Source organism: Streptomyces sp. MI02-7b, from assembly GCF_033793585.1.
Lineage (GTDB): Bacteria > Actinomycetota > Actinomycetes > Streptomycetales > Streptomycetaceae > Actinacidiphila.
This window is the reverse complement of record NZ_JARAWX010000003.1, coordinates 110,256-512,406: the sequence shown is the minus strand read 5'-3', so window position 1 is coordinate 512,406 and position 402,151 is coordinate 110,256. Positions and strand designations below refer to the sequence as shown.

Below are 402,151 nucleotides of genomic sequence, written 5' to 3'. Positions count from 1 at the left end.
GAAGTCCGCGGACTGGTCAAGCACTTCCCGCTGATGCACGGCGCCGTCATCAAACGCCGCGTCGGCGAGGTCCGCGCCGTCGACGGCATCACCTTCGACATCCGCGAAGGCGAAACCCTCGGCCTGGTCGGCGAGTCCGGCTGCGGCAAGACCACCACCCTGCTGGAAATCCTCGACCTGCCCTCCGGCCAGTCCGGCGCCGTCACCGTCTTCGGCAAGGACATCCGCGGCCTCAAAGGCGCCGACCGCAAAGCCCTGCGCCGCGACCTGCAAGTCGTCTTCCAGGACCCCATGGCCGCCCTCGACCCCCGCATGCCCGTGGGCGACATCCTCGCCGAACCACTCAAAACCCACGGCTGGTCCCGCGACCGCATCGCCGCCCGCGTACCCGAACTGCTCTCCCAGGTCGGCCTCGACCCCGACCACGTCGACCGCTTCCCCGCCGAATTCTCCGGCGGCCAACGCCAACGCATCAGCATCGCCCGCGCCCTGGCCCTGGAACCCAAACTCGTCGTCCTGGACGAACCCGTCTCCGCCCTGGACGTCTCCATCCAGGCCGGCGTCCTCAACCTCCTCGACGAACTCAAATCCCGCCTCGGCCTCAGCTACCTCTTCGTCGCACACGACCTGTCCGTCGTACGCCACATCGCCGACCGGATCGCCGTGATGTACCTCGGCCGCATCGTCGAGATCGGCTCCGCCGAAGCCGTCTTCGGCGCCCCCTCACACCCCTACACCCAAGCCCTGCTCTCCGCCGTACCGCTGCCCGACCCCCGCAGGGAACGGATGCGCAAGCGCGTTCTGCTCACCGGCGACCTGCCCAGCCCCACCGACGTTCCCACCGGCTGCCGCTTCCGCAACCGCTGCCCGAAGTTCGCCGCCCTCGACGAGGCCCAACGCGGCCGCTGCCGCGACGAGGACCCGTCACCCTCCGCACTGGCGGGCGACCACAACGCGGCATGCCACTACGCCGCCGCGGTCACTGTCGTCTGACCCCTTCGTTGTCCCACCCCGTTAGAGGAGAGAGTTCGTTGAACAGAACACGTACGTCCGCAGTCATGGTCGCGCTGGCCACCGCCGGCGCGCTGGTCCTCACCGCGTGCGGCGGCGACGACGGCGGAAAGAAGGACGCCGGCTCCAAGACCAACTCGGTGCCCAAGTCCAGCGCCAACAACATCAAGGCCACCGACCGCGACCAGCTCAAGCAGGGCGGCACCCTCAACTGGCCGGTCGCGGAGATCGCCGAGAACTTCAACTACAACGAGATCGACGGCACGCTCGCGGACGGCTTCGACGTCGAGCGCTCCCTGATCCCGATCACCATGCTGTCGGACGCGGCGGGCACGGTGTCCCCCAACCCCGACTACCTGACCTCGGCGAAGGTGGACGACAGCTCGGGCAAGCAGGTCGTCACCTACGAGATCAACCCCAAGGCCAAGTGGTCCGACGGCACGGCCATGTCCTGGAAGGACTTCGAGGCCAGCTGGAAGGCGCTGAACGGCAAGGATCCCAAGTACAAGATCTCCTCCAGCACCGGCTACGAGCTGATCTCCAGCGTCGCGAAGGGCAAGACCGACCAGGAGGTCGTGGTCACCTTCGACAGCCCCTTCGGTGACTGGAAGAGCCTGTTCAGCCCGCTCTACCCGGCCTCGGTCATCGGCACCCCGGACGGCTTCAACACCGGTTACCTCGGCAAGATCCCGGTCACCGCGGGCCCGTTCAAGTTCCAGGGCATCGACAAGACCACCAAGACCCTCACCGTCGTCCGCGACGACAAGTGGTGGGGCAACAAGGCCATACTCGACAAGATCATCTTCCGGGCACTGGACGCCGACGCCCAGGCCGGCGCCTTCGCCAACGGCGAGATCGGCTTCTTCAACGTGGGCCCCGACTCGGCCGCCTACAAGCAGGCCAAGGAGGTCAAGGGCGCCGAGATCCGCAAGGCGGCCGGCCCCAACTACCGCCACATCACGTTCAACGGCGCGCACGCGAACCTCAAGGACGTCAAGGTCCGGCAGGCCATCATGTCGGCCCTGAACCGCGACGCCATCGCGCAGTCCGACCTGCAGGGACTGGACTGGGACCCCAAGCCGCTGAACAACCACTTCTTCGTCACCAACCAGAAGGGCTACAAGGACAACGCCGCCGGCGTCGGCGTCTTCGACCAGGCCAAGGCCAAGAGCCTGCTGGACGAGGCCGGCTGGAAGCAGGACGGCGAGTTCCGCAAGAAGGGCGGCAAGACCCTCGAGCTGGACTTCGTCATCCCGGCAGCCGTCGCCACCTCCGCCAACGAGGGCAAGCTGATGCAGCCCATGCTCAAGGCGGTCGGCATCAAGCTCAACATCAAGACCGTCCCGGTGCAGGAGTTCTTCGACAAGTACGTCAACACCGGCAACTTCGACCTGACGGCCTTCTCCTGGCTCGGCACCGCCTTCCCGGTGTCGTCGACCAAGTCGATCTACGCCAAGCCCGTCGGTGACAACATCCAGCAGAACTACACCGGCATCGGCAGCGACGAGCTCGACGCGGCGATGAACAAGGCCGCCGCCGACACCGACACGACCCAGGCCATCACGGACGCCAACGCGGCCGACGTGCTGATCTGGCAGCAGGCCAACCTGCTGCCGCTGTACCAGCGCCCCGACATCTACGCGGTCCAGAAGAACCTGGTCAACATCGGCGCCTTCGGCTTCCAGGACCTGCGCTACGAGAACATCGGCTACACCAAGTAAGCCCCGCCGGCTCCCGGCACCCCTCCCGCCCCGTCACCGCTCCCGCGGTGACGGGGCGGGGTCGTTCCCCACCCGCCTCAGGACCGCGCGGCGAACTGGATCTCGACGGCCGAGACCCACGCGCCCGCCCGCTCCACACTGACCCGCAGCTGCGTGCCCTCCTTCGTGGTCCCCACGTACTGGACCCAGGTCCGCTCCGTACCGTCCTTCCCGGTCTGCCGCACTCCGCACTGCGCGAGCCGGTCACTCATCCCCCGGATCGCCTCCCGGGCCAGGCGGGAGTCCGCGTACTCGGCGACACGGTGCCGGGCCCTGGCCCCCCCTTGCCGGTGTACGTCCGGGCGAACTGCTGCTCGGCGGCGGGCTCCGCGTCGACCGTGCCGCCGCACACCCCGTCGAGCCCGACGGACGGCAGCCCGTGCGCGTCCGACGTGACCGCGTCGGCGGTCCAGGCGCGGGTCTTGAAGTAGGCCACACTGTTCCCCGGCAGCAGCCGCACCACACCGCCGACCATGAACGGGTTCCCCGTCCGCACGGCCGCCGGCGGAGTGTCCCGCGGCGTGCCCTGCGCCGCCCACGAGCCGATGCCCGCCGCCAGGGCGGCGACCACCGCGACCGCCGCTCCTCCCAGCCGCTGCCGCGCCCGGCGTCGCTCGCCCCGGGCCCGTACCGCCTGGGCCGGTGCGAGGCGTACCGGGACGCCCTCCAGCAGCTCCTCGACCTCAGCCATGCGTGGCCACCCCCTCGTCGTTCGTGTCGATGTCCGTCAGGAGCGTGCCGAGTGCCTTGCGGGCCCGGCTCAGACGGGTGCGCACCGCACCGTTGGACGCCCCCGTCTCGCGCGCCACCTCCTCCACCGGCAGGTCCAGCAGATGGTGCAGCACCACCACCCGTCGTTGGTCCGGGCTGAGTTCACGCAGGGCCGCCACCAGGGCCACCCGGTCCGCCGAGAGCGCGGGCGCGTCGGGCACCGGACCGTGCCGCCGTTGGGCCCGCAGACGGTTGCGGGTACGCCGCCAGCTGGAGACGGCCAGGCGCAGGGCCACCGTGCGGACCCAGGGCAGCGGGTCGCCCTCCCGGGTCAGCCGGTCCCATCGCTGCCAGGCCCTCGCGTACGCCTCTTCGTCCGGCCTCTTGCGCATCGGCCCCCGTTCCCTGTCCGTGGTCCCTGGCTTCTCACTGAGGAACACGCCTGGGAGCCCGGTGACGTTACACGCGGAAGGGCGCCCACGCGATGATCGCGTGGGCGCCCTTCCGGCGCTACGGGCCGTACTCAGACCGTGGCGTGGACGACGTCCTTCTCCTCGGCGAAGTGGCACGCCGAGTTGTGCGCGGCCGGGGTCTCGGAGCTCTTGAAACGCTCCGGGATCGCCAGCAGCGGCTCCTCGGTGGCGCACTTGTCCTGCGCCTTCCAGCAGCGGGTGCGGAAGCGGCAGCCGGACGGCGGGTTGGCCGGGGAGGGCACGTCACCAGTGAGGATGATGCGCTCGCGGTGCTCGCGCGCCTCCGGGTCCGGCACCGGCACCGCCGACAGCAGGGCCTGGGTGTACGGGTGGGTCGGGTGGTCGTAGATCTCGGTGTCGGTACCGATCTCGGCCATCCGGCCCAGGTACATCACGCCGACACGGTCGGAGATGTGCCGGACGATGGACAGGTCGTGCGCGATGAAGATGTAGGACAGGTTGAACTCGTCCTGCAGCTTCTCCATCAGGTTGATGACCTGCGCCTGCACGGAGACGTCCAGCGCCGAGACGGGCTCGTCGCAGATGATGATCTCCGGGTTGAGCGCCAGACCGCGGGCGATGCCGATGCGCTGCCGCTGGCCGCCGGAGAACTGGTGCGGGTACCGGTTGATGTACTCCGGGTTGAGACCGACGACGTCCAGCAGCTCCTGCACCTTGCGGCGCCGGTCGCCCTTGGGGGCCACCTCCGGGTGGATGTCGAAGGGCTCGCCGATGATGTCGCCGACCGTCATGCGGGGGTTCAGCGAGGTGTACGGGTCCTGGAAGACCATCTGGATGTTCCGGCGGACGGCCTTGAGCGCCCGCCCGGACAGCCGGGTGATGTCCTGGCCCTTGTAGAAGACCTCGCCCGCGGTGGCGCGCTCCAGGTTCATCAGCAGCTTGGCGACCGTGGACTTGCCACAGCCGGACTCGCCCACGATGCCCAGGGTCTCGCCCTGGTACAGGTCGAAGGAGACGCCGTCGACGGCCTTGACGGCGCCGACCTGCTTCTTGAACAGGATGCCCTGGGTCAGCGGGAAGTGCTTGACCAGGTTGCGCACCTGCAGGATCGGCTCGCCGCGCTCGACCGGCTTGGCGATCGCGGCCTCGACGACCTCGGCTGCCGCCTCATCGGTCTTGGGGAGCTCAGCCATGGATCGTCTCCTTCCAGAAGTGGCACGCGCTGCCGCGGCCCGGCAGCTCGGCGCCGTCCCGCTCGGTGACCGGGACCAGCCTGGGCACGTCGGTGCGGCAGATGTCCTGCGCCATCTCGCAGCGCGGGTTGAACGCGCAGCCGCTGGGAGTGTGCAGCAGGTTCGGCGGCAGACCCTTGATCGCGTAGAGCTCCTGGCCCTTCTGGTCCAGGCGCGGGATCGACGCCAGCAGGCCCTTGGTGTACGGGTGGGCCGGACGCTTGTAGATCTCGTGCACGGGGGCGGTCTCCACGATGCGCCCCGCGTACATCACGGCGATCTTGTCCGCGACGTCGGCGACCACGCCGAGGTCGTGGGTGATCAGGATCAGGCCCATGTTGAACTCGCGCTGGAGCTCCGCCAGGAGCTCCATGACCTGGGCCTGGACGGTGACGTCCAGGGCGGTGGTCGGCTCGTCCGCGATGATCAGGTCGGGCTCCAGGGCCAGCGCCATGGCGATCATGATGCGCTGGCGCATGCCGCCGGAGAACTGGTGCGGATAGTCGCCCACGCGCTCCTTCGCGGCCGGGATGCGGACCCGCTCCATCAGCTCGATGGCCTTGGTCTTGGCGTCCTTGCGGGACATGCCCTGGTGCACCCGGAACATCTCGCCCAGCTGGTAGCCGACGCTCAGCACCGGGTTCAGCGAGGACAGGGCGTCCTGGAAGATCATGGCGATCTTCCGGCCGCGGATCTTGCGGCGCTCCTCCGAGGACATCTTGAGCATGTCCTTGCCCTGGAAGAGGATCTCACCCTGCGGGATCTTGCCAGGGGGCATGTCGAGGATGCCCATGATGGCCTGCGCGGTCACGGACTTGCCCGAACCGGACTCGCCCAGCACCGCCAGCGTCTCGCCGGGCTCGACGGTGTAGTTCACACCGTTGACGGCCTTGGCGACGCCGTCCCGGGTGTGGAACTCCACGTGCAGGTCTCGGACCTCCAGCAGGGGAGCACCCGTGCCGTCGGCGCGCCGGGGGGCCGGCACGCCCTCCGTCATATCCATGGTGGTCATGTACGCCCTCCTCAGCGCAGTTTGGGGTCGAAGGCGTCGCGGACCGCGTCGCCGAGCATGATGAACGCCAGCACCGTGAGGCTGAGCGCGCCGGCCGGGAAGAGCAGGGCGTGCGGGGCGGTCAGGAACCGGTCCTGCACGTCGCTGATCATCAGACCCCAGGAGATGTTCGGCGACTGGATGCCGATACCGAGGTAGGACAGCGCGGCCTCGGCGGCGATGTACACGCCCAGGTTCATCGTCGTGATGACGATCACCGGTGCCAGCGCGTTCGGCAGGATGTGCCGGAACGCGATGCGCTTGCTGTCCGCGCCCAGCGCCTTGGCCGCCATGACGTAGTCGTTGTGCTTGTTGGCGATCACCTCGCCGCGCATGATGCGGAACACCTGGGGCCAGCCCAGGATCGCCAGCACCAGCGAGACCGTCCACACGTTGCCGGTGTTGAACATCGACATGATCAGCAGCGCGCCGACGATCAGCGGCAGGGCGAAGAAGACCTCGGTGACCCGGGACAGCACGTTGTCGAGCCAGCCGCCGCGCAGACCGGCGATCATGCCGAGCACGCAGCCGACCAGCGAGGTCAGCAGGGTGGTCACCACACCGACGATGATCGAGTTCCGGGTGCCCCAGACCGTGCGGGTGTAGATATCACAGCCCTGGAGGTCGTAGCCGAACAGGTGGCCCGAGGAGGGCCGGTCGAGCGAGTGCTCCAGCTGGCAGAAGCCGTCGACGAACGGGCTGCGCGCGGTGAAGACGCCGGGCGCGACCGCGAGCGCCAGCAGGAGCAGGATGATCACGCCCGAGACGATGAACATCGGGTTGCGGCGCAGGTCGGTCCAGCCGTCCTTGAGCAGGCTGGCCGCGCGGGCCGGCTTCTCCTCGGCCGCCGGCACAGGCTCGCCGGGCATCCCGTCCTTGGCCGGGATGGACTTCTCGATGGTGTTCTCACTCATAGCGGATCCTCGGGTCGAGCACGGCGTAGAGAACGTCTACGACGAGGTTGGCCACCAGGTAGATCAGGACGAGCAGGGTGACGATCCCGACCACCACCGGGCGCTCGCGCAGGTACACCGACTGCGCCAGCTGCTGGCCGATGCCCGGCAGGTTGAAGATTCTCTCCGTGATGATCGCGCCACCCATCAGCGCGCCCAGGTCCATGCCCAGGAACGTGACGACGGGGATCAGGGAGTTGCGCAGAGCGTGGAGCCCGATCACCCGACGGTACGGCAGGCCCTTGGCGACCGCGGTACGCACGTAGTCGGCACGGATGGACTCCATCATGCTGGCCCGGGTCAGACGGGTGATGTACGCCATCGACGTGGACGCGAGCACGAGGCCCGGCAGGATGAAGCTGGTCGGCCAGCCGTCGTCGGTACCGGCCACCGGGACGATGCCCAGGTTGACGCCGAGCTCCAGCTGGAGCACGTTGCCGAGCACGAAGACCGGGATCGAGATCAGCAGCAGGGTGCTGACCAGGACCAGCTGGTCCAGGAACTTGCCCTTGCGCAGCGCCGAGAGCACACCCGCCAGGATGCCGATGACGGCCTCGATGACGAAGGCGGTGATCGCCAGCTGCGCCGTCACCGGGAAGCGCTGGGAGACGATCTCGGAGATCGGGCGCCCGGTGTACGTGGTGCCCAGATCCCCGGTGAACACCCCCTTGATGTAGTACCAGTACTGCACGTACCAGGGGTCGTTGAGGTGGTACTGCTCTCTCAGGATCGCGGCGATGTTGGGGTCGGCTCGCTTCTCGCCGGCAAGTGCCTGGATCGGGTCGCCGTGCAGGGCGAAGACCAGGACATAGATGATCAACGTGACGCCTATCAGTACAGGTATCGCCTGCAAGATACGGCGCGCGACGTATCGGCCCATTGGTTCTCCAGAAGGGGGTGCTGACCCGCCTGCCGCCGGAGGGCTGGGAGGGGGCGGCGGGGCGGACGCGGACGGCAGACAGGGTGGGCAGGGGAAACCATCAGGCCTCCCCTAACCCACCCCATGTCAGCCCGTTACATCAAGGGCGTACTCGCCTCAGGCGAGCTTGACGCTGTCCCACAGGACGTTGCCACCGGCGATCTTCACGGCCGAGAGCTTGTCGCTGTAGCCCGCGTTCAGCTTGTAGAAGTAGACCGGGATGTACGGCATCTCCTTGAGGAGGATGTCGTCGGCAGCCTGGTACTTCTTCTGCGCGTCCGTGTCGCTCGCCGCCTGGTCACCCTCGGCGAGCAGCTTCTCGAACTGCGGGTTGGTGTAGCCAGCGTAGTTGGAGCCGTTCGCGATGGCGTCCTTCGAGAAGATCGGCCGGAGGTAGTTCTCCATGTTCGGGTAGTCCATGTTCCAGCCCATACGGAAGGCGCCCTGGTACTTCTTGGCGTCCAGGTCGTTCAGGATGGTCTGGAACTGCTCGAACGGCTTGGCCGTGACCTTGATGCCCAGGTTGGTCTGGATCTGGTTGGCAACAGCCTCGATCCACGCCTTGTGGTCACCGTCGGCGTTGTAGCCGAGCTCCAGCGTGTTGCCCGGGAGGCCGCCGCTCTGCTGGTAGAGCTTCTTGGCCTCGGTCGGGTTCAGGGTGCAAGCGTCGCCGCAGGCGCCCTGACGGTAACCCGGGATGATCGGGCTGATGAAGTCGTCAGCCGGCATACGGGCGCCGAGGAAGATCTTGTCGGCGATCGTCTTGCGGTCGATCGACATCGAGATGGCCTTGCGGAGGTCCGCGTTCTGGAAGGCCTTGTTGTACTTCAGCGGGAAGCCGATGTAGCCCACGCCGGAGTCGGACTCGTCGATCGCGCGGTCGCCGAGGTCCTTCTTGTAGGTGGCCAGACCGGAGGTCGGGATCGAGTCGTCGATGTCGAGGTTGCCCGCGACCAGGTCCTTGTACGCCGTGTCGGCGTCCGAGTAGACCTTGAAGTTGATGCCCTTGACCGCGTACTGCGAGGCCTCGGGGAACTTGTCGTACTTGACGACGCTGATCGACTCGTTGTGCTTGACCTTGCCCTTCATCATGTAAGGGCCGTTGCCGATCGGGGCCTCGCCGAAGCCCTTGGGGTCCTTGAAGAAGGCCTTGGGCAGCGGGTCGAAGCCGTTGAAGGACAGCTGCGCCTTGAACGCCGAGAAGGGCGCGGTCAGGGTGACCTTCAGGGTCGAGTCGTCGACCGCCTGGAGACCGGACAGCTTGTCGGTCGCCGGCTTCTTGCCCTCGCCCGGGTTCAGGTCCGCGTAGCCCTGGATGTGCGAGAACAGCGCGTTGGTCTGCTGGGCGTTGTCCTGGTTGGCGCCGTAGTTCCAGGCGTCGACGTAGGACTGGGCGGTCACCTTCTCACCGTTGTGGAAGGTGTAGCCGGGCTTGAGCTTGATCGTCCAGACCTTGGAGTCCGTCGTCTCTATGGACTGGGCCATGTCGTCGACGACCTTGTTGTCGGCGTCAAGCTTGGTGAGACCGACGAAGAGGGCGTGGACGACCTCGCCACCCTCGGTCTCGTAGGTGTTCGAGGGGACGAGACCGTTCTGCGGCTCGCCAATCTCCATCGACACAATGCCGTCAGACTTGCTGCCACCACCGGCATTGTCCTTGCCACCACCGCAAGCAGTTGCGGCCATGGCGACGATGATCGCGCCTGCGACCCAAGTGGCGCTCTTGGCACCGCGCATGGGTTTGCCTCCTCAGGAGTCACTGTCCGTACGTGAAAGGCGCCGGACCCCACTGACACCCCTGACAGTGGACTACCGGCTGCCTGTGCTCGTGAGTCGGCGCTCCCCATAAGCGCTTGGACCCATTGACCCGAGCTCAACGGCTCCAACTATCGGTCACGTTGGGCCTACGAACCACACACTTACGATCTCGTTTTGGTCACAACCGGTCCAAAACAGTTTCGCAATTCGGACATTTGGATTGTAGACAGACACCGACGAAACGGACTTGTAACACAAGTATCGGTGAACGCTGTCCGGTATTCGGACGTCGGCAGTTGAAAACACTTGCCCTGAAAGCGCGTGGATCCACGCGAATGTACGTGCCTGACGGACCGCCAGGGAACGCACTGTCGCGGCCGCGCCACTGGCGTAACCGCGACACCCCGCTCCGGCTCACCTGGCCCGCTGCGCACGGCCGTTACGGCGGTGACATCAGTCACAAGGAGTGCCCGCGAGGGTCTGGCGGGGGTGGTTCTCGTCACGTTTCCCCCGTCCGGCGCCGCGGACGGGGGTCCACGGCGCCGGTCGCACAAAGGCACCGGCCCCGGCTGCCCGCGGGAACGGGAGCAGGGCCGGTGCCCGGGGTTCGCGTCAGCGCTTGGCGCGGGAGGCGGTGCGACCGCGCTCCTTCTGGTCCAGGACGACCTTGCGGATGCGGACCGTCTCCGGGGTCACCTCGACGCACTCGTCGTCGCGGCAGAACTCCAGGGACTGCTCCAGGGAGAGCTTGCGCGGCGGGACGATCGCCTCGAAGGAGTCGGCGGAGGAGGAGCGCATGTTGGTGAGCTTCTTCTCCTTGGTGATGTTGACGTCCATGTCGTCGGCGCGGGAGTTCTCGCCGACGATCATGCCCTCGTACACCTCGGTGCCCGGGTCGGTGAAGAGCACACCGCGCTCCTGGAGGTTCGTCATCGCGAACGCGGTGACGACACCGGCGCGGTCGGCGACCAGGGAGCCGTTGTTGCGGGTGACCAGCGGGCCGAACCACGGCTCGTGGCCCTCGTGGATCGAGTGGGCGATACCGGTGCCGCGCGTGCCGGTCAGGAACTCGGTACGGAAGCCGATCAGACCACGTGAGGGCACGATGAACTCCATGCGGACCCAGCCCGAGCCGTGGTTGGACATGTTGTCCATGCGGCCCTTGCGGGTGCCCATGAGCTGCGTCACGGCGCCCATGTGCTCCTCGGGCACGTCGATGGTGATGCGCTCGACCGGCTCGTGGACCTTGCCCTCGACCTCGCGGGTGACCACCTGCGGCTTGCCGACGGTCAGCTCGAAGCCCTCCCGGCGCATGGTCTCGACGAGGATGGCCAGCGCCAGCTCACCGCGGCCCTGCACCTCCCAGGTGTCGGGACGCTCGGTCGGCAGGACGCGGAGGCTGACGTTACCGATCAGCTCGCGCTCCAGGCGGTCCTTGACCAGACGGGCGGTGACCTTGCGGTCCTTGACCGCCGACTTGTCGGCGCCCTTGCCGCCGGGGCCGCGGCCGACCAGCGGCGAGGTGTTGGCGCCGATGGTCATGGAGATCGCCGGCTCGTCCACCGTGATCAGCGGCAGCGCGATCGGGTTCTCCGGGTCGGCCAGCGTCTCGCCGATGGTGATGTCGGCGATGCCGGCGACGGCGCAGATGTCGCCCGGGCCGGCCTTCTCGGCGGGCTTGCGGGTGAGCGCCTCGGTCATCAGCAGCTCGGTGATGCGGACGTTCTGGATCGAGCCGTCGCGCTTGATCCACGCGACGGTCTGGCCCTTCTTGAGCTCGCCCTGCTCGACGCGGAGCAGCGCGATACGGCCCAGGAAGTTGTCGGCGTCGAGGTTGGTGACGTGCGCCTGCAGCGGCGCGGCCTCGTCGTACGCCGGGGCCGGCACGTGCGCGAGCAGCGTGGAGAAGAACGGCTCCAGGCTGTCGCTGTCGGCCGGGACGGTGCCGTTCTCCGGCTTGGTCAGCGAGGCCACGCCGTCCCGCGCGCAGGCGTAGACGATCGGGAACTCGATCTGGTCCTCGTCCGCGTCCAGGTCCAGGAACAGGTCGTACGTCTCGTTGACGACCTCGTCGATCCGTGAGTCCGGGCGGTCGGTCTTGTTGATGCAGAGGATGACCGGCAGCTTCGCGGACAGCGCCTTGCGCAGCACGAAGCGGGTCTGCGGCAGCGGGCCCTCGGAGGCGTCCACCAGCAGCACGACCGCGTCGACCATCGACAGACCGCGCTCGACCTCGCCGCCGAAGTCGGCGTGGCCGGGGGTGTCGATGATGTTGATCGTGATGGGGTCGCCGCCACCCTTGGGGTGGTACTTGACGGCCGTGTTCTTCGCGAGAATGGTGATGCCCTTCTCGCGCTCCAGGTCGTTGGAGTCCATCATCCGGTCGTCCAGATGCTGGTGCGCGGCGAAGGCTCCGGCCTGCTTGAGCATGGCGTCCACCAGCGTCGTCTTGCCGTGGTCGACGTGGGCGACGATGGCGACATTACGAATGTCGTTGCGCGTGGGCATACTGGGGCGCTTCTCCCGGGTAGGTAGGTGGGGCGGCGTGCCCTCGTCGGCACACCAGCCCGCCGGGCGAGTCAAGCCACGGCCTCACCCCATGGTACGGGGCCCGGAGGGTAACGACGGCCCGGGCATGATCGCCCCGGCCGCGGCCCGGGCCGCGCCGGTGCCCGCTGCCCGCTCCCCGGCCGCGTACCGGCAGGTGTGTGATCTTCGTCCCGGTGACGCGGCGGTGCCCCGCGCCGCAGCACGGACGCTGCGGCGCGGGGCACCGTCGCACGGGCGGACCGACGGCGGTCACCCGGGCGGGAGGATCACTTCCTGAAGCCGATGTCCTGGAAGCGCGGGGTCGCGAAGCCGAAGGCGCCCGCGTTGCGGACGGAGGAGCGCAGGGCGACCAGCTCGGGGCGCTGGAAGAGGGGCAGGGAGCCGGCCACGGCCCAGATGCGGGCGTCGGCGCGGGCCGCCAGGTCGCGTGCGGTGCCCGGGTCGAGCTCGCCGGAGGCCTGGTCGAGGAGCTGGTCGATCTGGTCGGTGCCGACCCGGGGGAAGTTCTGCGCGACGACCAGGCTCCCGTCGGGGCCGGCCTCGGGCTTGGCGTAGATGGGCCGGGTGTCGGTGGCCGGGAAGGCCGTGCCGGGCCACGAGTACAGCGCCAGGTCGAAGTCGCCTGCGGCGAGGTGGTCGCGCAGGAAGCTCTCGTCGGAGACCTTCTGGATCTCGGTGCGCACGCCGATCCCGGAGAGCATGGCGGCGATGCGGTCGCCGACCGCGTCCAGGGCCTTGTTGGACTCCGGCAGCACGAAGCGCAGCGTGAGCGCCTTGCCGTTCTTGCGCAGCACGGTGGTGGAGGGCTCGACGACCGTGACCCGGACCTTGCGCGCGGACGCCGCCTGGTTGCGCTCCGCCGGACCGGCGGGGGCCAGGGCGGTGCGGCGCCAGCCCGCGTCGGCGAGCTGTGCCTGCGCGGCCTTGGGGTCGGACTCGCCGAGGGCGGAGCTGTGGTCCGCGTACCCGGCCTGGGAGGCGAGCAGCAGGTGGTTGCCGAGCGGTTCGTCGGGCAGGCCGACCGGCTTGAGCACCGAGCGCGCGATCTCCTGCCGGTCGACCGCGCGGGCCACGGCGCGCCGGACCCGCTCGTCGGCCAGCGGGCCGTCGGCGCCGTTGAGGGCGAGCTGCGTGTAGGAGGCCGAGCGCGTCCGGTACACCGACACACCCTTGATCTTCGGGGTGCGGTCCACCTTCGCCATGTCCAGCGAGCCGTCGGCCAGGCCGGCGGCCCGCAGGTGCGCCGGCACGGCGGCCAGCACCAGCCGGTCCAGTCTGGCCCGGTCGCCCCACCAGCGCGGGTTGCGGACCAGGGTGACGTCCTTGGCGGTGACCTTCTGCACCTTGAACGGACCGCCGGCCACCGGCAGGGCGCGGCGGGCGGAGTCGTTGAAGGCCGCGGCGGTGCCGGTCACGGACTTGGGGTAGAGCGGGGTGAAGAGCGACTGCCAGTCGGCGAAGCGACGGGCGAAGGTCACCCGGACCTCGCCCGGCTCCTTGCCCTGCGCGACCGAGGCGATCCGGTCGTAGCCGGCGTTGCGGGCGGCCCAGTAGGCCTCGTCCTTGCCGCGCAGCGCCTTCCACTGGGCGGCGAAGTCGGCGGTGGACACGGCCCGGCCGTCGCTCCAGACCGCCTTCGGGTTGAGCTTGTACGACACGACCTGCCGCGGCTCGCGCTCCACGACCTGCGCGGACTCCAGCAGGTCGGCGTCCCGCTGCGGCCGTCCGCTGCCGTCCAGCCGGAACGTCGCGGGGAGCACCGCCGCGGCCACCAGGTCCGTGGTGTCGTCGGCCGGGCTCTGGAAGGCGTTGAGCGTGGCGGGCGCGGTGTCGACGGCCCAGCGCAGCGTGCCTCCGTCGCGCACCGCGTCGCGCGGCGCCGAGGCGAGGTCGGTCCCGGCGAGCGGGTCCTCACGGCCCGCGGAGCACCCGGCGAGCGTCGCCAGTGCGAGGGCCAGCGCGGTGGCGAGCGCGGGAGGGGAGAGGGGGGCGCTGCGGGCCATCGTTGCGTACCTCCGCGAACCGGGGCCATGACCATGTGGCGTATTTGCCGCTTATCGCACCTCACTGAAAGCGATCATCACGCCGCCTCGCGCCCGACACGGCGCACGCCTCCCGGCTCCCACCCGACCGGCCCAACGGGGCGCGCGGCGCCGGGCGTACGCCCCCCACGAGTGTGAGAATCACGGCAGATCTCTTCCCAAGCGCGACTGTGACGCGCAACACTCGGCAGGCGCTAGCGCCGTGCACCGCACCGTGGCGGAGGTGAGGACAGCCATGTCCCTGCAGGACGATCTGACATCGGTACAGCGCCGGCTGGACGAGCTCGGCAGAGCCGTGTCCCGGCTCGAACAGCAGGTCGGCGACAGCCTTGACATGCGGCGCGTGCGCGCCGACACCAAGCACCTGAGCGACGACCTCGCGCTGCTGCGTGACAGCGTCAGCACCACCCACACGGGGCAGAAACCGCGCCCGGAGATGGTGACCATCCCCGACACGCCGTACGACCCCTCATTCTGGTCCGGCGCGGAGGACGAAGGGCTGGGGGCGCCGGACCGCCGAGCGCCCTAGGGAGCCACCTTTGGCCACAGATACCGGAACCGAACCCGGAACCGAACCGCCTCCACCCGCTCCACCCGCGCGCCACGGCGTCCTGTCCGCCGGGCGCGCCGCCATTCCCGCCCGCCACCTGCGCACCGACCGGTGGTGGCTGCAACCCCTGCTGACCGCGCTGGGCCTGACCGCCTTCGTCGTCTACTCGACGTGGCGCGCCTTCGCGGGCGCGCACTACTACGCGGAGCCGTACGTCTCGCCGTTCTACTCCCCCTGCCTGGCGTCGAACTGCGTGGACATGCCGCTGGGCGCCCGCTGGCCGATCTTCGGCGGCTGGTGGGGCCTGTCCCCGGCGCTGCTCGTCCTGATCTTCCCGCTGGGCTTCCGGCTGACCTGCTACTACTACCGCAAGGCGTACTACCGGGGCTTCTGGGCCTCGCCGCCCGCCTGCGCGGTGGCCGAGCCGCACGCCGGGTACACCGGCGAGACCCGCTTCCCGCTGATCCTGCAGAACATCCACCGGTACTTCTTCTACTTCGCGATCCCGGTGGCCGCGATCCTCAGCTACGACGTCGTCCTGGCCTTCCGGGACGGGCGGGGCGCGTGGGGGCACATGGGCCTGGGCACCCTGGTGCTGCTGGTGAACATCGCCCTGATCTGGGCGTACACCTTCTCCTGCCACTCCTGCCGGCACATCGTCGGCGGACGGCTGAAGCACTTCTCGCGGCATCCGGTGCGGTACCGCGCCTGGACCTGGGTGGGGCGGCTCAACCGCCACCACATGGGGCTGGCCTGGGCCTCACTGATCAGCGTGGCCGTGTCCGACTTCTACGTCTATCTGGTCGCCAGTGGGGCGTTCGACGATCCGAGGTTCTTCTGATGACGCAAGTCGAACGGCACGCCTACGACGTCGTCGTGGTCGGCGCGGGCGGGGCCGGGCTGCGGGCCGCCATCGAGGCGCGCGAGCAGGGCATGCGCACCGCGGTGATCTGCAAGTCGCTCTTCGGCAAGGCGCACACCGTCATGGCCGAGGGCGGCATCGCCGCGAGCATGGCCAACGTCAATCCGCACGACAACTGGCAGGTGCACTTCCGCGACACCATGCGCGGGGGCAAGTTCCTCAACCAGTGGCGGATGGCGGAGCTGCACGCCCGCGAGGCGCCGGACCGGGTGTGGGAGCTGGAGACCTGGGGCGCGCTCTTCGACCGCACGAAGGACGGGAAGATCTCCCAGCGCAACTTCGGCGGCCACGAGTACCCGCGGCTGGCGCACGTCGGCGACCGGACCGGCCTGGAGCTGATCCGCACCCTCCAGCAGAAGATCGTCTCGCTGCAGCAGGAGGACCAGGCCGAGTACGGCGACCACGAGGCCCGGCTGAAGGTCTTCCAGGAGTGCACGGTCACCCGGGTGCTCAAGGACGGCGACCGTGTGTCGGGGATCTTCGGCTACGTGCGGGAGTCCGGGCGCTTCTTCGTGGTCGAGTCGCCGGCCGTGGTGCTGGCCACCGGCGGCATCGGCAAGTCCTTCAAGGTGACGTCGAACTCCTGGGAGTACACCGGCGACGGGCACGCGCTGGCGCTGCTGGCCGGGGCACCGCTGATCAACATGGAGTTCGTGCAGTTCCACCCCACCGGCATGGTCTGGCCGCCGTCCGTGAAGGGCATCCTGGTCACCGAGTCGGTGCGCGGCGACGGCGGGGTGCTGCGCAACTCCGACGGCAAGCGGTTCATGTTCGACTACATCCCGGACGTCTTCAAGGAGAAGTACGCGCAGAGCGAGGAGGAGGGCGACCGCTGGTACGAGGACCCGGACCACAACCGCCGCCCACCCGAGCTGCTGCCCCGCGACGAGGTGGCGCGCGCGATCAACTCCGAGGTCAAGGCGGGTCGCGGCACCCCGCACGGCGGTGTGTTCCTGGACGTCTCCACCCGGCTGCCCGCCGAGGTCATCCGGCGCAAACTCCCCTCCATGCACCACCAGTTCAAGGAGCTGGCGGACGTCGACATCACCGCCGAGGCGATGGAGGTCGGCCCGACCTGCCACTACGTGATGGGCGGCGTGGACGTGGAGCCGGACACGGCGGCGGCCACCGGGGTGCCGGGGCTGTTCGCGGCCGGTGAGGTCGCGGGCGGCATGCACGGCTCCAACCGGCTCGGCGGCAATTCCCTGTCGGACCTGCTGGTCTTCGGCCGGCGGGCGGGTCTGCACGCGAGCGAGTACGCGGCCGGGCTCGGCACGGCCCGTCCGGCGGTGGCGGAGTGGCAGGTCGACGCCGCCGCGGCGGAGGCGCTGCGCCCGTTCAGCGCGGAGGCCGAGAAGGTCGCGGACGAGGTCGCGGAGAACCCGTACTCCCTCCACCAGGAACTGCAGCAGACGATGAACGACCTGGTCGGCATCATCCGCAAGCAGAACGAGATGGAGGAGGCGCTGACCCGGCTGTCGGCCCTGCGGGTGCGGGCGCGGCGGGCCGGTGTCGAGGGGCACCGGCAGTTCAACCCCGGCTGGCACCTGGCGATCGACCTGCGCAACATGCTGCTGGTCAGCGAGTGCGTGGCGCGGGCGGCACTGCAGCGCACGGAGTCGCGCGGCGGGCACACCCGGGACGACTACCCGGAGATGGACCGGCGCTGGCGCAAGGTCAATCTGGTGTGCCGGCTGACCGATCCGGCCAACGCCTTCGGCGAGGTCTCGGTCGACCGGCGGGAGTCGGTGCCGATCCGCGACGACCTGCTCGCGCTGTTCGAGAAGGACGAGCTGCTGAAGTACCTGACGGACGAGGAGCTGGACCGGTGAGCACGTACTCGGGGCACTTCAGGGTGTGGCGCGGTGACGCCGACGGCGGTGAGCTCAAGGACTACCAGGTCGAGGTGCACGACGGCGAGGTCGTCCTCGACATCATCCACCGCCTGCAGGCCACCCAGGCGGGCGATCTGGCGGTGCGGTGGAACTGCAAGGCGGGCAAGTGCGGTTCGTGCAGCGCGGAGGTCAACGGGCGTCCGAGGCTGATGTGCATGACCCGCATGTCGGTCTTCAGTCGCGAGGAGACCGTCACGGTCACCCCGATGCGCACCTTCCCGGTCGTACGGGACCTGGTGACGGACGTGTCCTTCAACTACGAGAAGGCGCGGGAGATCCCCTCGTTCGTGCCGCCCAAGGGGGTCGCGCCGGGCGAGTACCGGATGTTCCAGGAGGACGTGGAGCGCTCGCAGGAGTTCCGCAAGTGCATCGAGTGCTTCCTGTGCCAGAACACCTGCCACGTCGTCCGTGACCACGAGGAGAACAAGAAGGCCTTCGCGGGCCCGCGCTTCCTGATGCGGGTGGCGGAGCTGGACATGCATCCGCTGGACGCGGCCGAGGAGTCGGGGCTGGACCGCAAGCGGTCGGCCCAGGAGGAGCACGGCCTCGGCTACTGCAACATCACCAAGTGCTGCACCGAGGTGTGCCCCGAGCACATCAAGATCACCGACAACGCGCTGATCCCGCTCAAGGAGCGCGCGGTGGACCGCAAGTACGATCCGCTGGTCTGGCTGGGCGACAAGATCCGCCGCCGCAGCAGCTGACCACCGGTCCGGTCCGGCCACGGGGCCGACCGGGCTCGTTCGGGGCGCTGCTCAGAACAGGCTGAGCAGCGCCTCGATCGTGTCCTCCCCCGAGGTGCCGCCGCCGTCGGCGGGCAGCGCGAGTTCGAACCAGACCGTCTTGCCGCGGTGCGTGCGGCGGGACCCCCAGCGCGTACTGAGCAGCGAGACCAGCTGCAGGCCCCGGCCGCCCTCGTCGGTGGCGCGGGCGCGCCGGCGGCGGGGCTGCACGAGGGCGTCGTCCCAGACCTCGCAGACCAGGGTGCGGTCGCGCAGCAGGCGCAGCCGGATGTCGCCGTGGCCGTGCCGCAGGGCATTGGTGACCAGTTCGCTGACGAGCAGCTCGGTGGTGTCCACCAGGGCCGCCAGATCCCAGGACAGCAGGCACTCGCGGGCCAGTTCGCGGGCCCGGGCCACCGAGCGGGGGGTCGGCTCCAGCGTCCAGTCGCCGACGGAGTCGGCGGGCAGTCCGTGCACGCGGGCCATCAGCAGGGCGATGTCGTCCTCGCCGTGGGCGGTGTCGAGCCGGGCCAGTATGTGGTCGCAGACGTCCTCCAGCGGGCGCTGGGGGTCGTCCAGCGCCATGCGGAACGCGCGCAGGCCCTCGTCCAGGGGGTGGCTGCGGGACTCGACGAGGCCGTCGGTGTAGAGGGCCAGCAGGGCGCCGTCCGGGAGGTCCACCTCGACCTCCTCGAAGGGCTCGCCGCCGACGCCGAGCGGCATGCCGGTCGGGACCTCCAGCATCATGGCGGGTTCGCCCGGCTCGACCAGGACCGGCGGCAGGTGGCCGGCGTTGGCGATGGTGACACGTCGGGTGATGGCGTCGTAGACGGCGTAGACGCAGGTGGCGAGGTAGACCTCGGACAGGTCGGAGGAGTCGGCCTCCTTGCCGTGCCGGCTGGTGCGGCCCTCGCCGCTGCCGCCGAGGCCGCGGGCGACCTCGTCCAGGGCGGTCAGGACGTCGGCGGGCTCGATGTCGAGCAGCGCCAGGGTGCGCACCGCGGTGCGCAGTTCGCCCATGGCGACGGCGGCGCGCAGACCGCGGCCCATGACGTCGCCGACGACGAGTGCGGTGCGGTGGCCGGGCAGTTCGATCACGTCGAACCAGTCGCCGCCGACCTCGGTCTCCATGTTGCCCGGCAGGTAGCGGCAGGCGATGTCGAGGCCCGCGGCCTCGGGGTTGCCGGGGGGCAGCAGGCTGCGCTGGAGGATGAGGGCGCGCTCGTGCTCGCGGCGGTACAGCCGCGCGTTGTCGATGAAGATCGCGGCGCGGGCGGCCAGTTCCTCGGCGATCATGCGGTCCCGCTCGGAGAACGGCTCGCTGCCCTTGGCGCGGGCGAACTGCACCAGGCCGAGCACGGTGTCGCGGGCGACGACCGGCACCGCCAGGGTGGACTGGACGAGCCCGCCGCCCAGTTCACCGAGCTCCACCTCGGTGTCGCCGCCGTCGCCGGCTATCACCTGCGTCTGCGCGGTGCGCAGGGCGCCCGCCCAGGGCGAGTTGAACGGATAGCGGTGCACGGCGCCGACGGAGACCGGGCTGCCGCCGTGGGCGCCGCCCAGCCGGGTCACCGGGGCGTCGGAGACGGCGCTGGCGAAGGCGACCCTGCGGACCTCGCCGCTGCCGTCGGCGGTGCCGACGGGGCCCTCCTCGCCCACCAGGAGCGCCTGGTAGAGGTCGACCGAGGCCAGGTCGCAGAAGTGCGGCACGGCGACGTCGAGCAGTTCGCGGGCGGTGGTCTCCAGGTCCAGGGAGCTGCCGATGCGCCGGCCGGCCTCGTTGAGCAGGGCGAGGTTGCGGCGGGTGTGCGCGGCCTCCCGCTCGGCGCGCTGGCGTCCGGTCACGTCCTGGGCGAGGCCGGCGACGCCGATGGGCCGTCCGCTGCCGCTGTGCAGCCGGTACAGCGAGATCGCCCAGCGGCGCCGGCTGGTCGCCCCGCCGGCCGCCGGGACGGTGCCGACGATCGTCATGTCCAGCACGGGCTCGCCGCTGTCCAGCACCTGCTTGAGCGCGGCCGTCAGCCGGTCGGCCTCGACGCGGGAGAGGAAGTCGTGCGGGCTGCGTCCGTGGTGCCCGCCGGGGGTGCGGCCGAACACGGTGGCGAAGCGCTCGTTGACCCGCAGCAGCCGCAGGTTCGTGTCGAAGAGGATGAAGCCCATCGGCGACTGGCCGAACACCGCCTGGGAGGAGGCGAGATCGGTCTCGATCTGGCGCAGCACCCGCATGTCGACGGCGATGCACAGCGCCCCGCGGCCGTTCGTCTCGCCGCGCGAGGGCATGACGTAGACCTCGGCGAGGCCTTCCTGGCCGGCCTTGTCGCGGTAGGGGACGACGCCGGTCCACTCGCGGCCGTCGAGGATCTCCGCGACACGCTCGTGCGCGCGTTCACGGCGGTCCTCGGGCACGAAGGCGCGGATGGGGTCCTTGCCGAGGGCCTCGGACGCGGGCACCCCGAAGAACTCCTCGGCGCGCTCGCTCCACTGCTCGATCCGCCCGTCGGGACCGAGGGAGAACGACGCGACCCGGATGTAGTCGTAGATCGACCCGGGCGGGCTCGACTGCCAGGCGCTCTGCGGCAGGGCCTCAGGGTTCCGGGGCCCAACGGCCCCCGATGGCTCATCGCTCACGCCCGACCCCTCCAGCTCACACATACGGACCGGCTGGTGCCGAGTATTCAGCATTACCCCCGTTCCGCACATGGTCTTGTCGATCACAGCATCATCTCAAGGCGTACGGATCCCTCCTACGCCCCACTTCAACTACCCTGCTCCCGCGCGCCGAACCGTGTGCGAGGCGGTCATGCCGGTGCGGGCAGGGCGAGTTCGAACCAGACGGTCTTCCCCAGCGGTCCGTGACGGGTCCCCCAGCGCCGGGAGGCGCGGGCCACCAGTTGCAGTCCCCGGCCGCCCTCGTCCTCGGCGCCGGCGGAGCGTTCGCGCGGCGGATCGGGCAGCGGGTCGGAGACCTCGACCAGCAACGAGGTACCGCGCACGACGCGCACGCCGATCGGCCCGTGGGCGTAGCGCAGGGAGTTGGTGACCAGTTCGCTGACGAGCAGCACGGTCACGTCGGTCAGCTCCCTCAGCTCCCAGCGCGTCAGGGTGTCCCGCACGAGCCGCCGGGCCTGACGCACCGCGCTCGGCTCGGCGGCGAAGGTCCAGGCGGCCGTGCTGCCCTCGGGCAGGCCGCCGAGGCGGGCCACCAGCAGGGCCACGTCGTCGGGTTCGCGGCCGTGCGCGAGGGTGGCCAGCAGGTCGTCGCAGGTGGTCTCCAGGGAGCGCGGGGGGCGGCGGGCGAGCACCGCGCGGAGCCGGTCCAGGCCGACGTCGATGTCCTCGTCGCGGGCCTCGATCAGGCCGTCGGTGTAGAGCACCAGCACGGCCCGGTCGGGGACGTCGACCTCCACCGACTCGAACTCCACGCCGCCGACGCCGAGCGGCACCCCGGCCGGGATGTCCATCAGCCGCACGCCGTGCGCCCCCTCCGCCCGGTCCGTTCCCGGCACGACCAGCACGGGCGGCGGATGGCCGGCACGCGCGACGGTCAGCCGCCGGGTGGAGGGGTCGTAGACGGCGTAGACGCACGTCGCCGTCCAGCCCTCGGCGGTGTCCCCGGCCAGGTCGTCCCCGAGGTCGTCGACCCGCCGCAGCAGTTCCTCCGGCGCCATCTCCATCGCCGCCAGGGTGCGCACCGCGGTGCGCAGCCGCCCCATGGTCGCCGCGGCCCGCAGGCCGTGCCCGATGACGTCCCCGACGACCAGCGCCACCCGGCCGCCGGCGAGCGGGATGACGTCGAACCAGTCGCCGCCCGCTGCGGCGCCCGAACTGCCGGGGACGTAGCGGAAGGCGAGCTCCACCCCGGGCGGTTCGGGGACGCTCTGCGGCAGCAGGCTGCGCTGGAGCATCAGCGCGCCCTCGCGCTCGCGGATGTAGAGGCGGGCGTTGTCCAGGGCGGCGGCCGAGCGGTCGGCCAGCTCCCTCGCCAGCGCGAGGTCCTCGGCGTCGAACGGCTCGCGCCCGCCGGCCCGGCTGACCACCAGCAGGCCCAGCACGATGCCGCGGGCCAGCAGCGGTGCCACGATCAGCGAGTGGATGCCGAGGTCGACCGCGGCCTGCACCTTGGGGTCGCCGGGGTAGGTGGTGATCGTCTCCCGCAGTTCCCGCGGGCTCTGCACCAGCGCGGGCCTGCCGGTGTGCAGCACCGCGCCGAAGATCGACGCGCGGTCGACCTGGATGACCTTGCCCAGGCCGAGCATCCGCTCGACGAGCGGCCCCTCCTTGATCGCCCCGATGCCCAGCTGGCGCATTTGCGTGGCGTCCCCGTACGGGGCGCCGGGCAGCTCGCCGCCGTCCGGCACATTGGCGTGCAGGATGACCCCGCTGTAGTCGCTGAACCGGGGCACGACGGCCTGCGCCAGCTGCTCGGCGATCCGCCGCACGTCCAGCAGGTCCGCCAGTCGCGAGCCGACGTCGTTGAGCAGGGCCAGCCGGCGGCGGGCGCGCTCGATCTTCGCGGCGGAGTGCTGGCGCTCGGTGACGTCCATGACAGTGCAGCTGATGCCGAGCACCCGGCCCGCCCCGTCCTCCAGGCGGTGGTAGGAGACCGACCGCCATCCCGAGGCGGGGCCGGGGACGACGACGTCGATGACCGCCCGCCCGGTGGCCAGCACGTGCCGCTGCAGCGTCGCCAGTTCCTCGGCGGCGTCCTTGTGCACCACCTCCTCGACCCGGCGGCCCAGCGTCTGCTCGCGGGGGACGCCGTTCATCCGGGTCAGGGCGTCGTTGACGCGGATGTAGCGCAGGTCGGTGTCGAAGATGGCGACGCCGAGCGGGGAGGAGTCGAAGAGCGGGTCCAGGGCCGCGAGGTCGTGCTCCAGGGTGCGGATGCGGCTGGTCTCGGCGACCGAGGCCAGGACGAACTGGCGGCCGTCCCCGTCGACCAGCATCGAGGCCCTGGCCTCCACCTGCACGAGGTGGCCGTCGCGGTGGCGCAGCCACAGCACGCCGTCCCAGCTGCCGGAGCGCAGCAGCTCCTCCAGGATGCGTTCCGCCGAGCCGGGGGAGGGCACGGCGGCGAGCCGGCGGCTGCCGCGGGCGGCCGGCCGGGCGCCGGTCGCCAGCAGGGTGCCGACCCGGCGGCCCACGATGTGCTCGCCCGCCCAGCCGAGCATCTCCTCCGCGAGCGGGCTCCACAGCAGGACCCGCCCGGAGGTGTCGAGCATGACCACGGCCAGCCGCAGCGTGTCCAGGAGGCTGCCCGCCGTGGTGGGCGCGGACGGCGGCGACCCCACGGTGCCGCGCGCACGGGGAGCCCCGGTCCCGGGCTGCGCAGGGTGCTGCGTACCCTCCGGGTCCTCCGTGGAGTCGTCGCTCCGGGTCATGGGTGGGGACCCCAGACGATTGCGGGGTGTCCGGCGGGTGGCCGCCGGAGCGTCATGGGCGGATCAATCAGCCCATACCCGGTATTCCGGTCCGCGTATCGCGGGGCGGCGGCGGGTAGGGGTGCGTCGGCGGCCACGGGTCCGGCGGCGGGAGAGCGGCGCATCAGCGCCCGGACGCCCGCGCCGCCGCCCAGGCCACGGCAGGCCGGTCCTGGTCCAGCCAGTCCACCTCGTGGACGCTGCCGGGGGCGAGCCAGCGCAGCTCGTCGTGGTCCTGCAGCGGCCGGGGCTCGCCCGAGAGGATGCGCGCGGTCCAGACGTGCAGCACGTACCCCGGTTTCAGCGGCCACTCGCCGGGGACGCGTTCCAGGGGTTCCGCCTCGATGCCGAGCTCCTCGCGCAGCTCCCGCACCAGCGCGTCCCGCGTGGTCTCGCCGGGTTCGGTCTTGCCGCCGGGCAGCTCCCAGCGGCCGGCCAGCTCCGGCGGGGCGGTGCGCCGGGCGGCGAGCAGCCTGCCGTCGTCGAGCAGGGCGGCACCGACCACCACCGTCACGTCGCGCGTCGTCATGCGCGGAACCTTACGACGCGCGGCGGTCGATGCGCTCGATCACATAGAGCTGCTTGTGCCCGCGGGCGTCGAGGGTGTCCGCGACGTGCTCGGCCTCCTGACGGGTGGCGTAGCGGCCGACACGGTAGCGGTTGCCGTTGTCGTCCTGACGTATGACGACCCACACCAGCTCGCCGCTCATCGGATCTCCTCCAGGTGCGCGACGTTGGCGCGGTCGTCTGCCTCGGTGCTGGGGCCGCCCGCGAGCCAGGCGTCGAGGATCTCCCGGAGCAGAGGTGCGCTGGTGAGCCGCAGGCTGAGCGCGAGGGTGTTGGCGTCGTTCCAGGTGCGGGCGCCGTCGGCGGAGTACGCGTCGACGCACAGGGCGGCGCGGACGCCCGGCACCTTGTTGGCGGCGATGGAGGCTCCCGTCCCGGTCCAGCAGCAGACCACGGCCTGGTCGGCGCGGCCCTCCCCGACGTCCCGGGCGGCGCTCTCGGCGCTCCAGGCCCAGTCCGGGCGGTCGCCGGCGCGCAGTGCGCCGTGCGGAAGGACGGTGTGGCCGCGGCCGCGCAGTTCGTCGACGAGCAGCCGCGCCACTGGCTCGTCCATGTCCGAGGAAACGGCGATGCGCATATGCCGGAGCCTACGCCTCAACGTGACGCGCCGGACACGTTCGGACGGTATTCGACTCGATCGGGCCATGTTCGATGGGGAGTTGACTCAGAAGGGCCTCTCGTTCGCGCCCTCCGGACTCCCCCGCACGCCCCGGCGGCGCCTGAGTCGGCCAGGGCGCCGCCGGAGCAAGGGAACTGACGGGACGTCACCAGGGCAGGGCGCCGTTGCGGTCGAAGTAGCCGCCGGTCGGGCCGTCGGGGGCGACCGTCGCCATGCGGACGATGACCTCCGCGCCCTCCTCGACCGTCTGGAAGCCGGTGTTGCCGTTCAGGTCGGTCTTGGTGAAGCCGGGTTCCACGGCGTTGACCCGGAAGTCCGGGAGCGCCTTCGCGTACTGCACGGTGATCATGTTGACCGCCAGCTTGGACGCCGGGTAGTCCAGCCCCGGGAACAGGTACGCCGGCTGGTCGGGGTCGGACACGTGGTGCAGCGAGGCCAGACCGCTGCTGACGTTCACGACGACCGGGGCGGCGGACCGGCGCAGCAGCGGCAGGAAGGCGTGGGTGACGCGCACGACGCCGAAGACGTTGGTCTCGAAGGTCTGCCGCATCCGGTCGGCGGTGGTCTCGGCGGTGGGCACCACGCTGTTGTCCGCCCGGCGCACCTCGATGCCGGCGTTGTTGATCAGCACGTCCAGCCCGCCGGCGGCCTCGATCGTCCGCGCGGCGGCCGCCACCGAGGCGTCGTCGGTGACGTCGACGACGACGGAGCGCGCGCCCAGTCGCTCGGCGGCCTCCCGGCCGCGCTCGGCGTCCCGCGCGCCGATCCAGACGGTGTGGCCCTCGGCGATCAGGCGGCGGGCGGTCTCGTACCCCAGGCCCTTGTTGGCTCCGGTGATGAAAGTGGTCGGCATGGTCTCGCTCCTCGGCTGGGACGGTCGATGGGCCGGTGACGGATGCCTCCAGCGTGCGGCGGGGACCGCCGCACAGACAGTCGTCCGGTGTTCCTGGGACTCGCGGTACCAGGGCGATCCCGCGTCCGCGGAGCACACTGGGGACATGGCGACAGCGGAATTCGGCAGTGCGGTGCGCCGGTGGCGCGACAAGGTGTCCCCGGAGGCGGCAGGTCTGCCCACGGGCGGCCACCGGCGCGCGGCGGGCCTGCGCCGTGAGGAGCTGGCCCAGCTCGCCGGGATCTCCGTCGACTACGTCACCCGGCTGGAACAGGGCCGCGCCTCCCACCCCTCGGCGCAGGTCGTGGAGGCCATGGCCCGTGCCCTGCGGCTGTCCCCGGCCGAGCGGGCCCACCTGTTCGAGCTGGCCGGGCTGGCGCCGCCGGGGCCCGAGTCGGTGCCCGCGTACATCACCCCGAGCGTCCACCGGCTGCTGGACCGCATGGCGGGCACGCCCGTCGCGGTCTACGACGCGTCCTGGACGCTGCTCCAGTACAACCCGCCCTACGCGGCCCTGATGGGCGACCCCTCCGGCTGGCGCGGCAACGAGCGCAACGGCGTCTGGCGGCACTTCCTCGGCCTGAGCAGCCGCGCCCGGCACCACCCGGAGGACCTGGAGGCGTTCGAGACGGCGATCGTCTCCGACCTGCGCGCCGCCGCCGCACGCTACCCGTCCGACCAGCGGCTGCGGCGGCTCGTCACGGAGCTGCGGGCGCACAGCCACCGCTTCGCCGCCCAGTGGGACTCCGGGGCGATCGGCCGCCACGAAGCCGCGCACAAGACCATCGACCACCCGCAGGTGGGCCCGGTGCGGCTGGACTGCGACGTGCTCACGGTGGCCGGCAGCGACCTGCGGATCATGATCTACACCGCCGAGCCCGGCACGGAGGACGCGGAACGCCTCGCCCTGCTCACCGTGCTCGGCACGCAGGCCCTGGTGGACTGACCCGGTCCGCGGCAGCCGAAGGGCCCCCGCGCACCCCCGTGGCCGCGGTGGCGGCCGCCACCGCCCGCGGGTTCGAGCCCGCCGCGCGGACGGTTCACCCCGGGTCGCCGCGTCGATCGTCGCGGACGCGCCCGGCGCCGCCTACGGTCCGGTCGGCCGTCTCCACGGTGACCAGGTCCGCCGAACAGGATGCCGGCCCGGCGATCGCCCCGCCCCCGGATGAATGCGCGGCTCCCGGGACGGCGCCACGGAAGCGGGGCGGCCCGGAGACGATCGCGACGCCCCAACGCCGCGAGGACGGGTACCCCCTCGGCCCGGGCGCCGGGCGGCCCTTCGCACCGGCCGAGGAGCGGCCGTGACCACGCCCACCGGGCACCGGCACCCGGGCCGGAGGTGCCGTAGCCGTGACGGGCCGTCACCGCACGGCGGCCGCGCGGCGTGCGCTCCATGCGCCTCACTTGACCGGCATGCGATAGGACGCCCGGTAGCGCTCGGCCGGGACGATGATGTCGGCCGTCTCGACGGGGAGGCCGGAGGCGTAGAACGTGCGGCGGATCTCGATGACGACGTGGCCCGGCACGCCGCCCAGCACCGCGGTCTCCTCCGCGAGACCGGGGCGGGCGCCGACCTCCTCGGCGACGTTGTCGACGACGATGTCGAGCGCGGCCATGCGCTCGACCACGCCCTGCCCGGCCAGCGGGCCCTCCTCCGGCAGGAGCACGGGCGTGCGTCCGGTGACGGACAGCGGTTCCCACGAGGTCGCGAGCATCATCGGCTCACCCTCGGCCCGGTAGAGGTAGCGGGTGCGCATCACCCGGTCGCCGGGCTGGATGCCCAGCCGCTCGGCGACCCGCGGGCCTGCGGCGTCCTGGAAGCTGTTCGCCTCCCAGCTGCCCTTGAAGCTCTCGTCCGCCTGCTCCTGCCGGAACGGAGAGGCCTGGCCGCCGGCCTGCCGGTAGCCGGTGCGGACGATCAGCCGCGGGTCGGGGCGCTCGCGGACGTACGTGCCGGAGCCGGAGCGGCCCTCCACGAAGCCCTCGGCCATCAGGACCTTGCGGGCCTCCAGCGCGACGGTGTCCGACACCCCGTACTCGGCGCGGATGCGGGCCTGCGAGGGCAGGCGGGTGTGCGGAGGGAGCGTGCCGTCGAGGATCTTCTGGCGGAGATCCTCGGCGACGCGAAGGTACGCGGGCTGCTCACCGAAAGGCACGTGCCCCTCCCTCGGGTTGACTGTGTGCAACAGCTTGGCAACACACCGTTGCCAGTCGCAAGTCTTGCCCATCGGATTACTTCTGTCGCGTCATCCCGGCAACAGCTCGAACGCCGCGACAACCACCCTGGCGTGCTGCTCCGTCTGGTGCCTGACGGGGACCCAGCGGGCCCGGTGCGCGGTCTCGTACGCCCGGCACCACTCGGCGACCAGCCGCTCCAGGCACTCGCGAACCGCGGCGGCGGGCGCCTGGGACGGCTCGACGCCCCGGGCGAGTCGCAGCAGCATGGCCGCGGCGCGCAGCGGCAGGCGCTGGGCGTAGATCTCGACGCTGCTGACCCGGGCCCGGGTCATCGCCGGCAGCGGCGGGGCGGAGGCCGTGCGCAGCGCCGGGTCCCAGTCGGCGGCGAGCCGCGGGCCGACGGCGACGATCTCGCGCGCGGCCCGCAGCAGCGGGCCGCCGTCCCCGGGCAGGTAGGGCCGCAGTTCCCCGATCAGTCCTCCGACGTGGTCGCTCGTCCGGCGCAGGGCGACGCCGGCGGCCCGCAGCGCCTCGTCGGCGGCGGGGTGCGGGGAGGTGTCGCCCGCACGGTCGCAGGCCCACATCGGCACCTCGGCGATCGCGGTGACGCCGCCATAGCGGTGGGCGTAGGTCCACGTGGAGTTGCTGGCGTCCTCGCGCGGGCCGCCCGGGGGCGGCATCACGTAGACACCGGGGCCGGGGCTCGGCCAGTGGAAGGCGTCGGAGGAGCCGGCCTCCAGCGGGATGTCGAACTCGGCGGCGGACTTGGCGATCCGTTCCGCCAGCCGGGGGATGGCCCGGGTCACCTGGATGAAGCTGCCGCCGACGTCGATGCCGTGCAGCGAGCACTGCAGCACCGGACGCAGCTCGTCGATGACCGCGATCAGCGCCCGGGTCTCGGGCAGCGCGCCGGCCAGCGATCCGTCGTCGGGCAGCCACTCCGGCTGCTCGGCGGCGCGCGGGCGGAAGAAGTGCCGGTAGTGGCCGAGCATCGTGAACCGGCCGTCGGGGACGGCCTCGTTGAGCCGCGCGCCGTCCGGGTCGGCGCACAGCAGGAAGTGCCAGGACGCGTCGGCGCCCTCGCGCAGCGCGGGATCGGCCGCCACCCACCGGGCCAGCCGGAGCGCGGTGGCGCCGCCGACCATCTCGTTGGCGTGCGGCCCGGCCACGACCAGGACGTTGCGCCGTCCGTGGCCCACCGACAGCAGGAGCAGCGGTTCCCCCGCCCGGGAGGTCCCCACCGTCCGCACCCGGCACAGATCGGGCCTGCGAAGGGTCAGGGCCCTGGCCGCCGCGGCGACCTCGTCCACGGTCGGGTACCGGTCACCGGCGGTGGTCTCCCCCGGATGTCTCATACAGCCCCCCGCTGTGGTCCTGCCGTCGCATCGGATTGTCCCAATGCCCGCGAACCCGGGGCTAGTACGCGTAGGCGTGGTCGCCGCGCACGGACGAAGGGGGTACGGCGCCTGGCGGAGCCGTACCCCCTTCGCTGCCGGAGCGTCAGTGGCGACGGGCGGCCTGGCGGCGGCGCGAGGCGAAGACGACCGCACCGCCGGCGAGCAGCAGCAGCGCGGCGGCCGCGGAGACCATGCCGACGTTGCCGGAACCGGTCTCGGCGAGGTCGCCGGACTCACCGTTCGGGGACTGGGCGGCGTCGACCGCGGCCGGGCTGGAGGCCGGCGCGGAGGCGGACGCGGACCCGGACGCCGACGGCGTCGCGGAGTCGGAGGCCGGGACCGAGGCGGTCGGCGTCGGGGTGTCCGTGGCGGGCGGCGTGGTGGTCTCGTCGCCGCCGGCCGGGGTGGTCGGGGGCGCCGTGGTCGGCGGCGCGCTGCTCGGCGGCGTGGACGGGACGGTCTGCTCGGAGCAGTCCTTGGTGCCGCCGTTCCACCAGGCGATCTTCTTGTCGCCGATGACCGCGTGGTCCGGGCCCTCGGGCAGCGGGCCGTGCTCGTAGCCGTCGTTGGCGTTCATGACGCCGTCGTACTTCTTGTTGCCGTAGTACAAGTCGACCTGGGCGAAGCAGGTCACGTCTGGGACGGCGACGTCGAGCGTGTCGGTGCCGTTGGTGATCGAGACGGTGTCCCAGTCGTGGAACACCTGCTTGCCCGAGGTCTCGAAGGTGGCGCCGTGCGTGCGGTACGAGGCCAGGGACACGGTGCAGGACGAGGAACCGTCCGCCACGCGCACCTTGACGTGCACCTTTCCGTCGTCGGCGGGCTTGAGGGTGACGTCGTCGACCTTCACCGACGCGTACCAGTTGGTGCCGTCGAGCGAGAACTCGCAGCGGTCGGTGCTGGTCTTGGTGCCACCACCGTGGCCGGGCTTGTAGGTGTGGTGGCCGCCGTTGTTCCAGCCCTTGCCGCCGGGGCAGTCGCTCGCCCAGGCGGAGGTGGCGCCCGCCGCGGACAGGGCGACGGCGGCGGCACTCACACCGAGCAGCCGTCCGATGGTGACGCGTCGCGATATGGACATGCGGAACCCAATCTTGCGTTGCGTGGCCCGGCGGGAGCGCGAATGACGGCAGCAGTCCCCGTGTGCGAGCAGGCCGAGGCGTCGCCGGGCGGAGGTCGAGGTGCACACGGGGCTCTACGGCCCCAGTGGCACCACGCATCGTCGTGTCTGCGTCAATGGCCTGTCAACCTGGCCCGCTGAAAAGGTCGTTGGATCGAGGTTTCGATCCGGGAAACGGCGAGATGGGCGCCGAACGCCAGCAGCCGCACCAGATCCGCGTCGTACGGGTCCGGGTCGGCGGCGCGCCAGGCCTCGGCGTCCGCCTCGGTGATCCGGTACGGGGCCAGCGCCGCGAGCAGCACCAGTCGCGCCGCGGGGCGCCGGCCCGCCGGGAGCGCGGCCGTCCAGCGCGTGATCCAGCCGTCGCCCAGCGGCGGGTGCGAGCCGTCCCACGCGTCCACGGCGGCGGCCACGGCCTCCCGGGCCTGCTCGCCGAGCCGTTCCCCGCCGCGCCCGGCCGCCGTCCGCAGGGCCGCGAACGCGGTTCCCACGGGTGCGTCCCCGGCCCAGTACGGGGGCCGTCCGGCCGGCACCCCGCGCAGCAGCGGCAGACTCTCGCCGGGCCGGAGCTCCCTGCGCACGGTGCGGGCCAGGGCCCGGCCGCCGGCGCTGCGCACCACCCGCAGCCGCTGCAGACCGGCGGGCATCATGTCGTCGCCGAGCAGCGCGGAGACCATCCGGTTGATGAAGTGGAAGGCCAGCGCGGTGCCGACGAACTCCGGTGCCGCGGCGTCGTCGAAGGGCCGGTCGGCCGCGGCCCCGGACGCGTCCGGTCCGAGGCCGGTCCGGGTCGCCCTCCCCCACGCGAGCAGCGCGGCGTGCTCCGGGTCGGCGGGTGTGCCGCCGCGGGCGGCGGTCTCGGCGAGCCGGTGGTCGCCGGTGGCGTGCAGCAGGACGGTGTGCGCGTCCACGCAGAAGGGGCAGCGGTTGGCCTGCGACACCCCCAGCGCGACGAGTTCCTTGGCGGTGCGGGAAGCGCGGCCCGCGAGCAGCGACTCGCGCAGTACCGCCCAGGTGGCGGCCAGCAGGTCGGGGGCGGGCGACAGCACCGCGAAGGTGGGCGCCCGCCGGACGCCGAAGTCCGTGGCCAGCTGTGCGTACACCGCGGCGGACCGGCCGGTGAGCGAGTCCGGCGGCGCGGGGGTGGTGAGGCGGAAGGGTGCGGGCACGGGGTGCCTCCTGCTGGGTCGTCGGGCCCGTTCGCGGGTCTCGATCGTGGCCCCGGACCGGTCCCCGGGTCGTCGTCCCCGGGAAGGGACATGGCACTGCTGCGCGGGCTGCGCCGCGGGGCGGCGCTACTCCCCGGGGAGTAGCGCGGGAGCCGTCTTCCAGGAGGACGTGCGGGGTGCGGGAGCCCGGTTAGGGTGCCGCCATGGGAGGCGCCAGGCTGATCGCACGTCAGGTCCGTGAATCACCCCTGGAACTGCGGGGGTGGCAGGGCGGGATCTTCGACGCGGTGCTGGGCCTCGTGCTCGTCGCCGACGTCCTGCTGCTGCCCGGTGTGCCGGCCCCGGCGGACGCCCTCGACCTCGTGCTGGCCCTCGTGGGCGCGCTGGCCGTCACCGGCAGCCGCCGCGCCCCGCTGTCCGCGCTGCTGCTGTGCACGGGCTGCATGCTGGCGTACGCGCTGCGGGTGCACCCGGGGCCGACGGCGGCCTTCCCGGTGCTGGTCGCCGTCCACATCGCGGTCAGGACCGGCGGGCGGCGGCTGCCGGTGAAGGTGGCGGTGCTGGCCTTCCTGGGCGGCTACCTGGCCTCCGGGCAGCCCGCGCCGACCGCGGCGCAGTCGACCGCGCTGCTGCTCGGCTGGTTCCTGGCCTCGGTCGCCATGGCCGTGGTGGGCCGGCACCGCCGCGCGTACCTGGAGCAGCTGGAACGGCGGGCGCTGGAGGCCGAACGCACCCGCGAGGAGGCGGCGCTGCGCCGCGCCGGCGAGGAACGGCTGCGCATCGCCCGCGAACTGCACGACTCGCTCACCCACAGCATCTCGATCATCAAGCTGCAGGCGGGCGTCGCCGTCCATCTGGCGCGCAAGCGCGGCGAGGAGGCCCCCGAGGCCCTGCTGGCCATCCAGGAGGCCAGCGGCGAGGCCATGCGGGAGCTGCGGGCGACGCTGGAGGTGCTGCGCGGCAGCGGCGGCGGCCACGGCGTGGACCGCATCGGGGACCTGGCCGAGCGCTCCCGTACCGCCGGGCTGCCCACCAGCGTCACCGTCAGCGGACGCGAGCGGCCGCTCGCCGACGGCGTCGACCGGGCCGCGTACCGCATCGTGCAGGAGGCGCTGACCAACGTCACCCGGCACGCCGGTCCGCGGCCGCGGGCCACGGTCCGCATCGAGTACGCGGACCGGCAGCTCGTCGTCCAGGTCGACGACGACGGCACCGCGGCGCCGGACGCGGAACCCGTCCCCGGCGTCGGCCTCACCGGCATGCGGGAGCGGGTCACCGCGCTCGGCGGGCGGCTGCGGGCCGGCCCGCGTCCGGAGGGCGGGTTCACCGTACGGGCCGAACTGCCACTGGAGGCGGCGACATGATCCGGGTGCTGATCGTCGACGACCAGGCGCTGATGCGGGCCGGGTTCCGGGCGCTGCTGGACGCGGAGGAGGGGATCGAGGTCGTCGCCGAGGCGGCCGACGGGCGGGAGGCCGTCGCGCTCGCCGAGCGGCACGTGCCCGACGTGGTCCTCCTGGACATCCAGATGCCGGTGCTCGACGGCATCGGGGCGACCCGGCGCATCGCCGCCGACCCGCGCCTGGCGGGGGTGCACGTCGTCATCCTGACCAACTACGGCCTGGACGAGTACGTCTTCGACGCGCTGCGCGCCGGCGCCAGCGGCTTCCTGCTGAAGGACACCGAGCCCGCCGACCTCGTCCAGGCCATCCACGTCGCCCAGCGCGGCGACGCGCTGCTCTCCCCGGCCATCACGCGCCGTCTGATCGCCGAGTTCGTCTCCCGGCCGCCGGACGCGGCGCACGCGGCGGGCCTGGAGGCGCTGACCAACCGCGAGCGCGAGGTGGTGGCGCTCGCCGCGCGCGGGCTGGCCAACGACGAGATCGCCGCGCGCATGGTCATCAGCCCGCTGACCGCCAAGACGCACGTCAGCCGGGCCATGACCAAGCTCGGTGCCCGTGACCGGGCCCAACTGGTCGTGTTCGCGTACGAGTCGGGGCTGATCACGCCCAAGTCCCCGGTCCCCGGGCCGCCACCGCCCTATGCGCCGGCCGGCTCCCCGGCTTCCTCGGCGGCCACGGCCCCGGAGGCTTCCCCGGGCTTCTCGAAGTAGACGTCGAGCACCGCGTCGAGCTCCTCGGACCAGGTCTTCATCCGGCCCCTGGCGGGCGTCTCGACCCAGGTCTCGTACCAGCGTCGCGGCGACAGGTAGACCGTCACGCCGAAACGGCGCCCGAACCGCGGGGCGTCGACCTCGACCGCGCCGATCTCGTCCCAGCCGAACTCGGCCTCGGTGTCGTCGAGCCGGAACGTGATGCCGTCCCGGTCCGCCCGGATCGAGCCGCGGCGGTCGGCGACCTCGAACACCGGCCCGTCGTCGTCCGGCTCCGCCTCCGGGTCGCGCCGCGCGGGCTCCTCCGCGGCGGTCTCCTCCGCGGGGGCGTCCTCGGCGGGGGACGGCGCGTCATCGGTGGCGGGCGCCGCCTTCACCAGGTCCGCGGACTCCGCCGCGGACGTGACCTGCGGCTCGTCCGGCTCCGGCACGGCGATGCCGGGGACGTACGCCGGATCGATGCCGGCCGCCTGTACGAGCGGGATGTTCGAACCTCTGCTCTGCTCCACGGCGGGCAGTATGGCCCATCGGGCTGTGCCCGCGACACTCGCCCCGCCCGGCGGCGGCGCCGCGCCGCGCTTCCGGCGCCACCTCCCCGCCCGGTGGCCTCCCGTGCCCTGCGCATTCATGATCACGCAACCGGGCCGGCACCTGTCCGGACAACCCTGTGGACATGACCACCACACCTTCGATCGTCCCCTTCGACCGCCGGAAGTTCCTGGCGGCCGCGGGTGGCACCACCCTCGGTGCCCTCGCCGCGGGCCAGTTGGCCATGGGCGCCGCCTCGGCCGCCGAGGCCGGAACCGCGGCCGGGACCGCCGGGGCCGTCCCGGCGGCCGTCGTCGACCCGGCCCCCTTCCTGCTCGGTGTCGCCTCGGGCGACCCCGACGAGGACAGCGTCGTGCTGTGGACGCGACTCGTCACCGACCCGCTCGACGCGGAGACCGGCGGCATGGACCCGGTCCCGGTCAAGGTGAGTTGGGAGCTGGCGCGGGACGAGGAGTTCCGGCACGTCGTCGACGACGGGCACACCAACGCGGTCCCCGAGTCCGCGCACAGCGTGCACGTCGAGGCCAGGGGCCTGCAGCAGGACACCTGGTACTGGTACCGCTTCCAGGTGAACGGGGTCTTCAGCCGCGTCGGCCGCACCCGCACCCTGCCGAAGTCCGGTTCCCGGGTCGACCAGTTGCGCTTCGCCTTCGTGTCCTGCCAGAGCTGGGCCGGCGGCCACTACGCGGCCTACCGCGACCTGGCGGGCCAGGAGCTCGACTTCGTCATGCACCTGGGCGACTACATCTACGAGACCGAGGACGGCAGCCTGACCGAGTTCCGCAGGCTGCACGCCCTGTACAAGAGCGCCCCCGAACTCCGGGACGCGCACGCGCGCTTCCCGTTCTTCATGACCTGGGACGACCACGAGGTCCAGAACAACTACGCGGGTGACGTCCCCGGCGGCGCCGGCGACGGCCGGCCGTTCCTGGAGCGCCGGGCCAACGGCTACCAGGCGTACTACGAGCACCTGCCGCTGCGCCGGGCGCAGCGGCCGGAGGGCCCCGACGCGCTGATGTACCGCAGGTTCGGCTTCGGGCGGCTCGCCGAGTTCAGCATCCTCGACACCCGCCAGTACCGCACCGACCAGCCGTGCGGCGACGGCCGCAAGACGCCCTGCGAGGCGGTCGGCGACCCGGCGAGCACCCTGACCGGTCCTGAGCAGGAGAAGTGGCTGCTCCGGGGCCTGCACAAGTCCGGCGCGCAGTGGAACGTCATCGCCCAGCAGACCATCATGGCCGCGTTCGACTACGACCTGGGCCCGTCGAAGGTCGTCAACCTCGACCAGTGGGACGGCTACCCCGCCGCCCGCTCCCGGATCCTGGACTTCCTGGACACCGAGCGTCCCGAGAACCCGGTGGTGCTCAGCGGCGACTGGCACACGCACTGGGTCAACGACCTGAAGAAGGACTTCGACGACCCGGCGTCCCGCACGGTGGCGACCGAGTTCGTCGGCACCTCCATCTCCTCGGGCGCCGGCTGGGACGCGGACGTCCGGGCGGGCCTCGCGGCCAATCCGCACGTCAAGTTCTACAACGGCACCTACCGCGGCTACGTGATCTGCGACATCACGCCGGAGCGCTGGCGCGCCGACCTGCGGATCGTGCTGAACGCCGGCGACGCGGCCTCCCCCGCGTACACGATCGCCGCGTTCGAGGTGCTCGACGGCGTCCCCGGGGCCCGTCGCCTCGACGGCGTCGGCGACGGCCTGTCCGGCCGGCTGACCGACAGCGCCACCGGTGGCCCGCTCACCAACATGCGGGTCAAGGTGCTGGACTCGGCGGGCAAGGCGGTCGTGTCCAGCACGACCGGCGCGGACGGCGAGTTCCTCGCCTTCGCCGTCCCCGGTGTCTACACCGTGGTCGCCGACGGCGTCGGCTACGACCCCGTCCAGGTGACCGCCACCGTGCGGGACGGTGCGCAGACCCGGGTCGCCCTGCGCGCGGACCGGGCGCGGGCGCGCGCCGGCACCGGGACCACCATTCCCGGTCCCGTGGCCGAGGGCCTCCCCTCCGACCTGGTGATCTCCAACGACCAGCTGGCGCTGGCGGTCTCGGCCGGTTCCGAGGACTCGCAGCTGACCCCCGTGACCCTCGGCAAGCCGCGGGACATGGCGGCGGTCGGCCACCTGGACCAGATCGACTGGTTCAACCTGCCGTACGCGTCGGCGGCCCAGCCGCGCGGCACGAACGCCTGGCAGCAGCGCACGGTGAAGTCCACCTCGGTCGAGGTGGTCTCCTCGACCGGCGCCGAGGCCCGGATCAGGGCCACCGGCGCGAGCACCGCCTTCACCGACGTCGCGGTCGTCACCGAGTACTCCGTCCGCGAGGGCGAGCGCTGGATCACCGCGGAGAGCGTCTTCACCAACCGCGGCACGGTGGCCCGCACCCTGTGGATCGGCGACGTGATCGACCACGACGGCACCGGGCAGCGCAGCGGTGTCCCGGGCCACGGCACCATCACCACCGGCACGCCCGCCGACTACGTGCCGACCGCGCCGTGGATCGGCATGACCGGGGCCGACAGCCAGACCTACGGTCTGCTCTACGAGGACCAGGCGTTCACCGCGTACGCCTGCGACATCTGGGCGATGACCCAGCGCCAGGTCACGATCGCGCCGGGGGCGAGCCACACCCTGCGCCGCCGCATCACCGCGGTCGACAACCGGGCCGCGCTCGACCCGTTCGCCGTGCTGAACACGCTCTGACCGCCCCGGGCCGGCGAGGCGGCACCCCCGCCCCGCCGGCCCGGCGGTGTCCTACGGCGTCCGCGGACAGGGAATGGACTTGCCGGTCCAATCCTGGGCGGCCATGGTGGAACCGCGGAGTCCGGCCTCACCTCGTCGCCGCTCCGCCACCACGGTCCGCACCGACGCCCCCAGGAGACCTGTCATGGCCGACGACAACGCCGGGATCATCGCCGACTTCCTCGCCCTCTTCGCCGACAAGGACGCGGCGAAGCTCGCCCCCTACCTCCACCCGGAGGTCGTGTTCCAGAACTACGGCGATCCGGAGATCAGGGGCAGGGAGAACCTCCTGGCCATGTGGGCGGGCGTCTTCGGCTCCTTCGAGCGGGTCGAGTTCACGACGCTGCACAGCGCGGTCAACGGCGACCTCGTCATCGAGGAGCAGATCCACGGCCTCGCCCTCCCCGGAAGGCAGCTCGCCCCGATCAGGAACATGGCCGTCTACCGGCTGGAGGACGGCCGGATCGTGGAATGGCGTGACTGCACCAACCCGGAGCACGCGCGCAGCCTGCTCTGAGCCCGCGCCGCGGGTCCCGCGCCGCGCGCTGCCCCGTGCATCGGCGTGGACCCGGGCAAGCGGGCCGGCTCACGCCGCCCGCGGCGACTGACGGGTGCGGGCTACCGGGGCTGCCACGCCCGTACCAGGTCCTCGGGCCCCCAGTGCGCGGCCAGCGGCAGGCCGTCGGCGACCCCGCATCGGGAGACCGCGACCAGCGCAGTGTCCGGGGCGGTACCCGGGACCGCGAGCATGTCGCGCACCAGGGCGTCGTACTCGTGACGGCCGAAGGGCTGGGTCTCCAGCCACTTGACCGACCCGACGAAGGACACCTGCCGGGCCACCGGCCCGCGGTCCGCGCCGACGAGGTCGATCTCGGGATTGTTCTGACGGTTCCACCAACCGCCCACGGCCTCGGTCCCGGGCCACGGGCCGTCGGGCATCAGACGCAGCAAGGACTCGCGGACCAGCGGCTCGACCGCTCGACCGCGCCATGTGGGCCATGACCGCTCGATGCGTTCCAGTGCCAGGTCACCGCGGCCACGCTCGATGAGAGGGATCGCGCGCGCCAGGAAGGCCAGCCAGAACCGCAGATACGGATCGGCGATCCGGTAGCGCTTGTTCTTGCCGTCCGGTGTGACGGACAACGGGAGATCCGCGGCCAGGACCCGCTTGGCCTGCAGCGTGGCCAGCAGCGGGGAGAGCGTGCCGGACGGCAGCGCGCCGGCGCCGCCGGCCCGGGTCGCGATCGCGCTGAACGTGCGCTCACCGCTGCCGACCGCTTCCAGTACGGCCCGGGAGTGCGAAGCCTCGGGGAATTCACCGAGCAGGGACAGCTCGCCGGCCACCATCAGGGGCGAGAGGGGACTGGCGACCGACGCCTCGAGGAAGGCGGTGCGCCCCATTCCCGGCCGCCATGACTGCACGATCTCGGGGAATCCCCCGGTGATCAACTGGGCGTCGACGGCCCCCGCGGCGTCCAGCCCGGTCATGGCCTGCACATCGGCCAGGTTCAGGGGGCGGACGGTCATCTTCGCCGCCCGGCCGAAGAACGGGCGCCCGTACGACTGCAGTGCCTCCATCACGGACGCGTCGCTGCCGACCAGCAGCAGGAGCACGGGCTTGGCGGACAGATGACGGTCCCAGACGGTCTGGAGCGCGCCCTCGAATTCCTGGTCCTGCTCGACCAGCCAGGGCACCTCGTCGATCACCGCGATGCTGGGCGAGCCGTCGGGCACCGCGAGCGCCAGCGAGCGCAGGGCCTGGTTCCAGTCCTGCGCCTGGAGGCCGGCGACCAGCTCCGCCCCCGGCAGCGGCGACTGCGCGAGGGCCGCGGCGAAGTCGGCGCGCTCCGTCACGGGGTTGCGCCCCCGGGTGGCCTGGAACACCACGTACGGCGCTCCGGAGCGGTCGCAGAACTCCTGGACCAGCCGCGACTTCCCCACCCGGCGCCGACCCGTCATGATCACGGCCCGCCCCCGCGTGGCTCCGGCCCCCTCCGCCACAGCCCGGTACTGCTCGGCCAGCTGCTCGAGATCCCCGGCCCGGCCTTGGAACTCCACGACACACCCCCGGAGCAATCCACAGTAGACGACTTCTTACGTAGATTGAATCTTACTTAACACCGAGCGACTACCGGCTCCAGCGCCTGGCGGCCCGCTCACTCGGTCGCCGCCGGCTTCCCGTCCGTCATGCCCAGACGAGCCTGCTCCTCCTCGACGATCCGGCGCGCCAGCTCCGTGTCCGACACATCGATCGCGTCCGGGGTGGCCTCGGCCACGGCGCTGCGGCGGGCGTAGGCATCGAACAGGCGCGTCTTGGCCTCCAGAATCCTCACCATGCGCTCGTCCACTCCCCCGGTGGCGAGGAGACGGTGCACGCGCACCGGCCTGACCTGGCCCATACGATGAGCCCGGGCCACCGCCTGGTGTTCGATGGTGGGCTTGACCTGGGGTTCGCAGATGACGACAACGGAGGCGGCCTGCATGTTGAGCCCGACTCCCGCGGCCTGAATCTGCGCCAGGAGCACCGCGGGGCCGGGGACACCGGCGAAGTCGTCGACGATCCGCTGCCGCCTTCCGGCCGGGACGCTTCCGGTCAGCGGACCGAATACCGCAGTGCCGTCGGTGGTTCCGGCCACGAGGGCCTCCTCCACCACGCCCAGTACATCCTTGAAGTAGGAGAAGACCACCGTCTTCTGCCCGTTCTCGCCGGCTTCCTGAACGATCTCCCGAAGCCGTTCCAGCTTCGCCGACTTCTCGGGGCGCATGTACGCGGCCCTGCGCATCGCCATGAAGTTGCCGGCGCGCACGGCTTCACGGTAGGCCTCCTCGTCCGACGCGCTCAGTTCCTCCCACTCGTCGGTCTGCTGGAGACTCGGCAGTTCCGTCAGCACGTCCTCCTGGTTGCGCCGCAGGTAGACCGGGGCCACGGACTTGCGGAAGGCGACCGACCCGGCCAATGCGTCCCCTTCGCCAAGTGACTCCGCGACGCCGTCGTCGAGCATCCGGACCAACTCGCGGAACTCCATGACCCTGTTCTCCATCGGGGTTCCGGTCATGAACAGGGTTCGCCCGCAGCGCTCCGCCCACACGGCAACCGCTTGGGACCGCTTGGCCTGCGGGTTCTTCACAAAGTGCGCTTCGTCGACCACGAGCAGGCCGACATCCCCGCCGCCCGGCGCGGGAAAACCGCGCAGCGCATCGAACGTGGTCACCCCGACCCCGCCCCGCCCCTTCCAGTCGGCGAACGCGTCCTGCCGGTCGGGGCCGTGGAGCACCATGACGCGCAGGGCGCTGCGGGCCTCGATCTCCCGTGTCCAGTTCACGAGGACGCTCGCCGGGCAGACGACCATGAAGTGACTCTGTCCCTCGGCCGCCAGGTGCGCCAGCACGGCGATCGCCTGGATGGTCTTCCCGAGGCCCATCTCGTCGCCGAGTATCACCTTGCGCTGCGCGAGCGCGAAACGCGCGCCGAACGCCTGGTAACCGCGCAGGGAGACCCGCCGGTGCGCGTCGTCGAGGTGCTGGGCCCGCACTCTCTCGGCGATCTCGTCCGGCAGGAAGCCCTCGGCGGCGGCCGTGTCCGGCAGCCGCCCGGAGATTTCGGCGAGCAGGCTGTAGTACTCGGCGGAGCGGAGTTCGAAGTCCACCCAGGCCGCGATGTCGGACGAAGGCTCCCGGAGCAGGTCCACCGAGGCCTGAGCGATCAGCTCGGGCAGCCCCGCCTGCTCCGCCTCGTCGACCAGCGAGCGGATCTCCGTGACCGCCGCCAGCGCCCGGGCCTTCTTGCCCTGGCCCACCAGAAGCATCCGGAAGCGCCGGGCGGCGGGCCTGGCGTCGGCAAGCAACGGACCGAGCCGTTCCGACAGGCCGACGGCCCTGTCGACCGCCCGCCGGGCGTCCGGGCCGGCCTCCACCAGTACGTGCAGGGCCATGACGAGCGCGGTGGTGCCCGGTTCCGGCCGGTCCACGTCGATGTGGACGGCCACGGTCTCGTGCACCGCCTCGGAGAGCCTGCGGGCGGCGGCGAGCATCTGATCGACGGTGCGCTGCCCGACACCGGGAATCTGCCGCAACCGGTAGGGGCCCGCCGCGAGCACCCCGCCGACCGTACGCAGTCCGCTCTTCTCCACACTCCCCAGCCGCAGTCGCCCCTCGGTGACGTCCTGCAGCCGGGCGACGGGGATGGCGTCGAGCTCCCGCTGCACCGCCGCGTCGTGGATCGGCCTCAGCGCCGCCCGGACCGCCTCCACCGCCCGGCCGTGGTCCCCCATCGCCGCCTGCGCCGCCTCGCACAGTCGCGCTCCCCTCGCGACCGCGTCCCGCTCGCCACGCCCCACGCTTCCCACCCCTCGATCGCCCTCCGCGCATCCTCCCACCGCGCGCACCGGCCCCGAAGGACGTTCGCGGCGCCCTGCGGACCGAGGGGGCGCCACGGGGAGCGCGCCGCCCACCGGTGGTCCGGGTCGTTCACGTAGGACGTCGGTCCACGTCCCGCACCCAACCGGCTCGGTGACGACGAAGGGGCCGGCCTCCCAAGGAGCCGGCCCCTTCCGATCAGCACACTCGACGGATTTTTGGCGTGCAGCGACGAACGGTCACACGTTGAAGCGGAACTCCACCACGTCGCCGTCCTGCATGACGTAGTCCTTGCCCTCCATGCGGGCCTTGCCCTTGGCGCGGGCCTCGGGGATGGAGCCGCACTCGACCAGGTCGCCGAAGGAGACGATCTCCGCCTTGATGAAGCCCTTCTGGAAGTCGGTGTGGATCACGCCGGCCGCCTCCGGAGCGGTGGCACCCTTCTTGATCGTCCAGGCGCGCGCTTCCTTCGGGCCGGCCGTGAGGTACGTCTGCAGGCCGAGGGTGTCGAAGCCGACCCGGGCGAGGGTGGCGAGGCCGGGCTCGTCCTGGCCCATGGACTGCAGGAGCTCCAGGGCCTCCTCGTCGTCGAGCTCGATGAGCTCCGACTCGATCTTGGCGTTGAGGAAGATCGCCTCGGCGGGGGCGACCAGGGCGCGCTGCTCGGCCTTGAAGGCGTCGTCGGTCAGCTCGTCCTCGTCCACGTTGAAGACGTAGAGGAAGGGCTTGGTGGTCAGCAGGTGCAGCTCGTGCAGGAGGCCGCCCTTCTCGGTCCCGGCGGTGATGCCGGCGGAGAAGAGGGTGCGGCCGTCCTCGAGGATCTGCTGGGCCTCCTGGACGGCGGCGAGCACGGCCGCCTTCTCCTTCTGGAGGCGGGCGTCCTTGGTCAGCCGCGGCAGGACCTTCTCGATCGTCTGCAGGTCGGCGAGGATCAGCTCGGTGTTGATCGTCTCGATGTCGTCCTTCGGGGACACCTTGCCGTCGACGTGGACCACATCCGGGTCGACGAAGGCCCGGATGACCTGGCAGATCGCGTCGGACTCGCGAATGTTGGCGAGGAACTTGTTGCCCAGGCCCGCACCCTCGCTGGCGCCGCGGACGATGCCCGCGATGTCGACGAAGTCGACCGTGGCCGGGAGCTTGCGCTGCGACTCGAAGATCGTCGCGAGCGTGTCCAGGCGGGGGTCGGGGACACCGACGACGCCGACGTTGGGCTCGATCGTGGCGAACGGGTAGTTGGCCGCCAGCACGTCGTTCTTGGTCAGGGCGTTGAACAGGGTCGACTTGCCGACGTTCGGCAGGCCGACGATTCCGATCGTGAGCGACACGTGACGACTTCCCGTAGCGAGGTGGGTGGAGGGCCCGCGCGCCCGGTCGGGCGGGGACGGACCGATCCACCAGTCTACGGAAGCGGGGGACCCCGAAGGCGCCCGCGGCCCGCCTCGCCCCCTGTGGGGCTGAAAAGTCGTGTCCTGCCCCCGTTTCCCCCCTGCCGGGCGCCTACGTTGGGTGCGTGGAGCAACACAGTGCGCGCACGCCGCACAACAACGGTGCCGCCACGCGGCCGGTCAGGCCGGCCGCGCGTCCGGCGCGCAGGCCCGCGGGCGCGACGGCCGTGGGCGGAGGTCCGCGCCGCGGCCCGCTGTGGGGCGTACGGCGGGGACAGAGCGAGTCCCGTCTGACGGGGCTCGGCACCGGGGTCTTCATCACGCTGACCGCCCTGTGCGGCGGCGCCGTGGACTCCCTCATGAACGGCGAGCCCGGCACGCTGTTCGGCGTGGTCTTCCTGCTGGCCTGCATCGCCGGCGGCGTGTGGGTCCGGCCGTACGACCTGTCGGCGGCGCCGGTGAGCGCGCCCATCGCCTTCACCATCGCGCTGGCCGTGACCGCCGACGGCGGCGGAGGGCTGACCGGGCATGTGATGGCACTGCTGACCGGGCTCGCCACGCTGACCGGGTGGCTGTACGGCGGCACGGTGTGCGCCGCCGTGATCACGGCCGTGCGGAAGGTGGCGTACGTGACGCGGGCGCGGCGCGCCGAACGCCGCTGACCCCGCGTCCCGCGTCCCGGGCCGCTATCCGGCGGCGGCGGCCGTGGTGGTGACCGCCGCGGCCGCCGCCATGCCCGCGCCCACGATGCCCGCGTTGTTCTGCAGCGCGGCCGGCACGATCTCCGCCTCGATGCCCTCGATCAGCGGGAGGAACTTCTCCGCCTTGCGGCTCACGCCGCCGCCGATGACGAAGAGTTCCGGCGAGAAGAGCATCTCCACGTGCGCCAGGTACTTGGTGACCCGGCGCGCCCAGTGCTCCCAGCTGAGGTCCTCGTCCTCCTTGACCTTGGTGGAGGCGCGCTTCTCCGCCTCGTGCCCGTGCAGTTCCAGGTGGCCGAGCTCGGTGTTGGGCAGCAGCTTGCCGTCCACGAAGACGGCGCTGCCGATGCCCGTGCCGAGGGTCAGCATGATCACCGTGCCCGAGCGCCCTTGGCCCGCGCCGTAGGCCATCTCGGCCATGCCCGCCGCGTCGGCGTCGTTGAGCAGCGTCACGGGCAGACCGACCCGCTCCGAGAGCAGGCCGGCCGCGTCCATGCCTATCCATCCCTTGTCGACGTTGGCCGCCGTGCGTGTGACGCCGTGCGTCACCACACCGGGGAACGTCGCGCCGATCGGGCCCTGCCAGCCGAAATGGGTGACGACCTCCTTGACGCAGTCCGCCACCGCGTCGGGCGTCGCGGGATGCGGAGTGAGCACTTTGCAGCGCTCCTCCGTCAGATCGCCGCGATCCAGGTCGACCGGGGCGCCCTTGATCCCCGAGCCGCCGATGTCCACACCGAAAACGCTCATGGCCCAACGCTACGACGTGGGACGGACGGTCACCCCTCGGACTGCCGACCTGCCTGCTCGGGGGCGCTCGCCGCGGCCGTTCCCGCCAGCTTGGCGGCGGCCTCCGCGCGCAGGTCGCGGCGGAGCTCCTTGGGCAGCGAGAAGACGATCGACTCCTCCGCGGCCTTGACGATCTCGACGTCCTCGAAGCCGCGCTGCGACAGCCACTCCAGCACCTGCTCGACCAGCACGTCGGGAACGGAGGCACCGGAGGTGACACCGACCGTGGACACGCCCTCCAGCCAGGCCTCGTCGATCTCCGCGGCGAAGTCCACGAGGTGGGCCTCGCGGGCACCGGCCAGCTTGGCGACCTCGACCAGGCGCACCGAGTTGGAGGAGTTGCGCGAGCCGACGACGATCACCAGGTCCGCCTCGGCGCCCATCTGCTTCACGGCGAGCTGGCGGTTCTGCGTGGCGTAGCAGATGTCGTCGCTGGGCGGGGAGATGAGCTGCGGGAACTTCTCCTTGAGCGCGTCGACCGTCTCCATGGTCTCGTCCACGGACAGGGTGGTCTGGGAGAGCCAGACCACCTTGGACGGGTCCCGGACCTCGACCTTGGCGACATCGGCCGGGCCGTCGACCAGCGTGATGTGGTCCGGGGCCTCGCCGGAGGTGCCGATGACCTCCTCGTGGCCCTCGTGGCCGATCAGCAGGATGTCGAAGTCCTCGCCTGCGAAGCGGACCGCTTCCTTGTGGACCTTGGTCACCAGCGGGCAGGTCGCGTCGATGGTGGCGAGCTTCCCGCGCTCGGCCTCGTCGTGCACGGCCGGCGCCACACCGTGCGCCGAGAACATGACGATCGACCCCTCGGGGACCTCCGCCGTCTGCTCGACGAAGATCGCGCCCTTCTTCTCCAGGGTCTGCACGACGTACTTGTTGTGGACGATCTCGTGGCGGACGTAGATCGGGGCCCCGTACTGTTCCAGGGCCTTCTCGACGGCGATCACGGCACGGTCCACGCCCGCGCAGTAGCCACGGGGGGCGGCGAGCAGGACACGGCGGGCAGCAGCAGTCATGCGCCCATCGTACGGGGCGTGACGGAGGTCATCCGCCCCGCCAGGGGCGTCCGCGGCGGGCGGCGCGCAGCAGGCCCGGCAGCCGTCCCGCGGCCACCGCGGCGACCACCGCCGTCAGGCAGCTGAAGCAGCCGCAGCCGGGGCCGCGGCGCCCGATGCGGAAGCCGCCGCCGATGCGTGGCGGCCGCGGGGGCGGCGGGCCGTGTGGGCGCATGGGGACCTCCCGGGCACATGGGTCTGCCCCCAGGGTGCGGGGTGCCAGGGGTGACGGACAGCGGTGGGCGCCATTCGGGTCGGGCAGCCGGGCGGAGGCGGACCGGCCCCGGGACGGGGTCACTGTCCGTGGCGGGGACTAGTCTCGGCGTATGGCTCTGAACACGTCCGCGGAGGCGCCGATCCCGGTCGGCGAGGTGTCGCGGCTGATCGGCGGCTGGATCGACCGGCTGGGCGCGGTGTGGGTGGAGGGGCAGATCACCCAGCTGTCCCGGCGCCCCGGCGCGGGCGTGGTCTTCCTGACGCTGCGCGATCCGTCGCACGACATCTCGCTGAGCGTGACCTGCCGCCGCGCCGTCTTCGACGCCTTCGACGGCGCGGTCGGCGAGGGTGCGCGGGTCGTCGTGCACGCCCGCCCGGAGTGGTACGCGCCGCGTGGGCAGCTCTCGCTGCGGGCGGCGGAGATCCGCCCGATAGGCGTCGGCGACCTGCTGCTGCGGCTGGAGCAGCTGAAGAAGCGGCTGGCCGGAGAGGGCCTTTTCGCCCTGGAGCGCAAACGGCCGCTGCCCTTCCTGCCGCAGCTGATCGGCCTGGTGTGCGGCCGCGCCTCGGCCGCCGAGCGCGATGTGCTGGAGAACGCCCGGCTGCGCTGGCCGGCCGTGCGCTTCGAGGTGCGCAATGTGCCGGTGCAGGGGGCGTACGCAGTCCCGCAGGTGATCGAGGCGGTGCAGGGGCTCGACGCGCATCCCGGGGTCGACGTGATCATCGTGGCCCGCGGCGGCGGCAGCGTGGAGGACCTGCTGCCGTTCTCCGACGAGCGGCTGGTGCGGGCGGTCGCCGAGTGCCGTACGCCGGTGGTGTCCGCGATCGGGCACGAGCCGGACACCCCGCTGCTGGACCTGGTGGCCGATCTGCGCGCCTCGACGCCGACCGACGCCGCCAAGCGCGTCGTGCCGGACGTCGGCGAGGAGCTGACCCGGGTCGAGCAGTTGCGGCACCGCTCGCTGCGGGTGATGCGCGGGCTGCTGGACCGGGAGGAGCGCGGACTCGTGGCGGCGATGAGCCGTCCCTCGATGGCGCGGCCGCGGCTGATGGTCGAGGAGCGCGAGGAGCAGGTGGCCGCGTTGCTGGAGCGTTCGCGGCGGCATCTGCGGCACCGCCTTGACCGGGCGGACGACGAGCTGGAGCACACCCGGGCCCGGGTCGTCGCGCTCTCCCCCGCGGCGACGCTGCAGCGCGGGTACGCCGTCCTGCAGCGCGAGGACGGCGGGGTGGTGCGGGCCGCCGGCGAGGTGGCCGACGAGGAGAAGCTGCGGGCCCGGGTCGCCGACGGCGAGTTCACGGTCCGCGTCACGCGCTGACCCGCGCGGGACCGCAGTGCCCGGGGGCCCCGCCGTGTCCGAGGGCGGCCCTAGTCTGGTGCCATGGCTGATCAGGACACGCTGGGGTACGAGCAGGCCCGCGACGAGCTCGTCGACGTCGTCCGCCGTCTGGAGGCGGGCGGCTCGACGCTGGAGGAGTCCCTCGCCCTGTGGGAACGCGGCGAGCAACTCGCCAAGGTGTGCCGCAACTGGCTGGAGGGCGCCCGCGCGCGCCTGGACGCGGCCCTCGCGGAGGAGTCGGGCGCGGCGGCCGGGGACGGGCCCGGTGCGCCGGGAGGGGACGGGCGGAGTGGCGACCCGGAATAGTTGAATCTTCACCTATGTTGGGTGGGGTGTTCGACGCCGCCCCGCCGGGGCGGTCCCCACATCCCCTGAGGTACCGATGACACTCCAGCTCGACACCGCCGCCCAGAACCTTCTCTTCCGCGACGCGCGCACCGCCAACTCCTTCACCTCCGAGCCGGTGACCGACGAGCAGGTCCAAGCCGTGTACGACCTGGTGAAGTACGCGCCCACCGCCTACAACCAGCAGCCGCTGCGCATCGTGCTGGTCCGCTCCCCGGAGAGCCGGGAGCGCCTGGTCGCGCTCATGAACGAGGGCAACCGCGCCAAGACCTCCACGGCCCCGCTGGTGGCCGTCCTGGCCGCGGACAACGAGTTCCACGAGGAGCTGCCGGTCCAGTTCCCCGCCTTCCCGCAGGCCAAGGAGGTGCTGTTCGGCGAGCGGCCGGTCCGCGAGCGGTCGGCCGCCTTCAACGCCGCGCTCCAGGTCGGCTACTTCATCCTCGGCGTGCGCGCCGCGGGTCTGGCCGCCGGCCCGATGACCGGTTTCGACGCCGAGGGCATCGACAAGGAGTTCTTCCCCGAGGGCGACCACTCGGTCCTGGCCGTGGTGAACATCGGCAAGCCGGGCGAGAACGCCTGGCGCGCGCGCTCGCCGCGTCTGCCCTACGACGAGGTGGTCACCACCGTCTGAGCCACCGGCCCCGGCCGGGCCCGGTCCTACTGGCCGCTGCGCTCCTGGAGCGCGGCGGCCAGTTCCGCGAGCCGGTCGGCCGGAGCGGTGCCGGTGACCATCGTGGTCACCCCGCCCTTCTCCCGCACCAGCGCGTCGTACTTGGGACCCTCGTAGCGGTCCCACGTCTCGCCGCCGACGGTGCGCGTGCCGCTCTTGCGCGCGTCGTGGCTCGTGGCCGCGACGAACGCCGCCGCGTCCGCGTTGCTCTGCTCGACGGCCGCGTACTCGTTCTGCGGGTCGACGAAGCCCAGGTGCCAGTGCACCGCCTTCGGGTTCGTGTCCTCGTACGTCACCGAGGTCGCCCGCCAGCCCTTGCCGAGGCCCTCGGGGGCCGCGACCGGGTACGGGGCGCTGCGGCGCGCCTGGTCGAGCTCGACCCGGTAGCCGACCACCTGGACGGGGTCGTGGTTCTCGTCGTGCGGGATGAAGAACCAGATGATGCCGACCACGACGCCGATCGCCGCCATCGAGATCACCATGTCACGCACTGTTTCCGTGCCGCGCTTCTTTGCCACGCCCCCTATGGTCCCTCATGCCCCGGAGCGTCCCGCCGCCCGGGTCCCGCGCGTGCCGGATGCGCTCATGTGACGGGGGGCCTGCTCATCCTGGCACCTGGCGGCTAAGGTCGTAGCACCCTCTTTTCCGGCCGTCCTCGTACAGAAAGGTGCGCTGTGATGACCGAGCAGCACGAAAACCACAACATGCCGCCGCAGCTCGAAGTGAGTCCCGAGGCCCCCGACCGCAACCTCGCCCTCGAACTGGTCCGGGTCACCGAGGCCGCCGCGATGGCCGCCGGCCGCTGGGTGGGCCGGGGCGACAAGAACGGCGCGGACGGCGCGGCCGTCAAGGCCATGCGCACCCTGGTCTCGACCGTGTCGATGAACGGCGTCGTCGTCATCGGCGAGGGCGAGAAGGACGAGGCGCCGATGCTCTTCAACGGCGAGCGGATCGGCGACGGGACCGGCGCGGAGTGCGACATCGCCGTGGACCCGATCGACGGGACGACGCTCACCGCCAAGGGCATGCCCAACGCCGTCGCCGTGCTCGCCGCCGCCGACCGCGGCGCGATGTACGACCCGTCGGCCGTCTTCTACATGGACAAGCTGGTCACCGGCCCCGAGGCCGCCGACTTCGTGGACATCACCGCCCCGCCGTCGGTGAACATCCGGCGGGTCGCCAAGGCCAAGGGCGGCGCCCCCGAGGACGTGACCGTCGTGGTGCTCGACCGGCCCCGGCACGACGGGCTGGCCAAGGAGATCCGCGAGACCGGCGCGCGCATCACGTTCATCTCGGACGGCGACGTGGCGGGCGCCATCATGGCCGTCCGCGAGGGCACCGGCGTCGACATGCTGATGGGCATCGGCGGCACCCCGGAGGGCATCATCGCGGCGTGCGCGATCAAGTGCCTCGGCGGAACCATCCAGGGCAAGCTCTGGCCCAAGGACGACGCCGAACGGCAGCGCGCCCTCGACGCGGGCCACGACCTCGACCGGGTCCTGCACACGGACGACCTGGTCAAGGGCGACAACGTGTTCTTCGTCGCCACCGGCATCACCGACGGCGAACTGCTGCGGGGCGTGCGCTACCGCGCCGAGACCGCGACCACCCAGTCGCTGGTCATGCGCTCCAAGTCCGGCACGATCCGCCAGATCGACTCCACGCACCGGCTGTCGAAGCTCCGCGCCTACAGCACGATCGACTTCGACCGCGCGCGCTGACCGCCGCCCGGCCGGAGGGGCTGGGCCGCAGGCGAGCACAGCCGGAAGCCGGCAGGCCCGGCCACCGTGCACACAGGGGCCGGGAGCCCGCCCAGCGGCGGACTCCCGGCCCCGGAGCGGGTCAGCCCGCGGCAGCGATCCGCGGCTCCGGCCGCTGCAGTTCCGCCTCGCGGCGACGCCGGCGCGCGAGCACGACCCGGCGCTCGGCCGCGGTCATGCCGCCCCACACCCCGTAGGGCTCCGGCTGCAGCAAGGCGTGCTCGCGGCACTCCAGCATGACCGGGCAGCGGGCGCAGACCCGCTTCGCGGCCTCCTCGCGCGACAGCCGTGCCGCGGTCGGCTCCTTGGAGGGGGCGAAGAACAGACCTGCCTCATCGCTGTGGCACGCCGCGTCCGAATGCCATGGGCCGCCCAGGTCCCGGGGGTGACTCAGGGAGGAACTGGATGCTGCCGCGGGCTCGATCGGTTGAAGCACGGGATACTCCTGACGACGGCTCGGCTTGGTGTCACCCTTGCCCGTCGCTGCCCTTCCCGCTGCGTCGGCACGGGGTTGTCGACGTGGGGGTCCGGCGGCGAGCGACGTGTCCCCATGCCCTACCCGCTGTGCGCGCGTTCATGCGCACGGTGGCCGCGGGCTCGCGCGCCCGCGCGTGCGCTGCCCGTGCCGGAGGGTGCGCCGCCCGAGCCGCCTGAGCCGCCCAGTGGCCGACGGCCCCGGCAACCGCCTTCTTTCCGGGACGCCTTGGGGCCCGATCACACGCCGGCGGTGCGCGGTGCGGACCGCACCGCGCACCGCCGGAGGAGGAGCCGCGGACTGATGAACCGTCAGTGGTCGAGCTCGGGACGGCTGTCCTTCTTCTTGACCCGCTTGCCGCGTCGCGGCTTGGCCTCCACGCCGCCCCAGAAGGCCAGGCCCTGCACCTTGATGACCGGGGCTCCCGGGTCGGGGGCCTCGTACGCCTCGACGTCGGAGCCGCCCATGATGCCGACGACGCCACCGCCGCGCAGGGTCACGTTCTCCGGCACCTTGATCTCGACGCCGCCCATGATGGCGGTGCAGTTGATGACGACCTCCGGCGCGGTGAACGTCGCCTCCGTCAGGTCGATCACCACCCCGCCCAGGATCGCGACCGCGTTGATCTTCGAACCCACGCGCCAGCGGCCCTTGCGCTCGGCGCCGCCGAGGATGCCGACGAGGTTGGGGTTCTCCCCGGAGTGGTCCGGGACCCAGTGCCGGGCCCGGTCGGGGGCGGCCGCCGGGGCGGGGACCGGAAGGTCGCGCACGAAGGGCTCCAGCTCGCCGACGGTCTTCGCCGCGTACACGCCGTCCAGCCGCTCCGAGTGCTCCTCGGTGGTCAGACGTCCCTCGGCCAGGGCATCGCGGAGAATGTCGGCCACCCGGTCGCGGTCCGCGTCGGACGCGCGGATGTCGACTTCGGCGACAGGGGGACTCAGGGGCTGCTGCTCACGCTTCTGGAGCGAGGACTCATCCACGGGCCTACGGTACACAAACGCGATAGATCGCGACTAGGCCCCTACCTCCGGCAGTGAGGGTCACCTCACACGCCCGGTGACCCGCGCTCGTTCTACGCTTGTTGGGCTTCTACGACGCAGCGCAGTGAGGATGTCCATAAATGCCCGAGTTCGCCTATACCGACTTGCTCCCCCTCGGTGAGGACACCACTCCGTACCGCCTGGTCACCTCCGAGGGCGTCAGCACCTTCGAGGCCGACGGCCGGACCTTCCTCAAGGTGGAGCCGGAGGCGCTGCGCACGCTCGCCGCCGAGGCCATGCACGACATCTCGCACTACCTGCGCCCCGCGCACCTCGCGCAGCTGCGCCGCATCCTGGACGACCCCGAGGCGTCCTCCAACGACCGCTTCGTCGCCCTGGACCTGCTGAAGAACGCCAACATCGCCGCGGCCGGCGTGCTGCCGATGTGCCAGGACACCGGCACCGCGATCGTCATGGGCAAGCGCGGCCAGAACGTGCTGACCTCCGGCGGTGACGAGGCGGCCCTGTCGCACGGCATCTTCGACGCGTACACCAAGCTCAACCTGCGCTACTCCCAGATGGCCCCGGTGACCATGTGGGAGGAGAAGAACACCGGCTCCAACCTGCCGGCCCAGATCGAGCTGTACGCGACCGACGGCGGCGCGTACAAGTTCCTCTTCATGGCCAAGGGCGGCGGCTCGGCCAACAAGTCCTTCCTCTACCAGGAGACCAAGGCGGTCCTGAACGAGGCCTCCATGATGAAGTTCCTGGAGGAGAAGATCCGTTCGCTCGGCACGGCCGCCTGCCCGCCGTACCACCTGGCGATCGTCGTCGGCGGCACCTCCGCCGAGTTCGCGCTGAAGACCGCCAAGTACGCCTCCGCGCACTACCTGGACGAGCTGCCGGCCGAGGGCTCGCCGGCCGGCCACGGCTTCCGGGACAAGGAGCTGGAGGAGAAGGTCTTCGAGCTCACCCAGAAGATCGGCATCGGAGCGCAGTTCGGCGGCAAGTACTTCTGCCACGACGTCCGCGTGGTGCGGCTGCCCCGGCACGGCGCCTCCCTGCCGGTCGCCATCGCCGTCTCCTGCTCCGCCGACCGCCAGGCGGTCGCGAAGATCACCGCCGAGGGCGTCTTCCTGGAGCAGCTGGAGACCGACCCGGCGAAGTACCTGCCGGAGACCACCGACGACCACCTGTCGGACGAGGACGTCGTGCGCGTCGACCTCAACCGCCCGATGGACGAGGTCCTCGCGGAGCTGTCGAAGTACCCGGTCAAGACCCGGCTGTCGCTGACCGGCCCGCTGGTCGTCGCCCGCGACATCGCGCACGCGAAGATCAAGGAGCGACTGGACGCGGGCGAGGAGATGCCGCAGTACCTGCGCGACCACCCGGTCTACTACGCGGGCCCGGCCAAGACCCCCGAGGGCTACGCCTCCGGCTCCTTCGGCCCGACCACGGCCGGCCGCATGGACTCCTACGTCGAGCAGTTCCAGGCCGCGGGCGGCTCCAAGGTCATGCTCGCCAAGGGCAACCGCTCCCAGCAGGTGACCGACGCGTGCGCCGCGCACGGCGGCTTCTACCTCGGCTCCATCGGTGGCCCGGCGGCGCGCCTGGCCCAGGACTGCATCAAGAAGGTCGACGTCCTGGAGTACGCCGAGCTCGGTATGGAAGCGGTCTGGAAGATCGAGGTCGAGGACTTCCCGGCCTTCATCGTCGTCGACGACAAGGGCAACGACTTCTTCACCGATCCCGCGCCGCAGCCGACCTTCACGACGATCCCGGTGCGCGGCCCCGGGCTCGCGTAGTGCCGTTCGGGGCGGACCGGCGACACAGTCCGCCCCCTCGGCCCCTCTCCGCCCCCGGTGCCCGCGCGCCGGGGGCGGAGGTGTTCCCGCGCCGGTGCGGGTAGGCCTCCCAGGGGGCGGCGCGTGGAATGAAAACCGCCGCGCCGCTGTCCTACTGACCAGTACTTTCCCGGCACCGGTGGGACGCTGGGAACCGTCCCGAGGGAAGGAACCCCAGCGATGTCCGAGCAGGGCGCGGCCGACTACCGGATCGAGCACGACTCCATGGGCGAGGTGCGCGTTCCCGCGCACGCCAAGTGGCGGGCCCAGACCCAGCGGGCCGTGGAGAACTTCCCGATCAGCGGGCAGCGGCTGGAGCGCGCCCACATCGCGGCGCTCGCCCGGATCAAGGCGGCCGCGGCGAAGGTCAACGCGGAGCTCGGCGTGCTGGACAAGGACGTCGCCGAGGCGGTCCAGGAGGCGGCCGCGGAGGTCGCCGGGGGGCGCTGGGACGACCACTTCCCGATCGACGTGTTCCAGACCGGCTCGGGCACCTCGTCCAACATGAACGCCAACGAGGTGATCGCGACCCTGGCGAGCGAGCGCCTCGGCCGCGACGTGCACCCCAACGACCACGTCAACGCCAGCCAGTCCTCCAACGACGTCTTCCCCTCCTCCATCCACATCGCCGCGACCGCCGCCGTCACCGGCGACCTGATCCCGGCACTGCAGCACCTGGCGGCGGCGCTGGAGCGCAAGTCCGCCGAGTTCGCGGACGTGGTCAAGTCCGGCCGTACGCACCTGATGGACGCGACGCCGGTCACCCTCGGCCAGGAGTTCGGCGGCTACGCCGCCCAGGTGCGCTACGGCGTCGAGCGGCTGCGCGCCTCGCTGCCGCGGCTGGCGGAGCTGCCGCTCGGCGGGACGGCCGTCGGCACCGGGATCAACACCCCGGCGGGCTTCTCGGCGGCGGTGATCGCCGAGGTGGCGCGGGCCACCGGCCTGCCGCTCACCGAGGCCCGCGACCACTTCGAGGCGCAGGGCGCGCGCGACGGCATCGTGGAGACCTCAGGCCAGCTGCGCACGATCGCGGTCGGGCTGACCAAGATCTCCAACGACCTGCGCTGGATGGCGTCCGGGCCGCGCACCGGCCTCGCCGAGATCGCCCTGCCCGACCTCCAGCCCGGCTCGTCGATCATGCCGGGCAAGGTCAACCCGGTCGTCCCGGAGGCGGTGCTGATGGTGGCCGCCCAGGTCACCGGCAACGACGCGACCATCGCGACGGCCGGCGCGGCGGGGAACTTCGAGCTCAACGTGATGCTCCCGGTGATCGCCAAGAACGTCCTGGAGTCGGTGCGGCTGCTCGCCAACGTCTCCCGGCTGCTGGCCGACCGGACCGTGGACGGCATCACCGCCGACGTCGAGCGCGCCCGCGAGTACGCCGAGTCCTCGCCCTCCGTCGTCACGCCGCTCAACCGGTACATCGGCTACGAGGAGGCCGCCAAGGTCGCCAAGCGCGCGCTGGCCGAGCGCCGCACGATCCGTCAGGTGGTCCTGGACTCCGGGTACGTCGAGCGGGGCCTGCTCACCCTGGAGCAGCTGGACGAGGCACTGGACGTGCTGCGCATGACCCGTCCGTGACGGCGGCCGCCCCGCGGTGGCATGGTGCGAGGGCCCGTGACGAAGGCTCGGCGCAAGGGTGACGCCGCCGTGACCCGTCGTCCGTAAGATCTCTTCATGACGGCGGACATCCTTCTTCATCCGGGTACCGGGCGGAACGGCGGCGAAGACCACTGGTCGCCCGGCGACCAGGTGCTGTGGCGCTACCGCGGCAACGCGACGGACCGGGTGCACATCTGCCGTCCGGTGACGGTGGTGCGCGACGACGCGGAGCTGCTGGCCGTCTGGATGGCGCCGGGCACCGAGTGCGTCCGCCCGGTGCTCGCCGACGGCACGCCGATCCACGAGGAGCCGCTGGAGACGCGCTACCTCAAGCCGCGCACGACGAGTGTCGACCGCTGGTGGGGCACCGGTGTGCTGAAGCTGGCCCGCCCCGGGGAGCCGTGGTCGGTGTGGCTGTTCTGGGAGCGGGGCTGGCTCTTCAAGAACTGGTACGTGAACCTGGAGGAGCCGCGCCGCCGCTGGTCGGGCGGCGTGGACTCCGAGGACCACTTCCTGGACATCCATGTCGGCCCGGACCGCAGCTGGCACTGGCGGGACGAGGACGAGTTCGAGCAGGCGCAGGCCGCGGGGCTGATGTCCGCCGCGACGGCGGAGCGGGTACGCGAGGCCGGACGGCGCGCGGTGGGTGTCATCGGGGAGTGGGGCCACCCCTTCGACGAGGGCTGGCAGCACTGGCGTCCGAATCCGGCGTGGCCGGTACCGGCTCTTCCGGTTGACTGGGACCGTCCGGCAAGGTGACCGCGTGAGTCTTGCCGGGCCCCCCAGCCCCAACCGTAAGATCGTGCCTCATAGTGCTGCACAAATCACAGGCTCACACTAGAGTTTGACGCTACGTCACGCAGGTCATCACGGGAGGCCCAGGCTGTGGGAGTCGGCGGCTACGAGGACATACAGCTGGACCGCACCGGCCAGGCGGAGGCCTTCGACGCCATAGGCGACCGTTACGACGAGGCGTTCCCGCACAAGGAGGGGCAGCTCGCGGCCGGCGAGTGGATCCTGACGCAGCTGCCGGACGCCTCCCGCGTGCTGGATCTGGGATGCGGCACCGGACTGCCGACCTGCCGTCAGCTCTCCGACGCCGGGCACCAGGTGACCGGAATCGACCTCTCCCCGGTCATGCTGTCGCTGGCCCGCCAGTACGTGCCCCAGGCCACCTTCCACCGGGCCGACATCGCCGATCTGCGACCGGGCGGCCCCTACGCCCGGCACGGCAGGCACGACCTCGGGCAGTTCGAGGCCGTCACCGCCTTCTTCTCGCTGCTGATGCTCTCCCGCGCCGAGATTCCGCTGGCCCTGCGGGCCGTGCGCGATCTACTCGTCCCCGGCGGGCTGTTCACTCTTTCGATGGTAGAAGCCGATGTGGATGACTTTCCGATTCCGTTCCTTGGTAACACCATCCGGGTATCGGGTTATCTACGGGACGATTTGCGCCAGGTGGTGGCCGACGCAGGATTCGAGGTCCTGAGGGAGGAGTCGTACGCCTACGCGCCGCACAGCACAGAAGTGCCGCCGGAGGAGCAACTCTTCCTGCACTGCCGCCGACCCGCCTGACGCGGCCGCCCCGCCACGTGCCCCGCACGTGACGCACCCGACCGGATGGAACGACCAGCGTGAGCACGGAGCGCATTTCTGAGCAGGCCGCCGTCCAGGCGACAGCGGCCGGCCCGGCACGTCCGGGCGACCCCGAGCCGGTCCCCGATCCGCGGACCGGATTCCGGCTGACCCCGGAGGCCGCGACGGCGGCCGGCGAGGCCGGCGCGGCGCAGCCCGTACAGAACCAGGCCCCCGCCCCTTCCTCCGCCCCGGCCGGGTCGTCCTCCGGCCGCCCCCGGCGGCCCCGGCGCGGCGGTGGCGCAGGCGCGGCCAAGCGCGCCGCCGGCGCGGCCGGGAGCGATCCCGGCACACCGTCCCTGCAGCCCGTTCCGCCCACCCAGCGGCAGTCGGGCGGCGAGACCGGCGCTCCCGCCAAGGCCGGCCGGGCCGGCCGCCGCGGCACCCGCGGCACCCGGCCCGACCGCAGATCCGCCGAGGTGAGAGACCGTCAGGCCGCCGGCGTGGTGGCCGCCGAGAGCGCCACCGGGGTCCAGCACGCGATCGCGGGCACCACCGCCGACGCCGCCCGGGGCCGGCAGTCCGCACATCTGCGCTCCCCCGGTTCGCCCGGCGCCCCCGGCGACGAGTCCACCAGCCGGCCGTGGGACCACCCCTCCCCGCACGACCTGCGGGCGGCCACGGCCATGGCCGCCCCGGTCGAGCCCGGTCGCCGCGCCTCCGCCACCGGCGGCACCCCGGGCACGCCCGGCGCCCCCGGCCCTGCTCAGCCGGAGGGCGGCGAACCGCGCACCCGTGCCCGGATGCCGGACACCGGGGTTCCCGCCGCGCGCTCGGGCGGCCGGCACGGCGGCCCCGGCGGCCACCCGGTCGACGACGACTCCACCGCGGGCCGCCCGCTGAAGAAGATCGGCTCGCAGAACCGCGGCCGGGCCGGGCAGGCCGAGGCCGAGCGGCTGCGCTACGTCGGCGCGGCCACCCGCCGCATCGCCCGCGGCCTGGACCTGGACGAGATCGTGCTGGGCCTGTGCCGCTCGACGGTGCCGGCCTTCGCCGACGCGATCCTGGTCTATCTGCGCGACCCGCTGCCGGTCGGCGACGAGCGTCCCTCGGGCCCGCTCGTCCTGCGGCTGCGCCGTACCGACCGCGTGCCGGACGACACCGAGCAGCCCGTCGAGGGCCTGCTGATGCCGGTGGTGCCGTCCACCGAGGGCCAGTACGGCGCGGCCGCGGAGGCCGTGGACGTGACGCTGGACGGGGCGCTGGCGGAGGTGCTGCGCGGTGTGCGCCCGGTCTTCTCCGACAACCCGCAGGCCACGGCCGCGCTCCACGAGCTGGTGGGCGGCTGCCCGGAGGCGGAGTCCGGCGACACGTTAGAGCTTCCGACGGGGCGCCGCGCCATCCTGGCCCCGCTGCGCGGCCGCCGCCGGGTGATCGGCGCGACCGTGCTGCTGCGTCGTCCCGACCGGCCCGCCTTCGACCCCGACGACCTGCTGGTGGCCGCGCAGCTGGCCACCCACACCGCGCTGGGCGTCGACAAGGCGGTGCTCTACGACCGCGAGGCGTCGATCGCCGACTCCCTGCAGCGCGAGATGCTGCCGGACTCCCTGCCCGAGCCCACGGGCGTCCGGCTCGCCAGCCGCTACCTGCCGGCCGCCGAGTCCGCCCGGGTGGGCGGTGACTGGTACGACGCGATCCCGCTGCCCGGCAGCCGGGTGGCGCTGGTCGTCGGCGACGTCATGGGCCACTCCATGACCTCGGCAGCGATCATGGGCCAGCTGAGGACCACCGTGCAGACCCTGGCGGGCCTGGACCTGTCGCCGCAGGAGGTCCTCTACCACCTGGACGAGCAGGCCCAGCGGCTCGGCCAGGACCGCATGGCCACCTGTATCTACGCCGTCTACGACCCGATCGCGCACCGGGTGACCATCGCCAACGCCGGTCATCCGCCGCCGGTACTGCTGCACGCCGACGGGCTGGCCGAGGTGCTGCGTGTGCCGCCGGGCGCGCCGATCGGCGTGGGCGGCGTGCCGTTCGAGGCGGTCGAGCTGCCGGCTCCGGCCGGGGCGACGCTGCTGCTGTACACCGACGGCCTGGTGGAGTCCCGCGCACGGGACGTGTGGGGCGGCATCGAGATGCTGCGCGAGCGGCTGCACACGGCCTCGGCGGTGATGTGCCCGCCGCCGCTTGAGCCGCTGTGCGACGAGGTGCTGGAGATCGTCGGCCCCGGCGACCGGGACGACGACATCGCGCTGCTCGCCGCCCGCTTCGACGGCATCGCGCCGCGCGACGTGGCGTACTGGTTCCTCGAGCCGCGCGCCCAGACCGCGGGCCGGGCCCGGCGCCTGGTGCGCCAGGCGCTCAGCCGCTGGGACCTGGACTCGCTGGCGGAGGCGACCGAGCTGCTGGTCAGCGAGGTGGTCACCAATGCGGTGCGGTACGCCGAACGGCCCATCACGCTGCGGCTGCTCCGCACCGACGTGCTGCGCTGCGAAGTGGGCGACGACGCCCCGACGCTGCCACGGATGCGCCATGCCCAGCCGCAGGACGAGGGCGGCCGCGGGCTGTACCTGGTCAACCGGATGGCCCAGCGGTGGGGAGCGACCCGGCTGAGCGCCGGAAAGGTGGTCTGGTTCGAAATGGGCATTCCGGGCGGTGTGCAGCGCTAGACGCTGCGTGTCCGTATCGGATTTATTTTTGGACTTTGTCCAGAACGGTGGCCGGAAGGCATTGCCCGGCGTGCCGAGCCGGTGATTCAGTGTTTGTGTGGTCGTTAGCGACCAGGAGCCCCCGACGGACTCTTCCGAAGATCGACGGGAGGACACATTCACATGAGCACCCCCTACACCACCAACAACGCCGGGATTCCGGTGGAGAGCGATGCGCATTCGCTCACGGTGGGCTCGGACGGCCCCATCCTCCTCCAGGACCACTACCTGATCGAGAAGATGGCGCAGTTCAACCGCGAACGGGTTCCCGAGCGCGTGGTGCATGCCAAGGGTTCGGGCGCGTACGGCGTCTTCGAGGTGACGAACGACGTCAGCCAGTTCACCAAGGCCGACCTGTTCCAGCCGGGACGGCGGACGGAGATGCTGGCCCGCTTCTCGACGGTGGCCGGTGAGATGGGCAGCCCCGACACCTGGCGCGACCCGCGCGGCTTCGCGCTGAAGTTCTACACCGAGTACGGCAACTACGACATGGTCGGCAACAACACGCCGGTCTTCTTCGTGCGCGACTCGATGAAGTTCCAGGACTTCATCCGCAGCCAGAAGCGCCGTCGTGACAGCTCACTGCGCGACAACAACATGCAATGGGACTTCTGGACGCTGTCCCCCGAGTCGGCGCACCAGGTCACGTGGCTGATGGGCGACCGCGGCGTGCCCAAGTCGTACCGCCACATGAACGGCTACAGCTCCCACACCTACATGTGGGTCAACGCCGGCGGAGAGCGGTTCTGGGTCAAGTACCACTTCAAGACCGACCAGGGGATCGACTTCCTCACCCAGGAGGAGGCCGACCACTACGCGGGCGCCGACGGCGATCTGCACCGCCGTGACCTGTACCAGGCCATCGAGCGCGGCGACCACCCCTCGTGGACGCTGTACATGCAGATCATGCCGTTCGACGACGCGGCGGACTACCGGTTCAACCCCTTCGACCTCACCAAGGTGTGGCCGCACGGCGACTACCCGCTGATCGAGGTCGGCCGGATGACCCTCAACAAGAACCCCGAGGACTACTTCATCCACATCGAGCAGGCCGCCTTCGAGCCCAGCAACATGGTGCCCGGCATCGGCCCCTCGCCGGACAAGATGCTCCTCGGCCGGCTGTTCTCGTACGCGGACACCCACCGCTACCGGATCGGCCCGAACTACGCGCAGCTGCCGCCGAACCGCCCGCACACCGAGGTGCGCTCGTACGCCAAGGACGGGCCGATGCGCTACGAGCCGTCGCGCACCGCCGCGCCGTACGCACCGAACTCCTTCGGCGGGCCCGAGGCCGACATCCAGCGGTTCGGCGAGCCGGCCGGCTGGGAGGTGGCGGGCAACATGGTGCACGAGCCCTACAAGCTGCACCGCGAGGACGACGACTTCGGGCAGGCCGGGACGATGGTCCGGCAGGTCCTGGACGACGCCGCCCGCGACCGGCTGGTCTCCAATGTGTCCGGGCACCTGAAGAACGGGGTCAGCGCCCCGGTCCTGGAGCGCGCCATGCAGTACTGGCGCAACATCGACAAGGAGGTCGGCGACCGCATCGCCGCCAACGTCAACGGCTTGTGACCTCCTCCTGATCGCAGCCCCGGCGCACGTGATGTCCGTCCGTGCCCCGGGGCTGCATCGTGTCCGCAGCCGCCCCGGGACGAGAAAAACCCAGGTCGGAAGGGGTTCTGTCACACCCTCGTCACTGTACTCGCGCTCTATACACTGCGGGTATACGCCTCATGTAGAGTCCTCCGCATGAGCATCGGCCACACCCTGCTCGGGCTCCTGGAGTCCGGCCCCCGCCACGGCTACGACCTGAAACGGGAATTCGACCACAAGTTCGGCCACGACCGCCCGCTGCACTACGGTCAGGTCTACTCGACCATGGCGCGGCTGCTGAAGAACGGGCTCGTCGAGGTCGACGGCATCGAGGCCGGCGGCGGCCCGGAGCGCAAGCGGTACGCGATCACGGACGCCGGGATCACCGACGTCGGCAAGTGGCTCGCGGAACCGGAGAAGCCCGAGCCCTACCTGCAGAGCACCCTCTACACCAAGGTCGTCCTCGCACTGCTGACCGGTCGCAGCGCCGCCGACCTGCTCGACACCCAGCGCTCGGAGCACCTGCGCCTGATGCGGGAACTGACCGCGCGCAAGCGCGACGGCGACCTCGCGGACCAGTTGGTCTGCGACCACGCCCTGTTCCACCTCGAGGCGGACCTGCGGTGGCTGGAACTCACCACTTCACGACTGGACCGACTCGCGGCGGAGGTAACCGCATGACCACCACGGACCGTTTGCTGGAAGCCGTCGGCCTGCACAAGGCCTACGGACCCACCCCGGCCCTGGACGGCGCCGACTTCGCGATACGCGCCGGTGAGGTCGTCGCCGTGATGGGGCCCTCCGGCTCCGGCAAGTCGACGCTGCTGCACTGCCTGGCCGGCATCGTGCGGCCGGACTCCGGCCAGGTGCTGTACCAGGGACGGGAGCTGACCGCGATGAGCGACGCCGAGCGCAGCGCCCTGCGCCGCGGCGAGTTCGGCTTCGTCTTCCAGTTCGGCCAGCTCGTGCCCGAGCTGACCTGCGTGGAGAACGTGGCGCTGCCGCTGCGGCTCAACGGCGTCAAGCGCAAGGAGGCGGAGACCCGCGCCACGGAGTGGATGGCCCGGCTGGAGGTCGACGACCTCACCGGCAAGCGGCCCGGCGAGGTCTCCGGCGGCCAGGGCCAGCGCGTCGCGGTGGCCCGCGCACTGGTCACCGGCCCGCGGGTGGTCTTCGCCGACGAGCCGACCGGCGCCCTGGACTCGCTCAACGGCGAGCGTGTGATGCGCCTGCTCACCGACGCCGCCCGCGACACCAACGCAGCCGTCGTCCTGGTCACCCACGAGGCGCGCGTCGCCGCCTACTCCGACCGCGAGGTCGTGGTGCGGGACGGCAAGTCGCGGGACATGGAGCGGGTGGCATGAGCTCCCAGTCGACCGCGCGGGGCGGCACCCTGTCCGGCTGGGTCCGCGACGTGGGCCTGGGATTCCGCTTCGCCACCACCGGCGGCCGCGAGGGCTGGACCCGTACCGTGCTGACCGCGGTCGGCGTCGGCCTCGGCGTGGCGCTGCTGCTGGTGGCCGCATCGGTCCCGGCCATGCTGGGAGCCCGCAACGACCGCGGCTACGAACGGGACTACTCCTGGTTCAAGGCGTCGCCCAAGGCCAGCGCGAGCACGGTGCTGTTCGCCGTGGCGAACACCACCTTCCGCAACGACGACGTCCGAGGCGTGCTCCTGAAGGCCGACGGTGACCGCCCCGTCCTGCCGCCCGGCGTCAAGGCGATGCCCGCCCCCGGCGAGATGGTGGTCTCCCCCGCCCTGAAGCGGCTGCTCGACAAGCCCGGCAGCAAGCTGCTGCGTGACCGCCTGGACTACCGGATCACCGGTGTCATCGGCGACAACGGCCTGGTGGGGCCGGCCGAACTGACCTATTACGCGGGCAGCGACAAACTCGTCGCCTGGGACGACGGCGAGAACGCCGGCACCGGGAACGCCACCCGCATCCCGTACTTCGGACGCGGCGCGGTCCACTCCGACCCGCTGGGCGGGGTCCTCTCGCTGCTGGTGATCATCATCTTCGTGGTACTGCTGCTGCCGGTGGCGGTCTTCATCGGCAGCGCCGTCCGCTTCGGCGGCGAGCGCCGCGACCGCAGACTGGCCGCACTGCGCCTGGTCGGCGCGGACAGCCGGATGACCCGGCGGATCGCGGCCGGCGAGGCACTGTTCGGCTCACTGCTCGGACTGGCCGTCGGCGCAGCGCTGTTCCTGGTCACCCGGCAGTTCGCGTCCGACGTGACGCTGTACGACATCAGCGTCTTCCCCTCCGACGTCACACCCGGCGCCGGGCTCGCCCTGCTCGTGGCCCTGGCGGTGCCGGCCGCCGCGGTGGCGGTGACCCTGCTGGCCATGCGCGGCATCGCGATCGAGCCGCTCGGCGTGGTGCGCAACGCCACCGCGCGCCGCCGCCGGTTGTGGTGGCGGCTGCTGATCCCGCTGGCCGGCGTCGGGCTGCTGGCTCCGCTCTTCGGTTCGATCAGCCAGGAGAGCGAGGTCAACTCCTATCAGGTGGCCGCCGGCACGGTCCTGCTCCTCGTGGGGCTCACCGCCCTGCTGCCCTGGGTCGTCGAGGCGGTCGTCGGCCGCTTCCGCGGCGGCCCCGTGCCCTGGCAGCTGGCCACCCGCCGGATCCAGCTCAACAGCAGTGCCTCGGCGCGCATGGTCAGCGGCGTGACGGCGGCGGTGGCCGGGGCGATCGCCCTGCAGACCCTCTTCACCGGGGTGCAGAGCGACTTCGTCAGCGACAGCGGCAAGGACCCGGACCGGGCCCAGATGGTCGCCACCACCCAGGTCAGCACCGGCGCCGAGGCCCACCGGGCCGAGCAGGCCTTCGCCAGGACCCCGGGGGTGCGCGAGGCGCTCGGCGTGGTCTCCTCGTTCGCCGTTCCTGCGGACACCTCCACCAAGAAGCCCATGACCGACGTGCAGTCCGCGCTGGTCATGGTGGCCGACTGCGCCACGCTGGGCGAACTGGTGAACGTCGGCCGCGACTGCAAGGACGGCGACGTGTTCCTCGCCGACGACCCGAACGGCTACGGCGACATCGACGCCGTCGTGCGGCCGGGCCGCGCGATCGACCTCAACATGCCGCTTGAGGACCACTACACCGGCACGCCGCGGCTGTGGACGGTGCCGGCCGGCGCCCACCGGGTGACCTCGCGCACCTCCCCGGACGGCAACCAGGAGTGGGGCGTTTTCGCCACCCCCCGGGCGCTGGACGTCGCACTGCTGCACCGCCCGGACGTCAAGGTCCTGCTGCGGCTCGACCGGCACGTGCCGGACGCGTTCGACCAGGCCCGCAACACCGCGGTGCGTCTCGATCCGCTCGGCGGCAACATCTACACGCTCGAGAGCACGACCGAGGACGGCAAGTTCGTCACCATCCGGCGCGGCCTGCTCGTCGGCGCCGCCGCCACTCTGGCCCTGATCGGCGCGAGCCTGCTGGTCTCGATGCTGGAGCAGCTGCGCGAGCGCAGGAAGCTGCTGGCGGTCCTGGTCGCCTTCGGCACCCGGCGCTCGGTGCTCGGGCTGTCCGTGCTGTGGCAGACCGCGCTCCCGGTCGCGCTCGGGCTCGTCCTGGCCGTGATCGGCGGTGCCGGGCTCGGCGCGGCCCTGCTGAAGATGGTCAACGCGCCGCTGCACTTCGCCTGGGGCAGCGTCGCCACCATGAGCGGCATCGCCGCGGGCGTCGTCCTGCTGGTCACCCTGCTCAGCCTGCCGCCGCTGTGGCGCATGATGCGCCCGGACGGACTGCGCACGGAGTGACCGCCCGGCCGGTGCGGTTCAGCAGGCGAACCGCACCGGCAACGGTGCCAGGGCACCGCGCAGCGCGGAGGCGAACGCCTCGAACTCCTCCGCGCGCGCGGTGCCCGCGCGCATCGCCAGGGCGATCCGCCGCGACGGCGCCGGGTGCGCGAAGTAGCCCGTCGCGAGGGCCGCGCTGCGTCCCGTCTCCACCGTGACCGCCGTGCGCGGCAGCAGCGTCACTCCGAGCCCGCCGGCCACCAGCTGGACCAGCGTGGACAGTCCGGCCGCGCTGGTCGTCGCGACCGCGCCCCGTGTGCGGCCGGCCTCGCGGCACACGTCGAGCGCCTGGTCGCGCAGGCAGTGGCCCTCGCCCAGAAGCAGCAGATCCAGCTCGCGCAGCGTCTCGCGAGGCAGGTCCACGCGTCCGGCCAGCCAGTGGTCGCCGGGCGTCACCAGGACGAAGTCCTCGTCGAAGAGCGGCAGTTCGACCACGCCCGGCGCGGCCAGCGGCACCGCGAGCAGCAGCAGGTCCAGCCGTCCGGCCGACAGGCCCTCCAGCAGGGACGCGGTCTGCTCCTCGTGCACCTGCAGCTCCAGGTCCGGGTACGTGCCGTGCACCAGCCGCAGCACGCTCGGCAGGAGATAGGGGGCGACCGTCGGGATCACCCCGAGCCGCAGTACGCCCGTGAACGGCGCCCGCGCCGCCTCCGCCTCGTCCTGCAGTTCGCCCACCGCCTCCAGCACCGCCCGCGCCCGCACCGCGACCCGCTCCCCCGCCGGCGTCAGCAGCACCTTGCGGGTGGTGCGCTCGACCAGCACCACGCCGAGCACGTCCTCCAGGGCCGCCAGCGCGCCCGACAGGGCCGGCTGGCTGGTGCCGATCGCGGCGGCCGCGTCCCGGAAGTGCAGGTGCTCGGCGACGGCCGCGAAGGCCCGCAGCTGGGACAGACTGGGCTGGCGCCGGGTCGCGCGCTGACTACTGATAACCGCCTCCGATCAACGGCCGCACAGTTTAGCCGCGCAACCGGAGGCGGACCGTCCGCCCTGTCCCACCGCCTCGGTCGATCGGGCAGGGAGTGACCGGTACGGGCGTCGGCGCAGCGGTGGCGGCGGGCGCAGCCGAGGACGACCGGACGCGGGCCGCGTCCAGGCCGGCCCCGGCCGCCCGCAGCGTCAGCACCGGGTCGGTCCCGTCGGCGCCCGGACACCGGGTCGCGTGCAAGGAGATCGCCTCGATCCCTGCCACCGCCGGTACGGCAGGCCGCCGCGCGCGGCCCTGTCACCACCGCCGGCGAAGCCGTCAGCGGCGGCTCGTCCCGTCCCGTCACCCGCGCCGCTCCCGAACACCGGCCACTCCCGGGGCCACGGGAGGACGAACTCCGGGCGTCGGGCGCCCCTCGCTCGGCGGTCACTCTGCGCAGCCACGCCCTTGGCCCATCTGTCGATAAGCAGGGCCGATCAATGCGGCCCGCGGGGACGATTTCACTGATCAGTGGGCTCATGACAGGCTGACGGCGACCCACCCATGGGACCGGTTCGGCCACCCCGCCGCCGGTCTCAACCCTCACAAGGAGTGCGCGTGCTCACCGTCGGTGACAAGTTTCCCGCGTTCGAACTGACCGCCTGTGTCGACCTCGACCCCGAGAAGGCCTTCGCCCAGATCGACCACAAGTCGTACGAGGGCAAGTGGAAGGTCTACTTCGCGTGGCCGAAGGACTTCACCTTCGTCTGCCCGACGGAGATCGCGGCGTTCGGCAAGCTGAACGACGAGTTCGCCGACCGCGACGCGCAGATCCTCGGCTTCTCCGTGGACTCCGAGTTCGTGCACCACGCCTGGCGCAAGGACCACGACGACCTGCGCGACCTGCCGTTCCCGATGATGTCGGACATCAAGCGCGAGCTCTGCGCCGACCTCGGCATCCTGGGCGAGGACGGTGTCGCCCAGCGCGCGACCTTCGTCGTCGACCCGGACAACGAGATCCAGTTCGTCATGGTGACCGCCGGCTCCGTCGGCCGGAACCCCAAGGAGGTCCTGCGGGTCCTCGACGCGCTGCAGACGGACGAGCTGTGCCCCTGCAACTGGAAGAAGGGCGACGAGACCCTCGACGTCGTCAAGCTCCTGGCCGGTGAGTGAGCATGGCGCTCGCTGAGCTGAAGTCCGCGCTGCCGGACTACGCCAAGGACCTCAAGCTCAACCTCGGCTCCGTGATCGGCAACGCCGAGGACACGGGGCTGCTGACGCGGCAGCAGGTGTGGGGCACGGTGCTGGCCACCGCCATCGCCTCCCGCTCGGCGATCGTGCTGCGCGCGCTGGAGCCCGAGGCCCGCGAGAACCTCGCGCCCGAGGCGTACCAGGCCGCGAAGGCCGCCGCCGCCGTCATGGCGATGAACAACGTCTACTACCGGACCCGGCACCTGCTGTCGGACCCGGAGTACGGCAACCTGCGGGCCGGTCTGCGGATGAACGTCATCGGCAACCCCGGCGTCGAGAAGACCGACTTCGAGCTGTGGTCGCTGGCGGTCTCGGCGATCAACGGCTGCGGGATGTGCCTGGACTCCCACGAGCAGGTCCTCCGCTCGGCGGGCGTCGAGCGCGAGACGGTCCAGGAGGCGTTCAAGATCGCCGCCGTCGTGCAGGCGGTCGCCACGACGCTGGACGCGGAAGCGGTTCTCGCCGACGCGTGATCCGTGCCGCGCACCGCGACGGGCCCGGTCTCCCCGTGGGGGAGGCCGGGCCCGTCCGCTGTCCGCCGCGGCGGCTCAGGCGCTCTGTTCCGGGGCGGGTTCGGGGAGTCCGGATGCGGCCACCGGGGCGGTCCCGGCGGCGCCCTGCGGGTCGGCCTCGGTCTCGGCGGACCGCAGCGCCGCCTCCCGGGAGTTGGCCCGCAGATAGACCACGACGGTATTGGTGACCGCGACCAGGGGCACGGCCACGACCGCGCCGCCGATCCCCGCGATGAGCGATCCGGCGGCGACGGAGAGGATCACGCCCAGCGGGTGCACCCGCACGGCCCGGCCGAGGATGAACGGCTGCAGGATGTGGCCCTCGATCTGCTGCACCGCCAGGACGACGACCAGCACCATCAGCGCGGTGAACGGCCCCTGCGTCACCAGCGCGACGACCATCGCGATGGCGCCCGAGGCCACCGCGCCCACCAGCGGCACGAACGCGGCCAGGAAGATGATGACGGCGAGCGGCACCGCCATCGGCACCCCGAGGAAGAAGATGCCGATGCCGATGAATATGGCGTCGATCAGCGCCACGATCACCGTGCCGCGCACGTAGAGGGTGAGGGTGCGCCAGGCGCGCGGGCCGGCCCCGCCCAGTCCGTCGCGGGCGGCGACGGGGAAGAGCTTGAGGCACCAGTTCCAGATGTTGCGGCCGTCGTAGAGCAGGAAGAGCGTGCTGAACATCGCCAGCAGGATGCCGGTGAGCAGTTCCACGACGACGGTGACGCCCTGCAGTCCGGCGTCGGTGAGCGCCTTGGAGTTGGTGCCGATCGCGTCCTGGAGGTTCGCGGCGATCTGGTTGATCTGGTCCTCGGTCACATGGAACGGGCTGTTGAGCAGCCAGCGCTTCAGCTCGTTGATGCCGTCCTGCAGGCTGCTGGAGAGGTTGTCGACGTTCTCCATGACCTGCCAGACCACGAACCAGCCGACCAGGCCCATCACCACGAAGCCGCCGATGAAGACGATCGCGGTGGCCACTCCGCGCGGCACCCCCAGCCGCTTCAGCCGGCCCACGAAGGGCTGCAGCAGCGCGGTGATCAGCAGTGCGGCCACAAAGGCCAGCACCACCAGCTGGATGGTGCCGATCACCCGCATCAGCACCCACACGGTGCCGGCCAGCACCAGCAGCCGCCAGCCGACCTCGGCCGCGACCCGCATGCTCCACGGCACTTGGGACACCGGGTCCCCGGGACCCGCGCCGCGGGGCGCGTACCGGCGCGCGGCGGCGGCCTGTTCCTCCTGAAGGCGGGTCTCGGCGCGCGCCTCCGCGCGCGCCTTCTCGGCCGCGGCCCGGCGCTGTTCCTCAAGGCGACCGGCCAGCCTGGCCAGTTCGGCGGCCAGACCGGCGCCCCACTGGCGCTTCTCCGACATCGATGTACCCCTGTCCCCCGCCCCCGCGGCCTATCCGACCCGCACTACCGTACGCGCAGAAAGCCCCTGACCCCGCACAGGGGTCAGGGGCTCGGTGTCGCTTTGCGACGGTACGAAGTGGTACCAGGCGGATTGTCTAGTACCAGTGGTTCGTCTGCCAGAAGGACCATGCGCCGCACGGGCTGCCGTAGCGGCTGTTCATGTAGTTGAGGCCCCACTTGATCTGGGTGCCCGGGTTGGTCTGCCAGTCGGCGCCCGCGGAGGCCATCTTGGAGCCGGGCAGGGCCTGGACGAGCCCGTACGCACCGGAAGAGGAGTTCGTCGCGGTGTAGTTCCAGCCGCTCTCGCGCGTGACGATGTTGGAGAAGCACTGGTACTGGGTGGAGTCGCCTATGATCCCCTGCGCCATCGCCTGGACCTCGGCGGTGGTGTACGAGGCCTTCACCACGAGGGCGGCGCGCTCCGCGGCACGGGACGCGGCTTCCTGCTTCTTCCGCTCCTCGGCCTTCTTCTCGGCCTCCTTGCGGGCGGCGGCGTCCTTGGCCGCCTGCTTGCGGGCGGTCTCCTCGGCGGCCTTCCTCGCGCTCGCGTCGGCGGCGTCCGTCTGCGCCTGCACCTGCTCCGTCAGCGAGGCCTGCTGAACCTGCTGTCCCGCGGGTATGTCCGCGAGAACGGTGGTCGCGTCGGTGGCGGCGACGGGCTGCAGGCCCGGCTGCTCGCTACCAGAGGCGACACCGACGACAGCGCCCACGGTGGTGACCGCAGTGGCCGAAGCCACCGCGAATCCCCGGACCGAGATCCGGCTCACACGGTTTCCTTCCAGCGTCGCCCGCTTGGTGACCTCACGGACGCGATCGTGCCCTTCGCACTGGCTTCTTCATGCACCGGTCACAGAAGCTACTGGCCCGGTGGGTCTCCCACATGGAGGCGGGAGTCCGCTGATTCAGCTCGGGCGGCCCACGGCGAACGCTGTTCAATTCTGGGGTTCCGCACGCTAGTAGGTACGGGTGTGCCATGGGCAGGGCCTGACAGAACCGACAGCCTGCCCTAGCCGCACCGTCAACGCAATTCCCTGTCGGGTGTCAAACCTCACACGGCACGTGGGCCACGGAATTTTCTCGTACCACCCGGTAGCGGCCACAGACGCCGCTAGGCTGCTGCGCCCTTGCGGCGCAGCAGCCTAGCGGCGGTGCTCAACTGCCCTGACGGCAGGGTCGGGTCAGGTGCGTCCGTCCTCCAGCATCTCCGTGACGAGCGCGGCGATGGGCGAGCGCTCGGAACGGGTCAGGGTGATGTGCGCGAAGAGCGGATGCCCCTTGAGCTTCTCCACGACGGCCACCACGCCGTCGTACCGACCCACCCTCAAGTTGTCGCGCTGGGCGACGTCATGGGTGAGGACAACCCGGGAATTCTGCCCGATACGCGACAGAACGGTCAGAAGGACGTTGCGTTCGAGGGACTGCGCCTCGTCCACGATCACGAAGGCGTCGTGCAGCGACCGTCCGCGGATGTGGGTGAGGGGCAGGACCTCCAGCATGCCGCGGGCCACGACCTCCTCGATGACGTCCTTGGACGTCACCGCGCCCAGGGTGTCGAAGACCGCCTGGGCCCAGGGGCTCATCTTCTCGGCCTCGCTGCCCGGCAGGTAGCCGAGCTCCTGCCCGCCCACGGCGTACAGCGGCCGGAAGACCATGACCTTCTGGTGCTGCTGACGCTCCAGAACCGCCTCGAGCCCCGCGCACAGCGCGAGCGCCGACTTGCCGGTGCCGGCCCGGCCGCCCATCGACACGATGCCGACGTCCGGGTCGAGCAGCAGGTCGAGCGCGATCCGCTGCTCGGCGCTGCGGCCGTGGATGCCGAACGCCTCCCGGTCGCCGCGCACCAGCCGTACGCGTCCGTCCGCCGTGACCCGCCCGAGCGCCTTGCCGCGCTCGGACTGCAGGACCAGGCCCGTGTGCACCGGCAGCCCGTCCGCCTCGGGCAGGTCGACGACCTCGCTCTGGAAGAGCTCGTCCACCTGCTCGGCAGGGACCACCACCTCCTCCATACCGGTCCAGCCCGAGGTGATCGCCAGCTCGGCCCGGTACTCCTCGGCCAGCAGGCCGACGGAGGACGCCTTGACCCGCAGCGGCAGGTCCTTGGACACGACGGTCACGTCGTAGCCCTCGGCCTGCAGGTTGCGGGCCACCGCCAGGATGCGCGAGTCGTTGTCGCCGAGCCGGAATCCGGCCGGCAGCACCCCCGGGTCCGAATGGTTCAGCTCGACGCGCAGGGTGCCGCCCAGCTCGCCGATCGGGATGGGCGCGTCCAGCCGCCCGTACCGGACCCGGTACTCGTCGAGCAGCCGCAACGCCTGGCGGGCGAAGTAGCCGAGCTCCGGGTGGTGGCGCTTGGCCTCCAGCTCGGTCACCACCACGACCGGGAGTACCACCTCGTGCTCGTCGAAGCGGAGGAGGGCATGCGGGTCGGCAAGCAGCACGCTGGTGTCGAGTACATATGTGCGCCGGTCGTGCTCACGGCGATTCTTGCTGGTCACCACGTGTGGACGAACCCCCTCGGAAGAGGTCGGGGTGCGACGGCGTCGCGCGGGACAGGGCCGGGAGCGACCACCAGGGCCGAACCACGGCCCTTCGAGTCGACGCGGTCAGTGCCGTCTGAGTCAAGTGTTGACAGCGGCACGTCCGTGAGCAAAGGGCCTCCCGGGCGGACAGCCAGGTGCCGTCCGCTGCTGTCCGACATCCATGGGCCGGATGTCGGTCTGACGGATCTATTCCCTCGAAAGTGGAGGCCTATGCGACTGCATATGACAGCCGTTGGCCCAAGCCCGCACGTCTCCGCTGCTTCTCCGGCCGTTCTCCCACCCGCCCCCGCAGCGCGATCCGGCCACGTCCGTCACGGCGTGCGGCCGTGCCGGGGTGTGGCGCATCTCTCACCCCGGGCGCCTCTCCGGGCCTCCGACCTGCGGTCCCGGCGCCGCGGGGAGGCTTCCGGCGGTCGCGCGAGGGGCACCACGCAGCGGTGACGGGCCCTCCCGCCGGGCGGCGCGGGTGGGACGGTCCGGCCTGCGGAACACGGACCGGCGGCACCCGCGGAGGCCCTGCGGGGCGGATACGGCAATACTCCGAACGGGTGCTCCACCGCGGCGTGTCGTTTCACCGCTGGGAACCGGCCCCGCGGGGCCAGCCGCCGTCACGTGCCGTAGCGGCGGTGACGTGCCGTGTAGTCGCGCAGCGCCCGCAGGAAGTCGACCTTGCGGAACGCGGGCCAGAAGACCTCGCAGAAGTAGTACTCCGAGTGGGCGCTCTGCCACAGCATGAAGCCCGACAGCCGCTGCTCGCCGGAGGTCCGGATGACGAGGTCGGGGTCGGGCTGGCCGCGGGTGTACAGGTGCTCCGCGATGTGGTCGATGTCGAGGATCTCCGCGAGGTCCTCGATGGAGGTGCCGCGTCCGGCGTGCTCGTGGAGCAGGGAGCGGACGGCGTCGGCGATCTCCTGGCGGCCGCCGTAGCCCACGGCGACGTTCACGAGTATGCCCTCGACACCCTCGGTGGCCTCTTCGGCCTCCTTGAGGACGGACTGGGTGCGCGCGGGCAGGAGGTCCTTCGCCCCGACGTGGTGGACGCGCCAGCGGCCGGTCGCCGCGAGCCCGCGGACCGCGTCCTCGATGATGCCGAGCAGCGGGACGAGTTCCTCCGCCGGGCGGTCGAGGTTGTCGGTGGACAGCATCCAGAGCGTCACAACCTGGACGCCGGTCTCCTCGGACCAGCCGAGCACCTCGGTGATCTTGTCCGCGCCGGCCCGGTGGCCCTGCTCGGTCGTGCGCGCGGCCGCCTTGGCCCAGCGCCGGTTGCCGTCCAGGATGACGCCGATGTGCTTGGGGCTCTGAGCCGGGTCCAGACGCCGCTCCACCCGGTGGGCGTACAGGTCGGTCAACCTGAGGCGTACCAGGTCGCGCAGATTCATTGCCGGGCCCCTCCTGCGGTCGTCCCCCCGCGGCCACCCTAACGCCCCGTCCCGCGGGGCGCCGAACCGGGTGCGGGGGCTGCAGGGGGCCCTCGTGATAGGACGACTCCCGTGGACATTCGCACTCTCTACCGCGCCGCCGACGAGCGCTACGACGCCATGGAGTACCGCCGGTCCGGCCGCAGCGGCCTGAAGCTCCCGGCGATCTCGCTCGGCCTCTGGCACAACTTCGGCGACGACCGCACCCTCGACTCGCAGCGCGCCATCCTGCGCCGCGCGTTCGACCTCGGCGTCACGCACTTCGACCTGGCCAACAACTACGGCCCGCCCTACGGCTCCGCCGAGTCCAACTTCGGCACGGTCTTCGCCCAGGACTTCCGTCCCTACCGCGACGAGCTGGTGATCTCGACCAAGGCCGGGTACGACATGTGGCCCGGCCCGTACGGCGAGTGGGGCAGCCGCAAGTACCTGCTGGCCTCCCTCGACCAGTCGCTCGGCCGCATGGGCCTGGACTACGTCGACATCTTCTACTCGCACCGCTACGACCCCGAGACCCCGCTGGAGGAGACGATGGGCGCCCTCGCGTCCGCCGTCCGGCAGGGCAAGGCGCTGTACGTGGGCATCTCCTCGTACGGCCCGCAGCGCACCCGCGAGGCGGCCCGGCTGCTGCGCGAGATGGGCGTGCCGGCACTGATCCACCAGCCCTCCTACTCCATGATCAACCGCTGGGTCGAGGACGAGGGCCTGCTGGACGTCCTGGACGACGAGGGCATGGGCTGCATCCCCTTCGTCCCGCTGGCCCAGGGCCTGCTGACGGACAAGTACCTGAACGGCATCCCGGAGGGCTCGCGCGCCGCCCAGGGCAAGTCGCTGGACCCGACGCTGATCACCGACGAGGTCGTGCGCCGGCTGCGCGGTCTGAACGAGATCGCCGCCGGCCGCGGCCAGTCGCTGGCGCAGCTGGCGCTCAGCTGGGTGCTGCGCGACCCGCGGATCACCTCGGCGCTGATCGGCGCGAGCAGCGTCGCCCAGCTGGAGGCCAACGTGGGTGCGGTGGGCGCCCCGGCCCTCACCGACCAGGAGCTCGCGCAGATCGACACCTTCGCCCTGGAGTCGGGCGTCAACCTCTGGTCGCGCAGCAGCGAGGCGTAACCCGCGACCGTCACCGCCCGGCGTCCTGGTCAGGGGAGCAGCAGCACCCCGGCCAGGGCGCCGGCCAGCATGAACGGCCCGAAGGGCAGCGGCGTCCCGCGGTCCGCGCGACGGGCCGCCAGCAGCGCCAGCCCGGTCACGGCGCCCAGCAGGAAGGCCGTGAAGGTCCCGGCCAGCAGCGTGTCCCAGCCGTACCAGCCCAGCACCAGCCCCGCGGTGGGGGCGAGTTTGACGTCCCCGAAGCCCATGCCGCCCGGATTGACCAGGTGCAGGACGAGATGGAACAGCCCCAGCGCCAGCCCTCCGAGCAGGGCGCGCGGCCACGACCCGGCGTGGCCGGGAGCCGTCGCGGCGACCCCGAGCAGCGCCGCCGTCCCCGCCGCGGCGGGCAGTGTCAGCACGTCCGGCAGCCGCAGCACCGCCAGGTCGATCCGGGCGAGCAATACCGCGAGCGGTACCAGCAGCAGCCAGACGGCGAGCTCGGGCCGCGCCCCCAGCCGGCCCGCCAGCGCCGCGCACAACACCGCCGTGAGCAGGGCGTACCAGCGCCCGGCCGACCACTGCGTCCCGCGCACCGGCCCCAGCCAGCCCGGCACTCCCGCCGGGTACACCTGCCCCTCGGGGCCCTCGATCCGCCAGGGCTGCTCGGCGCCGACCGCCAGGCGGTGGGCCGCACGCGGCAGGACGAGGCCCGCGCCCGTTCCCCAGACGGCCGCCACGGCGATCGGATAGACATGCACCGGGCGACCGTACACGGGCCCGTGTCCCGGAGGGAGATGACCGCATTGCGCATCCGGCTGCGCGACGGCGCCGCGCAACTGAGCCTGCCCGGTGGCGCGGTGCCGCTGGAGGTCGCCGCGTCCTACCGGGCCCGCACCCGCGGTCTGCTGGGACGCGACGGCGTCGCCGGCGCCCTGCTGCTGACGCCCGCCGCGAGCGTCCACACCCTCGGCATGCGGTTCGCCATCGACGTCGCCTACCTCGACCGGCGGCTGCGCGTGCTGGCCGTGCGCACCATGGCCCCGGGCCGGATCGGCCGGCCGCGGCTGCGGGCCCGGCACGTGCTGGAGGCGGAGGCGGGCGCCATGGCCGGCTGGGGACTGGTGCGCGGGATGACGGTGTCCGTGGAACCCGGAGAGGCCGTGGAACCCGGGGAGCGCTGAGCGTGAAACGGGGCACCCGGGGCGGCGAGCCCGCCCGTTCCGCTGAGGCACCTGGTGATCACGGTGCGTGTTCGGGATCCCCTGCCCGATCGGGAAAAGGAGACGGGCCGGTCCGCAGGGGGGGAGAGCGGACCGGCCCGAGGGGGGGGTTTCCAAGGTACCGCGTATCCGCCGCTGTGCAGGACCAAGGTCATGAGGGAGATGTGAAGGTTCCCTTCAGAAAGGACCGCAGCCGGAATCCGATTCACCCCTTTGGCCCTATAAGCGGTGTCCTTCTCCCCAAAACATACCGATGGCGTGCCCATTTCGTCACTCCGCGTCACAGGGCGGGCGGCCGAGGAATTTAACAGCTCATGGGTCCCGGGTACCCCACGCGGGTGAGTCGCGCCGTTGACCGGGCGCCGCGCCCACGCCTCATGTCCTGGCTAGGAGGGGCGGAACGTGATCTCCACACGGCGGTTCTGCTTGCGGCCCGCCTCGGTGGAGTTGTCGGCGATCGGGTAGTCCTCGCTGTAGCCGCGGACCTGAAAGGCATGGCTGTCGTTGCCGAGCGAGGCCAACTGACCGGAGAGGATCTTGTAGACCGCGTCGGCGCGCTTCTTGGAGAGCACCTGACCGTGTGCGTAGGAGCCGAGGTTGTCCGTGAAGCCGAAGACGCGGATCGGCTGCGTCACGTTCTTGGCGTCGATGTCGGATGCGATCGCCCTGATCCGCGCCGCCGCGGCCGGGTTGAGTTTCGCGCTGTCCCTCGGGAACAGCACATCGGCCTGGAGGGCGTACGTCACCGAGGAGTTGGACTCCTCGTGCCGTTCCTCCCCGTCGTCGGCGGAGGCGTCCTCGGACGAGGACCCGTCCGTCACCGACACGATGTCCAGCACCTTCGGCGGCGCCAGCTTCGCGCCCTCCGGGAGTTCCAGGTCGGGGTCGTTCGCGTCGATCGCGGTCGGCGCGGACGGGGTCGGCTGCGCCGTCGGGGCGTCGTCCGCGTGCGCCGCCGGCGTCACGAGCGTCAGCGCGAGACCCAACGCGGCCGCGGCCACGGATCGGGGACGGGGCATGGCTCACCCCTCCGAGAGCGTGATCTTGGCCGGGGGCATCGTCGGCAACTGGAACTCCACCTCGGTGGTGGCGGCCGGCGGGGCCGGGAACTGGGCGAAGATCGGCCGGGTCTCGCCCGGCTTGATCAGGGTCAGGCCCATGGTGCAGAGGCACTTGCCCTCGGTGTCACGCAGCACGTAGTAGCGCTTCTTGCCCGCCTCGTCGACCAGCACTGCTCCCGCGACGGACGGCCCGGACCGCTGGACTGCGGTCTCCTGCCCCATCCAGTACGTCGCACTGAAGGCCGAGGTGCCGTTGTTGGTGAGCGACCCCTTGACAGTGACGAATCCCCCGGAATCCCGTACGGCCTCGTTCAAGGTGACGGTGACGTCCTTCTCACCCTTCATCTGGGCCAGGACCTGAGTGGGCTCCACGGACGGGGACGCACCGTTCATGCCCGGACTGCTGGGTGCGGCACCTGGCTTCGAGGACGCCTTGCCGTCGGGCTTCTCGTCGCCGCCACCGCCTCCGCAACTCGTCAGGGCAAGTGCCAGGCCCATGACCGCCAGTACAGTCAGGCCCCTGCGGCCCGTAACCCGCTGCCGGAATCGCATCGGTCCCCCGTTCCTCACTCGCTGAGATGGACGGAGTAGAACTCCGCCAGGTTCAGATCGAAGTCGTCGGCTGAGGGGTCCACGCTCAAGGTCCCCTCGTCGCAGGTGAACTTCACCGTGTCGCCGTCTTTTTCGTCCACCGCGCACCGGGCCTCGACCACGCCGGTGGCGGTGGCACGCGCGTGCATGTTCTCGGTGCCATGCACGACCGACTTGCCCACAGTGCCCTCGGTATGGAGGGAGACCTTCGCGCCGCTGGGGCTGCTGACGAGGTCGCAGGTGTCGATGACCGCGCGGTTCTCGGCAGCGAAGGTGCCCGCCGCGCCGCACGCTCCTGCGCCGTCCATGCCGTTTCCGGCGAGGAGGTCCGCCAGTTTGTCGAGGTCGCCTGCGTTGAGTGCGTCCAGGAAGTCGTCGCGAATGCCGTCGCGTGTCTCGCGCGCGGCAGCCAGCGCCGCCGCATCAGCCGCCGTCTGCGCGCTGTTGCGCACGGACGAGGCCTGCCCGACGGCGAAGAAGGCGAAAGCGAGGAAGAAGAGGGCCGCGACCGCCACGATGTAGAGCCCGACTGTCTGCCCCTGGTCGCCGCCGGCTCGTCCGCTCAGCCCGCGCCGACGATGTCCCCGATCTTCGCGAGAATGCCATCGAGCACGGCTTGGCCGATGCTCGTCGTTCCCGCGAGCACCCCGATGATCACCGCGATCACGACCGCGATCCCCAGGTACTCGAAGGACGTCTGCCCCGCGTCGCCACCAGCGCGCATGCGCATACGCACGCGCAGCGCCGTCAGTCGTGTCACAACCCACCTGCTCATGTTCCGTGCCCCAAACCGTAGTCACGTGACGTACGCCGGCCGCGCCCCTTGCGTCGGCCGGGCTCTGGCTGTCGCGGCGGGACAGGACGGCGGCGAGGTTCACGGTGCGCCGCCTCCCCTCGGGCCAACCCGCTGCGATCCGTGCTCGATTGCAGGTGCAAATGTGGTTGCGACTGCAAAGGTACACCGCAACCGTGGACTTCCGCACCCGACAAGGCGGGCTTCGGTCCATACCCACCACGGCCCCCGGCCATTCGCCCATGTCCCCCTCACCCCAGCAGATCGCCGAAGTTGATCCGGGAGCCGAGGATCGTCCCGGTCATGAGGAGGATCATCGTCGCGGGGACGAGCAGCGTCGTGATGACGCCCGTCGCGCGCGGCACTGTGCGGGCCGCTCGGCGGCGGGCGTTCTGGGCCTCGGTGCGCCGCATGTCCGTGGCGATCTGGAGCAGCGTGCGGGCGATGGGCGCGCCCAGTTCCTCGCCCTGCTGCAGGGCGGAGACGAACTGCCCGACCTGCTCGCTGCTGTTGCGCCTGCGCAACTGGTCGAAGGCGTCGCGGCGGCTGACGCCGACGTCCATCTGGCGCAGGGCGATGCGGATCTCGTCGCTCCAGGGCCCCTTGTAGACGGAGGCGACGCGTTCGAGCGCCTGGCGGAAGCCGAGTCCGGCGCTGACCACGACCGCGAGGACGTCGAGGAAGTCCGGGAGGGTGCGCTCGATCTCGTCGCGGCGTCTGCGCACGGCGAGCCAGATGCCGAGGTCGGTCCAGCCGAGGCCGTACGCGACCATCAGCAGTGCGGCGAACCAGTGGCCCGCCCGCAGGAGGACGAGAGCGGCCAGCGCCCCCAGAGCGCCGTAGACCGCACGGCGGGCGGCGTAGCGGTCGACGGTCAGGCCGTAGGGGTGGCCCGCGTGGTCGATGCGGGCGCGGACGCGGCTGACGCGGGCGGGCCCCATCAGGCGCAGCACGAGCGGTGCCCAGCGGATGCCGAGGCGGTCGACGGCGTTGCCGACCCGGGTGGTGCGGGTCCGACCGACCTCCAGGGCGAGTTGGAGGTCGCTGGGCAGCTTGACCTCGGAGCGGTAGAGGCCGATGCCGTAGCACAGGCCGAGGACGGCCAGCGCGGCAACCGCGGCCAGGGCGAGGGAGATCACCGGTGTCCCACCCTCCTCAGACGTCGATCCGCGACATGCGGCGGATGAGGGCGAATCCGACGACGTACAGGCCGAGGGCGACGACGACGGCGATCCGCCCGGCCCCCGAGCCGGTCATCGCGCCGAGCGAGCCCGGCATGATCCGGTCCAGGAGCAGCAGGGACCCGATGCCGATGAACGGCACCGCGTACGCGGTGACCGTGACCTGCGACATCTGGGTGCGGATCTCGCGCCGGGTCTCCTTGCGCTCCTCCAGGGTCACCGTGAGGTTCCGCAGCGACTCCACGACCGAGCCGCCGGCCCGCGAGGACAGGACGAGGGTCGACACCAAAACCACCAGTTCCCGGCTCGGCAGGCGTTCGCGCAGTTCCTCCAGGGCGTCCTCGATGGAGTGGCCGAGCGCCATGGCGTCGGCGACCTTGCGCAGTTCCTCGCCGGCCGGCGCGTCCAGTTCGTCGGCGGCCATGGAGACGGCCGTGCGCAGGGCCAGCCCGGCCTGGGTGGCGTTGGCCAGTACGCGGGCCAGGTCGGGCAGCTGGGCGATGAAGCGCTCGGTGCGCACCCGCCGCCGCCAGCCGAGGAAGGAGCTGACCGCCCAGGCCGCGAGCAGCGCGGCGATCGGGCCGAAGAAGGGGGCCAGCACCACGTCGGCCACCAGCCACGCCCCGCCGACCACGCCGACCGCGGCGGCGGTGAACTGGCCGGGGGTCAGGTTGGTGCCCGTCGCGGCGAGCCGGGCCGCGAGCCGCCGGCCCCACCCGGTGGTGCGCACCCGGCGGTCCAGTCCGGAGAAGGCGACCGCGCTGCGCCGGCCGGCCGGGACCTCGGCCAGCCGGTCGACCAGGGCGGCCCGGTCGGCGCGGCCGCCGGCCCAGGCGTGCAGTCCCCACACGCCGATCACGAGGGCGAGCCCGGTCACCCCCAGCACCGACAGTGCCAACGTCGCGGAACTCACTTGGCCTCCCTGGTCGACAGCTCCAGCTCGCTCTCCCCGACCCCGAACGCCGCGGGGACCGACTCCCCCGCCAGGTAGAGGCGTTCCGCCATCTCCCGGGGCACCGGCTGGTGCTGGAACCAGCCCCGTACGATCCGGTCGGCGCCCATCGGCTCGGCGCGGAAGCGGGTGGCGCTGGTGAGCCGGAAGACGTCCCGGCCGCGGGAGGAGAGCATCGCGATCTCGGCGATCCGGCGGGTGCCGTCGACGTCGCGGCGGAGCTGGACGATCACGTCCACCGCGCTGTTGATCTGGTCCCGCAGGGCCTCGAAGGGGATCTTCACCTCGGACATCGACGCCAGCGTCTGCAGCCGCAGCACCGCGTCCTCGGCCGAGTTGGCGTGCACGGTGGCCAGCGAGCCGTCGTGGCCGGTCGACATCGCCTGGAGCATGTCCAGGGTCTCGCCGCCGCGCACCTCACCGACGATGACCCGGTCGGGCCGCATGCGCAGCGAGTTGCGGACCAGGTCGCGGATGGTGATCCGGCCGTGGCCCTCGACGTTGGGCGGCCGGCTCTCCAGGCGGACGACGTGCTCCTGCTGGAGCTGGAGTTCCGCCGCGTCCTCGACGGTGATGATGCGCTCGCCGTCGGGGATCAGCCCCGACAGGGAGTTGAGCAGGGTGGTCTTGCCGGAGCCGGTGCCGCCGCTGACGATGATGTTGAACTTCGCCCGGACCAGCGCGGACAGCAGCATCAGCATGTGCTCGTCGAGCGTGCCGAGGCCGATCAGCTCGTGCAGGGTGTAGGCGCGCGGGAAGCGGCGGATGGTCAGGATCGGGCCGGTCAGGGACAGCGGCGGGATGATGACGTTGACGCGCTCGCCGGACGGCAGGCGCGCATCGACCATCGGGTTCGACTCGTCCACACGGCGGTTGACGGTGGAGACGATCCGCTCGATGGTCTGCAGCAGCTGCTCGGCGCTGCTGAACCGGGCGGCGACGGGCTCGACCCGGCCGCCGCGCTCGATGTAGATCCGGTCCGGGCCGTTGACCATGATCTCGGTGATCGACGCGTCCTCCAGCAGCGGTTCGAGGATGCCGAGGCCGAGGGCCTCGTCGACGACCCGGCGGATGATGCCCGTGCGCTCCTTCGTGGACAGCACGGGGCCCTCGCGGCTGATGATGTGGCCCAGTACGCGCTCCAGGCGTACGCGGCGCTCGGCGGCGGCGAGCGCCGACATCTCTGCGAGGTCGATCTCCTGGAGCAGCTTGGCGCGGTAGACGGCCACGAGGTGGCCCTCCTGCGTCTGCGGGGCGGTGTCGTCGTTGGCCGCGATGCGGTCGCGCAGGCTCATCCGTCCGCTCCTTCCCCGAGTTCCCCGTCGTCGTCCTCCCTGGGCATGGTGGCGCTGCGGGTGACGGAGCCGGGGCTCAGGCCCGGGATCACCGAGGGGATCTCGATCGTGGCCGTGGCGTGCGTGGCGTCGCCGCCGTCGTCGGTGGTCACGTCCGTGCCGTCCCGCAGCCAGGAGCTGACGGCCTGGGTGCCGGCCGCCGAGCCGCTCAGGGGGTGGTCGTGGCGGGCCTCCATGCGGGCGGCGGCGCGGGCGGCGGTGCCGGCCTGGGCGGCGGTGTAGGCCGCCAGGCCCAACTGGACGCCGGCCAGGGCGATGAGCAGCAGGATCGGCAGCATCCCCAGGAACTCCAGCGAGGCGCTGCCCCGGTCCCGCCGCCGGGTGCGGCCGGTCACGGGGCGTCCACCTCCTCGTCGACCGCCGAGGCGTGGCCGTGCACCCACAGCGGGAAGTCGACGGCGCCGGGGAAGAGCACGGGCACCTTCAGCCCGACGGTCACGTCCACCATGCCGTCGGTCCTGCCGGAGTCCACCGTGACCTGGTCCCAGGCGCCCGGCAGGTCGTCGACCGCCGCCGCGCGCGCGTCCTCGCCGACCGCGGCGGCGCGGGCGGCCTGGTCGGCGGCGTGCCCGGCGAGCGTGAAGGTGTAGCCGGCGAGCACGGCCTGCCAGACCAGGATCAGCACCAGCAGGATCAGCGGTGTCATGCCGAGCGTCTCCAGCACGACCTGGCCCTGGTCGCCGCGCGTGCGCCGGCCCCGCCGGGGGACGAGGGCGGTCCCGGCGCCGGACAGGCCCACCTCGGCGGCGAGGGCCCACACGCCCTGCTTGACGGTGGAGCGGTTGTCGAGGTCCTGCAGCCGTCCGGCGTCGACGACGGCCTGCAGCTCCCTGAACGCCGCGGGGACGACGGCGGTGGAGACCCTGGTCCCGGTGATGCGGGCGACCAGCGAGGGCTGGATCTCGCTGCCGCGGGTGTGCCGGTTGACGGTGACGAGGACGTCCTGCGGTTTGCGGATCTGCAGCCGGTCCCACATGCGCACCATCCGCTTGGCGGCGCGCACGGCGACGACGTCCGGGGTGGTGACGAGCAGAGCGGTGTCGGCCGTCTCGACGGCGACCGCGTTGGCACCGGTCATCTGGGTGCCGCAGTCCACGACGACGACCTCGTAGCGCTGCCGCAGGGCGTGCAGGACGTGCCGCGCCGAGCGGTCGGTGACCTCCTCGCCGCGCTCTCCGTCGCCGGGGGCGAGCAGCAGCGCGGGCCCGGACTCGTGGACGTACATGGCGTCCTGGAGCACCCGGCTGGTCACGTCGGGGATGTCCGCCAGGTCGGCGACCGAGCGGCGGAACTGGACGTCGAGGTACGAGGCGATGTCGCCGCCCTGGAGGTCGAGGTCGACCAGCGCGGTGGACTTTCCGGCGGCCTGCGCGGCCAGGGCGAGTTGCACGGCGATCACGGTGGTGCCGACCCCGCCCTTCGCCCCGGCGACCGCGACCATGGTGCCGCCGGGTACGGCGGGCAGCGCGGCCTGCTGCGGGCTGAGATGGCGCCGGACGCCGGCGGCCCAGCCGGCGGCCGCCTCGATGCGGGCACCCAGCTCGTCGTACGACAGGGGCAGGGCGACGACGCCGCGCGCGCCGGCGTCCATGGCGCCGGACAGGACGGCGGGGCTGGGGTCGGCGGTGAGCAGGACGACACCGACGGCCGGAAAGCGCAGCGCGATCTCCCGGATGACCTCCAGGGCGGGCATCGGGCTGATCCGGTCGTGGACGACGACGGCCTCGGGCAGTTCGTCGATCCCGGTGTCGGCGGCCCGCGCGAGGACGTCGAGGAGGGTGGTCGAGTCGGGCAGCGCGGGCCCGGGGTCGGCGCCGGGCAGCTGGTGGAGCAGCCCGGTGAGGGCGCGGGCGGTGTCGGGGTCCGGGGTGCCGGACAGGATGCGGACGCCGTTCACGAGGCGGCCCCGTCGCGGGCGAGGGTGTAGGTCCGGTCCCGCGCCGAGGGCGCGGTGTCGTCACCGGGGGCGACCAGGGCGAGGCGGACGTGCCGGGCGAAGGACTCCGCGAAGGCGACCCGCTGGGCGTCCTCGGCGCCGAGGGCGAAGGTGATGGGGACGCCCTTGCCGCCGGCCCGCTGGCTGTCGGCGCCGGTGTCGAACGCCCTGATCTCGCCGACGTCGATGACCCGGGCGTTCGCCACGATGATCTTCGAGACCTCGGGGTCGGTGTCCTTGCGGGGGGCGAAGGTCGCGAAGATGTTGACCCTGGCCCCCGGTGTGATCTTGCCGGCGACGCCGGTCTCCGCGTCGATCATGATCGCGATCTCCATCTGCCCGGCCTGCAGGGCGGGCCGTTCGGCGACCATGTCGGTCTGCAGCAGCGATCCGCGCTCCAGCGGCACGGCGGCGATCTTGCCGCTGAGCTGCCCGACGTCGCGGACGGCCGTGGCCGGCAGCCAGCGCTTGGGTATGCGGACCGCCTCCAACTGGCCGCGGCCGATGGACTCGTACGCGGGGACGTCCTTGGCCAGCCGGTACGCGGTCACCTTGGGTCCGACCTGGGAGCGCGCGTCGCCGATGACGGTGACGACTCCCGCGAACGCGGCGAGCGCGCAGAGCGCGGAGACCACGAGAAGGACGACGCCGCGACGCTGACGTGAGTTCATAGAGGTGGGGCCCTATCGCTCAAGTGCCGAGTGCTGGTGGGGAGAGCCTTCGGGAGGAGGGGACGGGAGGGAGGGGGCGGTGCGGGACGCCAGGCTGTGCGGGCGCCGCTGCGCGTGCACGACCTGACGCGGCCGCTCGGGCGGCCGGATGCGCTGGAGTCCGTCCACCGCGGCCGAGCAGAACAGGCAGCGGTCGCCGATGACCGCGAGGCCGCACCAGCCGCAGCTGTCCCGGCGCACGGAGGTGACCAGTTGGTAGAGCACGCCGACGTCGGCGATGTAGGCGGTGAACTCGACCAGCTTGCCGGTTCCCCACCAGCGCGCGGAGTCCGCGGGCAGCGGCACCTCGCGCACGGGCTGGGCGCGCCAGGCGCGGGCCAGCGGGCCGGTGACCCAGCCGGGGTCGACGCCGTGGCCCTGGGCGAGCGCGAGCTGGGTGAGGAACGCGGGGCCGGCGGGCACCGCCGCGGGGTCGGCCTCGACGAGGTGCGGCTCGGGGTGGGCGAGGACGGCGAAGTGGCGGCCCGGCACCAGTGATTTCAGGTGCGCGCCGACCGGGACCTCGACCCGGTCGAGCTTGGCGACGGAGCCCAGCAGCGCGCCGGAGTAGAGGTAGTGCGACAGCAGGCGGGCTGCGCCCGCGAGCACGCCGGGGCCGAGGTCGGTGGCGGCCAGCTGCCGCAACTGCTCGGCGAGCAGGACGGCGGCCAGCGGCGGCAGGTCGACGGGCACGATCGCCACCCGGTCCGCCTCCAGGGCGGCCCGCACGGTGTGCACCCGGCGGCGCACCGGATCGGCGGGGTCGGGCGGCACGAGGAGGACGAGGTGGCCGTGGACCTCCAGAGCGGCGACGGTGCGGCTCACGTGCTCCTCCAGGGGGAGCGCGAGGTCGTCCGTCGTGACCGCTATGACACTCGACACCCGTTGCCTCCCGGAACTCCCGCCCAGTCCCATCGCGGTGAGCCTATCGGTGCGTAGTGGGAGCAGCGCGCTAAGTCGCCGAACACTTGGTGAAGTCGGTACCCAAGTGACGGGGCGAATACGCGTACGGGCGCAGATGCTCGGCGCATATGCGCGGCCGCGGGAGCGGGACGGCCAGGGGGCCAGGGGTATTGACCGGGGGATTGGTCTGGACCAAACTTCGACCTCACAAGAGTGGCCACTCGCGTACCCGTTGCCCAACTCCTCGCCCCCAGGAGGCAGTAGTGGAACTCGCACGCCCGCGGAGCACCGCCCTCAGAGCCGCGGCGGCCGTCGGCGCCGCCGCTCTCGCGGTGGCGGGACTCGTCGCCAACTCCGGCAGCGCGAACGCCGCCGACACCAACCTCGTGGCCAACGGCGGATTCGAGAGCGGCCTGTCCGGCTGGTCGTGCACCGCCTCCAGCGGCGCGGTCGTCGGCTCCCCCGTGCACGGCGGCACCAAGGCCCTCCAGGGCACGCCGTCGTCCTCCGACAACTCCCGCTGCTCGCAGACCATCAGCGTCCGGCCCAACTCCACGTACACGCTGAGCGCCTATGTCCAGGGCAGTTACGTCTACCTCGGCGCCACCGGCACCGGCATGGCGGAGGCCTCGGTCTGGACCCCGTCCGCGACCTCGTACCAGCCGCTGTCCACGAGCTTCACCACGGGCGCGAGCACCACCTCGGTCACCGTCTACCTGCACGGCTGGTACGCGCAGCCCGCCTACCTGGCCGACGACGTGAGCCTGCTGGGGGCACCCGGTTCGGGCACGCCCACCCCGACACCCACCCCCACGGACCCGACGCCGACCCCCACCCCGACGGACCCGACGCCGACCCCGACGCCCACCGGTGGCGGCTCGCTGCCCAAGCACGTGCTCACCGGCTACTGGCAGAACTTCAACAACGGCGCCACCGTGCAGACCATTGCGCAGGTCCCGAGCCAGTACGACATCATCGCGGTGTCGTTCGCCGACGCCACCACCACGCCCGGCGCGGTCTCCTTCACCCTCGACCCGGCGCTGAACTACTCGGTCGGCCAGTTCAAGGCCGACATCGCGGCGAAGAAGGCGGCCGGCAAGAAGGTCGTCGTCTCCGTCGGCGGCCAGAACGGCACGATCAGCGTCACCGACTCCGCCTCGGCGAACAACTTCGCGAACAGCGTCTTCTCGCTGATGCAGACGTACGGGTTCGACGGCGTCGACATCGACCTGGAGAACGGGATCAACGCGACCTGGATGACGCAGGCGCTGCGTTCCCTGTCGGCCAAGGCGGGCACCGGGCTGATCATCACGATGGCCCCGCAGACCATCGACATGCAGTCGACGTCCTTCGGCTACTTCCAGACCGCGCTCAACATCAGGGACATCCTGACCGTCGTCAACACCCAGTACTACAACAGCGGTTCCATGAACGGCTGCGACGGCAAGGTGTACTCCCAGGGCACGGTCGACTTCATCACCGCCCTGGCCTGCATCCAGCTGCAGAGCGGTCTGGCACCCTCACAGGTGGGTCTCGGCCTGCCGGCGTCATCCCGGGCGGCGGGCAGCGGCTACGTCTCGCCGACCGTCGTGAACAACGCCCTGGACTGCCTGACCAAGGGCACCAACTGCGGCTCGTTCAAGCCCTCCACCACCTGGCCGGGGCTGCGCGGCGCGATGACCTGGTCCACCAACTGGGACGCGGCGAACGGCAACGGCTTCTCGGGCACGGTCGGCCCGCACGTGCACGGGCTGCCGTAACCGGCGGGACCGTCACCCAGACCCACCGCGCCCCCGGGAGAGGTCCCGCGCCCCGGGGGCGCGGTGTCACGTTCACACCGCCGGCCCCACCGCGGTGGGGGCGGGCGTCAGTCCAGGACGGCCAGGGCGTCGATCTCGACGAGCAGCCCGGCGGGCAGGCCGACGTAGACCGTCGTACGGGCGGCGGGGGCGCCCTCCAGGCCGGCGAAGTACTCGTCGAAGAGGGCGTTGAACTCGGCGAAGTGGGCGGTGTCGGTGAGGTAGACGCGGATCATGACGGCGTCCTCCCAGGAGGCGCCGCCCGCCTCCAGTACCGCCTGGACGTTGGCGAGGGTCTGCAGGGTCTGCTCCCGCAGCCCCGGCCCGACCGGGGCGGGGGCCCGGCCCGGCACCGCGGGGCCGAAGCCGACCTGGCCGGCGACCTGGAGGATGTTGCCCTTGCGGACCCCGTGGGAGAACGTGGCCGGCGGGGTGGTGTGGGTCGCCGGGGTGATCGCGGTCTTGTCGCTCATCGGGCTCCTTGGCTGGGTTGTCCGGAGTACTCGCGGCTGATCGCCTCCGCGGTGCGCTGGACCTGCGGGCGGAGCCGGAGCAGGTCCTCCGCGCTGACGACCACATTGGGGGCGGACAGGGAACAGGCGGCCGCGACGCGCCCGTCCGCGCCGCGGATCGGCGCGGCGACGCAGTTGATCGACTCCTCGTGGCCGCCGAGGTCGCTCGCCCAGCCCTGCTCGCGCACGCGGGCGAGTTCGGCCAGGTGGGCGGCGGCGTCCGGGGTCGAACGGGAGGTGTAGCGCGGGTACTCAAGCCCCCGGGCGACCGCGCGCCGCTCGGCCTCGGGCAGGTCGGCCAGCAGCAGCTTGGCGACGGCCGCCACGGTGATGGCGACAGGCTTGCCGATCCGCGAGTACATGCGGACCGGGTAGCGGCTGTCCACCTTGTCGATGTAGACGACCTCGCCCTCCTCGTACACGGCGAGGTGCACGGTGTGGCCGGTCAGCTCGCCCAGGGCGACGAGGTGGGGGTGCGCGATGCCGCGGACGTCCAGGTTCTCCATCGCCACCTGGGCGAGGGCGAACAGCCTGGTGCCCAGCCGGTAGCGCTGGTCGTCCTGGCGGTAGACCATGCCGTGCTCGTGCAGCGTGCGCAGCAGCCGCAGCGCGGTGGACTTGTGCACGTCCAGGCGGGTGGCGACCTGTTCGAGGTTGGCGGGCCCCTCCGCGAGCAGGGGCAGGATGCGCAGGGCGCGGTCCACGGTCTGGCTCATGCGCGCAGTCTCCCCCATGCCTCGTCCCCGAGTACGGCAAGGGAATCGCCGCGTACCCCGATCGCCGCGGCGGCCAGCGCGTGCCCGCGGGCGAGCCGGTCGGGCAGCGGCAGCGCGCGCAGTGTCGCGGACAGGAATCCGGCGGCGAAGGCGTCGCCCGCGCCGACCAGGTCGACCACCGGCGCGCCGGCCGCGGGGACGAAGACGCCCGCACCGGTGCCCTCGTAGGCGGTGGCCCCCAGCGCGCCCTGCTTGACGACGAGCACGGCGGGCCCGGGCAGCGCCTCGCGCACGGCGTCGGCGTCCGGCAGGCCCCAGGCGGCCTCCGCCTCGTCCTCGCCGACCAGGACCAGGTCGCAGCGGCGCGCAAGCGCGGCGAGTTGCGCCGGGTCACCGGAACGCCACAGGGCGGGGCGGTAGTTGACGTCGAAGGAGACCAGCGGGCGCCCGGGCCCCGGCGCCGTCAGCTCGCGCACGAGGTCGGCGCAGCCCGCCGAGAGCGCGGCCGTGATGCCGGACAGGTGCAGGACCCTGCCCGCCCATGCCTCCTCGCGCCCGACGGCCGCCGGGGACAGGGCGGTCGCCGCGGAGCCCGCCCGGTAGTACGCGACCTCGCCGTCCCCGGTGCGGAAGTAGACGCCGGTGGGACGGTCGGGGTCGCGGCGCACGGCGGAGACGTCGACTCCGGCCGCGGCGATCTGCGCAAGCAGAAGGTCCCCGAACGGGTCCGCGCCCACCCGGCTGATCCAGCGGGCGGTGTGGCCGAGCTGCACCAGCGCGCAGGCGACGTTGGACTCGGCGCCGCCGGTGCCGCGCGCGAACGAGGCGGCCTCGGCGAGGCGCTGCCCTGGCGCGGAGGGCACGAAGGTCACCATGGATTCGCCCACGCACACGACGTCCACGCTCACTTCGGCTCCCTCCTGGGCACCGTTGACCCGGCGCCGGCAGGGATGTTAGACACGTCGGAACACCATACGCAATGACCATTGCACATATTGCAACGCTCCTGGGAGGCCCCATGCGGATCGACGAGCTGCGCGAGGAACGCGTGGACCACCGCTTCAAGGGGCTTCCCCCCGACGCGGACGGACGCACCGTCGGCGAACTCGCCGCCGAGCGCCGCTCCCTGTTCGACGGCGGCTTCACCACCCCGCTGCTCACGCTCTCCGGGCCCGCCCTGGAGCACAACCTCGCCCAGCTCGCCGCCTACACGGACAAGCACGGGCTCGCCTTCGCACCGCACGGCAAGACCTCGATGGCCCCGCAACTGTTCGCCCGCCAGATCGCGTACGGCGCCTGGGGCATCACCGCCGCCACCCCGCACCAGGTGCGGGTCTACCGGGCGTTCGGCGTGCCGCGGGTCTTCCTCGCCAACGAACTCGTCGACGCGGCGGCACTGCGCTGGCTCGCCCGCGAGCTCGCGGAGGACCCCGGCTTCCGCTTCGTCTGCTACGTCGACTCCGTCCAGGGCGTCGAGCTCATGGACGCGGCCCTCACCGGCGTCGTCGACGTCGTGGTGGAACTCGGCGCGGCGGGCGGCCGCACGGGGGTGCGCGGTCCCGTCGAGGCGGCACGCGTCGCGGACGCGGTGACCGCGGCGCGGCACCTGCGGCTGGTCGGCGTCGCGGGCTACGAGGCGCCCACGCCGGACCCGCGCGCCTGGCTGGACGAACTCGTCGCACTGGCGGGGGACTTCGACGCGGCGGGGCGTTTCGCCGCGGCCGAGGAGATCGTGGTCAGCGCGGGCGGCAGCGAATGGTTCGACGGGGTGGCCGAGGCCTTCGGCTCCCTGGGGCCGTTGTCCCGTCCCGTACGCAAACTCCTGCGGTCCGGGGCCTACGTCACCCACGACGACGTCCACTACCGGGACGTCACGCCCTTCCGCGGCCGGATCGCCGCGGAGGGCTCACTGGAGCCTGCGTTCCGGCTGTGGGCCCAGGTGCTCTCCCGGCCCGAACCGGGGCTCGCCCTCCTCAACGCGGGCAAGCGCGACGCGCCCTACGACCTCGATCTCCCGGTGCCGCAGGTCGTGCGCCCCGCCGCCGGCGGCTCCACCGTCCCGGCGGCGGGACTGACCGTCACCAGGCTCGCCGACCAGCACGCGTTCGTGTCCGTGGCCCCGGGCGGAGTCGACCTGGCGGTCGGGGACTGGGTGGGGCTGGGGGTGTCGCATCCGTGCACGGCGTTCGACAAATGGCAGCTCATTCCTGTCGTGGGCGAGACCGGGGTCGTCACGGACTTCGTCCGTACCTTCTTCTGACCGCCCGGGTAGGTTTTTTCCCCGCCCGCCCTCCCCCAGCTGCCGCTGGGGGAGGACCCCGCCACGCCCCCACCCGGGCCGGTGGGGGTGCTGTAGGCGGTGACGGCTGCGCCCTTGGACTGCGCTGCGCCAACGGTGGCCCGAGCACGGTGCCGCCACTACCCCCCACCGGGGATCAGGCGCATGACGAAACGGAGGGGGCGGGGTCGTAGGGGTGGGCGTTCTGGACTGTGGAGCATATTTGGGTGCATGACCCGGGGTGATCAACAGATCGTGCCCGAGGCACCGAAATGTGCTGTCCAGAATGCCCAGCCCCGGAGGCCCCGCACCCGGCGCACCCCGCACGCGCGCCGGGATCACTGACTTCACAGGGCACACGGGCGGGAGGGCGGGGAAAAACCTGCGGAAAAGGAGGAGCGCCGCGCATGGATCTGGGCATCCGCAACGCGACCATCGTGGACGGCACCGGAAAACCCCCGTACGTCGCGGACGTCGGCCTGCGCAACGGCCGCGTCGCGGAGATCGGAACCGTGCGCGGCGCACGCCGGACCCTGGACGCCACCGGGCTCGCACTCGCCCCCGGGTTCATCGACATGCACGCGCACAGCGACCTCGCCCTGCTGACCGACCCCGCGCACGAGGCCAAGACGGCACAGGGGGTCACCCTGGAGGTGCTGGGGCAGGACGGGCTGTCGTACGCGCCCGTGGACGACGCCACCCTCGCCGGGCTGCGCAGCCAACTCGCGGGATGGAACGGCGATCCGGACGGGCTGGACTACGACTGGCGCAGCGTCGGCGAGTACCTGGACCGCCTGGACCGGGGCATCGCCGTGAACGCCGCGTACCTCGTCCCGCAGGGCACCGTGCGGATCCTCGCCGTGGGGTGGGAGGACCGCCCGGCGACGCATGCCGAGCTGGACCGGATGAAGGAGCTGGTCGCGGAGGGCATGGCGCAGGGGGCGGTGGGGATGTCGTCGGGGCTGACGTACACCCCGGGGATGTACGCCTCGGACGCGGAACTGACCGAGCTGTGCCGGGTCGTGGCCGCCCACGGGGGCTACTACTGCCCGCACCACCGCAGTTACGGCGCGGGCGCGCTGGAGGCCTACGCGGAGATGATCGCGCTGACCCGCGAGGCCGGCTGCGCCCTGCACCTGGCCCACGCGACGATGAACTTCGGCGTGAACGCCGGCCGTGCGCCGGATCTGCTGGCGCTGCTGGACGCGGCGTTGGCGACGGGCGCGGACATCAGCCTGGACACCTATCCGTATCTGCCGGGTTCCACCACGCTCGCCGCGACGCTGCCGAGCTGGGCGACGGAGGGCGGCCCGGAGGCGACCCTCGCCCGGCTCCGGGACGACGCGCAGGCGGAGCGCATCCGGCGGGCCATGGAGGTGGACGGTTCGGACGGCTGCCACGGGGTGCCCGTGGACTGGTCGACGATCGAGGTGTCCGGGGTGCGCGAGCCGGCGCTCAGGGCCCACGTGGGCCACCGGGTACCGGACTTCGCCACGGCGCGCCGGCTGCTGCTGGAGGACCGGCTGGGCACAACGATCCTGCAGCACGTGGGCCACGAGGAGAACGTCCGGGCGATCATGCGGCACCGGGCGCACACCGGCGGCAGCGACGGGCTGCTCGTCGGGGACAAGCCGCATCCGCGCGCGTACGGCACCTTCCCGCACTATCTGGGCCGCTACGTACGGGAGCTGGGGGTGCTCTCGCTGGAGGGCTGCGTCGCGCGTCTGACCGGCCGCCCGGCCGCCCGGCTGGGGCTGACCGACCGCGGGCTGGTCCGCGAGGGCCACCGCGCCGACCTGGTGCTGTTCGACCCCGCGACGGTGGCGGCGGGCGCGACGTTCGAGCGGCCGCGAGGGCTGCCCACCGGCATTCCCCACGTGCTGATCGACGGACGGTTCGTCATCGAGGACGGCCGGCGGACGGACGTGCTGGCGGGACGCTCGGTACGGCGCCGGGCTGCCGGAGCATCCGGTCGATGAGCCCGTACAGCGCGGCGGGTTCGGCGGCGACGCCGAGCGCGCCGGCCTGCCGGGCGCGTTCCTCGCGTTCCGGGGCGACCCAGCCGGTGTAGAAGAGCGCGGGACCGGTGTAGCGGCCCGTGCCGCGCAGGTGCTCGAGGTCGGTGAAGCCCGCCTGGGGGTCGCCGTGCCGTCCGATGTCGGAGAGCAGCAGGTCGGGGGCGGCGGCCCGCAGCCACTCCTCGGCACCGGCGCGGTCCTCGACCACCTCGACCCGGGCGCCCCTGCTCCGCAGCGCGTGGACCTCGGAGGAGACGGTGTGCGGGTTGTCGTCGATCCACAGCACGCTCAGACCGGTGTACGGGCCGGGCTCCGGGGGTTCGGGGGCTGCCTGCGGGGCCCGCTCCTCGTCCAGTTCGACCGTGGTCACCGCCGCGGCCCGCGGCGACCGCCGCAGGCGGCGGATCAGACCGGCGGCCTCGGGCATCCGGACGAGGTCGTCCACGAGCGAGGTGAACCCCCGGTCCCCGACCAGCGCCACGAAGGCGGGGGGCAGCCGGCGTTCCAGTTCGGCCAGTGCCCGCGTGCGATCCTGCGGCGCCGGGTCGGCGGCGAGCGGCACCTCGTGCTCGGTGAGCAGGCGGCGCACCAGTTCACTGCCCTGACCGGTCAGGGGCGCGGGCGCGCGCAGCAACCGGCGCACCGCACGGTAGTCCAGGAACTCCTGGATCGCGTCGCCGCCGCGGCCGCTCACCAGCACGCGGTGGAAGTCCCCGTACAGGTGCTGCAGCAGGAGCGTGCGGAGCATGACCTCGGGCCCGAAGTCCCGCCAGAGGGGATTGAGTCCGGCTTCCAGGACGAAGCCGTTGAGCAGCCGTTTGACGCGGCGCGGGTTGCGCCCGGTGCGCTCGGCCAGCAGCGCGATGTGCGGGCCGTCGAGGAGGTCGCCGATGCCGGCCCGGGCGGCGCAGCCGCGCACGTACGCCTCGATGTCGTCCGGCGGCGGGACGCGGTAGTTGGTCTGGAAGATCTTCTCCATGAAGGCGGAGCCCGCCGGGGACAGGTCGCCCAGCAGGCCGCCGGGGGACAGCGCGGAGCGGTCGCAGCCGATGACGAAGGCCAGACCGGGGACGTCGAGGTAGACCTTGACGGCCTCGCAGACGGCCAGCACGGTCTCCTCGGAGCAGCGGTCGAGGTCGTCGATGAAGACGACGAGCAGCCGGCGCGGCGCGTGCTCGGCGGTCTGCGCCCATTGCGCGGCCAGGTCCCGCAGGGCGTCCCGCATGTCGTTGCGGGCCTGGGCGTCGGCGGACAGGCTGCGCCAGAGCTCGTCCACCAGTCCCGCCGCGCCGAGCGGCCCGGCGAGCAGCGCCGTTCCGGCGCGGAGGGTCCGCAGCAGCACGCGGTGCTCGGTCGCACGGTGCAGCGCGCGCCGCAGCAGGCGACGGTCGAACTGCGCCAGGACGGATTTGATGAGGCCTTCGAGGGCGTCGGCGCCGCGCGAGGTCCAGGCGTTGTACCAGACGGTGTGCACGTCGGCGGTGCCCGAGAGTTCGGCGTCGACCAGGCGCATGAGGCTGCTCTTGCCCATCCCCCAGCCCGCGTCGACGGCGAGGGTGAGGGGGGTGGAGCCGCGGGAGTCGATCAGCAGCCGGGCCAGTTGCCGTGCGGCACCGCCCGTGCCGAGGAGGTCGTCGCCGGCGGTGGCGACGGGTTCGTCGTTGAGCAACGAGAACATGCCGCGAGGGTAGCGGTCCGTCACCGTTCGGCGCACACGTGGTCAAGAACACGGGGCGATCGGCGTTACGTGGCCGTAAGCTCACGGACATGCAGGTGATCCAGTCCACGAAGCTCTCCAACGTCTGCTACGACATCCGCGGCCCGGTGCTGGAGGAGGCCATGCGGCTGGAAGCGGCAGGTCACCGCATCCTGAAGCTGAACACCGGCAATCCGGCGGCCTTCGGTTTCGAGTGCCCCCCGGAGATCCTCGAGGACATGCTGCGCAGCCTCGGCGGCGCGCACGGCTACGGCGACTCCAAGGGCATCCTCCCGGCCCGCCGCGCGGTGATGCAGCACTACCAGACCAAGGGCATCGACCTGGACGTCGAGGACATCTACCTCGGCAACGGGGTGTCCGAGCTGATCCAGATGGCGATGCAGGCGCTGCTGGACGACGGCGACGAGGTGCTGATCCCGGCACCGGACTACCCGCTGTGGACGGCGGCGGTCTCGCTGTCCGGCGGTACGCCGGTGCACTACCGCTGCGACGAGCAGGCGGACTGGTTCCCGGACCTCGCCGACATCGAGCGGAAGATCACCGACCGCACCAAGGCACTGGTGATCATCAACCCGAACAACCCGACGGGCGCGGTGTACGACGACGAGTTGCTGCGGCAGCTGACCGACCTCGCCCGCCGGCACAACCTGATCGTCTGCTCGGACGAGATCTACGACAAGATCCTCTACGACGGCGTCACGCACACCCCCACCGCGGCCATCGCCCCCGACCTGCTGACGCTCACCTTCAACGGGCTGTCGAAGGCCTACCGGGTGGCGGGCTACCGCAGCGGCTGGCTCGCGGTCTGCGGCCCCAAGGAGCACGCGACCAGCTACCTGGAGGGCCTGACGATCCTGGCCAACATGCGGCTGTGCGCCAATGTGCCGGCGCAGCACGCGGTGGCCACCGCGCTGGGCGGCCGCCAGTCGATCAAGGACCTGGTGCTGCCGGGCGGCCGGCTGGCGGAGCAGCGGGACGCGGCGTACGAGCTGCTGACGCAGATCCCCGGGGTCAGCTGCGTGCGGCCGAAGGGCGCGCTGTACGCGTTCCCGCGGCTGGATCCCAAGGTCTACAAGGTCAAGGACGACCAGCAGATGGTGCTGGACCTGCTGCGCGCGGAACGCATCCTGGTGGTCCAGGGCACCGGCTTCAACTGGCCCGAGCCGGACCACTTCCGGCTGGTCACCCTGCCCTCGAAGGAGGACCTGACGGACGCGGTCGGCCGTATCGGGCGGTTCCTGGACGGCTACGGCCAGCCGTAGTCCGGACCAATGTCTTGAATCACTCGCATCTTGGACTGAGTCCAAGCTAGGATGTACTCCTGAACGCAGGAGGAGTGCACCCATGTACGAGCCGATCCGCACCAAATCGGTCCATACGGCGACGGCGCCCCGCCTTCCGCGACGCAGCCGTGACGAGGAGCTGGACCTCCAGCTCGCCGGCCACCTCGCCGCCCTGCTGACCGTCACCGACGAGCTGCGGGGGTCGGCACCGTGCCCCGAGCTCGACCGCGCGGCGGAGCAGCTCGCGGAGGTGGTGGCACGACTGCACCAGGGCCGGCCGCCGCTCCGGCTCCCCGCCGGCCGCGGGGCCGGGGATCCCGCCCGCACGGCCGCCCTCCACCGGCGGGCGCACGCGCTCGCCGGCCGGGCACTGGTCGTCGCCGAGTCACGGCAGGACACGGAGGCGGTGGCGCTCGCCGAGCGCCGTCTCGCGGCCCACGCCGCGACCGTCTGAGGCACCACCGCCCGGGGCCCGGACACGACGTCGCACGCGTCATGTCCGGGCCCCGGGCTCTGTGAGGGTCGGCCGGACCCGTCCGGCGGGGGTTGGTCAGGGTCAGGGACCCCCCGCCACCGGGGCCGCGCCTACCGCCGGGACCGCCCGCCCGCGCCGCACACGCGAGGAGGGCCGGGGGACCCGGATTCCGGCGGGCGGTCAGCCCAGGCGCTTCACCAGGGCGCGGTACTCGTCCCACAGCTCCGTGGGCGTGTGGTCGCCGAAGGTCTCCAGGTGGGACGGGATGAGCGAGGCCTCCTCGCGCCAGGTCTCGATGTCCACCGAGAGCAGCAGATCGAGGTCCTTCTGCTCGATGTCCAGCCCGGCGACGTCCAGGGAGCCCTCGGCCGGGAGGATGCCGATCGGGGTCTCGACGCCCTCGGCCCGGCCGTTGAGGCGCTCGACGATCCACTTCAGCACGCGGCTGTTCTCACCGAAGCCGGGCCACACGAACCGGCCGTCCGCGTCCTTGCGGAACCAGTTCACGTAGTAGATCTTCGGCAGCTTGTCGGCGTCGTGCGTCTTGCCCAGCCCGACCCAGTGGCCGAAGTAGTCGCCCATGTTGTAGCCGCAGAACGGCAGCATCGCGAACGGGTCGCGGCGCAGCTCACCGACCTTGCCCTCGGCGGCGGCGGTCTTCTCGGAGGCGACGTTGGCGCCGAGGAAGACACCGTGCTGCCAGTCGAAGGACTCGGTGACCAGCGGGACCGCCGAGGCGCGGCGGCCGCCGAAGAGGATGGCCGAGATCGGCACGCCCTTGGGGTCCTCCCACTCGGGCGCGATCGTCGGGCACTGGGCGGCGGGCACGGTGAAGCGGGCGTTGGGGTGGGCGGCGGGGGTCCCCGACTCCGGCGTCCAGGAGTTGCCCTTCCAGTCCGTGAGGTGCGCCGGGAGCTCCTCCGTCATGCCCTCCCACCAGACGTCGTTGTCGTCGGTGAGGGCGACGTTGGTGAAGACCGAGTTGCCCCACAGGGTCTTCATCGCGTTGGCGTTGGTGTGCTCGCCGGTGCCCGGCGCGACCCCGAAGAAGCCGGCCTCGGGGTTGATCGCGTAGAGACGGCCGTCCTCGCCGAAGCGCATCCAGGCGATGTCGTCGCCGATCGTCTCCACGGTCCAGCCGGGGATCGTCGGCTCCAGCATCGCGAGGTTGGTCTTGCCGCAGGCGCTCGGGAAGGCGGCGGCCACGTATTTGACGGCCTCGGCCCCGCCGCGCGGCGGGGTGAGCTTCAGGACGAGCATGTGCTCGGCCAGCCAGCCCTCGTCCCGCGCCATGACCGAGGCTATGCGCAGCGCGTAGCACTTCTTGCCGAGCAGCGCGTTGCCGCCGTAGCCGGAGCCGAAGGACCAGATCTCGCGCGTCTCGGGGAAGTGCGAGATGTACTTGGTGGAGTTGCACGGCCACGGAACGTCGTCCTGGCCGGGCTCCAGCGGGGCGCCCACGGTGTGCACGGCCCGCACGAAGAAGCCGTCCTCGCCGAGCGCGTCCAGCACGTCCTGGCCCATGCGCGTCATGGTGCGCATGGCGGTGGCGACGTACGCGGAGTCGGTGATCTCCACGCCGATCGCGGACAGCTCGGAGCCGAGCGGGCCCATGCAGAACGGGACGACGTACATGGTCCGGCCGCGCATGGCGCCGCGGAAGAGTCCCTGCGGTCCGGTGAAGATCTCCCGCATCTCGGCGGGGGCCTTCCAGTGGTTGGTCGGGCCGGCGTCCTGCTCCTTCTCCGAGCAGATGAAGGTGCGGTCCTCGACACGAGCGACGTCGGTCGGGTCGGAGGCGGCGTAGTACGAGTTGGGGCGCTTGATCGGGTCGAGCTTCGTGAAGGTGCCCTGCTTCACGAGCCCGTCGGCCAGGCGCTGGTACTCCTCCTCCGAGCCGTCGCACCACACGATCTCGTCGGGCTGGGTCAGTTCGGCGATCTCGCCGACCCAGGCGATCAGGTCCTGATGATGGGTGGGAGCCGCATTGACGCGCGCCACGATCGCTCCGTTCCGCCCGGTGTGCACTCACCTGGCGTCAGTTTTCGAGGGTGTTTTGTTGGGACCCCTTGGGGGCTGCGACCCGGATGCTGCTTCGTGGGTTGCTCATCCGGTGCCGACCGCACTCATATGAGTATCAGGACAGGAAACGGGATCTGTCCAGGGCGCGTGAGGTGAGCAGCGCCACTCCCCCCGTCCGGCGACATCGCAAGTTACCTACAGGTAACTTACGCGAGCGTAGGTAGCATTGACCTCATGAGCTCCGTGGACGAGACTCCCGTTGTGCCTCCCGCCCTTGATGAACTCGCCGCCGTCGCCGCCCCACTGAAGCCCAAACTCCGGGGGTGGTTGCACGCGGGGATGTTCCCCGCCGTCCTGGTCGCGGGCGTCACCTTGACCGCCTTCGCGGAGAGCACCCGCGGGCGGATCGCCTGCGCCGTCTTCACCGTGACCGCCTGCGCGCTGTTCGGAGTGAGCGCGCTCTACCACCGCGGGAACTGGGGTCCGCGCGGCGAGGCCGTGCTGCGCCGCCTCGACCACGCGAACATCTTCCTGATCATCGCGGGCACCTACACGCCGCTCACCCTGCTCCTGCTGCCCACCGGCAAGCAGGAGATACTGCTCTGGCTGGTGTGGGCGGGAGCCCTGGCCGGCATCGCCTTCCGGGTCTTCTGGGTCGGCGCCCCGCGCTGGCTCTACACGCCCTGCTACATCGCGCTCGGCTGGGCGGCGGTCTTCTTCCTGCCCGACTTCATGCGGCGCGGCGGTGTCGCCGTGCTGGTACTGATCGTCGTCGGCGGCCTGCTCTACAGCGTCGGCGCGATCGTCTACGGCACCAAGCGCCCCAACCCCTCGCCGCGCTTCTTCGGCTTCCACGAGGTCTTCCACTCGTTCACCCTCGCCGCCTTCATCGCCCACTACGTCGGCATCTCGCTGGTGGCCTACAACCACGCGTAGCCCACCGCAGCGGCCCCGAGAGCCCCGCGCACCGCTCCGGCGGTCCGCGGGGCTTTCGCATACCCGCATTGACAGCTACTCTTTTTTGAGAGTCACTATCATTTGATACCGGCTATCGGAAAGAGTCGCGCCATGACGACGAACGACCCCCGCCGCTGGTGGGCCCTCGGCGCGCTGGTGGCGAGCATGCTCGTCCTTGGTTTCGACATGACGATCCTGAACGTGGCGCTGCCGACCATGGCCGCCGAACTCGGCGCCGACACCGGCGACCAGCAGTGGATCGTGGACGCCTACACCGTGGTGTTCGCCGCCGCGATGCTCCCGGCGGGCCTGCTGGGCGACCGCTGGGGGCGGCGCCGGATGCTCGTCGCGGGCCTGGCGGTCTTCCTCGCCGGCTCGGTGCTCGGCGTCCTCGCCGGCAGCCCCGGGCCGGTGGTCGCCGCCCGCACGGTGATGGGCCTGGGGGCCGCGCTGGTCATGCCGCTCGCGCTGTCGGTCCTGCCCTCGCTGTTCGGGCCCGAGGAGCGCTCCAAGGCGGTCGGCGCCGTCACCGCCGCCATGGCGCTGGGCCTGCCGCTCGGGCCGATCATCGGCGGCGTCCTGCTCGACCACTTCTGGTGGGGCTCGATCTTCTGGGTCAACGTCCCGCTGGTCGCCGTCGGCATCACCGCCTGCCTCCTCCTGCTGCCCGAGACCCGCGACCCCGCCACACCCCGGATCGACCTGCCCGGCACCGCGCTGGTGATGACCGGGCTCGGCGCGCTGGTCCTCGGCATCATCGAGGCCCCGCGGCGGGGCTGGGCCGATCCGCTGGTGCTCCTCGCGCTCTTCGGCGCCGTCGCCCTGCTCGCCGGGCTGGTGCTGCGCGAACGCCGCCAGGAACGGCCGATGCTCGACGTCGGCCTGCTGCGGCAGCGCGGCTTCCTGTGGAACGCGGTCGCCGCGACGCTGGTGACCTTCATCCTCACCGGGCTGCTCTTCGTGCTGCCGCAGTACCTGCAGGCCGTGCTCGGCAACGACGCCCTGGGCACCGGCCTGCGGCTGCTGCCCATGATGGGCGGTCTGATGGTGGCGGCCCGGGGCAGCGCGCCGCTGGTCGCGCGGTTCGGGGCGCGGCCGGTGGTGACCGCCGGGCTGGTGGCGCTCGCCGGGGCCGCCGTGCTCGGCAGCCGTACCCAGGTGCACGACGGCTACGGGTTCACCGCTTTGTGGCTGTCGGTCACCGGGTTCGCCTTCGGCTTCGCGATGATCCCGGCCATGGACGCCGCGCTCGGCGCCCTGCCGAAGGAGCGCGCCGGCGCCGGTTCCGGGCTGCTGATGACCCTGCGGCAGACCGGCGGCGCGATCGGCGTGGCCATCCTGGGCAGCCTGCTCGCGGGCGCGTACACCGGCCGGCTCGACACCACCGGCCTGCCCGCCGCGGCCGCCGGCACCGCCGCGGGCTCCGTCGGCGCGGCGCACGCGGTGGCCGCCGCCCTGGGCGACCGGGCGCTGGCCGCCTCCGCGGACGCGGCCTATGTGCACGGCATGGACCTCGCCCTGCTCGTCTGCGGCGGCGCCTCGGTGGCGGCCGCCGTCCTGACCGCCCTCTTCCTGCCGGGCACGGGCGGGAAGACGCGGGCTGCGGTGTCCGCCGCCGTGGCCGCGCCGGCGACCGATGCCCGACAATGACCACGTGACCGCACCGACGAGACCGACGAGCTCGACCAGACCCGGCCTCCGCGAGCGCAAGAAGATCCAGACCCGCCGGGCCATCCGCCGCGCGGCCTACCGGCTCTTCGAGGCGCAGGGGTACGACGGCACCACCGTCGAGCAGATCGCAGACGCGGCCGAGGTCTCCGCCAGCACGGTCTTCCGGTACTTCCCGACCAAGGAGGACATCGTCCTCACCGACGAGTACGACCCCGTCATGGTGGCCGCCCTGCGCGACCGCCCGGTGACGGAGCCCATCGTCGAGTCGGTGCGGCACGCCCTGCTGGGACCGCTGCGGGAGATGTTCACCGACCCGGCCGAACTGGACGAGATGCGGCAGCGGCTGCGGCTGGTGCGCACCGTCCCGGCCATCCGCGCCCGCATGGGCGAGAACATCCAGGAGTCCAGCCGGCTGCTGGCCTCCGTCACCGCCGAGCGCCTGGGGCGCCCCGAGGACGACTTCGAGATCCGGATCGTCGTCGGGGCGCTGATCGGCGCCTGGAGCGAGGCCGTCTTCCACTGGATCGACACGGGCGGCGGCGACGACCTCGCCGCGATCCTCGACCGCGCGCTGACCCTGCTCGCGGCGAACCTGCACGGCCGCTGACGACCGCTGACGACCGCCGAGAGCGGCGCGGGTCCGGTTCGCCGGGCCCTGTCGTCCCATCGGCTCCGCCGGCCACCGCTGGAAGAGCCCCCTGCGCGGTGCGTCGCAAGGCGGCGGGTCGTCAGGAATCGCCGGAGCGGGGCCACTCGGACGCCTCGACCGCTTCCCCGGGCCGAAGGCCGGGGAAGCTCCGCGCCTGGGGGCACCTCCGAGCGGGGCGGGCGGGGATGCGGCAACCGGGCCCGGACCCCGTAACGGTGGTGGTCGGCTCGGTGATCGTGACGTGTCGACGGGGGCCCGGCCCTGCCGTGTGCCGGGGTCAGCGCGCGCCGAGCTGCTCCCCCAGTGCTTCGGGGTCGGCCGTCGGGGCCGCGCACACGAAGTGGCGGCAGACGTAAGCGGCCGGACGATCGCCGATCAGCGGGCGGTCGGCCAGCAGGGCGTACTCGCCGGTGCCCGGCGCGCCGACGGCGACCACCGCGCCCGGGGCGGTGCCCAGCAGCGCGACGCGGTGCAGCGCCGCCGTCCCGGCGTCGTCCACCGGGCCGACCACCGCGACCTCGCGGGGACCGTCGAGCGCGGCCTCGGCGACGGCCAGCCCCCAGCCGATGAACCGCGGCACCCGGCCGGCGAGCGCGCCCACGACCCCGAGCGCCTGCTCGGCGGCCTCGCGGTGCCGGTCCGAGCCGGTGTACGCGGCGTACGACAGCAAGGCCCCGGCAGCGGCCGTCCAGCCCGAGGGCGCGGCGTTGTCGGTCGGGTCCTGGGGCCTGCGGATCAGCGCCTCCGCATCGTCCGCGGTGTCGTAGAGCGCCCCCGCCTCCCCGGTGAAGTGCCGCAGCACGGAGTCGAGCAGCAGCCCCGCGAAGTCCAGCCACACACCCTCGCCGGTCACCGCGGTGAGCGCGAGGAAGCCCTCCGCGACGTCCGCGTAGTCCTCCAGCACACCGGCGTTGACGCCCACGACGCCGTCCCGCGAGGTCCGGGCCAGCCGGCCGTGCTCGTCCATGTGGACCCGCACCAGCAGGTCCGCGGCCTCCACGGCCGCCGCGACGAGGTCCGGCCGCTGGAAGTACGCGCCGGTCTCGGCCAGGGCGGCGATCGCCAGCCCGTTCCACGCGGCGACCACCTTGTCGTCCCGGCCGGGGCGCGGGCGGGTCTCGCGCGCGGCGAAGAGCCGTTCCCGCACGGAGGCGATGCGCTCCGCGTCGGCCGGGCCCGCGTCGGCCGGGAGTTGGAGCACCGAGGCGCCCTCCTCGAAGGTGCCCTCCTCCGTCACGCCGAAGTGCGCCGCTGCCAGGGCCGCGTCCGCCGGACCCAGGACGTCCTCCAGTTCCGCCGGCGTCCAGACGTAGAACGCCCCCTCACCGTGACCGCCGCCAGGTTTGTCGCTGTCGGCGTCGAGCGCGGAGGCGAAGCCGCCCTCCTGGGTGCGCAGTTCGCGGACGAGGAAGTCGGCGGTCTCCAGGGCGACCCTGCGGGCCGGGTCGGAGCCGGTGGCGCGCCACAGGTGGGCGTAGACCCGGCACAGCAGGGCGTTGTCGTACAGCATCTTCTCGAAGTGCGGCACCACCCACTCCCGGTCCACGGAGTAGCGCGCGAAGCCGCCCCCGAGCTGGTCGTAGATGCCGCCGCGGGCCATCGCCTCGCAGGTGTCCGCGGCCATCTGCAGCGCGCCCTCGGAACCGGTGCGCGCGTGGTGCCGCAGCAGGAACTCCAGGGCCATCGACGGCGGGAACTTCGGCGCGCCGCCGAAGCCGCCGTGCGCGGCGTCGTAGTCCCGGGTCAGCCCGAGCAGCGCCGCCGCGAGTTCCTCCTGTCCCGGCGGGGTCGTCCCGCCGAGGGCCATGGAGCGCGCGCCCAGGTCCTTCACGATGCTCGCCGCGACCTCCCCGACCTCGTCGCGGCGCTCGCGCCAGGCGGCCTCGACGCCCTGCAGCACCTGGCGGAACGAGGGCATGCCGTGCCGCGGGGCCGGCGGGAAGTAGGTGCCGAAGTAGAACGGTGCGCGCTGCGGGGTCAGGAACACCGTCATCGGCCAGCCACCCTGGCCGGTGGCCGCCTGCACGGCCTCCATGTAGACGGCGTCGACGTCGGGCCGCTCCTCGCGGTCGACCTTCACCGACACGAAGTGCTCGTTGAGGTACGCGGCGGTCTCCCCGTCCTCGAAGGACTCCCCCGCCATGACATGGCACCAGTGGCAGGCCGCGTACCCGACGCTCAGCAGGACGGGCACCTGCCGGCGCTCGGCCTCGGCGAAGGCCTCCTCCCCCCAGGGCCACCAGTCGACCGGGTTGTCGGCGTGCTGGAGGAGATACGGCGACGTCGCGTCGGCGAGGCGGTTCGGCATGACCCCATCCTTGCCCATCGCGGCGGCGCTGACCCACTGCATCCTCGCCGCGCCCCGCTCTTTCCGGCAGCAGGGCGATCGGGACGCCCGTCGCCCCGGGGGCCGCACCGCTGGGCCCGCCGCGAGCGCGAACACCCGTCCCCCGCGGTTCCCCTCCTGGTACAGCGGACGGGCTCCGGCAGGAATCCGGCGCCTGGAAAGTGGAGCGGCGCGGGACGCGGGGCCCGGCGGCGGACGACCGGTACCCGGTGCGCTGTGTGGTCCTCTGGGCGAGCGGCGGCGGGCAAGCGGCGCGGATCGCCCTGCGCCGGGTGCGGCGGACACGGCGCCAGGGGTCGCGTCGCGCCGCAGGTGAGGCACGCCGGCGGCTCCGGACGATCCGCCGTCCGCTGCGCCGGCTCCTACAACCCTTCGACGACGGCGGAAGTCTCCTGTGGAGCACGTGTTCACCCTTGGTTCAGCCGTCGGCAGCCGCCACTTCACCCAGAGGATTCCATGACTCCCACTTCTCACGGCCACCGTGCCCTCCGCTGGACCGCCGGTACCGTCGGCGCCCTGGCGCTGATGGCGCTGGGTGCCGCCCCCGCCGGTGCCGCGGACCCGGCACCCGGGGTGGTGCTGGGCAAGATCGCCCCGATCGACGGGGTGAAGCCCGGCAGTGCGCTCAGCGTGCCGATCTCCTTCACGAACACCGGCCCCGCGGCGCTCGACAAGGTCTGGATGGAGTTCGACGTCACCCGCGGCCTCAGCCACACCGAGGTGCCCTCCAACTGCGGACGCTGGGATGGCCAGGCTCACGATGATCTGCCGGCCTTTTCGAACCTGCTCTGCGAGTTCGACCAGCCGGTGAGACCCGGCGTCGTCTACGCGCTGGAAAAGCCAGTGGCCCTGAAGGTCCTCGACCACTCCTTGTACGACCTGTTGAGGGTGGCGATCTGGGGCACCGAACCCGTTTCGGAAGGCGGGTTCGAGCCGATACCCGGCACCGCGCCCGCGGTGAAGCTGGTCGAGCGGCCCGACGACACCCCGGCCGCCCCGGGCTCCGCCCGGCCGGACGGCGGGGACTTCGCAACCGTCGACGTGACCGCCGAGAACACGGCCGACTTCCAGGTGACGGGTGCCCGGCTGGAGGGCGGGGTCGGCGACACGGTCCCGCTGGAGGTGAAGTTCACCAACGCCGGGCCGGGCTGGGTGCTCCGGGACGGCGTCTCCCCGGCCGTCGTCCGCATCAAGATGCCGGCCGGTACGTCGGTCGCCAAGTCCGCCGGATTCTGCAGGAACCTGGGGTCGGCGACGTACGAATGCGGCATGGGCGACTCCTGGGTCGACGAGCACGGCGGGCAGACCTATGACTTCAAGCTGAGGATCGACAAGGCGGTGCCGGGGGCCAAGGGCTCGGTGGCGCTCGCGGGGAAGCTCCCCCGCCCCTTCGACACCGTCAGGTCGAACGACACCGCGGACATCCTGCTCGACGTCGCCGGTGCCGGGGCCACGGGCGGCAGCGGCTCGACAGGCACGACCGGAGGCTCCGGGACGGCCTCCGGCGGTTCCGGAACGGCCTCCACCGGAGGCTCCGGCTCGACGTCCGGCTCGACGTCCGGCTCCGGGACCGGCGCCACGGGCGGCAGCTCCACCACGGGCAGCACGGGCACCACCGGCCTCTCCTCCACCGGCGGTGCCCTGGCGTCCACCGGCTCCGGTTCGGTCCTGCCCCTCACCGCCGCCGCTGCCGGGACCCTGGCCCTCGGCGCGGGCGCCCTCCTGGTGGCACGCCGTCGCGCCGACCGGCAGCGGTAACCGCGCCGGGTCGGACGGGGCGGGCATGAGCCCGCCCCGTCGCGGCGCAGGTCAGGACTCCTGTGTCACACCGGCGGCAGTTGCGGTACCCCGCCGAGCAGCACCGGCACCCCGCGCTCCCGGGCCGCGCGAACGCCACCCCGCCCCACGGCCACCGGTGCACGGTGCACGGGTCTCGTGCCGCCACGCGGTTGCCCTCGGCAACCGACGTTGTCCCCGGGCGGATGTGCTGATGGAATCCAACGCCGGACGAAACACGTTCTCCGACGCGGACCCCGGATCGCGCCGGGCGGTGACGGGAGGGACGACATGCTGGAGACGGTGGGCCTCACGGCCGCCGAGGGCGATGTGTACCGCCTGCTGCTCGGCCACGAGTCGGCGTCCGCCGAGGAGGTCTCCGGCCGCTGCGGCCTCGACACCGCGGCGGTCCGGCGGCTGCTGCTCGCGCTGGAGGCCAAGGGGCTGGCGTACCCGGTGGAGGACAGCCCCGGCTGGTTCGCCGCCATCCCGCCGGAAGTCGCCCTCGTACCGCGGCTCCAGCGCCACTCCGAGGACCTGGACCGGACCCGCGTGGCGGTGTTCGAGATGGTGCAGGCGTACCAGCGCGGCGCGCGGGCCCGGGTCGGGGGCGAGGCGATCGAGATCATCAGCGGCGCGGCCGCCCTGCGGCAGCGGCTGCGGCAGCTCCAGGACAACAGCCGTCACGAGATGACGTGGTTCTGCAAGGCCAGTTACGTGGCCATGTCCCCGGAGAGCAACCAGGAGCAGTTCGCCGCGCACGCCCGGGGCGTGCTCTACCGGGTCCTGTACGAGCAGGCGTACTTCGACGACCCCGGCGCGGTCGACAACGTCGTCAGAGGGGTGCACGCCGGCGAGGTCGCCCGCGCCGTGCCGCGGCTGCCGCTGCGGATGGCGGTCTCCGACCGGTCGGTGGCCGTCCTGCCACTGGCCTCCTCGGGCGCCCCCGGCAACCCCAAGGAGCTCAAGGCGGCGCTGGTGCGGGAGAGCAGTCTGCTGGAGGCGCTGATCGACCTGTTCGAGCGCTACTGGGAGGTCGGCGCCCCGCTCCGGGTGACCGAGGAGGGCCGGATCGGCGGCGCGGGCCCCGAGGACGCCGCGTCGCTGGCCCCGGAGGACCGGCACCTGCTGTCCCTGATGGTGGCCGGCCTGACCGACGAGGCGATCGCCGGGCAGCTCCGCGTGAGCAAGCGCACCGTCCAGCGTCGCATCCAGGGACTGATGGGCCTCGCGGGCGTCGCCACCCGCATGCAACTGGGATGGCACGCGGCGCGCCGCAACTGGCTCTGAGCGCCGCGCAGCCGCAAGCGCGGTCCCGCGCTTGCGGCTGTGCTCGCGGTCGCGGCTACTTGAGCAGGTAGGCCCTGATCACGGTCTCCTTGAAGGAGTTGCCCGCCGCGTCCTTGACGTAGGTGCGCAGACTGACCGATCCGCCCGAGGAACGGTGCGGGCTGTCGACGGTCACGGTGCGCTGCGTGCCGGTTCCCTTGACCGCGGCCGACTGCCACGTCCGGCCCTCGTCGTAGGAGACCTCGACGGTGAGGGTGCGGATCGGCGACTCGGCGGCGCCGGGCGTCCGCTGGACCAGGACCGGGATGCGGAGCTCACGACCGGCCCTGGCACGGTTCCACTCGTCCAGTTCGGGCGACATGCGCACCGCGTACAGCGGCAGCGCCTGACGGGTCGCGGTGGTCTGCGACCGGAAGCGCCATTCGGCCGACACATGGGTGGAGACCGAGCTGGGGGCGAGGTCGCGGTCCTGCTCGACCGTCAGGCGGTAGTCGGCGGGGGTCGGGTCGGCGGGGACGTCGCTCATGCTCCAGTCCTCGGAGACGAGTTCGCCGTTGCGCCGCAGCTCCACCGCGGGCAGGCCCGCCGTCGTGTCGGCCACCAGATCGAGGTTGCCGTTCGCGGCCGACTGGAAGGGGCGGTAGACGGTGTCGCCCTCGCGGAAGGCGGCCATCTGCGACGAGAGGCCCAGGGCCTGGACGCCGCCGTTCCAGCGCTCCTCGACCCTGGCGCCGGCCTTGTAGCCGTGCAGATCGCCGAGGTAGCTCTGTCCGCGGGTGTCCGGGTCGAAGATGTTGTTCTGGTCGAAGGCCGCCTGCCAGCGCAGGCCCTCGGCCGCGGAGAACCAGTCGACCCGCCGGGTCGGGACCGGCAGCCCCGTCATCGAGGGTGCGCTGAAGCGGACGTTGTCGACGTACATCCAGACGAGGCGGGCCGCGGTGGTTCCCGGGGTGGTGGCGGCGAAGGTGGTGTCCACCCTGGCCAGTTCCGACGCGCGGGGACGGTACCCCGGGTCGGCCGGGATGGCGCCGTGCACCGGCCGGGAGAGGTAGTAGACCGACGAGGGATTGCCGTCCGGGCCGGTGGGGTCACCCCAGACGGTGCTGACGAGGTAGGTGAACTTCCCGTCCTTGTCCCGGGCCGTCGGGGTCGCGTACACGCCCTCGATGTGGTCCTCGCCGACCGCGTTGTTCATGGTGACGGAGAGCAGCTCGTCGCCCAGGCTGATGGTGCCGATCTCCGCCGAGAGGATGCGCGCCGCGCGGCTCGGCGCCGAGACGGTCACGGGCTTCGCCTTCCGTGCGTCGACGGCGACCTGCCGGTCGGCGGTCATCACGACCTTCGGCACGCCCACGATGACGCCCTCGGTGAACGACGCGTCGAAGAAGAAGCCGCTCACCGAGTAGGTGTCCTTCGGCAGCCGCACCACGGTGCTGTTCTTGCCGAGCGCCTCCACCTCGAAGGACTTGCGGTCGGCCGACTGGACGAGCAGGTACGCGGTGTCGGGGGCCGCGCCCGTGCGGCTCTTCATGTCGATGCGCAGGTCGTAGGACGGCTGCTCGAGGTCCAGGCCGAACGGGACGCGCACCGACACCTGGCGGTCCGCGGTGCTCGCGGTCACCACGCCGCTGTAGGCGGCGTAGGCCGTGGTGGCCTCCGGGGTCCCGGTGAGGGTGACGTCCGCCGTTCCGTGCGCGGGGACGGTGACGGTGTCGGCGCTCAGCCGGAACAAACCTGCGGGGGCGGGCTTGTCCAGCAGGCCGCTGCTCGCGTTCTGGGCCAGCCGGAGGGTGACGGGGGCTGCGCCCGGGTTCCGGTAGGTGATCTTCCGGCTCACCGGCGGCCGCTGGGCGTCGGTCCAGCGGACCAGCCCGAAGTCCACTGCGGCGACGTCGGCGGTGACCTCCTGGTCGACCGCCCGGGCGACGTCGACGCGCCCGGCGCCCTGGTAGTAGGCGCCGTGCTCCAGGGCACCGGTCGCCGACTGCATCAGCTGACGCTTGACCTGCTCGGCGGTCCAGTCCGGGTGCTGCTGGAACAGGATGGCGGCGGCGCCGACCACGTGCGGCGTGGCCATGGACGTGCCGTCCATCGCGATGTAGCCGTCGTCGGCGGTGGTGCCGCCCGCCCTGGCGGCGACGACACCGACGCCGGGGGCGATGATGTCCGGCTTGAGGCCGGAGTCGCCGGTCCGCGGGCCGACCGAACTGAAGACGGCGCGGTCGTCGTCGGCCTCGGCGGCGCCGACGGCCAGCGCGCGGTCCGCGGAGGCGGGCGAGGAGACCCTGCTGCCGGAGCCGTTGTTGCCGGCCGCGGCCACCACCAGGACGCCGTAGTCACGGCTGACGGTGTCGACCATGGCCTCGACGGCGTCGGTCTCCGGCGTGTCCGTGTCGCCCAGGCTGAGGTTGATCACCTTGGCGCCGTGCTGGGCGGCCCAGGCCAGACCCTCGATGATGGCGGAGTTGTCGCAGTTGCCGTCCCCGGTGCACACCTTGCCGGACAGGATCTGCACACCGGGTGCCACGCCCTTGTACCGGCCGTCGGAGAGCGTGCCGGATCCGGCGATGGTCGAGGTGACGTGGGTGCCGTGCCCCATCAGGTCGTCGGTGTTCGGCTCGCCGGTGAAGTTCGCCGACTCGGTGACGAGGCCCTTGAGGTCCGGGTGGTCGGGGTCGTAACCGGTGTCCAGCACCGCGACCTTGACGCCGGTGCCGGTCCAGCCCTTCTCCCAGGCGTGCGGGGCGCCGATGCGGGTCGCCGTGCTCTCGGCCTGGACCGTGGAACGCCCGTCGAGCCAGACCCGGCGCACCCCCGCGCCGAAGGACGTGGCGCCCGCCTGGCCGGGGGCGATGCCCTTCCAGAACGCCGCGGCGTCCTCGCGGTGTTCGGCCAGGGTCGCGAAGGGGGTTCCGGCGACGGTCCGGGCACCGTCGGCCCCGGCCGCGGTGAGCCGGCGCTCGGCGGTGCCCGCGTCACCCGCGTACTGGACGATCAGCGGCAGGCTCGACCGCTCGGCGTACTTGCCCGCGACCAGGGCCGAGACATTGAACAGCGCCGCGTCGAGGCGGTCGGTGGCCAGCAGGGGGAGGGCGTCGGCGGGTATGACGATCCAGTCCCGGCCGTCCTGACGCTTGACGAACGTGATGTGCTCGCGCCCCTTGGCGGGCTCGACCGTGACGCTCTGCCTGCCCGAGGGGTCCGTGTCCAGCGTGACCCGGTCACCGGTGATCAACGTGACCTGCTGCCGGGTGATCCCGGCCGCGCTGCCCTGCGCGCCGGAGCCGGACTGCCCGCCGCTCCGCCCGGTGTCCCGGCCGGTGTCCTGGGCCGCGCCAGGAGTCGCGGTCAGACCTGCCAGCAGCGCCGCGAGAGCGGCGGCCGCCACGTACTGCGGCCGCGGGCTCCGCACCCTCGGCCGCCACCTGCTGTTCATGTGTCTCATGGCGGGAAAGCATGTCCCCGCTGATGGCGGGGGTCAGTACCCCTTGGCTGTCCAGCAGGTGCCAAGTCACCTTTGCGCCACGGCGCGGGGGGTACGAAGCGGCCCAGACAGGGACGAAGTCACGGGCACGGCCCGGTGGCCGCCACGTGCCCCGGACGCCTTCCGGCGCCGCGCCGGTGCGCCGTGAACCCCCCACCGCCGGATTCGGGCCGCGGGCTCGGCCTGCGCGAGCCGCCACAGCCCGCGGCTCCGCGGGCACGACCAGCAGGCCCACGTCCGTCTGCGCCAGCGCCTCGGTCACGGCCTCGTCCATGCGCCGCGGCAGATCCACCACGACCACTCCGCCACGCCGCCGGGCGGCGCCCATGACCGACCGCATCGCCCGCGGCGGAACGACCACCGTGTCCCCGCGGTCCCAGCTCAGCACGCTCAGGGCGTGCGCCCGCGGCAGTGCCTCCTCCAGAGCGCCGCTGTTGACCCGGCCCCGGGACTCGGCGAGGTCCGGCCAGCGCAGACCGGCCACCCTCTCCGCACCGAGCAGCACGTCCAGACCGCCGCCGAGCGGGTCGGCGTCGACGAGCACCGCGCGCCGCCCGGGCCGGTTCGGGGCGCTCGACGCCGGTCCCCGGACCGGGCGTCGCACTGCGTGCGCGCGAACCGCACAAGCCCCGCCACACACGGCGCGCGACGGCTGCGCCTCGGTGCACGCCCGCGTCGCGGGGGCCGTGCCGGGCGCCGCGCTTCCACAGCCCCGGCCGTACCGATGGTGTCGCATGTGGCCGGTTCGGCAGGACACTTGGGTCCTGGCTCGGCGACCGAGGGGGATCGTGTTGACGAAGCGGACTGCGGAACTGCACCCGTCCGACCGGACCGAGGTGTCACGGCTGCTGGAGCGCGCCGTGGCCGGAGAGCGACGGCGCAGACGCCCCGAGGACGCCGAGGAACTGCTGCGCAGGGGACGCGCGGCACTCGACGGGATCGCCGGGGAGGCCGCGGACGAGTACGCCGCCTACGCGGCCGCACGGCACGCCGAACGCGCCGGGCGGCGCACCGCGATCGGCACCCCCGCCCTGGTGACCGCCGTGGCGGCGGTCGCGGCGTGCGTGGCCGACCTCGGCTGGGGCACCGGCGCCGGTACGGCACTGGGCACCGCCGCCGTCGTCGCCGTGGCGGGGGCGGCCACGACGGCGGCCCGTTCCGCGCGCGGGTCCCGCGCGGGCGGCGGGCGCACCGGTGAACTGCGCCGCGCCTGGCTGGAGGCGGTCGACCGGCGCGGCGTCCGCCCGTTCCTGGAACGGCAGCTCACCGCGCCCGCCCCGGCGCCCGCGCCGGGTCCGGCCCTGCCGCCGCAGCGGCGCACCGACCGCAGCGCCGCAGCGCGCGGCCGCGGCGCGCTGGAGCAGTCCTTCGCGCAACTGCCCGTCGCCGACGGGCCGTTCACCGGCCGCCGGGACCATCTGCGGCAGATCGCGCAGTGGGTCCACCAGGCCCGGGTCTCCCCCGCCAGCGGGCCCGTGGTGGTCGTGCTGCACGGCCCGGCCGGCTCCGGGCGCACCACGCTGGCCGTCCGCGCCGCCCAGCAGCTCAAGGACCAGTTCCGCGGTGCCTGCGTGGTCGACCTGCGGGGAGCGGCCCCCGGCGAGCGGCCGCTGCCCACCCGGGACGCGCTGCTGCACCTGCTCAACCGGCTGGGAGCGCCCCGCGAGCAGTTGCTCTTCCGCGAGCGCACCTCCCAGGAGCAGCATCTGCGGCGCCTGGCCGACGAGTACCAGAAGCGGCTGACGGGTGTGCCGGTCGTCGTCGTCCTGGACGACGCGGCCGACGCCGGACAGGTCCGGGACCTGGTCCCCGAGCGGTCCGACAGCCTCGTGCTGGTCACCGCGGCCGGCCCGCTGGCGCTGGACGTCCCGGCGGCGCGCGTGCACGACCTTCCCCTGGAGCCCCTGACGGCGGGCGCCTCGCGGAAGTTGCTGGCCGCGCTCGGCGGGGACGGCGGGAGCGGCGGGGACGGCGCCGGTGACGGCGCGCCGGACGGGACCGCCGCCGGCGCCGAGGAGATCCGGCGGCTGTGCGGCGGCCTCCCGCTGGCGCTGCGCATCGCCGGCAGTTCGCTGCCCGAGCGCGGGGTCGCGGTCCTCGCCGCGGAGCTCGCCGCCTACGGCCCGCTCGACCCGGTCGAGCGGGCGCTGGCGCTGCGCTACCACGACCAGCCCGAGCCGGCCCGCAGGCTGCTGCGGCGGCTGGCGCTGGCCGGGCGCACCAGTCTCGGCGCGGCGGCGGCCGCGGCACTGCTGGCGGCCGACGAGCAGGAGGCGGGACGGCGGCTGGGCGAACTGGCCGCGGCCGGGCTCATCGAGCACGTGCGCGGCAGCCGCTACCGGCTGCACGACCTCGTACGCCGCTTCGCGCACGCGCGCCTGCTCGACGAGGAGGACCCGGACGAGCGCGCCGCCGCCCAGGAGCGGCTGATCCGCAGCTACGCCGAACTCGCGGACTCCGTGATCCGCCTGGTGGACGGCCGCACCTCCACCCGCGCCGACCGCTTCGGGCCGCAGGGCTTCGCCTCGCTGGACCTCGCGCTGCGCTGGCTGGACGAGGAGTCCAGCTTCATCACCGCCGCCCTGCGGCATGCCGAAGGCGTCGACCAGCGGGTCGTGCAGCACCTGCTCGGCGCGCTGTGCGACTACTGCCTGCTGCGCGGCGACCTGTACCGGCTGGGCGAGATCAGCGAGCTGGCGCAGCGGCACCAGCGGGAGGCCGACCAGAACGTGCTGGTGCGCTCCGTGCAGTGGCGCACCGGCATCGCCGCCCGGCAGCTCGGCGAGCTCGACAAGGCCCGTTCCACGCTCTCGTCCGTGGTCGACCTGTACTTCGAGGCGCAGCACCCGGCGGGCGCCGCCCGCGCGCTGTGCAGTCTCGGTATCACGCTCCAGCAGCAGGGCAGCCTGCACGAGGCGGAGGAGAAGCTCCGTGAGGCCCTGCAGCTGCAGGCGGCCGAGGAGCTGCGCGCCGACCGGGCGTGGACGCAGCACGCGCTCGCGGCGGTGCTGCGCGACGCGGGCCGGCTGGCGGAGGCCCACGACCTGCTGACCGAGTCGCTGGCCCTGCACCGCGAGAGCGAGAGCGTGCACGGCCAGGCCTGGGCCCATCTCCAGCTGGGGCAGTGGCAGTTGGCGGTCGGTGACGCGGACCGCGGCGAGGCCGAACTACGGGCCGCGGGCGAGTGCTACGCCGCCACCCGCGATCCGCGCGGCACCGCCTGGACGGCCACCCAGCTCGCCCGTGCCCGGCTGCTGCGCGGCGACGCCCCGGCCGCCCAGCGGGTCCTGGGCGACGCCCTGACCCGGCACCGGGCCAACGAGGACGCCCGCGGCGAGGCCTGGTCGCTGTACTACCTCGGCCAGGCGCTGGAGGAGGCCGGCGAACTCGACCCCGCGCTGCGGGCCCTGGAGCGTTCCCGGACGATGTTCAGCCGCATGCGGGACGTCTACGGACTGGCCTGCGCCCGGCACCACTCGGCGCGGGTCACCCGCGACCAGCGCGCCGCCCTCACCGGCAATCTGCGCAACAGCGGTTTCGCCCGCCAGTTGCTCCAGGACGCCCGCGCCGACTTCCGCCGCATCGGCGTACCGCACGGCGAGGCCTGGTCCTGCGTCGAACTGGCCGTGATCGACGCGGGCAACGGCCGCGTGCCGGAGGCGCTGGAGCTGCTGCGGGACGCCGAACGGCTCTTCGCCGCCCTGCCCGACCGCCGCGGCGCGGACTGGTCGCGCTTCCTGCGGTGCACGCTGCTGCCGCTGCTGACCGAGGACGGCGCCGCCGAGGCGCGCGAGGGGCTGTCCGCGCTGCTGCGGGACACCTACCAGGGGCGCGACCTGGACCTGGAGGAGTACGCCGAGGCGTACGCCCTGCTGCTGGAGCGCGGCGTCGAGCCGGGCACGCCGTGGGAGGCCTGGCGGTTGGGCATGGTGCCGTCACGCGGAGCGCGGATGGCGATGACTCCGCCGCCGGCGGACCGCGCCTCCGACCGGCGCCCGGGCTGAGTACGGGGCTGCCGGGGCGCCGCGTCAGGGCATGCCACGGCCCCGGGCGGTCGTCGCCCGGGGTCCCGCGGCGTGCTGCGGCTGCCGGATCAGCCGGCGCGGCCGGCGCTCTTGCCGGGAACCGGCGCCGCGTCGGCGGCGGAGTCCGGCTCCTCGACGAAGTCGATCTTGTGCATCTGCTTGTTCATGTTCTTCATCAGCCACCACAGGGAGAGGCCGATGAGGGCGAAGATGACGAAGCCCAGGAGTCCGGGCGTCACCTTGTTCTCGTCGAGGTCCTTGACGGCGAGAGGAACGAGCTGGGCTGCGGCCGTGCCGAATGTCGCGTTCACGCGCTCAATTCTCCCGGATGCCCGCGAAGAGGTCGTCCTCGGGGAGGGTGGTGTCCACGCGGGACTGCGCGAGCTCGTAGTCCTCGTTCGGCCAGACCTCCTTCTGGATGTCCATCGGCACGTGGAACCAGGCGCCGTCGGGGTCGATCTGGGTGGCGTGCGCGAGCAGCGCCTTGTCCCGGATCTCGAAGAAGTCGGCGCACGGCACATGGGTGGTCAGGGAGCGCTCGGGCCGGTCGAAGGTCTTCCACCGCTCCAGCCACTCCCCGTACGGGGACTCCAGGCCGCGGGCGAGCAGCGCCTCGTGCAGGGCGACGGTGCGCTGCCGGTTGAAGCCCTGGTTGTAGTAGAGCTTCAGCGGCGTCCAGGGCTCGCCGGCCTCGGGGTAGCGCTCCGGGTCGCCGGCGGCGTCGAAGGCGATCGCCGAGATCTTGTGGGTCATGATGTGGTCGGGGTGCGGGTACCCGCCGTTCTCGTCGTACGTGGTGATCACGTGCGGGCGGAACTCGCGGATGAGCCGCACCAGCGTCCCGGCGGCCTCGTCCACGTCCTGCAGGGCGAAGCAGCCCTCGGGCAGCGGCGGCAGCGGGTCGCCCTCGGGAAGGCCGGAGTCGACGTATCCGAGCCAGGACTGTTTGACGCCCAGGATCTCGCGGGCCTCGTCCATCTCCTTGGCGCGGACCTCGTGGATGTGCTCCTCGATGTACGCGTCGCCCTGGAGCTTGGGATTGAGTACGGAACCGCGCTCGCCTCCCGTGCAGGTGGCGACCAGGACGTCGACGCCTTCGGAGACGTACTTGGCCATGGTGGCCGCGCCCTTGCTCGACTCGTCGTCGGGGTGGGCGTGCACGGCCATCAGTCGCAGCTGATCGGTCAAGGTTGGATCCTCAGTCGGGGGTACGAGTAGCGACTTCTATAGTGACCGAAGCAAGGGGCTGATTAATTCCAGGGCGGGATTCCCCGCCCCCGGGAGGACTGATCGATGAGCGCGGTGACCCGGCAGGTACCCGAGGGCCGGTACGGCCGGAGCGCGGACGCGGACGCCCGCGCCGACCGCAAGCTCAAGGTCATCGGTGCCGTACTGGGCGCGTTGACGCTGGTCCTGCTGGTGTGGATCGGCTGGGACAAGATCGCCGGCACGGAGGTCAGCGGCCAGGTCATCGCCTTCCAGGTGGTCTCCGACCACGAGGTCCAGGTCCATCTGGAAGTGCGCAAGAACACGGACGTCACCGCGGTGTGCACCCTGCGCTCGGTGGCCGAGGACCACTCCGAGGTGGGCCGCCGGGATGTCCGCCTCAATCAGCACAGCGGTCGCGTCGACACCGTGGCCACCATTCGCACCACCAGTCGCGGGACTTCCGCGGAGCTGATCGGCTGCCAGCCGACACACTGATCACGCCGACCCGGCAGGTACCCCCCTGACCTGCACTGATGCTCTCTTGATGTTTTTCCTCTCGCCGATTGTCGGGGGAAATTGTTAGGCTCGTGGTTTCGCCCTCCCGCGAAGACGCATCTTTCTGGGTAGGGCGTTCATTTGTAAGCAAGCGAGTACCGACGAGGAGCACCTGTGACCCAGACCAGTGAGAACGTCACCTGGCTGACCCAGGAGGCGTACGACCAGCTCAAGGCCGAGCTGGAGCATCTGTCTGGTCCGGCGCGCGCCGAGATCGTCGCCAAGATCGAGGAAGCCCGCCAGGAAGGCGATCTCAAGGAGAACGCCGGCTATCACGCGGCGCGTGAGGACCAGGGCAAGCTCGAGCTCCGGATCCGCCAGCTGACGCAGCTGCTGCAGCACGCCAAGGTGGGCGAGGCCCCCGCGGACAACGGCGTTGTCGCGCCCGGCATGGTCGTCACCATCGCCTTCGACGGCGACCCGGACGACACGCTGACCTTCCTCCTCGGCTCGCGCGAGTACGTGTCGTCGGACCTGGAGACCTACTCGCCGCAGTCCCCGCTCGGCTCGGGCGTGAACGGCAAGAAGGTCGGCGAGAACGCGAGCTACGAGCTCCCCAACGGCAAGAAGGCCTCGGTGAAGATCATCGAGGCGAAGCCGTACAGCGGCTGACCACGGCGGGCGCCGTCACACCGGCCCCCCTGCCCACGGACACAACGGAGCCCCCGGCCACGACGGCCGGGGGCTCCTCGTGCGTCCGCGTCCTTACGCGGTCGCGGAGCGGTACTTGCGCACGGCCAGGGTCCGGAAGACCACGATGATCACGACCGACCAGATCACCGAGGCCAGCGCGGGGTGCTGCATCGGCCAGACGTCCGCCGCCTGGTAGCCCTCCGGGAGGTTGCCGAACAGCTCACGGCAGGCCAGCACGGTGGAGCTGAAGGGGTTCCACTCGGCGATGTGCCGCAGCCACGGCGTCATCTGGTTGGAGTCCACGAAGGCGTTGGAGATGAACGTCAGCGGGAACAGCCAGATCAGGCCGCCGGAGGTGGCCGCCTCGGGGGTGCGGACCGACAGGCCGATCAGGGCACCGATCCAGGAGAACGCGTAGCCGAGCAGGAGCAGCAGCGCGAAGGCGCCGATCGCCTTGGGCAGGCCCTCGTGGATGCGCCAGCCGACGAGCAGCGCGACGATCGCGAGCACGACGACGGTCAGCGCCGTCTGCACCAGGTCGGCCAGGGTGCGGCCGGTGAGCACCGCGCCGCGGGCCATGGGCAGCGACCGGAAGCGGTCGATGAGGCCCTTGTGCATGTCGTCGGCGATGCCCGCGCCCGCACCGGCGGTCGCGAAGGTGACGGTCTGGGCGAAGATGCCCGCCATCAGGAACTCGCGGTAGACGGACGGGCTCGTGGAGCCGCCGACGTTCATCGAGCCGCCGAAGACGTAGCTGAACAGCACCACAAACATGATCGGCTGGACGAGGCCGAAGATGACGACCTCGGGGATCCGCATCATGCGGATCAGGTTGCGCTGGGCGACCACCAGCGAGTCGCGCACGGACTGCACGAACGGGTTGGTGGGGCGCGGCTTGGCGGTGGGCACCGCGTCGGTCGCCGTGGTCACTGGGACTCCTCTTCCTTCTCCTCGGCGGCGTGGCCGGTGAGCGACATGAAGACATCGTCGAGCGTGGGGCGGCGCAGACCGATGTCGTCGATCTCGATGCCGCGGGTGTCCAGTTCGCGGATGACCTCCGCGAGCAGCTTCGCGCCGCCGGTGACCGGCACGGTGATCCGGCGGGTGTGGTTGTCGAGGGTCGTGTCGCCCTTGCCGAACCCCCGGAGCACCTCGGTGGCCGTGGCCAGGTGCTCGCGGTCGTGCACGACGACCTCGACGCGCTCGCCGCCGGTGCGCGCCTTGAGTTCGTCGGAGGTGCCGCGCGCGATGACCTTGCCGTGGTCGATCACGCAGATGTCGTGCGCGAGGTGGTCGGCCTCCTCCAGGTACTGCGTGGTGAGCAGCAGGGTGGTGCCGCCGGCCACGAGGTCCTGGATGACCTCCCACAGGGCCAGGCGGTTGCGCGGGTCGAGTCCGGTGGTCGGCTCGTCCATGAACATCACCGGCGGCCGGACGACCAGCGCGGCCGCCAGGTCGAGGCGGCGGCGCATGCCGCCGGAGTAGGTCTTGGCCGTACGGTCGGCGGCCTCGGCGAGGTTGAAGCGCTCCAGCAGCTCGGTGGCCCGCGCCTTCGCGTCGCGCGCGGACATCTGGTAGAGCCGCCCCACCATCTGCAGGTTCTCGCGGCCGGTCAGGTACTCGTCGACGGCGGCGAACTGCCCGGACAGGCCGATCTGCCGGCGCACCTCGTTGGGGTGCTTGAGCACGTCGATCCCGGCGACGACGGCCTTGCCGCTGTCCGGCTGCAGCAGGGTGGTCAGGACGCGGACGGCGGTGGTCTTCCCGGCTCCGTTCGGGCCCAGCAGACCCAGGACGGTGCCTTCGGGGACGTCGAGGTCCACTCCGTCCAGTGCCCGTACGTCGCCGAAGGTCTTCACCAGACCTTCGGCGTGGATGGCGCCTGGCATGCGTTGTCTCCCCTTCAGGGCGTGAGTGAGATGTGGGGGATGAACGGGCGTGCGGCCGGAGCGGCGGCACACGTCGATACATCGCGAGCATCCCAGACGCGATATATCGCGTCAACCGGTTTTTTGCGCGGCTCCCTCTCCCGCGTTCCACCGCGTCCGCAACACCTGCGTCCAGCCTGCCGCACGCCACTGACAATCGGGCCCGGCTTTTCCGGCCCCGCGCAGGCGAGGGCGCGGACGCGCAGGTCAGAGCAGCACGTACCCCGCGGACCGCAGCGCCGAGCCCACCGCCTCGCGGTGTTCGGGCCCGCGCGTCTCCAGCCGCAGCTCGACCTCGGCCTCGGTCAGCCCGAGCCGGGGGTCGGTACGGACGTGCGCGATGTCCAGCACATTGGCGTCGTTGGCCGACAGGATCCCCAGCAGTGCCGCCAGGGCGCCCGGCCGGTCCGTGAGCCGCAACCGGAACGACAGGTACCGGCCGGCCGCGGACATACCGTGCCGAAGGATGCGCTCCATGAGCAGCGGGTCGACGTTGCCGCCCGACAGCACGGCCACCACCGGCCCCTCGAACGCCTCCGGCCGGGCCAGCAGTGCCGCCACCGGGCTCGCCCCCGCCGGCTCGACGACCTGCTTGGCCCGCTCCAGGCAGAGCAGCAGCGCCCTGGACAGCTCGTCCTCGCTGACCGTGTGCACGTCGTCCAGCAGGTCCCGGATGATGCCGAACGGCACGTCCCCGGGACTGCCCACCTTGATGCCGTCCGCCATGGTCGCCACCGAGTCCAGCACCACCGGCCGCCCGGCCCGCAGCGACGGCGGGTACGCGGCCGCCCCCTCCGCCTGCACGCCGATGACGCGGACGTCGGGGCGCACCGACTTCACCGCCAGGGCCACGCCCGCGGCGAGACCGCCGCCGCCGACACCGACCACGATCGTGCGGACCTCGGGGCACTGGTCCAGGATCTCCAGCCCCACCGTGCCCTGGCCCGCGATGATGTCGGGGTGGTCGAAGGGATGGATGAAGACGGCACCGGTCGCCTCCGCGTACCGGCGGGCGGCGTGCAGCGTCTCGTCCACCACCTGCCCCTCCATCCGCACCTGGGCCCCGTACTCGCGGGTCGCCGCGATCTTCGGCAGCGGGGCACCGACCGGCATGAAGACGGTGGAGCGCACCCCCAGCAGCGACGCCGCCAGCGCCACGCCCTGCGCGTGGTTGCCGGCGCTCGCGGCGACGACCCCGGCCGCCCGCTCCTCCGGCCGCAGCCCGGCGATCCGCACATAGGCGCCGCGCACCTTGAAGGAACCGGTGCGCTGCAGGTTCTCGCACTTGAGGTGGACGGGCGCGGACACCAGGCCGGAGAGGTAGCGGCTGCCTTCCATGGGTGTCGTCCGGGCGACCCCGGAGAGCATCTTGTGCGCACCGCGGACGTCGTCGATCGTGACCGGGTGCGAGGGGGGCGGGCCCGCCGGACGGCGCACGGGACGTACAGGACTTGCCGGGCTTTCCATGGTCCCCAGTCTTGCAGCCGGGCGTCCGGGGAGCCGGGACGGAGCAGTTTTCGCCGGTGGGGTCCCGGGGTGACGCTCTCCGCGTACTCTTCTCCCAACCTTCGCAGGACCGACAGAACGCGAGCTTCCGGCCATGCCCATTCCCTCGGAGACAACGACCGACCTCCTGGAGCGCCTGCAGCACCAGGTGGCACTCTTCGCCCGGCGCGCGGAGCAGACCCGTCTGGGTGGCGTCGGCAAGGCCCGCAACTCCATGGACCGGGCCGCATATCTGCTGCTCAACCGCCTGGACAACGAGGGGCCGATGGGCGTCAAGGCGCTCGCCGAGGGCATGGGCATCGACTCCTCGACCGTCACCCGGCAGGTCGCGCCGCTCGTCGACAGCGGTCTGGTCAAGCGCACCTCGCACCCCGAGGACGGGCGCGCGGTGGTCCTCGCGCTCTCCCCCCGGGGGCGCACGCGCCTCGAAGAGGTGCGCATCTCGCGCCGCGAGCTCATGTCGGTCGTGACGGAGGACTGGACCGGGCAGGAACGGGAGATCTTCACCGATCTCCTCGGCCGCTTCAACGCTGCGTTGGCGGATTATCACGCGGCGATGACCTCCGGGGACGAGCAGAGCTCTTGACCTGAGGTCACCGTCTGCCGTCCCATGGCGCTGTGGGAGAGCGCCGGGCGGCAGCGGAACGCCTGCGCGACGCCGAGTTCGCGGCGTTCGCGGCGGGTGCGGCAGGGCGTCTTCTGCACGCCGCCACGCTGCTCACCGGCGACGGCGACGAGGGCGCCGAGCTGCTGTTCGCCGCGCTGTCCCGGACGTACGCGGACTGGTTCCGGCTGCGCGGCGAGGACCCGTACGTCCACACCCGCGGTGAGATCGTCCGCCGCTTCACGCTCCGGCCCCGGTGGCGACGCCCGCGCGGCGGACCGCTCGGGACGCTGACCGTCCAGGAGCGGCTGGTGGTCGTCCTGCGGCTCTACGAGGGCATCGCGGAGGAGCAGACGGCCGCGCAGCTCGGGATGCCGGTCGACCGGGTGCGGGCGGTGTGCCTGCGGGCCGTGACCGTCCTGCGCGACGCGCGGCCCGCGGCCGAGCCCGCGCCCAGGGTGCCGGAGGCGGCCTCATGACCCCGTGGGACCGCAAGGAGGACGAGGTCCGCCGCATGCTGGACGGGCCGCACCCCGTCGTCCCGCTGGGCCTGGCCCCCCGGGCCGCCGAACAGGGCAGGCGCCTCCTGGCACGCCGCCGGGTCCTGCACGTGGTCCTGTGGGTGCTGCTGCTGGCGGGCCTGGCCGCCGCCCTGGTGGCGGCCGCGCTGTGGTGGCCGGACCCGCAGCCTTTGCAGCAGACGCCGCTGGTGTACTGGTAGCGGACGCCGCGGGAAACGCGGCGCCCGCGCCGCGTCACGCGAGGGCGTGCCGCAGGTCCTCCAGCAGGTCGTCGACGGACTCGATGCCCACCGACAGGCGCACCAGATCGGCCGGCACCTCCAGCGCCGAACCGGCGGCCGAGGCGTGCGTCATCCGGCCGGGGTGCTCGATCAGCGACTCCACGCCGCCGAGCGACTCCCCGAGGGTGAACAGCCGGGCCCGGTTGCAGACCTCGACCGCCGCCTCCTCGCCGCCCGCGACCCGGAACGAGACCATGCCGCCGAAGCGCTTCATCTGCTTGGCGGCGACGTCGTGCCCCGCGTGCTCGGCCAGGCCCGGGTAGAAGACCTGGGTGACCTTCGGGTGGGTGGACAGCAGGTCCGCGACCTTCTCCGCGTTGTCGCTGTGCCGGTCCATGCGCACCGCGAGGGTCTTGATGCCGCGCATGACCAGCCAGGCGTCGAAGGGGCCGGCCACCGCGCCCATCGCGTTCTGGTGGTACGCCAGTTCCTCGCCGAGACCCGCCTCGGCCGCGATCAGCGCGCCGCCGACCACGTCGGAGTGGCCGCCCATGTACTTGGTGGTGGAGTGCACGACCACGTCCGCGCCCAGCGCCAGCGGCTGCTGGAGGTAGGGGCTGGCGAAGGTGTTGTCGACCACGAGCCGGGCGTCCGCGCCGCGCGCGATGTCCGCCAGCACGGCGATGTCGGTGATGCCGAGCAGCGGGTTGCTGGGCGTCTCGACCCAGATGAGCCGGGTGTTGGGGCGGATCTCGGCCCGCACCGCCGCCGGGTCCGAGGTGTCGGAGACCGACCACTGCACGCCCCAGCGCTCCACGACCTTGGCGAAGAGCCGGAAGGTGCCGCCGTAGGCGTCGTTCGGGATGACGACGTGGTCGCCGGGCTTCAGGACCGTGCGCAGCAGGCAGTCCTCGGCCGCCAGCCCCGACGCGAAGGCCAGGCCCCGCCGGCCGCCCTCCAGCGCCGCGAGGTTCTCCTCCAGCGCGGTGCGGGTGGGATTGGCGCTGCGGCTGTACTCGTAGCCGCCGCGCAGCCCGCCGACGCCGTCCTGCTTGTACGTGGAGACCTGGTAGATCGGCGTCACGACGGCCCCGGTCTGGGCGTCGGCCGCCTGACCCGCGTGGATCGCGAGGGTCTCGAAGTTCTGGTGCTGCTGGTCGCTCATAGCGCCGAGCGTAGTGCGACCGACGGCTCGGGGGCGTGCCGGCCGGGCGCGCGTACGCTTGCTCATCATGGAATTCCTCTGGGTGCTGTACGGAGTGCTCCTGATCGCCGCCGTCGTGATGTGGCCCCGCCTGCGTCGCGGCCGCGCCGAGTGGGCCAGGGCGGCGGCGGACCCCGCCCTGTACGGGTTCGTGTCCCAGGACATGATCGACATCCGGCTGCCGGGGCCCGACCCCGAACTGACCCAGGCCCTCACCGCGACCCAGCGGACGCAGGACTGGCACGCGGTGTCCGCCCTGCTCAAGGGCACCCCGGTGGAGGGCGAGGCCCGCTGGCAGCGGGTCCAGACGCTGGCCGGGGCCGCCGCCGTGGAGCTGACGCGGGCGCCCGGCAAGGGCGGGGCGTGGCTGCGCACCTGGCGGGTGGAGGAACCCGAGGACCCGGGCGGCGCGGCCGTCCAGGCCGCTTTCCTGGTGCAGCAGGCGAGGCGCGCCCCGGCGAGCTCGCCCGACGTGCCGATGATCCTGGAGGAGGCCCGCACGGTCGCCGCGGAGGCCGTGCTGCTGGCCCCGGGCGACCCGGTCCCGTACATCGTGGACCTCGCCGCGGACGGCGACTTCACGGCCTCGTGGGAGAAGATCACCGCCCGCGCCCCGCACCACATGGGCGCGCACCTCGTCGCCCTGTCCCGGCTGCCCGAGGACGCCGCGCGCGACTTCGCCGAGCGCGCCGCCGCTTCCGGACCCGAGGGCAGCCTGCTGCCGGCGCTGCCGCTCTTCCAGGTCTTCGCGCACCTGCCCGAGCTCATCCTGACCAGCAGCTTCTACCAGAGCGAGGTCATCTCCCGGGCCGTCGGCGGCGCCCTCTACGCCACCGAGCACGCCTCCTCCAACGACCCGGTACTGCCCCTCGTGCGGCACCTGCTGATCTCGTTCCTGGTCCGGGCCGAGCGCTACCCCGAGGCGGTGGAACAGCTCCGCCACGTCGACGGCTTCGCGGGCGCGGCCCCCTGGTCGTACGCCGACGACCCGGCGGCCGCGTACGCCCTCTACCGCGCCCAGGCCATCGCCGGGCTTCAGCGCAACTCCGCCCCGGGCCCGGCCCGTTGACGGCGACGCCGTTCCCCCACCACGGGCTGCGCCTGCCCTCCGCCGGGGAGGCGCTGCCCGGCCGCGCCGCCCCGCTGCACACCGTGCCCGCGCGGCACCTCCTGCTGGGCACCCCGCTCGCCGGCCCCTACCCGGCGGGACTGGAGGTCGCCGACCTCGCCCTGGGCTGCTTCTGGGGCGCCGAGCGCACCTTCTGGCGCCTGCCCGGAGTGTGGACCACCCTCGTCGGCTACCAGGGCGGCCACACCGAGCACCCCGCCTACGAGGAGGTCTGCAGCGGTCTCACCGGGCACGCGGAGACCGTGCGCGTGGTCTTCGACCCCGCCCTCCTCCCCTACGACGGGATCCTGCGCGCCTTCTGGGAGGCCCACGACCCCACCCAGGGCTACCGCCAGGGCCACGACCACGGCACCCAGTACCGCTCCGCCCTGCGCACCCACTCCCCGCGCCAGCACGCCACCGCCCTCGCCTCCCGCGAGCGCTACGCCGCCGCCCTCCACGCCGCCGGCCACGGCCCCGTCACCACCGAGATCGCCCCCGCCGGCCCCTTCTACCCCGCCGAGGCCCGCCACCAGCAGTACCTCGCCCAGAACCCCGCGGGCTACTGCGGCATCGGCGGCACGGGCGTGGCCTGCCCGGCGGACCCGGCCGGGGCGGCACGGTGACCCCACGTCCTCTCGGGTGTCCGGGCTCCTCGGCGACGCCGCCGACTCCCGCACTGCTCCGTGTGCGACGAGCCGACCTGACCGGCGCGCCGTCGGTGTGCCCGGCCGGTCCGGCGCCGCCGACGACCCAGGCACCGGTCTCGGCCAGTTCCTCATCCGTGAAGGCGCCGCTCTCCTCCTGGTGCCGTCGTCACCGACAAGCCGGTGCCCGATCTGGCGGGGCACCGCCTCGCCCACGTAGCCGGAGACGCTGTCGGTGAACTTCCTCAGCTCGGCGACCCGCTCGGCGGGGCAGGGTGACGGTGATGCGTGTCGTGGCGGACGTCTGTCGGACGTACCGCGGTGTGCGTCACGGCGATTTTCTTCGGTGGGTGCCAGGAGGCCGAGGCTCACCCGATCGGGGGCCGGAGTCGGGCTTCCGCTGAGTAGGCTGGCGCGAGGGATCAGAATCAGCCCATGGGAGAACCGATGACCGCCTCCACCGCCGGGCAGCCCCTCATCCCTCGGCCCCCTGCCACCGTGACGGCGTTGCGTCAGGCGCTCGCGCAGATCGCGCCGGCGGCTCTGCCCGCCTTCACACGCGAACTCGACCAGGCGGCGGACCAGTCCCGCCAGGGATCGGACCTCGCTCCGCTGCGGCGGTTCATCGTCCAGTGGTCGGTGTACGTGCACATTCAGCGACACCCCCAGCTCGCGGCGGACCTGCGGCACTGGGAGGAGGTGGCGGAATCGGGTGACGCCGTCCAGGCCGGCAAGGCGGCGTCGGAGATCGGCCGTATCCTCGACACCGCCCATGCCGCCGTCGCGGTCCACCAGCGGTGAGCGAATGGCGTCGGGAGTACGACCCGGACCGCGCGCACGTCACCGGCGGCGTTCCCGGCTTCGTCGTCGCCGAAGTGGAGCGGTTGGCCGGGTAGTTGATCGAACTGGCCGATACGGGCGTCGATGTCCGCGACTTCGGCAGCGGTCCGCGGCCCGGCGGTCTGCGCCACATGGACGCCGCAGGCGGCTGGTTCTACTTCCTGGTGGCCCCGCGGGCCCGGCTCCTGGTCGTGGTGAGGATCATGCCGCCGTTCGACGCCGCCTGAGGACGCACCCGGGACGATGACCCGGAACTACACCGCCACGGGCCCGCTGCTGTCGCGGACCGTCAGGCGGGGCTCGATGAGGTGGACACCCGGAGAGGGCGCGGCGGGGCCGCCGCCGAGTTTGGTCATGACGAGGTCGACGGCGCGGCGGCCCATCTCCTGCGCCGGAATGGCGACGGAGGTCAGGCGGGGTGCCGACTGGGTGGCGACCTGGTCGGGGCAGACGGCGACGACGGAGACGTCCTCGGGGACGGCGCGGCCCCGTTGGCGCAGGAAGGACAGGAGGGGGCCGATGGCGGCCTCGTTCTGGACGACGAGCGCCGTGGTGCCGGGCCGTTCGTCGAAGATGCGGGAGACCGTGCCGGCGGTGGACTCCCAACTGCCTTCGCAAGGGCGGTGTATGAGCCGTACGCCGCGTTCGGCGGCGCGGGTGCGCAGGCCCTGGAGGGTGCGTTCGGCGAAGCCGGTGTGCCGCTGGTAGACCGCGGCGGCCTCGCCGACGACGGCGACGTCGCGGTGGCCGAGATCGGCGAGGTGGTCGACGCAGAGCGCACCGGTGGCCTCGAAGTCGAGGTCGACGCAGGTCAGTCCGGCGGGGTCGGCGGGCAGGCCGACAAGGACGGCGGGCCGGTCGCCGTCGCGGAGCAACGGGATGCGCTCGTCGTGCAGCTCGACGTCCATGAGGATCATCGCGTCGGCCAGCCCGCTCGCGGCGACCCGGCGCACCGCGGTCGGCCCCTCCTCGCCGGTGAGCAGCAGCACGTCGTGGCCGTGCTGCCGCGCGGTGGTGGCGACGGCGATGGCGATCTCCATCATGACGGGGACGTACATGTCTGTACGCAACGGCACCATCAGGGCGATGATGTTGGACCGGCTGCTGGCCAGCGCGCGGGCACCGGCGTGGGGGTGGTAGCCGAGTTGCTGGATGCTGCGCTCGACCCTGCGCCGTGTGGCCTCGGAGATGGACCGCTTGCCGCTCAGGACGTACGACACGGTGCTGGCGGAGACCCCGGCGTGCCGGGCGACCTCGGCGAGCGTGACCATCCGGCGACTCCCTCGGGTGTGCGGGCGGCGAGCACAGTGAAGCACGGGCGGTGAAGCGCTTCGACAGAAGACCGTACCCAGCGCCAGGATCCCTGTCCAGAAAAACGTCGAAGCGCTTCAACGAACCCCCGCCGCGCATCGCACGAACGTATGGAGGACACTAGGCCGAATCTGACACGGTGTTTACCTGTGGGGCTCTGGAGACTCGGAGGACACCGGCGGATACTGAGCAGTAAGTAGGCGGAGGGGGCTTCGCCGGGGGGATCGCCGCGGGGGGAACATCGCGTGCGCGCGCCGGGGAAGCGGCTCCCGCGTGTCATGACACAGACACCAGGGGAGAAGTTGCACGCACAGTGGAGCAAGGCGCGCGCGTCAGCGCTCGCAGCGGGGGTCGCCGCGGTACTGACCGCGAGCGTCGTCCTGCCGGCCACCGCGGCGGGAACGCCGGGAGCACAGCCGTCGGCCGGCGCCGCCGGCGCCCGCACGGCCGGCGGGCAGACGTGGATCACCCTGATCACCGGTGACCAGGTCGCCGTGAACGCCAAGGGCACGCCCGTCGCCGTGAAGCGCGCGAAGGGCCGCGAGGGCATACCGGTCCAGACCCGCCGGCAGAACGGCCACGTCTACGTCGTCCCGCAGGACGCGACGCAGCTCATCGCGCAGGGCCGGGTGGACCGCCGGCTCTTCGACGTGACCACCCTCAGCCGCGCGGAGTACCGCAAGGCGGCCGAGCGGCACGGCCTCGGGCTGATCGTCACGTACCGGGGCGGGGCGCCGGACGCCAGGTCCGAGCTGCACGCCGCCGAGGGCACGAAGGTGACGCACACCTTCTCGCGGCTGAACGGTGAGTCCGTCACCGCCCCGGAGAAGGACGCGGCCGACGTCTGGTCGGCGCTGACCAACGACAGAAACGGTTCGCCGTACGCCTCGGCCGAGTCCGGCCTGGGCACGGTCTGGCTGAACGCGATCCAGAAGGCCGCGCTCGACAAGAGCGTGCCGCAGATCGGCGCGCCGACTGCGTGGGCCGCCGGCTACGACGGCACGGGCATCAAGATCGCTGTCCTGGACACCGGAGTCGACACCCGCCACCCGGACCTGCCCGCGGGCACCAAGGTGGTGCAGGCCGTGAACTTCTCGGACTCCGACAACGCCACCGACCACTTCGGCCACGGCACCCACGTCGCCTCCATCGCGGCCGGTACCGGCGTGAAGTCGGGCGGCACGTACAAGGGCGTCGCCCCCGGCGCGCAGATCATCAGCGGCAAGGTGCTGGACGACGACGGCCTCGGTGACGACGCCGGCATCATCAAGGGCCTGGAGTGGGCCGCCGCGCAGGGCGCCAGGATCGTCAACCTGAGCCTCGGCGGCAGCGACACCCCGGGGGTCGACCCGATCGAGGCGACCGTCGACCGGCTGTCCGCCGGCCCCGGCGCCCCCCTGTTCGTCATCGCGGCGGGCAACGAGGGCGACGCGCCCTCCACCGTCGGTTCGCCCGGCAGCGCCGACGCCGCGCTGACCGTCGGAGCCGTCGACAAGAGCGACGCGCTCGCCGACTTCTCCTCGCGCGGTCCGCGCGTGGGCGACGGCGCGATCAAGCCCGATGTCACCGCCCCCGGCGTGGACATCACCGCGGCCGCGGCCAAGGGCAGTGTCATCGACACCGACCCGGAGGTCCCGCACCCCGCGGACGGCTACCTGACCATCTCCGGCACGTCCATGGCGACCCCGCACGTCACCGGCGCCGCGGCGATCCTCGCGCAGGAGCACCCGGACTGGACGGGCCAGCAGATCAAGGCGGTGTTGATCGGGTCCGCCGAGGACGGCGGCTACACCCCCTTCCAGCAGGGTTCCGGCCGGATCGACGTGGCCCGCGCGATCGGGCAGAACGTCGTCGCCGAGCCGGCGTCGCTGAACTTCGGCACGGCGCTGTGGCCGCACAACGACGACCCCCAGCTGACCAGGACCGTCACCTACCGGAACTCCGGTCAGCAGGACATCACCCTCGACCTGTCGCTCACCGGCCAGGGGCCGCGCGGCGGCGCCGCACCCGCGGGCTTCTTCACCCTGGACAAGCAGCAGGTGACCGTCCCCGCGGGCGGCACCGCCGAGGCGACCGTGACCGTCGACTCCACCCTCGGCGGCACCGTCGACGGCGCCTACAGCGCCTATGTGGTGGCCACTGGAGGCGGCCAGAGCGTGCGCACCGCGGCGGCCGTGGTCCGTGAGGCCGAGTCGTACAACCTCACGATCAAGAACCTGGACCGCACCGGACACCCGGCCGCGACCTTCGACACGATGGTCACGAGCCTGGACGACTTCGACGTGGCCCCGGAACTCACCGCCGGCACCACCACGGTGCGGGTGCCCAAGGGCACCTACAGCGTGGACAGCATGATCATGAAGCTGAAGTCCGACGGCAAGACGCCGCAGAGCGCGGACTGGCTGACCCGCCCGGTAGTGAAGATCACCGGCGACACCACGCTGACCTTCGACGCCCGCGTCGCGAAGCCCTTCGTCTTCAAGCTGCCCGACTCGGCCGCCAAGCAGACCGACCTCTCCGTCGGCTACAGCCTGGACTACGGCGACAGCGGCAGCGGGCTGACCTTCAGCGCCGGCACGATGACCGACTTCCGCACCGCGCACCTCGGTCCCTCCTTCACCTCGTCCCAGTTCCAGGCCGCGGTGACGGGCGTTTTCGAGCACGGCTCGAAGGTCTTCGACGTGGCCTACGGGCGGACCGCGTCCTTCTACACGGGCTTCACCAAGACGGTCGCGAGCGGCGACCTGGCCAGGATCAACACCACGGCCGGTGCCCCGGCACCGAAGAAGCTCGGCCTGCTGATCTCCGAACCGACGGTCAACGAGGCCTTCCTCGTGGTGGGCGGCCACGCCGTCAAGCTGCCGTACACCAGGACCGTGTACGTCAACGGCTCCGGTGTCACCTGGTCGCAGAGCTTCCTGCAGATCGACGCCACCGGGACTCCCGAGGCGGCCTGGTTCGTCGACGATCACCCCTACGCCAAGGGCAAGAGCTACAACCTCACCTGGAACGTCGGCGTCTTCGGCCCGAAGCTGGACTCCCTGTCGGGGCTGTTCCGCTCGGGGGACAGGATCTTCGGCTACGTGGGCACCTTCGACGACGGATCCGGCCACGACGGCGGCTCCCTCTACGACAAGGCCAGCACGACCCTCTACCGGAACGGCGCGAAGATCGGGACCGTGAGCGGCATTCTCGACGAGGGCGTCTCGTTCACCGTCCCGGGCGGCAAGGCGGCCTACCGGCTCAGCAGCACGGTGATCCGCAGCAAGCCCGCCACCGTCAGTACCAGGATCACCACGACCTGGACGTTCACCTCCCAGCGCGCCGAGGCGAGGCTACCCGCCTCCGTGGTCCGCTTCACCCCGGCGCTGAGCACGTCGAGCACCTCCGGGGCGGGCCTCACCAGGACCATCCCGGTCACCGTCCAGGGCTCGGCCGCAGGCTCCAACCTCAAGTCGCTGAAGGTGTACTGGTCCACCGACGGCGGCGCGCACTGGAAGGCGCTCACCGTCAAGAGCGGCAAGGTGACGCTGAAGAACCCCAAGGCCGGTACGGGCGTCTCGCTCAGGGCCCTGGTGACCGACAAGAAGGGCAACACGCTCGACGAGGCGATCTTCAACGCCTACCGCACGAAGTAGTCCGCGCGGGCCGACCGCCCGGGCAGGCGCGCCTTCGGGGTGGCCCGCCGGGAACGGATGTCTCCGTTCCCGGCGGGCCACCCGCGTTGTGTCCGCGTCGGGTCACAACTCCGGCCCTCCGTACGGGTGTTCGCCGGTCGGATGTCAGGATGTGCTGCCCGATCCCATCCATCGACCCATGGAGTTTCTTTGAGACTCGGCATCACGAGGACGCACCGGCTCGGCGCCGCACTCCTGGCCTCCAGTGCCCTCGTCGTGGCCGCCCCGGCGGTGGCCCCGGCCCAGGCGGCCACGGTCAAGGCCCCCTCGGTGACCGCCACCGGCGCCTTCCTGCTCGACAGCACGGCCAACAAGGCGCTGTGGAGCAAGGCCGCCGACACCAAGCGGCAGATGGCCAGCACCACCAAGGTGATGACCGCCGCCGTCGTCCTCGGCACCCCGCACCTGGACCTGAACAAGAAGATCACCATCAAGCAGGCCTACCGGGACTACGTCGTCCGCAACGGCGCCAGCACCGCCGACCTGAAGACGGGCGACACGGTCACCGTCAAGCAGCTGCTCTACGCACTCATGCTGCCCTCGGGCTGCGACGCCGCCATGGCGCTCGCCGACACGTACGGCACCGGCAGCACCGTCTCGGCCCGCACCAGCTCGTTCATCAAGAAGATGAACAGCACGGCCGCGGCGCTGAAGATGAAGAACACCAAGTACGACTCGTTCGACGGCATATCCTCGGCCGGCAGCAACTACACCACCCCGCGCGACGCGGCCGTCCTGGCCCGCAAGGCCATGTCGTACGCCAACTTCCGCGATGTCGTGAAGACCGCCAAGTCGGTGCAGAAGGCCACCAACGGCCGTACGTACACCTGGTACAACACCAACAAGCTGCTCGGTGCCTACAGCGGCGCGGTCGGCGTCAAGACCGGCACGGGCACCTCGGCCGGCCCCTGCCTGATCTTCGCCGCCACCCGCAACGGCCGCACCATCGTCGGCGTGCTGCTCCACAGCTCCACCGGCGACAACCGCTTCGCCGACGCCACCAAGATGCTCAACTACGCCTTCGGCACGAGCAGCAGGTCCGCTGCCGGCACGCTGAGGCTGCGTTCGCTCCCGGCCGGCGCTCAGCGCGACTGACCCGGAAGCATCCCCCGAAACCGAGGAATCCCCGGGGCCCGCCGATGCGGGCCCCGGGGATTCCTCATTGCCCCGCGGGACGGACGGGACGGGTGGGGCGGGTTGTCAGGCCGCGGGCGTGCGGTCGGAGACGGTGACCTGGCCCCGCTTGATGGTGGCGACTCGGGTCGCCCGGCGGGCGATGGCGGAGTCGTGGGTGACCATGACGAAGGTCAGTCCGTACTCCTTCCACAGGCCCTCCAGGAGGGCGAGGATCTCGTCGCGGGTGCCCTCGTCCAGAGCGCCGGTCGGCTCGTCGGCGAGCAGCACCTTGGGCTTCTTCACCAGCGCGCGGGCGATGGCCACGCGCTGCTGCTGGCCGCCGGACAGCTCGCCCGGCAGGTGGTGCAGGCGGTCGCCGAGGCCCACGGAGTCCAGCGCCTCGGCGGCGCGGGCACGGCGCGCGGCGGCCTTGACGCCGAGCGGGACGAGCGCGGTCTCGACGTTCTCCTGCGCGGTGAGCGTGGGGATCAGGTTGAAGCTCTGGAAGATGATGCCGATGCTCTCGGAGCGGACCTTGGTCAGCCGGCTCTCGCTGAGCCGGGCGAGGTCGACGCCGTCGAGCTCCACCGAGCCCGAGGTCGGTTTGTCGAGGCCGCCGAGCATCTGCAGCAGGGTGGACTTGCCGCCGCCGGTGGGGCCCTTGATGACCAGTTGGTCGCCGTCCTCGATGACGAGGTCCACGCCGCGCAGCGCGTCCACGACGTCCTTGCCGCGCGAGTAGCGCTTGGTCACGCCGCTCAGCTTGTACATGAGATGACTCCTGAAGCCTGGGAGGAGAAGGGGTGGGAGCCGCGCCCCGCCAGGGGGAAGGTCCGGGGCGCGGCACCCGTCTCGGGGAGGGAGGCGCGGTTACTCGACGCGGCGCAGGGCGTCGGCGGGACGCAGCCGGGAGGCGCGCCAGCCGCCGAAGGTGCCCGCGATCAGACCGCCGGCGACCGCCAGCACCACCGCGACGACGATGGTGTTGACGCTGACCGGGGCCTCGAGTGCGATCTTGAGAACGTTGGACGCGGCCTGCCGGGCCGGACCGCCCTGCCCGCCGCCGAAACCGCCACCGCCGAAGCCGCCACCACCGGAACCGCCACCGCCGGTGCGGCCGACGGACGCCTCCAGGGTCGGGCTGATCTCGGTGATGAGGTAGGCGCAGCCGAGGCCGAGCGCGATGCCGAGGACACCGCCGATGAGGCCGTTGACCAGGGCCTCGCCCATCACCTGACGGGTCACCCGGCCGCTCTTCCAGCCCAGCGCCTTGAGGGTGCCGAACTCCCGCACCCTGCGGTTGACCGCGGAGGACGTCAGCAGCCCGGCCACCAGGAACGCGGCGATCAGGACAGCGATCGACAGCCACCTGCCCACGTTCGTCGCCAGGTCGGAGGCCGTGGACAGCGAACCCGACACCGTGGACGCCAGGTCCGAGGAGGTCGTCACCGTCGTGCCGGAGATGTTCTTCTGGATGGCCGACTTGACCGAGTCGATCTTCTGCGAGTCGGTGGCCGACACGTAGACCGTGGTGACCTTGTCCTTGGAGTCCGACAGCGTCTGGGCCTGCTGGAGCGGGATGTAGACGTTCGCGCCGGAGGATCCGCTGTCCGCGGTCGCGATGCCGATCACCGAGAACGTGGTGCCCGAGATGGTGAGCGTCTTGCCCACCGACAGCTTCTTCTGCTTCGCGTACGCGCTGTCCAGGACGGCGACCTTGGCGTCGGTCTGCGAGCTGGTGAAGGTCTTCCCGGAGGTGATCTTCGAGGAGGTCAGCGGGCCGAGGTCCATGTGCGCCACGTCGGTGCCGAAGAGCGTGAAGTTGTCGATGCCGAAGTTGGCGCCGCCGCCGCGCACGGTGCCGCGCGGCTGCTGGCTGCCGCCCCCGCGGCCGAAGCCGCCCCCGCCGCTGTTCGGGTCCTGCTGGAAGGTGCCGCGCTGGAACTGGCCGTTGATCTTGATGACCACCAGGCTGAGGCCGCCGACGGCCTGCTTGACGCCGCTCTGCCCCGCGACGTCGCTCACCACCGAGGACTTCAGCGTGGTGAAGCCCTGGACCACGACGCGGTCGCTGCTCTGTTCCTTGTCGTCGCCGCGCGCGTTGAACTGGAAGCGCGGACGCTCCGCGCCCGCCGAGGACGGATCGGCGGCCTTGGTGACGGTCATGTCCGTGCCGAGGCCGTAGAGCGACTGGAGCACCTTGCCCTGGGCCTGGGTCATGCCCGCGGACACCGAGTTGACGGTGATGACCAGCGCGATACCGAGTGCGAGGCCCATCGCGATGACAAGCGCCGCTTTTCTGCGGCGACGGAGTTCGCGCCGGAGATACGTGAAGAACATGCGATTCCTCGCCGAGTTCGGAAGCCGGGGAGCGGGAGGGAGGACCGGCCTCCCTTCCGCTGACGCGACGGTAGGAATCAGCTGTGATGACAGCGTGAGGTGGGGATGAGAGGGCGATGAGAAACCCGGTCGCCCCCCCCCGCCACGCTCTCCGCACCCCGCCGGCCGTTCCGTTCCGGGCCCGCGCGGCCGCCTCGCGCCGGGCACGGCCGCCCCACGACGGGCGAACGACGGCCGGACGCGGCGGGGTTGCCGGTGGCGGTCGTCCGGCCCGCCTCGACCGTCGCCTGCCGCGGGGCCCACCGGCAGATGTGGGTGTGGTGGGTGCGCAGGAGACGAAGGTCGGCCCGTGCTCCTTCCACACCCCGAGCAGGGCGCGGATCTCGTCGCGCGCCCTCGTCCAGGGCGCCGGTCGGCTCGTCGGCGAGCGGCACCTGCGGTCTCTCCCCAGCGCGCGGGTGATGGCCACCCGCTGCCGCCGGCCGCCGGAACCCGTGCAGGACTGCGCCGTTGCCCGGGTGGACCACTGAGGACGCCGACGGCACCGGCCGTGCCCGGTTGCGAGGCGACCCGCGCGGCTCCCGGAGGAGGGCGCGCTCCGCGCCTCGGTGACGGTCACGTCGGTGCCCGGGCCGTGGAGCGGCTGGAGTACCTTGCCGTGTGCCCGCGTCATGCCCGCCGACACCGAGTCGACGGTGGTGACCGGCGCGACAGCGAGGGCCGGTCCCAGGGCGGCTTTCCGCCGGCGGAGGAGTTCGCGCCGGAGTCGGATGAGAACTCCGAGCGCCCTGGCGGGAAGCCGCGGCCGGGGATTTACCGAAGCCCGAGGCAGGCGTGGGGGCCGGATGAGAAGGTCGGCGCCTGGATGAGAAGCGTTCTGACGGTGGCGCGCATCAGGGAACGCGCGGCCATGCACGATGGGGAGACTCGCAGATGACGGACGGAACGCCGTGGGGCGGGGACGGACACGGCACCCGCCAGGGGGCCGGCGACGGTTCCGGGCCGGAACACGGCGGCGGCTTCGGGCCGCCCGCCCCGCCGGTGTACGGCTCCGCCCGGCCCCCGTACCCGGCGACGCCCGCCTGCGCACCGCCGCCGGCGTCCCGGCCCCGGCGCGCCACGCTGCTGCTCGCCCTCGCCGGTGTCGCCACCGCCGTCCTGGTGGCCGGGCTGCTCATAGCGAGCCCCTGGAGCGACGGTTCCGCGGGGACGGCCCCCGGCGGCTCGCCGGTGGCGGCCGCCGACGCCGCGCGGATGCTGCGCGAGGCCGCGGACAACCTGGAGAAGGCCCAGGTGCTGTCGTACCGGGGTGAGTTCGCCCGCGACGCGGGCTCGACCACGCCCTTCGACCTGCAGACCACACCGGGCGGATGGGGCCGCGGCTCCCTCGGCGACGAAGGCCTGACCGTACGGATGCTCACCGCCGGCGACAACCGGCTGGCCAAGGCGGACCAGGCGTACTGGAAGAGCCGCGGCTACTCCGGCGACCTGCTGGACCGCATCTCCGGCCACTGGCTCGACGCGGCCTCCGACCTCCCCGAGATCGACGACCTGACGGCCCCGCTGGCCCCCGCCAACGTCGCCGCCCTGCTCCGGGACGCGGCCGGCAGCGCGTCCTCCGCCACCGCCTCCCCGGCCCGGGAGGCCGGACGGGCCGCCACGCTGCTGTCCACGCCGGGCGGCCGCTTCTCCATCAGCGACTCCGCGCCCCACACCCTGCTCCGCTTGGCCTCCGGCTCCTCCCCCGCCGCGACCGGACCGCTCCCACTGGCCGCCGGCACCGACACCTCCGTCTCCGTGCTCACCGGCACCGACCGCGACGCGTTCACCACCGGCTTCGAGCAGGACCTGACGGCGCTGCGGACCGCCGTCGACCCCACGGTCACCTTCACCACGGTCGGCAAGGCGCGCTTCTCCCCCTGCGGCAGCACCAGTTGCACGGCCCGCTTCACACTCCAGAACTCCGCGTACGGATCGGCGGGCGCCGAAGCGAGCGCCGACGCCCCGGTCCACGCGGAGATCACCATCGACATGACGCTCGACGGCAGGAAGATCAAGCGCTGCGCCTACCAGCGGACGATGCAACCCTCCGGTTCGGTCGCACTGACCTGCACGGCCACCTACACCGCCGCCACCAGCAGCGACCACACCGTCCGGGGCGTGCCCGACGCCTGGGCGCGGGCCGTCCCGGACGACGAACTCACCCGGCTGCGCGAGGGCTTCGCCAAAGGCACGGCCGGCGGCCAGGCGGCCTGACCCGTCCGGACAGCCGATTCCTGCCGCCCCGGCGGGCAGGCGCCCCGCGGCGCCCCGCCCGGCGCGCGTCCCGGCCGCCGGTCTCCCGTGAGATCCGTACGCGGCTGACCCTGTACACGGCTGCGCCGAGGTGCCGACCGACGGCGCCGTCGTCGGCGCGGACGAACTCCCCGTCCGGGACGCGGTCGCCGTCCGGGCCGGCCGGTGCGCCCCGCCACGACGTCGAGTTCCGCCGCGAACGCCCCCCTCGTCCCGGCCTGCGCGCCGGCAGCGGCACCGGCGCCGACAGCACCCGTGCTCCAGGTGCGCGACGGCGGTCCCACGCTGCCCCCCGCCGCCCCCGCCGGACCTGCCGCCCGGCGGAGGCGCCGTACCCGGTGATCCCCAACTCCCCTTGCCGTGAGTCCACTCGAAGGCGTTGGCTGGTCTTCCATGGAGTACACGCAGCTGGGCCGCACGGGTCTGAAGGTCAGCCGGATCGTGCTGGGCACGATGAACTTCGGCGGGCAGACGGACGAGCCGGACAGTCACCGGATCATGGACGCCGCACTGGACGCGGGCGTCAACTTCTTCGACACGGCGGACATCTACGGCACGGCCGAGGAAAAGGGACTGACGGAGAAGGTCATCGGCGCGTGGTTCGCACGCGGCGGTGGCCGGCGCGACAAGGTCGTGCTGGCCACGAAGGTCTACGGGAACATGTCGGCCGACGGAAAGGCGTGGCACGAGCAGTCCTGGCCCAACCACGACCGGCTCACCGCGCTGCACATCCGGCGGGCGGCGGAGGCGAGCCTGCGGCGGCTCGGCACGGACCGCATCGACGTCTACCAGTTCCATCACATCGACCGCGCCACGCCCTTCGAGGAGATCTGGCAGGCGGTCGACGTGCTGATCCGCCAGGGGAAGATCCTCTACGCCGCGTCGTCGAACTTCCCCGGTTACAAGATCGCGCAGGCCAACGAGCTCGCCGCGAACCGCGGCATGGTGGGCCTGGTCAGCGAGCAGTGCCTGTACAACCTGGCGGAGCGGCGGGCGGAGGCCGACGTGATCCCCGCGGCGCGGGAGTACGGCCTCGGGGTGATCCCGTGGTCGCCGCTGCACCAGGGACTGCTGGGCGGCGCGCTGCGCAAGGAGCGCGAGAACACCGGGTCCCGCACCAAGGTCGGCCGGTCGGCCGCGGGCCTGGCCGATCCGGCGGTCCGGGCCAAGGTGCAGGCGTACGAGGACCTGCTGGACAAGCACGGTCTGGAGCCGGGCGAGGTGGCCCTGGCGTGGCTGCTGACCCGGCCCGGGGTCACGGGGCCGATCGTGGGGCCGCGCACGACGGAGCAGTTCACGTCGGCACTGCGCGCGGTGGAACTGAAGCTGGACCCGGAGGTGCTGGCCGGGCTGGACGAGATCTTCCCGGGGCCGGGGCCGGCCCCCGAGGCGTTCGCCTGGTGAGTCGCCTCACACCGGGGCCGCCGGGAGCCGCTTCGCCATGAATCGCTCCGGGCGGCCGTCGGGCATGAGCCCGCGTTCGCCGGAGTCCTCGAAGCCGTTGCGGCGGTAGAGCGCGGCGGCCGGCTCGTTGCCGTCCGCGACGGCGAGGGTGAGCACCGCGGCTCCGGTCCCCGCGGCCCAGGTCTCGACGGCCCGGATCAGCAGGTCGCCCACGCCGTGGCCGCGCGCGTCACGGGCCACCCACATCGAGATCAGTTCTGTGGTGCCGGGCTGCTCGCCCCGGACACCGCTCGCCATGCCGCAGGGCACTCCGTCGCGCACGGCCGCCAGGTGGGTGCCGGGCAGGGCGAGCCGGTCGCGCCAGCGCTCCTCGCGGTCCCCGGTGCCCTGCCAGTCGGCGAGTCGGGAACCGAAGGCGTGGGGGGCGTCGGCGAGGGCGGCCAGGCGCAGGCCGCGCCACAGCCGCCAGTCGTGCGGGGTGAGCGTACGCAGTTCCGTCATGCGGGCAGGTTGCCGCCGGGCGGGACCCGGCGGCAACCCGTTTACGGCCCGGGGGCCGCGCTTGGACCGGCTCAGCGGGTGCCGAGCAGGTGGTCCATGGCGAGCTGGTCCAGCTGCTCGAAGGCGGACCCGCGGGTGGCGACGGCGTCGGCGTCGAACTCCTCGTAGGCGCCGCGGTCGGCGAGCAGGTCGGCCAGGCTCTCGCCCTCGCCGAGGGTCGGCTGCGCCAGCTGGTCCAGGCGGGAGGCCTTCAGCGCCTCCTGCACGGCCGGGTCGGCGCGGAACGCGGCGGCGCGCTCCTTGAGGATGAGGTAGTTGCGCATGCCGCCGGCGGCGGAGGCCCACACGCCGTCCATGTCCTCGGTCCGCGGGGGCTTGAAGTCGAAGTGGCGCGGGCCCTCGTAACCGGCCGTCTCCAGCAGGTCGACCAGCCAGAACGCGGAGCGCAGGTCGCCGGCGCCGAAGCGCAGGTCCTGGTCGTACTTGATGCCGGTCTGGCCGTTGAGGTCGATGTGGAAGAGCTTGCCGTGCCACAGCGCCTGCGCGATGCCGTGCGGGAAGTTCAGCCCGGCCATCTGCTCGTGGCCGACCTCGGGGTTGAGGCCGACGAGCTCGGGGTGGGCCAGCTCGTTGATGAACGCCAGCGCGTGGCCGATGGTCGGCAGCAGGATGTCGCCGCGCGGCTCGTTCGGCTTGGGCTCGATGGCGAAGCGGATGTCGTAGCCCTGCTCGATGACGTACTCGCCGAGGAGGTCGAACGCCTCCTTGAAGCGGTCGAGGGCGACCCGTACGTCCTTGGCGGCACCGGACTCGGCGCCCTCGCGGCCGCCCCAGGCGACATAGACCTTGGCGCCGAGCTCGGCGGCGAGGTCGATGTTGCGGATGGTCTTGCGGAGTGCGAAGCGCCGCACCTCGCGGTCGTTCGCGGTGAAGCCGCCGTCCTTGAAGACCGGGTGCGTGAAGAGGTTGGTGGTGGCCATCGGCACCTTCAGACCGGTGGCGTCCAGGGCCTGGCGGAAGCGCTTGATGTGGCCCTCACGCGCGCTGTCGTCCGAGCCGAAGGGGATCAGGTCGTCGTCGTGGAAGGTGACGCCGTAGGCACCGAGCTCGGCGAGCCGGTTGACGCTCTCGACGGGGTCGAGGGCGGGGCGGGTCGCGTCGCCGAAGGGGTCGCGACCCTGCCAGCCGACGGTCCAGAGACCGAAGGTGAACTTGTCGTCGGGGGTGGGGGTGAAACTCATCGCGGCGGCTCCTATTCGTAAGACCGCTGAACAAATTAATATGCGAACGCCGCTTTGTGAAGGGAGCCGCAGCATGAGCCGCGACATGGGGCACGGAACGATCGCACTGGGTGTGGACAGCTCCACGCAGTCCACCAAGGTGCTGGCAGTCGAGGTGGAGACCGGAAAGGTGCTGGCCAGGGGCCAGGCACGGCATGTGGTGAGCGAGGGGGAGGGCCGCGAGACCGACCCCGAGGTGTGGTGGAGAGCACTCGGCGAGGCCCTCGCCCAGCTCGGCCCGTACGCCGCGGAGGCGGGCGCGATCTCCGTCGGCGGGCAGCAGCACGGCCTGGTCGTACTGGACGCGGACGGCAAGCCGCTGCGCCCCGCGCTGCTCTGGAACGACGTGCGCTCCGCGCCGCAGGCCGCCGCCCTGGTCGAGAAGCACGGCGCCGCCTGGTGGGCGGAGCGCTTCGGCAGCGTGCCCGGCACGAGCTTCACCGTCACCAAGTGGGCCTGGCTGGCCGAGCACGAGCCGGAGGCCGCCAAGGCCGCCGCGGCCGTGCGGCTGCCCCACGACTTCCTCACCGAGCGGCTCAGCGGGGCCGCCGTCACCGACCGCGGCGACGCCTCCGGCACCGGCTGGTGGGCCACCGACACCGAGGCCTACGACGAGGCGATGCTGGCCTCGATCGGCCTGGACCCGGCCCTGCTGCCCCGCGTCCTCGGCCCCGGCGAGCAGGCCGGCGCCGTGCTGCCGGGCCTGCCGCTGCGCGAGGGCGCCCTGGTCGCCGCGGGCACCGGCGACAACGCCGCCGCCGCCCTCGGCCTCGGCCTCGCCCCGGGCCAGCCGGCGCTCAGCCTCGGCACCTCCGGCACCGTCTACACCCCCTCGGCGGCCCGTCCCGCCGACCCGACGGGCATCGTGGCCGGCTTCGCCGGCGGCCACGGCGGCTGGCTCCCGCTGGCCTGCACGCTCAACTGCACGCTCGCCGTCGACAAGGTCGCGGCCCTGCTCTCGCTCGACCGGGAAGCGGTGGCCCCGGGCGGCTCCACCGTGCTGCTGCCGTTCCTCGACGGCGAGCGCACGCCCAACCTCCCGTACGCCTCCGGCCTGCTGACCGGGCTGCGGCACGACACCACGCCGGGGCAGATCCTCCAGGCCGCCTACGACGGCGCCGCGTACGCCCTGCTCAGCGCGCTCGACCAGGTCCTCGCGGTCGACGGCGCCCCCTTCGACGCGCCGCTGCTGCTGATCGGCGGCGGCGCCCGGGGCACCGCCTGGCGGGAGACCGTCCGGCGGCTCTCTGGCCGCGCGGTGCGCGTCCCGGTGGCCGACGAGCTCGTCGCCCTCGGCGCTGCAGCCCAGGCGGCGGCCCTGCTGACGGGCGAGACCCCGCAGGAGATCGCCCGCCGCTGGAACACCGCGGAGGGCCCGTCCTACGACCCGGTCCCGCGTGACGAGGAGTCCCTCGGCCGCATCGGGGCGGAGCTGTCGCGGGCCTTCGGGGTGGAGTGAGCGGTCCCCGGCGGCGACGCGGCCTTCCGGTGGGGCCCGCGCGGAGCGTCCTCCGCGCGGGCCGCACCGGCGCGGGAGACGTTCGCCACCCGGTACGGCCTTGACAAGATCGCTTGCCGGAACGGCAAATGGAGGCATGGCAGACGACGACATCCCCGGCGTGCTGTCCGCCGTCGGACCCCGGCTGCGGGCCCTGCGGCGGGAGCGCGGTGCCACGCTCGCGCAGGTCGGCGAGTCCACCGGGATCTCGTCGAGCACCCTGTCCCGGCTGGAGTCCGGGCAGCGCAAACCCACGCTGGAACTGCTGCTGCCGCTGGCGAAGGCGTACGGCGTGCCGCTGGACGAACTGGTGGGGGCGCCACCGACCGGGGACCCGCGCGTCCATCCGCGCCCGGTCACCCGGCACGGGCAGACCTTCGTGCCGCTCACCCGCTACCTGGGCGGGCTGCACGCGTACAAGATGATCATCCAGGCGCCGCAGGACCCGGCCGCACGGCCCGAGCAGGGGCGCCACGAGGGGTACGAGTGGGTCTACGTGCTCTCCGGCCGCCTGCGGCTGGTCCTCGGCGACCACGATCTGGTGCTGACCGCGGGTGAGGCCGCCGAGTTCGACACCCGCACCCCGCACGGCTTCGCCAACGCTGGACCGCAGCCCGTGGAGTTCCTGAGTCTCTTCGGGGCCCAGGGCGAGCGGATGCACGTACGGGCCCGTCCGGCGGGCGGTTGACCGGGCCGCTGGGCGTGCGAGGGTGGGGACATGAACGCATGAAAGGTACATCGGACATCGAACACCGGACGAGAGGGGATCTGCGCGTGGCGGACGGCCCGGGATCGCAGGCGGGCGTGCGGAGGCGGAATCTGGCCCTGGTAGCCCATGCCGTGGCCGCGTACGGCGAGATGTCACGCGCCGCGGTGGCCGCCGAGGTCGGGCTGACCCGCGCGACGGTCTCGACGCTGGTGGACGAGTTGCTGGCGGCCGGGCTGCTGGTGGAGCTCGGCACGCAGCGCCCCGGCACGGTCGGCCGGCCCGGCACCGCGCTCGCCCTCAGCGACACCGGCCCGGTCGGCCTGGGCGCCGAGGTCGGGGTCGACCACCTGGCGGTCTGCGCGATCGACCTGCGCGGCACGGTCCGCGTCCGGGCCCGCGTCGAGACCGCCAACCGCGGCCGGCCCGCACCCGAGGTACTGCGCGAACTCGCCGCGCTCGTACGGCAGGTGACGGAGGAGGCCCGGGAGGACGGGCTCTTCCCCGCCGGGCTGACGGTCGCCGTACCTGGCCTGGTCGGGCGCGACCGGCGGCAGGTGACGCGGGCCCCCAACCTCGACTGGGAGGACGTGCCGGCCGCGGAGTTCTTCGACGGCCTCACCCCCGCCGCGACGCTGGTCGACAACGAGGCCAACCTCGGCGCGCTGGCGGAGCTGTGGCTCGGCGGCCACGAGGGCGTCACGGACTTCGTGCACGTATCGGCGGAGATCGGCATCGGCGCCGCGCTCGTCGTCGACGGCCGGCTGTTCCGCGGCGCCCGCGGCTTCGCCGGGGAGCTCGGCCACGTACCGGTGTTCCCCAACGGACCCCGCTGCTCGTGCGGCTCCCGCGGCTGCCTGGAGCAGTACGCGGGCGAGGAGGCGGTGCTGCGGTCCGCCGGGATCCGCCTCGACCGGTCGGACGCCCTCAAGGCCCTGCACACCGCGGCCGCCGGGGACGACCCCGCGGCGCTGAAGTCGCTGGCCGCGGCCGGGCAGGCGTTCGGCATCGCGCTCAGCGGCGCGGTGAACCTGCTGGACCCGCAGGCCGTCGTGCTGGGCGGCACCCTCGCCGCGCTCGCCCCCTGGCTGCGCGGGGCGCTGGTGCGGGAGCTGGACCGCCGGGTGACCGACCGCCAATGGCCCGCGGACGCCGTCCTGGTGTCCCGGCTGGGCCGGGAGGGCGTCCTGCTGGGCGCGGCCTACAGCGTCGTGCGCGACGTCCTCGACGACCCCCAGCAACTGCGAACCTCCTAGACTCCGGGGGCCGTTACGATGCGCTGCGCGCCGCACGGGGAGGCGGCGCGGACCGCTTCGCCCCAGGGGGATTCCCGTGTTCGTGCTGTGCATACTGCTGCTGATCGCGGCCGTCGTGCTGTTCCTGGTCGGCCGCGGCCGCACCGGGGGCTGGAAGCTCGGCGCGGCGCTCGGCGCCCTCGCCGGCGTGCTGGCCGGAGTCTTCGCCTGCGTCCACGTCGTGAACGCCTACGAGGTCGGCGTACCCGTGACCTTCGGCAGAGTCGGCTCGCCGATGACCTCCGGCGTCCACCTCACGTCGCCGTTCACCGACATCACGTCCTTCTCCACCCGCCCGGCGGACCTCGACCTCTACGACAAGGACGTCGTCGAGGTCCGCTCCTCGCAGGGCGGAGTGCTGTACGCGGACGTCACCGTGAAGTGGGCCGTGGTGCCCGCCAAGGCCGTCGCCCTCTACCGGCTGGCCGGCAACGAGGAGGCCATCCAGGAGCGCCTGGTGGTGCCGGACAGCCGCGAGATCATCCGCAACGTCTTCGCCAGGCACACCAGCGAGGAGGGCTACGCCTCCGCCCGCGAGGAGATCGGCCGGGAGATCGACGCCCTGATCAAGGAGCGCCTCGCGCCGCGCGGCATCGACATCACGGCCGTCAACCTGCGCAATGTGCGGCCCTCGGACCAGCTGCAGACGCAGATCGACAAGAAGATCCAGCAGGAGCAGGACACCGAGCGTGCGGTCGAGGCGGCACGCACGGCCAAGGCCGAGGCCGAGCGCAAGCGCATCGAGGCGGAGGGCATCGCCCGCGCCAACCAGATCATCGCCCGATCGCTGAACGACAAGGTGCTCTACAACCAGTGCCTGGAGGCCTTCAAGGACGCCGCCAAGGCCCACCCGGTGTACGCGGTCCCCTGCGGCACGAACGGCAGCGGCGCCCCGGTCATCGTCGACGGCTCCAAGGACTAGCCCGCACACGCGCGAGGGGCCCGGAACCGTGCGGTTCCGGGCCCCTCGCGCGTCGGGAGGAAGCCGAGAGGGATCAGACGGCGCTGCCGGCCTTCCAGTCGGCCCAGCTCATGTTCCAGCCGTTGAGCCCGTTCGCGGGGTCGACCGTCTTGTCCTTGGAGTTCTTCACGATCACCACGTCGCCGATGATCGAGTTCTGGTAGAACCAGTACGCGTCGGTGCTGGTGTCCTTGGCGCCCTTGGTGTCGTTCAGGCCCACGCAGCCGTGGCTGGTGTTGACGTGGCCGAAGACGTAGTCCGAGCCCCAGTAGTTGCCGTGGATGAAGGTGCCGGACGTGGTCAGGCGGATGGCGTGCGGCACGTCCTTGATGTCGTACTCGCCCTTGCCGTCGTCGTCGGTGAAGCCCACGGTGGCACCGTTCATCCGGGTCTCGGTGAACTTCTCCGACATCACCATCTGACCGTTGTAGGTGGTGTGCTCGTCGGAGCCGGCCGAGATCGGGATGTTCTTGATGACCTTGCCGTCACGGACGACCTTCATCTGGTGGGTCGAGGCGTCGACCGTGGAGACCTGGCTGCGCCCGATCTTGAAGGAGACGGTCTTCTCCTGGACGCCGTAGACGCCGTCGGCGCCCTCGACACCGTCCAGGTTCAGCTTGACCGTGACGGTGGAACCGGCGGTCCAGTAGTTCTGGGGGCGGAAGTCCAGGCGGGTGCCGTTGAACCAGTGGCCGACGACCGGCTGGCCGCTGCTGGAGCTGACCGTGATGCCGGACTGGACGGCCTTCTTGTCCGTGATGGCCTTGTTGAAGTTGATCGACACCGGCATGCCCACGCCGACGGTCTGGCCGGCCTCGGGCGTGTAGTAACCGATGAAGCTGTGCGCGGCCGAGACGGTGGTGAACGTCGAGTTCTCCGTCGCCTTGCGGCCCTTCGCGTCCTCCGCCTTGGCGACGATCGTGTACTGGGTGGCGCGCTCCAGCGGCGCGTTCGGCGCCCAGCTCGTGCCGTCGGCGGAGATCGTTCCCTCGATCTCCTTGCCGCCCGAGACCGCGGTCATCGTCACGGCGCTCAGCTTGCCGTCGGTGACGGCGACCTTGGAACCGGAGTTGATGCTGACGTTGTCGGCGCCGGTCTTGGGGGTGATGGCTATTCGGGCGTCGGAGGCGTCCTGGGCCGCGGCCTCGTCCACCGACGCCTGGGACTTGACGGTGTTGTCGGTGCCGGCGTCCGCCTTGTCCCCACCGCAGGCGGTCAGCGTGATCGCGCCGACGGCCAGCAGTGCTATCGCTGCCAGCCCGGTTCCGCGCTTGCGGGTGGGGCGCGGGTCGTTGGCTGTGCCGGTCTCGGCGCGCTTCACACGAATCTCCAATGTCTTCGGTACGCGATCCCCCAGCCCGCGGCTACGCGGGCCGCGGACCTCAATTCGAGCCTCGGTCGTACTCTCGGGAACTGCCAGGGTCTTAGGTCCGTTCCTCCACGCCGCAGAGTGTGGGAAACAACACCATCGCGTTGCCCACAGCAGCTCATGCGGAACCCCGGGCCCAATGATGGGCCCGGGGCCTGTGAGGCACGCACCTATCAAGACGCGTTCAGCGGCGGCCCGGTTCCTTCCCTTCCGCATCGGCGTCGTCGGATGCGTCGTCGTCGGCGTCGTCGGCGGCCTCGTCGTCGTAGAGGTCCCACTCGTCGGAGTCGGGGTCGTACTCGGTGTGAGCGCAGGACCATGACGCCTGGACCATCTCGATCCCCGGCACGCCTGTGACCAGGTCGAACGGATCGACCAGGTACGCCAGGGCCTCCGACTCGTCCTGGCGGACCGAGGACTCCGCGTGCTGCCGCTCGTCGTCGGGCATGTACTCGTCGCCGCCGAGCTGGTCGAGCGCGGCATCCGTCAGCTCGTCGGACCCCGTGATCTCCAGGACCAGCTCGACCTGGAGCCGCACGTATCGCGGCCCGCTCTCCCCGATGGGGATGTCAGTAGTGCTCATGTGACGGAGCGTATGCTCGCGCGGCCCGCCGCGGGGGGAGGCACCCGGATCCGGGCGGGAGGATACCCGCGGGGGCGGCGCGGAGGTTGCGGAAGGGGGCGTTCCGGGTTCGAACTTTCCTCCGCCCCCTTGTCTCACTACCATCGGGCTCCACGGTCAAGTCACCGCATCCGCTGGGGGATCCATTGACCTCGTACCGCCCTCCCGCCTACGTCGCCGTCACCGCCGCGGCCGTCCTGGGCGCGCTCTACTTCGTGCCGAACGCGTCCGCCAGCCCGGAGCACACGACGACGACGGCTGCCGAGGTGTCCACGACCACCTCCACCACCGCGTCCGGCGGTGCCGGGGAACAGCGGCTCGCGGACACCGGCAGCGTCGACACCACGCCGTACCTGATCGGCGGCACCGCGTTCCTCGGCATGGGTGCGGCGCTCGTCCTCAATGCGAGCCGCCGCGCCCGCGCCTACTGACCCACCGGACTCAGGCGAGCGGCCCGGTCGCCGACTCGGCCGCCGCCACCAGCGCGCCGCTGCGCACGAACTCGTACGCGGCCGCCAGGTCCGGCGACAGGAAGCGGTCCGGGCCCGGCCCGGTCACATCCGCCTCACGCGCCGCCTTCAGCACCGCCTGCGACGCCGGCGCGGGCACCAGCACCTCGCTGCCCTGCACCCGCAGCTCGATCGCCCGGGACGCGGCGACCAGTTCGATCGCCACGATGCGGGCCAGGTTGTCCACGGCCTGCCGCAGTTTGCGCGCGGCCGACCAGCCCATCGAGACGTGGTCCTCCTGCATCGCCGAGGAGGGGATGGAGTCCACCGAGGCCGGGACCGCGAGCCGCTTGTTCTCGCTGACGAGCGCGGCCTGCGTGTACTGAGCGATCATCAGGCCCGAGTCCACGCCCGGGTCGTCGGCCAGGAACGCGGGCAGGCCGTGCGAACGGCTCTTGTCCAGGAGCCGGTCGGTGCGCCGTTCCGCTATCGAGCCGAGGTCGGCGGCCGCGATGGCCAGGAAGTCCAGCACGTACGCCACCGGGGCGCCGTGGAAGTTGCCGTTGGACTCCAGCCGCCCCTCGGAGCCGTCCTCCCCGAACACCACCACGGGGTTGTCGACGGCCGCGGCCAGTTCGCGTTCCGCGACGGTCAGCGCGTGCGCCACGGTGTCCCGGCCCGCGCCGGCCACCTGCGGAGCGCAGCGGATCGAGTACGCGTCCTGCACACGGGGCGCGTCGTCCTGGTGGTGCCCGGTGAGTCCGGACCCGGCGAGCACCCGGCGCATGTTGCCGGCACTGGCGGCCTGGCCCGGGTGCGGGCGGATGGCGTGCAGTTCGGGGGCGAGCACCTTGTCGGTGCCGAGCAGCGCCTCCAGGGACAGCGCGGCCGTGACGTCCGCGGAGGTGAACAGCAGGCGCAGGTCGTCGAGGGCCATGACGAGCATGCCGAGCATGCCGTCGGTGCCGTTGATGAGGGCCAGGCCCTCCTTCTCGCGCAGCTCGACGGGCGTGATGCCGTGCTCGGCCAGCAGCTCCGGCACGGGCCGCACGACGCCGTCGGGGCCTTCCGCCTCGCCCTCGCCCATCAGCACCAGCGCGCAGTGCGCGAGCGGGGCCAGGTCGCCGGAGCAGCCCAGCGAGCCGTACTCGTGGACCACGGGGGTGATGCCGGCGTTGAGCAGGGCGGCCATCGTCTCCGCGACGACGGGGCGCACACCGGTCCGGCCGGAGGCGAGCGTCTTGAGCCGCAGGAACATCAGCGCGCGGACGACCTCGCGCTCCACCCGCGGGCCCATGCCGGCCGCGTGCGAGCGCACGAGGCTGCGCTGCAGCTGGGCGCGCAGCTCGGGGCTGATGTGCCGCACCGCCAGCGCGCCGAAGCCGGTGGAGACGCCGTAGACGGGCTCCGGCTTGGCCGCCAGCGCGTCCACGACGTCGCGCGCCGCGGCGATCCCGGCCAGCGCCTCCGCCGACAGCTCCACGTGCGCGCCACCCCGGGCGACCGCCAGCACATCCTCCACCGTGGCCCCGTGGGCCCCGATCACCACGTTATGCATACCCATATTCACGCACCCTACGGACTGAATCGCTAGCTGTCACGTGTCCGGTTTCTCACCTCCGCGCACGACGCCGCGGGCGGCGCGAGCGCCCTTGACGGCGGGCGCCCGCACGAGCGGAGGCCGCGACTCCCGCCCCGCGAGGGGGACGGCAGGGCGTCGACCCCGCAGCGCGGAATCACGACACACGCCGCACGCCCCGGCACCCCGGCGACTCCCGCCACGGCCGGGGGCCCGACACAGCGGCCCGCCCACGCCCGGGAACCACCTCCGGCGCACGACGGGCGACCGGAACACGACCCCGCGGCGCGAAGCCACCGCCGTCGGCGCCGCCGAGCCGGCCATCGGACGCCGGACGCCCCGGCCCCCCGGCACCACACACCGGCACCACCCGCACCCCGGCCACGACTCCCACGCCCCCGGAACCACCTCCGGCGCACGACGGCCGACCGGAACACGCCCCGCGCCGCCGCAGGGAGGACACCTCGCGCCGGCCCGGACGGCACGGGCGTCGCCCGCCTAGTCCCGGCCGCGGAAGCGGCGGCGTTCGACGTCGTGGCCGGCGGGCTGGTCGGCGAGGCGGACGACCGGGTCCTCCGGCGCGCCGCGGCCCGCCACGACCGGCTCGATGGAGTGCAGCGCCTTCGCCCGGTACTGAGCGGCGTCCGCCAGCCGGAACAGTCGTCGCGCCGAGGTGACCGGCCCGATCTCCGCGTCCGTCGAGGCCACCCCGACCGCCACCCCGTCGCCGAGTCCCAGCCACTTGGTCCGAACGCACAGTTCCTCGGCGACCCGGACCACGTCCTCGGCGCCGTGCCCCACCGACAGCAGGCAGAACTCGTCGCCGCCCAGCCGGGCCACCAGGCTGTCCGCCAGTGCCGCGCCGCACAGCGAGAGCACCGAGCCGAAGCCGACCAGCAGGCGGTCGCCGACCGCGTGCCCGAGCTGGTCGTTGACCCGTTTGAGGCCGTTGAGGTCGCAGACCACCAGGCTGACCGGGGTGCCGTCGCCGCGGTGCCGTTCCAGGGCCTCCTCCAGGCGCTGGTCGACCGCCCGCCGGTTGGCCAACCCCGTCAGGGGGTCGGTGAAGGCCAGCCGCCGGACCTCCGCCAGCCGCTCGGTCTGCGCGATACCGGCGGCCGTGAGCGCCGCCAGGACGGTGGCGAACTCCGTGTCGTCCCGGTCGAAGACCGGCCGTCCGGCCGCCCGGGCGACGTACAGCTCGCCCCAGGCCAGCCCGTGCAGCAGGATCGGCGCGATCACGCAGGAGGAGCGGCCGCGCCGGCGGAGCATGGCGACCCGCTGGTGGCAGTAGGCGCCGGCGCGGTCGCCCGCCGGGCCGTCCGCCGTCTCGACCCAGGCGTGCGGTTCGCCGCCCTCGGTCCACCGGCCGTGCAGGAACTCCACGATCTCGGGGAAGTCGGCGACCGAGTAGACCTCCTCGGCCGGCTGCGCCTCCTCGTCGGGCGCGAGATCGCCGTCGTTGACCAGGACCCGCAGCCGCCCGCGGTCGCGCTCCCAGCGGGAGACCGCCGCCATGGTGCCGCCGAGGGCGACCCGCGCGGCGGTCGCGGCGGCGACGACCGCCTCCATCGGCGACTTCGCCGCCGCGACCGCCCGCGCCAGCTCGGCGACGGCGCGCAGTCGGGCGTCCCCGCCGCCGGTGCCGTTCATGCGCCCGTCTCCTGTCGCCGCCGCTTTTTACCAGTTTGCGACGTTTACCGGATCGTGCGCGCTCCGAGCCCGCCCGGCACGGCCGTTTCCCGCGCCAATCACTCCCCCGGCCACACCGGGTCGCGCTTCTCGTTGAACGCCGCGACGCCCTCGGCCCGGTCCCCGGAGAAGGCGACCGAGCGCCAGGCCGCGTCCTCCACGTCCAGGCCGGTGCGCAGGTCCGTGCCCTGTCCGAGGCGCAGCGCCCGCTTGGCGGCCCACAGCCCGACCGGGGAGTTCCGGGCCATCCGGCCGGCCAGCGCCAGCGCCTCCGCGCCGTCCTGGCCCTCCTCGGCGAGGACGTCCACCAGGCCCAGCGCGAGCGCCTCGGCGGCCGGCACCCGCCGTCCCGTGAAGATCAGCTGCGCCGCCCGGGCGGCGCCCACCCGGCGCGGGAGCAGCTGCGTGCCGCCGCCGCCGGGGATCACCCCGACGCTGACCTCCGGCAGGCCGACGACGGCCGTCGGGTCCGCCACGATCACGTCGCAGGCCAGCGCCAGTTCGTAGCCGCCGCCCAGCGCGTAGCCGTGCACGGCGGCCACCGCGGGCATCGGCAGCTCCAGCACGGCGGTGTAGGCGGCGCGGGTGTGCGGGCGCTGCTTCATCAGGTCGGCGTCGGAGAAGGAGTTCCGCTCCTTGAGGTCCGCGCCCACGCAGAAGGCCCGTTCGTGGGTCGAGCTCACCACGGCCACGCTCACCGAGCGGTCGGCCGCCAGCGCCTCGCACGCCTCGGTGATCGCGCGCGCCATCCCGGTGGAGACGGCGTTCATCGCCTTCGGCCGGTCGAGCACCAGCTCGGCGACCCGCCCCGCGTCACCGTGCCGGCGGACCGCCACCCACTCACCAAACCGCAGCTCGGACATTGCCCACGCACCCTTCGGGTCGGCCGTTAACGATCGTGAACCAACCCGAGCAGGGTAGGGCGCGGCCCCCGCCGGCGAAAGCGGCACCGCGGACCCGTACGGCCCGTGCGCGCCCCGCGCCGGCGATCAGCCCCCGCGGCGGCTCAGCAGCCAGGGCTCCACGACGCCGAGACCGCGCACCGGCCGCCGCCACATCGGCTGCAGCGCGAACCGGTACTTCTCGTCCGACCCGGGCTCGACCTCCGCCTCGGACTCGGGCGCCTCGCCGCCGGCGACCAGCGCCTGCGCGAGTTCCCCGTCCACGAGCACCGCGTCCCGCGGCGCTATCGAGGTCAGCCGGCTCGCCAGGTTCACCGTCGTGCCGAAGACGTCGCCCATGCGCGTGGTGACCGTGCCGAAGGCGATGCCGACCCGCAGCGCCGGCATCGTCTCGTCGCCGTTCATCGTCTCGATCAGCCGCATGCCGATCTCCGCGGCGGTGCCCGGGTCGTCGGCGATGAACAGCACTTCGTCACCGAGGGTCTTGACCAGCCGGCCGCCGTGGGCGGCGACCTGGTCGGCGGCCGTGGTCTCGAAGGCCTCGACCAGTTCGCCGAGTTCCTCCTCCTCCAGCCGCCGGGTCAGCCGGGTGAAGCCGACGAGGTCGGCGAAGCCGACCGCGAGCCGCCGGTCGACGGCCTCCTCGTCGTCGGAGCGCACGACCCGGCTGGTGGCGGCGGCCAACTGCCGCCGCCAGACGTAGGTCAGGAACTCCTCCAGCTCCGGCAGCAGCAGCTCGACCAGCGGGTAGGCCACCTCGGCCCGGGTCAGGCCGGGCTCGGGCGGCTCGGTCAGCTCCTCCAGGAAGGAGTCGGTCTGCCACTCGGCGAGCCGCGCGGTGGTCTGCCCCGTGGAACGGGCCACTTGGATGGCCGTGTTCTCGCTGATCAGACCGGCTTCCACCAGACCCGCCAGGCGCCGCAGCGCGAGCACGTCGGCCTCGGTCAGGGCCCGTGCCTGGCCGATGTCGGCGAAGCCCATGGCCCGCCAGAAGCGGGCCGCGAGGTCCATGGAGACGCCGGCGCTGCGGGCCGCCTGGAACGGCGTGTAGAGCCGCTCGGCGCCCATGATCAACTGCTCCAGGCGGAGCGCGATGGGGTCCTCTTCCGGCCCGGACGGCCCGGCCTCCGGTTCGTCCCCCGGCCCGTCCGGCTCGTCGTCGGGCGCGGTGCCCTCCGGCCCGCTCTCCGGCTCCCGGTCCGGTCCGTCGTGCGACGGGAGGTCGCTCGCGTCGTCCACGGTCACCGCCCGCCCCCTCCAGGGTCCCTGCGTACTGGCCCTTCCGCACACCTGTTGTATGGCGGTTGCCGCACCCACCATACGACAGGTGTGGCCTGGCTCACTCTCCCGCCGGCCGCACATGGACGACGTCGCCCGCGGCGACCGCCCGCTCGCCCGCGGCGGTGGCCACGACCAGGCGCCCGTCGTCGTCCACGGCGACCGCCCGGCCGGTCGCCTCGGTGCCGCCAGGGAGCACCGCGCGCACCGTGCGGCCCAGGGTCGTGCAGCCGGCGGCGTACGCCTGCTGCAGCCGCGAGGCCGCCGGATCGCCCTCCGCGCCCAGCCACTCGCCGTACCAGTCGGCCAGCGAGCGCAGCACGGCGCGCAGCAGCGGATCGCGGTCGGTGACCTTCGCCCCGGCGAGCGCCAGCGACCCGGCAGCTGGCACCGGCAGCTCGTCCTCGCGCAGCGTGACATTGAGCCCGATGCCCAGGACGACGGCGTCGTCGCCCACCCGCTCGGCGAGGATGCCGCCGGTCTTGCGCTCCTCGCCGCCGACGGTCACCAGCACGTCGTTGGGCCACTTCAGGCCGGTGTCCACGCCCGCCGTGCGCGCGACGGCGGTGGCCGTGGCGACCCCGGCGAGCAGCGGCAGCCAGCCCCAGCGGTGGGCGGGAGCGGCGGACGGCCGCAGCAGCACGGAGAAGAACAGCCCGGAGCGGGCCGGCGCCTGCCACTGGCGGTCCAGCCGGCCGCGCCCGGCGGTCTGCTCCTCGGCGACCAGCACCGCGCCCTCGGGCGCGCCCTCGCGGGCGCGGGCGCCCAGGTCGCTGTTGGTGGAGCCGGTGGCCTCGACGAGGTCGAAGGAGGTCCACCGGCTGTCCGGCGTGACGATCGCCTTGCGCAGGGCCGTCACGTTCAGCGGCGGGCGGTCGAGGTCGGACCAGCGGTTCGATGTCATGTGTCCCAGCCTAGGAGCAGGGGTGTGGTCAACGCCGCACTGACCGGGCAGCATCCGCGCGGTTACGCTACGGAAACAGAATTACTCGCCAGTCACGTCACACCCTCAGATCCACCCGACGGGAACAGGAGAGCCGCTTCCCATGGCTGAGCCGGAGTACGACATCCACACGACCGCGGGGAAACTCGCGGACCTGCGCCGCCGCACCGAGGAGGCGACCCACGCAGGCTCGGCGCGCGCGGTGGAGAAGCAGCACGCGAAGGGCAAGCTGACGGCCCGTGAGCGCATCGAACTGCTGCTGGACGAGAACTCGTTCGTGGAGCTCGACGAGCTCGCGCGGCACCGCTCGACCAACTTCGGCCTGGAGAAGAACCGCCCCTACGGCGACGGCGTCGTCACCGGCTACGGCACCGTCGACGGACGTCCGGTCGCGGTGTTCTCGCAGGACTTCACGGTGTTCGGCGGGGCGCTCGGCGAGGTCTTCGGCGAGAAGATCGTGAAGGTCATGGACTGGGCGCTGAAGACAGGCTGCCCGGTCATCGGCATCAACGACTCGGGTGGCGCCCGCATCCAGGAGGGCGTGACCTCGCTCGGCCTGTACGGCGAGATCTTCCGCCGCAACACCCACGCCTCCGGCGTGATCCCGCAGATCTCCCTCATCATGGGCCCCTGCGCGGGCGGCGCGGTGTACTCCCCCGCCATCACCGACTTCGTGGTGATGGTCGACCAGACCTCGCACATGTTCATCACGGGACCGGACGTCATCAAGACCGTCACCGGCGAGGACGTCGGCTTCGAGGAGCTCGGCGGCGCCCGCTCGCACAACTCCGTCTCCGGCAACGCGCACCACATGGCGGGCGACGAGAAGGACGCCATCGAGTACGTCAAGGCACTGCTGTCGTACCTGCCGTCCAACAACCTCCAGGAGGCGCCGGCCTACCTCCAGGAGGCGGACCTGGAGGTGGGCGCCGAGGACCTGGAACTCGACGCGCTGATCCCGGACTCGGCGAACCAGCCGTACGACATGCACAAGATCATCGAGCATGTGCTGGACGACGGCGAGTTCCTGGAGACGCAGGCGCTGTTCGCCCCGAACATCGTCACCGGCTTCGGCCGGATCGAGGGCAGCCCGGTCGGCATCGTCGCCAACCAGCCGATGCAGTTCGCCGGCTGCCTGGACATCAACGCCGGCGAGAAGGCCGCGCGCTTCGTCCGCACCTGCGACAGCTTCAACGTCCCGGTCATCACCTTCGTGGACGTCCCCGGCTTCCTGCCGGGCACCGACCAGGAGTGGAACGGCATCATCCGGCGCGGTGCCAAGCTGATCTACGCGTACGCCGAGGCCACCGTGCCGCTGATCACCGTCATCACCCGCAAGGCGTTCGGCGGCGCCTACGACGTCATGGGCTCCAAGCACCTGGGCGCCGACCTCAACCTGGCCTGGCCGACCGCGCAGATCGCCGTCATGGGCGCCCAGGGCGCGGTCAACATCCTGCACCGCCGCACGCTCGCCGAGGCCGCTTCGCCGGAGGAGGCCGAGTCGCTGCGCACGGAGCTGATGCGGGAGTACGAGGACACGCTGCTGAACCCGTACGTCGCCGCCGAACGCGGCTATGTCGACGCCGTGATCATGCCCTCGGAGACCCGTGTGCACCTGGTGAAGGGGCTGCGGACGCTGCGCAACAAGCGCGAGAGCCTGCCGCCGAAGAAGCACGGCAACATCCCGCTGTAAGGAGTGTGCCCACGATGATGATCAAGGTTGAACGGGGCAACCCGACCCCGGAGGAACTGGCGGCCGTCGTCGCCCTCGTCCAGGCGCGGGCCGCGGCCGCACCCGGCCCCGCCGACGGCCCGCGGCAGGCCGACGAGTGGGCCGCCCCCGCGCGCAACGTGCCGTCCCGGCCGCTCCGCCCGTCGCCGGCGGCCTGGCGCGCCACGTACTGGCCGCACTGACCCGGGCCCGCACCCGCGGCGTGCCGCCCGCGCCTGAGTATCCGTACTCAGGCGCGGGCACCGCACACGGCGCACCCTGGACGGATGCTGTGGTCCGACCCGTCCGACGAACCCCCCGAGGAGATGCGGCAGGCCCAGGCGATGCTGCGCCGGGCGATGCTCGTGATCGCCGTCGCCGTCCCCGTCATCACCGCGCTGGTGGCCTGGCGCTGCTGACTACGATGACGGCATGACCGACAGCCGCAGCGCCCGCACCCGCCCGCTCGTCCTCGCGTCCGCCTCCCCCGCGCGGCTCGGGCTGCTCAAGAACGCCGGACTCGACCCGCGGGTCGTCGTCAGCGGCGTCGACGAGGAGGCGGTCAGCGCCGGCAGCCCCGCCGAACTCGCTCTGGTCCTGGCCGAGGCCAAGGCCGCCGCGGTCGCCGCCGGGCTCTCCGGCGACGAGGTGGTCATCGGCTGCGACTCCGTGCTCGACCTGGACGGCCAGGCCCTCGGCAAGCCGTCGGACGCGGAGGACGCCACGGCCCGCTGGAAGTCCATGCGCGGCCGGTCCGGCGTGCTCCGCACCGGACACTGCGTCATCGACCTGGGCGCGGGCGGCCGCAGGGTGTCGGCCACCGCCTCGACCACGGTCCGCTTCGGCACCCCGGACGACGACGAGATCGCCGCCTACGTCGCCTCCGGCGAGCCGCTGGCGGTGGCCGGCGCGTTCACGCTCGACGGACGCTCGGCCCCGTTCGTCGACGGCATCGAGGGCGACTCCGGCAATGTCATCGGGCTGTCGCTGCCGCTGCTGCGCCGGCTGTTCGCGGACCTCGGCCTGCGCATCACGGACTTCTGGGTCTGAGGCGTCCGGGTCGGTCCGGGACTTCCCGGTCAGACCGCGGCGGGCGCCACGGGAGGCGGCGGGGGCGTGCTCCCGCCCGGCTGGTCGGCGGCAGGGGCCGCCGGGGCCTCACCTCCGGCGTACAGGAGCAGGCTGAGCACCACCAGGCCCATGATCACCACCATCCCGACGAACGCCGCCCAGCCCACCGGCGCGGCCAGGCCGGCGGCGAGCACGCCGTGGGTCACGGCGCAGACGATCAGCAGGATGCGGCCGAGGCGCCCGGGGGCGCGGTCCCGGACCGCGGCGCGGGCGAGCACGATCGCGCACCCGATGAGGAAGAGCGCCATCACCACGCCGGCCGCCCACGCACCCGCCGCCATCGCGCTGGGCTTCAGCCCGCCCAGGGACATCTGCTGGTGCTCGACGGCGATGCCCATCACCCAGTTGACGACGGCGAAGCCGAACGCCTCCAGGACGAGCACCACGGCCGCTGTCGCGGCGACACTCCTGCGCACTGCGCGCCCCCTGTCCCCGACCGGCTTACCGCCGGTATCACGTAAGGCGCACGCTACTAACGGGTAGGAGTTGCGGCAAGGGTTTCGCCGCCGCCACCCGTATGGGGCGCTGGTCCGGCAAAGATTTCCCCGGGCCTTCGTGGAGTTCCCACAAAACCAACGCCCCGTCGGCCACGGTGGAGGCTGGTGACCCGGCCCACACCCCAGGGCCCCAAGCACCGGGATGAATAGGGATTTACCGTGGGAAGCCACGGCATCCGAGCCCCCGGCGGGGACTCGTGTCACCCTCCGTGTGGGCAAGCTCACCCCCAGGGGTGCCTCGGCACGAAGTGTCGCCAGTACCTAAACTCTGCTTGTTTCAAGGAGGGAGCCATCGTGCGCAAGGTCCTCATCGCCAACCGCGGTGAAATCGCAGTCCGCGTCGCCCGTGCCTGCCGGGATGCCGGGATCGCCAGTGTGGCCGTCTACGCGGAGCCGGACCGGGACGCGCTGCATGTGCGCGTGGCCGATGAGGCGTACGCGCTGGGCGGTGACACTCCGGCCACCAGTTACCTGGACATCTCCAAGGTGCTGGCGGCCGCTGCCGAAGCCGGGGCGGACGCCGTCCACCCGGGGTACGGCTTCCTGTCGGAGAACGCCGACTTCGCCCAGGCGGTCCTCGACGCGGGCCTGACCTGGATCGGCCCGCCGCCGCAGGCCATCCGGGACCTGGGTGACAAGGTCGCCGCCCGGCACATCGCGCAGCGCGCCGGCGCGCCGCTGGTGGCCGGCACCCCCGACCCGGTCTCCGGGTCCGAGGAGGTCGTCGCCTTCGCGCGTGAGAACGGCCTGCCGATCGCCATCAAGGCCGCCTTCGGCGGCGGCGGACGCGGCCTGAAGGTCGCCCGCACGCTGGAGGAGGTCCCGGAGCTCTACGACTCCGCGGTGCGCGAGGCGGTCGCCGCCTTCGGCCGCGGCGAGTGCTTCGTCGAGCGCTACCTGGACAAGCCCCGGCACGTGGAGACCCAGTGCCTGGCCGACCAGCACGGCAACGTGGTCGTCGTCTCCACCCGTGACTGCTCGCTGCAGCGGCGCCACCAGAAGCTCGTGGAGGAGGCGCCCGCGCCCTTCCTGACCCCCGAGCAGAACGCGCAGCTCTACCGCGCCTCCAAGGCCATCCTCAAGGAGGCCGGCTACGTCGGCGCGGGCACCTGCGAGTTCCTGGTCGGTACCGACGGCACGATCTCCTTCCTGGAGGTCAACACCCGTCTCCAGGTCGAGCACCCGGTCACCGAGGAGGTCACCGGCATCGACCTGGTCCGCGAGATGTTCCGGATCGCCGACGGCGAGGAGCTCGGTTACGACGACCCGCCGATGCGCGGTCACTCCTTCGAGTTCCGCATCAACGGCGAGGACCCCGGCCGCAACTTCCTGCCGGCCCCCGGCACCGTCACCCGGTTCGACGCGCCGTCCGGTCCGGGCGTGCGCCTGGACGCGGGCGTGGAGGCCGGCAGTGTCATCGGCCCCGCCTGGGACTCGCTGCTGGCCAAGCTGATCGTCACCGGCGCCACCCGGCAGCAGGCGCTGCAGCGCGCCGCCCGCGCCCTGGCCGAGTTCCAGGTCGAGGGCATGGCCACCGCCATCCCGTTCCACCGCGCGGTGGTCGCCGACCCGGCGTTCGCGCCCGAGGTGCACGGCGGCGAGGGCCCGTTCACGGTCCACACCCGGTGGATCGAGACGGAGTTCGTCAATGAGATCCCGCCCTTCACCGCCGCGGTCGACGGCGAGGAGTCCGAGGAGCCGGGCCGCGAGACCGTCGTGGTCGAGGTCGGCGGCAAGCGCCTGGAGGTCTCCCTCCCGGCCTCGCTGGGCATGACCCTGGCCCGTACGGCGGCCGCCGGCGGCGCCCGTCCCAAGCGGCGCACGGCGAAGAAGGCCGGCTCCGCCGCCTCCGGCGACAGCCTGGCCTCGCCGATGCAGGGCACCATCGTGAAGGTGGCCGTCGAGGAGGGCCAGGAGGTCAAGGAGGGCGACCTGGTCGTCGTCCTGGAGGCGATGAAGATGGAGCAGCCGCTCAACGCGCACCGCTCCGGCACCATCAAGGGCCTGGCCGCAGAGGTCGGCTCCTCCGTCTCCTCCGGCGCGCTGATCTGCGAGATCAAGGACTGATCCGCGCTCGGGACGACGCAGTACCGCACGCACGGCACCGCACGCGGGCCCCGGCCGACGATCGGCCGGGGCCCGCGGTGGTCAGCGGCGGCGGGGTGCCAGGTCCGCGATCCGCGCGGCCTGCTGCTCCCCGGCCAGTTGGGCGGTGCGCAGCGGGGACATGCTCCCCGCGACGCCTCCGGCCGACTGGCCGGCGGCCCGGGCGCGCGGCTCACCGGGTGGGGCCGCGCTGCCACCGGAGTAGCCCGGTTGCGGGTGCTGGTGCCGGCGGGGGCCCGGCACGGGCGGCATCTCCCGCCGCTGCCGCCCGTGGGGCATCCCGCCGTCCACTCCGTCGGTCGACGCCACCGCGACCTGCACACCGCGGTCGGCCAGCGCCTGGAGCTCGGTCGCGGCACGGTCGTCGCCCGCGGGCGGCGCGTCGGTGACCAGATGCGTGATCAGGTCCGTCGGCACCGTCTGGAACATGGTGTCCGTGCCCAGCTTGGTGTGGTCGGCCAGCACCACGACTTCCGCGGCCGCCTGGACCAGTGCCCGGTCGACGCTCGCGGAGAGCATGTTCGAGGTGGACAGGCCGCGCTCTGCGGTGAGACCGGCCCCGGACAGGAACGCCCGGGAGACCCGCAGCCCTTGCAGGGACTGCTCGGCGCCGCTGCCGACCAGCGCGTAGTTGGACCCGCGGAGCGTGCCGCCGGTCATGACGACCTCGACCCGGTTGGCGTGCGCCAACGCCTGCGCCACGAGCAGGGAGTTGGTCACGACGGTCAGCCCCGGCACCCGGGCGAGCCGGCGTGCCAGCTCCTGGGTGGTGGTACCGGCACCGACGACGATGGCCTCGCCCTCCTCGACGAGACCGGCCGCGAGATCGGCGATCGCCGTCTTCTCCGCGGTCGATAGATGGGATTTCTGCGGAAAGCCGGACTCCCTGGTGAAGCCCCCCGGCAGCACCGCACCGCCGTGCCGGCGGTCGAGCAGTCCTTCTGCCTCCAGCGCCCGCACGTCACGCCGTACGGTCACTTCCGAGGTCTGGACGACGCGGGCGAGCTCACGGAGCGAAACCGCTCCATTGGCGCGCACCATTTCGAGGATCAGTTGGCGACGTTCTGCTGCGAACACGAAACTGACAGTAACGCCAATGACCGTCTGCTATCAGCAGTTTGCACCGATTAACAGAAGTTGTTCGTGAAGTCGGACGTCGCGTGCTATACGGAAAGCTGCGGTCCCGCGCGCCCGGTGGTTACAGCTCCCCGGCGGCCTTCCTGGTGGCCAACTGCCGTGCCGCCTCGCCGATCGAGCCCGACAGCGACGGGTACACCGTGAAGGTGTTCGCCATCTGCTCCACGGTCAGATTGTTGTCGACCGCGATCGAGATGGGGTGGATCAGCTCGCTCGCGCGCAGCGAGACGACCACGCCGCCGACCACGATCCCGGTGCCCGGGCGGCAGAAGAGCTTCACGAAGCCGTCCCGGATGCCCTGCATCTTCGCGCGCGGGTTGCGCAGCAGCGGCAGCTTCAGGACGCGGGCGTCGATGATGCCGGCGTCGACGTCGGACTGCGTGTAGCCGACGGTCGCGATCTCGGGGTCGGTGAAGACGTTGGAGGAGACCGCCTTGAGGTTGAGCGGGCCGACCGTCTCGCCGAGGAAGTGGTACATCGCGATCCGGCCCTGCATGGCGGCGACCGACGCGAGCGCGAAGATGCCCGTGACGTCGCCGGCCGCGTACACGCCCGGAGCGGAGGTGCGGGAGACCTTGTCGGTCCAGATGTGGCCGGACTCCTTGACCTTGACCCCGGCGCCCTCCAGGCCCATGTCGGAGCTGTTGGGTATGGCGCCGACCGCCATGAGGCAGTGGCTGCCGGTGATGACCCGGCCGTCGGAGAGGGTGACCTCGACGCGGTCGCCCACCCGCTTGGCGGACTCGGCGCGGGAGCGGGCCATGACGTTCATGCCGCGGCGCCGGAAGACGTCCTCCAGGACGGCGGCGGCGTCCGGGTCCTCGCCGGGCAGGACGCGGTCGCGGGAGGAGACCAGCGTCACCTTGGAGCCGAGCGCCTGGTACGCGCCGGCGAACTCGGCGCCGGTCACGCCGGAGCCGACCACGATGAGCTCCTCGGGGAGCTCCTCCAGGTCGTACACCTGCGTCCAGTTGAGGATCCGCTCGCCGTCCGGCAGCGCGTCGGGGAGCTCGCGGGGACGCCCGCCGGTGGCGATGAGCACGGCGTCGGCGGTGAGGGTCTCGCTCGTGCCGTCGGCGGCCGTGACGACGACCTTGCGGGAGCCGTCGATGGCCTGCATGCCCTCGAGCCGGCCGCGGCCGCGCAGGACACGGGCACCGGAACGGGTGACGGAGGCGGCGATGTCGTGCGACTGGGCGAGGGCCAGACGCTTCACCCGGCGGTTGACCTTGCCGAGGTCCACGCCGACGACCCGGGCCGCCTGCTCGACGTGCGGCGTGTCGTCCGCCACGATGATGCCCAGTTCCTCGTACGACGAGTCGAAGGTGGTCATCACCTCGGCCGTCGCGATCAGGGTCTTCGACGGTACGCAGTCGGTGAGCACCGACGCCCCGCCCAGACCGTCGCAGTCGACGACGGTCACCTCCGCGCCCAGCTGGCTGGCCACGAGGGCCGCTTCGTATCCGCCGGGTCCGCCACCAATGATCACGATCCGAGTCACGTACCCCATTGTCCCGCACGCGCCAAGTGATCACTTACTGGGCCCCGCGGCCCGGCCGTCGTGGTCGGGTGGGCAGGGCCCCTCTGTCGTACTCTCGTCACCATGTCGCTCTACGCCGCGTACGCCGGCAACCTCGACGCGCGGCTGATGACCCGCCGCGCCCCGCACTCGCCGCTGCGCGGAACCGGCTGGCTCGACGGCTGGCGCCTGACGTTCGGCGGCGAGCAGATGGGCTGGGAGGGGGCGATCGCCACCCTGGTGGAGGACCCGCTGCACCAGGTCTTCGTCGGGCTCTACGACATCGCGCCGGTCGACGACGAGTCACTCGACCGCTGGGAGGGCGTGCCGCTGGGCATCTACCGCCGCCACCAGGTCCGCGCGCACACCCTGGACGGCGACGTGACGGCGTGGATCTACGTGCTCAACGACTACGAGGGCGGCCTCCCCTCCGCCCGCTACCTCGGCGAGCTGGCCGACGCGGCGGAGTCCGCGGGCGCGCCGCACGACTACGTCATGGAACTGCGCAAGCGCCCCTGCTGACCGCCGGGGCGCGCGACCCGGGCACGGCGGAGACGAACACCGGGTGATCCGCACGGAAAGCGCTCGCCACCGGACGCCCCGAAGGTCACCATGGGAGCGTCAATCGTCGGATCCTCCGAAGTTTCGCAGACCGTGACCTGAGACGTCTACGCGCGTAGGAGATAACCGGCTACCCTCATCGGCGTGAACTCTTCCGCACATCCCAACGCAGCCCGCACTCCGCTGGGCGACCCGTACGCCGCCGCCACGGAGGCCGCCGCTCGCCTGCGCGAGCTCACCGGCGACGAGACCCACGACGTCGCCCTGGTGATGGGCTCCGGATGGGTGCCGGCCGCCGACATGCTCGGTGAGGCCGAGTACGAGTTCGCGATCACGGAACTGCCGGGCTTCCCGCCGCCGGCCGTCGCGGGCCACTCCGGCAAGGTGCGCTCGGTGCGGATGGGCGATCGGCGCGCCCTGGTGTTCCTCGGCCGCAACCACTTCTACGAGGGCCACGGCGTGGCCACCGTGGTGCACGGCGTGCGCACCGCCGTCGCCGCGGGCTGCAAGACCGTCGTGCTCACCAACGGCTGCGGCGGCCTGCGCCCCACCTACCGGCCCGGCCAGGCCGTGCTGATCAGCGACCACATCAACATGACGGCCACCTCGCCGATCGTGGGTGCCAACTTCGTGGACCTCACCGACCTGTACTCGCCGCGGCTGCGCGCGCTGTGCAAGGAGGTCGACCCCTCCCTGGAGGAGGGCGTCTACGTCCAGCTGCCCGGCCCGCACTACGAGACGCCGGCCGAGATCAACATGGTCCGCACCATCGGCGGCGACCTGGTCGGCATGTCCACGGCGCTGGAGGCCATCGCGGCCCGCGAGGCGGGCGCCGAGGTGCTGGGCATCTCCCTGGTCACCAACCTCGCCGCCGGCATGACCGGCGAACCCCTCAACCACGAGGAGGTCCTGGAGGCCGGCCGCGACTCCGCCGCCCGCATGGGCGCCCTCCTCGCCCAGGTGCTGGAGCGGATCTGACCGCCCGCCGGGATGCCGGCCGCCGGGCGGGACCGGGGCGCGAACGCCCCGCCCGCCCGTAGCCGGCTCCGGCGCCCGGTTCACCTGGTTAGGGAACCCGCGGGCGCGGGGAGGTAACCCCCTGTCCCCCGGCCCGCGCCGCCCCCACCCCGGCCGCCGCCCGCCGGACGGGCCCCGGCACGCCCGCGCGACCCGCGCGGCGGGCACGCCGGTCCCGAGACCGGCCACCGCGCGGCGGAGGCGGCACCGACGACCGAGACATCGCAGGAGCATCACGTGGCAAGCGCAAGCGCAGGCGCCGGCAGCACCGCAGAACTGATCCGGCAGGCCCGGACCTGGCTGGTTGAGGACCCCGACCCGGACACCCGCGGCGAGCTGGAGACCCTGCTCACCGCCGCCGAGGCCGGCGACCGGGACGCGGTGGACGAGCTGGCGGACCGGTTCGCGGGCACCTTGCAGTTCGGCACCGCCGGACTGCGCGGCGAGATCGGCGCGGGCCCCATGCGGATGAACCGCTCGGTCGTCATCCGGGCGGCCGGAGGCCTGGCCGCGTACCTCACGGCGCAGGGCCAGGGCGACGGGCTGGTCGTCATCGGCTACGACGCGCGCCACAAGTCGTACGACTTCGCGCGCGACACCGCCGCCGTCATGGTGGGCGCGGGGCTGCGCGCCGCACTGCTGTCCCGGCCGCTACCGACGCCCGTGCTCGCCTTCGCCGTCCGCCACCTCGGCGCGGCCGCGGGCGTGATGGTGACCGCGAGCCACAACCCGCCCCAGGACAACGGCTACAAGGTCTACCTCGGCGACGGCTCGCAGATCGTGCCGCCCGCCGACTCCGGCATCGCCGCCGAGATCGCCGCGATCGGCCCGCTCGCGGACGTGCCGCTTTCCGACGAGGGCTGGCAGGTGTTCGGCGACGAGGTCGTCGAGGCCTACCTGGACCGCGTCGCCTCGGTGGTGGACCGGCACTCCCCGCGGGACCTGTCCGTGGTCTACACCCCCCTGCACGGCGTCGGTCGCGACACGCTGACCGCCGCCTTCGCGCGGGCCGGTTTCGCCGCCCCGCACGTGGTGGCCGAACAGGCCGAGCCCGACGCGGACTTCCCGACCGTCGCGTTCCCCAACCCCGAGGAGCCGGGGGCGATGGACCTGTCCTTCGCTGCCGCCCGCGAGCTGGGTCCCGACATCGTCATCGCCAACGACCCCGACGCGGACCGCTGCGCCGTCGCCGTCCCGGACCGCGCCGCCGAGGCCGGCTGGCGGATGCTGCGCGGCGACGAGGTGGGCGCGCTGCTCGCGACCCATCTGGTCCACCAGCGCGCCACGGGCACCTTCGCGGCGAGCATCGTCTCCTCCTCGCTGCTGTCCCGCATCGCCGCCCGGGCGGGCCTCGACTACGCCGACACGCTGACCGGCTTCAAGTGGATCTCCCGCGTGGAGGGCCTGCGCTACGGCTACGAGGAAGCGCTCGGCTACTGCGTGGACCCCGGCGGCGTCCGCGACAAGGACGGCATCAGCGCGGCCCTGGCCGTCGCCGAACTCGCGGCCGAGCTCAAGGCCAAGGGCCGCACGCTCTCCGACCTCCTGGACGACATCGCTCTGGAGTACGGCCTGCACGCCACCGACCAGCTCTCGGTGCGGGTCGCCGACCTCAGCCTCATCGGCGACGCCATGACCCGGCTGCGGGAGCGGCCGCCGGCCTCGCTGGCGGGACTGACCGTGACGATCGCCGAGGACCTCACCCAGGGCAGCGGGGCCCTGCCCCCGACCGACGGCCTGCGCTACCACCTCGCCGGCGCCGGCCCGGTCGAGGCGGCCCGTGTCATCGTCCGGCCCAGCGGCACCGAGCCCAAGCTCAAGTGCTACCTGGAGGTCGTCCTCCCGGTCCCCGGCGGTGCCGACACCCTCGCGGCCACCCGCACGAGGGCGGCCGAGGTCCTGTCCGCCCTCAAGACCGACCTCGCGTCCGCCGCGGGCATCTGAACCTCCCCCCGCGCTGACGGGGCGGTTCGGCGGCGGGCGGCCGCCGCCGAACCGCCCCGTCAGCGACGCTCCGTGGTCGGGGGGGGTGGCCTCCCCCAGACCACAGGGGAGAGGAATCGGCCGGACCGGCAGCCGGAACCAAGGGCTGGGCCCGGCCCCGGGCGGGCCCCCGGCTCAGCCCGTGGCGAGCAGGACCACCAGGGCGATCGCCCCGGCCGCCGCGGGTGCGATCACCTCGTACGCCCAGCGCACCGTGACCTCGCCCTGGGCGGTGTCGCGGCCCGCGTTCTTCTCGGCGAGCTCACGCAGTTCGGCGACGACCCGGTCGGACCAGGCCCTGGTGGGGACGGAGTCCGACGCGCCCAAGCGCCCCCTCGGGGCAGTACCCGACTCGGTCGCGGACGCCGCCCGGGCCTGGGCCCGCGCCGCACGCTTGCGGGCCCGCATCGACACCGGCACCGCCCACAGCTGGTACTTCCTGCTCCCGGCGAACAGCTCCGTGGAGTAACCGGAGCGCAGTCCCTCCACCGCGGCCCACGGCACGGTGATCGTCCGGAAGGGGTTGCGCACCCGCAGCCGTTCCTCCCCCGCGAACACCACCGGGCGCAGGCTGAAGGCGACGATCAGCGGCACGACCAGCACCAGCAGCGCCAGAGCAACCCAGGGAGTGCGGCCGTCGCCCCGGACGATCGCGTCGATGCCGAGCCAGAGGGCGATGGCGAGCATGATCACTCCGCCGCCGATACCAGCCGCCGAGCGGTAGGACCGGTCGGCGTACTTCGGCTGCCCCGGTTCGGGCTGCGGGTCGGGGGCGGGGGTCTGCGAGCTCGTCATGAGATCAGATTGTGCCCGACGGGCCGCCGCTGCCTCACGGGGCGGAGGTTGCGTTAGTGCATCGGCGTCAGCGGCTGCCTACGCGTACCCCTTGTCGTCGGCCGAGTCGTAGACCAGCTTGCCCGCGGTGTCATAGCCCTTGATGTGCGGCAGGGCGCTCGCCGCCCTGGTCAGGACGCCGGTCGCGACGAAGTACCCGTGGTCGAGCACCGCCTGCTTCGTGACGCCGCCGTAGGCGACGGTGACCTCGGCGACCCCGGGCTTCACCGTGCCGATGCTGCCCCAGCGGAAGGGGAAGACGTACGGCAGGCCGGGACCGGTGCTGGTGTCCTGCTTGTAGAGCCGGAAGGCGTTGATGTCCGGCTGCACCGGCGCCCCCTCGGGCTCGGCGCCTACGCTGGAGTTGAAACCCGACTCGCCGTTCTTCTCGGTGCAGATCAGCCGGGTGGGAGTGCCGCCGGGCTTTTTGACCGCCACGACATTGATCCCGTCGCCGGGGGAGTTCTCGTCGCCTGTGGCGTTCATGGCCAGGATGACGCGGTAGTCCTCGGCCTTGCCTGCGTCGCCGGCGGGAACGCCCCTGTGCTCATGGGCCTTCTGGGCTGCCAGGCACTTCTCCAGTGCGCTGCTCGCCCGCTCCAAAGTGATGCCGTCCGTCAGCTGCCCAGGTGTGAGCGGCCCCTCCGGGCCGCTCGGCGTCCGGCTCACCCGCGGTGACGCGGCGGAGTGCCGCGGAGCGGTGCTCGCCGTCGACGCGGCGTCGCCGGGCAGCGCGGTCGTGCCGCGCCCCTCCGGCTGGAAGTGCACCGCGAGGGCCGTCCCCGGCAGCGCGGCGAGCACGGCCAGCCCCGCCCCGGCGGCGGCCATGCGGCGTCTGCGGTCCGTCCTGCCCTGCCGCACGATCGAGGCGACGGGCGCCTCGCCCGCTCGCACCGCCTCCGTCTGCTCCTCCAGAAGCTCGCGCAGCACGGCCTCGAACTCCGTGTCCTGCTCCGCCGGGCCGTGCCCCGCGCCGTGTCCTGTGTCCCTCATCGGACTCCTCCGCTCTCCCCGGTCCTCGTGTGCTGTCCGCTGTGCCTCATGACGTCCGCACCCCCACGCCCGCGCCGGCTCCTGCCGTGTGCTCCACCGCAGGGCCCAGCCGGACGCGGAGTTTGGCCAGGCCCTTGGCCGCCTGGCTCTTGACCGTGCCGACCGAGCAGCCGAGGGACTCGGCCACCTCGGTCTCCGACAGGTCGTCCCAATAGCGCAGCACCACCACGGCCCGCTGCCGGCTCGGCAGCTCGCCGAGAGCCGCCAGCAGCACCTGCCGCTGTGCCACCCGTGCCGTGGGATCGGCGCCGACACCGTCCGGCGGCATGTCCACCAGCCGTTCGGGCACCCGTTTCTTGCGGAACCGGTCCTTGTTGCAGGTGATCAGGATCCGGCGCACATAAGCGTCGGGGTTGTCCCTGCGCTGGATCCTGCGCCAGGACCGGTAGGCCTTGGCGAGGGCGGTCTGCGCGAGGTCCTCGGCGTGATGCCTGTCACCCGTGAGCAGATAGGCCGTCCTCACCAGCTGGGCCCATCTGGCGCGGACGTACCCTTGGAACTCCGCCTCGTGGTCTGCGTTCATCGATGACCCCCTTCACCCACCAGACCGCCACTCCTCCGGATTCGGTTGCCCGGGCGGCCCGGCGGGATCAGATGGATGCCTTTCTCCCCGGTGACATTCGCTACGCGCGTAGATATGCTCGTCTGGTGACCATGCCCACCACTGTTCCCGCTCACGGCCCGGACGCCGCGGCGAGGCTGGCGTCGATGTCCGACGTCACGTCCTCCGACGCCGCGCTGCGCCGCTTCCTGCACGGGCTGCCCGGCGTCGACGCGGTCGGCCTCGAGGCCCGCGCCGCAAGCCTCGGCACCCGCTCGATCAAGACCACGGCGAAGGCCTACGCCATCGACCTGGCGATCTCCATGATCGACCTGACCACGCTCGAAGGCGCGGACACCCCGGGCAAGGTCCGGGCGCTGTGCGCCAAGGGCGTCACCCCGGACCCGACCGACCGCACGGCCCCCCAGGTCGCCGCGATCTGCGTCTACCCGGACATGGCCGCGATCGCCAAGGAGTCCCTCGGCTCCTCCGGCGTCCGGGTCGCCTCCGTCGCCACCGCCTTCCCGGCCGGCCGTGCCGCACTGCCCGTCAAGCTCGCCGACACCGCGGACGCGGTGGCCGCCGGGGCCGACGAGGTCGACATGGTCATCGACCGCGGCGCCTTCCTGTCCGGCCGCTACCTGAAGGTCTTCGAGGAGATCAAGGCGGTCAAGGAGGCCTGCCGCCGCGCCGACGGAAGCTCCGCCCGCCTCAAGGTGATCTTCGAGACCGGCGAGCTGGCGACGTACGACAACATCCGCCGCGCCTCCTGGCTCGGCATGCTCGCCGGCGCCGACTTCATCAAGACCTCGACCGGCAAGGTCGCGGTCAACGCGACCCCCGCCAACACCCTGCTGATGCTGGAGGCCGTGCGCGACTTCCGCGCCGCCACCGGCGTCCAGATCGGCGTGAAGCCCGCCGGCGGCATCCGCACCTCCAAGGACGCCATCAAGTTCCTGGTGCTGGTGAACGAGACCGTGGGCGACGAGTGGCTGAGCAACGAGTGGTTCCGCTTCGGCGCGTCCAGCCTGCTCAACGACCTGCTCATGCAGCGCCAGAAGCTGAGCACCGGCCGCTACTCCGGTCCCGACTACGTGACGGTGGACTGAGAACCCATGACCAAGAACACCCAGAAGAACCACGCGCAGCGGTCCGAGCAGCCGAGGCCGGGCTCCGCCTTCGCGTACGCGCCCGCGCCGGAGTCCCGTTCCGTCGTCGACATCGCGCCCTCCTACGGCCTGTTCATCGACGGCGAGTTCGCCGAGGCCGCCGACGGCAGGGTCTTCAAGACCGTCAGCCCGTCCACCGAGGAAGTGCTCTCCGAGGTCGCCCGGGCCGGTGAGGCGGACGTGGACCGCGCCGTGCGGGCCGCCCGCCGCGCCTTCGCCTCGTGGTCGGCGCTGCCCGGCTCCGAGCGGGCCAAGTACCTGTTCCGCATCGCACGGATCGTCCAGGAACGCTCGCGCGAACTGGCCGTACTGGAGACCCTGGACAACGGCAAGCCGATCAAGGAGACCCGCGACGCCGACCTCCCGCTGGTCGCCGCGCACTTCTTCTACTACGCCGGCTGGGCGGACAAGCTCTCGCACGCCGGCTACGGCCCGAACCCCCGCCCGCTGGGCGTGGCCGGCCAGGTCATCCCGTGGAACTTCCCGCTGCTGATGCTGGCGTGGAAGATCGCCCCGGCGCTGGCCGCCGGCAACACCGTGGTCCTCAAGCCCGCCGAGACCACGCCGCTGTCCGCGCTGTTCTTCGCCGACATCTGCCGCCAGGCGGGCCTGCCCAAGGGCGTCGTCAACATCCTCCCGGGCTACGGTGACGCCGGCGCCGCGCTCGTCGCGCACGAGGACGTCGACAAGGTCGCCTTCACCGGCTCCACCGGGGTCGGCAAGCAGATCGCCCGCAGCGTCGCCGGCACGAAGAAGAAGGTCACGCTGGAGCTGGGCGGCAAGGGCGCCAACATCGTCTTCGACGACGCCCCGATCGACCAGGCCGTCGAGGGCATCGTCAACGGCATCTTCTTCAACCAGGGCCAGGTCTGCTGCGCCGGCTCCCGCCTGCTGCTGCAGGAGTCGGTGGCCGACGAGGTGCTGGACGCGCTCAAGCGCCGGCTGTCGACGCTGCGCGTCGGCGACCCGCTGGACAAGAACACCGACGTCGGCGCCATCAACTCCGCCGAGCAGCTGGCACGGATCACCGCGCTCGCCGAGGCCGGGGAGGCCGAGGGCGCCGAGCGCTGGTCCCCCGAGTGCGAACTGCCCTCTTCCGGCTACTGGTTCGCGCCGACGCTGTTCACCGGTGTCACCCAGGCGCACCGCATCGCCCGCGAGGAGATCTTCGGCCCGGTGCTGTCCGTGCTGACCTTCCGCACCCCGGCCGAGGCCGTGGAGAAGGCCAACAACACGCCGTACGGCCTGTCGGCCGGCATCTGGACGGAGAAGGGCTCGCGCATCCTGTCGGTCGCGAACCAGCTCCGCGCGGGTGTGGTGTGGGCCAACACGTTCAACAAGTTCGACCCGACCTCGCCGTTCGGCGGCTACAAGGAGTCCGGCTTCGGCCGCGAGGGCGGCCGGCACGGTCTGGAGGGGTACCTCGATGTCTGACAAGCCCGAGAAGTCCGAGAAGCCGGAGGCAGCGCGGCTGTCCGTCTTCAAGACCTACAAGCTGTTCGTCGGGGGCAAGTTCCCCCGCAGCGAGAGCGGGCGGGTGTACGAGGTGACCGACTCCAAGGGCGGCTGGCTCGCCAACGCGCCGCAGTCCTCCCGCAAGGACGCCCGTGACGCGGTCTCCGCCGCCCGCAAGGCCGTCGCCGGCTGGTCCGGCGCGACCGCCTACAACCGGGGCCAGGTGCTCTACCGCGTCGCGGAGATGCTGGAGGGCCGCCGGGACCAGTTCGTGCGCGAGGTCGCCGAGGCCGAGGGGCTGTCGAAGTCGAAGGCGGCCGCCGTCGTGGACGCCGCGATCGACCGCTGGGTCTGGTACGCGGGGTGGACCGACAAGATCGCCCAGGTCGTCGGCGGCGCCAACCCCGTGGCGGGGCCGTACTTCAACCTCTCCAGCCCCGAGCCCACCGGTGTCGTGGCGGTCCTCGCGCCGCAGGAGTCGTCCTTCCTCGGCCTGGTGTCGGTGATCGCCCCGGTGATCGCCACCGGCAACACGGCGGTCGTCGTCACGAGCGAGAAGGCCCCGCTGCCCGCGCTGTCGCTGGGCGAGGTGCTGGCCACCTCGGACGTGCCCGGCGGTGTGGTCAACCTGCTGTCCGGCCGGACGTCCGAGATCGCCCCGACGCTCGCCGCGCACCAGGACGTCAACGCCATCGACCTCGCGGGCGCGGCGCACGACGCCGATCTGGCCCGGGAGCTGGAGGTGGCCGCCGCGGACAACCTCAAGCGGGTGCTGCGTCCACAGGCTGTGGACTGGGCGGCCGAGCCCGGCACGGAGCGCATGACCGCGTTCCTGGAGACGAAGACCGTGTGGCACCCGGCGGGTGCGGGCGCGGGCTCCGGCTCCGCCTACTGACCCGGACTCCCCGGCGGCCCGTTCCGCCGCCGGGGAGCCTTCTCGACGGCGGGGCGAGCCGCCGTGTCCGCGGTGTCGTCCGTCGTCGTGCCCGTCGATGAGCAAGCGAGGCGTTCGTACGCCGTCCGGCAGGTCGAGCGGCGCTCATCGGCGCGGGGCGGACCGGGTGTGTGCGGCATCACGCAGGTGAGTTCGCCGGGCGCGCTCTTCAGCAGCGTCACGTCGGCGTGACAGGTGCCGGGACCGGGCCTGTTTCCGGCCGCCACCGGCCGTTGTACGCCGTCATGCGCCAGTGGTGGCCCCGTCCGGGGACCGCTCGACGCTCGTCCGTGCACCCGGTGCGGGTCCGCGGCCCTTCCGTGCCGCCGCCACCTGTCGCGCGGACCGCCGCGCGGCGGATCCCGGCGTGCATGAGGGACGACGCGGCAAGGCGCCCCGCCCGGCCCGGAAGTCACCGGCCGGAGCGGGGCGAGGCGGAAACGACGGTCAGTGGCCCTGGAGCGTGCGCACCAGGCCGCCCACGAGCGGCAGGTCGGCGACCGAGCGGCTGTCGGCGACCGGCTTGGTGAGCATGGCGGTGGAGACCGGCTTGAAGTCGCTGATCTGCGAACCCACCGCGTTGTCCAGGGGGTTGACGCTGGTGCGTGCCAGCGGGTTGACCGGCAGGTAGTTGATGGTGCCGACGACGGCCGACGCGGTCTCCTTGGCGGACTTGTCGGTGCTGCCCTGCCCGTCGGGCTGCGCCGCGCCCGCCTGCGCCGCCCCGGCCACCGCGAGGGCGGCGACGGACGACACCGCGAGGGCTGCGGTGCGGAGAAGGGTACGGGAGAGCTGCGCCATGAAGGTCCACCTGCCTGGTCACTGAACCGGTGCCGGGCCGGAGACCGGGGCCGGTCGCGGGCCGGCGGCCGTCTCCGTACGCGACGATGTCGCCACGTACGGTATTCGGTTGAACATCACGCGTCCAAAACATGTCCCCGAGGGTCACCCCAAAGGCGGAATGCCCCACACTGGTGTTCCGTGAGCTCCCACCTCGTCGCCCGCGTGATCCTGCTGACCGGCCCCTCCGGGTCCGGCAAGTCCTCGCTCGCCGCCCGCACCGGGCTGCCGATCCTCCGCCTGGACGACTTCTACAAGGAGGGCGACGACCCGACCCTCCCCGCGCTGCCGAGCGGCATCGGCACCGACTGGGACTCACCGGCGTCCTGGAACGCGGACGCCGCCCTCGCCGCCGTCGCCGAACTGTGCGCGACCGGGCGGACCGACGTCCCCGAGTACGACCTCTCGTCCAGCTCCGTCACGGGCAGCACGGCCGTGCAGCTCGACGGGGCACCGCTGTTCATCGCCGAGGGCATCTTCGCCGCCGACATCGCCGCGCGGTGCGCCGGCCTCGGGCTGCTCGCCGACGCCCTGTGCCTGAGCCGGGGCGCGGTCACCACCGCCCGCCGCCGCTTCGTGCGGGACCTGCGCGAGGGCCGCAAGTCGGTGCCCTTCCTGCTGCGCCGCGGCTGGAACCTGATGCGGGCCGAACGGCACATCGTGGCCCGGCACTCGGCGCTCGGGGCCCATGTGTGCGACCGGGACGAGGCACTGGAACGGATCACCGGTGCTCGTTACGAACCGATTCCCGTCCGGGTCTGAACGATTCGGCTCGCACTCCCGTAAGACATGAACGAGGGAGCGGTGCGCACGGACCCCCCGCCGTACGCGACCGCTCCCTCTCCCCCCTCCCCCCGCTGTGGAGCCCCCGCTCCCCCGATCCCCCCGGGGCTCCGCGGCGTCAGGCCACCAGCTCGCCGAACGCCCCTTCCTCGTCGACGCCCGCGCTGAGCGTCTGGTCCTCACGCAGCCGGCGCAACGAGCGCCAGATGCTGCTCTTCACCGTGCCGACGCTGATGCCGAGGATGCCGGCGATCTCCGGGTCGGTGCGGCCCTCGTAGTAGCGGAGCACCAGCATCGTGCGCTGGGTCTCCGGCAGCTTGGCGAGCGCCTGCCAGAGCACGGCGCGCAGCTCGGTGCCGCGCATCTCGTCGCAGTCGCCCACCGTCTCCGGCAGCTCCTCGGTCGGGTACTCGTTGAGCTTGCGGCGCCGCCAGGCACTGATGTGCAGATTGGTCATCGTGCGGCGGAGGTAGCCCCCGACCGCCGCCTTGTCGCTGATCCGGTCCCAGGCCCGGTAGGTGGAGAACAGCGCGCTCTGCAGCAGGTCCTCCGCCTCGAACCGGTCACCGGTCAGGTGGTACGCGGTCGCGTACAGAGAGGCCCGGCGCTCCTGGACGTAGGCGGTGAAGTCCGCCTCCGCCGAGGTCCGCCGCTCCTCCTCGCCGCCCGTGGCCGGGCCGGCGAGGTCCCCCGAGGCCCCCGTGGCCTCTCCGTACGCGACACCCCCGTGTCCCCCGTGACCGCCCTCGATCGCCGTGAAGAACGGCGGCCGGTTGCGGATCACCCCACGTCCGGTGCCACGAGCGCACCCCCGCCCGCCCGTGGCACCGGACTTCTCCACGCCCCGCGCCGCGGTGTGCACCGCGGCGGCCGGGCGAAGCTCCTCGTTGCGGACGGGCTGGTGGGAGACGAGCGGGAGCGGCTGAAGTACTGCCGTCGTCGTGCTGTGCAGTGCGTTCATTTCGCGCCCCCGTGGGTGGAGCCTGCCTGGTGTCTGTCTCGGTCCGGCGGGGGCTTCGCCCAGGGACGCCCTCGCCGTGACCAATAGACTGCCGGGCCAGTTTCATGACGCTGTCCGCCGAGTGTCACAGGCCCGTCACAGACGCCACAGGTACCTTCCGCGGCCATCCTTGGTGGAGAATGCGGGCGTGCCTTTCCTGTTGCTGATCGAGGACGACGACGCCATCCGAGCGAGCCTCGAACTCGCCCTGTCGCGCCAAGGCCACCGAGTGGTGGCCGCGGCGACGGGCGAGGACGGGCTGAAGCTGCTGCGCGAGCAGCGGCCGGACCTGATCGTGCTGGACGTCATGCTGCCCGGGATCGACGGTTTCGAGGTGTGCCGGCGGATCCGGCGCACCGACCAACTGCCGATCATCCTGCTGACCGCGCGGAGCGACGACATCGACGTCGTCGTGGGCCTGGAGTCCGGTGCGGACGACTACGTCCTCAAACCGATCCAGCCGCGTGTGCTGGACGCCCGCATCCGCGCGGTGCTGCGCCGCGGCGAGCGGGACAGCTCCGACTCGGCGGCCTTCGGCAGCATCGTGATCGACCGCTCCGCGATGACCGTCACGAAGAACGGCGAGGACCTGCAGCTGACCCCCACCGAACTGCGCCTGCTGCTGGAGCTCAGCCGCCGGCCAGGGCAGGCGCTGTCCCGGCAGCAACTGCTGCGCCTGGTCTGGGAGCACGACTACCTCGGTGACTCCCGCCTGGTCGACGCCTGCGTGCAGCGGCTGCGCGCCAAGATCGAGGACGTGCCGTCGTCACCCACTCTGATCCGTACCGTCAGAGGCGTCGGATACCGCCTGGACGCACCGGCGTGAACCCAGGGCATCACGAGTACGCCGCCGAGGACGAGGCCGCGGACCAGCGGCTGAACGGCTGGCGATCACGACTGCTGCGGCTCACGAGCCTGCGGCTGCGCCTGGTGGTGGTCTTCGCCGCCGTGGCGCTGGCCGCCGCCGTGTCCGCCTCCGGCATCGCGTACTGGCTCAACCGCGACGCCGTGCTCACCCGCGCCCAGAACGCGGCGCTGAACGACTTCCGTGCGTCGATGACGCGCAACGCCGGATCGCTGCCGCGCCATCCGTCCTGCGACAAACTGGCCGACGCGACGCGCAGCATCGGCGCGAGCACCCAGAACTACCAGGTGATCCTCATCGGCACCGGGCCGGACGGCGAGCACTGCGCGACCAAGTCGAGCAGCGACGGACTCTCGCTGGACGCGGTGCCGCAGTCGCTGCGCAAGGCCGTCGAGAAGCGCAACCCCAAGCAGGGCGACCCCGCCGAGTACCACCTGTACTGGCAGCGGATCACCCGCGGCGGCCAGCCCTACCTGGTGGGCGGCGCCAAGGTGATCGGGGGCGGCCCGACCGGCTACATGTTCAAGTCGCTGGAGGCCGAGCGCAAGGACCTCAACTCGCTGGCCTGGTCGCTGGGCATCGCCACCGCGCTCGCCCTGATCGGCGCCGCACTGCTGGCGCAGGCCGCCGCCTCCACCGTGCTGCGGCCCGTGGCCCGGCTCGGCGACGCGGCGCGGCGGCTCGGCGAGGGCAAGCTCGACACACGGCTGCGCGTCACCGGCACCGACGAACTCGCCGAGCTGTCGCGGACGTTCAACCGTACCGCCGAGCGCCTGGAGCGGCGCGTGGACGAGCTCAGCCAGCGCGAGGCGGCCAGCCGCCGCTTCGTCGCCGACATGTCGCACGAGCTGCGCACCCCGCTGACCGCGATCACCGCCGTGACCGAGGTGCTGGAGGACGAGGCCGACTCCCTCGACCCGATGATCGCCCCGGCGGTGCGGCTGGTGGTGAGCGAGACCAAGCGGCTGGGCGAACTGGTGGAGAACCTGATGGAGGTCACCCGCTTCGACGCGGGCACCGCCCGGCTCGTCGAGGACGCGGTGGACGTCTCCGACATGGTGACCGCGTGCATGGACACCCGTGCCTGGCTGGACGCGGTCGACCTCGACGCGCCGCGCGGCATCATCGCGCGGCTCGACCCGCGCCGCCTGGACGTCATCCTGGCCAACCTGATCGGCAACGCCCTCAAGCACGGCGGTTCGCCGGTCCGGGTCAAGGTGCGGCAGGACGGCGAGGAACTGGTCGTCGAGGTCGCCGACAACGGTCCCGGCATCCCCGAGGACGTCCTGCCGCACGTCTTCGACCGGTTCTTCAAGGCCGACGCCTCCCGCGCCCGTTCCGAGGGCAGCGGTCTGGGGTTGTCGATCGCGCTGGAGAACGCGCACATCCACGGCGGCGGCATCACCGCGGCCAACGCCCCCGGCGGGGGCGCGGTCTTCACCCTGCGGCTGCCGATGGGCGGTGGGGACGATCTCGCCCCGGAGCCCGAGGAAGGGAACGTGAGCACGTGACGCAGCCGCCCCGGGGCACCGCCCCGTACCCCGCGGTGCCGGGCTCCTCCCGGCGGTGGCGCGCCCCGCTCCTCGCCCTGGTGTGCGCGGCGCTGGCGGCCGGCTGCGGCATCCGCACGACCTCCGTACCGGTGGACGCGGGACCGGCGCCGTCGCGGGTGTCGTGCGCGGTACCGGACGACACCCGGGCGACGGCGGCGGCCTCCGCCACCGCCACTGCCAACGCCACTGCCACTGCCACTGCGACTGCCTCCGGCCTCGCCTCCGCAGCCGCCTCCGCGACGGCGGCGCCCTCTGCCGCGCAGTCCGTCGCCACCGTGTACCTGGTGTGCAGTTCGCAGGTCGCCGACGTGCACCGCTCCGTCGCCCTCGCCGGGCTGTCCCGGCTCGGCACCGCGGTGGCGCTGCTGCGGGAACTCCAGCAACGGCTCGGGATGGCCGAGGCGTCGGCCGGCTTCGGCACCGCCGTGCAGGGCGACCTCGCCGTGGAGGGCCCGCGTGCCGGCGATCCCCGGGGCACCTTGCGGCTGAGCGCGCCGCTGTCGGAGCTGCCGCCGTTCGCGCTCGCGCAGTTGGTGTGCACCTACGCGGGCAACCCCACGCTGTCCTCCGACGGCTCGGTGGTGCTGGGCGGTTCGGACGGCGCACAGGTGCGTCGTTTCACCTGCACCAGCGACCTGCGCACCGACCCCGGGGCCGCCGAAACCGCTGGAACCGCCGTGAAGTGACGGACGTCCTTCCATTCGTGCGGCGCAACGGCTCTCTCCCGAAAGTGCGCGCGGTGGGCCTGATACTCGCCGCGGTTCATCTGACCCTGGTGGGATGGCTGCTGTTGCGACCGCAGTACGTCGCCTGGGTCGACGCGCCGAACCTGCGCCCCCTGGCGACGATCCGCACCGACCTCGCCCTGCCGCCCCTGGCGGCGGCCCGCGCGCTGGGTGCCGGACTGGTGCTACTGGCCCCGCTGGGGGTGCTGCTGCCCATGGCCGGGGGGCGGGCACAGGTCTCCGCCGCGGGCTCGTTCGCGCGGACGGTGTTCGCCGGGCTGATGATCTCACTGACCCTGGAGTTCATGCAGACCGGCGTGCCGGGTCAGATCTTCGACGTGGACGCCCTGCTGCTCAACACCGCGGGCGTCGCGCTGACCCATCTCGCGGTCGTGCCGGCCGCGCGTGCCTGGCTGCGGCGGCGCGGTGCGCGGGTCACCGCCCCGGGCCCCGCCGGCTCTCGGGGCCGGACCCCGAGGATTTCCAGGGTCGGGGTCGCCCCGTAGAGCGATGATTCGCGGTGGTATGCGCTCGTACGGTGATGTCATCGGCCGGAGGGACCGGCCTGGAACTCCCGAAGGAGCACCCGCCATGTCGTCTCTGGTCCGCCCGCGTCACGGCCGGATGATCGCCGGGGTCTGCGCCGGGCTCGCCGACCGGTTCGGCACCTCGCACACCACGATGCGCGTGATCTTCCTGCTCTCCTGCCTGCTGCCCGGCCCGCAGTTCCTGCTCTACCTGGCGCTGTGGATCGTGCTGCCCGCCGAGGGGCGCACCGCGGCCGCGCTGTAGCCGCCGGCGCCACGACGCGCGAGGGCCGCACCCCATCGGGGGTGCGGCCCTCGCGCACGGACGGGTTCAGCCACCGATGGGCAGGCCCTGCAGCGGGAGCTGGCCGAGCTGCCCCCCGATCGGGAGCTTGCCGAGGGGCAGGCCGCCGAGCAGCGTGTTCAGCGCGACGGGGGTGTTCTGCGCACCGGGGACGACGTTGCCCGCCTTGGGCAGGTTGCCGGCGAGCGAGTCGAGCGGGACCGCCTGAGCCACCTGGTTGACCGGCAGAGAGGTGGCCGGCAGGTTCGGCACCTGGGGCAGGCCCATGTCGGTCGTCGCCGGGGCGGCGGATGCGGCGCCCGCGGCGGCACCGACGAAGGCCACGCCCAGCGCGGCGGCACCGAGAGTCTTGACGGTTCCGGTCTTCATGGTTGCGATCCTCGTGATGGGGGAGATGGAGCGTCCGCCGCGCCGGCACACGGGCCGTAGCCGCGGGAATCCGGAACGTAGCGATGCGGGGCACCGCGGCGCAAGCGGACGCGCACGGCCGCGCGGCGCGCCGTCCCCGCCCCGGCGCACCCTGGCCCGCCCCGCGGTTCACTCCCGCCCCGGACGCGGAACCGCTGGCCGAGGGCGGTGTGGCGGACGTCCGGCGGAACAGCCGCTCGTCCTTCGGCTCGGCCCACCGGGGCTCGACGACGTCGTTGATCATGGCCAACCGTTCATCGAAAGGGATGAACGCCGGTTTCATCGCGTTGACGAGCCGCCACTCCCACGGGCCCGGGCCCCGTGGACCGGGGGCGGTCGTGCGGCACGTCCGTCGGCCACGCGCAGCGGTGCCGTATCCGGGGCCCGTTCTATGCGCGTAGGAGTTAGAGTGCGGAAATGACGAGCCCGAGCGTGGTCCCGAGTTCTGAGCAGATCCGGCGCGCGCCGAAGGTGCTGCTTCATGACCATCTGGACGGCGGTCTGCGGCCGGACACGGTCGTCGACCTGGCCCGTGCGTCGGGCTACGAGGGGCTGCCGGAGTGGGACCCCGGCAAGCTCGGGGCGTGGTTCCGCGAGGCGGCCGATTCGGGGTCGCTGGAGCGGTATCTGGAGACGTTCTCGCACACGGTCGGCGTGATGCAGACGCGCGAGGCCCTGGTGCGGGTCGCCGCGGAGTGCGCCGAGGACCTCGCCGCCGACGGCGTGGTGTACGCGGAGGTGCGGTTCGCGCCGGAACTGCACGTCGAGCGAGGTCTGGGCCTGGAGGAGGTCGTCGAGGCCGTCAACGAGGGCTTCCGGGAGGGCGAGCGGCGCGCCCGTGAGGAGGGCCGGCGCATTCGGGTGGGGGCGCTGCTGACGGCGATGCGCCATGCGGCGCGGTCGCAGGAGATCGCGGAGCTGGCGATCCGTTACCGCGACGCGGGCGTGGTCGGCTTCGACATCGCCGGCGCGGAGGCCGGTTTCCCGCCCACCCGCCACCTGGACGCCTTCGAGTACCTGAAGCGGGAGAACTTCCACTTCACCATCCACGCCGGGGAGGGGTTCGGCCTGCCGTCGATCTGGCAGGCGCTCCAGTGGTGCGGCGCGGACCGGCTGGGGCACGGTGTCCGCATCATCGACGACATCGAGGTGGCCGGGGACGGGTCGGTGAAGCTGGGCCGGCTGGCGTCGTACGTGCGGGACAAGCGCATCCCGCTGGAGATGTGCCCGACCTCGAACCTCCAGACCGGAGCGGCCTCGTCGTACGAGGAGCATCCGATCGGGCTGCTGCGCCGGCTGCGGTTCCGGGTGACGGTGAACACCGACAACCGGCTGATGAGCGGGACGAGCATGAGCCGGGAGTTCGGGCACCTGGCGGAGGCGTTCGGGTACACGCTGCGGGACTTCGAGTGGTTCTCGATCAACGCGCTCAAGTCGGCGTTCATCCCGTTCGACGAGCGGCTGGCGCTGATCGACGAGGTGATCAAGCCGGGGTACTCGGCGCTGCGCAGTGAGTGGCTGTTCCAGGGGTGAGGCGCCGGCGGGGGCCGGCGCGCGACCCGCTGCGGCAAGGCCGCCCGCACCCCCGGTGATCGCGGTGGAGCCGGCCGGGAACGGGAGTCCCTGACCGGCTCCCCGGTGGACCGACGCCGCGGACCCGGCGGCGGGCTACTCGCACGCGACTCCGTCGCCGTCACGGTCGAGCCCGCCGGACGGCCGTCCCCTTCGAGGAGCGGTCGGCCTCGCGCGGCCGTACGCGCGTGGAGCCCGTGGATGATGCCGAATATTGACCTCCCGGCCAGGTCGTGCACACCTTCCCGTCTGCCATGGTTACGCCATGGCTTCGCAAGCTTTACCGGTGCGTGGTGCGCGGTTGGGAAAGAGAGTCACTCCGGGGCTGACCCCGGCGGCACGGCGGCGATCGGACGAGACCGTCCGGGCCGCCGTACTCGTGCTGCCCGGGGGCAGCGCGCTGAGCACGCGCCGGCGTTCGCCGGTGGCGGCCGCCGCCATGGTGCCCCTGGCCCGGCGGCTGGTGCGGGCGGCCGGCCGGGGCGAGGGCCTGGCCGTGCACGTCGTGCACTACCGCTTCCGCGGCTGGAACGGCGGTCACGCGCACCCCGCGCAGGACGCCCAGTGGGCCGTGGACGAGGTCGTGCAGCGGTACGGCGACGTGCCGGTGGCCCTGGTCGGCATGGACATGGGCGGCCGCGCCGCGCTGCGGGCGGCCGGCCACCCGGCCGTCAACTCCGTGGTGGCGATAGCCCCGTGGCTGCCCGACGCCCTGGAGCCCGATCCGGTCAAGCAGTTGATCGGCCGCCACGTGATGCTCGTGCACGGCACGAACGACCATTCCACCCATCCCGACCTGTCCTACCGGCTCGCCGAACGCGCGAAGAAGGTCAACCGGGACGTGTGCCGCTTCGAGGTGCACTCCGACGGCCATCAGCTGACCGAGCACCGCCTCGAAGTCTCCGCGCTGGCCGCCGACTTCGTCCTCGGGACCCTGCTGGGACGTTCCTTCGCCCGCCCGGTCGCCGACGCCCTCGCCGCGCCTCCCCCGCTCGGTCTGCGCATGCCGCTGGCGGCGGGTTTCGGCCGCGCTCCACTGCGCTGACGCGCCCCGGCACCAAGAGCTGTCCCGGCGTTCGCCTGCGCGCCGCACGGCCGTACGGCCGGTGTCGGTGGGGCGGGGAAGCATCGCCGCAGCCGGTGGAAAGTGAGGTCCGTCATGTGTCTGCACCAGCCGCAATGCCCGTCCGCCGACGCTTCCGACCATGAGGCGGCGCATGTGGTGGCGTCCCACGGCGAGCAGGGCTGGAGTCTGCTGTGCAACGGCGTCCTGCTCTTCGAGGACACCGGGGAGATCCTGCCCGACGGCCGGGTCGTCGGTCCGCGCCGTCCGACGGACCCGCCGCTCACCCCGGGATGAGCCTGCCGCGCCGCCCGATCAGGAACTTCTTGAAGGCCGCCACCGGCGCCGTGTCCGGGTGACCGCCGAGCCAGGCCACCCCGATCTCGCGCACCGCGCGCGGCGCCGTCACCGACAGCTCCACCACACCGGGGCGGGGGACCAGCGGCGGTGGCAGCAGCGCCACCCCCAGCCCGGCGGCGACCAGGCCGCGCAGGGTCTCGGTCTCCTCGCCCTCGAAGGCGACGCGCGGGGTGAACCCGGCCTCGGCGCAGAGCGCGTCGGCGATCCGGCGCAGCCCGTAGCCCGGTTCGAGGGTGACGAAGAGTTCACCAGCGGCCTCCGCGAGCCGGATCCTGCGCCGTCCCGCGAGCCGGTGGCCGTCGGGGACGACCAGCCGCAGCCGCTGCTCGTCCAGGCGCCGGGTGACCAGGTCGGGCGCGTCGGGAACGGGTGAGGTCAGGCAGAGGTCCAGCTGACCCGCGCGCAGCCCGGCCAGCATCGCCTCGCTGTAGTTCTGCACGAGCTGGAAGCGCACCCGCGGGTGGTCGGCGCGGAACTCCCGCAGCAGGGCCGGTACGGTCTCCGAGCCGAGGGTGTGCAGGAAGCCGAAGGCGACGAGCCCGGTCTCCGGGTCGGCTCCGGCGCGTGCCGACTCCGCCGACCGGTCCACCTCCGCCAGCGCGCGCTCCACGGAGCCGAGGAAGCCGCGCCCTGCGGGGGTCAGCGAGACGGTGCGCCCCTGGCGGGCGAAGAGCGTGACGCCCAGATCGGTCTCCAGCCGGACCATGGCCCGGCTGAGCGTCGACTGCGGCACGCCCAGCTCCCGCGCCGCCCGTGTCACGTGCTCGTGCCGCGCGACCGCCGCGAACTGCGCGAGCCGGGGCGCGAGGACGGCCGCCCAGGAGGCGCTGTCCAGCTCCGCGCGAGTGTCGCCCGCATCACGGGACGGCGGAACCGGCGTCGTTGACCTCGCCTCATGCACCATGGGAACGATTATGGCCAGTCCGTGCATTGGACGCATGAAACGGAGCCGTCCTAGCGTGTGGACATGCCTCCTGCCGATACAGGGGCGTCCGCCGTGGCACGGCCGGACGCCGCCTTCGCCGACGCGCTCCGCCCGGGCGGACCCGGCTACCGCCGCGCCAACGTGGCGCTGTTCGCCGCCGGACTCGCGACCTTCGCCCTGCTCTACTCGACACAGGCCCTGCTCCCCGCGCTCTCCGCAGGCCTCTCGCTCACCCCGGCGCAGGCCAGCCTCACCGTCTCGGCCACCACGGCCGCACTCGCGCTGGCCCTGCTGCCGGTGAGCGCGCTGAGCGAGAAGTACGGCCGCACCGCGGTGATGACGACCTCGGTCTTCAGCGCCTCGGCACTGGCCCTGGCCATCCCCTTCGCCCCGGACCTGACCACGCTCGTAGTCCTGCGCGCCGTCCAGGGCGTGGCCCTGGCAGGGCTGCCCGCGACGGCCATGGCGTACCTCGCCGAGGAGATCCACCCCAAGGCGGTCGCCTCCGCGATCGGCCTGTACGTGGCGGGCAACAGCATCGGCGGGATGAGCTCCCGGGTCCTGACCGGCGCCCTGGCCCAGGCCTTCGGCTGGCGCACCGCGCTGTTCGCCGCCGGCGCCATGGCGCTGCTGTGCGCCGTCGCCTTCCGCCTGCTGATCCCGCCCGCGCGCAACTTCCGTCCGGGGCCGGTCAATCCGGCGGCCCTGCTGCGCACCGTCGTGGGCCACCTGCGGACGCCGCTGCTGCGCCGCCTCTACGCGATCGGGCTGCTGTTCATGGCGGTCTTCGGCGCCGTCTACAACGTCCTGGGCTACCGGCTCGGCGAGGAGCCCTTCGGCCTCTCCCAGACCGCCATCGGCCTCGTCTTCCTGGTGTACCTGGTGGGTACCGCCGCCTCGGCGGCCTCGGGCGTGCTGCACGGACGCATAGGCCGCCGCGGCGCCCTGTACGTCGCCGCGGCCCTGGTGACCACCGGCCTGCTGCTGAGCCTCGCCGGCTCCCTCGCCGCCGTGCTCACCGGCCTGGTGCTGATCACCGCCGGCTTCTTCACCGGTCACGCGATCGCCTCGGGCGCCGTCAGCCGCACCGCCACCACCGGCCGCGCCCAGGCCTCCGCCCTCTATCTGACGGCGTACTACATCGGCAACAGCCTCGGCGGCACCCTGGGGGCGTCCGCCTTCCACTCGGCGGGATGGGACGGCACGGTCGTGCTCTGCCTCGCCGCGGTCGTGGGGGTCGCCGGGATCACCCTGCACGCCACCCGGCGCGCCCTCGCCGAGCACCGCGGACGTGCGGTCCGCACCGCGGGCTGAACCGCGATCCGCGGGCGCGACCGCGGAGGGGAAGGGAGCGGGGCCGGTGGACGTCCACCGGCCCCGCTCACTGTCCCGTCACCGGGGCCCGCCCACGGTCAGGCGATCCGGTCCAGCACGATCGGCCGGGGCGTGAACGCCGTGCCCGCCGGGGAGATCGCGACGCCGCCGGCGAGGGCCGCCAGGGCGTAGTCGAACTTCTCCGGGGTGTCGGTGTGCAGGGTCAGCAGGGGCTGCCCCTGCGTGACCGTCGCACCGGGCTTGGCGTGGATCTCGACGCCGGCGCCGGCCTGCACCGGGTCCTCCTTGCGGGCCCGGCCCGCGCCGAGGCGCCAGGCGGCGACGCCGACGGCGTAGGCGTCCAGCCCGGTGAGCACACCGGACTTCTCGGCGGTGACCACGTGCCGCTCGCGCGCGACGGGCAGCGCCGCGTCCGGGTCGCCACCCTGGGCGGCGACCATGCGGCGCCACACGTCCATGGCGGAACCGTCGGCCAGCGCCTTGGCGGGGTCGGCGTCCTTCAGGCCGGCCGCGTCGAGCATCTCGCGGGCCAGCGCGAGGGTCAGCTCCACCACGTCGGCCGGGCCGCCGCCCGCCAGCACCTCGACGGACTCGCGGACCTCCAGGGCGTTGCCCGCGGTCAGGCCCAGCGGGGTGGCCATGTCGGTGAGCAGGGCGACGGTTCTGACGCCGTGGTCGGTGCCCAGGCCCACCATGGTGGAGGCCAGTTCGCGGGCCTGCTCCAGGTTCTTCATGAAGGCGCCGGAGCCGACCTTGACGTCGAGCACGAGCGAGCCCGTACCCTCCGCGATCTTCTTCGACATGATCGAGGAGGCGATCAGCGGGATCGCCTCGACGGTGCCCGTCACGTCGCGCAGCGCGTACAGCTTCTTGTCGGCCGGGGCGAGGCCGTCCCCCGCCGCGCAGATGACCGCGCCGGTGTCGCCCAGGACCCGCAGCATCTCCTCGTTGGACAGCAGCGCCCGCCACCCGGGGATGGACTCCAGCTTGTCCAGGGTGCCGCCGGTGTGGCCGAGGCCCCGGCCGGACAGCTGGGGCACGGCCGCGCCGCAGGCGGCCACGACGGGCGCGAGCGGCAGCGTGATCTTGTCGCCGACGCCGCCGGTGGAGTGCTTGTCGGCGGTGGGGCGCGGCAGCGAGGAGAAGTCCATCCGCTCGCCGCTGTTGATCATCGCCGCGGTCCAGCGGGCGATCTCCGCCCGGTCCATGCCGTTGAGCAGGATCGCCATGGCGAGCGCGGACATCTGCTCGTCGGCGACCTCACCCTTGGTGTAGGCGTCGATGACCCAGTCGATCTGCCCGTCGTCGAGGCGGCCGCCGTCGCGCTTGGTGCGGATGACGGAAATGGCGTCCATAGTTCACGTACCTTCTCAGCGGTTGGTCAGGTCGTCCGGGCCGAACGCGTCGGGCAGGACGTCCCGCATGGTGCGGATGCCGTCGGACATCTCGACCAGCAGATCGGGGCCGCCGTGCTCCCACAGCAGCTGGCGGCAGCGGCCGCAGGGCATCAGCTGGTCGCCGTTGCGGTCGACGCAGGTGAACGCGACGAGCCGGCCGCCTCCCGTCGCGTGCAGGAGCGAGACCAGCCCGCACTCGGCGCACAGGCCGAGGCCGTAGCTGGCGTTCTCCACGTTGCACGCGGCGATGACACGGCCGTCGTCCACCAGGGCGGCGGCTCCCACCGGGAAGTGGGAGTAGGGCACATAGGCCCGGGACATGGCGTCCCGGGCCTGCGCCCGCAGGCCCTCCCAGTCGACCCCTTCGAGGTCGGCCGGGCCCGCGGAGCCGGTCACTTCCCCTGACCCTTTCGGTAGCGCATACCGTCAGCCTTGGGCATGCGCAGGCGTTGCGCCGACAGGGAGAGCACCAGCAGGGTGACGACGTACGGGGTCGCGCCCACGAACTCGGCCGGGACCTCGTCGGTGAGCAGGTACCAGACCAGCACCAGCGCGCCCACGGCCAGGCTGGTCACGCCCTGCCACAGGTTGCGCTTCCACAGCTTCCAGGCGCCGAGCAGCACCAGCAGGATCACCAGGAGCAGCAGCAGCGCGTGGACGGTCGGTCCGCCGTTGCGCAGCTGCAGCGCGTCGGAGTAGCCGAACAGGCCGGCGCCGGCGGCGAGACCGCCCACCCGCCAGTTGCCGAAGATCATCGCGGCGAGACCGATGTAGCCGCGGCCGCCGGTCTGGCCCTCCAGGTAGATGTGCGTGGGCACCATCGCCAGGAACGCGCCGCCGAGGCCGGCCAGGGCACCGGAGACGATCACGGCCACGTACTTGTACAGGTACACGTTGACGCCCAGCGACTCGGCGGCCACCGGGTTCTCGCCGGCCGACCGCAGCCGCAGGCCGAAGGCCGTGCGCCACAGCAGGAAGAAGCTGCCGACGAAGAGCACGACGGCGACGAGCGTCAGCGCCGAGACATCGGTGACGAGGCCGCCGACGACCCCGGCGAGGTCGGAGACGAAGAACCAGCCGTGCTTCTCGATGCCGGCCAGCCAGTCGGACAGCCCGGGGATGTCGAACGACGGCAGGGAGTCGATCGGCGGGGACTGCTTGGGGTTGCCGCCCTTGGTCGCCGCCTCGCCGCCCGTGAACCAGAGCTTGGCGAGGTACTGCGTCGCGCCGAGCGCCAGGATGTTGATCGCCACACCGGAGATGATGTGGTCCACGCCGAAGGTGACGGTGGCGACCGCGTGGACCAGGCCGCCGACCGCGCCGCCGACGACACCGGCGAGCACGCCGACCCAGGGGTTGGTCTGCCAGCCGGCCCAGGCACCGAAGAAGGTGCCGAGGATCATCATGCCCTCGAGGCCGATGTTGACCACGCCGGAGCGCTCGGACCACAGACCGGCCAGACCGGCCAGACCGATCGGCACGGCGAGCCCGAGGGCCGCGGTGATCTGGCCCTGCGCGGTGAGCTGGTCCTGGCCCGTGACGATCCGTACGACCGACACCAGCGCGAGGGCGCCGGCGACGATCAGCACAATCATCGGGAAGGAGAGGCGGACCTTGCGGCCCTTGGTGCCGGCCGGCTTGGGAGCCGCGGGCGGCGGGGTGTGGGTCGTCGTGGCGGTCACGCCGTCACCTCCTTCTTGATGCCGGCCTGGGCGGCGAGCTGCTCCCCGACCTTCTGCTGCTGGCGCTTGAGGCCGTAGCGGCGGACGAGCTCGTAGGCGATGACGACGCTCAGGACGATGACGCCCTGCATCACGCCGACGATCTCCTTGTCGTAGCCGTCGAACTCCAGGCGGCCGGAGCCGCGCTCCAGGAAGCCCCACAGCAGCGCGGCCAGCGCGACGCCGATCGGGTTGTTGCGGCCGAGCAGCGCCACCGAGATGCCGGTGAAGCCGATGCCCGCCGGGAAGAGGTCGGCACCGTAGGCGTGGACGTCGTTCAGCAGCAGCGGCAGGCCGGTCAGGCCCGCCAGGGCGCCGGAGATCAGCATGCTGTAGACCACCATGCGCTTGACGCTGACACCGCTGGCGGTGGCCGCGCTCTCGGACAGGCCGACGCTGCGCAGGTCGAAGCCGAAGCGGGTGCGGCCGAGGACGAACCAGTAGCCGACGCCGATGATCAGGGCGAGGACGACGAAGCCGTAGATCTGGCCGATGTCCTCGCCCATGTCGAAGTTGAACAGGTGGCCGGACGAGGGCAGCGGCGTGGTCGACACCGACGTCTGCGCCTTGTCGAGGTGGCCGAGCCGGCCCGCCTTGAGGAAGTAGCCGACGATCGACAGCGCGATCGCGTTCAGCATGATGGTCGCGATGACCTCGCTGACGCCGCGGCTGGTCTTCAGGACGCCCGCGATGCCGGCCCACATGCCGCCGACCACCATGGCCACCACGATGATCAGCGGGATCTGCAGGAAGCTCGGCAGGGTCACCGCCCCGCCGACCGCGGCGGCGAAGAAGGCGCCGAGCCGGTACTGGCCCTCGACGCCGATGTTGAACAGGTTCATGCGGAAGCCGACGGCGACCGCGATACCCGCGATGTAGTAGGTGGTCGCCTTGTTGATGATCTCGACCTGGCTGTCGCTCTTGAAGCCGTAGTCGATCATCGTGCTGAAGGCGCCGAACGGCTCCTTGCCGGTGGCCAGCAGCACGAGCGCGGTGATCACGAACGAGGCGACGATCGCCAGCACGGGCGCGGCGACCGCGAGGAGCAGCCGCTCCTTGTCGATCTTCTTCATCGGTCCTCTCCCCCGTGGGCGGCGTCGCCGTTCTCGTGCTCGAGATGACCGGCGGCGGCGCCCGTCATCGCGGAGCCCAGCTCCTCCGGGGTGATGGTGGCGGGGTCGGCGTCGGCGACCAGGCGGCCGCGGTACATGACGCGCAGGGTGTCGGACAGGCCGATCAGCTCGTCCAGGTCCGCGGAGATCAGCAGCACGGCCAGGCCTTCGCGCCGGGCCTCGCGGATCTGGTCCCAGATCTGGGCCTGGGCGCCGACGTCCACACCCCGGGTGGGGTGCGCGGCGATCAGCAGCCGCGGCTGGTGGCTCATCTCGCGGCCGACGATCAGCTTCTGCTGGTTGCCGCCGGACAGGGACGCGGCGGTGACCTCGATACCGGGGGTGCGGACGTCGTACTCGCGCACGATCCGCTCGGTGTCGCGGCGGGCCGCGGCCGGGTCCAGGAGGCCGCCCTTGCTGTTCGGGCGCTCCGTGACGTGGCCGAGGATGCGGTTCTCCCACAACGGGGCCTCCAGCAGCAGGGCGTGCCGGTGGCGGTCCTCGGGGATGTAGCCGATGCCGTCCTCGCGGCGCTTGCGCGTCGGGAGGTGGGTGATGTCGGTGCTGCCGAGGGTGATCCGGCCGGCGTCGGGCGGGAGGATGCCCATGATCGCCTCGACCAGTTCCGCCTGGCCGTTGCCCTCGACGCCCGCGATGCCCAGGACCTCGCCCTTGTGGATGGTCAGGGAGATCCGGTCCAGGACGACGCGCTCGATGCCCTCCAGGTCGGTCTCCGACAGGTGCAGGCCGTCGACGGTCAGCATCGGGACGTCGGTGACCGTGGACTCGCGGGTCTCCGGGGACGGCAGTTCGCTGCCCACCATCAGTTCCGCGAGCTGCTTGGGGGTCGTGGTCTTCGGGTCGGCCGAGCCGACCGTGGTGCCGCGCCGGATGACCGTGATCTCGTCCGCGACGGAGAGCACCTCGCCGAGCTTGTGCGAGATGAAGATGACGGTCAGGCCCTCGGCCTTCAGACCGCGCAGGTTGTCGAAGAGCGCGTCGACCTCCTGCGGGACCAGGACCGCCGTCGGCTCGTCGAGGATCAGCGTACGGGCGCCTCGGAAGAGGACCTTGAGGATCTCGACACGCTGACGGTCGGCGACACCGAGGTCTTCCACCAGGACGTCCGGCCGCACTCCGAGGCCGTAGGCGTCCGAGATCTCCTTGATCCTGGCACGGGCGCGACCGCCGATGCCGTGGAGCTTCTCGCTGCCGAGCACGACGTTCTCGAGGACCGTCAGGTTGTCGGCGAGCATGAAGTGCTGGTGCACCATGCCGATGCCGCGGGCGATGGCGTCACCCGGGTCGTGGAACGTGACGCGCTCGCCGTCGACGGTGATGGTGCCCTCGTCCGGCTTCTGCATGCCGTAGAGGATCTTCATCAGCGTCGACTTGCCGGCGCCGTTCTCACCCACGAGGGCGTGCACGGTGCCGCGGCGGACGGTGATGTCGATGTCGTGGTTGGCCACGACACCGGGAAATCGCTTCGTGATGCCGCGCAGCTCGACGGCATGCGGACTGAGGGGGCTAGGGGGACTGGGGGTGCTGGACGCGTTGATGACGCACTCTCCTCGCGGAAAAGAGCGGGGCGGGGCGGGTGTGGCGAACGTACCGCGAGGAGGGAACTCTATGCGCGTAGCGTTGCCAGATCCATAGTGGTGCGAGTCAGAACAGATACCACCGGGACCGAAATGGGCGGAACGCAGGCGCGAGGCCCGGCGGGGGAGAGCCTGGGCTATCCCCCACCGAGCCTCGCGACCGTGACTCAGAGGAGACCGGGCGTCACTTGACGGTCGTGTTGACCTTGATGTCGCCGCTCACGATCTTCTGCTTGGCCGCGTCCAGCTGCGACTTGATGTCGTCGATGAAGCCACCGCTGGTCGCCAGGCCGACGCCGTCCTTGGCGAGGTCGTAGCTCTGGGTGCCGGTCAGCGGGGCGCCGTTCTTCACGGACTTCACGGCGTCGTAGACCGCGACGTCCACGTTCTTCAGCGCGGAGGTCAGGATCGACTTCTGGTACTTGACCAGACCGGTCTGCGCGTACTGGTCGGAGTCGACACCGATCGCCCAGGCGCCGGTCTTGCCCGCGACGGCCTCGATCGCGCCGTTGCCGGAGGAGCCGGCCGCGGCGTAGACGACGTCGACGCCCTTGTCGAGCATGCCCTGCGCGGCCGCCTTGCCCTTGGCCGGGTCGGAGAAGCCGGACAGGTCGGAGCCGCTGGTCAGGTACTGGGTGGTGACCTTGACCTTCGGGTTGGTCTCGGTGACGCCCTGGCGGAAGCCCGCCTCGAACTTGTTGATCAGCGGGATGTCCACGCCACCGATGAAGCCGACCTTGTTGTCCTTGGTCTTCAGGGCGGCGGCGACACCGGCGAGGTAGGAGCTCTGCTCCTCGGTGAAGACGATGCTGTCGACGTTCTTGGCGTCCACGACGGAGTCGACGATCGCGAAGGTGGTCTTGGGGTACTTCGCGGCGGCGGCCTTGATGGAGTCGCCGTAGGCGAAGCCGACACCGATGACCGGGTTGTAGCCCGCGTCCGCCAGGTCCTCGAGGCGCTGCTCGCGGTCGGCCTCGGTGTCCGAGGTCTTCGCGGTGAGCTCCTTGACGTCGATCCCGAAGTCCGTCTTGGCCTTGTCCAGGCCCGCGGCGGCGGAGTCGTTGAAGGAGTGGTCGCCACGACCACCCACGTCGTAGGCGACACCGACCTTGAGCTTGCCGCTGCTCTTGTCGCTGTCGCTGCCGCTGTCCTTGGAACTGCTGCCGCAAGCGGTCGCGGTGAGCGCGAGGGCCGCGGAGGCTATGCCCGCGGCGGCGAACTTGGTTACCCGGCGCAAGAGGGTACCCCTTCACTAGAAGCGCCCCGTCCGGCGCTGGCTTAACCCGGAGCTTAACGCGCGTAGATGTCAGGTAAAGGGGGGTTGGCGGCCCGTTATCGGATCGACGCATTTCGGCCAGGTGACCCGGCCGTGACAGCCGGGTCACCCACCGTCATGCCAGCAGCGCAGCGGAGGTGAACAGCTCCACCCCGACCTTGATCGCTCCCTCGTCGACGTCGAAGTCACCTTGATGCAGATCACGCTTGGTCGTGTCCCCCACGGGACGCACCCCCAGCCGCGCGAGGGCGCCGGGCACCTGCTCCAGGTACCAGGAGAAGTCCTCGCCACCGAGGCTCTGCTCGGTGTCCTCCACGGTGTGCGCGCCGTAGCGGGCCGTCATGGCGTCGCGCAGCAGCTCCGTCGAGTCGTGCTCGTTGACCACCGGCGGGACGCCGCGGTGGTACGTCAGCTCCCACTTGGCGCGATACATGCCGGCGATCTGGTCGATCACCTCGTGCACCAGGTCCGGCGCCTCGTGCCAGGCGGTCAGGTCCAGGCAGCGGACCGTGCCCTCCAGTTCGGCGTGCTGCGGGATGACGTTGCAGGCGTGGCCGGCCTCGATACGGCCCCACACGATGCTCATCCCGGACCGCGGGTCGACCCGGCGGGCCAGCACGGCCGGCAGCTCGGTGGCCATCTTGGCGGTGGCCGTCACCAGGTCGGTGGTCAGGTGGGGGCGGGCGGTGTGGCCGCCCGCGCCGTCCAGGGAGAGCTCCAGGCGGTCCACCGCCGAGGTGATCGGACCCTGCCGCAGCCCGATCCGGCCGACATCGACCTTGGGGTCGCAGTGCACGGCCAGGATGCGGCCGACGCCGTCCAGCGCGTTCGCCTTGATGGCGTCCAGCGCCCCGCCCGGCATGACCTCCTCGGCCGGCTGGAACACCAGCCGCACCGGCCGCCGCAGCTTGCCCTCGCGCAGCAGCTCCGCCAGCACCAGGCCGGCGCCCAGCACCACCGTGGTGTGCACGTCGTGTCCGCAGGCGTGCGCCCGGCCGGGGACCGTCGAACGGTAGTCGACCCGCTTGGTGTCCGGGATCGGCAGCGCGTCCAGATCGGCGCGCAGGGCCAGCCGGGGCCGCTCCGGGTCCGTGTCCCCGATGTCGCAGATCAGGCCCGTCCCGCCCGGCATCACACGGGGCTTGAGACCGGCCTGCTCCAGGCGGGCCTTCACCGCGGCCGTCGTACGGAACTCCTGGCGGCCCAGTTCGGGATGCATGTGCACATCCCGCCGGAACGCCACGAGCTCCGTCCGCAGGCGCTCGGGGAGCACACCCAGAAGGGCGTCGTCCGGCGCGGCGGGGACGGTGGGGGCCACTGACACAGGGGTTCCGGAGGGTTCGGAGGGTGAGTCGTTCACCTCCGACAGGCTAGACCGCATCTGCTCTCCCGATCGCTACATCGCCGTAAATTCATTCCGCGCGAGGAAGAAAAACTCCCCCGTCCGGCGCGTACCCGGCTCCGTACAGGGGTATCAACACGGTTTACCCCTCGCCACTCCATAGTGGCTCAACGATCGCCCCGTCGCGAGGCAACGCCCGGTGAGCGGCGTCACCCTGACCTGGGAGGCAGCCGCGCGGAGGCGGGCGGGGTCAGCGCGGTCCGAGCAGCCGTGAGTAGAGGTCCAGGAGCGGGGCGGACTGCGTCTGCCAGGACCATTCGCGCAGGGTGTCGCCGCGGTCGTACGCCTTCCGGTAACGCCGCGGATTGGTCAGCACCGCGCCGACCGCGCGCACGAAGTCGGCCGTGTCCAGGGACCGGAACACCTCGCCGTTGCCGATCTCCAGCGTCGGGCGGGCCAGCACCCGGACGTCACTGACGACCACGGGCAGCCGGGCGTGGGCGTACTCGAAGTACCGGGCCGGCAGGGCCACCTGCTGCGCCGGCAGGCGGTGCACGGGCAGCACGCCGATGTCCGCGGAGGCCAGGAAGCCCGGGATCTCGGCGGGCGGGACAAAGGGCAGCACGTGCAGACGGCCCTCGACGCCGAGCTCCGCGGCGCGGTCGGTCAGGACGCGCACATAGGCGTCGCCGGGATCGGGCACGACCAGGGCGGCGTGCAGGTCGTACAGCTTGGGCAGCGCCTCGATGACCGTCAGCAGCCCGCGGGCCGGACCGACCGCGCCGCTGTGGACCAGGAGGGGGACCTCGGGGGCCAGATGGCAGCGGTCACGGACCCCGGACCGTGACGAGGAGGCCGAGGACGGCGGGGCGTTGCGCGCCACGGCCGGGCGGGCGGCGAGGCCGTGGCGCTCGCGCAGCCGGTCGGCGTAGGTCTCGGCGACGGTGACGACGCCGTCGACGAGCGGCACATAGGTGCGCTCGTGGGCGTCGCGGGCGACGGCGGCCCGGTGGCTGGGCTCGGTCTTGGCCGTGGTGTCCCAGACGACCTCGACACGGTGCCCGGTGCCCTCCGCGCGCAGCGCGGCGCGGACGGCGGTACCCAGGGTGCGGTGCCCCAGGGCGTGGACCAGGTGCGGGCGCAGCTCGTCCAGGACCGGCCCGTAGGCGATCTCCAGGTCGAGCAGCAGCGGGTCGAGCCGGCGCCAGCAGCGCTTGCCGAGCAGCAGCCGCGCGGTGGTGGTGGCCAGCCGGTCCAGCAGCCCGTCGGGCGCCGCCCTGCGGCGGACGGCGGCGCGGTACTGCGCCGAGCGCAGGGCGGTCCAGGCCCGGCGCACCGCGTGCCGCACCCGCGCGCCGCCGTGGCCGAGCCGGGCGGCGGCCTTCACCGGTAAAGGGCGGTGGATCACGTCCAGCTCGGCCCGGCGGGAGGCCAGCAGGGCCGTGTGGGCGACCACGAGGGCGGTGCGGTACGCGCAGGACTCCGCGCTGCGGTACGCCAGTGCGCGCAGCAGGCCCGGACGGGGCCGTTGCAGGCGCCTGCGCTGCAGGGTCTCCTGGACGGCGACACGGATCAGGCGCACGCCCTCGGGCGCGATACCGGCCCCGTCCTCCCGGCAGTCCTGGCAGCCGGGGCCCTCGGCTGCCCGGCCGATGATCGTGACCTCGTACCCCGCCCCGGCGGCGGCCGCCGCCACACGATGCGCCCGTGAGTCGCGCTCCAGCGCACTGTCCGCGAGAACCACGACGCGCCGGGCGGGCCTCGGTGCCGTTGCCATGGACCAAGGCAACCTGGTTCGGGTGACTGATCGGTTACGTACGGCTTGCGCGGAGCGGAACGCCCCCGGCAGCCGCAACGCGCTCCCTCGTGCGCCCCTCACGCCTCCAAGCGCCCCGGCGCGCCTGGTTTTCACACATCCCCCACCTTTTCGGGACTTGTGCGGACGCCCACACTGGTGGGAACAGGGGAAATGGGGTGGGGCGTGTGACATCGCGATACCCGGGTGCCGGGAGCCCGGGGGACACGGCCGGGACCGGCATCGGGAACGGTGCCGACGACGGCGCCGAGGCCGGTGTGGAGGACGGCGTCCGGGAGGGCTCCGGCGCCCGCGCCGCACGGGCCGCCGCGAAGCCGCCGCCCCCTCGCCCGGCGGCCGCGCCGCCGATCCCGCACCAGCGGGGAGGCGGCGCCGGCGAGGAGGACTGGAGCGCGTCCACCCGCTACATGTGCGCGGGCGCCCGGCTCGACGAGGGCTTCGCCCGCCGGGTGGTGCACGAACTGCGGCGCGAGCGCTACCGGGCCTGCGCCCCCTCCTACGGCGTCGACCTCGACCGGGTGGGCACGCATGCCGAACAGACCCTGGGGGACCTGCGCAAACGCGACCTGGTGGTCGGCGGCGCCTTCCTGGCGTCGCTGCTGCTGGCCCCGGTGGCCACCGTCGTGTACTGGTTCGCCACCGCCTTCCTGCCCGGCGGCGCCCCGCAGGGCTCCGCCGCACCCCGGTGGGCGCGCGGCCGGGAGCGGCCCCGCGACCCGGCCGTCCTGGCCGTGCTGCGGGCGCTGGCCGTACAGGTCCTCGTGCTGCTCGCCGCGAGCTGGCTGACCCCGCTGGTGCCGGTGTGGCTCAACGACGTCCCGGTGGCCACCTTCCTGCTGACGCTCGTCCTGCTGGTCGTCTGCCCCTGGGTGTTCACCTGGGAGCAGCGCGGCCGGGCGTGGAGGGCGGTCCGCGAGCAGCTCACCCGGGAGGCGTTCGGCTCGGCCGCCGACAGCCCGCCCGTGGACCGGGACGCGACCGGGCTGCCGCAGTCCTCGGTCGGCGGCGACGCCAACCTCGTCGTCTACAGCGGCTACCGCCCCTTCGTCGGCGCGGGCGACGAGGTCACCTCCTGGTCGTTCGCCATGCGGCTGACCCCCGAGGGGCACGAGCCCGGCACGGGCGCCGAGCCGCCCCCGGTGCCCTTCGACACCGCCGGCCTGGTCCGACGGATGGCGGACGACCTGGACGCGCTGCGCGCGGGCGCGGTCTCGCCCATGGACCGCGTCCCGGGACTGGAGGTCACCGAGAAGGTCTTCGTCCACGGCACCGAGCTGCGGCAGAACACCCTGTTCGGCGAGGCCGTGTTCTGGCCCGGCGCCGCCGGGCACTGGCCGCCCGAGGGAAGGCCCGCCGACCAGCTGTCCTCGGAGCGCATCGCCGCCGCCCGGGGCAACATCGACGGGCCGGTGCGGCACTGCCTGTGTGCCCAGGTGCGCAGCTGGGGCACGGACCTGGTGCTGTCGGTGTTCGTCCAGGTCGCCGTGAGCGCGGCGACCCTGTACCTGCAGGCGAACACCCTGGTGCTCACGCCCGTCAAGCAGGAGTACCGGGTGGCCGACTCGGTCGCGCGCCCGGAGGACCCGCAGGACGGCGGGAGCACCGCCCCGGGCCTCGCCGACGCACTGCTGCACAGCCGCTCGGTACTCCAGTCCGCGCCGGCCGCCGCCTTCTCCGAACTGCGCGCCCCGGCCCGGCGGCAGCGAGCGCTGCAGGAACAGCGCGCCGCCATGACCGACGACCGGCGCTACGACTTCGGGGCCCGGCTCAGCCTCCGCGAGCTCGCCTCCTCGCACGCCTTCCGGGACTTCTTCCAGCGGGTGGACGTCAACCGCATCGGCAAGCAGATCGAGTTGCAGGTCCTGGGCACCGTCGCCGAGTTCCTCGCCGAGCACGGCCTGGACCTCGGTGATCTGACGCGGCACCGCAACGTCATCCTCAACCAGGGGATCATGATGACCGGGGGCTCCATGAGCGGCAGCATCGCCGCCGGGGCCGGCGCGGCGGCCCTGTCCACCGCCCCCGCGCCGCAGTCGGCCGCCGACCCCGGCGAGGGGGGTGGCGCGCGATGACGGGGACCGGCGAACCGGGGACCAACCACGGCATCGTCATCGGCGGGCACGCCCGGGTCGCCGACTCGGCACTGGCCGCCGGGGCGGGCGCCGTCGCCCACCGCACCGCGGACGGGTCCTCCACCGCCGACGGCGCGCTCGCCGCCCTCGACGAACTGCGGCGCCGGCTGGAGGCGTTGGAGGACACCGAGGCTGCGCGCGCGGAGGCCGGGGCACTGGCCCGGGAACTGGCCGCCGGGCAGGCCGACGGCGAGCGCGTCGAGCGGCGCCTCGCCCGGCTCCGGGCGCTCATCGGCGACGCCACCGCGCTCACGGGCCTCGTCACCGCGGTGCACGCGAGTGTGCGGGCGGTCACCGGTGGCTGAGTACCGCCGCCGCACGGCGGCGCTCGCCCTGCTGCTCGGGTGTACGAGCGCGCTCGCGGCCTGTTCGCCGGCCGGGCACTCCGCCGCGGACAAGGGCGGCGACGGTCCGCGGACGACGGCCGTGTTCACCCCGCGCCGGCCGTTGGGCGAGGAGCGGTTGCGGCAGACCGCCGACCTGATGCGCCGGCGCGCCGAGGGGTTCGGTCTCCGGGACGTGGAGGTGCGCGCGGCCGGCGGGAAGGTCACCGTCTCCGCGCGGGTCGCCGCCTCGCAGCAGCTCGCCGCCGAGCAGCTCGCCTCGCTCGGCAGGCCGGCGGTGCTGGTGCTCCGGCCGGTGGTCGCGGTCGCGCCGGCCGCCGACGAGGGGCCCTCCGCTCCGGCGGGGGCCGGGGCCGCGGAGTTCCGGGCGCTCGACTGCTCGGTGGCCGCGGGCCGCACGGATCACCAACGGGGCGACGGGGAGCGGGCCGTGGCGTGCTCCACGGACGTCGCGGACGGGGTCCGGTCGAAGTACCTGCTCGACCCGGTCGCGCTCAACGGCACCGAGATCAGCAGCGCCGAGGCGGTCTTCGACCGGCAGGACGGCACCGGGTGGCAGATCCAGCTGCGGTTGACCGCCGCCGGCGCGAGGACCTTCCAGGACGTCACCGGCCGGCTGGCCGGACGGACGAGCCCGACCAACCAGTTCGCCATGGTGCTGGACGGCGCGGTGCTGTCCGCCCCCGCGGTGAACCAGGCCATCCCCGGCGGGACCGCCGTCATCACCGGCAACTTCACCCGCGCGTCGGCGGCCCTGCTGGCCGCGCAGATCAGCGGCGGCTCGTTGCCGACGCCGATGGACGTGTCGTCCATGACGCGCTGAGGCGCCTCGTGGACGGCACGTCCGCGGTGTCCGGGGCACCGCCACGCGTTCCGCGGTCAGGTCCCGCGCCGGGGCGGGACGCTCGGTGTCCGGGGTGGTCTGCGTGGCGGCCGGGCCCGGTCGCGGGACATACCCGTACCGGTCGGTTGTCATGACCCCGTACGCGTGCGTCGTCTCCGGCGTGCCCTGCACGTCCCAGCGGCTGCCCGATGACCTCCGTGCGGGCGGCCAAGCGGGCGTCGCCGGCCGCGGTGCCGGTCCGGACGATCCTGTCGTCCGCCCTCGGTGGTGGAGCAGTCCTCCTGGCCGCCGGGGTGACACCGGGTCGCGCCGTCATCCAGCGCCTGCCCTCGGTCGTCCCCCTGCGGACACCCGCGGCGGCCGGCGCCCCGCGGATCCCTCGGTCGACGCGGGAGGCGGGTCTCCCCGGTGACTTTCGCCACCGGGGAGACCCGCTTGCCGCGGGTCAGGGTGCGAGGGCCGCGGTCTGCCCGGAGACCACCGACGCCAGCCCGTGCAGCTCGCGGGCGGTGCCCGTGATGCCGGACAGGAAGCTCTCCGCCCGGGGTGAGGCGGAGTCGGTCAGCCACTCGGGGTCGACGTCGCAGACCGTGATCTTGACGCCGGTGCCCTCCAGCGCGAGCGGGAGGGTGTGCACGACCGTGGAGGGGAAGCTCAGGATCGTGTGGCCGATCGGACCCCGCCGGGCGACCAGTTCCAGGGGCAGGTCGGGCCGCACGATCTGCAGACCGGTCTCGACGGAGAGCCGGTGCAGCTTCTCGACGCTCTCACGACGGTGTGCGAAGTAGCGGGTGGCACCGTGGCCACTGGCCAGGATGCCGACCGCGGTCATGTACCGCTCCAGGTCGACGACGCCGGTCTCCACCAGGGAGGTGCCGACGATGTCGGTGCCGGCGCTGATGGTCGGCGGACCGAAGCGGGCCCGCGTCCAGGCGAACCGGTTGGCGCGCAGCGCCATGCCGGGCGGCGGAGTGGCGGGCATCGAACTGAACAGCTCGACCCGCCGTCCGCGACCCGGGGTGAGGCGCCGCCGGGCGGCCGAGGCGAAGACGCCGAAGGCGGCGTCCGCCGGGGAGCCCCGCCGGCCGCTGCGGTGCCACCGGACCAGCCGGGCGCCCTTGGTCAGCAGCTCGGTGAACTCCATGGTCGCCGTGCCGTCGTCCACAACGATGATCTCCCGCGCCCGGGTGAGCGGCAGGAGGACCTGCACCAGCCGGGAGAAGGGGTCACCGAGTACCACCCGGCCCGCGGAGCGCAGGGCCGGGGTGAGCTCGGCCGCGGTGCGCAGCAGGGAGCCCCGTGAGGAGCGTGCCTCGCACCAGCGGACCACGATGCCCTCGTCCATCGCCAGCTCCGCCATGCGGCGCAGTTGCCCGCGCGTCATGGGGTCGCGCGGGACGAGTGCCACCACGGTGAGCGGTCGGCCGGGTGCCACCGGGCCCGGGGCGGCCGAAGCCGCCCCGGGTCGCGGTGTGGGCACCGCGGGCGGGTGAACATGCGCCCACTCCAGCACGTTGAGCAGCTGAACGGGGCTCTCTACGAGTGCCAGAGTGCCGCTGTCGCCCATGGATCAGGCCGACACCGACTCGGCGTCGGCGGCAGCTGCAGCCTCCTGCTCGGCGATGACACCGGGCACGCGGCGCAGCTTCTTCATCGGGCCGAGCTCGCCCTCGTAGACCTTCTTGACACCGTCGCCGAGCGCGGACTCGATGATGCGGATGTCGCGGACCAGGCGGTCCAGACCCTGCGGCTCCACCGAGGCGGCCTGGTCGGAGCCCCAGTTCGCGCGGTCCAGGGTGATGTGGCGCTCGACGAAGACCGCGCCCAGGGCGACCGCCGCGAGGGTGGTCTGCAGGCCGATCTCGTGGCCGGAGTAGCCGACGGGCACGTTCGGGAACTCACGCTGCAGCGTGTTGATCATCCGCAGGTTGAGCTCCTCGTGCTTCGCCGGGTAGGTCGACGTGGCGTGGCACAGGATGATGTTGTCGCTGCCGAGGACCTCCACCGCGTGGCGGATCTGCTTCGGCGTGGACATGCCCGTGGAGAGGATGACGGTCTTGCCGGTGGCGCGCAGCGCGCGCAGCAGCTCGTCGTCGGTCAGCGAGGCCGAGGCGACCTTGTGGACGCGGACGTTCTCGAACTTCTCCAGGAACTCGACCGAGGGGACGTCCCACGGGGAGGCGAACCAGTCGATGCCCTTGCTGACGCAGTACTCGTCGATGGCGCGGTACTGCTCCTCGCCGAACTCCACCTTGTGACGGTACTCGATGTAGGTCATCCGGCCCCAGGGGGTGTCCCGCTCGATCTCCCACTGGTCGCGGGGGGTGCAGATCTCCGGGGTGCGCTTCTGGAACTTCACACCGTCGGCGCCGGCCTCGACGGCCGCGTCGATCAGGGCGAAGGCGTCCTCGAGGGAGCCGTTGTGGTTGATGCCGATCTCGCCGGTGACGTAGACGGGCTGGCCGGGGCCGACCAGGCGGTCGCCGATCGGACGAAGGCGGGCGGGGGTGGTGGTCACTGGGAGAGTTCCCTTCGGGAAAGTGAGGGGCCGAGGATCCACGAGGCGACCTCGCGGATCGCGCCGCGCCCTCCGGGCGTTGCGGTGATGGAGCGGGCCGCGTCCTTGACCACGTCGTGCGCGTTGGCGACGGCGGTCGGCCAGCCGACGAGCGCGAAGCAGCCGAGGTCATTGACGTCGTTGCCGACGTAAAGGACCCGCTCTGGGGCGATACCTTGCTCCTCGCACCACTGCTTCAGTGCGAGGTCCTTGCGGTCGATGCCGTGGAGCACGGGGACCTTGAGCTTGCGGGCCCGTGCGGCGACGACCGGGTTGGTCTCCGTGGACAGGATCAGGACCGGAAGTCCGTTGTCGCGCAGGGCGGCGATCCCGAGCCCGTCACCACGGTGCACCGTGACGGTCTCGCGTCCCTCGGAGTCGACCAGCACCGTGTCGTCGGTCTGGGTGCCGTCGAAGTCGAGTACGACCGCGTCGATGTCGTCGCGGGTCGGCAGGGCGGCCGGTGCCGCGGACTCGTCGGTCCTGTCGGCGGAGCCGGTCGCGGGGTCGAGCAGCGGGGCCAGGGCACGGGCGCGGGACAGGTCGTCCGGCTCGTCGATCTCCAGCACCCGGGCGGGGTCGGTGCGCACCAGCGCGGTGTGGCCGAAGAACCGGTGCTTGGCCTCGCGGAAGCCCTCGACGCGCATCGCGTAGGCGGCGCCGGTCTCCAGGAGGTCCTGCGGGCGGTCCTGCCGGCGCGGGCGGTGCGCCTTGTCGTGGTTGACACCGTACCCGCCGGTGGTGGTGGCCAGGGCGGTACGGGCCTCGCCGGTGAGGGAGGCGGCGCCCACCGTACCCCCCGCGGCGGCCGCGGCGCCCATCTCGTCTGCGGCGTCGCGCCAGATGAAGCCGTGGAACGGCGCGACGGTCACGGCCGTGTCGGCGCCGTCCTCGACGACCGCCGCGGCGACCCCGTTGACGTCCTCGACGGAGATGAACGGGCTGGTGCACTGCACGAGCAGCACGACGTCCGCGCCGACCCCGGACATCGCCTGGTAGGCGTCCATGGCGTGCAGCACCGCCGCCTCGCTGGTCGCGGTGTCACCGGCGATGGCCGCCGGGCGCAGCACGACCTCGGCGCCGGCGGCGCGGGCCGCGTCGGCGATCTCCGGGTCGTCGGTGGAGACGACCACGTCGGTGATCAACTCGGCCTCGCGGCAGGCGCGCACGGCGCGGGCGACCAGCGGCACGCCGCCGACGGGGGCGAGGTTCTTGCCGGGTACGCCCTTCGAGCCGCCGCGGGCGGGAATGACGGCCAACACCGTTGGCATGGGGGCTCCTTGCGATTTGAGGGGACTCACAGCTGGCCCCATCGGCGGATCACGGGCGCGACGCGCTGGACGCCCTGCCGGTACGCGGTGCGCGCGGAGTTGCGCGCGAAATCACGTACGGCGCGGCGCAGCGCGCTCGGCTCGGCGGGCTCCACGGCGGCGCCGGGCAGCGGCTCGCCCTTCGGGTCCAGGCTGTGCCGGGCGAGGACCCCGGGGAGGTAACCGGGCGCGGTGGCGGTGGTGTAGTACGGCGCGAGCGCAGGCAGTTCCGTCGCGGCGGCGAGCGCGGTGACGCGCTCACGCACCGTGCGGAACGGGTCGCCGTCCGAGGCGATGCCCTGGGCGCGGGCCCACGAGGGGCTCACGCGGGGCACCTGGCCCGCGTCGATGTGGTCCCACGAGGCGTAGGCGCCGGACCCCAGGAAATGGTGGTTGCCCAGCGACTCGCGAATGCCGAGATCGGTGAGGATCGCGGTCGGGATGCCGCGGTGCATGGACTCCAGCGCGGCCGTGGAACTGACCGTGACCAGCAGGTCCGTGTGGTCCAGGACCTCGCCCATGTGCCCGTAGACGAGCTTGAGGTTCTTGGGCGGGTCCAGCCGGGCCACCAGCTTCTGGTACGGCTGTTCCTCGATGTGCGTGGTGTGCTCACCGGGCTTGCTGCGCAGCTTGACCAGCACCTCGCGGTCCGGGTGGAAGCGGGCGTGGTCCACCGCGCGGCGCAGCAGGTACAGGCGGTCCTTACGACTGTCCGGGACGGACGGCTGGACCGCGAAGACGACGGTGAAGGGCCGGTCCGTCGAGGGCTCGTACGCGGCGCCCTCCAGGAACGGCAGCGCGGTCTCCACGATGGAGCCGGTGTTCGCCCCGACGCCCTCGTACACCGCGCGGAAGCGGTCGGCGTCGTGCGCGCTGTTCGCCAGGACCGCGTCGGCGCCGGAGCGCAGCAACAGGCCGTCGGCGAGCTTCTCGTAGACCACGCCGACGTAGCCGGTGACGACCACGGGCCGGCGGGGGGTGCCTTCCCAGGCGCGGGCCAGGCCGTGCAGCATGGCCTGGACCGTGCCGCCCACGCAGGACAGCACGACCACGTCCGCGGTGTCGCGGCTGGTCGTGGCCAGGAACTCGGCGGCGGTGACCTCGCGCATGGAGTCCGCGGGGATACCGACCTCGGCGAGCTGGCGCTCGGTCGGCGTCGCACGCCCGCGGAGCAGGCGGGCGTCGAGCCGCGCCTCGGGGGCGATACGGCGGGCCGTCAGCGCACCCCATTTCCATCGGGTGTCCGAGTCGGCGAGGACGGTGACCCTGATCGGGTCGGCGGTACTTGCTGGCACGCCGCAAAGCTAGGAATAGATTCCTAGCGAGCGCCCAACGCCACGCCAACGGACGGTTAACAACACGCCGCCGGATGAAGAACCGGCACGCCAGGCTGACGCGTTCACAAACCCGACACTCCACGTTCACCAAAGAGCCTGCGTCGTGTCAGCGCGCGAGGCGCCTGGGGCCATAGGGTGCGCCCCGTGAGTAAGCTTTCCGTCATCGTCCCGTTCTACAACGTGCAGGCATTTGCTCCTGACATGTTGAGAAGTCTCCGTGCGAACGCTCGGCCGGATTTCGAATTCATTCTGGTGAACGACTGCGCCACGGATGAGACGCCGAAAATCCTCGAACGCGCCCTGCCGGACCTCCCCGGGGCGAGACTGATCTCGCACGAGCAGAACGGCGGCCTCGCCACCGCCCGCAACACGGGCATCGACGCCGCCAAGGGCGAGTACGTGACCTTCCTCGACGGTGACGACTGGCTGGCCGAGGGCTACCTGCCCCAGCTGCTGGACTCCATCGAGACCCTGGGCACCGACTTCGTCCGCACCGACCACGTCGTCGTCCACGGCCGCAAGCGCACCGTCGCCCGTGTCCCGCACGGCCGCCGCGGGGTCTCGCTGGACCCCCGCGGGGCGATCCTGCCGGCCGACCGCACGACCTCGGTGGACTACCCGTACGCCTGGGCCGGGATCTACCACCGCCGGCTCGTCGACGCCGGGCTGCTGCACTTCCCCGACGGGCTGCGCACCGCCGAGGACCGGCCGTGGATCTGGCGGCTGCACCGCGAGGCGAAGAGCTTCGCCGTCGTCGGCCTGCTGGGGGTCTTCTACCGGCGCGGGGTGGCCACCTCGCTGACGCAGATCGGCGACGTCCGGCAGCTGGACTTCATCCGCTCCTTCGACCAGGTGCTCGCCGAGACGGCGACGGACCCGGAGGCGGACCGCTTCCTGCCCAAGGCCGTGCGCACCTACTGCGCGGTGATCTCGCACCACCTCGGGGCCATGGGCCGCTACGAGCCCCAGGTGGCCCGTAAGCTGAAGACCATGAGCGCCGCCGCCCTGAGGCAGATGCCCCAGGACCTCCTCGCCGAGGCTCTGGACTCGATGGACATGGAGCGCAGCCTGCGCCTGCGCAGGCTGCTGCGCCGGCGGATCGGCGGCGGGGCGGTGGCCGCGTAATGGGCCGTACCCAGGTCTTCCTGGCGGGCGGCCTCACCGGCGTGGCCGCCCTGGCCGCCGCGCTGGACGCGGGGTTGTTCACCCCGGCCGACCGGCGACTGCTGCTGATCAGCAACAACGCCCCGGTCCCGGAGATCTCGCCCGCCGCCGACGCGATGGCGGGCTTCGAGGCGCTGCGCGGCCGCTTCGACCGCGTGCTGTCGTGGAACGAGGCGATCGCCCCGCTGCACCCGCGCGGCTGGTCGCCGCGTCCGGACGACGTGCCGATGTGGGAACGCCATCTGCGGCGGCTGTGGGACCTCGGCGACGACGAGCTGGAGCTGGTCGTCGAGTCGCTGCACGTCGACCCGGCGCTCGCCCTGGTCAACGTCTTCACCGGCGCTCCGGTCGTGGCGTACGCGGACGGGCTCACGGCCTACGGCCCGAGCCCCAACAAGCTGGAGCCGCTGGTCACCACGCGTGTCGGCCGGCTGCTGCACCTGGGGCTCGTGCCGGGACTGCGCCCGCTGATGCTGTCGGAGTACGGCGTGCCGGAGGAGGTCGTCCCGGCCGAGGCGTTCACCAAGGTGCTCGCGGAGGTCGCCACGGCCGCGGAGCTCACCGCGGACGGCGACACGCCGCCGAAGGGCGGCGCCCTCCTGCTCGGCCAGCACCTGTCCGCGCTGGAGATCCTCAGCGACCGGCAGGAAGAGGAGCTCCACGTGCGCATGCTGCGCGGGGCCGTCGCCGCCGGGCACCGCACGATCGTCTTCAAGCCCCACCCGACGGCTCCCGCGCACCGGGCGGGGCAGTTGGAGCGCGAGGCGGCGGAGCTGGGCGCCGAACTGCGTGTGGCCGATCCGGCGCAGCCCGCCGAGGTGCTCTTCCAGAGCCTCCGCCCCGAACTGGTCGTCGGATGCTTCTCCACGGCGCTGTTCACCGCGTACGCGCTCTACGGGCTGCCGGTCGCCCGGACCGGCACCGGGACGGTGCTGGAGCGTTTGACGGTCTACGCCGACAGCACCCGCGTTCCCGTCACCATCGCCGACCGCCTGCTGCCCGACCTGGCCGACGGCGCCGCGGCGACCGGCTGGACCCCGCCGGCCGCCGACCGCGTCGCCACCGAGCTCGCGCCACTGCTGCGCGCCGTCGCCTTCTGCATGCAGCCGCAGATGTACGCGTCCCTGCGCGACGAGACCGCCGCCTACCTGTCGAACCGGCTCAACGCCGACAGCCGGCGCTACTTCACGCGGCGCCGGCTCTCCAGGCTCGCCCTCCCCGGCGGGGTGCCGGCCCAGCTGGCCTTCCTGCCGAACAATCCGGCGGTGCGCCGGGCGGCCCGCCGGCTGCGTCACGTGGCACGCCGCGGCTGACCCGGCGGACGGGGCGCCCCGTCCGCCGGGTCAGCCGCGGGCCGGTCCCGAAACGGGCCTCGTAGTTGCCGAGCATCTCCTCGGTCACCGCTCCCAGCAGCGGGTACCCGGAGTCGAGTTGCTCCCCGCGCTCATCGGGGTCGGGCCAGGTGCCGCGGCACGGTGCCGACGCGGCCCTGCTCGGCAGCTACGCGCAGGAGCGGCTGCCGGTCGCCGCCGACGTCCTGGGCATGAGCACCCACCGGCACCGCAGCGCCGTCGCCCGGGGCAACCGGACGAGCCAACGCAGCTCGGCGGTCCGTCAGCCGGGGGTCGGTTACCGCGGGGGCCCGCGCACCGCCGAGATCCGCGACGGCCTGCCCGACACGGCGCTGCGGGCCGGCGACCGCGCCCCGGACGCACCGCTCGCCGTGCTGCCGGGGTTCGCCCGCGCCCACCGGGCGTACGGCGGCGGCCTGTTCGTCGTCCGTCCGGACGGCCGGGTGCTACCGGCGGCGGACGACCCGCGGCGGGTGGGCGCGTACCTGGCCCGCTTCGGCGGCCGACCGGGCGGCAGAGGACGTAGGAAGACGTCAGAGGACGTCGGTGGGGACGTAGGTGCCCCAGACCTCGCGCAACGCGCCGCAGACCTCGCCGACCGTGGCCCGGGCGCGCAGCGCGTCCTTCATCGGATACAGCACGCCCCCCTCGCCCGTCCCGCCCTCCGCGGCCCTGCGCAGCGCGCCCAGCGCCGCCGTGACGGCCCGCCGGTCCCGCCGGGCGCGCAGGGCCGCGAGCCGCTCCACCTGCGCGGCCTCGATCGCCGGGTCGACGCGCAGCGGCCGGTACGGCTCCTCCTCGTCGAGCCGGAAGCGGTTCACCCCGACGACGACCCGCTCACCGGAGTCCGTCTCGCGCGCGATCCGGTAGGCGTTCCGCTCGATCTCCGACTTCTGGAAGCCGCGTTCGATGGCACCGACCGCGCCGCCCATGTCCTCGACCCTGCGCATCAGGTCCACCGCCGCCGCCTCGACCTCGTCGGTCATCGTCTCGACCACGTAGGAGCCGGCGAACGGGTCCACCGTCGCCGTCACGTCGGTCTCGTACGCCAGCACCTGCTGGGTGCGCAGCGCGAGCCGGGCCGACTTCTCGGTGGGCAGCGCGATGGCCTCGTCGAAGGCGTTGGTGTGCAGCGACTGCGTGCCGCCCAGTACCGCCGCCAGGCCCTGGACGGCGACCCGCACCAGGTTCACCTCCGGCTGCTGCGCGGTGAGCTGCACGCCCGCCGTCTGCGTGTGGAAGCGCAGCATCTGCGACCTGGGGTCGCGCGCGCCGAACTCCTCGCGCATCACGCGGGCCCAGATCCGGCGCGCGGCACGGAACTTGGCGACCTCCTCCAGGAGCGTCGTCCGCGACACGAAGAAGAACGACAGCCGGGGCGCGAAGTCGTCCACGTCCATGCCGGCGGCGAGAGCGGTGCGGACGTACGCGATGCCGTCCGCCAGGGTGAAGGCGATCTCCTGCGCGGGCGAGGCCCCGGCCTCGGCCATGTGGTAGCCGGAGATGGAGATCGTGTTCCAGCGCGGGACCTCGGCGCGGCAGTATCGGAACAGGTCCGCCACCAGCCGCAGCGAGGGCGCGGGCGGGAAGATCCAGGTCCCGCGGGCGATGTACTCCTTGAGCACGTCGTTCTGGATCGTGCCGGTGAGCCGGTCGGCGGGGACCCCCTGCTCCTCGCCGACCAGTTGGTACATCAGCAGCAGCAGGGCGGCGGGAGCGTTGATGGTCATCGACGTGGAGACCTCGCCGAGCGGGATGCCGCCGAACAGCACGCCCATGTCCTCGACCGAGTCGATCGCCACCCCGACCCTGCCGACCTCGCCGTGCGCGATCGGGGCGTCGCTGTCGTGGCCCATCTGCGTGGGCAGGTCGAAGGCGACGGACAGGCCGGTCGTACCGTGGGCGATCAGCTGCCGGTAGCGGGCGTTGGACTCCGCGGCGGTGCCGAAGCCGGCGTACTGGCGCATCGTCCAGGGGCGGGTGGTGTACATCGTCGGGTGGACGCCGCGGGTGTACGGGTACCCGCCGGGCTCGCCGAGCCTCTCCGCCGGGTTCCAGCCGTCCAGTGCGGCGGGGCCGTAGACCGGCTCGATCGGCAGACCGGATTCGGACTCGCGTGCCATGCGTCATCCTCCAGGGACTCGCCCCCTGGTCCCAGTGTGCGGCGATGTCCCGGGATGTTGGCGCAACTACATGCCGGGGAAATCAGTCCAAGGGGGTACCGGTTCTCACAGGGGGATGTCATGGCACTCATATCGATCGCCCGATCACGCGCGGCCGCGGCGGCCGCTGCCCTTCTCACCGCGGCGCTGCTGGCCGGCTGCACCGCCCACGCCACCGAGCCCGCGGCCGCCGGCGGCGAGGACGGCCCGCGCCCGGCCGCCACGCCGAGTGCGAGCACCGGCACCTCGTCGGCCCCGACCCCGAGTGCCACCCCGAGCACCCCCCCGACGACCGCGAAGCCGAGCCCGTCCGGCACACCGAAGGCCCCGCACACCGCGCGCCCCGCGGTGGTCGTGGCACCCGGCAGCAACAGCGCCACGGTGCGCGAACTCCAGGCCCGCCTGCGGCAGCTCGGCCTCTTCGACCGGGCCCCCACCGGCTACTACGGCAGCGTCACCAAGGCCGCGGTCCGCACCTTCCAGGGCAAGCACGGCCTGGCCGCCTCCGGCACGGTCACCAAGTCCACCTGGACCACGCTCCGTTCCCTCACCCGGCAGCCCACCCGCGCCGCGATGTACCCGCCGACCGCCAACCCGGTGGGCGAGCTGGACCCGCGCTGCCTGCACGGCCGCGTCCTGTGTGTCAGCAAGACCAGCCGCACCCTGGCCTGGGTGATCGACGGCAGGGTCGTCTCGGCGATGGACGTCCGCTTCGGCTCGCAGTACACGCCCACCCGCGAGGGCACCTTCAGCGTGTTCGCCAAGAGCCGCCACCACGTCTCGACGATCTACCACACGTCCATGCCGTACGCGATGTTCTTCAGCGGCGGCCAAGCGGTGCACTACTCCCCCGACTTCGCGGCGCGCGGCTACGCGGGCGCGTCCCACGGCTGCGTCAACGTACGGGACGTCAACAAGATCTCGGCGCTCTTCGACCAGGTCCGGATCGGCGACAAGGTCGTCGTCCACTGGTGACCGGCTACCGGGGATCCCCGGCGAGCAGGGCGTCCAGCGCGCGCCCGAACACCCGTCGGCCGGCCCACGCCGTGGGCCGGCCGAACGCCTTGGGCAGACCGCGCACCCTCAGGTCCTCGCGCCACACGATCCGCGACCCGGGCCCCGGGTCGCGCGGCCACACCTCGATCTCGGCCCAGCCCAGCACCACCGCGCCCCGCTTCTCCAGCCGGCACCGGCCGGGCCCGCCGCCGGCGTCCGGCGGCTCCCAGCGCACGATCTCCATCGGATCGGCGAAGGACAGCGGGCCGACACCGGTCCGGGCGGTGAAGCCCGCGTCGCCGTCGCGGACGACCGTGGTCAGCGGGACGTGGGCGGCGTGCCGTTCCCAGTCGGTGACCCGTCGCCAGGCCTCGGCGGGTGACAGGGACGACTCGCGCTCGACATGAAAGGTCGTGGTCACGACGGCCAATCTAGGTCTCCGGCCGCCGACGGGAGGGGACGCGGGCAGGGCGGGGGGAAAGCGCCCCGCCCACGTCCCTCGTTGGGGGGCCCGATACGGGGAGACCGGGCTGCCCCTCGACCGATGACCAGTCGGTCTACTGGTTAAAGCGCCCAGGGGGCCGAAAGTGTCACTCTCCGAGCGGCCGGGAGCGGTGGCGGCCGGACGGTGTCACTGGCCGCCGGGGCGGGCCGGCCGCCGCTCACCAGGGCGGTGGTGCGCGCCGGAACGGTTCTTCCCGTTCCCGCCTCCCACGTGGTGCCGCCGGCCGGGGCCGTCGTCCTTGGCGCCGTCCTTGGCGCTGTCCCTGGCGCCGTCCTTGGCGCCGTCCTTGTTCGCCTCGCCGCCGCGCCGGACGTGCGTCGCGAGCACCGTGGCGCAGTAGCGCCGCACCGCGGGCTGGCCGCCGCCGCCCGCCGCCTTGCGCAGCTGCTTCCAGATCTGCTCGTCGGTCTTCCCGCGACGCCAGCCGGCCGCCGCATAGGCACGGCACAGCGCCGTGGGCCCGATCGCCTCGCCGCGGTGCGGCGCGGCGGCCCGCGAAGCCCCGGGCGCACCCGGGACGACGCCGGCGCCCGGCACGGTGCCCGCGGGGAGACCGCGTGAGGACCGCGAGGGCACGGGCTCGCCCGGTGAGACCGCCGGGGTGGCCGGGCGGGTCCCGCCCGTCGCCTGTGGAGCCGCGCCCTGGGTGTGCACCGGGGCGGGCGCCTCGTCCGCACCCCTCAGCAGTACCGGCAACACGCCCGCCGCGGCGGCGAGGGCGACCCCGGCGACCGCCGCGGTGGCCAGCAGGGTGCCGCTGAAGGCCCTGGCGGTCCGGCTCTCGGGCCCGTCGGGGCGCCAGTCGCCCGCGACACGACCGCCGTCCCCTGCCTCGCGGCCGCCGGCGACGGACGGCAGTTCCGGCCCGCCGTCCCGCGCCTCCCGGAACGCGGCGAGGGCCTCCTCCTCGCGGGCCGGGTCGACCGTCGCGGGTGCGGCGGCCGCGGCCAGCATCCGGGCGAGGGCGACGGCACGCGGGTCCGTCCGTGCGGCGCCGGCGGTGCCGTTCCCCGCCGCCCCGCGCAACAGCCTTTCGGCGGTGGTGTCGTCGAGCCAGTCCTGTCCTTTGTTATCGCTCATCTCATGTCCTCAAGCGTTCGAGACGCCGAAAACGTCACACTTGACGACCCGTCGTCGGATTCCAGCAGCTCAGCGAGGCGCCGCAGGCCGCGGCTGGTGGCCATGCGCATCGCCCCGGGCCGCTTGCCCACCACCGCGGCGGCGGCGCGGGAGTCCAGCCCCATCACGACGCGCAGCAGGACCGCCTCGGCCTGGTCCCGGGGAAGGGCCGCGATCGCGGCCAGCGCGGCACCGGTGCCCACCGCGGCGACCGCCTCCTCGGCGGTGTCGGAGCGACCTGGCCGGTCGAGCAGTTCCTCCACCCCCGCGGCGGTCAGCGGGCGGCGGCCCACGGCCCGCAGGTGGTCCAGCGCGCGGTTGCGGGCGATGCGCGCCGCCCAGCCGCGCAGCGCGTCCCCGTCGCCGTGGAACGACGACAGGTCCCGGGCGATCTGCAACCACGCCTCCGATGCCACGTCCTCGGCGTCCCCCACGCCGACCAGCGAGCGTACGTACTGCAGCAGTTGCGGTTGCACCGCTCGGTACACGAACCGGAAGCCGTCCTCGTCCCCTTCTTGCGCCGCGCGTACCGCGGTCGCCAAATCCACGTTCGAGCCTCCCCCTTGGAATCGCGCACCATACTGCCCCATGACACGCGTCCCGACAGGCCCTGGGGGGCGGCTACTCACGGGTCACAAAGCGCGCGAAAGCAGCGGGGATCCCTCCGGCGCGCCGGTGGCCCCGAGGGGTGTGACACTTTCGGCCCGCGGGACGCTGAACAAGACAGAAGCGGCCGAAGACGCTCCTGTGGGGGGAGGCGGACTTCGGCCGCTTCACCTGGGACGGTGACCGCCGGGCCGGTCGACCCGTGAGGCCGGAGCCGCGAATTCCCGCCAGCTTCGTCCCGGCCGGCCCGGATCCCGCGGCTTCCGGCATGCGGACGTCTGGGGCGACCCGTGCCGGGCGCCGATGCGCCGCCGGTGGGGTACGGGAGGGCCGCCGGGCACCATCGGCCCGCGCCGCGGCCGGTCGGACCGCCTCGACGTGCCTGCCGGCACCCGTCCGGTGGAACGGAGCACCAGCAGAATCGTGCGGGTGCCGTGGCAGGCCCCGGCGTCGGTGCCGGCGCGCGGTCACACGATCGGCAGCGCCTGTCCTCTCGTACGACTCGGGTTCACTGCTACTCCGTTCGGGTGAAAGTGGCAGGGCGATGTCCCCGGCTCCGACCCGCCGGTCGCGTACGGCGGTCGCGGCGGCGCACACCGCCGCGCGCTTCGCCCGCATACGCCACATGACCCGACGTTCGCCCCGAAGGGCGCATCCCGCCGTACGAGGTCACCGTGGACGTGCACTTTCGTTCCCGTACGGGTGAAATTCGCGCATCCGTCGTACAGGGCCGAACATACGCCGATACGGTGGCGCTCACGCGCCGTCCACTCCCACGGACGCCCCACGCGTCACCGTCAGTTCCGTCGTCCCCCGCATGACCCGCGGCGCCGCGCAGTCCCCCCACCCCGCAGTCCCCCCGCAGTTCCAGGAGAGCACCGCTGACCAGCGACACTCCGTCCGCCCAGCCGACGACACCGCCGCTGCTCCCGCCGCAGTCCCGCGGCGCCGAGCGCGCGGCCCGGCCGTCCCGTCCGGGACCGCCCCCCGGGCGCCCGCGCGGCGGCCTGGACGGCTTCAACGACGCCCCGCCCGCGGTCGCCGAGGCCGCCCTGCTGGGCTGCTGCGGCAGCCTGCGCTGGGCCCGCCGGGTCGCCGCCCACCGTCCCTACCCGGACGTGGACGCGCTGCTCGCCGCCGCCGACGAGGCCGCTTACGACCTGTCCCCCGCCGACCTGGCCGAAGCCCTCGCGGGCGAGGCCGCGGGCGCCCCGCCGGACATCGCGCCCACCCGCGGCAGCCTCGCCGCGCACACCGCGCTGCGGGCCGCCCAGGCCGCCTACGAGGCCCGCTTCGGCCATGTCTTCGTCGTCAGCCTGGACGGGGTCGACCCCGACGAGACCCTCGGCCAGCTGCTCGCCTCGCTGCGCCGCCGCCTGGGCCACGACCCCGACGAGGAACGCGTGGTCGCCGCCGAGGAGCTGCGCCGGGTGACCCGCACCCGGCTGGCCCGCCTCGCCCGCGGGGACGACCCGGCGGGACAAGGGGTTCCCGGTGGATACACCCACCCGTGCGGGATCGATCACACCTGACGGACCCGGCAGGACGTAGCCGACAGGCCGTCGCTACGATGGCCAGGGCCGGAGGACCGTACCCGGCCGGGCCCGACCGACCAAACGAAGCCGGCAGGCCCCTCACCGCTCCCGGAGGGTTTTTTCCGTGCCGGCTGGAACGTTGTACCGCGGCCGGGAAGGCATGTGGTCATGGGTGGCTCATCGCGTCACCGGTGTCCTCATCTTCTTCTTCCTGTTCGTCCATGTCCTCGACACCGCACTGGTGCGGGTCTCCCCCGAGGACTACGACAAGGTCGTCGACACCTACAAGCAGCCCATCGTCAGCCTTCTCGAATACGGGCTGGTCGCCGCTGTCCTCTTCCACGCTCTGAACGGCCTGCGCGTCATCGCCGTCGACTTCTGGTCCAAGGGCCCGAAGTACCAGAAGCAGATGCTGTGGTCGGTCGTCGGAATCTGGGTCGTCCTGATGATCGGGGCGATCTACCCCGTCCTCGGTCACGCCGCTCGAGTGCTGTTCGGGAGCTGAGTCCATTCATGTCCGCAACCGACCACGTGGAGCTCAGCTCCTCCAGCGCCGCCTACGGCCCTGACAACCCGGCTCCCTTCATCGAGGCGCCGCGCGCCCGTTCGAAGCGCACGCCGCGCGCCACCCGGACCAACTTCGAGCTGTACGGCTGGCTGTTCATGCGCCTGTCCGGCATCGTGCTCGTGGTCCTGGTCCTCGGCCACCTGCTGATCCAGCTCGTCCTCGACGGCGGCGTGACTAAGGTCGGCTTCGCCTTCGTGGCCGGCCGCTGGGCGTCCCCCTTCTGGCAGACCTGGGACCTGATCATGCTGTGGCTGGCCATGCTGCACGGCGGCAACGGCCTGCGCACCGTGATCAACGACTACGCCGAGCGGGACAACACCCGGTTCTGGTTGAAGATGCTGCTGTACACGGCGACGGCGTTCACCATTCTCCTCGGCACGCTGGTGATCTTCACCTTCGATCCGAACATCCGCTAGCCAGGGCTGGACAGGGAAGCGACCCCCCATGCAGATCCACAAGTACGACACCGTCATCGTCGGCGCGGGCGGCGCCGGCATGCGCGCCGCCATCGAGGCGACGAAGCGCAGCCGCACCGCCGTGCTGACGAAGCTCTACCCCACCCGCTCCCACACCGGCGCGGCCCAGGGCGGCATGGCCGCCGCCCTCGCCAACGTCGAGGAGGACAACTGGGAGTGGCACACCTTCGACACGATCAAGGGCGGTGACTACCTGGTCGACCAGGACGCCGCCGAGATCCTGGCGAAGGAGGCCATCGACGCGGTCCTCGACCTCGAGAAGATGGGCCTGCCCTTCAACCGCACGCCCGAGGGCCGGATCGACCAGCGCCGCTTCGGCGGGCACTCCCGCAACCACGGCGAGGCCCCGGTCCGCCGCGCGTGCTACGCGGCCGACCGCACCGGTCACATGATCCTCCAGACGCTGTACCAGAACTGCGTCAAGGAGGGCGTGGAGTTCTTCAACGAGTTCTACGTCCTGGACCAGCTGCTGGTCGAGGAGGACGGCGTCAAGAAGTCCGCCGGCGTGGTCGCCTACGAGCTGGCCACCGGCGAGATCCACGTCTTCCAGGCGAAGTCGGTCGTCTATGCCTCCGGCGGCACCGGCAAGTTCTTCAAGGTCACCTCCAACGCGCACACCCTCACCGGTGACGGCCAGGCCGCCGTCTACCGCCGCGGTCTGCCGCTGGAGGACATGGAGTTCTTCCAGTTCCACCCGACGGGCATCTGGCGCATGGGCATCCTGCTGACGGAGGGCGCCCGCGGTGAGGGCGGCATCCTCCGCAACAAGGACGGCGAGCGCTTCATGGAGAAGTACGCGCCGGTCATGAAGGACCTCGCCTCGCGCGACGTCGTCTCCCGCGCGATCTACACCGAGATCCGGGAGGGCCGCGGCTGCGGTCCCGAGGGCGACCACGTCTACCTCGACCTCACCCACCTGCCCCCGGAGCAGCTGGACGCCAAGCTCCCGGACATCACGGAGTTCGCGCGCACCTACCTCGGCATCGAGCCCTACACGGACCCGATCCCGATCCAGCCCACCGCGCACTACGCCATGGGCGGCATCCCGACCAACGTCCAGGGCGAGGTCCTCGCGGACAACACCACCGTGGTCCCGGGCCTGTACGCCGCCGGCGAGGTCGCCTGCGTCTCCGTGCACGGCGCCAACCGCCTCGGCACCAACTCGCTGCTCGACATCAACGTCTTCGGGCGCCGCGCCGGCATCGCCGCCGCGGACTACTCGGCCACCGCCGACTACGTCGAGCTCCCCGAGAACCCGGCCGAGCTGGTCGAGAGCCAGGTCGAGACGCTGCGCGCCTCCACCGGCAACGAGCGGGTGGCGACGCTCCGCAAGGAGCTGCAGGAGACCATGGACGCCAACGTCATGGTCTTCCGCACCGAGCAGACCATCAAGACCGCGGTCGAGAAGATCGGCGAGCTGCGCGCGCGGTACAGGAACGTCTCGATCCAGGACAAGGGCCGGCGCTTCAACACCGACCTGCTGGAGGCCATCGAGCTGGGCAACCTGCTCGACCTCGCCGAGGTCATGGCGGTCTCCGCCCTGGCTCGCAAGGAGTCCCGCGGCGGTCACTACCGCGAGGACTACCCGAACCGCGACGACGTCAACTTCATGCGGCACACGATGGCGTACCGCGAAGTGGGTGCCAACGGCACCGAAGCGATCCGTCTCGACTACAAGCCGGTCGTGCAGACCCGCTACCAGCCCATGGAGCGTAAGTACTGATGAGCACCGCGACCCTCGACAAGGTCGAGGCCGAGGCCCAGGCCTCGCCCTACATCACCGTCACCTTCCGGATCCGCCGGTTCAACCCGGAGGTCTCCGCGGAGCCCACGTGGCAGGACTTCCAGCTCGAGATCGACCCCAAGGAGCGGGTCCTCGACGGCCTGCACAAGATCAAGTGGGACCTGGACGGCACGCTGACGTTCCGTCGGTCCTGCGCCCACGGCATCTGCGGCTCCGACGCCATGCGCATCAACGGCCGCAACCGCCTGGCCTGCAAGACCCTCATCAAGGACATCAACCCGGAGAAGCCCATCACGGTCGAGCCCATCAAGGGCCTGACGGTCCTGAAGGACCTGATCGTGGACATGGACCCGTTCTTCCAGGCCTACCGGGACGTGATGCCCTTCCTGATCACCAAGGGCAACGAGCCGACCCGCGAGCGCCTGCAGTCCCCCGAGGACCGCGCGCGCTTCGACGACACGACCAAGTGCATCCTGTGCGCCGCGTGCACGTCGTCCTGCCCGGTGTTCTGGAACGACGGCCAGTACTTCGGTCCGGCGGCCATCGTCAACGCGCACCGCTTCATCTTCGACTCGCGTGACGAGGCGGGCGAGCAGCGCCTCGAGGTGCTGAACGACAAGGACGGCGTGTGGCGCTGCCGCACCACGTTCAACTGCACCGACGCCTGCCCGCGCGGCATCGAGGTCACCAAGGCCATCCAGGAGGTGAAGCGCGCGCTCATCACGCGTCGCTTCTGATCCCGCCTCCCCAGGTCCGCCCGAGGGCCCCGCACCCGTTTCACCGGGTGCGGGGCCCTCGGCCGTTCACCTCGTCAGCGCGTTCTGGATCTGCCTGCGGGTGACCGTGTGGCTGACACTCCCGGCAAGCCTGCGCAGCTCCTCCTGCCCGGCCCCGCAGGCCAGGCGGGCCAGGGCGCGCACCCCGGCGCCGGCGACGACGTTCTTGACCGGTGACCGTTCGACGAGGGCGCCCAGCGTGCGGACCGTCTCCGGGTGCGGGGGCAGCGCCGGGGACGACAGCAGCCACGCGAGGCCGCGGACGCCGGTGAGGTTCCAGGGGTCGTGGCCGCCCCCGCGGGCGCTGCCGCCGTGGACGGCGAGGGCGAGCCATGGGGTGACGGTCCGGCGCACGGTCCCGGCGTCGATACCGTCGAGGACCGCCGCGGCCGCCCGGTCCCAGCGCTCGCTGGGAGCCGGCTTCGCGGCACGCAGATGCGGGATCAACCGCCGCCATCCCTCGCCGAGTTGCGGCAATTGCGCGAGGACGCGGTCGGCCCAGGGCTCGCCGGGGTTCACGGGCGGCTCCGGCAGGCGGTCCAGGAGCATGCCCGCCCAGTCGAGGCAGCCGTCGTCAGCGGATCTGCGGAGCAACCCGACCACCTCGCCCGACAGGGGCCGTCCGGCGTCGAGCAGGGCCTCGGCGAGGGCGGGCAGTTCGTCGCTGGTGCCCGAGGAGTACCAGCGACGCGCCCAGCCCTCCAGGAGGGCGTTCCATTGTTCGCACCACGCCTGGTGCGGGAAGCCCCGCGAGATCACGGCCAGCAGCACCATGCCACTTCGACGCGCGTCTCCGGCACAGGCGGCGCCACCGATACGCGCGACGACGACCCCGGCCAGAGCCCGGCGCCGCTCCTCGGGCATGGCCCGCAGGACGGCCGCCGTCCGGTGGCCGACGCCCTCGCTCCGGTGCAGCAACTCGTCGGCGAGAGCGGCCGGTTCCCCCTGTGCGGCGAGGCGGGCCACGAGGCCGGCCCGGTCCGGGTCCTCCCAGGGCGAGGGACGGTACGTGCGCGCCGGGCTCACAGCTGCGCCACGATCGTCGGGTCGGTGATCTCGCTGTCGCGTGCGAGCAGTTGCGCCGTGCCGAGGACGACCGACAGCATGCGGTCGCCCTCGTGGGGAAGCCAACTCGGCTGCGTGGCACGGGAGCCGGCCGTCGCGAGGGGCAGGTGGCGGTCGCCGGGCAGGAGTACGCGGCCGGAGCCGAGGTGGATCCGGTAGGCATGACGGACTCCGCTGACGTGCAGAAACCGGCCCTCGGTGCGACAGCGGTCCCCCACGGCGAGGCGCGGCAGGAGGCGGGTCAGTACGTCGCGGCGGGTCCGGGCGGCCGGGGTGAGCTCCCCGAAGGCGCAGGAGGCCCACAGGGCGCGGTCCTGACCACCCGCGGGGGCGGCGTCGTTGCCGATACCGGCGGCGTCCACGAGCAGGCCGACGTCCCGCCCGACCTCGCTGACGACGAGCGGCGGAACGCCGGCGGACCCGAGCGGGTGGAACCGCGGCACACCCGGGGCCAGGGCCCGGCCCCCCGCGTACGGCACGGCCTCGATCGGCAGCTCCGCGCGCACCCCCCAGTGCGTCAGGTCGCGCGTGGCGGAGCCGCGGGCGCCGTCGCCCGGCGTGTACCGCCACCCGAGGGCGCGGGCCCGCGCGTCGAACCGGTCCTCACGCAGAAGGTGCCCTGCGGCAGGTTCGGCGGCGCAGACCTCGCGGTGGGCCTGCGGGAAGGGCTGCGTGATGCCGTGCCGCTCCAGCCGGGTACGCCAGGCGGCGACCTCCGCGCGGTCCCGGCCGAGCGGATGCCACAACTCCACCGCCCGGCCCGCGTCGACCCGCTCCCCCGTCAGCGTGCGCAGCGCTCCGTCCGTGTGGGCGCACGCCGCACCGTCCACCGTCCACAGCAGGCGCCGGGCGAGCGTTCCCACGAGCGGGTGGTCGAGGCACCGCTCCCGCCACGCGTCGTACGCCCACGGGCGGCCCCGCAGGAACTCCCGCTCCAGCCGGGCGGCCTGGGCCGCCAGCGCCTGCTCTATGTCCCGCACGGCGGCCCGCAGCGGCGCCAGCTCCCCCGCGTGCTCCCGCCGCACGCACCCCGGCACCCCCCGTACAGCCCTGCCCGCGGCATCCCGCCAGCCCAGCGCCACCTTCCCGCCCCGTACCTCCAGCTCGGCGCTCACCCCGCCCAGCCGCCACACGCCCCGCCCCAGGCCGCTCAGCCCGTACGCGGGAACGGCCTGCTCCGTCTCCCCGACGACCGTTCCAGTCCCCATGTCCGCGAGCGTAGAGAGGGGGACTGACAGCGGACCCCCGTCCACCACCGTCCGAACGAGTGCCACTTTCCGCCGGGACCCGCCCCCTGTTCCCCGTCGGGGCGCCATCGCTTGTACGGTCTTGCGGTGCGCGACTTCCCCCCCATCTCACGTCGCGGCGCGCTCGGCTTGGCAGCGGCCGCCCTCCCCTCCGCCCTTCTGGCGTCCGGCTCCGCCGCGGCCGCCGGCAGATCCGTGATCGGCGGTGAGCGGCTGGCCCGTTCCGGGGTCCAGGTGGACGGCGGCGCGCCGGACCTGCCGGAGACGAACTCGCTGTCGTGGGTCGTGGCGGACGCCGGTTCCGGCGAGGTGCTGGCGGCGTACAACGCGCATCGCAGGATGCCGCCGGCGAGCACGCTGAAGATGCTGTTCGCGGACACGGTGCTGCCGAAGTTCGACCGGTCGCTGAGGCACCGGGTGACGGCGGAGGACCTCGCGGACATAGGAGCGGGGAGCAGCCTGGTCGGGATCGAGGCGGGGATCACGTACACCGTCGAGCAGTTGTGGCTCGGGGTGTTCCTCCGGTCGGGGAACGACGCGGTGCACGTGCTCTGCTCCATGAACGGCGGCGTGGACAGGACCGTGCGGGAGATGCGGGCCCGGGCGCTGGAGCTGCAGGCGAACGACACGCACGTGGTGAGCCCGGACGGCTACGACACGCCGGGACAGCTGTCGTCGGCGTACGACCTGACGCTGTTCGCGCGGGCCGGGCTGCGCAATCCGGACTTCCGGGACTACTGCCGGACCCAGGTGGCGCACTTCCCCGGGGAGCACGGCAGCACGTTCGAGATCCAGAACACCAATCGGCTGCTGGGGCGCTACCAGGGCGTGATCGGCGTGAAGAACGGCTACACGACGAACGCCGGCAACACCTTCACCGGCGCGGCGGAGCGCGACGGCAGGACGCTGCTCGTCACCGTGATGCACCCGGAGTCGGGGTACGACGAGGTCTACAAGGAGGCCGCCGCGCTGCTGGACTGGGGGTTCGGCGCGACGGGCCGGGTGACCCCGGTAGGGGCGCTGGTGCCGCCGCTCAGCGAGCTGAAGTCGTCCCCGACGCCGCGCGGCGGCGGCGAGGTGAGCGCGACGACGGCGGCGAAGGGCTCCGGGTGGTTCGGGCCGGGGGCGGAGGCGGGGCTGGTGGCGCTGGTCGCGGCCTTCATCCTGGCGATCCGCCGGCGTCCGCGGCCGAGGGCCGTGGCGGAGGGCGGCCGGCGGCGCGCGGGCGGCGGCAACCGGTCGACCGGGCGTACCCCTGAGCGCACGAGCGCACCGAGCACCGAACACACCGGCAGGCGTCGACGGCGCCCCTCGTAACCTGCGCCGGGCACCGCCATAACACTACAGTTGGTGGTTCACATGACATGGCGGCTGTTGGCTCGTCTGTCGATTCGTGGGACTGCGATTACCGCTGGGCGTGATGGGAAACGGACGAGGTGAGCGAGGCCGGAGTCCGGGCGCTGGAGTGAGAATCGGAGACGCTTTGCGCTTCGGTGGCGCATGTCTTCGCGCGTCCGGGCTCCCGCGAGGAACGCTCGTGATCAGTACACCTAGGCCCTCCGAGGGTCCTCCGGGGCTTCTCTGCGCCAGGCGGGACCTGGGACTTCTCGCCGTGGCAGGCGCCGCACACCTCGTATAGGTGATCGCCGACCCGCGCGGCCGGTCCCGGCTCTGCGGGCTCACCGAGTGCGGCGGGCTGCCTCTTGGCCCTCGGCCAAGGAGCACCTCGAACTGCGGGACGTGCTAAAGGGAAAACGACGAGAGGTCGGTGCGCGCGATCACAACCCGCCACCTCGGCCATTCCGCGGCCTGTGGGGCCGCGGGGCCGCGGGGCCGGCTGGGAGACCGGGGGGCGAGGGCCAGGCACACCGGTCACCTGCGAACGCCGGTCTCGCGCATCCCGACAAAACGAGCGGCGGCCCCAGCGGGAAAGCCGGTGGGGCCGCCGCTCGGCCTACATGTCAGCTCTGTCGCAACCCCTCCGGGATCAGGTGCGGTGCGCGGGCTCCGAGGATGCCAAGCACCTCTCGAATGGCCGGCCCACGGAGTTCGGAGAAGAACTCCTCGTCGATCCGGTCCTCCCGGGCCCAGATTCCCGCGAGGGACTCCGCGCACATCTGGGCCAGGACACTGCTGAAGTCCTCGCGTCGCAGGATCTCAAAGATCGACTGTTCGAACCGGGGACCGGAGTGGAGGTCCAGATCCATTGCCGCGTCGAGCTGGTCCGCCTCAGGGGCGTCCGGGTCGTTGAGAATCGCGATCAACTGGAACCCAACGGGGTCGTCGGGTGGTGGCGTCGTCGACATCGACTCGACCATTCCTTTCAGAAGAGATCCTTGATGCCGTCGGCAATACTCTCACCGACGCCACTGCCGATGATGCCGCCCGCAAGTCCGCCAACGACCGCACCGACCCCGGTACCGACCGGGCCGAAGAACGTGCCGATGGCCGCACCGGTCTCCGCTCCGTACGCCGCGCCGGCCAGGCCGCCCGCGAGGCCCGCCGCGTCGCGGGTCGCCGTGCTGACCTTCTGATCGCTCGGCGCCGAGGCCACGTCGTATGCGTCGTAGGCTACCGCCGCACCGACCATCAGTTTGCCGCCGATACGCACGCCAGCCCTCAGCAGATCGATGCCACCTGGCTTCACCCAAGGCTCGTCGAGCGGGATGTGCCCGAGGTTGGCGTTGGGGTCGGAAGATCCGAGTAGTGCGTCGTGCTTGCTTCCTTCTTGTGCCGTGAACGGATTGGTGTACTTGCCGTCGAGATCGAGGCGGGCGGAGACGCGAGGCTGACCGCTGCCGGCATGCAAACCCGGCCCGGTACTCGCCTCAAACTTGAGCTGAAGCATCCAGACGTACTTGCCGTCGACGTCGTAATAGCCCCACTTCTCGACGGGGCTGTTCGGCTTCTTGACCCATCCCATGGACTTCGCCCAGTTCCGCAGCCATGAGGCATTGCGCTGCGAGTTGGTGAGCATCTTGACCAGGTTGGTGCCCGCGTGGACCCCGGCGACCGAGCCGTTGACGATCACCGATGACGGGGTGCTGCTGGAACCGTTGTTTCCGCTGCCACCGCTGCCGGTGCCACCGCCATTGAACATCGCGCCGCCCGTGGGGTCGGCCGTGCCGTCGGCCTTCTCCGCGCTGCAGTAGATGTCGGGGTCGCTGCACTTGTCACCCGCGTGCCCGCACGTGAGTCCTCCGCACGGATCGGTGCCGGCGGGGTCGGACAGTGTGACGGGATTGTCGTTGGCATAGGCGTAGCCGTTGAGCGACTGTGGCTCAGCGGTGTTCAGCAGAGGGTCTGCGCTGATGAAGCGGCCGAGAGCGGGGTCGTATTTGCGGGCGCCGACGTCCGTGTAGCCAGTGCTCGTGTCCTTCGGCTTGCCGAGATAGGCGCGTGTGGGATCGGGCCAACTCGTGCTGTTGGCGCTGGCTCTCGACTGTCCGTAAGGCGTGTACTGCTGACGGGCGACCTGTTGGGTGGTTGCGTCCATGGCCAGGGTCGCCGAGCCGTTCGCATCGGAGAACACGTACTTGAGGCCACCGCCCGACAGGCTGGAGCGCACTGCGACGGGTTGTCCGGTGCCACCACCATGGATGTAGCTGCGGACCCCGCCGAGCAGAACGTTCGGTGTGACGCCGGTGTTGACGACGATCTGGGTATCGCCCGCGAACAGGGTGGTTTGTGTCGGGTCGCGGCGGATGAGCTGATTGCCGTCGGCGTCGTAGAGGTACTTGGTGACCGTCGGGCTCGCGCCGGTGGTGTCAACCTCGGCCAGATGGCCCTCGTCGTCCCAGTTCAGGCTCTGTCCGGGGCCGCTCGCAGGAGTGCGGGTGAGCAGGTTGCCCGCGGTGTCGTACACGAAGTGGGTCGGGCTGGCGCCTCCCGTGGTGTCGGTCAGGGTGTGGGGCTGGGCGCCGGTGGCGTTGCAACCGGCGGTGCAGCCGTTGACGTAGCCGAGCGTGGTGGTGGTGCCCGATCCGATCGCGTGGTCGACTGTCTGCAACCGGTCGCCGACCGCGTCGTAGCTGTAGGACTGCCAGTAGGAACCGGCGGTGGCGGCCAAAGTACCGCTGGTGGGCGGATTGGCCCGGCAACTGTCCGTCGCTGTCCAGGCCGAGGCCAGCCGGTTCAGGGTGTCGTAGCCGAAGCACTGCTGGTCAGTGACGGTGTTGCCGGTCTCCGACTGCCGGTCCGTGATGGAGGTCGGGTTTCCGGCATCGTCATAGGTGTACGCGGTGTCGTCGACGGTGGGGCCAGGCGCCTGGGTGCGCGAGATCAGGCGGTCGGTCGGTCGGCGGGTCTGGTCGTCGTAGCTGTAGGTGGCCCAGGCCGGGTTGGTCGAGGCACCCAGGGTGACCTGGGAGGGCTCGGCGTAGTTCGTGTACGTGGTGGCGCCCACGTACGTGTTGATACTGCTTCCCGTGGTGGTGGGGTTGCCCAGCGCGTCACGGCCGTAGGTGATGACCTCGCTGTTCAGCGACCCGACGCGCGGGTCGGTCTGTGTCTTCAGTAGCTGGTCATTGCCGGTGTACGTATAAGTCGTGGTGTACGTCGACGGCAGCGGCGTCTCGGATGCGGGCAGGGTGATCTTGGTACCGGTGGACTTACCGAGGCTGGTGTACCCGGTGGTGGCCACCGTGTAGCCGCCGGTCACGCCCTGGACGTTGCGCGTCGAAGAAGTGAGCCTTCCGATCCGCAGGGTGTCGTACGTCCAGGATGCGAACTGGAAGTCCTTTTGGGCCTTGTCAGTGCCGGCAAGCTTGCGACCCAGCAGGTCGTAGGTGTAGTCCAGCTCGACGTTGCGCGCGTCGGTGGTGGAGACGAGGTTGCCGGCGTCGTCGAAGCCGTACTTGCTCAGTCCGGTGTCGGGGTCCGTCTGGGAGGTCTTGCGGCCCAGCAGGTCGTACCCGAACTTCCAGATCGCCTTGTCAGCTCCGGTCACCTGTTCTTGCCGGCCTGCCTTGTCGTAGCCGTACGTGGTGGCCGAGGGAGTGCCGCCGGTGGCGGTGAATCCGGTCGCGGCCGAGCCGGACATGGACGGAACGGTGGTGTACTGGTCGAGTTCCGTGCGCTGGCCTCGTGCATTGACCACAGTAGTGGTCGCCACGCCGCCCTTGGGCGGCACGACCGTGGTCCGGTCGCCTGTGTAGGCGGTGGTGGTGGACGCGGTCTTGCTTCCGGCGTGCTCCTCGGTGACCAGGCCGGGACGGCCCTGACCGTCTCGGTCCGTCACCGTGGTGTCCGGGATGGACACCTGCGAGACGGATATCAGGCTGTTGCCGGGGTTGCCGGCGACGTTGTAGGCGTTGTTGGTGACGACCGTCCAGCCGTGCGAGTCGTACTGGGTGTCCGACACCGTCGTCGTGCCGTTCTCGGCGGTGTCCTGTGTCTGCAGCGTGCGCAACAGCGCGTCGTACAGCGTCTCACTCGTGCGGTATCCGCCGTTGTCGATGAGGGAGTTCTCGGTGACGACGGAGGGCGCGCTCTGGGACAGCCTGTAGGAGTAAGTCATGTTCGCAGGAGCGCTGTTGGCCTTGGCCTCGTTCGGCAGCCATACGGCCGTGAGGCGACCGAGCGCGTCATAGGTGAGCGAGGTCAGCAGACCCGCCTCGTCGGCCTTGGCCACCGGGAGCGCTCTGGCTGGGTCGAGCGTCGTAGTACTGACCTGGCAATCCTTGGAACTGGTGCTGCCAGTCGTGCAGGCTGCTCCGGGGGTCACCTGGGTGGCGGTGACGGTGCTGGTCGGCAGGGCGCCGCTGGTCGGGTTGAAGGCGGTGGTGACGGTCTGCGCGAGGCTCTTGCCGTCCGGTGCAGTGGAGTGGGGGGTGCGGACGGTCGTGGTCGCGCGGCCGTACGCGTCGTAGGTGGTGTCGGTTTCGTCGACGAATGCGGTGGCGGTGGCGCCGTTGGCGGCCGAAGCCTTCTGCACCAAGGTGACGTCGGGGTGATCGGGCAGGGCCGGGCTCTGTTGACCGTCGCCGTCATAGGCGAAGGGGTTCTTGTCATAGGAAGTGCGAATGTCGGAGATCAATGTCCCGCTGGGGGTGGCACCGGCCGTGGCGCAGTCCTGTGCCGTGGTGATCGTCTCGGCGGGCAGCGTCAGCAGTGGGCTGGTGCCGGAGAGGTAGCGGGTGTAGGTGCACTTGGCGACGTTGTCGCTTTCGGTGACGGCGCCCCGGTCGTCGGTCTGTACCGGCATACCGGTCGTCGACTTGCCCAGCGTCCGGTTGTAGAACGTGTCGGTCTCAGTCCTGCGCCAGCCGTTCGACACCGCACTGCGGGTCAGCGACTTGGCGCCGCGGACCATCTGAGCCGTCAGATCCGGCAGCCCGCTGCGTGACCGGGAGGCCGTGGGGCCGATGATCGTGGGAACGGAGACGACAGCCGTGGCGAGGGTGCCACCGGCGGCTGTGAAGCCGTCGGTCTCGAAGACCTGCCCTGCCAGGGCGTTGTCGTCCGTCACGCTGACCGTGCCGTCCTGGCTGGTCAGGTCGGGTACCGAGCGGGTCTTACCGCCGGGCAGCGTGTCCCCGTTCATGCCGAGGAAGTAGTACGTCTTGGTGAGAGTCCTCTGGTCGTGGACATCGACACCGTTCGTCTTGTGGAAGACATTCGGGTCACCCGTGGTGACGTCCACCTCGGGATAGCCGCGGAACTGGCCCCAGGTACGGTTCTTGGCCTTGACGACCTCGTTGTCGTCGTAGTGCCAGCCGGGGTTGCCCTTATAGGCGTAGTCCGTCTCCAGGACCGGCTGGGTGCCGTCCTGGTAGGAGTTGTGCGGGTCGGTCGTGACGACCGAGGAGACCTTGTACTTGTAGAACCAGTCCATCCACGGCGCCGGCTGCCCCGTCGGGGTCCAGTACACCGGGAAGCAGGAAAGCGTGTTGGTGGATGCGAAGGACTTTGCCGCCGCGTCCGTCGGGTCGTCCGGATCACTCGCCGGGGCGCTGGAGCAGTCGGGACGGTCGTAGGTGACGGTCGTCTGGGCTCCGGTCTCGCTTGTGACCGTCTGAATTCGGTCGTGGTACATCAGCGGCATCTGTGGGATCGTCCCGACCCGGTTGGGCAGTTGCAGCGGCGGGTCGAAACTCACCGCCGGAGTCGAGGTGCTACCCGAAGCCCCGCCCAGCGTGTCAAGACCGGTGCGCTGCACCGAGTCGAGCCACAGGGTGGGGGCGTGGTCACCGCCGTCGGGGAACGACTGCGTGAAGCTGTACTTGTCGACCTGCTTGGTCGCGCCCGCCACCTGGACCTGGGTGGTGATCGACGTCAGACGCTTGCGCGACCAGAAACTCGGGCCGTGGGTTGTGCAGTTCGTGGAACCAGCCGTGCAGTTCAGGTCCACCGGCACGTCCGGCCAGTAGGCGGCGTTGGCGGGGGTGAACTGACCGTCAGCGCAGGTGTTCCCGGCGGGGGTGCCTGGGATGCAGCGCTCGGCGGTGTCGAAGAGGATCTGTTCTGGGGCGGTGCTCGAGTAGACCGTCGAGGACGTCATGCCGTAGTCGATGCGTGCCAGGGTGCCGCCACGGACGTAGGAGACCGCGTCGTTCTTCATGTCCGCGCCGTAGTAGCCCGTCTCCGGGCTGTAGTACCAGGCACTGGCGTTGCCGTGGGTGTCCACGGCGTAGTCCAGGTTGAAGCGGTAGCCCAGCGTGCAGGAGGTGTCCGCGAAGGCCGAGCCGTCCGGGCAGTCGGAGACGCCACTGTGCGCGTGGTAGACCGGCATGGTCCAGACGGACTTGGTCTCGTCCTTACCAGCGGACCACCCCGGCAGCCGGTTGTAGCCGAAGAAGTACTGCACACCCCCTTCGGTGACCTTGAAGTACTCCTTGTCGGCAGTGCCGTTTGTGGCGCCGGTCAGGTCCTCCACTTTGGTGACTGCGTCGTCCTGAGCCGGGTGAAAGGTCTTGGTAGCGTCGTCGTAGACCAACTGCGTCGACTTGCCGTTCAGGGACAGGGTAAGGATCTGACCGGCCCAGCACCGGTCGCCGTCGTTCTTAGGCGCGCCCGAGGAGGAGTCGTCGTCACACGACTTGTAAGTGCGCTCGACGTAGTTCTCGCTCGACGCCCAGCCGTCACCCAGCCACGAGGACTGGTTGTTCGTCCCCTCGGTCCGTGCGTCCTGGCCAGCCGAGTCGTACGACAGGTCCACCTTGGGTGTCACGCCGCCGATCGAGGCGGGCACCGTGATCGGGTAGCTGTAGGTGAAGGCACCGGTGTTGCCCGACGTCGACCACGACCCTGCCGGTGACAGGCTCGTGGCCGTGTAGTCGCCTGACGAACCCGACGTGTCCGATGTCGCCGCCATGACCGTCAGCGCACCGCCGGAGGCCGTCGCCGACTTCGCAGATCCGGTGACACGGTCTGTCGCGGCGGCTGTGCTCGCCACGGTGAGCTGCGCGGACAACGGCGCTCCCGGCGCGCTGCGCACCGGTGTCTGGCTCTGGCACTTCGCCAACTGCGGTGTGGTCAGGGCACACGCAGGCAGCCGAACCAGGTGCAGGCGGGAGGCGAAGTCACCGCCGAAGGCGTGACGAAACGATGAGTCGTCCACCCGCAGGGAGACTTTCGCTCCCCTGGGGCTGGTACTGCGCAGGGTGAAGAGTACCCCGTGGACACCGGCGGCCTGTGCGGTGTTCTGACCCAGCACCGTCACCCGTACGTGCTGCGATCCGGTGACGGCGGTTCCCCGCTGCCGTCTGTCCGCCACGGCACCAAGTAGCACGGGCGTCTTGCCGGCCCGCACTTGTGTCGCCTTGGCAGCCAGGCGCGTCGAGGGAGCCGCTGGTGGCAGGGTCACGTCTGCGCTGCCCGGGGCGGGAAGCTTTGCCTGTGCGGTGGGATCATAGTGCTTGAACCCCGGTTGCGAGGCGCCCCGCTTGGGCGTGGCACGGGTGAACGGTATCCGTTTGTCGTGCGGGATGTCCGGAGCGGAGACATGATGCTTCGCCGCGTCGGCCGCCGCGGCCGTGCCCACGGGCAGCAGACCCGACAGCACCAGAGCGCCGGCCGTGACGAACACCGTGCGTCGATATCTTCGGGTGTGTGAGGCCGACCTCCACTGCCGCCACCCCGCCGCTCGCACCATGATGCGCGATCCCCTCTCTGAGGCAAGAGCACACAAGGCGTCCCAGGACGCCTGAGTGCACATAGAAAGAGGGCACACAAAGCTCACACCCCCCGTGATAAATCACGTTAGGCCGCACACGATCTTCACAGGTAAAGAGTTCCTCGGGAAAGACCCAAGAGAAGTCCCGAGTTGAAACCCAAGTTGTGCTGTATACGGCAAAAGTGGACGATCGGTGGTCGTTGAATGATCAGTGCCGATGGACCTCGCTCGGTTGGGACCTCAGAATGCACAGCGGCGCGGACCCACGGGGGGACCGCACAAGAGCAGTGAAGGATCCCAGCCACGATGTCCGCCTTTCGCACACCCTTGCGTGCGTCCAGACGCCCTGCGGCCAAGCCCATCGCCGCGGCCGTGATCGGGGCCCTGGCCGCCGGGTCACTGACCGCCGCGGTACCGGCCCACGCGGCACCCAGTCGGTCGCCTCGGACGCAGCACCACGGCACGCGCTCTGCCCACCAGTTGAACGCCACGGAATCCGCGTCCGCGCGGGCCAAGACGACCGGCAAAGCGGTAGCCATCGATCAACTCACCGACATCGGCACGATCGTGGTGGCCAACCCCGACGGCACCTTCACCCGCACCGACGCCTCGATGCCGCAACGGACCCGGCTGCACGGCAAGTGGGTCCCAATCGACACCACACTGGTCCGGCAGGCGGACGGGACCTGGGCGCCCAAGGCCGCCGTCACGGACGTCGCCTTCTCCGGCGGCGGCTCCGGCGCGATGGTGACGATGCGCAGCGGCGCGGACAAGCTCGGTTTTGCATGGCCCGGCACACTGCCCGAGCCGGTGATCGCCGGCGACACCGCCACATATCCTGAGGTACTGCCCCAGGTCGACCTGCAACTGACCGCGGATGCCTCCGGATATTCCTCGATCCTCGTGGTCAAGACCGCCAAGGCCGCGGCCGACCCACGCCTGCAGAATCTCGCGCTCGGCACTACGTCCGCCGGTCTCCGGTTGACGCCCACCCGTGACGGCGGCGCCCAGGCCACGGACAGCCACACCGGTGAGACGGTCTTCCACAGCGACACCGCCCTGATGTGGGACAGCGCCGGCCACCACGCGGCGGCCACTCCCCTGGCCCGCACCGCGTCCGCCCCGTCCGCACGTACCGAGCACAAGGCCGCGGCCCAAGTCGGCAAACACCGCGCCCGGATCCGGGTGAGCTTCAAGGCCCATACACAACTACTGCGCTTGGACAAGCAGTTGCTGTCCTCGAAGAGCACCGCCTACCCGGTGTATGTGGACCCGGAGTGGAGCGGCAAACCATCCCAGCTGGACTGGGCACGGATCTCGGACAATGGCTGGAACGTCTACAACTCGACCTCCACCTCGGGTTCCACGAACGCACGCGAGGGCTGGGACAACAACTCCCCGGGCAATGGCGAACGAGCCCGCACCTACTATCAGATGAACACAAGCGGCATCAAGGGTGCCGTGGTAAGCCACGCTTCGCTCTATGTGAAGCAGCTATCCGCCGCCTCCTGTGCGGACACCCCAGCCGCCGTCTACGGCACCGATCGCCCCACTGGTTGGAGTTCCTCGTCGCTGTACTGGGGGCACGAGCCCGGGGGACGGACCGGTTCACTGGGTACCAACCCCAAGAGCCACGAGGCCGGCACTTGTCCGGTCACCGACGGTGCCAACTCTTGGGTCAGTCCGCCGTCGTTGGAGTTCGACGTGACCTCCCGGGCCCAGAGCGCGGCGGCCGGCGGCTGGAGCAGCATGACGCTGATGGTCCAGTCGCCCGACATGAACGACGCGACCCAGTGGAAGCAGCTCGCCTACGGCGGTGGCGCCACCATGTCGGTCACCTACAGCTACCGGCCAAAGCTCAAGAACGGCACCGGTACTCCGGCCATCAAGCCTTCTATCGTGAGCTTGGGCAAGACCATGACCACCACCCACACGCCGACGCTGTCCGCCCGCGCGGTCGACCCGGACCTGGCGGGCGGCAGCGAACTGGTGCGCATCGAATACAACGTCTACAACTCCTCCGGCACCCTGATCCACCAGGGCTTCGGCCCCAGCACGGACTCGAAGAAGCGCGCCCGGTACAGCACCAACGGCAGTGACTGGACCACTCCGAGCCTGCCGGACGGCAACTACACCTGGAAGGCCACCGCCCAGAACGCGGCCGGTTACTGGGCCGGCACCGGCTCGGGCATCTGGACCAAGACGCAGAGCTTCACGGTCGACACCACCGCCCCACCGGCCCCGACGGTGACCTCAAGTCAGTTCCCGGCCAAGCAGATCGGCGCCGCTTTCGGCGACAAGGGCACCTTCACGCTCAGCAACAACCACACCAACAACATCACCGGTTATCTGTTCGCCTTGGATGCCACGCTCGGCAACACGGTCTACACCAGCAGCGTCACCCCCTGGACCACGAGCACGACGATCGCGCCGGGACACGTCTACTACGCCAAGTCGGACAACGGGCCCGGCACCGGCACCGTGGTCCTCAACGGCAGCGCCTCCCCAGCCTTCGCCCCTGCCAAGGCTGGACCGCACACGCTGTACGCCAAAGCCGTGGACCAGGCGGGCTCTACATCCATCTCCCAGACGAGCTACGCCTTCTACGCCGGTACCAGCACGCCCACCTACGCCTACGGCGACAAGATGATCGCCGGCTGGACGGCGACCAACACTGACGGCACGACCACTGTCGTGCCCAAGGCGACCACCACGTCCAAGGGCGGCCAGCTGATCAGCCAGGCGGCGGGCAGCGGTTACGAGTTCGCCGACGGCTACCAGGCCATGCTGGCCAACAAGAGCACCACCTCGAAGGTGGTCAGCGGTGACAGCGCGACCTTCAGCTTCGACATCCCGAAGAACGGTCCCTGGAGCTTCGGGGCCAACCTGACCAAGGCCAAGGACTACGGCATCTACCGCCTGGTCCTGGATGCCGGACAGCCCACCCAGGCCACGCTGATCAGCAGCTTCGACGCCTACAACTCCTACGTCACCACCCAGTTCCTCAATCTGGGCATGCCTCGGGACACGAGCGGCCAGCTGCTCACGCTCAAGCAGGGCGTGCACACCCTGACCCTCTCGGTGACCGGCAAGAACCCCGGCTCAACGGGATATCAGGCAGGACTGGACTTGCTGCGGCTGGCGCCTGCGCTGACCTGCACCGTCAACGTCACGGGCAGCTGTCTGAACAACACCGCCACAAGCACCTTCACCACCGCGACCAGCCCGGCCGACGCCGACGGCTCGGGCAACAGCATCAACTCCGCCGACCTGACGAGCACCGCGGGCTGGCAGAGCGGCAAGACGGTGACCGTCGACGGCGCGAGCGTCACCCTGCCCAAGTTCGGCACCGGCACCTACGACAACATGCTGGCCTCCGGCCAGATCGTCACCGTGCCTAACAGCGGCGTGACGAACACCGGTAGTGCCGTGGTCTTCCTCGGCTTCGCCACCGGCGGCGCGGCAAAGGGTGCCACCGGCACCATCACCTACGCCAAGAACAACTGTCTCAATCCCAACGGCGATCCCGCCGACCAGTCCTACACCCTGGACACGGTGCCCGACTGGCTCAGCGGCTCCGCTTCGGCGGCCTCGGTGACTCTGGTCCACCAGAACCACAGCAACAACACCCAGACCAGCCCCAGCCCCAGCCCGAAAATCTACGCATTCAGCGTGCCGCTGGCCTGCCCCGGCTCGGTCATCAGCAGCATCTCCTTGCCGCTGTTCACCAACGGTGTCCAGGCCGGCCAGCCCACCCTGCACATCCTCGGGATGGGCGTGCGGCCGCTCACGGTTACCGGCATCGGGGCGAGCGCCCGGCACTGGGTCGGCACCTGGTCCTCCGTCCAGGACACCGCCAAGGTGACGCAGTCCGGCGGCGCCACTGCCACCGTCAACGGGCAGACGCTCCGCATACCAGCGCACGTCAGCATCGGTACCGATGACGGCAACGGCGTCCGCGTCCATCTGTCCAACGCCATGGGCACCGCGCCCGTGACCTTCGACGCGGCCTCCATTGCCCTCCAGGACAACACTGCGGGCGGCGCCACGGCCGCCTCGGCGCCGATGGCGGTGACCTTCAGCGGCACCGCCGCCGTCACCGTCCCGGCGGGCGGCGACGTCACCAGCGACCCGGTGACACTGACCGTCCCTCAGCAGTCGACCGTGCTGGTCAGCCTGCAGGTGCACGGCACGGTGACGGCCATGCCCGGCCACGCAGCGGCCCAGACGCCCGTGTGGGTGAGCGATGCGGCCAACCGCACCGGTGACACCGCTGCCACGAAGTACACACAGACGACGTACACCGGTCTGCCCTACCTGGCCGGCATCGACGTCACCACGCCTGTCGATGCCCCCACCGGCTCCCTGGTCCTCTACGGCGACCAGAGCGTCAACGGGGACACCGCGAGCGGCGACGGCCGGCACCACCTCAGCGACGCCGTCACCGACGCTATCGTCAACGACCCCAACGGCGACAACGTGGTGGACTACGGCGTGCTGAACGCCGGCACCAACAGCAACAGCCTGACCAACAACCTGCTGCCGCAGATCACCAATAGCGACAGCCCGGTCAACGCGATCAACCCGCTGGACCGCAATGTGCTGGCCCAGGGCAATGTGCGAACCGTCCTCGTCTCCACCGGAGCCGCCGACCTCCTCAACTGCACGGGCGACGCCAACACCTGCGCGACGAAGGTCGAGAACGGACTGGCGGCCCTCAACAGCCAGTTGAGTTCGTACACCACCGACGACGGGCAGAGCTACGTCAACGGGCAACCGCTGACGCAAAACTCCAACATCACCGTCTACCTCACCACCATCCCTCCATTCACCGCCGCCCATCCGGGAACGGCGGCCCAGGAAGCCGCACGTGAGCAGGTCAACGGCTACCTGCTCGACAACTTCCCGAGCCAGGTCATCGACTTCGCCGCAGCGGTCTCCACAGACGGCACGGCCATCTCGTCGACCGTGAAAACGACGGACCTCTCGGGCGGCACCCCCTCCGACACGTACTATGCCGACCTGGCAAGCCAGTACCTCAACGCCACGAATACCGGTGTGGTCGCCATCGCGCCGAACCTGATCGTCCCGGTCGCAACCGAGGGCGACACTCCCGACAACGAGTGGGACCTGGCTGCCGACGGCACCGACGCACGCGGGGACAACCCGTTCACCGCGGTCGGCGGGGCGACCTTCGGCGCAGCTGGGCCGGACGCGGTCAACGCGCCGGCATCCGCCTCCCACTTCGACGGCAGCACCGGATTCCTGTTGAGCGACCACACCGCCGTCAACGCCCTCGCGGACTACTCGATCTCCGCGTGGGTGAAGCTCGACTCAGTCGACAACCCGGCCACCGCCATCTGTGAGGGGACCAGCCAGCACCAGGCGTTCTACATCGGCTACGACCGGGGCAACCAGGGCTGGATGTTCCAGACCACGACCACCAACGACGACAACGCCGACTTTCCCACAGCAGAAGGCGACACAGGAACCGGTGCCCTGGGCACCTGGACCCACCTCCTGGTCACGTACACCGCTCCCGTCGACGGAGACGCCGGCACCGGCGTCATGTCGATCTACCAGAACGGCACGCTCATGGGGACAGCCGCCAACCTCACCCCGCAGTACGACTCGTCCATGCCCCTGACGGTCGGCGGCTGCATCAACAGCCCCGACCAGACAGACGCGTACAACACCTTCCCGGGCTCGGTCTCGGACGTGCAGGTCTACCCCTACGCCATGGCGGCGAGCGAGGCCGACGCGAACAGCGTGATCGTGCCGAGCGGCTGGGACAACGGCATGCCCGAGGACGAGTGGAAACTCGCCACGAACGGGACCGACACCGCTGCCCTGGACGCGCTCGCCGCCACCGGTAGCGTCGCCTTCAGCGGCGACGCGCCGAGCGGGCTGTCCGGCAGCGCCGCCTTCGACGGCAGCACCGGCTTCCTCAAGAGCAAGCAGAGTGCGGTGGACACACTCGACGACTACACCGTCTCAGCGTGGGTGAAGATCAACTCAGCACTTGGCGCCAGTGCCGTCTGCCAAGGCACCACACAGCACCAGTCCTTCTACCTCTCCTACGACAAATCCAGTGGCGCCTGGATGTTCCAGACCACGACCACCAACGACGACAACGCCGACTTCCCGACCGCCGAGGGGGACAACAACACCGGTGCCATCGGTACCTGGACCCACCTGGTCGCCACCTTCCGGGCACCGGTTCCGGGAGGCTCCACCGCAGGCAACATGGCTCTCTACCAGAACGGCACCCTGATGGGGACGGCCACCAACCTCAGCCCGCAGTACGACTCGTCCCTGCCTCTGACCGTCGGCGGCTGCGTCAACAGCGCTTCTGCCACGACGCCATACCTGGCGTTCCCCGGATCCGTGGCCGACGTCCACGTCTACCCGCGGACACTGTCGGCGGCCGAGGTCGGCGCATTGCACTGACCCGACCGCATCCCCTGTGCCCCGCCGCTCCCAGTCCGAGCGGCGGGGCACGCCCGTGCCCCGCGGGCCGCAGCCCTGTCGACGAATCCTGCTCCGGGCGCAATATTTACGACCATGGCCACGACAACGTCGATCTCCACCTCACCGGGCCCACGCCGTCACCCGCGCCGGAGACAGCGCTGACCCAGAATCGAGGGGCGGTTCCGGAAGGACCCGGTCACCATTGAGCCCGGACCGCCCGCGCTCACCTGCCGCGGAACCGCCCTAGTTGCGGGCGACCCACACCCGGTTGAGCTGTTCCTGGTAGTAGAAGGGCATCAGACCGAGGGCCGGCACGAGGAGGACGCCCTTGAAGCCGGAGGCCGAGCCGGAGAGACCGGCGCGGCGCTGCGCGCGGGCGATGCGGCAGCCGGTGTTGTAGAGGGAGACCGCGGCGGGCAGCAGCAGCAGGGCGCCGAGGGAGACCGCGAGTACGGCGAGGGCCGGACGGACCTTGATGCCGGGGTCGAAGTCGCGCAGTTCGCGGTTGGCGCGGTAGTACCAGATCAGCCAGTAGACGCCGAGGGTCGAGGCGCCCAGGAGCCACACGCGGCCCGGGCGGCGCAGTTCGCCGGAAGGCGTGGCGAGGTACGTGCGGGTGGTGACGGGGAAAACCGGGACGACCGGACGGGTCAGGGTCCGGTACCGGTCCTCGTTGTACAACATGCTGCCCCCGAGCGATATGCCGGCGAAGGTGGCGAGGAAGGCAAAACTACTCGGCGGTTCAGCCGAGTGTCAGGGGTCGGCGGCGACATATTCCGCACAGACTCCCGGGTCAGGATATGGCGATGGCGTGTACGACATGTACGGGGCGGTCGCTGCCGCTCACTTCGCCCCGGTACCGCCCGCACCGCCGCCGTCCGTCCCGCCGGCGTCCGTTTCGGTACCCCCGGCCTCGGCGACCGCCATCACACGGCGCAGCAGGTCGGACAGCATCCTGCGCTCACCCGCGTCGAGGGCGCCGAGCAGCCGGTACTCCTCGTGCCCCAGCACGTCCATCGCGCCGAGCCAGGCGGCGCGGCCGTCGTCGGTGAGCTCGACGTCGACGCGGCGGCGGTCGGTGCTGGAGTGCGTGCGGCGGACGTAGCCGCGGCGTTCGAGGCCGTCGACCCGGCCGGTGACGGACGCGGGGGCGAGGCCGAGGTCGGCGGCGAGTTCGGAGGGGACGGCACGGCCGCCGCGCCCGGCGAGCGCGTGCAGGGTGTGGAACTCGTGCCCCTGGAGGTCGTGGGAGGCCAGCGACTGCTCGCGGACCTTCTGCAGATGCCTGGTGACCAGCTTCATCCGCGTGACGGCGCCCTCGATGTCGGGATCGAGGTCCGGCAGTACGGGCAGCCAGCGCTCGACATGGCCGTCGGTCCAGTCCCGCTCCGTGCCGGTCGCACCCGGTGGCTCTGCTGTCATGGCCTGAATCCTACGGCACCATAAATTTCGGTGGCGAATCATTCGGCACCAAAATACATTGCGTCCTCATGGTCCCCATGACACCGACGCATCCACCGCGCCCGGCGCATCCGCTCCGGCTCCGCGCCTTCCGCCTGCTGTTCACCGGCCGCCTGCTCTCCCTGCTCGGCGACGGGGTCGTACCCGCCGCGCTGGTCATCGCGGTGACCCGGGTGACCGGCGACGTCTCGGCACTCGCACTCGTACTGGGCTGTGCGACGGTGCCGCGACTGCTGCTCCTGCCGCTGGGCGGGGTGGTCGCGGACCGTTTCGACGCCCGCCGGGTGGCCCTCACCACCGACCTCGTGCGCTGCGTGGCCCAACTCCTGGTCGGGGCCGAGTTGCTCGGCCTCCTCGGCGGCGACCCGGTCCTGCTGCACATCGCCGCCGCCGAGGCGGTCGGCGGCGCCGCCTCGGCCTTCGCCATGCCGACGCAGTCGCCGCTCGTGGCCGGCACCGTGGCCGCGTCCGCCGACGGCGAGGCGCGCCGCAGGGCCAACGCGCTGATGGGCATGGCGAGCAGCGCCACCCGGCTGTGCGGGCCGGGGCTGGCGGCGGCGCTGATCTGGGCCGCCGGACCGGGCCTGGCCTTCATGCTGGACGCGGCGTCGTTCGCGGTGAGCGCGGCCCTGCTGACCGCCATCAGGGTCGCACGCGTCCCCCTGCCGCGGGCGTCGGTGCTCACCGACCTCAAGGAGGGCTGGCGGGAGGTCCGCTCTCGTGACTGGTACTGGACCAGCCTGGTGGCGCACGCCACATGGAACGGCGCCGCCGCCGTGCTCACCACCCTCGGGCCGGCCGTCGTGATCGCCCGGCTCGGCGGCGAGGGCGTCTGGTTCTGGGTGTTGGAGGCCGGCGCGATCGGCCTGGTCCTCGGCTCGCTGCCGGCCGCCCGGCTGCGGCCCCGCCGCCCGGTGCTGATCGCCAACCTCGGCCTGGCGACGTACGCGCTGCCGCTGACCCTGCTCGCCGTGGCCGCCCCGGCGCCACTGCTGATCGCGGCCTACGGTCTCGCGATGGCCGCGCTCGGCTTCCTGAGCCCGGTCTGGGAGACCGTCGTCCAGCAGCAGGTGCCGCCGCAGGCGCTGGCCCGGGTCACCTCGTACGACTGGCTGCTGTCGCTCGCCGCGATGCCGTTCGGTTACGCGCTCGCACCGCCGGCCGCGGCCGCGTGGGGCAGCGCGGCACCGCTCGGGGTGTGCGCGGCGCTGGTGGCGATCGCCTGCCTCGCGACGGCGGCGGTGCCGGGCGTCCGCACGGTCGGCTCGTCGGTGCCCGCCGGGTCCCAACCCGGCGCGTCCGCACCCACTGCCGCACCCACCGGAAAGCCCGGAAACCCTGGCCCGCAAGCGACTTGAACGTGTTCAAAAACAGGTCTACAGTCAGTCCCGCAACGGGTTTTGAACACGTTCAAACAAGGGTGGGACCCATGGACCTCACGGTCGTCGCATACGTCATCTACCTGCTGGTCAGCGTCGCGCTGACGGTGTGGGTGGCCCGGACGCTCAGCAAGGCGGGCAAGGTCTTCCTCGAAGACGTCCTGCACGGCAACGAGAAGCTCGCCGATGCCGTCAACCACCTCCTGGTGGTCGGCTTCTACCTCGTGAACCTGGGCTTCGTCGCCCTCTACCTGAAGAACGCGGACGCCGTCGACAACGCCCGCGGCCTCTTCGAGGCGCTGTCGGTCAAGCTGGGCGTCGTCCTGCTGGTGCTCGGTGTGCTGCACCTGTGCAACGTCTACGTCCTGAACAAGATCCGCCGCCGCGGCGTGATGGACCGCGAGCAGACCCCGCCGGTCGCGCCGCAGGGCTGGACGCCCCCGGCCGTCCCCGGGGTGTGACGGTGATGGACCGCACCCCAGCGACCGGGGCCGCCACGGCGGCCCCGGTGCCGGTCCGCCGGCTGACCGTCCTGTACGACCCCGACTGCCGGCTGTGCTCCTTCGTCCGGGACTGGCTCTCCCGCCAACGGCAGCTCGTTCCCCTGGAGACGGTCCCGGTCGGCTCCGACGAGGCGCGGCGCCGCTTCCCGCGGCTGGACCACGCCTCGACCCTGCGCGAGATCACCGTCATCGGCGACGCGGGCCAGGTCTACCGCGGCGACGGCGCCTGGCTGGTCTGCCTGTGGGCGCTGTCGGAGTACCGGCCCACCGCGCACCGGCTCAGCACCCGCACCGGCGCGCCGCTCGCCCGCGGCGCCGTGCTCATGGCCGCCCGCTACCGCGAGTCCCAGTGGAACCGCGGGGCGGCAGGTCCCGGCTGGGGCGGCCGGGTCCACGGGACCGCCGACGGCTGGACGTACCACCCCGAGGACGGCTGGACCCGCACCGGCGGCCCCGCCGGCCCGGACTCCCCCGCCGCACCCGGCGCCTGCGCGGGCGGCTGCGCACCGCCCCGTTAGGCTCTCGACCGTGGACGAAGCACCCCCCGGCAGGACCACCGGGACCCCGCGCACCGCCAAGAGCGAGCAGACACGGGCCCTGATCCTCGAGACCGCCCTGCGGCTCTTCGAGGAGCGCGGCTACGACAAGACGACGATGCGTGCCATCGCCAACGAGGCCGGGGTCTCGGTCGGCAACGCCTACTACTACTTCGCCGGCAAGGAACATCTCGTCCAGGGCTTCTACGGCCGGCTCGCCGCCGACCACGAGGCCGCGGTCCAGGGGGTACTCGCGGAGGGCGGGACCAAGGACCTGGCCGGGCGGCTGCTCACGGTCATGGACGCCTGGCTGGACGTCGCGCGCCCCTACCACCAGTTCGCGGCGCAGTTCTTCAAGAACGCCGCCGACCCGGCCAGTCCGCTCAGCCCGTTCTCCCCCGAGTCGCACCCGGCGCGCGACGCGGCGATCTCGATCCACGAACGGGTGCTCTCCGGCTCGGACATCAAGCTCGACGCCGAACTGGCCGAGGTGCTGCCCGAGCTGATGTGGATGTACCAGATGGGCATCGTCGTCTACTGGGTCTTCGACCACTCCCCCGACTGCGAGCGCACGCGCCGGCTGGTGGCCCGCACCGCACCGCTCGGCGCGCGCATCCTCAAGCTCTCCCGTTACCGGCTGCTGCGGCCGATCGTGCGCGAGGTGCGCGAACTGCTCAAGGAGTTCCTCTTCGAGCGGTAGGGCCCTCCGCGGACCCGGTGCGCCGCTCAGGCGGAGGCCAGCACGGCCCACACCGTCTTGCCGTCCCGGCCGCGTTCGCGCACACCCCAGTTCCGCGACAGCGCCTCCACCAGGCGCAGGCCCCGCCCCGACTCGTCGCCGTCGGCGGCCTCGCGGGGCACCGGACGCACGTGCGCGGCGCCGTCGGACACCTCCACCACGCAGGAGCCGTCCGCCTCGATCGTCACCGCCACCTCGAACTCCCGCTCCAGCAGCGGGCTGTGGCGCACGGCGTTGGTGGCCAGCTCCGACACGACGAGAACCACGGACTCCACCGTCTCGTTCCCCCGCTCCCATCCCACCAGGTGGTCGCGGACCCGGTGCCGGGCCAGTCCTACCGACGTGGGATGTCTGGGCAGCCGGAACGTGCTCCGCCTCATCAGGTCACCCTCCCCATGAGCGAACCTCCCCCTTCACCGTTGCGGCATGCATTTCCGGATTCGGGGCCGCCGAAGCGCCGGACGCCGGAATTGCCGCTCCCGGTGGGCACTTTCCGGCCAAACTCGAACGCCGGGCATGGCGCGGGTCACGTTCGTGCTACCGGCCGTCGCGGCGGCCGCCGCGGGGAACCTGAGTATCCGTACTCATGGCCGGGGACTGAGCGCTCCCGATAATCGTGGCGTCGGGAGCAGCAGGAGCTGCGGGAGCAGCACTCAACGAGGGGCCGACCATGCCTGATGATCCGTCAGCCGATCCGCCGCACCATCCGCCGTCGCGCCGCCCCCGCAGGTCCCCCTGGGCCACCGCGGGTGTCGTCCTGGCGGTCGTCCTGGGGATGACGGGGCTCGCGGTCGTCGGCGTGCTCGTCCTCGCCTCCGTCGCACTCTCGAACTGGGGGAGCAACAAATGAGGGCACGTGTGCGCCTGTTGGTGCTGCTGAGCAGGCCCCCCGTGGCCCTGCTCCTGGCGCTCTACGCGGCGGTCGGCCTGAGCCGGGCCGGCCACGGCCAGGACCCCGTGCCGCTGGCCGGATCGCTCATGGCGGTCCTCGGCTTCCTGCTGTTCTCGGTGGCCTGCAACGACCTGGCCGACGTGGCCGTCGACCGGATCAATCTCCCCGGTGCGGCCGGACGGCCGCTGGTGACGGGCAGCGCGGCGGCGCGGGACATGGTCGTGGTGGCGGTCACATCGGGTGCCGTGGCGCTGGGGGTCAGCCTCGCCCTCGATCCGCGGGCCGCCGCCGTCACGGCCGCCGGGCTCGCGGTCAGCGCCGGTTACTCCCTGCGCCCGGTGCGTCTGGCGGACCGGGGCGCGGTCGCGGCGCTCGTGCTGCCGGCCTGCTACGTCGCCGTGCCCTACCTCGTGGGCGTGTTCGCCGCCCGCCACGCGGTGCGGCCGGGCGACCTGCTGCTGCTGGCGGGCCTGTACATCGGCTTCATCGGACGGATCCTGCTCAAGGACTTCCGTGATCTGCGCGGTGACGCGCTGTTCGGCAAGCGGACCTTCCTGGTGCGTCACGGACGCGGTCCGACCTGCCTCTTCAGCGCCTGCTGCTGGGTGATCGGCACGACGGTGCTGATCGCGGCCGCCCGTCCCGGGCCGGCGTACGCCCTCAGCACCGGCCTCTGCCTGGCCGGGGCCCTGTGGCTGCTGCGCGCCCTGGCCACCGGGCCCGGCCACCGGCGGGAGGAGGCGCTGATCTCCGCGGTCGCCGTCGTGGGGCGCGGGATGATCCTGCTGCTCCTGGCGCACCTGTCGATGCTCCAGGCCCACTGGACCGCGCTCGCGGAGTCGGCCGCCCTGGCCGCCCTGCTCGCGGTGACCGCGGGCCAGGCCACCACGATGGCCAAATACGGTCCGGTCACCCGCTCGACCGTGCCGTTCACCGAAGCGGAGGCCGCGGCCGGGTCCTCCGGGCGGCGCATGGCCTAGCGGCCACCCCGGCACCGCCCCGGTCAGGGCCGCGTCGAGGTCACCGCGTCCGGCGTGGAGCGGCGCAGTGCCCGCAATCCGCGCACGCCGATCACGCCGATCGCGGTGCCGAGCGCGAGCGAGGTGATCGCGAGGGTGAGGTGCACCCAGAAGTACGTGGTCGGCGAGCCGTGGTCACCGCCTTCGAACGCGAGCCCGCTCGCGTCCTTCCACAGGTTCTTGACGAAGGTGGTCCAGACGATCCAGCTCCACACCCCGAAGGCGGCCAGGAACCAGGACACGGGGCGGCTGAGCTTCATACGTCCAGTATGCGGGCCCCTTCGCGGGCCCCGGCACGGGGGCCGCGACGAGGCCGCCACGTGCCCCCGATATCCAATTCCATCCCGTTATGCCCGCTGTGGGGACGGTCCGCCGTCCCTACTCCCCGGCCGGGGACGCACCCCGGCTCCGAACGAGACGGCCGCGCACGGTGGATGGTTGCACTCCGGGGGCGTGGGAACGGTCACGGCCAGGATCAGCCCCCGCGGCTGCCGTCACGTCACCCTCTCCCTGTAGCTTCTCCCCGTGCCCAACTCCTCCCGCCGGTCCGTGCGCCGCCCTGCCCTGGTCGTGTCCGCCCTCGCGCTGTCCTGCGGAGCGGTCCTGACGACCGCCCCCCTCGCCCACGCGAAGGGCCCCTCACCGACCCCCACCCCGACCCCGCCCGCGGGCATGTCGACGGTGGGTGGCGAACGGCTGGGAGCGCCGGGCACGCAGGTCGACCCGCTCGGCGGCGCCCCGGCACTGCCGGCGAAACTCACCGCCCGCTCCTGGATCGTCTCGGACGCCGAGTCGGGCGAGGTCCTCGCCGCCCACAACGCGCACTGGAGGCTGCCGCCGGCGAGCACGCTCAAGATGCTGTTCGCGGACACCGTGCTGCCGAAGTTCGACAAGACGCAGACGCACAAGGTCGCGGTCTCCGACTTCGACGGCGTCGGTGCGGGCAGCAGCCTGGTCGGCATCAAGGAGAACCTGACCTACACCGTCAAGGACCTGTGGCTGGGCGTCTTCCTCCGCTCCGGCAACGACGCGGTGCACGTGCTGTCCGCCATGAACGGCGGTGTCGACGCCACCGTCCTGGAGATGCAGGCCAAGGCCGAGGACCTGCAGGCCGGCGACACCGAGGTCGTGTCCCCCGACGGGTACGACATGCCGGGCCAGGTCTCCTCGGCCTACGACCTCACCCTCTTCGCGCGCTCCGGCCTGCAGAACCCCGACTTCCGCGACTACTGCTCGACCGTGCGGGCCAGGTTCCCCGGCGAGTGGAAGACCACGAAGGCCAAGGGTGGCAAGAAGGCGACGAAGAAGCGCGAGACCTTCGAGATCCAGAACACCAACCGCCTGCTCACCGGCGACTACGACCTGCCGTCGTACCAGGGCATAGCCGGCGTCAAGAACGGCTACACCAGCAAGGCAGGCAACACCTTCACCGGGGTCGCCCAGCGCGGCGGCCGCACGCTGCTCGTCACCGTCATGCATCCGAGCGAGGGCCACAACATGGTCTACAAGGAGGCCAGGCAGCTGTTCGACTGGGGGTTCAAGGCGGACGGCAAGGTGACCCCGGTCGGTGTCCTCGTGCCCCCGAAGTCGGCCCTCGCCACCGCATCGCCGTCGCCCGCGCCGTCCCCCGCCGGCACCGCCCGGGCGGGCAACCCGGCCGACACCACGTCCGCGTCCGCGGCCACCTCGTCCGGCGGCGGTCTGTGGACCGCGCTCGCCGTCACCGGCGGATCGGCCCTGGTCGTCGCCGCGGTCGGCTTCTTCGTCCGCAAGCGCTGGCCGCTCCCGAAGCGGACCACCACCGCCGAGGCCGGCGCCGACCGGTCCTAGGCCCCGTCGCCGCTCCCGTCCGGCCCCCGCGCTTCCCGCGGGGGCGCTCGACGGCGCTCATGCGGCGCGTGCGCCCACCCCGCTCCGACCGCCCCCCACCGCGCAGGTGGCACGGACCCCCGCCCCGGACATGACCCAGGGGACAGGGACGCGGGAACACGGGGACACCGAGGGGAAAAGGTCAATGGGCATACTGTCCGTCATCGGACTCGTCATGGGGCTCGCGGTCGCCGTCTACTGCGTCCGGGCCGCCTTGCGCACCAGGATTCCCGCCGCCCGCTTCGGCTGGGCGGCCGCCGCTCCCGGGGCGGTCGTCGCGGGGACCTACCTGGCGGGATTCATCCTGGTCACCGCGGTCGTCCTGGCCGTCACCTGGTTCACGGTCGCACACTTCCTGCGCTGAACCGATGAGTCGGCGGCGGTCCGCCGGTCCACCTCCCCGTACACCCGACACCGGAGGAGACCACCATGACCGCCGCCGCTCCCGCGTCCGCTCCCGCCGTTCCGCGCCCGGGCCGCCGCGCGAACGCCGTCCTGTGGACGCTGCAGATCGTCCTCGCCCTGTTCTTCGCGTTCGCCAGCGCCATGCCGAAGCTCATCGCCCACCCGTCGGCGGTCCAGAGCTTCGACACGATCGGCTACGGCACGTGGTTCATGTACCTCATCGGCACCCTCGAACTCGCCGGCGCCGTCGGCCTCGTCCTCCCGCGCCTCGCCGGCATCACCGCGATCGCCTTCATCGGCCTCATGACCGGGGCCGCGCTGTTCCAGATCGCCTGCTTCGACGGCGAGAACGTCGCCACACCGGTCGTCATCGGCCTGCTCATGGGTCTCGTCGCCTGGCGCCGCCTGCGTCGTGCGTGACCGCGAACCCGACGAACGCGCGCCATGCGTCGGGCGTGAACGTCAGCCTGGCCCCGGCCCTGTCCTTGGAGTCCCGCACGAGGACGGCCCCGGGGCCGAACGCGACCTCCACGCAGTCGCCGCCCTCGGAGTTGCTGTAGCTGGACGTGAACCAGACCGGCTCGGTTCTCAAAGCGCCTCCGCCAACTCGCGCATGAACCGCGCCGACTGCTCCGGGCCGAGCGCCTGCCGGGCGATCATGTCCTGCCGCCGCATGACGATACTGACCTTGTCGGGCTCCGCATACAGCACGCCCGTCGTCTGCCCCTCCTCGTAGACCATGTGATCGTGCTCAGGCGTCTCCAGAAGCACGAACGGTCCGAGCAGGCCGCAGTGGAACCCGCCGCCGGCGGCCATGACCTGGATCGTGACGTTGCGCCGCTCCCCCACCCGCTGCAGGTGCTCCAACTGCCGCGCATGCGCGTCCCGGTCACCGAAGCGACGGCGCAGGGCGGCCTCCTCGACAACGAAACTGAACGACTTCGTCGGCTCGCCCAGCAGGTTCTGCCGTTCCAGCCGGGCCGCGACACGTTCCTCGACGGTCTCGTCACCGAGCGGGGGCCAGTGCGAGGCCAGCAGGCGGTGCGCGTACTCCTCGGTCTGCAGCAGCCCGGGGACGTACTGCGCCTCATAGGCGTAACGAGCGATGGCCTCCGCCTCGTACCGCATGAAGTCCAGCGCGTACGAAGGGAACCGCTCCGGTTTCAGGAACGCGTCCGCCGCCGTGAGTTTGCCGCCCGCGCCGCACATCTGGTCGGCGACCTGGAGGAGCCGGATCGTGGGCCGGCGCCGGCCGAGCTCCATGGAGCGCACCGTCTCGCAGCCGTAACCCGCCTCGTCGGCGAGCTGTTCGCGGGAGACGCCCGCCTGTTCGCGCCAGAGCTTGACCTGGTTGCCGCAGTAGCGCCACGCCATCGGGGGCGGGGACGTCTCGCTCGCCATGGGGTACAACCACCCTCCGTACACGCCTGGTCACTTCCGAGGCTACGCACTGACCTGCACCTTTGGAGTCATGAACGAGACAACTCCCCCGACGGAGTGGCGCTTTCCGCGCCGGGCCCGCAGTGTGCGCCTCGCGCGGGCGCGGTTGCGCGAGCAGGCCGCGGTGTGGGGTCTGCCCGTGGAGACCACGGAGACGGCGGTGCTGCTGCTGAGCGAGCTGTTGACCAATGCCGTCCGCCATGCCCGGGTACCGCCGGACCGCCACGTGGCGGCGCGGGCCGTCCTGACCGGGGACCGGCTGCGGGTGGAGGTGTGCGACGCGAGCGACACCCACCCGCGTCCGCGAGCCGCGTCACCGGAGGACGAGTCGGGGCGCGGTCTGGGGCTGGTGGAGGCGCTGGCGGACGCGTGGGATGTCCGGCCCCGTCCGTACGGGATCGGCAAAACGGTCTGGTTCGAACTGAGAGTGGTAAATGCCTGCGCAAAGAGTAGTGACCCATGGCCGGAAACAGACGTACTGTTTCCCGTCATGGAGAGTGATGAGGGACTGCTGAACGTCATCGATGTCGAGGCGACCTGCTGGGACGGCGAGCCGCCGCCCGGAGCGGTGAGCGAGATCATCGAGATCGGTCTGACCGTCGTGGACCTCGCCCGGGGCGAGCGCGTCGCCCGGCACCGCATCCTCGTACGGCCCACGCGGTCGCAGGTGAGCGACTTCTGCACCGAGTTGACCGGGCTCACGCAGGCCGAGGTCGATCAGGGCGTCGACTTCGCCGACGCCTGCAAGCTCCTGGCGGCCGAGCACCACGCCGGCCCCCGTGCGTGGGCCAGTTGGGGCGACTACGACCGGCACCAGTTCAACCGGCAGTGCCGGGCGACCGGGACGACATACCCCTTCGGCAGCCGGCACATCAACGTCAAGACACTTTTCACTCAAGCGCACGGCCTGGCCAAGCGGCCCGGCATGGTCGAGGCCCTGCAGATCGCCGGGCTCCCGCTCGAAGGCCGTCACCACTGCGGCGAGCACGACTCCTGGAACATCGCCGCCCTCGCCCTGGCGCTCACCCGCCTCGGCGCCTGGCCGGGCCTGCCGGGCCGCTGACCGCTCCCGGCGCGGCGGGGCGCGTCACGGCGTGCCGCGGTAGCTGACGTGGTCGCCGCCGCGGAAGAAGACGCGCCAGGACTCGGCGGGTTCGGAGGTGACCGGGAGGACCTCCAGGACCCAGGCGTCCTCCATCTCCACCGTGACGCGCCCGCCGTCCCCGAGGGTGGAGCGCACGACGTCCAGCGGATGGTCGCCCAATCGCCCGCACAGCTCGCGCGCCTGCGCGTCGTAGCGCGTGGTGGAGTCGGCGAGGGCGACCACGGGGTCGGCGCCGCGGGCCTTCGGCCACCGCATGTCCTCGGAGCCGAGCACGAGGTCGCCCCCGTGCGTCATCCGGAACGGGCAGTGCGCCTGGAGGACCGCGCCGGGCGTCAGGGACTCACGGGTCGCGAACGCGAAGACACCGGTGAGCCCGTCCCGGTCGATCCCGGTCAACGTGTAGGGGACGAGGCAGGCGACGGCCTCGTTCAGGGCGATCTCGGTCAACTCGGCTCCTTGGTCCCGGCCGCGGCCCGCAGCTCGGCGCTGTGCGGCGTGGCCGTCCACGCCGCGCAGTACAGCAGCAGCTTTGCGGTGAAGTTCATCCACAACAGGAGCGCGATGGGCACCCCGAAGGCCCCGTACATGCTCTTGGTGGCGACGCTCTGCAGATAGCCGCTGATCAGCAGCTTCAGCACCTCGAAGCCGACGGCTCCTATCAGGCTCGCCACGATCACGTCGCGCCGGTCGGGGCGCACGCCCGGCAGGAGGGTGAGCAGGTAGGCGAAGATGCCGACGTCGATGAGGACGGCGACGCAGAAGCCCACGACGGACAGCAGGACCCGGCCGGGGCCGTTCTCGTCCAGGCCGACGGCGTCGCCCAGGCGGTTGATGGCGGAGCCCGCGAGGGTCGAGCAGGCCACGGAGAGCAGGGCCACCGCGCCCAGGCCGATCAGGACGCCGAGGTCCTTGAGCCGGTCCAGGAAGGGGTTGCCGTTCTCGTCGTCCTTGTGCCAGATGGCGCGCAGGCAGTCCCGCAGCGCGGCGACCCAGCTGACGCCGGTGAGGACCAGCAGGATCGCGGCGATGGCCCCGACGGTGCCGGCGTTGTCCACCAGCCCGTTGATGTTGAGTTTGTCGGCGATCCCCGGCACCTGTTCGGCGAGCTTGTCCTGGAGCTGCTTGAGCTGGGAGGGGGACAGCAGTGCCGCCCCAACCGCGGCGCCGACGGTGAGCAGCGGGAAGAGCGCCACGAAACTGACGAAGGTGATGGCGGCGGCGAGCCGCGTCCAGTGGACGCTCTCCAGGTGCTCGTAGGTGCGCCAGGCGTGGGTGCGCATGAGCCGCGCGATCCACGGACCGATCACCGGGATTTTCGTCAGCCATTCCATACCGCGCGCCTACCCTCCGTCACCCCCTGCACTCTAGGTGGCGGGCGCCGTGGCGGCGGTGACCGCCTCGAAGACACGGTCCGTGTCGGCCTCGGACGTCCGCCAGTTGCTGAAGGCGGCACGCAGGGCCGGCACGCCCGCGTGGACCGTCGGGGTGAGGAAGGCCTCGCCGGAGGCGGCGACGGCGCGGGCGGCGGCGGCGACGCGCTCCCGGAGTTCCTCCACCGGGGCCTCGCCCGCGAAGGTGAAGCAGACCACGTTGAGCCGGACGGGGGCGAGCAGCCGCAGGTGCGCCGTGCCGGCGATGCGGTCCCCGAGGCGGTGGGCGAGGGCGATGTTGCGCTCGACGATGTCGCGATGGCCCTCCCGGCCGTAGGCGGTGAGCGAGAACCATGCGGCCAGGGCGCGCAGGCGGCGGGAGCTCTCGGGTGTCAGGTGCAGGAAGTCGGGGTCGGGCAGGTCCGGCAGGCCCAGGTAGGGCGCGGCGTTGTGGAAGACCCGCACCTGCAGGTCCTGGCGGCGGGTGAACTGCACGGCGGCGTCGTAGGGGACGTTGAGCCATTTGTGGAGGTCGACGCAGACCGAGTCCGCTGCGTCCACCCCGCGGTGAGACGGGCGTGACGGGGCGACAGCGCGGCGAAACCGCCGAAGGCCGCGTCGACGTGCAGCCAGAAGTCGTGACGGTCCTTCAGGGCCGCGATGGCGCGCAGGTCGTCGAAGTCCACGGTGTCGACGGTGCCGGCGTTGGCGACCACGATGGCGGGCCTGCCGTCGAGCGCGTCCAGCGCCTCCGCCAGCCGGGCGACGTCCACCGCCTCGCGGCCGCCCGGCAGCAGCGGGACACGGGTCAGGCACGCGCGGCCGAGGCCGAGGACCGACAGGGCCTTTTCGGTACTGGAGTGCGGCGCGCCGGACAGCACCGTCACGGGGCCGAGCGCCGCGACGCCGTCCCGGGACACCGACACGCCCTGCCGCTCGCCGAGCCATTCGCGGGCGACGGCCAGACCCACGGTGTTGGAGACCGTCGCGCCGGTGACGAACGCACCGCTGTGCGCGGTGCCCAGGCCGAACAGCTCACGCAGCCAGGCCAGGGTCTCGCGCTCCAGGGCGCCGGCCGAGGAGCCCGTGTCCGAACCGGCGTTCTGGTCGTACGCGGCGGTCAGCCAGTCCCCCGCGACGGCGGCGGGCGTGGCACCGCCGGTGACGAAGCCCAGGTACCGCGGACCCGCACTGCCCGAGAACCCCGGTGCCCAGCGTCGCGCGAAGCGCTCCAGCGCGCCGTCCGCACCGACCCCGGCATCCGGCAGCGGCTCCGGCGCGGGGGCCGGGCCGGGGTGGGCGGCCGGCCGCTCGTCGACGGCGGCCAGTTCACGGGCGGCGAGATCCGTGACGGAGCGCAGGAGGTCGGGGAAGCGGTCGCGGTCCGCCGCGAGGAGGGCATCCATGGCGGCAGCCTAGGCACGCCGCGGTCAGCGGGTCCGGGGCCACCAGCGAAGAAGTGGCCCGCCGGCGGCGTCACCCGGCAGGCGGCGCGGCGTCGCGCGGACCGGCGTCGTCCACGGGTCCGGGCCGGCCTGCTCCGGCCGGCCCGGGCCGCTCACGCGGGCTGCGTACCCCGCGCGGGAGCCGTACCGAGTGGTTCGCAGGCCCCCGGCTGCTGGGGGAGCAGGGGGTGGGGGGCGGCGGCCCCGAAGGCGTAGTCGCGCAAGGGGCGCCAGACGCCCTCGTCGTCCTGCTCGTAGAGGGAGAAGCAGGTGGCCGTCCACGCGGCGGTGAAGTCGGCGAGCTCCATCTGCGCGCGGTCCAGCGCCTCGTCCGGGATGCCGTGACCGATGGTGACGTGCGGGTGGTACGGGAACTGCAGCTCGCGGCGGACCGGGCCGGAGCGCACCCGCTCCTGCAGTTCGGCGCAGTCCAGGCCGCCCTGGGCGAGCTCGACGAAGACCACGGGCGTCAGCGGCCGGAAGCTGGCCGTTCCCTCCAGGCGCATCGGGAAGGCGTGGCAGGCCGCCGCGACCTCGCCCAGGTGCTCGCGGAAGGCCGGGAGGACGGCGGCGTCCACCTCGGTCGGCGGAAGCAGTGTGACGTGGGTGGGGATGCAGTAGGCCACTGGGTCCCCGAAGTCGGCGCGGCACTGCTGCAGCAGGCTGCCGTACGGCTCCGGGACCGCGATGGACACGCCGATCATGCGGTTTCCCACGAGTTCACCCCTTTCCCGGTCGTACCCCGGTCCTCGCACCGTCGGTTTCCGGCCCGCTCCCGTCCGGTCCCGGGCGGGCCGGAGGCATCGTACGCACGGTGTGCGGCACAGCGCCTCCGCAGCAAGTGTGACGCGCTCGCGCCCCGAGGCGCGAGCGTCGTCCGTCACATTCGCGCGGGACCAAAGGCCCGCGCCACGGGGTGCCGGAATGCCCCGTTCAGTGCTTGGCGGGTAGGAAACCGACCCGGTCGTAGGCGTTCGCCAGGGTTTCGGCGGCCACGGCGCGGGCCTTCTCCGCGCCCTTGGCCAGCACCGAGTCCAGGCTCTCCGGGTCGCCCAGGTACTCCTGCGTACGCTCGCGGAACGGGGTGACCCACTCCACGAAGACCTCCGCGAGCTCGGTCTTCAGCGCGCCGTAGCCCTTGCCCTCGTACCGCTGCTCCAGTTCGGGGATCGCGGTCCCGGTGAGGGTGGAGTAGATGGTCAGCAGGTTGCTGATGCCCGGCTTCTCCTGCTCGTCGAAGCGGATCACGGTGTCGGTGTCGGTGACCGCGCTCCTGATCTTCTTTGCGGAGGCCTTCGGTTCGTCCAGGAGGTTGATGAGGCCCTTCGGGGACGCCGCCGACTTGCTCATCTTCGCCTGCGGGTCCTGCAGGTCGTAGATCTTCGCCGTCTCCTTGACGATGTACGGCGCCGGGATGGTGAAGGTGTCGCCGAAGCGGCCGTTGAAGCGCTCCGCGAGGTCCCGGGTGAGCTCGATGTGCTGGCGCTGGTCCTCGCCGACGGGGACGGCGTTCGCCTGGTACAGCAGGATGTCCGCGACCTGCAGGATCGGGTACGTGAACAGGCCCACCGTCGAACGGTCGGCGCCCTGCTTGGCGGACTTGTCCTTGAACTGCGTCATGCGCGACGCCTCGCCGAAGCCGGTGAGGCAGTTGAACACCCAGCCGAGCTGCGCGTGTTCGGGGACATGGCTCTGCACGAAGAGCGTGCAGCGCTCCGGGTCGAGCCCGGCCGCGAGCAGCTGCGCGGCGGCCAGCCGGGTGTTGGCCCGCAGCTCCGCCGGGTCCTGCGGCACGGTGATCGCGTGCAGGTCGACGACCATGTAGAAGGCGTCGTGCGACTCCTGGAGGGCCACCCACTGGCGGACCGCGCCCAGGTAGTTGCCCAGGTGGAACGAGCCTGCGGTGGGCTGGATGCCGGAGAGCACACGGGGACGATCGAGAGCCATGCCACTCATTCTCTCAGGTCCCCGGGGATTGTCCGTCCGCAACGGGAACCCGGCCGCGGGGAGCGGTGTAGAAGGGGTGACGGGGTCGCACGGGGGCGGCCGGGGAGCGAAAGGGGGCCGCCACGGAGGGGGAGGCGGCGGTGATCGCACGCGTACGCGCCGGGGACCGTGAGGCGTACGCGGAGCTGGTGCGCGTCCACGCGGACGTCGCGCACCGCACCGCGGTGCTGCTCGGGGCCGGTGCCGACGCGGAGGACGTGGTGCAGAACTCGTTCGTCAAGGCGTACCGCGCCCTCGGCGGCTTCCGGGAGGGCTCCGCCTTCCGCCCCTGGCTGCTGCGCATCGTCGCCAACGAGGCGCGGAACGCGGCGCGGGCCTCCCGGCGGCTGCGCTCGGCCGTCGAGCGCAACGCCGCGCTGGAAGCCCTGCCCCCGCCGGACCAGGATCCGGAGACCCTGGCGGTGACCCGGGAACGGCACGCGGCGCTGCTGGCCGCGGTCGGCGCCCTCAGCGAGCCGCACCGGCTGGTGGTCACCTGCCGCTATCTGCTCGACTTGGACGAGGAGGAGACGGCCGCGGTGTTGGGCTGGCCGCGCGGCACCGTCAAGTCCCGGCTGCACCGCGCCCTGGCGAGGCTGCGGACCGGACTCGCCGAACCGGTGCCGGCCGCTTGGAACGGGGGGCTGCGATGACCGACCGGCTCCCGGAGGAACTGCGCGAGGCGGGGCGGCGGATGGACATCCCGGCGCCGTCGCCGGACTCGGTGGCCGAGCAGGTGCTGGCCCGGCTGCTCGCCGAGGCCGTGCCCGGTGAGGGGCGCGTGCGGCGCGCCCGGATCGGGCTCGCGGCACGGTGGCGGACCCTGGTGGCGCTGCTGTGCGGGGTACTGGCCGTGCTGGTGCTCACCCCACCGGTGCGGGCCGCGGTCTCGGACTGGTTCGGCTTCGGCGGCGTCGCCGTGCGCCACGACCCCTCGGCGACCCCGGGCGCGGGGAGCCCGCCTCCGGTCCGCGGACACGCACCGTTGGACGGGGCGTTCGTCCCGGCCGCGCTGGGCGAGCCGGACGGGGTCGCGGTGACCGACGGCGGGCGGGTGCTGTCGATGACCTGGCGGCGCGACGGCCGCACGATCCGGCTCGACCAGTTCCGGGCCTCGATCGACGTGGTCTTCCTCAAGACCACCGGCTCCGCGGCCGAATGGGTCGAGGTCGGCGGCGAGTTCGCGATGTGGTTCGCCGAGCCGCACTACGTCCGGCTCGTCGACCCCGACGGACGCACGCGCCGCGAGCCGCCCCGGGCGGCCGGGCCCACCCTGCTCTGGCAGCGCGGCCAGGTGACGCTGCGTCTGGAGGGCGTACCCGACAGGGCGCGAGCGCTCGCGATCGCCGAGTCGGCCCGTCCGCGGGGCGCGGCGAGCCCGTCCGCCTGACCGGCCGGAGGCCACCCGCGCGGCGGCGAGGCTCCTCGGCCCGCGCGGCCAGGTCGGCGGGCCCCGCGGGGACGAAACCGCTCGGCAGCGGTCGCGGTCCTCGCCGGGATCACCGCCCCTCCCGCGGACGGGCCGGGGCCCTTGGCCCCGTGGGGACGCCGTTCGGCGGGAACCCGGCCGGCCCGGGCGGTGTAACAGGGGCAGGACCGAGCGAGAGGGGGACCCATGCGGTTCAGAAGGTTCGTCACCTGGGCGGGAGTCACGGGCGCGGCGCTCGGCGCCCTGCTCACCGGCGCGGGACCGGCCACGGCCGGGGGGCCGACCAGCGTGATGCTGGTCGCGCCGGAGAGCGGCAAGGCCGCGGCGATCTACACCACGTCCCCGGACTACCAGACGCTGGACGCGTCCATCGGGCGGGAGCCCGCCGCCTCCGCTCCGCCGTCCCTGACGGATGTGGAGGCCGGTGGGCAGCGCCAGGTCACCGTCACCTGGCTCGTCCACGACGTGTCGGTCTGGCGTGTGGACTTCGTCTACCCGGACGCCGCCGGGGGTCCCTGGATCCACACCCGCGAGGTGGGGGAGAAGGGTCTGCCGGAACAGGGGGTGTGGCACCACGCCGCCCAGCCGAAGGCCCTGGGCGCGCTGCTCGGGCGCATGGGCCTCCTCGGCCCGGACAAGGGGCTCGGCGTCAGCGCTCCCGACTATCCCTTCGGGGTGGCGCAGGGCTCCTCCCCGGCCGCCTCTTCCCCCGCCCCCGCGGCGGCCGAGGACACCGCAGGCGGCACCGACTGGTGGCTGTCCCTCCCCGGACTGGGCGCCGGCCTCGCCCTCGGCAGCGCCGGCACCCTGCTCGCCTCCCGTCTGATGTCCCGCCGGACACCCCGCGACCCCGGCCCCCGCCAGGAACTGGTCGACGCGTGAGAATCCGCCCGCGCGTACCCCTGGCCACGTTGGCGCTGCTGCTGCCCGCTGTTGTGCTCGGAGCGGGGCCGGCGGCCGCCAAGGTGCCCGGCACCGCGGTGCTGACGTCGGTGGCGACGGGCCGTACGACAGGACTGGACTCCTCGTCGCCCGACCACATGCCGCTCGCCACGGCCCTGGTGCTGAACGACGACAGCGGCACGCCGGACCCGCCCGGACCCATGGCCGACCGGGCCGTCGCGGGCAGTGTGACCGTCCGCTGGCATCTGGAAGCCGGCGGTCCCCTGTTCCAGGTCGACCAGGTGTTCCCCGATACGGGAGACGGCGTATGGGTACGGACGGACTCGGCGCCCTACGTCGCCGACGACGACGTGCTGTGGCATCGCGCGCCCGCGTCCCTCGGCCCGCTGCTCGCCCGCCTGGGGCTGTTCGAGCCCGACGAGCCAGGTGAGTGGCCGAAGCAGGCGGGTACGGCCCCGGCCGGCGGCGAGGGTGCGGCGGAGGCGTGGTGGTGGGCCCTGCCCGGTCTCGCCGCCGGGTCGGTGTCGACGGCGCTCGGCCGACGGTGGTGGTCGCACCGCCGGCCGGACGCCGGCCCGGCTAACTGAGGTCGATCCCCGGGTAGAGCGGGAAGCCGGCCAGCAGGTCGGCGGCGCGCTGCGCGATCTCGTCGGCGACCTTCGCGTCCAGCACGTGCTGCGCCTTGGACGGCTTGCCGGCCGAGGTGACGCCGGCCTCGGTGGTGGTCAGCACGCGGTCGATCAGGCCCGCGATCTCGTCCATCTCGCCCGTGCCGAGGCCGCGGGTGGTGAGCGCCGGGGTGCCGATGCGGATGCCGGAGGTGTACCAGGCGCCGTTCGGGTCCTGGGGGATGGAGTTGCGGTTGGTGACGATGCCGGACTCCAGCAGGGCCGCCTCGGCCTGACGTCCCGTGAGGCCGTAGGAGGACTCGACGTCGATGAGCACCAGGTGGTTGTCCGTGCCCCCGGTGACCAGGGTCGTGCCGCGCCGCAGCAGCCCCTCGGCCAGCGCCTTGGAGTTGTCGACGATGCGCTGCGCGTAGCCGTGGAAGTCGGTGTGGCGGGCCTCGGCCAGGGCCACCGCCTTGGCCGCCATGACGTGCGGCAGCGGGCCGCCGAGCACCATCGGGCAGCCGCGGTCGACCTGTTCGGCCAGCGAGGAGTCGCACAGCACCATGCCGCCGCGCGGGCCGCGCAGCGACTTGTGCGTGGTGGTGGTGACGATGGGCGCGTGCGGGACGGGGTCGAAGTCCCCGGTCAGGACCTTGCCTGCGACCAGGCCCGCGAAATGGGCCATGTCGACCAGCAGGGTGGCGCCGACCTCGTCGGCGATCTCCCGCATGATGCGGAAGTTCACCAGCCGGGGGTAGGCCGAGTAGCCCGCGACGATGATCAGCGGGCGGAACTCGCGGGCCGTGCGGCGCAGCGACTCGTAGTCGAGCAGACCCGTCGCGGGGTCGGTGCCGTAGCTGCGCTGATGGAACATCTTCCCCGAGATGTTCGGACGGAAGCCGTGCGTGAGGTGGCCGCCGGCGTCCAGGGACATGCCCAGCATGCGCTGGTCGCCGAGCTCGTGGCGCAGCCGCTCCCAGTCCGCCTCGGTCAGGTCGTTGACCTGCCGTACCCCGGCCCGCTCCAGCGCCGGTGCCTCCACCCGGTCGGCCAGCACGGCCCAGAAGGCGACCAGGTTGGCGTCGATGCCGGAGTGCGGCTGCACATAGGCGTGCTCGGCGCCGAAGACCGCCCGCGCGTGCTCGGCCGCGACGGCCTCGACGGTGTCGACATTGCGGCACCCGGCGTAGAAGCGGCGCCCGACGGTGCCCTCGGCGTACTTGTCGCTGAACCAGTTGCCCATGGCCAGCAGCACCGCCGGGGAGGCGTAGTTCTCGCTGGCGATGAGCTTGAGCGAGGCCCGCTGGTCCTCGATCTCCTGGCCGATCGCGTCGGCGACGCGCGGCTCGACCCCCCTGATCACGTCAAGGGCACTGCGGAAGGCGGTGGATTCGGTGCGACCACTGGACATGCGGACCTCCTGCGCGGCACGGCATACCGGATGGCCCAGGCGCACGGCACACAGATCACGGGCCGCTCCCCGATGGTCGATCCCATCCCAGCGCGCCAGTCACGGCCCACGGCCAGCGTAGCAACGCGGGGTCGGGACGTCGCCGCGATGTTTTTTCGCATCCCGGGCGAGCGACGATAGGACCAGACGACAGGAACAATGGAAAGGAGCCCCACCGGGCTCCAGCGCCACACCTCCCGACGTACCACGAACGGAGCACTCACGTGTCGACCGCCGCCGAGCACATCGCCGCAACGGAAGCGCACAGCGCGCACAACTACCACCCGCTCCCCGTCGTCGTCGCCTCCGCGGACGGCGCATGGGTGACGGACGTCGAGGGCCGCCGCTACCTCGACATGCTCGCCGGCTACTCGGCGCTCAACTTCGGCCACCGCAATTCCCGCCTGATCGAGGCGGCCAAGGCGCAGCTGGACCGGGTCACGCTCACCTCGCGGGCGTTCCACCACGACCGGTTCGCCCGGTTCTGCACGGAACTCGCCGAGCTGTGCGGCATGGAGATGGTGCTGCCGATGAACACCGGCGCGGAGGCCGTGGAGACCGCGGTCAAGACGGCCCGCAAGTGGGGCTACCGGGTCAAGGGCGTGCCGGACGGCCAGGCGAAGATCATCGTGGCCGCGGACAACTTCCACGGCCGCACGACCACCGTCATCAGCTTCTCCACCGACCCCGAGGCCCGCGCCGACTTCGGCCCGTACACCCCGGGCTTCGAGATCGTGCCGTACGGCGACCTCGCGGCGCTGGAGGCGGCGATCGACGCGAACACGGTGGCCGTGCTGATGGAGCCCATCCAGGGCGAGGCCGGGGTGCTGGTGCCGCCGGCGGGCTACTGGGCGGGAGTCCGGCGGCTGACCTCCGAGCACGGGGTGCTCTTCATCGCCGACGAGATCCAGTCGGGACTGGGCCGTACGGGCAGGACGTTCGCCTCCGAGCACGAGGGCGTCGTCCCCGACATGTACGTCCTGGGCAAGGCCCTGGGCGGCGGCGTCGTGCCGGTCTCGGCGGTCGTGTCGTCCGCGGAGGTGCTGGGGGTGTACCGCCCGGGTGAGCACGGCTCGACCTTCGGCGGCAACCCGCTCGCGTGCGCCGTGGCACTGGAGGTCCTCGCGATGCTCCGCACGGGTGAGTACCAGCAGCGGGCGACCGAGCTCGGCGACCATCTGCACCACGAGCTGGCCCTGCTGGCCGGCGGCGGCGCGGTCACGACGGTGCGCGGCCGCGGCCTGTGGGCCGGGGTGGACATCGCCCCCGGGCACGGCAGCGGCCGCGAGGTCTCCGAGCGGCTGCTGGGGCGGGGTGTCCTGGTCAAGGACACCCACGGCTCCACGATCCGGCTCGCGCCGCCGCTGGTGATCTCCAAGGAGGACCTGGACTGGGGCCTGGACCAGCTGCGGGCCGTACTGTCCGCCTGACGGCGGAGCCCCCGGGGGGTGCGGTCAGATCCCCTCGGGGCGCCGCGCCGGCGACATCCGCGTGGTGATGCCGATGCGGTTCCAGGCGTTGATGGTGATGCACATGGCGATCAGGCGGGGCAGCTCGTCCTCGTCGAAGAGCCGGGCGGCCTCGTCGTACACGTCGTCCGGGACACCGTGCTCGCCGAGGCGGGTCACCGCCTCGGCGAGGGCCAGGGCGGCCCGCTCGCGCGCGGTGAAGAACGGGGTCTCCCGCCACACGGTCAGGCCGTGCACCCTCTGCTCGGACACACCCAGCCTGCGGGCGTCGGCGATGTGCTGGTCGACGCAGTAGGCACAGCCGTTGACCTGCGATGCGCGCGCCTTGACCAGCTCGGCGACCACGGGGTCGAGGCCGTTGCCGGCCGCGGTGTCGAGGGCGATCATCGCCTTGTAGAAGTCGGGGGCGGCCTTGGCCAGCGCCATGCGGGGGGCGGGGGCCGGGACGAGCTCGTCCGGACCCTGGCCGGACGCGGTGTCTGCGGAAGTCGTGGTCGTCGTCATGTCAGCCAAACTACCGACGCAGTGTCCCTGTCCCGTGGTCCACTTGAAGGGTGAACGAGTGGGCCAATTCAGGAGTCGACCTCCATCTCGACCTCGTCGGGGGGACCGGCGCGCGGGCCGGACTGGAGCAGGCGTTGCGGGAGGCCGTGCGCATCGGGCGGCTCGCCCCGGGCACCCGCCTGCCGTCCTCGCGCGTGCTGGCCAAGGACCTCGGCCTCGCCCGCAACACCGTCGCCGAGGCGTACGGGCAGCTCGTCGCCGAGGGCTGGCTGACCGCCCGCCAGGGCTCGGGCACCCGCGTCGCCGACGGCCGGCGCCCGTCCGGGCCGCCCACCCGGCCCGGACGCCTCCAGGCCGCCGCCCCGCGCGGCGCCGCCCCGGAAACCGGGGGCGGTCGCTTCGCCGAGACGGCCGGGGTCCTGCCCGACCGGGAGCGGTTCGCCTACGACCTGCGCCCCGGCTCCCCCGACGTCTCGTCCTTCCCGCGCGCCGCGTGGGGGGCGGCGGCCCGCAGGGCGCTGGCGGCCGCGCCCAACGAGGCCTTCGGCTACACCGACCCGCGCGGCCGGCCCGAACTGCGCGAGGCGCTCGCGGTCTACCTCGGGCGGGTGCGCGGGGTCCGTACCCGGCCCGAACTCCTGATGGTCTGCTCGGGGTTCGTGCAGGCCGCCGGCCTGCTCGGCCGCACGCTGCGGGCCGGCGGGGCGCGCCGCGTCGCCGTCGAGGCGCTCGGCTACCCGCACACCGTGGAGATCCTGCGGTCGGCGCGGCTCACGACCGTCCCGCTGCCGGTCGACGACGACGGCGCCCAGGTCGACGCGCTGGACCAGGACGTGGACGCCGCGCTGCTGACCGCGGCCCACCAGTTCCCGTACGGCAGTCCTCTGTCACCGGAGCGGCGCACCGCCACGGTGGCCTGGGCCCGTGCCACCGGCGCGGTGGTCGTCGAGGACGACTACGACGGGGAGTTCCGCTACGACCGGCAGCCGGTCGGCGCCCTGCAGGGCCTCGCCCCCGAGCACGTCGTCTACGCCGGCACCGCCAGCAAGAGCCTGGCGCCCGGCCTGCGGCTGGCCTGGCTGGCACTGCCGCCCGCCCTCGTCGAACCCCTCCTGGACGAGAAGCGGCTGGCCGACCACCACTCCCCCGTCCTCGATCAGTTGACGCTGGCCGAACTGATCGTCTCCGGCGCGTACGACCGCCATGTCCGCCGGATGCGGCTGCAGTACCGCCGGCGGCGCGACCGGCTCGTCGCGGCACTGGCCGAACGCGCCCCCGCCGTCCGGGTCTCCGGCATCGCCGCGGGACTGCACGCGGTGCTCCGGCTGCCGCCCGGCACGCCCGCCGCGGAGGTCGTCGCCGCGGCCCGCGCCCGGGGCCTGGGGCTGCAGAGCCTGGACGACTTCGGCGGCCGGGACACCGACGCGCTCGTCGTCGGCTACGGCACCCCGCCCGAGCACGCCTTCGCCGGGGCGCTCGACGCGCTGTGCGCGCTGCTGGCCGAGCGGAGCTGACCGCCGGGAACGCCAACGGCCCGCTGCCGGACCCGGGAGGGGTCCGGCAGCGGGCCGTCGCGGACGCGTCAGATCAGGCCGAGGCCGCGGACCGCGTCGCGCTCCTCCTCGAGCTCCTTGACGGAGGCGTCGATGCGGGCGCGGGAGAAGTCGTTGATGTCCAGGCCCTGGACGATCTCGAACTTGCCGTCCTTCGCGGTGACGGGGAAGGAGGAGATCAGGCCCTCCGGCACACCGTAGGAGCCGTCGGAGACGACACCCGCGGACGTCCAGTCGCCCTCGGCGGTGCCGTTGGTCCAGGTGAAGACGTGGTCGATCGCGGCGTTGGCGGCCGAGGCGGCGGAGGACGCGCCACGGGCCTCGATGATGGCCGCACCGCGCTTGGCGACGGTCGGGATGAACTCCTCGGCCAGCCACTTCTCGTCGTTGACGGTCTCGGCGGCGTTCTTGCCGGCGACCTCGGCGTGGAAGACGTCCGGGTACTGGGTGGCGGAGTGGTTGCCCCAGATGGTGAGGCGGCGGATCTCGCTCACCGGCACGCCGGTCTTCTTCGACAGCTGCGAGATCGCGCGGTTGTGGTCCAGGCGGGTCATCGCGGTGAAGCGGTCGGCCGGGACGTCCGGGGCGGAGGACTGCGCGATGAGCGCGTTGGTGTTGGCCGGGTTGCCGACGACCAGGACGCGGATGTCGTCCGCGGCGTGGGCGTTGATGGCCTTGCCCTGCGGGCCGAAGATGCCGCCGTTGGCCTCGAGCAGGTCGCCGCGCTCCATGCCGGCGGTGCGCGGGCGGGCGCCGACCAGCAGGCCGACGTTGGCGCCGTCGAAGGCGACGTTCGGGTCGTCACTGATGTCGATGCCCTGGAGCAGCGGGAACGCGCAGTCGTCCAGCTCCATCGCGGTGCCCTCGGCGGCCTTGAGCGCCGGGGTGATCTCCAGGAGGCGCAGCTTCACCGGGACATCGGGGCCGAGCAGGTGGCCCGACGCGATGCGGAACAGCAGCGCGTAGCCGATCTGTCCGGCCGCTCCGGTTACGGTGACGTTGACGGGAGTGCGAGTCATTGCCTTCTCCTGGCCTTCTGCTGCTGGATCCCATGCCGCCCCGGCAGCGTCCCTTGCTCCCGGAACGGGGATCTCTCGGCGTCAAGAGACCCACGCCAGGCTATACCCGTGCCGTCCCGGCGGCTGCCACACCGGGTGTGGCCCCGGTCACCGCGCCCCCGGCGTCCGGAGCGGCTCCGCGCGGGACGCGGGGGCGGGAGGCGGCGAACACTTGCGGTCCTGCGGACGCGCTCACGTCCGCCCGGGCCGTGACACCGCGCCCCGACCCACCCCCGTGCGGCACGCCCCAGGACCGAGCGGAAGCGACCCCAGCCGGACCGGCCGGCGCGACCACGCCGGGTCCGCGCGGCGGACAACCGACCCGGACCGGTTCGGTGACGCTTCGCTGACCGTCCCTGGGACCGGTGGTGCCGTGCACCCCCACACGCCCGCGGCAGGCGTGGCGCCGCACAGGCGGCAGGGGGGCCGCCCCCGGTTCGGCCGAGCACTGGGCTGCCCGAATTCGCATCTCGACGACCCACCCGGCCAAGGCCGCTTCCGTGGGGCACGTCGCCGAGGCGGTGACCGGGGAGGGTCACCGGGCTCCGGCACTGGTCGCGCGCGGGCCCATAGCCTGGCCGGATGCCCGATGACATCCTCGATCTGTGGCCCCGCGCGCCCGCCTCCGGGACCGACTGGCTCGCCGAACTCTCCCAGGACGACGGCCTCACCGGCTACGAGGCGCCCGGCCGGCCCGACGCCGCCTGGGTGCTCGGCGGCATGTACGAGCGCGGGGAAACAGCGGGGGATTCGGCCAACCACGCCCAAAGCCGGTCCGAGCACCCAGGCCCGGGGTGGGAGCGGCTGCGCTGGACGGAACTGGCCGCCCGCATCGGCGATCCGGTCGTACCGCAGGGCCTGTACCCCTGCTTTCGTTGCTTCCCCTCCGCAAAAGAGGCGGGGATCCAGCCCGGCTCCATCGAATGGCCCGCAGAGGGCAGCCTCGACAGGCCGACATGGAACCAACTGATCCGGTTCCTCACGGCGCACAGCCCCCAGGGGGCAGACACCGACTGCCTGGCGTACTACAACCCGATCATCACGCAGGACTTCGAAAAGGGGCATGTCCGCTCCGGCCGCCTGGGCCACGCCCAGCCCCTTTTCGACAACCCGGACATCCTGTACACCCCGTCCAACCTGTGGGCCGCGGACCGCTCTTGGGTCGTCTGCACCGACTACGACCTCTGGGGCACCAAAGTCTGCGGCCCGCGCCCGCTTATTGAGGCACTGCTCACGGACCCCGAGATCGAAGCCGTCCGCCTGCCCTGGACCACCTGGGGACGTGCCGGGCACCGCGACCCGGTGGACCGTTCCCGCCACGGCACCAGGAACCGCCCTGTCGAGTAACGCACCCGTACGACCACTGGCCAACACGACGCGGGCGTCAGGGAGTGGCCAACGGGGTCGCGCAGCCGTGGAGGCCCGAGGCCAGGGTGGCGCAGGCGCGGACGGCGGCCGGGGCGGGGGCGGCGAGCATGGGGGTGTACGCGGCGGCGGTCCGGCCGATGCGGGTGCGCTGGGCGGGGCCGCTGGCCCCGGCGGGGCCGACCGTGAGGGTGTCGCCCAGGGCGGCGGCGGATATCCGTGCCCAGGCGGCCGCGCAGACCTCGCTGTACCGCGTCTCGACGTAGGCGCCGCCGATCCAGGCCGAGGCCGTCGTCCGCGCGTGCGCCCCACCGCAGCCCATGCCCTCGGGGTCCTCTCCGGTGCAGGTGGCCCCGGTGCACTTGACCCCCGAGGGGAGTTCGGCGGCGCGGGCCGTGCGGGAGGGGTGCGGCGCCCGCGCGTCCGCCGCGCGGCCCGTGCCGCCGCCCCCGCCGCCGAGCAGGCCCACGCCGGCGACCGCCAGCACCACGGCGACCGCACCCGCGGCGAACAGCACCAGGGCCCGCCGGGACCGGCGCGGGGCCGGGGCACTGCCCGGAGGGGGCCCGAACTCGCCGAGCGCGGCCCGTGCTTCGGCGACCCGTCCGGCCTCCATCGTGACGTCGTGCCGGTCCTCGGCCCGGCTCCAGGCCCGTTCGGCGACCTCCCACAGCGTGACGAGGTGCCGCGGGTCGGCGCCGGTCACCTGGGCCAGCGCGACGACGGCGTACCGGGGCGGCAGGAGCCGGGCGGACAGATACCGTTCCCAGGAGCTTCTGCTGTACCCGGTGGCCTCGGCGAGCGCGGCGGCGCTCAGGCCGCCGCGGTCGACCTGCCGCCGCAGATGCTCGGTGAACTCCCGGACGCGTGGGTCGAGATCGTCCGCCAGCGGTCGCCAACGGGTCATGGTGCGGTCCCCCTGCTTGCCTTGCCGAAGTGCGCGTCGTGCTGCGGTGCGGCCCGCCCCGTCACCCGATGCAGATGCCGAGGACGATCAGCCCCAGGCACAACCCGTGGCCGGAACTCGGGCTCGGTGCGGCGGAGGAGGGCGCGGGGGTCTGGGCGGGCGGTGCCGTGGTGGCCTGCGGCGGCGTGGTCGCGCCGCCGCCCGGCGCCGTCGTGCCGTGCCCGCCGCCGGAACCGCCCGTGCCGCCGGCATCACCGGAATCGCCGGAGTCACCCGTGCCGCCCGTGCCGGCCGTCGCCGGGGCGTGGCCGCCCGCGGGGCGCTCGCTCACGTCGTCGACCGGCGCCGCGGGCGTCCCGCCGTCCGGGGTGACGGCCCCGGCCCCGGTGCGCGGGGCACCGGGCCGCGCCGGCGTCCCCTCCCGGGCCGGCGAGGACGTCCCGGAGCGGGTGGTGGCCACGGCCCCGGGAGCGGTGGCGGAAGGTGCGCCGCCGCCCGCCGCGGCCCCCGTGGGGTGCGCCGACAGCGGTGCCTGGGCGCGTGGGGCCCCGTCGGTGGCGATCCCGGCGACGACCAGCAGCCCGAACGCCCCGGCCAGCATCCCGGCACCCACCAGCAGCGCCCTGCGCCGCCGCCGGGCCGCGTGCCGGGGCATGCCCTCGACCGGGGCGAGCGGATCGAGCGGATCGGAGTACTTGAAGCCGGTCATGGTGTCGTTGACCCCGCGGTCGGCCAACTCCCACAGCGCGACGAGCCGTTCGTAGTCCGCGCCGCTCAACTGGCCCAGCACCTCGACCGCGTCGCGCGGCGGCACCCGGACACCGTTGAGGAACTGCTCCCACGCCTCGGTGCTCTGAGCGGTGCGCGCGGCCAGCGCGGGCACGCTCAGCCCGCTGCGGTCCTTCATCCTGCGCAGGTGCACGGCCAGTCGGCGCGCGGCGGCGTCAAGTGTCTCGGGCAATGGTTCCCATCGCGCCACCACGCACCCCCCGGTTCCGTCGGTCAACCCACGGTAGCGACGCACATACGCTCGACGCTTGAAATCCGGAGAATCCTCATCCTCTTCGCGGGGTCACGAGTCCCGTCTCGTACGCCAGCACGACCGCCTGGGCGCGGCTGCCGATCCCCAGCTTGGCCATGGTGCGGTTCAGATGGGTCTTCACGGTCGCCTCGCTGATGAAGAGCCGCTCGGCGATCTCCGCGTTGGACAGCCCCTTGGCGATCATCCGCAGCACCTCCAGCTCGCGTGCGGTCAGCGCCGCGAGTTCGGCGGGGGGCGGACGGCCGGGATCCGAAGTCGGCCGCACCGGCGCGTACGCCTCGATGAGCCGCCGGGTGACGCTCGGCGCGAACAAGGTGTCGCCCCCGGCGACGGCGTGGACGGCGGCGATCAGCCGTTCCGGGCCCGCGTCCTTGAGCAGGAAGCCGGAGGCCCCGGCGCGCAGCGCGGTGTACACGTACTCGTCGAGGTCGAAGGTGGTCAGGATGAGGACGCGCGGTGCCCGCTCGCCGGCCGCGGCCAGGATGCGCTCGGTCGCGGTGACGCCGCTGATGCCGGGCATGCGGATGTCCATCAGGATCACCTCGGGCGCGGTCTCGGCGGCCCGCTCCACGGCCTCCTCGCCGTCGCCGGCCTCCCCGACCACCTCGATCCCGGGGGCGGCGCGCAGCAGCCCCACCAGTCCGGCCCGGATCAGGAACTGGTCGTCGACGACGAGCACCGTGGTCATGCGTCCAATGAATCCCCTCGCCGCGCGGCCCCGCGCGCCGATGTGGGGAGCGTGAGGCGTACCTCGAAACCATCGCCGAGCGGGCCGATGTCCACCGTCCCTCCGTAGAGCCTGGCGCGCTCACGCATGCCGATCAAGCCATGACCGGCTCCCTGGGGGATTGTGTCCGGATCGGAACGACCTGGTGATCCGTGCGGCCCGGCCCCACCGCCGTCGTCGGTGACGGTGACCCGCAGCTGGTGGGGCTCGTACGCCACCAGGACGCGCGCCCGCGCGTGGGGGGCGTGCTTGAGGACGTTGGTCAGCGCCTCCTGCACCACCCGGTAGGCGCACAGGCCCACACCCGGGGCGACCGGGCGCGGCGATCCCTCGATGCGCAGTTCCACCGCCAGTCCGGCGGCGCGCACCCGCTCGATCATCTCGCCCATGCGGGTCACCGAGGGCATCGGGTCGTAGGAGGGCGCACCCCCCTCGGGCTCCCCCGGTCCGGCGCGCAGCACCTTGAGCATGCGGCGCATCTCCTGCAGCGCCTCGCGCGTGGTGTCGGAGATGGTGTCCAGGGCCTTGCGCGCGCTCTCGGGCTCGCTGGCGAAGACGTACGAGGCCATGCCCGCCTGCACCGAGATCACGGACATGTGGTGGGCGACGACGTCGTGCAATTCGCGGGCTATGCGTGCCTGTTCCTCCGCGACCGCCTGCTTGGCCGCGTCCTTCCGCTCCGCGCGCAGCCGCTCGGTGACCTCCCCGAGCCGCTCCGCACGCTGCGCCGACACCCGCGCGGAGTGCCCGAACAGACACATGACCAGTGGGAACACCAGTGCCTGTGCGACCACGGTGGCCATCGAACTCTGCGCGGCCGTCAGCCCCGCGTACACCCACACCCCGCCGGTGAGCGCCGCGCAGCCCAGCGCCAGGCGCGCCGGGCGCACGGTGGCCACCGTGTACAGCGCCATCAGCGGGGCCAGGCTGTTGACGACCGGCCAGTAGCCGGCCGCCACGAAGACCACCCAGGCGACGCAGACGAAGACGCTGACGCCGACCGGGAAGCGGCGCCGGGCCGCGACGGGCAGGTTGACCAGCGCGGTGAGCGCGTAGCCCGCGGCGTCCAGCCGATGCCAGTCCGGCGGTGGCTGTTCGTGTCCCAGCAGCATGCTGGCCGCCGTGAAAGCCACCGCCAGCGCCACGTCCGCCAGCACCTTGTTCCGCACGCGCGAAGCGTAGGCGAGCCGGACCGGACCCGCGTCAGCCCGTCGCCGTACCGCGAAAGTTGTACTCCGGGCGGAAACCTCCACCCAGAACGGGACGCCCCGGCGGGCGGCCTGCCCGTACCGTCATCGCCGGGGAGCCAGAGGGGGGCACCCTACGCGACGGTGTCCCGTCCTCCGACGGGGGGAGGACGGGACACCCAGTGCTGTCGCGGGGCCCATTCGCGCGGTGCGCTCAGCGCACGGAGAAGCGGACCACGTCCTCCAGGAACGGGATCTCCAGCACCGGATGCGGCTGTGCCATCAGCGCCAGCAGCACGATCACGACGCCCAGCAGGCCGTAGGTGATCACGTCCGTGAAGCGGCTGCGCACCGCCAGCATGCCGACCGAGGGCAGCGCCCAGCGCAGCAGCGCGCCCGCGAGCAGCGCCGCGCCGATCAGTACCGTGCCGGCCCGGACGGTGTCGGCGGCGATCAGCACCAGGCCCAGGGCCACCGCCCCGCCGACCCCCAGGATCGGCCACTGACGGGCGGGCGCGGGCGCGTCGCCCGCCGCCGCACGGCCGCCGCCCTCGGGCCGCGCGGTGCCCCGCGTGACGGCCTGGAAGCGGCGGCTCACGCCGGCCTGGTCCTGGTCCCGCTCCTGCTCCTGTGCCGCCTCGGCGGTCTTCGCGGCGGCCGCGGCCACCGGGGTGCCCGCCGCCGCGGTCTCGTCCTCGGTGCCGGTGCCCCTGCCCTGGCCCGGGCCGCCGGTCATGAGAAGCGGCCCTCCGCCGCCTCGACCACGTTCGCCAGCAGCATCGCCCGCGTCATCGGGCCGACGCCGCCCGGGTTCGGGGAGATCCAGCCGGCGACCTCGGCCACGCCCGGGTGGACGTCGCCGACGATCTTCCCGTTCTCGTCCCGGCTCACGCCGACGTCGAGCACCGCGGCGCCCGGCCGCACGTCCTCGGGCTTGACCAGGTGCGGCACACCCGCGGCGGCGACGATGACGTCGGCCTGCCGCAGCTGCGCGGCCAGGTCCCGGGTGCCCGTGTGGCAGAGGGTGACCGTCGCGTTCTCGGACTTGCGGGTCAGCAGCAGGCCGATCGAACGGCCCACCGTCACCCCGCGCCCGACCACGGCCACGTGCGCGCCGTTGATCTCCACGCCGTGCCGGCGCAGGAGTTCGACGATGCCGTTCGGCGTGCACGGCAGCGGGCCGCGCTCGTTGAGGACCAGCCGGCCCAGGTTGGTGGGGTGCAGTCCGTCCGCGTCCTTGGCGGGGTCCATCAGACCGAGGACGCGGTTGGTGTCGATGCCCTTGGGCAGCGGCAGCTGGACGATGTAACCCGTGCACTGCGGGTCCTCGTTGAGCTCGCGCACGACCGCCTCGATGTCCTCCTGGGTTGCCGTCTCCGGCAGTTCCCGCTGGATGGACGCGATGCCGACCTCGGCGCAGTCGCGGTGCTTGCCCGCGACGTACCAGCGGCTGCCCGGGTCGTCGCCGACCAGCAGGGTGCCGAGCCCCGGCGTGACCCCGCGGGCCTTGAGCGCCTGGACGCGTACGGAGAGTTCTGACTTGATCGCGGCAGCAGTGGCCTTGCCATCGAGAATCTGGGCGGTCATACCTCCATCTTCTCAGGTCTCCCCCCGGACGCTGGACAGCGGATGACACCGCCCAGGACGATGTGGGCCGTCCCCACTCACATCAGCGTGAAAGAAGTCACCGTGAGCTACCCGCCCGGTCCCGCAAACCCGTACGGCCAGCAGCCCGTTCCGCCGCAGCAGCCCCAGCCGCAGCAGCCCTACGGGTACCCGCAGCAGCATCCGGCCCAGCCCGGTTACGGCTACCCCCAGCAGCCGCAGCCCCCGTACGGCACGGTCCCGCAGCAGGCCCAGGGCCCGTACGGCTACGGGGGTCACGGCTACCCGGCCGGACCGGTGCCCGGCATGCCGCCGTTCGCGAGCTGGGGGGCGCGGGTCGGCGCGACGCTGCTCGACTTCCTGATCGTGGGCCTGGTCCCGATGATCCTGGTCGGCATCGGGTACGGGCGCTTCGTCGCCGTGGTCGTGGACGCGGTGCAGGCCTGCGACACCGCCAACACCGACGTGTGCCCCAGCCCGCAGATGCCGGGCGGCGCCCTCGCCCTGATCGGGCTCGGCGCGCTGCTGTCCTTCGTCGGCGGCCTCTTCCTCTGCTACCGCGAGGGCAAGACCGGCCAGACGCCGGGCAAGAAGGCCCTCGGCATCAGCGTGCTGCGCGAGGCCGACGGCCGCCCGCTCGGCTTCGGCATGGCCTTCGTGCGCCGACTGTGCCACGGACTGGACGGCGCCGCCTGCTACATCGGCTACCTGTGGCCGCTGTGGGACGACAAGAAGCAGACCTTCGCCGACAAGATCCTCAGCTCCGTGGTCGTCAAGACCCAGTCGCCCCGGTGACGTTCGGCAACAACAATCGCCACAGCAGCAACGCCGACCCCAAGGCCCCGTCCGCGCGAAGGAATCAGAAGTGAGTCATCCGCCCGGCCCCGGCAATCCGTACAACGCGCAGCCCACGCCACCGCGGCAGCCGTACGGCCAACCCCAGCAGCACCCGACCCAGCCCTGGTACGGCTTCCCCCAGCAGCCGCAACAGCACTGGGGCGGGCCGCAGCAACCCCAGCCGCCGTACGGCTGGGCCGGGCAGCCGGGCGGGCCGCAGCCGATGCCGTCGTCGGCGAGGACGGCCCGCGCGATGCTCTATGTGCTGGCCTGCATGTGGACCCTCAGCGGGCTGCTGGTCCTGCTGGTCGGCGTCGTGCTGGCGAACGTCGACGACGACACCGGGCTGGCCGCGAAGTACGGCGGCCTGCTGTGGGTCGCCGGGGTGCTGGCGCTGGCGCTCGCCCTGGTGGCGGTCGGCGTGGCGGCGAAGTACCGGACCGGCGGCAGCGGGACGCGCACGGGCTCCATCGTGATCGGCGCGATGAGCACGCTCGGCCTCGTGAGCAGCCTGGTCACGGGCGCGTTCCTGGCCGTCGTACCGCTGGTGCCGAGCATCCTGCTGATCGTCTTCGCCGCGAAGGCGGAGACCGCGGCATGGTTCGGGCGGCCGCAGTACTGAGGCCGTGAGGCGGGCCGCCCCGGCCCGCGGTGTGCCGAAGGCCCCCGCTGGTGCGGGGGCCTTCGGCACGGCTACGGGTTCCGCGTCAGTGGAAGAAGTGCCGCGTCCCGGTGAGGTACATGGTCACGCCCGCCTGGCGCGCCGCCTCGACGACGGCCTCGTCGCGCACCGAACCGCCCGGCTGCACCACGGCCTTGACCCCTGCGGCGGTCAGCACCTCCAGCCCGTCGGGGAACGGGAAGAAGGCGTCGGACGCCGCGTAGGAGCCGGCCGCGCGCTCCTCGCCGGCCCGCTGGACGGCGAGTTTGGCGGAGTCGACCCGGTTGACCTGGCCCATGCCGACGCCGACCGTCGCGCCGTCCTTGGCCAGCAGGATGGCGTTGGACTTCACGGCCCGGCAGGCCCGCCACGCGAAGGCGAGCTCGGCCAGCTCCGCTTCGGCCAGCGGCTCTCCGGTCGCCAGGGTCCAGGTGGCCGGGTCGTCTCCGGTGGCCTGGAGACGGTCCTTCTCCTGCAGCAGCAGCCCGCCCTCGACCGGGCGGAACTCCGTCTGCGCGACGGGCGCCTCGGGGCAGCGCAGCACGCGGATGTTCTTCTTGCGGGCCAGGACCTCGACCGCGCCCTCCTCGAAGTCCGGCGCCACGATGACCTCGGTGAAGATCTCGGCGACCTGCTCGGCCATGGCCGCGCTCACCGGCCGGTTGACGGCGATGACACCGCCGAACGCCGACAGCGGGTCGCAGGCGTGCGCCTTGCGGTGCGCCTCGGCGACGTCGTCGCCCACCGCGATGCCGCAGGGGTTGGCGTGCTTGATGATCGCGACGCAGGGCTCTTCGTGGTCGTACGCCGCCCGGCGCGCGGCCTCGGTGTCGACGTAGTTGTTGTAGGACATCTCCTTGCCGTGCAGCTGCTCGGCGTTGGCGAGGCCCGGACCGCCGTCGGTGTACAGGGCGGCGGCCTGGTGCGGGTTCTCGCCGTAGCGCAGCACGTTCTTGCGCTCGTAGGTGGCGCCCAGGAAGTCCGGGAACGGGCTGTCGTCGGCCGGCGCGTAGGAGTCCGCGAACCAGCTCGCGACCGCGACGTCGTACGCGGCGGTGTGCTGGAAGGCCTCGGCGGCCAGGCGCTTGCGCGTGGGGAGGTCGAAACCGCCCTCGCGCACGGCGCCGAGCACGTCCGCGTACCGCTCGGGGCTGGTCACGACCGCCACGGACGGGTGGTTCTTGGCGGCGGCGCGCACCATCGACGGGCCGCCGATGTCGATCTGCTCGACGCACTCGTCGTCCGAGGCGCCGGACGCGACGGTCTCACGGAACGGGTAGAGGTTGACCACGACCAGGTCGAAGGGCTCGACGCCCAGTTCCTCCAGCTGCCGGCGGTGGTCCTCCAGCCGCAGGTCGGCGAGGATGCCCGCGTGCACCTTCGGGTGCAGGGTCTTCACCCGGCCGTCCAGGCACTCGGGGAAACCGGTCAGCTCCTCCACCTTCGTCACCGGCACCCCGGCGGCGGCGATCCGCCCGGCCGTCGAGCCGGTGGAGACCAGCTGGACGCCCGCCTCGTGCAGGCCGCGGGCCAGCTCCTCCAGACCGGTCTTGTCGTAGACGCTGACCAGCGCGCGCCGGATCTCCCGCTTGGTACTCACGGCAACAGAACCTTTCGTCCCTCAATGCGATACCCGTCGCGGGACAACCGCCCCACGACGTCGACGAGCAGCCTTCGCTCGACTTCCTTGATGCGCTCGTGGAGAGCTTCCTCCGTGTCGTCCTCCCGGACCTCGACCACGCCCTGGGCGATGATCGGGCCGGTGTCGACGCCGTCGTCGACGAAGTGGACGGTGCAGCCGGTGACCTTCGCGCCGTACGCGAGGGCGTCGCGCACCCCGTGCGCGCCCGGGAAACTGGGCAGCAGCGCCGGATGGGTGTTGACCACACGGCCGCCGAACCGGGCCAGGAACTCCTTGCCCACGATCTTCATGAAACCGGCCGAGACGACCAGGTCGGGCTCGTACGCCGCGACCGCCCCGGCCAGCGCCGCGTCCCACGCCTCGCGGTCGCCGTGGTCCTTCACCCGGCACACGAACGTCGGCACCCCGGCCCGCTCCGCGCGCTCCAGTCCCGCGATGCCGGAGCGGTCCGCGCCCACGGCGACGACGTGCGCCCCGGCATCCAGCAGCGCCTGCAGGTTCGTACCGGAACCGGAGACGAGCACGACGAGTCGGGCGGGGCGGGAAAGGGGCGGAAACACTGCGGCCACTGCGGCTCAACTCTCGGGTCCGGCGCTTTGGAGGATCGTACGACTCGAAGATCCCTCGCATTCCGGGGAACCCTACGAGCCCGTCGACCGTCAGCAACGATACCGGCACACCCGACCGCCCCCCACGGGACGGGGGAGCGCCCGGACGGTAGCGTCTGGGGGGAGAACGGCGTAACGACGCGTCCGACAACTCGAGGAGTCGACGGCAAGGGGATGACCCAGGCAACCATGAGCAGTGGCCGCGGCCATGAGCAGGACAACCCGTTCGCTCCGCCGCCGGAGGACGCTCCCGACCAGCCGTGGCAGCCGCGCAGGCCGCAGCAGCCCTCGGACGAGCAGGACTCCGACCAGCGGCCCACGCCACCCCCGCCGCCCGGTTGGGGCAGCCAGTGGAGCGACCGGCAGCCGGGCCGCGGCGGCGGTCTCGGCGACCGCCCCGGCGGGGACGGCGGCTACGGCGGCCGGCGCCCGGACGGGCCGCGGTTCGACCCGACCGACCCGGCGCAGCGGCGTGCCCGCTACGCCTTGCTGTGCGGCATGTGGGGACTGTTCTTCGCCCTGCTGCTCGGCTGGACGTACCTCGCCCTGCTGCTCGGCGGACTCGCCCTCTACTGGGGCGTCAACGCGCTCCGCATGAAACCGGAGGAACGCGCCAAGGCCCGCGCCGAGGCCGCCGCGCTGCTGGCCGACGGCCCCGCCGAGCCGCCGCCCCCGCCGGCCGACCCCAACGCCAAGCCCCAGCGGCCCGCCGCCGTCGGCGGCATCGTCATGGGCGCCCTCGCGGTCGGCCTCGTGGCCGGCCTGCTCAGCAGCGAGTACGCCTACCGCGACTACTACGCCTGCGTCGGGGACGCCCTCACCCAGTCGGCCCGCGACTCCTGCGCCCACGACATGCCGGCCCCTCCGGTCTGGCTGCGCAAGGCCTGAGCCCCACCCCGCCCTCGCCGGGTCCGTCCGCGCCGCTCCCGGCGCCGCGGACCCGGCGTTCGCGTCCCCGCGGATGCCGCCGCGGTCAGGCGGGGTCCGGGGCCGCGGTATCCGTCCGGCCGTCCTCGCTGCCGGTCCCGGACTCCGTCCCGTCCACCTCATCCACCTCATCCGCCTCTTCGGCGTCGTCGGCGTCGTCCGCCTCGTCGTACCCGTCGTACGCGTCGTACGCCTCGTCGAGGTCGGCACGGGACGCACGGAAGCCGCGGACCCAGCGCACCACGAGCGCGGTGGGGGCACCGATGACGACGGTCCAGCCGACGGCCGCGGCCGCGGTGAGCCAGCGCGAGGGCCCGAAGTCGGCGAGCGCGCCGGAGCCGAGGGGCCCCGCGGCGAGCTCCGTGAGCAGAGCGAGGACCACGCCGCAGGCCGTGCCGCCCAGTGCCGCGCGTGCGGCCGTGCGGCCCGGGCCCGCGGCGGCCTCGCGGTCGACCGCGAACCACCCCACCGTCACCCCCGCCACGGCCGGCACCAGCAGCGCGAGCCAGGTCGCCACCGTGCCCGGCCCGGCCTGCGGCAGCGCGACCAGCAGCGGGAAGTCGGGCAGCACGGGATCGCCGACCGCCCCGGCGGGCCGGACGACCGCCTCCGTGCCCAGCGAGAACCCCGGCCCGAGGGCGTAGGCCGCCCCCCACACCGCCGCGTTCGGGATCAGCGCGACCGACAGGGCCAGCACTGCCAGCCGCCCGGACAGTGCCTCGCTGAGCCGGCTGAACGACGCCCCCGTGGCCCCGGGATGCAGGACCAGCGCGACCGCCGTGAGCACCGCGCCGCCCGCGAGCAGCACCGCCACCCCGGCCGCCGCCGACCGGGCCACCGGCCCGGTCTCCCCCGCCGGCACGCGGTCGGTCACCCGGTGGAACGCCGCCGGAAGGGGGATGTGCGGCCGCCCCCGTTCGGCCCACGCCCCCGCGGCCGCGGCAAGGGCGGCGACCACGGGCACATGGAGCCCGGCGCTGAGCGCGTCGCTCCGCACCGGCCCGTACGAGGTGAGGATCGCCGCGCCCGCTGCCACCGCGACGTACCCGCCGATCAGCCAGGCCACGGCCGACGCCGCCGCCCGGTCGGTCGACGCGGGGGCGGCGGCGTCCGCTCCGGCCCGGTACAGCAGCCAGATCGGGAAGGCCGCCAGGAGCAGCGGTGTGACCCCGACCGGCGCGGGAACACCGGAGAGCGTCTCCACCCGCACCAGGTCCGTCCCGTGCGCCAGCAGCCAGCAGTCGGCGGCGATGTGCAGGGCCCCGTACAGCCCGCTGTCGGGGAACGGGGAGATGATCCAGAGGAACAGCACCAGCACGGCGAAGCCGCCGAGTCCCAGCCCGGCGGCGAGCACGCCGCCAGTGAAGGCGGGCACGGATTCCGCGGTGCGCAGGGCCTCGTGCGCAGCCCGGACACGGCGGAAGGCAAGGCTCACAGCGCGTGCGGCGGTCACGGCACCCCATGCTGCCAAGAAGACCCCTTTTACCGTCGCAGCATGCGAATGTCCGTCGTGTCGCGGAATATGGCGTTATGCGCATCTTCACACGATCCGAGTGGTCGATCGCATGACCCGAGCCCACCTGACGAAGACGGCACGGACCGCCAAGAAGCGGCGGCCCCACCCGCAGCCCGCGACGACCCCGCGGACCGCACCACCGGCTCCGCCCCCGGCCGCCCCTCCCGAGGGGGCGGCCGGGTCGGCGGGGTCGCCGCGCGCGCCCCGGGCCGAGCCACCGCAAGCCCCGCGACCCGCGGAGCCGGACCGGTCCGCCGCGCACTCCGAGCCGGCCTCCCAGCCGCCCACCGGGCCGCTCTCCGGGACACCGGAGGACTCCGGCGCGCCCGCATCCGGGGACGACGCGGCGGTCGGGGCGTCCGAGCCGACGGCGAAACAGGTCAAGGCGGCGGCGAAAGCGGCGGCGAAAGAGACCAGGGCCGCGGCCGAACAGGCCGAGGCGGCCGCCGAGGAGGCGGAGCTGCGCCTTGCCGAGGCCGCCGAGGCCGCCTTCGACACCCTCTACGCGCACGCCGCCCCCGCCCTGATCCGGCAGGCCGAGGTGCTCACCGGCAACGAGGAACTGGCCCGGTACGCCGTCCACCGCGCCTTCGACCGGGCCTGGCTGCGGTGGCCCGAGGTCGCGACCGACCCCGATCCCGTCGGCTGGCTCCGCTCCCAGGCGTTCGAGCTCGCGCTCGCCCCCTGGCAGCAGCTCCTGCCCTGGCACCGCACACCGCGCCGCGCCCGCGGCGACCTCCAGCGGCTGCCGCGCGGCGCCCGGCACGCCGTGCTGCTCCACGAGGGCCTCGGCCTCGGCCTGCGCCGCACGGCGGCCGAGAGCATGGCCAGCACACCCACGACGGCGGCGCGCATCATCCGGGCCCGTGACGCGCTCGGCGAGGAGGCGGTCGCCGGGCTGGCCGGGCTCCTCAACGAACCGCGCGTGCCGGAGCTCCCCGCGGAGCAGGTGCGCGAGATGAGTGAGGAGCGACTGCGGCACCAGACCCTCGGATCGGTCGCCGCCACGATCGTCCTCGTCCTGCTGACCGCGGGCGGCCTCGTCTTCGGCCCGCTCAGCGATCACTTCTCGGTGTCGACGCCGCTGATCGACATCCGCTTCTCCCCCTGACACCGGCCCCGGGACGACGGCCGTTCCGGAAACGGCAGCGGGCCCGCCCCCCGAGGGGAGCGGGCCCGCTGCCGTACCGGGGAATCAGCCCTGGAGGATGGCGCGCGCGAGGCGGGCCGTCTCCGACGGGGTCTTGCCCACCTTGACGCCGGCGGCCTCGAGGGCCTCCTTCTTCGCCTGGGCGGTCCCGGAGGAGCCGGAGACGATGGCGCCGGCGTGGCCCATGGTCTTGCCCTCGGGCGCGGTGAAGCCCGCGACGTAGCCGACGACCGGCTTGGTGACGTGCTCGGCGATGAAGGCCGCGGCACGCTCCTCGGCGTCGCCGCCGATCTCGCCGATCATGACGATCAGGTCGGTGTCGGGGTCGTCCTGGAACGCCTTCAGCGCGTCGATGTGGGTGGTGCCGATGATCGGGTCACCGCCGATGCCCACGGCCGAGGAGAAGCCGATGTCGCTGAGCTCGTACATCATCTGGTAGGTCAGCGTGCCGGACTTCGACACCAGGCCGATGCGGCCGGCGGTGCTGATGTCGGCCGGGATGATGCCCGCGTTGGACTGACCGGGGGTGATCAGGCCGGGGCAGTTCGGGCCGATGATCCGGGTCTTGTTGCCCTTGCTGCCCGCGTACGCCCAGAAGGAGGCGGTGTCGTGGACGGCGATGCCCTCGGTGATCACGACCGCGAGCGGGATCTCGGCGTCGATGGCCTCGACGACCGCGTCCTTGGCGAACTTCGGCGGGACGAAGATGACGGTGACGTCGGCACCGGTCTTCTCCATGGCCTCGGCGACGGAGCCGAAGACGGGCACCTCGGTGCCGTCGAAGTCCACGGTGGTGCCGGCCTTGCGCGGGTTCACGCCACCGACGATGTTGGTGCCCGAGGCGAGCATCCGCCGGGTGTGCTTGGTGCCCTCGGAACCGGTCATCCCCTGGACGATGACCTTGCTTTCCTTGGTCAGGAAGATAGCCATGATGTGGTGACCTTGTCCCTTACTTCGCAGCCAGCTCGGCGGCGCGCTCCGCGGCGCCGTCCATGGTGTCGACCTGCTCGACCAGCGGGTGGGCGGCGTCGGTCAGGATCTGCCGGCCCAGGTCCGCGTTGTTGCCGTCCAGACGGACGACGAGCGGCTTGGTGACCTCCTCGCCCTTGGACTTGAGCAGCTCCAGGGCCTGGACGATGCCGTTGGCGACCGCGTCGCAGGCGGTGATGCCGCCGAAGACGTTGACGAAGACGGACTTGACGTCCGGGTCGCCGAGGATGATCTCAAGACCGTTCGCCATGACCTCGGCGGAGGCGCCACCGCCGATGTCGAGGAAGTTGGCGGGCTTGACGTTGCCGTGGCCCTCGCCGGCGTAGGCGACGACGTCCAGGGTGCTCATGACGAGACCCGCGCCGTTGCCGATGATGCCGACCTCGCCGTCGAGCTTGACGTAGTTCAGGCCCTTGGCCTTGGCCGCGGCCTCCAGCGGGTTGGCGGAGGCGTGGTCCACCAGCGCCTCGTGCTCCGGCTGGCGGAAGTCGGCGTTCTCGTCCAGGGAGACCTTGCCGTCGAGCGCGATGACGCGGCCGTCGGCGACCTTGGCGAGCGGGTTGACCTCGACGAGGAGCGCGTCCTCGGCGATGAAGGTCTTCCACAGGGTCTGCAGGATCTCGACCACCTGGTCGGCGACGTCGGCCGGGAACGCGGCCGCCTCGACGATCTCGCGGGCCTTCTCCGGGGTGACGCCCTCGTTGGCGTCCACGGCGATCTTCGCGAGGGCCTCGGGCTTGGTCGCCGCGACCTCCTCGATCTCCATGCCGCCCTCGACCGAGGCCATCGCCAGGAAGGTCCGGTTGGCACGGTCGAGCAGGAAGGAGACGTAGTACTCGGAGGCGATCTCCGGGGCCAGCTCGGCCAGCATGACCTTGTGGACCGTGTGGCCCTTGATGTCCATGCCGAGGATCTGCCCGGCCTTGGCCACCGCGTCCTCGGGGTCCGACGCCACCTTCACGCCGCCGGCCTTGCCTCGGCCACCGGTCTTCACCTGTGCCTTGACGACAGCCTTGCCACCGAGCCGCTCCGCGACCTCGCGCGCCGCCTCAGGCGTGTCGATGACTTCACCGGCCAGCACCGGTACACCGTGCTTGGCGAAGAGGTCCCTCGCCTGGTACTCGAACAGGTCCACGCGCGTCCGTCCTTGGTAATCGCGGGTTCGTTGTTGGCGTGAGCGTGCCGGGGCGGTCGTCGCTGACGTCTTCGTAACGATCCATGCGTACGGTCGTACGGGGGGCGCACACGTCGGCCGAGCACGCGGCATGTCCGTCTCGCAGGTTAGCGCCGCGCGGGCGGCTCGACTAAATCCCAGGTCGTCGACGAGCGGTGAGAACAGTCACAGACCGCGCCAGTGACGACTGGAGGATTGCTCCATCCAGGTGACACGGGCGGCGCGTTCGCGGCCTCACCCCTGCGGCACGGGCAACGGCCGCTTCTCTATCGCGGCCGCCATGATCGCCGGGAACAGGTCGGGCGTGCAGGCGAACGCGGGGGCGCCGAGGGCCGCCAGGGCGGCGGCGTGCTCACGGTCGTAGGAGGGGGCACCCTCGTCGGACAGCGCGAGCAGGGCCACGAACTGGACGCCGGAGGCCTTCATGGCCGCGACGCGCTTGAGCATCTCGTCCCGTATGCCGCCCTCGTAGAGGTCGCTGATGAGCACCACGACGGTCTCGGCCGGCCGGGTGATGAGCGACTGGCAGTAGGCCAGCGCCCGGTTGATGTCGGTGCCGCCGCCGAGCTGGGTGCCGAAGAGGACGTCGACCGGGTCGTCCAGCTGCTCGGTGAGATCGACCACGGCGGTGTCGAAGACGACCAGCTTGGTGTCGATGCTGCGCATCGAGGCGAGGACCGCGCCGAAGACGGAGGCGTAGACGACCGAGGCCGCCATGGAACCGGACTGGTCGATGCACAGGACGACGTCCTTCTTCACCGCCCGCGCGGCACGGCCGTGGCCGATCAGCCGCTCGGGGACGATCGTGCCGTGCTCCGGCAGGTAGTGCCGCAGGTTGGCGCGGATGGTGCGGTCCCAGTCGATGTCGCGGTGGCGCGGGCGGTCGATCCGCGCCGAGCGGTCCAGCGCCCCGGTCAGGGTGGCGCGGGTGCGGGTGGCCAGGCGCTTCTCCAGGTCCTCCACGACCTTGCGGACCACCGCCCGGGCGGTCTCCTTCGTCGTCTCCGGCATCGCCTTGTTGAGCGACAGCAGCGTGCCGACCAGATGCACATCGGCCTCGACGGCCTCCAGCATCTCCGGTTCCAGCAGCAGCGCCGACAGACCGAGCCGGTCGATGGCGTCACGCTGCATCACCTGCACGACGCTGCTCGGGAAGTAGCTGCGGATGTCGCCCAGCCACCGTGCGACCTGCGGCGCGGAACCGCCCAGCCCGGCGGACCTGGGCCCGCCCCGCCCGGACGTCCCGCCGTCGGCGCGCGGGCCGGACCCGTACAGCGCCTCCAGTGTCCGGTCCATGGCGGCGTCGCGGCCGGTGAGTGTGTGGCCCGTGCCGTCGGCGGGGCCCGCGCCCAGCACCAGCCGCCAGCGGCGCAGCCGCTCCTCGCCGTCGATGCCGGCGTCCGTCCTGACGTCGCCGTTCATGTCGCCGTTCCCCCTGTCGGTCGGTCGTGTCCCAGCAGCAGCCGGACGGTCGGCAGCACCGCGTCCGCCCGGGCCTCGTCCAGCCCGGCGGCGAAGCCCGGCACGCCCTGGTCCGCCGCCTCGGGCGACCCCGCCGCCGGACCGCGCCGCACCAACTCCCCCACCGTGCGCCGCACGCCCGCGTCGAACTCGCCGAACGTACGCCGCAGCAACGGGAGGACGTCGTCTAAGGCGGCGGCCGGGACCGCCGACAGCCAGTCGTCGACCAGGGCGAGCAGCCGCGCGTCGTGGACGAGCAGCATCCCGCCCCCGGCGAGGAAGCCCTCCGTCCAGGCGGCCGCCTCCTGCGGCGGTGTCCCGGCCGACAGGGCCAGCCCCATCAGCCGGGCCACCTCCTCGGCCGCCAGCCGGCCGTCGTCCAGCAGCAGGCGGGCGGCGGTGCCGCGCAGCAGCCCGGGCATACCCCGGTCGCGCACCGCCAGGGACCGCAGGACCCCCGCCCACCGTGCGCGCAGCCCCTCGTCGGCGAGCAGCACCACGGCCTCCTGCACGCCGTGGACATGGCCGCGCATCTCGGCCGCGCCCTCGGCGTCCAGCCCGGCGCAGGCCGGCGGGAGCCCGACGCATATCCGCTGCGCCAGCCCTTCGGCGACCTCGCGCAGCGCGGCCGCGTCCGTGCCCCGGACGTCGCCGTAGCGGACGGACCGCACCAGCGCGGGCAGCGCCTGTGCGAGGTGGCCGACGTCGGCGTCGAGCGCGGCACGGTCGGCGAGCACCCGCATCACGGTCGGCAGCGCGTCGGGCAGCTCCGCGAGCAGACAGCGCTCGGCGAGCCCGGTGACCTCGGCGAGCGTGCCCGCCCGCACCGCCTCGTCCTCCGCCCTGGCGGTGGCCGCCGAGGACACGGTGGTCCCCCACACCCCGGCCTCGGCGACCCGCACCGCCGACTCGGGCTCCCAGCGCAGCCGCCAGGTCTCGCGGAAGGTGCCGGTGCCGGCGCGCGACCGGGCGGGCTCGCCCCAGCCGATGCCGAGCAGCCGCAACCGGTGCAGCAGGCGGCTGCGGCCGGCGTCGGTCTCCTTGCGCAGGTCGAGCTCCACCTCCCTCTCCAGCGCCTCCGGCTTCAGTCGCAGCCTGCGCTGCTCGCGCGCCAGGTCGCGGGCGAGCGGCACCGCGGGAGCGCCGTCGGGGACCTCGCCCAGCACGTCCCCGACCACCAGGCGGTCCCGGATGAGCTCCATCGGCACATCGGACCCGTCGCACATCACGGCCCGTATCGCGTCGGTGGTCTCGCCGAGGCCCGCCAGCGGGCGGCCGCGCATCGCGGCGAGCGTGTCGGCGAGCCGCACCGCCTCGATGACGTGTGCGGAGGAGACCGGCAGGTCCTCCTCCCGGAGCAGCCCGGCGACCTTGGTCATCCAGCGCGCGACGGGCCGGTCCGGTGCCGTGAACAGGTGCCGGTACCAGCCGGGCGAGGCGATCCCGGCCCCGTACCCGGCGGCCCGGGACAACCTGCGGTGGGTCCAGGGCACCCAGGTGATCTCGACCTTGGCCTTCGGCAGCCCCTTCAGCAGGGCCCGGTCGGCGGTCACACCGGTCGTGGCCGCGAGCGCGGGCACGTGCCAGGCGCCGCAGACCACCGCCACCCGCTCGTGCTCGCGGCGGGCGTCGCGTATCCGCAGCCGCATGTGCGCCTCGCGCACGGCGTCCTGCGGATGTCCCCCGTCCCCGTACTCCGCGCGCAGCGCCCCCATGGCCTCGGCGACCGCCCCGAACGCCACGAGCGCGTCGTCCGCCGCGTCCGCCCGCTCCTGGCCGCCCCGGTGCTCCACGGCGTCCTCCCACCACCGCTCGGGGTCGTCGTGACCGGCCGCCTCCGCGAGCACCGCGAGCGGATCGATCCGCACCCGGTCCCCAGGCCGGTCGTCCCCTTCTTCCGCCGCCGCTCCCTCGCCGCCCGCCCCGTCCGCCCCGTCGTCGCGGTCGTCCCGCATCAGCAGCGAATGGGCGGCCGGCAGATCGATGAAGCGGACCGGCACCCCCCGCGCTGTCGCCCAGCGGATCGCCTCCCATTCCGGCGAGAAGTCGGCGAACGGCCAGAACCCGGCCCGGGACGGCTCGTCGACGACGTGCGCGAGCAACGCGACCGGCGGCCGCAGGCCCGGTTCGGCCGCCAGCCCCACGACCGCGTCCGCCTCCGGCGGTCCCTCGACGAGCACGATCTGCGGCGCGTAACGCTCCAGCGCCGCGCGGACCCCGCGGGCCGACCCCGGCCCGTGGTGCCGCACCCCCAGCAGCGCCACACCGTCCGTCACGGCGTCACCTCGCGGCAGGCGCGGTAGAAGTCCTTCCAGCCCTCCCGCTCGCGGACCACCGTCTCCAGGTACTCCCGCCACACCACGCGGTCGGCCGCCGGGTCGCGCACCACCGCGCCGAGGATGCCCGCCGCCACGTCGCCGGCGCGCAGCACCCCGTCGCCGAAGTGGGCCGCGAGCGCGAGCCCGCTGGTGACCACCGAGATCGCCTCGGCCGTGGAGAGCGTGCCCGACGGGGACTTCACCTTCGTCCTGCCGTCGGCGGTGACCCCGCCGCGCAGCTCGCGGAAGACGGTGACGACCCTCCGGATCTCGTCCGCTCCGGCGGGCACGGACGGCAGGTCCAGCGACCGGCCCAGCTGGCCGACCCGGCGGCTGACGATGTCGACCTCCTCCTCCGCGGTCGCCGGCAGCGGCAGCACGACGGTGTTGAAACGCCTGCGCAGCGCGCTGGACAGGTCGTTGACCCCGCGGTCGCGGTCGTTGGCGGTGGCGATGAGGTTGAAGCCGCGCACCGCCTGGGTCTCGGCGCCCAGCTCCGGTATCGGCAGCGTCTTCTCGGACAGGATCGTGATGAGCGTGTCCTGCACGTCCGCGGGGATACGGGTCAGTTCCTCGACGCGGGCGATCCGGCCCTCGGCCATCGCCCGCATGACCGGGCCGGGCACGAGCGCCTCCCGGGTCGGGACGTGGGTGAGCAGCTGCGCGTAGTTCCACCCGTAGCGGATCGCCTCCTCCGGAGTGCCGGCCGTGCCCTGCACGAGGAGGGTGGAGTCGCCGCTGACGGCGGCCGCCAGATGCTCCGAGACCCAGGTCTTGGCCGTGCCGGGCACCCCGAGCAGCAGCAGGGCCCGGTCCGTGGCGAGGGTGCTGACCGCGACCTCCACGATGCGGCGCGGTCCCACGTACTTGGGTGTCACGACGGTGCCGTCGGGAAGTTCGCCGCCCAGCAGGTACATGGCGACCGCCCACGGCGACAGATTCCAGCGGGCCGGGCGCGGCCGGTCGTCGGCCGCCGCGAGAGCCTTGAGCTCCTCGGCGAACGCGTCTTCGGCATGCGGCCGGAGTGCGGTGTCCGCGGACATGGTTCTCCCCCTGTTCCGGGCAGGTCGGATGAGGCGGACGATCCGTCAGACCCCCTGCGTCGTCCGCGGTTCCCACGATGCACGACCCCACTGACAATCACCCTCGCCCCGCATGTAACGCCAGGTCAGAACCGATTGTCAGTGCCCGGACCTACCGTCTTGGGCATGGACGGGATGGACGAACAGCGACCCGAGCGGTGGACCGCCGACCAGGTCCTGGCCCTCGCGCCCGACGCGTCGTCGCGGAAGGCCGGGACGGGTCTGGCGGCGGCCGCGCGCTGGTCGGGCACGGGCACGTCGGGCACGGCGGTGTGGGGGTTGTGCGCGGGCAGCGGCAGCAAGCCGTACCAGACGGTCGTGGACACGGCCGGGCCCGGCGCCAAGTGCAGCTGCCCGAGCCGCAAGTTCCCCTGCAAACACGCCATCGGACTGCTGCTCCTGTGGTCCGGGGGCGAGGTCGGGCCGGCCGCACACGGGGGCGGCCGGCCCGACTGGGTCACCGCATGGCTCGAAGCGCGCCGCGCGCGTGAGGACCGCAAGAGCGCCCCGGCGGGCGGTGGTGACCCCGCGGCGGCGCGCAAGCGCGCCGAGCAACGGGAGCGCCGGGTCGCGGCCGGGGCGGCCGAACTGGAACAGCGGCTGACGGACCTGCTGCTCGGAGGGCTGACCGGCGCCGACCGCGAGGGCTACGGGCGCTGGGAGGAGACCGCCGCCCGCATGGTCGACGCCCAGGCCCCGGGGCTCGCGTCGCGGGTACGCGAGCTCGGCGCGGTCGCCGCCTCGGGGGGCGACTGGCCGTCCCGGCTGCTGGAGGAGACCGCGCTGCTGCATCTGCTGAACCGGGGCTGTCTGGGGCACGAGCGGCTTCCCGGGGCACTGGCCGCGACGGTGCGCAGCCGGGTGGGTTTCACGGTGGACTCGGCGGAGCTGCTGTCCGGCCCCACCGTGCGGGACCACTGGCTGGTGCTGGCCCAGCACGACGCTGCCGACGACCGGCTGACCACCCGCCGCATATGGCTGCACGGCCGCGACACCGGGCGCCCCGCGCTGCTGCTCTCCTTCGGCGCGGCCGGCCGCGCCCCCGAGCTCGCCCTGCCGGTCGGGCTCGGGGTCGACGCCGAGCTGGCGTACCACCCGGGTGCGCGGCCGCTGCGGGCCGTGCTCGGCACCCGGCATGCCGCGCCGGGCCCCGGCTCCGTGCCGCCCGGGCTGCCGGTCGGCGCGGCACTGGCGGTGTACGGGCAGGCCCTGGCGGACGACCCGTGGCTGGACGCCTGGCCCACCGTCCTCGCCGGGGTGGTGCCCGTACCGGGCGACACGGGCTGGCAGCTCGCCGACGGGGAGGGGGCCGACGCGGTGCCGGTGGCCGCGGGGGGCGGCAGCGGCGCCGGGGGGCTGTGGCGCCTGGCGGCGGTCTCGGGCGGCCGGCCCGTGACGGTCTTCGGCGAGCTGGGACACCGCGGATTCCGGCCGTACACGGTCTGGGGCGAGGGCGGCACGGCGGCGGTCGCACTGGCGCCGTAGCGCACCGCGGCCGCCGCCGGCCGCACCACAAACGGACGCGAACGACACCGAAGGGGGACGTATGGAGACGGCGACCTGGGCCGATCTGGTCGGGACCGCCCTGATGGGCACCGAACGCAAGGGCGGGACGCCCGCCGAACTGCTCGACGCCGCCGCGCTCGCCGTCCTGAGACGTCGTGCGGGGCTGCGGCCGGCCGCCGCGGGGAAGCGGCCGGCCACCGCCCCGCACGATCCACGCCCCGCCCTGCCGGCCGCCGCACGACGGCGGCTCGGACTGCTGCTGGCGGACCGGTCCGGCGGGAGCGGCGGTCGCCGGGGCGCGGCGCCCAACCTCGCCGAGCTGCTGCCGCAGTGGCTCGGCGAGGCCACCGCGCGCGGTTACGCGGCCCCGCCGGAGCTGCTGCCGGCCCTGCTGGACGCCGCCCGCGCCCGCACCGACCTGAGACCGGACGCGCTCGCCCTGGCGGGCCCGCGCGGACTCTGGCTGGCGGAGCTGAACACGGACTGGCGTTTCGCGCTGCGGGCGGGCGCCTCCGGTGCCGCACCGCCCGCCGGGGACGCGGCGGACGGCCCCGAGGTGCGGCAGCTGTGGGAGGAGGGCCTGTTCGCCGAGCGCGTGGCACTGCTGACGCGCCTGCGGTCCCGCGACCCCCGGGGCGCGCTGGAACTGCTGCGTTCCGGGTGGAGCGGTGAGCGCGCCGAGGACCGCCTGATGTTCCTGGACTCCCTGCGCGAGGGGCTGTCGGCCGCGGACGAGCCCTTCCTGGAACAGGCGCTCGCCGACCGCAGCCGCAATGTGCGGGCCACCGCCGCCGAACTGCTCTCCGCCCTGCCCGGCTCCGCGCTGGCCGGCCGGATGGCGGCCAGGGCCCGGACCTGCGTCGCCTGGGACGCCGGGGAGAGCCGGATCGTGGTGGAGGCTCCGTACGAGTGCGACGCGGCGATGGAGCGCGACGGCGTGGTGGCGATACCCCCGGCCGGCCGGGGCGAGCGGTCGTGGTGGTTCGGCCAGGTCGTGGACGCGGCACCGCTCGGGACATGGCCGGAACGGTTCGGCGGCCGCACGCCGCAGGAGATCATCGCGCTGCCGGTCGCCGACGAATGGCAGGGCGACCTGCACGCGGCCTGGTGCCGGGCGGCGGTCCGCCAGCGCGACACCGCCTGGGCCCGGGCGCTGCTCGGGCCGATACCGACCGCGGCGACGGCGGTCGCCCCGGTGGGCGACCCGGCGAAGCTGCTGGCGGTGCTCCCGGCCGGCGAGAGGTCCGAATGGGTGGCGCGCTTCATCGCCTCGCACGGCCTGTCGGAGGCGTTCCAGATGCTCGCGGTGTGCGCCGTTCCCTGGACGGAGCCCCTGGGACGGGCGGTGGTGGACGCACTGGACATCGCCCGCGACGCCGGCAGCTACCCGTGGAGCTTCAGCGGGGTCATGGGCCTCGCCGAGCGCTGCCTGGACCCCGCGGAGGCGGACCGCGCGACCCCGCTCACCGCGGTGCCCGCCGAATCGGCCGACACCTCACCGGGCGCGGGCGCCTACTGGGCCGAGGCCTTCCAGCGCCTGGTGGGCACCCTGCGGCTGCGCGCCGCGATGAGTGAGGAACTGGCCTGAGCCGCTGGATCCCACCTCTCGGGCGACTCCCGTGGCCCGGTCCGGGCCGGGCCGGGCCACGGGCCGCGATCAGGCGCCGGCGGGCTGCCGGATGTTCGCGTTGACCCAGTCCACGACCTCGGTCGTCGTCGCACCGGGGGTGAAGATCGCGGCGACGCCCAGTTCCCGCAGCGGGGCCATGTCGTCCTCGGGGATGATGCCGCCGCCGAAGACCTTGATGTCGCTCGCGTCGCGCTCCTTGAGCAGCTCCAGCACCTTGGCGAAGAGCGTCATGTGAGCGCCGGACAGGATGGACAGCCCGATCGCGTCGGCGTCCTCCTGGATCGCGGTGTCGACGATCTGTTCGGGCGTCTGGTGCAGGCCGGTGTAGATGACCTCCATACCGGCGTCGCGCAGCGCGCGGGCGATGACCTTGGCCCCGCGGTCGTGGCCGTCGAGCCCCGGCTTGGCCACCACGACCCGGATCGGACCGGACACTCCCATCACTGCCTCCAACACGATTACTGCGCTCAGCGGGCACTTCTGTGAACGAACGTTATCGCCAGCATCCCCCGACCGGACAGTTTCGCGAAGGCCCCGGAGGGGGAAATTACCTATTGGGACACGTTCACGTTAGAAACGCGTTCGGCCCGTGGTCGTCATCGGTTGAGCAGGCGACGCGGGCTTTCGCGTTCTCGGCGCACGGGGGACAGAGCCGTCTCCGTGTGCCGCACGGGAGGTAGGCCATGGGCGTCCTGTCTTTCGGTGTCGGAGACCGCCTGGTGCGTCAGGCGGCCTACGTACGAGCCGCGGCGATCGAGATCGCCATCCTGACCGGTCACGTTTTCCTGTACCCGACCGGCATCTTCCAGGAGCGCGGGCCGGAGCCCCCGGTCGGCGAGACGGAGGAACCGACCCGCATCCCCACCGCGGGCCGCAGTCACCCTCCGGTACTGCTGCTGCACGGCTTCGTGGACAACCGTTCGGTGTTCGCGATGCTGCGCCGGTCCCTGCGGCGGCACGGCTGGCCGCATGTACAGGCGGTCAACTACTCCCCCCTGACCTGCGACATCCGCACGGCCGCGGCGTTGCTCGGCCGTCACGTGGAGCAGATCTGCGAACAGACGGGGCACAGCCGGGTGGACATCGTGGGCCACAGCCTCGGCGGGCTCATCGCGCGTTACTACACGCAGCGACTGGGTGGGGACAGCCGGGTGCGCACCGTGATCACCCTCGGCACCCCGCACTCCGGCACTCGTGCCGCGCCCCTGCTGAACCCGCATCCCATCGTCCGGCAGATGCGGCCCAACTCCGACCTGATAGAGGAACTGGCCGAACCCGCGCCCGGCTGCCGTACCCGTTTCGTGGCGTTCTGGAGCGACTGGGACGAGATGATGAGTCCGGTCGAGGCGGCCCGCCTGGACCACCCTGACCTCATCGCCCGCAATGTGCACGTCGCGGGCGTCGGGCATCTGACGATGCCGGTGCACGCGGCCATCGCGGCCGGCATCCGGCAGGCACTGCTCGGGGAGGAACGGGCGTCCGGCGCCGTCGACGCCGCCTGACGGACCTGTGCCCCATAAGCATCGAAACGCCATCGAACACAAGGCATCGTCCTTGCCGGAATCCCGCCGAAGATTGTCGCCGTCGGCCGCAGGGGGATACAGTCGCCGCTAATTCTCCTGCTGCCGAGGCGAAAGAGAAGCGGTGAACGACCGTCACCCGTCGGGGTATGCCCCCGAGTACAACGCCTACGGGCACGAGGGCTATTCCAGCGCCTCGTACCCGTCCGCAGGCGCTGTCCAGACGGATGACGACCCGCTGTTCGGCACGTGCCAGGGTTACCCCGCGTACGACACCGGCACCCAGGCCACCGGCTCGTGGGACACCACCGCGACCGGCTACTGGCAGCCCCCGGACCCCACCGCCGGTTACGGCGACCCCGCCGCGGCGGCCACGGGCACCTGGTACGCACAGCCCGCGGCCGAGACGTACGACTACCCGGCATACGAGCACGCCCCGGTGTACGAGTACCAGGAGCCGGAGCCGGCGCTCCCGCACGAGCCGCTCACCCACGAAACCCTCCCGCACGAGGCCCAGGCGTACGTGCCCCACGCCCGCGAGCCGGAGGCCGGTCCCCACGGGACCGGCATCGAGGACTGGGCCGACGGCGAGGACGCCTACGCGTTCGACGGGCACGACGCCGCGGGCCACGACCTCCACGGCGATGACCTCCACGGCGATGGCCCGCACGGCGCCGAGCCGGAGGAGTACGACTCCGCGCACGACGCCGACGACGCCGGGTACGACGCGGACCCGGACGGCGCACCCGTCCTCCCGCGCCCCCGCGCCGGCAGCCGCCGGCGCCGCCCGGCCCGCCGCTCGGCGCTGCTGACCGTCGCCGTTCCCTCCGTCGCCGTCATGGGCGTCGCGGCCTGCGCCGCCGCCGTGACCGTCACCACAGAAGAGGGCGACACCAGCACGACGCAGGCGGACGGCATCGTCGGTGCCAAGACCCCCACCACCAAGCTCGACCAGCAGCTGGCCGGGGTGAACCGGGACGTCGACGACTTCGCCTCCCGTGCCAGCCGCACCCAGGAGCGGCTGGACATCAAGGAGCGCCAGGCCGCGGAGCGGAAGAAGAAGGCGCAGGAGGCGGCCCGCAAGGAGGCGCTGCGCCCCAAGTTCCTGCTCCCGGTGACCGAGCACGGTCTGAGCGCGTACTTCGGCCAGGCGGGCGTCAACTGGATGTCGGTCCACACGGGCATCGACTTCCCGGTCAGTTACGGCACCCCCGTGATGGCCGCGACCGACGGCACCGTCCGCACGCAGTGGAACAGCGCCTACGGCAACATGGCGATAGTGACCGCGCCGGACGGCACGGAGACCTGGTACTGCCATCTGAGCAGCACCAAGATCCGCTGGGGCAGCGTCAAGGCCGGTGAGGTCATCGCCTATTCCGGCAATTCCGGCAACTCCACCGGACCGCACCTGCACTTCGAGGTGCGCCCCGCGGGCGGCTCGGCGATCGACCCGCTGCCGTGGCTGCTCAAGCACGGCCTCGACCCGCGCTGAGCCCCCTCCCGCAAGACCTCGGACGCCGTGCGGCTCCCTCGCCGGAAGCCGCACCGGCATCCCGGCCCGCTAGAGCTTCTCCACCGGGGCGTAGCGCAGCAGCAGCACCTTCGGCCGCTCGTCGCCGAAGTCGATGGTGGCCTTGGCCTTCTCACCGCTGCCGTCGACCGAGACGACCGTGCCCAGCCCGAACGTGTCGTGGTTGACCCGGTCCCCCACCGTCAGCGCGATGACCGGCCGGTCCTGGGTGCGCCGGGTGGCGAAGCCGGACGGGCCGCCCTTGGACGAGGACCGCGACAGCATCGAGGCCGCCGCTGACACCGAGGCGGATGGTGCCGGGGAGGACCCCGTGCGCCGCCACTCGATGAGCGATTCCGGGATCTCCTCCAGGAAGCGCGAGGGCGGGTTGTACGACGGCTGGCCCCACGCGCTGCGCATGCTCGCCCGCGTCACGTACAGCCGCTGCCGCGCCCGCGTGATGCCGACGTAGGCGAGCCGGCGCTCCTCCTCCAGCTCCTTGGTCTGGCCGAGCGCGCGCATGTGCGGGAAGACCCCGTCCTCCATGCCGGTCAGGAAGACCACCGGGAACTCCAGGCCCTTGGCGGTGTGGAGGGTCATCAGCGTTATGACGCCGCCCCCCTCCTCGTCGTCCGGGATCTGGTCGGAGTCCGCGACGAGAGCGACGCGCTCCAGGAACTCGGCGAGCGTGCCGGGTTCCTCCTCGGTGCGCTCCTGCTCGAACTCCAGGGCCACCGCCGCGAGTTCCTGGAGGTTCTCGACGCGGGTCTCGTCCTGCGGGTCGGTGGATGCCTGGAGCTCGGCCAGGTAGCCCGTGCGCTCCAGCACCGCCTCCAGGACGGTGGCGGGGCCGGCGCCGGAGTCGACGACCGTGCGCAGCTCCTCCAGCAGCTCGTTGAAGCGCTTGACGGCGTTGACCGAGCGGGCGGCCATGCCGAAGGCCTCGTCGACCCGGCGCAGCGCCGCGGGGAAGGAGATCCGCTCGCGCGAGGCCAGGGCGTCGATCATCGCCTCGGCGCGCTCGCCGATGCCGCGCTTGGGGACGTTGAGGATGCGGCGCAGCGGGACGGTGTCCTCGGGGTTGGCGAGCACGCGCAGATAGGCCAGGACGTCCCGGACCTCCTTGCGCTCGTAGAAGCGGACTCCGCCGACGACCTTGTAGGGCAGGCCGACGCGGATGAAGACCTCTTCGAAGACACGGGACTGCGCGTTGGTGCGGTAGAAGACCGCGACCTCGCCGGGCCGCGCGTCGCCCGCGTCGGTGAGCCGGTCGATCTCGTCGGCGATGAACTGCGCCTCGTCGTGCTCCTGGTCGGCGACGTAGCCGGTGATGACCGGGCCCTGGCCGGCCTCCGTCCACAGGTTCTTGGGGCGGCGGGATGCGTTGCGCTCGATGACCGCGTTGGCGGCGGTCAGGATGTTCTGGGTGGAGCGGTAGTTCTGCTCCAGCAGGATCGTGCGCGCCTGGGGGTAGTCCTCCTCGAACTGGAGGATGTTGCGGATGGTGGCGCCGCGGAAGGCGTAGATGCTCTGGTCGGCGTCCCCGACCACGCACAGCTCGGCCGGCCCCTCGCCGCCCTCCTCCGCCTCCCCGGTCCCGACCAGTTCGCGCACCAGGGTGTACTGGGCGTGGTTGGTGTCCTGGTACTCGTCGACCAGGACGTGGCGGAAGCGGCGCCGGTAGTGCTCGGCGACGTCCGGGAAGACCTGGAGCAGGTTGACCGTGGTCATGATGATGTCGTCGAAGTCGAGCGCGTTGGCCTCGCGCAGCCGCGACTGGTACATCGCGTAGGCCTCGGCGAGCTTCTTCTCGAAGGGGTTCTCCGCCTGGTCGGCGAAGGTCTCCTCGTCGATGAGCTCGTTCTTGAGGTTGGAGACCTTGGCACTGAAGGACTTCGGCGGGAACTGCTTGGGGTCCAGGTCCAGGTCGCGGCAGACCAGCGCCATCAGGCGCTTGGAGTCGGCCGCGTCGTAGATGGAGAAGCTGGAGGTGAAGCCGAGCTTCTTGGACTCCCGGCGCAGGATGCGGACGCAGGCGCTGTGGAAGGTGGAGACCCACATCACATTGGCGCGCGGACCGACGAGTTGCTCGACGCGCTCCTTCATCTCGCCGGCGGCCTTGTTGGTGAAGGTGATCGCCAGGATCTGGCCGGGGTGCACCTTGCGGGCGCCCAGCAGGTGGGCGATGCGGTGGGTGAGCACCCGGGTCTTGCCGGAGCCTGCGCCCGCGACGATGAGCAGCGGGGAGCCGGTGTGCTCGACGGCTGCGCGCTGCTGCTCGTTGAGTCCCTCCAGCAGTGCGGCGGGGTCGACGGCGGGGCGCGGCGCGCCGTCCCGGTAGTACGCGTCCCGGTCCGCGGGCGCGTCGAAGCGCCCCTCGAAGAGGTCGTGCGGAACCGCCTCGGCCTCCTCCTCGGGGGGCGGCGGCGGGTGCTCCTCCCTCGGTTCGAAGCCGGCCAGGAAGCTGTCGTCAAAGAGGCTGCTCATCGCCTCCCGAGTCTAGGCGGTGGGACCGACACCGGTGCGCCGCTTCCGGGAGCCCGCGGACGCGGGAGGGGTGGTGGCGCCTGCCGGAGGGGCCGCCGCATTACCACCGGAGGGGCGGGCAACGGCCCGGATGCGTAAAGGTCACGAAATGATTGCGGACAATTCGAACACCAGCCTTCCCAGGAGCCACCCCAGTTGACTAGCGTGCCCCCTCAGGCGGTCCGCACCGAACGGCGGCGACCGAGCCGTCACGGCCGCCTCCGCTGAGTCCGGCGACCGCCGGAGCCGGGGACCCACCACTTTGGGGTGAATCGGTCCGTACGGGCGCACCGCGCGTGTGCCCGGACGACCGTAGGGCGGCCTTCCGAAGCCCGAACCCGACAGCTAACCCGGTAGGCGGTCCACGGAAGGAGCCGTCCGACTTGGCGACGCACCGCAAGCCGCGCCCCCGCATGCTCACCGTCCCCGGCCCGCGCACGGCCGTGGGGCTCACGACCGCCGCTCTGGCGACCGTCACCCTCCTCGGTGAGAGCGCCAGCGCGGCACCCGCCTCCCCCGACAAGCCCTCCATCACCGAGGTCAAGGCCAAGGTGGACGCCCTGTACCACCAGGCCGAGGCGGCCACGGAGCGCTACAACGGCGCCAAGGAGCAGACCGACAGGCAGCGGACGCAGGCCGACCGGCTGCTCGACCAGGTGGCCCGCAAGACGCAGACCCTCAACGACGCCCGCCGCACGATCGGCGAGTACGCCTCCGCCCAGTACCGCGGCGGCGGCCTGGACGGCACGACGACCTTCCTGCTCACCTCGGACCCGCAGCAGTTCCTGGACCAGGCGCACCTGATGGACCGCCTGTCCGAGCGCCAGGAGCACGCGATGGAGGCCTTCCGCACGCAGCAGGAGGCGACCACGCAGAAGCGCACGGAGGCCGTCCAGAGCCTGCAGAAGCTCACCGAGGCGCAGACGCGGCTGGCCACGGAGAAGAGGGCGGTCAAGGAGAAGCTGGCCGCCGCGCAGCGACTGCTCAACACGCTGACCGCCCAGGAGAAGGCGCGGCTGGCCGCCCTGGAGAAGAAGCGCGAGCAGGAGGCCGCCGACAAGGCCCGTGCCATCGCCGCCAAGGAGGAGGCGGCGCGGAAGGCGGCCGGGGGCACCTCGGTCGCGGGGGGCGGTTCGACCACGACCTCGACGGCGTCGGGCAGCTACGCCGCCAAGGCCGAGAAGGCGATCGACTTCGCCCGCGCCCAGATCGGCAAGCCCTACGTGTACGGGGCCACCGGCCCCAACTCCTTCGACTGCTCCGGCCTGACCCAGGGCGCCTGGGCCGCCGCGGGCGTCTCCATCCCCCGCACCACCTACGACCAGGTCGACTTCGGCACCCGCGTCACCGCGGACCAGCTGCAACCCGGCGACCTTGTCTTCTTCTACTCGGACGTGACCCACGTCGGCCTCTACATCGGCGGCGGGCAGATGATCCACGCGCCCCACACGGGCACCGTGGTGAAGATCGCCCCGATCACCGAGATGCCGATCTACGGCTACGCCCGGATGGCCTGAGTCCCCCGCCTCCCCGCTGAGGGACTCAGGTCCAGAGCACCGCGATGAAGATGTTGGCGGTGGTCAGCGCACCCACGGTGCCGAAGGCCGCCGCCGACACCTTCTCGTCGTCGCGCTTGACGTAGACCAGGCCGAGGACGACCACCAGGAAGGCCAGCTTCACGCCGATCTTGAGTGTGTTCACCGGCTGGTCGTCGGCCTGGTCGAGGCCGACCAGCAGCGCCCCGGTGACCAGCATGGTGAGCGCCCCGTGCAGCATGCCCGGCACGAAGCGCGCCTCGCCGCGGCCCACCGCCTTCATCTGGGTGAGGAAGCCGCCGAGCAGGGCGGCGATGCCGATGATGTGCAGGCCGACGACGAGGTTGATGAGTACGTCCACGGCTCAGGACCCTAGCCACGCCCGTATCAGCACTCGGCACCGAGGTGGGCCTCTTCCGGTACATCGGTCACGGCCGGACCGCGAGTGACCAGGTCACCCGTCGAACAGCGGTCATCGGGGATCAGGTAGCGGCCGAATCGGACCAGTCCCGCACACTCCACCGCCCTCCGGCGACGCACAGGTTTAGCGTCCTGCCCCAGGTGGCCGATCCCCACTGCCGGCGGGACTCGTCGTCGGCATCGGCCACCCCCGCCGAAGGTCCGGCGGCGGCGCGGCTCCCCGTCCGTCCGCCGCCGGACCGCGGGCAGCAAGTCCGGCAGCTCGGAAGGAGTGACGGCGCGTGGCGTCGCACAGAAAGCCCAAGGAGCGCACCCTCACCGGCTCCACCGCGCGCACGGCCGCCACCCTCGCCATCGCGGGAGCGGCCTCGGTGACGATGTTCGGTGAGACCGGGCACGCCGAACCCCGGCTGACCACCTCCGAGGCCAAGGCCCGCGTCGACCGGCTCTACCAGGAGGCCGAGGAGGCCACCGAGCGGTACAACGGGGCGAAGGAGAAGGCCGGCACGGTCCAGCACCGGATCGACGACCTGCAGGACGAACTCGCCCGCAGGACCGAGCGCCTCAACCGCACCCGCGACGGACTCGGGTCGATCGCCACCGCCCAGTACCGCAGCGGCGGTGTGGATCCCGCGATGCAGCTCGCCCTGGCCTCCTCGCCCGACCAGTACCTCGAACGGGCCGGGCTGCTGGACCGCATGAGCAGCCGTCAGAACGCCGCGCTGCACGCTCTCGGCTCCCAGCGGCGCGAGATCGAGCAGTTGCGCACGGAGGCCGGGACCGAGCTCGGCGAGCTGCGCCGGTCCCGCGCCGAACTGGCCCGCCACAAGCGCACGGTGCAGGAGCGCCTGGCCGCCGCGCAGCGCCTGCTGGACGGGCTCACGGCGGGCCAGCGCGCCGCCGTCCTGGCGGACGGCGGCCAGGGCGCGACCCGCTCCGGGTACCGGGCCGGCCGCGCGGTCGCCGCGGGCTCACGGTCGGCGCTGGCGCCCGCGGTGGCCCCCAACGCCCGCGCCGCGCGCGCCGTCTCCTTCGCGTACGACTCCCTCGGCCTGCCCTATGTCTGGGGCGCCACCGGCCCGTCGTCGTACGACTGCTCGGGCTTCACGCAGGCCGCCTGGCGGTCCGCCGGGGTGGAGCTGCCGCGCACGACGTACACCCAGATCAACGCCGGCAACCGGATCTCCCGCTCCGAACTGGAGCCCGGCGACCTGGTCTTCTTCTACTCGGGGATCAGCCACGTCGGGCTGTACATCGGCAACGGCATGATGATCCACGCCCCGCGCACCGGCGACGTGGTGAAGATCGCCCCCGTCGACCAGATGCCCTTCGCGGGAGCCACCCGGCCCGCGTGAGCCCTCGTCCGATCCCCGCCCGATCCCCGCGTGGTCCCCGCCGCTCAGACCAGCCGGCGCGCGGTGGCCCAGCGGGTGAGCTCGTGCCGGTTGGAGAGCTGGAGCTTGCGCAGCACCGCCGAGACGTGCGACTCGACCGTCTTGACGGAGATGTAGAGCTGCTTGGCCACTTCCTTGTAGGCGTAGCCGCGGGCGATCAGCCGCAGCACCTCGCGCTCGCGCTGGGTGAGCCGGTCCAGGTCCTCGTCGACCGGCGGGGCGTCGGTGGAGGCGAAGGCGTCCAGGACGAAGCCGGCCAGCCGGGGCGAGAAGACCGCGTCGCCGTCGGCCACCCGGAAGACCGAGTTGACCAGGTCGGGCCCGGTGATGGTCTTGGTGACATAGCCGCGGGCACCGCCGCGGATCACGCCGATGACGTCCTCGGCGGCGTCGGAGACCGACAGCGCCAGGAAGCGCACGGGGTGTTCGGGGTCCGCGCTCAGTCCCGCGCAGCGCTTGAGCACCTCGACCCCGCCGCCGCCCGGCAGGTGGACGTCGAGCAGCACCACGTCGGGCCGGGTCGCGGTGATGACCGCGACCGCCTGGTCGACGTCGGCGGCCTCGCCGACCACGTCCACGCCGGTCCGCTCGGTCTCGCCGATCTCGGCCTGGACCCCGGTGCGGAACATCCGGTGGTCGTCGACGAGGACGACCCTCACGCGCCGATCGTCGCTCATGACGGCCTCCCTGCTCCCGAGTCCTGCTGCCGCTCCATCTCCAGCTCCACTTCCGTCCCCCCGCCCGGCGCGGGGCGCAGCCGCGCCTCGCCGCCGTTGCGCCTCATCCTGCCGATGATGGACTCCCGTACGCCCATCCTGTCCGACGGTACGTCGTCCAGGTCGAAGCCGGGGCCGCGGTCGCGCACGGACACGAAGACCCTGTCCCCCTCGACCTCCGCGTACACCTGCACCGGCTCGTCGCCACCGTACTTGGCGGCGTTGACCATGGCCTCGCGGGCCGCCTGCATCTGCGCGACGAGCCGCTCGTCCAGCGGGCAGTCGCCGACGCACACCACCTCGACCTGGACGCCGTGCGCGTCCTCCACCTCCGCCGCGGCGCGGCGTACCGCGTCGGCCACGGTGGTCGGCTCGTCCTCCCGGCCGTTGCCCTCGGGACGGTAGAGCCAGGCGCGCAGCTCGCGTTCCTGCGCGCGGGCCAGCCGGGCCACCTCGCGCGGGTCGTCGGCGTGCCGCTGGATCAGGGTCAGGGTGTGCAGCACCGAGTCGTGGACGTGCGCGGCCACCTCGGCCCGCTCCTGGGCCCGGATGCGCGCGAGGCGCTCCGCCGACAGGTCCTGCGTCATGCGTACGAGGTAGGGGCCGGCGATGAGCGCGACACCGACGAGCACGGCGAGCGCGGCCTGCAGGATGGTGCCGAGGTGGCTGACCGAGCCCTGCACGACGAGGAAGCCGGTCACCCCGACGCCGACCAGGATCACCCCGGCCGCGCCGCGCGCGACGGGCAGCAGCCGCTTGCCGCGGCTGAGTTCGGCCCAGCGGGCACGGCGGGCGTTGTCCGCCTGCCGCCACACCAGCGCGACGCCGAGGCCGATCAGCAGCAGCGGCCAGACATAGGCGTTGGCGGCGCCGAGGTCGAGGTTGTCCAGCAGGATGCCCAGGCCCGCCGCGAGCGCGAGCAGCGCGACGATCTGGCCCCGGTCGGGCCGGCGCCCGGCGAGCCACGAGCGGGCGTCGCGCGGCTCCTTGGCCTCCACGACCCCGCCGACGCCGAGCGGCACGACGAACCAGAAGACCGCGTACAGCAGGATGCCCAGCCCCTGGATGGTGGCCAGCATGACGAAGACCACGCGCACCCACGCCACCGGCAGCCCGAGGTGCCCGGCCAGACCGCGGGCCACGCCGCCGATCATGCGGCCCTCGGAGCTGCGGTACAGCTTGCGGACCCGCGGCTCGGCCGGGTCCGGCGGGGCGAAGTACGACGCCCCGGTGGACGGGGGTGTCTGCGGGCCGGCGGGTGACATGCCCCGATCGTCACACGTTTCGCGGACGGTGGGTATCAGGGTTGGCCCCCATGCGCGGTCAGGGTCGTTCCGGATACCGGCGGGGCCCGCGGGCCGCCACCATGGAGCCATGACGGAGCAGTACACGCACGGCACGCCCGAGGCGGTCCCGCAGCGGCGCAGGCTCACCCGCAGCCGCGGGCGGAAGGTGATCGCGGGCGTCTGCGAGGGGGCGGGACGCTACTTCGACATCGACCCGGTGGTCTTCCGGATCGTGCTCGGCGTGCTCGCGCTCACCGGCGGCCTCGGGCTGGTGGCCTACGGCCTGGGCTGGCTGCTGATCCCGGCGGAGGGCGCCGGCGGGAACGGCGAACCGGCCGAGAGCGAGGCGCACCGGCTGCTGTCCGGCCGCGTGGAGGGCGCCGCCCTGACCGCCGTGCTGATGGCCCTGGTGGGCTGCGGGCTGTTCCTGTCGCTGCTCGGCAGCGGAGGCAACCTGGCGTTCTCCCTGGGGCTGGTGGCGGCGTTCGCCGGCGCCGTGTACTGGTCGCAGCACCGGCAGCGGACGGCCCAGGCCCCGGTGCCGGGCACCGCTCCGCCGCCGCCCACCCAGCCGCCGCCCGCCCCGGCCACACCGGCGTGGTGGAAGGACGGCCCGGTCGAGGACGCGGCGCCCGCCGCGGGCGGCGGGGGCTACCTGTGGGGGCCGGACGACGGGCCCGCCGACGACGAGCGCGACCGCCACGAGTGGCGGCGGCGCCGGCAGGCGGTCCGCCGCGAGGGGGCCTGGCTGGGGGTGCCGGTGTTCTTCCTGGCCGTGGCGGCGGCCACCGCCTGCGTCGCCGCGGCCTGGAACTCCCAGCCGCTCGGCACCGCCCTGCAGATCGGTTTCGCCGCCGCGCTGGCCGTCTTCGGCCTGGGCTTCGCGGTGAGCGGGTGGTGGGGGCGACTCGGTGGCGGCACGGTCTTCGCGGTCGTGCTCACCGCGGCCCTGCTGGTCGGCTCGTCGGTGCTGCCGAAGTCCGTCGGCCACGAGTGGCAGCACCGCACCTGGACGCCCGCCACGGTCGCCTCCGTACAGGGCTCCTACGAACTGGGCACCGGTCAGGCGACGTTGGACCTGTCCGGCCTCGAACCCGGAGGGCGCACCGTCGCGACCCGCGCCCAAGTCGGCGCGGGACAGATCGTGGTCAAGGTCCCGGCGGACGTCACCTTGGAACTGCACGTGAGTGTGGGCCTCGGCGACGTGCAACTGCCGGGCGACGGGGAGGAGGACGTCGACGTGCAGCCCGGGGTGGACAAGACGGTCAGGCTGGAGCCGGCGGACGGGAAGAAGTCCACCGGGACGCTGAAACTGGAGGTCGAGATGGGTGTCGGTCAGGTACAGGTGACCCGGTGAACCGGCACCGCTTCCGTCCCTCGGCCCTGTTCACCGCGCTGGTACTGCTGGCCCTGGCCACGGTGTTCCTGCTGGACGCCGCCGGCACGCTCGTCCTGCCGCCACGGGTCGCCGTCCCCGTCACCTCCGCCGGCCTCGGGCTGGCGGCGCTCGGTGCGTTCATCGCCCGTTCGGCCCGTGCGCGCCGCGGCGGTCCGCCCCCGGAGCTCCCGGGCCGCCGGGTCAGCCACCACCACCGCGTCCGCCGGTAGACGGGCGCAGGGGCCGGCGAGGGGCGGCGCGCCCCTCGCCGGCCCCTGCGCACCGGCCCGTACGGGTCAGCCGTAGAGCCGGCGCCCGCCGCGTCCCCTGCGGCGGGCGATGGCCGCGTCCACCGACAACTGCGGTGCCCCGGCGAGTACCAGGGGGAGCCACGCCATCAGGTAGATCAGGTCGTTGCCGTAGTAGTAGGGCTGGGTGGCCCAGCTGACCGTGAGCCACAGGCTCAGCGAGATGAGGGCGCCGCCGAGGGCGGCGATGCGGCTCAGCAGTCCGATCAGGATGCCGATGCCCGCCGCGATCTCGCCGAAGGCGATGGCGTAGCCGAAGCCGTGCGGGCTCTTCAGGGCCAGGTCGATCATCGCGGGGACGGCGGCGCTGCCGCGCACCCCGTTGAGGGTGCCGACCAGGGAGCCCGGCGCGGAGTCGGTGAAGAAGGTGTCCGACAGCAGTTTGTCGAAGCCGGCGTAGACGAAGGTCACGCCGAGGAAGATGCGCAGGGGCAGCAGCGCGTAGCGCCGGGCGGTGTCCCGCCACGGTCCCTGTGAGGGATCCGTCCCCGAGTCTCGTGTTCCGCCCATGCCCGCTGTACCCGTCACACTCATGACGTCCGCCCTCTCACATCCACGCCCGGTCCGCTGCCCCCTCCCGGACGGTTCTCCGGGAGCGCCATAGGCGGATACGTACGCCAACCGTCAAGCGTTCAATCAAAAAGCTCGGGATCCTGGCGGACTATCCGCTCATATGTCGGCTGATAGTTGATCCAGGCGACCAGATCGTGTCCCAGTTGCTCACGGGTGGCCACCGCGTCGTCGTGGCCGATCAGCACCGGCGTGCCCGCCGCCTTGGCGCTGAGCTGCACCTCGCAGGCCTTCTCCATGGTCATGAACCACCACGCCGCCGCGTCCACCGTCTCCCCCACCGTCAGCAGCCCGTGGTTGCGGAGGATCACGCCCTTGTGGCCGCCGAGCACCACGGCGACGCGCCGTGCCTCGGCGTCGTCGACCACCACGCCGGTGTAGGAGTCGTACACCGCGTGGTCCTCGTAGAAGGCGCACGCCTCCTGGCTGATCGGCTCCAGCCGCTCGCCGATCGCCGCCAGCGCCCGGCCGTACGTGGAGTGGCTGTGGACGACGGCCACCGCGTCGGGGCGGGCCAGGTGCACATGGGCGTGGATGGTGAAGGCGGCCTGGTTGACGTGGTGGCGGCCCTCGACTACCGCACCCTGCTGGTTGACCAGGATCAACTCGCCGACGGCGACGTGCGCGAAGGGCACCCCGAAGGGGTTGACCCAGAAGTGGTCGGCCAACTCCGGGTCGCGGACCGTGATGTGGCCCGACACGCCCTCCTCGAACCCCATCCGGCCGAACGCCCGCAACGCCGCCGCCAGTCGCTCCTTGCGGTGCCGCCGCTCTTCGGCCGGGTCCTCGAACGTCGGCGGCAGGGCGAAATGCAACTGATCGGGGGGTACGGGCTGCGGCGCGGTGTCGGTCATGGCGCGGAAGTTACCCCGAGGTACCGCAGATGGACAGGGGCGATACCAGGTTTCCCCGGTATCGCCCCAAGCCTGCCCCACGTGAGGGGGCTACTCCCACTCGATGGTGCCCGGGGGCTTGCTGGTGACGTCCAGCACGACCCGGTTGACGTCCGCGACCTCGTTGGTGATGCGGGTGGAGATGCGGGCCAGCACCTCGTAGGGCAGCCGCGACCAGTCGGCGGTCATGGCGTCCTCGCTGGAGACCGGGCGCAGCACGATCGGGTGACCGTAGGTGCGGCCGTCGCCCTGGACGCCGACGGAGCGGACGTCGGCGAGGAGGACCACCGGGCACTGCCAGATGTCGCGGTCCAGACCGGCCGCGGTGAGCTCCTCGCGGGCGATGGCGTCGGCGTCGCGCAGCAGGTCCAGCCGCTCCTTGGTGACCTCACCGACGATGCGGATGCCCAGGCCCGGGCCCGGGAAGGGCTGGCGCTGGACGATCTCCTCGGGCAGGCCGAGTTCCTGGCCGACCATGCGGACCTCGTCCTTGAACAGCTTGCGCAGCGGCTCGACGAGCTGGAACTGCAGGTCCTCGGGGAGGCCGCCCACGTTGTGGTGGGACTTGATGTTGGCGGTGCCGGTGCCGCCGCCGGACTCCACGACGTCCGGGTAGAGCGTGCCCTGGACCAGGAACTCCACCGACTCGCCGTGCGCGCCGGCCTCGGCGACGATCTCGCTCGCGGCCTGCTCGAAGACCCGGATGAACTCCCGGCCGATGATCTTGCGCTTCTCCTCGGGGTCGGAGACCCCGGCGAGCGCGGTGAGGAAGCGCTCCTCGGCGTCGACGACCTTCAGTTGCACGCCGGTGGCCGCGACGAAGTCCTTCTCGACCTGCTCGGACTCGCCCTTGCGCATCAGGCCGTGGTCCACGTAGACGCAGGTCAGCTTCTCCCCGATGGCCTTGTTGACCAGGGCCGCGGCGACCGCGGAGTCCACGCCGCCGGACAGGCCGCAGATCGCGCGCTTGTCGCCGACCTGGGCGCGGATCGCGGCGACCTGCTCCTCCACCACGTTGTGCGTGGTCCAGTTCGGCGCGATGCCCGCGCCCCGGTACAGGAAGTGCTCCAGCACCTGCTGGCCGTGCTCGGAGTGCAGCACCTCGGGGTGGTACTGGACGCCGTAGAGCTTCTTCTCGTCGTTCTCGAAGGCGGCGACGGGCACGAGGTCGGTGGTCGCGGTGACCGCGAAGCCCTCGGGGGCGGCGGAGCAGGTGTCACCGTGCGACATCCACACCGAGTGCTCGGCCGGGGTGCCCTCGAAGAGCGTCGAGCCGGTCTTGCCGACGTGCAGCGGCGTGCGGCCGTACTCACGGGCGCCGGTGTTGTCGACGGTGCCGCCGAGGGTGATCGCCATCAGCTGGAAGCCGTAGCACATGCCGAAGACCGGCACGCCGGCCTCGAAGAGGGCGCGGTCCAGCCGCGGGGCGTGCTCCGCGTAGACCGAGGACGGTCCGCCGGACAGGATGATCGCGGCCGGCCGCTTGGCCAGCATCTCCTGGACCGGCATGGTGCTCGGCACGATCTCGCTGTAGACCCGGGCCTCACGGACACGGCGGGCGATGAGCTGGGCGTACTGCGCCCCGAAGTCGACGACGAGAACGGTGTCGGGGGCGGCTGGGGTCGCTGATGCCACGGTGGGCCTTCCGGCGGGTCGAACGTGGGGTCCCTGCCGATTCTACCGGGGCCCGCGGCTTTACTTCCCCGCCCCGAGGGGTCACACTGTCCGCCATGTTCAGCAGCACGCACTTCGCGTTTACCTATGGCACCGGCTGGTCCGGCTGCCATGGTCGTGCTGTCTGATCGCGGAAACGCATTCCAGACGTCACCAGGCGCCCCGGGCCACACGGCCCGGGGCGCCTGGCGTTTGCCTCCCCGGGCAGGTCAGGGGCCGTACCCCCCGAGGAGAGACCCATGAGCAGCACGGCAGCCCCCACCGGGCAGGAACGGCCGGAGCAGGAGCGACCCGGGCAGGAGCGACCCGGGCAGGAGCACACCGCCGAGACCGTGATCGCCGGCGCCCGCCAGCGCATCGACGACCTCGACGCCCGGATCATCGCGCTGATCCGGGAACGGATGACGGTCTCGGCCGGCATCCAGCGGGCCCGGATCGCCTCCGGCGGCCGCCGGGTGCACCTGGCCCGCGAGATGGAGGTCCTCGGCCGCTTCCGCGGTGAGCTGGGCAGGCCCGGCACCGCGCTGGCGATGACCCTGCTGGAGCTGTGCCGCGGCCGCGTCTGAGCCGGGCGTGCGCCGGGGGCGGTGGCCGCCCCTGGGACGGGCCGTGTGACCCGTTCGGGGGGCATCACCCGTACGGCACGTGACCGCCTCCGGGTGCCTTCGTTGAATCCGGTGTCCGTGCCAGCCAGGCGCGGTCACCCTGGGCCAGGGGTAGCGGGACAGCAGGAACAACAAGACGTCGAAAAGCAGGACACCACGCGTGGACACCGCTCAGACGCAGCTGGGCGGGGTGGCATCGGAACGATGAGGCGCGCCCGCGCCTAGTGGAAGCACCGCGGGCCCGCCGTGGGACCTCGTTCCGGTGGATGTGACCGGACAGCAGGGGACAGCAGCCCGGTCACGACTCAAAAGTGGCGGTCGGCCCCGGGGACGCCGGGGGCCGGCCGCTCTGCGAGGAACACACTACTCATTTCGCCGCACTTGGGCAGACATCCGGCCCACGATCGAGTGAGTCGCCCTCCGCCGGCCGCCGTCCCGCGACGACGGCCGTCCGTCACGGCTTGGGGGGCACCGGCGGGACCGGGAGCAGCGGCAGGCGCAGGGCGCCGAAGGCGTCCTGCGGGACGACCGGCTGCTTCGGCTCGACCGGCGTGACCCGGCGGTAGGCCTCGCCCTGGGCCGGACGGGGGTCCGCCTCGCCCTTGTTGGGCCACAGCGCCATCGCCCGTTCCGCCTGCGCGGTGATGGTCAGCGACGGGTTGACGCCGAGGTTGGCCGACACGGCCGCGCCGTCCACGACATGGATGCCCGGGTGCCCGAACAGCCGGTGGTACGGGTCGATGACGCCGTGCTCCGCGTCCTCGCCGATCGCGCAGCCGCCCAGGAAGTGCGCCGTGAGCGGGGTGCCCATCAACTCGCCGACGTTGCTGCCCGCGAAGCCGTTGATCTCCTCGGCCAGCAGCCGGGCCGCCTCCGCGCCCTCGGGGATGAAGTCCGGGTTGGGCGCGCCGTGCCCCTGGCGGGCGGTGAGCAGGCCCTTCCCCAGGCCCTTGGGCTTGCGGTAGGTGGTCAGCGAGTTGTCCAGGGACTGCATGACCAGGCCGATGATGGTGCGCTCGGACCAGCGGCGGTTGGACAGCGAGCGCATCAGCAGCACCGGGTGGCGGGCGCAGTGCGCCAGGTAGGCCACGCCGCGCGGCAGTCTCGTGCCGTGCGGGACCTGCAGGATGGACAGGCCGCCCATCGAGTTGGAGCCCTTGCCGTAGCGGACCGGCTCGATGTGGGTGTGGTCGTCGGGGTGGATCGAGGACGTGATGGCCACGCCCCGCGTGAAGTCCACCCGCTGCTCACCCGTACGCCTGCGGTAGCGGCGGCTGTCGGTCTGCGCGCCCACCAGTGCCTCGGAGTTGGTGCGGGTCAGCTCGCCGAGCCGGGCCGAGACACCGGGCAGCCGGCCCGCGTCGCGCATGCGGTGCAGCAGCGTCTGCGTACCGTAGGTGCCGGCCGCGACGACCACGTACCGGGCGCGCAGGACGCGGGGGGCGGCCTTGCGGCGGTCGGTGGGCACGACGGAGACGTCGTAGCCGCCCTGGGGGTTCTCCGCCAGCGCGGTGACCGTGGTCATCGGGTGGATCACCGCGCCCGCCTTCTCGGCGAGGTGCAGGTAGTTCTCGTTGAGGGTGTTCTTGGCGCCGTGCCGGCAGCCGGTCATGCACTCCCCGCACTCGGTGCAGGCCCGCCGGGACGGCCCCTCGCCGCCGAAGTACGGGTCGGGGACCTCGCCGCCGGGCGCGGCCTTGGCGTCCCCCCCGGCGTCCTGGCCGTCGCCGAAGAAGACGCCCACCGGGGCCATGTGGAAGGAGTCGCCGACGCCCATCTTCTCGGCGGCCGCCTTGAGGTGGACGTCGGAGGGGGTCATGGTCGGGTTGAGGCGCACGCCCAGCATCCGCTTGGCCTGGTCGTAGTAGGGCGCGAGCTCCTCCCGCCAGTCGGTGATGTGGCCCCACTGGCGGTCCTCGAAGAACGCCTTCGGCGGCACGTAGAGGGTGTTGGCGTAGTTGAGCGAGCCGCCGCCGACCCCGGCGCCCGCCAGGATCATGACGTTGTCGAGCAGGTGGATGCGCTGGATCCCGTACAGCCCGAAGGCCGGGGCCCACAGGTAGTCCTTGAGGTGCCAGGAGTTCTTCGGCAGGGACTCGCGGGTCCAGCGGCGGCCCGCCTCCAGGACGCCGACCTTCCAGCCCTTCTCGGTCAGGCGCAGCGCGGAGACGGCGCCGCCGAAGCCGGACCCGACCACGATCACGTCGTAGTCCACGTCCACGTCCACGTCCACGTCCAGGTCCGCGTCCACGTCCTGCTGCTGGTCCTGGTGCTGGTCCTGGACCTGGCCGTCGTCGTCCTGTCCGTCGTCCCGGGTCCGTCCCATCGGCTCGTCCCCCATCAGCGGAGCCTCAGTGCCTTCATCACGCGCAGGCTGCGGCTCATGAAGGCCGCGTACGCCGCGTCGTCCATGCCCAGCGACGGGGCCATCGGCAGCAGCCGCTGCGTGGCCACGGTCTGCGCCTCGGTGTACTTCAGGATGCCCTCGGAGCCGTGCCGGCGGCCGAGGCCGGAGTCCTTCATGCCGCCCATCGGGGAGCGGACGCTGCCGTAGGCGGACGAGTAGCCCTCGTTGACGTTGACGGTGCCGCTGCGCAGACGGGCGGCGACGCGGGCGCCGCGGCGGGCGTCCTTGGTCCACACGCTGGAGTTGAGGCCGTACGGCGTGGCATTGGCGCGCTCGACGGCCTCGTCCTCGTCGGTGAAGCGGTAGACGGAGACGACCGGGCCGAAGGTCTCCTCGGTGCAGACCGCCATCGGGGCCTCCACACCGTCCAGGACCGTCGGCTCGAAGAAGAACGGGCCGGCGTCGGGACGCGGCCGGCCGCCGGCGAGGACGGTCGCGCCCTTGGCGACGGCCTCCTCCACGTGCCGGGTGACGGTCTCCAGCTGGCGCTCGCCGGCCAGCGAGCCCATCCCGGCGCCGTAGGCGAGGGCGGTGCCGAGCTTGAGGGCCCTGGTACGGGCGGTGAAGCGCTCCAGGAAGGCGTCGGCCACCGACGCGTGGACGAAGAGCCGCTCGATGGAGATGCACAGCTGCCCGGCAGAGGAGAAGCAGGCGCGGACCGCACCCTCGGCGGCCTTGTCCAGGTCGGCGTCCTCCAGCACCAACAGGGCGTTCTTGCCGCCCAGTTCGAGGGAGACGCCGACCAGGCGGGCGGCGGCGCGGGTCGCCACGTCGCGGCCGGTGCGGGTCGAGCCGGTGAACGACACGTAGTCGGCGTGCTCGACCACGGCGGGGCCGACGACCGGGCCCTCGCCGATCACGATCTGCCAGACGTCGGCCGGCAGCCCGGCCTCGATCAGCTGCTCGCGCGCCCACAGGGCGGTCAGCGCCGTCTCGGTGTCGGGCTTCATGACCACGGCGTTGCCCGCGACGAAGGCGGGCAGCGCGTCGCCGATGGACAGCTCCAAGGGGTAGTTCCAGGGGGCGATCTGCCCGATCACACCGCGCGGGTGGCGCAGTTCGACGACCTTGGTCAGCACCGGGATCGCGCCCGTGTGCCGCTTGGGCCGCAGGTACGACGGGGCCTTCAGCCCGTAGTGGCGGGCGGCGACGGCGACGGCCTGCACCTCCTCGTGCGCGTGCAGCCGGGTCTTCCCGGTCTCCAGCTGGATGAGGTCCAGCACCTCGGCCTGCCGGCGCAGGACCAGGTCGTGGAACCGCAGCAGCACCGCGGCGCGCTTGCGGACCGGGGTGGCCGCCCACGCCCGCTGCGCCTCCCGGGCCCGTTCGTACGCCGCCGCCACGTCCTCCGGCGTCGACTCGGGCAGCTCCGCCAGCGTCTCGCCGGTCATCGGCGTGTGGTTCGCGGTGCGGCCGCTGCCGCCCACGCCCCGGGTGAGCCGTGCGACCAGTTCGGGGGTCACCACGTCGGCGGCCGTCCTGCTGCCGGCGGGGGCGACCGGGTTGCCGTCGCCGGCCTGACCGGCGGGACCACTTGGGGGGAAGTCCGTCATGGCGGGAGAGTACGGCGGGACGACACCGCGTGCATACCCGTCAGTAGCTACTTTTCACAAGGACGCCAGCAAAAGCTGGCAAGAACGCCGCAAGCCCGTCCCGGCCCCGGTCCGGGACGCGGACCGCGGCACGCGCGCCGGGCCGCCGCCCCGGGCCGGCGGCGGCACGCACCGCGTCGCCGGAGGAGGCACGCCGTGGTCAGGACCGCGGTTCGGTCCGCCAGGTCTGGAGCGCGACCTGGAACCGGGCGAGGGACGCGGGCCAGTCGGCGGCCGGGGCGCCCATGTACACCGCGTACTCGGTGCCGTCCGGGGCGCGGTACGCCTGGTCGACGGCGCGGCGCGGCCCGGGGTTCTCCTTCTCGGCGGTCCAGGTGAACTCCCACAGCGCGCCGTCGCCCCCGCGGAAGGTGTTCTGGTGCAGCCGCACGCGGGTGTAGCGGGGCAGCGCGCGGACGTCCTTCTCCAGTGCGAGCAGATGCATGTACGGATTGGGGTCCGCCGGGCGGCTGTCGATCCCGACGCGCAGCCGGTGCGCGCCGTTGTCGGGCGTGTAGTCGATCTGGTCGCCGTCCAACTGCCGCTTCCAGCCGCGCGGTACGGCCACGCTGAACCCGGCCGGGTCCGTGACGCGCACGTACCCGGCGGGCACCCCGCCGGTCGCACCGGCGGCCGTGTCGCCGCCCCGGTCGTGCAGGACGGCCACGACGACGGCCGCGAGCAGCGCGACCGCGACCGGGACCGCGACCGCCGCGAGGACCCCGCGCCGTCCGCGCGGGCCGCCGTGGTGCGCCCTGCCCGCGGCGACCACCGCCAGCGTGGTCGCGAGTTCCCCCGCGGGCGTCCGGGCGGCCGGCTCCTTCCGCAGCAGGCCCGTGATCACCGGCCGCAGCGGTCCCGCGGTGCGGGGCTCGGGCGGCTCCTCGTACACCACCGCCTGCAGCGTGCCGATCGGCGAGGTGCGGCGGAACGGGGAGCGGCCCTCGACCGCGGCGTAGAGCGTCGCGCCCAGCGACCACAGGTCGGACTCGGGGCCGGGCCGGCCGCCGCGGGCCCGTTCGGGGGCCAGGTAGTCGACGGACCCGACGAGTTCGCCGGTGCGTGTGATGGCCGCGTCGCCCTCGACGACGGCGATGCCGAAGTCCGACAGCAGCACCCGGCCGTCGCGGGCGAGCAGCACATTGGCCGGTTTGACGTCACGGTGCAGGACGCCCGCGGCGTGCGCGGCACGCAGCGCGTCGAGGACGGCGGCGCCGACCCGGGCGGCCTCGCGCGGGGGCAGCGGGCCGTCCTTGCGGACCGCCTCCTCCAGGGAGCGGCCGTCCACGAGCTCCATGACGATCCACGGGCGGCCGTCCTGCTCGACCACGTCGTGGACGGTGACCACGCCCGGGTGGTTGATCCGGGCCGCCGCGCGGGCCTCCTGCTGCATGCGGGTCTGCAGCAGGACCCGGTCCTCCTCGGCCAGATGGGCGCCGAGGGTCAGCTCCTTGATCGCGACGGTACGGCGCAGCACGACGTCCTGCGCCTCCCACACGCGGCCCATTCCGCCGCTGCCGATCAGGTCGCCCAGCCGGTACCGTCCGGCCACCACGCTGCCGCTGCCGCTCGCGCTTCCGATCATTCCGCTGCCCCCACGGGCTGTTCGACGCCGCGACCGTCCGGTCCGGTTCCGGTCCGGTTCCGCGCGCGGGACCGGGGCGGGACGGGTCAGGTGCCGTAGGTCTCGGCCGCCTTCTCGAAGTACCGCTTGACGTCCGAGCGGCGGTTGTCCGGCCCGACGACCAGCACGATGTGGTACTTGCCGTCCCTGACCATCACCAGGTTGCGCGCGAAGAGCTGCTGCCCGGAGGCGTCGCTCCAGCTGAACTCCCCCTCCGCCGCGGGGACGCCGCCCATGTCGAGGCGGCGCAGCCCGGAGGCCGACGACCAGCTCGAGGCGCGGAAGCCCGCCAGCTCCGGCTCGTCGTTCTGGTACGCCATGGGATCGCCGCCGCCTGCGGCGACCGCGTCGCGGCCGGGGACGACGAGCAGCTGGTAGTCCCCGCCGGTGTAGCGGACCTGGCCGTCACCGTTCCTGCCGCTGCGATGCCAGCCGTTGGGCACGGCCAGGTGGAATCCCGCCGGGTCCGTGCGCAGCTGGAAGTCGCCGCCCAGACCGGTGGTCACCGTGTTGCCGGGGGGCGTGGACCGGGTGGGCGGCGCGCTGCTCGCCGGCGCCTTGCTCCCCGGCGTCCCCGACGGCGAGGTCCCGGAGGACGGGGCGGACGGGGCATGCGAGTCCTGCGGCTTGTCGTCGCCACCGGGCACCTGCGCGGGCAGGGTGCGGGAGGAGCCCGCCCCGCCCTCGTCGGCCGTGCCGGCGCGCGGCAGGAAGACCACGGCGTAGACCACGGCCGCGGCCAGCAGCGCCAGGACCAGGGCGACGAGCATCAACCCGAGCGTGCGCGGCCCCCGCGCACTCCGCTTGCGTTCCCTGGACCGCTTGTGGCGGCCGTGGGCCAGGGGCACCGGCACCGGATCGGCGGCGGCCTTGCGGCGGCGTACGAGCTCGCCCCGGCGCCGCACGATGGGCAGCTTGTGCGGGTCGTCGGCGGGCACCGGCACGGTGCGCAGCCCGAGATCGGGCTCGGGGGCGGAGCGCACGAGGGAGCGCAGCCAGCCGCGCAGTTCCTCCACGTCCGGCCGCTCCTCGGGGTCCTGCCGCAGCAGGGACTCCACGACGGGCCGCAGCGGACCGCACTCCTCGGCGAACGCGGGGGGCTCGGCGACGACGAGCTGGACCAGCTCGTTCGTGGACTCCTCCGGGAACGGCGGGTGGCCCTGCACACTGCGGAAGAGCAGCGAGCCCAGCGCCCACAGGTCGGCGGCGGGTCCGACCGGCGGCGCCAGCTGCCAGTTCTCGTGGACCTCGGTGGCCTGCTCCGGGGCCCAGCGTTCGGTGACCGGGCCGACCACGGTGAGCCGGGCCTGCCGGGCGCGCTCGAGTTCCAGCACCGAGTGCGGGCCCTCCCAGCTGCCGCCGCCCGCCTCCTCCTCGCCGCCGCCCGTGAGCGCGGGCACCGGCAGCGTGTTGTAGCCGCACAGCGCCTCCTGGGCTGCGCCGACCGCGAGGCCGGACAGCATGGCGCGGCCGTCGTCGCAGACCAGCACGGTGCCGGCGGTGACATTGCGGTGGGTCCAGCCGTGGGCGTGCAGCACGCGCAGCGCGGTCAGCACGTCGTTGCCGACCTCGGCGGCGCGGTACGGGCTCAGCTTCTTGTCGGCCAGGAGCGCGGCGAGCGGGCGGGCGGAGACCAGCTCGCTCACTATCCAGACGCTGCCGTCCTCGACGAAGATGTCGAAGACCTGCACCAGCCGGGGGTGGTCGGGTATCGCGGCCGCCGCACGGGCGGCCTCCAGCGCCCGCCGCGCGGTGTCCCCGCCGTCACCGCGGTACGGCTCCGGCTCGGCACCGACGACCTCCGGCAGCAGCACCTGGCGTATCAGCACCTCCTGGCCGCTGTAGGTGTCGAAGGCCCGGGTCTCCACCAGTTCGTACTCGTCGGCGGGCGGCCGCGGCAGGCGGTAGCGGTCGGCCAGGACCCGTCCCGCGTAGTCGTCCACGACGCCTCCCCAAAGCGTCAGATCCGATCCGATCTGGATGCGGACAGTCCGCAATGATTCACGATACGTGCTCGAGCGGTGTCACTTGGCCGGTTTGAAGGTCTTGTACAGAGCGGCCAGCATCGCCTGGGTCTTCGTGCTGTTCCACTCGGCGTCCGGGGCCGTGAAGAGGATGGCGTACCCGTGCGTGTCGTCGGTGACGAACCCGCGGTTGACCGCCCGCATCCTGGTGCCGTGGGAGGTGAAGGTGAACGTCCAGTCGGCGACGGTGCGGTAACCGCGCCAGGAGACCGGGTCGATGGAGACCCGCTGATAGCCGGGGAAGCTGCTCCGGCTGCTCGGCTCCTGCTTCCGCCAGGCCTCGGCGGCGTCCTTGCCGGGGGTGGACGTCCAGTCGATCTGGACGCGCGGGCTGTGGTTCGCGTTGAATATCCGGCCGCTGCCGTAGCCGTTGCCCCTGCTGTTCGCCTCCCAGCCGGCGGGCAGCGCGATCGAGAACCCGCCCTCACCGGAGGTGTAGGTCTTCCAGCCCGACGGCACCGAGCCGGCGGAGTCGTCGGAGCCCTTGCCGGAACCCGAGTCGCCGCCGGACGAGGGCGCGGCGGTGGAGCCGGAGCCGCCGGTCCCCTTGCCCGGGCCGGAGTTGTCGTCGTCCTTGTTCTTGCCCGTGTCGTCACCGGACGTGTCGTCGTCCTTGACACCGCCGTTGTCACCGGACTTGGTGCTCGCCGAGGCCGAGGGACCGGGGGACGCCCCGGAACCCGTGCCCTCGTCGCCGCCGGCCGCCAGGACGCCGATGATCGTGCCGAGCACGGCGAGCACGACCACGCCCGCCACGACCAGCAGGATCCGGCGACGCCGCTCGTCCTGCAGGAAGGGCGGCAGGGTGAAGGGCGCCGAGGCGACCGCCGCCGGGGCCGGGGCGGCGGCCGGAGCCGGCACCGGCTCCGGCTTGGTCTTCGCCGCGCGCAGCGCGGCCTGGTCGGCGGCGGCCTCGCGGGTCGCGGGCGGCGCGTCGGTGGGCGTCGGCTGCGGGTCGGTGGGCAGCGGTATGGCGCGGGTGACGTCGGGGGCCGGTGCGTCGGGGACGACCGGGGCGTTGACGACCTCGGTCAGCATCGGCCGCACGGCCGCGTCGTCGAGGCGCTCCTCGGGGTCCTTGGCGAGCAGCCCCTGGATCGCGCCGGCCAGCGGGCCCGCGTTCCTGGGGGTCTTGAGCTGCTCGGTCATCACGGCGGTCAGGGTCGCGATGGCGGAGCCCTTGTCGTACGGCGGCCTGCCCTCCACGCACGCGTACAGCAGCGCGCCCAGCGACCACAGGTCGGCGGGCGGACCGGGCTTCTGGCCGCGGGCCCGCTCGGGCGAGATGTAGGAGGGGGCCCCGACGAGCATGCCGGTGGAGGTGACCGACGGGTCGCCGTCGATCTGGGCGATGCCGAAGTCGCTCAGCACGACCCGGCCGTCCTGGGCGAGCAGCACGTTGGACGGCTTGACGTCGCGGTGGAGGATGCCCTCCTTGTGCGCGGCGCGCAGCACGTCAAGGACGGTCAGGCCGACCTCGGCGGCGCGCTTGGGCGTCAGCGGGCCGTCCTCGCGGATCGCGTCGGACAGCGAGCGGCCCTCGACCAGCTCCATCACGATCCAGGGGCGCTCGTCCTCCTCGACGACGTCGAAGACGGTGATCGCCCCGGTGTTGCGGATGCGGGCGGTCGCCTTGGCCTCCCGCAGGGTGCGAGTGATCAGGCGGCGCTTCTCGTCCTCGTCGACATTGCCCGGAAAGCGGAGCTCCTTGACGGCGACGGTACGGCCCAGGGTCTCGTCGACAGCCCGCCAGACCGTGCCCATGCCGCCCTTGCCGAGCACGGCACCCAGCCGGTAGCGCCCGGCGAGGAGACGGTGGTCGGTGTCGGTGTCATGCGCCTGACCCATGAATTCCCTCTGCAGTCGCTGAAGATGAAGCTCCCTCATCGCCTGATGTCGGCGACCGCGGGATGGAGACCTCCATCATCCCTGACAATGCCCCGTGGTCCCACCCCGGCCTGACCCTGTGCTAGTCCTGCAGTACGAGACCGGCCACGGCGTTCTCGAACACCCGCCGGTCAGAGGCCCATTGTGCTGCCGGGGCGGAGAGGTAGACGGCGAACTCCCGCTGTCCGGGATCGCCGAATCCGAGGTCGATCGCGCGGAACGTGCGCGCCTTGCCCTCGAAGGTGAACTCCCATATGGCGGCGGGCCGTCCGCGCCATTGCGTGCTCTGCATGCGCAGCTGCTCGTAGCCGTCCAGTTTCGGGATCGTCTGCGCCTCTTCGTCCTTGAAGTGCTGCAGGGGGCTCGGCCCCGCGAAGTCCAGCGTGCCGATGCGCAGTCCGACCAGCCCCGTCGGGTCGACGTAGATCATCTGCTGGCCGTCGTCGCTGACCTGGCGCGTCCACCCGTCGGGAATGGGCACGGAGAAGCCGCGGTCCGGCTCTTCGGCCAGGTGGTAGCCGTCCGGGACGGGGGACGGGCTGTACGAGGGCGACGGCGAGGCGGGCGCGGAGGTGGACGGCGTGCTCGGCGGCGCCGACGGGGACGTCGGCGCGGGCGAGCCCGCGGTGGCACGGTCCGCGCCGCCGAAGTGCCGACCCGCGTACACGCCGCCCGCGGTGAGGGCCGCCACCAGGACACCCGCGGTGATCCACAGGGGGGCGCGCCGGCGGCGGACGGGCGGAGGCGTCGGGGCAGGGGCCGGTGCTGGGGCGGGGGCGGGGGCCTGCGGCTGGTACGGCGACATCGTGGCGGCGGTGACGGGCGCGGTCACGCCACCGGCCGGGGGGCGGACGACCGTGGTCGGCCCGGTCAGCGGCTGCGGGTGTCCCAGGGCTTCGCGGGGCACGCCGGCCGTGGCCGACTCGGCGGCCACCGCCCGCAGCATCCGCTCCGCCTCCACCGCCGACAACCGCCGCCCCGGCTCACGCACCAGCAACCCCGCGATCACCGGACCCAGCCCACCCGCACGACCCGCCACCGGCACCTCATCCGTGGCAATCGCATACGCCGTCTCGATCGCCGTGTCCCGACGAAACGGCGAACGCCCCTCCACCGCCTGGAACAACGTCGCCCCCAACGCCCACAGATCCGCCTCAGGACCCGGCACACCACCCGTCAACCGCTCCGGCGCCAGAAAATCGATCGACCCGATCAACTCCCCCGTACGCGTCAACGTCGACGTCCCCGACGCCTGAGCGATACCGAAATCCGTCAACACCACCCGACCGGTCTCCGACAACAGGACATTGCCGGGCTTGACATCCCGGTGCAGCACCCCCGCCGCATGCGCCGCACGCAACGCCCCGATCATCCCCCGCCCGATCCGCGCCGCCTCCTCAGGCCCGACCGGCCCCCGCTCCTTCAGCAGATCACCCAACGTCGTCGCCGGAACGAACTCCATCACGATCGACGGCAGCCCCTCGTCCTCCACCACGTCATGCACCACCACGACATTGGGATGATTGATCCGCGCCGCACTGCGCGCCTCACGCCGCGTCCGCTCGAACAACGTCTCCACCTCGTCGTCCTGCAGATGCGGCTGCGGCGGATGCAACTTCTTCACCGCCACCGAACGCCCGAGCAACTCGTCCTCGGCCCGCCACACGGTGCCCATCCCGCCACGGCCTATCCGCTCGACAAGCCGGTACCGCCCAGCCACCAAGCGTCCGAGGTCCGACATCGCGCGCCCCTTCCCGCGTTCTTCCGGAAGGAACGATATCCGGCCGGATCACGGCGCCGGCGGGGCGGTGGTCCAGGCCACAGACGATGCCCGCCGACCCGCGTGACCGCGTGCTACAGCGGGACGATGTCCGGGGCGCCCAGGCGGGCGGCGTCCGCCGTCTGGTCGTCGGGCTGCCGCTGCGACTCCCGCTCGGCCTCCACCCGCTTCTGGTAGTGCTCGACCTCCTTCTCCACCTGCTCCTTGTCCCAGGCGAGCACCGGCGCCATCAGCTCGGCCACCTCGCGGGCGCTGAGCGTGCCGCGGTCGAAGGTCTCGATGGAGATGCGGGTACGGCGGGTGAGCACGTCGTCCAGGTGGCGGGCTCCCTCGTGGGCGGCGGCGTAGACGACCTCGGCGCGCAGGTAGTCGTCGGCGTTGGCGAGAGGGCTGCCGAGGGACGGATCGTCCTTGATCAGCTGCAGCACCTCCTCGGTGAGGGAGCCGTAGCGGTTGAGCAGGTGCTCGATGCGCGCCACGTGCACGCCGGTGCTCTCCGCCATCCGCGCCCTGGCGTTCCACAGGGCGTGGTAGCCCTCGGCGCCGGCCAGCGGGACGTCCTCCGTGCAGCACTCCGCGACCCGGCGGTCCAGCCCGTGCACGGCGGCGTCCACGGCGTCCTTGGCCATCACCCGGTACGTGGTGTACTTGCCGCCCGCGACGACCACGAGCCCGGGCACGGGGTGCGCCACGGTGTGCTCGCGGGACAGCTTGCTCGTCGCCTCCGACTCGCCGGCCAGCAGCGGCCGCAGCCCGGCGTACACGCCCTCGACGTCGTCCCGGGTGAGCGGCACCGCGAGCACGGAGTTCACGTGCTCCAGCAGGTAGTCGATGTCGGCGCTGGACGCGGCCGGGTGCGCCTTGTCCAGCGACCAGTCGGTGTCGGTGGTGCCGACGATCCAGTGCCGGCCCCACGGGATCACGAACAGCACGCTCTTCTCGGTGCGCAGGATCAGCCCGGTCGAGGAGTGGATGCGGTCCTTCGGCACGACCAGGTGGATCCCCTTGGACGCGCGGACGTGGAACTGCCCGCGCTCGCCTATCAGCGCCTGCGTGTCGTCCGTCCACACGCCGGTGGCGTTCACGATCTGCCGGGCCCGCACCTCGTACACGCCGCCGCCCTCGACGTCCTCGACCCGGGCGCCGACGACGCGTTCGCCCTCGCGCAGGAACCCGATCACCCGGGCCCGGTTCGCCGCGAGCGCGCCGTAGGCGGCGGCCGTCCTGACCAGCATCATCGTGTAGCGGGCGTCGTCCATCTGCGCGTCGTAGTACTGCAGCGCCCCGACCAGGGCGTCCTTGCGCAGGCACGGCGCCACGCGCAGCGCCCCCGTGCGGGACAGGTGCCGGTGGTGCGGCAGGCCGCGGCTGTGGCCCGACGACAGCGCCATCGTGTCGTACAGCGTCACGCCCGCCCCGGCGTAGAAGCGCTCCCAGCCGCGGTGCTGCAGCGGATAGAGGAACGGCACCGGCTTGACCAGGTGCGGGGCCAGCCGCTGGATGAGCAGCCCGCGCTCCTTCAGCGCCTCCCGGACCAGGGCGAAGTCCAGCATCTCCAGGTAGCGCAGGCCGCCGTGGATCAGCTTGCTCGACCGGCTCGACGTCCCCGCCGCCCAGTCCCGCGCCTCCACCAGCCCGGTCGCCAGCCCGCGGGTCACCGCGTCCAGGGCCGTCCCCGAGCCGACGACTCCGCCGCCGACCACGAGCACGTCCAGTTCCTGCTCCGCCATTCGGGCGAGCGCGGAGGCGCGCTCCGCCGGTCCCAATGTCGCCGTCAGCATCCGAGCCTCCCGTGATGACGCCAGGTCGCGCCTCAGCGCATTCCCCGTCCCCACGATCGTTACCCGCGCCGCGCGGCGCTGCTACCTGTGCGGGGTCTCCCGCCCTCCCTCCCCCAACCTTCGGCCGGGGGTGCCCCCACCTCTCCCGCCCCCTCCGTCTGGCATCGCGCCTGATCCCCGGTGGGGGGAAGAGGCGGTCCGGGTGAGCGCAGATGCCTCACTGAACCCTCACCGGCCGTCGGCAGGGGGAAGCCGACCCGGACAGCAACCGCTGCGGCGCCGCGTGGCGTGCGGTCATATCAGCTATCTGTCTGGTTAGCCTGATTTCCAGCTATTTGGGTACCGCACGCAGGACGCCGCAGGAAGAGGACTCCATGCCCGCAGACCTCGCAGTCATCGGACTCGGCCATGCCGGCCTGCCCTTCGCGCAGGCGGCCTGCGCCGCCGGGATCGGGGTGATCGGGTACGACCCGGACGAGCGGACGGTGGACGCGGTCAACGCCGGCCTGCGCGGCCCGTCCGGGGACCTCGCCGCGGCCGACGTGCGCAGGATGCTGGCCGCCGGCTTCCGCGCGACCGCCGACCCCGCCGCGCTGGGCCGTGTCAGGACGGCCGTGATCTGCGCGCCGGTCCCGGTCGGCGAGGACCACGAACTCGACCTGTCCGCCCTGGAGGAGGCCGGCAGCACGCTGGCCGCCCAGCTGCGCCCGCACACCACGGTGGTCCTGCAGTCGCCGGTGTACCCGGGCACGACGGAGGAGTTCCTGCGGCCGCTGCTGGAGAAGGGCTCCGGTCTGCGCGCGGGCCACGGCTTCCACCTCGCCTACTCCCCCGTCCGCGGCTTCGCCGGCCCCAAGGTGATCGGCGGCCTCACCCCCGCGTGCACGGAGGCGGCCGCCGCGTTCTACGCCCGCTTCACCGAGCGGATCGTGCGGGCCAGGGGCCTGCGCGAGGCGGAGACCGTGCAGCTGATGGAGACCAACTACCGGCACGTCAACATCGCGCTCGCCAACGAGATGGCCGTCTTCTGCCACGACATCGGCGTCGACGTCTGGGACGTGATCCGCTGCGCCGAGACCCGCCCCTACGGCTTCCAGGCCTTCCGGCCCGGCCCCGGGGTCGGCGGCCACACGATGCCGCTCGACCCCAACCACCCGCCGTACCAGGGCCGCATGCGCGGCCATCCGCTGCGGCTGGTCGAGTACGCGCAGGAGGTCAACGCCCGCATGCCGCGCTATGTGGTGCAGCGCGCCGCCGCGCTCCTCAACGAGCACGGCAAGTCGCTGCGCGGCGCCCGCGTGCTGCTCCTCGGGGTGACGTACAAGCCCGACCTGCCCGACCAGGAGGGGGCCCCGGCCCGCGAGATCGGCGCCCGCCTCATCGAACTCGGCGCGCAGCTCAGCTACCACGACCCCTACGCCCCGGAGTGGCGCGTCCTGGACCGCCCGGTACCCCGCGCCGACTCGCTGTGGGAAGCCGCGGCGCAGGCCGACCTCACCGTCCTGCTCCAGCACCACCGCACGTACGACATGCAGGGCCTCGCCGCGAAGGCCCAGCTCATGCTGGACACCCGCGGCGCCACCCCGGTCGGCGCGGCCGCCCGGCTGTGAGGGCGCGGGGTGCGGGACGTCATCGCACCTGAACCGGGCCGAACCGGGCGGGAATCGGGCCGGCGGGGCGCCGGAAACCGGTTCGCCCGGGAGCACCCGTAGGGGATCACGCGACGCTGCTCTAGCATCCCTGATGTGACTGACGGCACGGAACACCCGGACGGGGCGAACGCCCCTGGGCAGGACCCCTGGAACACCCCGACCGCTCCGCAGCCGCCCACGGCGCCGAGCGGTTACGGGTATCCCCAGCAGCAAATACCGTACGGGCAGCAGCCCGGATACCAGCACCCCATCTACCAGCAGCCCGGATACCAGCCGCCCCCGTTCACCGGCGGCCCGGACTGGGAGTCGCTCGCCGAGGCCAACGAGGCGCAGCAGCGCCGGCGCCGCGTGCTCAGGACGGGCGCGATCATCCTCGTGGCCTGCGTGCTCGGGGTGGGCGCGGGCGCCGTCGTGCTCCACTACGCGAACGGGACGTCGGACGCCGCGGCCCCCTCCTCCCCCAGCTCCTCCATCTCCGCACCCGCTTCCCCCTCCGCCTCCGCCGGCGCCGACTCGCCCACGGTCCCCGGGGAGGACAACACCCTCGCGGACAAATCCGGTCAGAACAATCTGGTCCTGGGACCGGACGCCGGCGTGAGCAAGGTGGCCAACGGTTATGTGGCCAGGTTCAGGAGCAACGGCAATTCCTACGCCCAATCGCCGGGGCAGCTGATCGACGTCACCAAGAGCTTCACCGTCTCGGCCTGGGTCTACAACGAGGCGCCGGGCGGCTCCCGCTCCGCGATCAGCCAGGGCGACGGCGCGTCCCCCTCCCTCAGCCTCGGCCGGGAGGCCTCGGGCGCGGACCGCAAGTGGATCTTCAAGGTGCAGACCGCCGACGGTGGCGCCGACAGCACGACCTACCAGGCCGAGGCCGCCAAGAACGTCAACACGGTGAACGAGTGGGCGCTGCTCACCGGCACCTACGACGCCGGAACGAAGACGATCGCGCTCTATGTGAACGGAAAACTCGCCGATTCCACGAAGGTCCCCGGCATCTGGGCCGGAAAGGGCCCGCTGCAACTCGGCCGCGCGCGCACGCATGGCACCTGGGGGGGCTACTGGGCCGGTGTCGTCGGCCACATCATGGTCTGGGACGTGGCATTGACGGCGGAGCAGGTGGCCGGCGTCAAGCAGGGCGGGGCGGGCGGAAACGCGAAGCCGATCGCCTCATGGCTTGTCGGGTGACGATCACTTTTACCCGTACGTCATCACAAATTGGTCACACCAACAACGGTACTTAGCAATACTGGACTACAGTCGCATCTGTTCCGCACGTCATTCTCTGACGGGTCAGCGGCGCGCTTCGCGTCACCGCCACTTCGGCTGATCGTGGCCATTCCCTTCCCCGGAGATGTCCTGCGGAGAAACGCACGAGGGCTTGCCGCCTCGTCCGAGCGCCCGGGGGGGGGCAAGCCGCATGAGAAGCCCGTTCGTCGCCATCCCCGCGTACGGCGAGGCGCCCGCCCTGCCGACTGCAGGGGGCCGGGAGACCGCAGAGCGGTGCGCATCGGCATGAACTCCCTGCCCGGCGGGCTTGACCAGTTCGACGACAATGCTCCGGAACCGGATGCCGATCCGGAACCGGATCCGGATCCGGAGTCGGAGTCGTCTCCCGCGGCGCGTGCGGAAGCTGGCGGGGACGGGAAAGACCGCCCCCCTGCCTCGCCGGGACAGAGGATCGCGACTGCGGGAGTCGCCCTGGTCCTCGCCGTCGGGCTGGTCGCGGGACTCTGGTCGGTGCCGTCGGTACGCACGGTCCTGCTGCAGTCCTTCACCCGGCAGCAGGCTCCGTTCACCGAGCTCTACTTCACGGACACGCCCCGCTTCGACGGCGGCACTCTGATCGTCCACGTCGCGGTGAACGCCCATGGGACGGGCGCCGCACCTCTGCGGCTGAAGATGACGCTCGAATCGCGCGGGGGCAAGGTCCTGAACACCAGGACGGTGGGGCTGAAGCCCAAGGACGGCAAAGCAGTGCCCGTCGTCGCGCGGTTCCCGAAGACCTCCGACACAGCGCGTGTGCGAGTGGCCCTCGTCGGCCATGCGCAGTCATTGCACTACACCTTCGTGGCGCCGCGGAACCCGAGCGGCACATCCTGACGTACGAGACTGAAGCCTGATGCGACGCACCATCCTGCAGATCACTCCGTACTACCCGCCTCACCTCGGCGGGCTCGAACGCGTGGTGGAGCACCTTGCCAACCAGCTCGGACGGCACCACGAGGTCCGGGTCATCACCACCGCCCTCGGTTCCGGCGGCGGACCGCGCCGCTACGGCGCCGGCCGGGTCACCGTGCGGCGGCACCGCGCGGTCGAGGTCGCGCACACCGCGCTCGCACCGGGCCTGCCGGTCTCGCTGGCGCTGCGGACGCCGCGCGACGCCGTAGTGCACCTGCACTGCGCGCACGCGCTGATGCCGGAGATGGTCGCGTTCATCGCCCGGATGCGCGGGCAGCGCTTCATCCTCCACTTCCACCTCGACGTGGACGCTTCCGGGCGCTTCGGCGGGCTGCTGCCCGCCTACAAGAAGCACGTCTTCGCGCGGTCGATGCGTGCCGCCGCCGGGGTGATCGTGCTGACCGAGGAACAGGGCGCCTTCGTGCGCGACACCTACGGCGTGCGGGCGGACCGGGTGTTCGTCGTCCCCAACGGTGTGGGGGCCGGCTACTTCATGCCGGTGCGGGAGACGGCGGGGCGCCCGCTGCGGCTGCTGTACGTCGGCCGCCTGAGCGCGCAGAAGAACGTCGCCCGGCTGCTGGAGGCGGCCGCCCTGCTCCAAGAGCCGGTGCGGCTGCGGATCGTCGGCGACGGCGAGCTGCGGGAGAAGCTGGAGGCGCACGCCGCCGAGCTGGGACTGAGGAACGTCGAGTTCTCCGGCGGGCTCCTCGGTGAGGACCTGGTGCGGGCCTACGCGGACGCCGACGCCTTCGTGCTCCCCTCGGACCGGGAGGGCATGCCGCTGGTCGTCCTGGAGGCGATGGCCGCCGCCCTGCCGGTCATCGCGACCGATGTCCCCGGCACCGCCGAACTGCTCAGAGGGGTCGGCCTGCTGGCCGCTCCCGAACCGGCGGCGCTGGCAGCCGCCATCGACTCGGTGGCGGCCGACCCTGGTGTGCGCCTGCGTCTCGCCCGGCGGAGCGCCGCGAAAGCCCCCGACTACTCCTGGGAGGCCGTGGCCGCCCAGGTCGAAGAGGTCTACGCGCAGGTCTACCCAGAGGACGCCGTATGACGTCCCATGACGCGGGGACCACCCGCCGGCACGGCACCAGGGTCCCGTCGTGGGCCGTGGGAGCGGAGACGGATCCGGACCCGGCCGAGGACGACGGCACGGGGAACGCCCCCGAGCACGGACGCCGGGGTGCGGGCCGATCCCGTTCCGGGCGCCGGGCCGGCGGCCGGGACGAGGCGTCGCCCGCTGACGCCGCCGCCCCGGGCCCGCGGGCGGGCGACCTCCTGCACGGCCGGCTCGCGGCGCTGCTCGGCATCGCACTGGCCTGTGTCGTGGAGATGCTGCCCGGCATGCCCGCAGTGGTGCTCACGGCGGCCGGCCTGTGGCTGCTGTTCGGGGCGCCCATCGCGGTGTGGCGCGGCACGGCCTCCCGCGTGGTGTCCACCAGGGACGGCAGCCTCCTGCTCGCCGCCGGCCTGGCGATCATCACGGATCTCGTGGTCGCCCTCGCTGTGAACACCGTGCTGCCGCTGGCCGGGGTGGAGCGACCGCTGACCCGGGTGTACCTGGCCGGGGCCACGGCACTCACCTTGATCGTGATCGGCGCCTTCGTACCGGAGGAGGAGCGCGCCGAGCGGCGCAGGTCCTGGCTCCGCGACGGGCTGCCGCCGGGTGCGCTGCCCGTGGGGTCGCTCGCCGGCGTCGCCCTGGTGCTGTCCGTGGCCGGGCCGATCCGGCTGAACAACGGTTTCGGCGGCTCGGTCAGCGTGGCCGCGTTCATCGCCATCGTCACGCTGCTGGTGCTGCTGATGGCCCGCCGGGGGCGCTACCCGGTCGCCGTCCTCGAAACCGGCCTGTTCCTCGCCGCGGCCGCGCTGCTCCTGCTGAACTCGCTGCGCGGTTGGTCCATCACGGGACACGACATCCAGCGCGAGTACGAGTTCTTCCGGCTGACGCTCGGCGGATCGCTCTGGGACGTCGCCACATATCCCGACGCGTACAACGCCTGCCTGAGCATCACTCTGCTGCCCGTGAGCGTGTTCCGGCTCACCGCGATTCCCGACGTCTACATCTTCAAGGTCTTGCTGCCGCTGCTGTTCGCGCTCACTCCGGTGCTGGTCCACCGCGCGGTGCGCAACGTCGCGCCGCATCTGGTGTCGCTGCTGTCGGCCGTCTTCTTCATGCTCTTCCCGACCTTCCTCTCCGACATGACCTTCCTGGGCCGCCAGGAGGTCGCGTTCGTGCTGCTCGGCTGCGGGATGGTGGTCCTCACCGACTCCGGACGGCCGCTGCGGGCGCGGCGGATCGCGTTCGCGGTGCTGCTGGCCGGCATCACGCTCTCGCACTACTCGACGATCTACGTCGTGATCATCATCCTCGGTGTCGCCTTCGTCACCGACCTGATCTGGCGCCTTGCGCAGCGATGCAAGGACAAGCGGGCGCGCAAGCGCAAGCAGCGCCCGGTCGAGGCCCGCTCCTTCCTGACCTGGTGGATCGTGGCCGCGGCGGTGGCCATGGCGCTGGTGTGGGCGGGTCCGGTCACGCACACCAGCGGGCAGTTGCAGAGCACACTGCGCTCCGTGGCCCAGGAGATCACGAACCCGGGGCAGGCGCGGAGCGGTTCGTCCGACACCTCGTACAGCATCTTCGGCGGCGGGTCCTCGATGACGGCTCAGCAGCGGCTGAGCGACTACCGCGACGAGACCGTGAAGGCAACGGTCACCGACCGGGCCGACGGAACGTATCTGTCCCTCAAGACGGTGGACGCCTACCCGACCCCGGTCGTGCCCGAGCAGAACATGGCTGTCACCTCTGCCGGCCGGGTACTCGAGGCCGTCGGCCTCAAGGCGATCACGGTCAACTCCCTGCTGCGCCAGGTCACCGCGGGCCTGCTGCAGCTCCTGCTGATCGTCGGCGTCATCGTGATCGACATCGGGCGCCGCGGTGCCTTCAGGCCGCTGCGCGACCAGACCACGCTGACCATAGGCGCCGTCGCCCTGCTCGGGATTCTCACGGTCGTCCCCCAGCTCTCCGTCGACTACGGCGTGCTCCGTGCCTTCCAGCAGGGGTTGTTCTTCTTCGCGCCGTTCATCGCGGCGGGCATGCTGTCCGCCCTGCGCTGGGCCGGACGGCGCCGCGTGGTGGTGGTGTACGCGCTGGTGGCGGCCCTGTTCCTGGATCTCACCGGCGTGGTGCCGAAACTCCTGGGCGGTTACCCGCCGCAGTTGCAGCTCAGCAATGCCGGCCAGTACTACGACGTGTACTACCCGAGCACCGAGGAGCGGATGGCCGCCTACTGGCTGTCGCAGCGCTTCGCGGCCGAGGGCAAGCCGTCCCTGGTGCAGACCGACCGCTTCACCTTCAACCGGCAGCAGACCCTCCTCACCGGCCCGGTCGTGGGCGACATCTTCCCGACCGTGCTGCGCACGGACTCCTACCTCCTGCTGGGCACCTCGACCGTGCGCACCGGGCGTCTGTCCTTCAGCTACCGGGGCGACCTCGTCACCTACCGGTACCCCGTAGGCCTCCTCGACCGGACCAAGAACGAGATCTACAGCAGCGAGGGGGCGAGGATCTACCGATGAGGGTCCTGCTGGTCAGCCACTACTACCCGCCGCACGTCGGCGGCATCGAGAACGTCGTCCGCATGGAGGCCGTGCACCTCGCCGCCCAGGGCGTCGACGTCACCGTCCTCACCAGCGGCGAGCGCACCGCGATCACCCAGGAGGACGGCGCACGCATCGTGCGCGTCGCGGCCTGGAACGGCGCGGAGAAGGCCGGCGTGCCCTTCCCGGTGCTCTCGCCCCGGCTGCTGACGACCGCACTGCGCTGGGTCCGCCGGGCCGATGTCGTCCATGTGCACGACTGCCTGTACCTGACCTCGTGGGCGGCCGGTCTCGCCGCGCTCCTCACCCGCACCCCGCACCTGGTCACCCAGCACGTCGCCCTCGTGCAGCACCCGTCCGCGCTGGTGCGCGGGGTGCAGCGGGCCGTGTACGCGGTCGCGGGCCGCGGACTGCTGCGGCGCGCGCGCACCGTGATCACCCTCAACGCCTCGGTCGCGGACTTCGTACGCCGCTACGGCGCCCGGCCCGAACGGGCCCGCCATCTGGCGAACGGGGTGGACACCGCCCTCTTCCGGCCCGCCGCATCGGCCGAGGAGCGGTCGCTGGCCCGCAAGCGCTTCGGCCTGCCCGGGGACCGGCCGCTGGTGCTCTTCGTGGGCCGCCTCGTCCCGAAGAAGGGCTACGACCTGCTGCTGTCCGGCTACGACCCGGCCGCGGGCTACGACCTGGTGTTCGCCGGCGACGGCGACTCCGCCGCCCTGGCCGGCCGGCCCGGCGTGCACCACCTGGGCGGGCTGCCCCCGCAGGAGCTGGCCGAGGCGTACCGGGCCTGCGACGTCTTCGCCCTTCCGTCGACGGCCGAGGGCTTCCCCCTCACCGTCCAGGAGGCCATGGCCTGCGGCCTCCCGGTCGTCACCACCGACGATCCCGGTTACGCGCCCTACCGGCTGGACCGCTCCAAGGTCACCCTGCTGGACCGGGACCCCGGGACGATCCGCTCCGCGCTGTCCGCCCTCGCCGGGGACGGGCCGCGGCGCGAACTCATGGGCCGGTACGCGCACGGACTCGCGACGACCTCCTTCGCCTGGGAAGCACATGTGAGCACCCTGACCCAGTACTACCGCGCCGCGACAGGGCCGGCCGCCCATGGCTGAGGACCCCGGCAAGCCCTCCCGCGTACAGGACCAGGTGTACCGCAACTCCTTCTTCCTGATGGCATCCACGGCGATCACGGCCGGACTCGGCTTCGTCTTCTGGGTGCTGGTGGCCCACTTCTACAGCCCCGAACAGGTCGGACTGGCCACCTCGCTCATATCCGCGACCTCGCTGATCTCCTATCTGAGCCTTTTCGGACTCAACAGCACGCTCATTCGCTTCCCGGCGCCGGCGGCTTCCCGCAACGGACAGCTCACCCAGTCGATCGTGCTGGTCAGCCTGGTCTCCTTCGCGGTCGCCGCGGTCTACCTGCTCGGCCTGCCGCTCTACGCGGAGAAGCTGGTCTTCATCCGTGACCACGCGACGGCGGCCGCCGCGTTCGTGGTCTTCTGCATCTGCGCGACGGTGAGCCAGCTGACCTTCTCGGTCTTCGTCAGCGCCCGCATGGCTCATCAGAACGCGCTGGTCTACGGGCTGCTCCAGGGACTGGTCAAACTGGCCCTGCCGGTCGCCCTCGTCGGCTACGGCTCGGTCGGCATTCTCGGTGCCAACGGCGGCGGCTACGTGGTGACGGCGCTGGTGTCGCTGCTCCTGATGCACCGCCGGCTCGGCTTCCGCTTCCACCTGCGCGCCCGGGGCACACGGATGCGGGAGCAGTTCCGCTTCTCCCTGGCGAGCTACGTGTCGAGCCTGCTCAACCTGGCGCCGCTGCTGGTCCTCCCGATGATCGTGCTGCAGCAACTGGGGGCCGCCGCCGCGGGCTACTACTTCATCGCCTTCCAGATCGCCAACCTGCTCAACTCCGTCTCCTTCTCCGTCGGCGAGGCGGTGTTCGCGGAGGTCTCCTACGACCCCTCGCGCTTCTCGGTGCTGCTCCGCCGGGCCGCCGGCATCATCGCGGCGGTGCAGGTGCCGTCGGTCGTGGTCGTCGCGTTGGGCAGCGGGCTGCTCCTGCGGATGTTCGGCGGCCCCTACGCGACGCGTGCGCAGCCGCTGCTCGCCGTACTGGCCTGCGGAGCCCTGGCCGTCGCACTGAACACCTGGGCCAGCTTCGCCCTCAAACTGGCCCAGAAGATGACGCCACTGGTCCTCAGCAATGTCGTCTACGCCGTGGTGACCATCGGCCTGGCCGCGCTGTGGGCACCGCGCGGACTGGTCTGGCTCGGCTGGGCCTGGGGTCTGGGCAACCTCGCCAGCGGCATCTACGCCGCGGTCGCTCTGCTCGGCATGCGCACCGCCCTGCCGCAGCCGCCGGGCCCGCCGCCCGGCAACGTCCCGAACGAACGCGAAACGAGCCCAGTCGAGGGGTACCACCGGTGAAGATCGTCGTCATCAACGCGTACGTGAGAGAGAACGCCGGGGACGCCGCACTGCTGTCCGTGTGCCTGCGCCACGTCAAGGAGGCGTTCCCGGAGGCCGCGCGGGCCATCGCGGGCATGGAGGACGCCGCCGCCCACCGCTCGTTCGAAGGGGTGGACAACCTCGGATCGATCCGCCGCTATGTCGCCGACGGTGGGGTCTCCCGGTCCCGACGGCTGCTGCGCAAGCTGGTCGTGGCCCTCGTGGGCACGACGGCCCTGCTGCTGCCGCGAGCCGCCGCCGACGTGCTGCTGAAGCTGCTTCCAGCGGAAGCGCGCCGGGAGGCCGACGCCGTGTCCCAGGCGGACATGGTGGTGTCCATGGGCGGCGGATACCTCCTCGCACGGCCCGGCCTCGACGGATACCAGAACGTGTTCTTCGTCCTGCTCCCGGTGTTGCTGGCGCAGAAGTCGGGAGTGCCCGTCGTCTTCGCGCCCCAGTCCTTCGGCCCGTTCCCCGGCAAGCCGCAGCGCCGGCTGGTCGGCCGGGTGCTGCGCCGCGCGGCCCTGGTCCTCGCGCGCGAGGACGTGAGCGTCGGCCTGCTCGAGGAGTGCGGCGTGCCCGCGCAGCAGGTGCGGCGTGCCGTCGACTCCGGCTTCGCGTTCGCCCCCGATGTCACCTCGGACTGGCGGAGCCGGCTGGGAATCGGGGCCCAGGAGCCGCTGGTGGGTCTGACCGCGCGCCGCTGGCTCGCCCCGGCAGCGCAGGAACGCTACGAACGCGCGCTCGCCGAGACGATCGACGCGCTCCAGGCGGACGGGGCCCGCGCGGTGCTCATTCCGCAGGTGACCACGGACTACCTCGGCGACGACGACCGCATCGTCGAAAGGCGTATCGCGGGCCACTGCCGGACCGCGCCGCTGCGGATCGAGGAGCGCGTCGACTACCGCGACCTGAAGGGTCTGTACAGCGAGTGCTCCCTGCTCATCGGCACCCGCTTCCACTCGGTGATCTTCTCGCTCACCAGCGGTGTCCCGTGCGTCGCCATCGAGTACGAGCACAAGACCCGCGGCATCATGGCCGATCTCGGTCTCAGCGAGTGGGTGCTGCCGATCGCCGAGGTCACGCACGCCGACCTGTGGGCGCTGGTCTCCAAGCTCCGCGCGAACCCCGAGGAGTACCGGACGGCGCTGCGGCAGCGGCTGCCGGCGTACATCGACCAGGCGGAGGAGTTCCCCGCCCTGCTCCGCGCCGCCACGGGCGCCACGGGCGGACTGCGCCGGGCCGGGCAGGTCGCGTAATGGCACGCACGGACCTGCCGGAACCCGGCCGGGAGACACGCACGGTCGCGGTGGTCGCCCCGTACTACCCGCCCAAGGTCGGCGGCGTGGAGAACTACGCCGCCCGCATCGCCCGCGCGGTCGCCGAGGCGCCCGGGCTGCGTCCGGTCGTCATCACGACCCGGCTCTCCGGCTTCCGCACCACCGTGGACGTCGAGGACGGCGTGCGGGTCATCCGGCTCGGCGCCTGGCTGAAGCTGTCCAACACCCCGCTCAGCCCCCTGTGGCCGCTGCAACTGCGGCGCTGGCTGCGCCGGACCGGGGCCGAGGTGGTCAACGCCCACGCACCGGTACCGGGGTTGGCCGACCTGGCGGTCGCGGCCGCCGGAAAGCGGCCGTCGGTCCTCACCTACCACGCGGGCTCGATGCACAAGGGCGAGCCCGGCAGCGGTGCGGCGGACCGGCTCATCGGCCTGTACGAACGGCGGGTGCTGCCGCGGGTGTTCCGGCGGGCCCGCACGCTCGTGGCGGTGTCGCCGGTGTCGCTGGCCGCCGGGCACCCGCACGCGGTGGAGATCACCCCCGGCGTCGACATCGAGCGGTTCACACCCGGGCAGCCGGCCTCGGAACGTCCGCGCACGGTCGTCTACGTCGGCCGCATGGCCCGTTCCTCGGCCTGGAAGGGCGTCGACGTCCTGGTCACCGCCTTCGCCGAGCTGGCGGCCGAGGTGCCCGGCGCACGGCTGCGCCTGGTCGGCGGCGGGGACGCGGTGCGGGACCATCTGCGGCTCGCGGCGGACCTCGGCATCGCGGACCGCGTCGAGGCGGTCGGGGAGCTCACCGGGGACGCCCTGGTCGAGGTGGTGCGGACGGCCGCCGTCGCGGTGCTGCCGTCGCGCACCGAGGCGGAGTCCTTCGGCATGGTGCTGGTCGAGGCGATGGCCTGCGGCACCCCCGTGGTGGGCTCCGCCGTGGGCGGCATCCCGCACGTCGTCACCGACGGCGGGACGGGGCTCCTGGTGCCGCCCGGCGATCCCGCCGGGCTGGCCGCCGCGTGCCGCAAGGTGCTGACCGACGGCGAACTCGCCGACCGGCTGGGCGCGCGGGGCCGCCAGGAGGCGGAACGGCGGTTCGCCTGGAACGGCCTGATGGAGCGCTACATCACGCTGTTCCGGGCGCTGTAGCCCTCCGCTCCGCGGAGGACTAGCCCTTCTTCTTCGCGCCCTCGTAGGCGGCGATCGCCGCCTTGAGGGCTTCGAAGGACGGCTTCTTCGTTCCGTCGTAACGGCGCATCCCGTAGTACAGCGAACGCTTCTTCTTGTCCGCGGCGACCGCCTGGTCCTGGTCGGTGTACCAGAACATGGCGCCCACGTGCGGGTTGGCCAGCACCGCCGGGACCGTGTCGGTCGCGATCTCGGCCTGGCGGGCCTCGGTCACGTGCGTCGTGTCCGGAGGGTTCACCTTGCCGTCCGACGCCGCGCCGGGCCCGCTGGTGGGTGCTCCCGTCTCGGTCAGCCAGATGGGGAGCTCAGGGGTGCCGTACTTGTCGAGGATCCCCACCAGGTTCTCGCGGAAACTGCTGATCCGCTCGAAGGTCGTCCCGGTTCCGGGGGTGGCGCTGGGCAGGGCGGGAAAGTTGAACGGGTGGTAGCCGACGGCGTCCACGTACTTGTTGCCGCCGAGCTTGCAGACGGCGGCCAGGAAGTCCGTCTGGGACATCCTGCGGGCCGCGGCGCTGGTGCGGGACACCGCGAGCCCACCCATGACCACGTAGGCCTTGGGGTCCGCGGCGCGCAGCGCCTGGCTCGTGGCGCGCAGCAGTTCGGTGTAGGCCTTCGGGTCGGGAGCGGGCCGCCAGAAGCCGATGTTCTCCTCGTTCCACACCTCCCAGGTGTGGATCCCCATCGCGGAGTACCGCTCGGCGGCCATCTTGGCGAAGGCGGCGAAGATCTCGGGGTCGGCCGGTGCACAGTTCTGGCCGGCCGTGCAGTCCGCCACGCGCGCCCACTTCGGGGTGTAGGCGATCACCGGGAGCATCTTCAGGCCACGGGCCTTGGCCGCCTCGGCGACCCGGTCGAAACGGTGCCACGAGTAGGTGTACGGCGAATCCGGCTGGATGTTGTTCCACGAGAGGTCCATCCGGACCCACTTGGCGCCGACCGCGACCGCGTCGTCGAGGCCCCGCGCCATGTCGGCGTCGGACTTCCAGGTCAGGGTGTCGCCGTACGAGACGCCCATCCGCACGTCGCGGACACCGCCCGCATCGGACGCGGACGGCGTGGGGCTCCCGCCACTGGCCTGCGGAGCGGCCGGGGAGGATGTCGACGGCACGGACGCGGCGACGATGGTGGCGACCGCCGAGACCACGAACGCCACGAGCGCCACGAGAAAGCGTTGCCGCCTACTGGAATCCTTCACCATGCCCCTCAGCGTAGGCCAATCCCTCACAGTGTGTTCGGGCCCCCCGCGCGTCCCGCGGTGCCCGCAATCCCCCTGCCCACGCGGGGCCTTGGGGCCGCCGAACAGGCACGCTCCGACCACCGCCACGGGGCCCCACCCCGCCGCGGCGACCCGCGCAGCCCGTCAGACGGTGTGGCGCCCGGCCTCCACCGACCCCCACTCGGTGCCCCTCATCACGTAGGGCTCGGGGGCCCGCTGAGCGGGCATCAGCGGCAGCGGCTCGGGGCGGGTGGAGCGGTCGTACCACTGGGCCCGGGTCTCGGTGCGCAGCGCGTTGTCCCGGAGCCGGTGGCGGAACAGCTGAGCCAGGTTGGACACTCCGTCGGACAGCGCGTTGAGCTTCACCTCGCCGCCGCGGAGCCGGTACTCGATCGGCACCTCCATGCAGCGAAAACCCTCGCGCACAGCGGCGTTCTTGATCTCCTGGGAGAAGCCCATGCCGTCGGAAGTGACTTTGAGGGTCTCCCAGATGTAGCGGCGGAACACCCACATCCCGCTCTGGGAGTCCTGTATCTCGCTCTTGAACAGCACACGGCTGACCAGGCTGAGGGCGCGATTGGCCACCGCGTGGGAGGGCTTCATCGCGGCGCGGTTCTCACGGCCGAGCCGGTTCGTGTTGAGGAACTCGACCTGGTGCTCGTCAACGATGCGCAGCAGTCGGGGGAGATCGTCGAAAGGATAGGTGCAGTCGGCGTCGCCCGTGGCGATCACATCGCCGGCCGCGGCCGCGATTCCCGCCTTGTAGGCGTTGCCGTAGCCCCGCAACGGCTGGTGGATCACCCGCGCGCCGTAGGACCGGGCGATCTCCCCGGTCCCGTCGGTGGAGCCGTTGTCCGCCACGATGACCTCGACGGCCCACCCCGTCGAGGTGAGCTCCTCGAGCGGGATCGTCGCGAAGACGTGCGGAAGGTTCTCGGCCTCGTTCAGGGCTGGTATGACGATGGACAAAGTGGACACAGCAGGCCCCCCGAGCTGGTGATATACACAGACGCCACCGCACGGGGCCCGGCATCCGTGCCCACACCCCCCGCCGAACCCTCCCATGGCTTCGGTCACTCTAAGCGACAATTAGCACACGGGAACCGCGGATATGGGATTGTAATCGAAAATCCCCGATCCCCACATGACAATTAACCTTCCGGGCTCCGCCACTTCACCAAAAGATCGCCACTACTACTCACAATTGACGGCTCATTAGTAAAAATCTGACGATTGCCGCCATTGTCACGCGGCATCCGTGCGCGGCCCATAAAACGATCACGGAACGACCGCGGACGCACCAGGGGCCCGCACCGCGTGCGGCGGTGCGGGCCCCTGGGGACGGTGACCGGTGACCGGTGACCGGACGTCAGCGGTGGTGCGTGGGCGAGACCGTGACCTCGACCCGCTGGAACTCCTTGAGCTCCGAGTAGCCCGTGGTGGCCATCGCCCGGCGCAGCGCGCCGAAGAAGTTCATCGAGCCGTCCGGGGCGTGCGACGGGCCGAGCAGGATCTGCTCGGTCGTGCCGGCTGTGCCGAGGTTCATCCGCTTGCCGCGCGGCAGTTCCTCGTGGGTGGCCTCCATGCCCCAGTGGAAGCCGCGGCCCGGGGCGTCCGTGGCGCGCGCGAGCGGCGAGCCCATCATCACCGAGTCGGCGCCGCAGGCGATCGCCTTCGGCAGGTCGCCGCTGGAACCGAAGCCGCCGTCCGCGATGACGTGGACGTAGCGGCCGCCGGACTCGTCCATGTAGTCCCGGCGGGCCGCCGCGACGTCCGCGACGGCGGTGGCCATCGGCACCTGGATGCCCAGCACGCTGCGCGTGGTGTGGGCCGCGCCGCCGCCGAAGCCGACCAGGACGCCCGCGGCGCCGGTGCGCATCAGGTGGAGCGCGGCGGTGTAGGTGGCGCAGCCGCCGACGATCACCGGGACGTCGAGCTCGTAGATGAACTGCTTGAGGTTCAGCGGCTCGTGCGAGCCGGACACGTGCTCGGCGGAGACCGTCGTGCCGCGGATCACGAAGATGTCGACGCCGGCGTCGACGACGGCCTTGGAGAACTGCGCGGTGCGCTGCGGGGAGAGCGCCGCGGCGGTGACCACGCCCGCGTCACGGACCTCCTTGATGCGCTGCCCGATCAGCTCCTCCTTGATCGGCGCCGCGTACAGCTCCTGCAGCCGCCGGGTCACGGAGGCGTCGTCCAGCTCGGCGATCTCGGCGAGCAGCGGCTCCGGGTCCTCGTAGCGGGTCCACAGACCCTCGAGGTTGAGGACGCCGAGGCCGCCGAGGTTGCCGATGCGGATCGCGGTCTCCGGGGAGACCACGGAGTCCATCGGCGCCGCCAGGAACGGCAGCTCGAAGCGGTAGGCGTCGATCTGCCACGCGATCGAGACCTCCTTCGGGTCCCGCGTACGGCGGCTCGGGACGACGGCGATGTCGTCGAATGCGTACGCCCTGCGGCCGCGCTTGCCCCGCCCGATCTCGATCTCAGTCACTGTCGCTATGCCTTTCCTCGTGTCCTGCCCGACCAGTATCCCAGTCAGGGCAGGCGAAAGCCCGCGACCGGGGAAGGCCGCGGGCTCTGCCGTGTCCGCTCCGCCGGGTGCGCCGCGCGCCGCGCGCTCCGCGCACCGCGCGGATCAGCGCCCGTGGTAGTTGGGCGCCTCGGTGGTCATCTGGATGTCGTGCGGGTGACTCTCCTTGAGGCCGGCCGCGGTGATGCGCACGAAGCGGCCCTTCTCCTTCAGCTCGGGGACGGTCGCCGAGCCGACGTAGCCCATGGAGGAGCGCAGACCACCGATGAGCTGGTGCGCCACCGCGGAGAGCGGGCCGCGGTAGGGCACCTGGCCCTCGATGCCCTCGGGGACGAGCTTGTCCTCGGAGAGCACGTTGTCCTGGAAGTAGCGGTCCTTGGAGTACGACCTGCCCTGGCCTCGCGACTGCATCGCGCCGAGCGAGCCCATGCCGCGGTACGACTTGAACTGCTTGCCGTTGATGAACATCAGCTCGCCCGGCGACTCCTCGCACCCCGCGAGCAGGCTGCCCAGCATCACCGTGTCCGCGCCGGCAGCGATCGCCTTGGCGATGTCGCCGGAGTACTGCAGACCGCCGTCGCCGATCAGCGGGACACCGGCCGGGCCGGCGGCCAGCGAGGCCTCGTAGATAGCGGTGACCTGCGGGGCGCCGACGCCGGCGACCACCCGGGTGGTGCAGATGGAGCCCGGGCCGACACCGACCTTGATGCCGTCGGCCCCGGCGTCGATCAGCGCCTGGGCGCCGTCGCGGGTGGCGACGTTGCCCGCCACCACGTCGATCCTGATGTTGGCCTTGACCTTGGCGACCATGTCGAGGATGCCGCGGCTGTGGCCGTGGGCGCTGTCGATCACCAGGAAGTCGGCGCCGGCCTCCACCAGCCGCTGGGCACGGAGGAACGCCTCGTCGCCGACGCCGACCGCCGCGCCGACCAGCAGCCGGCCCTCGGCGTCCTTGGCGGCGTTGGGGTACTTCTCCGCCTTGACGAAGTCCTTGACCGTGATGAGGCCCTTGAGCCGGCCCTCGTCGTCGACCAGCGGAAGCTTCTCGATCTTGTGTTTCCGCAGCAGTTCCATCGCCTCGATGCCGGAGATCCCGACCTTGCCGGTGACCAGCGGCATCGGCGTCATGACCTCGCGGACCTGGCGGGAGCGGTCGCTCTCGAAGGCCATGTCGCGGTTGGTGACGATGCCCAGCAGCTTGCCGGCGCCGTCGGTGACCGGGACGCCGCTGATGCGGAACTTGCCGCAGAGCGCGTCGGCCTCGGCGAGGGTGGCGTCCGGGTGCACGGTGATGGGGTCGCTGACCATGCCGGACTCGGACCGCTTGACCAGGTCGACCTGGTTGACCTGGTCGTCGACCGACAGATTGCGGTGCAGCACGCCCACGCCGCCCTGGCGGGCCATCGCGATGGCCATGCGGGCCTCGGTGACCTTGTCCATCGCCGCGGACAGCAGCGGGATGTTCACGCTGACGTTCCGGGTGACCCGGGAGCTGGTGTCCACCTGGTTCGGCACGACGTCCGAAGGCCCTGGGAGGAGAAGCACGTCGTCGTAGGTCAGTCCGAGCAGTCCGAACTTCTCGGCTACTCCGTCGGCGTTCAGCGTCATGACACCTTCCCCATGGTCTTGCCCAGCGAGATGTTCAATGCTAATGGCTCTCGCGGGAAACCTTTTCCGGCCGTGACGCCGGCCCGCGGGACGAAGACCCCGTACGGGACCGGAGCGGTGGGCTAGGCGCTCAGACCGCGGGCGGGCGCGGCTTCCTCCGCGAGCGCGCGCAGCCGGGACAGCGCCCGGTGCTGCGCCACCCGGACGGCCCCCGGCGACATCCCGAGCACCTGTCCGGTCTCCTCGGCGGTGAGCCCGACGGCGACCCGCAGCAGCACCAGCTCGCGCTGGTGCTCCGGCAGATTCGCCAGCAGGCCCTTCGCCCATTCGGCGTCGCTGCTCAGCAGCGCCCGTTCCTCCGGCCCGAGCGAGTCGTCCGGCTGCTCGGGCATCTCGTCGGAGGGCACCGCGGTCGAGCCGGGGCCGCGCATGGCCGCCCGTTGCAGGTCCGCGACCTTGTGGGCGGCGATGCCGAACACGAAGGCCTCGAAGGGCCGTCCCTGGTCGCGATAGCGCGGCAGCGCGCACAGCACCGCGAGGCACACCTCTTGGGCGAGGTCGTCCACGAAGTGGCGCGCGTCACCGGGCAGTCGCGACAGCCGGGTACGGCAATAGCGTTCGGCAAGCGGGTGCACATGGGCGAGCAGATCGTGCGTCGCCTGCTCGTCGCCCTCGACGGCTCGACGTACGAGAGCCCCTATGGCTGTCTCTGTGCCGGTGGCCTCGTCGCGCATCCGTCCATAGTGCCTCGCCGAAGCGCGCTCCGTGGCCTCAGGCGGGTGGTTGTGCTCCGAAGCGTTATGCGATGCGCCCTGTGGCGCGTTTCGAGGGACCGCACCGGCCGTAGTCATGTCATGCACCCGCCGCCCCGCCCGCCCGTGTCCCCGAGAGTCCATGCTCCAAGCATGCGCCCTCGGAGCGGAAACCGGTACGAGCGGGGCAGCCGCACAGCCGCCCCACAGCCCATCGGCCCCTCGCCGCTCAACTCGACGGCCTAGCGCACCAGGCCCCAGCGGAAGCCGAGCGCCACCGCGTGGGCCCGGTCCGAGGCGCCGAGTTTCTTGAACAGTCGCCGCGCGTGCGTCTTGACGGTGTCCTCGGAGAGGAACAGTTCCCGCCCGATCTCGGCGTTGGAGCGGCCGTGGCTCATGCCCTCCAGCACCTGGATCTCGCGGGCGGTGAGCGTCGGTGCGGCGCCCATCTCGGCGGAGCGCAGCCGGCGCGGTGCGAGCCGCCAGGTCGGGTCGGCGAGCGCCTGGGTGACCGTGGCCCGCAGTTCGGCGCGCGAGGCGTCCTTGTGCAGGTACCCGCGGGCACCGGCGGCGACGGCGAGCGCCACCCCGTCCAGGTCCTCGGCGACCGTGAGCATGATGATGCGGGCCCCCGGATCGGCGGACAGCAGCCGCCGCACGGTCTCGACACCGCCGAGACCGGGCATCCGGACGTCCATGAGGATGAGGTCCGAGCGGTCGGCGCCCCAGCGGCGGAGGACTTCCTCGCCGTTGGCCGCGGTCGTTACGCGCTCGACACCGGGCACGGTCGCGACCGCGCGGCGCAGCGCCTCTCGGGCAAGCGGGGAGTCGTCGCAGACGAGAACGGAAGTCATGACCGTCCTCCGCAGCTGATCCGCGTCACGTTGAGCCTCCAGGCTGTACGAATCGTCACTGGTGGGGCTGACGGTCTCGGGCACCTGCCCGATTCGTTCGGCCGCCAACCACTTCCGCACCTTCAACGACCCTCACTCGAAAGAGTTACGGAGTTTGGGGACGGTCTCCCGCACACTGCGTGCCCGCTTCGCCACGCACCAGCAACACCGCAGGTCGCGGCAGTGGAGCCGATCGCAAAAGGAAGCACTTCGGGCGCCCGGTTGCAGGACACCCACCCGCCGACCGGGGGGTCAATGTCAGATTTTGCCTGTTTGGCGGCTTTTTACCCGCATGGCGGGAGTTCGTTGGCGATTTTGTGATGAATCATATTTACATCTACTTGGACAGTAGATGTACCGTCGACATCACCTCCCGCAGAGCGTCTGGAGCGTCGCCTGGGAGGCAGTCCCGTGCAGCCCACCTCTCGAGGAGATGAGCAATGGCAGACTTCTCCCGCCTCCCGGGCCCCAACGCAGACCTCTGGGACTGGCAGCTGATCGCCGCCTGTCGTGGTGTGGACAGCTCGCTGTTCTTCCATCCGGAGGGAGAGCGCGGTGCGGCCCGGAGCGCGCGTGAATCGGCCGCCAAGGAGGTGTGCATGCGCTGTCCCGTGCGCGCCGAGTGCGCGACCCACGCGCTGACGGTCCGCGAGCCCTACGGGGTCTGGGGCGGGCTCACCGAGGACGAGCGCGAGGAGATGATGGGCCGGTCCCGCAACCGGGTCATGAGCTCGCACGCCGCCGGCGGACACTGAGCGCCGGGGCCCCACCCACTGAGGAAACGTTTCCCTCTGCGGCCACCTCCGCGTCACGGCGCGGGCCGTGACCGGACGGCACCGAAATGGGCTCCCATGGACTTCGGAGCCCGCCGGCCCCAGGCTGAGGAGCCATGGACCTCACCGGGGAATTCACACTGGATGCCGGGATCACCTACCTGAACACCGCGTCGGCGGGCGTCGGCCCGCGCCGGGCCGTCGACGTACTGCGCACCGCTGTGACGGCCTGGTCCGACGGCAGCGACGACTGGGGGCGCAACGAACTCGTCCTGAACACCACGCGCGCCGCCTACGCCCGGCTGACCGGGGTCGCGGCGGACCGGGTCGCCGTCGGCTCCTCCGTCACCACCCATGTCGGGATGATCGCCGGGGGCCTTCCGCCGGGCGCCGAAGTCGTCCTCGCGGAAGGCGACTTCAGCTCCCTGGTCAACCCCTTCGCCTCCCGCCCCGACCTCACGCTGCGCACCGTTCCCCTGGAGGGCCTGGCCGACGCCGTACGTCCCACCACCGCGCTGGCCGCCGTCAGCGCGGTGCAGTCCGCCGACGGGCGCGTCGCCGACCTCGCCGCGGTGCGCGAGGCCGCCGACCGTCACGGGGCGCGCGTGCTGGTCGACGCGACGCAGGCGGTCGGCTGGCTGCCGCTGGCCGCGGGGGCCTTCGACTACGTGGTCTGCGGCGGCTACAAGTGGCTGCTGGCCCCGCGCGGGGTCTCCTTCCTGACCGTGCGGGAGGGTGCCGAGGACGGACTGTCGCCGCACTTCGCCGGGTGGTACGCGGCGGAGGACCCCTGGGACGACTGCTACGGGCCGGTGGCCCGGCTCGCCCGCTCCGCGCGGCGCTTCGACGTGCTGCCGCCGTTCCTGCCGTACCTGGCCGGGTCGGCCTCGCTCGGGCTGATCGAGGAGGTGGGCGTGGAAGCGATCGGCGCCCATGACACCGCGCTGGCCGAGCGCTTCCGGGAGGGGCTGCGCGAACTCGGCCACAAGGCCGTGCCGCCGGGCGCGCGGCGCTCGGCGATCGTGGCCGTCCCGGGTCTCGGGGACGCGGCGGAGCGGCTGGCCGCGGCCGGCATCCGCCTCTCGGTCCGCGCCGGCAACCTGCGGGCCGCCTTCCACCTGTACAACACCGAGGCGGACGTGGACCTGCTGCTGCGCGTGCTCGCGCGATGAGCCGGAAAACGCCTGGCCGTGCGCCGGGCGCCTGCCTACGGTCGGAGGATGGACGTGCGCTCGGTCAACGTGGGACGTCCCCGGCCGAACCCCTGGAAGGGCACCGGCGTCACCGGCATCGACAAGCGGCCCGTGACGGGCCCGGTGGCCGTGACCGCACCGGGCCCCAAGGGCACCGGCGCGGTGGGCCTGGCCGGCGACCGGGTGTACGACGTGGAACACCACGGCGGCACCGACCAGGCCGTCTACGCCTACGCGCGCGAGGACCTGGACGGCTGGGAGCGCGAGCTGGGCCGGGAGCTGCGCGACGGGATGTTCGGGGAGAACCTGACGACCCTCGGCGTGGACGTCAACGGAGCGCTGATCGGCGAGCGTTGGCGGGTCGGCGGCCCGGGAGGCGCGGTCCTGGAGGTGTCCTGCCCGCGCGTCCCCTGCGGCACCTTCCAGGGCTGGCTGAACGAGGGCGGCCGGCTCCGGACGTTCACCCGCGCCGCGCTGCCCGGCGCCTACCTGCGGGTGGCCGAGCCGGGCCGGATCCGCGCGGGCGACCCGGTGGAGATCGCCCACCGCCCGGACCACGAGGTGACCGTGGCGCTGGTCTTCCGGGCGGTCACCCTGGAACCCGGCCTGCTCCCCTCGCTGCTCGCGGCGGACGCGCTCCCGGAGGAGATCCGGACGGCGGCGCGCAGTCGCACACGGTCCCACTAGCCTGCCCCGCATGACGACTTCACTCATCACGGGAGCCACCGCGGGCCTCGGCGCCGCCTTCGCACGCCGGCTCGCGAGCGACGGCCACGCCCTCGTCCTCGTCGCACGCGACGAGCAGCGGCTGGAGGACCACGCCGCCGAACTGCGCCGCACCTACGCGGTGACCGTGGAGGTGCTGCCCGCCGACCTGTCGACGGACAAGGGCATCGAGGCGGTCGAGGCCCGGCTGGGCGACCGTGAGCGGCCGGTCGGCGTGCTCGTCAACAACGCGGGCTTCGGCAACCGCGGTGTCTTCGGCGACGTGCCGATGGCCGACGAGCTGACCATGCTCAAGGTGCACTGCGAGGCCGTGCTGCGGCTGACCGGCGCGGCGGCCGCGGCCATGAAGGAGCGCCGGCGCGGCTTCGTCGTCAACGTGGCCTCGGTGGCGGCGTTCGTGCCGCGCGGCACCTACGGCGCGAGCAAGGCGTGGGTGGTCAGCTTCACCCGGGGCGCGGCCCGCGAACTGTCCGGCAGCGGGGTGCGGCTGATGGCACTGTGCCCCGGCTTCGTGCGCACCGAGTTCCACGAGCGGGCCGGCATCGACACCGGCAGCATCCCCGGCTGGGCGTGGCTGGACGCCGACAAGGTGGTCGCCGCGGCCATCCGCGACCTGGCCCGCGGCCGCACGCTCAGCGTGCCCGACCCGCGCTACAAGGCCGCGGCGCTCGCCGCCAAACTCGCCCCGAGCGGGGCCTTCGGCGCGGTCTCGGCGTCGGCCGGCCGCCGCTTCGGTCCCGTCTACCCCCGGGACTGACGGGCCGGCGCGGGGCGGAGAGCCCGCGGCCGGCGGAGGAAAGGCCGAAGGCCCCCGTTCCCGGTGCGGGAGCGGGGGCCTTCGGGCGCACTCAGTGGGAGTGGCCGTGACCGTGGCCGTGACCGGCCTCGGCGGGCTCCTCCTCCTTCTTCTCCACCACGAGGGTCTCGGTGGTCAGAAGCAGGGAGGCGATGGAGGCGGCGTTCTCCAGGGCGGAGCGGGTGACCTTGACCGGGTCGATGACGCCGGCCTTCACCAGGTCGCCGTACTCGCCGGTCGCGGCGTTGAAGCCGTGGCCCTTCTCCAGCTCGGCGACCTTGGAGGTGATGACGTAGCCCTCCAGGCCGGCGTTCTCGGCGATCCAGCGCAGCGGCTCGACCGCGGCGCGGCGGACGACCGCGACACCGGTGGCCTCGTCGCCGGACTTGCCGAGGTTGTCCTCCAGCACCTTGACGGCGTGGACGAGCGCGGAGCCACCACCGGAGACGATGCCCTCCTCGACCGCGGCGCGGGTCGCGGAGATGGCGTCCTCCAGACGGTGCTTCTTCTCCTTGAGCTCGACCTCAGTGGCCGCGCCGACACGGATGACGCACACGCCGCCGGCCAGCTTGGCGAGGCGCTCCTGGAGCTTCTCGCGGTCCCAGTCGGAGTCCGTGGTGGTGATCTCGGCCTTGATCTGGTTGATCCGGCCCTCGATCTCCGAGGAGTCGCCCGAGCCGTCGACGACGGTGGTCTCGTCCTTGGTGACGGTCACGCGGCGGGCGTTGCCGAGCACGTCCAGGCCGACCTGGTCGAGCTTGAGGCCGACCTCCTCGGCCACGACGGTCGCGCCGGTGAGGGCGGCGATGTCGCCCAGCATGGCCTTGCGGCGGTCACCGAAGCCGGGGGCCTTGACCGCGACCGCGTTGAAGGTGCCGCGGATCTTGTTGACCACCAGGGTGGACAGGGCCTCGCCCTCGACGTCCTCGGCGATGATCAGCAGCGGCTTGGAGGCGCCCGCCTGCAGCACCTTCTCCAGCAGCGGGAGCAGGTCCTGGATGGAGGAGATCTTGCCCTGGGTGATGAGGATGTACGGGTCCTCCAGGACGGCTTCCTGGCGCTCCGGGTCCGTCACGAAGTACGGCGACAGGTAGCCCTTGTCGAAGGCCATGCCCTCGGTGAAGTCCAGCTCCAGACCGAAGGTGTTGGACTCCTCGACGGTGATGACACCGTCCTTGCCGACCTTGTCGATCGCCTCGGCGATCAGCTCGCCGACCTGCTTGTCCTGGGCGGACAGCGCGGCGACGGCGGCGACGTCGTCCTTGCCCTCGATCGGGCGGGCCGACGCGAGCAGCTCGTCCGAGACGGCCTTGACGGCGGCGTCGATGCCCTTCTTCAGGGAGGCGGGGGACGCGCCGGCGGCGACGTTGCGCAGGCCCTCGCGGACCAGCGCCTGGGCGAGCACGGTGGCGGTGGTGGTGCCGTCACCCGCGATGTCGTTGGTCTTGGTCGCCACCTCCTTCACCAGCTGCGCGCCGAGGTTCTCGTACGGGTCGTCGATCTCGACCTCACGGGCGATGGTCACGCCGTCGTTGGTGATGGTCGGGGCGCCGAACTTCTTGTCGATGACGACGTTGCGGCCCTTGGGGCCGATCGTCACCTTCACGGTGTCGGCGAGCTTGTTGACTCCACGCTCAAGGGCGCGACGGGCGTCCTCGTCGAACTTCAGGATCTTGGCCATACCGGCGGAATTCCTCGTCTTTGGGTTCTCGTCAAAGACCGCGCCCCGGGCCCCCGGTCCGTGCGAGGACTCGGTGTGCCCGGGGCGTGGTCACGGCATTTCTCGGTTACGAGCGGCGCCGAATTTACTTCTCGACGATCGCGAGGACGTCGCGAGCCGAGAGGACGAGGTACTCCTCGCCGCTGTACTTGACCTCGGTGCCGCCGTACTTGCTGTACAGCACGATGTCGCCGACCTTGACGTCGAGCGGGATGCGGTTGCCGTCCTCGAAGCGACCCGGACCGACGGCCAGGACGACGCCCTCCTGGGGCTTCTCCTTGGCGGTGTCCGGGATGACCAGGCCGGAGGCGGTGGTCTGCTCGGCATCCAGCGGCTGGACCACAATGCGGTCCTCGAGCGGCTTGATGGCAACCTTGGTGCTGGCGGTCGTCACGATCCGACCTCCCCCTTCAAAGGGCTCACGGGAGTGTCTGTCTGGGGTGGCGACCTGGTAGGCCCGTCGTCGCGGGTGCCGGACCTGCCCGTCGCTTTGTTGTTGGCACTCGGCATGGCTGAGTGCCAGGTCCGAGATTATGACGCGCTTAGCACTCGGTCAAGCGGAGTGCCAATGCCACGCCGGACGCGCCGTGCCGAGGGCGCCCAGAGCGGCCAGTGTGAAGCCGTCCCGCAGCTCGCCGGCGCGGACCGCCGCGGCGATCTCGGCCCGGCTCCACCAGCGTGCGCCCTCGACCTCGCCGTCCCCCGCGGCGCCGGGGACCAGGACGGCGTCCGCGGGGACGGCGACCTCCACGACGGCGACCTCGTTCTCCAGCATCCCGGAATCCACGTCCATGCGGGCCAGGACGGTCGCGGAGGTGCCCACCAGACCGGTCTCCTCGGCGAGTTCGCGCAGCGCGTCGGCGGCCGGGTCGGTCTCGCCGAAGCCGCGCGGCAGCTCCCAGGCCCAGCGGCCCACCGCCGGGCGCCACTGCCGGACCATCAGCACGTCCTGGCCGCGCAGCGCGAGCACCACGACCCCGGTGCGTCCGCCGCCGACCCGTACGCGGTGCACTTCCATCTCCGCGCCGGAGGCCGCCCGGTAGCTGTCGAGGTGGACCTCGCACCACCGGCCGCCCTGCGCGTCGCGGTACGCCGTACGGGTCCCGGTACGCGTCGCCTCGTGGTCCATCAGGCCGTCCTCCCCCGGGCTCCGGGCAGCTCGATCACGTCGTACCGCCCGCGGTAGCCCCGCAGGCGCGGCAGCCCGGCGGTCACGGCCGCCACGAGCACGGGGGCGAGCACCCCGGCCGCACCGGAGGCGAACACCCCGAGGACGTCCTGGCCGAGCACGCCCGCGGCCAGGCTCAGCCCGCCGCCGGCGACCGCCTCGGCCCCCACGCCGCGCACCGCCCGCCCGATCCGCTGGATGCGGGTCACCGGCACCTCCGCCCCACGACCCCGCGGCGGCTCCTTCGTGCGCCCGCCCAGCAGGTCTCCGACCTCCTGGAGGGCGGTGATGTCGTGGTGCTCCCACCAGGCCCGCAGCGCGTCCGCGGCGTCGTCGGTGAAGCGCTGCCACTGCGCCGGGGTCATCAGGCCGAACCGCAGCTCGAACCGGGTCGGGAAGGACACCAGCGGTGTGCGGGCGGCGAGTTCGGCGACCTGTCCGCGGTCCACGCCGTGCCGGGCGGCGGGCAGGCCGAGGGAGCATCCCTCGCCGGCCGCGATGGCCCGGTAGTACGTCGCGTCGAACGCCTCGCGCAGCGTCGCGGCGTCCGCCCGCACGGCCGGGTCGGCGGAGTGCAGGAGAGGGTCCAGGCGCGCGTACAGGCGGCTGCGGCTCGGCATGCCGCCCGCGTCCAGGGCGCCGCCGGTCCACTCGGCCAGCACCGCGCGCGCCTCGTCGCTGCCCAGGTCCCCGGCGCGCGGCGGGGGCTGCACGGCGTACGCCGTCGCGTAGTCGGCCGGGACCAGGGGGCTGACCTCCACCTGGCCCCGAGCGGCCGCCTCCAGCCAGTCGCCCCACCGCGCGACCACCCGGTGCCGCAGCGCGGTACCCAGGACCCCGGTGGCGGCCAGCAGCCGGTCGGCGGCGGCCACCGGCCCGGCGTCGGCGAGCAGCGCGGCCGCGGCGGAGGGGTCCGCGCGGGAACCCAGCTCCCGTTGCAGCCGCAGGCACTGCTCCTCGGACAGCGGCAGCGAGGAGAACAGGAAACCCGTCGACAGCAGGGCGACCAGCTGGCCGGGCAGGTCCGCGTCACGGGCGTTCACCCGGATCGGCAGCATCGCCCCGCCGCCCACCGCGCGAAGCGCCAGTTCGTCCATCAGCTCGCGCGGCCGCAGCACGTGGAAGGCGGCGCCGTCGAGCAGTTGCGCGTACACCAGGAACAGCGAGCCGCCCTGGACGACCTCCCAGCGCAGCCGCCCGAGCAGTTCGGCCCGCCCCTGCGCGTCCAGCCGCTCGGCCGGCACGGCCCCGCCGCCGGGCGCGTACGCGCCGAGCGTGGCCCGCTGCCGGACGCTGTCCCATGCCGTGCTCAGCACGGCCGCCGCTGCCATCCGTCCGCCCCCTCGCCGCCGGTCGGGGCCCAGTCCAGCAGACACCGGTGGCGCGGGACAATGGACGGCGTGGATCTCGACGCGTTCTCCGCCCTGCTGACCGACGAGGGGCAGCGGCTGCTGGCCTGCCTCCGCGACTACGACCCCGCGGACGAGATCGCCACCGCGACCCGGCTGCGGCGCGAGCACGACGCGGCGCTGGTCTCGGCGGCGCTCACCCAGGCGCGGCTGCGGCAGCGGGCGGAGGCGAAGTTCGGCGCGGACGCGTACGCGATGTACTTCACCCCCAACGGCGTGGAGCAGTCGACGCGGGCGTCGGTGGCGCGGCACCGGGCGGAGCGGTTCGCGGCCCTCGGCGTGCGGAGGCTGGCCGACCTGTGCTGCGGGATCGGCGGCGACGCGATCCCGCTGGCGCGGGCCGGGGTGCACGTGCTCGCGGTCGACCGCGACCCCCTGACCTGCGCGGTGGCGCGGGCCAACGCGCGGGCGCTGGGGCTCGCGGAACGCATCGACGTGCGCTGCGCCGACGTCACGGAGGTGGGGACGGACGGCTGCGACGCGGTCTTCGTCGACCCGGCCCGGCGCGGGGGACGCGGCAGGATCTTCGACCCCGAGGCGTACTCCCCGCCGCTGTCATGGGCCGTGACGGCGGCCCGCGGGGCACCGCTGGCGGCGCTGAAGGTCGCGCCCGGCATCCCGCACGAGGCGGTGCCGCAGGACGCGGAGGCGGAGTGGGTCTCCGACCACGGCGACGTGAAGGAGGCCGTGCTCTGGTTCGGCACGGACTCCGGCGCCCGGCGGGCGACGCTGCTCCCCTCCGGCGCCTCACTGCCCGCCGCCGGCCTGCCCGACCCCGCGGTGCGCCCGGTCGGGCGCTGGCTGTACGAGCCCGACGGCGCGGTCATCCGGGCCCACCTCGTCGCGGACGTCGCGGCCCGGGTCGGGGGCGGCCTGATCGACGAGACCATCGCCTACGTCACCTCGGACGAGCGGCACAGCACGCCGTACGCCTCCGCGTACGAGATCACCGACGTGCTGCCGTTCAGCCTCAAGCGGCTCAAGGCGCTGTTGCGCGAACGGGAGGTGGGCGTGCTCACGGTCAAGAAGCGGGGCTCCGCGGTCGAGCCGGAGGAACTGCGCCGCCGGGTCAGGGCCCAGGGGCCCAACGCGGCGACGGTCTTCCTGACGCGGGTCGCGGGTGCGCCCAGCATGCTGCTCGGGGCGCCCGCGCCCTCCCCGCCCGCCCGCCCGGGTGCCCTGTGAAGTCAGGTACCCCGGCGCGCGTGCGGGGTGGGCCGGGTGCGGGGCCTCCGGGGCCGGCCATTCTGGACAGCACATTTAGGTGCCTCACGCACGCTCAACTGATCACCCCGGGTCATGCACCCAAATATGCTCCACAGTCCAGAACACCCACCCTCCCCCAGCCTCCGGCCGGGGGTGCCCCCACCACCCCCGCCCCCTCCGTAGTTGCGAGCGCCTGATCCCCGTGGGGGTAGAAGCGGCACCGTGCTCGGGCCACCGTTGGCGCAGCGCCGTCCAAGGGCGCAGCCGTCACCGCCGACAGAACCCCCACCGGCCGTCAGTTCGCCACGCCGACCCGGGAGGGGGCGTGGCGGGGTCCCTCCCCCAGCGGTAGCTGGGGGAGGGACGAGCGGAGACTGCGGGGTCCGATGCCGGACGATGTGGGGCCAAACCGCGAGCCCCGTGGGGGCACCTCCCGGCGGTAGCTGGGGGCGCCCCCCCCGGCCGAAGGCTGGGGGAGGGAGGGCGGGGAGCAAGCCTCCCCGCACAGCCCGCGCAGCGCACCCGCACATGGGGTCACGCCAACGCCTCGAAGCGCCAGCGATGGACGGCCCGCAGGGCCAACCCCTCCTCCGGCTCGGGGAATTCCGGAAGCTCCGCGTCGTACGGCGCCTCCCACCACGTGATCACCAGCACCCGGTCCCGCGGCGCGGAAAAGGTCTCCCGGCGCAACGGTGCGGGCGTCAGCGTCTGCGCACGGACCCACGCGAGGAGTTCGGGCCCGCGGCCCTCCACGGCGCGGGCCTCCCACATCAGGGCGACGGTCATGACGAGTAGAGGTTGTCCTTGCTGAGCTCGTGCACGTGATCGTGATCGTGCGTGTGCCCCGGCACGGACACGTCCGTGACGAGCAGCGAGGAGTCCGCGGGCAGGTCCCACGTCGAGGAGGGGCGGCCGCGGGCCACCATCTCCGCCCCGAGCGCCGCCACCATCGCTCCGTTGTCGGTGCAGAGCTTGGGCCGCGGCACGCGCAGGATGATGCCCGCGTCGTCGCACCGCTCCTGGGCCAGCGAGCGCAGCCGGCTGTTGGCCGCGACACCGCCGCCGACCATGAGGTGGTCGACGCCGTTGTCCTTGCAGGCGCGGATCGCCTTGCGCGTCAGCACGTCCGCCACGGCCTCCTGGAAGGACGCGGCGACGTCCGCGACGGGCACGTCCTCGCCCTCCCGGCGCTTGGACTCGATCCAGCGGGCCACGGCGGTCTTCAGCCCGGAGAAGGAGAAGTCGTACAGCGGGTCCCGCGAGCCGGTCAGGCCGCGCGGGAAGCGGATCGCGGCCCGGTCGCCCTCGCGCGCGACGCGGTCGATGGCCGGGCCGCCGGGGAAGCCGAGGCCCAGCACGCGGGCGACCTTGTCGAAGGCCTCGCCCGCCGCGTCGTCGATGGTCGCGCCGAGCGGCCGCACGTCGCCGGTGATGTCGGGCGCCAGCAGTAGCGAGGAGTGCCCGCCGGAGACCAGCAGCGCCATCGTGGGCTCCGGCAGCGCGCCGTGCTCCAGCTGGTCGACGCAGATGTGCGAGGCGAGGTGGTTCACGCCGTACAGCGACTTGCCGAGGGCGTAGGCGTACGCCTTGGCGGCCGAGACGCCGACCAGGAGCGCGCCCGCCAGGCCCGGGCCGGCGGTGACGGCGATGCCGTCCAGGTCGGAGGCGGCGACGCCGGCCTCCTTCAGCGCGCGCCGGATGGTGGGGACCATCGCCTCCAGGTGGGCGCGGCTGGCGACCTCGGGGACGACGCCGCCGAACCGGGCGTGCTCGTCCACGCTGGACGCGACCGCGTCGGCCAGCAGGGTGTGACCGCGCACGATGCCGACACCGGTCTCGTCGCAGGACGTCTCGATGCCGAGGACAAGGGGCTCGTCAGCCATGGGTCGTCTCAGTTCCTTGTAGACCTGGTGTTTCTCGTGTGTCCGCCGCCCCGGGCGCCGCCGTCAGGTCGGCGAGCCGCATGACGAGGGCGTCGACGTTGCCGGGCTGGTAGTAGCCGCGCCGGAAACCGATCGGCTCGAAGCCGAAGCGCTCGTACAGCCGCTGGGCGCGGACGTTGTCGACCCGCACCTCCAGCAGCACCTCGTGGCACTCGAACGCGGTGGCCTGGTGCAGCAGTTCGCGCAGCAGGCGGGCACCGAGCCCGGTGCCCCACTGGTCGCGGGCGGTGGCGATGGTCTGCACGTCGCCGGTGCCGGCCACGGCGGCCAGACCCGCGTAGCCGACCACGCGGCCGTCCGCCTCCTCGGCGACGACGTAGTGCCGGGTCGCGGCCGGGTGCCGGGCGTCGGCGAGTTCGGACCAGAACATGCCGCGCGACCAGGCGTCGTCGGGGAAGAGCGCGTCCTCCAGCCCCATCACCGGGTCCAGGTCCCACCAGCGCATCTCGCGCAGTACGGCGGTCACTTCGGCAGGACCGCCTTGTAACCGGCCGGCACCTGCGCGTCGGGGCGGCGCAGATAGAGCGGCAGCGGGGGGAGGAAGTCCTCGCCCTCGGCCAGCTTCGCCGCGGCGAGCGCGGCCAGCGCGGCGGCGGACTGGTCGGCGGGCGGGCGGACGTCGGTGAAGACGCCCGGGTACAGCGCGGCGCCCGCGCCCACCGCGGGCAGGCCCGCGACGCGCTCGGCGATGTCGGCCGGGTGGTCCACCGCCGGGTCGCCGACCCGGCCGCGCGGGCCCTCGTAGCGGGCCCAGTAGACCTCCTTGCGGCGGGCGTCGGTGGCCACGACGAAGGGGCCGTCGATCCCGGCCGCGTAGGCGAGGCCGTCCAGGGTGCACAGCCCGTGCACGGGCACACCGAGGACGTCCCCGAAGGAGGCGGCGGTCACGAGGCCCACGCGCAGTCCCGTGTACGGGCCGGGGCCGACGCCGACCACGAGCCCGGTCAGGGCGGCCGGCTCGGCGCCCGCCTCGCGCAGCACGCGGTCCACGGCGGGCATCAGCAGTTCGCCGTGCCTGCGCGCGTCGATCTCCGTCGACTCGGCGAGCACGCGGTGCCCGTCGTGCAGGGCGACGGTCACGGCGGGGGTGGCGGTGTCGAAGGCAAGCAGCAGCACGCGTTCAGCCTACGGCGTTCACCGGGGCGGCCCTGCCGCCACCGGGGTCCCGGCCGGTACGGGGGCGGTGCTCGGATCCCGCTCGCACCGGCTGCTAACGTCAACCTGAGCCTGACGCCCCACTTCCGGAGGACCCCGTGGCAAGGATCGGTTCAGGGACGATCGTGACCGGCCTGACCGCGGCCGCCCTGGCCGCGGTCGGCGTGCTCGCCGTCCAGGCCTCCAGCTCCGCCACGGAGGTGGCCGCCGGCGGCGCCGCGGTGTCCACGGACAACGGCAGCGCCTCGCCCTCGAGCGGCGCCTCCGCCGCTCCCGGCAAGAAGCACGAGCTGCCCGCCGCCTCCGGCAGCGGCCGCCGCGTGGTGTACTCGCTGCGCCAGGACCGCGTGTGGCTGGTGGGCGACGCGGGCGCGGTGAGCCGCACCTACGTGGTGGTCCCGGGCACGGTGGACCCCGACCCGGGGACGTACGACGTGACCACGCGCAGTGCCAGCGGCACCGGCGGCGACGGGGTCCCGATCGAGCACGTGGTGCGTTTCGCGTCGGTGGACAACGTGGTCGTCGGCTTCAGCGCCGCGCGCGACGGCTCGCTGCCCGGCAAGCCCGACCCCTCGCAGCAGACCGGCGGCATCCGCGAGAAGCGCAAGGACGGCGCGGCGCTGTGGACCTTCGCCACGATCGACACCAAGGTCGTCGTCGTCCGCTGACAGCACGCGGAAATCACCCGACCGGATGAACGGCCGACCAGTCCTAGGCCGCGTCGGCCTCCGGGGCCGTGGTCCCGGCTCCGCCGGCGGTCCGTGCGTCCGGGTCGTCGGGCGCCGCGGGCTCGTCCGGTGACTTCGGCGGCGTGCTGACCGCGTTCGCCGCGGCACACGCGGCGAGCAGGGCCTGCACCGAGTAGCCCGGCTCCGGCTCCGGCACCTTGTGGGCCGACATGGTTGCCTCCTGGGGCGGGGGGCGGTGTGGTCCGAGGGGCTGAAGGTTAGGCAGCCCTAACTTCTCCTCGCACCACCAGAAGAACACGTGACCCGTGCCCGGCGCAACATCTTCCCGACACCTTGTCGGAACGGCTACTCCCCCAGCGCCGCCAGGTCCTCCCCGGCCCAGCGTGCGCCGACGCCGGTGACGACCACCTCGCGCACGTCGTGGTCCTCCTGCCCGTTCCCGGACGCGACCTCGCCGACGGCGCGGTGGATCACCAGCTGCAGACGGTCCTCGGAGAGCTCCTCGACCTTGCCCTCGCCCCATTCGACGACCACGACCGACTCCGGGAGCGAGACGTCGAGGTCCAGGTCCTCCATCTCGTCCAGCCCGCCGGCGAGCCGGTACGCGTCCACGTGCACCAGCGCTGGCCCGCCGGTCAGCGACGGGTGGACCCGCGCGATGACGAAGGTCGGCGACGTCACCGCGCCGCGCACGCCCATGGCCTCGCCCAGGCCCCGGGTCAGTGTCGTCTTGCCCGCGCCCAAGTCCCCGCTGAGCAGGACCAGATCACCCGCCCGCAACAGCGGCGCGAGGCGCTGCCCCAGCTCCCGCATCCGCTCGGGGGTCTTGACGACGACCCGGACCGCTTCCTTGCCGATGGCTTCCATGCCCATGGGCCCGAATGCTACGCGCCGCCGGAGACCGCGTGCCCCGAGCGATCCTGCTGCCGCGGCACGCCCGGCCGGGCCGCGGCCAGCTCGCGCAGCGCCTGCGGAACGGCGGCGCGCGAGGCGTCCGCCGCCTCCGCGAGCACCGCGGCGAGGTGCGTGTTGACCAGGTCCGGCTGCTCCAGCATCACCAGATGGCCCGCGCCGGGAACGACCACCAGCTCGGTGTCGGGCAGCCGCTCGGCGATGGCCCTGCTGTGCTCACTCGGTGTCAGCAGGTCCTTGTCCCCGGCGAGCACCAGTCCGGGCAGGCCGTCCAGGACGTCCAGCGCCTCGCTCTTCTCGTGCTCGGTGAAGGCCGGGTAGAACTCGGCGACCACGTCGATCGGCGTCGACTCGATCATCCGCTCGGCGAACCGCGCGACCGCCGGATCGACGTCCGAGCCGAACGAGTAGCGCTTGATGATCCCGGCGAAGAGGTCGGCCGTCGCCCGCCGCCCGCGTTCCACCAGGTCCACCTGGGTGCCCAGGATCCGCAGCACCCCCGGCGCGAGCGCCCGCAGCGCCCGCGCCCCCGCCGCCGGCAGGCCCAGCGTCACACTGGCGAGCTTGCCGGAGGACGTGCCGACGAAGGCGAAGCCCACCACGCGCTCCCGGACGAACTCGGGGAACTGGTCGGCCAGCGCCATGACCGTCATGCCGCCCATGGAGTGCCCGACGAGCACCACCGGGCCCTCCGGGACGGCGGCGTCGACGACCTGCTTCAGGTCGCGGCCGAGCTGGTCGATGGTGGCGGGCTCGCCGCCCGCCTGGTCGTTGCCGCGCGCGGAGCGGCCGTGGCTGCGCTGGTCCCAGTACACGGCGCGCACCGTGCCGCGCAGGGCCGCGCGCTGGAAGTGCCAGGAGTCCTGGTTGAGGCAGTAGCCGTGGCTGAAGACCACGGTGAGCGGGGCGTTCTGCCCGCCGCGCCGGAACAGCCCCCAGCGGCGGGCCGGCGGAACCGGGTCGGCGACGGCCGGATCGGCCTCCTCGACCTCGTAGTACAGCTCGGTGCCGTCCTCGGCGGCCACCCGCCCCGGCATCCCGCGCAGGGACCCGTAGGGTCCGGCCACATCGAGGGCGAGCCGCGCGCGCCGGCGCATGCCGCGGCCGACGGTGACGCGCTCCAGCGCCACCCCGGCGGCGGCACCCGCCGCGACGACGCCGATGGCCGCACCGGCTATCCCGGCGTGGCGCCAGCGGCCGGACGGCAGCACCCCGCCAGAACCGCCCGTCACGGCCTCCGCGACCGCCTCCGCGGCCCCGGCCACCGCCTCGGCCGCCGCCACCGCTCTCCCCGCCGTGTTACCGCTCTCGGACCCGCTCATGTCGTCTTCGCTGCTTCCCCTCGGCTACGCGGTTACGTACCCACGTAGACGCGCGGCACCCGGCTCCCGATCCGGGTGACGATCTCGTACGCGATGGTGCCGGCGGCACGCGCCCAGTCCTCGGCCGTCGGCTCACCGCGGTCGCCCGGGCCGAACAGCACGGCCTCGTCGCCGGCCTCGGCGTGGTCGCCGCCGAGATCCACGACGAACTGGTCCATCGCCACCCGGCCCGCGGCGGTCCGCCACTTGCCCGCCACCAGCACCGGCCCGGTGCCCGAGGCGTGCCGCGGGACGCCGTCCGCATAGCCGAGGGGGACGAGGGCGAGCGTGGTGTCGCCCGGTGTCGTGTAGTGGTGGCCGTAGCTGACGCCGTGGCCGCCCGGCACCCGCTTGACCGAGGCCAGGCGGGCGGAGAGCGTCATCACCGGCCGCAGCCCGAACTCCTCCGGGCCGCCGACCTGCGGGATCGGCGAGATCCCGTACATCGCCACGCCCGTCCGCACGAGGTCGAAGTGCGCCTCGGGCAGGGTGAGCGTCGCCGGGGAGTTGGCCATGTGCCGGACCTCCGGGCGCAGCCCGGCGCTCTCAGCGGCCTCCAGCGCGGCATGGAAGACAGCCAGCTGCGCGGCGTTGGCGGGGTGCCCGGGCTCGTCGGCGCACGCGAAGTGCGACCACAGTCCGGTCACTTTGACCAGCCCGGCCTCCTCGGCGGCCCGGGCCGCGGCCACCAGGTCCGCCCAGTCCCCGGGCTGGGCGCCGTTGCGGCCCAGTCCGGTGTCCGCCTTGAGCTGCACCCGCGCGGTACGGCCGGCGGCCTCGGCCGCCGCGGCCGCCGCGCGGAGCGCCCACAGGCCGCTGACCGTCACGTCGAGGCCGGCCTCGACCGCGTCGCGCCACGGCCCGTTCGGCGTCCACAGCCAGCACAGCACCGGCGCGGTGATCCCCGCGGCGCGCAGTGCGAGCGCCTCCTCGGGGGTCGCGGCGCCCAGCCAGGCGGCGCCGGCCTCCAGCGCCGCCCGCGCGGACGGGACCATCCCGTGGCCGTAGGCGTCCGCCTTGACCACGGCCATCAGCCCGGAGCGGGGCGCGCGGGCGCGCAGAGCCTCGACGTTCGACCGCAGTGCGGCGAGATCGATCGTGGCCTGGGCGCGCAGATTTGTCTCATCCATCGCGCCCAGTGTCTCAGGCCCGCCCGCTGCCCCCGTCACGTGCCGGATTTGTGCCCGAAGACATGCACCTGGTCGTGCAGCTTCAGCACGTTCCACAGCCGTCCCGCGTCGGGTGTGGACAGGTTGACGCAGCCGTGCGAGCCCGGCGCGCGGTAGACGCTGCCGGTGATGGCGTGCAGGGCCTGGCCGCCGCTGAAGAACTGGCTGAACGGCATGGGGGCGTCGTAGATGTCGGACACGTGGTCACGGTGGCGCCAGTAGACCTTGAAGCGCCCGGTGCGGGTCGCGAAGCCCGTACGGCCGCTGCGCATCGAGACGGGCCCGAAGACCACGTTCGTCGCGCTGGTCTGCACCCACAGGATCTGCCGAGTGAGGTCCACGCACGCCACGCGCTGCCCCTTGGGCGGCGTCAGGCACTGGCGGCCCGCGTTCGGGCCCTGCCGGATGGCCAGGTCCAGGCGCAGGTGGCCGAAGGTGGTGGGCCCGGCGAACCCGGTGTCGGGCAGGATCTCGCTCGCCTGCTGGTAGCGCTGGATGGCGTAGCAGTCGTCCTCCGACTGCCTGCCGTCCACCGGCAGCCCCAGCAGCCTCTCCACGTCCCGCTGGTACGGGCCGGCGAGCGGCGTGCAGTACGGCGACAGACGGCCCGCGGCGGCCTCGTCGGGAGGCAGCCACTCGACCTGCTGCGGGTCGATGGGCGCCTGCTCCTCCTCGGCCTCCTCCTCGTCGTAGTCGCCGCGGTTCTCCTCGGCGTCGTGCGAGTGGTCCACGTGCTTGGGCGGCAGACCCTGGTCCGGGGTGTCGGCGGGCCCCGGCAGGTCGTACTGCTGGAACGGAACCCCCGCGACGTAGTCCTCGAGCTTCACGGGGTGGTGATCATCGGCGGAGGCCGTCGTCCCTGTGCCCAGAGCGGACAGGACGACCAGGGCGGCGGTGCACAACCGCGCCCCCCGGCAGGCGTACGTTCTTCCCATGCCTTGACGCATAGACGCGACGTCGCCCGCCGGAACACTCCGCGGGCGGACTCCACCCGTTTCGCCCAGCTACGATCTGACGCTCCGCCAGGCATCGGGGACCGCGGCGGCCACGTCGTGCGCCGCGATCGGGGCCCCCACCGCACCGGAGGCGATGCGCGCCGCGAGGCCGTGCAGATACGCGCCGGCGGACGCGGCGTCACGTGCCGTGAGGCCCGCGGCGAGCAGCGAGCCGGTGATGCCCGAGAGCACGTCCCCGCTGCCGGCCGTGGCCAGCCACGGTGTCCCCGTCGGATTGACCCGGACCGGCACGGCCGCATCCGGTGCCGCCACGAGCGTCGTGGAACCCTTCAGCAACGCCGTCGCGCCGAACTCCGCCGCCAGTCGCCGTACGAAGACCATCCGGGCCGCCTCGACCTCCTCCCGGGCCACGCCCAGCAGCGCGGCCGCCTCGCCCGCATGCGGGGTCAGCACGGTGGGCGCGGAGCGCTCGCGCACGGCCGCGCGGTCCAGCAGGCGCAGCCCGTCCGCGTCCACGAGCACCGGGACGTCGGAGGCGACCACGTCCTCCACGGACCGCCGCGCCTCCGGCCCGTCGCCGAGCCCCGGGCCCACCACCCACGCCTGCACCCGGCCCGCCTTGTGCGGCGGCCCCGCCGACACCAGCGCCTCCGGGAAGCGCGCGATGACCGCCCGCGCTCCCGGCCCCACGTACCGCACGGCCCCCGCGCCGGCGCGCAGCGCGCCCGCCACCGCGAGGACGGCGGCTCCGGGGTAGCGCTCCGACCCCGCGACGACACCGACCACACCGCGGCGGTACTTGTCGCTCTCGGCCGAGGGGTGCGGCAGCAGCGCCGCCACGTCCGCGTGCTGCAACGCCTCCAGGTCCGGGGCGGGCGGGTCCAGCCCGATGCCGATCAGGCGCAGCGCGCCGGCGTACTCGGCGGCGGGGTCGACGAGCAGGCCCGGCTTGTACGTACCGAACGTCACCGTCATGTCGGCCCGGACCGCCGCCCCGCGCACCTCTCCGGTGTCCGCGTCCACCCCGCTGGGCAGGTCGACGGCGACCACGATCGCAGGCGCCGCGTGCGCGGCCTCCGCCAGCGGCACCGCCTCCGGGCGCAGTCCGCCCTTGCCGCCGATGCCCACGATGCCGTCCATGACGAGGTCGGCGCGGTGGATCAGCGCCTCGGCGTCCACCTCCCGCGGGGTCACGGCCCGGCCGCCCGCGGCGCGCAGGGCCGCCAGTCCTCCGGGGTGGGCCTTCTCGGGGGCGAGCAGGACGGCGGTCACGCCCGCCCCGCGCCGGGCGAGCCGCGCGCCCGCGTACAGGGCGTCGCCGCCGTTGTCGCCGCTGCCGGTCAGTACGACGACGCGGGCGCCGTACGCGCCGCCGCCGAGCGCTGTCGCGCAGGCCGCGGCGAGGCCTGCGGCGGCGCGCTGCATCAGTGCGCCCTCCGGCACCCGGGACATGAGCTCGCGCTCGGCGGCCCTGACGTTCTCCACGCTGTGCGCAACCCGCATGTGCCCCATGTTCCCATCGCCGCCCCGATGTTGCGCGGGGTGGCCGCATGTGCCTGTTTTCCCCCGCCCGCCCGCCCTCCCCCAACCTTCGGCCGGGGGTGCCCCCAGCCCTGTGAAGTCAGGGCGCCCCGGCGCGCGTTTCGTGGGGGCCGGGTGCGGGGCCTCCGGGGCTGGCCATTCTGGACAGCACATTTAGGTGCCTCCGGCACCTGCCGTTGATCACCCCGGGTCATGCACCCACATATGCTCCACAGTCCAGAACACCCACCCTCCCCCAGCCTCCGGCCGGGGGTGCCCCCAACTCCCCCGCCCCCTCCGTTTCGTATCGCGCCTGATCCCCGGTGGGTGGTATTGGACGGCACGATGCTCGGGCCAACCGCTGGCGCCACGCAATCCGGGGGCCCAGCCGTCACCGCCGACAGGACCCCCACCGGCCGTCAGTTCGCCACGCCGACCCGGGAGGGGGCGTGGCGGGGTGCCCCCGCTGGGGGAGCGACAAGCGGAGACTGCGGGGTCCGATGCCGGACGATGTGGGGCCAAACCGCGAGCGCCGAGGTGGGGGCACCTCCCAGCGGTAGCTGGGGGCGCACCCCGGCGCGGCACCGACCCCCACACGAACAGAGCGCAGGCCCGCACTCACCCCGCCGGGTTGGGGGCACTCCCGGCCGAAGGCTGGGGGAGGGAGGGCGGGGAACAATCCTCCCCGCACAGCCCGCGCAGCGCACCCGCAGGCCGGGCGCTAGCCCTCCGCGATGACGACCGCCGACGCGACCCCCGCGTCATGACTGAGCGAGACGTGCCAGACCCGCACCCCCCGAGCCTCCGCCGCCGCCGCCACCGTCCCCCGCACGACGAGGCGGGGCTGCCCCGAATCCTCCGTGACGACTTCCGCGTCCGCCCAGTGGAGCCCCCCAGGGGCTCCCAGCGCCTTCGCGACCGCCTCCTTCGCGGCGAAGCGCGCCGCGAGGGAGGCGGTGCCGCGACGAGCCCCGCTGGGAAGGTGGAGTTCGCCGGGGAGGAAGAGCCGCTCGGCCAGGCCGGGTGTGCGCTCCAGGGACTCCCCGAAGCGGTCGATCTCCGCCACGTCGATGCCGACCCCGATGATCACACGGCCCCCCGGCTCATTCGACGGTGACGGACTTCGCGAGGTTGCGCGGCTGGTCGACCTCGTTGCCGCGGGCCGTGGCGAGCTCGCAGGCGAAGACCTGCAGCGGCACGGTCGCGACCAGCGGCTGCAGCAGGGTCGGCGTCTGCGGCACGCGGATGAGGTGGTCGGCGTAGGGGACGACGGACTCGTCGCCCTCCTCGGCGATGACGATCGTGCGGGCGCCGCGGGCCCGGATCTCCTGGATGTTGGAGACGATCTTCTCGTGGAGCACGGACCGCCCGCGCGGGGACGGGACGACCACTACGACCGGCAGGTCGTCCTCGATGAGCGCGATGGGCCCGTGCTTGAGCTCGCCGGCGGCGAAGCCCTCCGCGTGCATGTAGGCGAGCTCCTTGAGCTTGAGCGCGCCTTCGAGGGCGACGGGGTAGCCGACGTGGCGGCCGAGGAAGAGGACGGTGTTCTTGTCCGCCAGGGAGCGGGCCAGTTCGCGCACCGGCTCCATGGTCTCCAGGACCTGCTCGACCTGCTGGGAGATGTGCGAGAGCTCGCGGATGACCGCGATGATCTCGTCGCCCCACTTCGTGCCGCGCACCTGGCCGAGGTAGAGGGCGACGAGGTAGCAGGCCACCACCTGGGTGAGGAACGCCTTGGTGGAGGCGACGGCGACCTCGGGACCCGCGTGGGTGTAGAGGACCGCGTCGGACTCGCGGGGGATGGTCGAACCGTTGGTGTTGCAGATCGCGAGCACCTTGGAGCCCTGTTCACGCGCGTGGCGCAGCGCCATGAGGGTGTCCATGGTCTCGCCGGACTGGCTGATGGCGACGACGAGGCTGCGCGAGTCGAGGATGGGGTCGCGGTAGCGGAACTCGCTGGCGAGCTCGACCTCGCAGGGCACCCGGGTCCAGTGCTCGATCGCGTACTTGGCGATCATGCCGGCGTGGAAGGCGGTGCCGCAGGCGACGATCACGATCTTGTCGATCTCGCGCAGCACGGAGGTGGGGATGCGGACCTCGTCGAGCGTGAGCAGGCCGCTCGCGTCGATCCGGCCGAGCAGCGTGTCGGCGACGGCCTTGGGCTGCTCGGCGATCTCCTTGAGCATGAAGTAGTCGTAGCCGCCCTTCTCGGCGGCGGAGGCGTCCCAGTCGATGTGGTACGGCCGCACCTCGGCGGGCTTGCCCTCGAAGTCGGTGACGGTGACGCCCTCCCGGCGCAGTTCGACGACCTGGTCCTGGCCGAGCTCGATCGCCTCGCGGGTGTGGTCGATGAAGGCCGACACGTCGGAGGCGAGGAAGTTCTCGCCGTCGCCGACGCCCACGACGAGCGGGGAGTTGCGGCGGGCGCCGACCACGACGTCCGGCTCGTCGGCGTGGACGGCCACGAGGGTGAAGGCGCCGTCCAGGCGGCGGCACACCTGGCGCATGGCCTCGGTGAGGTCGCCGGTGGAGGAGTAGGCCTCGGCGAGCAGGTGGGTGACCGCCTCGGTGTCGGTCTCGGAGAGCAGGTCGTGGCCGCGCTCGGCGAGTTCCGCGCGCAGGGCGGCGAAGTTCTCGATGATGCCGTTGTGGACGACGGCGACCCGGCCCGCGTTGTCCAGGTGCGGGTGCGCGTTGGCGTCGGTGGGGCCGCCGTGCGTGGCCCAGCGGGTGTGGCCGATGCCGGCCGGGCCGGTCGGCAGCGGGCGCTCGTCCAGCAGCTTCTCCAAGTTGGCGAGCTTGCCCGCCTTCTTGGCCGCCGCCATACCGCCGTCCGCCAGGACGGCGACGCCCGCGGAGTCGTACCCCCGGTACTCCAGACGCTTCAGACCTGCGATGACCACCTCGAGGGCGGACTGCCCGCCGACGTATCCCACGATTCCGCACATGAGGAGAACTCTAAGCGGCGGGCGCCCGCCGCCGAAGCCGGAGCCGGCCGCCCGGATGCCCGTGCGGCCGGGCATCCGGGTATCCGGTGGCGCTCGGTCAGGTCCGCGCGCGGTAGGCGCGCATCACCAGGGGGACGAAGACGACGGCGATTCCGGCGGCCCACAGCAGCGACCACAGCACCGGGCCGGCGACCTCGCCGGTGCCGGTCGTCAACGCCCGCACCGCGTCGGCCAGTCGGGTGACGGGATTGATGTCGGCCCACGCCCTGAGCCAGCCCGGCATCGTGTCGGCCCGCACGAAGGCGCTGGAGGTGAAGGTCAGCGGCATCACCAGGACGAAGCCGAAGGTCATCACCTTCTCCGGCTCGGAGACCAGCATCCCGATGAGCAGCGTCATCCAGGACATCGCCAGCGCGAAGACCAGCAGCAGGCCCGCGGCGCCGAGCACGCCGGGGACGCCGCCGTTCACGTCGAAGCCCATCAGCATGCCGAGGCAGAGCATCAGCAGCAGCGACCAGAGCTGCTTGCCGAGGTCGGCGACGACGCGGCCCATGAGCGGCGCGGAGCGGGCGATCGGCAGGGAGCGCAGCCGGTCCAGAACACCCTTGGTGAGGTCGATGTTGAGGCCCATCGCGGTGTTCATCGTCGCGAAGAGCGCGTTCTGCACGATGATCCCGGGCAGCGCGTACTGCAGATAGGCGTCCGGCGAACCGGCCATCTGGCCGCCGAAGACGTAGGTGAACAGCAGGACGAACATGATGGGCTGGACGCTGAGGTCCATCAGCTCCATCGGGTTGTGCTTGATCTGCACCAGGTTGCGCCAGGCGAGCGTGCAGGTCTGCTGCAGCCCGTCCCAGGGCCGCACCTTGGCGGCCGGCGCCACGTCCAGGGTCACGGCGGTCATACCAGGGCCTCCGTCTTGTCCTCGTCGGTCGTCGTGTCCTCCACCGCGCGGTGCCCGGTCAGCGACAGGAACACCTCGTCCAGGCTGGAGCGGCGCAGCGTGAGCTCGCCCACCCGCACCCCGGCCTCGTCCAGCCGCCGTACGACGGCGGGCATCAGCTCCGGGTCGTTCACCGGCGCGGTCACCGCGCCGTTCTCCACGGTGGCCGCGGGGCCGGCGATCACCGAGACCATCGCGTGCACCTTGTCCAGCTCTCCGGCGTCCATGGGACGCACCTGGAGCACCTGGCCGCCGACCTGTTCCTTCAGGCCGTCGGGGGTGCCCTCGGCGATCACGCGGCCGCGGTCGATGACGGCGATGTCGTCGGCGAGCTGGTCGGCCTCCTCCAGGTACTGCGTGGTGAGCAGGACGGTCGTGCCGTCCCCGACCAGGCCGCGGACGATGTCCCACAACTCGTTGCGGCTGTGCGGGTCCAGGCCGGTGGTGGGCTCGTCGAGGAAGAGGATGCGCGGCCGGCCGACCAGGCTCGCGGCGAGGTCGAGCCGGCGGCGCATGCCGCCGGAGTACGTCTTGGCGGCCCTGCCGCCCGCGTCCGACAGCCGGAAGTCCTCCAGCAGGCCGGTCGCCCGGGCGCGGGCCTCGCGCCGCGGCATCCCGAGCAGCCGGGCGATCATCAGCAGGTTCTCGTGGCCGGTGAGCATCTCGTCCACCGCGGCGTACTGCCCGGTGAGGCCGACCAGGGCGCGCACCGCGCCCGCCTCCCGTACGACGTCGTGCCCGCCGACCAGCGCACGGCCGGCGTCCGGCCGCAGCAGCGTGGCGAGGATGCGCACCGCGGTGGTCTTGCCGGCCCCGTTCGGGCCGAGCACGCCGAGCACGGTGCCCGTCCGGGCGGCCAGGTCGACGCCGGACAGGGCCTCCGTCTCCTTGAAGCGTTTGACCAGGCCTTCCGCCTGGATCGCGTAACTCATCCGCGATGTCCTCCCCGTCATGGTTCCTGCGGTCTTCGTGCGATGCGCACCACTGTCCTCGCCCCCACTGACAACGGGCTGACAGGCCGCTGACAGCCGGTTGGGGGCGCCGCCGGGCGACCCCACCGCGAACGCCGTTCATCCCGGCGCAACAATGAGTCCGTGCCGCCGACCACTTCGCCCCACCAGACGCGCCGCCGCGCCGAGCCGACCCCGTACGTCGACCTGACCCGGGACGAGTGGAGCGCGCTGCGCGACCGCACCCCGCTGCCGCTCTCGGCCGAGGAGGTCGAACGGCTGCGGGGCCTCGGCGACGTCATCGACCTGGACGAGGTGATCGACGTCTACCTGCCGCTGTCGCGGCTGCTGAACCTCTACGTCGGCGCCACCCACGGCCTGCGCGGCGCGGTCAACACCTTCCTGGACGACACCGCGGGCGGGCACGGCGCCCAGTCCGGCACGCCCTTCGTCATCGGGGTCGCGGGCAGCGTGGCGGTCGGCAAGTCCACCACCGCCCGCATCCTCCAGGCGCTGCTGGCCCGCTGGCCGGAGCACCCGCGCGTGGAACTCGTCACCACCGACGGCTTCCTGCTCCCCAAGGCCGAGCTGCAGCGCCGCGGGCTGATGTCCCGCAAGGGCTTCCCCGAGTCGTACGACCGCCGGGCGCTCACGCGCTTCGTCGCCGACGTGAAGGCCGGCAAGGACGAGGTGCGGGCGCCGGTCTACTCCCACCTGATCTACGACATCGTGCCCGGCGAGGAACTGGTCGTCCGGCGTCCCGACGTCCTGATCGTCGAGGGGCTCAACGTCCTGCAGCCGGCCCTGCCGGGCAAGGACGGCCGCACCCGCGTGGCGCTCGCCGACTACTTCGACTTCAGCGTGTACGTCGACGCGCGCACCGAGGACATCGAGCAGTGGTACCTGGCGCGCTTCCGCAAGCTGCGCGAGACCGCCTTCCAGAATCCGCGGTCGTACTTCCACCGCTACACCGAGGTCTCCGAGGAGGAGGCCATGGAGTACGGCCGGCACACCTGGCGCGCCATCAACCAGCCGAACCTGGTCCAGAACGTCCTGCCGACCCGCGGCCGGGCCACGCTCGTGCTGCGCAAGGGCGCCGACCACAAGGTGCAGAAGCTCTCCCTGCGCAAGCTCTAGGAGCGCACGGCGGCCGGTAGCCTGCGCGCATGCTGCATCTTCGGATGATCGTTCCGGAAGCCGACACCGACCGGGTGATCTCGCTGGTGGAACGGACCGTGGGCACCGCCCACGTCGCCGTGCTGCCCGGCGCCGCGCGCAACCCGCGGGGCGACGTCGTGATGTGCGACGTGGCCCGCGAGTCCGCCGACGAACTGCTGCACGGCCTGCGCGGCCTCGGCATCGCCGACACCGGGGCGATCACGGTCGAGCACATCGACCTCACGCTGTCCCGGCGGGCCGACAAGGCCGAGCAGGAGGCGCCGGGCGAGGGCGCGGACGCCGTGCTGTGGGAGTCGCTGACCGAGGCGACGCACGAGGAGTCCACACTCACCGTCACCTACCTGGCGTTCCTGTCGGTCGCCACGATGCTGGCCGCCTGCGGCGTGATGCTGGACAGCGCGATCCTCATCGTGGGCGCGATGGTCGTCGGGCCGGAGTTCGGGCCGCTGGCGGGGGTGTGCACAGGGCTGGTGCGGGGACGGCTCGCGCTGGCCCGGCGCTCGCTGATCGCGCTGCTGGTCGGCTTCCCGCTGGCGATGGCGCTCACCGGTGGCTTCAACTATGTGATGGACCTGCTCGGCGTCTTCAGTGAGGCGGACTTCACCGCGCCCCACCCGTCCACCGAGTTCATCTGGCAGCCCGACCTGAGCTCCCTCGTGGTGGCGCTGCTCGCCGGGGTCGCCGGCATCCTCTCCCTGACCTCGGCCAAGTCCGGGGCCCTGGTCGGGGTGGCGATCTCGGTCACGACCGTCCCGGCCGCCGCCAACGCCGCCCTCGCGCTGAGCTACGGCGACTACCGCGAGCTGTGGGGCTCCTCGGCCCAGCTGGGTGTGAACCTGGCCGGCATCGTCGTCGCGGGCGTCCTGACGCTGCTCGCCCAGAAGGGCTTCTGGGCGGTGCAGCGCAGGCGGCGTACGGGACCGGGGGCGTTCGCGGCCTAGCCGAGCGCGGACTTCACGACGTCGGCGAGCCGGCCGGCCACCGAGCGGGCGTGGTCGATGTCGGCGGCCTCGACCATGACGCGCACCAGCGGCTCGGTGCCCGAGGAGCGCAGCAGGACGCGGCCGGTGGTGCCCAGTTCGGCCTCGGCCTCGGCGACGGCGGCGGTGAGCTCGGGCGAGGAGTCCACCCGGTGCTTGTCCACGTCGCGGACGTTGATCAGCACCTGCGGCAGCCGCTCCATGACCTGCGCCAGGTCGGCCAGCGGGCGGCCGGTCGCGCTGACCCGGGCGGCCAGCATCAGGCCGGTCAGGGTGCCGTCCCCGGTGGTGGCGTGGTCCAGGATGATCACGTGGCCCGACTGCTCGCCGCCGAGCGCGTAGCCGTGCTCCTTCATGGACTCCAGCACATAGCGGTCGCCGACGGCGGTCTGGATCAGGTCGATCCCCTCGCGCTCCATGGCGAGCTTGAAGCCCAGGTTGGACATGACGGTGCCGACGACGGTGTTCTTGCGCAGCCGGTCCGCCTCGCGCAGGGCGAGCGCCAGGACGGCGAGGATCTGGTCGCCGTCGACCTCGTTGCCGAGGTGGTCGACGGCCAGGCAGCGGTCCGCGTCGCCGTCGTGGGCGATGCCGAGGTCCGCGTGGTGCTCGATGACGGCGGCCTTGAGCAGGTCCAGGTGGGTGGAGCCGCAGCCGTCGTTGATGTTGAGGCCGTCCGGCTGGGTGCCGATCGTGATCACCTCGGCGCCGGCCCGGGCGAAGGCCTCGGGCGAGACGCGGGCCGCCGCGCCGTGCGCCTCGTCCAGGACGATCGTCAGTCCGTCCAGGCGGTTGGGCAGGACGCCGATCAGGTGGGCGACATACTGGTCGAAGCCCTCGTCGTAGTCCCGGACCCGGCCGACGCCGGAGCCCGTCGGGCGGTCCCAGGGTGCTCCGGTGCGGTGCTCCGCGTAGACGGACTCGATGCGGTCCTCCAGCTCGTCGGCGAGCTTGTGGCCGCCCCGGGCGAAGAACTTCACGCCGTTGTCGGGCATCGGGTTGTGGCTCGCGGAGAGCATCACGCCGAGGTCCGCGCCGAGCGCCCCGGTGAGATACGCCACAGCCGGGGTCGGCAGCACGCCCACCCGCAGGACGTCCACGCCGGCACTGGCGAGGCCGGCCACCACGGCCGCCTCCAGGAACTCTCCGGATGCTCGCGGATCACGCCCCACCACGGCCACCGGCTTGTGGCCCTCGAACGTGCCCGCCTCGGCCAGCACGTGCGCCGCCGCGACCGACAGCCCGAGCGCCAGCTCGGCCGTCAGATCGGCGTTCGCGACACCGCGCACACCGTCCGTACCGAAGAGTCGTCCCACAGTATTTCCTCCGAGATGTTGCCGTGCGTCGCCCCGTGTCAGCGGGCGTTCATCCGGTTATACGCCGCTTTCCCCGAAACGCGTACGCCCCGGAGACGCACAAAGTGCCTCCGGGGCGTACATGCAGTGCAGCGCAGCAGCACGCGCGCGGTGATTAGCGCTTGCTGTACTGAGGCGCCTTGCGGGCCTTCTTCAGACCGGCCTTCTTGCGCTCGATCTCGCGAGCGTCACGGGTCAGGAAGCCGGCCTTCTTGAGCGGGCCGCGGTTGTTGTCCACGTCCGCCTCGTTCAGCGCACGGGCGACGCCCAGGCGCAGCGCACCGGCCTGACCGGAGATGCCGCCGCCGTTGATGCGGGCGACGACGTCGTAACGGCCGTCGAGCTCAAGGATCTTGAACGGCTCGTTGACTTCCTGCTGGTGCACCTTGTTGGGGAAGTACTCCTCAAGGGTGCGACCGTTGATGGTCCACTTGCCGGTGCCCGGGATGATCCGGACGCGGGCGACGGACTCCTTGCGGCGGCCCGTGCCGGCGGCCGGCTGGGGCTCGCCGAAGCGGGATGCGAGGGACTCGGAGGTGTACTCCTCCGGGATCTCGATGGTCTCCACGATCTCGCCGTCCTCGACGAGAGGGGTCTCAGCGGTGGTCTCGGCCACGATTCTCCTCAGATGCTTTCTGTGTTGACGGTGGCCGGGACTAGCCCTGCGCGACCTGGCTGATCTCGAACGGAACCGGCTGCTGAGCGCCGTGCGGGTGCTCGGCACCCGCGTAGACCTTCAGCTTCGAGAGCATCTGACGGCCCAGGGTGTTCTTGGGCAGCATTCCCTTGACGGCCTTCTCGATGGCCTTCTCCGGGTTCTTGTCGAGCAGCTCGTCGTAACGAACGGAGCGGAGACCGCCGGGGAAACCGGAGTGGCGGTAGGCCAGCTTCTGCTGCTTCTTGTTGCCGGACAGGTGCACCTTGTCGGCGTTGATGATGATGACGAAGTCACCAGTGTCAACGTGAGGCGCGTACACCGGCTTGTGCTTGCCCCGGAGGAGGGACGCGGTGTGGGCCGCCAGTCGGCCCAGGACGACGTCCTGCGCGTCGATGACGTGCCACTGGCGCTGGACATCGCCGGGCTTGGGGCTGAACGTACGCACGGTCGTAGCCTTCGCTTCTTCAGTGAGTGGGTACTGACAAGGCCACCCGGACGATCACGACAGCCCTGTCGTCCTGCGGCGACGCAACCGCTGGACGAACGCTGGTCATCGGCCCGGTGGACCGGCGTAGCGGCCTCTCACGTGAGAACGAGCAAGCCAATACGCATAACGAACCTGCAGAATACCCGCGGTGCCCTGTTCGGGTCAAAACGCGTCGCCGACGCCGTGTGCGGGCCCCTCCGCACAGCCCACAGCCGGCCAGCCACCCGCCACCGGACCGCCTGTCCGGTCGCGGGTGGCGGGTGGCGGGTGGCGGGTGGCGGGTGGCGGGTGGCGGCGGCAGGTGACCGGCTACCGCTCCCGCACCACGCGTGTCTCGTCCCACACCGGCTCCGGCACCTCCCGGACGACCCCGTCCGCGCCGAAGACCAGGAAGCGGTCGAAGCTGCGGGCGAACCAGCGGTCGTGCGTCACCGCGAGCACGGTCCCGTCGAAGGCCTCCAGGCCCTCCTGAAGGGCCTCCGCCGACTCCAGGTCCAGGTTGTCCGTCGGCTCGTCCAGCAGGAGCGCCGTGGTCCCCGAGAGCTCCAGCAGCAGGATCTGGAAGCGCGCCTGCTGCCCGCCCGACAGCTGGTCGAAGCGCTGGTCGCCCTGGCGGTCGAGCTCGTACCGGCGCAGGGCGGACATCGCCTTGCCCCGGTCACGGGCGTGCTCGGTCCACAGGATGTCGACGAGGGTGCGCCCGAGCAGCTCCGGGTGCGCGTGGGTCTGCGCGAAGTGCCCCGGCACGACCCGGGCGCCGAGCTTCCACTGCCCGGTGTGCCGGACCCCGGCGTCCCCCGCCAGCAGCCGCAGGAAGTGCGACTTCCCGGAGCCGTTGGAGCCCAGCACCGCGACCCGCTCGCCGTAGAAGACCTCCAGGTCGAAGGGCTTCATCAGCCCGGTCAGCTCCAGCCGCTCGCAGGTGACGGCGCGCACTCCCGTGCGCCCGCCGGACAGCCGCATGCGGATGTCCTGCTCGCGCGGCGGCTCCTGCGGCGGCCCCGCGTCCTCGAACCTCTTCAGCCGGGTCTGCGCGGCCCGGTAGCGGGAGGCCATGTCGGGACTGATCGCCGCCTGCTGACGCAGGGTCAGCACCAGCTTCTTCAGCTTGGCGTGCTCCTCGTCCCAGCGCCGCCGCAGTTCCTCGAAGCGGGCGAAGCGTTCGCGGCGGGCCGCGTGGTAGGTGGCGAAGCCGCTGCCGTGCACCCACACGTCCGACCCCGCGGGGCCCGGCTCGACGGAGACGATCTTCTCGGCGGAACGGGCCAGCAGCTCGCGGTCGTGGGAGACGAAGAGCACGGTCTTGCGGGTCTGCCGCAGCTGCTCCTCCAGCCAGCGCTTGCCCGGCACGTCCAGGTAGTTGTCCGGCTCGTCGAGCAGCAGCACCTCGTCGGTGCCGCGCAGCAGCGCCTCCAGGACCAGGCGTTTCTGCTCGCCGCCCGAGAGCGTCCGCACCTCGCGCCACTGCGCGCGCTCGTACGGGACGCCGAGCGCTGCCATGGTGCACATGTCCCAGACCGTCTCGGCCTCGTAGCCGCGCGCCTCCGCCCAGTCGCTCAGCGCCTGCGCGTACGCCAGCTGCGCGGCCTCGTCGTCCTGCGCCATGATCTCCAGCTCGGCGGCGTCGACCGCCGCGGCCGCCTCGCGGATGCGGGGCGGGGACACCGACACCAGCAGGTCGCGCACCGTGCGGTCGTCCCGTACCGAGCCGACGAACTGCGGCATCACGCCGAGTCCGCCGCCGACGGTGACCGTGCCGCCGTGCGGCTTCAGGTCCCCGGAGATCAGCCGCAGCAGCGTCGTCTTGCCCGCGCCGTTCGCGCCCACGAGGGCCACCGCGGCGCCTTCGCCCACCCGGAACGAGACATCGCCGAGCAGCACCCGTCCGTCCGGCAGGTAGTACTCCAGATGTGCAACGTCGACATGTCCCATGTCCTGGATTCTCGTTGCGCGGCCGCCCGCCGCCAAACGGGTTTTCTCCTCTATAGAATCCGCGCCATGACTGAAGGGCCGCAGCAGCCGTACAACCCGAACCAGGGATGGACCGCACCACCGGGGCCGCACGACACTCCCCGCACGCCGGGGACGCCCGGACAGGCGCGCCAGGTACTGCGCGGCACCATCGTCGGCGACCCGGGCCACCAGCCGCAGCGGCCCGCACGCACGCCCCGCGCCGAGTGGGCGCCGCCGTTGCCCGGCCACGGCACCCGCGGCCCGTCGCAGCGGGAGCACCAGCGGCTCGGCCGGCCGGCCGCCGTCGAGCCCGACTGGGCGGCGCTGGCGGACGCGAACGAGGCCCGTGCCCGGCGCCGCAGGCGCCGGCTCACAGGCGGCGGTGTCCTCGCCGTCGCCGCCGTCGCGGGGGTCGTCGCCACCGCCGTGGCCGGCTCCGGCCGGCCGTCGGTCTCCCCCACGGCGGCCGCCCCGTCGGCCCCCTCCGAGGTGGCGCCGCCGCGGGAGCCCTCGTTCTCCGGGCTCTCCGTGCAGGCCCGGCTCGATCCGCTGGTCTTCATCTCCGACCGGGAGAAGGACACCGCCCCGCTGTCGGTGGCGGGTCTGTTCCCCGGCAAGAGGCTCGTGTGGAGCGGCCGCACCTACACCAGGGCCACCGCCGCCAAGGGGAAGTGCTCCTCCGCGGCCTCCGCCGACCTCGCCGCCGTGCTGCGGAAGAACGGCTGCGGCAAGGTCCTGCGCGTCACCTACGTCGGCGGCGAGGTCGCGGTCACCGTCGGGGTGGCCGTCTTCGACGACCCGTCCGCGGCCGGCAGGGCGAAGTCGCAGGCCAAGGGGTATGTCAGGCCGCTGTCCGGCGGCGGTGCGGGCGCCTTCTGCCACGCCACCTCGTGCCGGACGACGACCAATGCCAAGGGCCGCTACGCGTACTTCACCATCGCCGGACTCAGGAACAACGGACGCGTCACCGCCTCCGACACCGTTGCCAGGCAGGCGGGCACGGACGGCTCCGACTACGCCTTCAACCGGATCGTCCAGCGCGGCAGGGACCAGGCCGCCGCCGCGACGGTCCCCGCCGTGGCCTCCCCGGGCCACTGACCCGCCCCTCCCCCCGCGACCCGGACCGGAACGGCATGCCCTCCCTGCGTACGCTGCTGACCCTCCCCCGCATGCTCCGCCACGGCACCGCCGTCGGCGCCGGGCTGCCGCCGGACGAGGCCGTCGTGCTCGACGTGCCCGGCGCTCCGCTGCGCGCCGCGCTGGCCGTGGCGGGCACCGGCGACCCCGGCCCGGCCCGGGACCTGCTGTCGGCCACCCGGCTGGGCTGCGAATGGGAACGGCGGGACGTGTACGTGGCCGAGATGGCGCAGTTCGCACTGCACAACCCCGGCTGGCTGGACGCGTGGCTGGCCGCTTCCCCCGACGACCCGGACGCGACGCTGGTCAAGGCCGACCTGTCCCTCCTCCAGGCCTGGGAGATACGCAGCGGCGCCCGCGCCAAGGACGTCGAGCCCGAGCAGTTCAAGGCCTTTTTCGCCCTGCTCAAGGACGCCGTCCCGGTGATCGGCAGCGCCGCCGAGCTCAACCCGTCGGATCCCGTGCCGTGGCGGATCGCGCTCACCCACGCACGCGGCATCCAGGCCTCCCGCGAGATCTTCGACGCCTACTGGGCCGAGGCCGTCGAGCGCTCGCCGCACCACTACGGCTGCCACGCCACCGCGCTGCAGTACCTGTGCGCGAAGTGGTACGGCTCCCACGAGGAGATGTTCGACTTCGCCGAGCACGCCGCAGACGAGGCGCTGCCCGGCTCGAAGATCAACGCCCTGCCGCTGCTGGCCGCCGTGGAGTACGACATCGTCGCCGGCGGTGCCCCCGCCGACGGCGAGGACGGCGAGGACGTCATCGACCCGGCCCGGCTCACCGCCGCCGTCGACCGCGCCATGGAGCTGTCCACCTGGTACGAGCCCGGTGACCCCGAGGCGGCGGACTTCCGCAACCACCTGGCCCTCATGCTGCTCCGGACGAGCCGCTGGGAGGAGGCGCTGGCCGTCTTCCGGGACATCGGCGTGCACGCCACCAGCCTCCCCTGGGTGTACCTGGGCGCCGATCCGCGCCAGGAGTTCCTGGACTTCCGCACCGGCGTCCGCATGCAGGTGGCCACCCGCACGCGGTTCTTCCACGCCCCGCCGCGCCCGCCGGTCCCGGCCAGCCCTCCGGAGTGGGCCCCGCGCGCCCTCGCGGTCGCCGCGGCGCCGTTGCCCGCGGTCGCCCAGGCCGCGCTGCTGTGCCGCACGGCGCTGCGGCTGGCGCCCGCCGGGGGCGGCTTCACCTACGTCGAACTGACCGGTGAGGGAAGCCTCGCGGGCGTGGTCGACCTGTTCACGGCGGGCGAGAAGTGGCCGGCGGTCGTGCTGCAGCGGTCCGGCGACCGGTACGGGATCACGCTCTCCTCCCGCGGCAGGAGGCTGGCCGCCCACGAATGGGCGCCCGGCGCGCCGGTCCCCTCCCTCGACAGGGCCGGCTCCACGGCCGCCGCGCTCGCGGCCGCCTTCGGCATACCCGACGCACGGCCCCTGACGTCCCTGCTGCGCGGCACTGACGCCCCCGCACGGCGGCTCGCGGACACCGCCGCGGCCCTGGGCCTGCCGGCCCTCCCGGAGGGCTTCGGGGACCACCCTGGCGTCCTCGACGGGCTGCCCGGCGCGCGCATACTGGCCCAGCGGGGCTTCCTGACCGGCGTGAAGGACTCGCTCACCACGGACGAGAGCGCCCTGTCGTTCCCCGCCCCGGGTACCGCCGTCCGGCTGCCGTACCGCTGGTGGCTGCTGCGCGTCCTGTACCTGTTCTTCCTGCTGCCCGGTGCCGCCTTCACCTGGTACAGCGCGTTCCACGGCCACCTGCGCGCGGTCCCGCTCGTGGTGACGTCCCTGGGCGCGGCCTACGTCCTCGCGCAGGTCGCGCTGGCCCTGCGCCGCCGCTAGGCGCCCCGCGGGAACCGGGGGACGTGCGCCTGCGGTGCGCCGTGGCGGGCCGCGCAGTTCCCCGCGCCCCTTCTGCCCCCACCGCGGGCACGCCGTGGCGGGACGGTCAGGGGGTGGTGGGTGGGGCGCAGGGGAGGGTGCGGAGGTTGCGGGCCTCGCGGTTGCGGGCGGCGAGGAGGTCGTCCGCGGGGTAGCCGACCTCTTCGAGGGTCAGGCCGTGCGGCCGCACCACGTTGACCGCCGAGTGCCGCACCCGCCCGGCCAGCACCTCGCCGGGGAAGCCCTCCGGGCGGTGCCCGTCGCCGACCAGCAGCATCGCCCCGACCAGGGCGCGCACCATGTTGTGGCAGAACGCGTCCGCGCGGACCGTCGCGACGGCCACCCCGGACGGATCACGCTCCCAGTGCAGCTCCAGCAGGGTGCGGATGGTCGTCGCGCCCTCGCGCTTCTTGCAGTACGCGGCGAAGTCGTGCTCCCCGAGCAGCCGCTCCGCCGCCGCGTTCATGAGGTCGACGTCGACCGGCCGGTCGTGCCACAGCACATGGCCGCGCAGCAGCGGGTCGACCCCGCCCTGGTGGTCGCCGACCCGGTAGGCGTAGCGCCGCCAGATCGCCGAGAAGCGCGCGTTGAAGCCCGCCGGGGCCTGCCCGACGCGCCACACGCGCACGTCCCAGGGCAGCCGCCCGGCCAGCCGGCGCAGCAGCTTGTCGCCCTCCCGGGCCCACACGTCCTGCGGCAGGTCCACGTGCGCGACCTGTCCGCGCGCGTGCACGCCCGCGTCCGTGCGCCCGGCCACGGTCAGCTCGACCGGGTCGGGCAGCCGCAGCACGGTCTGGAGGGCCGACTCCAGCTCACCCTGCACGGTCCGCCGGCTGCGCTGCTTCGCCCAGCCGGAGAACTCGGCCCCGTCGTACGCCAGGTCCAGCCGCACCCGGACAAAGCCGGGAGCCACCTCGTCACTCACCAGTCACTCCACCAGTCACTCAAACGGAACGGGCCCGCCCCCAGGAATCTGGGTGCGGGCCCGTCCGAGTACGCCTTACGCGTCCTTGGACTCCTCGGCCGGAGCCTCGGCGGCCTCGGCCTTGTCCTCGACCTCGGCGGGAGCCTCGGTCTTGGTCTCGGCCTCCTTGACCGCGCGCTTGGTCGCGGCCTCCGCCTCGCCCGTGGCCTGCTGGGCCACGGTCAGCGCCTCCACCAGCTCGATGACCGCCATCGGCGCGTTGTCGCCGCGACGGTTACCGATCTTGGTGATGCGGGTGTAGCCACCCGGGCGGTTCTCGTACCGCGGGGCGATCTCGGTGAAGAGCGTGTGGACGATGCTCTTGTCCGTGATCGTCTGCAGCACCAGGCGACGGTTGTGGATGTCGCCCTTCTTCGCCTTGGTGATCAGGCGCTCCGCGACCGGACGCAGACGGCGCGCCTTGGCCTCGGTGGTGGTGATGCGACCGTGCTCGAACAGCGACTTCGCGAGGTTCGCGAGAAGCAGACGCTCGTGCGCGGCGCTGCCGCCCAGACGGGCACCCTTGGCGGGCTTCGGCATGGTGTTTCTCCTCAATCTCTGCACCGGCCGTGTCAGGTACCGGTGTCAGGGCCCCCCGGGCGGGCGCCCGGGGGCAGTCAGATCAGTACTGCTCGGTCTCGACGAAGCCGGCGTCGACGTCGTCGTCCGCGCCGAAGGCGTCGGCGGCGGCGGTCGGGTCGAATCCGGGCGGGCTGTCCTTGAGGGCCAGGCCCATGCCGGCCAGCTTCGCCTTGACCTCGTCGATCGACTTCGCACCGAAGTTGCGGATGTCGAGCAGGTCCGCCTCGGAGCGCGCCACGAGCTCACCCACGGAGTGGATGCCCTCGCGCTTGAGGCAGTTGTACGAACGGACGGTGAGCTCGAGCTCCTCGATCGGGAGCGCGAGGTCCGCCGCCAGGGCGGCGTCCGTCGGGGACGGGCCCATGTCGATGCCCTCGGCGTCGACGTTCAGCTCGCGGGCGAGACCGAACAGCTCGACGAGGGTCTTGCCGGCCGACGCCACGGCGTCACGGGGACGCATGGCGGGCTTGGTCTCGACATCGACGATCAGCTTGTCGAAGTCGGTGCGCTGCTCGACACGGGTCGCCTCGACCTTGTAGCTGACCTTGAGCACCGGGCTGTAGATGGAGTCGACCGGGATACGGCCGATCTCCTGGCCCTGCTGCTTGTTCTGGACGGCGGAGACGTAGCCGCGACCGCGCTCGACGGTCAGCTCCATCTCCAGCTTGCCCTTGCCGTTCAGCGTGGCGAGGACGAGGTCGGGGTTGTGCACCTCGACACCGGCCGGGGGCGCGATGTCGGCGGCGGTGACCACACCCGGGCCCTGCTTGCGCAGGTACATCACGACCGGCTCGTCGTGCTCCGAGGAGACGACCAGCTGCTTGATGTTGAGGATGAGGTCGGTGACGTCCTCCTTGACGCCCGGCACGGTGGTGAACTCGTGCAGGACACCGTCGATCCGGATCGAGGTGACGGCGGCACCCGGGATCGAGGAGAGGAGCGTGCGGCGGAGCGAGTTGCCGAGGGTGTAGCCGAAGCCCGGCTCCAGCGGCTCGATCACGAACCGGGAGCGGAATTCGTCGACGACCTCTTCGGTCAACGAGGGGCGCTGAGCGATCAGCATGGATAAAGCCTTCCAGTCATCGGCACCCGCTATTTGATGCCGAGCCGCCGGGCGTCAGCCCGATATCGATACTGCAAGGGTACGGGCGGTGCGGCGCCCGAAGCGCCGCACCGCCCGGAACCCGTGGCGCTGCGCCGGCGCGAGGCGCCGGCACATCACTGGTCAGACGCGCCGGCGCTTCGGCGGGCGGCATCCGTTGTGCGGAGTCGGGGTGACGTCCTGGATCGAGCCCACCTCCAGGCCGGTGGCCTGGAGCGAGCGGATCGCGGTCTCACGGCCGGAGCCGGGACCCTTGACGAACACATCGACCTTGCGCATGCCGTGCTCCTGCGCGCGACGCGCGGCCGACTCGGCGGCCATCTGCGCGGCGAACGGGGTCGACTTGCGCGAGCCCTTGAAGCCGACGTGGCCGGCGGAGGCCCAGGAGATCACGTTGCCGGACGGGTCCGTGATCGAGACGATGGTGTTGTTGAACGTGCTCTTGATGTGCGCGTGGCCGTGAGCGACGTTCTTCTTTTCCTTGCGGCGCACCTTCTTGGCAGCGCCCTGACGACCCTTGGGGGGCATCTACTAACTCCTACGGGAGGTGGTCGGTCCTACAGCGAAGACCGCTGACGAGCGTCCGCTGAGGACTACTTCTTGCCCGGCTTCTTCTTACCGGCGATGGCGCGACGCGGGCCCTTGCGGGTGCGGGCGTTGGTGTGGGTGCGCTGGCCGTGGACCGGCAGGCCGCGGCGGTGGCGCAGGCCCTGGTAGCAGCCGATCTCGACCTTGCGGCGGATGTCCGCCTGGATCTCGCGACGGAGGTCACCCTCGGTCTTGATGTTGGCGTCCACGTACTCGCGGATCTTGACCAGGTCCTCTTCGTCCAGGTCGCGAACGCGGGTGTTCGGGTTCACGCCCGTGGCGGCGAGGGTCTCCTGGGCCAGGGTGCGGCCGATGCCGAAGACGTAGGTGAGGGCAACCTCCACGCGCTTTTCGCGCGGGATGTCAACACCTGAAACGCGTGCCATTCAATGGCTCCTGTTGGTGTTCGGGGGTCTTCCGCAGCACCACTCCTGACCGCCGTACGAGGTACGGATCAGGTCCCCGGCCCCCGGCCGGAGGTGTCGTCAGCCTTGATCGGCTCAACGGATGCTGCGTATGTACACATTGCTTGCGTCGCGCGAAGAACTGCGAGGTGCAGGTCGGTGTGCGTCAGCCCTGGCGCTGCTTGTGGCGCAGGTTGTCGCAGATGACCATGACCCGGCCGTGACGGCGGATCACCTTGCACTTGTCGCAGATCTTCTTGACGCTCGGCTTGACCTTCATGGGATGTCAGGTTCTCCGGGTCGTGAGATCTACTTGTAGCGGTAGACGATCCGTCCGCGCGTGAGGTCGTAGGGAGACAGCTCCACAACGACTCGGTCATCGGGGAGGATGCGGATGTAGTGCATACGCATCTTGCCGCTGATGTGCGCGAGGACCTTGTGACCGTTCTGCAGCTCCACCTTGAACATAGCGTTCGGCAGAGACTCGATCACGGTGCCCTCGATCTCAATGGCGCCTTGCTTCTTGGCCATGTCCTGCTTTCGGGATCGGCTACCTTGGTCGGCTTTTGGCATGCCTGAAGACATACGTGAGCCGACGTGTCAGTCTACGCCAGGCATCCGTGAAAGACGAATCCGGGGTGTATGCCCCCGAACGAAGATCATTAAGCAAGCGGGTCGGGCGCCGCCGTGACCCCGTGCTCCGCCAGCTTGGCCTTGCCGCCGTCCTCGGCGGTCAGCACCAGCGGGCCCTGCTCGGTCAGCGCGACCGAGTGCTCCCAGTGCGAGGCCCAGGTGCCGTCGGTGGTGACCACGGTCCACTGGTCCTGCAGCACCCGGGTGTGCGGGGTGCCCAGGCTGACCATCGGCTCGATGGCGAGGCACATGCCCGGCACCAGCTTGGGCCCGCGGCCCCGGCCGCGCTCGACGTAGTTCAGCACGTGCGGCTCCATGTGCATCGCCGAGCCGATGCCGTGGCCGCCGTACCCCTCGACGATCCCGTACTTGCCCTTGGAGGGCAGCGGCTGCCGGCGGATGTAGGACTCCACTCCGCGGCTGATGTCCTGGAGCCGGTTGTTCTTCTTCACCTGGGCGATGCCGGACCACATCGAGCCCTCGGTGGTCGCGCTGAGCTGCAGCAGCTCCGGTGCCACCGCGCCGACCGGGACGGTGATCGCCGCGTCGCCGTGCCAGCCGTCGACGATCGCGCCGCAGTCGATGGAGATCAGGTCGCCCTCCTCCAGCACCCGCCCGCCGGGGATCCCGTGCACGACCTCGTCGTTCACCGACGCGCAGATCACACCGGGGAAGTACAGACCGCCGTGGTCGGCCTTGAAGTTGGAGGTGGCGCCGTGGTCGGCGATCACCTTGGCCGCGATCTCGTCCAGATCGCCGGTGCTCACCCCCGGCGCGACCGCGTCGCGGCACGCCTTGAGCGCCGCCGCGACGACCAGCCCCGCGGCGCGCATCTTCGCGATCTGCTCGGGGGTCTTGATCTCCACCATCGGCTCTCGCCTTCCTCAGTGCAGCGGATAGCTCAACGGTACGGCCGCGGCGTCCTCCCGGACACCGCGGCCGCAACGCACTCTGACAGGTTCAGGCGGCGCTGTCGCCCGTGGCCTTCTTGACGCCCAGGGCTTCCATCGCCCGCTGGGTGACCTCGGAGACCTTGCCCAGAGCCGAGATCGTGCGGACCAGGCCCTGCTGCTTGTAGTAGTCGATGATCGGCTCGGTCTTGCTGTGGTACTCCTCGAGCCGGACCCTGACCTTCTCCTCGGTGTCGTCCGAGCGCTGGTAGAGCTCCCCACCGCACTCGTCGCAGACGCCCTCGACGGCCGGAGGGTTGTAGACCACGTGGAAGACGTGGCTGCCGTCCTTGCGGCACAGCCGGCGACCGGCGATCCGCTTGACGACCTCTTCCTCCGGGACCTCCAGGTCCAGGACCGCGTCCAGCGCTATCCCGTTCTCGCTGAGGATCGTGTCGAGCGCCTGGGCCTGGCCGACGTTCCGCGGGAAGCCGTCCAGCAGGAAGCCGTTCGCGGCGTCCGGCTGGAGCATGCGGTCCTGGGCCATGCCGATGGTGATCTCGTCGGGAACCAGCCGGCCGGCGTCCATGTACTCCTGGGCCTTGCGGCCCAGTTCCGTGCCCTGGCTGATGTTCGCCCGGAAGAGGTCGCCCGTGGAGATGTGCGGGATCGACAGGTTCCTGGCAAGGTACGCGGCCTGCGTACCCTTGCCGGCCCCGGGGGGCCCGACGAGGACAATGCGCATCAGCGGAGGAACCCTTCGTAGTTACGCTGCTGAAGCTGGCTCTCGATCTGCTTCACGGTTTCCAGGCCGACACCCACGATGATCAGGATGCTCGTCCCGCCGAACGGGAAGTTCTGGTTCGCGTTGAACAGCACCAGCGCCACGGTGGGCACCAGGGCGATCAGACCCAGGTACATCGCGCCCGGCCACGTGATGCGGTTGAGCACGTAGCTGAGGTACTCCGCGGTGGGTCGACCAGCCCGGATGCCCGGGATGAACCCACCATACTTCTTCATGTTGTCCGCGACTTCCTCGGGGTTGAACGAGATGGCCACGTAGAAGAAGGCGAAGAAGACGATCAGCAGGAAGTACGTCGTGATGTAGATCGGGTGATCGCCCTTGACCAGGTTGTCCCTGACCCAGTTTGCCCACGTTGAGGTGGATCCACTGAACTGGACGACCAGTGACGGGATGTACAGGAGCGATGACGCGAAGATGACGGGAATCACACCCGCCTGGTTCACCTTCAGCGGGATGTAGGTGGACGTACCGCCGTAGGAACGGCGGCCGATCATGCGCTTGGCGTACTGCACGGGGATCCGGCGCTGCGCCTGCTCCACGAAGACCACCAGGGCCACCATCGCCAGGCCGACCAGGATGACCGCACCGAACTCGACCCAGCCGTCCGCGATCTTGCCGGACTTCTTGATCGCCCAGAGGGCGCCGGGGAAGCCGGCCGCGATGGACAGGAACATCAGGATCGACATGCCGTTGCCGATGCCGCGGTCGGTGATCAGCTCGCCCAGCCACATGATGAAGGCGGTGCCCGCGGTCATCGTGATGACCATCGTGACGGTCGTGAAGATCGACTGGTTCGGGACGATGCTGAAGCGCTCGGTGCACCCCTGGAACAGGCTGCCGGAGCGGGCGGTCGCCACCAGGCCCGTGCCCTGCAGGACCGCGAGGGCCACCGTCAGGTAACGGGTGTACTGCGTGATCTTCGTCTGGCCGGCCTGACCCTCCTTCTTGAGGGCCTCGAGCCGGGGAATGACCACGGTCAGCAGCTGCAGGATGATGCTCGCCGTGATGTACGGCATGATCCCGAGCGCGAAGATGGTCAGCTGAAGGAGCGCGCCGCCGCTGAAGAGGTTCACCAGGCCGAAGAGACCCTGGCTACCCTGCACCTCCTTGATGCACTGGTTCACGACCTGGTAGTCGATCCCCGGGATCGGGATGTGCGCACCCAGCCGGAACAGCACCATGATGCCCAGCGTGAACAGCAGCTTCTTGCGCAGGTCGGGCGTCCTGAACGCCCGGGCGAACGCGGTGAGCACGGTGCCTCCTGCGCCCCCCGCTTCTTGGGCGGGAGGTAACGGTTGAACAGCAACGAATACGAGTGTGATCCCAGACCCGCGTCAGCACACAGGCTTCACGAGACTAGCAGCGTCTGCCACCTTACCGGCGCACGACCACCGCTTGGAATGAACAACCGGGGATGCTCCGCACAATGTGCGGAACATCCCCGGTCGGGTGTGCCATCAGTCTCAGACGAGCTCGGTGACCGAGCCGCCCGCAGCGGTGATCTTCTCCTTGGCGGAGCCGGAGACCGCGTCAACGGCCACCTGCAGCGCCACGGAGATCTCGCCGGTGCCGAGCACCTTGACGAGCTGGTTCTTGCGCACCGCGCCCTTGGCGACCAGATCGGCCACCGTGACCTCGCCACCCTCGGGGTAGAGCGCGGCCAGCTTGTCCAGGTTCACGACCTGGAACTCGGTGCGGAAGGGGTTCTTGAAGCCCTTCAGCTTCGGGAGGCGCATGTGGAGGGGCATCTGCCCGCCCTCGAAGCGCTCCGGAACCTGGTAGCGGGCCTTGGTGCCCTTCGTACCACGACCGGCCGTCTTGCCCTTGGACGCCTCACCACGACCCACACGGGTCTTGGCGGTCTTGGCACCGGGGGCCGGACGGAGGTTGTGGACCTTCAGCGGGTTCGACGTGTTGTCGGTTCCCATGTCAGTCGACCTCCTCGACCGTGACGAGGTGGCGGACAGTGTGGACCATGCCGCGGATCTCCGGGCGGTCCTCCTTGACCACAACGTCGTTCAGCCGCTTCAGGCCGAGCGAACGCAGGGTGTCACGGTGGTTCTGCTTGCTGCCGATGTACGACTTGACCTGCGTGACCTTGAGGCGAGCCATTACGCACCCACCCCAGCACGCGCCCGGAGCAGAGCCGCGGGAGCCACGTCCTCGAGGGGCAGGCCACGACGGGCGGCGATCTCCTCGGGGCGCTGCAGGCCCTGGAGAGCGGCCACCGTGGCGTGCACGATGTTGATCGCGTTGTCGGAGCCGAGCGACTTCGACAGGACGTCGTGGATGCCGGCGCACTCCAGAACGGCGCGCACCGGACCACCGGCGATCACACCCGTACCGGGGGAAGCAGGCTTGAGCAGGACGACGCCCGCGGCCTTCTCGCCCTGGATGGGGTGGGGGATGGTGCCCTGGATACGGGGGACCTTGAAGAAGTGCTTCTTGGCCTCCTCAACACCCTTGGCGATGGCGGCCGGCACCTCCTTGGCCTTGCCGTAACCGACACCCACGGTGCCGTCACCGTCGCCCACCACGACCAGCGCGGTGAAGCTGAAGCGACGACCACCCTTCACAACCTTGGCGACGCGGTTGATCGCGACAACGCGCTCAACGTACGCGGTCTTCTCGGCGGCAGCTGCGCCGCCGTCACGGCCCTTCCGGTCCCGCCGCTCGCCGCCACCGGCACCGCCACCGCGGCGCTGGGGTCCAGCCATTGGATTACCTCTCTCTGTTTCCGCTAGCTACGGAACCGGCTCAGAAACCGAGCCCGGCTTCGCGGGCGGCGTCGGCAAGGGCGGCAATGCGCCCGGCGTACCGGTTGCCACCACGGTCGAACACGACGGTCTCGACACCGGCCGCCTTGGCGCGCTCGGCGACCAGCTGGCCGACCTTCTTCGCCTGCTCGGTCTTGTCGCCCTCGGCACCCCGGATCGAGGTGTCCAGGTGCGACGCCGAGGCCAGCGTGTGGCCCTTGAGGTCGTCGATGACCTGCGCCGTGATACCGCGGTTGGACCGGGTCACGACCAGGCGCGGACGCGCCTCGGTGCCCGAGACACGCTTGCGGACCCGGATGTGGCGGCGCTTCTTGGCGGCGCCCTTGTAAGCATCGCCCTTGGCGATCTTCACACCGTATGCCATGGCTTACTTACCAGCCTTTCCGACCTTGCGGCGGATGACTTCGCCCTCGTACTTGACACCCTTGGCCTTGTACGGGTCGGGCTTCCGCAGCTTGCGGATGTTCGCGGCGACCTCGCCGACCTTCTGCTTGTCGATGCCCTCGACCGAGAACTTGGTCGGGTTCTCGACCTTGAAGGAGATGCCCTCGGGGGCCTCGACAAGGATCGGGTGGCTGTAGCCCAGGGCGAACTCCAGGTTGGAGCCCTTCGCCTGGACGCGGTAGCCGACACCGCTGATCTCGAGCTTCTTCACGTAGCCCGCGGTCACGCCGGTGATCATGTTCGCCACCAGCGTGCGGGACAGGCCGTGCAGGGCCTTGTTCTGACGCTCGTCGTTCGGACGCGTCACCTGCAGGGTGCCGTCCTCGCCCTTGACGATGTCGATCGGCGCGGCAACGGTGTGGGTCAGGGAACCCTTGGGGCCCTTCACCGAGACCGTCCGGCCATCGATGGTGACGTCCACGCCGGCGGGAACCGGGATGGGCAGCCGTCCAATTCGCGACATGGCTTTACCTCCGTTTCCCGACTACCAGACGTAGGCGAGGACTTCCCCACCCACGCCCTTCTTGTTCGCCTGCTTGTCGGTGAGGAGCCCGTGGGAGGTGGAGATGATCGCCACGCCCAGGCCGCCGAGCACCTTCGGCAGGTTGGTGGACTTTGCGTAGACCCGCAGACCGGGCTTGCTGATGCGCTTGATGCCGGCGATCGAGCGCTCGCGGTTCGGACCGAACTTCAGCTCGAGAACGAGGTTCTTGCCGACCTCGGCGTCCTCGACCTTCCAGCCGGTGATGTAACCCTCCTGCTGGAGGATTTCCGCGATGTGCGACTTGATCTTGCTGAACGGCATCGTGACGTCGTCGTGATACGCGGAATTCGCGTTCCGCAGACGCGTCAGCATGTCTGCGATCGGGTCAGTCATGGTCATGTGATGGCCTTAGGCCTCTCTCGCCGGGGTTTCCTATATGCGCCATCCCTCTCCCCCATCAGACTGGGGACGGGTGCGGCGCGGGGACCTACGGCGTAGTAAGACGGTCATGGGCGACGAGCGCCCAACCCTTCTACCTTACGGTATGCGGGAAGGGAGTTCCGCCGCCCGCCAGGGCGCCCCCGGAGGGGCGGTGGCGGGCGACGGGCGGGATCTCGCCGTCCTTGATGCTCACCGAGAGTCCGGCACAACCCAGAAGGGTTGTTACCAGGAGCTCTTGGTCACGCCCGGCAGCTCACCGCGGTGTGCCATCTCACGAAGGCACACGCGGCAGAGGCCGAACTTGCGGTACACGGAGTGCGGACGGCCGCAACGCTGGCAGCGCGTGTAGCCACGCACGCCGAACTTGGGCTTGCGGGCGGCCTTCGCGATAAGAGCCTTCTTCGCCACGGCTCACGCCTCCTTGAACGGGAAGCCGAGGTGACGAAGGAGCGCGCGGCCCTCAGCGTCGTTGGTCGCCGTGGTCACCACGGTGATGTCCATACCCCGGACACGGTCGATCTTGTCCTGGTCGATCTCGTGGAACATGACCTGCTCCGTGAGACCGAAGGTGTAGTTGCCGCGGCCGTCGAACTGCTTCGGCGAAAGACCCCGGAAGTCGCGGATACGCGGAAGCGCGAGCGACAGCAGGCGGTCCAGGAACTCCCACATGCGGTCACCGCGGAGGGTGACGTGGGCGCCGATCGGCTGACCCTCGCGCAGCTTGAACTGCGCGATGGACTTCCGGGCCTTGGTGACGGCCGGCTTCTGGCCGGTGATCGTGGTGAGGTCGCGGATGGCGCCCTCGATCAGCTTGGAGTCGCGGGCGGCGTCGCCCACACCCATGTTGACCACGATCTTGGTGAGACCGGGGATCTGCATGACGTTCTCGTACTGGAACTCGTCACGCATCTTGCCCGCGATCTCCTCGCGGTAGCGCGCCTTCAGACGCGGCTTCACGTGCGTCGTGTCGGTGGTAGTCATCAGATGTCCTCACCGGTCCGCTTGGCAACGCGGATCTTGTTGCCCTCGTCGTCGAAGCGGTAGCCGACGCGGGTCACGACCTTGTTCCCGTCCTTCTCCACGACCAGCTGGACGTTGGAGACGTGCACGGGGGCCTCGGTCGTGATGATGCCGCCGGTCTTCGAACCGCGGTCCGTCTGGCCGGCCTTCGTGTGCTTCTTGACCCGGTTGACACCCTCGACCAGGACGCGGTCCTCAGCCGGGTAGGCCGCGATGACCTTGCCCTGCTTGCCCTTGTCCTTACCGGTGATGACCTGGACCAGGTCGCCCTTCTTGATCTTCATCGGTTACAGCACCTCCGGCGCGAGCGAGATGATCTTCATGAACTTCTTCTCGCGCAGCTCCCGGCCCACCGGGCCGAAGATGCGGGTGCCGCGGGGGTCACCGTCGTTCTTGAGGATGACGGCCGCGTTCTCGTCGAAGCGGATGTACGAACCGTCGGCACGGCGGCGCTCCTTGACGGTGCGCACGACGACCGCCTTGACGACGTCGCCCTTCTTCACGTTGCCACCGGGGATCGCGTCCTTGACGGTGGCGACAATGACGTCACCGATTCCCGCGTAGCGGCGACCGGAGCCACCGAGCACACGGATGCAAAGGATTTCCTTCGCACCAGTGTTGTCGGCGACACGAAGTCGCGACTCCTGCTGGATCACGTCTATCTCCTGATCGTCTGCCGGTTCCCGCAGGATCCTTGCGGATCACCCTGCGAGCCTGGCGGAACCGTCCTGCGGGATGTTCCCCGCAGGAATTGCTGACCGGCTCCGGACCGGCCGCGTGCGATCACGCGGCCGGTCCGGGGGCCCGGCGTGTTACTTGGCCTTCTCGAGGATCTCGACGACGCGCCAGCGCTTGGTCGCGGACAGCGGCCGGGTCTCCATGAGGAGGACACGGTCGCCGACACCCGCGGCGTTCTGCTCGTCGTGCGCCTTGAGCTTGTTGGTGCGGCGGATGACCTTGCCGTAGAGGGCGTGCTTCACACGGTCCTCGACGGCGACCACAACGGTCTTGTCCATCTTGTCGCTCACCACGAGGCCCTCACGGGTCTTGCGGTCGCCGCGCTGCTCGCTGCTCTCAGTCACATTCTTCTCGCTCATCAGGCGTTCTCCACCGTCTCGATGCCGAGCTCACGCTCACGCATGAGGGTGTAGATCCGGGCGATGTCCTTGCGGACGATCTTCAGCCGGGAGTTGTTCTCGAGCTGTCCGGTGGCCGCCTGGAAGCGGAGGTTGAACAGCTCCTCCTTGGCCTCACGCAGCTTGCCGACGAGCTCCTCGTCGCCCAGCTGACGCAGCTCGGTCGCCTTGGTACCGGCCGCCATCACAGCTCACCTGCCTCGCGCCGGACGATCCGGCACTTCATCGGAAGCTTGTGGGCGGCTCGGGTGAGCGCCTCACGCGCAACCTTCTCGTTCGGGAAGGACAGCTCGAACATCACCCGACCGGGCTTGACGTTCGCGACCCACCACTCGGGGGAGCCCTTACCGGAACCCATGCGGGTTTCGGCCGGCTTCTTCGTGAGGGGACGGTCCGGGTAGATGTTGATCCAGACCTTGCCGCCACGGCGGATGTGACGGGTGATGGCGATACGAGCGGACTCGATCTGCCGGTTCGTCACATAGGCCGGGGTCAGCGCCTGGATGCCGTACTCACCGAACGCCAGCTCGGTGCCACCCTTGGCCATGCCATCGCGCTTGGGGTGGTGCTGCTTACGGTGCTTGACCCGACGGGGGATCAGCATGGGGGTCAGGCCTCCGTTCCAGTGGTCTCCGCGGCCGGAGCCTCAGCGGTGGTCGCCTCGGCCTTGGGGGCCTGGGCGTCACCCTGGGGACGGCGGCCGCGGCCGCCGCGCTCGCCACCGCGGCGCTGCGGGCGGTCGTTGCCGGCGCCGCCACCACGGGCCGGGCGGTTGCCGGCACGGGCCGCGGCGTTGTCCGCGCGGACCTCGGCGATGTTCTTGACATCGCCCTTGTAGATCCAGACCTTCACGCCGATACGGCCGAAGGTCGTCTTGGCCTCGAAGAAGCCGTAGTCGACGTTGGCGCGCAGCGTGTGCAGCGGAACGCGACCCTCGCGGTAGAACTCGGAGCGGGACATCTCGGCGCCGCCGAGACGGCCACCGCACTGGATCTTGATGCCCTTGGCGCCGGCCTTCATCGTGCTCTGCATGCTCTTGCGCATGGCACGACGGAAGGAGACGCGGGAGGACAGCTGCTCGGCGACGGCCTGGGCCACCAGCTGAGCGTCCGTCTCCGGGTTCTTGACCTCGAGGATGTTCAGCTGGACCTGCTTGCCGGTCAGCTTCTCCAGGTCGCCGCGGATACGGTCGGCCTCCGCGCCGCGACGGCCGATGACGATGCCCGGCCGGGCGGTGTGGATGTCGACGCGGACGCGGTCACGGGTGCGCTCGATCTCGACCTTCGAGATGCCGGCCCGCTCCATGCCCTGCGTCATCATCCGGCGGATGGCGACGTCTTCCTTGACGTAGTCCTTGTACAGCTTGTCGGCGTACCACCGGGACTTGAAGTCCGTGGTGATGCCGAGGCGGAACCCGTACGGGTTAACCTTCTGGCCCATTACCGGGTTCCTTCCTTGCTGCTGACGACCACGGTGATGTGGCTGGTCCGCTTACGGATCCGGTAGGCACGGCCCTGCGCACGCGGACGGAACCGCTTCAGGGTCGGGCCCTCGTCCACGAACGCCTCGCTGATGTACAGCGACTCGGCATCGGTGTGGTCGTAGTTGTGCGCGGCGTTGGCAATGGCGCTGTCGAGCACCTTGCCCACCGGCACGCTCGCGGCCTGCGGGGCGAAACGCAGGACCGCCTGAGCCTCCGTGGCACTCATGCCACGGATGAGGTCCACCACGCGGCGGGCCTTCATGGGCGTGACGCGGATGTACCGCGCCTGGGCCCTGGCTTCCATGGTTGTCCCTTCGGTGTCTGTCTTTGTCGTCACTGTTCCGCTCCGCAGGTCAGCGACGACGCGACTTGCGGTCGTCCTTCTCGTGGCCGCGGAAGGTGCGGGTCGGCGCGAACTCGCCGAGCTTGTGGCCGACCATCGACTCGGTGACAAACACCGGGACGTGCTTACGGCCGTCGTGCACCGCGATCGTGTGGCCCAGCATCGCCGGGATGATCATCGAGCGGCGGGACCAGGTCTTGATGACGTTGTGGGTACCGGCCTCGTTCTGAACGTCCACCTTCTTGATGAGGTGGTCGTCGACGAAGGGCCCCTTCTTGAGACTGCGCGGCATCTAAACCCGCTCCTAGCGCTTCTTGTTCGTCTTGCGGCGGCGGACGATGTACTTGCTGCTGGCCTTCTTCGGCGAGCGAGTACGACCTTCCTTCTGGCCCCACGGGCTGACCGGGTGGCGACCACCGGAGGTCTTGCCCTCACCACCACCGTGCGGGTGGTCGACGGGGTTCATGGCCACACCGCGGACGGTCGGGCGGACGCCCTTCCAGCGCATACGGCCGGCCTTGCCCCAGTTGATGTTCGACTGCTCGGCGTTGCCGACCTCGCCGATGGTGGCGCGGCAGCGGACGTCGACCATGCGAACTTCACCGGACGGCATGCGAAGGGTGGCCATGGAGCCCTCCTTCGCCAGCAGCTGCACCGAAGAGCCCGCGGAACGGGAGATCTTCGCGCCGCCGCCGGGACGCAGCTCGATGGCGTGCACCGTCGTACCGACCGGGATGTAGCGCAGCGGCAGGTTGTTGCCCGGCTTGATGTCGGCCCCGGGGCCGTTCTCGATCCGGTCACCCTGGCTCAGCTTGGCCGGCGCGAGGATGTAGCGCTTCTCGCCGTCCGCGTAGTGCAGGAGCGCGATGCGCGCGGTGCGGTTGGGGTCGTACTCGATGTGCGCGACCTTGGCCGGCACGCCGTCCTTGTCGTGACGACGGAAGTCGATCACGCGGTAGGCGCGCTTGTGGCCACCACCCTGGTGGCGAACGGTCACACGACCGGCGTTGTTACGGCCGCCCTTGCTGTGCAGCGGGCGGACCAGCGACTTCTCCGGCGTGGACCGCGTGACCTCGACGAAGTCGGCGACGCTGGAGCCACGACGGCCCGGGGTCGTCGGCTTGTACTTGCGGATACCCATTTCTCAGTCCTCGGAAGATTCCGGACTTCGACTCGTCCCGGCCCCCGTTAGGAGACCGGTCCGCCGAAGATGTCGATGCGGTCGCCCTCGGCGAGGGTCACGATGGCGCGCTTGGTGTCCTTGCGCTTGCCGAAACCGGTCTTGGTGCGCTTGCGCTTACCCTGACGGTTGATCGTGTTGACCCCGGTGACCTTGACCGAGAAGACCGCCTCGACGGCCTGCTTGATCTGGGTCTTGTTCGCGCGCGGGTCGACGACGAACGTGTACTTGTTCTCGTCCAGCAGCGCGTAGCTCTTCTCGGAGACCACCGGCTTGACCAGGATGTCACGGTGGTCCGTGAAGGTCCGGCTGGTGATCGCGGTCTGCTCGGCCATCAGGCGTCGCTCCCTTCGGTCTCGGCGGCGCCGTTACCGATGAAGCGGTCGAAGGCGGCCTTGGTGAAGACCACGTCGTCGGAGACGAGCACGTCGTACGTGTTCAGCTGGCCGGCCTCCAGGATGTGCACCTGGGGCAGGTTGCGCGCGGACAGCCACGCGGCCTCTTCGGCGCGGTCGGCGACGAGCAGCACGTTCTTGCGGTCGCTGATCTTGCCCAGCAGCACCTTGGCGGCCTTCGTCGACGGGGACTCGCCCTCGATGACGCCGGTCACGACGTGGATGCGGTTGTGACGCGCCCGGTCGGTGAGGGCACCGCGCAGGGCGGCGGCCTTCATCTTCTTCGGGGTCCGCTGCGAGTAGTCACGCGGCACGGGACCGTGCACGACGCCACCACCGGCGAACTGCGGGGCGCGGGTCGAACCCTGACGGGCGCGGCCGGTGCCCTTCTGGCGGTACGGCTTCTTGCCGCCACCGCGGACCTCGCCACGCGTCTTGACCTTGTGCGTGCCCTGACGGGCGGCGGCCAGCTGCGCCACGACGACCTGGTGGATCAGCGGAATGCTGACCTTCGCGTCGAAGATCTCGCCCGGGAGCTCAACGGTCCCGGCCTTGTCGCCGGCGGGCGACAGAATGTCAATGGTGCTCATATCCTCAGGCCCCCTTGGCCGCGGTGCGGACCAGGACGAGGCCGCCGTTCGGGCCGGGAACCGCGCCCTTGATGAGCAGCAGGCCCTTCTCCGCGTCAACGGCGTGGACGGTCAGGTTCTGGGTGGTGACCCGCTCGTTGCCCATGCGGCCCGCCATGCGCAGACCCTTGAACACACGGCCCGGGGTGGCGCAGCCACCGATGGAGCCGGGAGAGCGGTGCTTGCGCTGGGTGCCGTGACCGGCGCCGAGGCCCTTGAAGTTGTGACGCTTCATGACACCGGCGAAGCCCTTGCCCTTGCTCTTGCCGGTGACGTCCACCTTCACGCCGGCCTCGAAGACCTCCGCGGTGATCTCCTGGCCGAGGCTGTACTCGGCCGCGTCGGAGGTGCGGAGCTCCACCAGGTGGCGGCGGGGGGTCACGTCGGCCTTGGCGAAGTGGCCCTTGAGGGGCTTGTTCACCTTGCGCGGGTCGATCTCGCCGAAGGCGATCTGGACCGACTCGTAACCGTCGACATCGTTCGTACGGACCTGGGTCACGACGTTCGGGCCGGCCTTGACCACGGTCACCGGGACGACACGGTTGTTCTCGTCCCAGACCTGGGTCATGCCGAGCTTCTCGCCCAGGATGCCCTTGATCTGCTTAGCCATCTGTTCCGCGCCTCTCAGAGCTTGATCTCGATGTCAACGCCGGCCGGAAGGTCCAGGCGCATCAGCGAGTCAACGGTCTTGGGCGTCGGGTCGAGGATGTCGATCAGGCGCTTGTGCGTGCGCATCTCGAAGTGCTCGCGCGAGTCCTTGTACTTGTGCGGCGACTTGATGACGCAGTACACGTTCTTCTCAGTGGGCAGCGGCACCGGGCCCGCGACCTGCGCACCAGTACGCGTCACCGTCTCGACGATCTTCTTCGCCGAAGAGTCGATGACCTCGTGGTCGTAGGCCTTGAGCCGGATGCGGATCTTCTGTCCCGCCATGGCTACTTCGTAGTCCTGTCTAGTAGTAACGCTCTGGAACTCGGTGGTTCGACCGTCTTCTCCGACCCACGCGGTCGGGCGTGTCGCACCCCTTCTTGTAAATCTCCGCATGGCGGAGACCCTCAGGGAGGGGATACGTGGGAGAAGACACCCACCGAGCGCCTGGTGAGCACCCCGCTGACGCTTCCCGGAAGATTCCCGTACGTCCGCCCCCTGAGGGACGACGAGTACTGTGGGACTCGCTTCCGGTCCTCCCGACGGGAGGCGCGCAACATCGGCGCTCGACCGAGCAACCCGGCTAGTCTGCCATACCGGACGTGCCGGACGCCAATCGGGCCGGGTAGCTTACCCCGCCGCCACCGGACTCCAAACCCGCCCCCCGTGCCGGATCACAACCCCCCGGTGTACAGCATCAGGCGCGGCGTGCCGGCGGGCAGCAGCGCCGGCACGTCCGGCGTGGCGTTGGCGGTCAGCCAGGCGGCGAGGGCGGCGGTGGACACGTCCCCGTGGGTGTCCTTGTAGAGCGCGGCGACACCGGTGACGTGCGGCGCCGCCATCGACGTGCCGCTCATACGGGCGAAGCCGCCGCCCCGGGCGGCCGAGGTGATGTTCGTGCCCGGCGCGTTGATGTCCACGCACGGCCCCCAGTTGCTGAACTCCGCCTTGCGGTCGGACTCGTCGGCGGCGGCGACGGTGAAGGCGTCCGGCGCCCCCGCGGGCGAGGTGCCGCAGGCGTCGGTGTCGCCGTTGCCCGCCGCGACGACCGGGAAGACCCCGGCCGCGGCCAGCCCCTCGACCGCCCGCTCCGAGGCCTCGGTGTGCGGCCCGCCGACCGACAGGTTCGCGACGGCCGGCTTCACGGCGTGCTCCGCCACCCAGTTGACGCCCGCCACCACCGAGGCGATCGAGCCGCTGCCGTCGCAGCCCAGCACCCGCACCGACACCAGCCGGGTACCGCGGGCCACGCCCGAGTGCGCGCCGCCGACGGTGCCGGCGACATGGGTGCCGTGCCCGTTGCAGTCCGCGCCCTGCTGCCCGTCCCCCACCACGTCGTAGCCGGGCACCGCCCGCCCCCCGAACTCCTCGTGGGCGAAGTCGATCCCGGTGTCGATGATGTACGAGGTGACGTCGGCGCCGGTCGCCCGGACCGAGAAGCCCGCGGCGCCCGCCTCGCGGTGGTTGATCCGGGCCAGGCCCCACGAGACCTCGTCGGACGCGGCCGCCACCGCCTGCGGCCGCGGCACGGTCACCACCGCGTCCTGCTCCACCGCCCGCACACCCGGCACCGTGCGCAGTTCCGAGACCTGGCGGTCGGTCAGCCGCGCCGCGAAGCCCAACAGGGCGCTGGTGAAGGTGAACATGGGCGCCGCACCGACCTCGCGCACCACCGACCGCGGATCGGTGCCGGCCGCCAGCGTCACCAGGTACTGCCCCGCGATGCCGCCCTCCGACGCCATCCTGAGCGGCGCCGGGACCGGAGGCGGCGCCGCCGCCCCGGAGGTGCCCGCCGGGGCGGCGAGAACGGCCGTGAGGGCTGCGGCGACGGCCGCGAGCCGGCGCGGGGATATGCGCATGGCGGGGGGCTCCAGGAGTCGTACGGGTGTGCACCGAACGCAATCATTCGTAACACCCGGTCACCGGGGCACGCCCGTGCTGCGCGCCATTGGTGGTACCCGGCCCGCGCCGCCCGGCACCGCCGGGAGCCCGGAACGGCGCGGCACGACGACGAGGGCCCCGGCCCACCGCGTGAACGGTGGGCCGGGGCCCTCGTGCAGCTCGCCTACGGCAAGCGGCGGATCGCCGGGATCCTTACTTCAGGATCTTGGTGACCTGGCCGGCGCCGACGGTCCGGCCACCCTCGCGGATGGCGAACTTCAGGCCCTCCTCCATGGCGATCGGCTGGATCAGCGCGACCGTCATGGCGGTGTTGTCGCCCGGCATGACCATCTCGGTGCCCTCGGGGAGGGTCACGACGCCGGTCACGTCCGTGGTACGGAAGTAGAACTGCGGGCGGTAGTTGTTGAAGAACGGGGTGTGACGGCCACCCTCGTCCTTCGACAGGATGTAGGCCTGGGCCTCGAAGTCGGTGTGCGGCGTGACCGAACCCGGCTTGATGATGACCTGGCCGCGCTCGACGTCCTCGCGCTTGATGCCACGGAGGAGCAGACCGACGTTCTCACCGGCCTGGCCCTCGTCGAGCAGCTTGCGGAACATCTCGATGCCGGTGACCGTGGTGGTGGTCTTCTCGGTCTTGATGCCGATGATGTCGACGGTCTCGTTGACCTTGAGCACACCACGCTCGATGCGGCCGGTGACGACGGTGCCACGACCGGTGATCGTGAAGACGTCCTCGATCGGCATCAGGAACGGCTTGTCGACGTCGCGCTCGGGGGTGGGGATGGCCTCGTCCACGGCGGACATGAGGCCGAGGAGCTTCTCGCCCCACTCCTTGTCGCCCTCGAGGGCCTTGAGCGCGGAGACGCGGACGACCGGCAGGTCGTCGCCCGGGAACTCGTACTCGGAGAGCAGCTCGCGGACCTCGAGCTCGACGAGCTCCAGGATCTCCTCGTCGTCCACCATGTCGGCCTTGTTCAGCGCGACCACGATGTAGGGAACGCCGACCTGGCGGGCCAGGAGGACGTGCTCCTTGGTCTGCGGCATCGGGCCGTCGGTGGCGGCGACCACGAGGATCGCGCCGTCCATCTGCGCGGCACCGGTGATCATGTTCTTGATGTAGTCCGCGTGACCCGGGCAGTCGACGTGGGCGTAGTGGCGCGCCTCGGTCTGGTACTCGACGTGCGCGATGGAGATGGTGATACCGCGCTGGCGCTCCTCGGGAGCCTTGTCGATCTGGTCGAAGGCCGAGGCCTCGTTCAGGTCCGGGTACGCGTCGTGCAGCACCTTGGTAATGGCGGCCGTGAGGGTCGTCTTACCGTGGTCGATGTGACCGATGGTGCCGATGTTGACGTGCGGCTTAGTCCGCTCGAACTTCGCCTTCGCCACTGGGGTCCTCCTGTGAAGTGGTTCTGGTACGCCTTACTTCATCGGCGCCAGGTGATCTTTGCTGGGTTGCGGGCGGCCGGGGTATCCGACGCTCCCCTTGCGGTTTGCGGCGGAATACCCCGAAGCCTCCCGGTCAAGCCTACGGCGTGTGTGCAGCGTGAAGAACTGCGGTTACTCGCCCTTGGCCTTCGCGATGATCTCCTCGGCGACGTTCTTGGGAACCTCGGCGTAGGAGTCGAACTGCATCGAGTAGCTCGCGCGACCCGACGTCTTGCTGCGGAGGTCGCCGACGTAGCCGAACATCTCCGACAGGGGCACCAGGGCCTTGACGACCCGGGCGCCGGCACGCTCCTCCATGGCCTGGATCTGGCCACGGCGGGAGTTGATGTCGCCGATGACGTCGCCCATGGACTCCTCGGGCGTGGTGACCTCGACGGCCATCATCGGCTCGAGCAGCACGGGGCTCGCCTTGCGCGCGCCCTCCTTGAAGGCCTGCGAACCGGCGATCTTGAACGCCAGCTCGGAGGAGTCGACCTCGTGGTAGGCACCGTCGAGAAGGGTGATGCGAACGCCCACCATCTCGTAGCCCGCCAGGATGCCGAACTTCATGGCCTCCTGAGCACCGGCGTCCACCGACGGGATGTACTCGCGGGGGATGCGGCCACCGGTGACCTGGTTGACGAACTCGTAGTTCGCGTCGCCGCCCTCGAGAGGCTCGATGGAGATCTGGACCTTCGCGAACTGGCCCGTACCACCGGTCTGCTTCTTGTGGGTGTAGTCGATCCGGTCGACCTTCTTGCGAATGGTCTCGCGGTACGCCACCTGCGGCTTGCCGACGTTGGCCTCGACCTTGAACTCACGGCGCATGCGGTCGACCAGCACCTCGAGGTGCAGTTCGCCCATACCGCCGATGATGGTCTGGCCGGTCTCCTCGTCCGAGTGGACCTGGAAGGAGGGGTCCTCCTCCGCGAGACGCTGGATGGCGACACCCAGCTTCTCCTGGTCGCCCTTGGACTTGGGCTCGATCGCGACCTGGATGACCGGCGCCGGGAAGTCCATGGACTCCAGGATCACCGGGTTCTTCTCGTCGCTCAGCGTCTCACCGGTGGTGGTCTGCTTCAGGCCCATGACGGCGACGATGTCGCCGGCGCCCACCGACTCGATCTCCTCACGCTTGTTCGCGTGCATGCGGTAGATCTTGCCGATGCGCTCCTTGCGGCCCTTGACGGAGTTCAGCACGGCGGTGCCGGACTCCAGGCGGCCGGAGTACACGCGGACGAAGGTGAGCTTGCCGAGGTGCGGGTCGCTCATGATCTTGAACGCCAGCGCCGACAGCGGCTCGTCGTCGGACGGCCTGCGCTTGACGATCTCCTCCGCGTCGCCGACCGCGTGGCCCTCGATGGCCTCGACGTCCAGCGGGGAGGGGAGGTAGCGCACGACCGCGTCGAGCAGGGGCTGCACGCCCTTGTTCTTGAAGGCGGTGCCGCAGAAGACCGGGGTGACGGTGACACCGTCGCCCTTGCCGGAGTTGATGGTGACGCGGCGGATGGCCGCGTACAGCTGCTCCTCGGTGGGCTCAGTGCCCTCCAGGTACAGCTCCATCATCTCTTCGTCGTTCTCGGCGACGGCCTCGAGCATCTTGCCGCGCCACTCGTCGGCCGCCTCGGTGTGCGTGGCCGGGATGTCGACGACGTCGTACATCTCGCCCTTGGTCGCCTCCGCGGACCAGACCAGGGCCTTCATGCGGACCAGGTCCACGACGCCCTTGAAGTCGGCCTCGGCACCGATCGGCAGCTGCATGACGATCGGGGTCGCGCCCAGCCGGTCCGTGATCATGTCGACGCAGCGGTGGAACTCCGCGCCGGTACGGTCCAGCTTGTTGACGAAGCAGATGCGCGGAACGCCGTAGCGGTCCGCCTGACGCCACACGGTCTCGGACTGCGGCTCAACGCCGGCGACACCGTCGAACACCGTCACGGCACCGTCGAGCACGCGAAGGGAGCGCTCCACCTCGACGGTGAAGTCGACGTGACCCGGCGTGTCGATGATGTTGATCGTGTGGTCGACGTTCTCCAGCGGCCAGTGACAGGTGGTCGCGGCGGACGTGATCGTGATGCCGCGCTCCTGCTCCTGCTCCATCCAGTCCATCGTGGCAGCGCCGTCGTGGACCTCACCGATCTTGTACGAAACACCGGTGTAGAACAGGATCCGCTCGGTGGTCGTCGTCTTGCCCGCGTCGATGTGGGCCATGATCCCGATGTTGCGGACCCTGGCCAGGTCAAGTGAAGTGGTAGCCATAAGGCTTCAGTCTTCTCTCGGATCTCGATGGGGTAGCGACTACCAGCGGTAGTGCGCGAAGGCCTTGTTGGACTCGGCCATCTTGTGGGTGTCCTCGCGGCGCTTCACCGCGGCGCCCAGACCGTTGCTGGCGTCCATCAGCTCGTTCATCAGACGCTCGGTCATGGTCTTCTCGCGGCGGGCACGGGAGTAACCCACGAGCCAGCGCAGCGCCAGGGTGTTGGCACGGCCGGGGCGGACCTCGACCGGCACCTGGTAGGTCGCGCCACCGACACGGCGGGACTTGACCTCCAGGGAGGGCTTGACGTTCTCCAGAGCGCGCTTGAGCGTGATGACCGGGTCCTGGCCGGTCTTCTCGCGCAGGCCCTCGAGGGCGCCGTACACGATGCGCTCGGCGGTGGAGCGCTTCCCGTGCAGGAGGATCTTGTTGACGAGCGAGGTCACCAGAGGAGAACCGTAGACCGGGTCGATGATGACCGGGCGCTTCGGGGCGGGGCCCTTACGAGGCATTCTTACTTCTCCTTCTTGGCGCCGTAGCGGCTGCGGGCCTGCTTGCGGTTCTTGACACCCTGGGTGTCCAGCGAACCGCGGATGATCTTGTAACGAACACCCGGCAGGTCCTTCACACGGCCACCACGCACGAGCACGATGGAGTGCTCCTGCAGGTTGTGACCCTCACCCGGGATGTAAGCGGTGACCTCGATGCCGCTGGTCAGACGCACACGCGCGACCTTACGCAGGGCCGAGTTCGGCTTCTTCGGGGTGGTCGTGTAGACGCGCGTGCAGACGCCGCGGCGCTGCGGGGAACCCTTCAGCGCGGGCGTCTTGTTCTTCTCGACCTTGTCCTGCCGGCCCTTTCGGACCAGCTGCTGGATCGTAGGCACCGTTTCTCCGGTTTCTGTGTGCCGATCTCGATACTTCTAACCTGGAGTTCCCCCGACCCACGCGGTCGGGTGTGTCGCGAGCCCCATACGCTTTCCACCGAAGCGGAAAGTGCGTATTGTCGGCGTGTCGCGGCGTTCGGCCTCGGAATCCCGCGCGGACAAGTGCACGCGCAGGAACCCGGGCACACCCCAGGCACAAGGTCAGAGCGTACCCAGCGCACCCGCTCCGGTCAAAACAAATGGGATTTCGTCCCGTCGCGCCCGATATGTCCCCATGTGTTAAGGGCCGGTGGGTGACGTGACCTCGTTCGTCACGGCGACCACGAGCACGACCACGAGCACCGTCACGAGCAGCAGCAGCGCCGTGACGACGTAGCCCAGGATCAGCCCGGCCAGCGCGAAGCCGTCCCCCTGTTCACCCGTGCGGCGGACCTCCCGGCGGGCCAGGTGACCCAGCACGATCGCGGGCAGCGCCGTGAGCCCCAGGAACACCGCGCTTATGCCGCAGATCAGCGCGGCGACGGCCTTCGAGTTGACCCCGGGCGGCGGCGCCGGCCGCGGCCGCGGGATGTCCAGCACCAGCACGTCCAGTTCACCGTAGGTGCGGGACACGTACGCCCGCCCTATGCGCTCCTCGTACTCCTGGAGCGTCAGCCGTCCCTCGGTGTACGCGTCCTTGAGCACTTCCACCGTCCGCTCGCGTGCGGCATCGCCGGCAAGCACCGTCGCACCACCTCCCCGATCCGCTCCGTCCTCCCATAGTGCCCGAAGACGGGCATGGACGGCCGAAGGGCGGCCACCCCCGTGAGGGTGACCGCCCTTCGGCGTGATGACGTGGACGTCAGCCGTTGTACGGGCCGTAGTCGTAGTCCTCCAGCGGAACGGCCTGGCCGGAGCCGGTGCCGAACGGGCTGTAGTCGATGTCGTCGTAGCCGACGGCCGAGTACATCGCGGCCTTGGCCTCCTCGGTCGGCTCCACCCGGATGTTGCGGTAACGGGACAGACCCGTACCGGCCGGGATGAGCTTACCGATGATGACGTTCTCCTTCAGGCCCAGCAGCGAGTCGGACTTGGCGTGGATCGCCGCGTCCGTCAGGACCCTGGTCGTCTCCTGGAAGGAGGCGGCCGACAGCCAGGACTCGGTCGCCAGCGAGGCCTTGGTGATACCCATCAGCTGCGGACGGCCGGAGGCCGGGTGGCCACCCTCCGCCACGACCCGACGGTTCTCGGTCTCGAAGCGGCCGCGCTCGACCAGCTCGCCGGGCAGCAGCTCGGCGTCGCCGGACTCGATGATCGTGACCCGGCGGAGCATCTGCCGGATGATGATCTCGATGTGCTTGTCGTGGATCGACACACCCTGCGAGTTGTAGACCTTCTGGACTTCCCCGACCAGGTGGACCTGGACGGCCCGCTGACCCAGGATGCGCAGCACGTCGTGCGGGTTGGTGGCACCCACGGTCAGCTTCTCGCCGACCTCGACGTGGTCGCCCTCGCCGACCATCAGACGGGCACGCTTGGAGATCGGGTAGGCGATCTCCTCGGAGCCGTCGTCCGGGGTGATGACGATCTTCTTGGTCTTCTCGGTCTCCTCGATACGGATGCGGCCGGCCGCCTCCGAGATCGGGGCGACACCCTTGGGCGTACGGGCCTCGAAGAGCTCGACGACACGCGGCAGACCCTGGGTGATGTCGTCACCGGCCACACCACCGGTGTGGAAGGTACGCATCGTCAGCTGGGTGCCGGGCTCACCGATGGACTGGGCGGCGATGATGCCGACCGCCTCACCGATGTCCACCAGCTTGCCGGTCGCGAGCGAGCGGCCGTAGCACATCGCACAGGTGCCCACCGCGGACTCGCAGGTCAGGACCGAGCGGGTCTTGACCTCGGCGATGCCGTTGTGGATGAGCTGCTCGATGAGCACGTCGCCCAGGTCGGTGCCGGCGGTGGCCAGGACACGCCCGTCCACCACGACGTCCTCGGCGAGGCAGCGCGCGTACACGCTGGTCTCGACGTCGTCCGTCTTGCGCAGCGAACCGTCCTCGGCGCGCTCGGCGATCGCCAGCTTGAGGCCGCGGTCGGTGCCGCAGTCCTCCTCGCGGATGATGACGTCCTGGGAGACGTCCACCAGACGACGGGTCAGGTAACCCGAGTCGGCGGTGCGCAGAGCGGTGTCGGCCAGACCCTTACGGGCACCGTGGGTGGAGATGAAGTACTCCAGCACGGTCAGGCCCTCACGGAACGAGGCCTTGATGGGACGCGGGATCGTCTCGTTCTTGGCGTTGGACACCAGGCCACGCATACCCGCGATCTGACGCATCTGCATCATGTTTCCACGGGCACCCGAGTCGACCATCATGAAGATCGGGTTGGTCTTCGGGAAGTTCTCGCGCATGGCCTCGGCGACGTCGTTGGTCGCCTTCGTCCAGATCGCGATGAGCTCCTGCGTGCGCTCGTCCTTGGTGATCAGACCGCGCTCGTACTGCTTCTGGACCTTCTCGTCCTGCGCCTCGAAGCCCGCGATGATCCCCTTCTTCGCCTCGGGAACGACGATGTCGGAGATGGCCACGGTGACGCCGGAACGGGTCGCCCAGTGGAAGCCGGCCGCCTTCAGGTTGTCGAGCGTCGCCGCCACGATGACCTTGGGGTAGCGCTCGGCGAGATCGTTGACGATCTCGGAGAGCTGCTTCTTGCCCACCGGGTAGTCCACGAACGGGTAGTCCTCGGGCAGCAGCTCGTTGAAGAGCGCGCGGCCCAGCGTCGTGTTCAGCCGGAAGGAGTCGCCGAGCTGCCAGGGCTCCTCGCCCTCCACGTCCGCCGGCGGGGTCCAGCCACGCGGCGGGACGGTGCCGATCGGGAAGCGGATGTCGATCCTGGACTGCAGCGACAGCTCGCGGGCGTCGAAGGCCATGATCGCCTCGGCGGTCGAGCCGAACGCCCGGCCCTCACCCTTGAGCTCGCGCTCCTCCGCGTCCGTGGTGAGGAAGAACAGACCCAGGACCATGTCCTGCGTCGGCATCGTCACCGGACGGCCGTCGGCGGGCTTGAGGATGTTGTTCGAGGACAGCATCAGGATGCGGGCCTCGGCCTGCGCCTCCGCGGACAGCGGCAGGTGCACGGCCATCTGGTCGCCGTCGAAGTCCGCGTTGAACGCGGTGCAGACGAGCGGGTGGATCTGGATGGCCTTGCCCTCGACCAGCTGCGGCTCGAAGGCCTGGATGCCGAGGCGGTGCAGGGTCGGCGCGCGGTTCAGCAGCACCGGGTGCTCGGCGATGACCTCTTCGAGCACGTCGTACACGACCGTGCGGCCGCGCTCGACCATGCGCTTGGCCGACTTGATGTTCTGCGCGTGGTTCAGATCCACCAGGCGCTTCATCACGAACGGCTTGAAGAGCTCCAGCGCCATGGCCTTGGGCAGACCGCACTGGTGCAGCTTGAGCTGCGGGCCGACGACGATGACCGAACGGGCCGAGTAGTCGACGCGCTTGCCGAGCAGGTTCTGACGGAACCGGCCCTGCTTGCCCTTGAGCATGTCGGACAGCGACTTCAGCGGACGGTTGCCGGGGCCCGTGACCGGGCGACCGCGACGGCCGTTGTCGAAGAGCGCGTCGACGGCCTCCTGGAGCATGCGCTTCTCGTTGTTCACGATGATCTCGGGGGCACCGAGGTCGAGGAGGCGCTTGAGGCGGTTGTTGCGGTTGATGACGCGGCGGTACAGGTCGTTCAGGTCGGAGGTCGCGAAGCGGCCACCGTCCAGCTGCACCATCGGACGCAGGTCCGGCGGGATCACCGGGACGCAGTCCAGCACCATGCCCTGCGGCTTGTTGGTGGTCTGCAGGAAGGCGGAGACGACCTTGAGGCGCTTGAGCGCACGGGTCTTCTTCTGGCCCTTGCCGGTACGGATGATCTCGCGGAGCTTGGCGGCCTCCTCGTCGAGGTCGAAGGACTCCAGGCGCTTCTGCAGCGCCGCGGCACCCATCGAACCCTGGAAGTAGGTGCCGAAGCGCTCCCGCAGCTCGCGGTAGAGCAGCTCGTCACCCTCCAGGTCCTGGACCTTGAGGTTCTTGAAGCGGGACCACACCTCGTCGAGGCGGTCCAGCTCGCGCTGCGCACGGTCGCGCAGCTGCTTCATCTCACGCTCGGCGCCCTCGCGCACCTTGCGGCGCACGTCGGACTTGGCGCCCTCGGCCTCCAGCTCGCCGAGGTCGGCCTCGAGCTTCTTCTGCCGGGACTCGATGTCCGCGTCACGGCGCTGCTCGACCTGCTGGCGCTCGACGGAGACCTGGGCCTCCAGCGAGGGCAGGTCGCGGGTGCGCCGCTCCTCGTCCACCCACGTGATCATGTAGGCGGCGAAGTAGATGACCTTCTCCAGGTCCTTCGGGGCGAGGTCGAGCAGGTAGCCCAGCCGCGACGGAACGCCCTTGAAGTACCAGATGTGGGTCACGGGAGCGGCCAGCTCGATGTGGCCCATCCGCTCACGACGCACCTTGGCGCGAGTGACCTCGACGCCGCAGCGCTCGCAGATGATGCCCTTGAAGCGGACACGCTTGTACTTGCCGCAGTAGCACTCCCAGTCCCGGGTGGGGCCGAAGATCTTCTCGCAGAAGAGCCCGTCCTTTTCCGGCTTGAGGGTGCGGTAGTTGATGGTCTCCGGCTTCTTCACTTCGCCGTGGGACCACTGCCTGATGTCGTCCGCGGTCGCAAGGCCGATCCGCAGCTCGTCGAAGAAGTTGACGTCGAGCACTTTGTCGTCAATCCCTCTTTCGGGGTCGAATGTCAAACATGTCTGAACGGTCCGGGGCCCTCAGGCCGCTTGGGCGGCCCTGAGGGTGGGGTAGCCGGGGAACTGCCGGAGCAGTTCCCCGACCGGCCCGTCAGACCTCTTCGACGCTGCTCGGCTCACGCCGGGACAGGTCGATTCCGAGCTCCTCCGCAGCGCGGAAGACGTCCTCGTCGGTGTCGCGCATCTCGATCGACATGCCGTCCGAGGACAGCACCTCCACGTTGAGGCAGAGCGACTGCATTTCCTTGATGAGCACCTTGAAGGACTCGGGAATGCCCGGCTCGGGAATGTTCTCGCCCTTGACGATGGCCTCGTAGACCTTCACACGGCCGAGAACGTCGTCGGACTTGATGGTGAGGAGCTCCTGCAGCGCGTAGGCCGCGCCGTATGCCTCAAGGGCCCACACCTCCATCTCACCGAAGCGCTGACCACCGAACTGCGCCTTACCACCCAGCGGCTGCTGGGTGATCATCGAGTACGGACCGGTGGAACGCGCGTGCAGCTTGTCGTCCACCAGGTGGTGCAGCTTGAGGATGTACATGTAGCCGATCGAGATCGGGTCCGGGAACGGCTCGCCGGAGCGGCCGTCGAAGAGCCGGGCCTTGCCCGAGGGCAGCACCAGGCGCTGGCCGTCGCGGTTCGGGATCGTGGCCTCGAAGAGGCCGGTGATCTCGTCCTCGCGGGCACCGTCGAACACCGGGGTGGCGACGTTGGTGCCGGCGGCGACCTGGTCGGCGCCGATCGCCGTGAGGCGGCGGGCCCACTCGTCGCTGAGGCCGGAGACGTCCCAGCCCTGTGCGGCGAGCCAGCCCAGGTGGATCTCCAGGACCTGTCCCGGGTTCATTCGGGACGGGACACCCAGCGGGTTGAGGATGATGTCGACCGGGGAGCCGTCCTCCAGGAACGGCATGTCCTCGATCGGCAGGATCTTGGAGATGACGCCCTTGTTGCCGTGACGGCCGGCGAGCTTGTCACCGTCGGTGATCTTGCGCTTCTGCGCGACGTAGACGCGGACCAGCTGGTTCACGCCCGGGGGCAGCTCGTCGCCCTCCTCGCGGTCGAAGACGCGCACGCCGATGACCTTGCCGGTCTCGCCGTGCGGCACCTTCAGCGAGGTGTCACGGACCTCTCGGGCCTTCTCGCCGAAGATCGCGCGCAGCAGGCGCTCCTCGGGGGTCAGCTCGGTCTCGCCCTTCGGGGTGACCTTGCCGACCAGGATGTCGCCGGCGACGACCTCGGCACCGATGCGGATGATGCCGCGCTCGTCCAGGTCCGCCAGGACCTCCTCGGAGACGTTCGGGATGTCCCGGGTGATCTCCTCGGGGCCGAGCTTGGTGTCACGGGCGTCGACCTCGTGCTCCTCGATGTGGATCGAGGAGAGGACGTCGTCCTGCACGAGGCGCTGCGACAGGATGATCGCGTCCTCGTAGTTGTGACCCTCCCACGGCATGAACGCGACCAGGAGGTTCTTGCCGAGCGCCATCTCGCCCTGCTCGGTGGACGGACCGTCGGCGAGCACCTGGCCGGCGATCACCCGGGCGCCCTCGTCCACGACGACCTTCTGGTTGAAGGACGTGCCCTGGTTCGAGCGGGAGAACTTGGCGACGCGGTAGGTGTTGTACGTGCCGTCGTCGTTGGCGACGGTGACGTAGTCCGCGGAGACCTCCTGGACCACACCGTCCTTGTCGGCCTTGATGACGTCACCGGCGTCGACCGCGCAGCGGTACTCCATGCCGGTGCCGACCAGCGGGGCCTGCGCCTTCAGCAGCGGCACGGCCTGGCGCATCATGTTCGAGCCCATGAGCGCGCGGTTGGCGTCGTCGTGCTCGAGGAACGGGATCATGGCGGTCGCGACCGACACCATCTGGCGCGGCGAGACGTCCATGTAGTCCACGTCCTCGCCGGGGACGTAGTCGATCTCCCCGCCGCGGCGGCGCACCAGGACGCGGGACTCCGCGAAGCGGTTGTCCTCCGTCAGCGGCGCGTTCGCCTGGGCGATGACGTAGCGGTCCTCCTCGTCGGCGGTGAGGAAGTTGACCTCGTCGGTCACGATTCCGGTCTCGTCGACCTTGCGGTACGGCGTCTCGACGAAGCCGAACGCGTTGACCCGGCCGTAGGAGGCCAGCGAGCCGATCAGACCGATGTTCGGGCCTTCGGGGGTCTCGATCGGGCACATGCGTCCGTAGTGGGACGGGTGCACGTCACGGACCTCGAAGCCGGCCCGCTCACGGGACAGACCACCGGGGCCCAGCGCGGACAGACGGCGCTTGTGGGTCAGGCCCGACAGCGGGTTCGTCTGGTCCATGAACTGGGACAGCTGGCTGGTGCCGAAGAACTCCTTGATGGAGGCGACGACCGGCCGGATGTTGATCAGGGTCTGCGGCGTGATCGCCTCGACGTCCTGGGTGGTCATCCGCTCGCGGACGACGCGCTCCATACGGGCCAGACCCGTGCGGACCTGGTTCTGGATGAGCTCGCCGACGTTGCGCAGACGACGGTTGCCGAAGTGGTCGATGTCGTCGACCTCGACGACCACGGAGGAACCGTTGTCGCCGGTGGTCTCGGTCTCGCCCGCGTGCAGCTTGACCAGGTACTTGATCGTCGCGATGACGTCCTCGACGGTCAGTACGCCGGCGTCGAGCGGCGCGTCGGCACCCAGCTTCTTGTTGATCTTGTAGCGGCCGACCTTGGCCAGGTCGTAGCGCTTGGGGTTGAAGTAGAGGTTCTCCAGCAGCGTCTGCGCGGCCTCACGGGTCGGCGGCTCGCCCGGACGCAGCTTGCGGTAGATGTCCAGCAGCGCGTCGTCCTGGCCCTGGGTGTGGTCCTTCTCCAGGGTGGCGCGCATGGACTCGTACTCGCCGAACTCCTCGAGGATCTGCTCGGTGGTCCAGCCGAGCGCCTTCAGGAGGACGGTGACGGACTGCTTGCGCTTGCGGTCGATGCGGACACCGACCATGTCGCGCTTGTCGATCTCCATCTCCAGCCAGGCACCACGCGAGGGGATGACCTTGGCGGAGTAGATGTCCTTGTCGGACGTCTTGTCGATCTGGCTGTCGAAGTAGACACCCGGTGAGCGGACCAGCTGGGACACCACGACACGCTCGGTGCCGTTGATGACGAAGGTGCCCTTGTTCGTCATGAGCGGGAAGTCGCCCATGAAGACCGTCTGGGACTTGATCTCACCGGTCTCGTTGTTGGTGAACTCGGCCGTGACGAAGAGCGGGGCCGCGTACGTGAAGTCGCGCTCCTTGCACTCGTCGATCGAGTTCTTCGGCGGCTCGAAACGGTGGTCGCGGAAGGTCAGCGACATCGACCCGGAGAAGTCCTCGATCGGGGAGATCTCCTCGAAGATCTCCTCCAGACCGGACTTGGTGGGGACGTCCTGACCACTGTCCAGGGCAGCCTCGACGCGAGCCTTCCACGCGGCGTTGCCGAGGAGCCAGTCAAAGCTCTCGGTCTGCAGCGCGAGGAGGTTCGGGACCTCGAGGGGCTCCTTGATCTTCGCGAAAGAAATGCGCAGCGGGGCGGTGCTTGCGCCGTTGTTCGAATTGGCAGTCGAGGCGTTGCGCGAGGCGGCCAAGAGGGGGTCCTTCCGAGGGCTCGGACTCACTACGCGCGTACCGGCTTCCGCCCCCGGGCGCAGACAAGGATGTCCTGGTCAGGACGGTTCCTCATGTGTGCTCAGGCTTGGGCTGGTCCCTGGTGACGGGCCAGGCGACAGCTAACAGGCAGCGCAAAGGGTCAGTGTAGCCACTTGGCACACTGATGTCCAGTGCAGAGTTTCGGAGACCGGTGCTGCACCAATCTCGTCCTCCGTAGGGGTCGCTAGGAGCCCCTTGTTGTGAGCCGTCATGCCCCTCGTTCACGCTTGCCACGCTAGGCATTCCCGCATCGCCCTCGATCCATGCCTCGGTACATGGCCGATGTGGCGACGCGTCCTGAGAATCGCGCGCTCCGTGCGGTTCGTCAAGGGCCCCGCCCCGCGGAGATCGTCACAGGGGGTGGCACGCGACGAACGCCGACGTCAGCGGAACGACGATGATCACCTTACCCGGGGATGGTGACACCCCGGGTGAAGGCCCACGCAGACGACCGAGGGCGGCCACCCGAAAGGGTGGCCGCCCTGCGGCTGATCAGCCCCGGGAGGGGCGTAGATCACTTGACCTCGACGGAGGCGCCGGCGCCCTTGAGGGACTCGGCGGCCTTGTCCGCGGCCTCCTTGTTGACCTTCTCCAGGACGGGCTTCGGGGCGCCGTCCACGAGGTCCTTGGCCTCCTTCAGACCCAGGGAGGTCAGCTCGCGCACGACCTTGATGACCTGGATCTTCTTGTCGCCGGCGCCGGTGAGGATGACGTCGAACTCGTCCTTCTCCTCGACGGCCTCGGCGGGGGCACCGGGGACGCCGGCGGCGGCAACGGCGACCGGGGCGGCGGCGGTGACGTCGAACTTGTCCTCGAAGGCCTTCACGAACTCGGAGAGCTCGATGAGGGTCATCTCCTCGAACTGCGCGAGCAGGTCGTCCTGGCTGAGCTTCGCCATGATGGCGGTCCTTCCACTATGCGGCTGGTGCCGTAGGTACATTGCGGCGGGCGTACGGGCCCGCTAGAGAACAGCGGGAGTGGTTACTCCGCGTCCTCGGCGGGAGCCGGCTCGCCGGCACCGCCCTGCTCCGCCTGCTTGGCACGGAGCGCGTCCACGGTGCGGACGAGCTTCGAGGGCAGTGCCTGGAAGACCGCGGCAGCCTGGGAGGGCTTGGCCTTCATGGCACCCGCCAGCTTGGCGAGCAGCACCTCGCGGGACTCGAGGTCCGCGAGCTTCTTGATCTCATCGGCGGACAGCGCCTTGCCGTCAAGGACACCGCCCTTGATGATGAGGTTCGGGTTGTCCTTGGCGAAGTCACGAAGACCCTTCGCCGACTCCACCGGGTCACCGGTGACGAAGGCGACAGCCGTCGGACCCGCGAACAGGTCGTCCAGCTGGCTGATCCCGGCCTCGTTGGCCGCGATCTTGGTCAGCGTGTTCTTCACCACGGCGTACGTGGCGTTCTCACCGAGCGAACGGCGCAGCGTCTTGAGCTGCGCCACGGTGAGACCGCGGTACTCGGTCAGCACGGCGGCGTTGGAGCTGCGGAACTTGTCCGTCAGCTCGGCAACCGCGGCGCCCTTGTCGGGCCTCGCCATAGAGCCTCGGCCTCCTTCCGGGTGATTCGGACCGCGCGGGAAGGGGCCGGCAAAAACGAACGCCCCGGCGCAGGCGCACGGGGCGTGACTCGACCAGGACCGCAAAGCGTTCCCAGGAGTGCATCCACAGTCACCTGCGCGGGTCGTCCGCAGTAAACGGATCCTTCGGCCGCCGGGCCCTGTGCGGGCACGGCAACGACCAGCGGTCTTTGGCTTCTGTGGAAGGGTACGCGAACCGATCGGCGGCAAGCAAATCGGGCGACAGGGCCTCGGTATCAGCCGTTCACACCGGAGGGCTTCATGTCCCCCAGCATCTTGAACAGGTCGACGGTCTCCTTCGCCGGCGGCGCCTGGACGGTGGCCGCGGCACCGTAGTCGGAGTAGTCGGCACGGACCTTGATCGTGCCCTTCGGCATGGTCATCCCGACGGCCATCCGGACCGGGTAGTGATCGGAGTTGACCCAGAACTCGGTGTCGTAGCCCTTGATCCCCAGCTTCTTGGTGTTGGCGATCACCTCGGCCCGCTGCTTCGCCGAGAGGGCGGAGGCGCCCTTGTTGGCGTCGAGCATCTCCTCGAAGGTGAGCGTGCCCTTGTAGTGCTCCGTCTGGACGCCGCCGACCTTCTCCGAGCCGAGGTGCTTCAGGCTCGGGGACTCCAGCAGCAGGGCGAGCTGCTCGGACGGGTCCTGGTTCATGTTCTCCAGGCCGGCGCTCATCTGCTTCTGCATCTCGGCGTTCCCGCTGGCGGCGGCGGCCGCCTTGAAGTCCAGCTTCATCCAGTGCTTGCCGCCCATCTCGGCGGCCTGCTCGGCGCCCATGTCCATGTAGATGGCGTCGTCCACCATCACCATGTGCACCTGCGAGGGGGCGCCGGGGGCGCTGTCGGTCAGGGCGGAGCCCTTGACCGTCATGTCCATCACGGCGGGGTCCCAGCCCTGGACACCGGAGACCTGCACGGTGCCGCTGTCGTCCATGCCGGGCGGCGTCGTCACCGTCATCCGGACCTTGGCGGACTTGGCCTCGGAGGTCTTGGTGAAGGCGGCACGGATGAAGTCGAGCGCCTCGCTCCGCGTCTGCAGGGCCCCCGCCTTACCGCCGCTGCTGCCCGTGTCGCCGCCCTGGCAACCCGCGAGACCCACCACGACGGCCGCGGCCGCCAGACCGGCACTCGCGCGCCTGGCTACGGACATGTTCATGAATTCCCACCCCTGTGTCTCGTCACTCCGGCCCCGGCAGGTACCCCGGGACCGTTTGCACGCTAGCGCACCCCGCCGACACTGTCGTACGAAAAAACCGGCCCCCGCGCCTCGAAGGCGCGGGGGCCGGTCCACGGCACACGACCCGGTCAGAGAGCGGCCGGGTCCTCCTCGGCGAGGAGGTTGCGGGTGCGGTTGGCGTCCAGCGGGATGCCGGGGCCCATCGTGGTGCTGATGGCGGCCTTCTTGATGTAGCGGCCCTTGGCGGCGGACGGCTTCAGACGCATGATCTCGTCCAGCGCGGCGCCGTAGTTCTCGACCAGCTGCTGCTCACCGAACGACGTCTTGCCGATGATGAAGTGCAGGTTCGAGTGCTTGTCGACGCGGAACTCGATCTTGCCGCCCTTGATGTCGGTGACGGCCTTGGCGACGTCGGGGGTGACGGTGCCGGTCTTCGGGTTCGGCATCAGACCACGGGGACCGAGGACACGGCCCAGGCGGCCGACCTTGCCCATGAGGTCCGGGGTGGCGACGACGGCGTCGAAGTCCAGACGGCCCTTCGCCACCTCGTCGATCAGCTCGTCGGCGCCGACGATGTCGGCGCCCGCGGCACGCGCGGCCTCGGCACGGTCACCGGTCGCGAAGACCAGGACCCGGGCGGTCTTGCCGGTGCCGTGCGGAAGGTTCACGGTGCCACGGACCATCTGGTCGGCCTTGCGCGGGTCGACGCCCAGACGGAAGGCCACCTCGACGGTGCTGTCGAACTTGGTGGTGGAGGTCTCCTTGGCGAGACGGACCGCCTCGAGGGGGGCGTACACACGCTCCCGGTCGATCTTGCTGTCCGCAGCGCGGAGAGACTTGCTGCGCTTGCTCACTGCTGCTCCTGTGTGTCTTGAGGAGTCGTGGTGCGGGCCGAGCCGGCCCTGCCACGTGTCTGCCGGTGTGGAGTGGTGCGGGGGCTGTGTCAGCCCTCGACCGTGATGCCCATGGAACGCGCGGTGCCGGCGATGATCTTCTCGGCGGCGTCCAGGTCGTTCGCGTTCAGGTCGGGCAGCTTGGTCGTGGCGATCTCGCGGACCTGGTCACGCGTCAGCTTCGCGACCTTGGTCTTGTGCGGCTCGCCGGAGCCCTTCTCCACACCCGCGGCCTTCAGGATCATGCGGGAGGCCGGCGGCGTCTTGGTGATGAAGGTGAAGGAACGGTCCTCGTAGACCGTGATCTCCACCGGGATCACCCAGCCACGCTGCGACTCGGTCGCCGCGTTGTAGGCCTTGCAGAACTCCATGATGTTGACGCCGTGCTGGCCGAGCGCCGGGCCGACGGGCGGGGCCGGGTTGGCCGCACCTGCGTTGATCTGGAGCTTGATAAGCCCCGTGACCTTCTTCTTCTTGGGAGGCATTGCTCTCTCCGGGTCCTAGTGAGAGTGTTCCTGCCTGCGAGCAGGCATACCGCACGATTTTAGCGGTGTGCCGCCGAAACCCGGAAACCGGCAGGTCAGACCGTCCTCCGGAGACCCTTTAGCGGCGCGCGCGCCCGGCGGCGGCCGGCAGCCCGGCCGCGTTCCCCGGCACGCGAAAGAGCCCCTGCTCAGCGCGGGAACGCTGGAGGCAGGGGCCCTTTCGGAAGATCGTCCGGCTAGTTCTTCTGGATCTGGTCGAAGCTGAGCTCGACCGGCGTCTCGCGGCCGAAGATCTCGACGAGGCCCTTGACCTTCTTGGAGTCCGGGTTGATCTCGTTGATCGTGGCCTGGAGGGTCGCGAAGGGGCCGTCGGTGACCGTGACCGAGTCGCCGACCTCGAAGTCCAGCACCTGGACCTCGACCTTGCGCTTGGTGACGCCGCCCTCGCCGCCCTCGGCGGTCGCGGCCTGCTCCTCGACCTCGGGAGCGAGCATCTTGGTGACCTCGTCCAGCGTCAGCGGGTACGGGTCGTAGGCGTTGCCGACGAAGCCGGTGACGCCGGGCGTGTTGCGGACGACGCCCCAGGACTCGTTCGTCAGGTCCATGCGCACCAGCACGTAGCCGGGGAGCTTGTTCTGACGGACGGTGCGGCGGTCGCCGTTCTTGATCTGGACGACTTCTTCCTGGGGCACTTCGGCCTGGTAGATGTAGTCCTCGACGTTCAGCGAGACGGCGCGCTGCTCCAGGTTGGACTTCACGCGGTTCTCGTAGCCGGCGTAGGTGTGGATGACGTACCACTCGCCGGGCAGGGCACGCAGCTCGTCGCGGAAGGCCGCCACCGGGTCCACCGGGGCCTGCTCCTCCGCGGTCTTCTCGTCCTCGCCCTCGACGGCCGCCGTCTCGTCCACGTCCTCGTCGACGACCTGCACCGCGTCCTGCTCGGCCGGCTCACCGGCGGCCTGGTCAGCAGCCTCGGCCTGGTCGATGTCGCCGTCGGCGGCCTCGACGATGTCGAGCGCGGTGTCGTCGCCCTCGACGGTCTCGTCGGCGTCGTACAGGTTCGGGTCAGACACGGTCGCTGCTTCTTCCTTCAAGATGTGGAACAGGCGGTCGGGCACCACGGGTGCCCTCCGCGAGGGGAATCACCCGAAGATGTACGAGACGCCCTTGTTGAGTCCCCAGTCAATCACGGTCACGAGCGCGATGATGACCACAACGAAGACAATCACCACGCTGGTGTACGTGCTGAGCTCGCTGCGCGTCGGCCAGACGACCTTGCGGAGCTCCGCCACGATCTGGCGGTAGAAGAGCGCGAGGCGGGCCAGGGGGCCCTTCTTCCCGCGCTTGCCGCCGCGACGGGCCTTCTTGGAGCCGTCGTCCGCGGAGCCGTCATCAGGACGACCGCTTTCAGGTGTTGCGGTCGAGCCCAGGGCTTCCGTCACTCGTCCTCACCTGAATCCGATTGATTGCCTGTACAACGAAGAAGCGTGTGCCTGCGAACAGCAGGGCCGGAGGGACTCGAACCCCCAACCGCTGGTTTTGGAGACCAGTGCTCTACCAATTGAGCTACGACCCTTCGAGTGTCACCCAACGTACCGCATCCGGCCGAGTGCACGATGTGCACAGGCAAGATCGGCTCGTGGGGGCCATCGACGGATGAGTGTACGTGTTCCGGGCCCGGCCGTCGAATGCGTTGCGTGTTCGGCGTGCTTCGGCTCGGTTCTGCCCGGAACGTGAACTCGTGTGCCCGGGCCCCCCGCGGTCTGCGACGATGCAGACATGACCGCAGCAAATGAACGACGCGTGTCGGCCCGCATCGGGTCGATCTCCGAGTCCGCGACGCTCGCCGTGGACGCCAAGGCCAAAGCGCTCAAGGCCGCCGGGCGACCGGTCATCGGCTTCGGTGCCGGCGAGCCCGACTTCCCCACGCCCGACTACATCGTCGAGGCGGCCGTGGAGGCGTGCCGCAATCCGAAGTACCACCGCTACACCCCGGCCGGCGGGCTGCCGGAGCTGAAGGCCGCGATCGCCGCCAAGACGCTGCGCGACTCCGGCTACGAGGTCGACGCCTCCCAGATCCTGGTCACCAACGGCGGCAAGCAGGCCATCTACGAGGCCTTCGCCGCCATCCTGGACCCGGGCGACGAGGTCATCGTCCCGGCCCCGTACTGGACGACCTACCCGGAGTCGATCCGGCTGGCCGGCGGTGTCCCGGTCGAGGTCGTCGCCGACGAGACGACCGGCTACCGGGTCACCGTCGAGCAGCTGGAGGCCGCGCGCACCGAGAACACCAAGGTCGTGCTCTTCGTGTCGCCGTCCAACCCGACCGGCGCGGTCTACAGCGAGGCCGAGACCGAGGCCATCGGCCGCTGGGCCGTCGAGCACGGCCTGTGGGTGCTGACCGACGAGATCTACGAGCACCTGGTGTACGGCGGCGCCTCCGCGGTCTCGATGCCCGCGGTCCTGCCCCAGCTGCGCGACAAGTGCATCGTGGTCAACGGCGTCGCCAAGACGTACGCCATGACCGGCTGGCGGGTCGGGTGGGTCATCGGCCCCAAGGACGTGGTCAAGGCCGCTACCAACCTGCAGTCGCACGCCACCTCGAATGTGAGCAACGTCGCACAGGCCGCCGCCCTGGCCGCCGTCTCCGGCGACCTGGAGGCCGTGGCGAGGATGCGCGAGGCCTTCGACCGGCGCCGGCAGACCATCGTGCGGATGCTCAACGAGATCCCGGGCGTGGTGTGCCCCGAACCCGAGGGCGCGTTCTACGTGTACCCGTCGGTCAAGGGCGTGCTCGGCAAGGAGATCCGCGGCAGGCGGCCGCAGAGCTCCGTGGAGCTCGCCGAGCTGATCCTGGAGGACGCGGAGGTCGCGGTCGTCCCGGGCGAGGCCTTCGGCACCCCGGGCTACCTGCGGCTGTCGTACGCGCTCGGTGACGAGGACCTGGTCGAGGGCGTGGCCCGGATCCAGAAGCTGCTGGGCGAGGCCAAGGCCTGACGCATCGGCGCTGTCGCGGGCCCCGGCCGGTTCGGCCGGGGCCCGCGCGCGTGTGCGGGCAAGCCCTCGTTCGGGGAAAGCGCTACCGGCACCCCGGGGCAGTGCGGCAGGATCTCTGAATGGCACGCGATGTTTCCCTCCTCCCCAAGGCGCACCTGCACCTGCACTTCACCGGCTCGATGCGGCCCGCGACCCTGATGGAACTGGCCCAGAAGTACGGGGTGCACCTCCCCGAGGCCCTGACCTCCGGCGAGCCGCCCAGCCTCCGCGCGACCGACGAGCGCGGCTGGTTCCGCTTCCAGCGCCTGTACGACATCGCGCGGTCGGTGCTCCGCACCCCCGAGGACATCCGGCGGCTGGTGCGGGAGGCGGCGGAGGAGGACGCCAGGGACGGTTCGGGGTGGTTGGAGATACAGGTCGACCCGACCTCGTACGCGCCCCGGCTGGGCGGGCTGATCCCGGCCATGGAGATCATCCTGGACGCGGTGGAGACCGCCTCCCGCGACACCGGTGTGGGCATGGCCGTGGTCGTCGCCGCCAACCGCACCAAGCACCCGCTGGACGCCCGCACGCTGGCCCGGCTCGCGGTGCGCTACGCCGGCCACGGCGTGGTCGGCTTCGGGCTCTCCAACGACGAACGGCGGGG

At 72.0% G+C, this 402,151-nt stretch carries 361 protein-coding genes, 1 tRNA gene, 5 pseudogenes and 2 riboswitches (1 of these 369 running past the window's edge); of the genes and pseudogenes, 144 read left to right on the top strand and 223 right to left on the bottom strand.

Annotated features, from left to right (window positions below):
• Both PV364_RS06985 and PV364_RS06980 read left to right on the top strand, forming a co-directional pair.
• A partial coding sequence (locus tag PV364_RS06985; protein ID WP_319658803.1) for an oligopeptide/dipeptide ABC transporter ATP-binding protein occupies positions 1–993 on the top strand: 993 nt, incomplete at its 5' end.
• 38 nt (positions 994–1,031) lie between these two features.
• Complete coding sequence (locus PV364_RS06980) at positions 1,032–2,732, top strand: ABC transporter family substrate-binding protein (RefSeq protein ID WP_319658802.1); 1,701 nt, start codon at positions 1,032–1,034, stop codon at positions 2,730–2,732.
• Between the two features lie 77 nt (positions 2,733–2,809).
• On the opposite strand, the gene PV364_RS06975 is transcribed toward PV364_RS06980, so the two are convergent.
• From PV364_RS06975 to PV364_RS06930, 10 genes and pseudogenes are all read right to left on the bottom strand, one after another.
• Complete coding sequence (locus PV364_RS06975; protein ID WP_319658801.1) at positions 2,810–2,983, bottom strand: hypothetical protein; 174 nt, start codon at positions 2,981–2,983, stop codon at positions 2,810–2,812.
• Entirely contained in the window at positions 2,980–3,462 is a 483-nt protein-coding gene (locus PV364_RS06970) for a hypothetical protein (RefSeq protein WP_319658800.1), read from the bottom strand. The genes PV364_RS06975 and PV364_RS06970 overlap by 4 nt, the downstream gene beginning before the upstream one ends.
• A pseudogene (locus tag PV364_RS06965) lies at positions 3,455–3,856 on the bottom strand (sigma-70 family RNA polymerase sigma factor); the annotation flags it as partial. The pseudogene PV364_RS06965 and the gene PV364_RS06970, both read right to left, overlap by 8 nt.
• Before the next feature lie 149 nt (positions 3,857–4,005).
• Positions 4,006–5,109, bottom strand: a complete 1,104-nt coding sequence (locus PV364_RS06960; protein WP_319658799.1) for a dipeptide ABC transporter ATP-binding protein — start codon at positions 5,107–5,109, stop codon at positions 4,006–4,008.
• Positions 5,102–6,160 (bottom strand): ABC transporter ATP-binding protein, encoded by a 1,059-nt coding sequence (locus PV364_RS06955; RefSeq protein WP_319658798.1) that lies wholly within the window; start codon positions 6,158–6,160, stop codon positions 5,102–5,104. Before PV364_RS06955 ends, PV364_RS06960 begins: the two co-directional genes overlap by 8 nt.
• Positions 6,161–6,171: 11 nt before the next feature.
• Entirely contained in the window at positions 6,172–7,113 is a 942-nt protein-coding gene (locus PV364_RS06950; protein WP_319658797.1) for an ABC transporter permease, read from the bottom strand.
• On the bottom strand, positions 7,106–8,032 hold the full coding sequence (locus PV364_RS06945; RefSeq protein WP_319658796.1) for an ABC transporter permease: 927 nt from the start codon (positions 8,030–8,032) through the stop codon (positions 7,106–7,108). Before PV364_RS06945 ends, PV364_RS06950 begins: the two co-directional genes overlap by 8 nt.
• A gap of 156 nt (positions 8,033–8,188) precedes the next feature.
• Positions 8,189–9,685: an ABC transporter substrate-binding protein gene (locus PV364_RS06940; RefSeq protein ID WP_319658795.1), complete on the bottom strand. Its 1,497-nt coding sequence runs from the start codon at positions 9,683–9,685 to the stop codon at positions 8,189–8,191.
• A gap of 756 nt (positions 9,686–10,441) precedes the next feature.
• Positions 10,442–12,337 (bottom strand): translational GTPase TypA, encoded by a 1,896-nt coding sequence (typA, locus tag PV364_RS06935; protein ID WP_319658794.1) that lies wholly within the window; start codon positions 12,335–12,337, stop codon positions 10,442–10,444.
• 308 nt (positions 12,338–12,645) lie between these two features.
• Positions 12,646–14,382, bottom strand: coding sequence for an ABC transporter family substrate-binding protein (locus PV364_RS06930; RefSeq protein WP_319658793.1), 1,737 nt, complete (start codon positions 14,380–14,382; stop codon positions 12,646–12,648).
• A gap of 274 nt (positions 14,383–14,656) precedes the next feature.
• Here PV364_RS06930 and PV364_RS06925 point away from each other — a divergent pair, with 274 nt between their 5' ends.
• Genes PV364_RS06925 through PV364_RS06910 form a run of 4 tightly spaced genes read left to right on the top strand, consistent with a single transcriptional unit; the run spans position 14,657 to position 18,492 of the window.
• A complete protein-coding gene (locus PV364_RS06925; protein ID WP_319658792.1) occupies positions 14,657–14,950 on the top strand; it encodes a hypothetical protein in 294 nt (97 codons plus the stop codon).
• 10 nt (positions 14,951–14,960) lie between these two features.
• The gene (locus PV364_RS06920) at positions 14,961–15,812 is read left to right on the top strand and encodes a hypothetical protein (RefSeq protein WP_401981293.1); all 852 of its coding nucleotides are present in this window, start codon (positions 14,961–14,963) and stop codon (positions 15,810–15,812) included.
• Positions 15,812–17,725: a fumarate reductase/succinate dehydrogenase flavoprotein subunit gene (locus tag PV364_RS06915; protein ID WP_319658791.1), complete on the top strand. Its 1,914-nt coding sequence runs from the start codon at positions 15,812–15,814 to the stop codon at positions 17,723–17,725. Before PV364_RS06920 ends, PV364_RS06915 begins: the two co-directional genes overlap by 1 nt.
• Positions 17,722–18,492: a succinate dehydrogenase/fumarate reductase iron-sulfur subunit gene (locus PV364_RS06910; RefSeq protein WP_319658790.1), complete on the top strand. Its 771-nt coding sequence runs from the start codon at positions 17,722–17,724 to the stop codon at positions 18,490–18,492. The genes PV364_RS06915 and PV364_RS06910 overlap by 4 nt, the downstream gene beginning before the upstream one ends.
• A gap of 51 nt (positions 18,493–18,543) precedes the next feature.
• Here PV364_RS06910 and PV364_RS06905 read toward each other — a convergent pair whose 3' ends face one another.
• From PV364_RS06905 to PV364_RS06880, 6 genes are all read right to left on the bottom strand, one after another.
• Positions 18,544–21,162 carry a SpoIIE family protein phosphatase gene (locus PV364_RS06905; protein WP_401981296.1) on the bottom strand — a complete coding sequence of 873 codons (2,619 nt, stop codon included), beginning with the start codon at positions 21,160–21,162 and terminating at the stop codon, positions 18,544–18,546.
• Between the two features lie 146 nt (positions 21,163–21,308).
• Positions 21,309–23,891 (bottom strand): SpoIIE family protein phosphatase, encoded by a 2,583-nt coding sequence (locus PV364_RS06900; protein ID WP_319658789.1) that lies wholly within the window; start codon positions 23,889–23,891, stop codon positions 21,309–21,311.
• Between the two features lie 163 nt (positions 23,892–24,054).
• Positions 24,055–24,459, bottom strand: coding sequence for a (deoxy)nucleoside triphosphate pyrophosphohydrolase (locus PV364_RS06895; protein WP_319658788.1), 405 nt, complete (start codon positions 24,457–24,459; stop codon positions 24,055–24,057).
• 10 nt (positions 24,460–24,469) lie between these two features.
• A complete protein-coding gene (locus PV364_RS06890) occupies positions 24,470–24,640 on the bottom strand; it encodes an SPOR domain-containing protein (RefSeq protein WP_319658787.1) in 171 nt (56 codons plus the stop codon).
• Positions 24,637–25,074 carry an RpiB/LacA/LacB family sugar-phosphate isomerase gene (locus tag PV364_RS06885; RefSeq protein ID WP_319658786.1) on the bottom strand — a complete coding sequence of 146 codons (438 nt, stop codon included), beginning with the start codon at positions 25,072–25,074 and terminating at the stop codon, positions 24,637–24,639. The genes PV364_RS06890 and PV364_RS06885 overlap by 4 nt, the downstream gene beginning before the upstream one ends.
• A gap of 187 nt (positions 25,075–25,261) precedes the next feature.
• Positions 25,262–25,969, bottom strand: coding sequence for an SDR family NAD(P)-dependent oxidoreductase (locus tag PV364_RS06880; RefSeq protein ID WP_319658785.1), 708 nt, complete (start codon positions 25,967–25,969; stop codon positions 25,262–25,264).
• Between the two features lie 145 nt (positions 25,970–26,114).
• On the opposite strand from PV364_RS06880, the gene PV364_RS06875 reads away from it, so the two are divergent.
• Positions 26,115–26,954, top strand: coding sequence for a helix-turn-helix transcriptional regulator (locus tag PV364_RS06875; protein ID WP_319658784.1), 840 nt, complete (start codon positions 26,115–26,117; stop codon positions 26,952–26,954).
• A gap of 454 nt (positions 26,955–27,408) precedes the next feature.
• Here PV364_RS06875 and PV364_RS06870 read toward each other — a convergent pair whose 3' ends face one another.
• The 4 genes from PV364_RS06870 to PV364_RS06855 form a co-directional block, all read right to left on the bottom strand.
• A complete protein-coding gene (locus PV364_RS06870) occupies positions 27,409–28,164 on the bottom strand; it encodes a GntR family transcriptional regulator (protein WP_319658783.1) in 756 nt (251 codons plus the stop codon).
• 90 nt (positions 28,165–28,254) lie between these two features.
• Positions 28,255–29,541: a M14 family zinc carboxypeptidase gene (locus PV364_RS06865; protein ID WP_319658782.1), complete on the bottom strand. Its 1,287-nt coding sequence runs from the start codon at positions 29,539–29,541 to the stop codon at positions 28,255–28,257.
• Positions 29,542–29,686: 145 nt separating this feature from the next.
• Positions 29,687–30,661 carry an LPXTG cell wall anchor domain-containing protein gene (locus PV364_RS06860; RefSeq protein WP_319658781.1) on the bottom strand — a complete coding sequence of 325 codons (975 nt, stop codon included), beginning with the start codon at positions 30,659–30,661 and terminating at the stop codon, positions 29,687–29,689.
• 152 nt (positions 30,662–30,813) lie between these two features.
• A complete protein-coding gene (locus PV364_RS06855) occupies positions 30,814–31,869 on the bottom strand; it encodes a carboxymuconolactone decarboxylase family protein (RefSeq protein ID WP_319658780.1) in 1,056 nt (351 codons plus the stop codon).
• A gap of 203 nt (positions 31,870–32,072) precedes the next feature.
• Here PV364_RS06855 and PV364_RS06850 point away from each other — a divergent pair, with 203 nt between their 5' ends.
• A complete protein-coding gene (locus PV364_RS06850; RefSeq protein WP_319658779.1) occupies positions 32,073–33,233 on the top strand; it encodes a sensor histidine kinase in 1,161 nt (386 codons plus the stop codon).
• Positions 33,230–33,982, top strand: coding sequence for a response regulator transcription factor (locus tag PV364_RS06845; protein ID WP_319658778.1), 753 nt, complete (start codon positions 33,230–33,232; stop codon positions 33,980–33,982). The genes PV364_RS06850 and PV364_RS06845 overlap by 4 nt, the downstream gene beginning before the upstream one ends.
• Here the strand turns inward: PV364_RS06845 and PV364_RS06840 are convergent.
• Entirely contained in the window at positions 33,910–34,491 is a 582-nt protein-coding gene (locus PV364_RS06840) for a hypothetical protein (RefSeq protein WP_319658777.1), read from the bottom strand. The two genes, PV364_RS06845 and PV364_RS06840, sit on opposite strands and share 73 nt — an antisense overlap.
• Before the next feature lie 164 nt (positions 34,492–34,655).
• Here PV364_RS06840 and PV364_RS06835 point away from each other — a divergent pair, with 164 nt between their 5' ends.
• Both PV364_RS06835 and PV364_RS06830 read left to right on the top strand, forming a co-directional pair.
• The gene (locus PV364_RS06835) at positions 34,656–37,238 is read left to right on the top strand and encodes an alkaline phosphatase D family protein (RefSeq protein ID WP_319658776.1); all 2,583 of its coding nucleotides are present in this window, start codon (positions 34,656–34,658) and stop codon (positions 37,236–37,238) included.
• 184 nt (positions 37,239–37,422) lie between these two features.
• Positions 37,423–37,794, top strand: a complete 372-nt coding sequence (locus PV364_RS06830) for a nuclear transport factor 2 family protein (RefSeq protein WP_319658775.1) — start codon at positions 37,423–37,425, stop codon at positions 37,792–37,794.
• 101 nt (positions 37,795–37,895) lie between these two features.
• Here PV364_RS06830 and PV364_RS06825 read toward each other — a convergent pair whose 3' ends face one another.
• The 3 genes from PV364_RS06825 to ychF all read right to left on the bottom strand — a co-directional run bounded on the left by PV364_RS06825 (position 37,896) and on the right by ychF (position 42,961).
• Complete coding sequence (locus tag PV364_RS06825) at positions 37,896–39,335, bottom strand: ATP-binding protein (RefSeq protein ID WP_319658774.1); 1,440 nt, start codon at positions 39,333–39,335, stop codon at positions 37,896–37,898.
• 98 nt (positions 39,336–39,433) lie between these two features.
• Positions 39,434–41,614, bottom strand: coding sequence for a DEAD/DEAH box helicase (locus PV364_RS06820; protein ID WP_319658773.1), 2,181 nt, complete (start codon positions 41,612–41,614; stop codon positions 39,434–39,436).
• A gap of 258 nt (positions 41,615–41,872) precedes the next feature.
• Positions 41,873–42,961 carry a redox-regulated ATPase YchF gene (gene ychF, locus PV364_RS06815; RefSeq protein ID WP_319658772.1) on the bottom strand — a complete coding sequence of 363 codons (1,089 nt, stop codon included), beginning with the start codon at positions 42,959–42,961 and terminating at the stop codon, positions 41,873–41,875.
• A 185-nt stretch (positions 42,962–43,146) separates the two neighbouring features.
• Here ychF and PV364_RS06810 point away from each other — a divergent pair, with 185 nt between their 5' ends.
• Positions 43,147–43,683: a DUF6542 domain-containing protein gene (locus PV364_RS06810; RefSeq protein WP_319658771.1), complete on the top strand. Its 537-nt coding sequence runs from the start codon at positions 43,147–43,149 to the stop codon at positions 43,681–43,683.
• A 24-nt stretch (positions 43,684–43,707) separates the two neighbouring features.
• On the opposite strand, the gene ppgK is transcribed toward PV364_RS06810, so the two are convergent.
• The 3 genes from ppgK to PV364_RS06795 are packed head-to-tail and all read right to left on the bottom strand — an operon-like array spanning position 43,708 to position 45,741.
• On the bottom strand, positions 43,708–44,472 hold the full coding sequence (ppgK, locus tag PV364_RS06805) for a polyphosphate--glucose phosphotransferase (RefSeq protein WP_319658770.1): 765 nt from the start codon (positions 44,470–44,472) through the stop codon (positions 43,708–43,710).
• A 29-nt stretch (positions 44,473–44,501) separates the two neighbouring features.
• Positions 44,502–45,527: a 4-hydroxy-3-methylbut-2-enyl diphosphate reductase gene (locus PV364_RS06800; protein ID WP_319658769.1), complete on the bottom strand. Its 1,026-nt coding sequence runs from the start codon at positions 45,525–45,527 to the stop codon at positions 44,502–44,504.
• A gap of 28 nt (positions 45,528–45,555) precedes the next feature.
• Complete coding sequence (locus PV364_RS06795) at positions 45,556–45,741, bottom strand: hypothetical protein (RefSeq protein ID WP_319658768.1); 186 nt, start codon at positions 45,739–45,741, stop codon at positions 45,556–45,558.
• A 151-nt stretch (positions 45,742–45,892) separates the two neighbouring features.
• Between PV364_RS06795 and xseA the strand changes: the two genes are divergently transcribed.
• The 3 genes from xseA to PV364_RS06780 all read left to right on the top strand — a co-directional run bounded on the left by xseA (position 45,893) and on the right by PV364_RS06780 (position 48,098).
• Complete coding sequence (gene xseA, locus PV364_RS06790; RefSeq protein ID WP_319658767.1) at positions 45,893–47,101, top strand: exodeoxyribonuclease VII large subunit; 1,209 nt, start codon at positions 45,893–45,895, stop codon at positions 47,099–47,101.
• A 63-nt stretch (positions 47,102–47,164) separates the two neighbouring features.
• The gene (locus PV364_RS06785) at positions 47,165–47,428 is read left to right on the top strand and encodes an exodeoxyribonuclease VII small subunit (protein WP_319658766.1); all 264 of its coding nucleotides are present in this window, start codon (positions 47,165–47,167) and stop codon (positions 47,426–47,428) included.
• A 76-nt stretch (positions 47,429–47,504) separates the two neighbouring features.
• Positions 47,505–48,098, top strand: coding sequence for a malonic semialdehyde reductase (locus tag PV364_RS06780; RefSeq protein WP_319658765.1), 594 nt, complete (start codon positions 47,505–47,507; stop codon positions 48,096–48,098).
• A gap of 26 nt (positions 48,099–48,124) precedes the next feature.
• Here PV364_RS06780 and PV364_RS06775 read toward each other — a convergent pair whose 3' ends face one another.
• The gene (locus PV364_RS06775; protein ID WP_319658764.1) at positions 48,125–48,655 is read right to left on the bottom strand and encodes a DUF4245 domain-containing protein; all 531 of its coding nucleotides are present in this window, start codon (positions 48,653–48,655) and stop codon (positions 48,125–48,127) included.
• 159 nt (positions 48,656–48,814) lie between these two features.
• Between PV364_RS06775 and glpX the strand changes: the two genes are divergently transcribed.
• A complete protein-coding gene (gene glpX / locus PV364_RS06770; RefSeq protein ID WP_319658763.1) occupies positions 48,815–49,858 on the top strand; it encodes a class II fructose-bisphosphatase in 1,044 nt (347 codons plus the stop codon).
• Positions 49,859–49,979: 121 nt separating this feature from the next.
• Here glpX and PV364_RS06765 read toward each other — a convergent pair whose 3' ends face one another.
• Together PV364_RS06765 and PV364_RS06760 are read right to left on the bottom strand one after the other, a co-directional pair.
• Positions 49,980–50,333 (bottom strand): WhiB family transcriptional regulator, encoded by a 354-nt coding sequence (locus PV364_RS06765; protein WP_401982166.1) that lies wholly within the window; start codon positions 50,331–50,333, stop codon positions 49,980–49,982.
• Positions 50,334–50,683: 350 nt separating this feature from the next.
• Positions 50,684–51,352 (bottom strand): DUF1707 domain-containing protein, encoded by a 669-nt coding sequence (locus PV364_RS06760; protein WP_319658762.1) that lies wholly within the window; start codon positions 51,350–51,352, stop codon positions 50,684–50,686.
• Positions 51,353–51,492: 140 nt separating this feature from the next.
• On the opposite strand from PV364_RS06760, the gene PV364_RS06755 reads away from it, so the two are divergent.
• The 9 genes from PV364_RS06755 (at position 51,493) to PV364_RS06715 (ending at position 64,434) form a co-directional block, all read left to right on the top strand.
• Positions 51,493–53,157 (top strand): fumarate hydratase, encoded by a 1,665-nt coding sequence (locus PV364_RS06755; protein ID WP_319658761.1) that lies wholly within the window; start codon positions 51,493–51,495, stop codon positions 53,155–53,157.
• A 219-nt stretch (positions 53,158–53,376) separates the two neighbouring features.
• Complete coding sequence (locus tag PV364_RS06750) at positions 53,377–54,777, top strand: class II fumarate hydratase (RefSeq protein WP_319658760.1); 1,401 nt, start codon at positions 53,377–53,379, stop codon at positions 54,775–54,777.
• Positions 54,778–54,873: 96 nt separating this feature from the next.
• Positions 54,874–55,557, top strand: a complete 684-nt coding sequence (locus PV364_RS06745; protein WP_319658759.1) for a DUF402 domain-containing protein — start codon at positions 54,874–54,876, stop codon at positions 55,555–55,557.
• A gap of 126 nt (positions 55,558–55,683) precedes the next feature.
• On the top strand, positions 55,684–56,370 hold the full coding sequence (locus PV364_RS06740) for a class I SAM-dependent DNA methyltransferase (RefSeq protein ID WP_319658758.1): 687 nt from the start codon (positions 55,684–55,686) through the stop codon (positions 56,368–56,370).
• 59 nt (positions 56,371–56,429) lie between these two features.
• Positions 56,430–59,039: a SpoIIE family protein phosphatase gene (locus tag PV364_RS06735; protein ID WP_415924530.1), complete on the top strand. Its 2,610-nt coding sequence runs from the start codon at positions 56,430–56,432 to the stop codon at positions 59,037–59,039.
• 162 nt (positions 59,040–59,201) lie between these two features.
• Positions 59,202–60,650 carry a catalase gene (locus tag PV364_RS06730; RefSeq protein WP_319658757.1) on the top strand — a complete coding sequence of 483 codons (1,449 nt, stop codon included), beginning with the start codon at positions 59,202–59,204 and terminating at the stop codon, positions 60,648–60,650.
• 177 nt (positions 60,651–60,827) lie between these two features.
• Entirely contained in the window at positions 60,828–61,352 is a 525-nt protein-coding gene (locus PV364_RS06725; protein ID WP_319658756.1) for a PadR family transcriptional regulator, read from the top strand.
• The gene (locus PV364_RS06720; RefSeq protein ID WP_319658755.1) at positions 61,349–62,035 is read left to right on the top strand and encodes an ABC transporter ATP-binding protein; all 687 of its coding nucleotides are present in this window, start codon (positions 61,349–61,351) and stop codon (positions 62,033–62,035) included. Before PV364_RS06725 ends, PV364_RS06720 begins: the two co-directional genes overlap by 4 nt.
• Positions 62,032–64,434 (top strand): ABC transporter permease, encoded by a 2,403-nt coding sequence (locus PV364_RS06715; protein WP_319658754.1) that lies wholly within the window; start codon positions 62,032–62,034, stop codon positions 64,432–64,434. Before PV364_RS06720 ends, PV364_RS06715 begins: the two co-directional genes overlap by 4 nt.
• 18 nt (positions 64,435–64,452) lie before the next feature.
• Here the strand turns inward: PV364_RS06715 and PV364_RS06710 are convergent, their stop codons facing one another.
• The gene (locus PV364_RS06710) at positions 64,453–65,400 is read right to left on the bottom strand and encodes a LysR substrate-binding domain-containing protein (protein ID WP_319658828.1); all 948 of its coding nucleotides are present in this window, start codon (positions 65,398–65,400) and stop codon (positions 64,453–64,455) included.
• A 595-nt stretch (positions 65,401–65,995) separates the two neighbouring features.
• On the opposite strand from PV364_RS06710, the gene PV364_RS06705 reads away from it, so the two are divergent.
• Entirely contained in the window at positions 65,996–66,550 is a 555-nt protein-coding gene (locus tag PV364_RS06705) for a peroxiredoxin (protein ID WP_319658753.1), read from the top strand.
• 2 nt (positions 66,551–66,552) lie between these two features.
• Complete coding sequence (locus tag PV364_RS06700) at positions 66,553–67,101, top strand: carboxymuconolactone decarboxylase family protein (RefSeq protein WP_319658752.1); 549 nt, start codon at positions 66,553–66,555, stop codon at positions 67,099–67,101.
• A 75-nt stretch (positions 67,102–67,176) separates the two neighbouring features.
• Here PV364_RS06700 and PV364_RS06695 read toward each other — a convergent pair whose 3' ends face one another.
• The 4 genes from PV364_RS06695 to PV364_RS06680 all read right to left on the bottom strand — a co-directional run bounded on the left by PV364_RS06695 (position 67,177) and on the right by PV364_RS06680 (position 72,480).
• Positions 67,177–68,517: an AI-2E family transporter gene (locus PV364_RS06695; protein WP_319658751.1), complete on the bottom strand. Its 1,341-nt coding sequence runs from the start codon at positions 68,515–68,517 to the stop codon at positions 67,177–67,179.
• 136 nt (positions 68,518–68,653) lie between these two features.
• A complete protein-coding gene (locus PV364_RS06690) occupies positions 68,654–69,325 on the bottom strand; it encodes a transglycosylase SLT domain-containing protein (protein ID WP_319658750.1) in 672 nt (223 codons plus the stop codon).
• A gap of 411 nt (positions 69,326–69,736) precedes the next feature.
• On the bottom strand, positions 69,737–71,056 hold the full coding sequence (locus PV364_RS06685) for a PhoH family protein (protein WP_319658749.1): 1,320 nt from the start codon (positions 71,054–71,056) through the stop codon (positions 69,737–69,739).
• 650 nt (positions 71,057–71,706) lie between these two features.
• Positions 71,707–72,480 (bottom strand): isoprenyl transferase, encoded by a 774-nt coding sequence (locus PV364_RS06680; protein WP_319658748.1) that lies wholly within the window; start codon positions 72,478–72,480, stop codon positions 71,707–71,709.
• Between the two features lie 111 nt (positions 72,481–72,591).
• On the opposite strand from PV364_RS06680, the gene mgrA reads away from it, so the two are divergent.
• A complete protein-coding gene (mgrA, locus tag PV364_RS06675) occupies positions 72,592–73,632 on the top strand; it encodes an L-glyceraldehyde 3-phosphate reductase (RefSeq protein ID WP_319658746.1) in 1,041 nt (346 codons plus the stop codon).
• Positions 73,633–73,661: 29 nt separating this feature from the next.
• On the opposite strand, the gene PV364_RS06670 is transcribed toward mgrA, so the two are convergent.
• A complete protein-coding gene (locus tag PV364_RS06670) occupies positions 73,662–74,372 on the bottom strand; it encodes an A24 family peptidase (protein WP_319658745.1) in 711 nt (236 codons plus the stop codon).
• 36 nt (positions 74,373–74,408) lie between these two features.
• On the opposite strand from PV364_RS06670, the gene PV364_RS06665 reads away from it, so the two are divergent.
• Complete coding sequence (locus tag PV364_RS06665; protein WP_319658744.1) at positions 74,409–74,795, top strand: DUF192 domain-containing protein; 387 nt, start codon at positions 74,409–74,411, stop codon at positions 74,793–74,795.
• 425 nt (positions 74,796–75,220) lie between these two features.
• Here the strand turns inward: PV364_RS06665 and PV364_RS06660 are convergent, their stop codons facing one another.
• The 11 genes from PV364_RS06660 to PV364_RS06610 all read right to left on the bottom strand — a co-directional run bounded on the left by PV364_RS06660 (position 75,221) and on the right by PV364_RS06610 (position 84,295).
• Positions 75,221–75,853 carry an OmpA family protein gene (locus tag PV364_RS06660; protein ID WP_319658743.1) on the bottom strand — a complete coding sequence of 211 codons (633 nt, stop codon included), beginning with the start codon at positions 75,851–75,853 and terminating at the stop codon, positions 75,221–75,223.
• A 3-nt stretch (positions 75,854–75,856) separates the two neighbouring features.
• A complete protein-coding gene (locus tag PV364_RS06655) occupies positions 75,857–76,393 on the bottom strand; it encodes a hypothetical protein (protein ID WP_319658742.1) in 537 nt (178 codons plus the stop codon).
• A gap of 68 nt (positions 76,394–76,461) precedes the next feature.
• Positions 76,462–77,052 (bottom strand): pilus assembly protein TadG-related protein, encoded by a 591-nt coding sequence (locus PV364_RS06650; protein WP_319658827.1) that lies wholly within the window; start codon positions 77,050–77,052, stop codon positions 76,462–76,464.
• Complete coding sequence (locus PV364_RS06645; protein ID WP_319658826.1) at positions 77,049–77,246, bottom strand: hypothetical protein; 198 nt, start codon at positions 77,244–77,246, stop codon at positions 77,049–77,051. The genes PV364_RS06650 and PV364_RS06645 overlap by 4 nt, the downstream gene beginning before the upstream one ends.
• Before the next feature lie 284 nt (positions 77,247–77,530).
• Positions 77,531–78,418, bottom strand: a complete 888-nt coding sequence (locus PV364_RS06640; RefSeq protein ID WP_401973780.1) for a DUF5936 domain-containing protein — start codon at positions 78,416–78,418, stop codon at positions 77,531–77,533.
• A gap of 16 nt (positions 78,419–78,434) precedes the next feature.
• Positions 78,435–79,373 carry a type II secretion system F family protein gene (locus tag PV364_RS06635; protein WP_319658741.1) on the bottom strand — a complete coding sequence of 313 codons (939 nt, stop codon included), beginning with the start codon at positions 79,371–79,373 and terminating at the stop codon, positions 78,435–78,437.
• Positions 79,370–80,707, bottom strand: coding sequence for a CpaF family protein (locus PV364_RS06630; RefSeq protein WP_319658740.1), 1,338 nt, complete (start codon positions 80,705–80,707; stop codon positions 79,370–79,372). Before PV364_RS06630 ends, PV364_RS06635 begins: the two co-directional genes overlap by 4 nt.
• On the bottom strand, positions 80,704–81,102 hold the full coding sequence (locus PV364_RS06625; RefSeq protein ID WP_319658739.1) for a TadE/TadG family type IV pilus assembly protein: 399 nt from the start codon (positions 81,100–81,102) through the stop codon (positions 80,704–80,706). The genes PV364_RS06630 and PV364_RS06625 overlap by 4 nt, the downstream gene beginning before the upstream one ends.
• Positions 81,099–82,664 (bottom strand): AAA family ATPase, encoded by a 1,566-nt coding sequence (locus PV364_RS06620; protein WP_319658738.1) that lies wholly within the window; start codon positions 82,662–82,664, stop codon positions 81,099–81,101. The genes PV364_RS06625 and PV364_RS06620 overlap by 4 nt, the downstream gene beginning before the upstream one ends.
• Entirely contained in the window at positions 82,661–83,374 is a 714-nt protein-coding gene (cpaB, locus tag PV364_RS06615) for a Flp pilus assembly protein CpaB (protein ID WP_319658737.1), read from the bottom strand. The genes PV364_RS06620 and cpaB overlap by 4 nt, the downstream gene beginning before the upstream one ends.
• Positions 83,375–83,386: 12 nt before the next feature.
• Complete coding sequence (locus PV364_RS06610; RefSeq protein WP_319658736.1) at positions 83,387–84,295, bottom strand: hypothetical protein; 909 nt, start codon at positions 84,293–84,295, stop codon at positions 83,387–83,389.
• 284 nt (positions 84,296–84,579) lie between these two features.
• Between PV364_RS06610 and PV364_RS06605 the strand changes: the two genes are divergently transcribed.
• A complete protein-coding gene (locus tag PV364_RS06605) occupies positions 84,580–86,076 on the top strand; it encodes a chitinase (RefSeq protein ID WP_319658735.1) in 1,497 nt (498 codons plus the stop codon).
• Between the two features lie 107 nt (positions 86,077–86,183).
• Here the strand turns inward: PV364_RS06605 and PV364_RS06600 are convergent, their stop codons facing one another.
• From PV364_RS06600 to PV364_RS06590, 3 genes are read right to left on the bottom strand one after another with little or no spacing between them, the layout of a single operon-like run.
• Positions 86,184–86,588 (bottom strand): RidA family protein, encoded by a 405-nt coding sequence (locus tag PV364_RS06600; RefSeq protein WP_319658734.1) that lies wholly within the window; start codon positions 86,586–86,588, stop codon positions 86,184–86,186.
• Positions 86,585–87,343, bottom strand: a complete 759-nt coding sequence (locus PV364_RS06595; protein WP_319658733.1) for an IclR family transcriptional regulator — start codon at positions 87,341–87,343, stop codon at positions 86,585–86,587. Before PV364_RS06595 ends, PV364_RS06600 begins: the two co-directional genes overlap by 4 nt.
• Positions 87,340–88,251: a sugar kinase gene (locus PV364_RS06590; RefSeq protein WP_319658732.1), complete on the bottom strand. Its 912-nt coding sequence runs from the start codon at positions 88,249–88,251 to the stop codon at positions 87,340–87,342. The genes PV364_RS06595 and PV364_RS06590 overlap by 4 nt, the downstream gene beginning before the upstream one ends.
• Positions 88,252–88,361: 110 nt before the next feature.
• Here PV364_RS06590 and PV364_RS06585 point away from each other — a divergent pair, with 110 nt between their 5' ends.
• The gene (locus PV364_RS06585) at positions 88,362–89,603 is read left to right on the top strand and encodes an alanine racemase (RefSeq protein ID WP_319658731.1); all 1,242 of its coding nucleotides are present in this window, start codon (positions 88,362–88,364) and stop codon (positions 89,601–89,603) included.
• Positions 89,604–90,028: 425 nt separating this feature from the next.
• Entirely contained in the window at positions 90,029–91,600 is a 1,572-nt protein-coding gene (locus tag PV364_RS06580) for a D-aminoacylase (RefSeq protein ID WP_319658730.1), read from the top strand.
• Here PV364_RS06580 and PV364_RS06575 read toward each other — a convergent pair.
• Complete coding sequence (locus PV364_RS06575) at positions 91,521–93,317, bottom strand: P-loop NTPase fold protein (protein WP_319658728.1); 1,797 nt, start codon at positions 93,315–93,317, stop codon at positions 91,521–91,523. The two genes, PV364_RS06580 and PV364_RS06575, sit on opposite strands and share 80 nt — an antisense overlap.
• Before the next feature lie 89 nt (positions 93,318–93,406).
• On the opposite strand from PV364_RS06575, the gene PV364_RS06570 reads away from it, so the two are divergent.
• Both PV364_RS06570 and PV364_RS06565 read left to right on the top strand, forming a co-directional pair.
• Positions 93,407–94,618 carry a pyridoxal phosphate-dependent aminotransferase gene (locus PV364_RS06570; protein WP_319658727.1) on the top strand — a complete coding sequence of 404 codons (1,212 nt, stop codon included), beginning with the start codon at positions 93,407–93,409 and terminating at the stop codon, positions 94,616–94,618.
• Positions 94,619–94,700: 82 nt separating this feature from the next.
• Positions 94,701–95,093, top strand: coding sequence for a hypothetical protein (locus tag PV364_RS06565; protein WP_319658726.1), 393 nt, complete (start codon positions 94,701–94,703; stop codon positions 95,091–95,093).
• A gap of 201 nt (positions 95,094–95,294) precedes the next feature.
• Here PV364_RS06565 and PV364_RS06560 read toward each other — a convergent pair whose 3' ends face one another.
• Complete coding sequence (locus PV364_RS06560) at positions 95,295–97,115, bottom strand: phosphoenolpyruvate carboxykinase (GTP) (protein ID WP_319658725.1); 1,821 nt, start codon at positions 97,113–97,115, stop codon at positions 95,295–95,297.
• A gap of 255 nt (positions 97,116–97,370) precedes the next feature.
• Between PV364_RS06560 and trhA the strand changes: the two genes are divergently transcribed.
• The 3 genes from trhA (at position 97,371) to PV364_RS06545 (ending at position 100,371) form a co-directional block, all read left to right on the top strand.
• Positions 97,371–98,072 (top strand): PAQR family membrane homeostasis protein TrhA, encoded by a 702-nt coding sequence (gene trhA / locus PV364_RS06555; RefSeq protein ID WP_319658724.1) that lies wholly within the window; start codon positions 97,371–97,373, stop codon positions 98,070–98,072.
• A 132-nt stretch (positions 98,073–98,204) separates the two neighbouring features.
• The gene (locus PV364_RS06550) at positions 98,205–99,743 is read left to right on the top strand and encodes an MFS transporter (RefSeq protein ID WP_319658723.1); all 1,539 of its coding nucleotides are present in this window, start codon (positions 98,205–98,207) and stop codon (positions 99,741–99,743) included.
• Entirely contained in the window at positions 99,730–100,371 is a 642-nt protein-coding gene (locus tag PV364_RS06545) for a TetR family transcriptional regulator (RefSeq protein WP_401973763.1), read from the top strand. The genes PV364_RS06550 and PV364_RS06545 overlap by 14 nt, the downstream gene beginning before the upstream one ends.
• Before the next feature lie 319 nt (positions 100,372–100,690).
• Here PV364_RS06545 and PV364_RS06540 read toward each other — a convergent pair whose 3' ends face one another.
• Entirely contained in the window at positions 100,691–102,721 is a 2,031-nt protein-coding gene (locus PV364_RS06540; RefSeq protein WP_319658721.1) for a thioredoxin domain-containing protein, read from the bottom strand.
• A 495-nt stretch (positions 102,722–103,216) separates the two neighbouring features.
• Between PV364_RS06540 and PV364_RS06535 the strand changes: the two genes are divergently transcribed.
• Both PV364_RS06535 and PV364_RS06530 read left to right on the top strand, forming a co-directional pair.
• Positions 103,217–104,518 carry a hypothetical protein gene (locus tag PV364_RS06535; RefSeq protein ID WP_319658720.1) on the top strand — a complete coding sequence of 434 codons (1,302 nt, stop codon included), beginning with the start codon at positions 103,217–103,219 and terminating at the stop codon, positions 104,516–104,518.
• 309 nt (positions 104,519–104,827) lie between these two features.
• The gene (locus PV364_RS06530; protein ID WP_319658719.1) at positions 104,828–105,826 is read left to right on the top strand and encodes a helix-turn-helix domain-containing protein; all 999 of its coding nucleotides are present in this window, start codon (positions 104,828–104,830) and stop codon (positions 105,824–105,826) included.
• Between the two features lie 55 nt (positions 105,827–105,881).
• Here the strand turns inward: PV364_RS06530 and PV364_RS06525 are convergent, their stop codons facing one another.
• Together PV364_RS06525 and PV364_RS06520 are read right to left on the bottom strand one after the other, a co-directional pair.
• Positions 105,882–109,262: a S8 family peptidase gene (locus tag PV364_RS06525; RefSeq protein ID WP_319658718.1), complete on the bottom strand. Its 3,381-nt coding sequence runs from the start codon at positions 109,260–109,262 to the stop codon at positions 105,882–105,884.
• A gap of 232 nt (positions 109,263–109,494) precedes the next feature.
• Positions 109,495–109,872: pseudogene (locus tag PV364_RS06520) on the bottom strand (septum formation initiator); the annotation flags it as partial.
• A 250-nt stretch (positions 109,873–110,122) separates the two neighbouring features.
• Between PV364_RS06520 and PV364_RS06515 the strand changes: the two are divergent.
• Entirely contained in the window at positions 110,123–113,314 is a 3,192-nt protein-coding gene (locus tag PV364_RS06515; RefSeq protein WP_415924532.1) for a tetratricopeptide repeat protein, read from the top strand.
• Positions 113,315–113,403: 89 nt separating this feature from the next.
• On the opposite strand, the gene PV364_RS06510 is transcribed toward PV364_RS06515, so the two are convergent.
• On the bottom strand, positions 113,404–113,646 hold the full coding sequence (locus PV364_RS06510; RefSeq protein WP_319658716.1) for a hypothetical protein: 243 nt from the start codon (positions 113,644–113,646) through the stop codon (positions 113,404–113,406).
• 4 nt (positions 113,647–113,650) lie between these two features.
• Positions 113,651–114,523: a mycothiol conjugate amidase Mca gene (mca, locus tag PV364_RS06505; RefSeq protein ID WP_319658715.1), complete on the bottom strand. Its 873-nt coding sequence runs from the start codon at positions 114,521–114,523 to the stop codon at positions 113,651–113,653.
• Positions 114,524–114,628: 105 nt separating this feature from the next.
• Here mca and PV364_RS06500 point away from each other — a divergent pair, with 105 nt between their 5' ends.
• Together PV364_RS06500 and greA are read left to right on the top strand one after the other, a co-directional pair.
• The gene (locus tag PV364_RS06500; RefSeq protein ID WP_319658714.1) at positions 114,629–115,039 is read left to right on the top strand and encodes a DUF4307 domain-containing protein; all 411 of its coding nucleotides are present in this window, start codon (positions 114,629–114,631) and stop codon (positions 115,037–115,039) included.
• Positions 115,040–115,213: 174 nt separating this feature from the next.
• On the top strand, positions 115,214–115,711 hold the full coding sequence (greA, locus tag PV364_RS06495) for a transcription elongation factor GreA (RefSeq protein ID WP_319658713.1): 498 nt from the start codon (positions 115,214–115,216) through the stop codon (positions 115,709–115,711).
• Between the two features lie 93 nt (positions 115,712–115,804).
• Here greA and PV364_RS06490 read toward each other — a convergent pair whose 3' ends face one another.
• The 3 genes from PV364_RS06490 to ilvA all read right to left on the bottom strand — a co-directional run bounded on the left by PV364_RS06490 (position 115,805) and on the right by ilvA (position 119,028).
• A complete protein-coding gene (locus tag PV364_RS06490) occupies positions 115,805–116,662 on the bottom strand; it encodes an ABC transporter permease (protein WP_319658712.1) in 858 nt (285 codons plus the stop codon).
• Positions 116,659–117,621 (bottom strand): ATP-binding cassette domain-containing protein, encoded by a 963-nt coding sequence (locus PV364_RS06485; protein ID WP_319658711.1) that lies wholly within the window; start codon positions 117,619–117,621, stop codon positions 116,659–116,661. The genes PV364_RS06490 and PV364_RS06485 overlap by 4 nt, the downstream gene beginning before the upstream one ends.
• Before the next feature lie 246 nt (positions 117,622–117,867).
• Positions 117,868–119,028, bottom strand: a complete 1,161-nt coding sequence (ilvA, locus tag PV364_RS06480; protein ID WP_319658824.1) for a threonine ammonia-lyase — start codon at positions 119,026–119,028, stop codon at positions 117,868–117,870.
• 232 nt (positions 119,029–119,260) lie between these two features.
• On the opposite strand from ilvA, the gene PV364_RS06475 reads away from it, so the two are divergent.
• Genes PV364_RS06475 through PV364_RS06465 form a run of 3 tightly spaced genes read left to right on the top strand, consistent with a single transcriptional unit; the run spans position 119,261 to position 120,491 of the window.
• On the top strand, positions 119,261–119,752 hold the full coding sequence (locus PV364_RS06475) for a MarR family winged helix-turn-helix transcriptional regulator (RefSeq protein ID WP_319658710.1): 492 nt from the start codon (positions 119,261–119,263) through the stop codon (positions 119,750–119,752).
• Between the two features lie 32 nt (positions 119,753–119,784).
• Complete coding sequence (locus PV364_RS06470) at positions 119,785–120,249, top strand: sigma factor-like helix-turn-helix DNA-binding protein (protein WP_319658709.1); 465 nt, start codon at positions 119,785–119,787, stop codon at positions 120,247–120,249.
• Positions 120,246–120,491 carry a hypothetical protein gene (locus PV364_RS06465; RefSeq protein ID WP_319658708.1) on the top strand — a complete coding sequence of 82 codons (246 nt, stop codon included), beginning with the start codon at positions 120,246–120,248 and terminating at the stop codon, positions 120,489–120,491. The genes PV364_RS06470 and PV364_RS06465 overlap by 4 nt, the downstream gene beginning before the upstream one ends.
• A gap of 34 nt (positions 120,492–120,525) precedes the next feature.
• Here the strand turns inward: PV364_RS06465 and PV364_RS06460 are convergent, their stop codons facing one another.
• The gene (locus PV364_RS06460) at positions 120,526–121,677 is read right to left on the bottom strand and encodes a cystathionine gamma-synthase (protein WP_319658707.1); all 1,152 of its coding nucleotides are present in this window, start codon (positions 121,675–121,677) and stop codon (positions 120,526–120,528) included.
• Between the two features lie 67 nt (positions 121,678–121,744).
• Between PV364_RS06460 and PV364_RS06455 the strand changes: the two genes are divergently transcribed.
• A complete protein-coding gene (locus tag PV364_RS06455; protein WP_319658706.1) occupies positions 121,745–122,785 on the top strand; it encodes a hypothetical protein in 1,041 nt (346 codons plus the stop codon).
• Positions 122,782–123,450 (top strand): peptide-methionine (S)-S-oxide reductase MsrA, encoded by a 669-nt coding sequence (msrA, locus tag PV364_RS06450; protein ID WP_319658705.1) that lies wholly within the window; start codon positions 122,782–122,784, stop codon positions 123,448–123,450. Before PV364_RS06455 ends, msrA begins: the two co-directional genes overlap by 4 nt.
• An 85-nt stretch (positions 123,451–123,535) precedes the next feature.
• Here the strand turns inward: msrA and PV364_RS06445 are convergent.
• Positions 123,536–123,757 (bottom strand): annotated as a pseudogene (locus PV364_RS06445) (hypothetical protein); the annotation flags it as partial.
• A gap of 161 nt (positions 123,758–123,918) precedes the next feature.
• On the opposite strand from PV364_RS06445, the gene PV364_RS06440 reads away from it, so the two are divergent.
• Positions 123,919–124,272 carry a DUF6247 family protein gene (locus PV364_RS06440; RefSeq protein WP_319658823.1) on the top strand — a complete coding sequence of 118 codons (354 nt, stop codon included), beginning with the start codon at positions 123,919–123,921 and terminating at the stop codon, positions 124,270–124,272.
• Positions 124,273–124,367: 95 nt separating this feature from the next.
• Complete coding sequence (locus tag PV364_RS06435; RefSeq protein WP_319658704.1) at positions 124,368–124,538, top strand: hypothetical protein; 171 nt, start codon at positions 124,368–124,370, stop codon at positions 124,536–124,538.
• A 27-nt stretch (positions 124,539–124,565) separates the two neighbouring features.
• Here the strand turns inward: PV364_RS06435 and PV364_RS06430 are convergent, their stop codons facing one another.
• Positions 124,566–125,582, bottom strand: a complete 1,017-nt coding sequence (locus tag PV364_RS06430; protein WP_319658703.1) for a LacI family DNA-binding transcriptional regulator — start codon at positions 125,580–125,582, stop codon at positions 124,566–124,568.
• 318 nt (positions 125,583–125,900) lie between these two features.
• Between PV364_RS06430 and PV364_RS06425 the strand changes: the two genes are divergently transcribed.
• Positions 125,901–129,260, top strand: a complete 3,360-nt coding sequence (locus PV364_RS06425) for a S8 family peptidase (protein ID WP_319658702.1) — start codon at positions 125,901–125,903, stop codon at positions 129,258–129,260.
• A gap of 189 nt (positions 129,261–129,449) precedes the next feature.
• Entirely contained in the window at positions 129,450–130,394 is a 945-nt protein-coding gene (locus PV364_RS06420; protein ID WP_319658701.1) for a D-alanyl-D-alanine carboxypeptidase family protein, read from the top strand.
• A gap of 105 nt (positions 130,395–130,499) precedes the next feature.
• Here PV364_RS06420 and PV364_RS06415 read toward each other — a convergent pair whose 3' ends face one another.
• Positions 130,500–131,186, bottom strand: coding sequence for an ABC transporter ATP-binding protein (locus tag PV364_RS06415; RefSeq protein ID WP_319658699.1), 687 nt, complete (start codon positions 131,184–131,186; stop codon positions 130,500–130,502).
• Between the two features lie 99 nt (positions 131,187–131,285).
• Positions 131,286–132,755 (bottom strand): ABC transporter permease, encoded by a 1,470-nt coding sequence (locus PV364_RS06410; RefSeq protein ID WP_319658698.1) that lies wholly within the window; start codon positions 132,753–132,755, stop codon positions 131,286–131,288.
• 933 nt (positions 132,756–133,688) lie between these two features.
• Here PV364_RS06410 and PV364_RS06400 point away from each other — a divergent pair.
• Positions 133,689–135,011 (top strand): hypothetical protein, encoded by a 1,323-nt coding sequence (locus PV364_RS06400; RefSeq protein ID WP_319658697.1) that lies wholly within the window; start codon positions 133,689–133,691, stop codon positions 135,009–135,011.
• A 432-nt stretch (positions 135,012–135,443) separates the two neighbouring features.
• Positions 135,444–136,454 carry an aldo/keto reductase gene (locus PV364_RS06395; RefSeq protein ID WP_319658696.1) on the top strand — a complete coding sequence of 337 codons (1,011 nt, stop codon included), beginning with the start codon at positions 135,444–135,446 and terminating at the stop codon, positions 136,452–136,454.
• A gap of 6 nt (positions 136,455–136,460) precedes the next feature.
• Here the strand turns inward: PV364_RS06395 and PV364_RS06390 are convergent, their stop codons facing one another.
• Both PV364_RS06390 and xylA read right to left on the bottom strand, forming a co-directional pair.
• Positions 136,461–136,955: a GNAT family N-acetyltransferase gene (locus PV364_RS06390; protein WP_319658695.1), complete on the bottom strand. Its 495-nt coding sequence runs from the start codon at positions 136,953–136,955 to the stop codon at positions 136,461–136,463.
• Positions 136,956–137,026: 71 nt separating this feature from the next.
• On the bottom strand, positions 137,027–138,196 hold the full coding sequence (xylA, locus tag PV364_RS06385) for a xylose isomerase (protein ID WP_319658694.1): 1,170 nt from the start codon (positions 138,194–138,196) through the stop codon (positions 137,027–137,029).
• 73 nt (positions 138,197–138,269) lie between these two features.
• On the opposite strand from xylA, the gene xylB reads away from it, so the two are divergent.
• From xylB to PV364_RS06365, 4 genes are all read left to right on the top strand, one after another.
• On the top strand, positions 138,270–139,694 hold the full coding sequence (xylB, locus tag PV364_RS06380; protein ID WP_319658693.1) for a xylulokinase: 1,425 nt from the start codon (positions 138,270–138,272) through the stop codon (positions 139,692–139,694).
• A 136-nt stretch (positions 139,695–139,830) separates the two neighbouring features.
• Positions 139,831–140,421 carry a helix-turn-helix transcriptional regulator gene (locus PV364_RS06375; RefSeq protein ID WP_319658692.1) on the top strand — a complete coding sequence of 197 codons (591 nt, stop codon included), beginning with the start codon at positions 139,831–139,833 and terminating at the stop codon, positions 140,419–140,421.
• Positions 140,422–140,459: 38 nt separating this feature from the next.
• Complete coding sequence (locus tag PV364_RS06370; RefSeq protein WP_319658691.1) at positions 140,460–141,695, top strand: ROK family protein; 1,236 nt, start codon at positions 140,460–140,462, stop codon at positions 141,693–141,695.
• 82 nt (positions 141,696–141,777) lie between these two features.
• Entirely contained in the window at positions 141,778–142,656 is an 879-nt protein-coding gene (locus tag PV364_RS06365; RefSeq protein ID WP_319658690.1) for a prohibitin family protein, read from the top strand.
• 73 nt (positions 142,657–142,729) lie between these two features.
• Here PV364_RS06365 and PV364_RS06360 read toward each other — a convergent pair whose 3' ends face one another.
• Both PV364_RS06360 and PV364_RS06355 read right to left on the bottom strand, forming a co-directional pair.
• Positions 142,730–144,016: a L,D-transpeptidase gene (locus tag PV364_RS06360; protein ID WP_319658689.1), complete on the bottom strand. Its 1,287-nt coding sequence runs from the start codon at positions 144,014–144,016 to the stop codon at positions 142,730–142,732.
• A gap of 232 nt (positions 144,017–144,248) precedes the next feature.
• A complete protein-coding gene (locus PV364_RS06355; RefSeq protein WP_319658688.1) occupies positions 144,249–144,647 on the bottom strand; it encodes a hypothetical protein in 399 nt (132 codons plus the stop codon).
• Between the two features lie 185 nt (positions 144,648–144,832).
• On the opposite strand from PV364_RS06355, the gene PV364_RS06350 reads away from it, so the two are divergent.
• Entirely contained in the window at positions 144,833–145,117 is a 285-nt protein-coding gene (locus tag PV364_RS06350) for a hypothetical protein (protein ID WP_319658687.1), read from the top strand.
• 10 nt (positions 145,118–145,127) lie between these two features.
• Here the strand turns inward: PV364_RS06350 and hutH are convergent, their stop codons facing one another.
• The 5 genes from hutH to PV364_RS06325 all read right to left on the bottom strand — a co-directional run bounded on the left by hutH (position 145,128) and on the right by PV364_RS06325 (position 151,490).
• Positions 145,128–146,693: a histidine ammonia-lyase gene (gene hutH / locus PV364_RS06345; protein ID WP_319658822.1), complete on the bottom strand. Its 1,566-nt coding sequence runs from the start codon at positions 146,691–146,693 to the stop codon at positions 145,128–145,130.
• 519 nt (positions 146,694–147,212) lie between these two features.
• Positions 147,213–148,367, bottom strand: coding sequence for a GGDEF domain-containing protein (locus PV364_RS06340; protein ID WP_319658686.1), 1,155 nt, complete (start codon positions 148,365–148,367; stop codon positions 147,213–147,215).
• A 98-nt stretch (positions 148,368–148,465) separates the two neighbouring features.
• Positions 148,466–149,269 (bottom strand): enoyl-CoA hydratase/isomerase family protein, encoded by an 804-nt coding sequence (locus tag PV364_RS06335; RefSeq protein ID WP_319658685.1) that lies wholly within the window; start codon positions 149,267–149,269, stop codon positions 148,466–148,468.
• Positions 149,270–149,395: 126 nt separating this feature from the next.
• Positions 149,396–150,553, bottom strand: coding sequence for an adenylate/guanylate cyclase domain-containing protein (locus PV364_RS06330; RefSeq protein ID WP_319658684.1), 1,158 nt, complete (start codon positions 150,551–150,553; stop codon positions 149,396–149,398).
• Positions 150,554–150,647: 94 nt separating this feature from the next.
• Complete coding sequence (locus PV364_RS06325) at positions 150,648–151,490, bottom strand: biotin--[acetyl-CoA-carboxylase] ligase (RefSeq protein WP_319658683.1); 843 nt, start codon at positions 151,488–151,490, stop codon at positions 150,648–150,650.
• Positions 151,491–151,632: 142 nt separating this feature from the next.
• On the opposite strand from PV364_RS06325, the gene PV364_RS06320 reads away from it, so the two are divergent.
• From PV364_RS06320 to PV364_RS06305, 4 genes are all read left to right on the top strand, one after another.
• Positions 151,633–153,222, top strand: a complete 1,590-nt coding sequence (locus tag PV364_RS06320; RefSeq protein WP_319658682.1) for an acyl-CoA carboxylase subunit beta — start codon at positions 151,633–151,635, stop codon at positions 153,220–153,222.
• A gap of 14 nt (positions 153,223–153,236) precedes the next feature.
• Positions 153,237–153,443, top strand: a complete 207-nt coding sequence (locus tag PV364_RS06315; RefSeq protein ID WP_415924529.1) for an acyl-CoA carboxylase epsilon subunit — start codon at positions 153,237–153,239, stop codon at positions 153,441–153,443.
• A gap of 84 nt (positions 153,444–153,527) precedes the next feature.
• Positions 153,528–153,659 (top strand): morphogenic membrane protein MmpB, encoded by a 132-nt coding sequence (gene mmpB, locus PV364_RS06310; protein ID WP_319658681.1) that lies wholly within the window; start codon positions 153,528–153,530, stop codon positions 153,657–153,659.
• Between the two features lie 13 nt (positions 153,660–153,672).
• Complete coding sequence (locus tag PV364_RS06305) at positions 153,673–154,290, top strand: nucleoside triphosphate pyrophosphatase (protein WP_319658680.1); 618 nt, start codon at positions 153,673–153,675, stop codon at positions 154,288–154,290.
• Between the two features lie 29 nt (positions 154,291–154,319).
• Here PV364_RS06305 and PV364_RS06300 read toward each other — a convergent pair whose 3' ends face one another.
• On the bottom strand, positions 154,320–154,787 hold the full coding sequence (locus PV364_RS06300; RefSeq protein WP_319658679.1) for a hypothetical protein: 468 nt from the start codon (positions 154,785–154,787) through the stop codon (positions 154,320–154,322).
• Between the two features lie 375 nt (positions 154,788–155,162).
• Between PV364_RS06300 and PV364_RS06295 the strand changes: the two genes are divergently transcribed.
• Positions 155,163–156,935 (top strand): acetyl/propionyl/methylcrotonyl-CoA carboxylase subunit alpha, encoded by a 1,773-nt coding sequence (locus PV364_RS06295; protein WP_319658677.1) that lies wholly within the window; start codon positions 155,163–155,165, stop codon positions 156,933–156,935.
• Between the two features lie 81 nt (positions 156,936–157,016).
• On the opposite strand, the gene PV364_RS06290 is transcribed toward PV364_RS06295, so the two are convergent.
• The gene (locus tag PV364_RS06290) at positions 157,017–158,015 is read right to left on the bottom strand and encodes a DeoR/GlpR family DNA-binding transcription regulator (protein ID WP_384294279.1); all 999 of its coding nucleotides are present in this window, start codon (positions 158,013–158,015) and stop codon (positions 157,017–157,019) included.
• 157 nt (positions 158,016–158,172) lie between these two features.
• Positions 158,173–159,621, bottom strand: a complete 1,449-nt coding sequence (locus PV364_RS06285; RefSeq protein ID WP_319658675.1) for an NAD(P)H-quinone dehydrogenase — start codon at positions 159,619–159,621, stop codon at positions 158,173–158,175.
• A 93-nt stretch (positions 159,622–159,714) separates the two neighbouring features.
• Here PV364_RS06285 and PV364_RS06280 point away from each other — a divergent pair, with 93 nt between their 5' ends.
• The 3 genes from PV364_RS06280 (at position 159,715) to PV364_RS06270 (ending at position 163,152) form a co-directional block, all read left to right on the top strand.
• Entirely contained in the window at positions 159,715–160,152 is a 438-nt protein-coding gene (locus PV364_RS06280) for a gamma-glutamylcyclotransferase (RefSeq protein WP_319658674.1), read from the top strand.
• A 183-nt stretch (positions 160,153–160,335) separates the two neighbouring features.
• Positions 160,336–161,169: a purine-nucleoside phosphorylase gene (locus tag PV364_RS06275; protein ID WP_319658673.1), complete on the top strand. Its 834-nt coding sequence runs from the start codon at positions 160,336–160,338 to the stop codon at positions 161,167–161,169.
• Positions 161,170–161,445: 276 nt separating this feature from the next.
• Complete coding sequence (locus PV364_RS06270; protein ID WP_319658672.1) at positions 161,446–163,152, top strand: phospho-sugar mutase; 1,707 nt, start codon at positions 161,446–161,448, stop codon at positions 163,150–163,152.
• A 174-nt stretch (positions 163,153–163,326) separates the two neighbouring features.
• Here PV364_RS06270 and PV364_RS06265 read toward each other — a convergent pair whose 3' ends face one another.
• From PV364_RS06265 to PV364_RS06255, 3 genes are all read right to left on the bottom strand, one after another.
• Positions 163,327–163,986 (bottom strand): PH domain-containing protein, encoded by a 660-nt coding sequence (locus PV364_RS06265; RefSeq protein WP_319658671.1) that lies wholly within the window; start codon positions 163,984–163,986, stop codon positions 163,327–163,329.
• 78 nt (positions 163,987–164,064) lie between these two features.
• Complete coding sequence (locus PV364_RS06260) at positions 164,065–165,018, bottom strand: hypothetical protein (protein ID WP_319658670.1); 954 nt, start codon at positions 165,016–165,018, stop codon at positions 164,065–164,067.
• Between the two features lie 46 nt (positions 165,019–165,064).
• Positions 165,065–165,601 carry a SigE family RNA polymerase sigma factor gene (locus PV364_RS06255; RefSeq protein WP_319658669.1) on the bottom strand — a complete coding sequence of 179 codons (537 nt, stop codon included), beginning with the start codon at positions 165,599–165,601 and terminating at the stop codon, positions 165,065–165,067.
• A 131-nt stretch (positions 165,602–165,732) separates the two neighbouring features.
• Here PV364_RS06255 and deoC point away from each other — a divergent pair, with 131 nt between their 5' ends.
• From deoC to PV364_RS06240, 3 genes are read left to right on the top strand one after another with little or no spacing between them, the layout of a single operon-like run.
• Entirely contained in the window at positions 165,733–166,728 is a 996-nt protein-coding gene (deoC, locus tag PV364_RS06250) for a deoxyribose-phosphate aldolase (protein ID WP_319658820.1), read from the top strand.
• A 6-nt stretch (positions 166,729–166,734) separates the two neighbouring features.
• Positions 166,735–168,222 carry an aldehyde dehydrogenase family protein gene (locus PV364_RS06245; protein WP_319658667.1) on the top strand — a complete coding sequence of 496 codons (1,488 nt, stop codon included), beginning with the start codon at positions 166,735–166,737 and terminating at the stop codon, positions 168,220–168,222.
• On the top strand, positions 168,215–169,138 hold the full coding sequence (locus PV364_RS06240; RefSeq protein ID WP_319658666.1) for an aldehyde dehydrogenase family protein: 924 nt from the start codon (positions 168,215–168,217) through the stop codon (positions 169,136–169,138). Before PV364_RS06245 ends, PV364_RS06240 begins: the two co-directional genes overlap by 8 nt.
• Positions 169,139–169,624: 486 nt before the next feature.
• Here PV364_RS06240 and PV364_RS06235 read toward each other — a convergent pair whose 3' ends face one another.
• Positions 169,625–169,978, bottom strand: a complete 354-nt coding sequence (locus tag PV364_RS06235; RefSeq protein ID WP_319658665.1) for a hypothetical protein — start codon at positions 169,976–169,978, stop codon at positions 169,625–169,627.
• A gap of 180 nt (positions 169,979–170,158) precedes the next feature.
• Between PV364_RS06235 and PV364_RS06230 the strand changes: the two genes are divergently transcribed.
• Complete coding sequence (locus PV364_RS06230; RefSeq protein WP_319658664.1) at positions 170,159–170,779, top strand: ATP-binding protein; 621 nt, start codon at positions 170,159–170,161, stop codon at positions 170,777–170,779.
• Positions 170,780–170,918: 139 nt separating this feature from the next.
• Here the strand turns inward: PV364_RS06230 and PV364_RS06225 are convergent, their stop codons facing one another.
• Positions 170,919–171,761 (bottom strand): SigE family RNA polymerase sigma factor, encoded by an 843-nt coding sequence (locus PV364_RS06225; RefSeq protein WP_319658663.1) that lies wholly within the window; start codon positions 171,759–171,761, stop codon positions 170,919–170,921.
• A 187-nt stretch (positions 171,762–171,948) separates the two neighbouring features.
• Here PV364_RS06225 and PV364_RS06220 point away from each other — a divergent pair, with 187 nt between their 5' ends.
• The 5 genes from PV364_RS06220 (at position 171,949) to PV364_RS06200 (ending at position 175,735) form a co-directional block, all read left to right on the top strand.
• Positions 171,949–172,626 (top strand): response regulator transcription factor, encoded by a 678-nt coding sequence (locus PV364_RS06220; protein WP_319658662.1) that lies wholly within the window; start codon positions 171,949–171,951, stop codon positions 172,624–172,626.
• A gap of 74 nt (positions 172,627–172,700) precedes the next feature.
• Entirely contained in the window at positions 172,701–174,176 is a 1,476-nt protein-coding gene (locus tag PV364_RS06215; protein ID WP_319658819.1) for a HAMP domain-containing sensor histidine kinase, read from the top strand.
• On the top strand, positions 174,173–174,904 hold the full coding sequence (locus PV364_RS06210) for a hypothetical protein (protein WP_319658661.1): 732 nt from the start codon (positions 174,173–174,175) through the stop codon (positions 174,902–174,904). The genes PV364_RS06215 and PV364_RS06210 overlap by 4 nt, the downstream gene beginning before the upstream one ends.
• Positions 174,905–174,957: 53 nt before the next feature.
• Complete coding sequence (locus tag PV364_RS06205) at positions 174,958–175,449, top strand: VanZ family protein (protein WP_319658660.1); 492 nt, start codon at positions 174,958–174,960, stop codon at positions 175,447–175,449.
• Between the two features lie 85 nt (positions 175,450–175,534).
• Entirely contained in the window at positions 175,535–175,735 is a 201-nt protein-coding gene (locus tag PV364_RS06200; RefSeq protein ID WP_319658659.1) for a PspC domain-containing protein, read from the top strand.
• A gap of 66 nt (positions 175,736–175,801) precedes the next feature.
• On the opposite strand, the gene PV364_RS06195 is transcribed toward PV364_RS06200, so the two are convergent.
• Positions 175,802–176,143 carry a hypothetical protein gene (locus PV364_RS06195; protein WP_319658658.1) on the bottom strand — a complete coding sequence of 114 codons (342 nt, stop codon included), beginning with the start codon at positions 176,141–176,143 and terminating at the stop codon, positions 175,802–175,804.
• 456 nt (positions 176,144–176,599) lie between these two features.
• Between PV364_RS06195 and PV364_RS06190 the strand changes: the two genes are divergently transcribed.
• The gene (locus tag PV364_RS06190; protein WP_319658657.1) at positions 176,600–177,715 is read left to right on the top strand and encodes an adenosine deaminase; all 1,116 of its coding nucleotides are present in this window, start codon (positions 176,600–176,602) and stop codon (positions 177,713–177,715) included.
• Between the two features lie 135 nt (positions 177,716–177,850).
• Here PV364_RS06190 and PV364_RS41205 read toward each other — a convergent pair whose 3' ends face one another.
• The gene (locus PV364_RS41205) at positions 177,851–177,967 is read right to left on the bottom strand and encodes an excalibur calcium-binding domain-containing protein (RefSeq protein ID WP_401978353.1); all 117 of its coding nucleotides are present in this window, start codon (positions 177,965–177,967) and stop codon (positions 177,851–177,853) included.
• Positions 177,968–178,019: 52 nt separating this feature from the next.
• Between PV364_RS41205 and PV364_RS06185 the strand changes: the two genes are divergently transcribed.
• On the top strand, positions 178,020–178,799 hold the full coding sequence (locus PV364_RS06185) for a dienelactone hydrolase family protein (protein WP_319658656.1): 780 nt from the start codon (positions 178,020–178,022) through the stop codon (positions 178,797–178,799).
• Positions 178,800–178,913: 114 nt separating this feature from the next.
• Positions 178,914–179,114, top strand: coding sequence for a DUF5999 family protein (locus tag PV364_RS06180; protein WP_319658655.1), 201 nt, complete (start codon positions 178,914–178,916; stop codon positions 179,112–179,114).
• Here PV364_RS06180 and PV364_RS06175 read toward each other — a convergent pair.
• Positions 179,101–180,081 carry a LysR family transcriptional regulator gene (locus PV364_RS06175; protein ID WP_319658653.1) on the bottom strand — a complete coding sequence of 327 codons (981 nt, stop codon included), beginning with the start codon at positions 180,079–180,081 and terminating at the stop codon, positions 179,101–179,103. The two genes, PV364_RS06180 and PV364_RS06175, sit on opposite strands and share 14 nt — an antisense overlap.
• 63 nt (positions 180,082–180,144) lie before the next feature.
• Here PV364_RS06175 and PV364_RS06170 point away from each other — a divergent pair, with 63 nt between their 5' ends.
• Positions 180,145–181,416: an MFS transporter gene (locus tag PV364_RS06170; RefSeq protein WP_319658652.1), complete on the top strand. Its 1,272-nt coding sequence runs from the start codon at positions 180,145–180,147 to the stop codon at positions 181,414–181,416.
• A 98-nt stretch (positions 181,417–181,514) separates the two neighbouring features.
• On the opposite strand, the gene PV364_RS06165 is transcribed toward PV364_RS06170, so the two are convergent.
• The 8 genes from PV364_RS06165 to PV364_RS06130 form a co-directional block, all read right to left on the bottom strand.
• Positions 181,515–182,792: a thymidine phosphorylase gene (locus PV364_RS06165; RefSeq protein ID WP_319658651.1), complete on the bottom strand. Its 1,278-nt coding sequence runs from the start codon at positions 182,790–182,792 to the stop codon at positions 181,515–181,517.
• A gap of 15 nt (positions 182,793–182,807) precedes the next feature.
• Positions 182,808–183,230, bottom strand: coding sequence for a cytidine deaminase (locus PV364_RS06160; RefSeq protein WP_319658650.1), 423 nt, complete (start codon positions 183,228–183,230; stop codon positions 182,808–182,810).
• Positions 183,227–184,516 carry an ABC transporter permease gene (locus PV364_RS06155; protein ID WP_319658649.1) on the bottom strand — a complete coding sequence of 430 codons (1,290 nt, stop codon included), beginning with the start codon at positions 184,514–184,516 and terminating at the stop codon, positions 183,227–183,229. Before PV364_RS06155 ends, PV364_RS06160 begins: the two co-directional genes overlap by 4 nt.
• On the bottom strand, positions 184,513–185,628 hold the full coding sequence (locus tag PV364_RS06150) for an ABC transporter permease (RefSeq protein WP_319658648.1): 1,116 nt from the start codon (positions 185,626–185,628) through the stop codon (positions 184,513–184,515). The genes PV364_RS06155 and PV364_RS06150 overlap by 4 nt, the downstream gene beginning before the upstream one ends.
• A complete protein-coding gene (locus PV364_RS06145; RefSeq protein WP_319658818.1) occupies positions 185,625–187,226 on the bottom strand; it encodes an ABC transporter ATP-binding protein in 1,602 nt (533 codons plus the stop codon). Before PV364_RS06145 ends, PV364_RS06150 begins: the two co-directional genes overlap by 4 nt.
• 223 nt (positions 187,227–187,449) lie before the next feature.
• Positions 187,450–188,502 (bottom strand): BMP family ABC transporter substrate-binding protein, encoded by a 1,053-nt coding sequence (locus tag PV364_RS06140; RefSeq protein WP_319658647.1) that lies wholly within the window; start codon positions 188,500–188,502, stop codon positions 187,450–187,452.
• 154 nt (positions 188,503–188,656) lie between these two features.
• Complete coding sequence (locus PV364_RS06135) at positions 188,657–189,859, bottom strand: amidohydrolase (protein WP_319658817.1); 1,203 nt, start codon at positions 189,857–189,859, stop codon at positions 188,657–188,659.
• 274 nt (positions 189,860–190,133) lie between these two features.
• On the bottom strand, positions 190,134–191,660 hold the full coding sequence (locus PV364_RS06130) for a glycosyltransferase (RefSeq protein ID WP_319658646.1): 1,527 nt from the start codon (positions 191,658–191,660) through the stop codon (positions 190,134–190,136).
• Between the two features lie 206 nt (positions 191,661–191,866).
• Between PV364_RS06130 and PV364_RS06125 the strand changes: the two genes are divergently transcribed.
• Genes PV364_RS06125 through PV364_RS06115 form a run of 3 tightly spaced genes read left to right on the top strand, consistent with a single transcriptional unit; the run spans position 191,867 to position 194,998 of the window.
• The gene (locus PV364_RS06125; RefSeq protein ID WP_319658645.1) at positions 191,867–193,771 is read left to right on the top strand and encodes a hypothetical protein; all 1,905 of its coding nucleotides are present in this window, start codon (positions 191,867–191,869) and stop codon (positions 193,769–193,771) included.
• A complete protein-coding gene (locus PV364_RS06120; RefSeq protein ID WP_319658644.1) occupies positions 193,768–194,136 on the top strand; it encodes a hypothetical protein in 369 nt (122 codons plus the stop codon). The genes PV364_RS06125 and PV364_RS06120 overlap by 4 nt, the downstream gene beginning before the upstream one ends.
• Positions 194,129–194,998 (top strand): SecDF P1 head subdomain-containing protein, encoded by an 870-nt coding sequence (locus PV364_RS06115; protein WP_319658643.1) that lies wholly within the window; start codon positions 194,129–194,131, stop codon positions 194,996–194,998. The genes PV364_RS06120 and PV364_RS06115 overlap by 8 nt, the downstream gene beginning before the upstream one ends.
• Before the next feature lie 466 nt (positions 194,999–195,464).
• Here PV364_RS06115 and PV364_RS06110 read toward each other — a convergent pair whose 3' ends face one another.
• The 4 genes from PV364_RS06110 to PV364_RS06095 are packed head-to-tail and all read right to left on the bottom strand — an operon-like array spanning position 195,465 to position 200,181.
• Positions 195,465–196,586: a hypothetical protein gene (locus PV364_RS06110; RefSeq protein ID WP_319658642.1), complete on the bottom strand. Its 1,122-nt coding sequence runs from the start codon at positions 196,584–196,586 to the stop codon at positions 195,465–195,467.
• A gap of 3 nt (positions 196,587–196,589) precedes the next feature.
• Positions 196,590–197,537 carry an N-acetylneuraminate synthase family protein gene (locus tag PV364_RS06105; RefSeq protein WP_319658641.1) on the bottom strand — a complete coding sequence of 316 codons (948 nt, stop codon included), beginning with the start codon at positions 197,535–197,537 and terminating at the stop codon, positions 196,590–196,592.
• Positions 197,534–198,847 carry an acylneuraminate cytidylyltransferase gene (locus PV364_RS06100; protein ID WP_319658640.1) on the bottom strand — a complete coding sequence of 438 codons (1,314 nt, stop codon included), beginning with the start codon at positions 198,845–198,847 and terminating at the stop codon, positions 197,534–197,536. The genes PV364_RS06105 and PV364_RS06100 overlap by 4 nt, the downstream gene beginning before the upstream one ends.
• A gap of 26 nt (positions 198,848–198,873) precedes the next feature.
• Entirely contained in the window at positions 198,874–200,181 is a 1,308-nt protein-coding gene (locus tag PV364_RS06095; RefSeq protein ID WP_319658639.1) for a DUF6716 putative glycosyltransferase, read from the bottom strand.
• A gap of 186 nt (positions 200,182–200,367) precedes the next feature.
• Here PV364_RS06095 and PV364_RS06090 point away from each other — a divergent pair, with 186 nt between their 5' ends.
• Complete coding sequence (locus tag PV364_RS06090) at positions 200,368–201,348, top strand: glycosyltransferase family 2 protein (RefSeq protein WP_319658638.1); 981 nt, start codon at positions 200,368–200,370, stop codon at positions 201,346–201,348.
• Positions 201,348–202,700 carry a polysialyltransferase family glycosyltransferase gene (locus PV364_RS06085; protein ID WP_319658637.1) on the top strand — a complete coding sequence of 451 codons (1,353 nt, stop codon included), beginning with the start codon at positions 201,348–201,350 and terminating at the stop codon, positions 202,698–202,700. Before PV364_RS06090 ends, PV364_RS06085 begins: the two co-directional genes overlap by 1 nt.
• Before the next feature lie 572 nt (positions 202,701–203,272).
• Here PV364_RS06085 and PV364_RS06080 read toward each other — a convergent pair.
• Complete coding sequence (locus PV364_RS06080; RefSeq protein ID WP_319658636.1) at positions 203,273–204,862, bottom strand: methylmalonyl-CoA mutase; 1,590 nt, start codon at positions 204,860–204,862, stop codon at positions 203,273–203,275.
• A gap of 120 nt (positions 204,863–204,982) precedes the next feature.
• Here PV364_RS06080 and PV364_RS06075 point away from each other — a divergent pair, with 120 nt between their 5' ends.
• Positions 204,983–205,876, top strand: coding sequence for a L,D-transpeptidase family protein (locus PV364_RS06075; protein ID WP_319658635.1), 894 nt, complete (start codon positions 204,983–204,985; stop codon positions 205,874–205,876).
• A gap of 4 nt (positions 205,877–205,880) precedes the next feature.
• Here PV364_RS06075 and PV364_RS06070 read toward each other — a convergent pair whose 3' ends face one another.
• The 3 genes from PV364_RS06070 to PV364_RS06060 all read right to left on the bottom strand — a co-directional run bounded on the left by PV364_RS06070 (position 205,881) and on the right by PV364_RS06060 (position 208,111).
• Positions 205,881–206,318 carry an SRPBCC family protein gene (locus tag PV364_RS06070; RefSeq protein ID WP_319658634.1) on the bottom strand — a complete coding sequence of 146 codons (438 nt, stop codon included), beginning with the start codon at positions 206,316–206,318 and terminating at the stop codon, positions 205,881–205,883.
• Between the two features lie 210 nt (positions 206,319–206,528).
• Entirely contained in the window at positions 206,529–207,482 is a 954-nt protein-coding gene (locus PV364_RS06065) for a hypothetical protein (RefSeq protein WP_319658633.1), read from the bottom strand.
• Complete coding sequence (locus PV364_RS06060) at positions 207,479–208,111, bottom strand: RNA polymerase sigma factor (protein ID WP_319658632.1); 633 nt, start codon at positions 208,109–208,111, stop codon at positions 207,479–207,481. The genes PV364_RS06065 and PV364_RS06060 overlap by 4 nt, the downstream gene beginning before the upstream one ends.
• Positions 208,112–209,008: 897 nt before the next feature.
• On the opposite strand from PV364_RS06060, the gene PV364_RS06055 reads away from it, so the two are divergent.
• From PV364_RS06055 to PV364_RS06035, 5 genes are all read left to right on the top strand, one after another.
• Entirely contained in the window at positions 209,009–209,659 is a 651-nt protein-coding gene (locus PV364_RS06055) for a 2-oxo-4-hydroxy-4-carboxy-5-ureidoimidazoline decarboxylase (RefSeq protein WP_415924531.1), read from the top strand.
• A gap of 127 nt (positions 209,660–209,786) precedes the next feature.
• Complete coding sequence (gene sdhC / locus PV364_RS06050) at positions 209,787–210,167, top strand: succinate dehydrogenase, cytochrome b556 subunit (protein WP_319658631.1); 381 nt, start codon at positions 209,787–209,789, stop codon at positions 210,165–210,167.
• Between the two features lie 8 nt (positions 210,168–210,175).
• The gene (locus PV364_RS06045; protein ID WP_319658630.1) at positions 210,176–210,646 is read left to right on the top strand and encodes a succinate dehydrogenase hydrophobic membrane anchor subunit; all 471 of its coding nucleotides are present in this window, start codon (positions 210,176–210,178) and stop codon (positions 210,644–210,646) included.
• Positions 210,647–210,674: 28 nt separating this feature from the next.
• Positions 210,675–212,429 (top strand): succinate dehydrogenase flavoprotein subunit, encoded by a 1,755-nt coding sequence (sdhA, locus tag PV364_RS06040; protein WP_319658628.1) that lies wholly within the window; start codon positions 210,675–210,677, stop codon positions 212,427–212,429.
• A complete protein-coding gene (locus PV364_RS06035) occupies positions 212,429–213,187 on the top strand; it encodes a succinate dehydrogenase iron-sulfur subunit (RefSeq protein WP_319658627.1) in 759 nt (252 codons plus the stop codon). The genes sdhA and PV364_RS06035 overlap by 1 nt, the downstream gene beginning before the upstream one ends.
• Positions 213,188–213,253: 66 nt before the next feature.
• Here the strand turns inward: PV364_RS06035 and PV364_RS06030 are convergent, their stop codons facing one another.
• Both PV364_RS06030 and PV364_RS06025 read right to left on the bottom strand, forming a co-directional pair.
• Positions 213,254–214,252: a hypothetical protein gene (locus PV364_RS06030; RefSeq protein ID WP_319658626.1), complete on the bottom strand. Its 999-nt coding sequence runs from the start codon at positions 214,250–214,252 to the stop codon at positions 213,254–213,256.
• Positions 214,249–215,499, bottom strand: a complete 1,251-nt coding sequence (locus PV364_RS06025; protein WP_319658625.1) for a DUF4132 domain-containing protein — start codon at positions 215,497–215,499, stop codon at positions 214,249–214,251. Before PV364_RS06025 ends, PV364_RS06030 begins: the two co-directional genes overlap by 4 nt.
• A gap of 126 nt (positions 215,500–215,625) precedes the next feature.
• Between PV364_RS06025 and PV364_RS06020 the strand changes: the two genes are divergently transcribed.
• Positions 215,626–216,855 (top strand): D-alanyl-D-alanine carboxypeptidase family protein, encoded by a 1,230-nt coding sequence (locus tag PV364_RS06020; protein WP_319658623.1) that lies wholly within the window; start codon positions 215,626–215,628, stop codon positions 216,853–216,855.
• A gap of 644 nt (positions 216,856–217,499) precedes the next feature.
• Here the strand turns inward: PV364_RS06020 and PV364_RS06015 are convergent.
• Positions 217,500–217,856, bottom strand: coding sequence for a hypothetical protein (locus tag PV364_RS06015; protein WP_319658622.1), 357 nt, complete (start codon positions 217,854–217,856; stop codon positions 217,500–217,502).
• Between the two features lie 5 nt (positions 217,857–217,861).
• The gene (locus PV364_RS06010) at positions 217,862–223,852 is read right to left on the bottom strand and encodes an RHS repeat-associated core domain-containing protein (protein WP_319658621.1); all 5,991 of its coding nucleotides are present in this window, start codon (positions 223,850–223,852) and stop codon (positions 217,862–217,864) included.
• A 1,281-nt stretch (positions 223,853–225,133) separates the two neighbouring features.
• Here PV364_RS06010 and PV364_RS06005 point away from each other — a divergent pair.
• Positions 225,134–231,103 (top strand): LamG-like jellyroll fold domain-containing protein, encoded by a 5,970-nt coding sequence (locus PV364_RS06005; protein WP_319658620.1) that lies wholly within the window; start codon positions 225,134–225,136, stop codon positions 231,101–231,103.
• Positions 231,104–231,367: 264 nt separating this feature from the next.
• Here the strand turns inward: PV364_RS06005 and PV364_RS06000 are convergent, their stop codons facing one another.
• Together PV364_RS06000 and PV364_RS05995 are read right to left on the bottom strand one after the other, a co-directional pair.
• A complete protein-coding gene (locus PV364_RS06000) occupies positions 231,368–231,808 on the bottom strand; it encodes a DUF4234 domain-containing protein (RefSeq protein ID WP_319658619.1) in 441 nt (146 codons plus the stop codon).
• Between the two features lie 159 nt (positions 231,809–231,967).
• The gene (locus PV364_RS05995) at positions 231,968–232,546 is read right to left on the bottom strand and encodes a MarR family winged helix-turn-helix transcriptional regulator (protein WP_319658618.1); all 579 of its coding nucleotides are present in this window, start codon (positions 232,544–232,546) and stop codon (positions 231,968–231,970) included.
• A gap of 68 nt (positions 232,547–232,614) precedes the next feature.
• Between PV364_RS05995 and PV364_RS05990 the strand changes: the two genes are divergently transcribed.
• The 4 genes from PV364_RS05990 (at position 232,615) to PV364_RS05975 (ending at position 235,703) form a co-directional block, all read left to right on the top strand.
• Positions 232,615–233,943 carry an MFS transporter gene (locus tag PV364_RS05990; protein ID WP_415924528.1) on the top strand — a complete coding sequence of 443 codons (1,329 nt, stop codon included), beginning with the start codon at positions 232,615–232,617 and terminating at the stop codon, positions 233,941–233,943.
• A gap of 71 nt (positions 233,944–234,014) precedes the next feature.
• Entirely contained in the window at positions 234,015–234,425 is a 411-nt protein-coding gene (locus PV364_RS05985) for a hypothetical protein (RefSeq protein ID WP_319658616.1), read from the top strand.
• A 5-nt stretch (positions 234,426–234,430) separates the two neighbouring features.
• Positions 234,431–234,985, top strand: a complete 555-nt coding sequence (locus PV364_RS05980) for a thiol-disulfide oxidoreductase DCC family protein (RefSeq protein WP_319658615.1) — start codon at positions 234,431–234,433, stop codon at positions 234,983–234,985.
• Between the two features lie 10 nt (positions 234,986–234,995).
• Positions 234,996–235,703, top strand: a complete 708-nt coding sequence (locus tag PV364_RS05975; protein ID WP_319658614.1) for a TetR/AcrR family transcriptional regulator — start codon at positions 234,996–234,998, stop codon at positions 235,701–235,703.
• Between the two features lie 26 nt (positions 235,704–235,729).
• On the opposite strand, the gene PV364_RS05970 is transcribed toward PV364_RS05975, so the two are convergent.
• Positions 235,730–236,125 carry an ATP-binding protein gene (locus tag PV364_RS05970; RefSeq protein WP_319658815.1) on the bottom strand — a complete coding sequence of 132 codons (396 nt, stop codon included), beginning with the start codon at positions 236,123–236,125 and terminating at the stop codon, positions 235,730–235,732.
• A 287-nt stretch (positions 236,126–236,412) separates the two neighbouring features.
• Between PV364_RS05970 and PV364_RS05965 the strand changes: the two genes are divergently transcribed.
• Entirely contained in the window at positions 236,413–236,592 is a 180-nt protein-coding gene (locus tag PV364_RS05965) for a hypothetical protein (protein WP_319658613.1), read from the top strand.
• A complete protein-coding gene (locus PV364_RS05960; protein WP_319658612.1) occupies positions 236,589–237,614 on the top strand; it encodes a UbiA family prenyltransferase in 1,026 nt (341 codons plus the stop codon). The genes PV364_RS05965 and PV364_RS05960 overlap by 4 nt, the downstream gene beginning before the upstream one ends.
• A 23-nt stretch (positions 237,615–237,637) precedes the next feature.
• Here PV364_RS05960 and PV364_RS05955 read toward each other — a convergent pair whose 3' ends face one another.
• Positions 237,638–237,913: an SCO4848 family membrane protein gene (locus PV364_RS05955; protein WP_319658611.1), complete on the bottom strand. Its 276-nt coding sequence runs from the start codon at positions 237,911–237,913 to the stop codon at positions 237,638–237,640.
• A gap of 265 nt (positions 237,914–238,178) precedes the next feature.
• Between PV364_RS05955 and PV364_RS05950 the strand changes: the two genes are divergently transcribed.
• The 3 genes from PV364_RS05950 to PV364_RS05940 all read left to right on the top strand — a co-directional run bounded on the left by PV364_RS05950 (position 238,179) and on the right by PV364_RS05940 (position 240,347).
• Positions 238,179–239,483 carry a D-alanyl-D-alanine carboxypeptidase gene (locus PV364_RS05950; RefSeq protein WP_319658610.1) on the top strand — a complete coding sequence of 435 codons (1,305 nt, stop codon included), beginning with the start codon at positions 238,179–238,181 and terminating at the stop codon, positions 239,481–239,483.
• A gap of 184 nt (positions 239,484–239,667) precedes the next feature.
• Positions 239,668–239,886: a hypothetical protein gene (locus PV364_RS05945; RefSeq protein WP_319658609.1), complete on the top strand. Its 219-nt coding sequence runs from the start codon at positions 239,668–239,670 to the stop codon at positions 239,884–239,886.
• A 65-nt stretch (positions 239,887–239,951) separates the two neighbouring features.
• Positions 239,952–240,347 carry a DoxX family protein gene (locus PV364_RS05940; protein WP_319658608.1) on the top strand — a complete coding sequence of 132 codons (396 nt, stop codon included), beginning with the start codon at positions 239,952–239,954 and terminating at the stop codon, positions 240,345–240,347.
• On the opposite strand, the gene PV364_RS05935 is transcribed toward PV364_RS05940, so the two are convergent.
• Positions 240,307–240,519, bottom strand: a complete 213-nt coding sequence (locus tag PV364_RS05935) for a DUF397 domain-containing protein (protein ID WP_319658607.1) — start codon at positions 240,517–240,519, stop codon at positions 240,307–240,309. The two genes, PV364_RS05940 and PV364_RS05935, sit on opposite strands and share 41 nt — an antisense overlap.
• A complete protein-coding gene (locus PV364_RS05930) occupies positions 240,516–241,328 on the bottom strand; it encodes a helix-turn-helix transcriptional regulator (protein ID WP_319658606.1) in 813 nt (270 codons plus the stop codon). Before PV364_RS05930 ends, PV364_RS05935 begins: the two co-directional genes overlap by 4 nt.
• Here PV364_RS05930 and PV364_RS05925 point away from each other — a divergent pair.
• Together PV364_RS05925 and PV364_RS05920 are read left to right on the top strand one after the other, a co-directional pair.
• Positions 241,327–241,770, top strand: a pseudogene (locus tag PV364_RS05925) (ATP-binding protein); the annotation flags it as partial. The gene PV364_RS05930 and the pseudogene PV364_RS05925 sit on opposite strands and share 2 nt — an antisense overlap.
• 87 nt (positions 241,771–241,857) lie before the next feature.
• The gene (locus PV364_RS05920) at positions 241,858–242,430 is read left to right on the top strand and encodes a 3'-5' exonuclease (RefSeq protein WP_319658814.1); all 573 of its coding nucleotides are present in this window, start codon (positions 241,858–241,860) and stop codon (positions 242,428–242,430) included.
• 24 nt (positions 242,431–242,454) lie between these two features.
• Here PV364_RS05920 and PV364_RS05915 read toward each other — a convergent pair whose 3' ends face one another.
• The 5 genes and pseudogenes from PV364_RS05915 to trpS all read right to left on the bottom strand — a co-directional run bounded on the left by PV364_RS05915 (position 242,455) and on the right by trpS (position 247,234).
• Positions 242,455–242,919 carry a hypothetical protein gene (locus tag PV364_RS05915; RefSeq protein ID WP_319658605.1) on the bottom strand — a complete coding sequence of 155 codons (465 nt, stop codon included), beginning with the start codon at positions 242,917–242,919 and terminating at the stop codon, positions 242,455–242,457.
• Positions 242,916–243,803, bottom strand: a complete 888-nt coding sequence (locus PV364_RS05910; protein ID WP_319658603.1) for a YihY/virulence factor BrkB family protein — start codon at positions 243,801–243,803, stop codon at positions 242,916–242,918. Before PV364_RS05910 ends, PV364_RS05915 begins: the two co-directional genes overlap by 4 nt.
• Before the next feature lie 33 nt (positions 243,804–243,836).
• Positions 243,837–245,248 (bottom strand): annotated as a pseudogene (locus tag PV364_RS05905) (pyridoxal phosphate-dependent decarboxylase family protein).
• Between the two features lie 152 nt (positions 245,249–245,400).
• Positions 245,401–246,003 (bottom strand): 2'-5' RNA ligase family protein, encoded by a 603-nt coding sequence (locus PV364_RS05900; protein WP_319658602.1) that lies wholly within the window; start codon positions 246,001–246,003, stop codon positions 245,401–245,403.
• A gap of 217 nt (positions 246,004–246,220) precedes the next feature.
• Positions 246,221–247,234 carry a tryptophan--tRNA ligase gene (trpS, locus tag PV364_RS05895; RefSeq protein ID WP_319658601.1) on the bottom strand — a complete coding sequence of 338 codons (1,014 nt, stop codon included), beginning with the start codon at positions 247,232–247,234 and terminating at the stop codon, positions 246,221–246,223.
• Positions 247,235–247,374: 140 nt separating this feature from the next.
• On the opposite strand from trpS, the gene PV364_RS05890 reads away from it, so the two are divergent.
• From PV364_RS05890 to PV364_RS05875, 4 genes are all read left to right on the top strand, one after another.
• Entirely contained in the window at positions 247,375–247,926 is a 552-nt protein-coding gene (locus tag PV364_RS05890; protein WP_319658600.1) for an RNA polymerase sigma factor, read from the top strand.
• A complete protein-coding gene (locus PV364_RS05885) occupies positions 247,923–248,663 on the top strand; it encodes a hypothetical protein (RefSeq protein WP_319658599.1) in 741 nt (246 codons plus the stop codon). Before PV364_RS05890 ends, PV364_RS05885 begins: the two co-directional genes overlap by 4 nt.
• Before the next feature lie 225 nt (positions 248,664–248,888).
• Positions 248,889–249,584: a hypothetical protein gene (locus tag PV364_RS05880; RefSeq protein ID WP_319658598.1), complete on the top strand. Its 696-nt coding sequence runs from the start codon at positions 248,889–248,891 to the stop codon at positions 249,582–249,584.
• Positions 249,581–250,192 carry a hypothetical protein gene (locus PV364_RS05875; RefSeq protein WP_319658596.1) on the top strand — a complete coding sequence of 204 codons (612 nt, stop codon included), beginning with the start codon at positions 249,581–249,583 and terminating at the stop codon, positions 250,190–250,192. The genes PV364_RS05880 and PV364_RS05875 overlap by 4 nt, the downstream gene beginning before the upstream one ends.
• Here PV364_RS05875 and PV364_RS05870 read toward each other — a convergent pair.
• On the bottom strand, positions 250,185–251,627 hold the full coding sequence (locus PV364_RS05870) for a glycine hydroxymethyltransferase (RefSeq protein ID WP_319658595.1): 1,443 nt from the start codon (positions 251,625–251,627) through the stop codon (positions 250,185–250,187). The two genes, PV364_RS05875 and PV364_RS05870, sit on opposite strands and share 8 nt — an antisense overlap.
• 26 nt (positions 251,628–251,653) lie before the next feature.
• Positions 251,654–251,740, bottom strand: a riboswitch (ZMP/ZTP riboswitch).
• Between the two features lie 150 nt (positions 251,741–251,890).
• On the opposite strand from PV364_RS05870, the gene rocD reads away from it, so the two are divergent.
• Positions 251,891–253,096 carry an ornithine--oxo-acid transaminase gene (rocD, locus tag PV364_RS05865; RefSeq protein ID WP_319658594.1) on the top strand — a complete coding sequence of 402 codons (1,206 nt, stop codon included), beginning with the start codon at positions 251,891–251,893 and terminating at the stop codon, positions 253,094–253,096.
• 24 nt (positions 253,097–253,120) lie between these two features.
• On the opposite strand, the gene PV364_RS05860 is transcribed toward rocD, so the two are convergent.
• Positions 253,121–253,639 (bottom strand): carboxymuconolactone decarboxylase family protein, encoded by a 519-nt coding sequence (locus PV364_RS05860; RefSeq protein WP_319658593.1) that lies wholly within the window; start codon positions 253,637–253,639, stop codon positions 253,121–253,123.
• 50 nt (positions 253,640–253,689) lie between these two features.
• On the opposite strand from PV364_RS05860, the gene PV364_RS05855 reads away from it, so the two are divergent.
• Complete coding sequence (locus PV364_RS05855; RefSeq protein WP_319658592.1) at positions 253,690–255,153, top strand: PLP-dependent aminotransferase family protein; 1,464 nt, start codon at positions 253,690–253,692, stop codon at positions 255,151–255,153.
• 68 nt (positions 255,154–255,221) lie between these two features.
• Here PV364_RS05855 and PV364_RS05850 read toward each other — a convergent pair whose 3' ends face one another.
• Complete coding sequence (locus PV364_RS05850; RefSeq protein ID WP_319658590.1) at positions 255,222–256,211, bottom strand: malate dehydrogenase; 990 nt, start codon at positions 256,209–256,211, stop codon at positions 255,222–255,224.
• Between the two features lie 621 nt (positions 256,212–256,832).
• Here PV364_RS05850 and PV364_RS05845 point away from each other — a divergent pair.
• Positions 256,833–257,597, top strand: coding sequence for a hypothetical protein (locus PV364_RS05845; RefSeq protein WP_319658589.1), 765 nt, complete (start codon positions 256,833–256,835; stop codon positions 257,595–257,597).
• 37 nt (positions 257,598–257,634) lie between these two features.
• Here the strand turns inward: PV364_RS05845 and PV364_RS05840 are convergent, their stop codons facing one another.
• From PV364_RS05840 to PV364_RS05815, 6 genes are all read right to left on the bottom strand, one after another.
• A complete protein-coding gene (locus PV364_RS05840; RefSeq protein ID WP_319658588.1) occupies positions 257,635–258,522 on the bottom strand; it encodes a helix-turn-helix domain-containing protein in 888 nt (295 codons plus the stop codon).
• A gap of 61 nt (positions 258,523–258,583) precedes the next feature.
• A complete protein-coding gene (locus tag PV364_RS05835) occupies positions 258,584–259,483 on the bottom strand; it encodes a helix-turn-helix domain-containing protein (RefSeq protein ID WP_319658587.1) in 900 nt (299 codons plus the stop codon).
• Positions 259,484–259,577: 94 nt separating this feature from the next.
• A complete protein-coding gene (locus PV364_RS05830) occupies positions 259,578–260,252 on the bottom strand; it encodes a response regulator transcription factor (protein WP_319658586.1) in 675 nt (224 codons plus the stop codon).
• Positions 260,249–261,460 carry a sensor histidine kinase gene (locus tag PV364_RS05825; RefSeq protein ID WP_319658584.1) on the bottom strand — a complete coding sequence of 404 codons (1,212 nt, stop codon included), beginning with the start codon at positions 261,458–261,460 and terminating at the stop codon, positions 260,249–260,251. Before PV364_RS05825 ends, PV364_RS05830 begins: the two co-directional genes overlap by 4 nt.
• 232 nt (positions 261,461–261,692) lie before the next feature.
• Positions 261,693–262,214: a DUF3017 domain-containing protein gene (locus PV364_RS05820; RefSeq protein ID WP_415924527.1), complete on the bottom strand. Its 522-nt coding sequence runs from the start codon at positions 262,212–262,214 to the stop codon at positions 261,693–261,695.
• Complete coding sequence (locus PV364_RS05815) at positions 262,211–263,065, bottom strand: bifunctional methylenetetrahydrofolate dehydrogenase/methenyltetrahydrofolate cyclohydrolase (protein WP_319658582.1); 855 nt, start codon at positions 263,063–263,065, stop codon at positions 262,211–262,213. Before PV364_RS05815 ends, PV364_RS05820 begins: the two co-directional genes overlap by 4 nt.
• 102 nt (positions 263,066–263,167) lie before the next feature.
• Here PV364_RS05815 and PV364_RS05810 point away from each other — a divergent pair, with 102 nt between their 5' ends.
• Together PV364_RS05810 and PV364_RS05805 are read left to right on the top strand one after the other, a co-directional pair.
• Positions 263,168–263,878 carry an RDD family protein gene (locus PV364_RS05810; protein WP_319658581.1) on the top strand — a complete coding sequence of 237 codons (711 nt, stop codon included), beginning with the start codon at positions 263,168–263,170 and terminating at the stop codon, positions 263,876–263,878.
• A gap of 70 nt (positions 263,879–263,948) precedes the next feature.
• Positions 263,949–264,542: a hypothetical protein gene (locus PV364_RS05805; protein ID WP_319658580.1), complete on the top strand. Its 594-nt coding sequence runs from the start codon at positions 263,949–263,951 to the stop codon at positions 264,540–264,542.
• Between the two features lie 85 nt (positions 264,543–264,627).
• On the opposite strand, the gene purH is transcribed toward PV364_RS05805, so the two are convergent.
• Both purH and purN read right to left on the bottom strand, forming a co-directional pair.
• Positions 264,628–266,181, bottom strand: a complete 1,554-nt coding sequence (gene purH / locus PV364_RS05800; RefSeq protein WP_319658579.1) for a bifunctional phosphoribosylaminoimidazolecarboxamide formyltransferase/IMP cyclohydrolase — start codon at positions 266,179–266,181, stop codon at positions 264,628–264,630.
• Positions 266,178–266,783 (bottom strand): phosphoribosylglycinamide formyltransferase, encoded by a 606-nt coding sequence (gene purN, locus PV364_RS05795; protein WP_319658813.1) that lies wholly within the window; start codon positions 266,781–266,783, stop codon positions 266,178–266,180. The genes purH and purN overlap by 4 nt, the downstream gene beginning before the upstream one ends.
• 222 nt (positions 266,784–267,005) lie before the next feature.
• Between purN and PV364_RS05790 the strand changes: the two genes are divergently transcribed.
• The gene (locus PV364_RS05790) at positions 267,006–267,719 is read left to right on the top strand and encodes a hypothetical protein (protein WP_319658578.1); all 714 of its coding nucleotides are present in this window, start codon (positions 267,006–267,008) and stop codon (positions 267,717–267,719) included.
• An 85-nt stretch (positions 267,720–267,804) separates the two neighbouring features.
• On the opposite strand, the gene PV364_RS05785 is transcribed toward PV364_RS05790, so the two are convergent.
• The gene (locus tag PV364_RS05785; RefSeq protein WP_319658577.1) at positions 267,805–269,211 is read right to left on the bottom strand and encodes a DUF6350 family protein; all 1,407 of its coding nucleotides are present in this window, start codon (positions 269,209–269,211) and stop codon (positions 267,805–267,807) included.
• Positions 269,212–269,323: 112 nt separating this feature from the next.
• Here PV364_RS05785 and PV364_RS05780 point away from each other — a divergent pair, with 112 nt between their 5' ends.
• On the top strand, positions 269,324–270,385 hold the full coding sequence (locus PV364_RS05780; RefSeq protein WP_319658576.1) for a hypothetical protein: 1,062 nt from the start codon (positions 269,324–269,326) through the stop codon (positions 270,383–270,385).
• 84 nt (positions 270,386–270,469) lie between these two features.
• Here PV364_RS05780 and sucD read toward each other — a convergent pair whose 3' ends face one another.
• From sucD to PV364_RS05755, 5 genes are all read right to left on the bottom strand, one after another.
• Positions 270,470–271,354 carry a succinate--CoA ligase subunit alpha gene (gene sucD / locus PV364_RS05775; RefSeq protein ID WP_319658575.1) on the bottom strand — a complete coding sequence of 295 codons (885 nt, stop codon included), beginning with the start codon at positions 271,352–271,354 and terminating at the stop codon, positions 270,470–270,472.
• A 19-nt stretch (positions 271,355–271,373) separates the two neighbouring features.
• Entirely contained in the window at positions 271,374–272,549 is a 1,176-nt protein-coding gene (sucC, locus tag PV364_RS05770; protein ID WP_319658574.1) for an ADP-forming succinate--CoA ligase subunit beta, read from the bottom strand.
• A 273-nt stretch (positions 272,550–272,822) separates the two neighbouring features.
• Entirely contained in the window at positions 272,823–274,010 is a 1,188-nt protein-coding gene (locus PV364_RS05765; RefSeq protein ID WP_319658573.1) for a VWA domain-containing protein, read from the bottom strand.
• On the bottom strand, positions 274,007–276,364 hold the full coding sequence (locus tag PV364_RS05760; protein WP_401978358.1) for a DUF5682 family protein: 2,358 nt from the start codon (positions 276,362–276,364) through the stop codon (positions 274,007–274,009). Before PV364_RS05760 ends, PV364_RS05765 begins: the two co-directional genes overlap by 4 nt.
• Positions 276,322–277,410 carry an AAA family ATPase gene (locus tag PV364_RS05755; RefSeq protein WP_319658571.1) on the bottom strand — a complete coding sequence of 363 codons (1,089 nt, stop codon included), beginning with the start codon at positions 277,408–277,410 and terminating at the stop codon, positions 276,322–276,324. The genes PV364_RS05760 and PV364_RS05755 overlap by 43 nt, the downstream gene beginning before the upstream one ends.
• Before the next feature lie 165 nt (positions 277,411–277,575).
• On the opposite strand from PV364_RS05755, the gene PV364_RS05750 reads away from it, so the two are divergent.
• Positions 277,576–278,934 (top strand): SWIM zinc finger family protein, encoded by a 1,359-nt coding sequence (locus PV364_RS05750; protein ID WP_319658570.1) that lies wholly within the window; start codon positions 277,576–277,578, stop codon positions 278,932–278,934.
• Between the two features lie 61 nt (positions 278,935–278,995).
• Positions 278,996–280,543: a DUF5691 domain-containing protein gene (locus PV364_RS05745; protein ID WP_319658569.1), complete on the top strand. Its 1,548-nt coding sequence runs from the start codon at positions 278,996–278,998 to the stop codon at positions 280,541–280,543.
• 69 nt (positions 280,544–280,612) lie between these two features.
• On the opposite strand, the gene PV364_RS05740 is transcribed toward PV364_RS05745, so the two are convergent.
• Entirely contained in the window at positions 280,613–281,026 is a 414-nt protein-coding gene (locus PV364_RS05740; protein ID WP_319658568.1) for a cobalamin B12-binding domain-containing protein, read from the bottom strand.
• Positions 281,027–281,268: 242 nt separating this feature from the next.
• Between PV364_RS05740 and PV364_RS05735 the strand changes: the two genes are divergently transcribed.
• Both PV364_RS05735 and PV364_RS05730 read left to right on the top strand, forming a co-directional pair.
• Positions 281,269–282,087, top strand: a complete 819-nt coding sequence (locus tag PV364_RS05735) for an esterase/lipase family protein (RefSeq protein WP_319658567.1) — start codon at positions 281,269–281,271, stop codon at positions 282,085–282,087.
• Between the two features lie 142 nt (positions 282,088–282,229).
• On the top strand, positions 282,230–283,597 hold the full coding sequence (locus PV364_RS05730; RefSeq protein ID WP_319658566.1) for a M23 family metallopeptidase: 1,368 nt from the start codon (positions 282,230–282,232) through the stop codon (positions 283,595–283,597).
• 69 nt (positions 283,598–283,666) lie between these two features.
• On the opposite strand, the gene pcrA is transcribed toward PV364_RS05730, so the two are convergent.
• On the bottom strand, positions 283,667–286,102 hold the full coding sequence (gene pcrA, locus PV364_RS05725) for a DNA helicase PcrA (protein WP_319658565.1): 2,436 nt from the start codon (positions 286,100–286,102) through the stop codon (positions 283,667–283,669).
• Positions 286,103–286,353: 251 nt separating this feature from the next.
• Positions 286,354–286,517, top strand: a riboswitch (cyclic di-AMP (ydaO/yuaA leader).
• A gap of 7 nt (positions 286,518–286,524) precedes the next feature.
• On the opposite strand from pcrA, the gene PV364_RS05720 reads away from it, so the two are divergent.
• Positions 286,525–287,658: an NlpC/P60 family protein gene (locus tag PV364_RS05720; protein ID WP_319658564.1), complete on the top strand. Its 1,134-nt coding sequence runs from the start codon at positions 286,525–286,527 to the stop codon at positions 287,656–287,658.
• Between the two features lie 25 nt (positions 287,659–287,683).
• Here the strand turns inward: PV364_RS05720 and PV364_RS05715 are convergent, their stop codons facing one another.
• A complete protein-coding gene (locus PV364_RS05715) occupies positions 287,684–288,037 on the bottom strand; it encodes a hypothetical protein (protein ID WP_319658563.1) in 354 nt (117 codons plus the stop codon).
• A gap of 340 nt (positions 288,038–288,377) precedes the next feature.
• On the opposite strand from PV364_RS05715, the gene PV364_RS05710 reads away from it, so the two are divergent.
• The gene (locus PV364_RS05710; RefSeq protein ID WP_319658562.1) at positions 288,378–289,451 is read left to right on the top strand and encodes an NlpC/P60 family protein; all 1,074 of its coding nucleotides are present in this window, start codon (positions 288,378–288,380) and stop codon (positions 289,449–289,451) included.
• A 44-nt stretch (positions 289,452–289,495) separates the two neighbouring features.
• Here the strand turns inward: PV364_RS05710 and PV364_RS05705 are convergent, their stop codons facing one another.
• Together PV364_RS05705 and PV364_RS05700 are read right to left on the bottom strand one after the other, a co-directional pair.
• A complete protein-coding gene (locus PV364_RS05705) occupies positions 289,496–290,167 on the bottom strand; it encodes a response regulator transcription factor (RefSeq protein WP_319658561.1) in 672 nt (223 codons plus the stop codon).
• A complete protein-coding gene (locus PV364_RS05700) occupies positions 290,164–291,471 on the bottom strand; it encodes a PspC domain-containing protein (RefSeq protein ID WP_319658560.1) in 1,308 nt (435 codons plus the stop codon). The genes PV364_RS05705 and PV364_RS05700 overlap by 4 nt, the downstream gene beginning before the upstream one ends.
• 109 nt (positions 291,472–291,580) lie before the next feature.
• Here PV364_RS05700 and PV364_RS05695 point away from each other — a divergent pair, with 109 nt between their 5' ends.
• Together PV364_RS05695 and PV364_RS05690 are read left to right on the top strand one after the other, a co-directional pair.
• Positions 291,581–292,849 carry a PspC domain-containing protein gene (locus PV364_RS05695; RefSeq protein ID WP_319658559.1) on the top strand — a complete coding sequence of 423 codons (1,269 nt, stop codon included), beginning with the start codon at positions 291,581–291,583 and terminating at the stop codon, positions 292,847–292,849.
• Complete coding sequence (locus PV364_RS05690; RefSeq protein ID WP_319658558.1) at positions 292,846–293,100, top strand: hypothetical protein; 255 nt, start codon at positions 292,846–292,848, stop codon at positions 293,098–293,100. Before PV364_RS05695 ends, PV364_RS05690 begins: the two co-directional genes overlap by 4 nt.
• 66 nt (positions 293,101–293,166) lie before the next feature.
• Here PV364_RS05690 and PV364_RS05685 read toward each other — a convergent pair whose 3' ends face one another.
• From PV364_RS05685 to guaA, 3 genes are all read right to left on the bottom strand, one after another.
• A complete protein-coding gene (locus tag PV364_RS05685) occupies positions 293,167–293,688 on the bottom strand; it encodes a DoxX family protein (protein WP_319658557.1) in 522 nt (173 codons plus the stop codon).
• A 122-nt stretch (positions 293,689–293,810) separates the two neighbouring features.
• A complete protein-coding gene (locus PV364_RS05680; protein WP_319658556.1) occupies positions 293,811–294,602 on the bottom strand; it encodes a class II aldolase/adducin family protein in 792 nt (263 codons plus the stop codon).
• 90 nt (positions 294,603–294,692) lie between these two features.
• Positions 294,693–296,276, bottom strand: coding sequence for a glutamine-hydrolyzing GMP synthase (gene guaA, locus PV364_RS05675; RefSeq protein ID WP_319658555.1), 1,584 nt, complete (start codon positions 296,274–296,276; stop codon positions 294,693–294,695).
• Between the two features lie 278 nt (positions 296,277–296,554).
• On the opposite strand from guaA, the gene PV364_RS05670 reads away from it, so the two are divergent.
• Positions 296,555–296,881, top strand: a complete 327-nt coding sequence (locus PV364_RS05670) for a chorismate mutase (protein ID WP_319658554.1) — start codon at positions 296,555–296,557, stop codon at positions 296,879–296,881.
• 493 nt (positions 296,882–297,374) lie between these two features.
• On the opposite strand, the gene PV364_RS05665 is transcribed toward PV364_RS05670, so the two are convergent.
• The 7 genes from PV364_RS05665 to PV364_RS05635 form a co-directional block, all read right to left on the bottom strand.
• A complete protein-coding gene (locus PV364_RS05665) occupies positions 297,375–299,261 on the bottom strand; it encodes a GMC family oxidoreductase (RefSeq protein WP_319658553.1) in 1,887 nt (628 codons plus the stop codon).
• Positions 299,261–300,880: a succinic semialdehyde dehydrogenase gene (locus PV364_RS05660; RefSeq protein ID WP_319658552.1), complete on the bottom strand. Its 1,620-nt coding sequence runs from the start codon at positions 300,878–300,880 to the stop codon at positions 299,261–299,263. The genes PV364_RS05665 and PV364_RS05660 overlap by 1 nt, the downstream gene beginning before the upstream one ends.
• Before the next feature lie 199 nt (positions 300,881–301,079).
• Positions 301,080–302,504, bottom strand: coding sequence for a serine/threonine-protein kinase (locus tag PV364_RS05655; protein ID WP_319658551.1), 1,425 nt, complete (start codon positions 302,502–302,504; stop codon positions 301,080–301,082).
• 86 nt (positions 302,505–302,590) lie between these two features.
• Positions 302,591–304,486 carry a serine/threonine protein kinase gene (locus PV364_RS05650; RefSeq protein ID WP_319658550.1) on the bottom strand — a complete coding sequence of 632 codons (1,896 nt, stop codon included), beginning with the start codon at positions 304,484–304,486 and terminating at the stop codon, positions 302,591–302,593.
• Positions 304,487–304,567: 81 nt separating this feature from the next.
• A complete protein-coding gene (locus PV364_RS05645) occupies positions 304,568–306,415 on the bottom strand; it encodes a serine/threonine-protein kinase (RefSeq protein WP_319658549.1) in 1,848 nt (615 codons plus the stop codon).
• 121 nt (positions 306,416–306,536) lie between these two features.
• Positions 306,537–308,195 (bottom strand): serine/threonine-protein kinase, encoded by a 1,659-nt coding sequence (locus tag PV364_RS05640; protein ID WP_319658548.1) that lies wholly within the window; start codon positions 308,193–308,195, stop codon positions 306,537–306,539.
• A gap of 113 nt (positions 308,196–308,308) precedes the next feature.
• Positions 308,309–310,015 (bottom strand): glycerol-3-phosphate dehydrogenase/oxidase, encoded by a 1,707-nt coding sequence (locus PV364_RS05635; RefSeq protein ID WP_319658547.1) that lies wholly within the window; start codon positions 310,013–310,015, stop codon positions 308,309–308,311.
• A gap of 374 nt (positions 310,016–310,389) precedes the next feature.
• Here PV364_RS05635 and PV364_RS05630 point away from each other — a divergent pair, with 374 nt between their 5' ends.
• The 9 genes from PV364_RS05630 to PV364_RS05590 all read left to right on the top strand — a co-directional run bounded on the left by PV364_RS05630 (position 310,390) and on the right by PV364_RS05590 (position 322,324).
• The gene (locus tag PV364_RS05630; protein WP_319658546.1) at positions 310,390–311,625 is read left to right on the top strand and encodes a nucleotide sugar dehydrogenase; all 1,236 of its coding nucleotides are present in this window, start codon (positions 310,390–310,392) and stop codon (positions 311,623–311,625) included.
• Positions 311,626–311,760: 135 nt separating this feature from the next.
• Complete coding sequence (locus PV364_RS05625; RefSeq protein ID WP_319658545.1) at positions 311,761–312,855, top strand: LamG domain-containing protein; 1,095 nt, start codon at positions 311,761–311,763, stop codon at positions 312,853–312,855.
• Positions 312,856–313,170: 315 nt separating this feature from the next.
• Positions 313,171–313,770, top strand: a complete 600-nt coding sequence (locus PV364_RS05620) for a hypothetical protein (protein ID WP_319658544.1) — start codon at positions 313,171–313,173, stop codon at positions 313,768–313,770.
• 19 nt (positions 313,771–313,789) lie between these two features.
• Positions 313,790–314,899 carry a glycosyltransferase family 4 protein gene (locus PV364_RS05615; protein ID WP_319658543.1) on the top strand — a complete coding sequence of 370 codons (1,110 nt, stop codon included), beginning with the start codon at positions 313,790–313,792 and terminating at the stop codon, positions 314,897–314,899.
• Positions 314,896–317,424, top strand: a complete 2,529-nt coding sequence (locus tag PV364_RS05610; protein ID WP_319658542.1) for a hypothetical protein — start codon at positions 314,896–314,898, stop codon at positions 317,422–317,424. Before PV364_RS05615 ends, PV364_RS05610 begins: the two co-directional genes overlap by 4 nt.
• Positions 317,421–318,560, top strand: a complete 1,140-nt coding sequence (locus PV364_RS05605) for a glycosyltransferase family 4 protein (RefSeq protein WP_319658541.1) — start codon at positions 317,421–317,423, stop codon at positions 318,558–318,560. Before PV364_RS05610 ends, PV364_RS05605 begins: the two co-directional genes overlap by 4 nt.
• The gene (locus tag PV364_RS05600; protein ID WP_319658540.1) at positions 318,553–319,881 is read left to right on the top strand and encodes a lipopolysaccharide biosynthesis protein; all 1,329 of its coding nucleotides are present in this window, start codon (positions 318,553–318,555) and stop codon (positions 319,879–319,881) included. Before PV364_RS05605 ends, PV364_RS05600 begins: the two co-directional genes overlap by 8 nt.
• Positions 319,878–321,161, top strand: coding sequence for a polysaccharide pyruvyl transferase family protein (locus tag PV364_RS05595; RefSeq protein ID WP_319658539.1), 1,284 nt, complete (start codon positions 319,878–319,880; stop codon positions 321,159–321,161). Before PV364_RS05600 ends, PV364_RS05595 begins: the two co-directional genes overlap by 4 nt.
• Positions 321,161–322,324 (top strand): glycosyltransferase family 4 protein, encoded by a 1,164-nt coding sequence (locus tag PV364_RS05590; RefSeq protein WP_319658538.1) that lies wholly within the window; start codon positions 321,161–321,163, stop codon positions 322,322–322,324. The genes PV364_RS05595 and PV364_RS05590 overlap by 1 nt, the downstream gene beginning before the upstream one ends.
• 19 nt (positions 322,325–322,343) lie before the next feature.
• Here the strand turns inward: PV364_RS05590 and PV364_RS05585 are convergent, their stop codons facing one another.
• The 6 genes from PV364_RS05585 to PV364_RS05560 form a co-directional block, all read right to left on the bottom strand.
• Positions 322,344–323,561 carry a cellulase family glycosylhydrolase gene (locus tag PV364_RS05585; protein ID WP_319658537.1) on the bottom strand — a complete coding sequence of 406 codons (1,218 nt, stop codon included), beginning with the start codon at positions 323,559–323,561 and terminating at the stop codon, positions 322,344–322,346.
• A gap of 162 nt (positions 323,562–323,723) precedes the next feature.
• The gene (locus tag PV364_RS05580; RefSeq protein ID WP_319658536.1) at positions 323,724–324,557 is read right to left on the bottom strand and encodes a glycosyltransferase family 2 protein; all 834 of its coding nucleotides are present in this window, start codon (positions 324,555–324,557) and stop codon (positions 323,724–323,726) included.
• A gap of 391 nt (positions 324,558–324,948) precedes the next feature.
• Entirely contained in the window at positions 324,949–326,070 is a 1,122-nt protein-coding gene (locus PV364_RS05575) for a GuaB3 family IMP dehydrogenase-related protein (protein ID WP_319658535.1), read from the bottom strand.
• 144 nt (positions 326,071–326,214) lie between these two features.
• A complete protein-coding gene (gene guaB, locus PV364_RS05570) occupies positions 326,215–327,717 on the bottom strand; it encodes an IMP dehydrogenase (RefSeq protein WP_319658534.1) in 1,503 nt (500 codons plus the stop codon).
• A 122-nt stretch (positions 327,718–327,839) separates the two neighbouring features.
• The gene (locus tag PV364_RS05565; RefSeq protein WP_319658533.1) at positions 327,840–328,451 is read right to left on the bottom strand and encodes a sigma-70 family RNA polymerase sigma factor; all 612 of its coding nucleotides are present in this window, start codon (positions 328,449–328,451) and stop codon (positions 327,840–327,842) included.
• A 260-nt stretch (positions 328,452–328,711) separates the two neighbouring features.
• Entirely contained in the window at positions 328,712–329,323 is a 612-nt protein-coding gene (locus PV364_RS05560; RefSeq protein ID WP_003948568.1) for a response regulator transcription factor, read from the bottom strand.
• A gap of 479 nt (positions 329,324–329,802) precedes the next feature.
• Here PV364_RS05560 and PV364_RS05555 point away from each other — a divergent pair, with 479 nt between their 5' ends.
• From PV364_RS05555 to PV364_RS05540, 4 genes are all read left to right on the top strand, one after another.
• Positions 329,803–330,117: a WhiB family transcriptional regulator gene (locus PV364_RS05555; protein ID WP_319658532.1), complete on the top strand. Its 315-nt coding sequence runs from the start codon at positions 329,803–329,805 to the stop codon at positions 330,115–330,117.
• Positions 330,118–330,251: 134 nt separating this feature from the next.
• Entirely contained in the window at positions 330,252–331,307 is a 1,056-nt protein-coding gene (locus tag PV364_RS05550) for an aminotransferase class V-fold PLP-dependent enzyme (protein WP_319658531.1), read from the top strand.
• A 48-nt stretch (positions 331,308–331,355) separates the two neighbouring features.
• Entirely contained in the window at positions 331,356–332,015 is a 660-nt protein-coding gene (locus tag PV364_RS05545) for an MOSC domain-containing protein (protein ID WP_319658530.1), read from the top strand.
• A gap of 10 nt (positions 332,016–332,025) precedes the next feature.
• The gene (locus PV364_RS05540) at positions 332,026–332,811 is read left to right on the top strand and encodes an SDR family oxidoreductase (protein WP_319658529.1); all 786 of its coding nucleotides are present in this window, start codon (positions 332,026–332,028) and stop codon (positions 332,809–332,811) included.
• A gap of 91 nt (positions 332,812–332,902) precedes the next feature.
• Here the strand turns inward: PV364_RS05540 and groL are convergent, their stop codons facing one another.
• The 4 genes from groL to PV364_RS05520 all read right to left on the bottom strand — a co-directional run bounded on the left by groL (position 332,903) and on the right by PV364_RS05520 (position 337,069).
• Positions 332,903–334,531, bottom strand: a complete 1,629-nt coding sequence (gene groL / locus PV364_RS05535; protein WP_319658528.1) for a chaperonin GroEL — start codon at positions 334,529–334,531, stop codon at positions 332,903–332,905.
• A 124-nt stretch (positions 334,532–334,655) separates the two neighbouring features.
• Positions 334,656–334,964 (bottom strand): co-chaperone GroES, encoded by a 309-nt coding sequence (gene groES / locus PV364_RS05530; RefSeq protein WP_018562788.1) that lies wholly within the window; start codon positions 334,962–334,964, stop codon positions 334,656–334,658.
• Between the two features lie 159 nt (positions 334,965–335,123).
• On the bottom strand, positions 335,124–335,699 hold the full coding sequence (locus PV364_RS05525; protein WP_319658527.1) for an NUDIX hydrolase: 576 nt from the start codon (positions 335,697–335,699) through the stop codon (positions 335,124–335,126).
• The gene (locus PV364_RS05520; RefSeq protein ID WP_319658526.1) at positions 335,699–337,069 is read right to left on the bottom strand and encodes a hypothetical protein; all 1,371 of its coding nucleotides are present in this window, start codon (positions 337,067–337,069) and stop codon (positions 335,699–335,701) included. Before PV364_RS05520 ends, PV364_RS05525 begins: the two co-directional genes overlap by 1 nt.
• A 60-nt stretch (positions 337,070–337,129) precedes the next feature.
• Between PV364_RS05520 and PV364_RS05515 the strand changes: the two genes are divergently transcribed.
• Complete coding sequence (locus PV364_RS05515; RefSeq protein WP_319658525.1) at positions 337,130–338,332, top strand: THUMP-like domain-containing protein; 1,203 nt, start codon at positions 337,130–337,132, stop codon at positions 338,330–338,332.
• Positions 338,333–338,887: 555 nt separating this feature from the next.
• On the opposite strand, the gene PV364_RS05510 is transcribed toward PV364_RS05515, so the two are convergent.
• From PV364_RS05510 to tsaB, 4 genes are read right to left on the bottom strand one after another with little or no spacing between them, the layout of a single operon-like run.
• On the bottom strand, positions 338,888–339,139 hold the full coding sequence (locus PV364_RS05510) for a hypothetical protein (protein ID WP_319658524.1): 252 nt from the start codon (positions 339,137–339,139) through the stop codon (positions 338,888–338,890).
• On the bottom strand, positions 339,136–340,236 hold the full coding sequence (gene tsaD / locus PV364_RS05505; RefSeq protein ID WP_319658523.1) for a tRNA (adenosine(37)-N6)-threonylcarbamoyltransferase complex transferase subunit TsaD: 1,101 nt from the start codon (positions 340,234–340,236) through the stop codon (positions 339,136–339,138). The genes PV364_RS05510 and tsaD overlap by 4 nt, the downstream gene beginning before the upstream one ends.
• Positions 340,229–340,741: a ribosomal protein S18-alanine N-acetyltransferase gene (gene rimI, locus PV364_RS05500; RefSeq protein WP_319658812.1), complete on the bottom strand. Its 513-nt coding sequence runs from the start codon at positions 340,739–340,741 to the stop codon at positions 340,229–340,231. The genes tsaD and rimI overlap by 8 nt, the downstream gene beginning before the upstream one ends.
• 17 nt (positions 340,742–340,758) lie before the next feature.
• Positions 340,759–341,412: a tRNA (adenosine(37)-N6)-threonylcarbamoyltransferase complex dimerization subunit type 1 TsaB gene (gene tsaB, locus PV364_RS05495; RefSeq protein ID WP_319658522.1), complete on the bottom strand. Its 654-nt coding sequence runs from the start codon at positions 341,410–341,412 to the stop codon at positions 340,759–340,761.
• Positions 341,413–341,549: 137 nt separating this feature from the next.
• Here tsaB and PV364_RS05490 point away from each other — a divergent pair, with 137 nt between their 5' ends.
• Entirely contained in the window at positions 341,550–342,119 is a 570-nt protein-coding gene (locus PV364_RS05490) for a hypothetical protein (protein ID WP_401978998.1), read from the top strand.
• A 43-nt stretch (positions 342,120–342,162) separates the two neighbouring features.
• On the opposite strand, the gene PV364_RS05485 is transcribed toward PV364_RS05490, so the two are convergent.
• From PV364_RS05485 to PV364_RS05440, 10 genes are all read right to left on the bottom strand, one after another.
• A complete protein-coding gene (locus PV364_RS05485) occupies positions 342,163–342,351 on the bottom strand; it encodes a hypothetical protein (RefSeq protein WP_319658520.1) in 189 nt (62 codons plus the stop codon).
• Positions 342,352–342,485: 134 nt separating this feature from the next.
• Positions 342,486–343,013 (bottom strand): tRNA (adenosine(37)-N6)-threonylcarbamoyltransferase complex ATPase subunit type 1 TsaE, encoded by a 528-nt coding sequence (gene tsaE / locus PV364_RS05480; protein WP_319658519.1) that lies wholly within the window; start codon positions 343,011–343,013, stop codon positions 342,486–342,488.
• Between the two features lie 11 nt (positions 343,014–343,024).
• Entirely contained in the window at positions 343,025–344,374 is a 1,350-nt protein-coding gene (locus PV364_RS05475) for an alpha/beta hydrolase (RefSeq protein WP_319658518.1), read from the bottom strand.
• A 32-nt stretch (positions 344,375–344,406) separates the two neighbouring features.
• The gene (gene alr / locus PV364_RS05470; RefSeq protein WP_319658517.1) at positions 344,407–345,543 is read right to left on the bottom strand and encodes an alanine racemase; all 1,137 of its coding nucleotides are present in this window, start codon (positions 345,541–345,543) and stop codon (positions 344,407–344,409) included.
• A gap of 35 nt (positions 345,544–345,578) precedes the next feature.
• On the bottom strand, positions 345,579–346,517 hold the full coding sequence (locus tag PV364_RS05465) for a L,D-transpeptidase (RefSeq protein WP_319658516.1): 939 nt from the start codon (positions 346,515–346,517) through the stop codon (positions 345,579–345,581).
• Between the two features lie 69 nt (positions 346,518–346,586).
• Entirely contained in the window at positions 346,587–348,041 is a 1,455-nt protein-coding gene (locus PV364_RS05460; protein ID WP_319658515.1) for an NAD(P)H-hydrate dehydratase, read from the bottom strand.
• Positions 348,042–348,780: 739 nt separating this feature from the next.
• The gene (locus tag PV364_RS05455) at positions 348,781–349,149 is read right to left on the bottom strand and encodes a holo-ACP synthase (protein ID WP_319658514.1); all 369 of its coding nucleotides are present in this window, start codon (positions 349,147–349,149) and stop codon (positions 348,781–348,783) included.
• Between the two features lie 13 nt (positions 349,150–349,162).
• Entirely contained in the window at positions 349,163–351,010 is a 1,848-nt protein-coding gene (gene glmS, locus PV364_RS05450) for a glutamine--fructose-6-phosphate transaminase (isomerizing) (protein ID WP_319658513.1), read from the bottom strand.
• Positions 351,011–351,107: 97 nt separating this feature from the next.
• On the bottom strand, positions 351,108–351,914 hold the full coding sequence (locus PV364_RS05445; RefSeq protein WP_319658512.1) for an ABC transporter permease: 807 nt from the start codon (positions 351,912–351,914) through the stop codon (positions 351,108–351,110).
• A complete protein-coding gene (locus tag PV364_RS05440; RefSeq protein WP_319658511.1) occupies positions 351,911–352,885 on the bottom strand; it encodes an ATP-binding cassette domain-containing protein in 975 nt (324 codons plus the stop codon). Before PV364_RS05440 ends, PV364_RS05445 begins: the two co-directional genes overlap by 4 nt.
• 162 nt (positions 352,886–353,047) lie before the next feature.
• Here PV364_RS05440 and coaA point away from each other — a divergent pair, with 162 nt between their 5' ends.
• Together coaA and PV364_RS05430 are read left to right on the top strand one after the other, a co-directional pair.
• Positions 353,048–354,040, top strand: a complete 993-nt coding sequence (coaA, locus tag PV364_RS05435; RefSeq protein ID WP_319658510.1) for a type I pantothenate kinase — start codon at positions 353,048–353,050, stop codon at positions 354,038–354,040.
• Positions 354,041–354,069: 29 nt separating this feature from the next.
• On the top strand, positions 354,070–355,023 hold the full coding sequence (locus tag PV364_RS05430; protein WP_319658509.1) for a DUF389 domain-containing protein: 954 nt from the start codon (positions 354,070–354,072) through the stop codon (positions 355,021–355,023).
• Here the strand turns inward: PV364_RS05430 and glmM are convergent.
• The 4 genes from glmM to PV364_RS05410 form a co-directional block, all read right to left on the bottom strand.
• Positions 355,020–356,378, bottom strand: a complete 1,359-nt coding sequence (gene glmM / locus PV364_RS05425; protein ID WP_319658508.1) for a phosphoglucosamine mutase — start codon at positions 356,376–356,378, stop codon at positions 355,020–355,022. The two genes, PV364_RS05430 and glmM, sit on opposite strands and share 4 nt — an antisense overlap.
• Before the next feature lie 154 nt (positions 356,379–356,532).
• Complete coding sequence (rpsI, locus tag PV364_RS05420) at positions 356,533–357,033, bottom strand: 30S ribosomal protein S9 (RefSeq protein WP_319658507.1); 501 nt, start codon at positions 357,031–357,033, stop codon at positions 356,533–356,535.
• 40 nt (positions 357,034–357,073) lie between these two features.
• Complete coding sequence (gene rplM / locus PV364_RS05415; RefSeq protein ID WP_319658506.1) at positions 357,074–357,520, bottom strand: 50S ribosomal protein L13; 447 nt, start codon at positions 357,518–357,520, stop codon at positions 357,074–357,076.
• A gap of 351 nt (positions 357,521–357,871) precedes the next feature.
• Positions 357,872–359,494, bottom strand: coding sequence for an ATP-binding cassette domain-containing protein (locus PV364_RS05410; RefSeq protein WP_319658504.1), 1,623 nt, complete (start codon positions 359,492–359,494; stop codon positions 357,872–357,874).
• A 66-nt stretch (positions 359,495–359,560) separates the two neighbouring features.
• On the opposite strand from PV364_RS05410, the gene PV364_RS05405 reads away from it, so the two are divergent.
• Positions 359,561–360,613, top strand: a complete 1,053-nt coding sequence (locus PV364_RS05405; RefSeq protein ID WP_319658503.1) for a hypothetical protein — start codon at positions 359,561–359,563, stop codon at positions 360,611–360,613.
• A gap of 35 nt (positions 360,614–360,648) precedes the next feature.
• A complete protein-coding gene (locus PV364_RS05400) occupies positions 360,649–362,496 on the top strand; it encodes a hypothetical protein (RefSeq protein ID WP_319658502.1) in 1,848 nt (615 codons plus the stop codon).
• A gap of 106 nt (positions 362,497–362,602) precedes the next feature.
• Here the strand turns inward: PV364_RS05400 and truA are convergent, their stop codons facing one another.
• The 47 genes from truA to PV364_RS05165 all read right to left on the bottom strand — a co-directional run bounded on the left by truA (position 362,603) and on the right by PV364_RS05165 (position 400,084).
• Entirely contained in the window at positions 362,603–363,460 is an 858-nt protein-coding gene (gene truA, locus PV364_RS05395) for a tRNA pseudouridine(38-40) synthase TruA (RefSeq protein ID WP_319658501.1), read from the bottom strand.
• A 75-nt stretch (positions 363,461–363,535) separates the two neighbouring features.
• Entirely contained in the window at positions 363,536–364,039 is a 504-nt protein-coding gene (gene rplQ / locus PV364_RS05390; RefSeq protein ID WP_319658500.1) for a 50S ribosomal protein L17, read from the bottom strand.
• 82 nt (positions 364,040–364,121) lie between these two features.
• Positions 364,122–365,144, bottom strand: a complete 1,023-nt coding sequence (locus PV364_RS05385) for a DNA-directed RNA polymerase subunit alpha (RefSeq protein WP_319658499.1) — start codon at positions 365,142–365,144, stop codon at positions 364,122–364,124.
• A gap of 162 nt (positions 365,145–365,306) precedes the next feature.
• Positions 365,307–365,711: a 30S ribosomal protein S11 gene (gene rpsK, locus PV364_RS05380; RefSeq protein WP_003956432.1), complete on the bottom strand. Its 405-nt coding sequence runs from the start codon at positions 365,709–365,711 to the stop codon at positions 365,307–365,309.
• A gap of 65 nt (positions 365,712–365,776) precedes the next feature.
• A complete protein-coding gene (gene rpsM, locus PV364_RS05375) occupies positions 365,777–366,157 on the bottom strand; it encodes a 30S ribosomal protein S13 (protein WP_089226450.1) in 381 nt (126 codons plus the stop codon).
• A 184-nt stretch (positions 366,158–366,341) separates the two neighbouring features.
• A complete protein-coding gene (rpmJ, locus tag PV364_RS05370) occupies positions 366,342–366,455 on the bottom strand; it encodes a 50S ribosomal protein L36 (RefSeq protein WP_003956441.1) in 114 nt (37 codons plus the stop codon).
• A 29-nt stretch (positions 366,456–366,484) separates the two neighbouring features.
• Positions 366,485–366,706, bottom strand: a complete 222-nt coding sequence (gene infA, locus PV364_RS05365) for a translation initiation factor IF-1 (protein ID WP_003956442.1) — start codon at positions 366,704–366,706, stop codon at positions 366,485–366,487.
• Between the two features lie 131 nt (positions 366,707–366,837).
• Entirely contained in the window at positions 366,838–367,677 is an 840-nt protein-coding gene (gene map, locus PV364_RS05360; protein ID WP_319658498.1) for a type I methionyl aminopeptidase, read from the bottom strand.
• Positions 367,678–367,768: 91 nt separating this feature from the next.
• Positions 367,769–368,443 carry an adenylate kinase gene (locus PV364_RS05355; RefSeq protein WP_319658497.1) on the bottom strand — a complete coding sequence of 225 codons (675 nt, stop codon included), beginning with the start codon at positions 368,441–368,443 and terminating at the stop codon, positions 367,769–367,771.
• Entirely contained in the window at positions 368,443–369,756 is a 1,314-nt protein-coding gene (secY, locus tag PV364_RS05350) for a preprotein translocase subunit SecY (RefSeq protein WP_319658496.1), read from the bottom strand. The genes PV364_RS05355 and secY overlap by 1 nt, the downstream gene beginning before the upstream one ends.
• Positions 369,757–369,966: 210 nt before the next feature.
• A complete protein-coding gene (gene rplO / locus PV364_RS05345) occupies positions 369,967–370,431 on the bottom strand; it encodes a 50S ribosomal protein L15 (RefSeq protein WP_319658495.1) in 465 nt (154 codons plus the stop codon).
• 1 nt (position 370,432) lies between these two features.
• Entirely contained in the window at positions 370,433–370,615 is a 183-nt protein-coding gene (gene rpmD, locus PV364_RS05340; RefSeq protein WP_018558884.1) for a 50S ribosomal protein L30, read from the bottom strand.
• Positions 370,615–371,220, bottom strand: coding sequence for a 30S ribosomal protein S5 (rpsE, locus tag PV364_RS05335; protein ID WP_319658494.1), 606 nt, complete (start codon positions 371,218–371,220; stop codon positions 370,615–370,617). Before rpsE ends, rpmD begins: the two co-directional genes overlap by 1 nt.
• 40 nt (positions 371,221–371,260) lie before the next feature.
• Complete coding sequence (rplR, locus tag PV364_RS05330; RefSeq protein ID WP_319658493.1) at positions 371,261–371,644, bottom strand: 50S ribosomal protein L18; 384 nt, start codon at positions 371,642–371,644, stop codon at positions 371,261–371,263.
• Positions 371,645–371,647: 3 nt separating this feature from the next.
• On the bottom strand, positions 371,648–372,187 hold the full coding sequence (rplF, locus tag PV364_RS05325) for a 50S ribosomal protein L6 (RefSeq protein ID WP_319658492.1): 540 nt from the start codon (positions 372,185–372,187) through the stop codon (positions 371,648–371,650).
• Positions 372,188–372,208: 21 nt separating this feature from the next.
• Positions 372,209–372,607: a 30S ribosomal protein S8 gene (rpsH, locus tag PV364_RS05320; RefSeq protein ID WP_319658491.1), complete on the bottom strand. Its 399-nt coding sequence runs from the start codon at positions 372,605–372,607 to the stop codon at positions 372,209–372,211.
• A gap of 264 nt (positions 372,608–372,871) precedes the next feature.
• Complete coding sequence (locus PV364_RS05315; protein WP_003948630.1) at positions 372,872–373,057, bottom strand: type Z 30S ribosomal protein S14; 186 nt, start codon at positions 373,055–373,057, stop codon at positions 372,872–372,874.
• 3 nt (positions 373,058–373,060) lie between these two features.
• Positions 373,061–373,630 (bottom strand): 50S ribosomal protein L5, encoded by a 570-nt coding sequence (rplE, locus tag PV364_RS05310; RefSeq protein WP_319658490.1) that lies wholly within the window; start codon positions 373,628–373,630, stop codon positions 373,061–373,063.
• Positions 373,630–373,953: a 50S ribosomal protein L24 gene (rplX, locus tag PV364_RS05305; RefSeq protein WP_319658489.1), complete on the bottom strand. Its 324-nt coding sequence runs from the start codon at positions 373,951–373,953 to the stop codon at positions 373,630–373,632. Before rplX ends, rplE begins: the two co-directional genes overlap by 1 nt.
• A gap of 3 nt (positions 373,954–373,956) precedes the next feature.
• Positions 373,957–374,325: a 50S ribosomal protein L14 gene (gene rplN, locus PV364_RS05300; protein WP_319658488.1), complete on the bottom strand. Its 369-nt coding sequence runs from the start codon at positions 374,323–374,325 to the stop codon at positions 373,957–373,959.
• 156 nt (positions 374,326–374,481) lie between these two features.
• Positions 374,482–374,766, bottom strand: coding sequence for a 30S ribosomal protein S17 (gene rpsQ, locus PV364_RS05295; protein ID WP_319658487.1), 285 nt, complete (start codon positions 374,764–374,766; stop codon positions 374,482–374,484).
• The gene (gene rpmC, locus PV364_RS05290; protein ID WP_319658486.1) at positions 374,766–374,990 is read right to left on the bottom strand and encodes a 50S ribosomal protein L29; all 225 of its coding nucleotides are present in this window, start codon (positions 374,988–374,990) and stop codon (positions 374,766–374,768) included. Before rpmC ends, rpsQ begins: the two co-directional genes overlap by 1 nt.
• Positions 374,990–375,409 carry a 50S ribosomal protein L16 gene (gene rplP, locus PV364_RS05285; protein WP_319658485.1) on the bottom strand — a complete coding sequence of 140 codons (420 nt, stop codon included), beginning with the start codon at positions 375,407–375,409 and terminating at the stop codon, positions 374,990–374,992. Before rplP ends, rpmC begins: the two co-directional genes overlap by 1 nt.
• A gap of 5 nt (positions 375,410–375,414) precedes the next feature.
• The gene (gene rpsC / locus PV364_RS05280; protein WP_319658484.1) at positions 375,415–376,245 is read right to left on the bottom strand and encodes a 30S ribosomal protein S3; all 831 of its coding nucleotides are present in this window, start codon (positions 376,243–376,245) and stop codon (positions 375,415–375,417) included.
• Entirely contained in the window at positions 376,245–376,592 is a 348-nt protein-coding gene (gene rplV / locus PV364_RS05275; RefSeq protein WP_319139012.1) for a 50S ribosomal protein L22, read from the bottom strand. Before rplV ends, rpsC begins: the two co-directional genes overlap by 1 nt.
• Before the next feature lie 49 nt (positions 376,593–376,641).
• Entirely contained in the window at positions 376,642–376,923 is a 282-nt protein-coding gene (rpsS, locus tag PV364_RS05270) for a 30S ribosomal protein S19 (protein ID WP_018558873.1), read from the bottom strand.
• Between the two features lie 12 nt (positions 376,924–376,935).
• Entirely contained in the window at positions 376,936–377,772 is an 837-nt protein-coding gene (gene rplB / locus PV364_RS05265) for a 50S ribosomal protein L2 (RefSeq protein WP_319658483.1), read from the bottom strand.
• A 47-nt stretch (positions 377,773–377,819) separates the two neighbouring features.
• A complete protein-coding gene (rplW, locus tag PV364_RS05260) occupies positions 377,820–378,146 on the bottom strand; it encodes a 50S ribosomal protein L23 (protein ID WP_319139009.1) in 327 nt (108 codons plus the stop codon).
• Complete coding sequence (gene rplD / locus PV364_RS05255; protein WP_319658482.1) at positions 378,146–378,796, bottom strand: 50S ribosomal protein L4; 651 nt, start codon at positions 378,794–378,796, stop codon at positions 378,146–378,148. Before rplD ends, rplW begins: the two co-directional genes overlap by 1 nt.
• A 4-nt stretch (positions 378,797–378,800) precedes the next feature.
• Entirely contained in the window at positions 378,801–379,445 is a 645-nt protein-coding gene (gene rplC, locus PV364_RS05250; protein ID WP_319658480.1) for a 50S ribosomal protein L3, read from the bottom strand.
• Between the two features lie 14 nt (positions 379,446–379,459).
• Entirely contained in the window at positions 379,460–379,768 is a 309-nt protein-coding gene (gene rpsJ, locus PV364_RS05245; RefSeq protein WP_014144312.1) for a 30S ribosomal protein S10, read from the bottom strand.
• 389 nt (positions 379,769–380,157) lie between these two features.
• A complete protein-coding gene (locus tag PV364_RS05240; protein ID WP_319658479.1) occupies positions 380,158–381,342 on the bottom strand; it encodes a S8 family peptidase in 1,185 nt (394 codons plus the stop codon).
• Between the two features lie 235 nt (positions 381,343–381,577).
• Positions 381,578–382,771: an elongation factor Tu gene (tuf, locus tag PV364_RS05235; RefSeq protein WP_319658478.1), complete on the bottom strand. Its 1,194-nt coding sequence runs from the start codon at positions 382,769–382,771 to the stop codon at positions 381,578–381,580.
• 171 nt (positions 382,772–382,942) lie between these two features.
• Positions 382,943–385,069 (bottom strand): elongation factor G, encoded by a 2,127-nt coding sequence (fusA, locus tag PV364_RS05230; protein ID WP_319658477.1) that lies wholly within the window; start codon positions 385,067–385,069, stop codon positions 382,943–382,945.
• Positions 385,070–385,108: 39 nt separating this feature from the next.
• Positions 385,109–385,579, bottom strand: a complete 471-nt coding sequence (rpsG, locus tag PV364_RS05225; RefSeq protein WP_319158066.1) for a 30S ribosomal protein S7 — start codon at positions 385,577–385,579, stop codon at positions 385,109–385,111.
• 2 nt (positions 385,580–385,581) lie between these two features.
• Positions 385,582–385,953 (bottom strand): 30S ribosomal protein S12, encoded by a 372-nt coding sequence (gene rpsL, locus PV364_RS05220; RefSeq protein ID WP_014144289.1) that lies wholly within the window; start codon positions 385,951–385,953, stop codon positions 385,582–385,584.
• Between the two features lie 279 nt (positions 385,954–386,232).
• The gene (locus tag PV364_RS05215; protein ID WP_319658476.1) at positions 386,233–386,676 is read right to left on the bottom strand and encodes a DUF1707 and DUF4190 domain-containing protein; all 444 of its coding nucleotides are present in this window, start codon (positions 386,674–386,676) and stop codon (positions 386,233–386,235) included.
• A gap of 118 nt (positions 386,677–386,794) precedes the next feature.
• Positions 386,795–390,694: a DNA-directed RNA polymerase subunit beta' gene (locus PV364_RS05210; RefSeq protein WP_319658475.1), complete on the bottom strand. Its 3,900-nt coding sequence runs from the start codon at positions 390,692–390,694 to the stop codon at positions 386,795–386,797.
• A 130-nt stretch (positions 390,695–390,824) separates the two neighbouring features.
• Positions 390,825–394,313 carry a DNA-directed RNA polymerase subunit beta gene (rpoB, locus tag PV364_RS05205; RefSeq protein ID WP_319658474.1) on the bottom strand — a complete coding sequence of 1,163 codons (3,489 nt, stop codon included), beginning with the start codon at positions 394,311–394,313 and terminating at the stop codon, positions 390,825–390,827.
• Between the two features lie 575 nt (positions 394,314–394,888).
• Positions 394,889–395,272: a 50S ribosomal protein L7/L12 gene (rplL, locus tag PV364_RS05200; protein WP_319658473.1), complete on the bottom strand. Its 384-nt coding sequence runs from the start codon at positions 395,270–395,272 to the stop codon at positions 394,889–394,891.
• Between the two features lie 83 nt (positions 395,273–395,355).
• Entirely contained in the window at positions 395,356–395,913 is a 558-nt protein-coding gene (gene rplJ, locus PV364_RS05195) for a 50S ribosomal protein L10 (protein WP_319658472.1), read from the bottom strand.
• A gap of 275 nt (positions 395,914–396,188) precedes the next feature.
• Positions 396,189–397,109, bottom strand: coding sequence for a hypothetical protein (locus PV364_RS05190; protein WP_319658471.1), 921 nt, complete (start codon positions 397,107–397,109; stop codon positions 396,189–396,191).
• A 149-nt stretch (positions 397,110–397,258) separates the two neighbouring features.
• Positions 397,259–397,984: a 50S ribosomal protein L1 gene (gene rplA, locus PV364_RS05185; protein WP_319658470.1), complete on the bottom strand. Its 726-nt coding sequence runs from the start codon at positions 397,982–397,984 to the stop codon at positions 397,259–397,261.
• Positions 397,985–398,073: 89 nt separating this feature from the next.
• Positions 398,074–398,508: a 50S ribosomal protein L11 gene (rplK, locus tag PV364_RS05180; protein WP_319135229.1), complete on the bottom strand. Its 435-nt coding sequence runs from the start codon at positions 398,506–398,508 to the stop codon at positions 398,074–398,076.
• A 236-nt stretch (positions 398,509–398,744) separates the two neighbouring features.
• Positions 398,745–399,581 carry a transcription termination/antitermination protein NusG gene (gene nusG / locus PV364_RS05175; RefSeq protein WP_319658469.1) on the bottom strand — a complete coding sequence of 279 codons (837 nt, stop codon included), beginning with the start codon at positions 399,579–399,581 and terminating at the stop codon, positions 398,745–398,747.
• 69 nt (positions 399,582–399,650) lie between these two features.
• Positions 399,651–399,950, bottom strand: a complete 300-nt coding sequence (gene secE / locus PV364_RS05170; RefSeq protein WP_319658468.1) for a preprotein translocase subunit SecE — start codon at positions 399,948–399,950, stop codon at positions 399,651–399,653.
• Positions 399,951–400,011: 61 nt separating this feature from the next.
• Positions 400,012–400,084 (bottom strand) — tRNA-Trp (locus PV364_RS05165).
• A gap of 203 nt (positions 400,085–400,287) precedes the next feature.
• On the opposite strand from PV364_RS05165, the gene PV364_RS05160 reads away from it, so the two are divergent.
• Both PV364_RS05160 and PV364_RS05155 read left to right on the top strand, forming a co-directional pair.
• On the top strand, positions 400,288–401,505 hold the full coding sequence (locus tag PV364_RS05160) for a pyridoxal phosphate-dependent aminotransferase (RefSeq protein WP_319658467.1): 1,218 nt from the start codon (positions 400,288–400,290) through the stop codon (positions 401,503–401,505).
• Between the two features lie 119 nt (positions 401,506–401,624).
• A protein-coding gene (locus PV364_RS05155) for an adenosine deaminase (RefSeq protein ID WP_319658466.1) crosses the window boundary here: on the top strand, positions 401,625–402,151 show its 5' portion. It continues 487 nt past the right edge of the window; 527 of the gene's 1,014 nt are visible here — the first part of the coding sequence; it begins with the start codon at positions 401,625–401,627; its stop codon lies off the right edge, out of view.

Excerpts from the sequence above, each read along its gene's own strand:
- PV364_RS06975 (WP_319658801.1), bottom strand. The coding sequence starts at position 2,983 with ATGAGTGACCGGCTCGCGCAGTGCGGAGTGCGGCAGACCGGGAAGGAC.
- PV364_RS06970 (WP_319658800.1), bottom strand. The coding sequence starts at position 3,462 with ATGGCTGAGGTCGAGGAGCTGCTGGAGGGCGTCCCGGTACGCCTCGCA.
- PV364_RS06960 (WP_319658799.1), bottom strand. The coding sequence starts at position 5,109 with ATGGCTGAGCTCCCCAAGACCGATGAGGCGGCAGCCGAGGTCGTCGAG.
- PV364_RS06955 (WP_319658798.1), bottom strand. The coding sequence starts at position 6,160 with ATGACCACCATGGATATGACGGAGGGCGTGCCGGCCCCCCGGCGCGCC.
- PV364_RS06950 (WP_319658797.1), bottom strand. The coding sequence starts at position 7,113 with ATGAGTGAGAACACCATCGAGAAGTCCATCCCGGCCAAGGACGGGATG.
- PV364_RS06945 (WP_319658796.1), bottom strand. The coding sequence starts at position 8,032 with ATGGGCCGATACGTCGCGCGCCGTATCTTGCAGGCGATACCTGTACTG.
- PV364_RS06940 (WP_319658795.1), bottom strand. The coding sequence starts at position 9,685 with ATGGAGATTGGCGAGCCGCAGAACGGTCTCGTCCCCTCGAACACCTAC.
- typA (WP_319658794.1), bottom strand. The coding sequence starts at position 12,337 with ATGCCCACGCGCAACGACATTCGTAATGTCGCCATCGTCGCCCACGTC.
- PV364_RS06930 (WP_319658793.1), bottom strand. The coding sequence starts at position 14,382 with ATGGCCCGCAGCGCCCCCCTCTCCCCTCCCGCGCTCGCCACCGCGCTG.
- PV364_RS06925 (WP_319658792.1), top strand. The coding sequence starts at position 14,657 with ATGTCCCTGCAGGACGATCTGACATCGGTACAGCGCCGGCTGGACGAG.
- PV364_RS06915 (WP_319658791.1), top strand. The coding sequence starts at position 15,812 with ATGACGCAAGTCGAACGGCACGCCTACGACGTCGTCGTGGTCGGCGCG.
- PV364_RS06905 (WP_401981296.1), bottom strand. The coding sequence starts at position 21,162 with ATGTGTGAGCTGGAGGGGTCGGGCGTGAGCGATGAGCCATCGGGGGCC.
- PV364_RS06900 (WP_319658789.1), bottom strand. The coding sequence starts at position 23,891 with ATGACCCGGAGCGACGACTCCACGGAGGACCCGGAGGGTACGCAGCAC.
- PV364_RS06895 (WP_319658788.1), bottom strand. The coding sequence starts at position 24,459 with ATGACGACGCGCGACGTGACGGTGGTGGTCGGTGCCGCCCTGCTCGAC.
- PV364_RS06890 (WP_319658787.1), bottom strand. The coding sequence starts at position 24,640 with ATGAGCGGCGAGCTGGTGTGGGTCGTCATACGTCAGGACGACAACGGC.
- PV364_RS06885 (WP_319658786.1), bottom strand. The coding sequence starts at position 25,074 with ATGCGCATCGCCGTTTCCTCGGACATGGACGAGCCAGTGGCGCGGCTG.
- PV364_RS06880 (WP_319658785.1), bottom strand. The coding sequence starts at position 25,969 with ATGCCGACCACTTTCATCACCGGAGCCAACAAGGGCCTGGGGTACGAG.
- PV364_RS06875 (WP_319658784.1), top strand. The coding sequence starts at position 26,115 with ATGGCGACAGCGGAATTCGGCAGTGCGGTGCGCCGGTGGCGCGACAAG.
- PV364_RS06865 (WP_319658782.1), bottom strand. The coding sequence starts at position 29,541 with ATGAGACATCCGGGGGAGACCACCGCCGGTGACCGGTACCCGACCGTG.
- PV364_RS06860 (WP_319658781.1), bottom strand. The coding sequence starts at position 30,661 with ATGTCCATATCGCGACGCGTCACCATCGGACGGCTGCTCGGTGTGAGT.
- PV364_RS06850 (WP_319658779.1), top strand. The coding sequence starts at position 32,073 with ATGGGAGGCGCCAGGCTGATCGCACGTCAGGTCCGTGAATCACCCCTG.
- PV364_RS06845 (WP_319658778.1), top strand. The coding sequence starts at position 33,230 with ATGATCCGGGTGCTGATCGTCGACGACCAGGCGCTGATGCGGGCCGGG.
- PV364_RS06835 (WP_319658776.1), top strand. The coding sequence starts at position 34,656 with ATGACCACCACACCTTCGATCGTCCCCTTCGACCGCCGGAAGTTCCTG.
- PV364_RS06830 (WP_319658775.1), top strand. The coding sequence starts at position 37,423 with ATGGCCGACGACAACGCCGGGATCATCGCCGACTTCCTCGCCCTCTTC.
- ppgK (WP_319658770.1), bottom strand. The coding sequence starts at position 44,472 with ATGAGCGTTTTCGGTGTGGACATCGGCGGCTCGGGGATCAAGGGCGCC.
- PV364_RS06800 (WP_319658769.1), bottom strand. The coding sequence starts at position 45,527 with ATGACTGCTGCTGCCCGCCGTGTCCTGCTCGCCGCCCCCCGTGGCTAC.
- PV364_RS06795 (WP_319658768.1), bottom strand. The coding sequence starts at position 45,741 with ATGCGCCCACACGGCCCGCCGCCCCCGCGGCCGCCACGCATCGGCGGC.
- xseA (WP_319658767.1), top strand. The coding sequence starts at position 45,893 with ATGGCTCTGAACACGTCCGCGGAGGCGCCGATCCCGGTCGGCGAGGTG.
- PV364_RS06785 (WP_319658766.1), top strand. The coding sequence starts at position 47,165 with ATGGCTGATCAGGACACGCTGGGGTACGAGCAGGCCCGCGACGAGCTC.
- PV364_RS06780 (WP_319658765.1), top strand. The coding sequence starts at position 47,505 with ATGACACTCCAGCTCGACACCGCCGCCCAGAACCTTCTCTTCCGCGAC.
- glpX (WP_319658763.1), top strand. The coding sequence starts at position 48,815 with ATGACCGAGCAGCACGAAAACCACAACATGCCGCCGCAGCTCGAAGTG.
- PV364_RS06755 (WP_319658761.1), top strand. The coding sequence starts at position 51,493 with ATGCCCGAGTTCGCCTATACCGACTTGCTCCCCCTCGGTGAGGACACC.
- PV364_RS06750 (WP_319658760.1), top strand. The coding sequence starts at position 53,377 with ATGTCCGAGCAGGGCGCGGCCGACTACCGGATCGAGCACGACTCCATG.
- PV364_RS06745 (WP_319658759.1), top strand. The coding sequence starts at position 54,874 with ATGACGGCGGACATCCTTCTTCATCCGGGTACCGGGCGGAACGGCGGC.
- PV364_RS06730 (WP_319658757.1), top strand. The coding sequence starts at position 59,202 with ATGAGCACCCCCTACACCACCAACAACGCCGGGATTCCGGTGGAGAGC.
- PV364_RS06725 (WP_319658756.1), top strand. The coding sequence starts at position 60,828 with ATGAGCATCGGCCACACCCTGCTCGGGCTCCTGGAGTCCGGCCCCCGC.
- PV364_RS06720 (WP_319658755.1), top strand. The coding sequence starts at position 61,349 with ATGACCACCACGGACCGTTTGCTGGAAGCCGTCGGCCTGCACAAGGCC.
- PV364_RS06715 (WP_319658754.1), top strand. The coding sequence starts at position 62,032 with ATGAGCTCCCAGTCGACCGCGCGGGGCGGCACCCTGTCCGGCTGGGTC.
- PV364_RS06700 (WP_319658752.1), top strand. The coding sequence starts at position 66,553 with ATGGCGCTCGCTGAGCTGAAGTCCGCGCTGCCGGACTACGCCAAGGAC.
- PV364_RS06695 (WP_319658751.1), bottom strand. The coding sequence starts at position 68,517 with ATGTCGGAGAAGCGCCAGTGGGGCGCCGGTCTGGCCGCCGAACTGGCC.
- PV364_RS06680 (WP_319658748.1), bottom strand. The coding sequence starts at position 72,480 with ATGAATCTGCGCGACCTGGTACGCCTCAGGTTGACCGACCTGTACGCC.
- PV364_RS06665 (WP_319658744.1), top strand. The coding sequence starts at position 74,409 with ATGACCGCATTGCGCATCCGGCTGCGCGACGGCGCCGCGCAACTGAGC.
- PV364_RS06660 (WP_319658743.1), bottom strand. The coding sequence starts at position 75,853 with ATGCCCCGTCCCCGATCCGTGGCCGCGGCCGCGTTGGGTCTCGCGCTG.
- PV364_RS06655 (WP_319658742.1), bottom strand. The coding sequence starts at position 76,393 with ATGGGCCTGGCACTTGCCCTGACGAGTTGCGGAGGCGGTGGCGGCGAC.
- PV364_RS06630 (WP_319658740.1), bottom strand. The coding sequence starts at position 80,707 with ATGAGCCTGCGCGACCGCATCGCGGCCAACGACGACACCGCCCCGCAG.
- cpaB (WP_319658737.1), bottom strand. The coding sequence starts at position 83,374 with ATGAACTCACGTCAGCGTCGCGGCGTCGTCCTTCTCGTGGTCTCCGCG.
- PV364_RS06600 (WP_319658734.1), bottom strand. The coding sequence starts at position 86,588 with ATGAGCGACAAGACCGCGATCACCCCGGCGACCCACACCACCCCGCCG.
- PV364_RS06595 (WP_319658733.1), bottom strand. The coding sequence starts at position 87,343 with ATGAGCCAGACCGTGGACCGCGCCCTGCGCATCCTGCCCCTGCTCGCG.
- PV364_RS06585 (WP_319658731.1), top strand. The coding sequence starts at position 88,362 with ATGCGGATCGACGAGCTGCGCGAGGAACGCGTGGACCACCGCTTCAAG.
- PV364_RS06580 (WP_319658730.1), top strand. The coding sequence starts at position 90,029 with ATGGATCTGGGCATCCGCAACGCGACCATCGTGGACGGCACCGGAAAA.
- PV364_RS06575 (WP_319658728.1), bottom strand. The coding sequence starts at position 93,317 with ATGTTCTCGTTGCTCAACGACGAACCCGTCGCCACCGCCGGCGACGAC.
- PV364_RS06570 (WP_319658727.1), top strand. The coding sequence starts at position 93,407 with ATGCAGGTGATCCAGTCCACGAAGCTCTCCAACGTCTGCTACGACATC.
- PV364_RS06565 (WP_319658726.1), top strand. The coding sequence starts at position 94,701 with ATGTACGAGCCGATCCGCACCAAATCGGTCCATACGGCGACGGCGCCC.
- trhA (WP_319658724.1), top strand. The coding sequence starts at position 97,371 with ATGAGCTCCGTGGACGAGACTCCCGTTGTGCCTCCCGCCCTTGATGAA.
- PV364_RS06550 (WP_319658723.1), top strand. The coding sequence starts at position 98,205 with ATGACGACGAACGACCCCCGCCGCTGGTGGGCCCTCGGCGCGCTGGTG.
- PV364_RS06545 (WP_401973763.1), top strand. The coding sequence starts at position 99,730 with ATGCCCGACAATGACCACGTGACCGCACCGACGAGACCGACGAGCTCG.
- PV364_RS06540 (WP_319658721.1), bottom strand. The coding sequence starts at position 102,721 with ATGCCGAACCGCCTCGCCGACGCGACGTCGCCGTATCTCCTCCAGCAC.
- PV364_RS06535 (WP_319658720.1), top strand. The coding sequence starts at position 103,217 with ATGACTCCCACTTCTCACGGCCACCGTGCCCTCCGCTGGACCGCCGGT.
- PV364_RS06530 (WP_319658719.1), top strand. The coding sequence starts at position 104,828 with ATGCTGGAGACGGTGGGCCTCACGGCCGCCGAGGGCGATGTGTACCGC.
- PV364_RS06525 (WP_319658718.1), bottom strand. The coding sequence starts at position 109,262 with ATGAACAGCAGGTGGCGGCCGAGGGTGCGGAGCCCGCGGCCGCAGTAC.
- PV364_RS06500 (WP_319658714.1), top strand. The coding sequence starts at position 114,629 with ATGAGCGCGGTGACCCGGCAGGTACCCGAGGGCCGGTACGGCCGGAGC.
- PV364_RS06485 (WP_319658711.1), bottom strand. The coding sequence starts at position 117,621 with ATGCCAGGCGCCATCCACGCCGAAGGTCTGGTGAAGACCTTCGGCGAC.
- ilvA (WP_319658824.1), bottom strand. The coding sequence starts at position 119,028 with ATGCTCTCCGGGGTCGCCCGGACGACACCCATGGAAGGCAGCCGCTAC.
- PV364_RS06475 (WP_319658710.1), top strand. The coding sequence starts at position 119,261 with ATGCCCATTCCCTCGGAGACAACGACCGACCTCCTGGAGCGCCTGCAG.
- PV364_RS06465 (WP_319658708.1), top strand. The coding sequence starts at position 120,246 with ATGACCCCGTGGGACCGCAAGGAGGACGAGGTCCGCCGCATGCTGGAC.
- PV364_RS06460 (WP_319658707.1), bottom strand. The coding sequence starts at position 121,677 with ATGAGCGACCAGCAGCACCAGAACTTCGAGACCCTCGCGATCCACGCG.
- PV364_RS06455 (WP_319658706.1), top strand. The coding sequence starts at position 121,745 with ATGGAATTCCTCTGGGTGCTGTACGGAGTGCTCCTGATCGCCGCCGTC.
- PV364_RS06440 (WP_319658823.1), top strand. The coding sequence starts at position 123,919 with ATGACCGCCTCCACCGCCGGGCAGCCCCTCATCCCTCGGCCCCCTGCC.
- PV364_RS06430 (WP_319658703.1), bottom strand. The coding sequence starts at position 125,582 with ATGGTCACGCTCGCCGAGGTCGCCCGGCACGCCGGGGTCTCCGCCAGC.
- PV364_RS06425 (WP_319658702.1), top strand. The coding sequence starts at position 125,901 with ATGACACAGACACCAGGGGAGAAGTTGCACGCACAGTGGAGCAAGGCG.
- PV364_RS06415 (WP_319658699.1), bottom strand. The coding sequence starts at position 131,186 with ATGTACAAGCTGAGCGGCGTGACCAAGCGCTACTCGCGCGGCAAGGAC.
- PV364_RS06410 (WP_319658698.1), bottom strand. The coding sequence starts at position 132,755 with ATGTTCTTCACGTATCTCCGGCGCGAACTCCGTCGCCGCAGAAAAGCG.
- PV364_RS06400 (WP_319658697.1), top strand. The coding sequence starts at position 133,689 with ATGACGGACGGAACGCCGTGGGGCGGGGACGGACACGGCACCCGCCAG.
- PV364_RS06395 (WP_319658696.1), top strand. The coding sequence starts at position 135,444 with ATGGAGTACACGCAGCTGGGCCGCACGGGTCTGAAGGTCAGCCGGATC.
- PV364_RS06390 (WP_319658695.1), bottom strand. The coding sequence starts at position 136,955 with ATGACGGAACTGCGTACGCTCACCCCGCACGACTGGCGGCTGTGGCGC.
- xylA (WP_319658694.1), bottom strand. The coding sequence starts at position 138,196 with ATGAGTTTCACCCCCACCCCCGACGACAAGTTCACCTTCGGTCTCTGG.
- xylB (WP_319658693.1), top strand. The coding sequence starts at position 138,270 with ATGAGCCGCGACATGGGGCACGGAACGATCGCACTGGGTGTGGACAGC.
- PV364_RS06375 (WP_319658692.1), top strand. The coding sequence starts at position 139,831 with ATGGCAGACGACGACATCCCCGGCGTGCTGTCCGCCGTCGGACCCCGG.
- PV364_RS06370 (WP_319658691.1), top strand. The coding sequence starts at position 140,460 with ATGAAAGGTACATCGGACATCGAACACCGGACGAGAGGGGATCTGCGC.
- PV364_RS06355 (WP_319658688.1), bottom strand. The coding sequence starts at position 144,647 with ATGAGCACTACTGACATCCCCATCGGGGAGAGCGGGCCGCGATACGTG.
- hutH (WP_319658822.1), bottom strand. The coding sequence starts at position 146,693 with ATGCATAACGTGGTGATCGGGGCCCACGGGGCCACGGTGGAGGATGTG.
- PV364_RS06340 (WP_319658686.1), bottom strand. The coding sequence starts at position 148,367 with ATGAACGGCACCGGCGGCGGGGACGCCCGACTGCGCGCCGTCGCCGAG.
- PV364_RS06335 (WP_319658685.1), bottom strand. The coding sequence starts at position 149,269 with ATGTCCGAGCTGCGGTTTGGTGAGTGGGTGGCGGTCCGCCGGCACGGT.
- PV364_RS06325 (WP_319658683.1), bottom strand. The coding sequence starts at position 151,490 with ATGACATCGAACCGCTGGTCCGACCTCGACCGCCCGCCGCTGAACGTG.
- PV364_RS06320 (WP_319658682.1), top strand. The coding sequence starts at position 151,633 with ATGGCTGAGCCGGAGTACGACATCCACACGACCGCGGGGAAACTCGCG.
- PV364_RS06315 (WP_415924529.1), top strand. The coding sequence starts at position 153,237 with ATGATGATCAAGGTTGAACGGGGCAACCCGACCCCGGAGGAACTGGCG.
- mmpB (WP_319658681.1), top strand. The coding sequence starts at position 153,528 with ATGCTGTGGTCCGACCCGTCCGACGAACCCCCCGAGGAGATGCGGCAG.
- PV364_RS06305 (WP_319658680.1), top strand. The coding sequence starts at position 153,673 with ATGACCGACAGCCGCAGCGCCCGCACCCGCCCGCTCGTCCTCGCGTCC.
- PV364_RS06290 (WP_384294279.1), bottom strand. The coding sequence starts at position 158,015 with ATGGTGCGCGCCAATGGAGCGGTTTCGCTCCGTGAGCTCGCCCGCGTC.
- PV364_RS06285 (WP_319658675.1), bottom strand. The coding sequence starts at position 159,621 with ATGGGGTACGTGACTCGGATCGTGATCATTGGTGGCGGACCCGGCGGA.
- PV364_RS06280 (WP_319658674.1), top strand. The coding sequence starts at position 159,715 with ATGTCGCTCTACGCCGCGTACGCCGGCAACCTCGACGCGCGGCTGATG.
- PV364_RS06265 (WP_319658671.1), bottom strand. The coding sequence starts at position 163,986 with ATGACGAGCTCGCAGACCCCCGCCCCCGACCCGCAGCCCGAACCGGGG.
- PV364_RS06260 (WP_319658670.1), bottom strand. The coding sequence starts at position 165,018 with ATGAGGGACACAGGACACGGCGCGGGGCACGGCCCGGCGGAGCAGGAC.
- PV364_RS06255 (WP_319658669.1), bottom strand. The coding sequence starts at position 165,601 with ATGAACGCAGACCACGAGGCGGAGTTCCAAGGGTACGTCCGCGCCAGA.
- deoC (WP_319658820.1), top strand. The coding sequence starts at position 165,733 with ATGCCCACCACTGTTCCCGCTCACGGCCCGGACGCCGCGGCGAGGCTG.
- PV364_RS06245 (WP_319658667.1), top strand. The coding sequence starts at position 166,735 with ATGACCAAGAACACCCAGAAGAACCACGCGCAGCGGTCCGAGCAGCCG.
- PV364_RS06240 (WP_319658666.1), top strand. The coding sequence starts at position 168,215 with ATGTCTGACAAGCCCGAGAAGTCCGAGAAGCCGGAGGCAGCGCGGCTG.
- PV364_RS06235 (WP_319658665.1), bottom strand. The coding sequence starts at position 169,978 with ATGGCGCAGCTCTCCCGTACCCTTCTCCGCACCGCAGCCCTCGCGGTG.
- PV364_RS06225 (WP_319658663.1), bottom strand. The coding sequence starts at position 171,761 with ATGAACGCACTGCACAGCACGACGACGGCAGTACTTCAGCCGCTCCCG.
- PV364_RS06200 (WP_319658659.1), top strand. The coding sequence starts at position 175,535 with ATGTCGTCTCTGGTCCGCCCGCGTCACGGCCGGATGATCGCCGGGGTC.
- PV364_RS06195 (WP_319658658.1), bottom strand. The coding sequence starts at position 176,143 with ATGAAGACCGGAACCGTCAAGACTCTCGGTGCCGCCGCGCTGGGCGTG.
- PV364_RS06190 (WP_319658657.1), top strand. The coding sequence starts at position 176,600 with ATGACGAGCCCGAGCGTGGTCCCGAGTTCTGAGCAGATCCGGCGCGCG.
- PV364_RS06185 (WP_319658656.1), top strand. The coding sequence starts at position 178,020 with ATGGCTTCGCAAGCTTTACCGGTGCGTGGTGCGCGGTTGGGAAAGAGA.
- PV364_RS06180 (WP_319658655.1), top strand. The coding sequence starts at position 178,914 with ATGTGTCTGCACCAGCCGCAATGCCCGTCCGCCGACGCTTCCGACCAT.
- PV364_RS06175 (WP_319658653.1), bottom strand. The coding sequence starts at position 180,081 with ATGGTGCATGAGGCGAGGTCAACGACGCCGGTTCCGCCGTCCCGTGAT.
- PV364_RS06170 (WP_319658652.1), top strand. The coding sequence starts at position 180,145 with ATGCCTCCTGCCGATACAGGGGCGTCCGCCGTGGCACGGCCGGACGCC.
- PV364_RS06165 (WP_319658651.1), bottom strand. The coding sequence starts at position 182,792 with ATGGACGCCATTTCCGTCATCCGCACCAAGCGCGACGGCGGCCGCCTC.
- PV364_RS06150 (WP_319658648.1), bottom strand. The coding sequence starts at position 185,628 with ATGAAGAAGATCGACAAGGAGCGGCTGCTCCTCGCGGTCGCCGCGCCC.
- PV364_RS06130 (WP_319658646.1), bottom strand. The coding sequence starts at position 191,660 with ATGGCAACGGCACCGAGGCCCGCCCGGCGCGTCGTGGTTCTCGCGGAC.
- PV364_RS06120 (WP_319658644.1), top strand. The coding sequence starts at position 193,768 with ATGACGGGGACCGGCGAACCGGGGACCAACCACGGCATCGTCATCGGC.
- PV364_RS06110 (WP_319658642.1), bottom strand. The coding sequence starts at position 196,586 with ATGGGCGACAGCGGCACTCTGGCACTCGTAGAGAGCCCCGTTCAGCTG.
- PV364_RS06100 (WP_319658640.1), bottom strand. The coding sequence starts at position 198,847 with ATGCCAACGGTGTTGGCCGTCATTCCCGCCCGCGGCGGCTCGAAGGGC.
- PV364_RS06085 (WP_319658637.1), top strand. The coding sequence starts at position 201,348 with ATGGGCCGTACCCAGGTCTTCCTGGCGGGCGGCCTCACCGGCGTGGCC.
- PV364_RS06080 (WP_319658636.1), bottom strand. The coding sequence starts at position 204,862 with ATGGCACGCGAGTCCGAATCCGGTCTGCCGATCGAGCCGGTCTACGGC.
- PV364_RS06075 (WP_319658635.1), top strand. The coding sequence starts at position 204,983 with ATGGCACTCATATCGATCGCCCGATCACGCGCGGCCGCGGCGGCCGCT.
- PV364_RS06065 (WP_319658633.1), bottom strand. The coding sequence starts at position 207,482 with ATGAGCGATAACAAAGGACAGGACTGGCTCGACGACACCACCGCCGAA.
- PV364_RS06060 (WP_319658632.1), bottom strand. The coding sequence starts at position 208,111 with ATGGGGCAGTATGGTGCGCGATTCCAAGGGGGAGGCTCGAACGTGGAT.
- PV364_RS06045 (WP_319658630.1), top strand. The coding sequence starts at position 210,176 with ATGTCCGCAACCGACCACGTGGAGCTCAGCTCCTCCAGCGCCGCCTAC.
- sdhA (WP_319658628.1), top strand. The coding sequence starts at position 210,675 with ATGCAGATCCACAAGTACGACACCGTCATCGTCGGCGCGGGCGGCGCC.
- PV364_RS06035 (WP_319658627.1), top strand. The coding sequence starts at position 212,429 with ATGAGCACCGCGACCCTCGACAAGGTCGAGGCCGAGGCCCAGGCCTCG.
- PV364_RS06025 (WP_319658625.1), bottom strand. The coding sequence starts at position 215,499 with ATGGGGACTGGAACGGTCGTCGGGGAGACGGAGCAGGCCGTTCCCGCG.
- PV364_RS06015 (WP_319658622.1), bottom strand. The coding sequence starts at position 217,856 with ATGGTCGAGTCGATGTCGACGACGCCACCACCCGACGACCCCGTTGGG.
- PV364_RS06010 (WP_319658621.1), bottom strand. The coding sequence starts at position 223,852 with ATGGCGGCGACATCGGACACGTCGGGTTCGTCAGGCGACTACACGGCC.
- PV364_RS06000 (WP_319658619.1), bottom strand. The coding sequence starts at position 231,808 with ATGTTGTACAACGAGGACCGGTACCGGACCCTGACCCGTCCGGTCGTC.
- PV364_RS05995 (WP_319658618.1), bottom strand. The coding sequence starts at position 232,546 with ATGACAGCAGAGCCACCGGGTGCGACCGGCACGGAGCGGGACTGGACC.
- PV364_RS05990 (WP_415924528.1), top strand. The coding sequence starts at position 232,615 with ATGGTCCCCATGACACCGACGCATCCACCGCGCCCGGCGCATCCGCTC.
- PV364_RS05985 (WP_319658616.1), top strand. The coding sequence starts at position 234,015 with ATGGACCTCACGGTCGTCGCATACGTCATCTACCTGCTGGTCAGCGTC.
- PV364_RS05980 (WP_319658615.1), top strand. The coding sequence starts at position 234,431 with ATGGACCGCACCCCAGCGACCGGGGCCGCCACGGCGGCCCCGGTGCCG.
- PV364_RS05965 (WP_319658613.1), top strand. The coding sequence starts at position 236,413 with ATGCCTGATGATCCGTCAGCCGATCCGCCGCACCATCCGCCGTCGCGC.
- PV364_RS05960 (WP_319658612.1), top strand. The coding sequence starts at position 236,589 with ATGAGGGCACGTGTGCGCCTGTTGGTGCTGCTGAGCAGGCCCCCCGTG.
- PV364_RS05955 (WP_319658611.1), bottom strand. The coding sequence starts at position 237,913 with ATGAAGCTCAGCCGCCCCGTGTCCTGGTTCCTGGCCGCCTTCGGGGTG.
- PV364_RS05945 (WP_319658609.1), top strand. The coding sequence starts at position 239,668 with ATGGGCATACTGTCCGTCATCGGACTCGTCATGGGGCTCGCGGTCGCC.
- PV364_RS05940 (WP_319658608.1), top strand. The coding sequence starts at position 239,952 with ATGACCGCCGCCGCTCCCGCGTCCGCTCCCGCCGTTCCGCGCCCGGGC.
- PV364_RS05930 (WP_319658606.1), bottom strand. The coding sequence starts at position 241,328 with ATGGCGAGCGAGACGTCCCCGCCCCCGATGGCGTGGCGCTACTGCGGC.
- PV364_RS05920 (WP_319658814.1), top strand. The coding sequence starts at position 241,858 with ATGGAGAGTGATGAGGGACTGCTGAACGTCATCGATGTCGAGGCGACC.
- PV364_RS05910 (WP_319658603.1), bottom strand. The coding sequence starts at position 243,803 with ATGGAATGGCTGACGAAAATCCCGGTGATCGGTCCGTGGATCGCGCGG.
- trpS (WP_319658601.1), bottom strand. The coding sequence starts at position 247,234 with ATGGCTCTCGATCGTCCCCGTGTGCTCTCCGGCATCCAGCCCACCGCA.
- PV364_RS05885 (WP_319658599.1), top strand. The coding sequence starts at position 247,923 with ATGACCGACCGGCTCCCGGAGGAACTGCGCGAGGCGGGGCGGCGGATG.
- PV364_RS05880 (WP_319658598.1), top strand. The coding sequence starts at position 248,889 with ATGCGGTTCAGAAGGTTCGTCACCTGGGCGGGAGTCACGGGCGCGGCG.
- PV364_RS05870 (WP_319658595.1), bottom strand. The coding sequence starts at position 251,627 with ATGTCCAGTGGTCGCACCGAATCCACCGCCTTCCGCAGTGCCCTTGAC.
- PV364_RS05860 (WP_319658593.1), bottom strand. The coding sequence starts at position 253,639 with ATGACGACGACCACGACTTCCGCAGACACCGCGTCCGGCCAGGGTCCG.
- PV364_RS05850 (WP_319658590.1), bottom strand. The coding sequence starts at position 256,211 with ATGACTCGCACTCCCGTCAACGTCACCGTAACCGGAGCGGCCGGACAG.
- PV364_RS05845 (WP_319658589.1), top strand. The coding sequence starts at position 256,833 with ATGCCCGATGACATCCTCGATCTGTGGCCCCGCGCGCCCGCCTCCGGG.
- PV364_RS05840 (WP_319658588.1), bottom strand. The coding sequence starts at position 258,522 with ATGACCCGTTGGCGACCGCTGGCGGACGATCTCGACCCACGCGTCCGG.
- PV364_RS05830 (WP_319658586.1), bottom strand. The coding sequence starts at position 260,252 with ATGACCACGGTGCTCGTCGTCGACGACCAGTTCCTGATCCGGGCCGGA.
- PV364_RS05820 (WP_415924527.1), bottom strand. The coding sequence starts at position 262,214 with ATGACCGGCGGCCCGGGCCAGGGCAGGGGCACCGGCACCGAGGACGAG.
- PV364_RS05815 (WP_319658582.1), bottom strand. The coding sequence starts at position 263,065 with ATGACCGCCCAGATTCTCGATGGCAAGGCCACTGCTGCCGCGATCAAG.
- PV364_RS05790 (WP_319658578.1), top strand. The coding sequence starts at position 267,006 with ATGACCCAGGCAACCATGAGCAGTGGCCGCGGCCATGAGCAGGACAAC.
- PV364_RS05780 (WP_319658576.1), top strand. The coding sequence starts at position 269,324 with ATGACCCGAGCCCACCTGACGAAGACGGCACGGACCGCCAAGAAGCGG.
- sucD (WP_319658575.1), bottom strand. The coding sequence starts at position 271,354 with ATGGCTATCTTCCTGACCAAGGAAAGCAAGGTCATCGTCCAGGGGATG.
- PV364_RS05765 (WP_319658573.1), bottom strand. The coding sequence starts at position 274,010 with ATGAACGGCGACGTCAGGACGGACGCCGGCATCGACGGCGAGGAGCGG.
- PV364_RS05755 (WP_319658571.1), bottom strand. The coding sequence starts at position 277,410 with ATGTCCGCGGACACCGCACTCCGGCCGCATGCCGAAGACGCGTTCGCC.
- PV364_RS05750 (WP_319658570.1), top strand. The coding sequence starts at position 277,576 with ATGGACGGGATGGACGAACAGCGACCCGAGCGGTGGACCGCCGACCAG.
- PV364_RS05745 (WP_319658569.1), top strand. The coding sequence starts at position 278,996 with ATGGAGACGGCGACCTGGGCCGATCTGGTCGGGACCGCCCTGATGGGC.
- PV364_RS05740 (WP_319658568.1), bottom strand. The coding sequence starts at position 281,026 with ATGGGAGTGTCCGGTCCGATCCGGGTCGTGGTGGCCAAGCCGGGGCTC.
- PV364_RS05735 (WP_319658567.1), top strand. The coding sequence starts at position 281,269 with ATGGGCGTCCTGTCTTTCGGTGTCGGAGACCGCCTGGTGCGTCAGGCG.
- pcrA (WP_319658565.1), bottom strand. The coding sequence starts at position 286,102 with ATGAGCAGCCTCTTTGACGACAGCTTCCTGGCCGGCTTCGAACCGAGG.
- PV364_RS05705 (WP_319658561.1), bottom strand. The coding sequence starts at position 290,167 with ATGAGCGACGATCGGCGCGTGAGGGTCGTCCTCGTCGACGACCACCGG.
- PV364_RS05700 (WP_319658560.1), bottom strand. The coding sequence starts at position 291,471 with ATGTCACCCGCCGGCCCGCAGACACCCCCGTCCACCGGGGCGTCGTAC.
- PV364_RS05695 (WP_319658559.1), top strand. The coding sequence starts at position 291,581 with ATGACGGAGCAGTACACGCACGGCACGCCCGAGGCGGTCCCGCAGCGG.
- PV364_RS05685 (WP_319658557.1), bottom strand. The coding sequence starts at position 293,688 with ATGGGCGGAACACGAGACTCGGGGACGGATCCCTCACAGGGACCGTGG.
- PV364_RS05680 (WP_319658556.1), bottom strand. The coding sequence starts at position 294,602 with ATGACCGACACCGCGCCGCAGCCCGTACCCCCCGATCAGTTGCATTTC.
- PV364_RS05670 (WP_319658554.1), top strand. The coding sequence starts at position 296,555 with ATGAGCAGCACGGCAGCCCCCACCGGGCAGGAACGGCCGGAGCAGGAG.
- PV364_RS05665 (WP_319658553.1), bottom strand. The coding sequence starts at position 299,261 with ATGGGGGACGAGCCGATGGGACGGACCCGGGACGACGGACAGGACGAC.
- PV364_RS05660 (WP_319658552.1), bottom strand. The coding sequence starts at position 300,880 with ATGACGGACTTCCCCCCAAGTGGTCCCGCCGGTCAGGCCGGCGACGGC.
- PV364_RS05655 (WP_319658551.1), bottom strand. The coding sequence starts at position 302,504 with ATGATCGGAAGCGCGAGCGGCAGCGGCAGCGTGGTGGCCGGACGGTAC.
- PV364_RS05645 (WP_319658549.1), bottom strand. The coding sequence starts at position 306,415 with ATGGGTCAGGCGCATGACACCGACACCGACCACCGTCTCCTCGCCGGG.
- PV364_RS05640 (WP_319658548.1), bottom strand. The coding sequence starts at position 308,195 with ATGTCGGACCTCGGACGCTTGGTGGCTGGGCGGTACCGGCTTGTCGAG.
- PV364_RS05635 (WP_319658547.1), bottom strand. The coding sequence starts at position 310,015 with ATGCTGACGGCGACATTGGGACCGGCGGAGCGCGCCTCCGCGCTCGCC.
- PV364_RS05630 (WP_319658546.1), top strand. The coding sequence starts at position 310,390 with ATGCCCGCAGACCTCGCAGTCATCGGACTCGGCCATGCCGGCCTGCCC.
- PV364_RS05615 (WP_319658543.1), top strand. The coding sequence starts at position 313,790 with ATGCGACGCACCATCCTGCAGATCACTCCGTACTACCCGCCTCACCTC.
- PV364_RS05610 (WP_319658542.1), top strand. The coding sequence starts at position 314,896 with ATGACGTCCCATGACGCGGGGACCACCCGCCGGCACGGCACCAGGGTC.
- PV364_RS05605 (WP_319658541.1), top strand. The coding sequence starts at position 317,421 with ATGAGGGTCCTGCTGGTCAGCCACTACTACCCGCCGCACGTCGGCGGC.
- PV364_RS05600 (WP_319658540.1), top strand. The coding sequence starts at position 318,553 with ATGGCTGAGGACCCCGGCAAGCCCTCCCGCGTACAGGACCAGGTGTAC.
- PV364_RS05590 (WP_319658538.1), top strand. The coding sequence starts at position 321,161 with ATGGCACGCACGGACCTGCCGGAACCCGGCCGGGAGACACGCACGGTC.
- PV364_RS05585 (WP_319658537.1), bottom strand. The coding sequence starts at position 323,561 with ATGGTGAAGGATTCCAGTAGGCGGCAACGCTTTCTCGTGGCGCTCGTG.
- guaB (WP_319658534.1), bottom strand. The coding sequence starts at position 327,717 with ATGACGCTGAACGCCGACGGAGTAGCCGAGAAGTTCGGACTGCTCGGA.
- PV364_RS05565 (WP_319658533.1), bottom strand. The coding sequence starts at position 328,451 with ATGCGCGACGAGGCCACCGGCACAGAGACAGCCATAGGGGCTCTCGTA.
- PV364_RS05560 (WP_003948568.1), bottom strand. The coding sequence starts at position 329,323 with ATGACTTCCGTTCTCGTCTGCGACGACTCCCCGCTTGCCCGAGAGGCG.
- PV364_RS05555 (WP_319658532.1), top strand. The coding sequence starts at position 329,803 with ATGGCAGACTTCTCCCGCCTCCCGGGCCCCAACGCAGACCTCTGGGAC.
- PV364_RS05550 (WP_319658531.1), top strand. The coding sequence starts at position 330,252 with ATGGACCTCACCGGGGAATTCACACTGGATGCCGGGATCACCTACCTG.
- PV364_RS05545 (WP_319658530.1), top strand. The coding sequence starts at position 331,356 with ATGGACGTGCGCTCGGTCAACGTGGGACGTCCCCGGCCGAACCCCTGG.
- PV364_RS05540 (WP_319658529.1), top strand. The coding sequence starts at position 332,026 with ATGACGACTTCACTCATCACGGGAGCCACCGCGGGCCTCGGCGCCGCC.
- groL (WP_319658528.1), bottom strand. The coding sequence starts at position 334,531 with ATGGCCAAGATCCTGAAGTTCGACGAGGACGCCCGTCGCGCCCTTGAG.
- PV364_RS05525 (WP_319658527.1), bottom strand. The coding sequence starts at position 335,699 with ATGGACCACGAGGCGACGCGTACCGGGACCCGTACGGCGTACCGCGAC.
- PV364_RS05520 (WP_319658526.1), bottom strand. The coding sequence starts at position 337,069 with ATGGCAGCGGCGGCCGTGCTGAGCACGGCATGGGACAGCGTCCGGCAG.
- PV364_RS05515 (WP_319658525.1), top strand. The coding sequence starts at position 337,130 with ATGGACGGCGTGGATCTCGACGCGTTCTCCGCCCTGCTGACCGACGAG.
- PV364_RS05510 (WP_319658524.1), bottom strand. The coding sequence starts at position 339,139 with ATGACCGTCGCCCTGATGTGGGAGGCCCGCGCCGTGGAGGGCCGCGGG.
- tsaD (WP_319658523.1), bottom strand. The coding sequence starts at position 340,236 with ATGGCTGACGAGCCCCTTGTCCTCGGCATCGAGACGTCCTGCGACGAG.
- rimI (WP_319658812.1), bottom strand. The coding sequence starts at position 340,741 with ATGCGCTGGTGGGACCTGGACCCGGTGATGGGGCTGGAGGACGCGCTC.
- PV364_RS05485 (WP_319658520.1), bottom strand. The coding sequence starts at position 342,351 with ATGTCGGCCCACAAGGTGCCGGAGCCGGAGCCGGGCTACTCGGTGCAG.
- tsaE (WP_319658519.1), bottom strand. The coding sequence starts at position 343,013 with ATGGGCATGGAAGCCATCGGCAAGGAAGCGGTCCGGGTCGTCGTCAAG.
- PV364_RS05475 (WP_319658518.1), bottom strand. The coding sequence starts at position 344,374 with ATGAGCGGGTCCGAGAGCGGTAACACGGCGGGGAGAGCGGTGGCGGCG.
- alr (WP_319658517.1), bottom strand. The coding sequence starts at position 345,543 with ATGGATGAGACAAATCTGCGCGCCCAGGCCACGATCGATCTCGCCGCA.
- PV364_RS05465 (WP_319658516.1), bottom strand. The coding sequence starts at position 346,517 with ATGGGAAGAACGTACGCCTGCCGGGGGGCGCGGTTGTGCACCGCCGCC.
- PV364_RS05460 (WP_319658515.1), bottom strand. The coding sequence starts at position 348,041 with ATGCGGGTTGCGCACAGCGTGGAGAACGTCAGGGCCGCCGAGCGCGAG.
- glmS (WP_319658513.1), bottom strand. The coding sequence starts at position 351,010 with ATGTGCGGAATCGTGGGATACGTCGGCGGGCAGTCCGCCCTCGAGGTG.
- PV364_RS05445 (WP_319658512.1), bottom strand. The coding sequence starts at position 351,914 with ATGACCGCCGTGACCCTGGACGTGGCGCCGGCCGCCAAGGTGCGGCCC.
- PV364_RS05440 (WP_319658511.1), bottom strand. The coding sequence starts at position 352,885 with ATGAGTTACGCGATCCAGGCGGAAGGCCTGGTCAAACGCTTCAAGGAG.
- PV364_RS05430 (WP_319658509.1), top strand. The coding sequence starts at position 354,070 with ATGCTGCATCTTCGGATGATCGTTCCGGAAGCCGACACCGACCGGGTG.
- PV364_RS05410 (WP_319658504.1), bottom strand. The coding sequence starts at position 359,494 with ATGGGACATGTCGACGTTGCACATCTGGAGTACTACCTGCCGGACGGA.
- PV364_RS05405 (WP_319658503.1), top strand. The coding sequence starts at position 359,561 with ATGACTGAAGGGCCGCAGCAGCCGTACAACCCGAACCAGGGATGGACC.
- PV364_RS05400 (WP_319658502.1), top strand. The coding sequence starts at position 360,649 with ATGCCCTCCCTGCGTACGCTGCTGACCCTCCCCCGCATGCTCCGCCAC.
- rplQ (WP_319658500.1), bottom strand. The coding sequence starts at position 364,039 with ATGCCGAAGCCCGCCAAGGGTGCCCGTCTGGGCGGCAGCGCCGCGCAC.
- PV364_RS05385 (WP_319658499.1), bottom strand. The coding sequence starts at position 365,144 with ATGCTGATCGCTCAGCGCCCCTCGTTGACCGAAGAGGTCGTCGACGAA.
- rpsK (WP_003956432.1), bottom strand. The coding sequence starts at position 365,711 with ATGCCCCCCAAGGGTCGTCAGGGCGCTGCCAAGAAGGTGCGCCGCAAG.
- rpsM (WP_089226450.1), bottom strand. The coding sequence starts at position 366,157 with ATGGCACGCGTTTCAGGTGTTGACATCCCGCGCGAAAAGCGCGTGGAG.
- rpmJ (WP_003956441.1), bottom strand. The coding sequence starts at position 366,455 with ATGAAGGTCAAGCCGAGCGTCAAGAAGATCTGCGACAAGTGCAAGGTG.
- infA (WP_003956442.1), bottom strand. The coding sequence starts at position 366,706 with ATGGCCAAGAAGCAAGGCGCCATTGAGATCGAGGGCACCGTGATCGAG.
- map (WP_319658498.1), bottom strand. The coding sequence starts at position 367,677 with ATGGTGGAGATCAAGACCCCCGAGCAGATCGCGAAGATGCGCGCCGCG.
- PV364_RS05355 (WP_319658497.1), bottom strand. The coding sequence starts at position 368,443 with ATGCGCATTGTCCTCGTCGGGCCCCCCGGGGCCGGCAAGGGTACGCAG.
- rplO (WP_319658495.1), bottom strand. The coding sequence starts at position 370,431 with ATGGGAACCGACAACACGTCGAACCCGCTGAAGGTCCACAACCTCCGT.
- rpmD (WP_018558884.1), bottom strand. The coding sequence starts at position 370,615 with ATGGCTCGCCTCAAGGTCACGCAGGTCAAGTCGTACATCGGCAGCAAG.
- rpsE (WP_319658494.1), bottom strand. The coding sequence starts at position 371,220 with ATGGCTGGACCCCAGCGCCGCGGTGGCGGTGCCGGTGGCGGCGAGCGG.
- rplR (WP_319658493.1), bottom strand. The coding sequence starts at position 371,644 with ATGGCATACGGTGTGAAGATCGCCAAGGGCGATGCTTACAAGGGCGCC.
- rplF (WP_319658492.1), bottom strand. The coding sequence starts at position 372,187 with ATGTCGCGAATTGGACGGCTGCCCATCCCGGTTCCCGCCGGCGTGGAC.
- rpsH (WP_319658491.1), bottom strand. The coding sequence starts at position 372,607 with ATGACCATGACTGACCCGATCGCAGACATGCTGACGCGTCTGCGGAAC.
- rplE (WP_319658490.1), bottom strand. The coding sequence starts at position 373,630 with ATGACTACCACCGACACGACGCACGTGAAGCCGCGTCTGAAGGCGCGC.
- rplX (WP_319658489.1), bottom strand. The coding sequence starts at position 373,953 with ATGAAGATCAAGAAGGGCGACCTGGTCCAGGTCATCACCGGTAAGGAC.
- rpsQ (WP_319658487.1), bottom strand. The coding sequence starts at position 374,766 with ATGAGCGAGAAGAATGTGACTGAGAGCAGCGAGCAGCGCGGCGACCGC.
- rpmC (WP_319658486.1), bottom strand. The coding sequence starts at position 374,990 with ATGGCGGCCGGTACCAAGGCGACCGAGCTGCGTCAGCTGGGCGACGAG.
- rplP (WP_319658485.1), bottom strand. The coding sequence starts at position 375,409 with ATGCTGATCCCCCGTCGGGTCAAGCACCGTAAGCAGCACCACCCCAAG.
- rpsC (WP_319658484.1), bottom strand. The coding sequence starts at position 376,245 with ATGGGCCAGAAGGTTAACCCGTACGGGTTCCGCCTCGGCATCACCACG.
- rplV (WP_319139012.1), bottom strand. The coding sequence starts at position 376,592 with ATGGAAGCCAGGGCCCAGGCGCGGTACATCCGCGTCACGCCCATGAAG.
- rpsS (WP_018558873.1), bottom strand. The coding sequence starts at position 376,923 with ATGCCGCGCAGTCTCAAGAAGGGGCCCTTCGTCGACGACCACCTCATC.
- rplB (WP_319658483.1), bottom strand. The coding sequence starts at position 377,772 with ATGGGTATCCGCAAGTACAAGCCGACGACCCCGGGCCGTCGTGGCTCC.
- rplW (WP_319139009.1), bottom strand. The coding sequence starts at position 378,146 with ATGGCCGAGCAGACCGCGATCACCAGCCGGACCTTCACGGACCACCGT.
- rplD (WP_319658482.1), bottom strand. The coding sequence starts at position 378,796 with ATGAGCACCATTGACATTCTGTCGCCCGCCGGCGACAAGGCCGGGACC.
- rplC (WP_319658480.1), bottom strand. The coding sequence starts at position 379,445 with ATGGCTAAGCAGATCAAGGGCATCCTGGGCGAGAAGCTCGGCATGACC.
- rpsJ (WP_014144312.1), bottom strand. The coding sequence starts at position 379,768 with ATGGCGGGACAGAAGATCCGCATCCGGCTCAAGGCCTACGACCACGAG.
- PV364_RS05240 (WP_319658479.1), bottom strand. The coding sequence starts at position 381,342 with ATGCGCATATCCCCGCGCCGGCTCGCGGCCGTCGCCGCAGCCCTCACG.
- fusA (WP_319658477.1), bottom strand. The coding sequence starts at position 385,069 with ATGGCTACCACTTCACTTGACCTGGCCAGGGTCCGCAACATCGGGATC.
- rpsG (WP_319158066.1), bottom strand. The coding sequence starts at position 385,579 with ATGCCTCGTAAGGGCCCCGCCCCGAAGCGCCCGGTCATCATCGACCCG.
- rplL (WP_319658473.1), bottom strand. The coding sequence starts at position 395,272 with ATGGCGAAGCTCAGCCAGGACGACCTGCTCGCGCAGTTCGAGGAGATG.
- rplJ (WP_319658472.1), bottom strand. The coding sequence starts at position 395,913 with ATGGCGAGGCCCGACAAGGGCGCCGCGGTTGCCGAGCTGACGGACAAG.
- PV364_RS05190 (WP_319658471.1), bottom strand. The coding sequence starts at position 397,109 with ATGAACATGTCCGTAGCCAGGCGCGCGAGTGCCGGTCTGGCGGCCGCG.
- rplK (WP_319135229.1), bottom strand. The coding sequence starts at position 398,508 with ATGCCTCCCAAGAAGAAGAAGGTCACGGGGCTTATCAAGCTCCAGATC.
- PV364_RS05160 (WP_319658467.1), top strand. The coding sequence starts at position 400,288 with ATGACCGCAGCAAATGAACGACGCGTGTCGGCCCGCATCGGGTCGATC.